The 444,907-nt window shown below is 59.5% G+C and carries 471 protein-coding genes and 5 tRNA genes (2 of these 476 running past the window's edge); 218 read left to right on the top strand and 258 right to left on the bottom strand.

The window, feature by feature from the left end:
• The 3 genes in view from ACK509_RS03205 to ACK509_RS03195 are tightly spaced (at most 5 nt apart) and all read right to left on the bottom strand, a layout consistent with a single transcriptional unit that may run on beyond the window.
• Positions 1-12, bottom strand: partial view of a KEOPS complex subunit Pcc1 gene (locus ACK509_RS03205; RefSeq protein ID WP_410765052.1) — the start only. Its footprint begins 237 nt before the window's first position; 12 of the gene's 249 nt are visible here — the first part of the coding sequence; the start codon lies at positions 10-12; the stop codon falls past the left edge of the window.
• Positions 9-1,124: an exonuclease gene (locus tag ACK509_RS03200; protein ID WP_410765051.1), complete on the bottom strand. Its 1,116-nt coding sequence runs from the start codon at positions 1,122-1,124 to the stop codon at positions 9-11. Before ACK509_RS03200 ends, ACK509_RS03205 begins: the two co-directional genes overlap by 4 nt.
• Positions 1,125-1,129: 5 nt before the next feature.
• Positions 1,130-1,597, bottom strand: coding sequence for a 30S ribosomal protein S15 (locus ACK509_RS03195; protein ID WP_410765050.1), 468 nt, complete (start codon positions 1,595-1,597; stop codon positions 1,130-1,132).
• Between the two features lie 223 nt (positions 1,598-1,820).
• On the opposite strand from ACK509_RS03195, the gene ACK509_RS03190 reads away from it, so the two are divergent.
• From ACK509_RS03190 to ACK509_RS03180, 3 genes are all read left to right on the top strand, one after another.
• Positions 1,821-1,892 (top strand) — tRNA-Ala (locus ACK509_RS03190).
• 226 nt (positions 1,893-2,118) lie between these two features.
• Positions 2,119-2,910: a universal stress protein gene (locus tag ACK509_RS03185; RefSeq protein ID WP_410765049.1), complete on the top strand. Its 792-nt coding sequence runs from the start codon at positions 2,119-2,121 to the stop codon at positions 2,908-2,910.
• 170 nt (positions 2,911-3,080) lie between these two features.
• The gene (locus tag ACK509_RS03180; RefSeq protein ID WP_410765048.1) at positions 3,081-3,620 is read left to right on the top strand and encodes a helix-turn-helix transcriptional regulator; all 540 of its coding nucleotides are present in this window, start codon (positions 3,081-3,083) and stop codon (positions 3,618-3,620) included.
• An 87-nt stretch (positions 3,621-3,707) separates the two neighbouring features.
• Here the strand turns inward: ACK509_RS03180 and ACK509_RS03175 are convergent, their stop codons facing one another.
• Entirely contained in the window at positions 3,708-3,995 is a 288-nt protein-coding gene (locus ACK509_RS03175) for a translation initiation factor eIF-1A (protein WP_410765047.1), read from the bottom strand.
• Positions 3,996-4,159: 164 nt separating this feature from the next.
• On the opposite strand from ACK509_RS03175, the gene ACK509_RS03170 reads away from it, so the two are divergent.
• The 4 genes from ACK509_RS03170 to ACK509_RS03155 all read left to right on the top strand — a co-directional run bounded on the left by ACK509_RS03170 (position 4,160) and on the right by ACK509_RS03155 (position 8,224).
• Positions 4,160-4,231 (top strand) — tRNA-Ala (locus ACK509_RS03170).
• A gap of 399 nt (positions 4,232-4,630) precedes the next feature.
• Positions 4,631-5,092, top strand: coding sequence for a hypothetical protein (locus ACK509_RS03165; protein WP_410765046.1), 462 nt, complete (start codon positions 4,631-4,633; stop codon positions 5,090-5,092).
• A 165-nt stretch (positions 5,093-5,257) separates the two neighbouring features.
• On the top strand, positions 5,258-6,634 hold the full coding sequence (locus ACK509_RS03160; protein ID WP_410765045.1) for a metallophosphoesterase: 1,377 nt from the start codon (positions 5,258-5,260) through the stop codon (positions 6,632-6,634).
• Between the two features lie 87 nt (positions 6,635-6,721).
• Complete coding sequence (locus ACK509_RS03155) at positions 6,722-8,224, top strand: hypothetical protein (protein ID WP_410765044.1); 1,503 nt, start codon at positions 6,722-6,724, stop codon at positions 8,222-8,224.
• Between the two features lie 21 nt (positions 8,225-8,245).
• Here the strand turns inward: ACK509_RS03155 and ACK509_RS03150 are convergent, their stop codons facing one another.
• The 9 genes from ACK509_RS03150 to ACK509_RS03110 all read right to left on the bottom strand — a co-directional run bounded on the left by ACK509_RS03150 (position 8,246) and on the right by ACK509_RS03110 (position 17,631).
• Positions 8,246-9,022: a hypothetical protein gene (locus ACK509_RS03150; RefSeq protein WP_410765043.1), complete on the bottom strand. Its 777-nt coding sequence runs from the start codon at positions 9,020-9,022 to the stop codon at positions 8,246-8,248.
• On the bottom strand, positions 9,019-9,474 hold the full coding sequence (locus tag ACK509_RS03145) for a hypothetical protein (RefSeq protein ID WP_410765042.1): 456 nt from the start codon (positions 9,472-9,474) through the stop codon (positions 9,019-9,021). The genes ACK509_RS03150 and ACK509_RS03145 overlap by 4 nt, the downstream gene beginning before the upstream one ends.
• The gene (locus tag ACK509_RS03140; RefSeq protein WP_410765041.1) at positions 9,471-10,397 is read right to left on the bottom strand and encodes a hypothetical protein; all 927 of its coding nucleotides are present in this window, start codon (positions 10,395-10,397) and stop codon (positions 9,471-9,473) included. Before ACK509_RS03140 ends, ACK509_RS03145 begins: the two co-directional genes overlap by 4 nt.
• On the bottom strand, positions 10,385-10,999 hold the full coding sequence (locus tag ACK509_RS03135) for a hypothetical protein (protein ID WP_410765040.1): 615 nt from the start codon (positions 10,997-10,999) through the stop codon (positions 10,385-10,387). The genes ACK509_RS03140 and ACK509_RS03135 overlap by 13 nt, the downstream gene beginning before the upstream one ends.
• On the bottom strand, positions 11,000-11,476 hold the full coding sequence (locus ACK509_RS03130; protein WP_410765039.1) for a hypothetical protein: 477 nt from the start codon (positions 11,474-11,476) through the stop codon (positions 11,000-11,002).
• Positions 11,476-13,518 carry a type II secretion system F family protein gene (locus ACK509_RS03125; protein WP_410765038.1) on the bottom strand — a complete coding sequence of 681 codons (2,043 nt, stop codon included), beginning with the start codon at positions 13,516-13,518 and terminating at the stop codon, positions 11,476-11,478. Before ACK509_RS03125 ends, ACK509_RS03130 begins: the two co-directional genes overlap by 1 nt.
• Complete coding sequence (locus tag ACK509_RS03120) at positions 13,519-16,734, bottom strand: ATPase, T2SS/T4P/T4SS family (RefSeq protein WP_410765037.1); 3,216 nt, start codon at positions 16,732-16,734, stop codon at positions 13,519-13,521.
• 486 nt (positions 16,735-17,220) lie between these two features.
• Positions 17,221-17,293, bottom strand: a tRNA-Arg gene (locus ACK509_RS03115).
• Between the two features lie 83 nt (positions 17,294-17,376).
• The gene (locus tag ACK509_RS03110) at positions 17,377-17,631 is read right to left on the bottom strand and encodes a twin-arginine translocase TatA/TatE family subunit (RefSeq protein ID WP_410765036.1); all 255 of its coding nucleotides are present in this window, start codon (positions 17,629-17,631) and stop codon (positions 17,377-17,379) included.
• Between the two features lie 107 nt (positions 17,632-17,738).
• Between ACK509_RS03110 and ACK509_RS03105 the strand changes: the two genes are divergently transcribed.
• Together ACK509_RS03105 and ACK509_RS03100 are read left to right on the top strand one after the other, a co-directional pair.
• The gene (locus ACK509_RS03105; protein WP_410765035.1) at positions 17,739-18,221 is read left to right on the top strand and encodes a redoxin domain-containing protein; all 483 of its coding nucleotides are present in this window, start codon (positions 17,739-17,741) and stop codon (positions 18,219-18,221) included.
• Positions 18,222-18,293: 72 nt separating this feature from the next.
• Positions 18,294-19,106 (top strand): HD domain-containing protein, encoded by an 813-nt coding sequence (locus ACK509_RS03100; RefSeq protein ID WP_410765034.1) that lies wholly within the window; start codon positions 18,294-18,296, stop codon positions 19,104-19,106.
• 41 nt (positions 19,107-19,147) lie between these two features.
• On the opposite strand, the gene ACK509_RS03095 is transcribed toward ACK509_RS03100, so the two are convergent.
• The 3 genes from ACK509_RS03095 to ACK509_RS03085 form a co-directional block, all read right to left on the bottom strand.
• Entirely contained in the window at positions 19,148-20,047 is a 900-nt protein-coding gene (locus ACK509_RS03095; protein ID WP_410765033.1) for a mechanosensitive ion channel family protein, read from the bottom strand.
• Positions 20,048-20,052: 5 nt separating this feature from the next.
• Positions 20,053-20,301: a YhbY family RNA-binding protein gene (locus tag ACK509_RS03090; protein WP_410765032.1), complete on the bottom strand. Its 249-nt coding sequence runs from the start codon at positions 20,299-20,301 to the stop codon at positions 20,053-20,055.
• Between the two features lie 87 nt (positions 20,302-20,388).
• Positions 20,389-20,664, bottom strand: a complete 276-nt coding sequence (locus ACK509_RS03085) for a ribonuclease P protein component 4 (protein ID WP_410765031.1) — start codon at positions 20,662-20,664, stop codon at positions 20,389-20,391.
• 95 nt (positions 20,665-20,759) lie between these two features.
• Here ACK509_RS03085 and ACK509_RS03080 point away from each other — a divergent pair, with 95 nt between their 5' ends.
• Together ACK509_RS03080 and ACK509_RS03075 are read left to right on the top strand one after the other, a co-directional pair.
• Entirely contained in the window at positions 20,760-21,821 is a 1,062-nt protein-coding gene (locus ACK509_RS03080; protein WP_410765030.1) for a glycosyltransferase family 4 protein, read from the top strand.
• 67 nt (positions 21,822-21,888) lie between these two features.
• A complete protein-coding gene (locus tag ACK509_RS03075; RefSeq protein WP_410765029.1) occupies positions 21,889-22,995 on the top strand; it encodes a glycosyltransferase family 4 protein in 1,107 nt (368 codons plus the stop codon).
• Between the two features lie 9 nt (positions 22,996-23,004).
• Here ACK509_RS03075 and ACK509_RS03070 read toward each other — a convergent pair whose 3' ends face one another.
• The 3 genes from ACK509_RS03070 to ACK509_RS03060 form a co-directional block, all read right to left on the bottom strand.
• The gene (locus ACK509_RS03070) at positions 23,005-23,406 is read right to left on the bottom strand and encodes a hypothetical protein (protein WP_410765028.1); all 402 of its coding nucleotides are present in this window, start codon (positions 23,404-23,406) and stop codon (positions 23,005-23,007) included.
• 85 nt (positions 23,407-23,491) lie between these two features.
• On the bottom strand, positions 23,492-23,872 hold the full coding sequence (locus ACK509_RS03065; protein WP_410765027.1) for a cupin domain-containing protein: 381 nt from the start codon (positions 23,870-23,872) through the stop codon (positions 23,492-23,494).
• A gap of 78 nt (positions 23,873-23,950) precedes the next feature.
• Positions 23,951-24,697 carry a DUF2797 domain-containing protein gene (locus tag ACK509_RS03060; protein WP_410765026.1) on the bottom strand — a complete coding sequence of 249 codons (747 nt, stop codon included), beginning with the start codon at positions 24,695-24,697 and terminating at the stop codon, positions 23,951-23,953.
• Between the two features lie 190 nt (positions 24,698-24,887).
• Between ACK509_RS03060 and ACK509_RS03055 the strand changes: the two genes are divergently transcribed.
• Together ACK509_RS03055 and ACK509_RS03050 are read left to right on the top strand one after the other, a co-directional pair.
• Positions 24,888-26,027 (top strand): S8 family peptidase, encoded by a 1,140-nt coding sequence (locus tag ACK509_RS03055; RefSeq protein WP_410765025.1) that lies wholly within the window; start codon positions 24,888-24,890, stop codon positions 26,025-26,027.
• Positions 26,028-26,084: 57 nt separating this feature from the next.
• Positions 26,085-26,438, top strand: a complete 354-nt coding sequence (locus tag ACK509_RS03050; protein ID WP_410765024.1) for a BsuPI-related putative proteinase inhibitor — start codon at positions 26,085-26,087, stop codon at positions 26,436-26,438.
• 18 nt (positions 26,439-26,456) lie between these two features.
• Here the strand turns inward: ACK509_RS03050 and ACK509_RS03045 are convergent, their stop codons facing one another.
• Together ACK509_RS03045 and ACK509_RS03040 are read right to left on the bottom strand one after the other, a co-directional pair.
• Positions 26,457-27,404, bottom strand: a complete 948-nt coding sequence (locus ACK509_RS03045; RefSeq protein WP_410765023.1) for an NAD-dependent epimerase/dehydratase family protein — start codon at positions 27,402-27,404, stop codon at positions 26,457-26,459.
• A 43-nt stretch (positions 27,405-27,447) separates the two neighbouring features.
• On the bottom strand, positions 27,448-28,377 hold the full coding sequence (locus ACK509_RS03040) for an SDR family oxidoreductase (RefSeq protein WP_410765022.1): 930 nt from the start codon (positions 28,375-28,377) through the stop codon (positions 27,448-27,450).
• Between the two features lie 92 nt (positions 28,378-28,469).
• On the opposite strand from ACK509_RS03040, the gene ACK509_RS03035 reads away from it, so the two are divergent.
• The 7 genes from ACK509_RS03035 to ACK509_RS03005 all read left to right on the top strand — a co-directional run bounded on the left by ACK509_RS03035 (position 28,470) and on the right by ACK509_RS03005 (position 34,259).
• Positions 28,470-29,012, top strand: a complete 543-nt coding sequence (locus ACK509_RS03035; protein ID WP_410765021.1) for a tRNA (cytidine(56)-2'-O)-methyltransferase — start codon at positions 28,470-28,472, stop codon at positions 29,010-29,012.
• Positions 29,013-29,072: 60 nt separating this feature from the next.
• Entirely contained in the window at positions 29,073-29,606 is a 534-nt protein-coding gene (locus tag ACK509_RS03030; RefSeq protein ID WP_410765020.1) for a transcription factor, read from the top strand.
• Entirely contained in the window at positions 29,607-30,281 is a 675-nt protein-coding gene (locus ACK509_RS03025; protein WP_410765019.1) for a DUF2110 family protein, read from the top strand.
• A gap of 4 nt (positions 30,282-30,285) precedes the next feature.
• A complete protein-coding gene (locus ACK509_RS03020) occupies positions 30,286-31,044 on the top strand; it encodes a DUF5803 family protein (protein ID WP_410765018.1) in 759 nt (252 codons plus the stop codon).
• A 57-nt stretch (positions 31,045-31,101) separates the two neighbouring features.
• Entirely contained in the window at positions 31,102-31,797 is a 696-nt protein-coding gene (locus ACK509_RS03015) for a competence/damage-inducible protein A (RefSeq protein ID WP_410765017.1), read from the top strand.
• 222 nt (positions 31,798-32,019) lie between these two features.
• Positions 32,020-33,084 (top strand): ATP-NAD kinase family protein, encoded by a 1,065-nt coding sequence (locus tag ACK509_RS03010; protein ID WP_410765016.1) that lies wholly within the window; start codon positions 32,020-32,022, stop codon positions 33,082-33,084.
• Between the two features lie 143 nt (positions 33,085-33,227).
• Positions 33,228-34,259: a PhoU domain-containing protein gene (locus tag ACK509_RS03005; protein ID WP_410765015.1), complete on the top strand. Its 1,032-nt coding sequence runs from the start codon at positions 33,228-33,230 to the stop codon at positions 34,257-34,259.
• A gap of 6 nt (positions 34,260-34,265) precedes the next feature.
• On the opposite strand, the gene ACK509_RS03000 is transcribed toward ACK509_RS03005, so the two are convergent.
• Positions 34,266-34,649 carry a hypothetical protein gene (locus tag ACK509_RS03000; RefSeq protein WP_410766241.1) on the bottom strand — a complete coding sequence of 128 codons (384 nt, stop codon included), beginning with the start codon at positions 34,647-34,649 and terminating at the stop codon, positions 34,266-34,268.
• Positions 34,650-34,823: 174 nt separating this feature from the next.
• A complete protein-coding gene (locus ACK509_RS02995; RefSeq protein ID WP_410765014.1) occupies positions 34,824-36,002 on the bottom strand; it encodes an LEA type 2 family protein in 1,179 nt (392 codons plus the stop codon).
• Between the two features lie 120 nt (positions 36,003-36,122).
• Here ACK509_RS02995 and ACK509_RS02990 point away from each other — a divergent pair, with 120 nt between their 5' ends.
• From ACK509_RS02990 to ACK509_RS02980, 3 genes are read left to right on the top strand one after another with little or no spacing between them, the layout of a single operon-like run.
• A complete protein-coding gene (locus ACK509_RS02990) occupies positions 36,123-36,305 on the top strand; it encodes a hypothetical protein (protein WP_410765013.1) in 183 nt (60 codons plus the stop codon).
• A gap of 50 nt (positions 36,306-36,355) precedes the next feature.
• Positions 36,356-36,580 (top strand): hypothetical protein, encoded by a 225-nt coding sequence (locus ACK509_RS02985; protein WP_410765012.1) that lies wholly within the window; start codon positions 36,356-36,358, stop codon positions 36,578-36,580.
• Positions 36,581-36,623: 43 nt separating this feature from the next.
• Complete coding sequence (locus tag ACK509_RS02980) at positions 36,624-37,055, top strand: SRPBCC family protein (RefSeq protein WP_410765011.1); 432 nt, start codon at positions 36,624-36,626, stop codon at positions 37,053-37,055.
• Between the two features lie 403 nt (positions 37,056-37,458).
• Here the strand turns inward: ACK509_RS02980 and ACK509_RS02975 are convergent, their stop codons facing one another.
• Positions 37,459-38,982, bottom strand: coding sequence for an aldehyde dehydrogenase family protein (locus ACK509_RS02975; RefSeq protein ID WP_410765010.1), 1,524 nt, complete (start codon positions 38,980-38,982; stop codon positions 37,459-37,461).
• 141 nt (positions 38,983-39,123) lie between these two features.
• Between ACK509_RS02975 and ACK509_RS02970 the strand changes: the two genes are divergently transcribed.
• Complete coding sequence (locus tag ACK509_RS02970) at positions 39,124-39,855, top strand: helix-turn-helix domain-containing protein (protein ID WP_410765009.1); 732 nt, start codon at positions 39,124-39,126, stop codon at positions 39,853-39,855.
• Here ACK509_RS02970 and ACK509_RS02965 read toward each other — a convergent pair.
• Entirely contained in the window at positions 39,852-40,691 is an 840-nt protein-coding gene (locus ACK509_RS02965; RefSeq protein ID WP_410765008.1) for a proline dehydrogenase family protein, read from the bottom strand. The two genes, ACK509_RS02970 and ACK509_RS02965, sit on opposite strands and share 4 nt — an antisense overlap.
• 168 nt (positions 40,692-40,859) lie before the next feature.
• Here ACK509_RS02965 and ACK509_RS02960 point away from each other — a divergent pair, with 168 nt between their 5' ends.
• From ACK509_RS02960 to ACK509_RS02935, 6 genes are read left to right on the top strand one after another with little or no spacing between them, the layout of a single operon-like run.
• Positions 40,860-42,197, top strand: coding sequence for an ABC transporter substrate-binding protein (locus ACK509_RS02960; RefSeq protein ID WP_410765007.1), 1,338 nt, complete (start codon positions 40,860-40,862; stop codon positions 42,195-42,197).
• Positions 42,198-42,249: 52 nt separating this feature from the next.
• Complete coding sequence (locus tag ACK509_RS02955) at positions 42,250-43,191, top strand: branched-chain amino acid ABC transporter permease (protein ID WP_410765006.1); 942 nt, start codon at positions 42,250-42,252, stop codon at positions 43,189-43,191.
• On the top strand, positions 43,188-44,246 hold the full coding sequence (locus ACK509_RS02950) for a branched-chain amino acid ABC transporter permease (protein ID WP_410765005.1): 1,059 nt from the start codon (positions 43,188-43,190) through the stop codon (positions 44,244-44,246). The genes ACK509_RS02955 and ACK509_RS02950 overlap by 4 nt, the downstream gene beginning before the upstream one ends.
• Positions 44,243-45,046 carry an ABC transporter ATP-binding protein gene (locus tag ACK509_RS02945; RefSeq protein WP_410765004.1) on the top strand — a complete coding sequence of 268 codons (804 nt, stop codon included), beginning with the start codon at positions 44,243-44,245 and terminating at the stop codon, positions 45,044-45,046. The genes ACK509_RS02950 and ACK509_RS02945 overlap by 4 nt, the downstream gene beginning before the upstream one ends.
• Complete coding sequence (locus tag ACK509_RS02940) at positions 45,043-45,780, top strand: ABC transporter ATP-binding protein (RefSeq protein ID WP_410765003.1); 738 nt, start codon at positions 45,043-45,045, stop codon at positions 45,778-45,780. Before ACK509_RS02945 ends, ACK509_RS02940 begins: the two co-directional genes overlap by 4 nt.
• Before the next feature lie 60 nt (positions 45,781-45,840).
• Positions 45,841-46,353 carry a plastocyanin/azurin family copper-binding protein gene (locus ACK509_RS02935; RefSeq protein WP_410765002.1) on the top strand — a complete coding sequence of 171 codons (513 nt, stop codon included), beginning with the start codon at positions 45,841-45,843 and terminating at the stop codon, positions 46,351-46,353.
• A gap of 23 nt (positions 46,354-46,376) precedes the next feature.
• Here ACK509_RS02935 and ACK509_RS02930 read toward each other — a convergent pair whose 3' ends face one another.
• Positions 46,377-47,174 (bottom strand): RIO1 family regulatory kinase/ATPase, encoded by a 798-nt coding sequence (locus tag ACK509_RS02930; protein ID WP_410765001.1) that lies wholly within the window; start codon positions 47,172-47,174, stop codon positions 46,377-46,379.
• A 147-nt stretch (positions 47,175-47,321) separates the two neighbouring features.
• On the opposite strand from ACK509_RS02930, the gene ACK509_RS02925 reads away from it, so the two are divergent.
• On the top strand, positions 47,322-48,464 hold the full coding sequence (locus tag ACK509_RS02925) for an acyl-CoA dehydrogenase family protein (protein WP_410765000.1): 1,143 nt from the start codon (positions 47,322-47,324) through the stop codon (positions 48,462-48,464).
• Positions 48,465-48,508: 44 nt separating this feature from the next.
• Here the strand turns inward: ACK509_RS02925 and ACK509_RS02920 are convergent, their stop codons facing one another.
• Positions 48,509-48,970, bottom strand: a complete 462-nt coding sequence (locus ACK509_RS02920; RefSeq protein WP_410764999.1) for a FlaD/FlaE family flagellar protein — start codon at positions 48,968-48,970, stop codon at positions 48,509-48,511.
• A 336-nt stretch (positions 48,971-49,306) separates the two neighbouring features.
• Here ACK509_RS02920 and ACK509_RS02915 point away from each other — a divergent pair, with 336 nt between their 5' ends.
• A complete protein-coding gene (locus tag ACK509_RS02915; protein WP_410764998.1) occupies positions 49,307-51,400 on the top strand; it encodes a histidine kinase N-terminal 7TM domain-containing protein in 2,094 nt (697 codons plus the stop codon).
• Positions 51,401-51,411: 11 nt separating this feature from the next.
• On the opposite strand, the gene ACK509_RS02910 is transcribed toward ACK509_RS02915, so the two are convergent.
• The 6 genes from ACK509_RS02910 to ACK509_RS02885 all read right to left on the bottom strand — a co-directional run bounded on the left by ACK509_RS02910 (position 51,412) and on the right by ACK509_RS02885 (position 56,199).
• Positions 51,412-52,497 carry a hypothetical protein gene (locus tag ACK509_RS02910; protein WP_410764997.1) on the bottom strand — a complete coding sequence of 362 codons (1,086 nt, stop codon included), beginning with the start codon at positions 52,495-52,497 and terminating at the stop codon, positions 51,412-51,414.
• A 103-nt stretch (positions 52,498-52,600) separates the two neighbouring features.
• Positions 52,601-53,104: a FlaD/FlaE family flagellar protein gene (locus ACK509_RS02905; RefSeq protein ID WP_410764996.1), complete on the bottom strand. Its 504-nt coding sequence runs from the start codon at positions 53,102-53,104 to the stop codon at positions 52,601-52,603.
• Between the two features lie 257 nt (positions 53,105-53,361).
• Positions 53,362-53,871, bottom strand: a complete 510-nt coding sequence (locus ACK509_RS02900; protein WP_410764995.1) for a chemotaxis protein CheD — start codon at positions 53,869-53,871, stop codon at positions 53,362-53,364.
• A 24-nt stretch (positions 53,872-53,895) separates the two neighbouring features.
• Positions 53,896-55,083, bottom strand: a complete 1,188-nt coding sequence (locus ACK509_RS02895; protein WP_410764994.1) for a chemotaxis protein CheC — start codon at positions 55,081-55,083, stop codon at positions 53,896-53,898.
• Positions 55,080-55,448 (bottom strand): chemotaxis protein CheY, encoded by a 369-nt coding sequence (gene cheY / locus ACK509_RS02890; RefSeq protein ID WP_390223295.1) that lies wholly within the window; start codon positions 55,446-55,448, stop codon positions 55,080-55,082. Before cheY ends, ACK509_RS02895 begins: the two co-directional genes overlap by 4 nt.
• Before the next feature lie 124 nt (positions 55,449-55,572).
• On the bottom strand, positions 55,573-56,199 hold the full coding sequence (locus ACK509_RS02885; protein ID WP_410764993.1) for a hypothetical protein: 627 nt from the start codon (positions 56,197-56,199) through the stop codon (positions 55,573-55,575).
• A 147-nt stretch (positions 56,200-56,346) separates the two neighbouring features.
• On the opposite strand from ACK509_RS02885, the gene ACK509_RS02880 reads away from it, so the two are divergent.
• From ACK509_RS02880 to ACK509_RS02870, 3 genes are all read left to right on the top strand, one after another.
• The gene (locus tag ACK509_RS02880; RefSeq protein ID WP_410764992.1) at positions 56,347-56,685 is read left to right on the top strand and encodes an ArsR/SmtB family transcription factor; all 339 of its coding nucleotides are present in this window, start codon (positions 56,347-56,349) and stop codon (positions 56,683-56,685) included.
• Between the two features lie 261 nt (positions 56,686-56,946).
• Positions 56,947-57,579, top strand: a complete 633-nt coding sequence (locus ACK509_RS02875; protein WP_410764991.1) for an archaellin/type IV pilin N-terminal domain-containing protein — start codon at positions 56,947-56,949, stop codon at positions 57,577-57,579.
• Between the two features lie 12 nt (positions 57,580-57,591).
• Positions 57,592-58,203, top strand: coding sequence for an archaellin/type IV pilin N-terminal domain-containing protein (locus tag ACK509_RS02870; RefSeq protein ID WP_410764990.1), 612 nt, complete (start codon positions 57,592-57,594; stop codon positions 58,201-58,203).
• A 160-nt stretch (positions 58,204-58,363) separates the two neighbouring features.
• Here ACK509_RS02870 and ACK509_RS02865 read toward each other — a convergent pair whose 3' ends face one another.
• On the bottom strand, positions 58,364-59,104 hold the full coding sequence (locus tag ACK509_RS02865) for an RAD55 family ATPase (protein ID WP_410764989.1): 741 nt from the start codon (positions 59,102-59,104) through the stop codon (positions 58,364-58,366).
• Positions 59,105-59,486: 382 nt separating this feature from the next.
• Between ACK509_RS02865 and ACK509_RS02860 the strand changes: the two genes are divergently transcribed.
• The 7 genes from ACK509_RS02860 to ACK509_RS02830 are packed head-to-tail and all read left to right on the top strand — an operon-like array spanning position 59,487 to position 66,903.
• Positions 59,487-60,779, top strand: a complete 1,293-nt coding sequence (locus ACK509_RS02860) for a flagella accessory protein C (RefSeq protein ID WP_410764988.1) — start codon at positions 59,487-59,489, stop codon at positions 60,777-60,779.
• Complete coding sequence (locus ACK509_RS02855; protein WP_410764987.1) at positions 60,763-61,197, top strand: fla cluster protein FlaF; 435 nt, start codon at positions 60,763-60,765, stop codon at positions 61,195-61,197. Before ACK509_RS02860 ends, ACK509_RS02855 begins: the two co-directional genes overlap by 17 nt.
• A complete protein-coding gene (locus ACK509_RS02850) occupies positions 61,198-61,644 on the top strand; it encodes a flagellar protein G (RefSeq protein ID WP_410764986.1) in 447 nt (148 codons plus the stop codon).
• Complete coding sequence (locus ACK509_RS02845) at positions 61,641-62,390, top strand: ATPase domain-containing protein (protein WP_410764985.1); 750 nt, start codon at positions 61,641-61,643, stop codon at positions 62,388-62,390. The genes ACK509_RS02850 and ACK509_RS02845 overlap by 4 nt, the downstream gene beginning before the upstream one ends.
• Entirely contained in the window at positions 62,390-64,054 is a 1,665-nt protein-coding gene (locus tag ACK509_RS02840; RefSeq protein ID WP_410764984.1) for a type II/IV secretion system ATPase subunit, read from the top strand. Before ACK509_RS02845 ends, ACK509_RS02840 begins: the two co-directional genes overlap by 1 nt.
• Before the next feature lie 3 nt (positions 64,055-64,057).
• Positions 64,058-65,800, top strand: coding sequence for an archaellar assembly protein FlaJ (gene flaJ, locus ACK509_RS02835; protein ID WP_410764983.1), 1,743 nt, complete (start codon positions 64,058-64,060; stop codon positions 65,798-65,800).
• Entirely contained in the window at positions 65,797-66,903 is a 1,107-nt protein-coding gene (locus ACK509_RS02830; protein WP_410764982.1) for a CheF family chemotaxis protein, read from the top strand. The genes flaJ and ACK509_RS02830 overlap by 4 nt, the downstream gene beginning before the upstream one ends.
• 108 nt (positions 66,904-67,011) lie before the next feature.
• Here the strand turns inward: ACK509_RS02830 and ACK509_RS02825 are convergent, their stop codons facing one another.
• From ACK509_RS02825 to ACK509_RS02810, 4 genes are read right to left on the bottom strand one after another with little or no spacing between them, the layout of a single operon-like run.
• On the bottom strand, positions 67,012-67,878 hold the full coding sequence (locus tag ACK509_RS02825; RefSeq protein ID WP_410764981.1) for a CheF family chemotaxis protein: 867 nt from the start codon (positions 67,876-67,878) through the stop codon (positions 67,012-67,014).
• Positions 67,879-67,881: 3 nt separating this feature from the next.
• Positions 67,882-68,724, bottom strand: coding sequence for a CheR family methyltransferase (locus ACK509_RS02820; RefSeq protein ID WP_410764980.1), 843 nt, complete (start codon positions 68,722-68,724; stop codon positions 67,882-67,884).
• A complete protein-coding gene (locus tag ACK509_RS02815; protein WP_410764979.1) occupies positions 68,724-70,853 on the bottom strand; it encodes an ATP-binding protein in 2,130 nt (709 codons plus the stop codon). Before ACK509_RS02815 ends, ACK509_RS02820 begins: the two co-directional genes overlap by 1 nt.
• Positions 70,854-70,855: 2 nt before the next feature.
• Positions 70,856-71,950 carry a protein-glutamate methylesterase/protein-glutamine glutaminase gene (locus ACK509_RS02810; protein WP_410764978.1) on the bottom strand — a complete coding sequence of 365 codons (1,095 nt, stop codon included), beginning with the start codon at positions 71,948-71,950 and terminating at the stop codon, positions 70,856-70,858.
• 249 nt (positions 71,951-72,199) lie between these two features.
• Between ACK509_RS02810 and ACK509_RS02805 the strand changes: the two genes are divergently transcribed.
• Positions 72,200-72,673: a chemotaxis protein CheW gene (locus ACK509_RS02805; RefSeq protein WP_410764977.1), complete on the top strand. Its 474-nt coding sequence runs from the start codon at positions 72,200-72,202 to the stop codon at positions 72,671-72,673.
• Here the strand turns inward: ACK509_RS02805 and ACK509_RS02800 are convergent, their stop codons facing one another.
• Positions 72,674-74,017, bottom strand: a complete 1,344-nt coding sequence (locus ACK509_RS02800) for an MFS transporter (RefSeq protein WP_410764976.1) — start codon at positions 74,015-74,017, stop codon at positions 72,674-72,676.
• A gap of 126 nt (positions 74,018-74,143) precedes the next feature.
• On the opposite strand from ACK509_RS02800, the gene ACK509_RS02795 reads away from it, so the two are divergent.
• Positions 74,144-75,736, top strand: a complete 1,593-nt coding sequence (locus tag ACK509_RS02795) for a uracil-xanthine permease family protein (RefSeq protein ID WP_410764975.1) — start codon at positions 74,144-74,146, stop codon at positions 75,734-75,736.
• 168 nt (positions 75,737-75,904) lie between these two features.
• Here ACK509_RS02795 and ACK509_RS02790 read toward each other — a convergent pair whose 3' ends face one another.
• Positions 75,905-76,045, bottom strand: a complete 141-nt coding sequence (locus tag ACK509_RS02790; protein WP_410764974.1) for a hypothetical protein — start codon at positions 76,043-76,045, stop codon at positions 75,905-75,907.
• Between the two features lie 80 nt (positions 76,046-76,125).
• Positions 76,126-77,334: a mechanosensitive ion channel family protein gene (locus ACK509_RS02785; RefSeq protein WP_410764973.1), complete on the bottom strand. Its 1,209-nt coding sequence runs from the start codon at positions 77,332-77,334 to the stop codon at positions 76,126-76,128.
• Positions 77,335-77,428: 94 nt separating this feature from the next.
• On the opposite strand from ACK509_RS02785, the gene ACK509_RS02780 reads away from it, so the two are divergent.
• The 3 genes from ACK509_RS02780 to ACK509_RS02770 all read left to right on the top strand — a co-directional run bounded on the left by ACK509_RS02780 (position 77,429) and on the right by ACK509_RS02770 (position 78,841).
• Positions 77,429-77,923: a metal-dependent hydrolase gene (locus ACK509_RS02780; protein ID WP_410764972.1), complete on the top strand. Its 495-nt coding sequence runs from the start codon at positions 77,429-77,431 to the stop codon at positions 77,921-77,923.
• Between the two features lie 41 nt (positions 77,924-77,964).
• Positions 77,965-78,543, top strand: a complete 579-nt coding sequence (locus ACK509_RS02775) for a peroxidase-related enzyme (protein ID WP_410764971.1) — start codon at positions 77,965-77,967, stop codon at positions 78,541-78,543.
• Between the two features lie 103 nt (positions 78,544-78,646).
• The gene (locus ACK509_RS02770; RefSeq protein ID WP_410766240.1) at positions 78,647-78,841 is read left to right on the top strand and encodes a cold-shock protein; all 195 of its coding nucleotides are present in this window, start codon (positions 78,647-78,649) and stop codon (positions 78,839-78,841) included.
• Positions 78,842-78,946: 105 nt separating this feature from the next.
• On the opposite strand, the gene ACK509_RS02765 is transcribed toward ACK509_RS02770, so the two are convergent.
• Positions 78,947-80,473: a cryptochrome/photolyase family protein gene (locus tag ACK509_RS02765; protein WP_410764970.1), complete on the bottom strand. Its 1,527-nt coding sequence runs from the start codon at positions 80,471-80,473 to the stop codon at positions 78,947-78,949.
• A 191-nt stretch (positions 80,474-80,664) separates the two neighbouring features.
• Here ACK509_RS02765 and ACK509_RS02760 point away from each other — a divergent pair, with 191 nt between their 5' ends.
• On the top strand, positions 80,665-81,468 hold the full coding sequence (locus tag ACK509_RS02760) for a dimethylarginine dimethylaminohydrolase family protein (protein WP_410764969.1): 804 nt from the start codon (positions 80,665-80,667) through the stop codon (positions 81,466-81,468).
• A gap of 81 nt (positions 81,469-81,549) precedes the next feature.
• Here ACK509_RS02760 and ACK509_RS02755 read toward each other — a convergent pair whose 3' ends face one another.
• Together ACK509_RS02755 and ACK509_RS02750 are read right to left on the bottom strand one after the other, a co-directional pair.
• Complete coding sequence (locus tag ACK509_RS02755) at positions 81,550-83,154, bottom strand: acyl-CoA synthetase (RefSeq protein ID WP_410764968.1); 1,605 nt, start codon at positions 83,152-83,154, stop codon at positions 81,550-81,552.
• A gap of 77 nt (positions 83,155-83,231) precedes the next feature.
• On the bottom strand, positions 83,232-84,353 hold the full coding sequence (locus ACK509_RS02750) for a bactofilin family protein (RefSeq protein ID WP_410764967.1): 1,122 nt from the start codon (positions 84,351-84,353) through the stop codon (positions 83,232-83,234).
• Between the two features lie 191 nt (positions 84,354-84,544).
• Between ACK509_RS02750 and ACK509_RS02745 the strand changes: the two genes are divergently transcribed.
• The gene (locus ACK509_RS02745) at positions 84,545-85,519 is read left to right on the top strand and encodes an aldo/keto reductase (RefSeq protein ID WP_410764966.1); all 975 of its coding nucleotides are present in this window, start codon (positions 84,545-84,547) and stop codon (positions 85,517-85,519) included.
• A gap of 31 nt (positions 85,520-85,550) precedes the next feature.
• On the top strand, positions 85,551-86,045 hold the full coding sequence (locus ACK509_RS02740) for a hypothetical protein (protein ID WP_410764965.1): 495 nt from the start codon (positions 85,551-85,553) through the stop codon (positions 86,043-86,045).
• Here the strand turns inward: ACK509_RS02740 and ACK509_RS02735 are convergent.
• From ACK509_RS02735 to ACK509_RS02725, 3 genes are read right to left on the bottom strand one after another with little or no spacing between them, the layout of a single operon-like run.
• A complete protein-coding gene (locus ACK509_RS02735) occupies positions 86,021-87,220 on the bottom strand; it encodes an MFS transporter (RefSeq protein ID WP_410764964.1) in 1,200 nt (399 codons plus the stop codon). The genes ACK509_RS02740 and ACK509_RS02735 overlap by 25 nt on opposite strands.
• Positions 87,221-87,263: 43 nt before the next feature.
• Positions 87,264-88,334 (bottom strand): iron transporter, encoded by a 1,071-nt coding sequence (locus tag ACK509_RS02730; protein ID WP_410766239.1) that lies wholly within the window; start codon positions 88,332-88,334, stop codon positions 87,264-87,266.
• The gene (locus ACK509_RS02725) at positions 88,331-88,999 is read right to left on the bottom strand and encodes an SCO family protein (RefSeq protein WP_410764963.1); all 669 of its coding nucleotides are present in this window, start codon (positions 88,997-88,999) and stop codon (positions 88,331-88,333) included. Before ACK509_RS02725 ends, ACK509_RS02730 begins: the two co-directional genes overlap by 4 nt.
• Positions 89,000-89,100: 101 nt before the next feature.
• Here ACK509_RS02725 and ACK509_RS02720 point away from each other — a divergent pair, with 101 nt between their 5' ends.
• Entirely contained in the window at positions 89,101-90,387 is a 1,287-nt protein-coding gene (locus ACK509_RS02720; RefSeq protein WP_410764962.1) for a twin-arginine translocation signal domain-containing protein, read from the top strand.
• Positions 90,388-90,424: 37 nt separating this feature from the next.
• The gene (locus ACK509_RS02715) at positions 90,425-90,556 is read left to right on the top strand and encodes a hypothetical protein (protein ID WP_410764961.1); all 132 of its coding nucleotides are present in this window, start codon (positions 90,425-90,427) and stop codon (positions 90,554-90,556) included.
• Between the two features lie 17 nt (positions 90,557-90,573).
• Here the strand turns inward: ACK509_RS02715 and ACK509_RS02710 are convergent, their stop codons facing one another.
• From ACK509_RS02710 to ACK509_RS02695, 4 genes are all read right to left on the bottom strand, one after another.
• Positions 90,574-91,236: a cytochrome c biogenesis CcdA family protein gene (locus ACK509_RS02710; protein ID WP_410766238.1), complete on the bottom strand. Its 663-nt coding sequence runs from the start codon at positions 91,234-91,236 to the stop codon at positions 90,574-90,576.
• Positions 91,236-91,802: a TlpA family protein disulfide reductase gene (locus tag ACK509_RS02705; protein WP_410764960.1), complete on the bottom strand. Its 567-nt coding sequence runs from the start codon at positions 91,800-91,802 to the stop codon at positions 91,236-91,238. The genes ACK509_RS02710 and ACK509_RS02705 overlap by 1 nt, the downstream gene beginning before the upstream one ends.
• Before the next feature lie 132 nt (positions 91,803-91,934).
• Positions 91,935-92,675 (bottom strand): thioredoxin domain-containing protein, encoded by a 741-nt coding sequence (locus ACK509_RS02700; protein WP_410764959.1) that lies wholly within the window; start codon positions 92,673-92,675, stop codon positions 91,935-91,937.
• A gap of 71 nt (positions 92,676-92,746) precedes the next feature.
• Complete coding sequence (locus ACK509_RS02695) at positions 92,747-93,316, bottom strand: NUDIX hydrolase (RefSeq protein WP_410764958.1); 570 nt, start codon at positions 93,314-93,316, stop codon at positions 92,747-92,749.
• Between the two features lie 172 nt (positions 93,317-93,488).
• Between ACK509_RS02695 and ACK509_RS02690 the strand changes: the two genes are divergently transcribed.
• Positions 93,489-93,680 (top strand): DUF1918 domain-containing protein, encoded by a 192-nt coding sequence (locus tag ACK509_RS02690; RefSeq protein ID WP_410764957.1) that lies wholly within the window; start codon positions 93,489-93,491, stop codon positions 93,678-93,680.
• Between the two features lie 33 nt (positions 93,681-93,713).
• A complete protein-coding gene (locus ACK509_RS02685; protein ID WP_410764956.1) occupies positions 93,714-94,142 on the top strand; it encodes an RNA-binding protein in 429 nt (142 codons plus the stop codon).
• A gap of 217 nt (positions 94,143-94,359) precedes the next feature.
• On the opposite strand, the gene ACK509_RS02680 is transcribed toward ACK509_RS02685, so the two are convergent.
• The 4 genes from ACK509_RS02680 to ACK509_RS02665 all read right to left on the bottom strand — a co-directional run bounded on the left by ACK509_RS02680 (position 94,360) and on the right by ACK509_RS02665 (position 97,278).
• Positions 94,360-94,869: a hypothetical protein gene (locus ACK509_RS02680; protein WP_410764955.1), complete on the bottom strand. Its 510-nt coding sequence runs from the start codon at positions 94,867-94,869 to the stop codon at positions 94,360-94,362.
• Between the two features lie 339 nt (positions 94,870-95,208).
• Positions 95,209-95,997, bottom strand: a complete 789-nt coding sequence (locus tag ACK509_RS02675) for a hypothetical protein (RefSeq protein ID WP_410764954.1) — start codon at positions 95,995-95,997, stop codon at positions 95,209-95,211.
• A gap of 231 nt (positions 95,998-96,228) precedes the next feature.
• Positions 96,229-96,792 (bottom strand): thioredoxin family protein, encoded by a 564-nt coding sequence (locus ACK509_RS02670; protein ID WP_410764953.1) that lies wholly within the window; start codon positions 96,790-96,792, stop codon positions 96,229-96,231.
• A 60-nt stretch (positions 96,793-96,852) separates the two neighbouring features.
• Positions 96,853-97,278, bottom strand: coding sequence for an EamA family transporter (locus ACK509_RS02665; protein WP_410764952.1), 426 nt, complete (start codon positions 97,276-97,278; stop codon positions 96,853-96,855).
• 180 nt (positions 97,279-97,458) lie between these two features.
• Between ACK509_RS02665 and ACK509_RS02660 the strand changes: the two genes are divergently transcribed.
• A complete protein-coding gene (locus tag ACK509_RS02660) occupies positions 97,459-97,656 on the top strand; it encodes a hypothetical protein (protein WP_390223357.1) in 198 nt (65 codons plus the stop codon).
• 43 nt (positions 97,657-97,699) lie between these two features.
• On the opposite strand, the gene ACK509_RS02655 is transcribed toward ACK509_RS02660, so the two are convergent.
• From ACK509_RS02655 to ACK509_RS02620, 8 genes are all read right to left on the bottom strand, one after another.
• Positions 97,700-98,143: an ester cyclase gene (locus ACK509_RS02655; RefSeq protein ID WP_410764951.1), complete on the bottom strand. Its 444-nt coding sequence runs from the start codon at positions 98,141-98,143 to the stop codon at positions 97,700-97,702.
• A 106-nt stretch (positions 98,144-98,249) separates the two neighbouring features.
• Entirely contained in the window at positions 98,250-99,500 is a 1,251-nt protein-coding gene (locus tag ACK509_RS02650; protein ID WP_410764950.1) for an MFS transporter, read from the bottom strand.
• Between the two features lie 50 nt (positions 99,501-99,550).
• Positions 99,551-100,438 (bottom strand): DUF58 domain-containing protein, encoded by an 888-nt coding sequence (locus ACK509_RS02645; RefSeq protein WP_410764949.1) that lies wholly within the window; start codon positions 100,436-100,438, stop codon positions 99,551-99,553.
• Positions 100,431-101,381 (bottom strand): AAA family ATPase, encoded by a 951-nt coding sequence (locus ACK509_RS02640; RefSeq protein WP_410766237.1) that lies wholly within the window; start codon positions 101,379-101,381, stop codon positions 100,431-100,433. Before ACK509_RS02640 ends, ACK509_RS02645 begins: the two co-directional genes overlap by 8 nt.
• 58 nt (positions 101,382-101,439) lie before the next feature.
• Entirely contained in the window at positions 101,440-102,297 is an 858-nt protein-coding gene (locus tag ACK509_RS02635) for a hypothetical protein (protein WP_410764948.1), read from the bottom strand.
• A 1-nt stretch (position 102,298) separates the two neighbouring features.
• On the bottom strand, positions 102,299-102,922 hold the full coding sequence (locus ACK509_RS02630; protein WP_410764947.1) for a chromosome partitioning protein: 624 nt from the start codon (positions 102,920-102,922) through the stop codon (positions 102,299-102,301).
• Positions 102,919-105,312, bottom strand: coding sequence for a VWA domain-containing protein (locus tag ACK509_RS02625; RefSeq protein ID WP_410764946.1), 2,394 nt, complete (start codon positions 105,310-105,312; stop codon positions 102,919-102,921). Before ACK509_RS02625 ends, ACK509_RS02630 begins: the two co-directional genes overlap by 4 nt.
• Positions 105,312-107,108 (bottom strand): BatA domain-containing protein, encoded by a 1,797-nt coding sequence (locus ACK509_RS02620; protein ID WP_410764945.1) that lies wholly within the window; start codon positions 107,106-107,108, stop codon positions 105,312-105,314. The genes ACK509_RS02625 and ACK509_RS02620 overlap by 1 nt, the downstream gene beginning before the upstream one ends.
• Before the next feature lie 200 nt (positions 107,109-107,308).
• On the opposite strand from ACK509_RS02620, the gene nhaC reads away from it, so the two are divergent.
• Complete coding sequence (gene nhaC / locus ACK509_RS02615; RefSeq protein WP_410764944.1) at positions 107,309-108,766, top strand: Na+/H+ antiporter NhaC; 1,458 nt, start codon at positions 107,309-107,311, stop codon at positions 108,764-108,766.
• A gap of 36 nt (positions 108,767-108,802) precedes the next feature.
• Here the strand turns inward: nhaC and ACK509_RS02610 are convergent, their stop codons facing one another.
• Complete coding sequence (locus ACK509_RS02610; protein ID WP_410764943.1) at positions 108,803-109,213, bottom strand: hypothetical protein; 411 nt, start codon at positions 109,211-109,213, stop codon at positions 108,803-108,805.
• A 113-nt stretch (positions 109,214-109,326) separates the two neighbouring features.
• On the opposite strand from ACK509_RS02610, the gene ACK509_RS02605 reads away from it, so the two are divergent.
• The 6 genes from ACK509_RS02605 (at position 109,327) to ACK509_RS02580 (ending at position 115,216) form a co-directional block, all read left to right on the top strand.
• Positions 109,327-109,959, top strand: a complete 633-nt coding sequence (locus tag ACK509_RS02605; RefSeq protein WP_410764942.1) for a VOC family protein — start codon at positions 109,327-109,329, stop codon at positions 109,957-109,959.
• 71 nt (positions 109,960-110,030) lie between these two features.
• Positions 110,031-110,516, top strand: a complete 486-nt coding sequence (locus ACK509_RS02600) for an Lrp/AsnC family transcriptional regulator (RefSeq protein ID WP_410764941.1) — start codon at positions 110,031-110,033, stop codon at positions 110,514-110,516.
• Positions 110,513-111,661, top strand: a complete 1,149-nt coding sequence (locus ACK509_RS02595; protein ID WP_410764940.1) for a pyridoxal phosphate-dependent aminotransferase — start codon at positions 110,513-110,515, stop codon at positions 111,659-111,661. The genes ACK509_RS02600 and ACK509_RS02595 overlap by 4 nt, the downstream gene beginning before the upstream one ends.
• Before the next feature lie 69 nt (positions 111,662-111,730).
• A complete protein-coding gene (locus ACK509_RS02590; RefSeq protein WP_410764939.1) occupies positions 111,731-112,156 on the top strand; it encodes a universal stress protein in 426 nt (141 codons plus the stop codon).
• A 189-nt stretch (positions 112,157-112,345) separates the two neighbouring features.
• The gene (locus tag ACK509_RS02585; protein ID WP_410764938.1) at positions 112,346-113,053 is read left to right on the top strand and encodes a hypothetical protein; all 708 of its coding nucleotides are present in this window, start codon (positions 112,346-112,348) and stop codon (positions 113,051-113,053) included.
• 51 nt (positions 113,054-113,104) lie between these two features.
• Positions 113,105-115,216: a hypothetical protein gene (locus ACK509_RS02580; protein WP_410764937.1), complete on the top strand. Its 2,112-nt coding sequence runs from the start codon at positions 113,105-113,107 to the stop codon at positions 115,214-115,216.
• Here the strand turns inward: ACK509_RS02580 and ACK509_RS02575 are convergent, their stop codons facing one another.
• The 4 genes from ACK509_RS02575 to guaB form a co-directional block, all read right to left on the bottom strand.
• A complete protein-coding gene (locus tag ACK509_RS02575; protein WP_410766279.1) occupies positions 115,217-115,363 on the bottom strand; it encodes a hypothetical protein in 147 nt (48 codons plus the stop codon).
• 174 nt (positions 115,364-115,537) lie between these two features.
• Entirely contained in the window at positions 115,538-116,128 is a 591-nt protein-coding gene (locus tag ACK509_RS02570; protein ID WP_410764936.1) for a response regulator transcription factor, read from the bottom strand.
• A gap of 156 nt (positions 116,129-116,284) precedes the next feature.
• Positions 116,285-117,358, bottom strand: a complete 1,074-nt coding sequence (locus ACK509_RS02565; protein WP_410764935.1) for a TrmB family transcriptional regulator sugar-binding domain-containing protein — start codon at positions 117,356-117,358, stop codon at positions 116,285-116,287.
• A 122-nt stretch (positions 117,359-117,480) separates the two neighbouring features.
• Positions 117,481-118,977: an IMP dehydrogenase gene (guaB, locus tag ACK509_RS02560; RefSeq protein WP_410764934.1), complete on the bottom strand. Its 1,497-nt coding sequence runs from the start codon at positions 118,975-118,977 to the stop codon at positions 117,481-117,483.
• Between the two features lie 606 nt (positions 118,978-119,583).
• On the opposite strand from guaB, the gene ACK509_RS02555 reads away from it, so the two are divergent.
• The 8 genes from ACK509_RS02555 (at position 119,584) to ACK509_RS02520 (ending at position 125,788) form a co-directional block, all read left to right on the top strand.
• Positions 119,584-120,444, top strand: coding sequence for a DUF5794 domain-containing protein (locus ACK509_RS02555; RefSeq protein ID WP_410766236.1), 861 nt, complete (start codon positions 119,584-119,586; stop codon positions 120,442-120,444).
• A 51-nt stretch (positions 120,445-120,495) separates the two neighbouring features.
• Positions 120,496-120,882, top strand: a complete 387-nt coding sequence (locus ACK509_RS02550; protein WP_410764933.1) for a secondary thiamine-phosphate synthase enzyme YjbQ — start codon at positions 120,496-120,498, stop codon at positions 120,880-120,882.
• Positions 120,883-120,925: 43 nt separating this feature from the next.
• Positions 120,926-121,153, top strand: coding sequence for a DUF5795 family protein (locus tag ACK509_RS02545; RefSeq protein WP_410764932.1), 228 nt, complete (start codon positions 120,926-120,928; stop codon positions 121,151-121,153).
• 51 nt (positions 121,154-121,204) lie between these two features.
• Positions 121,205-121,382 (top strand) — tRNA-Trp (locus tag ACK509_RS02540).
• Between the two features lie 87 nt (positions 121,383-121,469).
• Complete coding sequence (locus ACK509_RS02535; protein ID WP_410764931.1) at positions 121,470-122,243, top strand: hypothetical protein; 774 nt, start codon at positions 121,470-121,472, stop codon at positions 122,241-122,243.
• Positions 122,236-124,152 (top strand): hypothetical protein, encoded by a 1,917-nt coding sequence (locus tag ACK509_RS02530; RefSeq protein WP_410764930.1) that lies wholly within the window; start codon positions 122,236-122,238, stop codon positions 124,150-124,152. Before ACK509_RS02535 ends, ACK509_RS02530 begins: the two co-directional genes overlap by 8 nt.
• A 79-nt stretch (positions 124,153-124,231) precedes the next feature.
• Positions 124,232-124,870 (top strand): M48 family metalloprotease, encoded by a 639-nt coding sequence (locus tag ACK509_RS02525; RefSeq protein WP_410764929.1) that lies wholly within the window; start codon positions 124,232-124,234, stop codon positions 124,868-124,870.
• Between the two features lie 105 nt (positions 124,871-124,975).
• On the top strand, positions 124,976-125,788 hold the full coding sequence (locus tag ACK509_RS02520) for a hypothetical protein (protein ID WP_410764928.1): 813 nt from the start codon (positions 124,976-124,978) through the stop codon (positions 125,786-125,788).
• A 54-nt stretch (positions 125,789-125,842) separates the two neighbouring features.
• On the opposite strand, the gene ACK509_RS02515 is transcribed toward ACK509_RS02520, so the two are convergent.
• Complete coding sequence (locus ACK509_RS02515; RefSeq protein ID WP_410764927.1) at positions 125,843-126,118, bottom strand: winged-helix domain-containing protein; 276 nt, start codon at positions 126,116-126,118, stop codon at positions 125,843-125,845.
• Between the two features lie 532 nt (positions 126,119-126,650).
• Here ACK509_RS02515 and ACK509_RS02510 point away from each other — a divergent pair.
• From ACK509_RS02510 to ACK509_RS02485, 6 genes are all read left to right on the top strand, one after another.
• Positions 126,651-126,842: a hypothetical protein gene (locus ACK509_RS02510; protein ID WP_410764926.1), complete on the top strand. Its 192-nt coding sequence runs from the start codon at positions 126,651-126,653 to the stop codon at positions 126,840-126,842.
• The gene (locus ACK509_RS02505) at positions 126,842-127,879 is read left to right on the top strand and encodes a tyrosine-type recombinase/integrase (protein ID WP_410764925.1); all 1,038 of its coding nucleotides are present in this window, start codon (positions 126,842-126,844) and stop codon (positions 127,877-127,879) included. The genes ACK509_RS02510 and ACK509_RS02505 overlap by 1 nt, the downstream gene beginning before the upstream one ends.
• Positions 127,880-128,040: 161 nt before the next feature.
• Positions 128,041-128,277, top strand: coding sequence for a hypothetical protein (locus ACK509_RS02500; protein WP_410764924.1), 237 nt, complete (start codon positions 128,041-128,043; stop codon positions 128,275-128,277).
• A 91-nt stretch (positions 128,278-128,368) separates the two neighbouring features.
• On the top strand, positions 128,369-130,000 hold the full coding sequence (locus ACK509_RS02495) for a helix-turn-helix transcriptional regulator (protein WP_410764923.1): 1,632 nt from the start codon (positions 128,369-128,371) through the stop codon (positions 129,998-130,000).
• A 300-nt stretch (positions 130,001-130,300) separates the two neighbouring features.
• Positions 130,301-131,653 carry a hypothetical protein gene (locus tag ACK509_RS02490; RefSeq protein ID WP_410764922.1) on the top strand — a complete coding sequence of 451 codons (1,353 nt, stop codon included), beginning with the start codon at positions 130,301-130,303 and terminating at the stop codon, positions 131,651-131,653.
• 230 nt (positions 131,654-131,883) lie between these two features.
• Positions 131,884-132,162, top strand: coding sequence for a hypothetical protein (locus ACK509_RS02485; RefSeq protein ID WP_410764921.1), 279 nt, complete (start codon positions 131,884-131,886; stop codon positions 132,160-132,162).
• A gap of 27 nt (positions 132,163-132,189) precedes the next feature.
• Here the strand turns inward: ACK509_RS02485 and ACK509_RS02480 are convergent, their stop codons facing one another.
• Entirely contained in the window at positions 132,190-133,140 is a 951-nt protein-coding gene (locus ACK509_RS02480) for an HNH endonuclease signature motif containing protein (protein ID WP_410764920.1), read from the bottom strand.
• A gap of 203 nt (positions 133,141-133,343) precedes the next feature.
• Between ACK509_RS02480 and ACK509_RS02475 the strand changes: the two genes are divergently transcribed.
• Both ACK509_RS02475 and ACK509_RS02470 read left to right on the top strand, forming a co-directional pair.
• Positions 133,344-134,960 carry a hypothetical protein gene (locus ACK509_RS02475; protein ID WP_410764919.1) on the top strand — a complete coding sequence of 539 codons (1,617 nt, stop codon included), beginning with the start codon at positions 133,344-133,346 and terminating at the stop codon, positions 134,958-134,960.
• A gap of 363 nt (positions 134,961-135,323) precedes the next feature.
• Entirely contained in the window at positions 135,324-136,373 is a 1,050-nt protein-coding gene (locus tag ACK509_RS02470; RefSeq protein WP_410764918.1) for a hypothetical protein, read from the top strand.
• A 4-nt stretch (positions 136,374-136,377) separates the two neighbouring features.
• On the opposite strand, the gene ACK509_RS02465 is transcribed toward ACK509_RS02470, so the two are convergent.
• Positions 136,378-136,593, bottom strand: a complete 216-nt coding sequence (locus ACK509_RS02465; protein ID WP_410764917.1) for a winged helix-turn-helix transcriptional regulator — start codon at positions 136,591-136,593, stop codon at positions 136,378-136,380.
• A 406-nt stretch (positions 136,594-136,999) separates the two neighbouring features.
• On the opposite strand from ACK509_RS02465, the gene ACK509_RS02460 reads away from it, so the two are divergent.
• From ACK509_RS02460 to ACK509_RS02440, 5 genes are all read left to right on the top strand, one after another.
• Positions 137,000-137,248, top strand: a complete 249-nt coding sequence (locus ACK509_RS02460) for a hypothetical protein (RefSeq protein ID WP_410764916.1) — start codon at positions 137,000-137,002, stop codon at positions 137,246-137,248.
• Complete coding sequence (locus tag ACK509_RS02455) at positions 137,245-138,282, top strand: tyrosine-type recombinase/integrase (protein WP_410764915.1); 1,038 nt, start codon at positions 137,245-137,247, stop codon at positions 138,280-138,282. Before ACK509_RS02460 ends, ACK509_RS02455 begins: the two co-directional genes overlap by 4 nt.
• Positions 138,283-138,553: 271 nt before the next feature.
• On the top strand, positions 138,554-138,808 hold the full coding sequence (locus ACK509_RS02450; RefSeq protein WP_410764914.1) for a hypothetical protein: 255 nt from the start codon (positions 138,554-138,556) through the stop codon (positions 138,806-138,808).
• A gap of 532 nt (positions 138,809-139,340) precedes the next feature.
• On the top strand, positions 139,341-139,610 hold the full coding sequence (locus ACK509_RS02445) for a hypothetical protein (RefSeq protein WP_410764913.1): 270 nt from the start codon (positions 139,341-139,343) through the stop codon (positions 139,608-139,610).
• A gap of 105 nt (positions 139,611-139,715) precedes the next feature.
• Positions 139,716-140,198: a dihydrofolate reductase gene (locus tag ACK509_RS02440; protein ID WP_410764912.1), complete on the top strand. Its 483-nt coding sequence runs from the start codon at positions 139,716-139,718 to the stop codon at positions 140,196-140,198.
• A gap of 68 nt (positions 140,199-140,266) precedes the next feature.
• Here ACK509_RS02440 and ACK509_RS02435 read toward each other — a convergent pair whose 3' ends face one another.
• From ACK509_RS02435 to ACK509_RS02415, 5 genes are all read right to left on the bottom strand, one after another.
• The gene (locus ACK509_RS02435) at positions 140,267-141,331 is read right to left on the bottom strand and encodes a glycosyltransferase family 4 protein (RefSeq protein WP_410764911.1); all 1,065 of its coding nucleotides are present in this window, start codon (positions 141,329-141,331) and stop codon (positions 140,267-140,269) included.
• A gap of 1 nt (position 141,332) precedes the next feature.
• On the bottom strand, positions 141,333-141,710 hold the full coding sequence (locus tag ACK509_RS02430; RefSeq protein WP_410764910.1) for a 6-pyruvoyl trahydropterin synthase family protein: 378 nt from the start codon (positions 141,708-141,710) through the stop codon (positions 141,333-141,335).
• A 7-nt stretch (positions 141,711-141,717) separates the two neighbouring features.
• Positions 141,718-142,722, bottom strand: a complete 1,005-nt coding sequence (locus tag ACK509_RS02425; protein WP_410764909.1) for a zinc-dependent alcohol dehydrogenase — start codon at positions 142,720-142,722, stop codon at positions 141,718-141,720.
• Positions 142,723-142,725: 3 nt separating this feature from the next.
• A complete protein-coding gene (locus ACK509_RS02420; protein ID WP_410764908.1) occupies positions 142,726-143,511 on the bottom strand; it encodes a GTP cyclohydrolase III in 786 nt (261 codons plus the stop codon).
• Between the two features lie 96 nt (positions 143,512-143,607).
• The gene (locus tag ACK509_RS02415; RefSeq protein ID WP_410764907.1) at positions 143,608-143,850 is read right to left on the bottom strand and encodes a hypothetical protein; all 243 of its coding nucleotides are present in this window, start codon (positions 143,848-143,850) and stop codon (positions 143,608-143,610) included.
• Positions 143,851-143,926: 76 nt separating this feature from the next.
• Here ACK509_RS02415 and ACK509_RS02410 point away from each other — a divergent pair, with 76 nt between their 5' ends.
• Both ACK509_RS02410 and ACK509_RS02405 read left to right on the top strand, forming a co-directional pair.
• Positions 143,927-144,709: an HAD-IIA family hydrolase gene (locus tag ACK509_RS02410; protein WP_410764906.1), complete on the top strand. Its 783-nt coding sequence runs from the start codon at positions 143,927-143,929 to the stop codon at positions 144,707-144,709.
• A gap of 104 nt (positions 144,710-144,813) precedes the next feature.
• On the top strand, positions 144,814-144,954 hold the full coding sequence (locus ACK509_RS02405) for a hypothetical protein (RefSeq protein WP_410764905.1): 141 nt from the start codon (positions 144,814-144,816) through the stop codon (positions 144,952-144,954).
• A gap of 66 nt (positions 144,955-145,020) precedes the next feature.
• On the opposite strand, the gene ACK509_RS02400 is transcribed toward ACK509_RS02405, so the two are convergent.
• Together ACK509_RS02400 and ACK509_RS02395 are read right to left on the bottom strand one after the other, a co-directional pair.
• The gene (locus ACK509_RS02400; protein ID WP_410764904.1) at positions 145,021-145,419 is read right to left on the bottom strand and encodes an OsmC family protein; all 399 of its coding nucleotides are present in this window, start codon (positions 145,417-145,419) and stop codon (positions 145,021-145,023) included.
• Positions 145,420-145,590: 171 nt separating this feature from the next.
• A complete protein-coding gene (locus ACK509_RS02395) occupies positions 145,591-146,307 on the bottom strand; it encodes a metal-dependent hydrolase (protein ID WP_410764903.1) in 717 nt (238 codons plus the stop codon).
• A gap of 158 nt (positions 146,308-146,465) precedes the next feature.
• On the opposite strand from ACK509_RS02395, the gene ACK509_RS02390 reads away from it, so the two are divergent.
• From ACK509_RS02390 to ACK509_RS02320, 15 genes are all read left to right on the top strand, one after another.
• Entirely contained in the window at positions 146,466-146,840 is a 375-nt protein-coding gene (locus ACK509_RS02390) for a hypothetical protein (RefSeq protein ID WP_410764902.1), read from the top strand.
• Positions 146,837-147,355 carry a hypothetical protein gene (locus tag ACK509_RS02385; RefSeq protein WP_410764901.1) on the top strand — a complete coding sequence of 173 codons (519 nt, stop codon included), beginning with the start codon at positions 146,837-146,839 and terminating at the stop codon, positions 147,353-147,355. The genes ACK509_RS02390 and ACK509_RS02385 overlap by 4 nt, the downstream gene beginning before the upstream one ends.
• A 127-nt stretch (positions 147,356-147,482) precedes the next feature.
• Positions 147,483-148,133, top strand: coding sequence for a hypothetical protein (locus ACK509_RS02380; protein WP_410764900.1), 651 nt, complete (start codon positions 147,483-147,485; stop codon positions 148,131-148,133).
• Between the two features lie 99 nt (positions 148,134-148,232).
• Positions 148,233-148,964, top strand: coding sequence for a fumarylacetoacetate hydrolase family protein (locus tag ACK509_RS02375; RefSeq protein ID WP_410764899.1), 732 nt, complete (start codon positions 148,233-148,235; stop codon positions 148,962-148,964).
• Positions 148,965-149,072: 108 nt separating this feature from the next.
• On the top strand, positions 149,073-149,633 hold the full coding sequence (locus ACK509_RS02370) for a hypothetical protein (protein WP_410764898.1): 561 nt from the start codon (positions 149,073-149,075) through the stop codon (positions 149,631-149,633).
• Positions 149,634-149,735: 102 nt separating this feature from the next.
• Positions 149,736-150,305: a gluconate 2-dehydrogenase subunit 3 family protein gene (locus ACK509_RS02365; RefSeq protein WP_410764897.1), complete on the top strand. Its 570-nt coding sequence runs from the start codon at positions 149,736-149,738 to the stop codon at positions 150,303-150,305.
• Entirely contained in the window at positions 150,298-151,887 is a 1,590-nt protein-coding gene (locus tag ACK509_RS02360; RefSeq protein WP_410764896.1) for a GMC family oxidoreductase, read from the top strand. Before ACK509_RS02365 ends, ACK509_RS02360 begins: the two co-directional genes overlap by 8 nt.
• Before the next feature lie 60 nt (positions 151,888-151,947).
• Positions 151,948-152,859, top strand: coding sequence for a substrate-binding domain-containing protein (locus ACK509_RS02355; protein ID WP_410764895.1), 912 nt, complete (start codon positions 151,948-151,950; stop codon positions 152,857-152,859).
• A gap of 79 nt (positions 152,860-152,938) precedes the next feature.
• The gene (gene hisC / locus ACK509_RS02350) at positions 152,939-154,024 is read left to right on the top strand and encodes a histidinol-phosphate transaminase (protein WP_410764894.1); all 1,086 of its coding nucleotides are present in this window, start codon (positions 152,939-152,941) and stop codon (positions 154,022-154,024) included.
• Entirely contained in the window at positions 154,021-154,530 is a 510-nt protein-coding gene (locus ACK509_RS02345; RefSeq protein ID WP_410764893.1) for an adenylate kinase family protein, read from the top strand. Before hisC ends, ACK509_RS02345 begins: the two co-directional genes overlap by 4 nt.
• Entirely contained in the window at positions 154,527-155,129 is a 603-nt protein-coding gene (locus ACK509_RS02340; RefSeq protein ID WP_410764892.1) for a CDP-alcohol phosphatidyltransferase family protein, read from the top strand. The genes ACK509_RS02345 and ACK509_RS02340 overlap by 4 nt, the downstream gene beginning before the upstream one ends.
• Positions 155,130-155,164: 35 nt before the next feature.
• The gene (locus ACK509_RS02335) at positions 155,165-155,602 is read left to right on the top strand and encodes a hypothetical protein (RefSeq protein ID WP_410764891.1); all 438 of its coding nucleotides are present in this window, start codon (positions 155,165-155,167) and stop codon (positions 155,600-155,602) included.
• A gap of 67 nt (positions 155,603-155,669) precedes the next feature.
• Entirely contained in the window at positions 155,670-156,191 is a 522-nt protein-coding gene (locus ACK509_RS02330; protein ID WP_410764890.1) for a multiprotein bridging factor aMBF1, read from the top strand.
• 104 nt (positions 156,192-156,295) lie between these two features.
• On the top strand, positions 156,296-156,940 hold the full coding sequence (tpiA, locus tag ACK509_RS02325; RefSeq protein WP_410764889.1) for a triose-phosphate isomerase: 645 nt from the start codon (positions 156,296-156,298) through the stop codon (positions 156,938-156,940).
• 78 nt (positions 156,941-157,018) lie between these two features.
• Positions 157,019-157,192 (top strand): hypothetical protein, encoded by a 174-nt coding sequence (locus ACK509_RS02320; RefSeq protein WP_410764888.1) that lies wholly within the window; start codon positions 157,019-157,021, stop codon positions 157,190-157,192.
• A 30-nt stretch (positions 157,193-157,222) separates the two neighbouring features.
• Here ACK509_RS02320 and ACK509_RS02315 read toward each other — a convergent pair whose 3' ends face one another.
• The 6 genes from ACK509_RS02315 to aroC form a co-directional block, all read right to left on the bottom strand.
• A complete protein-coding gene (locus tag ACK509_RS02315) occupies positions 157,223-158,911 on the bottom strand; it encodes a helicase HerA domain-containing protein (RefSeq protein ID WP_410764887.1) in 1,689 nt (562 codons plus the stop codon).
• Between the two features lie 259 nt (positions 158,912-159,170).
• Positions 159,171-160,490, bottom strand: a complete 1,320-nt coding sequence (dinB, locus tag ACK509_RS02310) for a DNA polymerase IV (protein ID WP_410764886.1) — start codon at positions 160,488-160,490, stop codon at positions 159,171-159,173.
• Positions 160,491-160,568: 78 nt separating this feature from the next.
• Complete coding sequence (gene lrpA1 / locus ACK509_RS02305; RefSeq protein WP_410764885.1) at positions 160,569-160,997, bottom strand: HTH-type transcriptional regulator LrpA1; 429 nt, start codon at positions 160,995-160,997, stop codon at positions 160,569-160,571.
• Between the two features lie 96 nt (positions 160,998-161,093).
• A complete protein-coding gene (locus ACK509_RS02300) occupies positions 161,094-162,032 on the bottom strand; it encodes a thiamine pyrophosphate-dependent enzyme (RefSeq protein WP_410764884.1) in 939 nt (312 codons plus the stop codon).
• A 2-nt stretch (positions 162,033-162,034) separates the two neighbouring features.
• Positions 162,035-163,930, bottom strand: coding sequence for a 2-oxoacid:acceptor oxidoreductase subunit alpha (locus ACK509_RS02295; RefSeq protein WP_410764883.1), 1,896 nt, complete (start codon positions 163,928-163,930; stop codon positions 162,035-162,037).
• 200 nt (positions 163,931-164,130) lie between these two features.
• A complete protein-coding gene (gene aroC, locus ACK509_RS02290) occupies positions 164,131-165,288 on the bottom strand; it encodes a chorismate synthase (protein WP_410764882.1) in 1,158 nt (385 codons plus the stop codon).
• A 136-nt stretch (positions 165,289-165,424) separates the two neighbouring features.
• Between aroC and ACK509_RS02285 the strand changes: the two genes are divergently transcribed.
• On the top strand, positions 165,425-165,928 hold the full coding sequence (locus ACK509_RS02285) for a DUF6653 family protein (RefSeq protein ID WP_410764881.1): 504 nt from the start codon (positions 165,425-165,427) through the stop codon (positions 165,926-165,928).
• A gap of 341 nt (positions 165,929-166,269) precedes the next feature.
• On the opposite strand, the gene ACK509_RS02280 is transcribed toward ACK509_RS02285, so the two are convergent.
• Both ACK509_RS02280 and aroA read right to left on the bottom strand, forming a co-directional pair.
• Positions 166,270-166,491: a hypothetical protein gene (locus ACK509_RS02280; protein ID WP_410764880.1), complete on the bottom strand. Its 222-nt coding sequence runs from the start codon at positions 166,489-166,491 to the stop codon at positions 166,270-166,272.
• Between the two features lie 41 nt (positions 166,492-166,532).
• The gene (gene aroA, locus ACK509_RS02275) at positions 166,533-167,825 is read right to left on the bottom strand and encodes a 3-phosphoshikimate 1-carboxyvinyltransferase (RefSeq protein WP_410764879.1); all 1,293 of its coding nucleotides are present in this window, start codon (positions 167,823-167,825) and stop codon (positions 166,533-166,535) included.
• Between the two features lie 111 nt (positions 167,826-167,936).
• Here aroA and ACK509_RS02270 point away from each other — a divergent pair, with 111 nt between their 5' ends.
• Positions 167,937-169,106 carry a M24 family metallopeptidase gene (locus ACK509_RS02270; RefSeq protein WP_410764878.1) on the top strand — a complete coding sequence of 390 codons (1,170 nt, stop codon included), beginning with the start codon at positions 167,937-167,939 and terminating at the stop codon, positions 169,104-169,106.
• Between the two features lie 29 nt (positions 169,107-169,135).
• Here ACK509_RS02270 and ACK509_RS02265 read toward each other — a convergent pair whose 3' ends face one another.
• Both ACK509_RS02265 and ACK509_RS02260 read right to left on the bottom strand, forming a co-directional pair.
• Positions 169,136-169,657 carry a hypothetical protein gene (locus ACK509_RS02265; RefSeq protein WP_410764877.1) on the bottom strand — a complete coding sequence of 174 codons (522 nt, stop codon included), beginning with the start codon at positions 169,655-169,657 and terminating at the stop codon, positions 169,136-169,138.
• A gap of 166 nt (positions 169,658-169,823) precedes the next feature.
• Positions 169,824-170,672 (bottom strand): SDR family oxidoreductase, encoded by an 849-nt coding sequence (locus ACK509_RS02260; protein ID WP_410764876.1) that lies wholly within the window; start codon positions 170,670-170,672, stop codon positions 169,824-169,826.
• A gap of 127 nt (positions 170,673-170,799) precedes the next feature.
• Here ACK509_RS02260 and ACK509_RS02255 point away from each other — a divergent pair, with 127 nt between their 5' ends.
• Genes ACK509_RS02255 through surE form a run of 3 tightly spaced genes read left to right on the top strand, consistent with a single transcriptional unit; the run spans position 170,800 to position 173,860 of the window.
• Complete coding sequence (locus ACK509_RS02255; RefSeq protein WP_410764875.1) at positions 170,800-171,570, top strand: prephenate dehydrogenase; 771 nt, start codon at positions 170,800-170,802, stop codon at positions 171,568-171,570.
• A 36-nt stretch (positions 171,571-171,606) separates the two neighbouring features.
• The gene (locus ACK509_RS02250; RefSeq protein WP_410764874.1) at positions 171,607-173,010 is read left to right on the top strand and encodes a small ribosomal subunit Rsm22 family protein; all 1,404 of its coding nucleotides are present in this window, start codon (positions 171,607-171,609) and stop codon (positions 173,008-173,010) included.
• A gap of 58 nt (positions 173,011-173,068) precedes the next feature.
• Positions 173,069-173,860, top strand: a complete 792-nt coding sequence (gene surE, locus ACK509_RS02245; RefSeq protein WP_410764873.1) for a 5'/3'-nucleotidase SurE — start codon at positions 173,069-173,071, stop codon at positions 173,858-173,860.
• Here the strand turns inward: surE and ACK509_RS02240 are convergent.
• On the bottom strand, positions 173,857-174,105 hold the full coding sequence (locus ACK509_RS02240; protein WP_410764872.1) for a hypothetical protein: 249 nt from the start codon (positions 174,103-174,105) through the stop codon (positions 173,857-173,859). The genes surE and ACK509_RS02240 overlap by 4 nt on opposite strands.
• Before the next feature lie 90 nt (positions 174,106-174,195).
• Here ACK509_RS02240 and ACK509_RS02235 point away from each other — a divergent pair, with 90 nt between their 5' ends.
• Positions 174,196-175,002, top strand: coding sequence for an aminoglycoside N(3)-acetyltransferase (locus ACK509_RS02235; protein ID WP_410764871.1), 807 nt, complete (start codon positions 174,196-174,198; stop codon positions 175,000-175,002).
• Positions 175,003-175,077: 75 nt separating this feature from the next.
• Positions 175,078-175,719: an imidazole glycerol phosphate synthase subunit HisH gene (gene hisH / locus ACK509_RS02230; protein WP_410764870.1), complete on the top strand. Its 642-nt coding sequence runs from the start codon at positions 175,078-175,080 to the stop codon at positions 175,717-175,719.
• Here the strand turns inward: hisH and ACK509_RS02225 are convergent.
• Positions 175,716-176,990, bottom strand: a complete 1,275-nt coding sequence (locus ACK509_RS02225) for an FAD-dependent monooxygenase (RefSeq protein ID WP_410764869.1) — start codon at positions 176,988-176,990, stop codon at positions 175,716-175,718. The two genes, hisH and ACK509_RS02225, sit on opposite strands and share 4 nt — an antisense overlap.
• A 339-nt stretch (positions 176,991-177,329) precedes the next feature.
• On the opposite strand from ACK509_RS02225, the gene ACK509_RS02220 reads away from it, so the two are divergent.
• Positions 177,330-178,460, top strand: coding sequence for a VIT1/CCC1 transporter family protein (locus ACK509_RS02220; RefSeq protein WP_410764868.1), 1,131 nt, complete (start codon positions 177,330-177,332; stop codon positions 178,458-178,460).
• Here the strand turns inward: ACK509_RS02220 and ACK509_RS02215 are convergent, their stop codons facing one another.
• The 3 genes from ACK509_RS02215 to ACK509_RS02205 form a co-directional block, all read right to left on the bottom strand.
• Positions 178,461-179,000, bottom strand: a complete 540-nt coding sequence (locus ACK509_RS02215; protein WP_410766235.1) for a LysE family translocator — start codon at positions 178,998-179,000, stop codon at positions 178,461-178,463. It lies immediately after the preceding gene.
• Positions 179,001-179,142: 142 nt separating this feature from the next.
• On the bottom strand, positions 179,143-179,811 hold the full coding sequence (locus ACK509_RS02210) for an SdpI family protein (protein WP_410764867.1): 669 nt from the start codon (positions 179,809-179,811) through the stop codon (positions 179,143-179,145).
• Between the two features lie 121 nt (positions 179,812-179,932).
• Positions 179,933-180,355, bottom strand: a complete 423-nt coding sequence (locus tag ACK509_RS02205) for a carboxymuconolactone decarboxylase family protein (protein WP_410764866.1) — start codon at positions 180,353-180,355, stop codon at positions 179,933-179,935.
• Between the two features lie 396 nt (positions 180,356-180,751).
• Here ACK509_RS02205 and ACK509_RS02200 point away from each other — a divergent pair, with 396 nt between their 5' ends.
• Entirely contained in the window at positions 180,752-181,168 is a 417-nt protein-coding gene (locus tag ACK509_RS02200) for a GlcG/HbpS family heme-binding protein (RefSeq protein ID WP_410764865.1), read from the top strand.
• A 67-nt stretch (positions 181,169-181,235) separates the two neighbouring features.
• Here ACK509_RS02200 and ACK509_RS02195 read toward each other — a convergent pair whose 3' ends face one another.
• Positions 181,236-181,664, bottom strand: coding sequence for an OsmC family peroxiredoxin (locus ACK509_RS02195; RefSeq protein WP_410764864.1), 429 nt, complete (start codon positions 181,662-181,664; stop codon positions 181,236-181,238).
• 163 nt (positions 181,665-181,827) lie between these two features.
• Here ACK509_RS02195 and ACK509_RS02190 point away from each other — a divergent pair, with 163 nt between their 5' ends.
• The gene (locus ACK509_RS02190; protein ID WP_410764863.1) at positions 181,828-182,439 is read left to right on the top strand and encodes a GNAT family N-acetyltransferase; all 612 of its coding nucleotides are present in this window, start codon (positions 181,828-181,830) and stop codon (positions 182,437-182,439) included.
• Between the two features lie 60 nt (positions 182,440-182,499).
• Here the strand turns inward: ACK509_RS02190 and ACK509_RS02185 are convergent, their stop codons facing one another.
• From ACK509_RS02185 to ACK509_RS02170, 4 genes are all read right to left on the bottom strand, one after another.
• Positions 182,500-182,967: a GNAT family N-acetyltransferase gene (locus ACK509_RS02185; protein ID WP_410764862.1), complete on the bottom strand. Its 468-nt coding sequence runs from the start codon at positions 182,965-182,967 to the stop codon at positions 182,500-182,502.
• Between the two features lie 519 nt (positions 182,968-183,486).
• Positions 183,487-183,789, bottom strand: coding sequence for a chorismate mutase (locus tag ACK509_RS02180; protein ID WP_410764861.1), 303 nt, complete (start codon positions 183,787-183,789; stop codon positions 183,487-183,489).
• On the bottom strand, positions 183,786-184,655 hold the full coding sequence (locus ACK509_RS02175; RefSeq protein WP_410764860.1) for a shikimate kinase: 870 nt from the start codon (positions 184,653-184,655) through the stop codon (positions 183,786-183,788). Before ACK509_RS02175 ends, ACK509_RS02180 begins: the two co-directional genes overlap by 4 nt.
• A 73-nt stretch (positions 184,656-184,728) precedes the next feature.
• Positions 184,729-185,199: a MaoC family dehydratase gene (locus ACK509_RS02170; RefSeq protein WP_410764859.1), complete on the bottom strand. Its 471-nt coding sequence runs from the start codon at positions 185,197-185,199 to the stop codon at positions 184,729-184,731.
• An 89-nt stretch (positions 185,200-185,288) separates the two neighbouring features.
• Between ACK509_RS02170 and ACK509_RS02165 the strand changes: the two genes are divergently transcribed.
• The 4 genes from ACK509_RS02165 (at position 185,289) to ACK509_RS02150 (ending at position 188,772) form a co-directional block, all read left to right on the top strand.
• Complete coding sequence (locus ACK509_RS02165; protein WP_410764858.1) at positions 185,289-185,720, top strand: DUF5796 family protein; 432 nt, start codon at positions 185,289-185,291, stop codon at positions 185,718-185,720.
• The gene (locus ACK509_RS02160) at positions 185,720-185,959 is read left to right on the top strand and encodes a hypothetical protein (protein ID WP_410764857.1); all 240 of its coding nucleotides are present in this window, start codon (positions 185,720-185,722) and stop codon (positions 185,957-185,959) included. Before ACK509_RS02165 ends, ACK509_RS02160 begins: the two co-directional genes overlap by 1 nt.
• Positions 185,960-186,184: 225 nt before the next feature.
• Positions 186,185-188,359, top strand: coding sequence for a CDC48 family AAA ATPase (locus ACK509_RS02155; RefSeq protein WP_410764856.1), 2,175 nt, complete (start codon positions 186,185-186,187; stop codon positions 188,357-188,359).
• 113 nt (positions 188,360-188,472) lie between these two features.
• Entirely contained in the window at positions 188,473-188,772 is a 300-nt protein-coding gene (locus tag ACK509_RS02150; protein ID WP_410764855.1) for a hypothetical protein, read from the top strand.
• A gap of 28 nt (positions 188,773-188,800) precedes the next feature.
• Here ACK509_RS02150 and ACK509_RS02145 read toward each other — a convergent pair whose 3' ends face one another.
• The 3 genes from ACK509_RS02145 to ACK509_RS02135 form a co-directional block, all read right to left on the bottom strand.
• On the bottom strand, positions 188,801-189,511 hold the full coding sequence (locus ACK509_RS02145) for a class I SAM-dependent methyltransferase (RefSeq protein ID WP_410764854.1): 711 nt from the start codon (positions 189,509-189,511) through the stop codon (positions 188,801-188,803).
• Positions 189,512-189,631: 120 nt separating this feature from the next.
• A complete protein-coding gene (locus ACK509_RS02140; RefSeq protein ID WP_410764853.1) occupies positions 189,632-190,618 on the bottom strand; it encodes a serine hydrolase domain-containing protein in 987 nt (328 codons plus the stop codon).
• A gap of 163 nt (positions 190,619-190,781) precedes the next feature.
• Positions 190,782-191,402, bottom strand: a complete 621-nt coding sequence (locus tag ACK509_RS02135) for a hypothetical protein (RefSeq protein ID WP_410764852.1) — start codon at positions 191,400-191,402, stop codon at positions 190,782-190,784.
• Between the two features lie 95 nt (positions 191,403-191,497).
• Between ACK509_RS02135 and ACK509_RS02130 the strand changes: the two genes are divergently transcribed.
• Positions 191,498-191,896: a helix-turn-helix domain-containing protein gene (locus ACK509_RS02130; protein ID WP_410764851.1), complete on the top strand. Its 399-nt coding sequence runs from the start codon at positions 191,498-191,500 to the stop codon at positions 191,894-191,896.
• Between the two features lie 57 nt (positions 191,897-191,953).
• The gene (locus ACK509_RS02125) at positions 191,954-192,343 is read left to right on the top strand and encodes a hypothetical protein (protein ID WP_410764850.1); all 390 of its coding nucleotides are present in this window, start codon (positions 191,954-191,956) and stop codon (positions 192,341-192,343) included.
• 5 nt (positions 192,344-192,348) lie between these two features.
• On the opposite strand, the gene ACK509_RS02120 is transcribed toward ACK509_RS02125, so the two are convergent.
• Entirely contained in the window at positions 192,349-195,189 is a 2,841-nt protein-coding gene (locus ACK509_RS02120; protein WP_410764849.1) for a DEAD/DEAH box helicase, read from the bottom strand.
• A gap of 90 nt (positions 195,190-195,279) precedes the next feature.
• Between ACK509_RS02120 and ACK509_RS02115 the strand changes: the two genes are divergently transcribed.
• Together ACK509_RS02115 and ACK509_RS02110 are read left to right on the top strand one after the other, a co-directional pair.
• Positions 195,280-195,558 carry a hypothetical protein gene (locus ACK509_RS02115; protein ID WP_410764848.1) on the top strand — a complete coding sequence of 93 codons (279 nt, stop codon included), beginning with the start codon at positions 195,280-195,282 and terminating at the stop codon, positions 195,556-195,558.
• On the top strand, positions 195,555-195,842 hold the full coding sequence (locus tag ACK509_RS02110; RefSeq protein WP_410764847.1) for a hypothetical protein: 288 nt from the start codon (positions 195,555-195,557) through the stop codon (positions 195,840-195,842). The genes ACK509_RS02115 and ACK509_RS02110 overlap by 4 nt, the downstream gene beginning before the upstream one ends.
• Here ACK509_RS02110 and ACK509_RS02105 read toward each other — a convergent pair whose 3' ends face one another.
• From ACK509_RS02105 to ACK509_RS02095, 3 genes are read right to left on the bottom strand one after another with little or no spacing between them, the layout of a single operon-like run.
• The gene (locus ACK509_RS02105; RefSeq protein ID WP_410764846.1) at positions 195,843-196,625 is read right to left on the bottom strand and encodes a metallophosphoesterase; all 783 of its coding nucleotides are present in this window, start codon (positions 196,623-196,625) and stop codon (positions 195,843-195,845) included. It abuts the gene before it with no gap.
• 4 nt (positions 196,626-196,629) lie between these two features.
• A complete protein-coding gene (locus ACK509_RS02100; RefSeq protein WP_410764845.1) occupies positions 196,630-198,366 on the bottom strand; it encodes a rpa-associated protein in 1,737 nt (578 codons plus the stop codon).
• The gene (locus tag ACK509_RS02095) at positions 198,363-199,643 is read right to left on the bottom strand and encodes a Single-stranded DNA binding protein (RefSeq protein WP_410764844.1); all 1,281 of its coding nucleotides are present in this window, start codon (positions 199,641-199,643) and stop codon (positions 198,363-198,365) included. Before ACK509_RS02095 ends, ACK509_RS02100 begins: the two co-directional genes overlap by 4 nt.
• 104 nt (positions 199,644-199,747) lie before the next feature.
• Between ACK509_RS02095 and ACK509_RS02090 the strand changes: the two genes are divergently transcribed.
• On the top strand, positions 199,748-200,116 hold the full coding sequence (locus ACK509_RS02090) for a hypothetical protein (protein ID WP_410764843.1): 369 nt from the start codon (positions 199,748-199,750) through the stop codon (positions 200,114-200,116).
• A 21-nt stretch (positions 200,117-200,137) separates the two neighbouring features.
• Here ACK509_RS02090 and ACK509_RS02085 read toward each other — a convergent pair whose 3' ends face one another.
• On the bottom strand, positions 200,138-201,172 hold the full coding sequence (locus ACK509_RS02085; RefSeq protein ID WP_410766234.1) for a glycosyltransferase family 4 protein: 1,035 nt from the start codon (positions 201,170-201,172) through the stop codon (positions 200,138-200,140).
• A gap of 117 nt (positions 201,173-201,289) precedes the next feature.
• Between ACK509_RS02085 and ACK509_RS02080 the strand changes: the two genes are divergently transcribed.
• Together ACK509_RS02080 and trxA are read left to right on the top strand one after the other, a co-directional pair.
• Entirely contained in the window at positions 201,290-201,949 is a 660-nt protein-coding gene (locus ACK509_RS02080) for a 2,5-diamino-6-(ribosylamino)-4(3H)-pyrimidinone 5'-phosphate reductase (protein WP_410764842.1), read from the top strand.
• 75 nt (positions 201,950-202,024) lie between these two features.
• The gene (gene trxA / locus ACK509_RS02075) at positions 202,025-202,360 is read left to right on the top strand and encodes a thioredoxin (protein WP_410764841.1); all 336 of its coding nucleotides are present in this window, start codon (positions 202,025-202,027) and stop codon (positions 202,358-202,360) included.
• 65 nt (positions 202,361-202,425) lie between these two features.
• Here trxA and ACK509_RS02070 read toward each other — a convergent pair whose 3' ends face one another.
• Complete coding sequence (locus tag ACK509_RS02070) at positions 202,426-202,734, bottom strand: NifU family protein (RefSeq protein WP_410764840.1); 309 nt, start codon at positions 202,732-202,734, stop codon at positions 202,426-202,428.
• A 168-nt stretch (positions 202,735-202,902) separates the two neighbouring features.
• Here ACK509_RS02070 and ACK509_RS02065 point away from each other — a divergent pair, with 168 nt between their 5' ends.
• A complete protein-coding gene (locus ACK509_RS02065) occupies positions 202,903-203,619 on the top strand; it encodes a ribosome assembly factor SBDS (RefSeq protein WP_410764839.1) in 717 nt (238 codons plus the stop codon).
• A gap of 27 nt (positions 203,620-203,646) precedes the next feature.
• On the opposite strand, the gene ACK509_RS02060 is transcribed toward ACK509_RS02065, so the two are convergent.
• Positions 203,647-203,976, bottom strand: coding sequence for an FUN14 domain-containing protein (locus ACK509_RS02060; protein ID WP_410764838.1), 330 nt, complete (start codon positions 203,974-203,976; stop codon positions 203,647-203,649).
• Positions 203,977-204,238: 262 nt separating this feature from the next.
• Between ACK509_RS02060 and hflX the strand changes: the two genes are divergently transcribed.
• Positions 204,239-205,534 carry a GTPase HflX gene (gene hflX / locus ACK509_RS02055; RefSeq protein ID WP_410764837.1) on the top strand — a complete coding sequence of 432 codons (1,296 nt, stop codon included), beginning with the start codon at positions 204,239-204,241 and terminating at the stop codon, positions 205,532-205,534.
• A gap of 52 nt (positions 205,535-205,586) precedes the next feature.
• Here the strand turns inward: hflX and ACK509_RS02050 are convergent, their stop codons facing one another.
• From ACK509_RS02050 to ACK509_RS02040, 3 genes are all read right to left on the bottom strand, one after another.
• A complete protein-coding gene (locus ACK509_RS02050; protein WP_410764836.1) occupies positions 205,587-208,514 on the bottom strand; it encodes a PGF-pre-PGF domain-containing protein in 2,928 nt (975 codons plus the stop codon).
• Positions 208,515-208,631: 117 nt separating this feature from the next.
• The gene (moaC, locus tag ACK509_RS02045; RefSeq protein WP_410764835.1) at positions 208,632-209,120 is read right to left on the bottom strand and encodes a cyclic pyranopterin monophosphate synthase MoaC; all 489 of its coding nucleotides are present in this window, start codon (positions 209,118-209,120) and stop codon (positions 208,632-208,634) included.
• The gene (locus ACK509_RS02040) at positions 209,117-210,550 is read right to left on the bottom strand and encodes an NAD(P)H-hydrate dehydratase (protein WP_410764834.1); all 1,434 of its coding nucleotides are present in this window, start codon (positions 210,548-210,550) and stop codon (positions 209,117-209,119) included. Before ACK509_RS02040 ends, moaC begins: the two co-directional genes overlap by 4 nt.
• 88 nt (positions 210,551-210,638) lie before the next feature.
• Here ACK509_RS02040 and ACK509_RS02035 point away from each other — a divergent pair, with 88 nt between their 5' ends.
• The 3 genes from ACK509_RS02035 to ACK509_RS02025 all read left to right on the top strand — a co-directional run bounded on the left by ACK509_RS02035 (position 210,639) and on the right by ACK509_RS02025 (position 214,731).
• A complete protein-coding gene (locus tag ACK509_RS02035; RefSeq protein ID WP_410764833.1) occupies positions 210,639-211,823 on the top strand; it encodes an MFS transporter in 1,185 nt (394 codons plus the stop codon).
• Between the two features lie 42 nt (positions 211,824-211,865).
• Positions 211,866-212,252: an ArsR/SmtB family transcription factor gene (locus tag ACK509_RS02030; RefSeq protein WP_410764832.1), complete on the top strand. Its 387-nt coding sequence runs from the start codon at positions 211,866-211,868 to the stop codon at positions 212,250-212,252.
• 70 nt (positions 212,253-212,322) lie between these two features.
• Positions 212,323-214,731 (top strand): ATP-dependent DNA helicase, encoded by a 2,409-nt coding sequence (locus ACK509_RS02025; RefSeq protein WP_410764831.1) that lies wholly within the window; start codon positions 212,323-212,325, stop codon positions 214,729-214,731.
• Between the two features lie 8 nt (positions 214,732-214,739).
• On the opposite strand, the gene ACK509_RS02020 is transcribed toward ACK509_RS02025, so the two are convergent.
• Positions 214,740-214,913 carry a hypothetical protein gene (locus ACK509_RS02020; protein ID WP_410764830.1) on the bottom strand — a complete coding sequence of 58 codons (174 nt, stop codon included), beginning with the start codon at positions 214,911-214,913 and terminating at the stop codon, positions 214,740-214,742.
• A 61-nt stretch (positions 214,914-214,974) separates the two neighbouring features.
• Positions 214,975-215,166, bottom strand: a complete 192-nt coding sequence (locus ACK509_RS02015; RefSeq protein WP_410764829.1) for a hypothetical protein — start codon at positions 215,164-215,166, stop codon at positions 214,975-214,977.
• Between the two features lie 230 nt (positions 215,167-215,396).
• Between ACK509_RS02015 and ACK509_RS02010 the strand changes: the two genes are divergently transcribed.
• Complete coding sequence (locus ACK509_RS02010) at positions 215,397-215,603, top strand: hypothetical protein (RefSeq protein WP_410764828.1); 207 nt, start codon at positions 215,397-215,399, stop codon at positions 215,601-215,603.
• A 12-nt stretch (positions 215,604-215,615) separates the two neighbouring features.
• Here ACK509_RS02010 and ACK509_RS02005 read toward each other — a convergent pair whose 3' ends face one another.
• A complete protein-coding gene (locus ACK509_RS02005) occupies positions 215,616-217,358 on the bottom strand; it encodes a DNA mismatch repair protein (protein ID WP_410764827.1) in 1,743 nt (580 codons plus the stop codon).
• 94 nt (positions 217,359-217,452) lie between these two features.
• Complete coding sequence (locus tag ACK509_RS02000; RefSeq protein WP_410764826.1) at positions 217,453-217,758, bottom strand: UPF0058 family protein; 306 nt, start codon at positions 217,756-217,758, stop codon at positions 217,453-217,455.
• A gap of 387 nt (positions 217,759-218,145) precedes the next feature.
• Here ACK509_RS02000 and ACK509_RS01995 point away from each other — a divergent pair, with 387 nt between their 5' ends.
• Together ACK509_RS01995 and ACK509_RS01990 are read left to right on the top strand one after the other, a co-directional pair.
• Positions 218,146-219,771, top strand: coding sequence for an ATP-binding protein (locus ACK509_RS01995; RefSeq protein ID WP_410764825.1), 1,626 nt, complete (start codon positions 218,146-218,148; stop codon positions 219,769-219,771).
• 121 nt (positions 219,772-219,892) lie between these two features.
• Positions 219,893-221,638 carry a bacterio-opsin activator domain-containing protein gene (locus tag ACK509_RS01990; protein WP_410764824.1) on the top strand — a complete coding sequence of 582 codons (1,746 nt, stop codon included), beginning with the start codon at positions 219,893-219,895 and terminating at the stop codon, positions 221,636-221,638.
• Between the two features lies 1 nt (position 221,639).
• On the opposite strand, the gene ACK509_RS01985 is transcribed toward ACK509_RS01990, so the two are convergent.
• The 8 genes from ACK509_RS01985 to ACK509_RS01950 all read right to left on the bottom strand — a co-directional run bounded on the left by ACK509_RS01985 (position 221,640) and on the right by ACK509_RS01950 (position 226,616).
• Positions 221,640-222,026, bottom strand: a complete 387-nt coding sequence (locus tag ACK509_RS01985) for a response regulator transcription factor (protein ID WP_410764823.1) — start codon at positions 222,024-222,026, stop codon at positions 221,640-221,642.
• A gap of 57 nt (positions 222,027-222,083) precedes the next feature.
• Positions 222,084-222,290, bottom strand: a complete 207-nt coding sequence (locus tag ACK509_RS01980; RefSeq protein WP_410764822.1) for a hypothetical protein — start codon at positions 222,288-222,290, stop codon at positions 222,084-222,086.
• 100 nt (positions 222,291-222,390) lie between these two features.
• On the bottom strand, positions 222,391-222,771 hold the full coding sequence (locus tag ACK509_RS01975) for a helix-turn-helix domain-containing protein (RefSeq protein ID WP_410766233.1): 381 nt from the start codon (positions 222,769-222,771) through the stop codon (positions 222,391-222,393).
• A gap of 143 nt (positions 222,772-222,914) precedes the next feature.
• The gene (locus tag ACK509_RS01970) at positions 222,915-223,949 is read right to left on the bottom strand and encodes a sulfite exporter TauE/SafE family protein (RefSeq protein ID WP_410766232.1); all 1,035 of its coding nucleotides are present in this window, start codon (positions 223,947-223,949) and stop codon (positions 222,915-222,917) included.
• 5 nt (positions 223,950-223,954) lie between these two features.
• On the bottom strand, positions 223,955-224,104 hold the full coding sequence (locus ACK509_RS01965) for a hypothetical protein (protein WP_410764821.1): 150 nt from the start codon (positions 224,102-224,104) through the stop codon (positions 223,955-223,957).
• A gap of 371 nt (positions 224,105-224,475) precedes the next feature.
• Positions 224,476-224,940 (bottom strand): DUF6691 family protein, encoded by a 465-nt coding sequence (locus ACK509_RS01960; RefSeq protein ID WP_410764820.1) that lies wholly within the window; start codon positions 224,938-224,940, stop codon positions 224,476-224,478.
• Positions 224,937-225,428, bottom strand: a complete 492-nt coding sequence (locus ACK509_RS01955; RefSeq protein ID WP_410764819.1) for a YeeE/YedE family protein — start codon at positions 225,426-225,428, stop codon at positions 224,937-224,939. Before ACK509_RS01955 ends, ACK509_RS01960 begins: the two co-directional genes overlap by 4 nt.
• Positions 225,429-226,616, bottom strand: a complete 1,188-nt coding sequence (locus ACK509_RS01950; RefSeq protein ID WP_410764818.1) for an MBL fold metallo-hydrolase — start codon at positions 226,614-226,616, stop codon at positions 225,429-225,431. It abuts the gene before it with no gap.
• Between the two features lie 270 nt (positions 226,617-226,886).
• On the opposite strand from ACK509_RS01950, the gene ACK509_RS01945 reads away from it, so the two are divergent.
• The gene (locus tag ACK509_RS01945; RefSeq protein ID WP_410764817.1) at positions 226,887-227,138 is read left to right on the top strand and encodes a sulfurtransferase TusA family protein; all 252 of its coding nucleotides are present in this window, start codon (positions 226,887-226,889) and stop codon (positions 227,136-227,138) included.
• Positions 227,135-227,716 carry a DsrE/DsrF/DrsH-like family protein gene (locus ACK509_RS01940; protein ID WP_410764816.1) on the top strand — a complete coding sequence of 194 codons (582 nt, stop codon included), beginning with the start codon at positions 227,135-227,137 and terminating at the stop codon, positions 227,714-227,716. Before ACK509_RS01945 ends, ACK509_RS01940 begins: the two co-directional genes overlap by 4 nt.
• On the opposite strand, the gene ACK509_RS01935 is transcribed toward ACK509_RS01940, so the two are convergent.
• The 7 genes from ACK509_RS01935 to mce form a co-directional block, all read right to left on the bottom strand.
• Positions 227,717-228,520, bottom strand: a complete 804-nt coding sequence (locus ACK509_RS01935; protein ID WP_410764815.1) for an N-acyl homoserine lactonase family protein — start codon at positions 228,518-228,520, stop codon at positions 227,717-227,719.
• Positions 228,521-228,575: 55 nt separating this feature from the next.
• Positions 228,576-229,391, bottom strand: a complete 816-nt coding sequence (locus ACK509_RS01930; RefSeq protein ID WP_410764814.1) for an SDR family NAD(P)-dependent oxidoreductase — start codon at positions 229,389-229,391, stop codon at positions 228,576-228,578.
• Between the two features lie 134 nt (positions 229,392-229,525).
• The gene (locus ACK509_RS01925; protein WP_410764813.1) at positions 229,526-230,188 is read right to left on the bottom strand and encodes an AIM24 family protein; all 663 of its coding nucleotides are present in this window, start codon (positions 230,186-230,188) and stop codon (positions 229,526-229,528) included.
• Positions 230,189-230,303: 115 nt separating this feature from the next.
• On the bottom strand, positions 230,304-231,455 hold the full coding sequence (locus ACK509_RS01920) for an acyl-CoA dehydrogenase family protein (protein WP_410764812.1): 1,152 nt from the start codon (positions 231,453-231,455) through the stop codon (positions 230,304-230,306).
• A gap of 117 nt (positions 231,456-231,572) precedes the next feature.
• Complete coding sequence (locus tag ACK509_RS01915) at positions 231,573-233,231, bottom strand: long-chain fatty acid--CoA ligase (protein ID WP_410764811.1); 1,659 nt, start codon at positions 233,229-233,231, stop codon at positions 231,573-231,575.
• 91 nt (positions 233,232-233,322) lie between these two features.
• Positions 233,323-235,251, bottom strand: coding sequence for an o-succinylbenzoate--CoA ligase (menE, locus tag ACK509_RS01910; protein ID WP_410764810.1), 1,929 nt, complete (start codon positions 235,249-235,251; stop codon positions 233,323-233,325).
• Positions 235,252-235,333: 82 nt separating this feature from the next.
• The gene (gene mce, locus ACK509_RS01905) at positions 235,334-235,717 is read right to left on the bottom strand and encodes a methylmalonyl-CoA epimerase (RefSeq protein ID WP_410764809.1); all 384 of its coding nucleotides are present in this window, start codon (positions 235,715-235,717) and stop codon (positions 235,334-235,336) included.
• A gap of 53 nt (positions 235,718-235,770) precedes the next feature.
• Here mce and ACK509_RS01900 point away from each other — a divergent pair, with 53 nt between their 5' ends.
• Positions 235,771-236,115, top strand: a complete 345-nt coding sequence (locus ACK509_RS01900; protein ID WP_410764808.1) for a YbjQ family protein — start codon at positions 235,771-235,773, stop codon at positions 236,113-236,115.
• Positions 236,112-236,420, top strand: coding sequence for a hypothetical protein (locus ACK509_RS01895; protein ID WP_410764807.1), 309 nt, complete (start codon positions 236,112-236,114; stop codon positions 236,418-236,420). Before ACK509_RS01900 ends, ACK509_RS01895 begins: the two co-directional genes overlap by 4 nt.
• Positions 236,421-236,497: 77 nt before the next feature.
• Here the strand turns inward: ACK509_RS01895 and ACK509_RS01890 are convergent, their stop codons facing one another.
• Both ACK509_RS01890 and ACK509_RS01885 read right to left on the bottom strand, forming a co-directional pair.
• Positions 236,498-236,782 carry a hypothetical protein gene (locus ACK509_RS01890; protein WP_410764806.1) on the bottom strand — a complete coding sequence of 95 codons (285 nt, stop codon included), beginning with the start codon at positions 236,780-236,782 and terminating at the stop codon, positions 236,498-236,500.
• 266 nt (positions 236,783-237,048) lie between these two features.
• A complete protein-coding gene (locus tag ACK509_RS01885) occupies positions 237,049-238,725 on the bottom strand; it encodes a methylmalonyl-CoA mutase (RefSeq protein ID WP_410764805.1) in 1,677 nt (558 codons plus the stop codon).
• A gap of 123 nt (positions 238,726-238,848) precedes the next feature.
• Between ACK509_RS01885 and ACK509_RS01880 the strand changes: the two genes are divergently transcribed.
• Positions 238,849-239,517 (top strand): O-methyltransferase, encoded by a 669-nt coding sequence (locus ACK509_RS01880; RefSeq protein WP_410764804.1) that lies wholly within the window; start codon positions 238,849-238,851, stop codon positions 239,515-239,517.
• Positions 239,518-239,559: 42 nt separating this feature from the next.
• On the opposite strand, the gene ACK509_RS01875 is transcribed toward ACK509_RS01880, so the two are convergent.
• The gene (locus ACK509_RS01875) at positions 239,560-240,246 is read right to left on the bottom strand and encodes a hypothetical protein (RefSeq protein ID WP_410764803.1); all 687 of its coding nucleotides are present in this window, start codon (positions 240,244-240,246) and stop codon (positions 239,560-239,562) included.
• A 205-nt stretch (positions 240,247-240,451) separates the two neighbouring features.
• Between ACK509_RS01875 and ACK509_RS01870 the strand changes: the two genes are divergently transcribed.
• Together ACK509_RS01870 and ACK509_RS01865 are read left to right on the top strand one after the other, a co-directional pair.
• A complete protein-coding gene (locus ACK509_RS01870; RefSeq protein WP_410764802.1) occupies positions 240,452-240,826 on the top strand; it encodes a nascent polypeptide-associated complex protein in 375 nt (124 codons plus the stop codon).
• The gene (locus ACK509_RS01865; protein WP_410764801.1) at positions 240,823-241,548 is read left to right on the top strand and encodes a methyltransferase domain-containing protein; all 726 of its coding nucleotides are present in this window, start codon (positions 240,823-240,825) and stop codon (positions 241,546-241,548) included. The genes ACK509_RS01870 and ACK509_RS01865 overlap by 4 nt, the downstream gene beginning before the upstream one ends.
• On the opposite strand, the gene ACK509_RS01860 is transcribed toward ACK509_RS01865, so the two are convergent.
• From ACK509_RS01860 to ACK509_RS01850, 3 genes are all read right to left on the bottom strand, one after another.
• Positions 241,549-242,187 carry a hypothetical protein gene (locus ACK509_RS01860; RefSeq protein WP_410764800.1) on the bottom strand — a complete coding sequence of 213 codons (639 nt, stop codon included), beginning with the start codon at positions 242,185-242,187 and terminating at the stop codon, positions 241,549-241,551.
• Positions 242,188-242,226: 39 nt separating this feature from the next.
• Positions 242,227-242,547 (bottom strand): transcription factor S, encoded by a 321-nt coding sequence (locus tag ACK509_RS01855; RefSeq protein ID WP_410764799.1) that lies wholly within the window; start codon positions 242,545-242,547, stop codon positions 242,227-242,229.
• A gap of 89 nt (positions 242,548-242,636) precedes the next feature.
• Positions 242,637-242,894 (bottom strand): hypothetical protein, encoded by a 258-nt coding sequence (locus tag ACK509_RS01850; RefSeq protein ID WP_410764798.1) that lies wholly within the window; start codon positions 242,892-242,894, stop codon positions 242,637-242,639.
• A 139-nt stretch (positions 242,895-243,033) separates the two neighbouring features.
• On the opposite strand from ACK509_RS01850, the gene ACK509_RS01845 reads away from it, so the two are divergent.
• The gene (locus ACK509_RS01845; RefSeq protein WP_410764797.1) at positions 243,034-244,374 is read left to right on the top strand and encodes a methyl-accepting chemotaxis protein; all 1,341 of its coding nucleotides are present in this window, start codon (positions 243,034-243,036) and stop codon (positions 244,372-244,374) included.
• A 2-nt stretch (positions 244,375-244,376) separates the two neighbouring features.
• Here the strand turns inward: ACK509_RS01845 and ACK509_RS01840 are convergent, their stop codons facing one another.
• Positions 244,377-245,150 carry an enoyl-CoA hydratase/isomerase family protein gene (locus tag ACK509_RS01840; protein ID WP_410764796.1) on the bottom strand — a complete coding sequence of 258 codons (774 nt, stop codon included), beginning with the start codon at positions 245,148-245,150 and terminating at the stop codon, positions 244,377-244,379.
• 100 nt (positions 245,151-245,250) lie between these two features.
• Between ACK509_RS01840 and ACK509_RS01835 the strand changes: the two genes are divergently transcribed.
• Positions 245,251-245,751 (top strand): DUF5797 family protein, encoded by a 501-nt coding sequence (locus tag ACK509_RS01835; protein ID WP_410764795.1) that lies wholly within the window; start codon positions 245,251-245,253, stop codon positions 245,749-245,751.
• Here ACK509_RS01835 and ACK509_RS01830 read toward each other — a convergent pair.
• Together ACK509_RS01830 and ACK509_RS01825 are read right to left on the bottom strand one after the other, a co-directional pair.
• The gene (locus ACK509_RS01830) at positions 245,748-246,719 is read right to left on the bottom strand and encodes a DUF5787 family protein (RefSeq protein ID WP_410764794.1); all 972 of its coding nucleotides are present in this window, start codon (positions 246,717-246,719) and stop codon (positions 245,748-245,750) included. The two genes, ACK509_RS01835 and ACK509_RS01830, sit on opposite strands and share 4 nt — an antisense overlap.
• An 84-nt stretch (positions 246,720-246,803) precedes the next feature.
• Positions 246,804-247,259 carry a bis(5'-nucleosyl)-tetraphosphatase gene (locus ACK509_RS01825; protein WP_410764793.1) on the bottom strand — a complete coding sequence of 152 codons (456 nt, stop codon included), beginning with the start codon at positions 247,257-247,259 and terminating at the stop codon, positions 246,804-246,806.
• Positions 247,260-247,416: 157 nt separating this feature from the next.
• Between ACK509_RS01825 and ACK509_RS01820 the strand changes: the two genes are divergently transcribed.
• Positions 247,417-247,749, top strand: coding sequence for an uS10/mL48 family ribosomal protein (locus ACK509_RS01820; RefSeq protein ID WP_410764792.1), 333 nt, complete (start codon positions 247,417-247,419; stop codon positions 247,747-247,749).
• A gap of 65 nt (positions 247,750-247,814) precedes the next feature.
• Here the strand turns inward: ACK509_RS01820 and ACK509_RS01815 are convergent, their stop codons facing one another.
• The gene (locus ACK509_RS01815; RefSeq protein ID WP_410764791.1) at positions 247,815-248,078 is read right to left on the bottom strand and encodes a hypothetical protein; all 264 of its coding nucleotides are present in this window, start codon (positions 248,076-248,078) and stop codon (positions 247,815-247,817) included.
• Entirely contained in the window at positions 248,075-249,625 is a 1,551-nt protein-coding gene (locus tag ACK509_RS01810) for a Na+/H+ antiporter NhaC family protein (RefSeq protein ID WP_410764790.1), read from the bottom strand. Before ACK509_RS01810 ends, ACK509_RS01815 begins: the two co-directional genes overlap by 4 nt.
• A gap of 123 nt (positions 249,626-249,748) precedes the next feature.
• On the opposite strand from ACK509_RS01810, the gene ACK509_RS01805 reads away from it, so the two are divergent.
• Both ACK509_RS01805 and ACK509_RS01800 read left to right on the top strand, forming a co-directional pair.
• Complete coding sequence (locus ACK509_RS01805; protein WP_410764789.1) at positions 249,749-251,032, top strand: amidohydrolase; 1,284 nt, start codon at positions 249,749-249,751, stop codon at positions 251,030-251,032.
• Between the two features lie 98 nt (positions 251,033-251,130).
• A complete protein-coding gene (locus ACK509_RS01800; RefSeq protein WP_410764788.1) occupies positions 251,131-252,192 on the top strand; it encodes a sensor histidine kinase in 1,062 nt (353 codons plus the stop codon).
• Here ACK509_RS01800 and ACK509_RS01795 read toward each other — a convergent pair.
• From ACK509_RS01795 to ACK509_RS01770, 6 genes are all read right to left on the bottom strand, one after another.
• A complete protein-coding gene (locus ACK509_RS01795; protein ID WP_410764787.1) occupies positions 252,167-253,537 on the bottom strand; it encodes a geranylgeranyl reductase family protein in 1,371 nt (456 codons plus the stop codon). The two genes, ACK509_RS01800 and ACK509_RS01795, sit on opposite strands and share 26 nt — an antisense overlap.
• A 114-nt stretch (positions 253,538-253,651) precedes the next feature.
• Positions 253,652-254,755 carry an ABC transporter permease gene (locus tag ACK509_RS01790; protein WP_410764786.1) on the bottom strand — a complete coding sequence of 368 codons (1,104 nt, stop codon included), beginning with the start codon at positions 254,753-254,755 and terminating at the stop codon, positions 253,652-253,654.
• On the bottom strand, positions 254,752-256,023 hold the full coding sequence (locus ACK509_RS01785) for an ABC transporter permease (protein WP_410764785.1): 1,272 nt from the start codon (positions 256,021-256,023) through the stop codon (positions 254,752-254,754). The genes ACK509_RS01790 and ACK509_RS01785 overlap by 4 nt, the downstream gene beginning before the upstream one ends.
• Positions 256,020-257,579 carry an ABC transporter ATP-binding protein gene (locus tag ACK509_RS01780; protein ID WP_410764784.1) on the bottom strand — a complete coding sequence of 520 codons (1,560 nt, stop codon included), beginning with the start codon at positions 257,577-257,579 and terminating at the stop codon, positions 256,020-256,022. Before ACK509_RS01780 ends, ACK509_RS01785 begins: the two co-directional genes overlap by 4 nt.
• Positions 257,580-257,798: 219 nt before the next feature.
• Positions 257,799-258,935: a BMP family lipoprotein gene (locus tag ACK509_RS01775; RefSeq protein WP_410764783.1), complete on the bottom strand. Its 1,137-nt coding sequence runs from the start codon at positions 258,933-258,935 to the stop codon at positions 257,799-257,801.
• A gap of 194 nt (positions 258,936-259,129) precedes the next feature.
• Positions 259,130-260,491 carry a phosphopentomutase/phosphoglucosamine mutase gene (locus ACK509_RS01770; protein ID WP_410764782.1) on the bottom strand — a complete coding sequence of 454 codons (1,362 nt, stop codon included), beginning with the start codon at positions 260,489-260,491 and terminating at the stop codon, positions 259,130-259,132.
• Between the two features lie 105 nt (positions 260,492-260,596).
• On the opposite strand from ACK509_RS01770, the gene ACK509_RS01765 reads away from it, so the two are divergent.
• Positions 260,597-260,875, top strand: coding sequence for an acylphosphatase (locus ACK509_RS01765; protein WP_410764781.1), 279 nt, complete (start codon positions 260,597-260,599; stop codon positions 260,873-260,875).
• Between the two features lie 54 nt (positions 260,876-260,929).
• Entirely contained in the window at positions 260,930-261,169 is a 240-nt protein-coding gene (locus ACK509_RS01760; RefSeq protein ID WP_410764780.1) for a hypothetical protein, read from the top strand.
• Between the two features lie 6 nt (positions 261,170-261,175).
• Here ACK509_RS01760 and ACK509_RS01755 read toward each other — a convergent pair whose 3' ends face one another.
• The 4 genes from ACK509_RS01755 to ACK509_RS01740 all read right to left on the bottom strand — a co-directional run bounded on the left by ACK509_RS01755 (position 261,176) and on the right by ACK509_RS01740 (position 267,103).
• Complete coding sequence (locus tag ACK509_RS01755; protein ID WP_410764779.1) at positions 261,176-263,686, bottom strand: efflux RND transporter permease subunit; 2,511 nt, start codon at positions 263,684-263,686, stop codon at positions 261,176-261,178.
• 3 nt (positions 263,687-263,689) lie between these two features.
• Positions 263,690-265,240: a COG1361 S-layer family protein gene (locus ACK509_RS01750; protein ID WP_410764778.1), complete on the bottom strand. Its 1,551-nt coding sequence runs from the start codon at positions 265,238-265,240 to the stop codon at positions 263,690-263,692.
• A gap of 426 nt (positions 265,241-265,666) precedes the next feature.
• A complete protein-coding gene (locus tag ACK509_RS01745; protein ID WP_410764777.1) occupies positions 265,667-266,389 on the bottom strand; it encodes a DUF429 domain-containing protein in 723 nt (240 codons plus the stop codon).
• A gap of 24 nt (positions 266,390-266,413) precedes the next feature.
• Entirely contained in the window at positions 266,414-267,103 is a 690-nt protein-coding gene (locus tag ACK509_RS01740) for an ArsR family transcriptional regulator (protein ID WP_410764776.1), read from the bottom strand.
• Positions 267,104-267,451: 348 nt separating this feature from the next.
• Between ACK509_RS01740 and ACK509_RS01735 the strand changes: the two genes are divergently transcribed.
• From ACK509_RS01735 to ACK509_RS01725, 3 genes are all read left to right on the top strand, one after another.
• A complete protein-coding gene (locus tag ACK509_RS01735; RefSeq protein ID WP_410764775.1) occupies positions 267,452-267,883 on the top strand; it encodes a DoxX family protein in 432 nt (143 codons plus the stop codon).
• 111 nt (positions 267,884-267,994) lie between these two features.
• On the top strand, positions 267,995-268,576 hold the full coding sequence (locus ACK509_RS01730; RefSeq protein ID WP_410764774.1) for a flavin reductase family protein: 582 nt from the start codon (positions 267,995-267,997) through the stop codon (positions 268,574-268,576).
• Positions 268,577-268,649: 73 nt separating this feature from the next.
• Positions 268,650-269,303: a hypothetical protein gene (locus tag ACK509_RS01725; protein WP_410764773.1), complete on the top strand. Its 654-nt coding sequence runs from the start codon at positions 268,650-268,652 to the stop codon at positions 269,301-269,303.
• A 31-nt stretch (positions 269,304-269,334) separates the two neighbouring features.
• Here ACK509_RS01725 and ACK509_RS01720 read toward each other — a convergent pair whose 3' ends face one another.
• Entirely contained in the window at positions 269,335-269,763 is a 429-nt protein-coding gene (locus ACK509_RS01720) for an SRPBCC family protein (RefSeq protein WP_410764772.1), read from the bottom strand.
• Positions 269,764-269,838: 75 nt separating this feature from the next.
• Here ACK509_RS01720 and ACK509_RS01715 point away from each other — a divergent pair, with 75 nt between their 5' ends.
• The 4 genes from ACK509_RS01715 (at position 269,839) to ACK509_RS01700 (ending at position 274,194) form a co-directional block, all read left to right on the top strand.
• The gene (locus ACK509_RS01715; protein WP_410764771.1) at positions 269,839-269,964 is read left to right on the top strand and encodes a hypothetical protein; all 126 of its coding nucleotides are present in this window, start codon (positions 269,839-269,841) and stop codon (positions 269,962-269,964) included.
• A 114-nt stretch (positions 269,965-270,078) separates the two neighbouring features.
• Positions 270,079-271,053 (top strand): phosphomevalonate decarboxylase MvaD, encoded by a 975-nt coding sequence (mvaD, locus tag ACK509_RS01710; protein ID WP_410764770.1) that lies wholly within the window; start codon positions 270,079-270,081, stop codon positions 271,051-271,053.
• Positions 271,054-271,095: 42 nt separating this feature from the next.
• Entirely contained in the window at positions 271,096-272,229 is a 1,134-nt protein-coding gene (locus tag ACK509_RS01705; RefSeq protein ID WP_410764769.1) for an NAD(P)/FAD-dependent oxidoreductase, read from the top strand.
• Between the two features lie 225 nt (positions 272,230-272,454).
• Positions 272,455-274,194, top strand: coding sequence for a histidine kinase N-terminal 7TM domain-containing protein (locus ACK509_RS01700; RefSeq protein ID WP_410764768.1), 1,740 nt, complete (start codon positions 272,455-272,457; stop codon positions 274,192-274,194).
• Positions 274,195-274,215: 21 nt separating this feature from the next.
• Here ACK509_RS01700 and ACK509_RS01695 read toward each other — a convergent pair whose 3' ends face one another.
• The 3 genes from ACK509_RS01695 to ACK509_RS01685 form a co-directional block, all read right to left on the bottom strand.
• The gene (locus tag ACK509_RS01695) at positions 274,216-274,863 is read right to left on the bottom strand and encodes an SOUL family heme-binding protein (protein ID WP_410764767.1); all 648 of its coding nucleotides are present in this window, start codon (positions 274,861-274,863) and stop codon (positions 274,216-274,218) included.
• Positions 274,864-274,946: 83 nt separating this feature from the next.
• Positions 274,947-275,597, bottom strand: coding sequence for a hypothetical protein (locus ACK509_RS01690; RefSeq protein ID WP_410764766.1), 651 nt, complete (start codon positions 275,595-275,597; stop codon positions 274,947-274,949).
• A gap of 173 nt (positions 275,598-275,770) precedes the next feature.
• A complete protein-coding gene (locus ACK509_RS01685; protein WP_410764765.1) occupies positions 275,771-277,078 on the bottom strand; it encodes a hypothetical protein in 1,308 nt (435 codons plus the stop codon).
• 236 nt (positions 277,079-277,314) lie between these two features.
• On the opposite strand from ACK509_RS01685, the gene ACK509_RS01680 reads away from it, so the two are divergent.
• The 9 genes from ACK509_RS01680 to ACK509_RS01640 all read left to right on the top strand — a co-directional run bounded on the left by ACK509_RS01680 (position 277,315) and on the right by ACK509_RS01640 (position 285,874).
• Complete coding sequence (locus ACK509_RS01680) at positions 277,315-278,472, top strand: helix-turn-helix transcriptional regulator (RefSeq protein WP_410764764.1); 1,158 nt, start codon at positions 277,315-277,317, stop codon at positions 278,470-278,472.
• A gap of 116 nt (positions 278,473-278,588) precedes the next feature.
• Positions 278,589-279,743, top strand: coding sequence for an acyl-CoA dehydrogenase family protein (locus tag ACK509_RS01675; RefSeq protein ID WP_410764763.1), 1,155 nt, complete (start codon positions 278,589-278,591; stop codon positions 279,741-279,743).
• 54 nt (positions 279,744-279,797) lie between these two features.
• Entirely contained in the window at positions 279,798-279,926 is a 129-nt protein-coding gene (locus ACK509_RS01670; protein WP_410764762.1) for a hypothetical protein, read from the top strand.
• 68 nt (positions 279,927-279,994) lie between these two features.
• Positions 279,995-280,681, top strand: coding sequence for an HAD family hydrolase (locus ACK509_RS01665; protein WP_410764761.1), 687 nt, complete (start codon positions 279,995-279,997; stop codon positions 280,679-280,681).
• Positions 280,674-281,678: a phosphotransferase family protein gene (locus ACK509_RS01660; protein ID WP_410764760.1), complete on the top strand. Its 1,005-nt coding sequence runs from the start codon at positions 280,674-280,676 to the stop codon at positions 281,676-281,678. Before ACK509_RS01665 ends, ACK509_RS01660 begins: the two co-directional genes overlap by 8 nt.
• Before the next feature lie 147 nt (positions 281,679-281,825).
• Entirely contained in the window at positions 281,826-283,340 is a 1,515-nt protein-coding gene (locus tag ACK509_RS01655) for a molybdopterin-dependent oxidoreductase (RefSeq protein WP_410764759.1), read from the top strand.
• A 49-nt stretch (positions 283,341-283,389) separates the two neighbouring features.
• Positions 283,390-283,665 (top strand): winged helix-turn-helix domain-containing protein, encoded by a 276-nt coding sequence (locus tag ACK509_RS01650; protein ID WP_410764758.1) that lies wholly within the window; start codon positions 283,390-283,392, stop codon positions 283,663-283,665.
• Positions 283,666-283,667: 2 nt separating this feature from the next.
• Entirely contained in the window at positions 283,668-283,964 is a 297-nt protein-coding gene (locus ACK509_RS01645; protein ID WP_410764757.1) for a hypothetical protein, read from the top strand.
• 230 nt (positions 283,965-284,194) lie between these two features.
• Positions 284,195-285,874 carry a histidine kinase N-terminal 7TM domain-containing protein gene (locus tag ACK509_RS01640; protein WP_410764756.1) on the top strand — a complete coding sequence of 560 codons (1,680 nt, stop codon included), beginning with the start codon at positions 284,195-284,197 and terminating at the stop codon, positions 285,872-285,874.
• Between the two features lie 280 nt (positions 285,875-286,154).
• Here ACK509_RS01640 and ACK509_RS01635 read toward each other — a convergent pair whose 3' ends face one another.
• Positions 286,155-287,204, bottom strand: coding sequence for a tyrosine-type recombinase/integrase (locus tag ACK509_RS01635; RefSeq protein ID WP_410764755.1), 1,050 nt, complete (start codon positions 287,202-287,204; stop codon positions 286,155-286,157).
• A 531-nt stretch (positions 287,205-287,735) separates the two neighbouring features.
• Here ACK509_RS01635 and ACK509_RS01630 point away from each other — a divergent pair.
• The gene (locus ACK509_RS01630) at positions 287,736-288,014 is read left to right on the top strand and encodes a winged helix-turn-helix domain-containing protein (protein WP_410764754.1); all 279 of its coding nucleotides are present in this window, start codon (positions 287,736-287,738) and stop codon (positions 288,012-288,014) included.
• A gap of 140 nt (positions 288,015-288,154) precedes the next feature.
• Positions 288,155-288,577 carry a hypothetical protein gene (locus ACK509_RS01625; protein WP_410764753.1) on the top strand — a complete coding sequence of 141 codons (423 nt, stop codon included), beginning with the start codon at positions 288,155-288,157 and terminating at the stop codon, positions 288,575-288,577.
• 30 nt (positions 288,578-288,607) lie between these two features.
• Here the strand turns inward: ACK509_RS01625 and ACK509_RS01620 are convergent, their stop codons facing one another.
• Positions 288,608-289,405 (bottom strand): hypothetical protein, encoded by a 798-nt coding sequence (locus ACK509_RS01620; RefSeq protein ID WP_410764752.1) that lies wholly within the window; start codon positions 289,403-289,405, stop codon positions 288,608-288,610.
• A 147-nt stretch (positions 289,406-289,552) separates the two neighbouring features.
• Between ACK509_RS01620 and ACK509_RS01615 the strand changes: the two genes are divergently transcribed.
• Together ACK509_RS01615 and ACK509_RS01610 are read left to right on the top strand one after the other, a co-directional pair.
• Positions 289,553-290,176: a DUF4145 domain-containing protein gene (locus tag ACK509_RS01615; RefSeq protein WP_410764751.1), complete on the top strand. Its 624-nt coding sequence runs from the start codon at positions 289,553-289,555 to the stop codon at positions 290,174-290,176.
• A gap of 72 nt (positions 290,177-290,248) precedes the next feature.
• Positions 290,249-290,734, top strand: a complete 486-nt coding sequence (locus tag ACK509_RS01610; RefSeq protein WP_410764750.1) for a hypothetical protein — start codon at positions 290,249-290,251, stop codon at positions 290,732-290,734.
• Positions 290,735-290,742: 8 nt separating this feature from the next.
• Here ACK509_RS01610 and ACK509_RS01605 read toward each other — a convergent pair whose 3' ends face one another.
• From ACK509_RS01605 to ACK509_RS01555, 11 genes are all read right to left on the bottom strand, one after another.
• Positions 290,743-291,723 (bottom strand): hypothetical protein, encoded by a 981-nt coding sequence (locus tag ACK509_RS01605; protein WP_410764749.1) that lies wholly within the window; start codon positions 291,721-291,723, stop codon positions 290,743-290,745.
• Positions 291,716-292,570 carry a hypothetical protein gene (locus ACK509_RS01600; protein ID WP_410764748.1) on the bottom strand — a complete coding sequence of 285 codons (855 nt, stop codon included), beginning with the start codon at positions 292,568-292,570 and terminating at the stop codon, positions 291,716-291,718. The genes ACK509_RS01605 and ACK509_RS01600 overlap by 8 nt, the downstream gene beginning before the upstream one ends.
• Positions 292,567-293,157: a hypothetical protein gene (locus tag ACK509_RS01595; RefSeq protein ID WP_410764747.1), complete on the bottom strand. Its 591-nt coding sequence runs from the start codon at positions 293,155-293,157 to the stop codon at positions 292,567-292,569. The genes ACK509_RS01600 and ACK509_RS01595 overlap by 4 nt, the downstream gene beginning before the upstream one ends.
• Positions 293,158-293,186: 29 nt before the next feature.
• Positions 293,187-293,357 carry a hypothetical protein gene (locus ACK509_RS01590; RefSeq protein ID WP_410764746.1) on the bottom strand — a complete coding sequence of 57 codons (171 nt, stop codon included), beginning with the start codon at positions 293,355-293,357 and terminating at the stop codon, positions 293,187-293,189.
• A gap of 1 nt (position 293,358) precedes the next feature.
• Positions 293,359-295,035, bottom strand: a complete 1,677-nt coding sequence (locus tag ACK509_RS01585) for a hypothetical protein (RefSeq protein WP_410764745.1) — start codon at positions 295,033-295,035, stop codon at positions 293,359-293,361.
• Positions 295,032-295,250, bottom strand: a complete 219-nt coding sequence (locus tag ACK509_RS01580; RefSeq protein WP_410764744.1) for a hypothetical protein — start codon at positions 295,248-295,250, stop codon at positions 295,032-295,034. Before ACK509_RS01580 ends, ACK509_RS01585 begins: the two co-directional genes overlap by 4 nt.
• A gap of 111 nt (positions 295,251-295,361) precedes the next feature.
• A complete protein-coding gene (locus ACK509_RS01575; protein WP_410764743.1) occupies positions 295,362-295,769 on the bottom strand; it encodes a hypothetical protein in 408 nt (135 codons plus the stop codon).
• The gene (locus tag ACK509_RS01570) at positions 295,769-296,137 is read right to left on the bottom strand and encodes a hypothetical protein (RefSeq protein ID WP_410764742.1); all 369 of its coding nucleotides are present in this window, start codon (positions 296,135-296,137) and stop codon (positions 295,769-295,771) included. The genes ACK509_RS01575 and ACK509_RS01570 overlap by 1 nt, the downstream gene beginning before the upstream one ends.
• 266 nt (positions 296,138-296,403) lie before the next feature.
• Positions 296,404-298,338: a hypothetical protein gene (locus ACK509_RS01565; RefSeq protein WP_410764741.1), complete on the bottom strand. Its 1,935-nt coding sequence runs from the start codon at positions 298,336-298,338 to the stop codon at positions 296,404-296,406.
• Entirely contained in the window at positions 298,328-298,621 is a 294-nt protein-coding gene (locus tag ACK509_RS01560) for a hypothetical protein (RefSeq protein WP_410764740.1), read from the bottom strand. Before ACK509_RS01560 ends, ACK509_RS01565 begins: the two co-directional genes overlap by 11 nt.
• A 268-nt stretch (positions 298,622-298,889) precedes the next feature.
• Positions 298,890-298,964, bottom strand: a tRNA-Arg gene (locus ACK509_RS01555).
• A gap of 94 nt (positions 298,965-299,058) precedes the next feature.
• Between ACK509_RS01555 and ACK509_RS01550 the strand changes: the two genes are divergently transcribed.
• The 3 genes from ACK509_RS01550 (at position 299,059) to ACK509_RS01540 (ending at position 301,184) form a co-directional block, all read left to right on the top strand.
• Positions 299,059-299,913 (top strand): geranylgeranylglycerol-phosphate geranylgeranyltransferase, encoded by an 855-nt coding sequence (locus tag ACK509_RS01550; protein WP_410764739.1) that lies wholly within the window; start codon positions 299,059-299,061, stop codon positions 299,911-299,913.
• 150 nt (positions 299,914-300,063) lie between these two features.
• Entirely contained in the window at positions 300,064-300,675 is a 612-nt protein-coding gene (locus ACK509_RS01545) for an RAD55 family ATPase (RefSeq protein WP_410764738.1), read from the top strand.
• Between the two features lie 92 nt (positions 300,676-300,767).
• A complete protein-coding gene (locus ACK509_RS01540) occupies positions 300,768-301,184 on the top strand; it encodes a CoA-binding protein (protein ID WP_410764737.1) in 417 nt (138 codons plus the stop codon).
• Here ACK509_RS01540 and ACK509_RS01535 read toward each other — a convergent pair whose 3' ends face one another.
• The 5 genes from ACK509_RS01535 to ACK509_RS01515 form a co-directional block, all read right to left on the bottom strand.
• On the bottom strand, positions 301,185-302,165 hold the full coding sequence (locus ACK509_RS01535) for a PLP-dependent cysteine synthase family protein (RefSeq protein WP_410764736.1): 981 nt from the start codon (positions 302,163-302,165) through the stop codon (positions 301,185-301,187).
• A 71-nt stretch (positions 302,166-302,236) separates the two neighbouring features.
• Positions 302,237-302,551, bottom strand: a complete 315-nt coding sequence (locus tag ACK509_RS01530; protein ID WP_410764735.1) for a DUF5798 family protein — start codon at positions 302,549-302,551, stop codon at positions 302,237-302,239.
• A gap of 74 nt (positions 302,552-302,625) precedes the next feature.
• The gene (locus ACK509_RS01525; protein WP_410764734.1) at positions 302,626-303,684 is read right to left on the bottom strand and encodes an ABC transporter permease; all 1,059 of its coding nucleotides are present in this window, start codon (positions 303,682-303,684) and stop codon (positions 302,626-302,628) included.
• Positions 303,677-305,545 carry a PrsW family intramembrane metalloprotease gene (locus tag ACK509_RS01520; RefSeq protein ID WP_410764733.1) on the bottom strand — a complete coding sequence of 623 codons (1,869 nt, stop codon included), beginning with the start codon at positions 305,543-305,545 and terminating at the stop codon, positions 303,677-303,679. The genes ACK509_RS01525 and ACK509_RS01520 overlap by 8 nt, the downstream gene beginning before the upstream one ends.
• Positions 305,542-306,471 carry an ATP-binding cassette domain-containing protein gene (locus ACK509_RS01515; RefSeq protein ID WP_410764732.1) on the bottom strand — a complete coding sequence of 310 codons (930 nt, stop codon included), beginning with the start codon at positions 306,469-306,471 and terminating at the stop codon, positions 305,542-305,544. The genes ACK509_RS01520 and ACK509_RS01515 overlap by 4 nt, the downstream gene beginning before the upstream one ends.
• Before the next feature lie 111 nt (positions 306,472-306,582).
• Here ACK509_RS01515 and ACK509_RS01510 point away from each other — a divergent pair, with 111 nt between their 5' ends.
• The gene (locus ACK509_RS01510; RefSeq protein WP_410764731.1) at positions 306,583-306,792 is read left to right on the top strand and encodes a hypothetical protein; all 210 of its coding nucleotides are present in this window, start codon (positions 306,583-306,585) and stop codon (positions 306,790-306,792) included.
• 18 nt (positions 306,793-306,810) lie between these two features.
• Here ACK509_RS01510 and ACK509_RS01505 read toward each other — a convergent pair whose 3' ends face one another.
• Positions 306,811-307,671, bottom strand: a complete 861-nt coding sequence (locus ACK509_RS01505) for a 3-hydroxyacyl-CoA dehydrogenase family protein (protein WP_410764730.1) — start codon at positions 307,669-307,671, stop codon at positions 306,811-306,813.
• Positions 307,672-307,785: 114 nt separating this feature from the next.
• On the opposite strand from ACK509_RS01505, the gene ACK509_RS01500 reads away from it, so the two are divergent.
• The 4 genes from ACK509_RS01500 to ACK509_RS01485 all read left to right on the top strand — a co-directional run bounded on the left by ACK509_RS01500 (position 307,786) and on the right by ACK509_RS01485 (position 312,263).
• Complete coding sequence (locus ACK509_RS01500; protein ID WP_410764729.1) at positions 307,786-308,703, top strand: helix-hairpin-helix domain-containing protein; 918 nt, start codon at positions 307,786-307,788, stop codon at positions 308,701-308,703.
• A gap of 292 nt (positions 308,704-308,995) precedes the next feature.
• Complete coding sequence (locus ACK509_RS01495; RefSeq protein WP_410764728.1) at positions 308,996-309,889, top strand: class 1 fructose-bisphosphatase; 894 nt, start codon at positions 308,996-308,998, stop codon at positions 309,887-309,889.
• Positions 309,890-309,997: 108 nt separating this feature from the next.
• Complete coding sequence (locus ACK509_RS01490; protein ID WP_410764727.1) at positions 309,998-311,743, top strand: acyl-CoA carboxylase subunit beta; 1,746 nt, start codon at positions 309,998-310,000, stop codon at positions 311,741-311,743.
• 151 nt (positions 311,744-311,894) lie between these two features.
• Entirely contained in the window at positions 311,895-312,263 is a 369-nt protein-coding gene (locus ACK509_RS01485) for a DUF5658 family protein (protein WP_410764726.1), read from the top strand.
• Here the strand turns inward: ACK509_RS01485 and ACK509_RS01480 are convergent.
• The 3 genes from ACK509_RS01480 to ACK509_RS01470 are packed head-to-tail and all read right to left on the bottom strand — an operon-like array spanning position 312,237 to position 313,714.
• Positions 312,237-312,671, bottom strand: coding sequence for a DoxX family membrane protein (locus tag ACK509_RS01480; protein WP_410764725.1), 435 nt, complete (start codon positions 312,669-312,671; stop codon positions 312,237-312,239). The genes ACK509_RS01485 and ACK509_RS01480 overlap by 27 nt on opposite strands.
• A 50-nt stretch (positions 312,672-312,721) precedes the next feature.
• The gene (locus ACK509_RS01475) at positions 312,722-313,192 is read right to left on the bottom strand and encodes a hypothetical protein (protein ID WP_410764724.1); all 471 of its coding nucleotides are present in this window, start codon (positions 313,190-313,192) and stop codon (positions 312,722-312,724) included.
• A gap of 60 nt (positions 313,193-313,252) precedes the next feature.
• The gene (locus ACK509_RS01470) at positions 313,253-313,714 is read right to left on the bottom strand and encodes a MaoC family dehydratase (protein WP_410764723.1); all 462 of its coding nucleotides are present in this window, start codon (positions 313,712-313,714) and stop codon (positions 313,253-313,255) included.
• Positions 313,715-313,973: 259 nt separating this feature from the next.
• Here ACK509_RS01470 and gdhB point away from each other — a divergent pair, with 259 nt between their 5' ends.
• From gdhB to pyrI, 5 genes are all read left to right on the top strand, one after another.
• On the top strand, positions 313,974-315,257 hold the full coding sequence (gene gdhB / locus ACK509_RS01465) for a glutamate dehydrogenase GdhB (protein ID WP_410764722.1): 1,284 nt from the start codon (positions 313,974-313,976) through the stop codon (positions 315,255-315,257).
• A gap of 69 nt (positions 315,258-315,326) precedes the next feature.
• Entirely contained in the window at positions 315,327-316,169 is an 843-nt protein-coding gene (locus tag ACK509_RS01460; RefSeq protein ID WP_410764721.1) for an HpcH/HpaI aldolase/citrate lyase family protein, read from the top strand.
• A 115-nt stretch (positions 316,170-316,284) separates the two neighbouring features.
• Positions 316,285-317,538, top strand: a complete 1,254-nt coding sequence (locus ACK509_RS01455; protein WP_410764719.1) for a Glu/Leu/Phe/Val family dehydrogenase — start codon at positions 316,285-316,287, stop codon at positions 317,536-317,538.
• A 108-nt stretch (positions 317,539-317,646) separates the two neighbouring features.
• A complete protein-coding gene (pyrB, locus tag ACK509_RS01450) occupies positions 317,647-318,561 on the top strand; it encodes an aspartate carbamoyltransferase (protein ID WP_410764718.1) in 915 nt (304 codons plus the stop codon).
• A complete protein-coding gene (pyrI, locus tag ACK509_RS01445; RefSeq protein ID WP_410764716.1) occupies positions 318,554-319,021 on the top strand; it encodes an aspartate carbamoyltransferase regulatory subunit in 468 nt (155 codons plus the stop codon). The genes pyrB and pyrI overlap by 8 nt, the downstream gene beginning before the upstream one ends.
• Positions 319,022-319,287: 266 nt before the next feature.
• Here pyrI and ACK509_RS01440 read toward each other — a convergent pair whose 3' ends face one another.
• Positions 319,288-319,641, bottom strand: a complete 354-nt coding sequence (locus ACK509_RS01440; RefSeq protein WP_410764715.1) for a hypothetical protein — start codon at positions 319,639-319,641, stop codon at positions 319,288-319,290.
• A 100-nt stretch (positions 319,642-319,741) separates the two neighbouring features.
• On the opposite strand from ACK509_RS01440, the gene ACK509_RS01435 reads away from it, so the two are divergent.
• Positions 319,742-320,614: a hypothetical protein gene (locus tag ACK509_RS01435; protein WP_410764714.1), complete on the top strand. Its 873-nt coding sequence runs from the start codon at positions 319,742-319,744 to the stop codon at positions 320,612-320,614.
• Between the two features lie 195 nt (positions 320,615-320,809).
• Here the strand turns inward: ACK509_RS01435 and ACK509_RS01430 are convergent, their stop codons facing one another.
• From ACK509_RS01430 to ACK509_RS01375, 12 genes are all read right to left on the bottom strand, one after another.
• Positions 320,810-321,568, bottom strand: coding sequence for an SDR family oxidoreductase (locus ACK509_RS01430; protein ID WP_410764713.1), 759 nt, complete (start codon positions 321,566-321,568; stop codon positions 320,810-320,812).
• 117 nt (positions 321,569-321,685) lie between these two features.
• The gene (locus ACK509_RS01425; RefSeq protein ID WP_410764712.1) at positions 321,686-322,402 is read right to left on the bottom strand and encodes a ThuA domain-containing protein; all 717 of its coding nucleotides are present in this window, start codon (positions 322,400-322,402) and stop codon (positions 321,686-321,688) included.
• Positions 322,403-322,479: 77 nt separating this feature from the next.
• Entirely contained in the window at positions 322,480-323,283 is an 804-nt protein-coding gene (locus ACK509_RS01420) for an enoyl-CoA hydratase/isomerase family protein (protein ID WP_410764710.1), read from the bottom strand.
• Positions 323,284-323,331: 48 nt separating this feature from the next.
• Positions 323,332-324,351 carry a mandelate racemase/muconate lactonizing enzyme family protein gene (locus ACK509_RS01415; RefSeq protein WP_410764709.1) on the bottom strand — a complete coding sequence of 340 codons (1,020 nt, stop codon included), beginning with the start codon at positions 324,349-324,351 and terminating at the stop codon, positions 323,332-323,334.
• Positions 324,351-325,250, bottom strand: coding sequence for a 1,4-dihydroxy-2-naphthoate polyprenyltransferase (locus tag ACK509_RS01410; RefSeq protein ID WP_410766231.1), 900 nt, complete (start codon positions 325,248-325,250; stop codon positions 324,351-324,353). Before ACK509_RS01410 ends, ACK509_RS01415 begins: the two co-directional genes overlap by 1 nt.
• Positions 325,251-325,450: 200 nt before the next feature.
• On the bottom strand, positions 325,451-326,728 hold the full coding sequence (locus tag ACK509_RS01405) for an ABC transporter substrate-binding protein (protein ID WP_410764708.1): 1,278 nt from the start codon (positions 326,726-326,728) through the stop codon (positions 325,451-325,453).
• Positions 326,729-326,950: 222 nt separating this feature from the next.
• Positions 326,951-327,868, bottom strand: coding sequence for a 1,4-dihydroxy-2-naphthoyl-CoA synthase (locus tag ACK509_RS01400; RefSeq protein WP_410764707.1), 918 nt, complete (start codon positions 327,866-327,868; stop codon positions 326,951-326,953).
• A 60-nt stretch (positions 327,869-327,928) separates the two neighbouring features.
• The gene (locus ACK509_RS01395; RefSeq protein WP_410764706.1) at positions 327,929-328,441 is read right to left on the bottom strand and encodes a hypothetical protein; all 513 of its coding nucleotides are present in this window, start codon (positions 328,439-328,441) and stop codon (positions 327,929-327,931) included.
• Positions 328,442-328,494: 53 nt separating this feature from the next.
• The gene (gene menD, locus ACK509_RS01390; RefSeq protein WP_410764705.1) at positions 328,495-330,243 is read right to left on the bottom strand and encodes a 2-succinyl-5-enolpyruvyl-6-hydroxy-3-cyclohexene-1-carboxylic-acid synthase; all 1,749 of its coding nucleotides are present in this window, start codon (positions 330,241-330,243) and stop codon (positions 328,495-328,497) included.
• Positions 330,240-331,562, bottom strand: coding sequence for an isochorismate synthase MenF (locus ACK509_RS01385; protein ID WP_410764704.1), 1,323 nt, complete (start codon positions 331,560-331,562; stop codon positions 330,240-330,242). The genes menD and ACK509_RS01385 overlap by 4 nt, the downstream gene beginning before the upstream one ends.
• Before the next feature lie 316 nt (positions 331,563-331,878).
• Entirely contained in the window at positions 331,879-333,267 is a 1,389-nt protein-coding gene (locus tag ACK509_RS01380) for a phenylacetate--CoA ligase family protein (protein ID WP_410764703.1), read from the bottom strand.
• Positions 333,268-333,333: 66 nt separating this feature from the next.
• Entirely contained in the window at positions 333,334-333,927 is a 594-nt protein-coding gene (locus ACK509_RS01375) for a sulfite oxidase-like oxidoreductase (protein WP_410764702.1), read from the bottom strand.
• 172 nt (positions 333,928-334,099) lie between these two features.
• Between ACK509_RS01375 and ACK509_RS01370 the strand changes: the two genes are divergently transcribed.
• The 3 genes from ACK509_RS01370 to ACK509_RS01360 all read left to right on the top strand — a co-directional run bounded on the left by ACK509_RS01370 (position 334,100) and on the right by ACK509_RS01360 (position 336,447).
• Positions 334,100-334,312: a ribbon-helix-helix domain-containing protein gene (locus ACK509_RS01370; protein WP_410764701.1), complete on the top strand. Its 213-nt coding sequence runs from the start codon at positions 334,100-334,102 to the stop codon at positions 334,310-334,312.
• A 58-nt stretch (positions 334,313-334,370) separates the two neighbouring features.
• Positions 334,371-334,649 (top strand): UPF0058 family protein, encoded by a 279-nt coding sequence (locus ACK509_RS01365; RefSeq protein ID WP_410764700.1) that lies wholly within the window; start codon positions 334,371-334,373, stop codon positions 334,647-334,649.
• 145 nt (positions 334,650-334,794) lie between these two features.
• Positions 334,795-336,447, top strand: coding sequence for a rhomboid family intramembrane serine protease (locus ACK509_RS01360; protein WP_410764699.1), 1,653 nt, complete (start codon positions 334,795-334,797; stop codon positions 336,445-336,447).
• Here ACK509_RS01360 and ACK509_RS01355 read toward each other — a convergent pair.
• The 3 genes from ACK509_RS01355 to ACK509_RS01345 all read right to left on the bottom strand — a co-directional run bounded on the left by ACK509_RS01355 (position 336,444) and on the right by ACK509_RS01345 (position 338,664).
• Positions 336,444-337,073: an METTL5 family protein gene (locus ACK509_RS01355; protein ID WP_410764698.1), complete on the bottom strand. Its 630-nt coding sequence runs from the start codon at positions 337,071-337,073 to the stop codon at positions 336,444-336,446. The two genes, ACK509_RS01360 and ACK509_RS01355, sit on opposite strands and share 4 nt — an antisense overlap.
• A complete protein-coding gene (locus ACK509_RS01350) occupies positions 337,073-337,468 on the bottom strand; it encodes a hypothetical protein (RefSeq protein WP_410764697.1) in 396 nt (131 codons plus the stop codon). The genes ACK509_RS01355 and ACK509_RS01350 overlap by 1 nt, the downstream gene beginning before the upstream one ends.
• 227 nt (positions 337,469-337,695) lie before the next feature.
• Positions 337,696-338,664: a lamin tail domain-containing protein gene (locus ACK509_RS01345; protein WP_410764696.1), complete on the bottom strand. Its 969-nt coding sequence runs from the start codon at positions 338,662-338,664 to the stop codon at positions 337,696-337,698.
• A gap of 140 nt (positions 338,665-338,804) precedes the next feature.
• Here ACK509_RS01345 and ACK509_RS01340 point away from each other — a divergent pair, with 140 nt between their 5' ends.
• The gene (locus ACK509_RS01340; protein ID WP_410764695.1) at positions 338,805-339,755 is read left to right on the top strand and encodes a transcription initiation factor IIB; all 951 of its coding nucleotides are present in this window, start codon (positions 338,805-338,807) and stop codon (positions 339,753-339,755) included.
• Positions 339,756-339,767: 12 nt separating this feature from the next.
• Here ACK509_RS01340 and ACK509_RS01335 read toward each other — a convergent pair whose 3' ends face one another.
• Entirely contained in the window at positions 339,768-341,408 is a 1,641-nt protein-coding gene (locus ACK509_RS01335) for a flippase activity-associated protein Agl23 (RefSeq protein WP_410764694.1), read from the bottom strand.
• Between the two features lie 91 nt (positions 341,409-341,499).
• Between ACK509_RS01335 and ACK509_RS01330 the strand changes: the two genes are divergently transcribed.
• The 3 genes from ACK509_RS01330 to ACK509_RS01320 all read left to right on the top strand — a co-directional run bounded on the left by ACK509_RS01330 (position 341,500) and on the right by ACK509_RS01320 (position 342,748).
• On the top strand, positions 341,500-341,787 hold the full coding sequence (locus ACK509_RS01330; RefSeq protein ID WP_410764693.1) for a hypothetical protein: 288 nt from the start codon (positions 341,500-341,502) through the stop codon (positions 341,785-341,787).
• Positions 341,788-341,821: 34 nt separating this feature from the next.
• Positions 341,822-342,304, top strand: coding sequence for a universal stress protein (locus ACK509_RS01325; RefSeq protein ID WP_410764691.1), 483 nt, complete (start codon positions 341,822-341,824; stop codon positions 342,302-342,304).
• Positions 342,305-342,424: 120 nt separating this feature from the next.
• The gene (locus tag ACK509_RS01320) at positions 342,425-342,748 is read left to right on the top strand and encodes a 2Fe-2S iron-sulfur cluster-binding protein (RefSeq protein ID WP_410764689.1); all 324 of its coding nucleotides are present in this window, start codon (positions 342,425-342,427) and stop codon (positions 342,746-342,748) included.
• Between the two features lie 35 nt (positions 342,749-342,783).
• On the opposite strand, the gene ACK509_RS01315 is transcribed toward ACK509_RS01320, so the two are convergent.
• Complete coding sequence (locus tag ACK509_RS01315; RefSeq protein ID WP_410764688.1) at positions 342,784-343,959, bottom strand: MBL fold metallo-hydrolase; 1,176 nt, start codon at positions 343,957-343,959, stop codon at positions 342,784-342,786.
• 110 nt (positions 343,960-344,069) lie between these two features.
• The gene (locus ACK509_RS01310; protein WP_410764687.1) at positions 344,070-345,794 is read right to left on the bottom strand and encodes a globin-coupled sensor protein; all 1,725 of its coding nucleotides are present in this window, start codon (positions 345,792-345,794) and stop codon (positions 344,070-344,072) included.
• Positions 345,795-345,904: 110 nt separating this feature from the next.
• Between ACK509_RS01310 and ACK509_RS01305 the strand changes: the two genes are divergently transcribed.
• The 3 genes from ACK509_RS01305 to galK are packed head-to-tail and all read left to right on the top strand — an operon-like array spanning position 345,905 to position 348,292.
• Complete coding sequence (locus ACK509_RS01305) at positions 345,905-346,540, top strand: rubrerythrin family protein (protein ID WP_410764685.1); 636 nt, start codon at positions 345,905-345,907, stop codon at positions 346,538-346,540.
• Positions 346,541-346,591: 51 nt separating this feature from the next.
• Positions 346,592-347,131: an MOSC domain-containing protein gene (locus ACK509_RS01300; RefSeq protein WP_410764684.1), complete on the top strand. Its 540-nt coding sequence runs from the start codon at positions 346,592-346,594 to the stop codon at positions 347,129-347,131.
• A 6-nt stretch (positions 347,132-347,137) separates the two neighbouring features.
• Positions 347,138-348,292, top strand: a complete 1,155-nt coding sequence (galK, locus tag ACK509_RS01295) for a galactokinase (RefSeq protein WP_410764683.1) — start codon at positions 347,138-347,140, stop codon at positions 348,290-348,292.
• Between the two features lie 9 nt (positions 348,293-348,301).
• On the opposite strand, the gene ACK509_RS01290 is transcribed toward galK, so the two are convergent.
• From ACK509_RS01290 to ACK509_RS01280, 3 genes are all read right to left on the bottom strand, one after another.
• Positions 348,302-349,255, bottom strand: a complete 954-nt coding sequence (locus tag ACK509_RS01290; protein ID WP_410764682.1) for an acetamidase/formamidase family protein — start codon at positions 349,253-349,255, stop codon at positions 348,302-348,304.
• 154 nt (positions 349,256-349,409) lie between these two features.
• Complete coding sequence (locus ACK509_RS01285; RefSeq protein WP_410764681.1) at positions 349,410-350,648, bottom strand: mandelate racemase/muconate lactonizing enzyme family protein; 1,239 nt, start codon at positions 350,646-350,648, stop codon at positions 349,410-349,412.
• Positions 350,649-350,738: 90 nt separating this feature from the next.
• A complete protein-coding gene (locus ACK509_RS01280) occupies positions 350,739-351,185 on the bottom strand; it encodes a luciferase family protein (RefSeq protein WP_410764679.1) in 447 nt (148 codons plus the stop codon).
• 753 nt (positions 351,186-351,938) lie between these two features.
• On the opposite strand from ACK509_RS01280, the gene ACK509_RS01275 reads away from it, so the two are divergent.
• Positions 351,939-352,475 carry a hypothetical protein gene (locus ACK509_RS01275; RefSeq protein ID WP_410764678.1) on the top strand — a complete coding sequence of 179 codons (537 nt, stop codon included), beginning with the start codon at positions 351,939-351,941 and terminating at the stop codon, positions 352,473-352,475.
• 68 nt (positions 352,476-352,543) lie between these two features.
• Here ACK509_RS01275 and ACK509_RS01270 read toward each other — a convergent pair whose 3' ends face one another.
• Positions 352,544-353,764: an HAD family hydrolase gene (locus tag ACK509_RS01270; RefSeq protein ID WP_410764677.1), complete on the bottom strand. Its 1,221-nt coding sequence runs from the start codon at positions 353,762-353,764 to the stop codon at positions 352,544-352,546.
• A gap of 89 nt (positions 353,765-353,853) precedes the next feature.
• On the opposite strand from ACK509_RS01270, the gene ACK509_RS01265 reads away from it, so the two are divergent.
• Positions 353,854-354,303 carry a DUF5799 family protein gene (locus tag ACK509_RS01265; RefSeq protein ID WP_410764676.1) on the top strand — a complete coding sequence of 150 codons (450 nt, stop codon included), beginning with the start codon at positions 353,854-353,856 and terminating at the stop codon, positions 354,301-354,303.
• 6 nt (positions 354,304-354,309) lie between these two features.
• Here the strand turns inward: ACK509_RS01265 and ACK509_RS01260 are convergent, their stop codons facing one another.
• The 17 genes from ACK509_RS01260 to ACK509_RS01180 all read right to left on the bottom strand — a co-directional run bounded on the left by ACK509_RS01260 (position 354,310) and on the right by ACK509_RS01180 (position 370,022).
• Positions 354,310-354,459: a hypothetical protein gene (locus ACK509_RS01260; protein WP_410764675.1), complete on the bottom strand. Its 150-nt coding sequence runs from the start codon at positions 354,457-354,459 to the stop codon at positions 354,310-354,312.
• Between the two features lie 124 nt (positions 354,460-354,583).
• Positions 354,584-355,576, bottom strand: coding sequence for a class II fructose-bisphosphate aldolase (gene fba, locus ACK509_RS01255; RefSeq protein ID WP_410764674.1), 993 nt, complete (start codon positions 355,574-355,576; stop codon positions 354,584-354,586).
• 177 nt (positions 355,577-355,753) lie between these two features.
• Entirely contained in the window at positions 355,754-356,215 is a 462-nt protein-coding gene (ptfB, locus tag ACK509_RS01250) for a fructose PTS transporter subunit IIB (protein WP_410764673.1), read from the bottom strand.
• The gene (gene ptsP, locus ACK509_RS01245; protein ID WP_410764672.1) at positions 356,212-357,909 is read right to left on the bottom strand and encodes a phosphoenolpyruvate--protein phosphotransferase; all 1,698 of its coding nucleotides are present in this window, start codon (positions 357,907-357,909) and stop codon (positions 356,212-356,214) included. Before ptsP ends, ptfB begins: the two co-directional genes overlap by 4 nt.
• A 2-nt stretch (positions 357,910-357,911) precedes the next feature.
• Positions 357,912-358,181, bottom strand: a complete 270-nt coding sequence (gene ptsH1 / locus ACK509_RS01240; RefSeq protein WP_410764670.1) for a phosphocarrier protein HPr — start codon at positions 358,179-358,181, stop codon at positions 357,912-357,914.
• On the bottom strand, positions 358,181-358,645 hold the full coding sequence (gene ptfA / locus ACK509_RS01235; RefSeq protein WP_410764669.1) for a fructose PTS transporter subunit IIA: 465 nt from the start codon (positions 358,643-358,645) through the stop codon (positions 358,181-358,183). Before ptfA ends, ptsH1 (ACK509_RS01240) begins: the two co-directional genes overlap by 1 nt.
• 42 nt (positions 358,646-358,687) lie before the next feature.
• Positions 358,688-359,821: a fructose PTS transporter subunit IIC gene (gene ptfC / locus ACK509_RS01230; RefSeq protein ID WP_410764668.1), complete on the bottom strand. Its 1,134-nt coding sequence runs from the start codon at positions 359,819-359,821 to the stop codon at positions 358,688-358,690.
• A gap of 111 nt (positions 359,822-359,932) precedes the next feature.
• Positions 359,933-360,844: a 1-phosphofructokinase gene (gene pfkB, locus ACK509_RS01225; RefSeq protein WP_410764667.1), complete on the bottom strand. Its 912-nt coding sequence runs from the start codon at positions 360,842-360,844 to the stop codon at positions 359,933-359,935.
• Positions 360,841-361,608 (bottom strand): HTH-type transcriptional regulator GlpR, encoded by a 768-nt coding sequence (gene glpR, locus ACK509_RS01220; protein ID WP_410764666.1) that lies wholly within the window; start codon positions 361,606-361,608, stop codon positions 360,841-360,843. Before glpR ends, pfkB begins: the two co-directional genes overlap by 4 nt.
• A gap of 146 nt (positions 361,609-361,754) precedes the next feature.
• Positions 361,755-362,729: a 3-isopropylmalate dehydrogenase gene (leuB, locus tag ACK509_RS01215; protein WP_410764665.1), complete on the bottom strand. Its 975-nt coding sequence runs from the start codon at positions 362,727-362,729 to the stop codon at positions 361,755-361,757.
• Positions 362,722-363,330, bottom strand: a complete 609-nt coding sequence (gene leuD, locus ACK509_RS01210) for a 3-isopropylmalate dehydratase small subunit (protein WP_410764664.1) — start codon at positions 363,328-363,330, stop codon at positions 362,722-362,724. Before leuD ends, leuB begins: the two co-directional genes overlap by 8 nt.
• Positions 363,327-364,748 (bottom strand): 3-isopropylmalate dehydratase large subunit, encoded by a 1,422-nt coding sequence (gene leuC / locus ACK509_RS01205; RefSeq protein WP_410764663.1) that lies wholly within the window; start codon positions 364,746-364,748, stop codon positions 363,327-363,329. The genes leuD and leuC overlap by 4 nt, the downstream gene beginning before the upstream one ends.
• Positions 364,741-365,001, bottom strand: coding sequence for a hypothetical protein (locus ACK509_RS01200; protein WP_410764662.1), 261 nt, complete (start codon positions 364,999-365,001; stop codon positions 364,741-364,743). Before ACK509_RS01200 ends, leuC begins: the two co-directional genes overlap by 8 nt.
• Before the next feature lie 9 nt (positions 365,002-365,010).
• A complete protein-coding gene (gene ilvC / locus ACK509_RS01195; protein ID WP_410764660.1) occupies positions 365,011-366,051 on the bottom strand; it encodes a ketol-acid reductoisomerase in 1,041 nt (346 codons plus the stop codon).
• Complete coding sequence (gene ilvN / locus ACK509_RS01190; RefSeq protein WP_410764657.1) at positions 366,048-366,701, bottom strand: acetolactate synthase small subunit; 654 nt, start codon at positions 366,699-366,701, stop codon at positions 366,048-366,050. Before ilvN ends, ilvC begins: the two co-directional genes overlap by 4 nt.
• On the bottom strand, positions 366,698-368,449 hold the full coding sequence (gene ilvB / locus ACK509_RS01185) for a biosynthetic-type acetolactate synthase large subunit (RefSeq protein WP_410764656.1): 1,752 nt from the start codon (positions 368,447-368,449) through the stop codon (positions 366,698-366,700). The genes ilvN and ilvB overlap by 4 nt, the downstream gene beginning before the upstream one ends.
• A gap of 361 nt (positions 368,450-368,810) precedes the next feature.
• Positions 368,811-370,022, bottom strand: a complete 1,212-nt coding sequence (locus tag ACK509_RS01180; protein ID WP_410766230.1) for a LeuA family protein — start codon at positions 370,020-370,022, stop codon at positions 368,811-368,813.
• A 367-nt stretch (positions 370,023-370,389) separates the two neighbouring features.
• Here ACK509_RS01180 and ACK509_RS01175 point away from each other — a divergent pair, with 367 nt between their 5' ends.
• The 3 genes from ACK509_RS01175 (at position 370,390) to ACK509_RS01165 (ending at position 371,985) form a co-directional block, all read left to right on the top strand.
• Positions 370,390-370,677 (top strand): DUF5779 family protein, encoded by a 288-nt coding sequence (locus ACK509_RS01175; protein ID WP_410764655.1) that lies wholly within the window; start codon positions 370,390-370,392, stop codon positions 370,675-370,677.
• Positions 370,678-370,809: 132 nt separating this feature from the next.
• Positions 370,810-371,496, top strand: a complete 687-nt coding sequence (locus ACK509_RS01170) for a hypothetical protein (protein WP_410764654.1) — start codon at positions 370,810-370,812, stop codon at positions 371,494-371,496.
• Positions 371,497-371,505: 9 nt separating this feature from the next.
• A complete protein-coding gene (locus ACK509_RS01165; protein WP_410764653.1) occupies positions 371,506-371,985 on the top strand; it encodes a hypothetical protein in 480 nt (159 codons plus the stop codon).
• Between the two features lie 39 nt (positions 371,986-372,024).
• Here the strand turns inward: ACK509_RS01165 and ACK509_RS01160 are convergent, their stop codons facing one another.
• Positions 372,025-372,237: a ribbon-helix-helix domain-containing protein gene (locus tag ACK509_RS01160; RefSeq protein WP_390222929.1), complete on the bottom strand. Its 213-nt coding sequence runs from the start codon at positions 372,235-372,237 to the stop codon at positions 372,025-372,027.
• A gap of 114 nt (positions 372,238-372,351) precedes the next feature.
• Here ACK509_RS01160 and ACK509_RS01155 point away from each other — a divergent pair, with 114 nt between their 5' ends.
• A complete protein-coding gene (locus ACK509_RS01155; protein ID WP_410764652.1) occupies positions 372,352-372,678 on the top strand; it encodes a hypothetical protein in 327 nt (108 codons plus the stop codon).
• A gap of 48 nt (positions 372,679-372,726) precedes the next feature.
• Here ACK509_RS01155 and aglJ read toward each other — a convergent pair whose 3' ends face one another.
• Complete coding sequence (aglJ, locus tag ACK509_RS01150; protein WP_410764651.1) at positions 372,727-373,635, bottom strand: S-layer glycoprotein N-glycosyltransferase AglJ; 909 nt, start codon at positions 373,633-373,635, stop codon at positions 372,727-372,729.
• Positions 373,636-373,757: 122 nt separating this feature from the next.
• On the opposite strand from aglJ, the gene ACK509_RS01145 reads away from it, so the two are divergent.
• The gene (locus ACK509_RS01145; protein WP_410764650.1) at positions 373,758-374,912 is read left to right on the top strand and encodes a glycosyltransferase; all 1,155 of its coding nucleotides are present in this window, start codon (positions 373,758-373,760) and stop codon (positions 374,910-374,912) included.
• Between the two features lie 147 nt (positions 374,913-375,059).
• Complete coding sequence (locus ACK509_RS01140; protein ID WP_410764649.1) at positions 375,060-376,202, top strand: NAD-dependent epimerase/dehydratase family protein; 1,143 nt, start codon at positions 375,060-375,062, stop codon at positions 376,200-376,202.
• Positions 376,203-376,309: 107 nt separating this feature from the next.
• Here ACK509_RS01140 and ACK509_RS01135 read toward each other — a convergent pair whose 3' ends face one another.
• Genes ACK509_RS01135 through ACK509_RS01110 form a run of 6 tightly spaced genes read right to left on the bottom strand, consistent with a single transcriptional unit; the run spans position 376,310 to position 383,242 of the window.
• Positions 376,310-377,710, bottom strand: a complete 1,401-nt coding sequence (locus tag ACK509_RS01135; protein ID WP_410764647.1) for an oligosaccharide flippase family protein — start codon at positions 377,708-377,710, stop codon at positions 376,310-376,312.
• A gap of 21 nt (positions 377,711-377,731) precedes the next feature.
• Positions 377,732-378,841 carry a glycosyltransferase gene (locus ACK509_RS01130; protein ID WP_410764645.1) on the bottom strand — a complete coding sequence of 370 codons (1,110 nt, stop codon included), beginning with the start codon at positions 378,839-378,841 and terminating at the stop codon, positions 377,732-377,734.
• Complete coding sequence (locus tag ACK509_RS01125) at positions 378,838-380,100, bottom strand: sulfatase (RefSeq protein WP_410764644.1); 1,263 nt, start codon at positions 380,098-380,100, stop codon at positions 378,838-378,840. The genes ACK509_RS01130 and ACK509_RS01125 overlap by 4 nt, the downstream gene beginning before the upstream one ends.
• Positions 380,101-380,140: 40 nt before the next feature.
• On the bottom strand, positions 380,141-381,181 hold the full coding sequence (locus tag ACK509_RS01120) for a DegT/DnrJ/EryC1/StrS family aminotransferase (protein WP_410764643.1): 1,041 nt from the start codon (positions 381,179-381,181) through the stop codon (positions 380,141-380,143).
• On the bottom strand, positions 381,181-382,248 hold the full coding sequence (locus ACK509_RS01115) for a GNAT family N-acetyltransferase (protein WP_410764642.1): 1,068 nt from the start codon (positions 382,246-382,248) through the stop codon (positions 381,181-381,183). Before ACK509_RS01115 ends, ACK509_RS01120 begins: the two co-directional genes overlap by 1 nt.
• 1 nt (position 382,249) lies before the next feature.
• Positions 382,250-383,242 carry an NAD-dependent epimerase/dehydratase family protein gene (locus ACK509_RS01110; protein WP_410764640.1) on the bottom strand — a complete coding sequence of 331 codons (993 nt, stop codon included), beginning with the start codon at positions 383,240-383,242 and terminating at the stop codon, positions 382,250-382,252.
• Between the two features lie 299 nt (positions 383,243-383,541).
• Here ACK509_RS01110 and ACK509_RS01105 point away from each other — a divergent pair, with 299 nt between their 5' ends.
• Positions 383,542-384,501 carry a hypothetical protein gene (locus ACK509_RS01105; protein WP_410764638.1) on the top strand — a complete coding sequence of 320 codons (960 nt, stop codon included), beginning with the start codon at positions 383,542-383,544 and terminating at the stop codon, positions 384,499-384,501.
• 2 nt (positions 384,502-384,503) lie between these two features.
• On the opposite strand, the gene ACK509_RS01100 is transcribed toward ACK509_RS01105, so the two are convergent.
• Positions 384,504-385,661 carry a DegT/DnrJ/EryC1/StrS family aminotransferase gene (locus tag ACK509_RS01100; protein ID WP_410764637.1) on the bottom strand — a complete coding sequence of 386 codons (1,158 nt, stop codon included), beginning with the start codon at positions 385,659-385,661 and terminating at the stop codon, positions 384,504-384,506.
• A 283-nt stretch (positions 385,662-385,944) separates the two neighbouring features.
• Between ACK509_RS01100 and ACK509_RS01095 the strand changes: the two genes are divergently transcribed.
• Both ACK509_RS01095 and ACK509_RS01090 read left to right on the top strand, forming a co-directional pair.
• A complete protein-coding gene (locus ACK509_RS01095) occupies positions 385,945-389,064 on the top strand; it encodes an oligosaccharyl transferase, archaeosortase A system-associated (protein WP_410764636.1) in 3,120 nt (1,039 codons plus the stop codon).
• Between the two features lie 192 nt (positions 389,065-389,256).
• Positions 389,257-390,225 carry a DUF368 domain-containing protein gene (locus ACK509_RS01090; RefSeq protein WP_410764634.1) on the top strand — a complete coding sequence of 323 codons (969 nt, stop codon included), beginning with the start codon at positions 389,257-389,259 and terminating at the stop codon, positions 390,223-390,225.
• Between the two features lie 42 nt (positions 390,226-390,267).
• On the opposite strand, the gene ACK509_RS01085 is transcribed toward ACK509_RS01090, so the two are convergent.
• The gene (locus ACK509_RS01085; RefSeq protein ID WP_410764633.1) at positions 390,268-390,423 is read right to left on the bottom strand and encodes a rubrerythrin-like domain-containing protein; all 156 of its coding nucleotides are present in this window, start codon (positions 390,421-390,423) and stop codon (positions 390,268-390,270) included.
• 138 nt (positions 390,424-390,561) lie between these two features.
• The gene (locus ACK509_RS01080) at positions 390,562-391,116 is read right to left on the bottom strand and encodes a class I SAM-dependent methyltransferase (RefSeq protein WP_410764632.1); all 555 of its coding nucleotides are present in this window, start codon (positions 391,114-391,116) and stop codon (positions 390,562-390,564) included.
• 140 nt (positions 391,117-391,256) lie between these two features.
• Between ACK509_RS01080 and ACK509_RS01075 the strand changes: the two genes are divergently transcribed.
• Complete coding sequence (locus ACK509_RS01075) at positions 391,257-391,445, top strand: HEWD family protein (protein WP_410764630.1); 189 nt, start codon at positions 391,257-391,259, stop codon at positions 391,443-391,445.
• A gap of 1 nt (position 391,446) precedes the next feature.
• Here the strand turns inward: ACK509_RS01075 and ACK509_RS01070 are convergent, their stop codons facing one another.
• The gene (locus tag ACK509_RS01070; protein ID WP_410764629.1) at positions 391,447-392,109 is read right to left on the bottom strand and encodes an HAD-IIB family hydrolase; all 663 of its coding nucleotides are present in this window, start codon (positions 392,107-392,109) and stop codon (positions 391,447-391,449) included.
• 30 nt (positions 392,110-392,139) lie between these two features.
• Entirely contained in the window at positions 392,140-393,306 is a 1,167-nt protein-coding gene (locus tag ACK509_RS01065) for a Cdc6/Cdc18 family protein (RefSeq protein WP_410764628.1), read from the bottom strand.
• Between the two features lie 341 nt (positions 393,307-393,647).
• On the opposite strand from ACK509_RS01065, the gene glpA reads away from it, so the two are divergent.
• From glpA to ACK509_RS01050, 3 genes are read left to right on the top strand one after another with little or no spacing between them, the layout of a single operon-like run.
• Positions 393,648-395,402 carry an anaerobic glycerol-3-phosphate dehydrogenase subunit GlpA gene (gene glpA / locus ACK509_RS01060; RefSeq protein ID WP_410764626.1) on the top strand — a complete coding sequence of 585 codons (1,755 nt, stop codon included), beginning with the start codon at positions 393,648-393,650 and terminating at the stop codon, positions 395,400-395,402.
• Positions 395,389-396,657 (top strand): glycerol-3-phosphate dehydrogenase subunit GlpB, encoded by a 1,269-nt coding sequence (gene glpB, locus ACK509_RS01055; protein ID WP_410764625.1) that lies wholly within the window; start codon positions 395,389-395,391, stop codon positions 396,655-396,657. Before glpA ends, glpB begins: the two co-directional genes overlap by 14 nt.
• Complete coding sequence (locus ACK509_RS01050) at positions 396,654-397,964, top strand: anaerobic glycerol-3-phosphate dehydrogenase subunit C (protein ID WP_410764624.1); 1,311 nt, start codon at positions 396,654-396,656, stop codon at positions 397,962-397,964. Before glpB ends, ACK509_RS01050 begins: the two co-directional genes overlap by 4 nt.
• Here ACK509_RS01050 and glmS read toward each other — a convergent pair whose 3' ends face one another.
• Together glmS and ACK509_RS01040 are read right to left on the bottom strand one after the other, a co-directional pair.
• The gene (gene glmS / locus ACK509_RS01045; RefSeq protein ID WP_410764622.1) at positions 397,965-399,776 is read right to left on the bottom strand and encodes a glutamine--fructose-6-phosphate transaminase (isomerizing); all 1,812 of its coding nucleotides are present in this window, start codon (positions 399,774-399,776) and stop codon (positions 397,965-397,967) included.
• A complete protein-coding gene (locus ACK509_RS01040) occupies positions 399,776-400,951 on the bottom strand; it encodes a sugar phosphate nucleotidyltransferase (protein WP_410764621.1) in 1,176 nt (391 codons plus the stop codon). Before ACK509_RS01040 ends, glmS begins: the two co-directional genes overlap by 1 nt.
• Before the next feature lie 244 nt (positions 400,952-401,195).
• Between ACK509_RS01040 and glpK the strand changes: the two genes are divergently transcribed.
• The 3 genes from glpK to ptsH1 (ACK509_RS01025) all read left to right on the top strand — a co-directional run bounded on the left by glpK (position 401,196) and on the right by ptsH1 (ACK509_RS01025) (position 404,144).
• A complete protein-coding gene (gene glpK, locus ACK509_RS01035; protein ID WP_410764620.1) occupies positions 401,196-402,734 on the top strand; it encodes a glycerol kinase GlpK in 1,539 nt (512 codons plus the stop codon).
• Complete coding sequence (locus ACK509_RS01030; protein WP_410764619.1) at positions 402,734-403,786, top strand: hypothetical protein; 1,053 nt, start codon at positions 402,734-402,736, stop codon at positions 403,784-403,786. The genes glpK and ACK509_RS01030 overlap by 1 nt, the downstream gene beginning before the upstream one ends.
• Before the next feature lie 85 nt (positions 403,787-403,871).
• Positions 403,872-404,144: a phosphocarrier protein HPr gene (ptsH1, locus tag ACK509_RS01025; protein WP_410764618.1), complete on the top strand. Its 273-nt coding sequence runs from the start codon at positions 403,872-403,874 to the stop codon at positions 404,142-404,144.
• Between the two features lie 26 nt (positions 404,145-404,170).
• Here ptsH1 (ACK509_RS01025) and dhaM read toward each other — a convergent pair whose 3' ends face one another.
• The 13 genes from dhaM to ACK509_RS00960 form a co-directional block, all read right to left on the bottom strand.
• The gene (gene dhaM / locus ACK509_RS01020) at positions 404,171-404,557 is read right to left on the bottom strand and encodes a dihydroxyacetone kinase phosphoryl donor subunit DhaM (protein ID WP_410764616.1); all 387 of its coding nucleotides are present in this window, start codon (positions 404,555-404,557) and stop codon (positions 404,171-404,173) included.
• Positions 404,554-405,252: a dihydroxyacetone kinase subunit DhaL gene (dhaL, locus tag ACK509_RS01015; protein WP_410764614.1), complete on the bottom strand. Its 699-nt coding sequence runs from the start codon at positions 405,250-405,252 to the stop codon at positions 404,554-404,556. Before dhaL ends, dhaM begins: the two co-directional genes overlap by 4 nt.
• Before the next feature lie 74 nt (positions 405,253-405,326).
• Positions 405,327-406,325, bottom strand: coding sequence for a dihydroxyacetone kinase subunit DhaK (gene dhaK / locus ACK509_RS01010; RefSeq protein ID WP_410764612.1), 999 nt, complete (start codon positions 406,323-406,325; stop codon positions 405,327-405,329).
• Between the two features lie 211 nt (positions 406,326-406,536).
• The gene (ileS, locus tag ACK509_RS01005) at positions 406,537-409,668 is read right to left on the bottom strand and encodes an isoleucine--tRNA ligase (protein ID WP_410766229.1); all 3,132 of its coding nucleotides are present in this window, start codon (positions 409,666-409,668) and stop codon (positions 406,537-406,539) included.
• A 399-nt stretch (positions 409,669-410,067) separates the two neighbouring features.
• Positions 410,068-410,658 (bottom strand): hypothetical protein, encoded by a 591-nt coding sequence (locus ACK509_RS01000; protein WP_410764611.1) that lies wholly within the window; start codon positions 410,656-410,658, stop codon positions 410,068-410,070.
• Positions 410,659-410,715: 57 nt separating this feature from the next.
• A complete protein-coding gene (locus tag ACK509_RS00995; protein WP_410764609.1) occupies positions 410,716-411,021 on the bottom strand; it encodes a hypothetical protein in 306 nt (101 codons plus the stop codon).
• A 46-nt stretch (positions 411,022-411,067) separates the two neighbouring features.
• On the bottom strand, positions 411,068-411,346 hold the full coding sequence (locus ACK509_RS00990; RefSeq protein WP_410764606.1) for a winged helix-turn-helix domain-containing protein: 279 nt from the start codon (positions 411,344-411,346) through the stop codon (positions 411,068-411,070).
• Positions 411,347-411,449: 103 nt separating this feature from the next.
• On the bottom strand, positions 411,450-412,868 hold the full coding sequence (locus ACK509_RS00985; protein WP_410764605.1) for a DUF4397 domain-containing protein: 1,419 nt from the start codon (positions 412,866-412,868) through the stop codon (positions 411,450-411,452).
• A gap of 164 nt (positions 412,869-413,032) precedes the next feature.
• Positions 413,033-413,488 (bottom strand): hypothetical protein, encoded by a 456-nt coding sequence (locus tag ACK509_RS00980; RefSeq protein WP_410764604.1) that lies wholly within the window; start codon positions 413,486-413,488, stop codon positions 413,033-413,035.
• Positions 413,489-413,576: 88 nt separating this feature from the next.
• Entirely contained in the window at positions 413,577-414,065 is a 489-nt protein-coding gene (locus ACK509_RS00975) for an acyl-CoA thioesterase (RefSeq protein ID WP_410764603.1), read from the bottom strand.
• A gap of 44 nt (positions 414,066-414,109) precedes the next feature.
• Complete coding sequence (locus ACK509_RS00970) at positions 414,110-414,553, bottom strand: bifunctional nuclease family protein (RefSeq protein WP_410764602.1); 444 nt, start codon at positions 414,551-414,553, stop codon at positions 414,110-414,112.
• Between the two features lie 112 nt (positions 414,554-414,665).
• On the bottom strand, positions 414,666-415,292 hold the full coding sequence (locus ACK509_RS00965; protein WP_410764601.1) for an ArsR/SmtB family transcription factor: 627 nt from the start codon (positions 415,290-415,292) through the stop codon (positions 414,666-414,668).
• Between the two features lie 50 nt (positions 415,293-415,342).
• Positions 415,343-416,659, bottom strand: a complete 1,317-nt coding sequence (locus ACK509_RS00960) for a glycerate kinase (RefSeq protein WP_410764599.1) — start codon at positions 416,657-416,659, stop codon at positions 415,343-415,345.
• A 53-nt stretch (positions 416,660-416,712) separates the two neighbouring features.
• Between ACK509_RS00960 and ACK509_RS00955 the strand changes: the two genes are divergently transcribed.
• Positions 416,713-418,383 carry a TraB/GumN family protein gene (locus tag ACK509_RS00955; protein WP_410764598.1) on the top strand — a complete coding sequence of 557 codons (1,671 nt, stop codon included), beginning with the start codon at positions 416,713-416,715 and terminating at the stop codon, positions 418,381-418,383.
• On the top strand, positions 418,380-419,003 hold the full coding sequence (locus ACK509_RS00950) for a metalloprotease (protein WP_410764597.1): 624 nt from the start codon (positions 418,380-418,382) through the stop codon (positions 419,001-419,003). Before ACK509_RS00955 ends, ACK509_RS00950 begins: the two co-directional genes overlap by 4 nt.
• Before the next feature lie 246 nt (positions 419,004-419,249).
• Here the strand turns inward: ACK509_RS00950 and ACK509_RS00945 are convergent, their stop codons facing one another.
• A complete protein-coding gene (locus ACK509_RS00945) occupies positions 419,250-419,474 on the bottom strand; it encodes a hypothetical protein (RefSeq protein WP_410766228.1) in 225 nt (74 codons plus the stop codon).
• 430 nt (positions 419,475-419,904) lie between these two features.
• Between ACK509_RS00945 and purM the strand changes: the two genes are divergently transcribed.
• A complete protein-coding gene (gene purM / locus ACK509_RS00940; RefSeq protein ID WP_410764596.1) occupies positions 419,905-420,891 on the top strand; it encodes a phosphoribosylformylglycinamidine cyclo-ligase in 987 nt (328 codons plus the stop codon).
• A gap of 75 nt (positions 420,892-420,966) precedes the next feature.
• Here the strand turns inward: purM and ACK509_RS00935 are convergent, their stop codons facing one another.
• Both ACK509_RS00935 and ACK509_RS00930 read right to left on the bottom strand, forming a co-directional pair.
• Positions 420,967-421,506 carry a CBS domain-containing protein gene (locus ACK509_RS00935; RefSeq protein ID WP_410764595.1) on the bottom strand — a complete coding sequence of 180 codons (540 nt, stop codon included), beginning with the start codon at positions 421,504-421,506 and terminating at the stop codon, positions 420,967-420,969.
• 43 nt (positions 421,507-421,549) lie between these two features.
• Entirely contained in the window at positions 421,550-421,909 is a 360-nt protein-coding gene (locus ACK509_RS00930; protein WP_390222869.1) for a DUF555 domain-containing protein, read from the bottom strand.
• A 337-nt stretch (positions 421,910-422,246) separates the two neighbouring features.
• Between ACK509_RS00930 and ACK509_RS00925 the strand changes: the two genes are divergently transcribed.
• Positions 422,247-422,420: a hypothetical protein gene (locus tag ACK509_RS00925; RefSeq protein WP_410764593.1), complete on the top strand. Its 174-nt coding sequence runs from the start codon at positions 422,247-422,249 to the stop codon at positions 422,418-422,420.
• 121 nt (positions 422,421-422,541) lie between these two features.
• Positions 422,542-423,273, top strand: a complete 732-nt coding sequence (psmB, locus tag ACK509_RS00920; RefSeq protein WP_410764591.1) for an archaeal proteasome endopeptidase complex subunit beta — start codon at positions 422,542-422,544, stop codon at positions 423,271-423,273.
• Between the two features lie 54 nt (positions 423,274-423,327).
• Here the strand turns inward: psmB and ACK509_RS00915 are convergent, their stop codons facing one another.
• Both ACK509_RS00915 and ACK509_RS00910 read right to left on the bottom strand, forming a co-directional pair.
• Complete coding sequence (locus ACK509_RS00915; RefSeq protein WP_410764588.1) at positions 423,328-423,708, bottom strand: hypothetical protein; 381 nt, start codon at positions 423,706-423,708, stop codon at positions 423,328-423,330.
• 65 nt (positions 423,709-423,773) lie between these two features.
• On the bottom strand, positions 423,774-425,306 hold the full coding sequence (locus ACK509_RS00910; protein ID WP_410764587.1) for a hypothetical protein: 1,533 nt from the start codon (positions 425,304-425,306) through the stop codon (positions 423,774-423,776).
• Between the two features lie 120 nt (positions 425,307-425,426).
• Here ACK509_RS00910 and ligA point away from each other — a divergent pair, with 120 nt between their 5' ends.
• The 3 genes from ligA (at position 425,427) to ACK509_RS00895 (ending at position 428,839) form a co-directional block, all read left to right on the top strand.
• On the top strand, positions 425,427-427,169 hold the full coding sequence (ligA, locus tag ACK509_RS00905) for an ATP-dependent DNA ligase LigA (RefSeq protein WP_410764585.1): 1,743 nt from the start codon (positions 425,427-425,429) through the stop codon (positions 427,167-427,169).
• A gap of 56 nt (positions 427,170-427,225) precedes the next feature.
• On the top strand, positions 427,226-427,936 hold the full coding sequence (locus ACK509_RS00900; protein WP_410764584.1) for an MBL fold metallo-hydrolase: 711 nt from the start codon (positions 427,226-427,228) through the stop codon (positions 427,934-427,936).
• A 69-nt stretch (positions 427,937-428,005) separates the two neighbouring features.
• Positions 428,006-428,839 (top strand): alpha/beta fold hydrolase, encoded by an 834-nt coding sequence (locus tag ACK509_RS00895; protein ID WP_410764583.1) that lies wholly within the window; start codon positions 428,006-428,008, stop codon positions 428,837-428,839.
• Between the two features lie 21 nt (positions 428,840-428,860).
• On the opposite strand, the gene ACK509_RS00890 is transcribed toward ACK509_RS00895, so the two are convergent.
• Together ACK509_RS00890 and ACK509_RS00885 are read right to left on the bottom strand one after the other, a co-directional pair.
• Entirely contained in the window at positions 428,861-429,961 is a 1,101-nt protein-coding gene (locus ACK509_RS00890; protein WP_410764581.1) for a DNA topoisomerase IV subunit A, read from the bottom strand.
• Positions 429,961-432,354: a DNA topoisomerase VI subunit B gene (locus ACK509_RS00885; RefSeq protein ID WP_410764579.1), complete on the bottom strand. Its 2,394-nt coding sequence runs from the start codon at positions 432,352-432,354 to the stop codon at positions 429,961-429,963. Before ACK509_RS00885 ends, ACK509_RS00890 begins: the two co-directional genes overlap by 1 nt.
• A 191-nt stretch (positions 432,355-432,545) precedes the next feature.
• Here ACK509_RS00885 and gyrB point away from each other — a divergent pair, with 191 nt between their 5' ends.
• The gene (gene gyrB, locus ACK509_RS00880) at positions 432,546-434,465 is read left to right on the top strand and encodes a DNA topoisomerase (ATP-hydrolyzing) subunit B (RefSeq protein ID WP_410764578.1); all 1,920 of its coding nucleotides are present in this window, start codon (positions 432,546-432,548) and stop codon (positions 434,463-434,465) included.
• A gap of 1 nt (position 434,466) precedes the next feature.
• Entirely contained in the window at positions 434,467-437,049 is a 2,583-nt protein-coding gene (gene gyrA / locus ACK509_RS00875; RefSeq protein ID WP_410764577.1) for a DNA gyrase subunit A, read from the top strand.
• Positions 437,050-437,079: 30 nt separating this feature from the next.
• Here gyrA and ACK509_RS00870 read toward each other — a convergent pair whose 3' ends face one another.
• Together ACK509_RS00870 and rocF are read right to left on the bottom strand one after the other, a co-directional pair.
• Entirely contained in the window at positions 437,080-437,550 is a 471-nt protein-coding gene (locus ACK509_RS00870; protein WP_410764576.1) for an NUDIX domain-containing protein, read from the bottom strand.
• Positions 437,550-438,383, bottom strand: coding sequence for an arginase (gene rocF / locus ACK509_RS00865; RefSeq protein WP_410766227.1), 834 nt, complete (start codon positions 438,381-438,383; stop codon positions 437,550-437,552). The genes ACK509_RS00870 and rocF overlap by 1 nt, the downstream gene beginning before the upstream one ends.
• 204 nt (positions 438,384-438,587) lie before the next feature.
• Between rocF and ACK509_RS00860 the strand changes: the two genes are divergently transcribed.
• On the top strand, positions 438,588-439,904 hold the full coding sequence (locus tag ACK509_RS00860; RefSeq protein ID WP_410764574.1) for a TIGR00341 family protein: 1,317 nt from the start codon (positions 438,588-438,590) through the stop codon (positions 439,902-439,904).
• A gap of 30 nt (positions 439,905-439,934) precedes the next feature.
• On the opposite strand, the gene ACK509_RS00855 is transcribed toward ACK509_RS00860, so the two are convergent.
• Positions 439,935-440,852, bottom strand: coding sequence for an NAD-dependent epimerase/dehydratase family protein (locus tag ACK509_RS00855; protein WP_410764573.1), 918 nt, complete (start codon positions 440,850-440,852; stop codon positions 439,935-439,937).
• Positions 440,853-441,014: 162 nt separating this feature from the next.
• Here ACK509_RS00855 and ACK509_RS00850 point away from each other — a divergent pair, with 162 nt between their 5' ends.
• Positions 441,015-441,548 (top strand): Rrf2 family transcriptional regulator, encoded by a 534-nt coding sequence (locus ACK509_RS00850; protein WP_410764572.1) that lies wholly within the window; start codon positions 441,015-441,017, stop codon positions 441,546-441,548.
• A gap of 137 nt (positions 441,549-441,685) precedes the next feature.
• Here ACK509_RS00850 and ACK509_RS00845 read toward each other — a convergent pair whose 3' ends face one another.
• Positions 441,686-442,879 carry an NAD(P)/FAD-dependent oxidoreductase gene (locus ACK509_RS00845; protein WP_410764571.1) on the bottom strand — a complete coding sequence of 398 codons (1,194 nt, stop codon included), beginning with the start codon at positions 442,877-442,879 and terminating at the stop codon, positions 441,686-441,688.
• Between the two features lie 170 nt (positions 442,880-443,049).
• On the bottom strand, positions 443,050-443,868 hold the full coding sequence (locus tag ACK509_RS00840) for a nucleoside phosphorylase (RefSeq protein ID WP_410764570.1): 819 nt from the start codon (positions 443,866-443,868) through the stop codon (positions 443,050-443,052).
• Positions 443,869-444,049: 181 nt separating this feature from the next.
• Between ACK509_RS00840 and ACK509_RS00835 the strand changes: the two genes are divergently transcribed.
• Positions 444,050-444,553, top strand: a complete 504-nt coding sequence (locus tag ACK509_RS00835; RefSeq protein ID WP_410764569.1) for a hypothetical protein — start codon at positions 444,050-444,052, stop codon at positions 444,551-444,553.
• 36 nt (positions 444,554-444,589) lie between these two features.
• Here ACK509_RS00835 and cdd read toward each other — a convergent pair whose 3' ends face one another.
• Positions 444,590-444,907, bottom strand: the 3' portion of a protein-coding gene (cdd, locus tag ACK509_RS00830; protein WP_410764568.1) for a cytidine deaminase. It continues 105 nt past the right edge of the window; only the last 318 of its 423 coding nucleotides appear in the window; its start codon lies beyond the right edge, outside the window — the gene reads right to left on this strand; it ends in the stop codon at positions 444,590-444,592.

The following is a 444,907-nucleotide window of genomic DNA, read 5'->3' as shown; positions in this document are numbered from 1 at the left end:
AGTCGAACTCATCGGCGCACCTCCCTGACTGCCGAGACGATATCTTTCGGTTCGACCGAGGGGTCGAACGAGAGCGTGGCTTCCGCGGGGCCGCCAGTCGCCGTTGCCTCACCAATGTTGGTCGCAGCGGCGGCGAGTTGGTCGTCGAGTCCGGCAGGGCCGGTCGAAACGAGTGCGGCGGCACCGGTTCCGACTGCAAGAACAGTCGGTTCGGGTGCGCGGAAGTCGCGGGCGAGACGCGCGACAGTCGCAAGCCGTCCGGGCGAACTGAGGTCGCACGAGAGCGCATAGAGGCTCTCGTAGCGGCCAGTCGTCGCGCCATCGAGGGCGGCGTGGACTGCCTGTGCGTGGTCGCGCCACGCGTTCAACGCTGTCTCTCCGACATCGTGACCCAGTGCGAGCGCGATTGCAACGCCCGGCGTCTCGCGAACGGTCGCATCGAGTACGTCGGCGAATCCACCGACGGTTTCGAACGGGCCGTTCGGCGTCACGTCCGGGTGAAGGATGCGCTCGACGGCGGTTGCAGCCTGCGACGTTGCGTCGCCAGTCGTCACATCGAGTGCGACGGCGGAGGCAACGCGGCGGTGTGCATCCGCGTCGAGGTCGGTCGGGAGCGACAGGTCGGCGAGCATCGCCTGTGTCGCCTCGCGGTCGCCAGACCACGGCGCGTGGACGAGCGTCGAGTGGGCGAGTCCGTCGGCGAGGTCTGCCGTTGGGACAGCCACACCGGGTCGAGACTCGACTCCTCGCTCGGCCATCGCGGTTTCGAGGTCGGCGTCCGGTTCGACACCGCTGGCGTGGAAACCAGCCAGTGCGCAGACCGGGTCGGGCTCGACGCCCAGTTCGCGGACAACTGTTGTCGCGTCCGTGGGGTCGAGTTCGAGGTCGGACGACTGGTCCGACGTACCGATAGTCACCGTGAGGTCGTTATCTGTCGCGGCTTCGGGGGCACCGGTTGCCCGAATGCGGAAGGGAACGTTCGACGTCGAGAGTGCCCGACCGATGACGCCCGCAGCGGCGACGGCCGCACCGCTGGCGTGGACGCGAAGACGAACGAATGTCGCCTCGCTGAGCGCAGCGGCGGCGTCGGAAGCGGGCGTCTGTTCGGCGGGACTCATCGACATCTAGCTTATCCTTCGAGGAGTTCGACTGCGACGTCGTAGCTGTACGTGAAGTCCTCGTCGAGCTTGTCGCCACGGTAGTAGGCGACCAGACGGCGAATCTTCGACTCCGTGTTCTGGAGTGCGCGACGGTTGGACTTGTCTTGCTGGTTCTCCTCCATGTGTTCGCGGAGGCGAACGGCGCGTTCCATCAGGTTCCGGAGGTCCTCGGGGAGTTCGGGTGCTGCGTCGTTCTCTTCGAGGATGGCGGAGACCTTCTTGCCGGTTGCGAGCTTGACGTTAGGGACGGGAACGCCCTTGACGCCTTCGTCGCGCAGGGAGAGACCAATCTGGCTTGGGTCCTTACCCTGTTCAGCAAGTTCGACGACGCGTGCTTCGATGTCGCTTGCGTCGACGTCGCTCCACTCCGGGGCTTCGTCTGCCACCGGCTTGTCCGAACCGGACGAGCCACGGCGGCGGGTGTGCATTCGTGCCATTGTTGCGGGTTGGAACCGCACTGACCGCAGAAACGAGTACCCCGCAGTCGCATACACGACTACTGGGGCACTACCGCAATCCCAAGCCCAAAACGGGCGAGTCAGATTTGCGGCCGTGCTGGATTCCCGTCGAAGTGTCCACACTCGGCGGGTTAAATCGTTTCGACTCGTCGCCACAGAGAATCGAAGGGCTTCTAAACGACTGGTGGCTCTATCGTTGTGAGGGCTCGTAGATCAGGGGTAGATCACTCCCTTGGCATGGGAGAGGCCCCGGGTTCAAATCCCGGCGAGTCCACTCACTTCTGTTCGGTCGTTTCACTCCCTCCAGTCGTTCGTGGACTCGCCGACGTCACGTTCGCGCTGCTCACGTGACTCCCGGCGAGTCCATCAAAATTTGTCCAGACCATCGCCGACCCCATTCTAAATGGGTCAAAACGCCACAATCCCAGTACACTCAAAATCCACTGACAGTATTCAAATTGCTGACAATTTCTATCTTATACGACGGCGTACTTTCTCCGATGACCCGAAATGTACTGGTGCCGGTAGATGGCGGACCGCTCGGAATTGAGACGGTCGAACACGCAATCGAGACCTTCCCGGATAGCGAATTGATGCTCCTCTACGTCATCGACCCGCGCTACACTGCTGCGGACGACGACGAACTGCACCCCGACCGACTCTTCTCTGACCTCGTTGACCTCGCCGAACAACGACGAATTTCAGTTCGAACCGAGACGCGAGTTGGACACCCGGGTCGTGAAATCGTCGAATACTGCGACACGAACGACGTTGACGAAATCGTGATTGGGAGCCACGGGAAAGACCACGATGCACGAATTCTCTTGGGGAGCGTCGCAAAACGAGTGACGAGGCGAGCGCCGGTGCCTGTCACTATCGTTCGCCCGAACCAACGACACGGGTCGCTGCACTCTCTCGTCGCACTGGACCACTCTGAACAATCACAGAAGGCACTCGAGTACGCACTGGCCAACTTCCCCGACACAGAACTCACCATCTTGCACGTCGTCGAATCGAGGGGACGACACCGCGAGAGCGCGGACGAGGCGGCGGCGCTGGTGGCCGATGCACGAGAGAAGGCACTCGACCACGGCGTCGAGGTACGGGCCGTCAGCGAGGATAGAGGCGAAATGAAACCAGCACGCGCAGTCCTCGACTACGTTATCGCGAACGACGTGGACCACGTGATTGTCGGGAGTCACGGTCGCTCCGGGGCGTCTCGAATCTTACTCGGGAGCGTCGCAGAGTCGATTTCGAGGCGTTCACCAGTGCCGGTGACCGTCGTTCGATAGGTGGGGGCCGTCAGCAGACTTGCTCCAGCGAGTCACTCCTTCTCACTCCAATGAATCTCTCAGCGAGAATATCTCTCGTGTTCGCTGACGTATCTCTCGTGTTATGGGAGTACGAATGGTGGACTCCACAGAGCCGTAGGATACTCGGTACGGTTACCCTTGCGCTCGTGATGGTGTTAGCGGGGTGTATCGGAGTTGGCGATGGCTCGACGAACGACGCGAACGAAACAACACGCGAACAAGTGACAGAACCGGATGAGACGACGCCCGAAACAACTGTCGAACCGACCGACGAGTCAACTGATGAATCGACTGATGAGCCCACTGCTCAGCCGACCGATACACCTCAGACAGAGACGGAAGCCGCTGGTAATGGAGACACCGAGTCGAACAATCTCGGACCGACTACATTGCTGGCAATCTTGGCGGTCTTCTTTCTCGGGTTGGTCGCCGTAGGGGTTCTACGAGGGAGAAATCGCTCCTCGACAGATGAATCGCGTCAGGCGCACCCCGCCCACCCCGACAGTGAGAGAGTAATCTCGCTCTTACACGAGAATAACGGGCGGATGTTCAAAGACGTCCTCGAAAAGGAACTCCGATGGTCGCCCGCACACACGCAGCGAGTCCTCGATGGACTCGTGGCAACCGGCGACGTTGAGCTCGAAGCGACTGCCGATGGAACGTTAGTCCACTCCGTGGCGGCCACGTGAGAGTTGACTACGCCGAACCTCCCACGGCTTCGCTATCGGAATCGAAGTCACATGTGAATATCCAAAGAATTGACCGGTTTTCTCGGGCTAAATCGCCACGGTGCCGTCGCCACGTAGTTGTATCGCCACCGTTTCGTCGTACCGCCACGTGACGTCGGCTCTGTTGTCTTCCCAACTCCACGGTTCGGCGAGGACGAGGTCACCTTCGTCGATCCAACTTTGCCTGCGCATTTCGCCTGGGATTCTCCCCGCTCGTTCTATGCCATCGCTGCATTCGAGGCGGACACCTCCGAACCCGGTTAGCTCGGACACCACCGCAAACACCTCGGTCCCCGTAGGCAATCGAATCTGTGGTTGCCCGGATTCAGAAGTCATCCCACACTGATGGAGCCGAACCATGATAAATCATGGTATGTTATAACAAACTGTGCTTTCGATGATTGCTTTGATGGACGAATGTCGCACCGCGACACCGTGGCAGAGGTCGGTCGATTCGAAGCCCTTATTTATCCCAGCGGGAAAGTGTGGGATGCGTTAGAGGGCTCGTAGATCAGGGGTAGATCACTCCCTTGGCATGGGAGAGGCCCCGGGTTCAAATCCCGGCGAGTCCACTCACTTCTGTTCGGTCGTTTCACTCCCTCCAGTCGTTCGTGGACTCGCCGTACTCCCACTCGCGCCGCTCGCGGGAGTCCCGGCGAGTCCACTACCTTTTGACGATACCATCCGTCGAGACGTGAGTCCGATAGGACTTCGTCTCGTTCTTTCGGTGTCGTCAAAGTCGTGACTGTTTGAGACGGGATTTGAGCAGCGAGCAAATCTCTGATTTGCGAGTGAGTTCAAATCCTGTGAACCAAGTTCACAACCTTCGTAAACCTCCGGTTTGCTCAGTCCCGTCGAGTCCACTATTTTCCGCGACGACACGCACTGAGCAACGGTTTCCAGACCGCTATCCAACGGTGTTGGCCACAGGTGCCCGCAAAAGATATGTTGATATCTCTGAATGAATTCACATGAGCTACCACACACCCACGAAAGCAGGTGTCGGGGTTGCAGGGGTTGGTCTCGCTCTCTCGTTGCTCGTGACGGCGTTGCTCTTTTTCGTGCCGGAGTACGTCCTGTCCGGCAGTGCAAGTGACGCGTACCTCAGTACGTGGACACCTTCTATCATCGCCGTCGGGAGCGCTCTCAACCAGTACGGACTGGTGGCGCTCAGCGCGGGACTTGGTTATTACTTACTGGACCGGAGTCACGACCCACAGAGCGTCATGGTTGGATTCGTCATCGGCGGACTCCTCCTCGGCGTCGGCACTGAACTACTCAAAGTGACCCTTCCATCTCTCGTTTCGGGCGGCCCGGCGTACAGACCCTCGATAGTCACCCACATTCTCGATGTCGTTCGACTCGGTGGCCGTCTCGTTGTCGGCGCGTCCGTCGGTGTCGTCTGCAACTGGGCTGTCAATCGCTCCTTCTAAGCGAACGTCGGTTTCGGCGTACAAATTGCCTCACGTGAACTCGCCGGGTTTCCTGTCATTCAGCAAGAAGTGGAACTAGGAATATGTCGCTCCTGCACGTACTTTTCGCGGAGACTCTGTCGGTGTCTCGTGTTCGTTCGATGTACCGACCGACTCTGTGATTACATGGCCTCTGATACGACAGACTCCCCGACACAGTTCTACTTCATTAGCGACCTGCACATCGGCGGCGACGAGCAACTGGAGGCGGTCGATTTCGAAGACGAACTTCTCGCGTTTCTTCGCGACCTCGAAGCCGAAGGTGAGAACACCGAACTCATCGTCAACGGCGATGCCTTCGGGCTGTGGGAGTTCACGGAACTCGAAGGCATGGAGAAGTTCGACGCACTCGTCGAAACCTATCCAGAACTCTTCGCACAACTCAAAGCGACCGGCGAACACATTCAAATCACGTTCATCCCCGGTAATCACGACTACGAACTCGCGTGCTACCCGGAGTACGTCGAGCGATTGGCCGAGTACAACGTCACGCTCGAACAGGAAGTCGTCATCACCCGTGACGTCGGTGACCGTGTCGTCTGGATCGAACACGGCCAACAGCGCGACCCGAACAACAAAAGTCCCGATTTCGGGAATCCGTACGCCAATCCGCCAGGATATTTCGTCAATCGACACATCACGAGTCGTGCAGGAAAGCTCTCGGGCCGGGGGAAGTTCAACTGGCTCAAAGATATCCAGTCAGTAACGCCGATGACCGAAATTCCCGATTGGATGATTTCGAACTACTTCTACCGCGAGATGAGCCCGTTGCTCCGATATGCAGTGCTTCCGTTTCTCTTGCTGTTCAACGTTAGTCTCCTCTACCTCGCCTTGTTCATCCTCGCAATCACGGGAATTTGGACCGTTCCGATAGAACTCGTCGACGACGCAATCCGATATTTCGGCTTTCTCGGAACGCTCCTCGATATCGTTCTCGTCGTCAATATCGTCATCATCGCACTGCTCACGGTACTTTCAGTCCCGTTGTTCTTCTTCATTCGAGATGCGCGAAAGACGCTCGAACGATTCGGGCTGATAGACCTTGGAAAACCAGAAGAAGTCGCAAACACCTACATCGAGGGTGCCCGTGAGGTGTTCGACGCACACCCTGACGTTGCCGTGTTTCTCTACGGCCACACCCACCGGGCATCACTCACGGAAATCGGTGGTCGGGTCGTCGTTAACACTGGAACGTGGCTGAAGCGACTCCACCGAAAATCCGTCATGTTCGGTCTGCTGCCGTGGGTGTTCTATCCCTCGTTCCTCTTGAACTACTTCCGAATCACCGAGGAAGATGGGTCGGTCGTCATCGAGTATCACATCGTGGACAAGTCGAAACCCGCGGACTTGTCTCTCTTAGAGAAACTCTTGACTCGAACGCCGAAACTGAACGCATCGATTCCCGAGTGTACGGTTATCGACGGCGACTGGGACAACCAACTGAGCGAATCGCACGCGTCTTCACGTGAACAGGTGTCTTCGACCGACCCCACCAACGATTGAAACTACGTCGAAGAGTCGAATCTGTCCAGTTTTCTGACTGTCATATAGCCAATGACGTTTTTACCCCTGCGGGTGTTGTACCCTTCAATGACGAGCCGCCGGGTCCCGTGGCTGTATCGTGTTGTCCGCGACCGGACAGCACAGACCTCACCAATCGCTGTCGTCCTCCTCCTCGTTATCACTATCGCGGGGACAACAACTGTCATCACGCTCGGTGGACAGGCTATAGAAGAAACCAAACAGGAGTCGCGACTCTCGCGAGCAGAACATACGATGACGCTGTTCGACTCGCGTGTCGCAGTCTCCGCACTCGGCGACGCCCAAACCCAAAAGATGTCGCTCGGCGGTTCCGGAGGTGGTCAGTACGTCGTCAACGACGACTCAGGCTGGATTCGAGTCACACACCGAAACTTCAGCGACGATGGGACTGACGCGGTCATCTACAACGAAACGTTAGGAAATATCGAATACCGTGATGGCGACACCACGATTGCCTACGAAGGTGGCGGCGTTTGGCGAACGCAGGCCAACGGAACGTCGATGGTTTCGCCACCGGAGTTCCACTATCGCGGGGCGACACTCACACTCCCAATCGTGAGAGTGGGCGGTTCTGGTGCGGCCGCAGGGAACGTGAACGCTGAAGTGAAGACGACCAAACAAGCACAGCGAATCTATCCCAACGAATCGACGACGTATCCCAGCCTATCGAGTACGTACGATAACCCCGTGAGCAACGGCACGGTGTCGGTCACGGTCCACAGCGCGCACTACAAGGGTTGGGCGTCGTTCTTCCGCTCACGAACTGAGGGGAACGTTACGGTCAACGACGCGAACCAAACCGCGAGCGTCGAACTCGAAACGCTCGGACTCGTCGGAGAGTTCCAGATGCCGAACGAGGACACCTCGCTCGATATCCGCGGGATGGCAAACGGCCACAACGTCTCGGCGTTCACGATTACGCTCGCCAACGACCAACACCTCCAGAACATGGAGTGGGGAATGTACTACGACGGCGAGAAGCAAGACCTCGAACTCCACGTACAAGCCGACGAGAAGTGCCAAGCAGACGATAGTTACGATGGCACGATGGACGTCACCCTGTACTATGCCAACGAGAGCGGGCAGTACCATGGGTGGCAGGCCACGGGGGTTGACCCCAATACGAGTCCGCTCGTGAATATCGACTGTGCGAAAGACCCCACCGAGATTCAGGTCAACTTCACCAGCAACGAACTGATGACCTACGGCGACATTCCGAAACAGAGCGTCGGCAACCGTAACAAGTGGCACTTCGGGCCGGAAATCAAAGACGGCGACGCGTACAGCTCGGTGACGTTCGACGAACACGCCATCGACGGTGGCCGAACGTTCACCGACGGCAATACGGAGCAAATGGACTTCCTCACGAATCACTACTTCTCCATTATCGCACCGGAGTTCGAACTCACAGTCACTGACGGGCCGGGGAACAGCCAAAGTGTGGACGAAAGAGGGTCGCGTGGGAACCTCGTCTACGACCAAGCAGAAGGCGGCCAGTTCATCACGTTCCTCCACATCACGGAAAACGAAGTCGAAGTCGACGTCAACTAAGCTACTCGGCGACGTTCGGGCTTAGTCGGAGAACATCACGTCGACTGTCGTCGAAACGACGTACACTCGTTCTGCATCTTCGACGTGGCACGACACTTCTGGCAGGTCGTCTGGCGTGGCGGGCGCGACGACCGGGTCGCAGGAAACATCGTCGTGACGGAGGAGTTCGTCTCGCCACAGATTTGCCCGCGGCGACCGAATCGTGATGTTCACGTCGTACTGAGTGCTGTTCGACCGCGCAGCGAGGACGCTCGTCGCTGCTTTCTCACCGCGGACGAGGAACGTTCCTGACCCACCGACGGCGAGGGATGCAGACTCGTCCGGGCGAGTGACGAACGCCGGAACGAGGACGCGTTCTTTCGTGAGGACGAGCGATGGGCGGCGAACGAAGGTGCCGCTGTCACCGCGAGTTCGCAGGAGACTATCGAACACGTAGACGAGTGTCTCCTCGCTGGCTTCAGTTTCGTAGACGATAGGCGAAACTTCGTACGTGTTGGTGAAGTTGCTCGTCGGGTCCGTCGTCGATTCACCGTAGATGGACACCTCGATTGGGTCTGCGAGATATAACTGTGCATCTTCGACTTTCACTTCGGTTGCACGACTCGGGGCACCGCGGTCGGCGATGTCCTCCATGTTGTCGCCGAGGATGTCGAACGCGCGTTCGGCGTTGTTGATGCGCTCGACGTCTCGAGTCGATTGGAGGCCATCGAATCCTACCGCCGTGACGACGCCGATCGTCGAGAGGACGATTGCGAAGACGAAGATGAATCCGAGCGTGTCGCTCACTGCACGATTCATCCACTCACCTCGATTTGGGGCGATGCGTCGTCGTAGGTGATGACAACGTCGCCACCGGTGGCACTCCCCGGAGCGAGCGCGATATTCGTCTTCACCGGAACGGTAACCGTAACGTCCGGGTTTTCCGACGTGAGAACGAGTTGGTTCGGTGTCCCCGAGTTGAGTTCGATTGTGTACGTCGTCCCGGCCACTCTCGCTGGGAGTTCGACGGTCGTTTCGAGACTCACATCACCGCTCACTGACGCGGTTCTGTCTGCTGCCTCTATCCCTGCGGCGAGTCGGTGACCGACCACTTCGAGTTCCGTTTTCGTGACTCGCTCTCGCTCGTCCGAAACGAACCCGCCGCTTGCGACCATCAATCCCGAGATGAGGATGACGGTAATCGAGAGCGTCAGGACGTAACTGAGCGTGGTCGAAACACCGCGCGTATCGCTTGCGAATGGCTTTCTCATGCTATCTCCCCCGGTGCGATACGAACCTCGCGTTCGACTCGCGTCTCGCCCGATTGAAACACGTACGAGACGTCTACGGCATAGAGTGCTGGCTCCGAAGTTGGGCCAGTATCGGGGCCAAACAGACCATCCCACGCCTCGTCGAACGCAGTGTATAGGTCGTCGGTGTAGAGTTCGTACGTTCCGACAGCCTTCGAGCCTTCTTCGAATTCGACGGTGAGTGTCCCATCGAGGTCGTCGTGAATCGCATCGAGCGCCGAACAAGGTTGGCGGCCAAGCATTCCATCAGTCACATCGATTGTGACGTACTCTCCTGCCCCAACAGGAGTCTCGCAGGTCGAGACTCCACTGGGTGCGTCCACGGTGACGATGACGTGCGTTGCGTTGCGCGACAGTTCGGTCGTCACAGTGTCGCTCCCGTCGTCTAACACGAGTTCGAACGGGTCTGACCCCGTCTCGAGCGAGTTACGCGAAACGTTGAATCGAATGCCACGAACGTGTTCGTTCGTCGAGACAGTCCAGTCGTCGCTTCCGCCAGTGAAGTCCAGACTGGCGTTCGACTGTGCGATTCGTGTTCCTCGCGTCTCGTCCACTCGTGTCGTGTTCGTCACTCGGCCACGGGCAGCACCCAACGTCGCCGTCGCCGAACTCCAGTTTTCGTAACTGCTGTCGAACTTCGTCTCCAGTTCGCCGTAGGTGCCACCCTCTCGATTTACGGCATCGAGTAACCCACCAGTCCCCTCTTCGAGTGCTTCACCGTACGCGTTCGCATCAGACAGGTGTGTATCAGTCGTCCGTGTCGCGAGATTTTCGGTGTAGATTGCGGTGTTCAGCGTCAGTGCGAGCCCGACGAGTAACACTGCGATTGCGAGCGCCGCTACGAGCATGAGTTGCCCGCGTTCGTCTCGCATCACATCCGCCATACGACCACCTCCACTTCGATGACACCGTAGAGTGTGCCGGGGTCGGCATCGGGCGTGTAGAACATGGTTTCGGACCCAGCATCGACCTCACCCAACGTCTCCGATTGTGCGACCGTGCTTCCACTTCCGTCGGGGGCGTAGAGCGTGTCGTTGTCGTAGAGTGTAAGAAACCGAGTTTGGGAGATAGCGTGGTCACTCGGTTGGCCCATGTAGACCATTCGAATGGTCCGGCGGGCCTCGCTGTCGCGGAGGTAGTTGACGTAGACGTTGAACGCGATACCGTTGGCTAAGAACGTCTGGTTCAACATCTCACCAAATGCCGTCGGCGGCCCGCCGTCGATGTAGTAACCTTCGGCATCTGCATCGCGGAACGTGCCGTTTTGTGGGTACGTGAGCAGTGCCGTTCGCTTGAGCGTCCCGTTCTCTGCGGCCGCGGCGAGGAGGCCCTCTGTGATGGCTGACTGCTGGTTTTCGATGTGTTGGCTGGAGGTACTCGCAGTCAGTGGAGTGACTGCGGTCACCTGCAACGCGAACGTGACGCTCGCCAAGAGTACCGTCGCGGCGACGAACGCTTCGAGCGCGTGTGCTTGTGCCCGGGCCATTCACCACACCTTCACACTGAGTTTGTGTAGTTCGCCGTCGAAGTAGACCGCTCGACGGGCAGAGACAATCGTCGTCGAGGACGGAACCGCCTCACCGGTCTCAGCGAGAGTGGTTCCCTGTTTGGAGAGGGTGATGTTCAACCCATAGCTGTTGCTCAACCCGGTTGCTGTGTGCGGGTCTGGGTCGCCGTAGTGACAGTCTCCTGGTGGGTCACCGTCGAAAAAGGCCATCGTACACGTCTCGTTGAGAATGCTCGATTCTCTGTCCTCTGTGAGCAAATCTTTCGTTAGCGAGTCTGCTGCTCGATTCGCAACTAACGGTTGTTCTTGACTCGCATCGAACGGTTGGAGAATCTGCGGGACGGTCCCGACAATCCACGCGACGGTGATGAGGAACAATCCGATACCGATGGCGAAGTCGATGGTGGTCTGTGCGCGATTGCTTCGACCCGTTCGAGAGTGTTGCGACCGACACATCAGCCAACCACCGTCCACACGGCCAGCGCGAGCGTCTGAAGGATGACGACGAATTTGACCCCCGCCAACAAGTTCGCGTTACGGATGTACCCGCTGATGAACCCTGAAAGCACCGCCTGAATCGTCACAGCGTGGAAGAACAGCAGCGAGAGCAGGTCGGGGTCGATAGAGCCACCGAAGCTCGGGCCGCCGGACGCCGAGCCGCTCGAACTGGCGGCTTGCGAGGTCAGTCCCGCCATCACGTCGAGGAACTGCGTTTTGAGAATCGCCATCACGGCGAGGAGCGTCACGTAGGTCATGAGGATAATCGCGACCTGCATCCGGGTACGAGAAATCCGTTCGCGCATGATGTCGTCCTGATTCTCGGATGCCTGTGCGGCAGTCGTCAGCACCTCCGTAATCTGGCTGGACGCCTCCTGTGCTTTCGTGATGAGTTTGACCGTCCGAGCGAGGCGCGGGATGTGGTACTTGTTGTTGAACTCGATGAGCGCCTCTCGAAGGCTCATCCCGTAGTGGACCTTCGCGTACATGATGTCGAACTCGTCGGCGAGTTTCCCCGACGACGTATCGGAGACGGTCTTGACAGATTCGAGGAGCGTCTGCCCAGTGTCGTTGGCGCTGGACAGTTTTCGGAGGTTGTCCGAGAGCTTCCCCGTAATGGCGTTCCGCGAGTGGACGTTCCACTCGTGGAAGAAAGTAAGCGGGATAGCAATCAGGTAGATTGGCACGTACATCCAGATGAACGTCCCCCAAACGGGGCTTGCAATCATTCCTTCCCACGTCGTCGGCGCGGTTCCGCCGAGAACGCCAAACGTGAGTAGGACGAGCGCCGCCGGGAGCGTCAGTGCGAGCGTAAACAGTGGGTGCTGCTTGAAGAACAGGTGTGGCTGACGCAGCAGTTCTTTCGTCTTGAACGTCCCTTCGCGGTCTTTGATACGCGAGAAGAGGCTGAACTCACCGACGTACGACTCGATGAGTCCCATGTGAATGAGGCCTTCTCGTTGCACACCCTCCAGTCGGTCACTGCTGTCGGCCGGGTGGAGATAGCCGTCACCCAACTCGTCTTGCTTGACCGTCGAAACGAGGACGAGAAAACCGACGCCAGTCAGTGGAATCAACCCGTAGACGGTCGCGTACAGGAGTTCCTGCTGGGCTTTTCCGAGCATGCTCATGATGACGAGAATGATGATGAGAAGGAGGGGAAACAGCGAGAGCGTCATGTACATCTCGCCGAACAGTTCCATCGTTTCGAGGGTCTGTTCTTGTTGTTGCTTGGCCGTCCGCAGGTGTTTGTCCTTCTTGTCGTTGAGGAAGCTCTGCATGTCGCCACCGGAGTTGACGATAGAGAGCATGTCCGTGAGGAACTGCGAGAGTTCGTCCGAGGGCGTCGTAATCGCTTGTTGGCGGATGGCGTTCCGGTAGTCGGTCCCGAAGTACTCCGTCTCTTGGACGATGCTCTGGAACTCGCGTGAGACTTCGCTGTAGGTGTCTTCGGCCATCGCCATCGCCTCCAAAATTTCGAGTTGGTTCAGACCGCCGACCGAGAGCGCGTACATGAACGAGATGGCGTCTGAAAGGAGCATGTTGATCTCGCGGTTGCGTGCCGACGCTGTCGAGTACGGAATGGCGACGAGCGTCCCGAACCCGAGACCGAATCCAATCGACCCGAAGACGAGTCCAGAGATGACGATGGCGACCGGTTTGGCGAGCGAGCGAAGAAGGTTCGCAGTCGATTCACTCGAAACCGGAATCCCGAGACTCAACGAGTTCGCTGAGAGGATACCGAGCGCGAAGAGGCCGTAGCCGATGAGCGTCCCAACAATCCAGAGCGAGAGTCCGACGAGGACGCCCACCGCGAGCGCCCGCGACAGGTACAACTCGACGGTATCGGGCATCCGAGCCTGCTTGAGTTTCGTATCGAGGTCGTCGACGAACTCGCCATTCTCGTCGAACAGGAGTTGGAACAGCGGATAGAATGCGTCTCCGAGTGCGTCAGTGCCCCGGTCGAGACCCGATGAGTTGTCCGCATCGACGTTACTCATCTATTCGTCCTCGCCTGCTGTATCGTCCGCTTCTACTGCAGTGTCTCCGTCTGGACGCGACTCCGCCGACTCTGAGTTGTCTGTCTCCGAGTTCTCTGGCGATTCTGGGTCTACGTCCGGCTCGGCAGCTTTGAACCCACCCCATCCTTCGTCACCCTCACCGCTGGTATCTTCGACTCCTTCGTCCTCGAACGCGCTGAAGAACTCATCTAAGTCAACGTCGTCGTCTGGGGCGGGGAAGTCGGGACTGTCTCCGGGTATCTGGTCTTGGAGTGCATCCCAGAGGTCTTCGTCCTTTCCGGATTCGAGTGCAGGCGTCTCTTCTTGACCGTCGAGCGACGACGGTCCGTCGTTGCCTTCGAGTTCAGACGGTGAATCACCTTCTTCGAGGCTGTCGCGTTCGACTCCCTCGTCGAGTTCGGCGTCGTCGGTTCGTTCTTCGAGTGCCGTGAGTTCGTCGCGAACGCCGGGTTCGGCCTCGACGTCTGGTTCGCTGTGCATGTCACCGAGGGCGTCCGAAACGTCGCCGACAGGTTCGTCTCGATAGTCGTCAAAGAGTTCCTCTTCGGCGCGTTTGAGAATCTCCTTGGCGAGTTTGAGGACGTGTTCCGGTGGGTCTGGCCGCGGCACCATCGCTTCGCTCTCGGGGTCGATGTTGATGTGAACCGACTCCATCTCCCGAAGGTCTTCGAGACTCCGTTCGAGTTTGTCGTTCGCCATCAGGCCGATGATGGTGTCCTGGTCGTTGATGAACGCCTGGAACGTCGCTGCGACTTGCGTGTAGGTGTTGAGACCGTGGACGATGAGGTACGCGAGAACGACTTCTCGCTTGAAAACTTCCAGTTCGAGCGTCTCTTGGTCCCAACCGCGGTCGAACTTGATCTCCTCGATGGTGTTCGACGCACCCATCTGGAGGAACTCGTCGGTCTCTGCTTGCCACTGGTAGACGTCCTGAACGTTGATTTCGTCGTTCTCGGGGTCGTAGTGGTTGATTTCGGTGAGCGACTTGTTCCGGCGCACCTTGTTGCCGCCAACCCGCGTCGAGGTCTGAATCGACACGAGGTCGAGCGCGGTGAACATCGTCTTCGAGACGTTGATGGGTGCGGTCGTAAATCGCTTCAGAACCTCGCCAACGGAGTCCGCGTGGAACGTCGTGTACGTGGTGTGACCCGTGGACATGACCTGGAACAGCGTCCGGCCTTCTTCACCACGAATCTCACCCATAACGATGTAGTCAGGGCGTTGACGCAGTGCCGCTTCGAGTAGGTCGAACTCGTCCACGTCGCCTTTGTCGTCGTCAGCGAACGACGGGCGCGTGACCGACGCAATCCAGTTGCGCTGTGGGAGTTCGACCTCGCGGGTGTCTTCGATGGAGACGATTTTCGTGTTCGACGGGATGAACAGCGACACTGCGTTCAGCGACGTGGTCTTCCCGGATGCGGTACCGCCTGCGAAGATGAGACTCTTGTCGTTCTCGATACAGAGCCACAAGAACGCCATCTCTTCGAGCGAGAACGTACACCAGTTGATGAGGTCGATTGGCGTGAACGGAACGTCCTTGAACTGGCGGATGGTGTAGTTGGTCCCGTGGTCGGACACTTCTTTGCCGAGAGTGAGTTGCGCACGCGATCCGTCGGGGAGCGTCGCGTCAACTTGCGGGCGACGCTTCGAGATACCCTTCCCAGAGCGCTGGGCGAGTTTCACGACGAAATCGTCGAGTTCGCCGCGACCGTGATAGACGTTCGAGATAATCTGCTCGTAGTCGGAGTGGTAGACGAACACCGGCGAGTTGTAGCCGTCACACGAGATGTCCTCCACGTTGATGTCGTGTTTGATGCCGTCGATGCGTTCGTAACCGATGAAGTCGCGCCGAAGGAAGTACTGGAGTTTCTTGACCTGGTACTCGGTCAAGTCAGAGGAGTCGTCTGCGAGGACGGCGGGTTCCGGTCGCGCCGCGATTCCCTCGATACCACCGAGTTGTTGGTCTCTTCGTGTCCCGGTTCCGTTCCCACCGAACACGCCACCGAGACCAAGCCGTTCACCGAACCCACCGAAGAGTCCGCCGCTGGCGGCTGACGTAGGTGCCGGTCCGTCGTTGGCCCTCTCGGACGATTCGGACTCCTCGTTTTCCCCGAACATGCCGCCCAGACCGAGTCGGTCGAGGAGGCCGGGGGTATCGGATACGTCGTCTGCATCGTCAGTTTCAAACGTGGGTGCTGGGCCGTCGTAGAGGTCGTACCGACCGAGCAATTCGTACGTCTCCGATTCGATGACCTGTGCGCGATTGTCGTTCCCGCTGACGATGCTCTCGTCGTTGTACTTGATTGCCGTCCGCAGTTTGCCGGTGAGGAACTCCGTCAGGTCGTCCTCGATGCGGTTCAGATACGGTTCGACGAGGTAGTACTTCGTCTCATTCTCCTTCGAGGAGTGGAAGATGATGACGAACGCGAAGGGCTTGTTGACCCAGTAGCGTTCGACCTCTTCGAAGTGGGTTTTCTTCTCCAAGGCGACGGTCTTTTCGAGGTCGTAGCGGTTCACAAGCGTGGTCGTCCCGTCGGCACTCGTGAAGAACTCGTCTTCGTCGAAGTCGGTCTTGGTGTTGACTGTGCGTTCTTCGACGAGTTCGTCGAGTTCGTCGGCGCGCTGTGTACCGTGGGCGAGTACGGCCCCGATGTTGTCGGGGTCGAAGCCGAGTGCGTCTTCGGCGTCGAAGCGGACGATGTCTCCGTCTTTGTCTCGGGGGCGCGAGCCATCGTCTTCGTAGTAATATTCGCGCTTGTAGTGTTCCCACATCCACTCGTCTTTGACGACGGGTGTCGTTTCGGGGTCACAGAACGCCTCGAACTGTTCGTGAATCTTCGTCGCGTGCGCGCCGCGTTTCCCGACGAATGTATCGACGTCTACCGGGTGGAAATCGAGATATGGTTCGGGGTCGAGCGACACATCCTGCCAATCTCGGCGAGTCGGACGCTCGATTGTTTCTTCTTCGGAACTCCCCCACCGTGAACTGCCCGGCGCGTCGGTGCGCGTCCGCGGATCAGTCCCATACAGTGCTTCGACATCACCCTGTTCTCCGAACTCGTCGAGAAAATCTGCCCACGTATAGTCGCCGACGCGGGCGTTCGGCGCGTCTGCGTGGACGCCGGAGTCCACGGGGTCCTCCGTCTCACCCTCCAACGGTTTGGGTTCGGATGCTTCGGCGTCCTCGGTTGCCATGCTCTCGGGATATTCGGGGCAGTGGAAAAGTCTTTTTCTCGGAATAGTTATACTTTAATGACTGTTTTAAGTAGTGTTTTTATACACCTTTATCATGGGTCTTAGTACGGATTTTCTACCAAGTCCTTGTTTAAATCAGGCATTTATGGGGGGGTAAAACGGCATTTCTTTCGCCTCAATTCGCGCTCGTTATCTAAGCACCATTACTGTGAAGGGGTCTCACCAGCAGGTGGTACCGGTTGAGCCACCCACTGCAAGTCGCGCCCGGTTCGTCACTACTGCTTACTGTCGTTCGCAGAAGGTGACGGACGTGACGGGACTCCCGCGAGGCTCGCCGAGTGGGAGTCAGGAACGCTCGCTGAACGAACGAAGTGAGTGAAGCGGGCGTGACGGGATTCGAACCAAGACGAGACTCGCTACGCTCGCCTCGTAGGGGTGCGAATCCTGCGGAGCCGTTTTTACGGCTCACTGGTGTTCGCCGAAAAACGGGCATGGCGGGATTCGAACCCGCGATCGAGAGGTTAGGAACCTCTCGCCCTATCCACTAGGCCACACGCCCCACAGAGAATTGTCTCTGAGGGTGATAAAAATCGCGTGATTCGACCCCTGTGGGGGCCGTGGAAACAGGAAGAGGAGCTGCGGTTACTGCTCTTTCGCCGTGGCGGACTCGGTGGAAGCCTCGCTGGTTTCCTCTTCGTCGTCGCCGTCATCCATCTGCTTCAGTTCATCTTCGATTTCTTCGCGTCCACGTCGGAACTCGCCCATTGCTTGCCCGGTCGACCGTGCAAGCTTCGGAATCTTGTTCGCCCCGAACAGCAGTACGAGTACGAGGAGGACGATGAGCAGCTCCGGCCCGCCCGGGAGACCCGGGAACAGGGGGGTAATGGTCTCGAACATCGCTATTTCTGCGTTACCCAGTGGCAATTATAGGCTTTTTGCTCGCTGGCTCCGATTTGTACCGCTTTCGATGAAGGTATACCTTCCTGACCAAAGGATTACCGTGTATGGTATCCATCGGCGATGACGCACCCGATTTCACGGCACCGAAAACAGATATCGACGGCGACATCGAGTCGTTCACCCTCTCGCAGAACCTCGATGACGCTCCAATCGTCCTCGCGTTCTTCCCTGCTGCTTTCACCGGCACGTGTACCACCGAGATGTGTACCTTCCGCGACCAGATTTCGAACTTCGAGGATATCGGTTCGACAGTTCTCGGCGTCAGCATCGACACGCCGTTTACGCTCAGTGAGTTCGCCACGAAGCACAACCTGAACTTCGAACTCATCAGCGACACCAACCGCAACCTCATCGATGCCTACGACGTAGAGATGGATTTCGCAGACCTCGGCGTCTACGGGGTCGCAAAGCGTGCGGTCTTCGTCGTCGATGCCGACGGCGAAGTCACCTACTCGTGGGTTAGCGACGACCCCGGCGTCGAACCCGACTACGAAGCAGTCAAGCAGGCGACACAGCAGGCATCCTAAGACACGGTATCGCCTGACAGGGGCGACTTGCTAGCCCCAGTCCTTTTTTCCTCGTACTGCGACTGTAGCCTGATGAGCAAATCTGAAGATACAATCAACGGTGGTCGCGTCTACGACCCGAATGCAGACCACAGTTTCCCGGACGAGAAGCTCAACGAAATCCTCCCCGTCCTCCTCGAAGACGAAGAGATAACCGCCCTGCTCGAAGCCCAGAACGTCAACGCAGTCGCACGAAAGGGGTACAACGACCACGGCCCCAAGCACATCGAAATCGTGCGCAATCGTGCCCTCCGCCTCTACGACCTGCTCAAAGCCGGTGGGTGCGTGTTCAACGGCGCGCGCGACCAGGGACTCGATGAAGAAGACGAAGCCGTCATCATCGCCCTCGCCGCACAACTCCACGATATCGGCCACATCGTCCACCGCGACAACCACGCCTACTATTCGATTCCACTCGCCGCAGACGTGTTGGATCGCTTCCTCCCGCAGTTCTACGACATCGCGGACACGGTCCGCATGAAAGCCGAAGTCCTCCACGCGATTCTCACCCACCACCGCGAAGAAGACCCCCTCACGCTCGAAGCGGGCGTCATCCGCGTCGCCGACGCCCTCGACATGGAACGCGGTCGTTCGCGCATCCCCTACGAAAAAGGTGGCCGCGGTATCAACACGCTCTCCAGTCGAGCGATTAGCAACGTCGCGCTCAAGCCCGGCGAACAGTCGCCCGTCCTCGTCGAAATCGAGATGGTGAACGCGGCGGGTGTCTATCAGGTTGACAACCTCCTGAAGGCGAAGCTCGACGGTTCTGGCCTCGAAGACTACGTTCGAATCGTCGCGGTCAACACGCGCTCGGAAGACCAGTTGGTCGAGCGTATCGAGTTATAAGAAAACGGGCGTGGAAGACCCACGCATCGACAGGTCGGTTTTCAGTCGTTCGACTGTGTGAGTCGGCCCATCCCGGCAACCGTCAGCTCGCCGCTGAGCGTGCGGTTCGGGTACGGGAAGTCGATTCCCTCGTTGTCGAATCGTTCTTTGACGGCCGTGACGTACTCGCCACGCGTCTTCACGAAGTCGGCGCGACTGGGTTGCGAAATCCAGATGCGCGACTTGAGGACGACCGATGAGTCGCCGAGTTCGGTGAGTCGGACCGATGGCTCGGGGTCCGACATGATACCCTCGTGGGCGCGTGCCTCTTCGAGGATGATGTCGGTCGCGGCGTTGATGTCGTCGTCGTAACCGATGCCGAACGGCACCTGCAGTCGGAGTTTGTCCTTCGCGACGGGGTTCTTGATGACGCCGTCGGTGAGTTGCGAGTTCGGAACCGTGAGTAGTTCGTTGTCGAACGTCCGAACGCGCGTCACGCGGAAGGAGATGTCTTCGACGACTCCCGAATTGCCGTCCCACTCGATCCAGTCGTTGATGCGGAACGGTCGGTCGGTGAAGATGAAGATGCCAGCGACGAAGTTAGCGATGACATCCTGCATCGCAAAGCCGATTGCGAGCGTCGCGGCCGCGCCGATCGTTGCGAGCGACTGAAGGATGCTCGGGAATCCGGCGAACCGGAATCCAGCCGCGAGCGCGATAAAGGCCATCACGAGCGACGAAATCTTCATCAGCGGCTTCTTCGCGTGTTCGTCTGCCCCGCGCCGGTCGAGCCAGCGACTCAGGACTGACGAGACGACAGCCTTGCCGACGAGGTAGACGACGGCGAAGCCGAGTGCAAAGCCGAGAATCGCACCGAGCGCCCCCGAGTACGGAATCCCTTGGTTCGCGAGGAACTGGCCGACAGGGCCGCCATCTCCCTGAAGTATTTGCAGTGGGAGCATGGTGCTTATCGGTGGAAGACCGCCGTTTTCCCGCGTGTTTCTATCAGTTCTGCGTTCACTCGCTCTGCGAGGTCCGCTGCGGATTCGTCGACGGTCGTTCCACCGAGTGCGGCACGAAGGAATTTCGCTTTGACGAGATTTCGCTCAGCGAGTTGGTCGTTCAATTCACCGACGACTGCCTCGATGCCACTTTTGCCAACCCAGACGGTTACGTCGAGGTCGTGCGCCTCTTTTCGAAGGTCCTGCGTATTCATGTGTAGCTAACACTATGTCCCGTGCCCCTTGAATACTAAGCCTTCGGCCGCGGAAAGGTGCGTGTCACCGTGACTCGTCCCGCAGAATCAGTACGGATAGCGTTTCGTCGCCCCGCAGTCGCAACGAACGACGACGTGCCCACCCGATTGTGTCCGGAAGCGGGCGTTGACACCGGGGCGGAGGTACGCATCGCACTCGTCGCAGATGAACCGACGGAACGCCTTCGGCAGTCCACAACGATTTCGCTCGGCGACGCGGCGGGCGAGGCGCACGTACTCGCGAGCCAAGTCGAAATCACCCTCAGCAGTCGCTTCGTGTGCGAGCTGATGTAGTCGAGTGATACGTTCCTCCGCGATGCCCATACTGCTTCGGGAGTACGGTTACAACAAATGTATTCCGAACTTTCCCCAGAATCCAACCCGGTAACGTCAAATCACCCGCACAAGTATCGCCGAGCGTGCGCGTCTTGAACTATCTCGAGTTGGCTTCCCAACTCGACCGCAGCGGTATCGGGACTGCGACCGACCAACAGCGCGCGGCACTCGAAACGACCGACGTGGACGTCGTCACGTCGCCGTGGCCCGAATCACCCGGTTCCGCTGTGTCTCGCGTGGCAGGCGGTGACGGCTTCTTCGCCGACTATGACGTTGCTCACTGCAACCTCATCGGCCCCGGGTCGGTCGCCGTCGCACGCCACGCCAAGCGGAACGACATCCCACTCGTGCTTCACGCACACGTGACGCGCGAGGACTTCGCCGAGAGTTTCCGTGGTTCGACCGCAGTCGCACCCGTACTCGGTAAATATCTCAAGTGGTTCTATTCGCAAGCGGACGTGGTTCTGTGTCCTTCGGAGTACACCAAGCGAACGCTCGAATCCTATCCCGTCGATGCGCCGATTCGTCCCATCTCGAACGGTGTCGATGCGGCGGCGCTGGAAGGCTTCGAAGACTTCCGAGATGAGTACCGAGAGCGATACGACCTGACCGAGATGACTGTCTTCACCGTCGGCAACGTCTTCGAGCGAAAGGGCCTCACGATGTTCTGCGAACTCGCCCAAGAGACCGACTACGACTTCGCGTGGTTCGGTCCCTACGACACCGGCCCCCACGCCTCGAAGAAGGTGAATTACTGGGTCGAAAACCACCCAGAGAACGTCACTTTCACCGGGTGGATAGACGACATTCGCGGTGCCTTCGGCGCGGGCGACGTGTACCTCTTTGCGACGAAAAACGAGAATCAGGGTATCGCCGTCCTCGAAGCGATGGCGTGCGGCAAGGCCGTCATCCTCCGCGACATCCCCGTCTTCGAGGAGTTCTACACCCACGGCCACGACTGTCTGAAGTGTTCGACCAAAGAGGAGTTCCGCAGAGCGCTCGACTTACTCGCTCGTGACCCCGAACTCCGAGAGCGACTCGGTGAGAACGCCAAAGAGACCGCCGCAGAACACAGCTTAGACCGTGTGGGCGAGCGATTAGTCGAAACGTACGAAGACGTCCTCTCTGGACGACTCGACCGATAGTCGATATCACACAACACGACAGCGGAAAGTCACAACCGTTTATCCCTTCCACTGCGCAGAGAGTGCCATGCAGACGGTCGCCGCGTTCACGGACACGTACCTGCCCACCGTCAACGGCGTCACGTACACGATTCAGACGTGGCGCGACCGGTGGCAACGCCGCGGCGGCCGCATGGATGTCGTCTTCCCGGGTGACGATGCCTACGAACCCGAACCGGGGGAATACCCCGTTAGAAGCCTCCCATTCCCGTTCTACGAGGGCTTCCGAATGGGCCTCCCGCGAATCCCCGAACCGGTCGAACAGGCAGACATCGTCCACGCACACACCCCGTTCGGGATGGGTCTGGCCGGGCTTCGACTCGCGCGCCGCGCCGAGATTCCGCTCGTTGCGACCTACCACACGCCGACGAGCGAGTACGCCGAGTACCTCACCTCAGTTGGCGCAGTCGAACGCCGCGTCGAAAACGTCTCAGAGCGGTACGAACGCTGGTTCTTCGACCGCACTGATGCCGTTATCGTCCCGAGCGAGGACGCAAAGCGCCGCCTCCGCGACGATGTTGGCGTCGGCACGACAATCGTCGTCCTCTCGAACGGCATCGACATCGAACGGTTCGTCCCGAGCGACGGCGACGAGTTCAGACAGAAGTACGGCCTCGGAGACGGCCCAGTCGTCGGCTACACCGGTCGCCACGGCTACGAGAAGAACCTCTCCGAACTCCTCCGTGCTGCGGCCGACCTCGATGTGACGCTCGTCCTCGGCGGCGACGGTCCCGCCCGCGACGACCTCGAAGCACTCGCCGCAGACCTCGACGTAGACGCTCGCTTCTTGGGCTTTCTCGACCGCGAAGAACTGCCCGCGTTCTACTCCGCGCTCGACGTCTTCGCCTTCCCGAGCCCTGTCGAAACGCAGGGTCTCGTCGCGCTCGAAGCCAACGCCTGTGGGACACCAGTCGTCGGCGTCAACGAGGGCGCACTCGAAGATACGGTCGTCGATGGCGTCACCGGCTATCACTACGAATCAGGCGACTTAGACGGGTTTAGAGACGGGATTCTCCACGCGCTCGATGGCTACGAAGACCTGCGACAGGAGTGTCTCGCCCGACGTGAAGAGGTCAGCGTCGAACACTCGGTCGACCAGCTGGCGACGCTCTACGACCGAGTTGGAAAACGGTAGAAGTGTGTTTTAGTCGCGGTCTTCGAGTGCGTCGGCGATACGGCGGAGTTCGCGGTTCACGTCACGCACTTCGTCGCGGAGTTGGCGGAGCTCGCGCACGACGCGCTCGTTGTCGTCGCCACCCTGACTTGGGTCACGCTGTGCAGCACCGGGGCCGCCCATGCCGCCGCCGCCCATCATGCCGCTCATCATCTGTGCGAAGGGGTTGCCGCCGCCGCCCATGCCGCCGGGGCCGCCACCCATTCCGCCCGGACCGCCGCCCATCATCTCTTCGGGGCTTGGTCGCTCGCCGTTCTCTCGCTCTTCTTCGCGGCGCTTACGAATCTCTTCGACGCGCTCGCGGAACGACTTCTCCTCTTCGCCCGATTCTTCTGCTGGCGTCGTGTCGTCTGCGGATTCGTCTTCTGCCATGCGCCGCAGTTGACTGTCCATCGGGAAAGTGCTGACGGTCCGGAGAGGTCAGAATAGAACGGATACTTGCACGAGCGCAGTCCGGCTACTCGGCATCTGACTGCGGTCCATCGACGGAAACGGCAGGCGGTCCGGAACCGACGAAACTGATGACGATTACAAAATCTTCGTTGGACACGTTCACGACTCGGCGAATCGTGTGCGGCGGTACGTACACGAAGTCCCCCGAATCGAGAAAAACCGATTTTTCGCCTGCTGGCCCGTACTCCAACGTCGCGTGGCCGGTTACGACGTATCCGTACACGTGGCGGTCGCCATTGTGATGCCACCCAGTCGTGACCCCTCCGGCGACCCGCGACTGAACCACGATGGTCTCCTCGGTTTCGAAGACGACTTGCCGTGATACATCGGAACCCTCGTCAGGCCTATCCAGTTCGGATTGCGTCGTGACTGTCAGCTCTTCCATCTCAATCCCCGACAGAACAGAGGACCGGCAGTGAGATAGCACCGCTGCTCAGTGATGGATGATATCACGCGAGGACAGTCACGAAAATGCGCCCAAACTGGACTGCAACTCCCTATCTGTTCCGCCTTCTTCCAGCTCGTAGCCGACGAGGTTCCGCATATCCACTGCATACGTCGTCCCAGCGTTGTCGAGAACGAGTACGCGGCCTTTGATGCCGCGAATCGTCCCCGTCGCAATGGTCTCGGCGAGCGGGGCATCACTCAGTTCGAATCCGTAGTCGAACTCGAACGTCTCGAGAGGGTCGAACTCGTCGCAGAGTTCGTCCCATCGCTCCGCATCGACATCGCGGCCGAAGCCATCGATTTTCGTCGGCACGCGCACGCGGTCAACGAGTGTCTGAGCGATTTCGGCTTCGTACTCGCGGGCGACGCGGCCATCAGACATGGTTCGGATGTGTGCCGCGCGGTCGGCACCCTGCTCTCGGAGGCGGGTTTCGAGTCGCCAGAGCCGAGTGACGCCGACTTTGAACACGTCGGGGGCGAACGCCGCCAGATAGACCGCGTGGTCCTCGTAGCAGTCCATCTCGTCTTTGAGACAGGTGCCGGTACACTTCGCACACACCCACGTGGATTGGTGGTCGAAGCAGTACGGCGCGCGCTCGTTCGAACACGAGATGTGGGTGTCGTCGTGGAGCGTTCCGGCGCAGTGTCGGTTTTCGAGTGAGAATTCGAGTTCCGTGCCGGGTTCGAGTGACACCGTGTCGATGCCGTCGCTCGTACTCACGTAGAGTGCTGGCATTCCGCTGTCGTACCCGACGACTTGCACGAGAAACGGTAGGTATCGGGGGTAAAAAGGTGCCTCGTTCCCGGCGGCCAGCGACTGTTCACCCAACCGACCTGCACATTTCGTCGGGGATTGCAACTACCGATAGTATATCTTTAACCAATTAACTACCATTTTGATTGAATATCCGGCCATTAGAACTATAACTAATTGTTACATTTTGCTGCTTGTTATGTTCTCCCATGGCAGGAAGACACGACGTGACGTACTGAAAGCGGCTGGCGCGGCCGTTGCAACGACTGGCCTTGCTGGACTTGGCTCAGCAGCACCAGGAACCGTCGAAGTCAACGTCGGCTACAGCGACACCAGTGGTAAACGTGCGGCGCTGGCCGAAGCGAGCGATGTCGTCCGAGAATTCAACTTCGACGCGGTGACGATTCGAGTCAACGAGAACGCGATTGAAGGGCTAAGCAAGCGCCCCGACGTGCGCTACGTCGAGGTGAACGGAACGATGCACGCCCTCGCTCAACAGCTCACGTGGGGTATCGACCGCACAGACTCGGAGGTCGCTCACGCGAACGGCGACACCGGGGCGGGCGCTGATATCGCTATCTTAGACACCGGAATCGACTCGGACCACCCGGACCTGCAGGCGAACCTCGGCGCAGGTACAGCATTCGTCTCCTCGAGAGGGAAATTTGCGGAGTCGTGGGACGACGACAACGACCACGGCACCCACTGCGCGGGTATCGCCAACGCCGACGACAACAACCAAGGCGTCAAAGGCGTCTCGACCGAGGCGACACTGCACGCGGTGAAAGTACTCGACAAGCGCGGGTCGGGGAGCTTCTCTGACATCGCCGCCGGAATCGAGTACACCGCCGACCAGGGCTGGGACGTGGCGTCGATGAGCCTCGGAGCCTCCTCTGGGTCTCAGACGGTGAAGGATGCCTGCACGTACGCCGACGACCGCGGCGTCTTCCTCGTCGCCGCGGCGGGTAACTCCGGACCGTGTACGGATTGTGTAGGCTATCCTGCCGCGTACAGCGAGTGTATGGCGGTGGCTTCCTCGGCGAGCGACGACTCGCTGTCTGGGTTCTCCTCGACAGGGCCCGAAGTCGAGATTATCGCACCCGGGACGGACATCTACTCCACGGTTCCCGGTGGCTACGACACCTTCTCGGGGACGTCGATGGCGACGCCCCACGTCGCTGGCGCTGCCGGGCAGTTGATGGCCAACGGCTACACCAACAGCGAAGCCCGCTCACAACTCAAGGCCACCGCAGAGGATATCGGTCTTGCGTCGAACGAACAGGGCAGCGGACTGCTCGATACGGCCGCCGCCCTCGGCTACGATTCGAGCGACAACTGACTTCGAATCTCGGCGGCGACCTGTAATTTCTTTTTCGTGGCCCCCACACGCAGTCGTATGGGTAACTCGCTCGATACTACGTTGACTGTCGCCCCGATAGCCGACGGCGTGTCGCTGACGCTGACGGTCGAGAATGCAGGACAGACCCCGATTAACCTCTCGTTCGCGGACGGCCAGCGCGCGGAGTTCGTTGCCGTCGGCGACGAGGGGACGGAAGTGTGGCGCTGGAGCGACGGGCAGATGTTCGCAATGGCACTCGGAAGTGAGACACTCGCGCCCGGCGAGTCGGCCGCATACGAAGCCGAGTGGTCGTCGCCGCCCTCTGGTGAGTACGAGGTCACCGGGTCGTTGGCGGCCAGCAACGTCGATGCGTCCGAGACGATGCTGGTCGTGATTCCTGCAAAAGAGTAGCCGAACGCGACTCGTCTGTTACTCGTACTCGGTGCGCAGTTCTTCGACAAGTGCAACGGCGGCCCGACGAACAGCGTCGTCGCTCGACCCTTCTGGTTCCCACCCGAGGGCGCTCAATTTCTCCACAGATAAGCGCATCTTCGGCACGTCGCCGGTCCATCCGCGGTCACCGCCGGTGTACTCGTATTCGGGGTCGAGACCCATCACGTCGGAGACGATGTTTGCGATGGTGGTCACGGAGGTCGTCGTCCGCGTGCCGAGGTTGTAGACGTTGTACTCGCGGTCGGCGTTCTCGACGACGTGAATCATCGCGTCGATACAGTCCTCGACGTGGAGATAGGACTTCTCTTGGCGACCGTTGCCGAGAATTTCGAGCGTGTCGGGGTCTTCGAGGAGTTTCTCGATGAAGTCCGGAATGACGTTCCCGCGCTGTTTCGGTCCGACGATGTTGGCGAAACGATACATGTAGACCGTGAAATCGTAGGAGTGAGCGAACGTCGAGAGCAGGCCTTCGTCGGCGAGTTTCGAAGAGCCGTAGATGCTGATGGGTTCGAGCGGAGCGTAGTCTTCGGGCGTCGGGCGAGGTGCTTCGCCGTAAATCGTCGAAGAAGACGTGAAGGCGATGTTCGTCACGCCGACTTCCTTCATCCGTTCGAGGACGTTGTAGGTCATCTCGGTGTTCTCCTCGAACAGTTGGCGAGGGTCGTGGTAGTTCGTGTCCGTGTAGGCTGCAAAGTGGAAGACGATATCGAGGTCTTCGGTAATTGCTTCGGCAACGTCGTCGGGGTCGGTCATGTCCGCTTGGACGAATTCGACGCCGCCGGGGACGCGCTCGCGGGTTCCTTTCGAGAGGTCGTCCGCGACGACGACGTGGTTGTTCTCCGATAAACGGGCGGCCAAGTGAGACCCAACCAATCCAGCACCACCAGTGACGAGAACACGCTTGTCAGAGAGCGTAAGCGACATACCTCGACAGTCACCACCGAGCGATAAGTCGGTTTCCCTCCGCTTAGCTACCAGTCGCCTCTGCGTGACTCGTTTCGTCGGGCCACGACAGGCCGGTTAACTCCTCGCTGAGCGTCCACACGTGTTCGACCAGTTGCTCGTCGGTCGCGTTCGATGCGGGCGTCTTCAGCGCACAGTCAGAGAAGTAGCGACCAGATACGTCCGCAACCTCTGGGGACGCGGCGAGATAGACGAGCGTCTCGGCGGCCGTCGCGGAGGTGTCGATGAAGCCACCGGAGAGGAACGCCGGGAGCCGAGAGAGCAAGCCAACGCCCGCACGAACCGGGAGAGATGCATCGCGCCACAGCGCACTCGACGGGACGAAGCCGGGGTGACAACAGTTCGCCGTCGGGCCGTCGAGACGACGGGCGAGTTCGACCGTAAAGAGGACGTTCGCCAGTTTGGACCGCGCGTAGGCGTCGAGTCCGTCGTAGTTCGAGAGTTCGGTCACGTCGAAGTCACGCCCTGCGCGGCGATGAACCTCTGAAGAGACGGTGACGACCCGGCCATCGTTGGGCACGAGGTCGAGGAGGTCGTGTGTGAGGACGAACGGTGCGAGGTGGTTGACGGCGAACGTTCGCTCCACGCCGTCGTCGGTCAGCGACCCCTCCGAGAAGTGAGCGCCCGCGTTGTTAACGAGAATGTCGAGACGGCCGGTCCGACTTCGAATCTCGTCGGCGAGGGCGTGGACTGTCGCCTGTTCGGCGAGGTCGGAGCGGAAGAAGACTGCCTCACTCCCTGCATCGTCGATTGCCGCGGCGACTGTGCGACCAGCGTCGCGGTCGCGACCGTGGACAAAGACTGTTGCCCCGAGTCGGCCGAGTGCGAGGGCGGCCTCGCGGCCCACGCCGGAAGTCGAACCAGTGACGAGCGCGATTCGATTCGAGAGGTCCACCTGTGAGACTCCGGCTCCAATCTCAGGTCTGTCAGGCATGCCACTGTGTTGTCTCTCACTCAGCATAAGCATCGACACAGTGGCGAGCGCGTTCCGAAAGCACCACTTTCCCCCGCCGTTTTCGTACACGCATGCAAGGCGAACCCGAGGTCGCCGTCCTCCGGTACGGCCACAGACCGGGACGAGACGACCGCATGACGACCCACGTCGGCTTGACGGCCCGCGCACTCGGCGCAGACCGAGTCATCTTCCCCGACAACGCTGGCCACTCGCTGGAGACGGTCGAAGATATCACTGGCCGCTTCGGCGGGCCATTCACCGTCGAACTGACCGACTCACTCAACGCAGTGATTCGCAACTGGGAGGGAAGTGTCGTCCACCTGACGATGTACGGAGAGCGCGTGCAAGATGTCGAGAAAGACATCCGCGACGCACAAGCCGACGAACCGTTACTCGTCGTCGTCGGTGGCGAGAAAGTCCCCTTCGAAGTGTACGACGAAGCGGACTGGAACGTCGGTGTGACCAACCAACCGCACTCCGAAGTCGCAGGGCTCGCCGTCTTCTTGGACCGCCTGTTCGATGGCCGCGAACTCGACCGTGAGTGGGAGGACGCCGAAAGTACGGTGATTCCCATGGCAACAGGGAAGAAAGTCGTCCCTGCTGACGAAGAATAGGGCAAATCTCCGGGGGCGCATCCGGAACTTTGAAACGACTGTCCGGCGGATGTATCCAATATGGCTTTTGAGGAGTTGCTGAACGACCCTGTCATTCAAAAATACCTCCACGAGTTGGTTGGGCCGACGGGGATGCCGGTCGCCGCGGCACCGCCGGACGGAGAGGTTACTGACGAGGAACTCGCCGAAAAACTCGGTCTCGAACTCAACGACGTTCGCCGAGCACTGTTTATCCTCTATGAAAACGACCTCGCATCCTACCGTCGCGTCCGCGACGAAGATTCGGGATGGCTCACCTACCTGTGGACGTTCCACTACGAGAACATCCCAGAGAACCTCGAAGAGGAGATGTATCGCCTGTTAGAAGCACTCGAAGAGCGCGTCGATTACGAGCGGAATCACGAATTCTATCTCTCCGAACCCGCGGGCATCCGCTTCGAATTCGCCGAAGCGATGGAACTGGGTTTCCAGTGTCCCGAGACGGGCGCACCGCTCGAACCGATGGATAACACCGACCTCGTCACCGCGATGGAGACGAGAATCGACGAACTCCGAGACGAACTCAACGTCGAAGTTACAGGGTCTAACCCATAGATGGTCGTTCTCGCAACGAAATGTTACATCAGCGGCGAAGCACAGACACGCGCACTCGATAGCCTCCAGTCGCTCATCGCGAACGACATCGGCGACCTCGAAGTCGAATACGACATCGGTGTCCGCGACGACGACTTCATCTCGGTGACGATTTCCGGTGACGACGAAGTCGTCGCCCGGAACGTTCTCCGCGACGAGTGGGGGGCGGTGACGCCGCACTTCTCGGAAGGCGAAACGTACGTCGGCACGCTCGAATCGTGGGACGAAGACGGGTTCATCCTCGATGCGGGCAAGAACATTCGCGTCAGCACCGAAAACCTCGGCTTGGGTCAAGGGACGCCGAGCCAGATTCGCGACCGCTACGGACTGGTCCAGCACATGCCGCTTCGCTTCGTCTACGGCGAAGACCACTCGTCTCGACTCGCCGACGAAGAGCGTGACAGACTCTACGATTGGACGCGCGGTACCGACCGCGTCAACATCAACAGCGCCACTCGCGGCGAAGTTCGCGCGACGGTCAACCGCGCGGGTCACGCACACGATATCGTCACCGTCGAGCGCCTCGGGCTGCTCGAACAGAGCGTCATCTGCCGCGAGGAAACCGACGGCCCCGGTCTTCTCTCTAGTATCGGGTCGTACGTTCCAGCAGAACTCAAGTGTGTGATCGGCCAGTAAGACGATGAACCGACGACTCCTCGCTGGATGTGTCGCACTCGCCCTCCTCCTGGTGACCGCTGGCTGTCTCGGCGGCACATCGACCGTTCCTAACGACCAACTCGACGCCGCGCCAGACGAGCCCTACGCGTGGGACGCCGACACGGATGCGCACATCACCGTTCAAGAGAACGGTCAGTTCCGCGCCGTCTACGAGATGAATCAGTCGTCTGTCACGCTCTACCGACTCGATGGCTTCGGCAGTCGGACGCCGCTTCCGGTCGAGGCAGTCAGATACCAGTACACCAACGGGACGGTGCTGACCGGTTCAGAACTCAAAGCACGCGGCGGGAACGTCACGCAGAACGACCGGATTACCACGATTGGGCTTCCGGCGGACGCCAACCGTGATGGGAAGATTGCCTTCACGTCGTCCTCGACGCCGAAGCGATTCTCACTGCCGACGTTCGTCGAAGGCTCCTACGAGGTCGTGCTTCCCCCGGACCGCCGCGTTAGCTTCCCCATCTTTGGGGCGGTTCGACCCGGTGGCTACGAAACCGAGGTCATCGACAACCACCTGCACATCCGCTGGGAGAGCGTGACGACAGATTCCGTCGTCGTCCAGTTCTATCTCCAACGTGACCTGTTCATCTTCGCAGGTATCGCAGCAATCTCGATACTCGTCGGTGGGGCAGGTATCGTCTACTACCGCCGCCAAATCGAAGAACTTCGAAAACGACGCCAAGACCTCGGTCTCGACGTCGAAAAAGACGACAGAAACTAACCGACGCGTTCGCCGGGGGCGGACGCCTTTTTGCTGTCCAATTCCCTACTCAGGACCATGCAAGTTGCCGTGGTGACCGTCGGTGACGAACTGCTCTCCGGCGACACGACGAACACCAACGCGACGTGGCTCTGTCAGGAGTTGACCGAGCGTGGCGTCTCCGTCGAGCGCGTCACGACGGTCCCCGACAGAATCGGCGATATCGCTCGCGTGGTCAACGAGTATCACGCCGAGTACGACGCGGTCATCGTCACCGGCGGACTCGGCCCGACCCACGACGACGTGACGATGGAGGCCGTCGCGGCGGCGTTCGGACGCTCGCTCGAACGGCACGACGAGGCCGCCGCGTGGCTCGAAGAACACGGCGGGTACTCTGCGGGCGACCTCGTCGAAGGGACGACCCACCTCCCAGCAGGGTCGAAGATGCTCCCCAACGAGGAAGGCGTCGCACCCGGTGCGGCCATCGCTTCTGTCTACGTGCTTCCCGGCGTCCCCGGCGAGATGAAGCGTATGTTCGGACTCATCGTCGACGAGTTCGCAGGAGAGAAGACACACGTCGCGTTCGTCCACACGTCTGAGCCTGAGAGTTCGCTCATCGAACGATTCGAGCGACTACAGGACGAGTTCGACGTGACGGTTGGCAGCTATCCCAGTGACCACGTTCGGGTGAAACTCGCCGGGCGCGACGAGACGGTGGTCGAAGCGGCGGCGGCGTGGCTCACCGAGCGCGTCGAATTGTACGAACAGGAATAGCGAGTTATCGCTGGAGATACCAGAGCCAGCCAGCGGTCATCAGCACGCCAACGAGCAGGACAGTCGCCGCGGTCTCCGACATTGGAAACACTTGTTCGGCAGTTTCTAACGGAATCATACGTGACAGTTGCGCCGACCCGTTCTTAAAAAGTAAGGTTCCGGCGACGCGATTCGAGACCACCGACCGCGGGGCTTTTCTCCGGCGCACCAGTCAAAGCGAGTATGCGAATCGGCGTCGTCGTCAACCCCATCGCGGGAATGGGTGGTCGAGTCGGACTCAAGGGGACAGACGGGAAGGTAGCCGAAGCACGACGCCGCGGTGCCGAGCCACGTGCGCCCGAGCGCGCGCGACGCGCGCTCACCAACCTATTGAAACGCGCACCTGACACCGAGGTACTCGTCTGGGACGACCCGATGGGTGCCTCGCTCGTCCGCGAGGTCGGATTCGACCCCGACGTACTCGGCGCACCCGTGGGCGACGAGACGGACGCGAAGGACACGCTCGCGGCCGTCCAGGCATTCGTCGATGCTGACGCTGACCTCGTTCTGTTCGTCGGCGGCGACGGGACTGCCGCTGACGTTGCTGAGGCACTCGGAGGGAGCGACGTACCGATGCTCGGCGTCCCGGCGGGTGTGAAAGTTTATTCGTCAGTGTTCGCCGTCTCACCCGAAGATGCCGCCGTGATTGCGACGACGTTCGAACGCACGGAGGCACGAGAGGTCATGGACATCGACGAGGACGAGTATCGCTCTGGTTCTGTCCACCCCGAACTTCGTGCCGTCGCACAGGTACCTGTCGCAGAGGACTTGCAGTCGTCGAAACAGACGAGTGGCGGCACCGTCGAAGCACTGGCCGCAGGCGTCGCCGACGACATCCGCACGGGTGCGGGCGTCACGTACATTCTCGGGCCGGGCAGTACCGTCGGCGCGGTGAAAGCCGAATTGGATATTGAGGGGTCGCCACTCGGAGTTGACGTCTACCGCGACGGCGAGGTGTTGGTCCGCGACGCGACGACAGCAGAGATTCTCGAACACCTCGGCGAGAAGAACGTCATCGTCGTCACGCCCATCGGCGGGCAGGGATTCGTCTTTGGCCGGGGCAACCCGCAACTCTCACCCGAGGTGATTCGAAAATGCGACGTGTCTGTGGTCGCCTCTCGGTCGAAACTGGAGACGATTCCTGTCCTGCGAGTCGATACCGACGACCCCGAACTCGACGAGGAACTTCGTGGGTGGACCAAAGTCCGCGTTGGGCGGGTCGAACGCCGGATGATGAAAGTCGAGTAATCGCGTCTTCTGTGCTAGTTTGTCTGACAGTCGTCAATACATCGCACTACTTCTCCAATTGACCTTACACAATACCCCAGTTGTGGTCCCATATACTTGCCATATAGTGGGATTTAAGGTCATTGGATGGCTGTAAGTCACATATGGAAACCCGGAAAGTCCAGCGGCTTGGCCCCTCAACGCTGGCAATGACGCTCCCAGCGGAGTGGGCAAGCGAACACAACGTGCAGAAGGGCGACGAAGTTTCTATTCGGATGAGTGGAAAGGGGACACTGACTGTTCTCCCTGAATCTGTTAGTACGGAAGATGCGAAAGCGACGATTCGTGCGGACAGCCTCAACGCAGAGGCGCTCGAACGCGCCATCGTCGCCCAATACGTCCTCGGGCGACGCGTCATCCACATCGAAAAGAGCGAAGGCGCACTCGATTCCGAACACATCAACGCGGTGTACAAAGCCGAAACGCAACTGATGGGACTCGGCGTCATCGAAGAGACGCCCGAGCGTATCGCCATCCGCTGTTCGGTCGATGCAGAGGACTTCTCGCTCGACAACCTGCTCGAACGCCTCGAAAATACGGGCAGTACGATGCGCGGCGAAGCCATCAAAGCACTCGCCCACGGCAACGCTGACCTCGCACAGCGCGCACTCAACCGTGAACGGCAGGCGAACAAGATTTTCGTCCTCCTCCTTCGCCTCATCTTCACGTCGTATCAGAATCCGAACCTCGCTCGCGCAGTCGGTCTCGAATCCGGCTTCCCGCTCATCGGCTACCGTTCTGTGGCGAAGAATCTCGAACTCACCGCGGACAACGCCGAAGACATCGCAAACATCGTCCTCGAGGCCGAAGGCCACACCATCGACGTCGACCAGGGGACCATGCGACGAATTCGCGAGTTCACCGACCAAGTCGACGAAATCACGACGACGGCGGTTCGTGCCGTCGTCGAGCGTGACTACGACCTGACTATCGAGTGCCGCGAGTTGTTCCGCGAAATCAAGGACCGCGAGCGCGACATCCTCAACGACCTGCCGGAGATGGAGAACCAGAAACTCCTCCAGATTCGCGAAGTACTCGTCAGTCTCCAGCAGACCGCACAGTACGCGATGCGGAACGCTGAGATTGCCGCGAACTTGGCGCTGAACGAAGAATCAGAACACGTTACGATCGACTGACTGCGTTCAGTCGGCGAACACCTCTATTTCTGCGCCGTCGTCGACGTTCTTCGACTGCTTTTCCCCGGTGAGTGGATTCCGACTCGAAATCCGGCAGTCGAAGGCTGGATGCTCGCCGAAGTGGCGAATAATCATGTGGCGACGCGACCCGGTGATACCGGTTCGACCGATGTCTTCGGCTGTGAAGTTCGTCGGGAGGCGGTCGTACAAGCGGCGCAGTTCGTCGAAACTGGTGAACACCTTCGCGTTCCCAGTCGAGTCGGCACCGCGCCGCGAGACGACGTAACTCCCGTCTCGGCGGTACTCTCCGGCCGTTCGGAAGAACTCTCGTTTCTCAGTGAGTGCCGAGCCGATGGCTTCTTGTAAGTCAGCAGCAGCATCACGGGACAGTTCACACCGTTGGTCACCGAACTGGACGACGATGCTCTCGTCGTCGCTTTCGACCGTTACGGGATTCTCATTGCGGGAGAAGAACTCGATCAGGAGAATGGGTACTCCGTGTCATACCCTGTGCTATCGTCGCCCGGTGTAAAGAGTTGTCGGCTGAGTCAGAAATGACCTGCCTCAGAACGCGTAGATGATTCCGTCGTCGGTCGTGGTCGTGTCGTCAGCCGACGTGGTCGTTGTAGTCGTCGCCGTATCGCTCTCGGTCGTCGTCGCGGTCGAATCGGTCGTTGTCTCGTCTGCCGAAGTCGTCGTCTGCGTCGAGTCGCTTGAGTCGCTCGTCGTTGTCTCGTCGCTCGTGGTGGTTTCACTACCCGAGTCGCTGGTATCGGACGGGCCGCCCGTCGAGGCTTTGTTGCCGAAGATATCCGTCTCGAACGACTTCTCGTAGGTGAGCGCGTCGAGCGGGACTCGCAGGTTCGTTCCACCGGCGTCGATTTTCGCGTAGAAGTCGATGCGGAGGTCAGTCTGCTGGTTGCGTTCGAGATGCGTCACCCACCAGTCGTCAAGGTTCTCGTTCTCGATGTAGGTCGTCGCGGTAATCGTCTTGGTGGAGTGTGCGGGGATGACGTAGCCCGATTCGGTCGTCCCGTTCCCGACTTTCACGTCGTTCATCGAGATGTTGTAGCCGAGTTCGGAGATTGCTACGGGGTAGGATTTGGGGTTGTGGACGACGAACGTGAGTTTGAGTTCCGTTCGCTCGCTCGTGGCGTTGCCCCACTCGGCGCTCGTCTCGTTGATGTAGAGAACCGGGTCGGAGACGACAGCAGAGTCAGCGTTCACTTCCCGCGTCTCGGTCGAGTTGAACGCCGACAAGAGGTCCGTGTCGATACTCCGGGTAATCTCGGGGGCCTCGAAGGACTGGCCGAGCGTGCTGGAGTTCACGGTTGCATCGACTTCGAGAGTCGTGTGTTCGCCGTTCTGAATGTGCGAGACCCACCACTTCGGGATACGCTCGTTGTCGAGCGTCGTCCGAAGGGGAATCGTCGCGTTGCCGGAGTCGAGTGCGACGCCCTCTTTCGCCCCGTTGGCCATCTCGATGTCGTTCATCGTGACGGCGTAATCGACCGAGAGCCCCGAGAGGTTCGCCGAGATGGGGTTCGGATTATCGACGTGGATGTCCGTCGCGATGACGGTCTGGGTGTCGTTGACACCAGCAAATTGGTTTTCGACGTTTTCAACGGTCGGTGCACCGATGATGCCTGTTGCGTATGCGCCGCCGACTGCGCCGCCGACGAACAGGAGCGCGACAACAGCGATGCGGAGCCGACTGCCGAACAGCGCGGATACGAAACTCATCGTGAATGTCACACATGTGTACTCCTATTTATGTTGACCGGCCGAGGACGGAACAGGACAATGTGAACATACCTCACAGAGTGTCGAATGAACTAAGTGCGCACCCGCAAAGTCGCGTACATGGAAACGAAGACCGTCGAATCGGACAAGTCTATCGGCTTTACGGCTCTTTTTGGTGTGCTGACAGTCGTCGGCGCTGGCTTGATGATGGCCGGTCCCGACCAGTTGACGAAAGCGCTCGGTTTCGCAGTGGCAATCATCGCTGCGTCGATGGCAGTCGTCGGCGCGCACATGTTCTACTGAGCGCAAGACGAGTAACCGTTAAGAAGACAGATTCCCTAAAGGCGGCGAGGATGACCGATTACACGGACGAGGAAAAACGAATTATCTCGTATCTCCGCGATAGCGTCAGCCACGGGGAAGCCTACTTCCGAGCCAAAAACATCGCCGAGGCTATCGGTCTAACCGCAAAGCAGGTTGGCTCGCGCCTGCCACGGTTGGCCGAAAAGTCTGAAGATGTCGAGATCGAAAAGTGGGGCCGCGCACGCTCGACGACGTGGCGCGTCACCCGCAGCTAACGCAATTCCGCGGTTTTTTACCACCAAAGGACGACTACATCTCATGACCGTCCGCGTGAGGCGAACCTTCGAATTCGACGCCCCCGTCGAGGAGGTCTGGACGTTTATTTCCGACCCTGCAAAGCGAGCAGACGCTATCAGCGTGGTCGAACGGTTCGACGTTTCCAGCGATGGCCGACGCGCGACGTGGCACATCGCCCTGCCGATTCCACTCATCCGTTCGACAGTGGAAGTCGAAACCGAAGACGTCGAACTCGATGAACCGCGATTCGTCCGATTCGTGGGTCGCTCTCGCGTGATGCGCGTGACCGGCGAACACACCATCGAAGAGACCGAAGGCGGGAGTCGCCTCATCAACGAATTCATCGTAGACGGCAAGCTCCCCGGCGTCGAGACGTTCTTCGAGCGCAACCTCGACAGAGAACTCGACAACCTCGAACACGCGCTTCGTACCGAAGTCGAAGCGACTGCATAATTTCTACGACGCTCGTTCGCACGGGGTGCGCTATCGACTGTTACGGAGGGTTTATCAAACCCGACTCCTAAGCACAAATCGCCGACGCATTAGGCGCTTTTCTCGCCAGACGTCGGCGACTCCACATCCGCCGCACACACCGCAGCGTTCTCGGGGTCCGTTGCGGACTCACAACGACGTGGCCACGTCGTATCGCGTCCCTTGGCCCGGTGGGACGCTCCCCTCCCCCATCCTCACCTCGTCGGGTGAGACGGGGACATCCAACCATCGCCCCTCTTCGTTCCTCACATACAGAGCGAACGCACTCTGTTCGTCGCTAACTCCGTAACTTTCGCACCCACCAGTGCTGTCGCTCGGTCTGTGAAAATCCAAAAGAAAATCTGCCAGCGGGGCGTCGGTGAGCTTAGTCTTCTTTCGTCTTGATGTCCGCAGAGAGGCCCTGTGCCATGCGGATTTCCTTCGAGTTGTTGAGCGTCCATGCGGTGCGCTCGGTGACTGCCTCGATGATTTCACGAGCAGATGGGTAGCCGTTACCGGACTTTTTGACGCCGCCGAACGGGAGGTGAACTTCTGCGCCGATACACGGGAGGTTCCCGTAGGCGAGGCCGACTTCCGCGTGGTCGCGGAAGTAGTTGATTTGGCGGTAGTCCTCGGAGATAATCGCGCCAGCGAGACCGTAGTCGGTGTCGTTCTGGATATCGACTGCTTCCTCGATGTCGCCGGAGTACTTCAAGAGGGCGACGTGGGGACCGAAGACTTCCTCGTGGGTACAACGCAGGTCTTCTTTCGCGTCGGCCTCGTAGACGAACGGGCCGACCCAGTTGCCGTCTTCGTGGCCGTCGGGAATCTCGTCGGCATCGAGTTCGGTGCGGTCCACGAGTACGTTCACACCTTCGTCCTTGGCGAGTTGGTTGTACTTGCGGACCTTGTCGAGGTGTCCCGGTTCGATGAGCGGGCCCATGAACGTGTCTTCGCTGAGTGGGTTACCGACCGAGACGCTCTTCGCGTTCGCGACGAAGCGCTCTTTGAACTCGTCGTAGACGTCCTCGTGGACGACGAGGCGCTCGGACGAGACACAGCGCTGGCCAGTCGTCTTGAAAGAGGACATCGTCGCGGAGTGGACGGCGATATCGAGGTCCGCCTTCTCGGTGATGACGATGTTATTCTTGCCACCCATCTCACACGCCGCGAGCGTGCCGGGTTGCTGGGCGACCTTGGCGGCGACTTCGTGGCCGACTTCCGCAGAGCCAGTAAAGAGTACGGTGTCCACGTCTTCGTGATCGACGATGGCGGCACCGGCGTCGCCGAAGCCCTGAATCATGTTGAACACGCCATCCGGGATACCGGCATCTTCGAACATCTCGGCGATGATTTGGCCACACCACGGCGTCTGCTCGGCAGGTTTCCAGACGACGGTGTTGCCCTCGACGAGTGCGACGGCCATGTGCCAGAACGGGATGGCGACCGGGAAGTTCCACGGGGTGATACAGCCGACGACACCGCGGGGTTTGCGGCGCATGTAGGCGTCCTTCGTCGGAATCTCGGACGGAATGACGTCGCCCTTCGGGTGGCGGGCGTCGCCTGCGGCCCACTCGACCATGTGGTAGGCCTCGATAACGTCGGCGCGGCCCTCGGAGATTTCCTTGCCACACTCTTTGGTGACGACTTCTGCGAGTTCTTCGGTGCGGTCACGCAGTTCGTGGTAGATGTCCCAGAGGTACTCTGCGCGCTCGATGTGCGAGAGTTCGCGCCACTCCTCGAAGGCTTCGTCCGCAACGTCGGTCGCGTTCTCGATGTCCTCGGGCGTGCCGCGTCGGAACGTCGCAATCGTCTCGCCGGTCGCGGGGTTCGTACTCTCGAAGGTCTCGTCCCCGGTGCCGTCTGTCCATTCACCGTTGATATAGTGCTGATAAACGTCCTGCGCCATAGTGGTGATATTTGCGCAACTTGCATTAATAACCCCGATACCGTCCATGGGAGGGTGACTTTTTGTGCCTCGATACCAGTAGACATAGACAACGATGAGCATAGACAGCCGCTTAGAACACCCAATATTACCCCACCCTGTATGAGCGATCGCATGACAGGGACGGGAACGCGCCTGACGCTCGACCTCTGGCATCCAAACTGTTGGGCCATAGAGGCGACGGGCAGGTACCCGGGCGGTATTCTCGCACACGCGATTTACGATGCACCGACCGCAGGAACCGAACGCTCGAACGGACTGTTCACAGCATACGGCAACAGCGTTGCAGAAGTCGAAGAACTGCTGGACGCCATCGCCAACTCCGAGTTGACGGGGGACGTTCTCGAACTCCAAGAGCGATTCGACCCGCGTGGCGAACGAGTCGCACCGGGGTCGGTGGCACGAGAGTTCTTCCTCGAATACGACCCGTCAGATATGGTCTGTCCGAAACTCCTCGAACAGGGCTTCGTCCACAGCGCACCCACACAAATCGAACGAGGGAGAGAGACGTGGCAAGTCTGGTTCGCAGGCCCACGCGACGAGATTCAAGACCGAATCGACGCCGTCGCCGAGGCAAGCGGTGCCGACATCAACATCGCCTCGATTTCGTCGGCAGAAGGTGCAGAACCGGAACGAGGGCGACGACTCGACACGCTCACGCGCAGTCAACGCCAGGCGTTCGAACTCGCACGCAAAGAGGGTTACTACAGGTGGCCCCGCCAGGTTTCGACCCGCGAACTCGCCGCGGAACTCGATATCTCGAAGACGACGCTCTTAGAGCACTTGCGAAAGGCCGAGGCGAAACTGCTCGACCCGAAAGGGGTTGAGAACTAGAGTCCGGTCACTGCCCGAAGCGCGAACAACGCGTTCTCTTTGCGCTCGCGGACGCGACGATAGAAGTACTGGAACCACTTGTCGCCGTAGGGGACGTACTGCCACATCTCGACGCCTGCCGCGGCGAGATTTCGCTGTTCGTCTTCGCGGACACCCATGAGCATCTGAATCTCGTAGGGGGTCCCGTACTCGTCGGCGAGCGACCGTGCGTGTGAAATCATCGCGGGGTCGTGGCTGCCGACGGCTATACCGTCGTCGAACTCGCTGAACATGTATTCGAGGAGTTCTCGATAGACGGAATCGACCTCCGATTTCTTCTTGTATGCGACCGACGCTGGTTCGTTGTACGCGCCTTTCACGAGTCGAACTTTTCCGGGCACGTCGGCGAGTCGTTCGAGGTCCTCGGACGTGCGTTTGAGATTCGCTTGTACACAGACGCCGACGTTCCCATCGGTTCGGCGACCGAACTCGCAAACTGCATCGAGCGTCACGTCGGTCGTCGTATGGTCTTCCATATCGACCCAGACGAACACGTCCTGTTCGGTCGCGGTCGTGACGATTCGGTCCAGATTTTCGCGGAAAACGTCGTCGCCGATGTCGAGGCCGATTTGCGACGGCTTGACCGAGATGCACCCGTCGAGGTCGGTCGAACCGAGTTGCGAAACGAGCGTGAGATACTCTTCTGTATCGGCGTCGGCCTCCGCCCGGTTGGTGTAGTGTTCACCGAGGACGTTGAGAATGCCAGCGACGTCATCTTGGTTGAGCGATTCGAGATACGAAACTGCCCCATCGGTTGTTTCGCCCGCCACGAAGTTGTTCGCAAGTGGGGGTATCATCACCCGGAGTTGTCTAACAGCCCCCCTAAAGGGGAACCCTACCATATATTTCACCACAATTTTTGTGAACTAATTATGTGGTTGGTAGCTTGGTCCGGCGGTTTTTGACGATAACCGACCATGGACGGTCACAGGTATATCTATTACAATAGGCGAGTGTTCACTGTTATGTCACCGCAAGGCACGGACAGACTCGACCGCAGAACGATGCTGAAGCTCTCGGGCCTCGGCCTCGTCGGCGCGACCGCAGGCTGTCTCGAAAGCGACGAAGAACCAACCACGACCGAGTCCAACGGGGGCGGAGGCGGCGGTGGTGGCGGTGGTGGCGAAGAAGAGACGACGACCGAATCCGGTGGCGGGGGCGGCATGTCCTCGTACACTGTCGGGATGGTCGATTCGCTCACTGGGTCGCTCGCACCGTATGGCGAGCGCAACACCCGTGGGCGCGAACTCGCCTTAGAGCAAATCAACAGCGTCGGCATCGGCGAAGACGGTGCGTCGCTCAACGTCTCCGTCGAAGACGACGAGAGTACGAACCAAGCAGGCGTCGCCGCCGCACAGAAGCTCGTCAACCAAGACGGCGTTCCGCTGCTCATCGGTTCTGTCGGCTCTGGTGTCTCTATCGCCATCTTCGACAGCGTGACCAGCGACGCAGGCGTCGTCCAAATCAGTCAGAACAGTACGAGTCCCGAACTCACGAGCCGTCCGGACCTGCTCCGTATGAGTCCGTCTGGTGCGGCGAAGGGTCGCGCACTCGCCAACCTCGTCGCCGACGACGGCCACGAGACGGTCGCTGTCACGTGGATCAACAACGACTACGGGACCGGCCTCTCCGACGTGTTCGCAGAGACGTTCGAGTCCAACGGCGGCACCGTCGCCTACAACGAACCTCACGACCAGGGTCAGTCTTCGTACAGTGGGATTCTCACCGAGATGGCCTCGACGGACGCCTCGGCGTGGGTGTTCATCACCTACGCGAACGAGTACACCGTCATGGTCAACGAAGGGTTCGACCAGGGTTACAACACCCAAGTTGACTACTACGGCGCAGAGTCCACCGTCGCCGACTCCATCATCGAGAACACGCCCGAGGGTTCGATGGATGGCATGAAGGGCATCACCGAGAGCGCCCCACAGGACCAAGAGAACTACCAGAACTTCGTCTCGAACTTCGAAGCCGCCTACGACACGTCGCCGACCGTCTGGTCCGCGTACGCCTACGACGCGGTCACCGTCGCAGCGCTCGCTATCGCCGCGGCAGACGACTTCACGAGCGAAGCACTCGCAAGCGTCGTCCGCGACGTGACGCGCCCAGACGGTGAAGAAGTCTTCAACTTCGAGGACGCTGCCGCCATCCTCAACGACGGTGGCTCTGCCAGCGACATCAACTATCAGGGTGTCAGTGGCCCGGTCGACCTCGACGAGAACGGTGACCCACCGGGCTTCTACCAGATTTACAGCGTCGAGAATCACGAATACGTCTACGGCGACTACATCACGAGCTGATGATGCACGTACGGACCGCGTGCCGACCGCCTACTAACAGGAGGTTGGTGCGGTGATCGCACTTCAAATCAGCCCCTTCCAGTACGTTGCCAACGGCATCGTTTTTTCGAGCATCATCGTACTCGCGGCTATCGGCCTGTCGTTAGTCTACAGCATCGCCGACTTCGCAAACTTCGCACACGGTGACCTCATGACCGTCGGTGCGTTCTCGGCGCTGTTCTCGGTCGGCATCTTCCAACCGATGTTGGGCGACGCGAACATCTTCGGCCTCCCGCTGTGGTTCTTCGTCGCACTCGTGTTCGGCATGGTCGCCGCCGCGGTGATTGCGGTTCTCACTGACCGCATCATCTACCGTCCGATGAAGGACTCGGGGTCGATTGGACTCCTGATTACGAGTATCGGTGTCGCGCTCGTCTATCGTGCGCTCGTCTACCTCTCGTTCGGGACCGACGCCGAGCGCTACGGTGTCGCCCGACAGGGACCGATTCCGTGGGTTCGAGAGACCCTCGGCATCGCAGTCACGCCGCGCAACCTCGTGGTCGTCGGCCTGACCGTCTTGCTCGTGACCGCGTTGCACCTGACGCTCACGCGGACGACGTTAGGACGCAAGATGCGTGCAACCGCCGACAACGCCGACCTCGCTCGCGTGAGTGGTATTCGAACCCGTGAAGTCATCATCGCGATGTGGCTCATCGGCGGGGCGCTCGCCGCCGCCGGTGGTGTCTTCCTCGGACTCGAAGAACTCGTCCGTCCACGGATGGGCTTCGACATCCTGCTCATCGTATTCGCCGCGGTCATCCTCGGCGGGATTGGCTCAGTCTACGGCGCGATGCTCGGTGGCTTCGTCATCGGCATGGTTCACGAACTCGTGCCGCTGTTCAACCAGTGGGGAATCATTCCCGTTGGCTCGCGGTACGCCCCGGCGGTCGCGTTCCTCATCATGGTCGCTATCTTGCTCGTCCGACCGAGCGGCATCGCAGGTGATGCCACATGAGTGTGACTTCGTGGATGAACGAGACCATCGTCCGCGACCCCGCAGAGCGTCGCATCATGGCGATACTTCTCGTCATCACCGTGGCACTCGTCGGTGGCGTCCTTGCGGGCGTCATCGGCCCGCGCTTCCTGCTGTTCCAGATTGCACTGGTCGGCATGTACGCGCTGCTCTCGCTCGGACTCAACGTCCAGTGGGGCTACGCCGGACTCATCAACTTCAGTGTCGCGGCATTCTGGGGTATCGGTGCGTACAGCGCCGCGCTCTTGACCGCGCCGGACTCGCCGCTCGGACTCGGCTTACACCCGGTAGTCGGCTTCCTCGCGGCTATCGTCGTGAGCGCATTGATTGCCATCCTCATCGGCATTCCGACGCTCCGACTGCGTGAGGACTACCTCGCTATCGCCAGTCTCGGACTGGCAGAAGTGATTCGACTCATCATCCTGAACGAACGCCAGTGGACCGCTGGGTCGAGCGGTATCAGCGGAATTCCCGAACTGCTCGGATGGCTTCCGCTGACCGATGCGGCGACGACGGCCAGCGTGGTCGTCGTCCTCCTCGCGCTCACCTACCTGTTCTTGCGGCGGGTTCACCGCTCGCCGTGGGGTCGCGTCCTGCGAACGATTCGTTCGGACGAGGACCTCGCCGAAGCACTCGGCAAGAACTCCTACCGGTTCAAGATGCAGGCGTTCGTCCTCGGGAGCGTCATCATGGCGGTCGCAGGCGCGTTCTACGCGCACCTGAACCTCTACATCGACCCGTCTGACCTCGTCCCGCTGACGACGTTCTACATCTGGATTGCCGTCATCCTCGGCGGCACCGGGTCGAACCGCGGGGCAGTCGTCGGGGCGGCCGTCGTCATCGCAATCCGCGAGGGGACGCGCTTCCTGAACGACGTCCCAGCGATTGGGTCGCTCGGCCTGGACGTGGCACCGCTTCGCCTGCTCTTCGTTGGCGTACTCATCATCCTCGTGATGCGCTTCCGGCAGGACGGTCTGTTGCCGCCGAAAGACGAACTCATCTGGCCGAGCGCCCGCAAGGAGGCTGACGACCAATGAGTGACACATACGAGGGTGCGACCCTCGGAAAGCGCAACGTCGTGTTGAAAACCAAAGGGCTGGAGAAAGCCTTCGGTGGGCTCGTCGCGACCGACGACGTCTCAATCGAGGTCGAACGCGGAACCATCACCGGGATGATTGGCCCGAACGGCGCGGGGAAGTCCACGCTGTTCAACCTCATCTCGGGGTTCTACGACCAAGATGCAGGCAACGTCTACGTCAACGACGACGACGTGAGCGACATGTCGCCACACGAGCGCGCACACGCCGGACTCGTCAGAACCTTCCAGACGCCTCGGCGGTTGGAAGGAATGAGTGTCCGCGAGGCGATGCTCGTCGGGGCTGGCTCGCAACTCGGCGAATCAATCATCCCGCTGTTCTTCCGCGGGAGCGATGTGACCAAACAGGAGCGGGAGAATCTCGAACGCGCCGAGGAACTCCTCGAACGCTTCGAAATTAGTCACCTCATCGACCAGCCATCGACCGACCTCTCCGGTGGGCAGATGAAACTGGTCGAGTTGGCACGCGCGTTCACGACCGACCCGGACATCCTGCTCCTCGACGAACCCGTCGCAGGGGTGAATCCGACGCTTGCAAACGACATCAAGCGGTTCATCCGCGAACTCAACGAGGAGGGACAAACCTTCCTCATCATCGAACACGACATGCCGTTTATCATGGACCTCGCCGACCCGATTATCGTTCTCGACCAAGGGAAAGTGCTGATGGAAGGCACGCCCGAAGAAGTCCGAAGCGACGAACGCGTTATCGAGGCCTACCTCGGAGGTGCTGGCCCATGACCAACCACGCCCTCAACGTGAGCGGCGTCGATAGCGGTTATGGTGAGGTACAGGTCCTCCGTGACCTGAACCTCCACATCTACGACGGAGAAATCGTCTGTCTCATCGGCCCGAACGGCGCGGGGAAATCGACCGTCCTCAAGACGGTCTTCGGACTCCTCAAGCCGTGGACTGGGAGCGTCGAACTCGGCGGCCGCGACATCACGGGCGAAGAACCCGAAGACCTCGTCCGCATCGGCATGGGCTACGTCCCACAGGTGGACAACGTCTTCTCGTCGCTCACTATCGACGAGAACCTCAAGATGGGCGGCGTCGCCCGCTCGGGAGGACTCCAAGCCCGAATCGACGAACTCTACGACCAGTTCCAGATTCTCGACGAGAAGCGAACTGCGAAAGCACGGACGCTCTCGGGCGGCCAGCGCCAAGTACTCGCCTTCGCGCGGGCACTCGTCATGGACCCGGACGTCCTCCTCATCGACGAACCGTCGGCGGGTCTCGCGCCGAACATCGTCAAATCGGTGTTCGAAGACGTGAAGAAGGTAAACGAACTCGGAACGGCCGTCCTGATGGTCGAACAGAACGCCCGCGAAGGGTTGGCTATCTCCGACCGTGGCTACGTCCTCGACCAAGGCACCGTCGCCTACGAGGGCAAGGCCGGAAGCCTCCTCGACGACCCCGAAGTCTCGCGTCTCTACATGGGTGGCGCAGATTACGAGGGCGTCGAAGGCGAATAGTTCACCCACTCGGGTGAGATTTGGGAAATTCCTTATTTTACAACTCGTCGCAGTCGCAGTATGGACTATACGCGTCGCGGCCTGCTCTCGATGCTCGGCATTGGCGTACTCGCTGGGTGTATCGGACAAGGTGGGTCGTCGCCGACAGAAACACCAGCGGATGCGACGACGACAGCGACGGCGACAACCACTGAACCAACGGAGACACCGAAAGCGACGACGACTGAGTCGCCCACAACAGAGTTGCAGACGACGACAGAAAGCAACGAAGTAATCGTCGCCATGGTGGACGTGGCGTTATCTCCAATGCGATTCAGTATCGACCCCGGCACGACCGTCGTCTGGGAGAACCGCGAAGGACTCAGCCACAACGTTCGGTCACAGCAGTTCCACGACGTGGCGACCGAGTGGGACTTTCAGTCAGAGACTGTCGGGCGCGAGGGCAGAGTCTCCTACGAGTTCGAGAACGAGGGCATCTACGAGTACGACTGTGGGATTCACGGGTCGCAAGCGATGTGTGGTGTCGCCCTCGTCGGAGACGTGAGTCTCGACGAGCCACTGCCGTGTGAATAGGGGAAAATCGGGTGAATCAGCGGTTACGCCGCTTGTTTGTCGATTTCGCCTTTGAGCGCCCCGGCGTCGAAGTCGTGGTCGGGGCGGATGTTGACGAAGTCCAGAAAATCGACCGCCGAGACGAGGTCTTCTTTTTCGTAGGTCGCACCGGCGGCTTCGACACTCGCTTTCGCGCCGATGAGGGGTTCGAGCGCGGCGAGTGCGCACGCGAGGTCGTACGACCGGGCGTCGTACATCCCCTCGTCGTTGACGTTCGTCGCGTCGATGAAGTAGATGCCATCGTCGCGGACGAGGACGTTCTCGGCGCGTAAGTCACCGTGAGCGAGGTGGTTGTCGTGCATCTGTCGCAACGCGCCGAAGAGGTCGCCAGCGAGTTCGTTCACTTCCTCCTCGGGGGCTGTATCGAGCGTGTGGAAGTCGGGGAGGTATTCGAGGACGAGCACGCCCAAGCCATCGACTTCGAACACCTCGATTGGTTTCGGTGCGTTGAGACCGATTTCTCGAAGCTTTGCGGTCGCTTCTAGCTCGTGTTCGGCCATCTGGTAGGGCGTCCCGAAGTGTTCGAAAAAGCCCTCGGTCCCGCTGGAGAACGCACCGAGGTTGCGGCCGGTGGTAAAGAGCGCGTGGACCAGCGAGTTCTGCTTGGAGATGACTTTCACGAACCACTCGTCGTTGACGACCATCGGCGTCGAAAGCCAGTTATCCGCTTCGAGGAACCGAATGTGGAGGGTGTCGCGGTCGTATCGGCGGGCAAGTTCGCGTGCAACGTCCTCCAATCGGGACCAACTTACACGACCACGAACGAGCCGACGGAGTTCCATAGCCCCCTGTATGTCGAGGGGTGGCTTAACGTCGTGGGCCGAGGTGACAAATTCGATAGCAGTAGGCGAGTCGAAACCCCAGTCTTCTCATCGAATTCCTCATGGTCGTTCGATTAGTTTATGTCCCAATCTCCGATAGTTGGTCACATGGACTTCGACATCCCCGCCGAACACAAGATGATTCGGGACACCGTCCGCGAGTTCTGTGACGAGGAAATCGCCCCCGTCGCACAGGAGTACGAGGACGAACACCGATTCCCGGCGGAAATCTTCGAGCAGTTGGCCGAACTCGACGTGATGGGCATTCCCATCGACGCCGACTACGGCGGGCTTGGTGGCGACCAACTCATGTACGCCCTCGTCACCGAAGAACTCGGCCGTGTCTCCGGTGGGATTGGTCTCTCCTTTGCCGCACACGTCAGTCTCGCATCGAAGCCCATCGACCTGTTCGGGACGCCCGAACAGAAAGAACAATGGCTTCGCCCCCTCGCAACCGGCGAGCATATGGGCGCGTGGGCGCTCACCGAACCCGGTTCAGGAAGTGACGCCAGCGACATGGACACGGTCGCAAAAAAGGAGGGTGACGGCTACGTCCTCAATGGAACAAAACAGTTCATCACGAACGCGAACGTCGCCGGTTCGGTACTCGTGAAAGCTGTCACCGACCCCGGTGCAGGCTACGACGGCATCTCCACGTTCATCGTGGACCCCAAGAACGACGATGGCTTCGAAGTCACGACCGTGTGGGACAAACTCGGCCTCAACTGCTCGCCGACGTGTGAAATCTCGTTCGACGACTGCTGGATTCCGGAAGACCGCCTCCTCGGCGAAGAAGGCGAAGGCTGGAAGCAGACGATGAAGACGCTCGACGGTGGACGTATCTCGATTGCCGCACTCTCCGTTGGTCTCGCACAGGGTGCCTACGAACACGCGAAGTCCTACGCGGGCGAGCGCGAACAGTTCGGCCAACCTATCTCCGAATTCGACGCCATCCGCGACAAACTCGTCTCGATGTACCGCAAGACCGAGCGCTCGCGCCTGCTGACCCACAAGGCCGCCGTGAAGTACGACCAAGGCAACCGCGTATCGCTCGAATCCGCCCTCGCCAAACTCGATGCGAGTGAGGCCGCCCGCGAAGTCGCCGAAGACGCGATTCAGGTTCTCGGTGGCTACGGCTACACGACCGATTTCGCACCACAGCGGTACTACCGTGATGCGAAGTTGATGGAAATCGGCGAAGGAACGAGTGAGATTCAGCACCTCGTCATCGGTCGGCAACTCGGACTCTAAGACGAGGACGATTGCTCCAACCGTGGAGCATTCAGCACGAAAATTTAGTTCGGCGATTCGAGGTCGTCGTGGATTGCGACCAGTCGGACGATGTACGAGAAACTCTCGGTGTGGTCTTCTTCAGTCGGCGCTTCGGTGAAGTCGTCGGTCGTCGAAAAGGAGACAATTTTCTCAGAGAGCGCGCTGTGTGCCTCGTCTCCAATCCACCCGATTTCTCGGTAATAGGTCAGCATTTCGAGGGCACCACGGCCACCGAGACGCTCGACGAGGTGGACACACCAGTCGAGTGCGATGTGTTCTGCCCGCGTCGTCCGTGGAATTGCTTCGAGGTACGCTTCTCCGTCACGTTCGGCCATCGCTGTCGCGGCAAGCAGTCGCTCGTAGACGACTTCACGCCATTCGCGGTTTATCGATTCGTCATCTACCCAATCGAAGTCAGGGTCTCGCCTCTTCCTCACGGCACGCCGGAGCGCAGCGAGGTCATACTGGCGAGGAGTCAACGGCATAGTCTGGGTTGCGCATTCATCCAAATTAAGCGTTCGGGCAGAGATGCAAAATTGATACTCACGCGATGGAGCGAACGATGACACGTAAGTACCAATCCCGATACTGTCGGTCTTGGGGAAACATATCAAACATGGTCTTGTAGCCCGCGTTTATTGGCCGTTTTTCATCGAGGCACCGTCGAACTAAACCGCCATCCCCCGGAGAGTATCACTGTTGATAGAGAGGTCGAATGCCTTAAATATCATACCAGCGAGAGATTTTCTATTGCTCCGACGTGATTCCCGTCGGGAACGTATTCACTGACAGGAACTACAGATGGACGTCGAATGTAACACATGAACGACGGCACGCCAGCGATTTACTCGTATGTGTTATTTTCCTCAGGGATTCTCGCGGGACTGGTGACACTCATCGTTCTCGGTCGCTTCCGACTCTACTCGCGCAGGGTCCGAATTCCCTTCGCGGTGCTTTCGCTTTCCAGTGCGCTTTGGGCAACCGCCTATGGATTTCAACTGCTCTCGGCTGGACATTTCTCACAACTTCTCTGGGGGCGAATTGCATGGCTTGGTGCCGCTATTCTCCCAACGTGCTGGCTCATCTTCTCGCTCTTGTACACCGGTGAGAAGAAACTCGTGTCGCGTCGAATGGTCGCCTTGCTCTCTGTCGAACCAGCGGTGACGTTCGCGCTCACCTGGACGACACAATCGCACGGACTCTTCATGACCGAAGCGATGCTACGGTCCGGCCAGTTCGCGTCACTCGACTCGGGGGCAGGGCCGCTGTTTGTCGCCCACACGGTCTACATTCTCGGTATCTCCGGTGTCGGGCTTATCGTCCTCGGGTCGAAAGTACTCAACAGCGATGGTGTCCACCGATTACAAGCGACAGTTCTGCTCATGGTGGGTTCGCTCCCAACAGCCTCGCTCATGTTGGAGTTGTTCGAGTATCACCCCGCACCGATTAGCATCGTCCCACTCAGCCTCGGGGTCAGTGCAGGGTTGGTTATCTGGGCGCTATTCAGATATCGTCTGTTCGACATCACGCCCATCGCACGAGACGCAATTCTCTCTGAGATGCGCGATGCTGTCGTCGTCATCGACGAACACAACCGGGTCATCGAAGCGAACGGCGCGGCGGCTACGGTCCTCGAACCAGAGGTTGCAAAGTGCATCGGCAAGCCGGTCTTGGAGATAACGAAAGCACCACGGGAAGTCCGTGAAGTACTCAACGGAAACACATGGACTGAAGCAGTTATCGGGGACGATACCCCTCGATATTTCGAGGTTCGCTCCGAAAACGTCGGTGAGCCTACCCAAGAACAAGCGAAATTACTCGTCTTCACCGACGTCACAGAACGGAGACAGACCGAAGAAGAGTTCAGAGCGCTCATCGAGAATTCCCGTGACATCATCACGGTTTTGAACGAAGACGGGTCGCGTCGGTACACCAGTCCCTCCGTGAAGGAAGTCCTCGGTCACCAACCAGAGGACCTCGTTGGCTCATCCTCGTTCGACATCATCCACCCCGAAGACAGAGCGCAAGTTCGCCGAGAGTTCGAATACGCTATCGAACACAACAAGACCGTTCGAACCGAGTGCCGTGTGAAACACAAAAACGGCACGTGGCGGCAGTTCGAAACGGTCGGCGTCAACCTCTTCGACGACCCCGCAGTGGACGGCCTCGTCCTCAACTCACGTGATGTGACGAGCAGACACCAGTACGAACAGCGCCTTCGCGTCCTCAATCGCGTGCTTCGTCACGACTTGCGAAACGACATGAACGTCATCCTCGGCCATGCCGACCTCTTGCTCAACGAAGACGTGCCTGCGGCATCGAAGTCGCACGCTCACACGATAAAGCGGAAAGCGACGTCGCTCGTCAATCTCGGCGAGCGAACGCGACATATCGACACCACGCTCGACCGGTCGGCCGCCCTCCTCGAACCAGTCGAGGCAGTCGAGTGCCTCGAAGCCGAGTTGCGGACGCTCGAATCGGAACACCCCAACGTTCGAGTGAACCGAGAGTTGCCCGAAGAAAAGTGGGTCTACGCGGATGAACTCCTGAAATTGGCAGTGAAAAACTTGTTCGACAACGCAATCGAACACACTGACCGCGTGATTCCCGAACTCACTGTGAGTTTCGAAACGGCCAGCGAACTGGACGATGCCGTCGAGATTCGAATCGCCGACAACGGCCCCGGTATACCGGCCGCCGAACTGTCGGTCCTCAAAGCAGGGTTCGAGACGCCGCTCGAACACATCAGCGGTCTCGGGCTGTGGCTCGCCAAGTGGATTGTCGAGCAATCGAACGGCGGTCTCCGGTTCGAGGACAACCAACCCCGAGGTACTGTCGCAGTGGTTCGCCTCCAAGCGGCGAATCAACCACGCTCATCGGCGGAATCTGTCGAATCAGAATCTCGGGCAGAGTGAGGCCGGTTCGACTACCGGGCGTCGGGTACGCAGGACAAATCGACCAGTTGACTTGCGATTCTGTGGGCTCCTTGTGCTGCGGCGAGGTCCGGTCGGTCAGCCGTAACTACCGTGACATCTCGTCCGAGTTCGTCGCACAAGCGGTCTTCGAACTCGTCGACGATGCCCGGGATGCACGCCATTCCGCCCGTCACGACGAGGGGGCGAGAGAGCGCGAGTTGGTATGGCTTCATGTAGGCGCTCGCCAACTGTGACAGGAAGTTGTTGGCGAGTTCGTCGACGACCGAATCGAGATACTCGTCGAGTGGTTCCATCACGCTGCGTTCGATAGTGAACTCGTGAGACCCGCCACCGGGTTGCTGAATGGTGTCGGTGACTGGCTCGAAGGAGTCGAAATCCGCGTGCGTTTCCTTGTACTCACGGGCAGTCGTCGTATCGATGGTGACACGACCCTGTGTCTCTTCTTCGATGGTGTTTGCGATTCGGCTATCGACGTCGTTGCCGGTGACTGCTCTCGAGACGAACGGAGCGAGTTGCTCGCCCTGGTGGTACGCACAGGATTCGAGGCTTGTCGCACCGAGGTTGACGGCGACGAAGGTTTCGTCGATTGCGTCCATTCCCTCTCCCATCGCGGGAAGCGACCCACAGAGCGATTCGGGGAGGCTTCTGACGAAAGCGTGGCCAATCGCACTTTCTTCGAGAACGGCGTTGAGATTTGCGAGACCTTGTTCGTCGCCGATGGTCGGAATCGCGTAGACGACGCCGCTCTCGGGCGGGAGGTCGTGGTTCTCACAGAGTTCTTCGAAAAACTGTCCGACCAACTCGGCGCGACGTTCGTCTTCTGGAAGCCCCGAGCGAAGCATGAACTCGACTGCCTCGGGATACTGCTGTGCTGCTTCGTCGCCGTAGAGGACCTGCTCGTCGCCAGTAGTTGGGTCTTCGTACGTCGCAAGGCAGGTGAGGGTCCGTGCAGTCTCGATACTACCGTCACCGTCTGGATATGCCAGTACCGTTCTGGTACTCCCGAGTTTCACACCAATTGGAACAGGACCGTCTGCATCTTTCCCGCCCCCATCATCTCCGTCAACATCTGCCATATAATATGACAAATAAGCAGATATCAAAGTTGTATCGGTGAATTCTCTCACATACGATAGTTGAAATAAAATTCACGAGGGTGTTTGTAACCCGAGACGACGATTAGACCATCGATGCGAGTCGTGCGATGTAGACGAGACTCAGCAAGTGGTCATCGACGTCGAGTTCGTCTGCGTCCTCGACGTCCGCAGAGAAGCCGAGCAAGTAGTTTCGAAGGGTCTCTTCGACATCTGCGGTCAGCCAATCGACCGACTGATAGTATCGAAGTGCATCCATCGCTCGCTTGAATCCGCCTTTCAAGACGAGGAATTCGAGCCAGTCGAAGACGACGCGTTCTGCGCCGTACTTGTCCGGGAGCGACCGAAGATATGGTTTCTGGACGGTCGTGTCACTGTCGCGGCCTGATTGGTGTACCAGTAGGTGTTCGAGTTGGCTCGACCGGAGTGCTTCCGACGCAGAGCCTCGGCCGGTGTCGTACAGCGGGTTGTCGAACCGGAACGGTCCTCGGTCCTCGAATCGAGAGAGGTTCCCGTTCCGAAAGCCGGCGGCGTCGCGGGCGATGCGTCGAAGTTCGTCTGGATCGTAGTCATCCGGGTCCAAATGCATGATATCCTCGTTGAGACGGCACGACTCCCCGAGTCCCCCGACTCGGAGTGGGCGGCGGAGAACGCCGACCGGTGTGTCACACGCGTGTATCGTACCGTATTGGTTCTGAGATTCGAAGGCGGTGACATAAAACTACGCGAGCTGGTATCATAATTGATATCAGGGAGTCTCAGACGGTCGATGACGGTCTCTCAGATGACGAGTTGTAACGCCGTCGAGAGCAATCTCGATTACGAACGAAAGAGCAAGTCAGCGAATCAGATGTCGTACTTTCCGCTTTTCGCACTCCGAATCGAGAGGGTTCCAGTTTCCACATCGAGTTCGAGCGACCGGCCGTGCGACCCGCCGACGTCTTCGGCGACGATATCGATATCCAACTCAGATAGTGTGTGGCGTGCAGAGTCGGCGTTTCGCTCGCCGATGCTCTTGCCACCGTCTGTCGCAGCGAAGTCGAACATCGTGCTTCCACCTGCGAGTTTTGCGACGACACGAGATGGGTCAGCACCGTGCGACTTCATCTCTGAGAGGAGTGACGTGATTCCCGTATCTGCAAACTTCGCTGGGTTGGACGCATCTTCCGCTGTTGGGAGCATCGCGTGAGCGAGTCCGGCGACCCCAGCATCGGCGTCATAGAGGACGACGCCGATACAAGAGCCGAGACCACTCGTCGTTAGCACAGCACTATCGGTCCCGACGGCGAAATCTGCGATACCGACTTTGATTCGAGCCGGGGTTGCGTCTGAAGTGTCCGTTGTGTAGATTTGCATTGCGAAGGGTCCTCCGCGGCTGAGTTAGACCGCAGGTGAGAGTTGTTCGAGCGCCTTGCGCAACTCGGCCTCGTCAGGAAGTGCGTAGATGTCGCAGGTGAACTCGTCGTTCGACGTTCGGATGGTCGAATCGATGAGGAACGCGTACTCTTGCGACATCGCGAGTTCGGTTGCCAGCGGGTCGATGATTGCAGACCCAAGGTCGTGAACGTGCGTCGGTGGCGAGATGTCGATGGTCGTTTCGAGCGCATTTGCCCAGCCATCGAGGAATCCAGAGGTCACGATGTTGCCAATCTCTTGGATTGCGCTCTGTCGCATCGCTTCGTCACCTTCCATGCCCGGAAGCAGTGCGCTTGCGATGCTGTCGGCCGACGGTTCGTCGAACAAGATGGCGATATACCCGCTTGGGACGCCCATAAATTCGAGGACGACACCGCGGCGGACGCCATCAGTTAACGACATGGGAACTCCCTCTATCGGCACGAAACTCAGGCGGCTCACTTCGACAGTCGTGTCGATGCCCGTCATCGCAGTGATGTCTTCGGATGCCTGGTTCGCCCCGTCGGAAATCATCTCCGAGAAGGCTGCAAACGACTCGACAGGGAGTTCGTCGTCGTTGCCGCTCGCTTCGACGATGGTCTCGATGGACTCTGTCGATGGAACCATGTAGAGTGCGAACCCGATGGCATCGTCTGCCGCTTCGAGTTGATTCCGAAAGACGAGGATGTGTTCGTCGTCGCTCTCGTCGTGTTCGATGGTGTTGGCATCGAGGCCTGACAGTGGATTGTCGTTGGCTTCGTCGATGTAGGTCGGCGTCGTGATGTCGATACTGGTATCGAGGTAATCGGCCCACCCGTCGATGAACCCACCAAGCATGATGTTGGCAACTTCTTTCAGACTGCTCGTTGCGAGTTCATCCCCGGGTTGGGCTTCAGCACCGGGAACCAACGCTTCGACCAATCGCTCGGCCGATGCGGGAGAAAAGGTGAGGATGGTTTGCCCATCCAGTCCACCACTGAACCCGATGTGAACACTGACGAGGTCGTGTTCATCGAAATCCTGTTCGACGTCTTGTTTCGTACTAAGTTCGACTTTCGTGACGTTGACGTACGTGTCGATTCCGGCGAGTGTGGTCAGCGAGCCTGCTGCCTTTTCGGCGCCGGAGTGTGCGAGACGGCTGAACGTTCGGAGCGACCGTACGTCGAGGTTCATGCCTCGGCCTGAATGACGTCGGCGATAGCCTGGAGAACGTTCGGCTTCTGGAATGGCTTGGTGATATATCCATCCGCCCCCGCCTCCACGGCTTCGCGCATTTTCTCTTCTTGCCCGACAGACGTACACATGATGACCGAGGCGTTCGTGTCGAGAGACTTGATTTCGGATGTCGCTTCGATGCCGTTTCGAATCGGCATCACCACGTCCATGGTGACCACATCGGGTTCGAGTTCACGGTAGAGTTCGACCGCCTCGACACCGTTTTCGGCCTCGCCGACGACTTCGTGTTCTCCTTCCAAAAGTTGCTTGAGGAGGTTCCGCATGAACGCTGAATCGTCCACGACCAGTACCTTGCTTGCCATAGTAGCCAGTTTCCGAAAATCAGACTATAAACCCTTCCGCCCCATTATCATCCCTGATACGTATTCCTCCCTCTCTCGCGTGATAATTGGTTCGTGTATTCACTCAAAACACCAGCGACAGCGACTATTCGGTGCGATTTGGTGGGAAAGAAGCCCCTGGCGTTTCGACCGCGTCTAACAGGTCTCCTATCGAGTCACCCCGGTTGAGTCCGTGGGAGGCGGCGAGTGCTTCGATTGCGCGTCCCGGGTAGGTGACTTGCACTTCCGATGCCAACAGTAGAATGCCAAGTACTTCGTCTGTCGGCGTCTCTCCATCACTCACCGTTTCGGCGTACCACTGTACGAGTGATTGGAACACCTCGGTCACGTCGTCGGAGACTGCTTCGTGTTGTGTCACAGTCTCGCCGACGAGAGTGGTTATCGAAAATGCGTGGTCCGACCGAACTGCACCAACTCGCTCTGCGAGCAGTTTTCGTGCGAGTATCGCACGTTTTCGAGGGTCTTTGGGGAGGACGATACTGGGATGGGTGCGCTGTTCGTCCTGGACCTCCTCGCCCGATTCTGAATTCGATTCGGATTGGTCGTTTCCAGGTCGTCCTTCCGGCTCCTGCGGCTGGTTTTCGCCGGTTGCGATCACGTACCGCTGTTTGTCGAGTCTGACGACTCGCTCGTCGTGGCTGATATCTAGGTCTTTAGACCCGACCACCCCTTGCTCGGGTCGCAAGTCGGCACGGCGTTCGTCCTCAGCCATCGAGCGAACGTCGGAGTGGTAACATATAATCCCATCGTCGCTGCTACGCCATTACCTATCCAAGTTTACACGAAAATCACTGAGCCGGATTTGCCAGCCAGATAACCAACACATTGACATGCCGAGCGCACCGACACCATCCCATCTATGGAGTCTGACAGGACCCTTGCCGCGTTGGGAAATGAATACAACCCCGACATCCTTCGCGCAGCTGAGGAACCACATTCGGCCCAAGAGTTCAGCGAGATGCTGGATATCCCGATTGCGACCTGTTATCGCCGAATCGAAGAACTGACCGCGGCAGGGCTGCTCAAACTCCACGACCGAGTGCTTTCAGACGAACACCGGCGAACGAACGTGTATCGCCGAGAAGTTGACGAAGTCGTCGTCAGATTCGACGATGACGACTACACCGTGACGGTCACCGAACGCCCAGAAGTCAAAAACAAACTCGACGACGTGTGGCGAAAAATCGCGCAAGATTAAGTTCTCTCTGACTCCGCGAACTGCTTCGCTGATTCTTCTGGCTGAGTTGCGAACTTGCCTGGTTTCGATTCTACTGCCAAGTCCTGGTCACATCCTTTAGCAACCTCCCCGCTCGCGTACACGCGGTGAATTATATCAAAATCCGTAATTCCATACCAATATCAGTGATGATATTTGGGTCCGTACCGTTATGTATCAACTACTCAAGTGGGCTTGTGAGGGTCTCTGCACGTCCGAGTGTGGGACCACCAAAGACAACCCATGTTCGAAAATATCAAAGAAGACCGGGGTCAGGTCGGTATCGGGACCTTGATTGTCTTCATCGCGATGGTTCTCGTCGCCGCAATCGCGGCGGGTGTCCTCGTCAACACTGCAGGCTTCCTGCAGGCGACGGCCGAGGACGCTGGACAGCAATCTGTGAACAAGGTCACGAACCGTGTGGACGTTGTGAGCGTTCACGGGATCGTGAACGGCAGCAGCCCGAAGTCGGTCGATAACCTCAACCTCACTGTACGTCTCGCAGCAGGTTCTGGCTCTGTCTCGCTGAACAATACCTCGATTAAGTACCTCAGCGCAGACACTGCCCGGACGCTCGTCAACAACAACAGTGCGGATGCAGAGAGCATCGACTGGGCTAACGCAAGCAACAATGAATTCGCTGTCCGTGACATCGCGGACGACGACACCTCGTTCCCGATTCTGAACAGCCAGACGGACCGTGTCGAAGTTGTCATCAACACGTCTGTTGTCGAAGGCTCGGCGAAGAACGGTCTCCAGACTGGCGAATCTGTGACGCTCGAAATCACGTCGCGTAACGGTGGTACTGCACAGGTCATCCTGACTATGCCTCAGCAACTCGCAGGCAAGAACGACGGTGACCCGGTGGCTCTCTAAGGTAGAATTCAAATGTTCGATAATCTCTCTAACGACAAACGCGGTCAGGTCGGTATCGGTACGCTCATCGTCTTCATTGCGATGGTCCTCGTAGCAGCAATCGCAGCGGGTGTCCTCGTCAACACTGCAGGCTTCCTGCAGGCGACGGCACAAGATGCCGGTCAAGAGTCCGTCGACAAGGTCACGAACCGTGTCGAAGTACTCAACACCCACGGTATCGTCGGTGCGAACGACACCATCAAGTACATCAACATGACGGTCCGCCTCGCAGCAGGCTCCAGCAGTGTTGATATGAACGAGACCTCGATCAAGTACCTCAGTGGCTCCGAAGTCGTTCAACTGACTAACAGCACTTCGGCAAGTACGGCTGACGCTGACGAGTTCGCACTCAACGAGATCACCGACAACGACAACTCGTTCGGTGTGCTGAACAGCATGGACGACCGCTACGAAGTCGTCGTCTCTGCAGGCCACATCGAAGCCAGTACCAACACTGACGGTCTCTCGACGGGCGAAACCGTCCGTCTCGACATCACGTCGCGCACTGGTGGTACCACGACCGTTATCCTCACGATGCCGCAGCAACTCGCAGGCAAGACTGAGGGTAAGCCGGTCAAGCTCTAAGCATCGTTCGCTGACTTTCATTTCTATCGAATACTCATGTTGTGAGCGACAGCACTCGTGCCGCAACGCTCGCAATTCGCGATGCCCTGTTGGCACTGCGTTGTGGTTTGTTTAAAAAGTAAAAAAGCTAAAACCGACAGAACAGTGTGTTGTCCCGCGTCTACTCCGTCTCTTCACCGAACCACGGCGGCGACTCACCGACCATGGAGAACCCTGCAGCCTGCTCGTAGATTTTGATGCCTCCGTGGGTAATCTCTAAGGGGAACATCGAGTTTTTGATGCTCTGTTTACGCATCTTGGCGACCCAGATGTACCGGTTACTCGTCGCACCTGCGGGGCTCTGGATGAGATAGATGTTCCCGTCCGTGAGGAAGTTCTCCAGTCCGATATCCGTCTCGGGGAAGATTGCGGACTGCTCGGTCGTCAGCAACGAGGTGAGTTCGCTGTTTTTCAGAATGTCGATGAACTTCAAGAGGTACTGACGCTGTTCCTTCTCGTCGTCGAAGAAGAGTTGGAACATCGTGAGTGAGTCGAGAACGAGACGGTCGTAGCTCGTATCCTGCAAGTCGTCGAGAATTCGGTCGAGGGTGGACGAAAAGTCGCCGTCACGAAGCAAGGTGCGCTTGTCGTACACCTTGATGTCTCCCGCTTCGACGTACTCGTTCCACCGGTCGAATCCAATCGATTCTGCGGCTTCACGAATGTCGTCTTCGGTTTCTTCGAACGTCAGATACAGCCCTCCTTGGTCGAACTTATCGACACCATTGTAGAGATACTGGAGTCCGAGAATACTCTTTCCAGTACCAGGGTTACCGCTGATGAGTACTGCAGCGTTCTTTACGATACCTCCGTTCAGGATAGAATCGAGTCCTTCGACGCCGGTTTTGATCAGTTCTGTCATGGTTGGGTGTAGACGAGTAGTGACTGTCGAACGTTCATCGGTGCCGCCTCCGGATAATTCTTCTTACCGCCGCTAATTGGCGTTGGATATTTATTACGTCCGTCGAAACGATAAATTCCGCAATTCTTGAATATCTGTTCTGATAACGAGACGGGAAGTTTCATGTATTGACTTACGTACTTTGCACCAATGTTGCCTGTTCCCCCGACGCTGTCGGCCCTCCCCGGCTGGTCAGACAATCGGGCGGGTGACTGCCCATCGTTCGTACGGACGACCCGACGAGCGACACGGAGGTCTACTCCAACTGTGATGGTGGAGTGGACGAATCGGCGGCCAATAAGCCACGGGTGCTGGGGACAACACGGACACCGAAGAGGAATGTATGTCATCAGATGACGGACTAGGATTCGAGGAGGGTATCGACGACCTCTCCGACGAGTTTGGTGACTTCGGCGACGACCTCGACGGCGGATTCGACGACGACGACGATTTCGGCGGATTCGACGACGGTAACAACGAGGAGCTCGCAGAACTCGAGGATCGCGTCGGCGAACTCGAGAACGAAGTCAGCGCCATCTCGTCAGGGATGAACACTGTCCGAGAGGAGAACAAACAAATTGGAGGGACCGTCGAAGAACTCGACGACACTATTCGAAAGCTACTGGACATCTATGAGATGGTCACGCGCGGTATCAACCCGTTCGTCGACGACGCCCGCGAGATGGGTGGTCTCGACGGTGGTGGCTCGTTCGGACTCTTCGATGCCGAGGCCGAAGAAGAAGAACACCTCGACCCCGAAGTCGCCAACGCGGACGCAGAGAGTTTCTTCGACGACGACTTCGGCGAGCTAGATGCCGAGGCTGGCGAGAAGGAAGCAGAACTCGCGGCGAAAGACGAACTCGAAGACGCCGAGCGCGAAGACCCTGCGGCAGCCCTCGAAAAGGACGAAGAGAACGAAGAAGACGCCGACGACACCGACAGCGTTGGCGGTTCGAGCTTCGACGACTTGAAACAGCAGTACGAAGAGAACGACGGCTGGGACGAGGAAGAAGAAGAGGAAGAGGAAGAAGCAGACCTCCTCGAAGAAGAACCAGAAGTCGAAGTTGAAGAAGAACTCGACGCCGACGAGGAAGAAGAGCCTCTGTTGGAGATTGAAGACCAAGTGGAGGAAGAACTCCCAGGCGACGAGACTGCAGACCCACAGAAGACGCTCGAAGAACTCGAAGCAGAGTACAAGTCTGCGGCACAGGCCAAGCGCGACGCCCAAGCAGAAGAGACGAGCGAACTCCCACAGGAGTCGTCTTCGCAGGCGAAGAAGGTAGTGCAGACGACGTCGTCGAACGCCTACCTCACGCAGCTTCCTGCAAGCTACGTCTCGGAAGTACTCATCCTCGAATGGGTCGAACACCTCGTCTCCGCAGGCGGCGCACTCGGCGCTTCACGCGCGCTCCGCCAGTACCGAGAGCAAGAGTGGATTTCGCGCCCCGTCGAGAACACGCTGAACACGCACGTCGCCTGTGTCTCGACGTCGGTCGAAGGTGGTGATGGGCTCCAAATCGAAGACCATCAGACGAGCCTCGTGTACGTCAGCCGACTCGCTGGCGACGCGCCGCAAGGTCACCTCTTCGAAGAATTGGTCGCATACGGAGGAATCCTGGATGGGATTCGGAGTTAGTGGCTCGACCGCGATTATTTTCCTCGGGGTTCTCATCGCGACGGGGACCCTGTATACAGCAACATCTAACGCGAGCGAGAACATCCTCGACGCGCAAGATGCAGACGCAGAGCAAACGCTCGAACGAACGAACACGAGAATCACGATTTCGAACGCGACGTACAACATGACGAATACGTCACTCGTGGTCAACGTGACCAACACCGGTGCGACCACGCTCGCAGTCGATGAGACGACGTTACTCGTCGATAACGTCTACAACGACACGGCGGGTGTGACCACCGTTGACGGAAATCAAGCGACCAACCTATGGTACCCCGGTGAACACCTGATAATGAATGTCTCACTCGGAACTCCCCCAAACCGGGTCAAAGTCGTCACCGGAACCGGTGTCGCAGCGACAGAGGAGGTAGCCTAGATGGCAGACGTTTCGGTCCCGAGCCTCATCCTGTTCATCGCAAGCATCGTCGTCGCAGCGGGCGTCGCTGGCGTTCTCATCGACACCGTCGCGGGCATCAGCAACTCGCTCGACGACCAAGGTGGCGACGTCAGCGAACAGATTCGGACGGACATCGAAGTCATCAGCGACCCCGAAAGTGGTGTCTACGACGGTAGCAGTACCGTGACGGTGTACGTCAAAAACACGGGGTTACGGACACTACCAGCCTCAGGTGACAGTTTCGACGTCATCGTCAACGCCACGTACCAAGCGGATGTCAGCGCGACCGTCGTCGATGGGAGCGACTGGCGTCCGAGCAACGTCATCGAACTGACTATCAGCAACATCAGCCTCCCACAAGGCGACCACCGTCTGAAACTCGTTATCGACGGTGACGAGGAGGTGTTCGACTTCCGCGTATCATGAGTAGTAATCAATTTTCCCTTGGATTATCTGGGCACGATCGTCTCGAAAAAGAACTGGGTGGCGGCATGCCGAAAGGCGCAATTGTCCTCATCGAGGGCGACTACGGTGCTGGAAAGAGCGTCCTCTCACAGCGCTTTAGCTACGGCTTTTGCGAGGAGGACACTGTCGTCACACTCCTCTCGACCGAACTGGGCGTTCGGGGCTTTCTCGACCAGATGCACTCGCTCTCGTACGACATGGTCAATCACCTGCTGAACGAGCGGATTCTGTTCTTACAGGCAGAAATCGACAGTGGTGGCACGCTCTCGGGTGGGCCATCCAAAGAGCGCAAGCAACTACTCCGCCGGATGATGGACGCCGAGCAGATGTGGGAAGCAGACGTCATCATCATCGACACGTTCGATGCAATCCTCCGTAATGACCCACAGTTCGAAGCACTCGTCCGGCAGAACGAAGAGCGACAGGCCGCCCTCGAAATCATCTCGTTCTTCCGCGAGTTGACGACGAAAGGAAAGACCATCATCCTGACCGTGGACCCGTCCTCGGTCGACGACAGTTCTATCGGGGCGTTTCGGTCGATCGCTGACGTCTACTTCGAACTGGAGATGGTCGAGGTCGGAAACGACGTTCGGCGTAACATCTTCGTGAAACGGTTCGCAGGAATGGGCCAGCAAGTGGGTGACCGAGTTGGTTTCTCGGTGCGCTCCGGCATCGGCGTCGTCATCGAATCGAGGAGTGTTGCCTAATGGCGACGGACCACGGGTCGGCCCGACTCTCGGACGACCTCAAACGCCTCGCGATGCAGTGGCCGCACCTCCGTGACCACCTCAAGCGCTTCCGGCAGATTACTGGTGAGTTCCCGATGCTCGTCGACGACCCCGGTGATTACGAATCCCGCCGTCCGAACATCATCTACTCGCTCGGTGGCCCAGTGTTCTGCCAGATTTACGGGAATTTCGGTGAGACGACCAAGTACTACACCATCGAACCGGAGTTGGAAGACGACGAGCGTGAGACCTTCATGCGGATCAAAGACAAGTTGCTCGAACGCAGCGTGTCGAAACCCGCACCGGAAGAGAGCGTCGATTACGAAGAACGAATCGACGAACTCCTCGCGGAAATCGTCCACATCGAAGGTGAAGACCGAGGCCCGCTCGGGAAAGTCGCCAAGCGACTAGACGTTGCGGGTATCGAAGTTTCACAAGAGGTCTACGACAAGATTCACTACCGTCTCGTCCGCGACATCGTCGGTCTCGGGGCACTCGAACCCATCATGCGCGACCCGGAGAACGAGGACATTCACGTCATCGGTCCCAACCAGGTCGACGTCGACCACGGGACCTTCGGCCTGCTCGAAACGAGTGTCGAGTTCGACAACAACGAGCAGTTCGACAACTGGCTTCGCAACATGGGTGAGCGTATTGGTGACCCGGTTTCCGACGCCCACCCCATCGTGGACTCGACGCTCCCAGACGGGTCGCGTATCAACATCATCTACTCCGACGACGTGTCGCTGAAGGGGTCGTCGCTCACCATCCGTCAGGGCGACGACGTGCCGCTTTCGGTCTTCCAGATTGCGAAGTGGGGGACGCTCTCGCCCGAGTTGGCGGCGTACCTCTGGATTGCACTGGAGAACGAACGCACGGTGTTCGTGGTCGGTGAGACGGCATCAGGGAAGACGACGACACTCAACGCAATCTTGTCGTTCATCCCGCAGTCTTCGAAGATTTACACCGCAGAAGACACCGCGGAGGTGTTGCCGCCGCACGATACGTGGCAGCAACTCCTCACGCGTGAAGGTCGAGGTTCAGACTCCGAAGTGGACATGTTCGACCTCGTTGCGGCCGCACTGCGTTCACGCCCCGACTACATCATCGTGGGGGAGGTCCGTGGTGAAGAAGGGCGGATGGCGTTCCAGGCGGCACAGACCGGTCACCCGGTCATGCTGACGTTCCACGCGTCCGACATCGTTTCGATGATTCAGCGTTTCACCGGTGACCCCATCAACGTCCCAGAGACGTTCATGTCCAACTGTGACATCGCACTGTTCCAGAACCGGGTGAAGCGTGGAAACGACATCCTGCGTCGTGTGACGAGTGTCCAGGAAATCGAGGGGTACTCGAAAGAGATGGGCGGCGTCGTCACGCGCGAAGTGTTCTACTGGGACCCTGTGCAGGACGAGATTGTCTTCCAGGGGATGAACAACTCCTTTATCATGGAGCAGAAGGTCGCAACGCTGCTCGGATACGACGACACGCGGAAAATTTACGACGACATCAAGTTCCGTGCGGAACTGATTCGCCGGGCCATCCAAGAGAACATCCTCGGCTACCACGAAGTGAACGAACTCATCGAGGATTACTTCCGCGACGGCACGGAAGGACTGCCGTTCGACATGGCGAGGGTGTAACTCATGAGTGGGGAGGCCAGCACAACGGTACAAGCGGTTCAGGTTCGAGACTTCTTCAACGATGTCGTCGAGTCGTACGAGAAGATGCCGATGGAGTTGCCTCGGTATCTGCTGTTGGTGCTTGGCCCGGCAATCGTGGTTTTCATACTCTCGGTTGTCGGCGCGATTGCGCTTCCACTCCCCGTCCTCGTCCGCATCCCGGTTTTCTTACTTGGGGTGTTGTTACTCGGTGCCGCAGTCCTCTACCCGCGTCTGCTCGTCGAGCAGACGCGTCGCGGCCTCGAAAACCAACTCCACTTGCTCATCACGCACATGACGGTTCTCTCGACGACGAACATCGACCGTGTGGCCGTCTTCCGCACGCTCTCGCGTGAAGAGGAGTACGGTGAGTTGGCAATCGAGATGCGACGCATCGTCCAACTCGTCGATGCGTGGAACCAGTCGCTCGACGACGCATGTGTGCGTCGCGCACGCGAGGTTCCCTCGAAGCCGCTTTCAGACTTCCTCGACCGTCTCGCATACGCAATCAACGCCGGACAGAGCATCGACGACTTCCTGCTCGGAGAGCAGACGGCGATGATTCAAAAGTACATCACGGTGTACGAGAGTGCGCTCGGGAACCTCGAGGTCATGAAAGACCTGTACCTCTCGATGATTCTCTCGATGACGTTCGCAATCATCAACGCCATCGTGTTGCCAATTCTCACCGGCACGGACGCGACGATGACGATTGCAGCGGTCATCGTGTTGTTCGTCTTCGTGCAGTTGGGGTTCTACTTCGTCATTCGGACGATGTCGCCGTACGACCCGCTGTGGTACCAGCAACGAGAGTACCGGACGAAGGCAGACCGGCAAATCGACATCACGCTGTACGGTGCAGTTGGTCTCTCTGTCGTGATGGTCGTCCTCCTGGCACTGGGGACGTTCAACGTGACGTTCGTCGGCGAACTCATGCGACCCATCATGCTCGACATCCCGGTTCCGTTGCTCCTTGCGACGCCGCTGACGCCGCTTGCAGTTCCCGGTGTCGTCGCGCGTCGTCAGGAAAAGAAGATTGACGAACGCGACGAGGAGTACCCTGGCTTCATTCGCGCACTCGGGGCCTCCGAGACGGCAAAGCAGAGTACGACGACCGACGTGCTGGAGACGCTTCGAAAGAAGGACTTCGGCAACCTCTCGCGCGAAATCGACCGCCTTCACACCCGTCTTCGGATGCGCCTCGACCCCGACCGTTCGTGGTTCTTCTTCAGTGCCGAATCCGGGTCGTACCTGATTCAGAAGTTCAGTGAGATGTACAATGCCGGTCGGTCGATGGGTGGCCGCCCGAAACAACTCGGTGAACTCATCAGTCGGAACATGAACGAGATTATCAAGCTCCGCCAACAGCGCAAACAGTCGACGGTGACGCTCATCGGTGTCCTCTACGGGATTACTGCCTCTGCATCGTTTGCGTTCTTCATCGGTCTGGAAGTCGTCGAAATCCTTGCGACGTTCTCGACGCAGATGAACCTCGACAGCCTCCAGTTCGGGACGCTCATCTACGCGGGTGTCTACGACGTGCCGCTCATCGAATACATGCTGAGTCTTATCATCCTGTTTAACGCCCTCCTTTCGTCGCTTATGATTCGAATGGTTGACGGGGGCCACAAGGCGAACGCCTATCTCCACTTCGTTGTACTCGTTTGGGTGGGTTCGATGATGGCAGTCGCCACCTCGTCGCTCGCGGGAGCTCTGATTAGCATATGACTGAGGACACACAGCAACCCGGAGGACAGTCTGCAGACGACGCTGATATCGTCACCAATGCCCGCTCGAACGCGGTCGAAGGTGGCGACGTTGCGAAAGCCGAGCTATTGCAAGCATACCGGCGACAAAAAGAAGAGCCAGAACCCGGTGCGGGTGAGTCACAGGCCGAAAGGGAGCGCCAGTCACGCATCCGAAAGACTTCGAAGGGCGAGGCTATCGTCGTCGATTTCGTTGCAAGTTTCGTCGCGGGAGGCAGCACGGCCTTCGAACCGGTCAAAGGCCGCGTCTTGATGAGCCAACAGCGACTTATCCTCGCAACCGGGCAGTCGAAGACCGCCATCCCAATCACGTCAGTGTTCGATATCGCAGTCGGGCAGGTTCCGCCGGAAGTCGAAGAGTTCTTCGACTACACTGTGATGGTCGGCTACATCACTGGTCGCACGCGCCGGACGACTGTCATCGGCGGCGACCGCGAGACCATCGAGAAGTTCTCACTCTACTTGTTCCGTGCGGCACTCAACGGGTCGCAAGCGACGGTAAAGCATCCTGCCCGGGTCGGTGGCCGTGTGATGAACACCGAGCGACACCGGTCCGGTCTCCACCTCGACTACGAAGCGGTGACGTTCCCTGACGACGATGGCCCGCTCACCGAAAACGGCGAACCGTTCCACATCGACTTGGCGAGTGTCATCTTCTTCGAGGTACTCGAACGGACGACAGACGAGCAGAAGCAACTCGTCCTCTCCGTCCAGCACGTCGAGCAGGGACAAACCGTTACGTCGGAGATTTCGCTCGATTCACGTCGGAAGATGAACATCCTCGGTCGGTACCTCAGACTGGTCTACCACTGGATCAAATCCGACGTGCGCAACATCGAAGTCACAGAACAGGGTCTCGAAGTCCTCGTCGGTCTCTACTCCGCCGGAGAGATGGCCGCCGAAGTGGACTTCAGCGAACTTCTCGGTGTCGAACAAGAAGTTCTCGACGCCGAGTTAGAGACGCTCAACGACGAAGGCCTCATCGGCGACGAGACGCTGCCGACTTCCTTGACACCGCAAGGCCGGTTCGTCGTGAACGAAGAAATCGAAGACGTCAACGTCTAACGTTCGCCACGCTCCACCTAATCGTTCGTTCTCTTCTTCTATTCGTGCCAATCCGTGTTCGAGAGCAGGTGCTGTCGGGTCTACTTCGAGCGAAAGCTGAAAGAAAGACTACTGCTGTTCGATCGCGTCGGAGGCGATACTTCGGCCACGGGCGTTGAGTCGAACCTCGCGCCGGACGCGAATCTCTTCGACGACGTTGTGGTCGATGAGTCGCTGAAACAGCGCCTCGACTTTTTCGACGTCGATTCCCAAAAAGCCGGGAATGTCGAACGGTTCGACACCGGAGTAGAGTGCCGTGAGAACCTGCTTGTCGGTTTCGCTGAGTTCGATAGACGTCTCGGAGAGTTCTTCTCCTTCACGAAGCAAGGAGTGGAGGAACGTTATCGCACGCTTTGGCCCTGAAATGTACGTCTGGAGACTCGTCCCTTCGTCGTCGGAGTGTTCGACTTCGATGACGTTTCGAACCTCTTCGATAATCGTCCGTTCGCCGGTCTTGATGTCGCCGATGTCGTCGAGGCGGATTTCGACGAACTTCCCGCTGACTGTCGCCATACTTACGGCCTCTTCTTCGACTTTGAGACGGGACTGTTCCCACTCGGTGTTTTGGACGACACCACCGGCAACAGCGGGATGTCGTGCAAGGAAGCGCTCGGTGTTCAACAGTGCGCCGAAGAAGTCCGTCTCGAACTCTTCGTAATCGACTGGTGCGAGGAGAACGACACCGCTGGGGATGTGGATACTGAAGTAGTCGGAGACGGTTGCGATGCGCTGGTTCACGTCGAAACGGCCACCGAGCGATTCGACATCGTCCAATAGAATCGTTCGCTTCCCGGCCGTTCCGGCGAGGACCAGGCGTTTGTTCGAGAGGAGAATGCGGCCGCTCGTCCAGTCGACGTCGTGAAGTTCACGACCGTTTTTCACGACTTGGAGGAAGCGGCCACGCGTATCGCCGAGTTTCTGTTCACCGGGTTTCATCGGTCACCTCCGTGCGGCAGTAGCTGTTCCTTGGTAGATTCGAAGCCGTTTTTCGACCGGTTCGAACTGGTCCCGGCACGACGGTGGAATCGTCTCGGTCATCCCAATCGTCAGGTAGCCGTCGTCTTCGAGAGCAGACCCAAGCGACTCGAACACTGCACGTTTCGAATCAGCGTTGATGTAGATGAATAGGTTCCGGCAGACGACAAGGTCGAACGTTCCCGGTGGGTTCTCACGGATGAGGTCACGCCGCTTGAATCGAACCATGTCCTTGAGGCGGTCTTTGACGCGGAAGCGGTTCTCGTCTTGCTCGACGAATCGCTCCCAGCGACCAATCGGTTCGAGTTGCTCTTCGATATCGTTCGTTTCAGAGGCGCGGTACTCTCCCTTGCGAGCCGCACGCAGTATCTCGCGTTTGATGTCGGTCCCGACGATTTCGATACGTCGTTCGTCAACGCGGTCATCGTCGTGAGCGAGCATGGCGAGCGAGTAGGCCTCGCGCCCGTCAGAACAAGCAGCACTCCAAATTTTAATCGGGTCTCTTCGCGTCCCGTTCGCACTCAAATCGCGAAGGACTTCACGGAGTGCTTCCCAGACCTCGGGATTACGGAAAAAGCTCGTCACGTTCACAGAGAGCGCATCGAGGAGGGCTTGCTGTTCTTCTTCATCTTCTTCGAGGAGTGCCTGATACTCGTCGTAGTCATCGACACGTCGGCGTCGCATCCGAGCGGATATTCGCCGGTCGAGGTAGGCGTCGTTGTACGAACTCGTTGCGAACGCCAGCGACGATTCGATGTAGCTGAGCAACCTCGTGAATGTCTGGTCCTGTTTCGGTGAGGTGACCATCAGTCTGCTGCCTCCTCGGTCGAACTCGGAAGCTGGGCCGGGTCGAAATCGCGCATGGCTTGCTTTCCACCATCGGGGAGTTCGAGCGTGGACACGTCCAGAATCGGGATGACGTTTCCATCGCCAATGACGGCAGTCCCAGAGAGGCCACCAGCACCGGAGAGTGGGCCTTGGAGGGGCGTCACGACGACTTCTTCTTGCTTCGTCACGCCGTCGCAGTGGAGCGCAATCTGTCTGTCTTCTGGGCGGATACGGACGACCATTCCCTCGTCGGGTTTTTCGGAGTCGATATCGAGGGCGTTACGGAGTCGAATGAGCGGGAAGATGGTGTCTTCGTGGACGATGACCTCTGTCCCGTTGACGGTCTGAACGCGGTCACGGCGGCCAATCTCGTCGATGTACTTGATGGGAACGCCGAACTCGCGGTCATCGACCTGCACGAAGAGGACTTTGATAATCGCCACCGACACTGGCAGTCGGATGTTGAACGTCGTCCCCTCGCCGGGCTCGCTCTCGACGGAGACTGCGCCATCGAGCGACTCGACGGTGGTCTTCACCACGTCCATGCCGACACCGCGACCGGACACGTCGGTAATCTCGTCGTTGGTCGAAAAGCCGGGATGGAAGATGTAGTCGAAGACTTCCGAATCGGGCATGTCTTCGAGTTCGCTCTTCGTCGCCACGCCTTTCGAGATGGCTTTCGCACGAACGGCGTCAGCGTTGATGCCGCCACCGTTGTCTTCGACGGTGATGATGACCGTGTCGTGTTGGCGCTGTGCGGAGAGTTTGATGGTTCCCGTCCGAGACTTGCCGTTTGCCTCACGCTCGTCGGGTGATTCGATGCCGTGGTCAACGGCGTTTCGAAGCACGTGCATGAGGGGGTCCGAAATCTCGTCGAGAATCGTTCGGTCGAGTTCGATGTCCGCGCCCTCGACTTTGAACGAGATTCGCTTGTCCTGTTGGCGAGCGAGGTCACGAACGAGACGGGGGAACTTGTCGAACACCTTCTTCAGCGGAATCAACCGCATATCCATGACCGTGTTCTGGAGGTTCGACGATATCTTGTCGAGTTCGTCGAGACTGTCGAGTGCGGTGTGTTTCTCCTCGTCGATGGCGTTTCGGAGTTTGATACGACTCGTCACCAGTTGTTCGACGAGTTCGTGGAGTTCGTCCAGTTGGTCCACGTCGACGCGGACGGACTTGACCGCCTGAATCGACTGGGCCTCCTTGGCACCTTCGTCGTCCGATTCGGACTCATCTGCACCTGCACTCTCTTCGCTCTCGGCGGCCGTCGCTTCGACTTCGAGTTCGGCCTCGTCGCTCTCGGCGAGTTCGTCACTCGACTCGTCAGCGGGCGCTTGTGAGTCGGCAGCGTCGATATCGGTATCGAGCATGTGAGAGACGTCCGTCGTTTCGACCTCGCTCACTTTCCACAGACCAGACAGTTCGGATGCCACTTCGTTGGGGGTGCGTCCGGCGACGAACAGGTGGATATCGGCACCGAACTCGCCCGCTTCGATTTCGTCTCGCGGTGGGTTGGTCCCAACGAGGTCGAGTTCCTCGGGGATACTGCTGAGGAAGATGCCTGCGTCAACTCCTTTCATTTGACCCGTATCGAGTCGGACGCGAGCGTGTACGAGGTCGGATTCGACAGTATCGAGGGCGACACTCTCGGCGACGAGGGAGTCCAAATCGAACGCGTCGGATTCTTCGTCCTCAGTCGTCGCCTGTTTCGAGTTTCCCGTTGTGTCCTCTGCTTCGACGGCGGCCCGAATCTCTTCGACCGTCTCGGTCGGATCGGTCGAGGACTCGCCGTTCGCTTCGATTTCGTGGAGAATCTCGACGATGAGGTCCATCCCATCGAAGACGAGGTCCATCCGCTCGGCGGTGACGTCGAGCCGTCCATGTCGAATCTCGTCGAGCAAGTCTTCGACGGCGTGTGCCACCGTCGCGGCGTTGTCGAATCCCATCGCACCGAAGTTGCCTTTGAGGGTGTGCGCCTGTCGGAAGATATCGTCGATTGCGTCGGTGTCCTCCGGGTTGGATTCGAGTGACAGGAGGGAGTTGTTCAACTGGGTGATGCTCTCTTCGCTTTCGGTGATGAATGCCTGGTAGAGTTCTTCGTCCATGGTCAGGAATTGAGTCCGCGAAGTGCTTCTTCGGTGATGCTGCCGTCAGGTGCAATCGCATCGACGCACCCGGCTTCGATAGCCCGCTTGGGCATTCCAAAGATAGCTGATGTTTTCTCGTCCTGTGCAACGGTGTACCCACCCGCGCTGCTGATTCGCGTCATCCCTTCGACGCCGTCGCGGCCCATTCCGGTCAAGAGAATGCCCGCGAGCGGCTTTTTGACGACCTCTGCGGCGGATGCCATCGTGAGGTCGATTGCTGGTTTGACGCCGTGCAGCGGTTCGTCGTCCGAAAGTGCGAGCCGAAGGTGTCCAGCCCGGTCGCCAGTGACGAGCAAGTGCGACCCACCGGGGGCGACACGAATCTGTCCGGGGCCGAGTCGTTCGCCGTCGGAGGCCTCTTTGACGTCGTACTCACAGCGTGCATCCAACCGAGCGGCGAACCGCTTGGTAAAGCCCTTCGGCATGTGTTGGATGACGAGTACACGAAGTCCTGCATCGGCGGGGAGCGCGGCCAACACGCGTTCGACGACGTTCGGGCCGCCCGTCGATGCACCGACGATTAGCGTCGAACCCTCGACAATCGAGTCGTTCGATTCCGGTTTTTGGGTGGTCGGTTTCGGCTTCGTACGGGCGCGACTCGACGGCGTAGGTCGTGACCGACCGCGCGTCTTCGACAGATCGACTGCCGCCGCAGACCGAAGTTTCTCGACGAGTTCACGCTTGACACGTGGCATCTCGGAGGTCACTTCGCCACCGGGTTTCGTGACGAAATCGACAGCACCGCGGTCGAGTGCTTCGAACGTCACATCTGCATCCTCTTCGGCGTGTGCCGAGAGCATGAGAACCGGCGTCGGACACTGCTTCATGATGCCTTCGACGGCATCCAGCCCGTTCATCTCGGGCATCTCGATGTCCATCGTGACGACGTCCGGTTGGTGTTCGCTGACTACCTCAATGGCCTCGTTGCCGTTTCCGGCCTCGGCGACCACCTCGACGGCACTATCTTCGAGGAGGGTGCGAATCAGCGTCCGCATGAAGCGCGAGTCGTCGACGACGACTGCACGAGTCGTTCCATCGGAGACTGCCGTACTCATCTGTTGGACCCGCCGCAGTCGATTTGAGTCACAGCTCTTCGTCCGCGCTGGACCCGACTCCGCGTCTTCTTCGGAATTATCAGTGTGCCGTTTCCATGACCGCTCATCTACCTCCGTGGTTCGAAAATGAGGTATATAAACACTCGGCGAGAATAATCAGCCATGATAATCGGGCACGTACCTTTATGAATCGAATCTGAGGACAATTGGACAGATAGTGTGGTGGCACCGACCACCACGGATTTGACCATGCGACAGGACGCAATTTCACCGAATACGGCAGAAGAGCACGAGGACGAGGAAGAAGTCGCCGCAGAGGTGCAGGTACTCGAATTTCAATTGGGTTCTGAGACGTACTGCGTCGATATCGAATACGTGAGCGAAATCGTCGATAAGGGTCAACTCACGACAGTCCCAAACGCCCCTTCCTACGTCGAGGGCGTCATGGACCTCCGTGGTCGAACGACGTCGATTATCAATCCGAAGTCTCTGCTCAACATCGACGAGGCTGGCGAATCGAAACGCATCGTCATCTTCGACCCCGGAAAGTTCGAAGACGAGGCGGCAACCGGATGGCTCGTGGACGAAGTCTACCAGGTCGTTCGCGTCTCGATGAACGACGTGGAAGAACCACCTCTGGAGAAAGACGACGCCATCGAAGGCGTCATCAAACGCGACGGCGAACTCGTCATCTGGATTTCGCCCGTCCACGCGATCGAATAATTATCCAAGCGCAGCCGACTGCGTTCTCTCGCTCGCTGTTTTTGCCGACCAGACGACGACCACTGCAATTGCGACGACGACGCCAGCGAGTGTGAACGCCGCCTCGTACCCGGCGGCCGTTGCGACGACGCCTCCGAGTACCGACCCGATACCGCCGCCGAGACTGGCGAGTGCGGTGTACGCACCCAGTGCTTCACCGCGAATGTTCGGGGGCGAGAGTCGGCTCACGAGTCCGGTTGCAGTCACCGCGATGACGGCCCACGAAATGCCGATGACGAGGAACGTTACGCCGAGTGCGACCAATCCGGTACTGGCGGCGAACGTCGTACCGAGAACCGCGACTGCGGGGAACGCGAGTCCACGGGTTGCGAGCGCGCCGAGTTGTAGTTGGCGAGGGTCGTACCTCGCCGCGAGTTCGCCGACACGGACGTAACTCACGGCCGACCCGAGACTCGACAACACGAAGAGGATGAACACTTCGTCGGCCGTTCTCCCCGCATCGACGAGGTAGGCCGGAAGTGGCCCGAAGAAGACCGAGAAACCGACGAAAAAGAGCGTCGCAGCAGCGAGGTATCTGAGCAACGCAGGAGTCGTTTGTCGGCGAAGCGCGTCGAAGTTCATCCCCCGAAGCGCCCAGTACATCCGCGATGGACCGTAAGGAACGGCACGGACAGAGCGGCCAATGAGTCCGGATGGACGCCGAATCGCGGCACTGACTCGGGCGAATCGGGTCGGAGAGGTAGTCGGGCGCTCAGGGTACCACACGCGAACCACGAGTGCGCCGACGAGCGCTGAGAACGCCGAGGCGACGAGGAACCACCGTTGGACGCTCACCGCGTCTAACCCAAGCACGCGAGGGGCGATTGCCGACCACAGTGCACCGACGACGAGTCCGGCGAGCCAGCCGTAGCCCTGATAGTGATTGAGTACGCCGAACCGGCGTTCCCACCCGGATTCGGGGACACCATCGACGACGATGAGGTTCAACACTGGTGCGGCAGCAGAGACGACGAACCACAGCGTCGCATTGGCGCCGAGGACGACGAGCGGGTCGGCCGCGCCTGCTATCGCGACGAGCACGAGTCCGGTTGCAACGAGTGCGACCAGAACGAACGGTCGGCGACGATTCGTTCGTGTGGCGAGTCGACCCCAGATAATCGCACCAGGAGCACCGGCGAACGCCGCCGTTGCGGCAATCAGGCCGACGAGAAACGCATCCGCGCCGAGTGCGAGCGCGTACAACGGAACGACCAGTGACGCGGCACCGACAGCGGCGTACCCGAACGCCCACCCGACGAGCCAACGGTCGTCAGTCCTGTTCGAACGGTTCGGGAGACTAGTCATGCACGGTGAATGTCCGTCGAAAGTGAAAGGTATTTCTCACGAGTCGCGTCGAAGCGTAGGAGATATATAGTCTCCATTGAATCGTGGCACAACCATGCGCAGATTCTGGCCACCGCATGTGGGGGGATGGTCGTGACGGACGACTCATCTTCTCGCTCGTTTGTGCAGTACGGTATCGAAGATAAACCACCCCTTCCCACTTCTCTCCTTCTCGGCGTTCAACACTACCTCACGATGGTCGGCGCGAACATCGCCGTTCCACTGATTCTCGCAGGCGTCCTCGACATGCCTGGGTCAGTGATTCCGCGCTTCGTAGGCACGTTCTTCGTCGTCTCGGGTATCGCAACCCTGATGCAGACGACGTTCGGGAACCGGTATCCCATCGTGCAGGGCGCGCCGTTCTCGATGTTGGCACCGGCAATCGCCGTCATTGGCGTCGTCACCGCATCCAACCCATCGGGTGTGGGATGGCAGACGGCCTTACTTCAACTCCAGGGGGCAATCATCATCGCCGCGGCGGTGGAGGTACTCGTCGGCTACTTCGGCTTGCTCGGTCGCCTTCGCAAGTTCATCTCGCCGGTCGTCATCGCGCCGACGATTGCGCTCATCGGGCTTTCGTTGTTCAACGTCCCGCAGGTCACGGCGGCGACCAACAACTGGTGGCTGCTCGGCTTGACGCTCGGCCTCATCGTCCTCTTCTCACAGTACCTCAACACCAGTCACCCTGCGTTCAAACTCTTCCCCGTGCTTCTCGGCGTCGTCGTCTCCTACGTGATTGCGGCAGCACTGTCGGTGACGGGCGTCATGGCACCCGGGACGCCGGGCTACATCGACCTCGCATCGGTCGCCCAGGCACCCGCGCTCATGCCAATCTACCCCTTCCAGTGGGGCTTCGCAGGCGGCGCAGGAACGGTCACTGTCGGGCTTCCGGTCGTCGGCGCGGTCGCCTTCGGCATCCCGCAGTTCACCACCTCGTTCATCATCGGCATGCTCGCTGGCGTCGCCGCGTCGATGGTCGAATCCTTCGGTGACTACCACGCTGTGGCCCGTCTCTCGGGCGTTGGCGCACCATCCGAACGCCGTATCAACCACGGCATCGGCATGGAAGGCCTGATGAACATCTTCTCGGCCATCATGGGTGGCAGCGGTTCCACGTCGTACTCTGAGAACATCGGTGCTATCGGCTTGACTGGCGTCGCCTCGCGCTACGTCGTCCAAGTCGGTGCTGTCGTCATGCTCATCATGGGCTTCGTCGGCTACTTCGGCCAGCTCATCGCGACTATCCCCGGCCCAATCGTCGGCGGTCTGTACATCGCTATGTTCGGCCAAATCGTCGCGGTCGGCCTCTCGAACCTGAAGTACGTCGACCTCGATTCCTCGCGTAACATCTTTATCATCGGTGTCGCGATGTTCGCCGGGCTCGCCATTCCAGCCTACATGGGCAACGTCGGGAGCGCCGAAGCCTTCCGTCAGGGAATGAGTCAGGTCGCACTCGTCGGCCCGATTCTCAGCACCCAACTCGTCGCAGACACCATCTTCGTCATCGGTTCGACCGGGATGGCCGTCGGCGGCCTCTTCGCGTTCATCTTCGACAACACCATCGAAGGAAGCCGTGTCGAACGCGGACTCGAAGAGTGGGAAGAAGAAGTCGAAGACGACTCGGAGTTCATTTCGGCGTTCGAACGATTCGGAAGCGACGAATCCGCGTCGGCAGACTAAGTTACGAACACGGACAGTCTGTTGGCTGTCTCGTGGCTCATTTTCTCGGTGCAACTGACGGAACTACCAGCAGTCAGGTCTGGGTGACAGACAACATTCGAACAGACAACATTCGTGGTGAAGACCGTCTCACGCACACGTGCCTGAAGCCGCACGTCGCGGGGCGACTCAGTCTCCGCGTTGTGTCTTCGTTCTGCCGAGTGCGAGCAAGATGAGATAACCGACGACACCGGCGGCAAAGAGGAGAACGGGGATAATAAACGGACCAAACGTCCCGATGAGCGTGTCGAGGGGACCGAGTTGGAGCATGCGTGGTCCAACGAAGGCGACGGTGGTAACGTTCTCGGCGTGTGGGCGTGGAGTCCTCTCAGAACAAGACAAGAACGCGCTCACTCGTCGTCGAACGCGTCGTCGTAGAAGCCGTCTTGTGTGTCTTCGGCGTCGAACGCACCGTCCCAGCCATCGCCGTTACTCTCTGTCTCTCCGTTGGTGCTGGTGGTCTCTCCCGTCGTCGTGGACGCACTCGCCTGTGTGGGTTCGGACGCGACTTCGGCGCGGTGAACGTGTACATCGCGCTGTGGGAACGGAATTTCGATACCCGCCTCGTTCAACTGCTTGTAGATGGCACGATTGACGTTGTGGACGGCCTTTCCGCGCTTCAGTGGGCTGTTGACCCAGCAGACGAGTTCGTATTCGAGCGCGTCGGCACCGAATCGACGGAGTCTCGCCCGCGGGCGCGGCGAGTCGAGGACGAGCGGTTCGTCGAGTGCGAGTTGGACGAGAATCTCTTCGAACTGGTCGATATCGGTGCCGTAAGCGACACCGATTGGAATCTTCACGCGGCGGCGACGACTCGGTGCGGATTCGTTGATGATTTTCGCGGCGTTGAGGACGGAGTTCGGCACCGTGACGAGGAGTTCGTCGCGCGTCAAGAGCGTGGTCGAGCGAATGCCGACTTTGACCACGGTTCCAGCCTCGCCAGAGTCGAGGACGACGTAGTCGCCGATTTTGTAGGTGTCGTCGAAGTAGAGTGCGATGCCACCGAAGAAGTTGGCGACGGTGTCTTTCGCGGCGAAACCCACGGCGATGCCTGCGATGCCCGCCCCGGCGAACAGCGGCGTGATTTCGATACCCCAGATGTAGAGAAGTGTGCCGATAGTGCCGAGCGAGACGACGAGCGTCCAGATGTTAGAAAAGACTGGCGCGAAGTCGTACTTGCTTCCACGGTCCTTGACTGCATCCACGAGACGATTGACGAGGCGGTTCAGTGCCCACGCCCAGACGACGATTCCAATCGATATCGATGGCCGACCGAAGAACGTCGTGAGTGTCTCTGGTGGGATGAGGGTCTCAGCGACCGCGGGCGTCTCAGAGAACAAGTAGAGTCCAAAGAGGAGAATCGAGACGATAATCGGCAACCGAATTTCGGAGACGATGATGTTGTCGAGTGTCGTCTCGGTCTTGCTCGTGTAGGAGAACAGCACCCGAAGGACGACAGCCTCCATCACGAACGCGCCGCCGAGAGAGACGACGAGTACGAGGACTGTCGCTTCGAGCGCAGACAGCCCAGAGAGAAGCGTCGCGAGATGTTGGCTCATACCGTGACTCTCGCTGTGGCGTGAATTAACGATTGCTCTGAATTGCCGCATTCGGCGGAAAGGTTTTCATCGCATGAGGGATGAGCATCTGCTAATGTACCGATTCGGTCACTGGGGGATTTCGCTCCTCGTCTTTGCACCCCTCGGATTCGCGCTCGTCCTCTCCGGCGACCCGGAGCTCGCTCTCGTCGCCGGTGGCGTGATGTGTTGGCTGGCGATGCTCCCCGACGTGGACATGCGAGTCCCCTTCATCTCGCACCGCGGGCCGACTCACACCTTCGCGTTCGCTGCACTCGTCGGCGGCGTCGGCGCAGGGCTCGCGTATCTCGCTCTCCCAGTACTCGGGTTCTCGACTGAAACGACGACGACGCTCGCCTCGTTTGGCTTCGCCGTCGGCGCGCTCACCATCCTCGCACACCTCCTCGCGGACGTGTTGACGCCGATGGGAATCCGCCCGCTGTGGCCGCTTTCGGACCGCAAATTCAGCCTCAGCCTGTGGCGCGCGGACAACAAACTCGCCAACTACGGACTCTTCGGATTGGGCGTCTTCGCCGTCGCGGCCGCGGGCTATCTGAGTGTTGCCCTCTGACCTGAGGAATCGTTAAGGTCCGACCGGATGACCGAACGTGCATGAGTGATGCGATGCGACGATTCCCGGTGCCCGACCTCGACGACCTTCCAGACGACCTCCGCGAGCGAATCGACGAAGAGACCGAGAAGGCAGGCTTTACACCCAACGTCTTTCTCGGATTCGCCTACAAGCCCTCTCACTGGCGGGCCTTCTTCGACTACTACGACGCGCTCGTCGAGGATACGGCACTGACTCGCGCCGAAGTCGAGATGATTATCGTCGCCGTCTCGGGCGTCAATCACTGTTACTACTGCAACGTCGCCCACGGCGCACTGGTTCGTATCTACGCCCGCGACCCGCTTCTCGCTGACCAACTCGTCGCCAACTACCGAACCGCAGACGTCTCGGACGAACAGATGGCGATGCTCGACGTGGCGGTCAAACTCACCGAATCACCGGCAGAAGTCGGCGACGAGGATATTGCACGGCTGGAAGCAGTCGGGTACTCCGAAGAGGCGATTTGGGACATCGCGTCGGTGACGGCGTTCTTCAACCTGAGCAACCGCATGGCGATGTTTGCGGATATGCGACCAAATGAGGAGTTCCATACGCTCGGGCGCGAAGCGCGAGACGAATAACGCCTCAAACTAGCACGAACACCCTAAACCCGACGCCATCAGGCATTTTTGCGTCATTTCCGGCGGAAGTCTTATGATGCTCTCTAGCCACTTTGGATACGCAATGGCGAAAGGCAAGGTTGCGTTTTTCAAGTCCTCCGGGGGCTACGGATTCATCGAGAGCGACGACGCTGACGAAGACGTCTTCTTCCACATGGAAGACATCGGTGGTCCCGACCTCGAAGAGGGCCAAGAAGTCGAATTCGACATCGAGCAGGCCGACAAAGGCCCGCGCGCGGTGAACGTCACCCGACTCTAAACGAGCGGCGACGACTGAATCTGAGGTATCACGAGCGAGTACAGTTCTTCATTTTCGAACGCTGAGCGGTCGCGCCGCCTCACAGAGCGTTCGCGCGCAAGCCCCTCACAGAATCCCTGCACGACCCATCTCCCGAACGTCTTCGGCACGTTCCCGAATGGCCTTCCATTCGTCGTCGTCCTTGCGGTCTACGTGAGAGTACATGAGGCCCATTCGCCCGGTTCTGCGAAGCACTGCTTCGTTCTCCTTCAAGAAATCCCAGTAGAGCGCGTTGAACGGACAGGCGTTCTCCCCGGTCGTCTTCGAGACGGCGTAGGGGCACGACGAACAGTAGTTGGACATCTTGTTGACGTAGTTTCCCGACGAGGCGTATGGTTTCGAGGAGAGGACTGGAGACCCGAACGAGCCCATGCCGACGACGTTCGGCGTCGTCACCCAGTGATACGCATCGACGAACCCGAGGTGGAACCAGTAGTTCAGTTCGGCGGGGTCGGTCCCGAAGACGAGCGCGAAGTTCGAGAGAACCATCAGGCGCTCGATGTGGTGGGCATATCCGTGGTCGTGGACGTGGCCGACCGCTTCCGAGAGACACTTCATGTCGGTCTCGCCAGTCCAGTAGGCCTCTGGGAGCGACTCGCTCTGGTCGAGTTGGTTCGCCGTCGCCAGTCCGGGCATCGACCGCCGATAGACGTGGCGCACGAACTCTCGCCAGCCAATCACCTGCCGAATGAATCCTTCGACGCTGTTGAGCGGTGCGTCATCCGCGCGGTAGGCATCCTCCGCGGCCTCGACGACCTCTCGTGGATGGAGTAAGCCGAGGTTCAGTGCGGCAGACAAAAGTGAGTGATTCAGCGCCCATTCGCCGTCGAGCATGGCGTCTTGATACGCTCCGAATTCATCGAGTCGAACGTCGATGAAGTGTGAAAGCGCCTGTTGTGCTTCCTCGCGCGTGACGGGCCAGACGAACTCATCGGCTGACCCCCACGTCTCGGGATACCGGGTCTCGACAAATTCGAGTACTTCTTTCGTCGTCTCGTCTGGTTCGAACCGTGGAACCGTCGGCGGGGTCCACCCATTCGGTGGCGTCTCCCGGTTTTCGTCGTCGTAGTTCCACTCTCCCCCTGCTGGTCCGCCGTCGCCCACGTCGTCATCGCTCACAACGTCGCCGCCCATCAGAATTCCCGTCTCGCGGCGGACGTGTCGGTACCAGTGTTCTTGCCGGTAGGTCTCGGCGTCGCCTGCCCACGAATCGAACTCCGCGGGCGACGTCAGAAACAACTCGTTTTCGACGATTGTGAGTTCGCCACCGCGGGATTCGACGAGTTCACTGAATCGCTCACCAGCGCCGTGACTCGGCGGGTCCATGAGAACCAACGGAGTTCCGGGCGCGGCCTCGTAGAACTCGTCTAGTCCCTCGCCGAACGTCTCGGCTTCGATGTATGTCACGTCGTATTCTCTGTCGCGGAGTTCGTCGCGGAAGTGGCGCATCGCCGAGAACACGAGCGCGAGTTTCTGTGGGTGATACCGCATCCGCTCACCGAAGGCGTGCGCCTCTATCATCAGCACGTGGTCGTCGTGCTGGAGGGGTGTCGCGTCGGGATACAGTTGGTCGCCGAGCACCCAAACTGTCATACGAGTTCTTGGAGGGTGTCGAAAAGAGCGTGTCGGCCAGTGTGAAAACGACCCCAAACACCCATTTGATTGGACACACGAACAACAGAATGAGTGGTAATCACCTATTTGTATTTTCGAGTCGAGAGTAATCTGTGATTACAGACACTATTAGCGCAGGTAGTCTCGAATTTTCAAACACGGATGTCGTAATGGTAGAGCCGGAACACTTCGCCGTAGAGTACGAAATAAATCCGTACATGGATAGCTCGTACGACGTAGACGCTGTGAGAGCGAGAGACCAATGGGAGAGTCTGCGTCGAGTCTTCCAGGCAATCGGCCTCGATGTCTACGTACTCGAACCGGTCGAAGGGTTGCCGGATATGGTGTTCACCGCGAACCACGGGCTGTTCTTCGAGCGAGATGGGGAGTCCCATTTTCTGCCTGCGAGGATGAAGTGGGAGCAACGAGCAGGCGAAATCGACGCCGTCGTGGCCGAATTAGAACGGCTTGGCGTGGCTATCGTTGACCAACCCGACTCTATCTTCGAGGGGTCTGGGGATGCGATGACCCATCCGGACGAAGACAAGCGATGGCTTGGATATGGGCCGCGAACCGAGAAATCTGCCGTCGAGGAACTCTCCCGAATAACAGGTGCCGAAATGGTTGGAATCCAACTCTTGACGGACAATTTCTATCATCTGGATACGTGCTTCGAACATCTGACGACTGATACTGCACTCGCATACCCCGGTGCGATTGCCAACGCGGACTTCGAAAAGATGGTCGATGCCTACGACCTCGTCATCGAAATTTCTGATTCGGAGTCCAGTAAGATGGCAGGGAACGCGTACTGCCCGGATGGCGAAAACATCGTCATCGACGAAGGTGCAGTCGGAACCATAGACGACTTAGAAGACTACGGGTTTACCGTTCATCCGGTAGATACCTCGGAGTTCAGAAAGTCAGGAGGCTCGGTCTACTGTATGAAATTGCAGGTTCCAGAGTCGATGTAAAAATCACAGAGAGTTACGTTCGTAGACGGTGACCGAAACGGGCGGGCGTGCCCGAAAAAGACAACCTGTGTGGAAGTGTCGTTACTTTTCTTGCCCGCGGAGTTCGATGCGGCGAATCTTCCCAGACGACGTTTTCGGCAACTCGGTGACGAACTCGATTTCGCGCGGGTACTTGTAGGGTGCAGTCTCCTGTTTCATGAAGTCCTGCAACTCGGTCACGAGTTCGTCAGATCCTTCGTAGCCCTCGGTGAGGACGACGTAGGCTTTGACGATGCTCCCGCGTTCGTCGTGCGGGGCGGCGACTGCGGCGGCCTCCGTTACTGCTTCGTGCGAGACGAGCGCGTCTTCGACTTCGAAGGGGCCGATACGGTAGCCCGCAGAGATGATGATGTCGTCGGCGCGGCCTTCGAAGAAGAAGTAGCCGTCTTCGTCGCGCGAGGCGAGGTCACCGGTTCGGTAGTAGTCGCCAGAGAACGTCTTCTCGTCCAGTTGGGGTTTCTCGTAGTAGCCGTCAAAGATACCGGGGCACCCGACGGGGACGGCGACTTCGCCGATTTCACCGACGTCAACTTCGTTCTCGTCCTCGTCGATGATGGTCGTCCCGAGACCGGGCGTGGGTTTGCCCATACTGCCGGGTTTTACGTCGATTCCGGGGTAGTTCGTGAGCAGTGCGACCGTCTCGGTCTGTCCGTAGCCGTCGCGTGGAATCACGTCGAACGCCTCGCGGAACGCCTCGATTGGCTCGCGGTTGAGTGGTTCGCCAGCAGAGAGTGCCTCTTTGAGTTCGAGGTCGTACGAGGAGAGGTCGCACTGGGTGAACGTGCGGTACTGAGTCGGGACGGCACAGAGTCGCGTGACGCCTTCTTCTTCCATGAGTTCGAGGAACGTTTCGGGGTCGTAGTCGCCCTGATAGACGAACTGGGTCGCGCCCGTCGTCAGGCCGACGCCGACTGGGCTCCAGAACCACTTGGCCCAGCCAGTTCCGGTCGTCGCCCAGAGCAGTTCGTCCGAAAGGTCGTCGTCCGACGTGACCCCCCACCAGTACGGTGCGTTGATGAGTTGGAAACAGCGCATCCAGCGGTGGCGATGACGGACCGGTTTTGGCTGGCCAGTCGTCCCCGAGGTGTAGTTGATGGACATGCCGTCTTCGGCCGCGAGTTCGGGGCCGTCGTGACTCGTAGATTCGTCGGCGATGAGTTCGTGGAAGTCGGTCCAGCCATCGGGTGCGCCACCGAGTGAGACGAAGTTTTCGAGTGGCGTGTCTGCACTCACTTCGTCCACCATCCCGACGAGCGATTCGTGGACGACGGCGGTGGTCGCCTCACAGTCGTTCGCGCGGAATTTGATATCTTTGGGCTTGAGCATCGAGGAACTCGGGACGAGCAGTGCGCCGCGTTTGAGGGCACCGAGTTGTACCGCAAAGACGTCCGGGTCGCGGGGAAGAAGATGAATTACGCGGTCACCCTTTCCGACACCGAGCGATTCGAGCGCGTTCGCAAAGCGGTTCATATCGTCTCGTAGGTCGGCGTAGGTTCGTTCGTCCGCTCGTCCGTCTGCGTCGCGGAAGCGAAGTGCGACTCGCTCACCAAACGAATCTGCGTGCGACTCAATCACCGCCGGAAGGTTGTAGTCGTCCGGAATATCCCACTCGAACGACGCAAGTTCGGCATCGTAATCGACTGCCATAGTTCGACAGACAGAGACTACCATAATAATTGTTCGTCCAAAAAGGTGAAACTCAGATGAGGGGTATCGCCCTGCGGTCAGGTCATTGGTGCGCCTTCTTCAGGCCCTTCACCGGGCGTCCCCATCCCTCCTGTCTCGTCGCCGGACTCGCCACGGAGTGCGAGTGCGAATGCCCCAAGCCCCACGAGGAGGACGAGGAATTCGAGGATGCCGCCGACGAACGGGACGAAGTCGAGGATGGCGACGATGAGCAGACCGAGTGCGAGTGCGGCCCAGCGGTTCGCGTAGTCACCCAGCGACAGGAGCCACGTCCCGAGGACGAGCGCGCCGTAGATGCTCGCCACCCAGAGGACCACGAGGAATCCCACGCCGCCTGCGAGTGACAGCGGGATGCCGACGATGGTCAAGAGGAGGATGAGCAACACGAGGGGTACGCCGATGATGACGAGCAACCCTGCGCCACCGCTGCGGACCGCCTTTTTCGTTCCGAGACCGGTCACGCGGCGGGCGAATTCCGGGGCGACGAGGACGACGATTGCGCCGAGGACGAGGTTGACGAGCAACCAGTAGCCCGAGAACACCCACTGTGGAATCACGGGGGCGTCCACCTGTCCGAAGTTCGCTGGAACGCCGAAGATGGACGGACCAGTCATTTCGAGGTCAGTGACGCGAGTTGCGCCACCGGCGACAGTTGCACTGTCGTCAATCGTTGCGGTTTCGGCGTCGTATTCGAGCGCACCCGCGATGCGGGCGTTCGGGCCGACAGTGAGTTCTTCGGCACCGACAGTCGCGTCACCGGCGACAGCGCCGTCGATAACCGCACTTCCGGCACCGGCTTCGAGGTCGCCACCGACGATAGCACCGCTCCGGACGAAGAGCGCACCCGCGGCGATGTTAACGTCGCCATCGACTGCCCCTTCGATATTCACGCTTCCTGCCACTCCATCGAGTGACCCGGTTACACGTCCGGTTTCAGTGATGAGTACCGTCCCGGCGGCGAATTCGACATCACCATCGACGATTCCGGAGATGATGACTGTCCCACCGGTCGCTTGTAGGTCGCCGGTGACGATTTCGCCTTCATCGACGATAATCGTCCCACCAGCGGTTGGTTCTTGTTGTGCGGCCGCGACGCCGACGACGGACCCGACAAGGAGTACCGTCAGGGCGAGTGCGACCAGCGCTTTTGAAATACGCATGGGAATCACCGAGGCTTTGCCTCTGTAATATGATACAACGTATTGGGAGATAAAGCAACAATGAGCCTCTCAGACACGGAGAATGCCTCCAAAAAATAGACATTCTGTCAATTTAGTTCGTTGCGAAAAGCGAGAGTCGCCCACGTTTCCGGTTGGTCCACTTTTTTCGTCACGCCACGAGAACGACACGCATGGAGTATACGACTCTCGGCGACACCGGGATGGAGGTCTCACGAATCTGTCTCGGGTGTATGAGCTTTGGGACACCCGACTGGCGCGAGTGGGTACTCGACGAAGAAGCGGGACTCGAACTGGTCGAACGCGCAATCGACCTCGGTATCAACTTCTTCGACACCGCGAACATGTACTCGAACGGCGAGTCCGAGCGTGTCCTCGGAAAGGCACTGGACGGCCGCCGCGACGAGATGGTCGTCGCCTCGAAGGTGTACTTCCAGATGGACGAGAACGACCCAAACTCCGGTGGGCTCTCCCGAAAAGCCATCGAGCAAGAAGTGGACAACCAACTCGACCGCCTCGGGATGGACACCCTCGACCTGTTACAGATTCACCGCTGGGATTACGACACGCCAATCGAGACGACGATGCGCGCGCTCGACGACGTGATTCGTCGCGGAAAAGCCCGTTACATCGGTGGGTCTTCGATGTGGACGCACCAATTCGCAGATGCACAGTACACCGCTGACGCACTGGGTCTGGACCGCTTCATGACGATGCAGAACCACTACAACCTCCTCTACCGCGAGGAAGAACGCGAGATGCTTCCGTTCTGCCAGAAGCAGGGCGTCGGCGTCATTCCATGGTCGCCGCTCGCTCGTGGGTATCTGACGCGCCCGCACGAGGAGTTCGAGGCGACGACCCGCGGACAGACCGACAGTCTCGCCCGACAGCATCCCTACTTCGAAGGCGGCGGGAAGGAAGTCAACGAGCGCGTACAGGAACTCGCCGACGAGAAGGGCGTGAAGATGGCTCAAATCGCCCTCGCGTGGGTGTTCGAAAAGGAGTGGGTCGATGCACCAATCGTCGGGACGACGAGCGTCGAACACCTCGAAGACGCGGTCGAAGCCCTCGATATCAAACTCTCCAGTTCAGACGTGGAGTACCTCGAAGAACCCTACCAACCGGTCCGCGTCTCCGGCCACGAGTAAGACACATTAGGAACCCCTGAGAGATTGGGTCGTGCTTCGTCACCTCGCTGACCGTGCCCGTGCCAACCCCACAGTGGCGATTCTTTCGTTCGAAGTCGTACTCGCCGTACTGACGCTCGTTGGCTTTGCGCTAATCCTCGCCTCACCGGTGGTTTCGAACCGGAGTCTAATGGATCTCGGCCTCCCGATGGCGATGCTCGGAATTTGTGTACTCACGGTCACGTCGTTGCTCGCGGCCGCGCGGCGAATCGTTCGGTTGGTCACAGGTCGTGGCGGCCTCGCTATCGAATCGTTTTGGCGGATGCTCGAAGTGATGTTCGCCCTCTTCGTCATCGGCATCGTCGTGGCGGCAATTCGACTCGGCCAGTACGCCCAGAGTATCCCAAACCCGCGGGGTGGCGGCGTGATGGTCGGTCTCTTTCTCTTGTTCGTCTTCGCAGGCATCGGCCTCGCCGTAATGGTCTGTCTTCGGGCGATGTGGCGTGTCGTCAGCGCGGAGATTCAGTCAGCACTCGGTGCGGCCTGAGTGCCCGACTGAATATCGAGACGCCGAACAGCGCGGAGTGCTACGATTGCGATTGCGACTTCTGCAAGTCCAACGACGGCAAACGACGGGAGGTAACCGACGACTTGGGCGACGGTTCCGCCGATGATGAATCCCGCGAGGAAGCCCAGACTGCCGAAGACGTTGAAGCCACCGAGGGCCGCCCCACGTTCTTCAGGGCCAGCGAGGTCGGTCACGAGTGCCATCGTCGCGGGCGCGACGAGTGCCCCGAAGATGCCGACGACGACCATCAATCCCGCCGCAAGTTCGAATCCGGGGGCGAGACCGACTGCGAGGATGGCGACGCCGTAGAGCATCGACCCCGCGACGACGGGGATAAACCGACCAATGCGGTCTGAGAGTGCGCCGAGTGGATACTGGAGCAAGGCAAAGGGAACGAAAAAGAGCGCGAGAACGCCCCCCGCGGTCGCGGCATCGACGCCGAACGTGTCGCGGAAGTAGTAGACGCCGACGAGCGCGAAGAACCCGGCCGTCATGCGGTCGATGAAGCCAAAGGCGTAGGGGACGCTAAACGCCGGGCGTGAGGCGAGTTTTCGGAGAACCGCACCGATACCGAGGCGAGTCGAGTCGGGCGCGCGGTCTGAGACGGTCGCGACGACGATGGCGACGCCGACCAAGACGGCCGCCGAGGCGTAGAGTGGTGCGAGTGGGTCGGCGGTCGAAAGTCGCCCACCGATGACGGAGCCGAGTGCGGCACCGAGTCCGATTGCGATTCCCGCCGCGCCCATGTTGCGGCCGTTCCCACCCGAGAGGTCGGCGAGCATCGTAATCGACAGCGAGAACGCACCGATGGTCATCGCCCCACCGAAGAGACGAACGAGGAGGACGACTGCGAAGGGGAGGCCAAGTCCGGGGAGCGCGGCGAGAACGAGATAGCTTGCCGCCCCACCGAGTGCGCCGAGTGCGATGAGTGGGACGCGACGACCGAGAGTATCAGACAGCGCACCCCACAGGCTGGCGAAGGCGACGAAGGCGGCGAACTCGGCGACGAGGAACCACATCCCACCCGAGAGGTCACCATCGCCACCGAGTGCGGTGACGAGGTCGGACACGCCGGGGTAGAGAAACACCTGCGAGAGAAGCACGCCCCACACGGCGAGTGCGAGGGTGAGACGTTCACGGCGTGTCGCATCCATATCCGAGTCGAAGTTCCGGGTGAAAATAGACCTGTCTACACAATCACGACTCGGGCAGCGTGAGTTGGACGAGTTCGAAGTCGAGGAAAGCCGTTTCGTAGCCTTCGTGGCGGGCGACTTGCGGAGGCACATCGACAGAGACCCACACATCGTCGTCGCCAGCCAACCCCGGAATCGAATTGCCGTAGTGGAAGCCGAGTTCGGGGTCCAATCCCGGCTTGAGTTCGCCCTCGAACCGCGTGTTCGACCCGGACTCGACTCGCACGGAGAGACCCATTCCGGGGACGAGCAGGCTGTTGTACGGTGTTCGGGGAGAGATGGCGAGATACGGGTCGTCACCGAATCGCTCGTCGTCGGTGGCACTCCCGACGAAGATGAGGTCACCGCTCGTAGCACGCCCGAGGCCGGTTCCGGGGAGCGAGTCGGGCGCAGTTCCGAGCGGAAGGCTCTCCATCGACATTGGCTTTACTGCGCCGCGTTTGCCCTTGTCCTCGTCGAGCATCGTGTACTCGATGTCGTCTCTGTCGCGGGTGGAAAACTCGAAGTCGAAGGTTGCCTGCGCGGGTGCGTCGAATTTGTCCGCGAAGGAACCGAACTTCTGGACAGAAGGCGCGCCGACGCCGACGGTGACTTCGTAGGTTCCGTCGCCGTCGAGTCCGAAATTGTCGCCGTAGTGCGCGCCCATTCGTTGGGAGAGCATCGGATAGACGACTTCCTCGCTCACGAGTTCGTCCGCTTGGCTCAGTTCGACAGAGACACCGGTCACGGGAACGACGATGTCCGTCTCGGGTTCCCAAACAGTGGCCATCAGATGCACGTCGTCGGTGGGGTTCAACCCGATTTTCTGGGTCGAAAATCCGTCGCCGTCGGCTTCGACCACCCAGAAACGGTGTGGATAACTATAGAACAATCCGACGCGGTAACCTCCGGCATCGGCCATCCCAACCATGCGCATCCCTTCGACGTGCGTCGGAATGTAGACTGCATCGGGGCGGTTCGAGACGACGGGTGGTTCCGAACTGGTGTAGACTTGTCCGAGTTCGGCGAGGCACCCGGTGAGACTCGTCGCCGTGACGGCTCCGACCCCTGCGAGGAACCGACGACGATTCATTATGCCTCTTTGAGTGCGTTCAGGTCGTCGATGAGGGTCTGTTCGTCCGGTTGGGTACCACGGTAGGACCGTTCGACGTAGCCGTCACCGTTGACCAGCAGGACGAGACCCATGTGTGTGAACATGTAGTTCCCCTCCTCGTCGGGTTCGTTCTTCTCGAAGAAGACGCCGAACTCGTCTTGGACGACGGACTTCGCTTCGGCTTCGTCCTCCGGTCGGAGGAAGTGCCAGTTGCCCGCGTCCATGTCGATGTTCATCTGGTCGGCCTCGGCTTGGAAGGCCTGGGCGTCGTCGCGGGCGGGGTCGAACGTCACCGGATAGAACGACACGTCGTCGTAACCCTGGTCGAGCGAGTAAATCTGGACCTCACGAAGTGAACTCACCAGCACCGGACAGACCGTCATACAGTTGGTGAAGATGAACGTGTGGAAGTGTGGGCCGTCGATGTCGCGGACCGAGACTTCCGTACCGCCGAGTGGGTCGGCGAGTGTCACGTCCGGAACCTGTTGGCCCCACGCCGGGTATGGGAGCATCTCGCTGGTCACGTCTTCGTTCTCACGAGTAGGCTCCGAGAGTGCGACGTTCGGGTTGTCGTCGCCGCCGAGACAGCCTGCGAGGCCGACTGCGGCGCTGGCCCCGAGTGCACGGAGATAGCTGCGTCGCTGCATTGGGTCTCCTAGCCACTCCGTGCTCAAATGCCGTTTGGTGTGCATCTCGAACTCGAAGGCCACACCAGAACCCACTTGCTCACGAAGTTCCTAGCGTGGGTATGTTCGACGGGTCCGCGTCTCGACGGGAGTTCATGAAAGCCGCCGTCGCCGCGGGCGGTGCGGCGGCGCTCTCGGCCTGTCTCGACCGGGCACCTACCGCTCCCGTCCCGGGTGGGACGACCGACTACGACTCGCTCCCCGAACGGCAGCACGCGTGGAACGACTTCACTCGACGCGACGAGTACGACAACGTCGAGTTGCCGAGCCATCAGGTTCTCCTCTATCTCACGCTCGACGGCGACGGTGCCCCGACAGACGGCGACCGTCAAACAGTCGAAGAGTCGCTTCGAGTCCTCGACCGGGCGTACCAACGTAGCAACGAAGGTCTGCTCTGGTCGATTGCCTACTCGCCCCGATACTTCTCCCGATTCGACGAACCACTCCCGTCATCGCTCGACCTCCCCGAGCCACGGGCGCTCTCGTCGTTCGAGACACCGGAACTCGACCGACAGGACGCACTCGTTCATCTCGCATCCGACCGCGCAGAGGTAGTTCTCGAAGCAGAGCAAGCCCTCTTCGGCGAGGTCGAATCCGCCAACGGTGTCGAAGTCGATATCGACCTCTCGTCGGTGTTCTCGGTCGATTCGCGGCGAACCGGGTTCGTCGGTGTCGGCCTGCCTGCCGAAAAACAGTCGAACCTCAACGGGATTCCCAACGGCAACCCCGTTCCTGACGAATCACCGTTGTTCATGGGATTCAAAGCCGGATTTAGCAAAAATCAGGCCACAGAAGACTACGTGACGCTCACAGATGGCCCGTTCGCCGGTGGCACGACCAAACACGTCGCCAACATCCGCCAGCGACTCGCCGACTGGTACGACGAAGAGGACTACTACCATCGCGTCATGAAGCTCTTTTCGCCCGGCCACGCCGAGGGAGAACTCGTCGATGGCGTCGGCAACAACCTCGGCGACGACAGCGGTATCGACGCCATGTTTGACCGCATCCGCGACGACGCCCGTGAGTTCGGCCACGTCGGCCACGCCCAGAAGGCCGCTCGCGCCAACCGCGACGAGGAAGGGAACGTCAAGCTCCTCCGACGGCACTTCGAATCGGCCGACGACGGCGTGGCGAGTCTCCACTTCCCGTCACTTCAGCGTGGCATCTCGGACTTCGAGGCCGTCCGTGAGGCGATGAACGGTTCGGACCTCACTGACATTCCGACGATTCGCCAGCGGGTGAACAACGGAATTTTAGAGTATCTCTTCGTCAAGCACCGTGGAAACTTCTTGGTCCCGCCGCGCAGTCTTCGTGCGCTTCCGACGCCGACGGGCGAAGCGCCCTAAGCGATTTAGGCACGCTTCGTGTACTGCCAACGAATCGATGGCCATACTCGCGCAAGTCGGACCCGAACAATCGGGGAGCGTCCTCCAGTTCGTCGTCGCGCTCGTGTTCTTTCTCGGGGCGTTCCCGGCAGTCTACCTGCTCGGACGACTGTTCGACCGAGTTTTCTGAATTAGAGAGCCCACACCTCAGACGTAGCCCAAAAAGGACAGCGCCAGTCCAATCTGCCACAGACCGGCGAGAACCATCACGACACCTGCGAGCGTCTGTACGGAGCCGATGTGCTTCGAGAAGCCACGAACTCGGTCGCCGCCGAGTGCGGCGAGAATAGTCACCATTCCGAGCGGGAGCGCCGCGGTGAGGGCGTATGCACTGAGCGAGACGAGCGCCTGCGAGGTGGGAAGCGCCAAAGACTGCGCGACGACGCCGAGGAAGATCGGGACGACACAGCCCGCGGCGGCGAGTCCGTAGACTGCGCCGAAGATACCGAACCCCGCAATCGAAGCGCGATACTCGGGGAGAACGACGTGCAAACTCGGCGCGCGACCGGAGAGAAAGAGTAGGCCGAAGACGACCAGCGCGCCACCGACGAGTGGTTCGAAGAGCGCGAGATGTTGAGCGATGCGCCCACCGACGAGGGCGAGTGCGCCGCCGATAGCCGCGAGGACGACCAGTGCAGCGAGCGAGGCGACCGCGCCGCGAATTGCGGCACCGCCCAAGTCTGCGTCGTCCTGTGAGAGATAGTAGCCGACGTACCCCGGAAGCAGTGGATAGGCACACGGCGCGAAGAAGGTTCCAACGCCCGCGCTGACGGCGAACGCGAGCGTGCCAGCGAAGGCGGGGTCAACTATCACAGCGTCTCCTCGATAGCACTTCGGAGTGTGTCTTCGGCCGCCAGCCCACGGTGTGTCCACGTGATTTCGCCCGATGCGTCGAAGACGACGAGGAAGGGGAGTCCGCCCGCGCGAACCGCACGCATGAGGTTGCTTTCTGGGTCGTGGCCGAGCGTCCAATTGCCGTTATTTTCGACCCACCACTGGCGGATGTCTTCGATTTGGAGGCCGCCGCCGAGTCGCTCGTTCGTCACCGAGACGAACGCCACGTCGTCGCCGAACTCGTCGCGCAGGTGGTTGAGTGACTCCATCTGAGCGACACACGGCGCACACCACGTCGCAAAGAGGTCGAGGACGGTCGGTCGTCCGTCGCTCGGAATCGTGACTTCCCCAGCGGTCGAACCCGGTGCGTCGAGGGTTTGGACGGTGAGTGGAAGCTCGTTGTTCGATGCAGAATCGTCGGAACGCTCGGTTTCTGTGTCGTCGCCATCGCTGGTTGACCCACCCGAACTGCCTCCTAAACAGCCTGCAACTGTGAGACTGGCCGCGCCTCCGAGCGCACCGAGGTAGCGGCGGCGCTTCACGCGTGAGCACCTCGCGTTGGCTTCTGGTGTCGCGTTCCGCTCATTAGGAGTGGCTAGTCAATTCTGCCGTAAAGAACCGCTGGTATTGTGCGCGAATCACGCCCGTGAGTTGGTGTGGGCGTCGAAAATCGGCTACCGGGCGTTCTCGATGGCAGTCTGGACTTCCGACCACGTCGGCGTCACTTGCTCGCCGTTCACGAGGACGGTCGGCGTGCCACGGAAGCCGTTTTCGTCGACTGCCTCTTCGCGCATGGCATCGACGTGCGGGCGGAACCGGTCGTTGTAGGCCGCCGCCGCAATCGAACAGCCGTCGAGGTCAGCGTCGTTTGCGAGCGATTCGAGCGTCGAGAGCGAGCCTTCGACGTCCTTTCCGCTGAACTGGTCTTGGTTCTCGAAGAGTGTGTGTGCAAAGGAGAAGTACGTCTCGTCTCCCGCTTCTTCCTGTGCTTGGTGGGCCGCCGAGGCACCGCTGTAAGACCACCACTTGTTGACGGGAATCGGGAAGTCGAACTGGCGGAACTGGACGATGCCCTCCGAGATGTACTCGGATTCGATTTGCGGGAAGACCTCGAGGGTAAACGTCTGACAGTGCGGACAGGCGAAGTCCTCCCACGCATCGACCGTGACCGTCGCGTCTTCCGGACCGAGCGTCGGTGTCGAGACCGAACTCACCTGGTCTCGCGGTGCTACTTCGCAGTCGGTACCAGGGATAGCGGTCTTTCCGCTTCCCGTATTGGTGGAGGAGTCGGTGCCGCCCGTGGAGGAGTCGGTGTTGGTCCCGTCTTGACCGGTCCCACTACCGAGACAGCCTGCGGTTCCCAGTGCGGCCGCGCCTGCAACAGAAGCAAGATACGCACGTCGAGATTGTCGCATATCCTCACGTAGGGTGGTTAGCACTTAGACCCAACGGGGCATTCGAGCGCAACTCACACGGTTGTACACGGTCAATCGCCCGCAACGTGGTCGTGCCACGCCACGAGTTCACGCCGGTCGCGGGTGTCGGTGGGAACGTTCGACACGTCGAACCACCGGGCCGCAGAGATTTCCTCGTCGGGGTCGTTAATCGAGAGTTTACACTCCTCGTTCGCGCGCGCTTGATAAATCGGCATCACGCCCCACGTTTGATGGCGCGAACAACGGATTTCGACGCGCGTCGCCATCGCAAGGCCAGTGTACTCGGCATCGATACCCGCTTCTTCGGCGAGTTCTCGGCGGGCGGCTTCGGGGAATGCTTCGCCGTTATCGACACCGCCGCCGGGGAGGACCCACATATCGACACCCTCGTGGCGAACCAAGAGAATCTCGTCGTCGTCGCGTCGGACGATGGTGTGGACACCGAACGGTGTTCCCGTCGCTTTCACACGCTGGGCGAGCGTGCGAAAGCGCTCGCGCGAGACGTGTTGGGTATTGGTCGGTTCGAGAAAGTCGGTGTGACCTTGCTGGAGTCGGTGATACGTCTGTTCGGCACGTTGAGCGGCCTCGTCGGCGAGGAACCACAGGTCGTCTACAGCCATCGGTACTGGGCAAACGTGTAATTCGTAGACGCTCCCGTCAGCATGGGTCTGCATTAGGACAGCCCACACAAATCGGCTTCGACACTCGCCGAGGCCCACCTGAGAACGGTCATCGTATGGGGCGTCGAAGCCAACCACCGGCCTTTTATCCGCCCGAACGAAACACCGGAGTATGAGCTTCGAGAAAGACGACAAAGTCGTCCTCCACGACAAGCACAGCGAATTCGACGGCGAGACCGGGACGGTCACGCAGGTCATCGAGAGCATGTTCGGCGAGCCAACCTACACCATCAGTTTCGACGACGGTCAGGAAGTCGGCATCCCACAGGACCAACTCGAAGCCGCCGACGAAGACGAAGAGTAAACGCCCTTATTTCTTTCCTGCGAAGCCCGTATTATGGCACGCGTCCCATTCCACTACATAGACCTCCGCACGTTCTGTTACGAGACCGAAGACGAGAAGCGAGTCCTCGACGCCCTCCGGACGTTCCTCCCCGAAGACTTCGAAATCGACCGGATGGAGAACACCGGACATCTCGGCGACCGAATCGTCGTCTTCTCGGCACGAGTCGAGCGCGCTGACGACGTTCGACACGTCCTCTCGAAAGTTCGAGAACTCCCCGACCTCGAAGACCTACTGGACGAACTCGACGACCGCGTCACCGACAACACCGAGTTCTTCCTCCGACTCGACAAACAAGCCGCATTCAAAGGTGAGGTTCGCCGCGGCGGCGGCCTGACACTCCGCGCGAAGGTCGAAGCCTACCCAGCGAAGAAAGAAGCGGCGGTCGAGAACGCCCGTGAGGCATTGCTGGGTGACAACTGAGGTGGAGATGGGGCGCTAGTCGGTTCCGAGAACTGCCAATTCGAGGAAGTATGATGCTGGAAGTCTTGTATCGGTTGTGATCTCCAGTCCCTGGTAGTTTGCTGAGTCGGTGCTGAATACAGGGCGCATAATCAGCACGGCAGAACTTTGAATCTGGTCTATCTGAAAGTCGAAAGTTGGCATACTCCTCTCCTTCAGCTATTGGGAGTAAATGCCGCTACGAATCCGACTTATCGCTAAGTACCAGCTCTAGAGTTGCCGGTTTCGGATGACCGTTCAGCTGCCACGTGATTAATGTGGTTTCTATATGGGTGTCACTGTAATCTGTTTCCTTCTCTTCAATCGTGGCTGTCATCCGCAACGAATTTTCGCTGATGTCGGTAACTCTCGTCGTCAAGATTTGGTCTTCGCGTAGAACAGCGTGGACAACTGATACAACGTGCGCAGAGTAATCAAGTGAAAAGTAACCATTCTCAGCAGGATCGAACACTTCCGTGTTACGGAGGTGTTCTCGTGCATCTGCAGAATTCTGAATGAGTACCCCCTGCAACGAACCAGGCTCTGTTGATGCGTCACTGAGGAGGGGTAAATCGGAGATAACGGTTGAAACCTGCCATGCATCGGGTGATTGAGTGAAGGTGTTGAAGACAGGTCGAACACACCCACTAGCTCCACTTACAGCAACAAGAGGAATCAAACGGAGGAAGTCTCGGCGTGTGGAGGTCATCAATTAGAAAGAGAACATCATAGTGGCATAACAGTAACCATGATTCTGAAGTGAATAATCAGACCACCTCTGACGGATACTGGGAGGGTTTCAACGGACATGCTGAACTCATTCCTCTATATTCAGCATGGGGTTCATGACAGTATTATGGGTGAACGTAATTGAATCAGAGACTTCCGAGAGTAGGCTACTTGAGGAAGGTGATGAAACTCGAAGCGGTGTCACAATGGAAGATTGGCCACTGAACGTTTGTTGAGGCCGTCCTGAATGCAGAATCTTCCACATCGCTTTCGCCGTACTCTCTGAACTCGCATTTTCTCAAAAAACGACCCCTGGGAGTCAGTGTTCTCCGGCTTCGACATCAAAAGACGTGGTGATTAGTTCTCCATCTGGTTTCGCCTGAAGGAAAAGTCGGTATCGACCGGGTGTAGGGAACCGGACGGCGAATCTAACAACACCATCCTCTGAGTTCGAATCTTCGGGGTGGACGTGGAGATACGCGAGATCACCATCTCGAAGCGCAACGAGGTGACCGAGTGCACCGAGGTAGGCATCGAGGTGAGCGACACCATCCTTTCTGCGTACTTCGAACTCGATACTGACTGTCTCGCGAGTGGGGAACTGTTCCGGAGTCAGTTCAATAGTGTACCCCTCAACCTCGGCCACGTGCGTGGTTTTCGGACGATCTTCGTACTGAGCGGGGCCCGACGACAGTAGGTCTACACCGAGCGTCGTGGGCTGGCCATCCACGAGTACGTCAATGAAGGCCCGATAAACACCGGGATCTGGAAGGGTGACCTCAGCGGACCACGTTCCATCGTCGGCCAGTGTCGGGTGGAGGTGCTGAAACCGCGTGAGGTCGCGACGGACGAGAATCAGGTGAGCGAGTTGGTCGTGTGTCTTTTCGAACTCGGTGATCACGTTCCCTTCTTCGTCGTGTACTTGATACGTCCATTTGCTGGATTTTCCTGGTTCGATGCGCGTCTCGGACGCCTCAAGTTGGAATCCATCCTCGGCGACGGAAACTCCTCCCGGGAGTGCGTGGCTATCCGTATCAGTGTCGCCGCGAGGTGTGTTGTGTCCGTGACCACTCGCAGCAGGCTCAGAGTCGTGGTGGTCCTCAGCCATGGGAACTGTACGTCTGCCATCATCTAATGTCTTATTCTGCTTGGAAGGAAGGTCAGCAAACAGAGTCGCCAATAGAGCCGATTACAGGCCAACGAGAACGTCGAAAACCCACCGCGACTACTGTTCTCGATAGAGACAACACTTCCAGTTTCATTACTTGCTTGAATAAGCTATTCTCGGAGGTCTTCGAACAGTTGAAGACAACGTTCTTTCCGAAATTGGGACGCTCCCTTACTCCTCGCGCCACTTAATCGAGCAACCCTGTGACGGTGTTTCGTCCACAGGAATCTCTTCACCGGCGAGTACTGCTTCGACAGCCTCGCGCATCTCGTGGGCAGTCACCTCGGCGTCGGGACTCATCGCGTCGTCAATGCGCGAGTGGAAGACGAGTTCGAAGCCGTCGCCCGTGTTTTCGAAGAGGAACGGGTCGGGCGTACAGACCGCGCCGTAGGTGCGAGCGACTTCTTGCGACTCGTCGTGGAGGTAGGCAGTGTATCGAATCGTGCCGTCTTCGACGAGTTCCTGCATGCGCTCGAAGGAGTCGTCGGGATACGATTCGGCGTCGTTGGGGTTGATGCCAACGACGGCGAGGTCGTCGTAGCTCTCGGCGAGGGTGTTCAGTTCGTCGAACTTCGCTTTCGCGTACGGGCAGTGGTTACACGTGAAGACGACGAGCAGGGCGTCCGAGTCGGAAAACGACGAGAGCGAATAGGTCTCACCGTCGGTTCCGGGGAGTTCGAACGCCGGAGCCTGGTCTCCGAGGGTCAACTCGGAGTCGGATTCCATCAGTACCATAGTCGGACGTTCGTGGCCGAGAACAAAGACGTTGGCCCGTGGGCGTCGAGTGAGGCGAAGTCAGTCGAGCGAGACGAGCAGGACTGCGAGTACCGCAAACACGATTCCGGCGGCTTTCTTGATGGTCACTGGCTCGCCGAGGGCGACGATGCCGACGACAGACGAGACGGCGAGAAACATGCCGAAGATGGGGGCGACGATAGAGACGGGGCCGAGTGCCAGTGCCCGGTAGTACGAGAGAATCCCGATTGCGAGGCAAATCCCCGCGCCGATGACGTAGGGAAGTTTCGAACTCACGACTGAATCCGTGAGGCTCTGTCCGGAGTAGACGATGACGCCGAGTGTGACGACGACGAGAATACCGTTTGCGATGAATGCGGCGACGTCGCTCGGAATCTTTCCTGGGTCGCTTGTTGCAACCTTCATCAGTGGTGCGACGAGCGAGTATGCCCCGAGTGCGACGACGGCCCACGTAACGTAATTCACGGGAGTATCACCGTCGTAGTTCCCACCTCGGGTGGGTATAGTATTACGATTCGCCACTGGTTGGTTCACGACAAGTTCGTTATTGAAATGATAAACAATTTTGGCGTGCCAAAACACGACTTACTCACAATTTTAGTTTTGAGGCCAATATTTATCAACTAATACGCCGAATGATGGTACATGTCCCAAGACGTATCCCCCTCGGTAATCGCGCACACGTGGGACGACCCAACCCGTTGTCCGTTCTGCCTCGCAGAACTCGAAAGCGAAGGCGCTGGCTTCATCGACCACATCGACGAGAGTCCAATCTGTCGGCAAGGCTTCGGCATGTGGCGAGAAGCAGTTGCCGACGACGTCGGCGGCGAGTGGTCCGGATAGAGAACTCCTTTCTTTCAAAAATTACTGACCGTTACTGGTCAGACTATTCTACCAGGCCAAGTTGGTGCATCATGGCCATTGTATCGGTACCGTTCCACTCTTCGACGACGCGACCGTCTTCGAATCGTCCTTCCACGATACCCCACATCTCCATGTGTTTATTCGTTGCAGGGATGTCGTCCCCCTCACCGCGAAGCAGGCCGTCGTGGGTTCCAGTGACGCGATAGCGACAGTATACACAGTCGTCTCTCGCCGTCACGTCCATCAATTCGACGTGGAAGTCAGAGAAGGCGTCGTGGTATCGCTGTGCGTATGCTTTGACGCCGTCTTTTCCGTGGACTCCCTCGGGGTCAGAGAACGCATGAATCTCGATATCTTCGCCGTACACCTCGTCGACTACGTCGTACTCTCGGTCGTTCCACAGTTCGCTGGCGATGCGCATCATCGTCGCCTGATTGCCCTGTTCGGGCGTGGTTGTCGCTGCCATTTCACCACCACTAGTGACAGACGTCAGAACCGGGCTTAGTTATGAATTCTTCAACTCCTGAATGGGTTTTCTGACTGAAACGACAGTGTTGAAACGGTTCGTTCGTTCAGTCCCCGCTCGCGGGCGTTGGACTCCGTGCCGACCCATCGACGTGATTGAGCAACCACGTCGTCAACCCGAACGACAGTACGCCAAGCACCGAGACGACGCCGAAGGCGACGCCGACGCCCGAGAGGTCAATGAGTACCCCGAAGACGGGCGGTGCAATGGCGCTCCCGAGCGAGATGCCGATGGTAACGACGGCGAAACTCTTGCCCAATTCGTCGCGGGCGGAGATTCGGTCGGCGAGCGTCGAGCGTGCAGGCCGCGAGATGCTAATCGTCCCGCTGAAGGGCAAGACGAGTACCAGCAACAGGAGGGGTGCCCACGTCCCGGCGAGCAGTGCGGCGATGAGCGCAAGCCCTGCGTACCCGACGAGTGCGACGGTTCCGGGGCCGACACGGTCCGTCAGCGACCCGCCGAGGAGAATCAACCCCGCCTCCGTGACGAGCATCGCTGAGACGAGTAAGTTCGCCGTCTCGGGCGTGAGGCTGTAGCCACCAGTGAGTAACTGTGGTGAGTAGGTTCGAATACACCACGCCGCCGCCGAGGTGAGAAACGACAAGAGTGCGAGTCCCATCAGTCCGGTCGAACTTACTAAGTTTCGCAGACTCTGGCGCACGCTCGACAACGATGGTCGCTCAGTCAGCGTCGATTCTGGGGCCGCGCGTGCAACCGAGGCCGGAAGTCGCTGTGCGAGTGGAAGTGCGACGAGTGTGTAGGCCGCGCCCGCGACAGCGACGAATCCAATCGTCCAACGCCACCCAAACCCGAGCATCGTCGCTCCGGAGGCGACCGCGTACGGAACTGCGAAGCCGAGCGACCCGCCGAGTGCGTGGAGTGAGTAGGCGCGCCCGCGATTCGACTCAGACGTTGCCGCCGCGAGAAGCGGGTAGTGCGCCGGGTGGTGGCCAGCGATACCAATTCCGAGGAGTGCCTGTGAGGCGAGCAACCAGTAGTACGATGGGGCGAACGCCGTCGTGGTGATACCGGCGGTTGCGAGGACGAGCGAGAGAGCGAGAACAGTGGTCCGACTCCGTGTATCGGAGAGGTAGCCAAAGGGGAGTTGGAAGAGCGTTATTAGCGCACCTTGCACGCCGATTGCGAGCCCGACCGCCGCGATACTCACGTCGAACTCGGTGGCAATCGCGCCGAGGACAGGCGCGAGTGCGACGATGTAGGCGTGGTGGACCACGTGCGACCCCGAGACGAGACCGATAACTCGGGTACTCAGCGTGCCCAGATTCGATTCGCTCACGCGAGTCCGTTGTCCTCAGGGAGGAAAAGCCCGTTGTCCTCGGCGAGAACTCAGTGCCACCCGCGACGCTGGCCGAGACGCGCCCCCAGCCAGAGCGTCGAAAACGAGTCGAAGAAGTCCACATCCGTCCGTATCAGGTCGGGGGCGATGCCGAGTGCGCGGCACCGGTCTTCGATTGCATGCAGGTGGTCGTGCAGTCGCTTGTCGTACATTCGCGCTGCGGCCCCGCCGAAGTACGTCTGTATCGTGTTATCTGACTCCGGGTCTTCGAAGATTGCCTCACCACTTGCTTCGGGTTCTAACTCGTCTGGTGAGAGTACCTGCGCGACGAGTACGTCGTTCCCCGCCAACGCAGCCAACCCGGATGCGATTTCGTCGGGGTCGAACAGCAAGTCGCTGATGACGACGACGAGCGATTTCGAGTGAATCGTGTCTGCGTAGGTTTCGAGCGACGATTGGATATCTCCGTCTCCGCCCGGGGTGAGTTCGTTGAGCTGTTCGACGAGTCGAAGGACACCTCCGCGACTGGACTCGCCAGTATCGATGCGGTCGGCAGTGTCACCGATGAGCGAGAAGCGATACTCGTTGTTCTCGTCTGCCGTGAGGTGGCAAAATCCAAGGCCAAGTTTCGCACCGTACTCGAACTTGTGGTGTTCGCCCTCGCCGAAGTCCATCGACGCGGTGGTGTCGAGCAAGACGTGAACCGTGAGATTTCGCTCTTCTTCGAAGCGTTTGATGAACAGTTCTTCCGTGCGGGCGTAGGCTTTCCAGTCGATTCGTCGCGGGTCGTCGCCGTGGGTGTAGCGCCGATGGTCGCTGAAGGTCAATCCGCCGCCGACCTGTCGCGAGCGTTGGTCCCCCTGAAGCGGCGCGGTCGATTCGCGCTTCAACGACGTATCGAAGCGGTCGAGTTCGTCGAGGAAACTGGGGTCAATCATCGAGCAAGCGGGCGATAACGTCGTCCGGCGTCTGGCCTTCGCGCTCGGTGCGGAAATCGAGGATGATACGGTGACGAAGCACCGGCGGCGCCATCATCATCACGTCGTCCCACGAGACGTGCGAGCGACCGTGGATGAAGGCTCTCGCTTTCGCCGCGCGGACGAGCGCCATGCTCGCACGCGGACTCGCGCCGAACTCGATGGCATCGTCGTCGCGTGTTCGTCGAACCACGTCGATAGCGCGGTCGCGAATGTCGTCTGCAATCGGCACCTGTTTGACGAGGTTCTGTGCCGCGAGGAGGTGTTTGCGCGGGAGGACGCGGTCCAAGTCGGGAAGGCCCGCTCCTTCGGCGTACTGCTTGACGATGGTTCGCTCTTCCTCGAAGCCCGGATACTGGACGAGAATCTTCATCAGGAAGCGGTCGGTCTGCGCTTCGGGGAGCGGGTACGTGCCGCCTTGGTCGATAGGGTTCTGCGTCGCAAGGACGAAGAACGGTTGCGGAAGGTCGTAGGTGTGGCCCGCCGCAGTCACCTGTTTCTCCTGCATCGCTTCGAGGAGTGCGGCCTGCGTCTTTGGCGTCGCTCGGTTGATTTCGTCGGCGAGGACGACGTTAGCGAAGACCGGCCCGCGTTCGAAGACGAACTCCCGCCCGTTGGCGGATTCGCGGATGATTTCGGTTCCCGTGATGTCGGTCGGCATCAGGTCGGGTGTGTTCTGAATGCGCGAAAATTCGAGGTCTGTCGCCTCGGCGAGTGCCCGAACGAGCGTCGTCTTCCCGAGACCGGGATTCGATTCGAGGAGGGCGTTGCCGTCACAGAGGATGCAGACGAGCAGTCGCTCGATGACGTCTTCGTGGCCGATGATTCGCTTGCCGATTTCGTCGATGACATCTGCGACACTCGATTGGAGGTCGTCGATGCGGAGTTCGGTCTGGTCGCTCATCGGGTTCGATGGGGTGTTCTCAGTACGGCTCTCTGATTGCGGGTTTCGGGTCGGGTCGTTACTCATCGTCTTCTTCCTGGTCGCGGATTTTCAGGGTGTAATCTCGAATCAATTCGGCTTCGTCTAACGTATCTTCGGAGAGGTATCCCGCACGCTGGCTATTGACAGCCCGGTCGCCGGTGAATCCAGTCGAGTCGTAGGCCTCTGCTTGCGAGTTCGGGGTGTCTTCACCGCTGGTCGTCCCCGAGAGAGTCGCGTTTACTTCGTTGGTGCCCGCAGAGACGTCTTCAGGGTCACCGAGAATTGCGCTCCCGTTTTGCAGGTCGGCATCGCGGTCGGCATCGCGGTCACCGGTCACAGTGGCAGAGGGTTGGCCGAGTCCACCGAGGTCAAGGTCCACGATAGCGACCTGAATGCTCGCAATCGAGAGGATGAGGACGGCCAGCACCGAGAACACGACTCGCCGGGTCGGAAGCAGTTCGACCGACGAGGCCGACTGCAACTTCGTAAGCACGTCTTCGTAGAGTCTGCGTGCCATCGGCGAGGGGTCGTCGCCATCGTCCAACGTGTCCCGAGCGGTTCGCAGTGCCTCGGCAACGTCGGGGTTCACCCCCTCGAACTGCTCGATTGGGGTCGTTCGCATGCGGAGACGATACTCGACGGCAGCGACGACCACTCCGGCGAGCAGTGCAATCGGCATGGCGGTGTGAATCGCGGCGGATTCGACCCCGGGCAGGAACGCGAGGGAGATATCTTTGTTTCCCTGTGGGAATCCAGTGACTCGAAGGAGGACGTTCACGAAGAGCGCGACGAGCGCGCCGTCGGCCACACTGGGCACGACCGCCGCTTTCCGCACCTCGTGGTGTACCTCGCGGACGGCGGCGGCCATCTGGGATGAGAGGTCTTCGGTTACCATGTTAGACACCGTTACATGCGGCAGGTTCGTCGGCCTCCGAAATCTCGGCACAGGCCGATTGGAGGTCGTCCTCCAAGTTGTCCCGCTCTATTCGGAGTTGACGGAGTTCTTCTTCCAGTTCATCGTTCTGTTGGATGAGGACGTCTCGCTCAGATTCGAGGTTGGAGACACGGTTCACCAAGTTCCGCCGCTCGCGCTCCAACTGCTCGACGTCGTTCTCTAACCGGGCGACTTCAGCCTCCGAGGTTTGGAGTCGGTCTCGGGCTTGTTGGAGGGCCTCTTCGCGCTGTTCGAGTGTCGAGCGCGTGTTTTCGAGTTGCTGTCGCGTCTCTTGGAGTTGGGCTTCAGTCTCTTCGAGGCTGGTGGACACTTGTGAGACGTCGCCGCGGGTCTGCTGGAGACTATTGTTGAGCGCCGTCAACTCTGCTTGAACCGCAGATAGGTCTTCTCTCGTCTCCGAGAGCGTCTCTTCGAGTTCCGAATTTCGCTCGCGCAACTGCTCGTTCTGCTGGTCGAGCGAATCGACGGAATACTGATAATACATGGTTGCCCCGACTGTCCCCATCGCCAACAAGAGTACGAGGGCGACGAGACCAGTGTGGAGCGACCGACCGAGGAAGCTCATATCAGACCACCTTCACTTCTGGTTCTACCCCGATACACTTGAAGCCGCCGGGCAAGCACCTCGCTGAGGTAGACGAGGAACGCAACGAGGGCAAACACCCACGCCCACTCGTCGCGGACGGGTTGGACACCAGCGGCTTGGTCGCGTGCGTCCTGGGCGATTTGGGGAGCGTCGTTGACCGAATACATCTGTCCGCCGGTGGACCGAACGGCCGAGACGAGTCGTTCAGACCGACCGAATCCGCCGTACTCGACGGGGTAGTTGACGCCGAACGACTCGTTGAGTACCGTCGCATAGCCCTGTTCTGTCGGCGTCACCGTCGCCTCGTACGTGTCGGGTCCGACCGACGAGAAGGTGAGCCCCTGCACGTCGGTTGGGCGTTCATTCCCGCGATAGACGACGGTCACGGGGTCGCCGACGCGAGTGTCTTGGAGGTCGATGACTCCTGTCGCCTCTCGCTCGGGGTCGCCGATGACGTAGTTCGTCGCTTTGGTCAGAAGCAGCGAGTCGGGGTCACTGAGCAGGCCGTCGAGCGAGCCATCGCCGCCGAACGACGTCACCGTCACGACTCGTCCGAGTCCGTAGCGCCACGACGCCACTGCGGGCGTCCCGTCTTCGGACGCGACGAGGAAGTTCGCACCTTGCCGTATCGACACGTCGTTGACCTCGCCCGGGTTGGCCGTGAGTTCGACGCCCGAAGTAACGAAGTCGTTCTGGTCGACGATGGTGAGGCCTTCGCCCGCGTAGCGCCTGTTCGCCCCGCCGAAGAGGATACGCAGACGAGAGGTCTCGTCGGCGCGCAAGTAGCTACCGCCGGAAGCGCGGGCAATCGTTCGAAGGTTTCGCTCGTTTGGATTCTCGCCCGTTCCGATGGCGATGACACGAACGTCGTTGCGGCCGAGTTCTTGGGAGGCCGCGGCGGCATCTTCGAATCGGTCGTGGCCGTCACTGATGAGAATCACCGTTCCGCGTCTGCCGTCGAGTTGTTGGGCGGCCCCGCGAAGCCCGATAGCGATATCGGTCGCCCCGCCGGGTTGCAGTCGTCTGATGAGGTCTTCCATGCGCCCCCGATTCGTTTCGAGCGGGCGGAGCGGCGACACCTCGTAGGCTTGGTAGTTGAACCCGATGATGCCGACGCGGTTGTCGTCGCCGAGTTGGTCGAGTGCGTCGAGGGCGACCGACTTCTGGACAGTCATTCCTTCTTCTGCACTCCCCGACACGTCGATAGCGAAGACGAGATTCGTACTCTGTCCCGCGCCTTCGCCCGTCGTCACGGGGAGCGTCGAAGCGATTCGAGAGCCGTTGTAGTCGCCGTTTTCGAACGAGTTGCGGCCACCGACGACCATCAGACCGCCGCCGTCGATGACGAAGCGTTGGAGTGAATCGACGTTACCAACCTCGTCTGCGGGGACGTCCTGCAAGACGACGGCGTAGTACTCCGAGAGGTTTGTGGGGACTTCGGATGCAGTCTCGACCTCGTAGAGGTCCGAGAGGTAGTCCTCGAATGGGTAGCCACCGCGTGAGACGTACAGAATCTTCGGCGGATCCACCACGCGGACGGTCTTGTAGAACACGTCGTTCGATTGGAATCGGTCGTCGCTCTCGATTCGAGCGGTAAGCTCGTGGGTTCCGTTCGTTTCGAACGTCTGCGAGAAGGCGACCGAACCGGGGACGCGTACCGTCTCACGCTGGACCTCTTCGCCATCGACTTCGATGACGAGTTCGGCCGATTCGTTCTCGCCGGGCGAGACACCCTGAACCTGCGCGAGGAACGCGTTTTCGACACCGACACTGGTCTTGGCTGGACCGTTGAGCGTGACGTACTCTTCGCGCTGTGAAACGTCCGGCGAGACGGCACTCACAGTTGCGTTGAGACTTCGTGCCAACTCCGCGGTCGATTGGAGGTCGCGACCTCTCGTCACGTGGCCGTCGGAGACGAGTACGACAGTCCCACCCGGTCTGATGTTCGCGGCGAGGGCGTCACCGAGCGGTGATTCGTCGCCCCGAGCGATTGTCGAAACGGTCACCGGAATCCCTTCGTCTTCGATTCGCGTGGCGAGCGCGTCCGCCTGATTCTCGGTGACGGTTGTACTGTCGGATTCGTCCACGAGGAGCGTCACGCGCGGGTCGCCCTCCGATTGCCGAGTCGTTATGGTGTACGGCCCTGCCGCGGCGACGACTAAGAGGAAGGCCACGAACAAGCGCGAGGCGAACAGGAGTCGTCGCGAGCGTCTCCCGGCGGTTCCCTCGCCACGGAAGATGAGATACCACGCGACGATGAGCGCGACTGGGAGCGCGACGAGGAACAGCGGACGCTCGAGGCCGAGCGTCCAGTCACCGAACTGCGTCGTCCACGCGAGCGGAAGCGAGAGCGACACAACGTCGAACATCAGAGGTCACCTCTCCGGCGCAGATAGCCGAGTTCGACGATGACGAGTCCGAGTGCGCCGAGTGCGGCCCATTCGGTGAGCGGGTCGGGGACGAGACGCTCTTCGACGGTCACGGGTGCCGAGTCGGATGCTTCCTGCTGTTCGATTGGTTCAGCGACGATGTCTGACTCGGGTTCGCTGAGGAGCGATGCCGCGAATCGTTCGTCACCGACTTGGTAGAACCCCGCGGCATCGAGTCTCACTTCCGGACCGGTCGCCGTCCCACGCGGCGTCTCGATGGTCTGGTTCTCGTTGATGCGGAGTGTCTCACCGGTCGCCTGATTCAGGTCTGTCAGTGTCGAGCGCCCGGCGAGGTAGAACACCGTTCGCTTCCAGAAGACTGGGTACTGGTAGTTGTACTTGAACGCAGACCCGTCTTCGAGGAATCCATAGTAGACGAGACGGCCCGCATCGCGTTCGGCGATAGCGAGGAGTGGCGAACCATCGGTGGCCGTGACGAGCGCACGTCCGTCAGTGAGGTTCGAGACGACGTACTCGTTCGGCGGTGGGAACGTGATCTCCCGAGTCAGTTCGTGGCCCGTAACGCTCCCGAGCGACGGGTTCGACCCCATCTCCTGTGGGGAGACGAGTAGGAGGTTGTCGTAGTTGGGCATCTCCTCTTGAGCTTGAATTGCGACGCCGCCGCCGTCTGCAAGAAGGTCTTGTCCGGCCTCACGGTTTCCACGGAGGAATCGCTCGTCGTCGATGTTGCTGTAGATAATCACGTCGTAGGTTCCGGAGACAGTCGTCGGTGGGTTATCGACCGTGAGCGTCACTTGGGGAATGACCGAGAGCGCCGCGGTCAAGTACTCGTTTTCGTCGTTCGTGAGGACGAGTACGTCCACGGACGCGTCTTCTGGGGCCGCGACGTACAGTCGGTCGTCGAGGGCGAAGCTATCGCCCGGTGAGAGCGTGAGTTCGCCACCACCAGCGGGGACAGGGAGCGTTGCAGTCGTCACGTCGCCCGCACCGAGTTCGACCTCTTGGGTCGTTCCTCCGAGAGAGACGGTTCGGGTAGTTGCAGAGGTACCGTAGTTCTTGATGGAGACGGTCACGTTCGTCCCCGAAAAGCGGCGGTCGATGATGCCGACGTTTCCGCTTCCACCACCAGCGAACTGGCGGAGTTCGACGACGAGCCCGCGTGCGCGCGCTTCACGAACTGCATCTTGCCACGGAGAATCGTCGGCGAAGTCGCTCAAGACGACGATTCGCGCGTCTTCACCCGCGACAGCCATCGCCGTCGAAATTGCTGTGCGTAAGTCACCGGGGGCGGCCGTCGGCGACAACTCGTCGAGCGTGTTTCTCGCGTCCGCGGGCGTTCCGCGGCGGAGTAGCACGTCATCAGTTCCACCTGCGGCGACGATGGTGGTCGTTCCTGAAATCTCGTTTCGGGCGGCGCTTCGTGCGCGTTCGAACCTCGTCGCTCCACCGTCGGAGACCGACATGCTCGCACTGGAATCGACGACGAGGACCGTCTCGGAGACGGTCTCTGACTCGGGGACGAGGACGTACGGTGTCGCGAGCGTTCCGGCGAGCGCGACGATAGCGAGCAGTTGGAGGACTAACAGCAGACTTCGGACGAGCCGCTCGAATTTGGGATTCGAGACGTTTTGCTCTCGTGCGGTCGCCAGAAATTGGAAGGTCGGGAGCGTCCGCCGAATCGGGTCTGGTCGAAGGAGATAGAGCAGGACCAATGGCACGATTCCGAGGAGCGCCAACAGTCCGAGAGGGGAGAGGACATACTCATCGAGGACCATGCACACAGTCTCGTGGTCATGTGGCAAGGGTGTTTCCCTATCATTGACAGGTTGAGCAAGAAAGTCTGATTTTCCTGATTTTCTGCCATCTATTCGTGCCACGCATATTTGTGTCAACTACAACTACGTCATTGCATAACAATGCCCTTGATTCATAATACGACAATATTTTATGTCCCAAAGTAATTCCCCGAAGTACAATGGGAACTGAACGGTACACACCACGGTCGTTCGAGGAACTCGACCCCGAGAAGCGTCCTAGCTTTGGTGGAGCGCTCATCCCCGTTCTGGGGCTTATCGCGTTCCTCGGCATCGGGTCGGCACTCCTGAAACTCGACCCGCACATCCCGCTCGTGTGGAGCATCGCACTCGTCGGACTACTCGGACGCTACGTGTGGGGTTACACGTGGCAAGACCTCTACGACGGTATCGAACGTAGTCTCTCGATGGGCCTCCAGGCAGTCCTCATCCTGTTTACCATCTACGGAGTCGTCTCCACGTGGGTTTCGGCCGGAACGATTCCGACGCTGATGTACTACGGACTCGACCTGCTCTCGCCGCAGATTTTCCTCCCTATCACGGCGATTCTCGTCGGTATCACCACGTTCGCCATCGGTTCGTCGTGGACCGCAGTCGGCACGCTCGGCGTCGCTTTCATCGGCATTGGCTCCGGTCTCGGCGTCCCCGCACCGATGACCGCCGGTGCGATTCTCACCGGTGCCTACGCGGGTGACAAGCAGTCGCCGCTCTCTGATACGACCAACCTCGCCGCCGCAGTCACCAACACCGACCTCTACGACCACATCCGTGCGATGCGCGACGGAACGCTCATCGCCTTCGGTCTCTCGGTCGTTGGCTTTGCCATCCTCGGTCTCGGCTTCTCCGGTGCGATTCCTGCGGGACAAATCACCGAAATTCAGACCGCGCTCACCGGTTCTTACAACATCACATTCCTCGCATTCCTCCCGCTCGCAGTCACCTTCGGTCTCGCGGCCGCAGGCTACCCGGCACTCACCGTTCTCCTCGCCGGTGCCTTCGCAGGCGCGTTCACGAGCATGCTCGTTCAGGGCACTTCCTTCGTGACCTCGTGGCAGGTGTTCATGAGCGGAACCGCACCTGAAACCGGCTCTCAGCTCGTCAACAGCCTCCTCGCTTCCGGTGGCGTCTCTGGGTCTGCGTGGACCATCGCCATCGTCATCGCCGCACTCACGCTCGGCGGTCTGCTCGAACAGACCGGCGTGCTGGCCGTCCTCGCAAACCGTCTCGAACGTGGCGTCAAGAGCAGTGGATCGCTCGTCGCCGCCACCGGCGCATCCGCGATTCTGACGAACATGCTCACCGCCCAGCAGTACATGAGCATCGTCGTCCCCGGCATGACCCTGCGCAACACCTACGACGAGTTCGGTCTCGACAGCTCCGACCTCTCGCAGGCTATCGAGTCCGCCGGGACGCCGACGGGCGCACTCTTCCCGTGGCACGCTGGCGGAGCGTACATGGCTGGCGTCCTCGGGGTTTCGACGCTCTCGTACGCCCCGTACTACTTCTTCGGCTACCTCTCGCCGCTCGTCCTCTTCACGTTCGTCCTCGCCGGAATCGGCTTCTCCGGTAACTCGGCGAGTGCGTCCAACACGTCGGCTGCCAACGTTTCGGACGACTGAAAAAGCAGTTCACCGATTCACACCGGTGTTTTCGACCTAATTCTTCATATCCGCACGAATCGCCGCGAGTACGCCAAGACCGCCGATGATGCCGAGCAGTGCCGACCCGAGCGTCTTCGGGTCGGACCAGTTGAACGTCCGGTAAGACGAAAATAGGTAGTTGTGGCCGTCTTTTTCGATACCCTCCGAAGGGTAGGATTGGTCACTCTCCCTGACGACGCCTTCGCTGAACCACCCCGTCTTGTTGAACGCCGCATCGACGACTTCCTTCTCGTCGGGGCGCAAATCGGCGTAGTTGACCGTGAACGTGTCTCTCGGGAACTCGTCTACCTCCTTGTCGTAGGCGTAGTGGTAGTCGTAATCGACGACGACGATGAACGACAACACGCCAGCGAGGGCGAGCGACCCGCACAGGAAAAATGCGAGAAAGTGTTTTAGCTCCGTCACTTGTGGGCGGTCGATGGGGGAGTACCTAACAGTTTGGGTCCGACGGCGTCGTTGTCACCCGATTACATCGATGTCCGCTGAGAGTTATCCGGGTCGGCGTCTAACCTCGAAGTATGACTGACGACGCTCCGCACGACGTGCCGGTCACCGCAGACCTTCCGGACAGTCCGTTCCACACGACGGGCGTTGACCACATCTCGCTCATCGGGAGCAACATCGAGGACACCATCGAGTTCTACCGCGACATCCTCGGGATGCCGCTCGTCCTCAAGCAACCGAATCTCGACTCGCCGAACATGTCGCACCTGTTCTTCGACACGGGCGATGGTCGGATGCTGACGTTCTTCGTCGAGAACGATGGCCACGAATCGCACCGTGGCCCTCAGCGAAACGGCGTCGGGAGCGTCCACCACCTCGCATTCCGTTTCGAACCAGCGCGTATCGAGGAAATCAAAGAAGCGCTCAACGATGCCGGTCACTTCTTCAACGAGTTCGACCGCGGTATCTTCCACTCGCTGTACACGAAGGACCACAACGGCCTCGTCATCGAACTCGCCACCGACAAGTTCGTCATCCCCGACGACCGGCGCGCCGAAGTCCTCGCAAAGGCCCAAGAGATTCGCGTCGAAGCCGGTGCAGAGTACGCGCGCGAAGAAGACCTCGAAGCGGCGCTCGAAGCACTCGGGATTCCGGTCGAACCAGCGAGTCTTCCCGAAGCGTCGTCGGGGGCGGCAGGGCTCGAATGAGTCGTCTCTGTCAGCCACCGTGACACTGCCGTGAGGGAAACCATTTTACCGTTGCCAGTAACGGGAATCGTATGGACAAGCAGTCACTGCTCGACTTGCTGCGTCACGACGCTCGACAGAGTGTAGACGACATTGCCCGACAGCTGGGCGCAGAGAAAGAGGCAGTGGCAGCAGCAATCGCCGAACTCGAAGCCGACGGCGTCATCCACGGCTATCAGGCCGTCGTCGATTGGCGGCGTGTCGAACCCGAGCGCGTCCGCGCCCAACTCGAAGTCGACGTCGAACTCGACCGCGAGACCGGCTACGAGGAAATCGCTCGCCGAATCGCACGATTTCCCGAAGTCTCGACGCTTCGACTCGTCTCCGGCGACTACGACTTCTTCGTCGAAATCGAGGGCGACTCGATGCACGATATCTCGAACTTCGTTTCCGAGCGCATCGCGCCGCTTCCGGAGGTCACGAAGACGGTCACGCACTTCGTGATGAACTCTTACAAGGAGGAGGGTATCGAGTTCGGCAACGGCGACGAGGATGACCGGCTCTCTGTGTCTCCATGACGCTCGGCGACCACCTCTCCGACCGCGTCCGGGAAGTTCCGCCGTCCGGCATTCGGCGCTTTTTCGAACTTGCCGAGGAGCTAGACGACGTCATCTCGCTCGGTGTCGGAGAACCGGACTTCTCCGCGCCGTGGGCCGCGCGTACTGCTGCCATCGACTCACTCGAACGGGGGAAAACCTCGTACACTTCGAATCGCGGCCTCCGCGAGCTCCGCGAAGCCATCGCCGAGCGCGTCACGCGCTACGGCCAGTCGTACGACCCGGAAGACGAAATCATCGTCACGACTGGCGCGAGCGAGGCTGTCGACCTCGCGTTCCGCGCGTTCGTGGACGAGGGTGACGTGGTTGCGATTCCACAACCGTCGTACATCTCCTATACGCCCGGGGCGATTTTCGCTGGGGGCGAACCGCTACCGGTTCCGACCTACGCGGAAGACGAGTTCAAACTCACTCCCGAGGCACTCGAAGCCGCAGGTGCCGCAGGCGCGGACGTCCTCGTCCTCTGTTATCCCAACAACCCGACGGGTGCGGTGATGACCGACGACGAACTCGCCGAGGTTGCGAGTTTCGTCCGCGACAACGACCTCATCGTCCTCTCGGACGAGATTTACGCGGACCTCCGATACGAGGACGACCACGCCTCGATAGCGACCCACCCAGGTATGCGAGAGCGAACCGTCGTGTTCAACGGCTTCTCGAAAGCCTACGCGATGACGGGTCTGCGTCTCGGCTACGCCATGGGGCCACCAGAGGCCATCGCGGCGATGAACAAAATTCACCAGTACGCGATGCTCTCAGCGCCGACGACTGCACAATATGCCGCGCTCGAAGCCCTCCAGTCGTGTGACGACTCTGTCGAAGAGATGCGACGTGAATACGACCGTCGCCGTCGCTTTGTCCTCTCACGGTTCGAAGAGATGGGTATCGACTGCTTCGAAGCCAAAGGCGCGTTCTACGTCTTCCCGAAAGCCCCCGACGGCGACGACGAAGCCTTCGCAGAGGGCCTCTTGGAAGAACAGAACGTCGCGCTCGTTCCGGGCAGTGTCTTCGGAACTGGCGGCGAAGGCCACCTGCGCGTCTCGTACGCAACGGGGATGAAGGACCTCCGCGAAGCGATGGACCGAATCGAAGCCTACGTCTCGTAACAGACACCGCGACTCGCTTTTTTGGCTCCCTGCGAAGCACTCAGGCCAATCGAGGACGAAGTGACAGTCATGTACAATAACATACTGCTTCCGGCCGATGGGAGTCCAGCCGTCGAAGTGGCGCTTCCGCACGCATTCGGACTCGCCGAGTTGTACGACGCGACGATTCACGTCCTCTTCGTCGCCGATACAGACCGCGACAGTGTGAGCGTCATCGGCGGCGAAGTGTACGATGCACTCGAACAGGAAGGAATCGATGTCGTGGACGAACTCGTCGAACGAATCGAGGCACGAGGACTCGACGGTGTGGGGACTGTAGTCCGAGGGTCGCCCCCGAAAGCGATACTCGGTTATATCGACGAACACGGAATCGACGTGGTCACTATGGCGACCCATGGGAGAGGTGGCGTCGAACGCATCCTCCTCGGAAGTGTCACAGAGCGGGTCGTCAGACGGTCGCCGGTTCCGGTGCTGACAGTTCGAACGGACGAGTGACTTCGTATCTGAGAGACGACACAGATATCGAACGTCACAACCATGTTTCGTGTTACCGATTTTGACCCTGAACGGGCTACGTATTCGCGTGTAATACCACAGATTGCCCACATCTGTGTCAACACTGAACACATTTCGACAGGGTAACACGCAAAGTCTTATTAAATATGATTTCGTGGGTAAGGCTGAATGGCTCCGGGAGGTGAAACAGACGTGTCGGTCTCTGATGGAGCTTCGGACTTCCAAGCGGGGTTGGAAGCTCTCAAGCGCCAAGGGAGTGCGCTTCTCGTCGTTGGCTCTGTCCCGACAGAGATGTATTCTCGCGCGTCTGCACAGATGCTCGGAGCGCCCGAGGAGCCGCGAAGACGGCTTCTCATCGTGAACCAGACGACCTCTATCGACCAGCGGCTCAGTCAACCCATCGAGCGGTCCGCAGAGTGGACCCGAACGATTCGGTATTCGACACACGCCCGCAGTTCCGCAGTAGCCAGTTCGTTCTCGGCACCACTGCCGACCGCATCCGAACGGCACGTCGATGGCGGCCTCGGAAAACTCGGTGCCGAGATATCGGACGACATCCAAGATTTCGCCACATTATCGCAGTCTCTTTCTCCCGCAGAACTCCGCGTTGCTTTCGATTGTCTTCCAGCGCTCGTCTCCGAATACGAACTGAATCAGGTGTTTCGGTTCCTCCACGTCGTGACGAGCCACGTCCGCGCGCACCGTGGTATGATTCACGTTTGGTCGCCCGGTGGCCGGAAAAGCGACATCAACCGGATGCTCGAACCCCTGTTCGACGCAGTCGTCGAACTCAGCGTCGAAGGATCCGAACCACGGCAACGCTGGCATCTCAAGGACGCAGACGCGTCATCTGGCTGGTTTCCCCTGAAACGTTGACAGTCAGGCGACCAATACGCTTTTTATCTCTAATCGTGTCACCTATACACAATGGCACAGTCCGGGCAGAGCGATGAATCTCGTGCCCCCCCAGGCCACGAAGTGGGATTCTCGCTTCCATCAGAGGGGGAAGGTCTCATCGTCCGAGACCGTATTGAGCGGCATCAAGTACGAATTCGGACGCAAACGGCTATCACGCCCGAACCGACAGACGAAACTCGGTTTTGGTTCCCGACAGATGCAGCAGTTCGGATCGAGACGACTGGATTTGAGGTCACTGGCCTCAAAGGCATCATCGTCCGAGATTTGTTCGGTGAGATGGTCACGCAGGTAGACCGCGAAACCGACATCACGCTCGATTCAGGGTCGTACAGTCTGGAGCTGTTCACGTCGATGAAGGTGTACATCCAGATTTCATCGTCACTTCGTATCAAAGCCGACAGCCACCGGACGAGGATTGAACTTCCGGAACGGACGCCGATTCACGTTGGTGCGCGGTCCTATCACCGAAGTCCGGCGACGACTATCACGACGACCGAAGACCCGCGAGACGTCATGAAAGCCGTTTCTGCCTTCGGGTCTGCACTGAAAACGACCAGTGTCGAACGGTCCTACCCGACACTGCGCGGGCACCCACCCCTCCTCGAAGTTGGTGACGAACTGGATATCCCAGATGGGGTCGAACCACCGAACACTGGGCTTCGAATCGTCGTCCCGCCCGAACTCCAGTATATCGTCGTGGTTGCACCTCTCGTATATTATCTCGGTGCAACACTCGGATCCGGAGCACAACCGCGAATCGAATCAGAGACAGGGTTCGTCCACTTGCTCGACGGCCCACACGGCTTCGAAGCAGAGGTCGAACGCGTGCTGAAGCAAACGTTCTTCTTCGACTGTGTGACGCGGACGGAAGGTTACTACCGCGTCGACCTCCACGAGCGGGAGGCCGTCGAAGAACGAACAAACCTCGACTTTACCCAACTCTACGATGCTGAACCGGGAGAGCGACTCAAGGAGTACCTCTCCGTGCCGTTCGACGTCGTCTCCGAGTTGATGCCCGAGTGGAAGTTGACGACGCACGTCGAAGCACAACGAGACAATCTCTCGCTGCTTCCGTTCATCGTCAACGACCTCGCGGTCGTGAAGACGCCAAACACCGAACGAATCGGTGCGGACGAACTTCAGGCGTCTGCGGTCGATGACTTCCTCCGCGACGAAGAGACGTTCACACGCAGTGCAGCATCGTCACCGCCGAGTACAGACACCTACATCAAACCACAGAATGCCGAGTCTGCCGACCAAGCGTGGGTCGGTGATGGTGCGCCCGTGGGGGCGAGTAAGCCAACTCAACAGGCCTACGAAAACCGACTCGCGCGGACGGCGAAAAACGGCACAATATCGATTGCGGTCGTCTGCAACGACCTGGAGATGAGTGCAGAAGAGGACCTCGTGGACACCATCTACGGGTCACGAGACGAACTTCCGTTCGAGGTTTCGTACCACAAAGGCCTCTCGATGAGTGAGCTTCGAGCAGTGCTGGAAGAACAGAACGACTTTCTCCACTTCATCGGGCACATCGACGGCGAGGGCCTCCAGTGTACCGATGGGAGACTGGATGCACATTCAGTTGGTGAAATCGGCGCTGAATCGTTCTTACTGAACGGGTGTCGTTCGTACGACCAAGGCTTAGCCTTCATCGACGCTGGCGCTATCGGTGGTATCGTCACCTTGAGTGACGTGATAAACAAAGGTGCCGTGGAAGTCGGCGGTGTCCTCGCCCAGTTACTCAACATGGGATTCCCGCTCCAGACGGCGCTGAACGTCTCTCAGCGAAACTCTACGACGAGTCAACAGTACACTATCGTCGGCGACGGCGCACTGTCGATTTCGCAGACGGAAAGTGGGATGGCGATAATTTGTGAGGTCGAGCAAACACAAGAGGCGTACACACTGACGTTCAAAACGTACCCCACAATCGAGAGCAGTATGGGCGCACTCGTCAAGCCAGCAGTTTCGAAGAACGGACAACACTATCTCGTCTCCTCGGACGAAGCAGTATTCGAGGTCAGTAAAGCAGAGCTACGCGAGTTCCTCACGTTAGAACAAGTTCCGGTGTTTTACCGTGGTCGGCTTTTCTGGAACGACGAGTTCCTCGAATCGTAATTAGGGGCCGGAGATGTACGTCGCCATGTTGGCGGATGCGTTCCCTGCCTGCGCGAGCAGGAGGGTCAGCGTGAATAGGACGCCCATCATGCGGGGGTTCTGACGAAGGTACGTAAGCATCGTGTTGCTGTTGTCGGACATGTGCATCTACACCAATGGCCGATGCCAACATATATTTATTCGAGTAATTCTGATACGAAATTAACTTAATTAACTAGGTGTCAACTCGAATGAATCTGTCAAATGCTCACAAACGAGTGCGAGAGATGATATTCGGGCAGAGAGGAAGAAAAAGGAGGGCTTTCCCGGAACAGGTCCGACTCAGTTGTCGTCGGTCCCCGCAGCGTTCCCGATGTCACGGTAGACTGCAGAGATGCCGCGCGTCTCGTCGAGTTGGTTCAACGTCTCGTCGAGTTTCTTGCGCAGTTCGCTGAGGCGGGTGTTGAGGGTGTTGTACTCTTCGTTGTCTTCCAGGGTCGTTACGTCCTTCTCAGCCTCGAGAAGGGCCTTCTTCGAGGCGAGAGAGAACAGCTCTTGGACTCCCGCATCGTAGGTGTTTCGCAAGATAAGATTAGAGACAGTCTCGGTCAGCGACTCGCGCGAGACGGGTTTGACGAGGTAATCGTCGAAGCCCATAGCGATGATGTCGAAGTCCGGTTCGACAGCTGTTACCATCGCAACGCGGCACTCAAAGCCGCGGTTACGAATCTCAGCGAGCGCTTCGTCACCAGAGAGGTCAGGCATCCGACGGTCGAGAAGTACGACGTTGACTTCGTCGTCGAGCTTGTCGAGCGCCTCTCGGCCTCCGTAGGCGACACGAACGCGATAGTCGTCCCTAAGCCAGGTTGCGTACAGATCGGCGAGGTCCGGCTCATCTTCAACGATGAGCACAAGCGGCTGATCAGCACTCATTGGTATAGTAGTGGTGTTCCGGGAACACTCACGGAACTGAATGTTGTTTGGGGCTATATCAAAATACCCCTTGTCGTCTGCGTGTGCCCGGATTGTTTGTGTTCGTACGACGTATCTAACTCCCGCCTTGTTATAGATTCCGGCGGGGCAACAGATTCAACGTATTTCCTCGATGGTGATGCGATTTGCCTCGATATCTTCGAGGAGCGCACCCCACCCGCCGACAGTGTATGATTCGCCCTCAGTATCGACAGTGAGCGTCACCTGCCCAGCGAGTTCAGAAAACGAAGGCGTCTTTTTCGGGGCCGAAACCGCGGTATAGTACACATCTGAGAGCGTTCCGTGGATGTCGATTGGGTCGTGGCTCTCCGTGTCGAACCCGGAGATTCGGACGTCTACCTCCGCGCCGTTACGGATGCGTGGGGTGACGTCTTGGATGAAATGCCGAATGTCGGTGTAAACGACCGGCGGTTCTTCCGATTGAGTCGAGTAGATGACGTCCCACACCTCCCACAGGGCAGTCTGAAAGTACCAGTGGAAGACGTACGCGAGCGTGTAGTCGTCCACCAGAACACCGTAGGTGTTGACCGAGTTTGCATGTGGAGCAAAACACGCACCTGTTCGGTCGACGATGGCAACGAACGGAGAAGGAAGGGTTCGCTTTCGAACCTCCGTGACTATGTCTTCGTACGCCTCGATTTCGGGGATTTCGAGGTCGGAACCGGCCTCTGGGTGTAGCGATATTTTGACCAACACGTCGTTTTCGTGGGCCACCGCGATTGCAGGCCGGAGTTCATCGAACTGGTCGGGTGTAATCGACAGTTGGACTTCGTTGGTCGCGTTCGTAATGAGTTCTTCAGCGCGTTTGAACACCGTCTCGAAGCGTTTGACGATGCTGAGCATGTGGCGGTCCACGGCCGGTTGTTGCCAGCGTGATTCGATTTCAGAGGCCGCTTCACTGAGTTGGGTTGCTCGGTTTTTCAGGTCGTTCATCACCGTGTGCGGGTCGCGCGCACGAGCATGTAGACTGTCTTGTTCGTAGGTCTCGATGTACTCTTTCGCTTCGAGGTCTCTGAGAACGTCGTAAATTCGTGCCGTCGGCACTGCACACGCATCGGCAAGTTCGGTCGCACTCGCGGCCCCTAACTCTATGAGCGCAACGTACGCTTCGGCCTGGTACTGCGACATCCCTGCGTTTCGAAGCGCAGTACGCAACTCCGCGGTATCCATCACTCTGGTAATGCCACGAGATACATCCCTATTAATCACTCTCTTTTTTGAGTACACGCGTAGTGGTCGAGTCACCACTCACGGTTGAGGAGTAGAAAAACGGCGAACAGTGTGTCTCGCAGTTATTCCTGCGGGCTGTAGTTTGGTGCCTCGTCGGTAATCATCACGTCGTGCGGGTGGCCTTCGGCCTGCCCCGCAGACGAGACGCGAACGAACCGAGCGCGCTCTTTGACGTCCGGAATCGTCTCGGCGCCGACGTAGCCCATGCCGGATTGCATGCCACCGACGAGTTGGTGAAGTTCAGACGCGAGCGAGCCTTTGTACGGCGTCGCAGCCTCGACACCTTCGGGAACGTACTCTTCGTCTTCGTTGTCCTCTTTGAGATAGCGAGAGGCACCGCCGGAGCGCATCGCACCGACCGAGCCCATGCCGCGGTACTGCTTGTACTTCTTGCCGTTCATCGTGATGACGCGACCCGGCGCTTCGTCGGTTCCGGCGAAGTAGGAACCGAGCATTACGGCGTCCGCACCTGCGGCGATGGCCTTGATGGCGTCACCGGAGTAACGGATGCCACCGTCGGCGATGACGGGGATGTCGTATTCAGCGGCGACGTCTGCGACTTCCGCGACAGCCGAAATCTGCGGCATGCCGGACCCGGAGACGACGCGCGTGGTACAGATGGAACCGGGGCCGATACCGACTTTGATTCCGTCTGCGAAATCGACGAGTTCTTCGGCGGCCTCGCGGGTACCGACGTTGCCGACGACGACGTCCGCATCGACGGACTCCTTGATTTCACGGGCGGTGTCGATGACGTTCAGGTTGTGCGCGTGGGCACAGTCGATGAAGATGACGTCGGCACCGGCCTCGTCGGCGGCCTCAGCGCGTTCTCGGTCGAACGGACCGACTGCGACACCACAGACGAGACGGCCTTCCTCGTCGCGGGAGGCGTTCTCGTACTCACGGCGCTGGAGGATTCCCTGCATCGTCACGAGGCCGACGAGGTGACTCTCGTCGTCGATGATGGGAACGCGTTCGATTTTGTGGTCGTACATGAGTTCGAGCGCCTCGCGGGCGGTCACGTCGCGCGTGGCCGTGATAACCTCGTCCGTCATCGCTTCTTGGACTTCGTCGGACTCGCCGACTTCGAGGTACGGACGGATGTCGGTGCCGGAGATGATGCCGAGGACGGTGTCGTCGTCGTCGACGACGGGTGCGCCGGAGACGCCAGCACGTTCCATCATCTCGTCCACGTCGCTGATGGTCTGTTGCGGTTGCGCGGTCACGACATCCTCACGGCGGATGACGAGTTCGTCGGCGCGCTTGACGCGCTCGATCTCGTGGACCATCTGCTCGGTGTTCATATTGCGGTGAAGCACGCCGAGGCCGCCCTCGCGGGACATGCCGATTGCCATTCCGCTCTCGGTCACGGTGTCCATCGCAGCGGACAGAATCGGAATGTTGAGTTCGACGTTCTTCGAGACGCGCGTCGAAACGTCTGCGTCGTCGGGTTCGACACGGCTCTCCATCGGTCGAAGTAGCACGTCGTCGAATGTCAGCGATTCAGGTACCCGAAGTTTTTCGGAAAAGGACTCTCGGTCTGGAACGTCGTTCGCCATATCAAGCGTGGTGTAGGTGACGACAAAAGGGTTGCGAGATAGCACGGGAATGTTGATGTGTGGCAAACTGGTTGCAGAAATAGACACGAAGGTGGATACCTTTTCGCGCCTGATGCGTTCGTGGTTGCGTGACTCGCTAGCAGGAGGCGAATCTATCCCGAATAATCACATTAGTCACAAACGTGCATCGTAGAGTCGTAGGCTGTGTGGGGAATTTCCTATGAATCGTCAGTCCTTTTAAAAACAGCGCCAGAGATTCTCGTGTTGTATGCGGTCGTATCCCACACAACGTTTAATATCCCAGTCCCAAATCTGTGTTGTATGGACTCCACGTGTCCCGCCGCATCGCGTATTGCCGGTCAGATGACCCGCTCCTCCGGCATTCTCTTTACATCGATGTGGCAGACACTTAAACGGGGTTTTAAACTTGGACGAAATGGACGGAATGTACGCCACGCTCGTACTCCCTTGTCCGAATTGCGTCCTTATCACCGCTTGGCCGATGGTGACGGTCAACAATAGCATCGAATGAGTGTTTCACGCCACCCAGTCGCCCTTCGTCTCGAGCAGCAGGTTGGTGGTGCCACCCGCCTGCTCGCGACCGTTATGGGCCTTCCGTTGGTCGATGGTATCTTTCCCGCGCTCATCATCGCTGGCGCGCTGAACTCCGTCACGGGTATTCTCCAGACCGGACTCCTCATCTTTGGTGGGTCCGCGACCGTGGCGGTTATTCTCGCGGAGATGGACGGGACGCGCCGTCAGCAACTCACGTCCATCGCCATCCTCGGTGCGGTCCTCATTCCCGTCGCCGTCGCCGAAGCGGCGCTCGCACAGACCATCCAGACGCTCCTCAACTTCGAGGTGTTCCACCGCTTTGCCGGTCTGGTCATCCTCGCTATCGCCGCGAAGACGGCCTCCTCGAAGGTCGGTGAGTATCTCCCCTCGCCCAGCGTCATCATCGGACTCGGTCTCGTGGCTAGCTTCAACCCCGCAGGCGCACAGTTCGTGTTCAACCCTGACCCGACGATGCTCATGCACGCAGGTGCGGCCGCCGGGACCGGCGTCGCATTTGCGGGTAGCATCGCGGTGTTCGCCCCACGCCTCCGCGGCACGGTCGATATCGACCTCTTCCGCTTCGGCAGTTCGGTCGCACTCGGCATGCTCGCGCTCGACGTACTCGGCCTGATGCCCACGAAGGCACCGGTCGCACTCGGCGTCCTCGGTGTCACCGCACTGTTCGCGTTCGACCCCAGCGTATCCAACGAAGGTGTGAACGCCGCACGCGACGTGATGGCCGACGCAGACCAGCGCGCTTCGGCCAACGGTGCTGTCGCCGACGGCGGCGACGACCTGGCCGACGACGAACTGGACGACCAGCAGGCCGACGAATCGGACTCGCAAGCGTCCGAGCCAGAACCGGGCTACGGATACCCCGGTGAAGGAGAGTCGCGCGCGCCGTGGCTCTAAGCTAACCACTCTTCCTCGAATCGTTTTGCAACTGGCCGACGAACGGTCAGTATGCACCAGACCTTCGACGTTCGAACAGACCGCCGACTCGAAGTTATCGACGTGACCGACCGTGTTCAGTCGGCGCTTCCGAGCGGCTACTCCGGCATCTGTACCGTCTTCTCGCGACACACCACGACGGGTGTCTGTATCAACGAAGCCGAGTCGCGCTTGCTCTCCGATATCGAACACCTACTCGGCGAGGCCGTCGCTGATACTGGCTGGGAACACGACACACTAGACAACAACGCCGACTCGCACCTCCGCGCACTCCTCGTCGGCAACGGCGTGTCGATTCCGGTGGTCGATGGCAAACTGGACCTCGGGCGCTGGCAGTCGGTTCTCTTGGTGGAGTGCGACGGCCCGCGGACGCGCACAGTGACGGTTGCGACGCCCTGACTGTGGCGCAGGGCTTACCTACTTTGGGTGATTTCGTCGGGATATGAGCAACCGTGTCGTGCAGGGACGGATGGTGACTCCCGAGACGCTCGCCGAACTCGTCGAGGGTGAGCGCCCGATGGAAGCCGAACCGATTCAGGACGCAGACTTCGACTGTCCGGAGTGTGGCGAGAACGTCATCCAAGTGGGCTATATGCCGAGTGTGACGGAGTTCGTGGTCGCCTACAAGTGCCAAGAGTGCGATTGGGCCGACGACGACCGCGACGAGTAGAATCGAAACCCCTTTAAGAAAAATCGCCATACGAGAGGATGCAGACAGACCGGGGACGTGGCCAAGCCCGGCATGGCGACTGACTCCAGAGGCTTGGCGCCCGGGACGATACTCCAGCTGATATACTGAGCGGCCGACTGATCATCGGTTCGCGTTGACGACCCTCTGGAGTACCGAGGCGCACACCGGAGATATCAGTCGATCGGGGGTTCAAATCCCTCCGTCCCCACTCTAACTTTAACTCTTACGTAGGGCTTAATATAGGAGCAGAGGCGCTGCCTCGACGGTTTGCTGAAAACCGGGAGGTGCGTTCTCTGTGAGCGATTCTCCACCAGAGAAGAGCCACAGCGACGACGAAGAGGACGGTGGAGATCTCTGGTTCACCGAGGACGTTGACAACTCGGAGCTTGCGCAAGCAAATGAGGAATCCGGCTATATCCATTATCCAGAGAGTACGGGTTACGACCCAGTCTATCTCGAAGAACCACAAAAGCCAAAGAGTCGGTCAGACCCGGTTTGTCGGCCGCTACACCGCGGCGACAGCCCACATCAGGTTACGATGTGGGACAGAGAGATAACCAGAAAGAGGCCACCCTACGAAAAGCCGGGTTACGACATCCAGGACTCGCCGTCGTTCGACCCACCAGAGATGGACCTTGCTTGGAGGCTCGTCAAGTACCGGTGTGCGTCCTGCCACAACTTCTGTCTCGTCGATCACGCGGAGCAAGCGGCGAAATACCACGAATGTCGGAGCTGCGCGCGCATCCCAGCTGCTGACCAGAAGATTCGGGACCACCGTCTCACATCGCTGTTGTGGGCGCATTTGGCCGCCCGGGATTCCACCGCAAGGACTGGAGAGGCGACGAACGTCTTGCCCGCGCTGAGCGCCCCGAAGCGCGGGAGTGAGGAGCCTGCCGGAAGCGACCCCTCGCGGGGCGACCCGGAAGCCAGTCCGCACGAGGCCGACGGCCGTCGGCCGAGAACGTGGGTCGGTGCGGTCGGTTCTCCCTCCAAAGCTGTCTCAACACCTGAAGAAACCCAACAGCGTCTGAGCGACTACGCAGTCCCAGACGGCGGGGAGCGTGAGTAGCGATGGCAGCCAGCCTACCGGAGAAGTCGAAGGGACGGAACCGGGGGCTGAGCCTTGGCCTTCCAAGGAGACTAACTCTGTAGAGGCTCAACGCGGCCGTTCAGCCAAGGACCGAAACTCCGAGGAACTCGTCCACGAACGAGTGCTGGAGTTCATCGACGCGTACCCGGAACTAGCGGAGACGCCACTGTGCCAGACACACGGGCGGAAGCTCCGGCGCATCGTCACAGAATCAGAATGGCGTGACGAATGGGTCGAACCGCAGAGTCCGACCGAGAAGGCGTTTCAGGTGACGGAGCTAGCGAAACGAGAAGCCGCGACGTGGGCGGACGCGCTGAGTGCCTTCCTCACCGCACACACCCGGTACGATGGATTGCTCGCCCGTTTCGGTAACACAGAGGGCGAGACGTTCGAGATACCGCTGGCTGACGCGTGGGGAGAAGAATACTCCAAGAAGCAGTACGCCCGCGCGCTGGCGCTACAGAGACAGATGGCCGGTGGAGAACGACCCAGCGGAGGGGAAGCAGTAGCGGCGTGGGACTCGCCCGCGACCGCGATGCTCACCCTCACTGGCTCGTCAGTGCCGAGCGGCGCACGGATTCCACCAGTGGAACACTGCGACGCGCTGCACGACTCGTTCTCCTACGACGGTGTGCGCGACACACTCCGCAACACGATGGAGTACCATCTCGGCCTCGACGCCGACCAGTGGGGCTACTGGCTACAGGCAGAGCCGCACGGGATGGACGGCGACGGCGGGATGAACGCGTGCTACACGCACCTGCACGTGGGCGTCTACTTCGACACAGAACCGCTAGGAGAACGCGGCGAAGACCTGCACAGCGTCGGGACCGAGTTCGAACGGGTGATAGACAAGCATCTGGAGGTGTGCGAGTACGCCGGAGCGTCCGCGCACGACTACTGGGCGATAGACGACTACGAGGAGGAGTCTAACGGCTGTATCTCTCTGAACGCCAACGTGGAGAACATGGGTTCGTACCTCGCGGCGTACATGGGCGGATACACCGAGGAGTTGCTGGACAAGCCAATCGAATACCTCGCGTGGGGTTCGATTTACTGGTCAGCAGCGCGACGTCGTACCTCTCGCTCGAAGGTGCTCACCGAAGCGATCACCGCCGACGCCTGCCAGCAGCGGGCGGAGTCCGCTGAAGCGGACCAGACCGATATGCACGGCGAAGCGGTGAAGTGGGACGACGGGCGCGGCCCGGACGTAGTGTGCGAGTGCTGTGATTCTGGATGGGCCATAGACCAGTCACGACTCGAAGAGCCGATACCGGACGACGATCTGCTCGACGCCCTCGACGCCGAGGACGAGACAGCGAAAGAGGACGGTAGACTGAGCCTCGCCGAACGCTGGCCCAGCGTGGAGGCAGGCGTCAGTATCGGCGAAACGACAGAGCGCACGCGAATCAGGAAGCGTGTAGAGACAGAGATGGAACACAGCGAGAAAGAACTCTCACTGCATCAGATGCTCGGGAGGAATATCAACGAGATTCCGATAGCGCAGGCCGATTTCGTGGAATCGGTGATGCAGGGAGAGGACGACGACGGGACCGAATCGTTCGGCCGTGAAACGCTCGAATCGGAATGGCGTCTAGAGGCCATTATCGACCGCGACGGGGAAGAGCACGCCCCGAGCGGCGGTGGTGTCGATATGGTGACGCTGAAGCTGCCGGTTCAGCGCATCCTCGACGAGACGAGACTACAGCACGACTTACAGAAGGGAGAGATGTGGCGCTGTCAGAAGTGCAACTTCGGGACGCATCAACCGGAGATAATGGCTCGGCACTTCGTGAATATCGGATTAGAGGAACCGGAAGCGGCCGACCACGTGCTGCACGTGGAGGACTACTACGAGAAAGAAAGAGACTGTATGCAGCATCCGTGACGGCTGCGAAAAATATCACAATCTTCTTGAAAATCACACATGTCCGAATATTTTTGTATATTTCCAACCAATATAACGTATGCAAACCGTGGAACGTACAATGGATGCTTTTCGAGATCGTTTTACAAGGGCATTTGCCCGGTTCTACCACGGGCCGATTGAGTCCGTTGGAAGTTTCAATGGGCACACGTCTGAGGAAGACGTTTACTGGTTCGATAGCGATTCAGCTGCTTTCGGTCAGGCAACTCCTGTAGGTACAATTATTCTGAACAAGCAACGAATGCAGAATCTCTCAGAGGAAGCGGCTGAACTTGTATATCGTCACGAGAGAGGTCACCTAAATCGGCTACCTCTTTTGAGAGGATTGTTCTACGGAATGGTCATCAATGGTGTAATCGGTATTTACTACCTACTAAGCAGTCTGGGTTACTCTCTGCTAATTCCCTTTGGTATGCCTATAGAACCAATAGCGATGCTTGCAGGCGTTTCCCTGCTGCTGATACTGGCTTTCGTGATGACCGTTCGGTTAGAGGAGTTGGCCGCAGATCTCCATGCGCTCCGTGCATTGGGTGAGGAAGAATTTCTTAGCGCCTACGACGAAATTTCTAGTGAATCCAGTCAATCTCTGCACAACGAAGTAGCAAAGTTCCTCTTGTACCCATCGTTGAAGAACGTAGTTAGAGTGCACCGGTTTCTCAACTGGGTGAGGACAGAGTAGAAGTAGAAGTTCGGATAAATGAGCTTATCCCAAAATATGCAGCTGTCTCCAACTCCGCTATTGATGGAAGTTATATAATGCTATCACGTTTGACTGGTTAGAATAATGGATAAGAGTCAACAAAAAATTATTTCTGTGTTGGTTTGGGTATTGATTTCTGGCGTTATTCTGTTGATCGCTAACGATATATTTGGCTGGGTCTCGATCGGACCTTCCTCTACTATCGTTGCGGGACTTGGCGCTATTGGTCCACTTCTCCTTGCTTGGTCAACAATACGAACACTGTCTCAAAATGAGGAACTTATCAAACAAGAACTAGCCCAACTTACTCCGATTATTCGCCGTCTCGGTGATTATAGCATAAATCCAGAAGACAAAGACCACATCCAAATCACCTTGCAGAATGTTGGCGACGGGAAAGCAATACGACTCGGGCTTATACCTCAACTCTACGTTAGCACAGAGTCAAATTCGTGGTTGAAAATTGAAGACTTCGCCAAGAAGTCGAACGGCGTTAATAACATCCCACAATTAACTGCTCATTCATTCCCAATCATCAAGTCGGACCAAACAGATATTCTCTCCGCGGGAAAGGGTGGTGTTCTCGATCCTGGTGAAACGGCTAAATTTTCTGGAAGGATTAGTTTCGAAAATGAAGATGTTGACGCTCCCGTCACAGAGCTAGAGGATGGAGAATTACCCAGCACGGTGGTTTTCAACAAATTGCTCCCGGAATTAAAACAAACAGATATTGAACGTCTTGGTTTGCGCATTAAAATAACTTACACCGATATTAGAGGTAATAAGGCAACTGAACTGTTTACTGGCCCAGCATGCTTTATTGATGAAATTGAATCGCTCTCAGACATGTTGGAAATAAGAAGTGACATCTTCACGCACATTCCTAATATGAAGTGAAAGTTGTCATCCACCCACCCACCCGCCCCCTTTACGGGTCAGGGTGGTGGGTGCTTACTCGACGGCGTCGAGTTCGGCTGCGTCGATCTCTCCCGAAAGGTAGGCTTCTCCCAATTCAGAAATCACGTAGTAGCCTTCTTCGCCGACCTTCTCGACCAGACCGTATTCCTGTAGTCTCTGGAGTCGTCGTTTGATAGTCGAGCGGTGAGGAGAGGCGATTTCTCTGCGTTCGAGGTTAAACAGAATAACCCGTGGCGGAACAGCTGCGCCAGTGTCGGCTAAGAACTGGAGAATAGGGTCGTCGTACTTGCTCCACCAAGCGGGTTGCACGACCTGAGCAACACAGGTGAGTTTCTTAATGGTCACGGATATGATAAGTCAGCCCTATTTGTTGCAAGATGCAACGAACAGGGTTAGGTTTATTGTGCAGTCCTTCGCAGGAGGAGAGTAACGGAAGCTACACGCGGACCTGACTGTCTCGGGTCCATACAGAAACCAAGCGGACCCAGTGCTCCAACACTGGCCCGCGGTGGCTCCCGTAAACACGCTACGGAAGCATGATAACGTACAATCTGTGGGGTCTTGAACCCCAACGAAGTTCGGAAGAATCGAGCGCGATGCGGCTACTGAGTTTCACTTTCGGAAAAACGTCCACTTTCACTCCGGGGAGCTGGTCTGAGGTTCATACAGATACCCACCAACGTCTCTCACGGTCACAAGCTCCGCGCGGGGAGAAAGGGTCCCCGCGTGGTGCGGCCACTCGAACCAACCCAGTTAGGAAATTGGTAGCCATGTCAGAATACGAAAGCCCACCTAGTAAGCGTAGCGGACGCGCTGGCATCGACGCGACGGAGGCAGGACGATGAGTGTGGAACTCACCGTGCTGCAACTGTCGGACGAACAAACGGAGGCACTGGCCGACGGACGAAGTGCGACCTTCGGATTCGGAGAGTCGCTCATCTTCGTGACGCCGGAAGAGATCGACGCGACCGCGCTCGCGGAGTTCCTCGACGCCGAAGTGAACACGCTCGACGTTGAGCGGGAGGTCCTGTAATGAGCGACGAGCTGCGCGACCTGTCGCCACGAGAAGCGCGGGACCGATTCCTCGCCCGGCGGGCGCAATCGCAAACGCCAGCGACGGTTCGGTCCTACAAGAACCGACTGACGACGTTCGTTCACTGGTGCGAATCGGAAAACGTGGAGTCGATGGCCGACCTGAACGGCTGGCTCGTAGATGAGTACCAGACCCACCGAGAGGGGCAGGGCGTGTCTCCGGCGACGGTCAAGGGTTCGATTGTCGCGCTGCGGCAACTCGTGAAATACTGCCAGCGCATCGAGGCGGTAGACCCGAACCTGCTGGACAAAATAGAGGTTCCGAAGCTGTCGAAAGACCAGCAGACCAGCGACGAGAAGTTAGCCGCCGAGGACGCCCTCGGCCTGCTCTCGAAGTATCGTGATTCTCGTCGATTGTTCGGAACTGCGCACCATGCGTTCCTCGAAGTGGCGTGGCACACGGGCGCTCGAATGGGCGGAATGCGCGCGCTCGACCTGAGCGATTTCGACGGAGACGAACGCTCGCTGGAGTTCCGTCACCAACCGGCGACGGGAACGCCGTTGAAGAACAAGACCGACGGAGAGCGCGTAGTCGGCGTGCCGCAGGCTGTAGTTGATGCGTTGGACACGTACATCGCTCGGGAGCGTTCGGACAAACGCGACGAGTACGGGCGTGAACCGCTGTTCTCCTGTCGGCAGGGACGACCGTCCCGTTCGACGTTCCGAGCGTGGTCGTACCTCGGGAACCAACCGTGTCTCTACAGAGAGTGCCCGCACGGGCGAGAGCGGTTCTCGTGTGAGTACACGACTCGGAACGGGGCGAGTAAGTGCCCTTCGTCGCGGTCTCCGCACGCGATTCGTACGGGGTCGATTACGTGGCAACTCGACCGCGGGATTCCTATCGAACTCGTTGCTGAGAGAGTCAACGCTTCGCCCTCGACCATCCGCCGGTACTACGATAAGGCGGATGAACACGAGCGGTTCCTGAAGCGGCGTCGTGAACTGAGCGCGTCCCTCGACATTCAGAACCATGATTGAGGGGGTAGCTGATTTCGGACGACTCAGAGGCCACTCTGCCGCTTTAGGATTGAAAGAGAGTCCCTCCGTCCCCACTCTAACTTTAATTCTTACGTAGGGCTTAATATAGGAGCAGCAGCGCTCCTGCGCCCGTTTTCACAAATCCGTGGAGGTGACCGCTAATGGCGGTGAGACTCCGGTTTGAGGCTCAGAAAGAAGAATGCCTCCACTGTGGTTCTCACGTCACGCGCGACTTCCGGAGAGTCTACGGCGACTCTAACGACCGCGCACATCGCTGCTTTGAGTGTGACACACTTGTCCGCCTCCAGCGCGGATCTGCTGCCGGTCTTGATGTTCCGATTCCGGACCCACAGCTCGCGCCTGGTCGTCACGGCGGAGAACCGGGGCGGTGGCCATGACGGTTACCTGTCCGTCATGCAGTCACGAGAGTGGTTGCCTCTATCGCTGTGATCAGTGCGGGCGCGACCTCGCTGAGAGAGGTGACCGGCAGTGAGCCACGTCGCCAGTGCGCCTCACGAAACCCGCGGAAACCTACTGTACTCTGAGTTCGGTGCTTCGCCGTACTGGGCAGTCCGCCAGCTCTACAACCACATCGACGGTGGTCTGTCGAAACTCGAGGTAGAGGTTCCTCGCTTCGAGGATGAAGGAACTGAGACGTGGCACGTCTCGATGGGCTTCCACCAGTCGGGCCTCGAACCGACGAAAGCAGATACAGTGAGTTCACTTCTCGAGTACGACATCAACGCCTACGGAGAAGGTGAGCGGAAGCTCCCCGTGTGTGTTCAACCTCGACTGGCGTGGTCCGACGAGAACCGCCCTGACAGTGTCCCTGCGGCTCTCGGTCCTGCAACGAACGTCAAACTACAGAACGTCGTCAACCTCGAGTTAGACGAGATACCACACGTCTTCAAGTGGCTCATGCGGCGAGTCTGCGAGAAAGTCGGCTTCGACTGGTCACGTCGATACTTCACGGAAGAGCCACATCGGTTCTCGACGATTACGCAGCACGAGCGATATCTGCGTATCGACCGTGAACAGGCTCGGAAACTGGTCCGGCGCGACGGCGTGTTCATGCGTCTGTTCATGCTCTGCGCGGATATCGAGGGGTCACACGTCGTCTACGACTCCAACAACGAGGACGTGGTCGGTTACAACCATCAAATCCGTCTCGATCGGAACGCGATTGCTGAACTCTTCTCGAACAGTCAGCACCGTCCTCGAGGACTGCAGCTCAAACACTACCACCCACAGTACGTGCGCGAGAACTCGAACGGGGATCCGCTGTACCACCCGAAACTCGGTGCGCTCTACAAGAAGAATCTGAACAGAGACCAGGCGGTCGCGTGGAGCAATCGTCACGACCTCGTTGGCGACCTGGAAGAGAAATTGTTGAACGTGCTGACCTGGGCCGACATCCCGACCCGATCGGGAATGTGGTTCGTCCCTGACGACCACTTCTCGGCAGACGAGTCCAACCGGACGATTGCGCTGTGGGATGACCCGACGCCGCAGATCGAAGCCAGCCAGGAGTCGGTGATCATGCGGACGTTCTCACGGCTGCAGGATTCGGATCGAGACATCCTGAAGCACCTCGCGTTGACTGACGGTGGCACGCCTGTCGGTGAACTCGAGGACGAAACAGGGTGGTCGTCCACGACGATTTACCGTGTCCTCAACCGTCTCTCGGGGTTGCTCGACAACGACGGTGGAGTCGTTCAGTGGGTCTCGTCGAAGATTGCCCAGGAGGTTCGTGAACTGGTGTCCATTGCGGATGACGTAGTGGACTCAGTGGCCGCACGGATCGAGAACGTCCTCTCGGTTGACCCGCGCGACCTGGAGCGGTCTGGGCGTGCCCTGCAGAACTGGCTGAACCGTTACGGTGCTGAAGTCGTTGCAGGGATGGATGACCGAGACAAGCGTGTGCGGATTCGTATTCGGACTGTGTTGACCCAGTCGAAGAACTCCGCTTCGACAGGCGAATACCTGCCTGACGTACTTGAGGAAGGATACAGCGCATGGTGTGACGCTGGTCTCGATTCTCGACGATTCCTGAATGCAATCGTCACCTACGAACAGGCGTATGGTCCGATGCAGAACACCGTCGTCCACAAGCACCTGTAGCCGCCTGCTTGCTGAGTGGCAACACTCTCAGTCGTCTCTTCTTTTTATATACTACTCCGTCTTTTCCGTCCTGACCTCGATTTCTCGTGGAGTCTCGATTATCCCTGAGCGGTCGCGCTCGAGGAGATCGAGCGGGTGCTGTTTCGTCCGGTGGGACAGCCCCCTTAGGGAGTGTGACTAACGTCACAACTTTCAAAAAATAACCCTCCGCCTCCGCAGTTCCAGTTGATGCACGCGAAAGGCTGCAAATGCCTGTGCATTAGCATGCCATATTATGTCCACAGGAGATACTGTTCTGGTATGGATAAAGTTGGAGACCCAATTGACGTACTTGGGTACGAAATTCGCCTGTCAGAAATGATGGAGTCAATAGACGGATTCTCCGAAGACTATGATCAGTACGCTAAATCTCGGCAATCAAATTCAGGCGGGGAACGCCCTCAGAGAACTTCATCACATCAACTGGGGACTGAGCATCCGATTTTGGTTCAAATATACAATACAAGGGAAGCAATTAACGAATTCTTCCGCACAGATAGACTGAAATTCAACAATCAAGTCCAAGATACAATCACCATAGGTAAAGCCCTCTCTGGACTCGAGGATACATCAATAGTGAAACCAGATGGAACCAGAGTGGACTTAGATTTCGAAGACGTATTCGTTGAGCGGTTGTGGAAGGAGGAGGATTACTGGGACACTGTATTTGAACTTGAAATCGCATCTAGCCTTGAAGAGTCTGGATTCAATCCAAAGTTGGTGGATGAGCAACAACAAGAAGGCCCAGATGTAATACTGGAAGATGATGATTCAGAAGTCTGGTTAGAATGTAAGCGGAAAAGACCAAAACCAGAGCCAGAGCGCGAACAAGAGTGGGCAATTAAAGAGATTCTCGACCAACTATACGATTCAGTACAAATAGACGAAGATAGTCTTGCTCTTGAAATCCGGGGCCAAAGACTACTCACAAGAGATGATGTTGGGCCGATAGTTAATGTGGCTAGTTCGCTCGTAGATAAAAAGAAAATTGGAGTGGCCAGTGTCAAAGGGTCAGATCTCGAAGTTGAGCTCGTAGACTACTTCAATGGAATGAGAGAGACAACTATTCGGCCTGAGTGGGCGAAAGCTGTTCAGCCGTATGTTGATCTCACACAGAGCATTGATCTATTCGGCCACTTAAACTACGAAGTTCAGCCAGGACACTCCTACGGGCATGCGGAAGCCCAATTAAAGGTGAGCCAGGATGGAAAAGTTAGCATCGCCAATGCGTACATGTTAGGAGTCAGATGTTCTGAACAAATCGACTACGTTAACTGGATAATGGAGCCAATCAAAAAAGCTCGGAAGAAATTGACAGGCCATGAGCCAAGTGTGATTCTTGTTGATGTTCCTTTGCCAAAAATCAAAGAAATGCAGGAACACAAAACGATCGACCATAAGGGGAACGAGGTAACCCTACTCGAGCGTTTAGATCAACGAATCATCGGCCAATTATCCAATTCTGACAGTATAAGCGCAATTGTAATTACATCAAATGAAAGTGTGGTCACTGATAATGGCTACTCTCAGAGGCGGCAAGTGAATTGTACAGAAAATCTATATCCTGGTACAAAATTGTCTGATGAATTATTGGACTTCTTGAACGGAAAGTGAAATCAAACCGGATCTAAATTTGACGGGGGTCGACCACCACGAAAACCCCGCCATATCGCACCATATTGTAAGTAAGTATACGCCGCCCGGGGTGTGTCTGGTGGTGGTGGTTTCCAGAAGTGTACGCTGTCTGTTGATTCAATATTCAAGAGCGACCACGGCCCGTATTCGTAACGAGTCACATCAGAGATAGAACTAAGTAGGATTGGGTGGCCGATGGGGTGTCAGCAATGGTATTCCGAAAACTCCGAAACCACGACGGCACTCCGCTTGTTGCACTCGACCGCGACGATCTCGTCCTCGACGGCGTCATCTCCGCAGACGAGGAAGGCCGAGAAGAGAAGACCATGCACGTCCAGCGACTTGGAAAAGAGGTGTATGTCGTTCGACCAGTGCCGGAAGACGGCCCCATCACTCCGTTGGGAGAGACCGAGCTGGTACAAGGTCTCGTTGGCCAGGAGGTTCAGCGGATGAGAAAACAGGGCGCCAAATCACCGCTGCTGCAGTAATCTAACCGTCTATACAGAATCAGACTATTATCGTGGTGGCCACCACTCAAGTTCCTGATTTCGCTGTTCGATGTAATCGTCGTTGACCTTGGTGAGGGCCGCAACTTTCTCCCCGTGGCGGCTGACCAGAGAGTCTTCGAGATACGGGCTACTCGTCTCGAAGCCTGGTTTCACCCAGATCCGTCCAGATTCATCGAACGTCCAGAGACCAGCGTCGAGCGCCATGTGGTGTGTCCAGTCGAGAATGAGCACGTTTCCTATATCTTCGGCGAGTTCGCTGTGCTCTGCACGGCCCAAGACGTGACTCACCGTGAGCAGCTCGGAAGCTTCGATGCCAGTCAAAACACACTGGTGGTCGAATCGGTCATAGGCTGCATCCTTGAATTTCTGACTGACCTGGACGATCTCTCGCTGGCTGTTGATCACTCTGCCTGACGTGTCTTCCGGAGCAAATTCGGTATCTGATGTACTATCCTTGAGGTCGGTCTGAGTGGATTGTCGAGAAGGCTCAGGGGAACCGTTCGTAGCGTATTCAAAAATCGCGTCCCAGTCGTTGACGTACTTAGAGAGTGGACCCGTGTACTGGCCGTCCCCTGTGATGAAGATCTTCTGATCACCTTGGGAGTAGGTATCCTGGTCGATCATCTGCTCGGTTAGGAAGATGAAGTGGTGTTCATCTTGATTGAATTCGTCTTTGCTCCACACGTCGAGCGTGATATTGACGACCTTCCGCTCAGATCCGTCTTGGATCAGTTGTTTTTCGCGGTTATACCGATGCCAGATGTGCGTGAGCCCTTGTTCGTTTACGAAATTCCGCTTTTTTTCTTCAGAGTAGCGTACTTTCCCGATGATACCGGGATCGTCGCCCAGATGGAAATGGAAGATTCGCCCGTCGATGTCGGTGTCTAAGTAGACACCTCGCTCATCGGCTTCGCGAGAGAGGAGAGAAAGCCAGTCTTTGGTGGCGTTCGGCGGCATGTATCAAGCAACAAATTAGACACATATGTCAGTTCGCATAGCACCGCATTCGTTTTAGAGTTACTCTGTCCCGTTATCGGTGTAAGTCTGTGAAATATTACTGTGGATGCGAACGAGGATTCTCCCTTGAGATAATTTGAAGTTAGAAATGTGAACTTTCTTCCACAGATTCAAGATACCCACTCCGAGAGTTGGTATTATCAATGCAAGCGGATGCAGATACCAGACGACTCGCAGTCGCATTTTCCGCCCTCCTCATTCTCGCACCCCTTGCGGGTTGCACAGCGGCGCTTGACGCGACAGGCTTAGACAGTGGACCGGCCGTATCCGATGTTCGGCTTGAAGAGTACGACGACCGACCGCTCCTGGCGTTCAACTATAGTGTTGACGACTATTCGGACGCTCTCCTTGAGGGACCGTCTGGCCAAGTAATCCAAGAGACGAAGCTGGAGCCGGATCAAGAAGTGGCGGCATTCAGTCTCGCTGACCCTCGTCCGGGCAATTACACGGTTATCCTCCAGAAGGGTGGTGAGACAAAGTCGAAAAAAACCGTCTCCTACGAAGGCGCGTCACCAACGATTACGACTACGGAAGCAACGTGGTCAGGGGACACACTCCAGCGGGTCAGCGTGACGGTGAGCAACGACGGCGACCTCCCTGTACAGATTTCTGAGGCGGTTGTCAGTGCTCGTGGCTCGGAAATGCAGTCAAGCCCTTACGTCTGGGTCATGCCCGGTGAGGCCGAGACCTTCTCGATCACCCCCTCCTACGGAGAAGTCTCGATCGACTCGGCTGGTGAGGTCCGCGGGTCGGTCTCGGTCACTACGTCCGCGGATGAACTCTCCAGTTCGTTCACGAAGACGTTCGAGGGACCAGACTTAGCAATCACGGATATCGCACCCGTCTGGGACGGTGGATCGCTGGAATCCGCATGGGTAACTGTCGAAAACCAGGGTGACCTCACGGCTACGGCTTGGGCGGGTATACAGAGTGGTGACGAGGTACTGGCCTCGACGTACAACGAGTCTATTTCACCCGGACATAGCGTCCAATACGAGATTACGCATTACAGTGGAACGATCTACGAACCAAAGACGTCGGGAGAAATCCAGCTACAGGCGATTGCGAACTCCCCATCTGGGTTCACGACTCATGAGTTTACTCGTGAGGTTGCCTCAGCGAGTCTCAGCGTCGATTCGTTCACTCCGGTCTGGGAGAATGGGCGGCTTACCAGTGCGAAATTCACCGTGTCGAACAACGGTGACGTTGCCACCGATTTCTCGGCGAGCCTGATGGTCAACGGTCAAGAAGTGAAGGGAGGTTCGACTAGTCAATCGCTCGCTGGTGGTGCGACCGAAGAGTACGAAATCGTGGACGCCGGCTGGGGTGCTAGCTCTGCGCTGTTCATCAGCGATGGTGGCAAGGAGACGGTGACTCTCGAATTGACCAGTGCTGGAAATCCTGTCACGGCGAGCAGTAGTCAAGAGTTCGGCGGCCCAGACGCTCAAATCAACAGTGTGGACGTGACCGCCTTCGGGAACTACGACAGCGACACCTCTGACTTGTCTGGCTTGAGACTCGAGGTCCAGAACACCGGGGATTCGATGCTGGTGTACGATTCGGTTCGGTACGAAATCGACGGCGTGAGCTCGACCGAATCACTCTCGTTCGAATCAAAAATCAAACCAGGCGCAAGCACGACTGAATATCTATATCCGGATCTCACAGTCACTCCAGGGGACCACCAACTCACGATTAAATTCGTCCGAGATGGGGAAGTCGCTGACTCCGAAACAGTGGAAGTGACAATCTCTGAGTAAACGTTCTCAGGAGTTCGCTGTCCTACCACTAATTCTGTCGTTCAAGACTCACTCAGGTAGTCCCTCAAGCTTGTTTAGGTCAAACACCCCGGGGTCGAGCGTGAATGTATACACAATCCTCGATGTATGCACATAGACTACCAACGACACCAGTCAATGTGCATAGATTCGAATCAGTCCAGACTGGTTGGGGGAAGTACCTCGGTCGTATACTATCCAGCGTAAAAAAAGAGGAGCATTCTTTGACTCAAAATCCACGCAAACCGACCCCCCGTGCATACGTTGGTTGATAAAGAGGGGGAAATCCATCCGGTTAGATCTCAGCGTCGAAAATGTCATGCATCATGTATCCAATCTCAAATTATGTCTGATGGTACGGAAGATCGAGTCTTTGAGATTGAAGTGACGTATCAAGACTCAGGTTTTACTTTGAATTTCCCTATGGACCAGTGGTGGGACCGGGTCGAAAAGGAGTTTGCTTCGTTTGACGCTATTAAGAAATTCTACAGGACAGATGTCGATGAATTGGCCAAGAATATGTCCGAAAATGGCCGAGAGATTGACCCCGATGAACCAAGAGAAGGACCTGCGATTGTAGTCTCAAACCCTCCAAAAGAGTGGAAAGAAGACTTTGGACGTGCGGCACCCATCATTAGGCTTGCCGAGGAGCAGATGGTGCAGATGGGGTTATTTACACTCGTGGAAAGTGAAGTTGAGGCGCAAAACAAGCTAGCTGATGCTGGTCAATTCAAGCCACTAATTATCCGACAGAGTGCCTTCTTTGAGGCATACTTAGAGTTTCAATCCCAACTTGCGTTTCAAGATTTGAAAGAGGAACCTCTCTCGAACAACGAAATGAGTCTAATTGAGGGGATGGGACATACAGATCGAATTCGACTGGCCCACCTCTTTGACGTAATCGATGAAGTCGAACATGGGTATCTCCAGTCGATGGCATCTCTACGAAACAAATTAGCGCATTCTCCGTGGGGCGAACTCAATTCTAATGAAGAAGCCAACGTCAAGGCTACCGCTGAAAGTGTATTGGGTATACTTGAATCGAAAATTGAGGAAGCGTACGAATCAGTAGAAGTTGGCGAAATTGAGTCAGGGAGCGATGGCTTCGATATTGGATTTGGTGGTCTAGACACTGACACCCAATTACTGCAATTGAGCATTTTAGACGTAATCGACTCAAAGGGTGGGCAAATATCCCTATCTAAATTAGAGACAATATTGCTCAGAGACCCAGAGAGAGTAAGACAACGGTGTCTTAGAATGGACCATATCGGATATTTAGACCTCAACAAAGATCAAGAGGTTGTCTCAATTCGAAAAAAGGGCCGAGAATTGTTACGAGAAGAAAATTACGACGACACGGGCGAATCTGATGCAGAGTCAGATTTGAAGTAAAAGTCTATTGTTCCGAAGACAGCCACCAAATTAGGCTTCCACCAGCATTCTTATTGCGAAGATGGCCCTCACTCTCGAGCGCCTGTAATCTCTTTATAGTCCCCTGTTGGGAGAAATCAAGTTCTTCAGCAACTTCAGCAGTAGAGAGAAACGGATCTTTGTGAGACTCGAAGATAGATAGGATTTCTTCGTCGGTAACGGTCGGCTTCCGACCTGCCATTTTGGAAACCAACGTGGAGGTATCTTTTATATTATTCTGACGAAATTCGGTGTTTATCAACAACCAGTTGTTGAACAACAACTAAATGGGTAGGGTGTGGACAGGGAGTACGGAAGCACCTTCGTGGACCTATCGCTCTCCGATAGGTTCCTCAGAAACGGACCTCGCTGCTGGAACAGCAGGTCCGCGTGGGCTTCCGTGCACTACCACGAAAGCCATGTTCGATTCAATTCCGTGCGGTATTGAACCCCGCGCTCGAGCGTCAGTACAGCCACCAAAAGACCGTTTAGTTTCACTCGCAAAAATGCCCGATTTCGGGGGTACGTCGGCCCAATTCGTTCACTTTCACTTCCACCATGCGTGCGAGCATGTGTATTATAACAAGGCGGGTGGCCGCCCAATTGTGATGTCGAATACGCAGGTTATTCGAGTAGAGAACCGGACGGATCGCTGGCGGTTCACGTGTCCCCGTGAACACAGAACCTGGGAAGCGGCGAGCGACCACTTCTGGTGCCAGCGATGCGCGTCCGCGAAAGACGTTGACGCCAAGTTCTATGAACTGAAGGATAAGGTGAGCGGCGAGTTACTTTCGCGCGAGGAAGTCGTACTGCAGACTGCTTCTGACGACGACCTCGAGCTGGAGGTTCAGCAATGAACGCCGAGATGCGCGACCTGTCGCCACGAGAGGCACGTGACAGATTTCTCGCTCGGCGTGCGCAATCGCAGACGCCAGCGACGGTTCGGTCCTACAAGAACCGGCTGACGACGTTCGTTCACTGGTGCGAGTCAGAAAACGTGGAGTCGATGGCCGATCTGAACGGCTGGCTCGTAGATGAGTATCAGACTCACCGCGAGGGTCAGGGCGTGTCTCCGGCGACAGTCAAGGGATCGATTGTCGCGCTGCGACAACTCGTGAAGTACTGCCAGCGCATCGAGGCGGCTGACCCGGACCTGCTCGAGAAGATCGAGGTTCCGAAGCTGACGAAAGACCAGCAGACCAGCGACGAGAAGTTGGCAGCCGAGGACGCCCTCGGCCTGCTCTCGAAGTATCGTGATTCTCGCCGATTGTTCGGAACTGCACATCATGCGTTCCTCGAAGTGGCATGGCACACGGGTGCTCGAATGGGGGGAATACGCGCGCTCGACCTGAGCGATTTCGACCAGGAAGAGCGTTCACTCGAGTTCCGTCACCAACCGGCGACGGGAACGCCGTTGAAGAATAAGACCGACGGCGAGCGCGTGGTCGGCGTGCCGCAGGCTGTCGTGGACGCGTTGGACACGTACATCGCTCGGGAGCGTTCGGACAAGCGCGACGAGTACGGACGCGAACCGCTGTTCTCCTGTCGGCAGGGGCGACCGTCCAAATCGACGTTAAGGGCGTGGTCGTACCTCGGGAACCAACCGTGTCTCTACAGAGAGTGCCCACACGGGCGAGAGCGGTTCTCGTGTGAGTACACGACTCGGAACGGGGCGAGTAAGTGCCCTTCGTCGCGGTCACCGCACGCGATTCGTACCGGGTCGATTACGTGGCAACTCGACCGCAAGATTCCGATTGAACTTGTTGCTGAGAGAGTCAACGCTTCGCCCTCGACCATCCGCCGGTACTACGACAAGGCGGATGAACACGAGCGGTTTCTGAAGCGGCGTAGTGAACTGAGCGCATCCCTCGACATTCAGAACCATGACTGAGGGGGTGCGCGAATTCTGGCGACTCAGGGGCCAGAATGCCGCTTTAGGTTCCAAAGAGAGTGCCCTCCGTCCCCATTCTTCTCTCAAACTCACCCACCGAGCAACGCGTCTCGTCGCGTTGCGGACGGCGTGGGTTCTGTGTAAAATGCCCGACGGAGGGTTTGAACCAGCGAGCAACGCGAAGCGTTGCGAGTGAGGTTCAAATCCCATTAGATACCCTGTAGAACCCGTGCCGAATACAGAACGCGAGTCTCGCACTTCGACCGATAACATGACCAACGTAACTCAAGCAATTCATATCCAGATTCGATTCACCGGCCGTTTCCGAAGGCAAGTCGTTGAAAAAGGGGATTCGAACCCCCTGACAGCGATGGCCATCGAAGTGGAAGGAAACTATGTGTTAGGGAGCGCCGAGACTGGCGCTGGGGACTATATGACGGGGAACCTCATCGGCCAGTTTGAGGCACTTCCAAGCATCATTCGAGACGAAAAGCAGGTAGTCGAATTCTACGATGGGCCGATGTGACTCGTGTTCGAACCGATTGATAGTGAATCGATGACGATTACTGGTTGTCACACTATCGGTGGTGTTCGTGACCCCGCAAAGCGTATTCCTGCAGATTCCGCTCAGGTAGTCAGAAAGAACGCCTGGATATCGGAATTAGTTCGGTGACCAGAGAGTATGTAGAAACAATCTGTAATCTCAACCCTTCTCTCTCGGAGCATCCCGATATACAGACGCTATCCGAGTACATCAGCCGGTACGCCGAGTGAGAAGTGAGCCAAGTTTGGTCATCTGTTCTGGCAACCCAACGACAGCCAAACCAGGGCATCGGAGGCCTTTTCAACCCAAAGCAGTGAGACACATGCAGACGGCACGGTTGGGATGCACCTTTCGACTCGCGTGGGTTACCACGTGAGCCAAATGCTGACTAACCTACCCCGTCTGCACTAACAACAGCGAGCGACGGCTATTCTTGGACCAGAAACTCTTGTGTCGAATAATTTCGTGGCGACAAGTATATGTGCAACGTTACCATAGAACACGTCGTATCGTTATGAAGCCGTGCCAAAGTTGTCAGGCGGTTATCGACGAGTACATCTTGGACAAACAACTCGAAGCGCTGCGCGACCTCACAGTTGACGACTTCAATATCTGTGCGGATTGCACGACCATCGTCACTGATGCGTGCGTCGAGTGCGGTGGGGGCGTCTTCGTCCCGCGAAACAAATCGGACACGCCAGACTATTGCCCGGCGTGTCGGTCTGACCTCATCAGCCAAACTGGTCACGACCCCGGATGGAACTGCGACGCTGCATCGACCTGAACGGCACCACGTCCCCAGATTCCGTTTTTACTGTATGCGACCATCACCAAGCGAAATCAGAGAGACGTCACAACGGTTTTCCACACACTCACCAACACCTCACTAATGCAACTCGTCTCTGTCGCCGCTCTCGCCGACAATCACGTCATCGGAATCGACGGTGAACTTCCGTGGCCGAGCATCCCCGAGGACAAGCGACAGTATCGAGACCGAATCAAAGCCCATCCGGTGATTCTCGGGCGAAAGACGTTCGAGTCGATGCTCGACGACCTACCGGGAAGCGCCCAAATCGTCCTCAGTCGAAGCGAGCAGAATTTTGAGGTGGACACCGCCCACCACGCTCGAAGCGTCGAAGAGGCAGTCGAAATCGCAGAGTCACTCGGGGCGGACACGGCCTACGTCATCGGTGGTGCTGGAATTTACTCGCTCTTCCAACCTCACATCGACCGGATGGCGCTCAGCAGAGTACCGGGAGAGTACGAAGGAGACACGTTCTATCCGGAGTGGGACGAAAGCGAGTGGGAGCTCGAATCAGAAGAAGCATACGACCGATTCACGCTGCAAGAGTGGGTCCGAAACGACAGATAACGACCTTCGGTCTGTCAAAACTTACCCGACCCACTCGACCGACTCGACCGACTCGACCAACTTGACACTCACTCCACCAACTCACACAAGAACTCTCGAACTACGTTCGCCGTCTCGTCCCACGAATTGTGTTCTAAAAACCGGTCTCGCGCCGCGAGTGACAACGCGACGAGTCGCGCTCTATTTTGACACAGCGGAGCCACGAAGTCCGTGATTTCGGAAGGGTCGGCTGGGTCGACGAGAAAGCCATCGACACGATGGGTGACGAGTTCCTGTGCGCCGCCGTTGGTCGAGACGAGCGCCGGAAGGCCGAATCCCATCGCCTCCAGTGCGGCGATACCGAAGCCTTCGTACTGCGAGGGTTGCGCGAAGAGGTGCGACCGGGTGAGTGTCTCGGCGAGGTCGGAATCCGAGAGGCGGCCAGTGAAGGTCACGCGGTCCGAAACGCCGAGTTCGGCGACGAGTGTCCGGAGGAACTGCTGGTAGCGTGTATTCACGGGTGCGCCGACGACAGTCAACTCCCAGTCGCCCGGGATACGCGCGAGTCCTCGAACGAGTCCGTGGACGTTCTTCCGCGGTTCGAGATTCCCCACAGTGACGATTCGGAGCGGAGACTCTGCGGCACGCGCCTGGATATCTGATTCGCTGAGTAGTTCGCAGTAGTCTGAAAATCGGTTACCAGCAGGGAGTGCGGTCACACTCCGCGTCGGCGACGTTCGGGCTTCGACCGTCGCTTTCGTCGTCTCGCTGTTGAACACGAACGCATCGACAGAGCGCAAATAACGAGTCTCGATTTCTTTCCGGATGCGTTGTCGCCATGGGTGCTGCTGTTCCATCGCTATGAGGTGGTGGACGACCGAGACGATTGGAACGTCGCTCTCGACGCGCGAGTTCACGAACGCGAGCGACGGGTGGCACAACTCGTCTTGGAGCAACACATCGACGTCGAGTTCGCGGAGGCGCTTCGTCGTCCCAACGTTGTCTCGGAGTCGATGCAGGTACGGGCGCTCAGGAAGCGAGATAATCGTCACGTCGTCGCCTGCGGCTCGGAGGCCGCGGACCAGTTCGAAATCGTAGCGGTAGCCACCTGAGCGGGTGTCGAGCGGCCCGTAGATGACGAAGCCAACGTGCACGTTAGACCGTCGTCTCGTAGGTCGCGCTCGCGGTATCGTCCTCCCAGATTCGAACCGACACGCGCTCGGTCTGGTCGAGCGTCGCGGCATCGCCGAAGCGCTCGCAGACGAAGCGTGCAAAGCGTTCGACGCTCGGATTCTTCCCTTCGAACTCGGGCAGGTCGTTCATCGTCGAATCGCGGTAGCGTTCGAGCGTCGCGTCGAGTGCGGCTTTCACGTCGTCGATATCCACGAGATAACCGTATTCGTTGAGTTCTGCTCCAGTGAGCTCGACTTCGACGGTGAATGCGTGCGAGTGAAGTTTCCCCTCTGGACCGGGGTTCGGAACGGTCAGATAGTGCTGTGCGATGACATCTCTGCGAACCGACACACGATACATATTCACCTCAATTATTGCCGTAGGTAAAGAGGATTTGCACGGCTTCGTCAGGGTCGTCTTCGAGTAACTGGTAGGCCTGTGGGGCGTTCGACACGTCTACGCGGTGGGTGACCAGCGCGTCGAGTCGGAGGTCACGGAGGTGGTCCCACGCGAGGTCGAATCGGCGGTCGGTGTCCCAGCGCCCCCGTAGGTCGGGTTCGATAGTACTCACTTGGCTACTCTCGACGTGAATCCGCGAGCGATGGAACCGACCGCCGAGGTCGAGCGTCACCGGTTTCGTGCCGTACCACGACCCGACGATGACGCGGCCATCGTATCGCGTCACGTCGAGGGCGTCGTCGAGCGCACTCGGGTTGCCCGAGAGTTCGAAGGTGAGGTCGGAGTGTCCGATATCTTCCGTCTCCGCCAGTTCAGTCGGGGCGAGCGCGCGGTCTGCCCCGAATTCGAGGGCGAGTTGGCGGCGCTCGGCGATTCGGTCCACGACGGTGAGGTGTTCCAGTGGGAACTTCGAGAGAAGTGCCGTCGTTGCGAGCCCGACCACACCCTGACCGAAGACGGTCACCCGCTCGCCGATGAGTGGATTCCCGTCCATGACGAAGTTGACCGCCGTCTCCATCGTCGGCAAGAGCGCGGCGCGTTCGTCGCTTACGTCTTGTGGGATGTGTCTGAGCGACTGCGGTTCGGCGAGAAATCGACTCTCGTGGGGATTGAACGCGAAGACGCGCGTGCCGACGAGCGACGGCGAGATGTCGTCACCGACGGCCTCGATTTCGCCGACTGCGGCGTAGCCGTACCGAAGTGGAAACGAAAGGTCGCCGTCGAGTGCGGCGATGGATTCGTCGGTCTTCAACGACGTTGGTGCTTCGCCGCGGTAGATAAGCAGTTCAGTTCCAGAACTGACTGCCGAAAGGCGGGTGTTGACGCGGACTTCGTTCGAGTCAGGCTCGGGTACGTCGCGGTCACGAACTTCGACGCGTTCCGGTCCGACGAAGTAGACTGCCCGCCCGCGCATGGATTAGTCGTCTGCGATTTCTGCGGGTTCGCTTGCGAATTCGACAGTCGTTCCGAGGTGTCGGCAGTCTTCGAGTGCGTGCTTGGCGGCGAAGCCTGCTTCGTGTGCGTTCGAGGCGGTGCCGACGCCGACTTTGAGTTCGACGTCTGCTTCGGCTTCGACGTGTTCGATAGCCGCTTGGTACTGCGCTTCGGTGAGGTCGGGTGTGACCGAGATGATGTTGTCGCCGCCGACGAAGAACGAGAGTGCGCCGTGTTCTTCGCGCAGGTGGCGCATGAGCGACGCGTAGCCCTGTTCGATGTGAATGAACGTATCGAACTCGTTGAGGCGGTCGGTGTACTTGCCCGTGGCGTCGTTCACGTCGAAGTGGGCGATTTGCACGTCCGAATCAGTGCGGTCGGCCTCGGCAATCGAGTCACCCGCGAGGACTTCTCGGCGGTCGCCGTCCTGTGCGCTTCCGGCGCGTTGGACCACGTCGGTCGCGCGTTCGAGTGCGACAGCAGGGTTTCGGTCGGCACCGATACCGAGGCTAATCGTCACCGGGTAGCGGTTCGCAATCGACTCTTGCAACAGTTCGTGGTCGTGATGGTCCAAGCCGTTGGTGACCGCGACCATGTTGTCGAAACGGGTAAAGAAGACGTACCCGTCTCGTGAGCCGACGAACTGTGCCAAGTCGGCAAAGAGTCTCGACTGGAGCGTCTGGAGGTCCATCTCCCGCCGTGGGTCCGGCGTTACCGTCCACGGCCCGTAGTTATCTATTTGGACGAGCGTCAGCTGCGTGTTCGTCACGGTTGATGAGTAGAGCGTAGCGCATATCGTTCTTTGGTTCCACGACGACTCGGCCGGAAGTTCGGTATTCCGCCGAAATGGAGCGCATACCGGCGTTTATGCACGGATTCGACTCGCAATCATATCGAGAATTGCCCACGCGACGAGCCACAGACCAATCCCGATGAATACGATTGCAGTCGTCGAGAGTAGGGGAACGGTGACGGCCATCGCCGACACCAGCGAGTACGTAAAAAAGAGCGCACCCAACGCCACCACCAATCCACACACACCCATCGCGGTGTTGCCTGTCGCGGGTTGGCGAACCCGGCTAAGCAAGTTCCTCCCTGTTGACACCATATGTGGTGTACGTTACCAAATAACATAATTGTTCACAGGCGAACGTTCAATCCGAGCGCGTCCGTACCGGCGACCGATGCAGTACCGAGGGGTCGTTCTCGACGTCGATGGCACAGTCGTTCGCGGAGAGACAGCAATTCCCGGCGCACACGATGGGCTCGCGGCGATAGCTGAGGTGGGTGCAAAGAGACTGTTCGTCTCGAACAACCCCGTGAAGGCACCGCCCGCCTACGAAGAACGTCTGGAACGCGCCGGAATCGACGTCGATGCGAGTGAAATCGTCACCTCCGGGACGGCCACCACGTCGTATCTCGTCTCGAATCACGCCGACGAACGGGTGTTCTGTCTCGGTGAATCCGGTCTCTGTGACCAACTCCGAGACGCCGGATTAGAACTCGTTGCCGCCGCCGAGAACCCCGAAATCGTCGTGGTCGGCATCGACCGGGACTTCCACTACGACGACTTGCGCGATGCTCACCTCGCACTCCGAGACGGGGCACTGTTCTACGGGACCGACCCCGACATCATCATCCCCACCGACGAGGGCGACATTCCGGGGTCGGGTGCAATCATCCGCGCCGTCGCAGGAATCGCCGACCGCGACCCGGATGCTATCCTCGGCAAGCCATCGCCAGTTACACAGGGAATCATCCTCGACACACTCGGCGTCGCGCCTGAAGAGATTCTCGTGGTCGGTGACCGCCTCGACACAGACATCGCACTCGGTATCGACGCGGGCATGGACACTGCACTCGTGAAAACGGGCGTCACCGACGATGCAGCGCTCGAAGCCAGCGAATACACGCCAACGTACGTCCTCGACTCACTCGGGGAGTTGCGAACACTGCTCGTGGAGTAGTACCACAGGCTGTCGTCCGTGGTACGTCCAGCATCGAAGAGTCGTGACATCTTGTTTGTCAATGTCTGACAAACCTTTTTGTACCCCGGAACAAAGGCAGAGGTATGGAAGAGCCGAACAGTCCGTATTTCCGCGACCAAGTCGACGCAACTACCGATGCTCCGGTGCAGGACCGCGAGGTCATCATCATGGAAGGCCAAGCGATGAGCCTTCGAGCCTACCGGCGTCGCACAGAGATGCCCTGACGCATCGCTACCGGTCCGGCCGTTCTGTGACTGTCGCTACTTATTAAAAAGGGCGTGAGAGCGCGTTTAGAACGCGTCGCCGACGACGGTGATGTCTGCGAGCAGTTCCTCTTTGAGCGCGTCGTGGACGTGGCAGATGTCCTCTGCGAGGTCCGTGATTGCTGCGAACTCGTCGTCCGAGAGGTCTGCTTCGACGTAGATGTTGAACTCGATGTCCGTCAGGTCGTCAGAGTCGTCGAGTTCGGCGTCGGCGTCGATTTGGACCTTGCCGAGTTCGTCGTTACCCGTCTTCTGGCCGCCGACGCGGAATGCGGGGAGGAAACAGGAAGCGTAGGTTGCGACGAGCGTCGCGTTCGGGGTCGGGCCGGTCTCGCCGAGTGCGTCGATTTGGAGGTTGAAGTCGCCAACCTGACTCGTGCTTTCGAACCCTTCGTCGCTGACAGTAGAGGTCTGAATATCGGACATTCACTTTGTGCGTTGGATTGAATAGCCGTAAATCTTGTTCACTCGTGCGCAACTCGTGAAAACTGAACACGGCGATGCACCGCGATTTTCATCGGTGAATATTACTGGTACTTACGAGATTGTACTCACTCTCGACGTTGCAAATCGGTCTGAAAAATCAGAATAGGAGGCCTATTCGAGCGTGAACGACTCGTCGCCGTCGAGGATGTGGACCTCAGCGTGGCTTCCGGCGGCCTTCACTTCCTTCTCGAAGTCACGGATGTCGATTTCGATGGCCGGGAAGGTGTTGTAGTGCATCGGGAAGACGTGGTCTACGTCCAGCCAATCGGCCGCAACGGCGGCTTGCCACGGCCCCATCGTGTAGTGGTCACCCACTGGGAGCGCCGCCGCATCGGGTTCGTAGTATGCGCCGAAAATCTCGCGCATGTCGGTCATCAGGCCGGTGTCACCAGCGTGATAGAACGTCGTGGACTCCTCGTCGGTCGTCTGCGTGGGCTTTGCGTCGCTAATCATATAGCCGCCCGGCACGCCCGCTTCGAACTCGTAGCCCGTGTTGATGCCGTTCGTGTGGTCCGCCCGAACCATCGACACGTAGGCATCGCCGAGTTCGACCGTCCCACCGATGTTCATCCCAATCGTCTCTTCGACGCCCATCTCTTCGCCGACGTAGCCGACGAGTTCCGGTGTCCCGACGACGGTGGTACCCTCGAACTCGCCCGCGTGGGCGATGTGGTCTGCGTGGCCGTGCGTGAGCAACACGTAATCCGGTGTCTCGACGTCGCTGGGGTCGAGCGACGTAAACGGATTGTCGAAGAACGGGTCGATGAGAAGCGAGGTGTCTCCGACCGTTACGTACCACGTGGAATGGCCGTGCCAGGTAAGTTCCATAGCATCCGTAATTACTGGCGAAATACACAAAAAGGTATTCGCAGGGGGCGGTGTGGCCGGTTTCACTGTCTGCGGGTTTGAGACGCTCTCTGTCAGAAAATTTATCACCGAGTGACAGAACTGCCAACTCGGATTCGCTCGTGACAGAGAACATTCACATGACGCGGCGCACATTCTGTGTGAGTGTCACCGCAGCGGCGACGGGGATGCTCGGCGGGTGTGCCGAAAGAACCTCCTACAGGTTGCGGGTGAGAAACACCACCGTGGAGGCCTACGAATTGGACGTCACCGTCAGCAACGTAGCCCGCGACCAAGTCGTCTTTGAGAGGACGTTCAACAGTTGGGACGACGGCCCAATCGTCGTCGAGGACGTCTTCGACATCGAAGACGACTACCTCGTTCGAGCGACCGTCGAAGACCACACGGACGAGTATTACTTCGACCCCGGCAAGGACGGCATCTCGCCGGTGGCATCGCTCCAGGTGGATATCTACGACGGCGGAAGGCTACGCATCTTCCTCTCTGAACCGTGAACAAGCTACCCGACGCCGAGTTCGATATCAGACGAGTCCAATCGGCCCCGTGGGACGACACAGACGAAGAAGGACACATCAACCCTCGGCGCGGCGTCGCAATTCGTGCTGGGGACACGTGGATACCCGGAGAGAAGGGATACATCGACACGCTCGAGCTTCCGTTTTGGATGGACGTACTCGAGAAACTTCGATACCTCCACGAAGGCGAAACTACCGCAGTCGTTCTCTTTCCCGACGGGCAGGCATTCGAGTTCGAACGTGTCGATGACGACCGAATCAGTGTGATGAACCACCTCTTCGAACAAAGTATCGACGACGAATCGAAATTGCTAGGCATCGAAGAACGTGGAACGTCTTCGTTGACCTCGTTGAGTATCGTTACGCTCCAAGAAGTCGCGAGAATCATCGACTACGCCCGGAACGCAGAACTCACTAAAAGTGAAGCAAACATGATTCATCGTCTAGAAGACTACGCGCAGAAACTCGACTGGGTTGCTTCGTCTTCGGACTGAGTACTGGCCTCACTCGGCCTGTTCGTCAAGTACGATTCGTAGTCATCTAGCGTGACGCGACGATTCGTTACTCGTTGGCTGCTTCCCACACCGGAATTTTTCAAAGTACAGTCACGTAGTGTAGAGCATGTCATCACGAGACGAGCCGTTCTGGAAAAATACGAACCAGCGTCGGCGCTTCGACGAGCGGCATGGAAGGCTCGACGTGTGGCTCGATGCAACCATCTACTACGGCCTCGGACAACAACTCCTGCTCGCGTTACCCAGTCTGTGGGTCGTCTTTCAAGCGGTTCGAACACCGGTTGCGGTGAGTACTAGTGCCATCGTCTCGTTGACAGCGGCCTCGCTGACGATTGGTCTCTCACGGCTGGGTGTCGTCTCGGTCGGCACGCCGTGGACGCGAATCGAAGAGAACAGTCTCGGACTCGGACGAGACGCTGGATATGGGTTCCTCGTCCAGCGCGCCGCGGTGTTGAACACGACGTTGGGGCTCGCCTGCTTCGTCGGTGCCTTCGTAGATTCGAGTGGCGGTGGTCTGCTCGGGTCGATACTCGTTGCAGGAGGGCTCACAGTAGGCGCACTACTCGCACTCCCGACTGTACGTGCCGCACCACGGACTCCGTCGCTCGCCGTTCGGGCACTCTACTACGCCGTTTCACTCTCGGTTATCGCTCTCTACGCGCAGGTGTTCGACTTCTCCATCGGCGCGCCGACGGCCGCCTTCGCGTTCGGTCTCGTCTGTCTATTCGTTCTCATCGACTTGTGGATGGACTGGTAGTTGCATCGGCGGAAAACGAGCGAGTGAACCTCGATTCGAAAACCGGAGGAAAACGATGGAGTGTAAAAGGCTATCACACTCCATTTCGACACCCAACCCATGCACCACGTTCGATTCCGTGACCCCGCAGGGGCAGTTCGAACCGGCGAATGGCACGACGATTCTGTCTCGTTCGGCGGCGAGACCTACGACCTCGACGACGTCGATATCCTCCCACCGTGTGAGCCATCGAAAGTCGTCTGTATCGGTCGAAACTACGCTAAACACGCCGAAGAGCGCAACGAGGAGGTTCCAGACCGCCCGATGCTCTTTCTGAAGCCGCCGAACACACTCGCCAGCCACGGCGGCACCGTCACGCTCCCCGCAGGAAAAGAGAACGTCGAACACGAGGCCGAACTGGGCGTCGTCATCGGCGAGCAGTGCCGAAACGTCGCGGCCGAGGACGCTGAATCAGTCATCGCAGGCTACACCATCCTGAACGACGTTTCGAACCGTGACGACCAAGATATCGAGAAGAACTGGGTTCGCGGCAAGGCGTTCGACGGTGCGGCCCCAATCGGTCCTGTCGTGGCCGACCCTGAACACTTCTCGGACGACGCCCGCATCACCCTTCGCGTGAACGGCGAGACCCGACAGGACTCCAGTATCGACTATCTCATCTTCTCGATTCCGGAACTCATCGAGGAGATTACGACCTACATGACGCTCGAAGCGGGCGACGTTATCTCGACGGGCACGCCCGAAGGTGTCGGCCCACTCGAAGACGGCGACCACGTCGAAGTCGAAATCGAGGGAGTGGGCGTCCTCGAACACGACGTGCGACAGGACTGAAACGACCACCTGTCTCGGCTCACAACCGACCAGAAGACTATCGTCTAACTTCTCAAAGGTGGAATTCGCCCCCCAATGCATATATGCGAACGTGTCGGAGAGTTGACTGTGCCAACTGCTTCAGCCGAATTTGAGGAACTCGACAAATACATTCAAAGCCAAGATATCGAAGACTTCCACATAACTACGGGTAGGGGTTCATTGCTGGCATCCCACGAAATGATCCAACATGCTGTTGATTTGAGTACGTCTTATGTTCGGGCTCATCCGGACGAACCGGGTTCTTTTGATGCTCATCCATCGTCTGAGTACAACTATGTCGAACGCTGGACACCAAGAGACTCCCTGTCTGATGTTTCAGATTTATTAACTGAGTACGCACGTGAAACCAATGTCCCTGAAATAGAGGTTCCCGAAATTGACTCTCAGGGTCGGATTGTCTCACTCTCTCAGAGAATTGAGTGGTATTCTCTCCTCACAGGCTACATCGCATGCAATGTCTCTGAAGACACAACAATGCAGATCACGCTTGCTGCGCTCGCTACCGCGCACGGTCTCCCGTATGCGATGACAGCGGGAATGACGCTTCCTGAAACGTATGCAGTTGCTCAAATGTCTATCTCTACAGCCGTGTTTGTTCTCCGGGATTCGAGATTTAAGCAGAGTTAATGAGAGCCTTGGCTACGTACGGGGACTGATTCTCATTCGTCTTTCAACCGTGAGCGAGACAGACGACAAGCCATAAGATTAGTCTCACCTAATTCGATTCGAATGCGACTGACGCGACGAGATGCGTTGGCTGTCCTCGCCGGATTGGGTATCGCTGGCGGCGGGGCGGCAATCGTTGATACCTACGACCCGCCGACTGCGGACGCCGCAGACGGGTCGCAGACGGTCGATGTCGTCGAAACGATGGTCGCCGCAGGCCAGGTCGTCTACCCGAGTGGAGTCGAAGGCATCGGCGAGTTCGTCGAGACCTACGTCGTCGGGCGCGCGAGCGACGAAAAGCGCGAATTGGGGTTTACTGAAACTGTCGCCGAACTCGATGCTGTCGCCCGCGACTGGCACGGCGCACCGTTTGTTGACTTGGATGTCGAGACGCGCGAGACACTCCTTCAGCAACTCGGCACGAAAACTGCGGACCCGGTTCCCGACGGCACGCTCTCCGAACGGATTCGATTCCACGTCGTGAACGAACTTCTCTACGCCTTCTACTCGTCGCCGACCGGTGGAGAACTCGTCGGCATCGAGAATCCAATCGGCTACGGCGGCGGGACCGAGAGCTATCAGCGAGCGTCGATGGAGCGTGGCGAAGGCGATGGTGAGGTGGACGATGCCTGAACAACTCGACAGGACGCCCGTCAGCGACGCAGACGTGTGTATCGTCGGCGCTGGACCGGCCGGTGGCATCGTCGCCCACCGACTCGCTGAAGCGGGAGCGAATGTCGTCGTTCTCGAGGCAGGGCGACGATTCGACGAGACCAGACAGGTGCAGTTGGACCGTCACATTCGCCCCGGCCTCGGCAACCCGTGGGAGATGGGCGGCCCCCGCGACGCATTCGCTTCGTCCGGCGAGGCGTTCTACCCACTCAACGCGGCGCGCGTGAAGGGTATCGGTGGGACGACCCTCCACTGGCAGGGCATGGTGATGCGCCTCCACGAACGCGATTTCGAACTCCAGTCACGCCACGGCGTCGGCGTCGATTGGCCGCTTTCGTATTCTGACCTCAAGCCGTACTACGCGGAGGCCGAACGCGAGTTTGGTGTTGCAGGCGCGGTAGACAACCCCTACGCACCCCCCCGAGACGAGCCCTATCCACTTCCCGCGTTCCCGCCGTCGCACAGTGATTCCATCTTCGCCGAGGCGTGCGAGCGACTGGGTATCGACATGCACTCGGTGCCGAACGCCCGCAACTCCGAACCCTACGACAACCGCGCGTCGTGCCAAGGCTTCGGGACGTGCAAACCAGTCTGTCCGTCGGGGGCGAAGTACACTGCCGAATCACACATCGAGAAAGCCGAGGCCGCCGGAGCGACGATACTCGACCGCGCACGTGTCCGACGCCTCGAACACGACGATTCTGGTCAGCAAATCGTCGCTGCGGCGTACACGACGCCCGATGGGACGACCCATCGACAGTCCGCCGACCAGTTCGTCCTCGCCTGCGGCGGCGTCGAAAACGTTCGCTTGCTCTTGCTCTCGGCGTCCGACGAGTTCCCAGATGGGCTCGCCAACTCCTCGGGCGTCGTCGGGAAATTCTTCATGGAACACCTATTTGCAGGCATGGGGGGTCGTCTCGACCGCGACACGCGACAGAATCACGTCGGCTTCAACACCAGCGAGTGCCACCAGTTCTACGACGACACCGACCCCGTGAATGGAATCAAACTCGAATTTCTCAACTACGCCGGACCATCGCCAGTCGGAGACGCCCTGAATGCAGAGACGTGGGGTGACGAACTGCTCGGGGAGTTGCAGGCGAACTACGGTCGCCACATCGCCATGGGTGCGCTGGTCGAGCAACTCCCCCGCGAGGACAACTACATCGCACTCGACACCGAGACGACCGACGACCTCGGCGACCCCGTGCCGGACGTCCATTGGTCGGTCGATGCGGAGACGAAAGACGCGCTCTCGCGGGCCAACGAGATTCAGCGACAGATTCTGGACGAACTCAGCGTCGATATCGAGTGGACCGTCGGTCCCGACAACACCGGCCCGGCGTTCCATCACATGGGCACGACGCGAATGGGCGAGAATCCAGCATCGAGCGTCGTGGACTCGGACGGCCTGACTCACGACCTCTCGAATCTCTGGATAGCGGGGTCGAGCGTCTTCCCGACGGGCGGGGCGATGAACCCGACGCTCACCATCGCCGCACTCGCGCTCAAGACCGCGAGCGCGATTCGTAACCAGATGTAGTTTCGCTTTTCGACTACCGCCACCGGAACAGTTTACGATACCGGATTCGAATACCGACCAATGCGACGGCGTCGATACGTGCAAGCAATGAGCGCACTGGGGGTTGGCGGGACCGCTGGGTGTCTCGGTGGTGGCGGTGGCGGTCGGACTCTCGAAACCGACACGAGTCCGTCTTTCGACGCCGAACTTTCGGACCTCGTACTCGCAACCGCGACGACGGCGTACGACACGGGCCTTCTCGACGAACTCAACGCATCGTTCTCCGATAGCCTCGGCATACAAGTCAAGACACTCGTACAGGGAACAGGTGCGGCGCTCAGAACTGCCGCCAACGGCGATGCCGACGTGGTAATCGCCCACGCGCGAACGTCAGAAGACGAGTTTCTTCGCGCCGGATACGGTCTCAATCGCCGCGAGTTGATGCACAACGATTTCCTCGTCGTCGGCCCCGAGTCCGACCCAGCAGGTGTTGCGTCGGTCGGTAACGACCCCGAAGCGGCGTTCCGCCGAATCGCCGAAACGAAGTCACTCTTTCTCTCGCGCGGCGACGACTCGGGAACGCACCTCAAAGAACAGACGCTCTGGGCGCGTTCGAGTGCATCTCCCGGCGAAAGGTGGTATCAGGCGACCGGTGACGGGATGGGCGATACGCTCAGACAGGCGAGCCGCCGCGACGCGTACACGCTCGTTGACCGCGGGACGTTCAGTGTGATGGCGGACGAGAACACTCTCGTCGCGTACGTCGAGGGGCCGCTCGGCGATGGCCCAGAGATTCTGCGAAACGACTACGGCGTCATCGTGTCGAATCCGGCGCTCCACGACGTGAACTACATGGGTTCGATGGCGTACGTCGGGTTTCTCACCGGGCCGGTCGGACAGTCGATTATCCGAGCGTTTGGCGAGGAGACGCTCTTCGTCCCCGACGCGCTGGACGAGATGCCGCCGTTCGGGCAGTACGTCCCGCGAGACTAGTAGGGTGACAGACGGCCCTCTTTGACCAACTCGGCCCAGAGTACGCACCCTTAAGAACCGCGACCCGTATCCTTCGACCATGCAACCACGGGACCTCTCCGCCCACGCACCGTACGTGCCCGGCCGAGGCACAGAGGAGGTCGCCCGCGACCTTGGACTGGACCCCGAGGACTTGACTAAACTCTCGTCGAACGAGAACCCACACGGGGCGAGTCCGAAGGCAGTCGAAGCAATCGAAGCGGCCGCACCGACGGTGAGCGTCTACCCGAAGACCGCACACACCGACCTCACCGACGAACTCGCTGAGAAGTGGGACCTCGAATCCGAACAGGTGTGGGTCTCACCCGGCGCTGACGGCTCTATAGACTATCTGACGCGAGCGATGCTCGAACCCGGCGACGAGATTCTCGAACCACACCCGGGCTTTTCCTACTACTCGATGAGCGCCCGGTACCACCACGGCGATGCCAATCAGTACGAAGTCTCGAAAGCCGACGATTTCGAGCAGACCGCCGACCTCGTCTTGGACGCTTACGACGGCGAGCGCATGGTCTACCTGACGACGCCGCACAACCCCACCGGCGCGCTCTTCCCGACCGACGAAATCACGAAACTCGCCGAGAAAGTCGATGACCACACGCTCATCATCGTGGACGAAGCTTACGCCGAGTACACCGACGAACCCTCGGCTATCGACTTGCTCTCGGAGTACGACAACATCGCCGTCCTTCGAACCTTCTCGAAGGCATACGGTCTCGCCGGACTCCGAATCGGCTACTCCTGTGTGCCGGAATCGTGGGCCGACGCCTACGCCCGCGTGAACACGCCGTTCGCCGCCAGCGAAGTCGCCTGTCGCGCCGCGCTCGCCGCACTGGACGACCCCGAACACGTCGAAAAGTCGGTCGAATCCGCGAGTTGGGCACGCGACTACCTCCGAGACGAACTCGACGTTCCGACGTGGGAGAGTGCCGGAAACTTCGTCCTCGCGGAAGTCGGCGACGGAACGGAAGTGTCACAGGCCGCCCAGCGCGAGGGCGTCATCATCCGCGACTGCACGAGTTTCGGCCTGCCCGAGTGCGTCCGAATCTCCTGCGGCACCGAAGAACAGACCAAGCGCGCCGTCGAAGTCCTCAATCGAATCGTCTCGGAGGTGCCGACGGCGTGAGAGTCGTCGTGACCGGAACGCCCGGAACCGGAAAGACGACGGCGACGGCACGCGCCGCCGACCAACTCGACCAGTCGGTCATCCACCTCAACCAACTCGTGAAAGACGAGGGTCTGTGGACCGAGCGCGACGAAGAACGCGATACCCTCGTCGTCGATATCGACGGCGCACGTGACCACCTCGGCGACTGGGACGGCATCCTCGAAAGCCACCTCGCACACCACTTCGAAGCCGACCGCGTGGTCGTCCTTCGCTGCCGACCCGACCTACTCGAAGAGCGCCTCATCGAGCGCGGCGAATCGGAGGCGAAAGCCAGAGAGAACCGTGAATCCGAAGCTCTCGACGTGATTCTCGGCGAAGCAGTCGAGTTCCACGGTGAGGACTCAGTTTACGAAGTAGACACGACCGACCGCGACCCAGACGACGTAGCCGACGAGCTCGTCGCCATCGTCGAAGGTGAGCGCGAACCGAGCGCCGGAACGGTGGACTTCCTCGAATACCTATGACGTTAGACCAATACCGCGATACCGCCGACAGACTCCTCGTCCCGTTCGTCAGCGCCGCCGATTCGGTCGGTCTCTCGCCGAACAGCGTGAGTGTCATCGCCTTCGGATTCGCCGCCGCGGCCGGTGGCGCGTTCGCGCTCGCCGAACCACTGTGGTACGCACTCGGCGCGATATTCGTCTTCGTCAATGGCTGGTTAGACCTCGTTGACGGCGCGCTCGCCCGCGAACAGGGCGTCTCCTCCAAGGCGGGCGACTTGCTCGACCACGTGCTGGACCGCTACGCCGACATCGTCATTCTCGTCGGTCTCTCGGCCGCAAGTGGGTCGTTCATCCTCGGCCTCGCCGCCGTCACGGGCGTCCTCATGACCTCGTATCTCGGGACGCAGATTCAGGCAGTCGGTCTCGGCCGCGCCTACGGTGGATTGGTCGGGCGTGCCGACAGGCTCGCACTCATCGGCGTCGTCGGCGTCGTCTCCGCCGTCTTCCCCGGTGCGGTTGGCGGCTTCACCCTCGTCGGCTGGTTGCTGGTGTTCTTTGCCATCATCGGCCACTTCACCGCACTCCAACGCTTCTGGGGTGCGTGGAGCGACCTGGCATAAGAAGAACTATTCTTTGCTCGTGGGTGGGGTGAGACGTGCCCTCCACCCTCGTTGCTCTATTCGAGTACCTGACGTTCGCGTTCGTCCCGATGCTCGTCGTCGTCTCGACGTCGATGTGGGTCTCGCAAAATGCGAAGGCTCGTGGCTATCGCTTCCCGAACGTTCTCGGTGTGATTCTCGCGCTCGTTCCGATTGGACTCCTCGCGTATCTCATCTCGTTCGCCCCGAGTACCCACCGCGAGTCTCCGCCGACACGAGCAGAACGTGGCGCGCTGACGGTCATGCTGGCCGGAGTAGCGGCGTATCTCGTCGGGACGGTCGGTCTACCACCAGACCCCTACACACAAGGCGCTGGATTGACGCTCACGTACATCTGTTTGCTCCCGATTTCGCACCTCGTCGTGTATCGGCGAGGATATCGTCGCGTGGCTGACCCACTTCGAACCGCAGCGTCACAACTTCGCGGGCGATAGTCTCTCGTCATTCGATTCACTCGCCGCTGGCGTGCCTTTTATACGCGGCGGGACGGTACGTGAAGGTATGCCTCAGTGCGAGATGTGTGGCTCCAACCAAGCCTCTCTGAAGACTGTGAAGGTCGAAGGCGCAGAACTGCAACTGTGTGACAACTGCGCCCAGTTTGGCACGGAGGTCCGCACCGAGTCGACTTCCAGTGCGAGTTCGAAGTACTCTACTTCCTCGTCGAGTGGGAAGGCCAAACGCTCGTCTGGGTCGTCTTCGTCCTCGTCGTCGAAGAAGCGGCGTCGCCGCGACATGTTCGACGACATGGAAGAGATTGCGACGGACTACGACACCCGAATCCGACAGGCACGCGAGTCTCGAAACCTGAGCCAAGAGGACTTGGCGAAGTCGCTCAACGAGAAGGCGAGCCTCATTCGGAAAATCGAACGCGGTGACATCATGCCCCCGGACAGCGTCCGAAAGAAAATCGAACGCAAACTCGATATCTCGCTCGTCGAAGGAGCGAGCGACGACGACTCCGAGTGGTCCAGCGGCGGTAGTCAGAAGACCACCCTCGGTGACGTGGTCAAACGGAAAGACTGAACGAACGTCTCGTTTTTCATAATTATTTTATTCTAATCCGCCGCGAGTGGCAACGTCGGCCCCGAAAACCAATTTATTAGTCACCGCAGGTCCCAGACAGATGTGTGTTCATCCTGGTCAACCTCAAGGCCTATCCGTGCGACCCTATCGAAGTAGCAGAAGCCGCGCGCGAGGTGAGCGAGGCGTCCGGCGTCCGCATCGCCGTCTCCCCGCAAGCCGCCGACATTAGCCGCGTCGCCGACACGGGCGTCGAGACGTGGGCCCAGCACGTGGACCCCAACGGCCACGGGAGCCACACTGGGAGTACGCTCGCCGAAGCCGTCGCCGAAGCAGGCGCGGTTGGCACGCTCATCAATCACTCCGAAAAACGCCTGAAACTCGCCGACATCGACGGCTCGGTACAGGCCGCAGAGCGCGCCGGTCTGGAGACCTGTGTCTGTGCGAACAACCCCGCCCAAACGGGCGCTGTCGCCGCACTCGGCCCTGACTCGGTCGCTGTCGAACCACCCGAACTCATCGGTGGCGACGTGTCCGTGTCCACCGCCGACCCCGACATCGTCCGCGACGCTGTCTCGGCCGCCGACGACGTTGACGAAGACGTCGATGTGTACTGCGGTGCTGGCGTCTCCACCGGCGACGACGTGATTGCCGCCGGTGACCTCGGTGCGACCGGTATCCTTCTGGCCTCCGGTGTCGCCAAGGCAGACGACCCGCGCGCCGCGCTCGAAGACCTCGTTTCGGGACTGTAAGCAGGCAGTCTCAGTTTTTCTCAGACGCTCCGGTCGTCAGCAGATTCATCTCTTCGACGTGTGTTGCTTGCAAGTGAGATGAGCGACGGTCAGGACTCCGACGAGGGAGACGGACAACAGATGGGAGTTGGCATCGCAATCGGGATGGGCGCTGGCGTCGCACTCGGTGTCGCGCTCGACAACATCGCAGTCGGTATCGCACTTGGCGTCGCGATTGGCGTCGCGATGGGCACCGCGCTGTCGAATCAGTAACTAAAGAACGAGAAACAGCGATTTCGACCCTTATTCGTCGTCTGCGTCGTCGATAAACGACTGTTCGATTGCTTCGACAGTCTCTCTGAGTTCGTCTTCACCGAGCAAGTCGGCGTACTCGTCGCGGACGAGGCTTGGAAGTGCGTACTCGTAGAGACCGCGTCCCGCGTGTCGGATGAAGCCTGCTTTTCTGAGCGGGCGGTTTCGACTGTATGCGACCGCTTGGTTCGCGGTTTCACCGGCAGCGACGTGCGCGCTCAGTGGGTCCGACACCCCGACTTCACGATAGTGGGCGAGCATTTCGAGATGCACCTCGCTGAGGACACCAACGACGCCGGTCATTCGGTCGACGACGTCACGTCGAGACTGTGCACCAGGTGCGGGTTGCAGGTCGGCAGGTTCGAAATCGCCCATGTCGAATGCATCGTCCCACTCGTCACTCTCGCTCTCAGGAATGAGTCCGTGCGTCGGCCACGCCGGGCCAGCAGGTGGTTCGAGTGGTGGCCGAGAGGCAGGTTCGTTGTACGCCTCAGCGACGTCATCATCGCCAATTTCACCCTCTGTCGCTCCCTCCTCGGCACTTCCGTTGTACTCCGCAAGCGCGGCCTGTTTCTCTTCGGGGCGGTTGAGGTTGCGCCCCTGTCCACCGTGATACGGCGCTTCAGCCTTTCGAAACATCGCCTGAGCGAACTGGTCTGCCATCCGCGAGAGGTCGCGCGCTTCTTCGAGGTCACGTTCGAGTTGGCGAATCTTCGCTTCGCGCTCTTCGAGTTTCTGGCGAAGGTCCGCAACTTCGCTCTCACGGCGCTGTTTTTCGTCCGAAATGCCGCGGAGGTCGGAGACGAGGTTGCCGTCGATAGATTTCAAATCGGGGCGCTCGAAATCGTCTAGACCGGGCGTCGCACCCGCGTCGAACGTCTGCTTTTTGTGGAACTGGACGCGCCGAATCGACTCGGACCAGTCGGTGACGAGGAATCCCTCGCCGTTACCCATATCTTCGATGGCGTCGGCGTACTCTGACCCCAAAATTCGTCCGACGACTTTCGTATCGTTTCGCCACGTCAGGCGGTGCCAGACGAGCCAATCACACTGCGTGATGAAGTCCTTTTTCACGTCGGCGGGGCGCTGTGAGATGCCGACGACACCCAACCCGTGTTTGCGCCCGCGCTTGCCGATTTTGATGAGCATCTTGCCCGCTTCGTCCATCCCGCCCTTCTCGGGAATGTACTCGTGGCACTCTTCGATGAGCATCAAGAAGGGCTTCTTCAGTTTCTTCTCCTTGGCGAAGAGGTGTTTGGCGACTTCCGTCACCAACTCGTCGGCGGCGGCATCGTCGAGATAGCCCGAGACGTCGAGAATGATGGGGACGTTCTGCTCTAAGGCGAGTGTCGCCAGTCGCTCGGCGTGTTCGGGACTGACCTGAATGTCACACTCGTCGTCTGCGCCTGCGTGCAGAAGTTCGAACTCCTGTTTGAGTCCGTAGTACTCGCCGTCCGTATCGACGATAAGTACCGGAAAGTTCGACGAGAGCAACTTTTCGATGATGACCGACGCCGTGTTCGATTTTCCGGACCCGGACTTCCCCGTGACGAACCCTCGTCCCGTGAGAATATCGACGACAGGCAAGTTGACCGTCGTTCCCGGTTCCTCTGTTCCCTCTCCCCCTGGGCCGTCACTAATCTCGGCAACCGAGATGGTTTCCGTGTCCGAATCCGTCATCCGGTTTTCTTCTCTGTCTCGGGGGGCATAGTTCCTGCCCTCTACAGACAGTGAAACTTTATCACACACCCGAGTTAGTTCGGAGTATGACAAGAGGGCGCAGAGGCATTACCATTCTCCACGTGGATGACGATGACGCGTTCGCCGAACTCGCCTCGGGCGACGTTTCGTAGGCACAGGATGTCGTCCATCCCGACTACAACGGCGGTGGGTAGAAAGAAACTCTCACCAGCACCGGGTTTGACCCCGACGCAGCAACTTAGTCGAACTCGACTAACGACGACTGACCGCGACGTTTCGAGCGCGAGGCCGTCGTGTCGTCTGTCTGTCCACGCTCTGAATTGGGTTCTGTGTCGCCAGCGTTCGATTGTTGGTCCATCTCGTCAGAGTCGCTCCATTCGGTCGCAGCGTCCCACCCATCGAGACTCGACTGGTCAGTCTCGGCGAACGAGAGGTTCGACACGCGGACGCCGAGTTTTCGAACACGAGTCTCGGCGAACTCTTCGAGGAGGTCGAAGGCGACAGATTCCACGAGGTCTGGGTCGTCTACCGGGCCTGGAAGTGACCGCGCACGAGTGTTACTCTCGAACGGCGGGACGATGACTTTGATACCAATCGTTCGGTACATCGCCCCACGTGAGCGTGCTCTGTCGGCCACGTCGCGGGCGAGCGCCCGAACGACCTCTTGTTTGTCTTCCATCTCAGTCGTCGGTTCGGTGAACGCAGATTCTCTGGAGAGGCTTTTGGGTCGGCCAGTCGGCGTCACCTCTCGGTCGTCCATTCCCTTGGCGCGTTCGTGGAGTTCGCGGCCGCGTGACCCGAATCGAGATTCCAGTTCCGAGGCGTCAGCGTCGGCGAGGTCACCGGCGGTTTCGATGCCGAGTTCGCCGAGTTCACGGGCGGTCACCGGCCCGACGCCGTGGACGTCGTGGACGGAAATTGGCGCGAGAAACTCACGGACTTCACCGGGGCGAACGACGGTGAGGCCATCGGGTTTGTCGAAATCAGAGGCGACTTTCGCGGTGGACATGTTCGGTGCGACACCGATGGAGGCGGTGACACCGACCTCGCGTTCGATTCGCTGTTTGACGTACCGCGCGTAGCCCTCTGCGAGTGTTCGGTCGCCCGAGGGAGCGAAGTCCCACGCCGTTCGGTCGGTTACGTCGAGGTAGGCTTCGTCGATGCTCACCTCGCGGATAACGTCGGCACATTCCCGGAGGATGGCTTTCACATCGGCGGCGACTTCTTTGTAAAAGTCGATATCGACGGGGCGGTAGTAGCCCGCCTGCTCGGGGTCGTCGTCGGGGTCGATATCTTCGAGTCGGGGGAGGCGGTCGAGTGCTTGTGAGATGGGTTGGGCGCTCTCGACGCCGAACGCGCGGGCTTCGTAACTCGCAGTGGCGACCGCGCCGTGGCCTTCACCGGGTTCGTAGCCCATGCCGACGACGAGCGGTTCGCCCACGAGTTCGGGTTCGCGCAGTCGCTCGCAGGCGGCGTAGAAACAGTCCATATCGACGTGGAGGACGATACTGTCGGAGCGGTCGTCAGGTTCCGTCCCCGGCAGTGTCTCTCCGGCCATTGTATAGTAGAAGAACCCGAGGCAACCTGAAAGTTCAGATAGCGCAGTGAAAGTAAACCGACAGAGGGTCTTGGAACGTTACTTGAGGCGCTCTTGGAGGAACGACGGGTGAGCGGCGGTGACACCGTCGATAGAGAGAATTTCGTCGGAGATGACGCCACCCAGTGCATCACCGTCGGGCGCACGAACTTCGGCCATCAACATGTGGTCACCCGAGGAGGTGTAAAGCGACTCGATGGCTTCGAGGCCCTTGAGCGCGCGCGTCGCTTCCACATAGCGCTCGCTCGCAACGTCGATACCGACCATCGCAATCGACTGGCCTGCGAGTTTCTTCGGGTCGATATCGGCCGAGTAACCGATGATGACTCCGTTTTCTTCGAGTTTTTGAATGTACTTTCGGACGGTGGGCTTCGAGACACCCGCCCGCTCGGCAATCTCCGCATACGACGCTTTCGCGTCTTGCTCTAAGACCGCGAGTATGCGACCCTCTGTAGCGGTCGAATCCATAGCCGTGTTTTTTCACACGAGAGAAAAATATCTTCCGGAAACGCAAAGCCTTCTCAGTTACGTTAAAACCGGCCCGAAAGCCGGAAAGAATTCAGGTTACTTGTGCTTCGAGAGGAACGAGTCGAAGGAACGCTCCCACTCGTAGTCCTCGTCGAAGTAGCGCTCGACGAGCGGTTCTTCCGGAATCTCGCCGATGCGACGCTTTTCCTGCTGGTAGGACGGGCGCTCGGAGTCGACGTAGTATCGACCGGTGAGAACCTTGCCCTCGTGGAGTGCGTCTTCGGTCTGGAACATCATCTCTGCGGCCTCCGAACGGTTCGTGTTGTCGAAGTCGTAGTCGTCGGAGTCGTTGATGTCGATGTACGGGACGTACTGGCGTGCGTCCTTGTTCCAGGTCGGACACTGGGTCAGGAAGTCAACGTGCGAGAAGCCGTCGTGTTCGATTGCTTCGACGATGATATCCTTCGCCTGGTTCGGGTTCACTGCCGCCGTGCGGGCGACGTAGGACGCGCCTGCGTTGAGCGACATCGAGAGTGGGCGAAGTGGCTGCTTGGCCGAGCCGTGAGGCTGGGTCTTGGACTTGTGGCCCATCGGCGACGTCGGGGAGGTCTGTCCCTTCGTGAGGCCGAAAATCTCGTTGTTGAACACGATGTACGTGATGTCGTGGTTCTCACGAGCGGTGTGCATGAAGTGGTTGCCACCGATACCGTAGCCGTCACCGTCACCGCCAGCGGCGACCACAGTCAGGCCGGGGTTCGCGAGCTTCGCCGCGCGGGCGATAGGCAGCGAACGGCCGTGGATGGTGTGGAACCCGTAGCTGTTGAAGTAGCTGTTGAGCTTACCGGAACAGCCGATACCGGTCGTAACCATCATCTCGTCGGGCGACAGGCCGAGTTCGGCCGCCGCACCCTTCAGTGCCTTGAGGACACCGAAGTCACCACAGCCAGGACACCACGTCGGCTGGGGTTCGAGTCCGGGCGTGAACTCGTTCTGGTCTTTCTCCGTTTCTTCACCGATTGCGCTGAATGCACTCATAATTATTCACCCACCTTTGGGACGAACTTCGTGCGGCTGTGAGGAAGCTCCTCGCCGCTGAGGAGGCCCGTCTCGAAGCCTTCGACGATTTCGGCAGGCTCGAACGGGTTACCGTTGTACTTGAGGAGACTCGACATCTTGTCGCCGTACTGGCCGAGTTCCTTCTGTGCGAGGCCACGGAACTGTGCAGAGGCCGTCATCTCGACGACGAGCGCCTCGTCGACGCTGTCGAGGAAGGCCGCGAACTGTTCCTTCGGGAATGGCATCATCTCGGAGACGCCGTAGACCTTGACCGAGTGGCCGTTGTCGTTGAGAACGTCGGCTGCCTCTTCGACGGTACCCTGCTGGCTCCCGAACGTGATGAGACCGTACTCGGCGTCTTCCGGACCATAAACCGTGTTGAAGTCGTCGTCCGCGTCGAGTTCGGCACGGATGGAATCGACCTTCTGCATGCGGCGGTTCATCTGCGCGACGCGGTTCTCGGGAGATTCCGAGATGTGACCGGCGGGCATGTGTTCGTTACCCGATGCGAGGTAGCGACCACCCTTCTGGCCCGGCAGCGAGCGCGGCGAGACGCCGTTCTCGGAGTCGTGGCGGAAGCGGTGGAACTTGCCCGACTCGTCGTGCGGCGCGTCTGCGATTTCGGCTTCCGTCAGGACGGAACCGAGGTCGGCGTTCGGCTCTTCGTCGAAGACCGAAGCCGGGACGTTCGTGAGTTCGCCACCGAGCTTCTGGTCGTACAGGACGATTGCCGGAATCTGGTACTCGTAGGCGAGCTTGAACGCTTTACGCGTCTGGTAGTACGCCTCGGCGGCGGTACCGGGTGCGAAGACGACGCGGTGCGAGTCGCCCTGCGAGGTGTACAGCACGTGTTCGAGGTCGGACTGTTCTGGCTTCGTCGGCATACCGGTCGAAGGACCGGCGCGCATGGCTTCGACGAGGACGAGCGGCGTCTCACTGATCTCTGCGAGACCGAGTGGCTCGGACATCAGCGAGAAGCCACCGCCGGACGAACCGGACATGGCCTTCGCGCCAGCGTGCGACGCACCGATTGCGAGCGCAGCAGCGGCGATTTCGTCCTCCACCTGCTCGGAGATGCCACCGAGTTCGGGGAGGTTCTGGGTCATGATGGTGAAGACTTCCGTCCACGGGGTCATCGGGTAGCCCGCGATGAAGCGGCAGCCTTCGTCGATTGCACCGTAGGCAATCGCGTCAGAGCCAGAGAGAAGCACCTGTTCTTCGTCGTGTTCGCCCGTCGGGACCGAGACGTCAGGTGCGTCGATGTCGAACTCTTCTTGGACCATTTCGTAGGCGTCGTCGAAGACTTCGAGGTTGGGTTCGAGAATCTTGTCAGGCATCGCGTCCGACATCAGGCTCTTGATGACGTCGGGTTCGATGTCTGCGATAGCACAGGTGACTGCGACACCGGCGGTGTTACGCATGACCTCACGGCCGTGTTCACGGGCGATGGTGCGCAGGTCGATGTCGTAGACGTGCCAGTTGTTCTCCTCGACGCGCTCGTCGAAGTTCTCGATTTCGGATGCGTCGAGCAGGCCGGAGTCGTAGACGATGACGCCCCCTTCGTTGAGTTCGTCGAGATTCTCCGAGAGTGGTTTGATCTCCTCGTTGCCGTAGTAGGCACCTTCGCTCGGGTTGCGTGCGAAGGAGTCACCGAGCGAGAGAAGGAAGTTGTATCCGTCACCGCGCGACTTGACGGGGTCCGCACTGACGCGGACTTCCGTGTACGTGTGGCCACCACGGATGCGCGATGGATAGTGTCGATGCGTGAAAACATGAAGCCCTGCTCGCATCAGGGCTTTTGCGAAGTTCTGGCTGGTCGAGGCGATGCCGTCCCCGGAACCTCCTGCGATGCGCCAGATAAGTTCGTGGTCAGTCATAATTTGAGCTCACGGCCCCGCTGGGGCACTATTAATGGATTTGGAGGGGGCTCGATTAAAGACTTTGCTATGGATTAACAAGGAAAGATAATGAAGGACTTAATATTCTTAATTTGCTCAACTCATTCTCAGATAAAAGTGGACAATCCGTAAGTTAGGAACAATTATAATATATAAGCCTTACTCGAAAGAGAGTTATTTCATTCGTTTTCGGGACTCGACGGGTGGTATGGCGTGTCGTATTCACCCACTTGTCCATCGAGTCGGTCGGGGTTTATACGGCCTGAGAGCAACATAAAGTCGAGAATCGTCGCATAGAGCATCGCCTCGACGACGGGAACACCACGCGGTGGCAACACTGGGTCGTGGCGGCCAACGACCTGAATTTCCTTCTCTTCGCCGGTCTCCCAATCGACCGTCTGCTGCTTCTTCGGAATCGACGTTGGCGCGTGCAGGGTCATCTCACCATAAATGGGCTGACCGGTGGTGATGCCACCCTGAATGCCGCCATGTTTGTTGCCGACAGGAACAGGGTCGCCGTCTTCGTCGAACTCCCAGTTCTCGTTGCGGTCGGAACCGGTCCACTCGCGGGCTTCACGACCCAGACCGAACTCGAACGCCGTCGTCGCCGGAACAGACATCATCGCCTGTCCGAGACGGGCCGAGAACGAGTCGAACCGTGGCGCGCCAAGTCCGCGCGGGACGCCCTGCGCTTCGAAGTAAATCGACCCGCCGATGGAGTCGCCTTCCTTCTGGTACTGCTCGATTGCTTCCTGCATCTTTTCGGCCGTCTCGGGGTGGCCACACCGAACGTCGTTCTCCTCGCTGTGTTCGAGAATATCCTCGAACGAGACCGGCGGCGCTTCGATATCGCCGATTTGGTTCACGTGCGCCTTCACCTGAATGTCGTACTCACTCTGTTCGAGGACTTGCTTTGCGACCGCACCGGCGGCGACCCAGTTGACTGTCTCGCGCGCGGACGAGCGACCGCCGCCACCCCAGTTACGCGTGCCGAACTTCGCGGAGTAGGTGAAATCGCCGTGCGAGGGGCGCGGCGCGGTCACGTAGGGTTCGTACTTCCCCGAGCGTGCGTCCTTGTTCTGGACGACCATGCCGATAGGTGTCCCCGTCGTATAGCCGTCCTGAATGCCGGAGTTGACGACGACAGCGTCGGGTTCGCCGCGACTCGTCGTTATCATCGACTGGCCGGGTTTGCGTCGGTCAAGTTCCTTCTGTATCTCCTCGACAGAGAGTTCGACGCCCGCAGGGATGCCCGAGAGGGTGACACCCATGGCCTCACCGTGGCTCTCGCCGTATGTGGTCATCCGGAAGAGACGACCGAATTCGTTCCCATTCATTACCCGCCCTCGGGGGGCCGGACATTTAGTGTTTGTAGAAAGGTGCAATGCTGGTCGGGAGTGTGCAGTGATGGGTGTCGATGGTCTGACTCACACACGCGCATGAACTGATTATCCCCCCACGCCTACGTTCTGTATGTCCATTCTCTCACTCGGCGTCCGCGACCGACTCGAATCGACGTTCTGGGAACGACACGCAAATCCGTGGAGCGCAGGGACTCGAATCCTCGCGTACCCAATCTTGATGTACGCCATCTACCGACGAGACGCGAAGTTGCTCGCGGCCACCACGGCATTCCTCGCCGTCAACCCGATTTTGTTCCCGCGTCCAAAACGGACCGACAACTGGCTCAGTAAAATCGTCCTCGCCGAGGAGGAGTGGCTCGGTGCGGGCAACAAGACGATGGGGCTGGACTACCCCAATATCCTCAACGTCATCAACATCCCCGTGACTCTCTACGCGTTCGTCTCCGCCATCCGGCGCAAACCAGTCGGAACCGCACTCGGCACGCTCGGCGTCATGGTGTTCAAACTCTGGTGGACCGATGCAATCGTGAAAGAGACGGGCGTAACGGGGTACGGTCCCGAGGACGCCGACTCGAACGCTTCGGGAAACGTCGAGAGGTCTTCTGGGTCGTAGGTATGGGGCACCGTCCCTCCGTTCGGAAACGGCGTGACCTGATGGGTCTCCACGCCAGCGGCCTTCAGGTCGGGGTAGATACGTTCGGCATTCGCGATGTCTTCGTACTCCATCCTCTCCGGTTCTGTCCCGTCTTTTCGGAGAAACGGCAACGTCTCGAATTGTTCGTCTACCTCTGGTTCGTAGAGGTTCCAGCCGACGGCACCGTGTTCCGACGTGAGAGCGCCCGAGTGGAACGTATTCATCGCGGCAGCGGTTTCAGAGGGTAGATACTCGTCAACGGTGTCACCCGACCGCCGTGTTCGAACGCCCGAAGGAGTGGTGTGTAACTGCGTGCGCCATCATTGTGCGAGGCCGAATCCATCGACGAGAAAGACGACGACGCGGGAAACATCGTCGTACCCGTCGATTGCGGCGGCGGGGAGTTCCGGGCCAACCGCTGCGCCGAGGAGCGACCCGATAGTCCCCGGAATCCGAGAAAAGCACCAGTCGTCGTACGCAGGAAAGAGAAATCCATCCTCCAATTGGCGGTCACGCAACGACGACTGCGAGAGTTCAGCCATACACGGTCGGCGTTCGAGTCGGCGAAAAATCTTCCGTCGTTTCAGTTCTCTGTAACGTCCGCGCCGAGTGCCGCCATCGACTCGAAGAAGTTCGGGAACGACACATCCACGTGTTCGCTCCCGGCAATCGTCGTCTCGCCTTCGGCGACGAGACCAGCGATGGTGAGTGCCATGACGATTCGGTGGTCGCCGCGGCCGTCAACGTCGGCACCGACGAGGTCGGTCTGGCCGCCGTGAATCGTGAGTCGGCCGCGCTCTTCGGTGACGTGCGCGTCCATCTTCGCCAGTTCTTCGGCCATCGCCGTCACGCGGTCGGTCTCTTTGAAGCGGACGTGTTCGCAGTTCTCGATTACCGTGTCGCCGTCGGCAATTGCACCGAGCGCGGCAATCGTCGGCAAGAGGTCCGGCGTGTCGCCCACATCGACGGTGGTTCCCGAGAGGTCGGCGACAGAGACGGTGAGTTCGCCTGCATCTTCGTCCCACTCGACGTCTGCGCCCATGTCACGGATGATATCGACGATTGCAGTATCGCCCTGTGCTGATGGGCGGGCACCTTCGATGACGACCGAGCCGCCTTCTTCACCTGCGGCGGCACCCGCCGCGAGGAGGTACGAGATAGAGGAGAAGTCGCCCGGAACGTCGTACTCGCCGCCTGCGGGCCGGTACGATTGACTGCCCGAGACAGAGAATCCAGTGTCAGTCATCGTCGTCTCGATACCGTATTCGGCGAGGAGTTCGAGCGTGATTTCGACGTACGGTGCGGACTTGAGTTCCGTCGTGAGTTCGATGTCGATTCCTTCCTCGGTGACTGCTCCGGCCATCAGCAATGCTGAGATGTACTGCGAGGACACGTCGCCAGGAATCTCCACCGTCCCGCCAGCCATGCCATCGCCGACGACGAGCGGTGCTTGTCCGTTTCGGCGGGTGCTCTCCGCGCGCCCATCGAGGTCGAAGACGGCCTCCAGAAGCGGGGCTTGCGGGCGCGACCGAAGCGAGTCGTCGCCGGTGAGGACAGTCAAATTCTCTCCGAGTCCGGCACAGGCGGTCACGAGTCGCATCGTCGTCCCCGAGTTCGCACAATCGATGACGTTGTCCGGGGTGTCAGGGCGACCGTCGAATCCTTCGACGTCGATGGTTTGGCCGTCGCGTTCGACGGTTCCACCGAATGCACTCACCGCACGCATCGTCGCCTTCGTGTCGGCGCTCACGAGCGCGTTTGTGACCGTCGCGCTGTCGCTGTAGCCTGCGGCGAGAATCGCGCGGTGTGTGTAGCTTTTCGATGGGGGCGCTCGTGTGATTCCCTGCACACGAGACGGCGAAATAGTGACGTCCATACGCGGGGGGTTGTCGAGTGGGCCTATCAGGGTACCGACCGCGGCGATGTTCTCGGACGTGGTTCGTCCCCGACGGGAGCGTTTTTCTACCAACCCGCCGAACCCCGGATTATGGAACCTGATTTCTCGGCACTTACCGAGTCGCTCGGCGAGGCAGATGGCTATCTCATCGAGGCCGCGGGCGACGATTCGAACCAGGTGTATCTCTCTGGATTCGACGCCCCAGACAACTTTCACACCCTCTACACACCCGAGGGCGTCCACCTCCTCGTCTCCGCACTCGAATACGGTCGCGCAGTAAAGGAGAGTCGCGCCGATACCGTCACGCGACGGGCGACCTACGACTCCATGGAGAACTACAAGGAGTACGGCCCGGTCGTCGGGAACGCCAAGACCGTCGCCGCGTTCCTCGCCGACAAGGGCGTCGAATCGATTGCCGTCCCCTCGGACTTCCCGGTCGGAACCGCCGACGCGCTCCGCGAGGACGGCGTGACCGTCGAACCCCAGCCGGAAGACGTCATCAAGAACATCCGGGCGGTCAAGAGCGACGAAGAACTCGAGTACATCCGCGACGCACAAGACGCGAACGAAGCGTCGATGCAGGCCGCAGAAGACCTGATTCGTGCCGCCGATGTCGAAGGCGGTGTCCTCTACTACGAGGGCGAACCGCTGACCAGCGAGCGCGTCAAAGAGGAAATCGAAGTGACGCTGCTGCGTCACGGCTGCGCACTGGACGAGACCATCGTCGCCTGCGGTGCTGACGCCGCCGACCCGCACAACCGCGGCAGTGGGCCGCTCGAAGCGGGCGAGGCCATCATCATCGACATCTTCCCGCGCGACAAGGAGACGAAGTACAACGGCGATATGACGCGAACGTTCGTCAAGGGCGAACCCTCGGACGAGATTCGTGAGTGGTTCGAACTCACCGAGCGTGCGCTTCAGGCCGCGTTCGACGCGACGAAACCGGGGGCAACCGGTGCCGACGTACACGATGCGGTGTGTGACGTGTACGAGGAAGCGGGCGAGAACACGCTCCGTGCCGACCCGAACGCCGACACGGGATTCATTCACAGCACGGGCCACGGTGTCGGCCTCGACGTCCACGAATATCCAAACGTCAGTCAGGTTGGTGAAGAACTCAAGCCCGGCCACGTCATCACCATCGAACCCGGTCTGTACGACCCCGAAATCGGTGGCGTCAGAATCGAGGATATGGTCGTCGTCACCGAAGACGGCTTCGAGAACTTCAACGACTATCCGGTCCAGTTGGTCGTCGAGTAGTCCGAAAAGTCAGCCGAAGGAGTATCGAATCAGTCCAACACGTCGCTCGTGTTGTTGGTGCTGTCCGTGGTGGAACCCGGATTCGCCCAGTCGGCGTTCGCCTCCCGCCACTTGACGAGGAGGTTCTCTAATGCGTCGCCAGTCTTTGGCGTGAGGACGCCAGCGGCCTGTCGAACGACCGTTCCGTCTTCGATGAGCATCGCGTAGATATCGCCCTCACCGAGTAAGCCGAGTCGGCGCTGGAGTGCGGTCTTATCGACACGAGTGACGAGCGCGTTTTCGTGGGGGCGACTCCGTGCCGCACCGGGAGTCATTCCGCCCGCCATCGGTGGAACCATGCCGCTTCGTCCGCCGAGGACGAGCAGTTCGTAGTATTCGAAGTGGTCGTAGGTCTCTGCGAGTTCGTTCGCATAGCCACGCCACGACCCGACCAGCGATTGCTGTCGACGGTCGAAACTAATCAGCAGGAGATTCTGCCCTCCTGCAAGGTCGTCCGGAAGGACGACTTTGTTGCCGCTTGCATCGCGCGTTGGGAGCCGAGGGAAGTCCATTGATTAGGCGTAAGTTATTGCAACGTTTCGGTCGAATGCCGATTCTGAAAACCGGCGCATCGTCCCGCGGAAAACCTGTTGGACCGCGAGAACGACACGTAAACTCATTACAAGTGTTCTCGCGTTAATGCTAATAAGTCTCTTGGCCCCACTCTCACGTTCGATATTAAGAGCGTTCGTAGGTGGTATCGAATAACCACGCCGAGGTTGGCCCGGGTTCAGCGCCTTCGACCACGGCGTACTGCGAGAAGTCGTCGATGCCTGCCTCGGACAGGATATCCTCGTCGTAGAAGGCGTGCCCCGTACATTCGGTGGGGTCGCGCGAGAGGATTTCGGTGAGCGCGTCGCACATAATCTGCGGTGTGCGCCAGTCCTCGGGCGCGCCCAACCCGAAGTGCCGCGTCGCCTCTGATTCGATTGCCGCGACGGGCCAGAGTGCGTTCACCGCGATTTCGTCGCTGTCGAGTTCTGCTGCGAGCGACTGCGCGAGGAACGTCATGCCGTACTTCGAGAGCGCGTAGGCGGCCTTTCCGGGCGCGGGCGTGGCCGGAAGCGGCGGCGAGAACGTCACGACGTGAGCGTGGTCGCTCTCTTTGAGGTACGGCAGGGCGGCGTACGTCGTCGCGTACGACCCGCGGGCGTTCACGTCCATCAAGAGGTCGAACCGCTTCGGCGGCGTGTCTTCGAACGGCGCGAGGTGAATCGCGCCAGCGTTGTTGACCACGAAGTCGATGCCACCGAAGGCTTCGACCGTCTCCTCGATTGCGAGTTCGATAGATTCGTCGTCGCGCACGTCGAGTTGGCACCAGATAGAGTTGCCACCCATCTCGCGAATCTCTTCGGTCGTCTCGACGATCGTTCCGGGGAGTTCGTCGTGTCCTTCGACTGTCTTCCCCGTCGAAACGACGTTGACGCCGCGCTCGGCGAGGTCGAGTGCGATTGCCTTGCCGATACCACGACTCGTGCCGGTGATGAAGGCCGTCCGACCCTCGAAATCCACATCATCGAATACCATAGATACGAGTTGTCAATCAGTTACTTGATGATTGGTGCACTGGGAGTGCGTTCAATCGGGTTTGTCGCAGGAGGCGTGTACGAGTGCACCGATTGCCTTTTGCGTCGCCCGCGTCCACACGATAGCGATGGACCTGCTCGTCGTCGGTGCTGGGGCTATGGGCCGCTGGTTCGGCCACACAGTCGATTGCAACCTCGCGTTCACCGATGTCAATCCCGATGCGGCCACCCGCGCAGCAGACGCGCTCGGCGGCCGAACGGTCCCACTCGACGGCGACGAGCAGTTCGACCTCGTCTGTCTCGCGGTTCCGATGGAGTACACCGCCGAAGCGGTCGAGACCCACGCCCACCGCGCCCTCGGCGGCATGTGTGACGTAACCGGGTCGATGGCGACGCCACTCGCCGCGATGCGCACACACCTCCCCGAGCGCGAACGATTCAGTTTGCACCCGCTCTTTGCGGCGCGAAACGCTCCCGGCAACGTCGCGGTCGTCTCTGATGCTTCCGGGCCGCTCGAGGACGAGGTGCTGAACTCACTCGATACCGCGGGCAACACCGTCTTCGAAACGAGTGTCGAAGAACACGACGAGGCGATGGAAACCGTACAGGCTGCCGCACACGCCGCCGTCCTCTCGTTCGGTCTCGCCGCAGCGGACGTACGCGAAGAGTTTTCGACACCCGTTTCGAGCGCCCTCGACGCCCTCGTGGAGACGGTTTCGGCCGGAACCCCACGAGTCTACGCTGATATTCAAGCGACGTTCGGCGACGGGTCCGTGCGAGTTGCAGACGCCGCCCGCGACATCGCCGAAGCCGACCCCGAAGCGTTCGCCGCCCTCTACCGGCAGGTCGCGGAGGCCGCAGACGAGCCTTCAGACGACCACCCAGACAGAGACCACTGAGTACCACCCGATGACGAGTTTGACGACGATTTACCGATGATAGACAAAGACGCTGTCCGAGCCAACGCGAAGTACCTCCGAAACGTTCGCCCAATCGACCCCGACGAGATTGCAGAGTACATCGAAGGCGCACCCCACCCCGCACTCGTCAAACAGGCGCTCCGAGAGGAAGCCTACGACCTGCGCCTTCGTGAGCGAGAAGACGGGACGTTCGTCCCCATCGAAGACGGCCCCGCCCCACGTCCGGGGTGGAGCCCCGAAGCCTTCCCCGAAGACTACTCGTTCGCCGTCGAAGACCTCCTCGTCCGGCGCTACGGCGCGAACTGGCACGTCGGCGAGTCTGGTGACCGTCTTCGAACTCGCGTTCGGCAACTGAAAGAGGACTACTATCGCGGAAACCCCGTCGAGTACGACGAAGACGCCGCACTCGGGTACGCAATCTACCACCTTCCGGACTACTACGCCGCCGTCGGCTACGTCCTCGACGACCTCGCCGAGAACGGTCTCCTTCCTCGTGTTCTTCGCGTCCTCGACGTTGGCGCGGGAACCGGTGGCCCCGCACTCGGACTCCACGACTACTTGCCCGACGATGCACTCGTCGACTATCACGCACTCGAACCAAGCGAGTCCGCCGATGTACTCGAACACATGCTCAACGAGACGGGTCTGAACTTCCGGACGCGAATCGTGCGAGAGACCGCCGAGGAGTTCGAACCCGACGGCGAGTACGACCTCATCCTCTTCGGGAACGTCCTGAGCGAACTCGACGACCCAACTGCCGTGGTCCGAAAATATCTCGATTCGCTCGCCGACGATGGCTCGCTGGTCGCACTCGCACCTGCCGACCGAAACACGAGTATGGAACTCGCGGAAGTCGAGCGCGAAGTCGCACCCGCCAATGGCGACATCAGCGTCTACTCGCCCAGACTCCGCCTGTGGGACGGCTATGCACCCGGTGACCGTGGCTGGTCGTTCGACGTCAAACCCGACCTCGATATTCCCGCGTTCCAGAAACGACTCGACGAAGGCCGCGAGAGCGACGAAGACGAAGGGACGTTCACCAACGTGGACGTACAGTACGCGTACAGCATCCTCCGAAAAGACGATGCCCGTCGCCGCGACGCTCGTGCCAGTGCCGAGCGATTCGCCAAGATGGCGGAGATGGAGCGCCACGTCACGAACCGCATCAACCTCTTGGCGGTCAAGCTCAGCCACAACCTCTCGGAGGGGAAGAACCAACTGTTCAAAATCGGCGACGGAAGCGAGAAAGTGGACCACTACGCCGTCCTCACCCACCAGACGATGTTGAACGAAGACTTGGCACGCGCCGACTACGGCGACATCTTGGTGTTCGAAAACATCCTCGCGCTCTGGAACGACGACGAGGAAGCCTACAACCTCGTCGTTGACGACAACACCATCGTCGATAGAGCGGCCTGAGTCGCCCCACTCCGCCGCGACACGTGGCTTTTTGCGCGTTCCCTCCCCAGTCGCACTCATGAGCGACCGTTCTATCTTGTTGACGAACGACGACGGTATCGAGAGCGTCGGGTTTCGCGCCCTCTACGACGCCCTTTCCGAATTTGCCGACGTAACGGCTGTCGCACCTGCAACCGACCAGAGCGCCGTCGGCCGCAAGATGTCGAACGACGCCGTCGTCGTCGAACACGAGATGGGATACGCACTGGAGGGGACGCCTGCCGACTGTACGGTCGCCGGTCTCGAAGCCCTCTGTCCCGACGTGGATATGGTCGTCTCCGGTATCAACAAAGGCGCGAACATCGGTGCCTACGTCCTCGGACGGTCGGGAACCGTCAGCGCCGCCGTCGAAGCCGCGTTCTTCGACGTGCCCGCAATCGCGCTCTCACTCTACGTTCCCGGCAACGGCGAGACGCCGTGGCACGAGCAAGCCACCGACCCGCGAGACTACCGAAACGCCACACGCGCGGCGACCTACTTCGCCAAACACGCCGTCGGCGCGGGCGTCTTCGGCCAGTGTGACTACCTCAACGTCAACGCGCCCATGTACGACTCGGACGCGGGGCCAGCAGATATGCAAGTCACCGAACCCTCGGAGATGTACGACATGACCGCCGAGTACGAAGAGGGTCTCGTCAGGCTTCACGACCGAGTGTGGGAACGGATGCGCGATGGAGACATCCCAGACCCCGAAGGAACCGACCGCCGTGCCGTCATCGACGGCTACGTCTCGGTATCGCCGCTCACGGCACCACACACGACCCGCCGCCACGAAGCACTCGACGCGCTGGCAGAGACGTACCTCGATTAATCGGTCTTTTCACTGATTGGGGCGTCGTGGAGGACTTTGTGTACGAGTGCGACGATGCCGACGAGTATTCCAGTGATACCGAGAAGGATTCCGAGTACCCCGAGTGCGAGCGCAACTCCTCCCATCCAGAACAGCACGAAGGAGCCAAGGGTGACGAACCACCCGCCGACGATGACGGCGTAGAGTTTCAGCGGTTCGTCTTCGGTGGCGTAGGCGAGGGCTTGCCCAGCGGAGAGTTCGGACATACTCGAACGATTCGAACCCACCGCATTATCGTTTCGGCTCGTTGACCCGTTAACAGAAAACTCATACCAAAACCGAGAGACGGCGGAAATATGACCGAAGCAGACGCCATCGACAAGGTCGATGACCCCGTCACTATTTCGACGCTCGTCTCTGATTTCCAAGACCTCGGCGTCAACGCGGGCGACACCCTCCTCGTTCACTCCTCGTTGAGTTCGCTCGGCTGGGTTGCAGGCGACGCACCTGCGGTGGTCGATGCCCTCCAAGAAGTCCTCACCGAAGATGGGACGCTCGTCATGCCGACGCACTCCTTCCAGTACAGCGACCCGGAGTGGTGGGAGAGCCCACCCGTGCCCGACCACTGGGTCGAGATCATCCGCGAAGAGCGACCACCTTTTCGCCCCGAGGTGACGCCGACTCGCGGCATGGGCGCGATTCCGGAGTGTTTCAGAAACTACCCCGGTGTCCTGCGAAGTAACCACCCAACGTCATCGTTCGCCGCGTGGGGTGCGGGTGCCGAAGAGGTCACGAGCAATCACAGCCCGAGTTACGGACTCGGCGACGAGTCACCACTTGCCCGTGTCTACGACCGTGGTGGGAAGGTACTTCTCCTCGGCGTCGGCTACGACCGCAACACGTCGCTCCATCTCGCCGAAATGCGAGCGGATATCGACCTCGAAGAAGTGAACTACGCGTTCCCGCTCGTCCGCGATGGTGAACGTGTCTCTGTCGAATACACGGATGTCATGACCAACACCGAAGATTTCGAGGCAGTCGGTGCGGCGTTCGAAGCCGAAATCGGTGCGACGAAAGGCGAGGTCGGTGCGGCCGAGTGTACGCTCATCGACCAACCCGCGCTCGTCGACTTCGCGGTTTCGTGGTTCGAATCGAACCGGTAAGTCGGCTCAGGGTCTCGTCGCGGTCACTATTCCCCCGATGCGAACCCCTATAGTTCGCGCCAGCAAACGAGCGCTGTGAAGGTTACTATCATCGACTACGGAGTCGGCAACCTTCGGAGTCTTCAGCGCGGCCTCGAACGGGCCGGAGCGACCGTGACGGTCTCCGACGACCCGGAGGAACTCGCCGCAGCCGACGCCCTCGTTCTCCCCGGTGTCGGCGCATTCGAAGAGTGCATTCGCAACTCCGAACCGTTCCACGACGTGCTCATCGACGCCGCCGAAGACACCCCAATTCTCGGCATCTGCGTCGGGCTACAACTCCTCTTTACCGAGAGTACAGAAGGCGCGCCAGAAGGCGAGACAATCGAGGGACTGGACTTGATTTCGGGTCGCGTCGAACGACTCCCGAACGACGAGGTCAAAGTCCCCCACATGGGATGGAACGAACTCACCATCGAGTCGGACCACCAACTCGCAGAGGGCATCGACGACGACGATTACGCCTACTTCGTCCACTCCTTTGGGTCGCCTCGCGCAGACCACACGATTGCCTCCTGCGACTACGGGTTCGACTTCGCCGCGATGGCCGTAAACGAAGCAGGAAACGTCATGGGAACGCAGTTCCACCCCGAAAAGAGCGACGAGACCGGTCTTCGCGTCCTCGAAAACTTCGTCCGCTACGCAAAGGCGTACAACGCCCCGCAGGCGACGAACTAATCCACGAACCGACTCGTCTCGACTGTCACACGGTCCGGGCCGAACGCGAACCGCTCGATGCCTTTTCTGAGCGTTTTCGAACGAGGAATTACCTTCGACGCCGCGACAGCGAGCAGGCGAATCAGCGACGGCGGGAGTTTGTCACCGTGATTGACGAACAGTGAGAGCGACCCCTCCGAGCGTCGTTGGAGACCGATTATCTCTTCGATGACGGGGCGACGACGAGATTCGTAGGACGCGAGCGCCGATGCCGAAATCACGCCGTCGTCGCCCGCGAACTGCTCGTCAGCAAGTGCATCAGTGACAACCTCGTGAGCGACGGCGGCGTCCTGAATGGCGAGGAAGTTCCCTTGTGCGCCGACTGGGGAGGCGACGTGTGCGGCATCGCCGATGAGCAAGAGGCCGTCTCGAACCCACTCGTCGGCGATTCCTGGTGAAATGTTGAGCAGCGAACACTGGTCGAAACTCGTCAGGTGCGCATCGAGTGCGGGCTTAATTCGCGGGTCGATATCGGCGAGTTGCTCGCGGAATGCGTCGATTCCCGCTTCTCTGACTTCCGGATAGGTTCCCTTCTCGATGAACCACCCGACCTGTAACTCTCCGCCACCGACGCCGAAGTAGAGCAACAAGCCCTCGCGTTCGATTCTCCCTTGACTCGCCGCGCCGACTTCTTCGGACGGGAGTTTGAACCAGATGAGTTCGAGTGACGACTCGGACAGACCGGGGTCGATTTCCGCGTTCGAGCGAACCGACGAGAACCGACCATCTGCACCGACGACGAGCGACCCACGGAACTCGATATCCACGTTGCGGGCGCGGTCGTGGGCGCGAACGCCGACGATGCGACCATCTTCCGAAATGAGGTCCGCGACGGTCGTCGCTGGATAGAACGAGAATTCGTCGTAGGCGCTCGCCTCCTCGACGAGGAGTTCTAACAGCGCGGGTTGCTCCATGAGCAAGGCGTACGGGTAGTCGGTGTCGAGAACGTCGAAATCGAGGACGTGAACCGGTTGGCCGTAGAGCATGACCTCGCCGCGGCGAACCGTCTCGTGGTCGAGGCGGAGAATCTTCGGGAGCAACCCCATCTGTGCGAATAGTTCGACTGCACCGGGAGTGTAGCCGAACCCACGGAATTCCCGGTCGAAATCGGCGGCCCGTTCGACGAGCGCGACGTCCACACCGCTTCGGGCGAGAAGATAACTCAAGACCGTCCCGCCGGGACCGCCGCCGACTACGATGACATCTGCCGTCTCAGTTTGTTGTGTGCTCATAGATTCGGCGCGAAATCGATGCGCCGCTACGCGATTCTACGATGGGAGTGGCAATAAATTGAGGCGAGAGTTGAGAGAATGAATCTCTGCTCTGTCGCCTACAACTTGACGAACCTACTTACGAGGACAGATGCGTAAGAGAGCAAGAGCAGCCCACCGAAGTATCCGGCCGCCTCGGGAACCACGTTCGGAAACACCGTTTCGAACCACACAGACCGTATCGAGTAGAGTGGAGTTGAGAGAACACACGTACTCGGAATTGCCCCGTAGAACCAATTTCTCGGACGACAAATCTATTTGCGCCAGTGTGACCTTCTAGTCCAGCACGGTGAGGTGACAATGAGTATTCAGGATGCTACTGCACGCTATCGGCGCAACCGGCAAGACGAGATTGATAGTGCGACGGTCTATCGAGCGATGGCCGCCGCGGAGTCGCACCCGCAACTCGCCGAAGTTTACAGGCGATTAGCCGATACTGAGTTGGCACACGCCGACTTCTGGGCCGAAAAACTACGGGAAGCGGGAAGTGAGGATGCCGAACCGCGTCCATCGATTCGCGCCCGAACCTTGGCGTGGATTGCACGCCGCTTCGGACCCAGTGTGGTGCTTTCGACGATGCGCTCGGGAGAGATGGCAGGCGGACAAGGCTACGCGGCCCAACCCGAAGCGCAGTCGATAGGAATGCACGTAGACGAGCGTTCGCACGACCGACTGCTATCGATTATCGAAGAGACACCGGGGCGAGGTGTCGAAGGTGGCGTGTTAGCTCGATTAGAGGGCCGACACCGCGCAACGAGCGGAAACGCACTTCGTGCGGCGGTCCTCGGCGCGAACGATGGCCTCGTTTCCAACCTCAGTCTCGTGATGGGTGTCGCGGGTGCGGCGCTCAATTCGACGGCGATTCTCATCACCGGCCTCGCGGGACTCATCGCCGGGGCAGGTTCGATGGCGATGGGCGAGTGGCTCTCGGTGCAGAGTTCGCGCGAACTCTATCAACGTCAAATCGACATCGAAGCGGGCGAACTCGCGGAGATACCCGACGAAGAAGAACAAGAGTTGGCACTCATCTACGAAGCGAAAGGACTCTCGAAAGAACAGGCGTCGGCACTGGCGGCCCAACTCATCAGCGACGAAGAGACGGCACTCGATACGCTCGCCCGCGAAGAACTCGGCATCGACCCCGAAGAACTCGGTGGCTCTGCCTGGGAGGCCGCAGGCGCGTCGTTCGTCCTCTTCGCACTCGGTGCAATCGTTCCTGTCCTACCGTTTTTCTTCTTGACCGGTCTCGTCGCGGTCACAACGAGTCTCGTGCTGAGTGCAGTCGCCTTGTTCGTCATCGGGGCGGGAATCACGCTCTTGACAGGCCGAAGTATCTGGTACTCGGGGCTTCGACAGGTCGGAATCGGACTCGCGGCGGCGGCGTTGACCTACGGTATCGGGAGCCTCATCGGCGTCACCCTCGCAGGCTAATCAAATCGCGCTCCAGAGGGCGAACACGCCGAACCCGACGATGACCGCCCCGGCGACTCGGTTGATGAGTCGCATCGTCTCGTCCGTGAACCTCGTTCTGAAGAGACTGACGGCGGTGCTCAGGACGAACCACCAGAGGGCCGACCCGAGAAACACGCCGCCGACCAGTGCCACGGCATCGAGCGTGTTGCCCGAGAGACCGACGCCGAGTCCGGTGAAGATGCTCACGAACGCGAGAATCGTCACAGGGTTCGTAATCGTCAACAGGAACGTCGAACCGTAGTCTTTGGCGAGCGATTGTGCGTCAGTCGGCGACTCGTCGCGCTCGGCTGGCTCAGCGCGAAACGCCTGGACGCCGAGATACACGAGCAAGAGACCGCCACCGATGCGAATCGCTGTTTGTGAATCGAGCAACAGTGACGAGAGTGCTGTAATTCCGAACGCGACGAGCGCACCGTAGACGGCATCGGCTGAGGCGGCACCGAGTCCGCTGACGAATCCCGAGAGCCGACCGTTAGAAAGCGTTCGCTGTACGCACAGGACGCCGATTGGACCGACTGGGGCCGCAATCGAAAACCCGAGAATTAGTCCTTGGAGCAGAATACCGATTGTGGTCGTTAATACACGTCACCTACCTTCGAGAGCGCAGGCGGGCTGAAAAAGCTTCACCCATTTTGAGAGTTCACAGCCCGGTGTCTGGCGATTCGACGCTGTGGTCGATGTGTTCGTACAGGTAGTACGAGTACGCAACCGTCCCCAGCGCAGTCGCCAGCGCGGGCACGAGGAGGAAGTACACCGCGTACTCGCCGAACAGCAGTCCGACGAGCGAGACGAGAGCAGTGAACTTGAACAATCGCCCGGCGAGGAGGTGAGTTCGTCTCCAGACTTCTTCGCTGCTGAGCGTCCACGGTGTTCGGACGCCGACGAACCAGTTTTGCTCGGCGTGAGTAAGCAACACGCCGATGTAGTAGAACAGCACGGCGACCGCGGCGACGACGAGAAGTGTGAAGTCGAACACGTAGCCGAGGTTGTACGCGATGGTTCCGGCGTGGACGACGAACAAGAACGCCGTCACGAGGACGATAAGCCAGTCGTAGTACGGGCGGAACGTCGCAAAGTTCTCTCGGTAGGGGTCGATTCGGGGAACCGCCACGAAGAACACCAGCAAGACCGCAGAGAGGACGGGTAACAAGGCGAGTCCGAACGCCTTCGACATCGTTCCGTCCGGCTCGCCCGCGGCGTTCCAGTGAGAGACGATTTGGTCGGGAAGCATCGGCGCGGCGAGAACGCTCAACACACCAGCGAGGACGACCAACACCACCGCCAACGTATATCGACGCGTGGAATTCATGCAAACTGATACGCGGCCCGAGTGCTTGAACCAGTAGGTGACGAGTACAGCGCTTTGAGAGCCGAGATGAACCGACGCTCTGTCTCAAAAAAAGGGCCACCACAGTGGTGGTCTTGGAAACTCAATCGTCTGCCATCTGTTCTTGCAGGTGTTCGCCAATCTTTGCGAACTCGACTTTGAACGTGTCCATGTCGTAATCCATTCCGTGAAGCAGTGAACTGTACCGGGCGGTCCAGCTCGCAAGGAACGCAATCTCGCGGAGTTCTTCCTCGGTCGCGCCGTGCATCTTGGCCGCTTCGCGGTGGAAGTGCTGGCAGTAGGGGCACTTGATATTCGCCGCAATTGCGAGACCGATGAGTTCCTTGTACTTCGCCGGAATCACGGTCTCTTCGAGCGCGTAGCGTTTGAAGTTCGGCCACTCGTTGACGAGGTCTTCGTCGTTTAGTTCCCAGAATCCCGGCACGAGGCCGAGCGAATCTTGGATGTCTTCTCGTGTTGCGTCGACTGTTCCTTTGTCGGGGCCGCTGTCAGATGCGATTGCCATTGTTCTCTCTCCATGATTCTGGGGGCAAGACGGCCTGATTCGACGTTACATCGAGTCGGAGTCTGAACCCCGTAGAATCGACTGCTAATATTCTGTCAAGGCACATAAAAATGGCTAGAGATTGTTATGTTTGATAACATACTGCTTCGGTGTATGACTGGTTTTCGAGGAGTACACAGATGTGCGAACGATTGGCCCAACCCGAGGAAACGCCACATTCAGATTCATATGAAGATAGCCAACAACATTCTGTCACTTTTGAGAAAGTCACTCTGAAGACCACTGTATAACTCGGTGATTCTCTTTGTCGTCTCTCACAACGACCTGACACCACCATTCTTGTTAAATAACCAACAATACTATGGCGCTATAACTCGTGTCTCTATGGGGATTCACATGGTAGACTCCGTAACACTCGAAACGGCGAAGGTGGTCATCGACGCGTGCGAACAGAAGGCGACCGACATCGGGACACCGATGGTGGTTGCGGTCACGAACGCAGAAGGTAATCTCGTCGCACAACACCGGATGGATAGCGCGTTGCTCGCCTCACTCGACATCTCGAAAAATAAGGCCTACACCGCCGCAGCCGTCAAGCTCCCGACGCACGAACTGGCAGAGGCGACACAGCCCGGCGAGTCACTCTATGGGCTTCAGAACACCGACCAAGGCCGGATGGTGATCTTCGGTGGTGGATTCCCACTCACCCACGGCGGCGAGATTGTGGGCGCCCTCGGTGTCAGTGGTGGGTCGGTCGAAGAAGACATGGATGTTGCGCAAGCGGGCCTCGACGCATTCGAGAACATTCAGTAATCGCAACGCTCGACGACACCCGCTACTCTGGATTTTTGATGTACGTCGAAAAAATGGTCCAGTGTGTTTAGCTCACGAGCGACGCGTCGAGCGTGATTTCCGGCCCCGCGAGTGCTTTCGAGACCGGACACGTCTCTTTGGCAGTGTTGGCGATGTCCATGAACGTCGCTTCGTCAATGTCGGGGACGTCAGCCTCCAGCGTCAAGTCGATTTGCGGAATCTCGAATCCGCCGTCTTCTGCGGGACGGAGATGTACGTCTGCGACGGTGTGCAGTTCGTTCGCGGTGTAGCCTTCACCTTCGAGGAGTGCGGTCAGTTGCATACAGAAGCACCCAGAGTGGGCCGCTCCGATGAGTTCCTCTGGGTTCGTTCCGACTTCGTCTTCGAAGCGCGTCGGGAATTTCAGCGTCCCCGAGATTTCACCGCTTTCGGTCGTGAAGTCGCCGCTTCCGTCTTTTCCACCTTGCCATTTCGTTTCGGCTTGCTTTGTAGGCATCCCACCAAGTGTATGGGTCTCTACCAGTATGGAAATGTCGGCTGTCTAAGGAGCGAGTGACGAGTCGTGAATCACCTCGAAGTTGACCAGCCAGTCACGACCAAATCGGAATCCGTAGTGGTTTTATCGCAGGTCCCAAACACAACTCAACTCATTTATCATCATGTTCCCCACCGCCATCGAAAGTGAACGCCTCTCCTACGAACCGCTCCACGAATCCATCGACGCCCTCGACCTGTACGAGTACCATCGCACTGGTGAGATGGACGAAGTAATGCGACCACTCGGTGATAAGCCGCATGCGACGCCAAAAGAGACGTTCGACGAACTCACCAAGAGTAGAGAGGCGTGGGACTCCAGCGAGCGGGCGAGCTACGCCATTCGGCAGAAGTCGGACGACGAGTTCGTCGGCGTCTCCGAACTTTGGTTCGAATGGGAAAAGCGAAAACTCTCGTTCGGAACGTGGATTCGAGAGCCGTTCTGGGGGCGCGGGTACTCTGCCGAGCGAGCCGGAGCGATGCTCTACGTTGCGCTCGAACTCCTCGACCTCGAACTCGTCAGCGTCGGCCACGAACCCGAAAACGAACAGTCGAAACGCGCCATCGAGAAGTACGTCGATACCTACGGTGGGCAGTACGACGGCATCATGCGGAATGCATTGCCACCGGGTGACTTTGGTGGACCACGTGACTTATTGACCTACACAATCTCTCAAGAGCAGTGGCGCGAGAGCGTAACCGACGACGAGTTGAATACGATTCAGGTCAGCCGATAACGTTCGGAGATGCTATTTTAGAGTTCGTCACGCGGATTTTGGAGCGCCAGATACGACTCGTCACGTCAGTTTTTGGACGAACTTCACTTGCTTCTCTTCGAAGCCCGTGTCTTTGTAGAACCGCCGTGCATCGCGGTTGTACCACTCACAAGAGACTTTGAGGTGGTCACAGCCGTTCTCTTTGGCACGTTCTTTGACACGCTCGACGACTTCAGCGCCGTACCCTTGGCTCCGGTACTCGGCTTTGACGAGCAGGTTCACGATATCGATGTATTTAGTGTACGCCCTCGACGGATGTGTGCCGGTTCGAAGCGTGACAAAACCGAGCGTCGTGTCGTCTTCTTCGATGAGATAGTTCATCATGTCGTCGCGTTCGAGGTGGCCACGAAAGCCGTCTTCAGGAACGTCACCGACACTGTCGTACACGATTTCGTTCGTATCGTCGTACTGTTCTGTCTCTGTGGCGAGCGCGTACCAGCACTCGATGAGTGTGGGGATGTCGTCCGCGGTGGCTTCGGAGAGGTGCATATTCGGTCTGCTCGTTCACGTTCATTAACACCTTCGTCGGTCAGAGAGCATCCCTGAAAAATGTGAGAGAGAATAAGGCAATCGTGATTGCTTCTGCGGCGAGAGCGGGGAGGGCGCGCCAGAAGGGTCCGTAACTGAAACTAGACGAAGGCGGAGCGAACACATTCATGTAGCCAAATCGAAGGAACGTGAATCCGAAGAGTACGACACCTCCGAAGAGACCGATGACGGTGAGAAGTGTTTGTCGCCGATTCAGTGGCCTATCCTGTGTTTGGAGAGACCACCACGTTGCGACGGTGAAGCCCGTTCCTGAGAGAATAATATCGAGTATCGGAGAGGGCGGAGTCGTCATGCATCAAAGAGATGTATGCGTAGTTGTCTACCTTCTGGAGGTTTTAGAACGCACCGCTCAGTGGTGGGGATACTGTGCTGGACTCTCTACTGGCACCGGCTGAATGGATACCGAAAAGAGGCGACACTCAAAATGGGCGCTAAACGCCGATTCGCATCCGGTTGGTGCTATCTAGACTGTCTTTGTTCTGCCTTGTTTATCTCGATGAGCAACCGGAAAATCGCCTTCACCAGATTCGAATCGACCTCGAAGTGGTCGGCGTTATCGCCAGCGCGTTCCATCACGCGCTCTTCTTGTGATTCGTCCGTCGTCGGCAGGCCTTTTTCGGCTTTCACCTGCGCGACGGCGTCGGCGACGTACGTTCGGCGGGCGATGAGTTCGACGATTCCGCGGTCGATGTCTTCGATTTCCTCGCGGAGTTCGTCGAGGGTCATGTTCTGAATCGAGTCTGTGTCTGTGTTCTCTGTCATAGAATTCGTGCTCCGTCGTTTCGCGTGGTGGTCAGCATGGTGTCGCCGTCGCGGGCGTCCCACAACTCTCTGACCTGTTCGAGGTCCGAGCGGTCGCCCACTGCGACGACGCTCGGGCCAGTTCCCGAGAGTGAGACGCCGTCGGCGATGGGCATCGCTTCGACGGCGGGGTCGGTCGGAAAGTCGAGTGCGGCCGAGAACGCGAGACCGTTGACGGTCATCGCCTCTGCGTAGCGCCCGTCGAGTGCGATTTCGGTGACGAGGTTGGCCATCGGCGCGACGTTCGCACATCGAGAGACGTCCGCGTCGGCGCTGTAGGCGCGCTCTGGCGGCGTCCACACCAACACGTCCCAGGAAACCTCGTCGCGGACGACGAGTTCGTCTTCGGCGTTGTCGGTGATGACGACCCCACCGAGCATCGAGGCGGACGCATCGTCAAATGCCCCTGTCACAGTCACGCCCACGTCGCGGGCGGCCTGGACGCCGAGGCGACAGGCGTCGATACGGGTGATTGCGTCGTCGGGAGTCGGACCGACCGAGTGTCCGAGTGCGTCGAACGTGGCGAGGACCGTCGCGTTTGCAGCGGCGCTCGAACTCTTGAGTCCGGCGGCCATCGGAATCTCGCTCTCGGTTTCGACGGTACCGCCTTCCCCGTCGCCGACTTCTTCGACGACGAGTTCGACACAGCGCTCGATGAGTCGCGTGTCGGCGTCGGGTGCGCCGTCGATACGGCCAGTGACGCTAGCCGAGTCGTCCAATTCGACCGTCGCGGTGGTCTCGACGTCGATGGCGAACGCAGAGCCAGTTTTCGTCGCAAGCGCGTTGAGGACAGTGCCTGCTCCGAGGGCAGTTGCTCGGCCGTGCATATCTGTACGGAAACGAGCGAAGGCAAAGAAGTAGCGGTCGGTGCCATATCCACCGCAGTCGAGAAGAGTCGAGTCAGACCACTCGACCGACGATTGCCAGCGCCGTCCACGAGATGACGACGTCTCCATCGCCGTTCATCCCCCTGATGTTCACATCGACGTAGCCTCGGTCAGGCTTCGAATCAGACTCGCGCATCGCGGCGATTTCGACCGAAGCCGAGAGCGTGTCTCCGGGGCGAACCGGTCGGTGCCATCGCATCTCGTCGATGCCGCGGCCACCCATGAAGGCGATGTGAGCGAAGAACGCCTCGGTCGCAAGCCGTTGACAGACCGAGAAGGTGTGAAGTCCGCTTGCGACGAGGCCGCCGAACATCGAGTTCTCCGCGGCGGCGTGGTCGAGATGGAAGGGTTGTGGGTCGTATTCGCTGGCGAACGAGACGATATCGTCCTCAGTGAGCGTCGTCGCACCCTGCTCGAACGTGTCGCCAATAGCAAGGTCGTCGTACGTGAGTTCTGACGGTGAGGAATCGGCGGACTCAACCATGCTCCAGAGTCACATGGAAGAAGTAAGACGGCACCGATTCGATAGGTGGTATCGCGTCGCTTTTCACCGCACCGGCGTAATCGTGAGGTATGAGCAACGCCCGCAACGACGTTGCGCCGAGTACCCTCGCCGTCGAACTGCTGGATTTCGGCGTCCAAGTCGAGTACACCGACGGTCGCCAGACCGTCTACCGAGGGGTCCCCAAGAAGGTCACAGACACGCTGGAGACCAAACCCGGCGCAGAGACACACGTTCTCGTCACCGACCCTACCGAGACGGAAGGTGTGATGATGTACGTGAACGACCTCAAGACCCACGACGACATCCTCGAATCGACAGGTGTTGGGCGCGTGATTCTCGCTGAAGGTGAAGAAGAAGAACTGTTCCCCGGTGTCGTCGTTCGCCGTGCTCCGGGCCACCGCTGCGAAATCGAAGCAGACCCCGAAGTCGCCCGCGGGCGTGTGTTCGTCTTCGTCGAAGACGACTGGAGCGAGAACGCCTACGAGTTCGTCGCCGAGTGATGCTCCGAAAACGCTGGGAACCGCTCTCGAAAGGGACGATTGGGAAGATTCCAGAAGCCTACGGCTACTACGAGCTGGGCGATTCGGACGGCGAACTCGTCGGGCGCGGCGTCGGCGTCCTCAAAGATGAAGTGAAAGAGGCCTTCGCATACGGCGACGCAGAGCGCGTCCGCTGGGAGCGAGCAACTTCACTCGACCACGCCGAGCGTCTCGCCGCCGAACACGACCCTTCCGTCTAATTTCGCCTCCGACTACTGGAGGTACGATGGGCTATCAGTATCGCAGTTGTCCTCGTGTGCTTTCGCGTCTCTCCTGCTGTCGAACAACATTCCACATTTGTCGCATCGATACCACGTCTCCCCCTCTCTCTGGGTCGCGGCAACCATGGTTGTCGTTACCACACCCATCACTAAAACGATTATCGTGGGCGAACCCTCAAGACCGGTCCATCCGAAGAGAATGTCATGACCGAAGACGGGGTGACGCTCGTGGTCCGCGCCGCAGAGAAGCGAGACGCGGGTCGCGGCATCGCCCGACTTCCCGAGACGGCACGACGCGAACTCGGCGTCCTCAGCGGCGAGACCGTCGTCATCGACGGAACGCGCGAGACGGTAGCGAAGATGTGGCCCGCCCGGCCCGGGACCGACAGCGACACGGTTCTCATCGACGCCGACACGCGCGCGAACGCTGGCGTCAAAATCGGCGATAGCGTCCGAATCCAGAAGGTTGCTGTCGAAGACGCGCGAGCAGTGGCACTCTCTGCGCCCGGCGTGTTCGAGCGAACTAGCGTCAGCCAAGAGACCATCGAGACGGTCGTCAAAGCCGAACTCAGAAACCGACCCCTCCAAATCGGTGACCGCGTTCGCGTCGAACGACTCGGCGGTGCGACGCTCGTCGTCGCCGAGACGAAACCCGAAGCCATCGTCCGCGTCACCGACGAGACGAAAGTGACTGTCACGGGCAAACCCGCCAGCGGCGCGGCCGCGACCGTCCGCGACGCGGTAAAGAGCGTGACCTCCGGCGACAGTTCGACACAGCGCCGTGCAACCGGTGTCACCTACGAAGATATCGGCGGTCTCGACGACGAACTCGACCTCGTCCGTGAGATGATCGAACTCCCGCTCTCCGAACCCGAGGTGTTCGCTCACCTCGGTATCGAACCGCCGAAAGGCGTGCTCCTTCACGGCCCACCGGGGACGGGAAAGACGCTGATTGCAAAGGCGGTCGCCAACGAGGTGAACGCCTCCTTTACGACTATCTCGGGGCCTGAAGTCCTCTCGAAGTACAAAGGCGAGTCCGAAGAGAAGCTCCGCGAGGTGTTCCAAGACGCACGCGAGAACGCCCCCGCCATCATCTTCTTCGACGAAATCGACTCCATCGCGGCCAAGCGCGACGACAGCGGCGACCTCGAAAACCGCGTCGTCGGCCAACTCCTCTCGCTCATGGACGGTCTCGATGCTCGCGGCGACGTGGTCGTCATCGGCGCGACCAACCGCGTCGATAGCCTCGACCCGGCGCTTCGTCGCGGCGGGCGGTTCGACCGCGAAATCGAAATCGGCGTCCCCAACGAAGTCGGCCGCCGCGAGATTCTCGAAGTCCACACGCGCCGGATGCCGCTGGCCGACGACGTGGATATCGACCGCTTTGCCTCACGAACCCACGGCTTCGTCGGCGCGGACCTCGAATCGCTCGCCAAAGAGGCCGCGATGACCGCTCTCCGACGAGTCCGCCGAGACAACGACGACCTCTCGGTGGAGGGGCTAACCGTCACGCGCGCAGATTTCGACGCGGCGATGGCGACAGTCGAACCCAGCGCGATGCGTGAGTACGTCGCCGAACAACCGACCAAAGGCTTCGAAGCGGTCGGTGGGCTGGACGACGTGAAACAGACGCTCGAACGCGCCGTGACGTGGCCGTTGACGTACGCGCCACTGTTCGAAGCCGCCGCAACCGACCCACCAACTGGCGTGCTTCTCTACGGTCCGCCGGGAACCGGGAAGACGTTGCTCGCCCGCGCAATCGCCGCCGAGAGCGGCGTCAACTTCATCCACGTCGCTGGGCCGGAACTACTCGATAGGTACGTCGGCGAGTCTGAGAAATCCGTCCGTGAGGTGTTCGACCGCGCCCGGCAGGCCGCCCCGAGCATCCTCTTCTTCGACGAAATCGACGCGCTGGCGACCAACCGCGACAGCGTTGGTTCGGACTCTGGCGTGACAGAGCGCGTCGTCTCGCAACTACTCACCGAGATGGACAACGCCGCCGACAACCCCAACTTGGTCGTTCTCTCGGCGACGAACCGCCGCGACGCACTGGACCCTGCACTCCTCCGTCCCGGTAGATTGGAGACGCACGTGGAGGTCCCCGAACCAGATATCGACGCCCGGCGCGCGATTCTCGACGTTCACACCCGCAACAAACCCATCAGTCCCGATGTAGACCTCGACGACGTTGCTGCCCATATGGACGGATACACGGGCGCAGATGTCGCCGCTGTCTGCCGAGATGCCGCGTTGCGAGCGATTCAGGACGTTGCGGCCGCTTACGAGGGTGAGGCCGCGAATGACCACGCCGACGAAGTGAAAATCACCCGTGAACACTTCGAAGCGGCGCTGAAGTCGGTGGCACCGACGCTGGTCTAAAGGATTCTCCGACTCAGACGAGGTGGATTCTCATCGGCACCCGATAGCTCATCGACGTTTTCCGATTGCATCGATAGCACACCCTTCTTTCTTTTCGCCTGCATTTTGAGACTATGACCGAGACAATCCAGGGCGAGGTCCTGCACGTCATCCCTCCGGACGAACTGGACACGAGCGACCTGACGCCCGCTCTTCAGGAGTTAGCCGAGTCACGCTACGTTATCGTCCTCCGGAGAGGTGGTCACCCCTCGATATTGGACCTCATCTGGGCGTTTTTCCGCCGTCAGCCAATCGAAGCAGTAACCGTCGTGACTGACCAGCCTGTCGAGGAAGATGACGAAGTCACACTGACTGTCGAGGAGACAGATATCACCGGTGTCTACGTCACAGCAGCCACTGGGCTCGACGAATAGAAGTTGCCGACCTGGGTGTGTTTCTAACCTATCTCAGTCGCATCCGGTAGTACGCCGAGTCCTCGTGTGGGACCACGACTTCGCGCACGTCTAATCCGACCGTCTCGGCGACAGCTTCGAGTCGCTCCGGTGAACAAAGCAAGAAGTCGAGTGTCGGTTCGTGCAGGACACCGTATTCGACGTGGAACTGTCGGCGGGCGAATCCTTCTCGCGGGTCGTCGCGGTAGCCGAAGCACGTTTCGGGAGTGAGGCTCGTCGGGTCGTACGAATCGACGACGAGTTCGCCCGTTTCGGTCGTGAGTGAAGCGAACGTATCCAGTAGTTCTGCGAGGCCATCGAGTGAACCAGCGAGTCCGATTTGCGTGCCGACTGCGAGAAGTGTTTCAAACCCGGTGTCGTCATCGACTGGTGGGGAGAACATATTCCCAACTAACACGTTCTCGACACCACGCTCGCGAGCGGTGCGAACCGCGTTTGGACTCACGTCGAAGGCGACGACTTCGCCGCGTTCCTGCACGGCGAGCGAGTGCTGGCCTGCTCCACACCCAACGTCCAACAGCGGCGTTCGAAGTGAGTCGAGAAACTCCCACTTCGAATCCGGCCACTGTTCTTGAGACACGAGATAGTGTTCGACGATGTGGGCATCGGCGGTTTCGTCGCCGTCGCGGTAGATGCAGGGCGCGCGAAGCGAGCCACGAAATCTATCGAGCATTGCCGTGCCGAGTGCATCGTCGGGCATAGTTAGACCTCTATTCGATTCGACATAAATTGCTGTGAGCTAGCACATAGCATGACACAGAGAGGGAATCGCATGGCTCGACTGTCGATTCGAGCGTGAGTTAGGAATCCGAACTGGAGATTAGAGAATTCGGGAGAGAAACTCGCCGTCGTCCCACCCGCGGTCGATTCGACCAAACCGGAGGACGACCAGTTCTCTCGACGGGACGATGTACAGTCGCTGGTTCGCCGCACCAGCGGCCATGAACAGGTCATCTGGACCTGAATCGTAAATCGCGTGATTCGGTCCATCGACAGTGAGCGGTGCGTGGGAGACGAAGTCGCTGTCTGGAGAGACGGTCGCGTTCAACCAGACAGTCAATCCGTACGCAGGGGCGACGGCTGACGCTGTCGTCAACGTTTCACGGAGGCCACCTCCGAGTACGCGAGTTCCCTCGACACTGCCATCGCCGAGGAGAAACTGACCAAAGCGGAGCCAGTTTCGGGCCGACATCAGGGCACCGCCTGCGAGTTGTGGGTCGCCGTCTACCCGACCCCATCCACCCATTTCGACATCGAGCGGGTCGAGAACCCGCCGTCGAAGGTAGTCCGTCGGGTCTTCACCGTCTAACGCTCGTTGGAGGAGTGCGCCGAAGACTTGGAAGGCTGTGGGCCCGTACCTGAACTCTTCACCCGGTTCGTGAACGAGCGGCATCGACAGCGCCTCCTCGAAATTCGGAGTGTTTCCGACGCTCGTCTTCAGACCGCTGGTGAGTTGGAGCAGTTGCCAAATCGTGATGCGTCGTTTCTGCTGGTTGGACTCCCACTCGCTGATGATGTTGGCCACCCGGTCGTCGAGACTAAAGAGACCGTCTTCGGCGGCGGCAACGGCCATGACGCCACAGAACGTCTTCGTCCCGCTCGCGAGCAGATGGGGTCTCGATGGGCGATAGCCGTCTCGATAGTCTTCGTACGCGAGACTGCCGTCAGCAAAGACGAGAACTGCATCACCCCTGCGAGAGCGTGAGTACGACGCCGCACTTTCGAACCCGCCAGAATCAGGTGTCTGAGTGTGCCTGGTGGTTTCCGACGTTCGCCGTCCGGGCGTGCGACCCGAGCAACCTGTCAAAAGCGAAGTACCTCCGACACCGGCCAGTCTGAGTACAGTTCGCCGGGGTAGCACACGTGGGTTCTTGGTCATCGTACGAACTCACAGACCGTACGCCGAGTCACAGTATCCGTCTTTCTGTCACATACAACGGTGACTACTCTTAGTCCAATCTCTCCTACACTTAGTCCAGTCTATCCAAGTCACCGTGGAGTTCGCGGTTCATGATGTCGGCGACAAAGAGACGAACGCGTTTGACGAGTTCTTCCTCGTCGTCGTAGGTTTCGACGCGCAGGTCCCACCGGGCGCGGGCAGCGCGAATCATCTCGCTCGTGACCGTCGCTTCGTGGACGAAGACGATTCGGTCGCCGTGGGTCTTCGAGAGTCGTTCGAGTACCGAACCCGCCTCTTCGCCGACGCCGAAGTTGTGACCCAGATAGGGAAGAACGAAGATTGTCGCGTTGCTCGCCCGTGCGTACTCGATGCTCTGTGTCGCGGCGTCCACCTCGTCGGTGTCGATACCGACATCCACCGCGAGAAAGGCGTTCACGCCGGGGTTCGTTCGCAACGACCCCTGTACGCGCCGGAGGAGCGCGAGTGCGCCGTCGATTTCCTCACGCGATTGGAACAGACGGCGAATCGGCCCCGGTAAGTCCTCGATGTCGAATTCGGCCTGTTCCTCTTCGGAGAGGACGTAGTTCAGATTGAACGACTTGTACGGACCCATCACGTAGACGAGAAACCGGTCGTACGTCGTCCGCCCAAGCGATTTTCGAATCACATTCCGAGAAATATCTCCACCCATGTCGTCTGCCACGCACCGGCAGTATATAAAGTTCGGATTTTTCAGCACTTTTCGACTCAAGAATCGTTAAGTCGGTTCACGTCGTCAGTCTAGACATGGCCACGAACTCAGTCAACTCGGATGGACTCCCAGAGGACCCCGCCGAGTTGCTGCCGCCGACGAGTGTACTCACGCTGGACGAGTACCTCGACATGCAAGCGGCCATCGGCGACAGAACCCGGTTTACGCTGCTCTACCGCCTCGTTCACGGTGGCGACCAGAGCCCGAAGCAACTCGAAGAGGCGCTGGATATGCGGGCGAACACGCTCCACTACCACCTCCAGAAACTCGTCGATGTGGGACTCGTCGAGAAGCGAAAGCAACGACGGGCCGACGAACACGGCCTGTTTTCCTACTACCGGGCTACCTCGCTCGGTGCGGATATCCTCGAACACGGCGTCGGAGAACTCATTCGACGAGAGCGCGACTACCGTGAGGCCTACTCCTCGGAGTAGTTCGCGTCACCTGCCGCAGGCGGCGGTTATTTGGTACTTCGTCGCACACCGAGAGACATGTCCGAACTCCTTCCGGAACAGGCACAAGAACGGCTCATCTCGACGTGCCGAACCGCCGTCGGCGATAGCCTCCGCTCGTTGACCTACTTCAACCGCTTCGACTACATTCAGGTCTACCTTCGCTCGGACCTCGAACAGTCCGCGGACCTGAACTCCTTTATCGGCAACGAGTGGCACGACTTCAAGATGACCCAAGACGCCTATCGCGGGTCGGAACTCGGCGAGTACAAGTACACGATTCGGGTGTTCGAAAACGGCTATCTCGTCCGCATCACACTCGAAGATATCGGCGTGTTCGTCACGACCGATGGCATCACGATGCAGGACTTCAACGCCCTCTCGGTCGCGGTACGAGAAGTCCTCGAAAGTTGGGCAATCGCGGAGTAATCAGTTCAATCCCAGAACGACTGCGTGCGGGCGTACTCGCGCTCTCGTTCGAGGATATCTCTGTAAAAGTCGTCCTCGTTGTCGCGGAGTTTGTTGATGATACGCGCAGCGTTGTGCGGGCCGACACCGCGAGCGGCGAGTGCGATGACTGCTTGCGTTCCGTGGGCTTGCACGAGACTCGCAGACCGATACGCCCGCTTCGTGAGTCGCATCTGTTCGTCGTCTCTTTCGGGCGCGCGAACTGCTTTGACCGTCTCGTCGTCCCACGGATTGAGCGCCGCGACGCGAGTCGCCCCGCATTCGGGACAGGTCGGCGGGTCGCGGACGCGCTTGACCTTCGTCTTTCGCGTCCAGTCCTTGCAGTGGAGACACGTGAGGAGTACGCGGTCGTTTTGAATCCGGTCGCGGATGGTCTCGATGACACTCGCATCGGCGTTTTCGGGGACGAGAAAGTCTGTTCCTGACCCACGTCCACCCGTCCCGATTGGTGTCGGTTCGCGGGCGACGACGAGTTCGACAGACTCGTCGTGGATGCGTGAGAGCAAGTCCATCGTCTCCTCGACGGCGAGGTCGGTGTGGAACACCTCGCGCACCGCTTCGTCGAAGACGGGCGTGCCCTCGAGCGCGGCGACGAGTCTGTCGCCGCCGAAGCGACCGCGCCCCTGATAGCGCTTGAGCGCCCCGAACTTGGCGGCGACCTGTGCGAGTGTGAATTTGAGCGAGTCCGAACGTTTGAGTGCTAATTCGAGCAACGCTTCGACGTGTTCGGGGTCCGTCTCGCGGAGAACGTCAGCAAAGGTCGTCGGACTCACTTTACCTGGTACGTCGAACTCGACTCGGTAGGGGTCTACTTCCATCCCAACCGAAGACCCGGTTCGCTGGCCGATGAGTGCCGAGAGGAGTCGTCCAAGGGTTTCGTTGACGCGATGGCCGTAACAGGAGTTGAGCGTGACTTTTCGGGGTGAGCCTTCGAGGACGAGTCGATTCGCCGTCGGAATCGGTGCGTCGGCTTCGACCTGTCGCTCGATAGGTTCGAGCCCCGTCCACACAGTGTGTGAGTCGGTCGGATACCGACCCACGATGTCGTGGGCGACAGATTCTCTGCTGGCTTTCGATTCGAACTGTGGGGCTGCTACGTCTCGCAACTCGCCGACTTCGCCCGCGACGGCGGCGGGGACTGGAATCTCTGAGCCGACCCACGAGGGAACTTCCCCACCGGGGTCTTCGATTGGTGAGACGTTGACTCTCGCCTCTTCTTCGTCCACGTCGTTGACGCGCCACATCTCGCCGCGCTGGATAAACGTCGCCCCCGGCGAGGCGAAGTTGAGGACGAACTTCTCGTCTAAGGTTCCAATCTGCCGACGTGAGGACATGTCGTGGACTTCGTAGGTCTCCTCGTCGGGAATCATCGAGAGGTTGGCGTAGAAGTACTGCCACGTCCCGCTCGACTTTTCGAGGAGGTCCTTTTCTTCTTCCAGCCAGAGCAAGCGGTTCTGCGAGAGTTCGCGCACGACTTCTCTAAACTCGTCTTCAGACAGGTCGCGGAAGGGGTACGCCCGAGTCACGATTTCGTACGTTTTTCGCGCCGAGACGTCGCCGAAGTCCATGACGACGCCGACGATTTGATTCGCCACCGTGTCGAGACTGCCGTGATGGACGCGGGCGGGTTCGACATCACCCGACTTTGCTCGGCGAGCGATAGCGAGGGCTTCGAGCGTGTCGTCCGGGTGGTCGGTGATGACCGTTCCCCGAGAAACCACGCCTAATCGGTGGCCTGCACGACCAACACGCTGGAGCAAACGCGCGACTTCTCGGGGGCTGTTGTACTGAATCACGTGGTCTACGCGCCCCACGTCGATTCCGAGTTCCATCGACGAGGTGCAGATGAGCGCGTCCAACTCTCCGGCTTTGAACCGGTCTTCAACGTCGATTCGAACGTCTTTCGAGAGCGACCCGTGGTGAACCTCGATGGCGTCACCGAGTTTCTTGAACCGAGAGCCGAGTGCTTCGGCGGTCTGCCGCGTGTTGACGAAGACGAGGACCGATTCGTGGGTGTTGACGATATCGCGGATGGTTCGGACGTGACTCGCAATCTCGGGGTCGGTTGCGAGCTTCCCCGCGAGTCGTTCGTCTTCCTTCGTTACCTCGGGTCTGACGACGTCGAACTCGACGCGATTGTCTACGTCTACTTCGACGATGTCGAATGGCCGGTCGCCAGTGAGGAACTTTCCGACCTCCTCGGGCGACCCAACAGTTGCAGACAGCCCGATTCGCTGGAACGACCCCGCGAGTTCGTGGAGGCGTTCGAGTCCAATCGTCAACTGCGCCCCGCGCTTGGCTGAGGCGAGTTCGTGTACCTCGTCTACGACGACGTGGTGAACGTCCGAGAGCGCCTTTCGAAGCTTCTTGCCGGTGAGCATCGCCTGCAACGTTTCTGGAGTGGTTACCAACACGTCCGGCGGGTCGTTCGCCTGCTTCTGTCGCTGGTACTGCGTGGTATCACCGTGGCGAACCTGAATGTCGATTTCTAACACTTCACCCCACCAATCGAGGCGTTGACGCATGTCTCGGTTCAGCGCCCGAAGCGGCGTGATGTAGAGTACCGAAATTCCGAATCGCGCCTCCGAGTCGGCGATAGCCGAAAACACGGGTAACATCGCCGTCTCGGTCTTTCCGGTCCCCGTCGGCGCGATGACGAGCGCGTTCTTCCCCGACGTGAGCGGCGGAATCGCCCGGCGCTGTGGCTCAGTTGGCGTCGTGAATCCACGCTCGGAGAGTGCGTTGCGGACGGGTTCCGAAAGTTCCGCGAACACGTCCATTCCGGCGGCAACCTCGCCGTCTGACATCGACCGACGTTACGGCGCGAACTGATTAAGCACACCGCTCGGTGAACCCCTCGCCGGGGGATTCATGTCGGCGGTGGTTCAACTCTCTCTGTGTCCCCGGAACGTGTATACTGGATTTCGTTCGCCGCGTTTGCCGTTGCCGCCACCGTCAGCATTGGCCTCGATGTCGTCACTGGCACGGTCGGAATACCCACCGCGGCAGCCGCCTGCGTGGCTCTCGTCTTCTCGTACGTCGCTGCCGTCGGTCACCAGAACCCCGAGCGTGTGAACATCCCGACTGATTGGGGTCCACAAGTGTACCTCACTGTCACAGTCGCGTGTTTCTTCCTCTTCGTCGTGGCCATCGAGTTGTACGGCTTGATTGCATGAGTCCGGAACGCGCATTTTGGGTGTCGCAAGCAGGATTTTTCATCGGCTATCCGTTCTTGATATTCAGCGGTGAACTCGGAGAATTCGCCGTCTGGAAGCTCATTTTGATGGTCGCAATGGGAATATATGGACTCCTCTGCGTACGCTATGCTATCCAAGAACGATACGAGGGAGTCCCCGAATCCTTCCGCGAGTGGCGCAGATTGCAACAAATCGGTGTCGTCAGTGCGTCATTCGTGTTCGTACTCGGTATCGGGGTCGCTGCCTTCAGACTATTCGGGTAATCACACCTGCCGAAAGTCGCCTAACCGCGTCCCATCGAGCAAGTACGCATCAGCCTGCGCCAACCCTTCGGGCAGAAACGGCGACAGAAACCCCTGTCCGGGGACGTTGACCCACGTCCCGCCAGAGGTGTCGTTGAACGCCGGGAACATGACGAGTTCGGGGTCGTGCCACTCCAATTCTGAGACCTCGATTTCGAAGTGTTCAGCGAAGACTTCGGGCGCGAGCGGACCGCGAAGCCACGCACGCTCTTTTCGTACGCCGCCGACTTCGTCTTCTAATCTGACCGCCGGATGTTCGTGGGCTGAGCAAATCACGTCAGCGGCGAGTACCTCTCGCGAGGGCCAGGTGTGGCCGTGACAGAAGCCAACGTCACCGAGGCGGATGCCGGTTCTGTCGGTCACCTCGACGCGCTCGCCAAAGAAGTCTGCAAGCCCGCCGTCGTGGTTGCCGGGCACGAGCGTCATTTCGGCGTAGTCGCGCACGGCTTCCACTAATTCGTTCAACTCGTCGGCTTCGTCGCCCTTCGGGTCGCCGATTCGATGACCCAAATCGCCCAAAACGATGAGTCTGTCCGGGTCGGTTCGCTCTAAAAGTGAGAGTAATCGTGTGCGCCGAACGTCCGCGTTCGACGGGAGTTCGACGCCGCGTTCGTATCTGAGTCCGGCTTCGATACCGGCGTGATAGTCGGCCACGACGAGCGAACGTTCGGGGAAGCCCTGTCTGGTGGTTCGCGCCACCGCAGCGGGTTCGCCCGGAATCGGTTCGACGAGTGGCCGTGTCACGTCCTCAGATTGCCTTCAGCACGTCCTCTTGCGGTTCGTAGCACCGACCGCCGAGAAGCGCGTCCTGAATCGCGGCTTCGACCGCGTCAGGGTCCGCGCCGTAGTCGTCCACGATGGCGGCGACGACGTTCTCACGGTCTGCACCGTCGCCGTCGTCTAGCGACTCCATCGCGTCGATGACGACCGATTCGAGGTCGATATCGTCTGCGGGGGCGGCGTCTTCGTCGCCTGCTTCGTCGGCAGTGTCGGCCACCGATTCTGTTTCTGGTTCGGGCTCAGGTTCGGCGTCTGCTTCCGCTTCGAGTTCGTCAACGTCTGGCACGTCGATGTCTGCCTCGCCTGCTGGGTCCACGTCCGTTCCGGTCGTGAACTCGGTTCCGAACTCCGCTTCGACCTCAGCACGTTCGTCGGCGTCGAGTTCGTACATGCCGTTGGGGTCGAGGTCTTCAGCGTCGGACGAATCGGCCGACGACTCTGCCGTCTCGCTGGCTGACTCCGCGCCAGTATCGGCGAAGTCGCCGAGGGAGTCGTCCCCACCGGTGTCCTCGAAGTCCTCGAGCGACTCCGACGTGTCGGGTTCTGCGTCGCCGAGGTCGTCAGAGAAGTCTCCGAGGCTGTCGGATTCAGACTCGGATTCGACTGCCGCTGCTGGTTCTGGTTCTGGTTCTGGTTCTGGTTCTGGTTCCGACTCCGTGACTGGTTCCGGTTCAGATTCGATTTCTGGCTCGGGTTCGGATTCGAGTTCCGTCTCCAGTTCTGGTTCGGTGTCGGGCTCCGCGACTGGCTCTGAGTCGTCCGGTTCGGATTCCGAGACCGATTCAGCGTCGGTCTGGTCGTCGACCTGTGCAGTCGTGGCCGCAGGCTCGGATTCGGCTTCTGCCGTAGGTTCTTCCGCCACGGGTTCGGTCGTCGTGGCAGTTTGTTCGTCCGCCGTCTCAGGCTCGGCTTCGGCGACTGGCTCGTCTGCCACTTCCGCCACTGCAGTTTCGACTTCCGGAGCGTCGGCGGGTGCGAGGTCGAGTTCGGGGAGCGACCCGAGTGCGGCGTCGTCGCCCTCGTCGGGCGCGACGGTGAGCGACTCGACTTGGTCGCGGTCGCCAGAGACCATTTCGAGCGCCTGCACGGCGAGCGCGCGAACTGCTTCGAGGTAGGCTCGGGTCGTTCCGTAGTGGTCGATTGCGAGCGGGATTCCCGAGGCGAGCGACGGTTCGACGCCGCGTGCTTCGAGCGCCTTCTGGAGTTTCTCGCCACGGTAGGACATCGAGAGCGCCTCGTCGAAGACCGCAATCCGGTGGAGTGTCGCCTCGGCGGCCGAGACAATCCACTTGTCGCGTACGTCGGCATTGACTTCGTTGATGCTCTCGGGGCGAATCGACGTGAACACCACGTCCGAATCGTCGGGTTGGTAGGTTCGGGCTTTGCCGGTCAGTGCGACGAACGCCGGGGGCGTGGTCTGGTCCAGAAAGCCCATCGGTTCGGGTTGGTACTGTCCGGCGTAGGTGACGAACGCGCCAGTCGGGTCGGCGACGCGGCCACGAAGTACCTCGTCGTTCACGTGTTCGACTTCGGTGAGGACGCCCGCGACGAAGGTCCGATTGAGTCGCGCGCCCGTGGGCGAGACGACGTAGTTCGGCGCGCGTTCTTCGTCACTCTCGGAGTACGAGAGCGATGCATCGTCGAACTCGGCGGCGAAGAGGCGGTAGGCGACTTCGCGCGTGCCGACGACAGGAGACGAACTCATGCCTTCACCTCCGTGAGGACCGCAGTCGCACGGTCGGCTGGGTCGTCATCTGATTCTTCGAACTCGTCGGCTTCGAGGTTCGCGCCGTATTCGTCGACCGAGAGATTGCCGCGAACGCGGTACTCACGCCCGACGAGCGTGTCGGCGATTGCGTCGGCGACGACTTCCTTGTCCATCGCCTCGCGGGCGGCCTCCATCGCGTCGGCCATCGTCCCGCCGTAGATTTCCTCGGTGAGGTCGCGGTCGAGAATCGCCGTCACCGTTCCCGTTCCGTCGTCGAGGATTGCTTTCACGCGCATGTCGTCTTCGCCCTCGACAGAGCCGTGCTGTCGGCACTGACCGTTTTGGACGACGCGACTACACTCGGGACAGCGTTCGATGAGTCCAGAACCATCGCGGACTTCGAGAACGTTCCCGAGGACTTCGACGTCGAACATGCCACCTGCGCCGACAGCCTCGCCGACTTTGAGTCGGGGCGCGGAGTCGGTGACTTCGACAGGAGTCTCAAGCACTTCGACAGTCGAGAACTCCGAGAGGTTTACCTGTGGGACGCCGCGGAACTCGCGGACGTACACGTCTTCGAATCGGAGGCTCGCACCCTCTTTCAGGTCGGGACGCGGTGCCCAGTCGGTAAAGGGGAGTCGCCCCGTCTCGTCGGCGAGGACGCCCGAGAGAATCGTGGTCTCACCGTTTCGGCCAGAAATCGTTCGGGAATCCACTTCGAGAACGCGCACATCGACGGCGCGCCCACGGTCGCCAGCGGCGAGGTCGATGAGGTCGGATTCACCGCCGATTTGGTCGTCGTACGGCGTCTCGACGGGGTCGGACTCGATACCGACGGTCGAAGCAGACCCGATGTTGAGTTCGGGGTTGCCGTCCCACTCGCGGACGCCCGCGTTGCCAATCGTCACGGAGTCGCCGGGTGAGAAGCCGAAGTCCTGCCACGCGGTGTACGAGATGACACCGGATCCGTCGGCGAGTTGGCCCTCTCGAATCGTCTGCTCTTCGCCTTGGTAGACGATAGAACGCGTACCCACGGTGAGTACGCGCACCGTCACCGAGACGTTGCCGTCGTTCGGGCCGATATCGGCGATACGCTTCGAAGACGGCGGGGCGTTGCCGCCGGACGAACTGCCGCCGTGTTTTCGTCGCACGCTCTGTTTCGCTTCGTCGAGCGGGACACTGTACTGCAGGAGGTTCTGCAAGTCGGATTTGACCTCCTCTTTGTCAACACCGAGGGCGGAGGCAAGCTCCTCGGCATGCTGGTCGAGTTCCATCGAACGGCAGTTCGCCCTCTTCGGATAAAAAGGGTTCCCGCGAGAGTCACCGAACCGCCGAGCGGGGGCGAATCACTAAGTGGGCACGTGTCGCTTACAGAGGTATGAGCAGCGACGACACACAAGAGGCCGAACCTGCCGTCTCCTTCTCGATGACAGTCGAAGACGGGTGGACGACAATCGTCATGGACGGCGACAAGGACACCGCAGTCGTCGTTCGTTCGGAATCCGGCGAGCGAATCTACCTCCCGCCAGAAGGCTTCGACGCCCAACCCGACGAACACAGTGCGTACCAGCGCTCCGATAGCCCGTATCAATCCTCGTACGACTCGCCGTACCAGTCGGTCCAGACCGACGACTCACCGTATCAATCGGCGCGCGGGACGATGCCGCGAAAAGGGATGGTTCCAACGCGAACCGGCTACCGAATTCGACACCCCGAACCGGTGACAGAAGTTCGACTCCTTCGCTAATTCCGTTCCAGTCTTTCGTTTCTACTCTTCGAGTACCGAGTGGTAGTAGGCGACCGTCTCGTCCACCACTTGGTCCCACGTGTACGGTTCGTACTCTGGTTCGCCTTCGAGCGAGAGGGCGTACTCGATACCCTTCGCAATCGACCGAGAGTCGGGTTCGACTTCGACGACGCAGTCCTCGGGGAGGACTTCTGCGGCCCCACTCTCGGTTGCGACGACGCGCGTGCCAGTCGAGAGGGCTTCGACGATGGTGATTCCGAATGGCTCGGACAGCGACGGCGAGACGAACAGGTCCGCCGAGGCGTAGTAGTCGCCGAGTTCTTCTTCGGGGACGTAGCCGACCCACTCTATTCGGTCTTCGACGCCGATGAGTTCGGCAAATCGCTTGAGTTGGTCCGTGAGGTGGCCCGACCCGCCCATGACGAGTGTCACGTCGTCGCGGTCGAGTTTTTCGAGTGCGTAGATGAGATGCGAGATGCCTTTTTGGTCGGTGTGGCGACCGACGAAAAAGAGCATCTTCCCGTCGATTCCGAGTTCTGCTTTGCGGTCGATTCCCTTCGTCTCACACTCCGAAAAGCCGTTGTAGATGACGTCGCAGTCGCCGTCGTACTCTTCTTTGACCTTTCCGGCGAGGAGTTTGCTCACCGCGAGCAGGTGGTCACATCGGTCAGCGATTCGGCGCTCGGTTTCGACTTCACGTTGCGGCGGGTCGATGTTGCGGTCCGACGAGAGCGAGTGAAACGTCGTAATCCACTCGATATCGGGGTTGTTCGTCTTCGCGCGCGAGCCCGGTCCGTAGCCGAACCAGTCGTGGGTGTGGATGACATCTGCATCTTCTGCATGCTCCGCAAAGGCCGAACTCAGGCGACCGATTCGAGTGATGATGTCGCCTTCGCCCGTCGGGACGCCCGTGATTCCTGGTCTGTCCGGTGCGTACTCTGCCGGAAGTACGAGTTCGATGTCGATGTCGTCGCGTGCCTCCATTCGCTCGAACAGTTCGCCGACGTGTGTGTCGAGTCCACCGCTGACGTTTGGTGGGAACCCCCACCCGAGCATGAGAACAGTAGGAATCATGATGAAACAGTCTACCACTGTGCAGTATTTAATTCCTGTCCGAACTGGCAGTTGATTCCTAACCGAAACGCGTTTTCGACTACCGACTGAGATTCGACCATGCACGTCCACGTGAACGCCGCGACGAGTGTCGATGGCAAACTCTCCTCGCGCCGCCGCGAGCAAATCAAAATCAGCGGCGACGAGGACTTCGACCGAGTGGACGACGTTCGGGCGAACTCGGATGCCGTCCTCGTCGGTGTCGGAACCGTCCTCGCCGACGACCCGCAGTTGGCCCTCGACGATTCGGAACACGTGGCTGCACGCGAATCCCGAGGTGAGTCGTCACACCCGGCCCGCGTGGTCGCCGACTCACGCGCACGTACACCAGTCGATGCGCGAATTCTCAACGACGTCTCTGAGACCTACATCCTCGTCTCCGAATCCGCACCGGAAGACAGAATCGAGGCACTCGAAGGCGCAGGCGCAACGATCGTCATCGCGGGCGAGGCGCGCGTCTCGTTGCCCGAAGCGTTCGGCGAACTCGAATCGGCCGGAATCGAACGTCTGATGGTCGAAGGCGGCGGCGAAGTCATCTTCTCGCTCTTTTCGGATGGCCTCGTAGACGAACTCTCGCTGTACGTCGGGTCGATGGTCATCGGTGGACGCGAGGCACCGACGCTCGCCGACGGTGATGGCTTCACAGAGAACTTCCCGAGACTCACACTCCGCGACGTCGAGCGAGTTGACGACGGTGTTCTTCTGCGCTACGACTGCTAAACACCCCTTTCGCGGTCGTGCGTCGGCGTGCAAACAGGCGCAATGGGTAATAGTCTCGCGCTGATACGACTCTGTATGAGTACACTCGAAGCAACGGACGAACCCATCCACGTCGAAAGCGAGAGCCACCTCCAGGACCTGATTTCCGAACACGGCGTCGTCCTCGTAGACTACCACGCCGAGTGGTGTGGTCCGTGTAAGATGCTCGAACCCACGGTCAAAGAGATTGCAGAAGAGACCGACGCCGTCGTCGCAAAGGTCGATATCGACGAACTGCAGGAACTCGCTCGCAACCAGCAGATTCGCAGCGTTCCGACCCTCCAGTTCTACGCCAACGGCGAGAAAGTCCAGCAGGTCATCGGCGTCCAGAGCAAAGAGGACCTCGTCGAAATTATCGAACAGGCCGCCTAATCCGGGATTCGAGTTCTGTGTTTTTCACTCGGTGAGCGGTGCGGCTATCGAAAAGAGATTAAAATCTAGAACGGCGCGTCGGAGACGTCGGGTTCGAACGGTTCGTCGTAGTCGAAGCCCATACCTGCCGAGGCGTGGACTTCCGAAATCTCGTCGAACTCGGTGACCATCCGCGACTTCAGGGCTTGAATCGTCATCGGCGAGATACCGCACCCGGAACAGGCGCCGGTGAGCGAAATCCAGACTTCGCCCGAGTCTTTGTCGATGGCTTCGATACCGGCGCTCCCGCCGTGCATCTGAATCTGTGGGAAGTTTCGGCGCATGAAGAGCTCGATACGCTCTTCGAGAGACTTTTCGGTGGCTTGCGAACTCATACTGATTCGTGGGGTGCGGGCGAGTATAACCGTTTCTTCGCCCCAGACCAAGACCGACACCAGCGGAGACAGAGACGGAAGTGAGTGTCTGGCGACCTAAATCACAGGACGCGATTGTGAACAGTCAATCGGCGAGGGCTTTTTACCACGGAGAGAGTATCCGAACCTATGATTTCACTCGACGAAGCGGTAACTGCCCGACTGGAGTCTCACGGCGCACGCTTTGAGGTCCTCATCCACCCGGATGCCGCACTCGCCATGAAGCGCGACGAGTTCGACGGCGACCTCGAAGACGTCATCGCGGCCGAAGACGTGTTCGAAGACGCCTCGCGCGGTGACCGCCCCGCCGAGAACGACCTCGAAAAGGTGTTCGGGACGACAGACCCGCTCACCATCATCCCGCAGGTCGTCCAGAAAGGGGAGATTCAGATTACGGCCGACCAACGCCGCGAGATGCAAGAACAGAAACGACGCTCGCTCATCAACCGCATCGCGCGCAACGCGGTCAACCCACAGATGAACGACTCGCCGCACCCACCCGAGCGTATCGAACGCGCACTGGAGGAAGCAGGTTTCAAAGTGGACCCGATGGAACCGGTCGAGTCACAGGTCGATGACGCACTGGATGCGCTTCGTCCGGTTCTTCCCATCCGCTTTGCGGAAGTCACTATCGCTGTGCAACTCCCCGCACAGTACGCAGGGAGCGGCCAAGCACAGGTCCGAAAGTACGGTGAACTCGAACGCGAAGAGTGGCAGAACGACGGGTCGTGGGTCGGCGTCATCACGTTCCCCGCAGGCATGCAGAACGACTTCTACGACCTCGTGAACAACATCACGAGCGGCGAGGCTGAGACGCAAATCGTCAAAGACAAAGGCGAGTTGTAACTCGATTCGAAGCGACGCGCGGCGCGATTATCCTTTTTTGAAGCCGACGAGGAAGCCACCGGTGAAGCCAGCCGAAACCGAGACGGTGGAGAGAATCGTCGAAATCCAATCCGGCGGGGTCTCGGATGCGGCTTGCTGACTCGCGCTCACGAGGCCGCCAGTCAGTCGTTCCCAATCGACGGTGAGGATGCCGCGCGATTCGAGGAATTTGAACACCGCGAGTTGGAGACCGATGATGACGGCGATGAGCTTTGCCACCTTCTTGGCGGCGAAGCCGATGATGCCGCCGATGACGGCCCCACTCCCGAACTCGATACCCAGTTGTTGGGGGTCGAGACTGAATTGTAGAGGGTCCATACCCCGAACATCCCGCGCCTTCGTATAAGTCGTTTGTGGGTGACTAAACAGTACAGAGAACAGTCTGTGATTGCGACGTGTCCGTGGGTTACCCAATCCGGGAAATATACAAGACGCCTGCCGCACAACCCCGGGTATGGAACGGGAGGTGACGGACAGCCATCTCAGTGCGTGAACCCAGCCGAGCGGGGCTTAAGTGCTTCCGGCGGTTACGTCAACGTGACACAGTGCAGGCTTCGTATCACACCACGGAGGGACGACGATGACGCGTGTCGTCGTCGCCAAGCGAGTCGATCGCGGCGATGCCGACCTGTCGGAGGTCACTGACCTCGCCCGCGCTGCGGGTTACGATGTCGTCGGCAGGCTCTCGCAAACCCGAGAAGAAGACGCCGGATACCAGCTCGGAGAAGGCAAAGTGAGCGAACTAGCGGCGCTCGTCGCCGAGACCGACGCAGCGGCGGTTATCTTCGACAATCGATTGGGCCCATACCAGACCTACAACATCGCCCAGAAACTTCCCCAGAACGTCGAAGTCATCGACCGCTTCACGCTCATTCTCGAAATCTTCGGCCAGCGGGCCAACACCAGAAAGGCGCAGTTACAGGTCGAACTCGCCGAGTTGCGCTACGAACTCCCGCGAGCAGAGGCGAAAGCGTCACTCGCAAAGCGTGACGAGCGCCCCGGATTCATGGGGCTCGGCGAGTACGACGAGAGCCGAGAACGCGACATCAAAGCCCAGATTTCTCGCATCAAGAACGAACTGGACGCGATTGCCGACAAAGAAGAGACCCGCCGCGAGCAACGTCGCGAGTCCGGGTTCGACCTCGTCGCACTCGCGGGCTACACCAACGCCGGGAAATCGACCTTGATGCAACAATTGGCGGACGATTTGGAAGTCGGGCAGAACGACGACTTACACCCCGACCTCGACCCGACCGCGGAGTCGAAGAACCAACTGTTCACGACGCTCGGGACGACCACCCGCAGAGCAGAGACAGGCAAACGCGACGTGCTGTTGACCGATACAGTCGGGTTCGTCTCCGACCTCCCGCACTGGCTCGTCGAGTCGTTCAAATCCACGCTCGATTCGGTCTATCGCGCCGACCTCGTGTTGCTCGTCGTGGACGCCTCGGAGTCACTGGACGCGATGCGCGAGAAACTCATCACCAGCCACGACACGCTCTACGAGCGCAACGAGGCACCTATCGTCACCGTCTTCAACAAAATCGACGCGGTGGACGACGACGAACTGGAAGAAAAGCGCGCCGCGCTCTCCGCACTCGCGCCGAACCCGGTCGCCGTCTCAGGACTCACTGGTGAGAACATCTCCGAGTTGACCGCGCGCGTCGAAGCAGAATTGCCCGCGTGGGAGCGCGAGCGACTCTTGCTCCCGCTGGTGGACGACACGATGAGCGTCATCTCGTGGCTCTACGACCACGCCTACGTCGAAGAAGAGGAGTACCAAGGAAAACAGGTGTTCGTCGAGTTCGAAGCCTCGCCCTCGATTGTGGAGAAGGCGCGGTCAAAAGCCGCAGCGTTGTCAGTGACAGTGGACTAACGCCCGCGGTCCGTGCGAGTTATTCTAATGTGGGTTCCGAGAGTGTGACCGATTAGTTGCGCCAGACGCGAGCGGCCACGAGAGCGAGCGCGGCGAGTGCAACGGTAATCCCGAACCCAGGCGATTCGCTCTGCGTCGTCTCGCTCGACGCGGTCGTCGGTTGTGAGGTGGTCGTCTTGGTTGCAGTGGCAGTTGCAGTTTCGGTAACTGTGTCTGGCTGTTCGGTCGTCTCTTCGCTCGATTGGGCTGCCGATGTTTGGTCCCCGACTGCTTCGTATTCAGTCGTGATGGCGAACACGGAGAAGCCAGGCGTCACGGCAGCATAACGGTCGCCACCGAGATGGCGCGTCTCTAACGTCTGCCACTCGCCGTCGTGGTAGCGAGCGAGCGTGACGTTTTCCGGGTTCGTGCCGGAGGCTTCGAGTTTGTCTACCGGAACGGTGAATGTGATTCTCGCGTCTTCTATCTCCTCGTCGGTCGTTCCGGAAACGTCGATTTGAAGATATCCGACAACACCAGCGTCACTCTCCCCAGCGTCATCGTTCGATTCGGAATTGGTGTATTCCGGAGTTCCGTTGGGTGCGACGTCGTGCGAGCTGACCGAGACTGCCAATTCGGACGATTCGGTCGAGAGGTTGAGGTCGAGATTCGACACGTTCGGGCGAGTGTCATCCACGACTGTCTCGTTCGTCGTGTCAGTGACGTTCTTGAGGTCGATAGTCACCGTCTCGTTCGACGAGGCATTGGTGAGCGTCACCGTCGTCTCTTCATCGACAGACACGACAGTCGCCGATTCGACACCGGTGACGGACTTCGTCACTTTTTCGTCGGTCGAACGGGCGGTGTTCGCGTCGTCGTCAGTGATAGCCGACGAATCGTCATCACCGTCGTCGTTCGTCGATGAGCTGGTGGTGGAATCTGTACTCGACGCCGAGTCGGAGGTCGTCTCAGAATCCGTTGTTGTGGAATCGTCCGTCTCCGCGAAAATCGCTACCTGCCCGCTAGAGTAGTGGATGTCCATCGAAACGTCCAGACTTCCGTCAGGGTTCTCTGCGGTGGTCAGCGTCCGAGACTGTCCCTGATACGTCCCTGCTAATTCGCTGGGGTTGGAGACCCCCCATTCCGAAAGGAGCGACGCCGGGATCGTCGTATTGTAAATCCCGTCGTTGGTGCCGCCAGTAGTGTTGTAGTGCGGTGCTGCGAGGTCGATTTCGATAGCGTCCGTTGTCTGGTTGTACTGTGGCGAACCGAACACTTGCGCGTCGGTCGCAATGGTCATTCCAGACATGTTCTGGTTGTACAGCGAATCCTCGTCGATAAACGAGATACTGTACCAGAGTAGTTTGTCGTCCGCTTGGTCCTCACTGTCACTCAGTGAATCCCAGTTATCGAGAGACGGTGCCCCACGCATGAACTGTGATTCGAGAGGTTGCGCCGTGATTGTCACCTCGTAGTAGTCTGTCGTCGTGTCCGTAATTTCCCACGAGACGTTGTGCGCGTTCGCCAGCACGAGTCCGGGGTCGATGCTCTTGTTGAGGTGGACGACGACTTCGAACACAGACGATTCTGTTACTCCTGCCGATGCGAGGTCCTGTTGTGTCCCATTCTTGAGTTCGACGGTGAGAAGTGAACCAGTTCGGACGTCCGCCGTCAGTACGGACGTGTTCTCGGGACCGTTGAGGTGAGTAACGGATTCCACGGTCGCCGCGGGCGCGACTTCCGTCGTCCCGTAACTCACGTTTGCGAGGTAGGTCGTTTTCGTCCCCGCGGAGTACGCAGTCGAGACGTTGTAGGTCTGCTCGGTGTTCGCTGGGACAGTGACCCACTTGTAACCGACCGAGTTTTGGCTCGTTGCCGAGTCGTAAATCGGAATTTGGAACAGTTCGTTAGTTGGCCCGGTGTTGTTGAGAGTGACAGAGACGTTCGTACCTGCGGAGGCAACTGCTGTCGCTGGCGGAGACACGGATTCGACCGTGGTGTTCCCCACAACGGTGAGGTTGACTTCGCTCCGATACATCGTCCCGTCCGTCGTATTCTGGACTGCGACCGTCACGCGCTGTGGTCCGGCGACAGTCTGCTCTGGAATCGACATCGTCACCGTGTCGTTATCCACGAGCGACGCGTTCGTATCGAACGTCGTCGACCAATTTTTCACTATCAGTTTGGCGTCGTTCGTCTCGATATCGTCACCGAGGTCGTACGTAACCTGAACGTCGCCCGTCTGGCCTAACGGAACCGATGTGTTCTCAGCAGAGACGCTCGTATACGTGAAGCTTTCCCCACCCGTCCCGCCAGCGTTACCGACGACGATTTCGGTCGGTGGTTGGCCGTTCACGGTCAAATTGTGCGTTGTCTCTGCGGTGTAAGTGACGTTCAGTTCGACGTGCTTCTTCGAGTTACCGGGGACCGTGACAGTCGTATTGTTCTCCGGTGTAACCTGGAAGTCCTCCGCGTACACGTTCACTTTGAACTCTGCCGACGAACCGGCAGTGTTGTTGAGCGTCGTGTTCACCGTCACCGGTTCCCCCTGGGCCGGTGTCTGTGTCGAAACGGTGTATCCGTCGATTGTGACCGGCGAATCCGTCGTCACCAGCGTGGTGTTAGTCGCAAGGAGATCGCTGGTTTCGTTGACCGCATCGACGCGAACGCGCTGCGAACCACCGACAGACCGTGTCGGAACGGTAAGATTGAGTGTGCCAGTCGAAGTCGTTATCGAGTTGTTCGAGTCTGCAAACCCGGTATCGCCGACCAAAAAGAAGCTCACGTTGGCAGGGTCGTTGGAATCGGTGAGGTTGTACCCGACCGAGACGTTGGCGCTACTGCCGACTGATAGTGGCTCGGCATCGAGTGTGATTGTCTGTGATGCCGCTGGTACTGTCGCTGTCGTTGCCACGGCACTTCCGGAGAGTCCGAGTGGAACCCCCGAAAGTACCACGATAGCAGCGAGAAACGTTGCTACAACTCCCTTTCGTGATAACATGTGTGAGTGTCATCAGAGACGACATTTAAACGTTGACATGTCGGTTCGATATTCTAATAAAATGAGTCGGAAATTCATAGACTGAGCGGCAAAAATTGACGAATGGTGCGGTTAATCTTATATTTCTGACTTCTCTTTCGACACCACTTCCACATCCGAGATTTTCGTCCCCGGATACTGCCCCTCCGAGTCTTTCTCGGCGGCTTTGACCATATCCCAAACGACGTTCAGGCCCGTCGTCACACCCTCCAGCGCCTCCATCTCACAGCCGGTCTTTCCGGTCGTCTCCACTCCAACCGAGAGCGTCACCGAATCCGATTCGACTTCGAACTCGGTGTCGATGTTCGTAATCGGAATCTGGTGGCACATCGGAATCGTCTCCCACGTGTGTTTGACGGCCTGTACTGCCCCAATTCGCGCAGTCGCCAACACGTCGCCTTTCTTCACCTGGTTCTCTCGAATCGCCTCGACGGTCGATTCGGAGAGGTGAATCGTGCCGCGAGCGACTGCTCGGCGGGCCGTATCGGGTTTCGAACCGACATCGACCATCTGCACGTCGCCCGACTCGTCGACGTGGGTCAGGTCGTTCTCGTTTTCGCCAGTCATTCTTCACCCACCAAACCCACCGGAAGGCGCTTGAGTACATCGGTCGCAACTAATCCGTTGCCAAATTCGTCGGCCGCGAGGTCACCTGCCCGACCGTTGGCGTAGGCGGCGACAGCGGCGGCGTCGAGCGGCGGAAGAACGCACGCCAGCGCGCCAGTCGCCCCCGCGAGTACGTCGCCGGTTCCACCGACAGTCATGCCCGGATTTCCGGTTCGGTTGACCCGTATCTCGTTCCCGTCGGAAATCACGTCGGACGCGCCTTTGACCAGTAGTGTGTGGCCCAAGTCGGCGGCGAACTCGCGCACGAGGTCAGTTCGTTCGCGCCAGTCACTCGCGGTCGTGCCGCCCATCTTCTGCAATTCGCCTTGGTGCGGTGTGCAGATGAGAGTCGCTTCCGTGTCGATGTCGGGGACGACTTGGAGCGCGTCGGCATCGACGACAGCGGTTCCGTCAAATTCGGTGAGGAACTGCCGAACTGCGGCGAGCGAGTCCTCGTGGTCACCGAGTCCAGGGCCGAAGACGACCACGTCGCGGTCGGCGGCGTAGTCGAGCAGGTCGGAGACGTGTTCGGGGGCGAGGTGGTCGCCCGAAAACTCGCGGACGATGAGGTTCTCAGAGTAGCCTTGTACCTCGCGGGCGACGTGTTCCGGGCAGGCGACCCGAGCGAGGTCTGCACCGGCACGAAGCGCGGCCTGTGCGGCGAGTGCGGGTGCGCCGGTGTAGGGACCGCCGCCGATAATCAAGAGGTCGCCGTGGTCGCCTTTGTGGCTCTGCGCATGACGGTGGAGTTCGAGCAGGTCACCGGGGCCGGTGAACAACTCGGCGGCTTGTGGGATGCCGATATCCGCGACCGTCACGTCGCAAGCGAGTGCTTCGAGGCCGGGTTTCGTGTCGTGGAAGGTGACGACGTGGTCGGCTTCGACGGCGAGACCTTCAGCGTCGCCGGTGTCGGCATCGACGCCGGACGGAACATCCACAGAGAGAACGAGTGCATCGGAGTCGTTGATGGCGCGGGCGGCGGTCGCCTCGGGTTCACGTAATGCGCCCGTAACGCCAGTCCCGAGCATGGCGTCGATGACGAGGTCGGGGGCGCCGAGGTCGAACTTCGAGGAGTCGGTGACCGTTTGGAGATTCGACTCGACCGCGACGAGTGCATCCCAGTTCTCGCGGGCGATGGTCGTCGAGATGGTTTCGGGACGACCGAGGAGGTGGACTGTCACGTCGTAGCTTTTCAGAAATCGAGCGGTGACGAGCGCGTCGCCGCCGTTGTTGCCGCGTCCGGCGACGATAGCGATAGAAGCGCCGGGTTCGACGAGTTCGCGGGCGACCCGAGCGACGGCGTTTCCACTCGACTCCATGAGCTGCTTTCGCGGGACGCCGAGCGCTTCAGCGTTCACATCGACGGCGGCCATGCGTCGGCTGGTAATCATGTCCCTGTGTTCGCCCGGTGGTGCGTTAACACATGTGGTTGGCCGACCGATTCACAACACTTGATGCGCTCGCCTTCGATTCGCGTTTGTGACACGCCGTCTCTTTGGTACCCTCTGCGGTCTCGTCTTCCTCGTCAACTTTGGCCGGGTCGCGTTCCCGCCGTTAGTCGAAACGCTCCAAACGCAGTTCGGCGTCGGCCCCGCGACGATTGGCATCGTCACCTCGCTCATCTGGATTGGGACGGCGATTCCACGTATTCCTGTCGGCTACATTTTGACTCGTGTGCCACGGCATCGTGTCGTTCTCGCGGCAGGGGCGTTGCTCGTTCTCGCTTCGGTGTTCACTGCGAGCGCGACGACGATTCCGATGCTCCAAGTCGGCGCGTTTGCGATTGGCGTCTCCTCGGGTGCGTACTTCGTCTCGGCAGTCCCGTTGGTGGGCGAACTCTTCCCCGAGCGCGTCGGGCGAATGGTCGGAATTCACGGGGCGGCCAGTCAACTCGCGGCCGTCCTCGCGGCACCAATCGTCGTTCTCATCCTCGCTAGCTACTCGTGGCGAGTAACGTTCTGGGCGCTCGCAGTCGCGGCCGCCGCGATTACTGTCGCACTCTATCTCGTCTCCCGAGACGGGAGTATGGGCGATGCGAGCGGGTCGAATACGGACTTCCTCGCCGCGCTCAGCCACTGGAAAATCATCCTCACAGGCATCCTCCTCATCGCCCCCGCCGGGTTCGTCTGGCAGGGCTTGTTCAACTTCCTCGTCTCCTATATGACCCAAGCGAAGGACTTCTCGCCCGCGACGGCGGGGACGATGCTGACGATTATCTTCGCCGCTGGCGTCCCGGCGTTCTCGCTCTCGGGACAACTCGCCGACCGACTGCCACACATTCCCTACATCTTCGGGCTGCTCGTCGCCTTCGCCGGGTCGCTCATTCTCCTCACGATGGCACAAGGATTCCTCGCAGTCGCCGTCGTGATTGCCATTATCGGCTACGTCATCCACAGCCTCTTTCCCGCGCTCGATACGTTCATGCTCTCGTCGCTCCCGAGCGACGCCCGAGCCAGTGCGTACGCGGTCTTTAGCGGGCTTGCACTCCTGTTAGAGGCAAACGGCAGTGGCGCAGTCGGCTTTCTCACCGAGGCGAGTGTTGGCTTCGAGTTCGTCTTCCGGACGCTCGCACTCGGACTCGTGGTCATCGTCGGTGTTCTCGCGGTTCTCTACGTCGGCAATCGACTCCCCGGTGTGACTCGCGGTGAGACGACGAGCGCGTGATGGCCCGAAAATGTTTACTCTTCTGACCTATTTTTCCGTGGTATGTCCGGGCTGCTTCCGTCCGACGGAGACGTGAACGTCGGTGGTGATGGAACACCACGAGTCCTCTGGCTCGACGACGAAGAGACGGAGCAATTTATCTCCAGCCTCGCGACCGAGACTGCCCGCGAGATACTCTCATGTCTCCACGAGTCGCCCTCCACGGCAACGGAAATCGGTGCGGCGGTCGATACGTCGATTCAGAACGTCAGACACCATCTCGGGAACCTCATCGAGGCCGACCTCGTCGTCGTCGCTGGAACCCGCTATTCCGAAAAAGGTCGTGAGATGAAAGTCTACGCACCTGCGAGCGAGCCATTCGTCGTCTGTGTCGGTGGCGAGGAAGACCGCGAAGGGTTCGCAGACGCAATCGAATCGTTCCTCGAATAACGGAACTGGAGCGGACCCAGAGCGGTCCGAATCTTCATATACGAACTGGCGGCCAGTCACCGACACCCCTATGGCCGTCGCAACTGGACCAGATAGCGTGACTTGGCAGGAGGTATTCGGCCACGCCGAGCCGTATCCCGAGCAGGCGGACGGAATCGAAACCGCGCTCTCGACCGCGCGAGATGGCGGCTTCACCGTCATCGAAGGTGCCTGTGGGACTGGCAAGACCATGCTCGCACTCACCGCGGGCATCGAACTCGTGCGCGACCCCGATTCGGACTACGAACGGGTGTTCGTCCTCACGAGCGTCAAACAGCAACTCCGGCAGTTCGAAGCCGACCTCCGCACGATAAATCAGAACCTTCCGGACGAGTGGAAATCCGTCTCCGGACTCACCCTCGTCGGGAAAGCCGACGTGTGCCCGTACAGCAGAGAGACCTGCGGCGGCATCGACGAATCGACCGTCTACGACCGTTGTGACGGTCTCCGCGACCGAACTCGTGGCCTCGTCGGCGACGGTGGGATGACGAGCGCCGAAGCCCTCGCAAAGGACGCCCGCGAGCAACAGACAGGACTCCTCGATACGGGCGCGACGAGTACGCAACCCTCGTATCTCGAAACCGCGGGCGAACCGACGCCCTACTCCAAATCGATGCCCGACTACGAGGACGTCGAGTACTGCCCATTCTATGCGAACTATCTCGCCGATTTGCCAGAGGACGGCGACCCCGTCGAGGCCGTCCCCTTCGACTTCGACGATATGGGTCTCATCACGACCGAAGATTTGGTTGGGCTCTCGGCAGGGATGGGGTCGTGTCCCCACTCGGTGATGGGCGCGCTCCTCTCGAACGTCGAAGTCGTCGTCGGAAACTACTACCACGCGTTCGACCCCGTGACCGTCGGCACGTTCACGGGCGCGCTCGTAGACGATTCGACCTACGTCATCTGCGACGAGGCGCACATGCTCGAACCACGCGTCCGCGACCTCGTGTCGGTCGGCGTCGGCGACAAGACGCTCCGCGACGCAGAGAGCGAGTTCACGCGAGTCATCCAACCAGTCGAATTCGAAGACGCCGGAAAGACCACCGCCGACGCAGAACTCGTCAAAGCAGAGTTGAGCGATGGCGACGTGACGCTTCGGGAGTTGAAAGAGACACGAGCGTTCATCCGCGACCTCAGAGAGGAACTCGACCGTCGTGTGACGGCGTATCTCGACGGCAAAAATCGCAACTGGCGAAGCAACCTCACGGAACTCACCGACGAAGAACTCCCACTTCGTGACCCCGAAGTGCCGAGTGTGGACGAACTCACCGAATGGGCCGAAGAGAAGGGATACGACGAGGGGACGTGGGTTCGCGCCGAAGCGACCGGTTCTCTCGTCGGTCGCATCCTCAACTCGGTCGAAGAAGAGGACAAGCGACGTGCCGCCCCCGCCGCGGGTCGCGCACTCGCCACGTGGGCCTACGCCGACCACGAATCGTATTTCAGAGCAATCGACCTCGAACGCACGTGGAACGAGATGGAACCCGCCGAGTCGTGGCGACGCGCCTACAACGCCCAACTCTCGGTCCACAACTGCCTGCCCGGCGACGCTATCGCCGAGCGAATGAGCGACTTTGGTGGTGGTGTCCTGATGAGCGCGACACTCGAACCGCTCGACGTGTTCCGCAGCGTCGCCGGACTCGACGCGCTCGAAGATGACGGCCGACCGGTCGCCGAACGGACCTTCGGACTCGGTTTCCCCGAAGAGAACCGCGAGAGCTTCGCGGTCGATGTCCCGAAGTTCACTCACCAAAATCGTGGGTCACCGGGCGAAGAAAACAGTACCAGACTGGCCTATACCGATGCCACTGCCGAAGTCTGCACGCGCTCGCCCGGCAACGTCCTCGTCGGCATGCCGAACTACGCCGAAGCCGAGTGGATGGCGGGCGTCCTGAGTGAGCGAGTGGATAAACCCGTCCTCCTCGACGAAGCCTCCGACGACGGCGTGACCGAAGACCTGAAAACGGAATTCTTCGGCGGCGAGTCGAAAGTCTTGGTGACGAGTCTTCGCGGTACGCTCACCGAAGGCGTCGATTACAGCGGTGACCGACTCTCGGCGGCCGTCGTCTGCGGCGTCCCGCTCATCAACACCGCCTCACCCAGAACACGAGCGGTGAAGACAGCCTACGACAAGGAATTCGGAGACGTCCCCGCGAGCGGAGCGAGTGGGAGCAAGCGGGGCGGCTCGCCGTCCCGCACTGGATTCGAGACGGCGCTCACGGTTCCGGCAGTGAGAAAAGCCAGACAGGCAATCGGGCGCGTGATTCGCGGGACTGACGAGGTTGGCGTTCGCGTCTTCGTCGATGCGCGCTACGCTCGCGAGTCGTGGGACGGCGTTCGACAGTACTTCCCCGACCACGAGCGCGAGGAGTTTCAGCCAGTGAGTTCGGACATGCTCGGATTCGGCTTGGAGCGGTTCTGGTCGTCGGTGGAGTAAGGGCGTGCTTATCGCTCGAAATAGACTTCTCTTCGGTAGTAGCGATACCCGAGAACGGCGAGAATCACGAGAACGACGAGCGAGAGATACGGCTTCGAGAATACGAACAGCACGGCGAAGAGGAGCACAAGAAGCGCGCCACCGATGATAAAGTTCGCTTTGAGATAGCCTCCGAGATTCATACACTTCGTACGACGGTGTCGAAGTAAGTTGTTGCCGTCTTGACTACTCCGATAGGAGAACCTACCGCTCGTCGTCCCACTTCGCCCGGCAATCGTCGTCGCAGAAGTGTCGATGATAGAGCGTTCCTTCGTCGTCTATCCACGTGACCACTCTGTGCGTCGGTGAACTCACGATTGGCTCGCCGCATACGTCACACTTCGGCGCGTCCTCTGGGTCGATGTTCTCCTCTAAATCAGACGTTGGATCCACCATTGACAACCAGATGGCAGTCGTGACCACTTGAACCCGTCTCCGGCGGCAGAAGTCGCCCCAGAGCGCACGAACGAACGCGAGTCGCGTGCGCCGCTCGCTGAGAAGACGTTGCAGTTCCCTATCTACGAGACGGGGGGATAATTAATCCTGTGTCGTGGCAACGAATACCACACTTAGTGAAGGTTATGTAATCACCATCGCCTTTGTGTAGATGACGGCGTATGTCAGAAATGCCCGCGTCTCGTGATGTCGCTGCAGGGAGCCCAGACCGCACTACCTTGGTGGACGATTGTGAACTACACAGTGTCGTCATCACCTACCGAGAAGGCGCCGACCAAGTGACGGTGTATCCGCGGCGAGACAGTTGTTGCGACCAGATGGAGGCGTGGTTGACTGCGAACGCCGAAGCGTTCGTCGCGCTCGACAAGATGCGATAACGCAGGTTTCTCTTACTTCGACGCGCGCACGTCAGAGAGCGTCTGTTGAACGGCTTGTTCTCCGACTGCGGCCGCGAGCGCCTCGAACCCAGCTCGTTCGGCCCGGTCACGGGCATTGGCGACCAAGCGCGAGACGATGAACTCCGGCGTGGATTTGCCGACAGTACCGAATCGAGGTTGGTAATCGACGCGCAGTGCCAGGTCTTCAGTCAGGCCTTCGGCGAAGATACCGTCGATACGTGCTTCGGGTGGGAGTGGGCTCAACTCGTCTGCGAGGTGCGTCACGTAGACACCGAAGGCGTCGCGGTCCACGGTGAGGTTCACTAATCCGTTGAGCAGGTCGGCCGCGCGCCCGGGTTCCGTAATCGCTTCGAACTCATCGACGAGCATGAGCGTCCGGCCGTCACCCGAGAGTGGCGGAACGATGGACTTCAGCGTCGATTCGAGGACGCCCGCGTTGAAACTCGCGTGGCGACGGTGGAACACGACCGCATCGAAGCGACCGACTCGGGCCGAGTCAGCGGGGACGGGAAGCCCCATCGACGCGAGTACGGCGACTTGTGCGAGCGTTTCGAGAAGCGTCGTCTTCCCACCGCTGTTCGCTCCGGTGAGTACTGAAACGCGGTCGCCACTGGGGAGTTCGGGACCGCTCGAACAGTCGAGAGTGTGGTCGCCGACGGCGTACGAGATTGGTTGAGGACTGTCGATAAACAGATTACGCGCACCGCAGACGGCGACCCCGGTTTCTTCGATTTCGGGGCGGGTGAGGTCGTATTCGACCGCGAACCGGGCGAGCGAGAGCGAGAGTGCGGCATCTTCGACTGTCTCGACGGCGATATCGATGTCGTCGCGGGCGGCCCAGATCCGGTCGCGGAGTGTTTCGGCGACGACCTCCTCGCGCTCGTCAGCGTCTTCTTGAAGTTCTGCAACGAGGTTTCTGAGCGAGGAGCTGATGAAGTCAGTCGCGTCGCGGGCGTCTTCGGCGGCCGCCGATTCGACTTCGCCCGAGGTGAGGTCGGTTTCGTGCGAGACGTACTCGACGAAGGCAGCGCGAAAGTCGTCGAGCGAGCGAACGCCGCGTTGTTGAATCGTATCGAGGACGTCGAACGCGTTCGATTCGAGATTCTTCGCACTCCGGAGTCGCGCTCGGTAGCGATCGAGTCGGTCGTCAGCTCCGTCTTCGACCGACCCGTCTTTGGAGACGTAGCCGAGTGCGCCGAGTGCATCGCGGAGTGCGTCGGGGTCAGCATCGCCGAGCGAGTCGAACGGTTCGCCGTCGAGCCCTGCGCGGATGAGTTCGAGCGCGGCGTTGACCGCGGCGCGTTCGGTTTCTCCTGCTTCGTCGTACGCCTCGAACGCCTCGATTACCGTCTGTTGAGCCTCGCCGTCGAGTCTCTGCCAGCCTTCGCTGGCGGCGAGGACGCGGTCGAGACGGTCGCGGCGCGCATCGAGTGACGACAGCGGCGTCAACACACGAATTCGGTCGGCGGCGTGGGCGGTCAGTGCCGACTCGCTTGCGAGCGTCAACAGGTCGTCGTAGACGTTTCTCGCGTCGCGGGTCGCCAGCGTGTCGATACCCGCTTTCCCGTTAGCACGTCTGAGAATCCGAACTGCACGCCCGCGCGAAATCCCAGCACGAACGAGCGCGCGAACGTCTGCGGACTCGATTGCATCGACCGCTCGCTGTATTCCCAGCGCCGATTCGAGCCGCTCAGAGGTCTTCGGCCCGACACCCCAATAGTCCTCAAGTCGCATACTGGTGTGTCACACGGGGGTCCCTTAGCTACTCTCACTTTCGAGAACCGGGGCGATGGCGTCGCTCATCGACGAGAGACGCTGCGAAAAATATCTAGCTCGGTGGAAGGTTCTCCTGGGTGTTGGACACGTCATGGTCGGGCGGGACAGCAAGAAGGTGCTGTCCGGGGACCATCGTCGTGTCGTAGCCGAGGTCACGAGCCGCACAGACTGCGAGCGCCGTCGTGAGTGTTCGCACGGCGATTTCGTGGTCGGCTCGACAGGCACGGAGTGCCATCGGACCGATTTCGAGTCGGTTGTACGCGACGAGGTCTTCTGGTGTTGCCACTCCTCGCTCGATGTAGTCGGATGCAATCTCCACCAGGAGGGTGTGGAGATGGATGAGTTCGTTCTTCTTCATGGAATGCACGTAAGTGCTTAACGGGCGTAAATGGCGCGGTAAACCCTGTTTTTCGCTTTAATCAGGGTCATCTAGAAATGAATGTATCTCTCAGAATCACGTGAGTAAAACCAGTCGCTCGGGATGTGAGGTACCAAAGGGAGTTGGGGTTTGGGCAGGGACACGCCGTCGAACGACGGAAGGGGGGCGTCGCATATCGATGGCGTGCGGGCGCGACGAGTGACCCGGTAGGTCACTGTGGCCACTTAGTGAGAGGGAGCGAACCATGGTAAGCGTCCACCCTATGTAATTAGGGAATGTCGCATCGGGAAACGCACAAGTTCACTGGGTGCGCGAGTGCAAGTATGCAGCGAGACTCGCGCGTCGGGAAGGTGAAGACAGACGACGATGAGTAACGGCAACCGTGGGACTGGTATCGACGAGACGGTGACTGCGGACCTCCAGCGGAGTGTGGTGCTTCTCTCTGTCGTCACCGACGCACTGGCAACAGTGGCCAACACAGAAACGAAGACGGACCGCTCGACACTCGCCCAAACCATCTGCGACGTACTCGTCGCCAACGGTGATGTACTCGTGTCGGCGTGGGTCGGCACGACCGACGATTCAGACGAGGTGTCGCCAATTGCGAGCGCAGAACGCGACGGAGAGGAATCGGTCGCTGTCTCTGGACAGACATCCAAGGCGGACACGAGCGGTGACACGCTGATTCAGCGTGCGCTCAGCGAAGACCAGATTCTCGCGGGGAGCGACACCGATACCGACGCCGATACCCGCCACACAGCGATTGCAATCCCGCTTCGGACAGAGAGAGAGACGGTCGGTGAGGACGTGACGGTCGGTGTTCTCGTCGTATCCGGCGTCGGCCTCGAACTCACAGACCCGGTTCAATCCGCGTTTTCGAGCCTCGGCGATGCTGTGGCGACGAAGATGAACGCCATCGAGACATCCATCGAAGACGCCGACACGCAGTGTCGGCGACAGTTGAGCGCAATCTTCGAGAGTACGTTCGAATTCCTCTGCTTGCTCGACCCCGACGGGACCATCCTTCGGGTGAACGATGCTGCCCTCGAGTTTGGAGACCACGACCGAGCGGCGATTATCGACCAGTTCGTCTGGGAGACGCCGTGGTGGCACGGAAACGAAGACCGGAAGGCGGCACTCAAAGAAGCAATTTCACACGCCGCGAGCGGAGAGTTCGTCCGATACGAAGTCGAGTTCGAGACTGGCGACAGCGACGACACGGCGATAATCGACTTCTCGCTCTCGCCGGTGTTCGACGAAGATGGAGCGGTGAAACTGCTCGTCTCGGAGGGCCACGATATTACCGCCCAGCGCGAACACGCACAAGACCTCCAGCGCGAGCGCGAACGCCTCGAATTCATGAACCGCATCCTTCGGCACAACCTACTCAACGGCCTCAACGTCGTCGGTGCGCGGGCGGATATCCTCCAAGGTTTCGTCGCGGACGACGGCGAGCAACACCTCGAAACGATTCAACACCGCGTCGAAGAGATGACCGAACTCGTCGGAACCATGCGGACGTTCATGAAAGCAATCGTCGAAGGCGAGACACAGGAGTTCGAGTCGCGGTCACTGCGCGAGGCAGTCCAATCCTGCGTCGAAACGGTCGAGAGAGACTCTCCGAACGTCACTGTCTCGCTTGGAGCGATTCCTCCGATTCCGGTTCGCGCCGACGAGTTGCTGGACGAAGTTGTCGAAAACCTCCTGAAAAACGCGATTCAGCACAACGACAAACCCGCTCCCGAAGTCAGCATCGAAGCGGCCGCTGGAGACCAAACGGTCGAACTGTGGATTTCGGATAACGGCCCCGGCGTTCCCGACGAGCAGAAGCGAAAAATCGTCGAGAAGACCATCGAAGAACTCTCGAACCCTGGCAGTGGGTTCGGACTGTTTCTGGTTCGCGAAATCGTCGAGAGCTACGGCGGTGACATCCGAATCGACGATAACACCCCAGAAGGTGCAACCTTCGTCGTGACGCTCCCACGGGCCTGAATCGGTAGATTGGTGTAGCACCGGGGGGCGGAAGGCAACGACTCAAATTATTATTCGGGACGCGTTGGTGTGTGGGATAACCAGATATATATCGGCTCCACGTTACACTGTGCTAGATACGATGGTAACAGAACGCTCGGCACGAGAGTCGCCCTCCACGCGGGCCGCCGAGCCAGTCGTCCTCGTTGTTGACGACGATAAGGACCTCGCCGACACCTGCCAGTACTGGCTCAATCAAGGACGATACGTCGTCGAAACCGCGTACGGTGGTTCTGAAGCACTCTCTCAACTCGACGAACACGTCGATGTGGTCTTGTTGGACCGCCGGATGCCGAGCATCTCCGGCGACGACGTACTCGAAGAGATTCGGGAACGAGAACTCGATTGTCGCGTTGCGATGATGACCGCCGTCGAACCAGACACGGACATCGTGGACATGCCCTTCGACGCGTACCTCGTCAAGCCCGTGAGCGAGTCGCAGGTGACAGAGACCGTCGAGGAACTCCTCGTTCGTTCGGGGTTCGAACGTGAGGTTCGGGACTACTTCGCGCTGGAATCGACCCACGAGGCACTCGAAAACCGCGCCGCCGAAGAACTTCGCAACCCCGAAGTACTCGATGACCTCCAACAGCAACTCGATGCCGCTCGCTCGGAACACAATGCTGCAATCGAACTCCGCGAGCGCCAACTCGACCGGTTAGGGAAGGTCAACGACCTGCTTCGAACCGTGGATAAAGGACTGGTCGATGCCCACACGCGTGAGGAAATCGAACAGATCGTGTGCGATGCAGTCGCCGAAGCGCACCGTGGTGTATGTGTCGCACGCCGAAGCGCCGCCTCCGGTGGCCTTCGCTGTACAGCCGCCGCCGGTATCGACCACGACCCGACTGACCTCGATTTCTCGACGCTCGCCGACTCGTTCGACTTGCACGCCCTCGACGACATCCGCGTGTTCGACCCGGTTCCCGACGAACACCGAACTGCCGTGTTCAACGGACAGGCCACAGACCTCGAACTCGCGGCGCTGTGCGTCCCAATCGCGTATCAAGAGACTGTGTACGGGGCACTCTTCGTCTACGACGAGCGCGCTCACTTCGACGAAGACCACGTGGCCGTCTTTACCGAACTCGGAGAGACCATTGGAAACGGAATCAACGCCGCGGAGAGCAAACGCCTGCTGAACGGCGACAGCGTCGTCGAACTGGAGTTTGCACTCGGCGGCAACTCGGGGACACTCGCCGGACTGTGTGCGAACCTCGGTTGCTCACTCTCGCTCGATGGCGTTGCCGAAGTGGACGAGTTCGCGACGTGTTTCGTCACGGTTCGTGGAACATCCATCGACGACGTTGTCTCCGCGGCAACCGAACACTCCGAAATCTCGTCTGTTCGTGTCGTCTCCGAGGGTGACGAAGAGTCGGTTCTCGAACTTCGACTGACCGACGCGTCGATGTTGGTGACGACGATGCACTACGGTGCGAGCATCGAAGCGTTCGAACTCTCGAACGGGTCGGGAACGTTCATCCTCCACGTCGCACCAGACGCCGACCACGGTGCAATCGTCGATGGCCTCACCGGCGCGTTCTCGGATACGAAAGTGGTGGCAAAACGCGAGGTCGAACGCCGCACGAAATCTGCGGATTCGTTCCGACACGACTTGGACGACAAGCTCACTCCGCGTCAGCGCTCCGTCTTAGAGACGGCGTTCGTCTCTGGCTATTTCGACTGGCCGCGTGGGAGTACCGCAGAAGAAGTCGCAGACGCACTCGGTATCTCGCCACCGACGCTGCACGAACACATTCGGACGGCGGAGCGAAAGCTCATGGAGACGTACTTTAGCGACCAAGAGCCAGTCGTCGAAGACGACTAGCTCAGTCGAGTACCAGTTCTGAGGTGTCAGCAGTGTACTCTGAAACCGCCGCAAAGAGTTCTTCTTTGTTCACCGGTTTGGTGAGTATCTCATCTGCAGGCGTGCCAGACAAATCCTCGTGATGAGTTGCGGTTAGCATGACGACGCGAACCGTCTCGGACCGATGGCGTAGTTCGGATAAGACGCTCGTCCCCGAGAGACCGGGAAGATTCTGGTCGAGAAAAACCAAGTCCACGTCCTCATCGAACGATTGGAGCGCCTCGCGGCCTGAATAGGCGACTCGAACGTGAACCCGTCGTTCGAGCCACAGTGCGAGACTGTCGGCGAGGGCGGTGTCGTCGTCAACGAGGAGGACGGTGGGTGCCTCTGATGGTAGTGAGCGTGTCATCGAGATGGGTGATGGCGCATCTGGAGGGCGTCAGCCATCGGCGTCGTGCGGCCGAGGTTACGCGTCGTTCATTCGCTGTGCGCGGTCCACACCGCACCGCGTACATCGGGAGACGCGGTACGGTTCACGCGAGAACTGTGCGTTCTCACGCTTCGTACTCTCGGTTCGAATTTCAATCGAAACCTCGTGTGGCGTGTGAGTGTCGCACGTTGGACACTCTTCAACGAACTCTGTCTGCGGGGGGCTGCTTCTACTCTTCGACATGGTACAGTCGCAGAAGAAGGTACGAATTGGTTACGGTTGAATAACGACCCTAATCAGTTTGGTTCGGGTGACATTCAGTCACACAAACTGGTTCAGGTGATTACTCGGCGACGACGACTTTTTCGTCGTATTTGTCACGGAACTCGTGGATGAGCGACCCCATCTTGGCGTACCAGTCGTTGAGCATCCGCTGCATATCGTCTGCGACTTCGTCGGGGTCGGTCGGTCGATAGACGTGGTAGTAGCCACCGTGTTCGTAGTTGACCTGTTCTTTCTGAATGAGTCCAGATTGCAGGAGTCGTTGGATGGAGCGATATGCGGTCGAACGCTCACGCTCAACGGCATCGGCAATCGAATCGACAGTGAGCGCTTCGTCGGAATCGACGAGGATTTGGAAGCACTGTCGGTCGAGGTTCTTGAGACCGTGGAGGCACTCAAGAAGCCCCTCACATTCCATGTCGGACTGGAGGTAGTCTGCCATCGACGTTGGCATTTCACAGCGAGGTACGTGTTCGGCCATCAAAAGGGTTTGTATGTTTTGTGCAACACCGAATCGTCCGCGACCCCAGAACCGAGACGCCCCAGAGCGGGCGGTGTTCGGAGTTTGGACGAACCAGTGCGGCGTTAGTCTGCGGTGGAGGTTGTGGTCGATTCACGCGCCCGAATGGACTTCACGGCGCTGTAGAGTACCGCACCGGAGACCATGAACGCAGAGCCGAGGATGAGTGCCATGCTGACGTAGTCGAGGACGCCCATACCAAGGTAGTTTCCAATCTGCCGGACAGCGACTGCGAGTGCGCCGAGAAGCAACATCAGGCCGAAGTAAATCTTGATCTCTCCTTCGTCCACGATGGAGGTCGCGGCGGACCCGACGCGAGCGCCGAGAGCCGACCCAGCCAAGAGTGGGGCGACGATAGAGAGGTCAACACCGCCGGATTGGGCGTAGAGGAACGACCCGATACCACCCGAGAACATAATCTCGAAGAGGTCGGTTCCGACCGCAATCGGCACGGGAACGCCGATGAGGTAGAACAGCGCGGGCATGCGGATGAATCCGCCCCCGACGCCGAGGAACCCCGAGAGCAACCCTGTGGCGAACGCGACCAAGAGAATCATCCAGAGCGACACCTGTACGCCACCGCGGAGGGTAATCATCGGCGGGAGCGAATAGCCCTGAATCTTCTTGGCGATTTCTGGGATGTCGTCGGCGTCGATTTCGGCGTCTGCATCCACGTCGTGGTCGATACCGCCGCCATTGTCACCCTTCAGTGCCTCGCGAGTGACAAAGAGGCCAATACCACCGAGCAATAGCACGTAGGTGGTGCTGATGATGTTCCCGGCGAGACCGAGGGCTTCGAGGTGGAGGACGATTTCTTTCCCGACTTCGAGGCCGATGGTGGTCCCGATAATCATCGAGACACCGAGTTTGTAGTCTACTTGCCCGAGGTCACGGTGTTTGAGCGTCGCGATGACGGACGTCCCGAACACGAACGCGAGACCGGACCCGACAGCCACGCGTGACGGGTAGCCCATCACGAGCAGCGCGGGCGTTACGAGGAAAGACCCACCCATCCCGAAGAATCCGAACAGCACCCCGATGAGGACGCCGAAGGCCACGAAGAGGGCGAGGAGGGCGACCGACATTCCGAATAGTTCCATCATGGTTACTCGTCACCGAGGAGACTGTGGATAGTCGGCGCAAGCGCGCGAGTCAGCGCACCGTAGCCCACGTACAACAGCATCGCCTCGACGAGGACGATACCGACGAGAGCGACCGCTTGGGTACTCCCGGTGAGCGTCTCGATGCCAAACATCTTACCAGTACCCCGTGGGGCACGCATATGGTATTGTATATATCATACTTTTCTGCTCACTCCAGCCTAACCGGAGCGAGGACATAATGCTTTTGGGAATAAATTGCAATACTGTCATCGAGTAGGATATGTATAAGTTATAGATTGGGCAAGAGAATACGGCTCTAACTCCTGAAATGTGTTGTCTGAGAATGGTATTGTCATATGTATCCTCTATCTATGACAAGACACTCGTTCGAATGAATTGCAAAACTATACACACTCGTGCGCACGTTCGGCGGTCGTGACAGCGAGCGTTCGGTGTGAGAACGCGATAGCAACGGCTCACGGAGAGAAGGTACAAAAGAGGTTGCAGGCAGGCCGAGGCCGAGTCAGTCGGCAGACGTGCCGAGCGTGGGGCTGTCTGCTCGCCACGCACGCCACAGCCCTTGGAGGTACGCACCGACGAACATCCCGCCGATAGCGATGAGGATTGGGTAGTTGCCGACGCCGACGCTCGCGTAGGCGGCACCGGGACAGATTCCCGAAAGCCCCCAGCCAGCGCCGAAGATGGTCCCACCGATGAGGACGTTCTTGTCGAACGATTTCAGTCGGCGACCGTAGGCGCGGCCGGTGAGTGGTGCGCTGCCGCCGAATCGCTCGGCGAGAGCGAAGATGGTCCCAGTGACGACTGCGGCCCCGCCCATGACGAAGACGAGACCGAGGTCGTCGAACTGGAGGAAGTCGAGGACGACTTCGGGCCGCGCCATGTTGCTCAAGGCGAGACCGAAGCCGAAGATGAGTCCACCCAGAATGACGACCAGCGTGAAGCCGAGTCCACGCTCGTCGTCGTTCATGGCGAGACCCCCAGTGCGGCCATCAACTGCGCGACGCCGATTGCGACGAGCATGAACGTCGCAACGTTGACGAGAGACGTTGGCGACCGAGAACCGACACCGCACACACCGTGACCGGAGGTACACCCCTTGCCGATACGGGTGCCGATGCCGACGAGGACGCCACCGACGGCGAAGCGCCACGGTTGGACTTGCGAGACCCACCACCCGTCACCGAGTGTGACGGTGTAGATGGCCGCCCCGGCGACGATGCTCAGCGTGAAGAGTACGCGCCAGTCACGGGAAGCGACGTATCTCGCCTTGTTGAACCGGGGAACCGACGAGACGTACGAGAGCGTCGATTCGAGGAACGTACTCGCACCCGCGATGATGCCAGTCCCGAGGTAGATGATAGCCGTCCCGAGTCCGATGAGTAGCCCGCCGAGGGCGTAGTGTGCAATCCCGTTGGGAAAGAGACTCTCGACGAGGAGCGGTGTCGGGTCCATCATCTAGTTGGTGAGTGCGTCGTTGCTGGCCGCACAGTTGTTCGGCCCGAGTTCGAGTTCGAACGCGCGGTCGTCCGAGGGTGACTGAAGTCCAAGGTTGGACTCGATAATGTCGGTGTAGTTTGCCGGACGCGGCGGCATGTCCGAGAGGATGAACTCGGTGAATTCGTCGCGTTCCATGTGGAGTGCCTGCATCGTGTCGCGGAGATAGCCCAGCGTAGCGGTATAACTACCGTCTTCTGCAGGGGTTGCCGCGTTACTGAAGTGTGCGGGTGCGACGATGGAGTCGTCGTCGTAGGGGAGGATGCGCTCTTGGAGCGTCTCGTAGAGCAGACCCGCGGCGTCTTCTGCACCTTCGTCTCCGTCTTCGAGGTCGGGGCGAGCGACCGATTCGATGAACAGACCGTCGCCGGTGAAGAGGACGTTGTCCACTTTGTAGGTCGTCATCCCAGAGGTGTGGCCCGGCGTGTGGATAGCTTCGATTTCTGTGTCGCCCACAGTGAGTGTCTCGCCGTCGCCAATCGTCTCGTAGTCGAGGTCGTACTCGACGCCGCGTGCCTCTGCTGCGTCGGGGATGACACCCGTGACGCCGTGGTCCGAGACGAGCGTCCGAAGCCCGCTGATGTGGTCGGCGTGGATGTGGGTGTCGATGGCGTATTTGAGTTCCGCACCGAGTGCCTTCGCGTCGGCGACGTATTCGTCGGCGAAGTAGCGGAGAGGGTCAACGACGGCGGCTTCGTCGCCATCGACGATGAGGTAGGCGAGACAGCCGCTGGAGGGGCGCTGGTACTGCGCGACGAGTGCGTCGCCGTCAGTTTCGAGTTCGGTGTACTCGTAAATCGCCGCCCAGCCGTTCATGCCGCGTTCGAGTGCGACCACGTCGTATCCTTCCTGGATGAGCCGTCCAGCGACGTACTCAGAGGAAGTCCCCTTCGCACAGAGCGTGACGAACTCTTCGTCTTCGGGCAGGTCGGTGAACACGGACTCGTCGAGTTCGTCGTCGAGGAACTCGAAGTACGGGACGTTGACGTGGGTGAGGTTGTCGCCGTCGATTTGCCACGACTCGAAGTCTGCTGGCATCCGTGTGTCCAAGATAGTCAGCTCTTCTCCCGAGTCGATGCGCTCTTTGAGCGTCTCGGGGTCGATGACGGGCGCTTCGACACTGAGTTCCGGAAGGTCGGGAACAGTCATGTGTGTATCCCACACTATTGTGCGTCTCAACTTAAACGTTCGGATAGCTGTTCTTGAAATGTGCAATACTAAATCGGAAATCAAACACCGGAGAGTGGTCTGTCGTGGAGGTGTTCGGATTCGAACAGCCAATTTTAGTGTGTTTGTGCGTGTGTGAATGGCGAATTCCGCAATCCAAAAACGGTATTGTACGCTGTCCCCAAGAACCGACACACTTTTAGGAATCACGCCAATATTGTGCTTTACACCCAACACAGGTGAGCATCAAAAATGAGTGAGTACGAACCTACCAAGACGCTCGACGTGAAAGGACTGTCCTGCCCAATGCCCGTCGTCAAGGCACGCGGTGCCGTAGACGACCTCTCATCCGGTGAGATTCTGAGGGTCGTCTCGACGGATTCCGGCAGTATGAGCGACCTGAAGGGCTGGGCCGACGCAACCTCCGGCGTCGCAATGCTCGACCAGGAAGAAGACGACGACGGCGACGACCGGCTGTTCGTCCACTACGTCCAGAAGGAATGAGTTCAGAGACCGAATCAACGATGGATGCATCGACCGCTTCCGTCGAAGAACTCCGCGCACAGGTCGAAGCCCTCCAAGAAGAGGTCGCTGACCTCCGCGAAACGACAGACGAGAGTGGCCAGAAGTCGATGACCATCATCGCGACGAAGGGGACCCTCGATATGGCCTACCCGCCGCTGATTCTCGCCAGCACGGCCGCAGCATTCGGGTGGGACGTCGTCGTCTTCCACACGTTCTGGGGTCTCGACATCCTCCACGAGGAGAAGTCGAAGAACCTCAAACTCAGCGCCGTCGGCAACCCGAATATGCCGATGCCAAACGCGCTCGCCGCACTCCCCGGAATGGACGCGATGGCGACGCGCATGATGGAGAAGAAAATCGCCGACAACGGCACGGCGACGATTCAGGAACTCATCGACACCTCGCTCGACATGGGCGTGGACCTCCAGGCCTGCCAGATGACTATCGAGCTGATGGGCTACGACGAAGACGACTTCTTCGACGGCGTCACCACTGGCGTCGGCGCGGCAACCGCCCTCCAGCACATGGGCGAAGCCGACGTACAGTTGATGATTTAATTAGACGTTCCACCCTTTGCCGAACGACCGGAATCGTTCGAGGTCGTGTCCAAACAACACGTCAGCGCCGGTCTGTCGTTCGAGTTCTTTGACTTTCTGAAGACTATCGAACCACGCACGGTCGCTCCACATCAGGCCTGGACCGAGCGGAATCTCTTCTACGTAATTTCCTTCGACGTAACACTCGTCGCCAGCGATGAGTACGTCACCATCCGGTGTTCCGATGTGTGCGCCGAGGACGCCCGGCGTGTGACCCGGCAAGTGAACGAGGCGAATACCGGGTTCCATCGTGTACGACTCGCCGTGGATGATGTTCCAGTTCAGGTCGTGGTCGAAATCGGAGGCGAGATAGGCAATCGACCCTTTCGTCGTCTTCGCCGAGTAGTAGGCGAACTTGAGTTCTTCTTCGTGGACGTAAATCGGTACACCAGTCTCGGCGAATTCGACGAGTCCGCCCGCGTGGTCCAGATGCAGGTGGCTCATCACCACCGCGTCGATGTCCGAGAGCGAATAGCCCGCCGCGTCGAGGTCTGCTTCGAGCGTGTGTTCGGCGGCATCGACGTGGGAGAACGCTTCGAACAGCGGGGCGGGCCAGTAACCCTCTCCAGCGCGTGGATTCGACCCAGTATCCCACAGAATCGTCCGGTCGGGGGTGTCGATAACCGCGTTCCAGACGACGAACTCTGCCATCTCGTGGTCAGGGTTCGGATTCGAGGCGCTTCCCATCGAGTAGCCGTCGATGACGTAGCCCATATCTGCGTGGACGCGGCCTCTATCGAGGAGTCTCACACTCGTGTCTGCCATACACGACAGTAGGGCGGAACACGGATAATTGTTAGTTCAAAAATATGTTGCGTGTTCAGATGACGTTCTGGAGAATCCCACCATCGACGGCGAGTGCCTGTCCAGTGATGTTCCGGTTCGTCGCGTAGAACACGGCGAGTTTGCCCATATCTTCGGGCGTCTGGTCGCGGCCCAGTGGGATGACGCGCGAGATAGTGTCCTCGTAGTCCTCTTCGAGCGTCGGCGTGAGGACTTTACTCCACATCGGGGTGTCAACGATACCGGGGCAAATTGCGTTCACCGTCACGTCGTCACCGGCGAGTTCGAGCGCGAGCGACTTCGTGAATCCAAGGACGGCGTGTTTCGACGCACAGTAATGAGCCAGTCCCGCAGCACCGATGCTTCCAGCAATCGAGGAAGTGTTGATAATCGCCCCGTTGGACTCTTTGAGGTAGGGAATCGCCGCCCGCGACGGGAGGAAGACACCTTTCACGTTCACGTCCATCACCGAGTCCCACTCGGCTTCTTTCATGTCTTCGACCGGATCGACGGTGATGATACCGGCGTTGTTACAGAGTACGTCGATACTCCCGAATGTGGAAACCACTTCTTCCATCATCGCGTTGACCTGGTCTGCGTGGGTCACGTCGCATTCGACGATGTGTGCGCGTCGTCCGAGTTCTTCGACGCGTGCGGCGACTTCTTGGGCACGTTCCGCACCGTGAACTTCCGTCGAAGATTGCTGGTTGTACTCCGTGTCGAGTACGTCCACGTCGGCAATGACGATGTCACTGCCTGCTTTTGCGAGTTCGACGGCGAGGCCCTCACCGATTTGGCCGCCTGCGCCAGTCACAATCGATACCTTGTCGTCGAGTGGGTTTGCTGCTGCCATAGTGCGGCAGACGATACGTCAGATGACTGTATAGCTCATTTTTCTGCTATTTGGACCTGTCTCGACTGGTGTCTGTCAGCACTCTCGAAACGACTGTCTATCCGATCGAGAAAAACGGCTGAAGTGGTCGAGCCTTACTGGCCGGGTGCGACTTCTTCGTACGGTTGGACGATGACGAACCCGCCCGGTTCACCGAAGCGGAGTTGGTACGACTCACCAGAGGACTTGCCGATAAACGTCTTGAGGTTCAGGTCGCGCTTCGACGACGGTGAGACGTTGCCACTCCACGCGACGGTTGCGTTCGGGTCGGTACTGACCGGTGTTTCGAGTACGAGTGGCTTGCCGTGGGTCGTGATTGCGACGTGTCCCGGTCCTTCGAGGAAGACGTTGAACAGGCCGCCGGTGGAAGTGCCTGCGATACTCGACATCATCTTGATGTCCCAGTTGACCTGCGATTCGAACGCGAGTACGTCGTTGCCGTTGACGCTGATTTCCTCACCAGCATCGAGTTCGAGAATCTGGACTTCCTTGCCTTGGTCAGCGAGGTAGAGATGGCCATCGCCCGACGCTCGCATCATCTTCTGGCCTTCACCGGTGGCTTTCTTCTTTAGCATCCCCTTCAGGCCGCCAGCGGATTTCTGCTCGAACGAGATGTCGCCCGTATAGCTGACCATCGACCCTGCTTTGGCCATGATTTCCCCTTCTAGGTCGATATCGAGGAGTTTCGAGTTCTCCAGTTCGAACGTCTCGGAAGTCTCGTCCGGTGCATGCGAGTTGACGAATTCATCAAGATCCATAGTAGTTCACGAGTCACGTCGATACTGACTCGGATAGACGACTATCAGAACTACTTATAATTCTATTCGCCAAAATGAAGCTCGATTGAATGGTGACGGTGGCCGTGAGGCCCGCCTAGAGCGCGCCCTGACGGTAGATGAGGTTGCGCTGAATCTCGTTTGCACCCTCGTAGATGACCGGGATGCGAACGTCGCGGTAGACGCGTGAAATCTTGTTCTCGTTGAGGACCGACCGACCGCCGTGGAGTTGCATGCCGCGCTCGGCACACATCATCGCCACTTCAGTCGATTTCGTCTTCGTCGCCGCGGCCCAGAACCCAGCGTCTTCGTTCTCTGCGACCTTGCGTGCAGCACGCCAGTTGAGCGCACGCGCCGCTTCGAACTCCATGCGCATGTCTGCGAGGATGTGCTGGACGGCCTGGAACTCCGAGACGTTGCGACCGAAGGCTTCGCGGCCGTGGACGAACGACCACGCCTCTTCGATAGCGGCGGCGGCGAGTCCGAGGCCGTGTCCACCGACGACGATACGTCCGTGGTTGAAGAAGTCCGCGAGCATGTAGAACCCGCCACCCTCGGTTCCGATGAGGTTCTCTTCTGGAACCTCACAGTCGTCGAAGATGATGTGGCCTTGCTTCGAGGCGCGCATGCCCATCTTCTCCGGAATGTGTTCGGCCTCGTAGCCTGGCGTGTCAGTGGGGACGATGAACATCGAGTAGTTCGAGTAGCGGTCGTCGAGGTCGCCGGTTTTTGCATACACTGTCAGCCAGTCGGCTTCGACGGCGTTACCGACCCAGTACTTCTCGCCGTTGAGGACGTAGCCGTCGTCGGTCTTCTCGGCCGTCGTCGTCATGCCAGCCATGTCGGAACCGGTCTGGGGTTCGGAGACGGCGAGACCCGAAATCTGCTCGTTTTCGGCGACCGGGCGGAGCCACGTTTCTTTCTGCTCTTCGGAGCCGTAATGCTCCATAATCTCACAGCCGAAGGATGCGAGCTGGAGGGTGAGCGCGATACCGGCGTCGGCGCGATAGAACTCCTCGGCGATTGCGAGAATCTGTTCGAGGGTGAAGCCGCTTCCGCCGTAGTCCTCGGAGATGTCCTGTGCGATGAGCCCTTCGTCCATGGCCGCTTCCAGAATCTCCCACGGGTATTCGCCGGACTCGTAGTACTTCTCGGCGTTCGGTTCGATGTACTCTTCCGCAAATTCCCGTGCCTCGCGCTTCACGTCGAGGGCGTGGTCGGGGACGATAGATTCGTCGAGCAGGTCCATACAACAGGGTAGACGTGAACGATAAAATAGTGTATGGAACCAGTATAAACTTTAAACAAATTTTTTAGTTGTGTCCGAAAGATCGACGAACGCCAAAGACAACCAGCTTTCTCCGACCTAGTTCTCGCCGGGTGCGGCGTCGTCGGGTGTCTTTCCTTCGATGAGCGACGAGTCGTTGTACTGGCCGCGGAGGACTTTCTTGTCGAATTTGCCAGTTGCCGTCTTCGGCACCTCTTCGATGAAGACGACTTCGTCGGGCGTCCACCACTTGGGGAACTCCGAACGGACGAGTTCGACGAGGTCGGCTTTTACCGCCTCTTCATCGACGCCCGCTTTCGGGACGATGAACGCCACGGGGCGCTCTTGCCAGCGTTCGTGGGGGACGCCAATCACGGTTGCTTCGGCCACATCGTCGTGGGCCATCAACGTGTTCTCCAGTTCGACCGACGAAATCCACTCGCCACCGGACTTGATGACGTCTTTCGCGCGGTCCACGATTTTGACGTAGCCTTCAGAATCGACGGTCACCACGTCACCAGTCTTCAGCCACCCGTCCTCGTAATCGCTCTCGTTCGCGTCGGGGCGTTTGAAGTACTCGGTGGTCACCCACGGGCCGCGGACCCACAACTCGCCGAAGTCCTCACCGTTCCACGGGACTTCGTTGCCGTCGTCGTCCACGACGCGCATCTCTAAGCCGGGAACCATCAGCCCTTGCTTACCGCGCTTTTCGTACTGCTCGTCCAGCGAGAGGTCTTCCATGCCGGGTTTGAGGTGGGCGACGGTGCCGACTGGCGACATCTCGGTCATCCCCCACGCGTGGACGACTTCGACGTCGTACTCCTGGTCGAAGCGTTTGATGACCGACTTCGGGGCCGCAGAGCCACCGATGATGATGCGTTCGAGCGAGGAGATGTCAACGTCGTTGTTGTCGAGGTAGTCGAGGAGTCCAAGCCACACTGTCGGGACACCGGCAGTCATGGTCACGCCTTCTTCTTCGATGAGTTTGGCGAGGTCTTCGGGTGTCGGCGAGGGACCGGGATAGACGTGTTTCGCACCCGCTGCAGTACAGGAGAACGGAAGCCCCCACGCGTTGACGTGGAACATCGGGACGACGGGCATGATGACGTCGTCAGACCGGATGTCGAGTCCCGCTTCCGGAAGGGTTGCCATCGTGTGGGCCCACATCATCTGCTGGGTGTATTCGACACCCTTCGGTTCGCCCGTCGTCCCCGAGGTGTAACACATGCCCGCAGGCTGTTCTTCGGGGAGGTCCGGCCAGTCGTACTCTGTATCGAAGCCGGAGACGAACGACTCGTAGTCGGTGACGGGTTCGAGACTGGTCTCGGGGACCTCCGACGACATCATCACGAACTGCTCGACGGATTCGAACGCGTCCGAATCGACTGCGCCTTCCAATTTCGGCGCGAGAGAGGGGTCGACGAAGATGATTCTGTCTTCCGCGTTTTCGACGATATACTGAATGTGATGGTCGGGAAGAAGCGGGTTGATGGTGTGGAGTTGCGCACCCATCGACGGAATTGCAAAGTAGGTCTCGAAGTGTCGGTCGTGATTCCAACAGAACGTCGCTACTCGGTCACCACGCTCGATACCAGCATCTTCGAGCGCGCCTGCGAGTTGCGCGACACGGCCCTCGTACTCGGCGTACGTGGACCGTCGAACCCCTTCAGCGGTTCGAGAGACGATTTCCCGGTCCGGGAAGAGTTTAGTTGCTCGCCACAGGAACGGTCGAATTGTTTGCGCTGTTGCGCCTGCCATACGATGACATCGGATGAAACCATCATTATTGTTTGGTTGAAAACAGATTGCCGCGTGTGAGGAGTTTCCGTCCGTCGATTACGTCGGGCGGTTATTCCTCGTCGGTCACGCCTTCAGAGTCGGCGTCCACGTCTTCCCGTTGCTCGCCGGTGTATTCTGTGACGTCGGCAACGTCCTCCACACGTTCGTATTCGAAAGCGTCCCCGTCTTCGTCGTCAGTATCGTCGTCGTCATCGACCAAAGCACCGTCATCGTCAGCCACGCTGTCGGTCGTTTCACCGTCATCGTCAGCCGCTCCGTTCTCTCCGTCTTCACTCTTGCCCGCCGCTGTTTCTTCCCCGACATCCTCACCGTCTTCGTCTGTGCCCGCCTCGGCATCGTCTACGGGGAGTGATTCGTTCACCTCAGCCGACGAAGCCACTTCCTCGGGTCCATCTTCGTCGCCATCCCAATCGGGCTCGGCCTCTCGAACGGGTCGTGCCTCGTTCAAGACTTCCTTGACAGCCTCGCGGTCGATGGTTCCCGAGACGGTTCGCGGGAGTTCGTCGGTCTGTTCGATGAGTCTCGGAAGTTTGAACCCCGCGAGGTGTTCGCGGCAGAAGTCCTCGACTGCGGTTCGGTCGATTTCCATCTCCGAGTCGGTGAGGACGACGAGCGCGGCCACCTGCTCGCCCCACTCGACGTTCGGGATGCCGACGACGACGGCGTCGTCGATGGAAGGGAACTTCCGCAGGACATCGACCACTTCGCCCGGGTCAACGTTCTCGCCACCCGTGATGATGCGGTCGTCTATGCGGTTGAGAACGTACAGGAGTCCCGCTTCGTCTCGATAGCCGATGTCACCGGTGTGCAGTCCGAGTTCGGAAAACGCGGCGTCGGTCGCCTCGGGTTCGTCGTAGTATCCGCCCGTGACGGTCGGCCCGGAGACGACGATTTCACCGGGTTCGCCCTGCTCGACCTCATCGCCGTCTTCGTCGACAATCCAGAGGTCGGCGAAGAAAATCGGTCGGCCCACAGTTCCAACCTCGTCGAACGCTTCGTCCGGCGTTGCGGTTGCAATCTGCGAAGCAGTTTCGGTCATGCCGTAGGTCGGATAGACGGGGACCGAATAGTCACGACAACGTTCGATGAGTTCGTCCGGTGCGGGCGCACCGCCGAGGAGGACGACACGAAGCGAGTCCGAGAGCGTCCCGCGCTTTTCGAGCATCCGTTTGAGCATGGTCGGCACGAGCGAGATGCCCGTCACGTCGTACTTACCGATGTCGTCGGCGGTACTCCCCGCGTCGAATCCCTCGCGGAGGACGATTGCCGTCCCGTACAGTGGGCTTCGAAGAATCGGTCCGATACCACCCATATGGTGCAACGAGAGCGACACCATCCAGCGGTCGGTCCGCGAGAGACCGAGTCGGAACGACGAGGCGACGGCGTTGGCGAGGATGTTGCCCATCGAGAGACGCACCGCTTTGGGCGCCCCCGTCGTCCCCGACGTGAACAAGAGGAGCATCGTCTCCGAGAGTGACCACTGGGCGGGCGAAACAGACTTCGGCGCAATCGTTTCGAGATTCACCACACCCTCCCAGCGCGGTTCGTCCACAGAGATTGTCGGAATCGTCGTTGACGCTTCGACGACGATTGGCTCGGTCTCTTCGCCACACACGACGACTGTTGCGTCGGCAAGCTCGAGATTTCGCGTGACTTCCGCGGCGGTCAGACGTTCGCTCAGTGGAACGAGTGTCGCCCCCAGCCGGATGCTGGCGTGAATGAGCAGGACGTACTGGATACCCGGTGGGAGAATCACCCCCACGTGGTCGCCTGCTTCGACACCGAGTGCGGCAAGTTGCCCTGCCGTTTCAGTTACCTGTTCGTCGAGTTCTCGGAACGTCCACGAATCGCCGGAAGGTGCGTGAACCAACGCCTCTTCGTCCGGTGTTGCGGCGACGCGGTGCGACAACCAATCTCGGACAGGACCGTCGAACCCGGGATGGTTGGACGTCTCCTGTGTCCCATCGTCGTCAGTCATCGTCCATGCTCACCGTCAACATTGTTCTCGATACAGTGACACTCTGATTTGCGAAAAGCATTGTTATCCCGTCGCGCTGAATTTAATGCGAAACGAACTCCACCAAGACGCCGCCAGTGGATTTTGGGTGGAGGAACGCGACTTCGTGGCCCCATGCACCGGGGCGGGGTTCCTCGTCGATGAGTTCGATTCCTGCGTCACGAGCAGTCTGCAATGCGCCATCGATATCGTCAGTCGAGAGTGCGATGTGATGGATACCGGAACCCCGTCGCTCGAGGAACGTTCCAATCGCCCCGCCTTCGTGCGGTTCGAGCAACTCGAAGTAGCCGTTTTCGAGTTCGAGAAAGACGACGGTCATCCCGTCGAACTCCTCTTCGTGTGCGACGGGTGCATCGAAGAGCCCCTCGAACAGCGCCGCCAACCCAGCGGCGTCGGGAGTCGCGATACCGAGGTGGTCGAAATGCATACACAATGTGGACGGGCGCAAGGGATAAACCCAAACGATTCGTCGAATGTGTCATGATAGTAACGACAACAGAATCGATTGCTGGCCACCAAATCGAAGAGACACTGGGAACCGTTCGCGGGAACACGATTCGTGCCCGAAACGTCGGCCGTGACATCACACAGGGTCTCCGAAACATCGTCGGCGGCGAACTCAAATCCTACACAGGTCTCATGGCCGACGCCCGCGACGAAGCGACCGACCGAATGATTGCAGAGGCAGAAGAGATGGATGCAGACGCTGTCGTCGCAGTTCGATACATCACCGCCGAAGTGACCCAGGGCGCAGCCGAGATTCTCGCCTACGGAACGGCGGTCAAACTCGCGCCGGAGTCAGATTCGGACGTGGACGTGGCGTGAGTAAGACGGTGAGCCGAACTAACTCGACGTGGGTGCAGATTGCTACGGCCCGCGAAACGCTCGCCCTGTTTCTCCTGTTCGGTGCGGTCTGGCTGGTCGGCTTCTACGACGTGCTTCCGAAAGAAATCTGGATTATCGACTTCCCTGCGCTCGTCGCTGCTTTCTTTCTCGATACCCTCGCGTTCAACGAGTTCGGTATTCAGGGGAACGTCGTGTTCTACCTGATGCTCGTCGTGTCTCTGTCTCTCCAAGCAGTCGTACTCATGGCCGGAGTGCGGTTGTTTCGGAACCGACTGGAGCAGTAGAAAAATCGAATCCCGAACGAGGTGGCGTGGAGGGCCGAAGTGGGAGCGATGCGGGAGCGATTCGTGAATCAATACGTCTAGTCGCGGGTCGTCCGGGCGACCGTCACTTCGACGGGCAGACCGGGGACGCCGACACGCAGACTCGACCACGAGGCGCGAGTGGCGAGCGTGCGAGCGACGACGACGGTTACGACGGTGGTCATCGCCGTGACGAGCGACAGCAGTGGGAACGTCATTACTGCCGCGACGGCGAAACCGACTGCCAGCAACACGGCGTACGCGCGGAACGACGGCGCGGACAGATGGTGGGAGGCAGGGTAGTCGGAGACTGTTCGGTTGGGTCGGAAGGGTCTATCTGACATTTGCTGATGTGGCAGGGTGTATTCGAACACGATACCGGGGGCTCCTCGGGTGAAAAGCCCCGTACCGCCGGGTCGCCGAAGGGCCGTGCGCCGCTGTTCGATGAGAGCGAAACGGCACGCTGGCGACCGGGCGTGTGACGGGTTTAGAAGGTAATGAGAGGCATCGTGGAATCCTCGTTCACGTCAAAAAGGGCACAGATAATAAGTTTTCTCAGGCGGGCGAAAGTGTAATTAAGTCAATGGTTAGCACACGGCTTGATGGTGGGTTAGGCCATTCCGGGTTCGTACTCGCCGAACTCTTCGCGTAGGACGCCACAGATTTCGCCGACTGTCGCGTAGGCTTTGACCGCCTCGATAATCGACGGCATGAGGTTGTCGTCGCTGTTTGCGACGGCCCGAACGTCGTCGAGTGCCGCTTCGACTGCGTCAGCGTCGCGTTCTTCCTTGCGGACTTCGAGTGCGTCGATTTGCTTCTGTTCTTCTTCTTCCGAGACTTCCTGAATCTCGACTTTCGGCTCTTCGTCGACGCGGTACTTGTTCACGCCGACGATGACGCGCTCGCCCTTTTCGACTTCGCGCTGGCGTTCGTAGGCGACGTCTTGAATCTCACCTTGGACCCACTGATTCTTGACCGAATCGAGCATGCCGCCGCGTTCGTCGATTTCGTCCAAGAGGTCGAAGGCGTCGGTTTCGATGTCGTCGGTGAGTGCTTCGACGTAGTAACTCCCGGCGAGCGGGTCGATGGTGTCCGCAGCACCCGACTCGTGAGCGAGAATCTGCTGGGTTCGGAGTGCCGTCCGAACCGACTGTTCGGTAGGGAGCGACAGCGCCTCGTCTTTCCCGTTGGTGTGGAGCGACTGCGTGCCCCCGAGGACGGCCGCGAGCGCCTGATAGGCGACGCGAACGACGTTGTTCTCGACCTGCTGGGCCGTCAACGTCGAGCCACCCGTCTGCGTGTGGAACTTGAGTTGCATCGACTTCGGATTCTCTGCGCCGAATCGTTCTTCCATAATCTTCGCCCACATGCGACGGGCGGCGCGGAACTTGGCGACTTCTTCGAGGACGTTGTTGTGCGCGTTGAAGAAGAACGAGAGTTGCGGCGCGAAATCGTCGACGTCCAATCCTGCTTCGACGGCGGCTTCGACGTACTGAATCCCGTTGCCGAGCGTGAAGGCAACTTCCTGCGCGGCGGTCGAACCCGCCTCGCGGATGTGGTAGCCCGAGATGGAGATGGTGTTGAACTTCGGCGTCTCGTCGGCACAGAACTCGAAGATATCTGTGATGAGTCGCATCGACGGTTCGGGCGGGTAGATGTAGAGGTTCCGCGCGATGTACTCTTTCATGATATCGTTCTGAATCGTCCCGCGGAGTCGTTCGCGGGGGACGCCCTGTTTGTCGCCAAGTGCGACGTACATCGCAAGCAGAACCGAGGCGGGTGCGTTGATCGTCATCGACGTGGACACGTCGCCGAGGTCGATGCCGTCGAAGACGGTCTCCATGTCGTGCAGACTGTCGATTGCGACGCCCGACTTGCCGACTTCTCCCGCGGCCATGATGGCGTCCGAGTCGTAGCCCATCTGGGTCGGAAGGTCGAACGCGAGCGACAGTCCTGACGACCCGTTGTCGATGAGATAGCGGAATCGCTCGTTCGTCTCGGTGGGGGTACCGAATCCGGCGTACTGGCGCATCGTCCACAGACGACCACGGTGCATCGTCGGGTAGACGCCACGCGTGTAGGGTTTCTCACCGGGGAAGCCGAGGTCACGACGGTAATCGAGGTCGACGTCGGCGGGCGTGTAGAGTCGGTCTACCTCGTGGCCGCCGGTGTCGGTCGTGAACTCCTCGTTTCGCTCCCCGAACCTGTCGAGTGTCGGCGACAGCGTCTCTTCTTCCCACGCAGACTTCGCCTCTCGAATTTGGGCGAGTTCGTCGGGGTCAAACATTGTAAAAGATGAGGATTGTTACCCACTTAAGCGTAGGCAGATTCTCCCGTGGTGACGGCACTTCGGGGAAGAACACACGCACGTCGAGGCGGGTTTTATTCTCCTTGCGGCCCCTCGTTGTACATGGAAATACTCACAGACGACACCCGTCGGTTCCTCACGGCCACCGCACCGGAACACGACGAAGTACAAGCCGAGATGGCGGCGTACGCGGCCGAACACGGCTTTCCCATCATCGGGCCGGAAGCAGGTGGCTTTCTGCGACTCGTCGCTCGCCTCGTCGATGCGGAGCGTCTGTTCGAGTTCGGGTCGGGATTTGGGTACTCCGCGACGTGGTTCGCCAAGGGCATGGCCGACGAGTGTGAACTCTTCGTGACCGAACACGACCCGACTGAGTTGGAGATGGCCCGCGACTACTTCGAGCGTCTCGGACTCGCCGACCAAACCACGTTCCTCGAAGGCGACGCGCTCGACAGCTTCGGCGAGACAGAAGGCGAGTTCGACCTCGTGTTGTTCGACCACCAGAAACACCGCTACGCCGAGGCGTTCGACCTCGTGCGCGACCGAGTCGCGGTCGGCGGTGTCATCATCGCCGACAACGTGATGCGCGGCCCGCTGGACTTCGGCGCGCTCGCCGACCGAGAAGTGGGTGTTGCATCGGCACTCGATGGAACGAACGAAGACACCCGTGGAATTGCGGCGTACCTCGATGCGGTTCGGGCCGACCCACGATTCGAGACGCTCGTGCTTCCATTGGGGAACGGGTTGTCGGTCAGTTACCGAGTAGAGTAACCGAAACGTTCGAAAAATAGGGACCTCGACGACGCGAGGGACTCAGGCGAGTGCGCCAACGATGTTCGCTTGGAGTCGTGAACGGTCGTTCGCGCCACCAGTCGGTGGGACACCGCCGATGTCCATGACGCCAACGACTTCCGTCCCGTCGGGACTGAACTGCAGTTGGATGACGCCTTCGATGACGACGAAGATGCTCGCCAACAGACTCGTCCGAGCGGTGAAGGTGTTCAATTGGGCCGCGAGGGCGTTGTCTGGGCCGTCGGGGACGACTTCGAGGATGTTCTGTTGCTCATCGGCACGAACGAAGGCGACGTCGAGCGCCGCGTTGACGACGGAATCTGTCGCCGAGACACCAGCAGCGCGGTAGAGGGCAGTGTTTGTCACGTACCAGATAGCCCCTGCTTCGGGGACACCAGCTGGATTCCCCGAGACGAGGCCGATGTCTCGGGCGTTGATGCCGTTGTTGAAGTTCGCACCTGTCGTATCGACTGGTGGCGTTACGATGAGTCGGGCTACCCGGTCGAACTGCTCGTTGGGTGAGGTGCCAGTCATTCGAACGACGTAGGCCGTTGGGTCTCTCGGTATCTGTGCCGAGACAGGCGTTGCAGTCGCCGCAGTACTTGTGCCAAGCACGCCTGCACCGAGTGCAAGTGTCCGGAGGAAAGAGCGCCGTGAGGCCCCCCAGTTCGGGGGCGGTCCTGCATGTGGAGATGGTTCTCTAGGCATAGTTCTCGCTCCGCTGTGGAGTGTTCAGGCTGAAGCTGAACAGGTACTAGTTGATTTTTCAACCACTTTACATTAGTTCACGGTGACTCGTACAATCTCTCGGGACGTACTGTCCGTCAATTGGCGGGCGGTTACAGGACGAATTCGATACGGGAACCACACGTTCTTCGCCACGCTTTTGAGAACCCACCTCGACGATTCGGGTATGTTTGGAGGCGGCGGAATGAACCCGCGCAAGATGAAGCAGATGATGAAGCAGATGGGCATCGACGTGACGGAACTCGATGCTGAAGAGGTCGTTATCAAGACGGCCGACGAAGAACTCGTCTTCTCGGACGCGCAGGTCACGCGTATGGACGCACAGGGCCAGATGACCTACCAAATCGTCGGCGAACCCGAGTCGCGCGAACTCGGTGCCGGTGACGACGAGGCCGACGCAGGCAGCGAAAGTGCAGGCGAAATCCCAGCAGACGATGTCGCAATCGTCGCACAGCGTGCTGGCGTCTCTGAAGACGACGCACGCGAAGCACTCGAAGCCGAAGACGGCGACCTCGCCGCGGCTATCTCGCGTCTCGAGTGATACTCCTCGTTCACGGCGACCGGGAGTACCTTCGAGCGCCAGGTGAGGAACTTCACACGGACCTCGGGATGCTCACCGTCCCCGAAGACGTCGAACCCGGCCAGACCTTAGAGACGCACATCGGCGAGCCATTCCTCGTCCGTGAGCCACGCGGCCCCGACCTGTTCAACCACTTCGAACGAACCGGCGCGCCGATGATGCCGCGCGACATCGGCCTCATCGTCGGCCACACCGGCATCGCCGCAGGCGAGCGCGTCCTCGACGCTGGAACCGGAACCGGCGTTCTCTCGGCCTACCTCGGTCGTCTCGACGTCGAAGTGACGACGTTCGAGCGCAACGCCGACTTCGCCGACGTCGCACGCGAGAACATGCGTCTCGCTGGCGTCGAAGAGCTGGTCGATGTCCGAACCGGCGACATCACCGACGAACTCGACGACCTCTCGGACACGCCATTCGACGCGATTACGCTCGACACCGAGAACGCGCCCGAAGTCGTCGCCGAGGCCCCCGACTTGCTCAAGACGGGTGGCTACGTCGCAGTCTACTCGCCATTCGTCGAAGGGACCCGAGCGACCGTCGAAGCCGCCCGCGAAGCAGGGCTCTCCGACGTAGAGACGTTCGAGACGATTCAGCGCCACATGGACTTCGGCGAACGTGGCTCGCGACCATCGACCGCAGGCGTCGGCCACACGGGCTATCTCGTCTTCGCTCGCAACGAGTAATCAGGTCGTCTCACGAATCGCGCGAAGCAACTCTCTGCGGAATTTTTCTGGGTCGAGCGCGCGACGAAGTGCGTGAGTATCGACTGTCTCTGTCGCATTGGCCGTCGTATTTTCTGGTGTGTCGCGCCTACGGTTTCGGCTCGCCCCCTCGGTCGTCTCGAGTACCGCACGGGGGTAGGCCCCACCGGTGAGGAGGAACTGGTCGCCGTCGGGCCTGACCGCGAACATCGCGCCCGCAGCGAGTCGAACTCCGGCGAGCGAGACAGTCGCCTCGTACTGTGTGACCTCGGCATCGACGGTGCCGATTCTGAGTGACCGCGAGCCAGTCTGTCGAACGTTCGAAAAGCCGCGCTCAGCTAACTGAGATTCGAACCCCGATTTCGCACCACGAGCGACGAGTTTGGTGAGCGCCTTCGACGGCGGCGTCTGTGGATGAACGGTGAGTCTACTCGCAAAGACGAATCGCCACGGGCCGTCTGCGGCCGCTGGAACCGTCTCACGAGTCGATGCATCTTCGGCGATGATAGTTCGAGCGACGACCGAGACGGGACCGAGTTCGAAGGGCGTGTCTACCGACTCATCGACCTGCACCCAGCCTTCGAGTGGTGGTAGTTTCGGAGCGCGTGGTGCGTCGGCCATGGCTCCGATACGGGCGGAAACGGGAAAAATTCGAGCCGATTAGTGGTCGTCCTCGCGCCACTTGTGGCCGCACTCGACACACGTGAAGAATCGCGTCTCGGATTCGTCGGCCGAACGGATTTGCTTCATCTCGTAGCGCGCAAGGTCGTGTTCACACTTCGGGCAGATTGCCTTCGTCGTCGGACCGATTTCGGACCCATCGACGTCTGACATGTCCACGACGTCGCTGTGTTCTTGGCCTTGCGTCGTGACCATACTCTTTTCTTTTTCGCTATCTCTGGCCTTCTCGTGGCCGTTCGAACAGACCCAGACACCGTCTTGTGGTGTCATGAGAGAACCACATTCGTCGCAAAACTCCATGGTAGTACGTCCTGCCGCTTGAGGCACTTAAGCATCTGGGTTGCGCGCGGAATAAAAAGGCGAGAATCAGCGGACCGCTCGAAGCGCGTTCAGGCGTCGCCGTCAGATTGTCCCGGTTCGCCGACTGCTTCGATAGGCATGGCGTTATTGAGTTCGTAATACAGGTCAGTCGGCCCGGCGAACTCCTCGGTGAGGCAGTTTCGGATGAGGCCGCCGAGGTTTGCACTGCCATCTGCCATGAGAACGGTCACACCATCAAACCTCATCGCTGCCTGTTTACGCGAAACGGGGTACGAGAGGTCTTCGAATGCGGATTCGAGACGGTTGAGTTTTATGGAATCTCGCATGATTATTCATTATACTTATTCCTATTTAGTCGTAGTAGGAGCCATGATAGCACGAGTTTCGTGTCTCAAATACTAACTATCGGATGTGATAGACAGCGTGTAGCGTTTATTAGGGGAGTATGCAAGCACACGAACGGTCATGCATCAACAATCTACCAAGGTTGGGTTGAACTGGCAACCCAGTGGTTCACTCAGCGAGACAGAACGCCTCGAATCGGAGCGCGACTTTTGGCGTGGGTTGTTCGAACAGGTGGTCGAAGAGATTCCCGAGCCAACGCTCGTCGTCGATTCAGATGGTATCCTGACACACCTCAACGCCAAGATGAAGAGTCACTACGGGCTCGAAGACGCAGATATCGGAAAACGCGGCATCGACGTCATCGGAACGGAAGGCAAAGACGAGATTCTCGCGACGAAAATCGCGCGAACCGAGCAAACCGTCCGCGAGGACACCTATCGAGCAGTCGAACTGCCAGATGGGACAATCTGGTGTCGAGCGATGGGGATGCCGCTGTACGCTCCCGATGGGCAGGTCGTTGGTGCATTCGAGGCGACGCCAATCGTGACGGACGTGGTCGAACAGAACCGTGCGATGGCGGCGGTCCAAGAGCAGGTTTCCAAAGATATCAAGGAGTCAGCAGAGGAGGCGATACACTCTGCTGACGACGTTGCCGAAAGCGTCACCGAAGCCCAGAGCGTCTCTGCCGAACAGGCCGAAGCGATGGACGAGGTTTCGGGCGAAGTCGGGTCGCTGTCGGCGACGGTCGAAGAGATTGCGGCCAGCGCAGACGAAGTGAGCAAGAAGAGCAAAGAGGCCCGCAAACTCGCCGAGTCCTCCCGTGAAGACGGCGAGACGACCGTCGAAACGATGGGAGAAGTCGCCGAAGGCGGGTCACAGGTTGCCGAGCGGACTCGCGCACTCGCCGAGCGCATCGAAGAAATCGACGACATCATCGAAGTCATCAACGAAATCGCTGACCAGACGAACATCCTCGCGCTCAACGCCAACATCGAGGCCGCCCGCGCAGGCGACGCCGGGGCCGGGTTCGCCGTCGTCGCAGATGAGGTCAAATCGCTCGCAAACGAGGTGCAGTCAGAGTCCGAGCGCATCGAGGAACTCCTCGGAGAGACGCGCGAAGACGCCACCAAAACCGTCACCGGAATCGAATCGCTGACTGAAGACGTCCGCGACGGTGCGGCGAAAATCGAGACGTTGGTCGAGAAGCAGACGCAAATCGCAGAGACGATTCGTGAAGCCGCGACTGGCATGGACGATATCGCCGCCGCGACCGACGACCAGGCAGTCCGAACCGAAGAAGTCGCGAGCATGGTCGATAGCGCGTCGGCGATGGCTGATGCGGTGCGAGAAGAGAACAGCGCCGCCGTCGAGGCCAACGAACGGCAACTGCAAGTCGTCGCAGAAATCGCCGAGTCGGTCCGCCATCTCGAAGCGACGATGGCAGAAATCACCGACTCCTAATTTTATTCGAACTCGGGGTCGCGCTTGTCGATGAATGCGCCCATTCCTTCTCGCTGGTCGTGCGTGCCGAAGAGACCACTCCAGACGCGGGCTTCGAAGTCGAGTGCCGCATCTCGCGGGGCGTCGTGCGACATGTTGATAGCGTCTTTTGCGGCGTGAAGTGCGTGCCGCGGCTTCGAGGCGAGGTCAGCGGCGAGTTCGGAGACGTGGCTTTCGAGTTGGTCGTGGGCGACGACTTCGCCGACGATTCCGTACTCGTGGGCGTCGCTGGCGTCGATTCGCTCGCCGAAGAAGATGAGTCGGCGGGCGAGTTCGTCGCCGACGAGTGCGGGCAGTCGAACGCTCCCACCCCAGCCGGGCATGATGCCGAGGTCGATTTCGGTCTGGCCCATCAGCGCGCGCTCGGACGCAACGCGGAGGTCACACGCCAGTGAGAACTCCATTCCGCCGCCGAAACAGTAGCCGTTGATGGCCGCAATCGTCGGCGCTGGGAAGGTCTCCAGACGGCGGGCGATTCGGTGGCCCTGTTCGGCGTACTCCTGTGCCGCGGGCGAATCGATGTCTTTCATGTAGCTGATGTCCGCCCCGGCGATGAACGCCTTGTCTCCGGCGCCGGTGAGGACGACGACACGCGCGCCTTCGGCTTCGGCCTCGTCGAGCGCCTCTTCGATGGCATCGAGCGTGTCGGTGTTCAGCGAGTTCATCCGGTCAGGTCGGTCGATAGTGAGGGTTGCAACGTCGCCGTCCCAGTCGAGTCGAATCGTCTCCCAGCTCATAGCGTGACCGACGAGTGACGAGGAGTTAATAATTAACATTCATCGAAGTTGGAACTGAATCCAGAACAACGTTATATGACGCCCGGTAAATGCTCCGGATATGGCGCTCTCCGACGAGGCACGCGAACGACTCGCCGACATCGTTCGCCTTCAGCCGACCAAGAACAAGGAACTCCAAAACCGGTGGGAACTCGAAAGCGGCAGCGAAGTCCACCAGTACCTCGAAAAGGAGCTGAAAGATTACTACTACCGCGACGATAACAGTCTGATTCGCGCGACTGCGGAGGCGGCCGAACTGACAGGCGTCGAACCCGGCGTCGAAAGCGACGACGACGAAGAGTCCATCCCGAGTGTGATTCGCATCCCGCAGTTGGAAGCGCGCGTCTTCGAAGTCGTCGCCGGTCCCGAAGAGCGGTCTGAGAGCGTGGTCAGCGTTCTCAACAAACTCCGCGACGAGTTCGATATCGACCCCGAAGTTGACGACGTTCGCCGCGCACTCCAGAGTCTCCGGCGAAAAGGCGTCATCGAAGTTATCTACCGGACCGTGCCGACGTTCCGCCTCGCCGTCGAGCGCGACGAAGTTGACGTCGAAGTCGTCTAAGGCTCTGTCACTCGTTCTCTCATTCGCTCTGTTCGCTGGTCGAGCAATCGCTGAATCCCTTTCCCCGGCCCGCCTTCGATTGGCCACCCCTTCGTTCGCCACTGGGGCGGTTCGGGTTCGAACTGCGAACACGACCCGGCACACTCGCGCTGGCTTTGATGGCACGCCTTCGCCGCACAGTAGGGAATCAGCGCGCGCCCCCGACGTGAGAGTTCGAAGTGCCGACAGTCGGGGCGCATCGTCTCGACGTAATTCCGCCAGCCTTTGTCGTAGGCGCGCTCTGCGAGTACGAGTCGGCGACGAGCGTCGTCTGGAGACGGGGAGAGCGTACTCGGATGCCACAGCACCTCTGCGGAGTCGTCGGCATCGACCGAGAGAATCCCAACTTCGACCGGGATGTCTTCGAGCAAGGCCGGTTCGACGCGGCGACCAGTCGTTTCGGTCGCAACCCACACTTCGTCGGCGAGACTGCGCGAGACGTCGTGGGTGAGTTGCTCGCCCAGTGCGCGGGCGGCGCTCGCATCCAGATTCGGTTTGTTCTCGATAGCGACGATTCGTCGAACCCAGTCTGAGTATGGTGCTTTTCTTCGATATTCGACGCGGTTTCGCTTCCCACGGCGAGTCTCGACCAGTCCTCGTCCGGCGGCACGATGGACCGCCGCGATGACGTGCCGCCACGGGAATCCGGGATGGGGTATCGCGTCGCGGTACCACTGCCAGTCTTCCGGTGCGTGACGAACGACGCGAAGCAAATCAGAATCGAGACCGCGGGTCGAGAGGTCGCGGCGGGTGGCGAACGCTTGGGGGTCCACTTCGACGACGACCGTGTCCCAGCGGCGCTTTCGCGTGCCGAGTTGTCGCGCGACGAATGCGGGCCGCGGGCCGTCGGGATGCCACGCCTGTTCGGCCCAGCGACACACTCGTAACTCGAAGGTGAATTCCGGGTCGCGGTCGGCGGCGTGGCTCACGAGTGTTCGTGTGACCGGGAGACACAAGACGGTTTGGTCGCCGATGCGTCGCTCGGGAGCCGTGAAAACAAGGGTGTCAGTGCGTTATCTGACGTACTTGTGCGGACCTTCGCTCTGGGCGACAATCTCGTCGAGGAACGTGTGTGCCTCTTTGAGGATGTCGCGCGGTCCGTCTTGGGTGATGGTGTTGATCGCCTGTTCGTAGTCGCGCCACTGCAGGTCGCGGTGTTCGGTGGAGAGTTCCGCCGACGCCTCGAACGAGTGGGCGATGAACAGGTGAACCGTCTTGTGAATCGTTTTGCCGTTCGCTTCGAAGACGTAGCTATAGTCTTCGCGGAAGCCATCGATGAGACGGAATTCTTCGATTCCTGCCTCCTCTTTGATTTCCCTGATTGCTGTTTGCTGAAGCTCCTCGTTCCCTTCGACCCCGCCTTTCGGGAACTCCCAGTCCCCTGGACGACTCTTCAGGAGTAAATACTCCCTCCGGCCGCGGGTGTCGCGGAAGAGAATGGCTCCAGCGCTGACCGCTTCGACTGCCATTACCCTGAATAAATGTGCCACCCTTTAAGAGCGTATCGGAGGGTGTACAGGATTCTCATGGTTCGTGTGTTCGACTGACTGGTAATCGGTCGCGTGCGAGACCTGTGTAGATGCGTTTTTACGGTCGGAGCGTCCACAAATTCGGTAGTGCCCACTCATGCCGTTCGTAACAAAACTCACCTTTCAAAGCGGTGACAAAGCTGTTCTCGACCGAATCGTCGGCGACCTGAAACAACAGGTCGAAAAGAAAGGCGCGGACTGCCGCGGTCCACACGCAGACCAACCGAAGCGTCTGAACATCCCACAGTATCGCACCCTCGCACCGGGTGACGAGTTCTCGGCGTGGGATTACACCGTCTACACGCGCCGTCTCGAAATCCACGGGGCCGACGAGGTCGCACGCACCGTCACTCAGCGCCCGTTCCCTGACAGTGTCCACGTCGAAGTCGAAGTCGAACAGAAGAAACCGCTCGGTCATCGTCGGAACTGAGCTGGAAAAATGGGCGCGCGCGACGCGCCAGCAGATGGTTTTCTCTCTTCTCTCCTGCCGACGAGCTATTCGTCGGGACCGATGACGTCCACGACCGTCCCCGTTCCTTGAGAGGTCGAGGTGTCGAACGCCGTGACTTCGAGTGTGACCTTCGACTCGACGAGTTCGCCGTCGGCTTCGGGGAGGCGAATAATCGAGTCGCCGATGCGGACGAGTCCACCTTCGGCGTCGGAGTCAGTCACGTAGGCGGTGATGACATCGCCAGTCTCGAACTCGGGCGTGGCGGTCCGGAACGTCCACCCAGCGAGGAGCGAATCGAGCCAGCTCATACGCGACTCACCTCCTCAGAGACGCGGTCAGAGACGTATTCACGGCCGTAGCCGGTCCACGCGGCGAAGAGGAACACCGCAACGAGGAACCAGCCGTGGAAGACGTAGGGCCACACAGAGGCGGGGTTCACGAGCATCTGGGCGGTGAACCACGGCGTGCCTTCGCCACCGACGAGCCCTTGCATCGCGCCGAAGCCAGCGAGCAAGCCACCGCCCCACGGGAAGATGTACCCGAGTGCGGAGGTGTTCGCGTCGAGGATGTTGGCACGGCGGTAGCCGTTGATGTTGAATCGCTTGCCCAGCGTGGCGATGTACGGTGCGATTGCGATTTCTGCGGCGGTGTTGATAGTCACCGTCGCATTGACGAGTGCCGTTCCGAGGACCATCGTCACCTCGGCGCGACGAACCGTCGTCGCAACCCGGTCGATGAAGAGTTCTTGAATCGCGTCGAAGCCACCACCAGCACGCATGATTTCTGCGCCTGCGACGAGGAGCAACGTCAGGACGATGAGCGGGAAGAAGCCCGCTGCTCCGGCGTAGATACTCCCGCCGACGCCAGCCTCGCCCATCGGGACCGTCGTCACGATGGAACTGAAGACCGGCAGCGACGCGACGGCTTCGGTCAGTTGGTTCTGCGGTGCTTCGAACAGAATCATGCTTCCGAGCGACACGTCAACGAGTCCGGCAACGCCGAGGGCGACGTTGAGGACGGCGGCGACGATGAGTCCCCACGAGATGGATTCGATGATGTGCCGACCACTGACGGCGAGGACGATGACCACCGCGATGTCGAGCAGGTGGACGAGTCCCCACGGCGAGGCAGTCGCGCCGAACTGACCGGAGATACTCGCGTGCGGCATGCCGCCCCAGACACCGGGAATCCCGAAGCCTGCGACGAGGTACGAGACGACGGCGAGTGCGGCGGCGACGACGGCGTACTTCACACGAGAGGTGACGACACCGCCGATATCTGCGTTCTGTGTGACCGCAGAGACGATTGTTGTGTCACTCACGGGTGCGAGGTTGTCTCCGAAGACAGCACCGGAGAGGATTGCGCCAAACAGCAGTACGGGGTTCGCACCGAGGAGTAATCCAGCAGGGAAGACGAGGGTCGTGAATGCGATTGCCGTCCCGTAACCGGTGCCGATACCGGTTGCGAGCAGCGCCGCCAAGAGGAACGTCACCGCGGGGAACAAGCCCGCACTGACGTTCAGAGCAGTCGCCGCCCAGACGAGACCATCGACGAAACCGCCGACCTGAATCGTCTCTGCAAACATCCCCGCCCAGAGCCACGCAACCACAGCGGTTGCGGCGACTCGGCGAGTCATGCCTGCAAAAATCACGTCCGCATAGTCCTTCCAGTCTCCCCGGACGAACAGCAACCCCACGATGAGTCCTGTCAGCATCCCCGCGACAAGGCCAGTCGTATCGCCGATTCCGAGGACGCCGCTTTGGAAGATTGCCCACCCGATAAAGATGGCAATCGGGAGCGCGCTGACAAGTCTCCCACCGCGGAAAGTAAGCTCGATGTCCGGTTCTTCAGGCATCGTTTGTGAGACACCCACTCGGAAATAAAAGAGGCACGAATCGCTTGCGCCGGTGACAACACAATAGAGTGTCAACGAACCAGTCTGGTGTGTTTATCAGCACCCACAGAAAAGAGTCGAGGTATGAGTCAACAAGCGACGATGGACGACCTCATCGCGTTCCGCCGGGACCTCCACAAGCATCCAGAACCTGCGTGGCGGGAGTTTTACACCACCGCCCGAATCGTCTCTGAACTCGAAACTCGTGACCTCGACGGTCTCTACGTCGGCCCCGAAATCATGGACACCAACGAGCGAATGGCCGTCCCCGACGACACCGAAATCGAGACGTGGTTCGAACGGGCACGCGAGGCGGGTGCGCGAGAGGACATTCTCGAACAATTGGAGGGCGGTTATACGGGCGCACTCGCCGTCCTCGAACGAGGCGACGGGCCAACCATCGCGCTTCGCGTCGATATCGACGCCCTCCCAATCACTGAATCCGACGGCGACGACCACCTGCCAACGAAAGAGGGCTTCCGCTCCGAGAACGAGGGCTTCATGCACGCCTGCGGCCACGACGCCCACGCGACCATCGGTCTCGGTATCCTCGACGCGGTCATCGACTCGGACTTCTCGGGCACGTTCAAGGTGTTCTTCCAACCGAGCGAAGAGCAAGTCGCAGGCGGGAAAGCAGTCGCCGAGAGCGGCCACCTCGACGACGTGGACTATCTGCTCGCCCTGCACGTCGGACTCGACCACCCGACCGGCGAAATCGTCTGCGGCGTCGATGGTTTTCTTGCGGTTTCACACTTCCTCGCCGAATTCACTGGCGCTCCGGCCCACGCGGGCGCAAAGCCCGAAGAAGGAAAGAACGCCAACCTCGCGGCAGCAGCCGCGACGCAGAACCTCTACGGTATCTCGCGGCACTCCGACGGCGCGACTCGGGTCAACGTCGGCCTGATGGGCGGCGGCACGGCGACGAACATCATCGCCGAAGAGTCCTTCATCGAAGGCGAGGTTCGCGGTGCGACGACCGAACTCATGCAGTACATGGAGGGCCGCGCCCACACCGTCATCGAGTCTGCGGCCGCGATGTACGACTGCGAAGTGGAGATTTCGGTCGAAGGGAAGGCACCAAGCGCCCGCAGTGACGACGTACTCATGGACATCGTCGGCGACGTGAGCAACGGTGTCGAAGGCGTGAATTCGATTCTCCGGAGCGACGAACTCGGCGGCAGTGAAGACGCGACGTACCTGATGAACCGCGTCCAAGAACAAGGCGGCCTCGCGGCCTACGTCGGCGTCGGCACCGACCACCCCGGCGGCCACCACACCCGAACGTTCGATGTCGACGAAGAGACCATCCAAATCGCAATCGACGTAATGTCGGGGAGTATCGGACAAATCGCCACGCAGCAGCCCTAACAGGCGCTCTTTCTCCAAAACTCGCCTTTCGCTACCAACCCAACGACCCGACGAAACCGCCAGCGCTTATTTGTTCCCCCCACGCATAGCCGCCAGCGATGGGTTTACTCCGAGGAGAATCGACACCCGATTTCGATGTCCAACCGGTCGCCGTCGCCACCGGTATCGTCCTCGGACTCGCAAGCCTGCAATTCATTGCATTTACCACCGGTGATGGCTCACTCTACCGATTCGCCGTCGAAATCCTCCTCGTTCCGGTCGCACTCGGTGGCACCGCCATTATCTCGGCCATTCGTGAAACCCCGGTAGTGTGGCGACCGCTCTACGTCGGCACCATCTTCATCGCCATCTACGCGACGACCGACGCGCTCGACGAACTCCTCGTCCAGCCAGATTCCTTTTCCATCTTATTCGAAGACCTCGCGTTGCTCCTCGGTGTCCTCTCGGTCACGTTCGGAATCATTCGATGGGCAGACCTGCGCAATGCGCATGAAGAAGACCTCGCGGCCCGCAACGAGCGACTCGACCAGTTCGCCTCGGTCGTCAGCCACGACCTGCGAAACCCGCTGAACGTCGCCCAGATACGTCTCGAACTCGCACGCGACGGACACGGTATGGAACACCTCGAAACCGTCGCTGAAGCTCACAATCGCATGGAGGCGCTCATCGAAGACGTCCTCCACCTCTCGCGGAGCGGTGAGACGGTCGGCGAGACCGAACCCGTCGGCCTCGCCCGGATTGCGGCAGACGCCGTCGCCAACACGAACCTCGATGCGGCCGCGCTGGCGGTCGAAGCGGACGCGACGTTACAGGCGGACCGCGAGCGCCTCGTGACGGTCTTCGAGAACCTCTTCCGCAACGCAATCGACCACGCTGGACCCGACGTGCAAGTCCGCGTCGGACTGCTCGACGACGGCTTCTTCGTCGAAGACGATGGGCCGGGGGTTCCACACGCCGAGCGCGACAAAATCTTCGAGTCGGGCTATACGACCGACGCCGAGGGAACGGGTCTCGGACTCGCTATCGTCGCTGGCGTGGTCGAAGCCCACGGCTGGACGGCGACGGCGACAGAAGCAGCATCGGGCGGTGCGCGGTTCGAAATCAGAAACGTCGCGTTCGAAAACGAGGCGAAACTCAGTACTTCGGCTTCGCGCCAGTAACTTCGTAAATCTCGTCCATAATCCGGTCGCGTTCGTCCTGCCAGCCTTCGAGTGCGCTTGGCCGACCGGGATAGCGGTCGTAGTGGGCCATCAGTTTGTCGGCGAGTTGCTTCGTCTTGTAGAAGTCGAGAATCTGCCGCCAGTAGCCAAAGCTCGATGCGGCGGTTTGGAGGAGGAGCGCAGGACCGAACGACGTGGTTCCCGAGTAGAGAGCTTCGGCGAGTTTCTCACCCGGCAACGAGGCCATGAGGCCCATCAGGTCGTCAACATCGACTGCTGTCGAGAGGATGTTGTACACGTCGAGGCTGGCATAGCGGCCACCGAAGTGGTCCATGACGCGCTCGTTGTAGCGCCACAGCACCTCTTCGCTCACGTCTCCCTTTTCGAGGGCGACGATTGCCTGTTCGCCTGCGTAGGCACCGGCGTAGGCGGCACCTGCGATGCCACCGCCAGTCGTCGGGTTGACGTGTGCGGCGGCGTCGCCGACGGCCATGTAGCCCGGCGCAGTCGCAGAGTCGTAGGGGCGACGGGTGGGGAGGGCAGCACCGAGTTTGTCCGTGACCTCTGCGCCTTCGAACTCGGGTCGGTTGCGAAGGTCCTGTTTGAGGTCTTCGACGAGTTTCATCGGCTCTTCGTTCATCTGGAAGCCGAGACCGGCGTTGATAGTCGTCTCCGTCCGCGGGAAGTACCAGATGTAACCGGCGGCGACAGAGGCTGGTTTGAACACGAGTGCGTCGTCCCACTCGACCGGTTCTTTGACTTCGACGATTTCGCGGTAGGCAGAACAGAACTGAGAGTAAGAGACGTTCGTGTCGAACGTCGCATTCGAGAAGTCGGTCTTGTCTTGGAGAAGCGACAGCGAGCCCGCGCCGTCGATGACGATATCGGCCTCGTATTCGACGGCTTCGCCTTTGCGCTTCGTGTGGAGGCCCGTGACGGTGCCGTCGTCGTCTTGAATGACGTCCTGAACGACGGTGTCGTAGTGGAATTCTGCGCCAGCGTCGTCCGCGCCTTCGATGATGAGCTTGCCGTACTTCCAGCGGTCGATGACGGCGAGTTCACCGGGGACAGGAATGTCGAGTACGGTGTCCTCTTGCGGAATTTCGAAGCGACCGTGGTCGACGTCCGTGTTGGTGAACGCGGGTTCGATTTGCTCCTTTGGAATCGCCTCGGGGAACGCGTTTGCGCCCTTCAGTGCGTCACCACAGGCGATGTGACCGGCCTCTTCGACGGGCTTTCGTTCGACGACCGCAACGTCATAGCCCGCTCGCGCGATTGTCGCCGCCGCGTAGCACCCGGAGGTGCCCGCGCCGACAACGACCACGTCGTGCTGGTGTTTGGACATGGTATCACCTCCATATCGCGGGGAGAAAACTCTTTACTCCCGCACCGGCCGAACGAGGCAAGACGCGTCGCTCGTCGAAGGAAAGAATCAGAAATCGAGGGGTGAATCCGTCGGTTACCGGTTGTCGTCGCCCGAGTCGTAGTGTTCGCCTGCCGCCGCCGGGATGCGCGTGCGTCCGACGAGCGCGAGGACGACAATCACCGTGACGTATGGTATCGTCTGGATGAGCGAGTCCGGAACCGCGTAGCCCGGAACCTGCTGGAGGCGAATCTGGACGGCTTCCAGTCCGGCAAAGAGGAACGACGCACCGAACGCACCGAGCGGGTTGTAGTTCCCGAAGAGGTAGGCGACGATTGCGATGAATCCCTTGCCGTTGACCATCGTCTGGTCGTTGCCGATGAACTGGCCGAGACCGAGCGACAGTGCGGCCCCACCGATGCCGGTGAGGAACCCGGAGAGCAGAACGCCCGCGTAGCGGACGCGGCTGACGTCGACACCAACCGTGTCGAGTGCCTTCGGGTTCTCACCAGAGGCGCGGATGTGGCGGCCGAAGGCCGTCCGGTTGAGGACGAACCACGAGGCCGGAACCGCGACGAGCATCATGTAGACCGATGGGTCGGCGTCGAAGAACGCGCCGAAGAACGGAATCTGTGCGAGACCCGGAATCGTCCACGTGCCGAGCGACGTACCGAGGTTGTTGGTGTTGACACCGCCGTAGTAGACGGTTGCGGCGAACGGCGCGAGGCCGAGTGCGATAAGCCACACCGCGAGACCGGCGATAATCTGGTCGGCTTTGAATCGGATGCAGACGACCGCGAAGAGTGCCGAGAACAGCACCGACGCGAGGATGCCTGCGAAGAAGCCAATCCAGAGAGCTGGCAGACCGACGATAGTCATCTGCGGACCGATGACGGCCGTCGTAATGATAGCCGTAAAGGCCGAAACGATGAGCAGGCCTTCGAGACCGATGTTGACGATACCGGCTTTCTCGGAGAAGATACCGCCCAGTGCGGCGAAGGTAATCGGCACGGAGAGACGCAGCGCCGACGAGAGCGTACTGCGACTGGTAAGGATGCCGAGGAGGTTTGCCCAGATACTCTGCGGGAAGACGACACCGAGGATAGCGATGAGAAGGAAGACGCTCGCTGCGCCGCCGACGAGCGTCGCTCGATAGGACAGTTCGGTGTCACGGAGTCGGTCGATTGTTGTCGTACTCATTCGTCGTCACCTCCGAGGAGGGAGCCGCCATCCGTTGCAACCGCATCGGTGTCGGGTTCGAGATTGACGTACGACCCGAGCATGCGGAAGAACTCCGGCATGGCGACAAAGAGGATGATGAGGCCGCGGAGGACCCCCACTAGTTGTTTCGGAACGCCCGTCTGGAACTGCACCGCGAGCGACCCGGACTTGAGCGTCCCGAACAGGAGCGACGCGGGGATGATTCCGAACGGGTTGTTACCCGCGAGAATCGTCACCGTGATGCCGTCGAACCCGAGCGAGGGGACGCCCGCCTGGAACTTGCCCATGACCATGAGTACCCAAATCGCTCCGCCGATACCACCGAGGGCACCGGAAAGGAACATGCTCATGACCGTCGTGCGCTTGGCATCGACGCCACCGTATTCGGCGGCCTCGGGTTGTTCGCCACTCGTCCGGAGGTCGTACCCGAACGAGGTCTGTTCGAGCAGATACCAGACGACGACGACGAGCGCGAGTCCGAACAGGAGTGCGAGAATCGAGAAGTCACCACCCTGTGGGAACGCGACCGGAAGCAGCGTCGCAAAGTCAGGCAGCGGCGTCGTCTCGACGACTTGCGAGTCGGGATTGCGGAAGAACTCACTGACGAGAACGAACGCCACCTGCGCGGCGATGAAATTGAGCATGATGGTCGTGATGACCTCGTTCGCGTCCGCGTATGCCTTGAGCGCACCCGGAATCGCCCCGTAGAGACCGCCGACGAGCGCGCCGACGAAGATAGCGAGTGGAATCAGGATGAGGCCACCGAGAACGCCGCCAGGGAGAATCGGCGCGACGAAGTACGCGAAGAGCGCCGTCGCCAGCGCGCCGAGGATGAGTTGTCCCTGGGTTCCGATGTTGAACAGTCCCGCACGGAAGGCGACTGCCACCGAGAGACCGGTGAAGATGAGGAGCGTCGTCTCCTTGAGCGTGAGTGCGAGCCCGAAGTTGAGTGGGTTCCAGTTCGGGTTGAGTGGTTTGATTAGCCCCGGACTGTTCACGAGGAACGGTTCGCCGAGCGCCCCGTTGAACAACACGAGATACACCTGAATCGGGTCGTAACAGAACCCGACGCCGAGAATCGTCGTCGCGGCGGTCTGGCAGGTTGCCACACGACCGGAGATGAGGACGATGACTGCACCGACGATGACTGCCATGATGAGCGCGGCAAAACTGATGAGGATGCGCTCTGCGGCAGACGCCGAGGTGAGACGCCGAAGAATCTCCTGTGCGTTTTCTTTTGCGCTCATTGGGCGTCACCAACGGTTGCGTTCGCCTCGTCGGCGTCCGAGTCCGGTCGTTCACCGGCCATGAGCAGGCCAATCTCTTCTTCGGTCGTGTTGCGTGGGTCTACGATGTCCATGAGTTCGCCGTCGTGCATGACGCCGAGTCGGTCCGAAAGCCCCTGCACCTCGTCGAGTTTCGAAGAGATGAGAAGCACTGCTTTGCCCTGTGCCCGCAGGTTCAACAGGCGTTCGTGAATGAACTCCATCGCGCCGATGTCCACACCGCGTGTCGGGTGCGTGGCGACGACGAAATCGGGGTTCCGTTCGAACTCACGCCCCACGATGAACTTCTGCTGGTTCCCGCCGGAGAACGATTCAGCATCCGCATCAGGGTGCGGCGGGCGAACGTCGTACGATTTGATAATGTCTTCAGCGTGCTGGCGTGCGCTCGTCCAGTCGATTGCACCGTTAGCGGAGAACTCGGGGCTGTGCTGACTCCCGAGAATGCCGTTTTGCACGAGGTCGAAGTCCATCACGAGGCCGCGTTCGTGGCGGTCCTCGGGGACGTACGCCATCCCGTCGTCGATGCGAGAGCGACGAGAGGAGTGCGTGACATCACGGCCCTTGTAGGTGACGCGGCCAGAAGTGGGGTTCCGAAGGCCGGTGATGACTTCGACGAGTTGCGACTGGCCGTTGCCATCGACGCCCGCGATACCGAACACCTCGCCTTCGCGGATTTCGAACGACACGTCGTTGACGGCGGGGATGCCACGGTTGTCGTTGGCGTTGACGCCTTCGACAGAGAGAACCTGCTCGCCCGGTTCACGGGGTTCGCTCTTGGGTTCGAGCAGGACTTCGCGGCCGACCATCAACTCGGCGAGTTCTTCGCGCGAGGTGTCTTTGGCATCGACCGTCCCGACGTTCTTGCCGTCGCGGAGGACGGTGATGTCGTCGGCGGCGTGCATCGCTTCACCGAGCTTGTGGCTGATGAAGATAATCGTCTTCCCCTGTGCGGTGAGTTCCTCGAAGACGGCGAACAGTTCTTCGACCTCTTGGGGGGTCAGAACTGCCGTCGGTTCGTCCAGAATGAGGATATCAGCACCGCGGTAGAGTGCCTTGAGAATCTCGACGCGTTGCTGGACACCGACACTGACGTCTTCGACGGTGTCGTCAGGGTTGACGTCGAATCCGTATCGTTGTGAAAGCTCGACGACTTCTTGGCGCGCGCGCTCCCGGTCAACGGTGGTTCCGAACCACTTTCGCGGTTCGTTGCCGAGAACGATGTTCTCAGCAATTGTCATGGGGTCGACCAGCATGAAGTGCTGGTGAATCATCCCGACACCGGCGGCGATTGCGTCCCCAGGATTGTTGAAGTCCTGCGGTTCGCCGTTGATGTTGACAGTCCCCTCCGTGGGTTCGTAGAGTCCGTAGAGGACGTTCATCAACGTCGTCTTCCCGGCCCCGTTTTCACCCAGAAGTGCGTGCACCGTGCCTTGCTCGACGGTCAGGTCCACGTCGTCGTTAGCGATGACGCCGGGGAACCGTTTGGTGATTCCGTCGAGATGAACGGCGGTGCTCATCTTGAACCTTTTTTCGGGGGGGTTCGCTTAAACTCGTGGGATTCGCTTCGCTTCGGTAGCCTTCCACACGCGGTCTATGGCCCTGTGCGTCGAATTGAATGAGTCAACGAGCAAGAGCGTTCGAGAAATTGACGTCGGAAACCGGCAATATTCGCACCCCAAATAGCGCCGTCGCTCACTGGCTTCGACGGTCGCTAAAAAGTGTAGAGTCGAGTCGAGTTATTCGACGGTCGTCGGGACTTCGATGTCGCCGGAGATGATGGCTTCGGCGGATGCATCGAGTTCTGCCTTGATGTCGTCCGAGATTTCGGCACCGAGTTCGGCACCGTAGGCGACGCCGACACCCTCTTCTTCGAGACCGAGGGTGACTGCTTCGCCGCCGTTGAACGAGTCGTCGACGACGTTCTCGATGGAGGTGTAGACTGCCGTCTCGACACGCTTGACCATCGAGGCGAGGATGACGTCTGCGTAGTTCGGCTCGGTGACCGACTGGTCAGAGTCGACACCGATTGCGAACTTGCCCTGCTCCTTTGCGGCCTGGAAGACACCGAGACCGACGCCACCGGCGGCGTGGTAGACGATGTCTGCGCCGTTTTCGTACATCGAGGTTGCGATTTCCTTCCCCTTGGCGGAGTCGGAGAACGAACCAGCGTACGCAACGTCAACGGAGATTTCTTCGTCAGCGTAGGCGACACCGGCCTCGAAGCCAGCCTGGAACTTGCGGATGAGCGGTGCGTCAACACCACCGACGAAGCCGACGTTCTTCTGGTCGGGGTTCGTCGAACCGCTGCCTGCGGAGAAGTCCTGGGTCGTGAGCAGACCGGCGAGGTAACCGACCTGGAACGAACCCTGTTCTTCGCGGAACACGTAGCTTGCAACGTTGTCTTGCTCGACGACGCTGTCCACGATCATGAAGTTCTGTTCCGGGAAGTTCGGTGCCGTCTCGGTGAGCGCAGATGCCTGCGCGAAGCCGATACACGAGACGAGGTCGTAGTCCGGGTTCGACGACTGTGCGAAGCGGCGCTGGAACTGCGGGAACTCTTCTGCCGCAGATGGCTGTGCTTCGTCGTACGAGATACCGAGTTCGGACTCAGCCTGCTCGACACCACGCTTTGCGGCGTCGTTGAACGACTTGTCACCGAGGCCGCCGAGTGCGTAGACCATGCCGACGTTGGCCGATGGCCCGGACATCTCTTCTTCGGTGGTCGTCTGCTCGCCACCGCTTTCGGTGGTCTCTTCGCCACCGCTCTCGGTCGTCTCTTCTTGGCCGTTTTCTCCGGATGGACCGCCCGTACATCCTGCGAGACCAACGAGCCCTGCAACCCCTGCCGATTTGACGAATTTTCGTCTGTCCATGTCTATGAACTCCTATTGATATCGGGGTACTGAAAATTGGATAAAGGTGTCGTTTCTCGCCGCAGACACCCTGCAGATACACACAGGCCTGCACTCTAAGTGGACAAGTTCGGGATGTCAACTATCCCCGTCTGGATAGTTGTCTGCTGTTTTGTCTACAAAAAAGACACATCACCGAGCGACGATGTCGTCGCTTACGCAGCGTCGATTTCGGCTTCGACGACGTCACTCACACGGGCGACGAGGTCGTCCACGTCGTCGGCCTCGGCGTAGACGCGAATGTAGGGTTCCGTTCCCGACGGGCGAACGAGCGTCCACGATGCGTCGGCAAATTCGAGGCGGACGCCGTACTCGGTATCGACCGATTCGGGGTCGAGTCCCTCGGGAAGCGACGTTTCGAGTGCCTCCATCGCTGGTGCTTTCTTCTCGTCGGGGCAGGTGATACTGATTTTGCGGTACGGGCGCTCGGTGACGGGTTCGCGCAGGCCGTCGAGGCCGGATTTGGCGACGAGTCGCGTGATGAGTGCCGCGGAGGCAACGCCGTCTATCCAGCCACCGAAGGCCGTATGGATGTGTTTCCACGGTTCGGCGGCGAACACCACGTCACCACCATCCGCGCGGGCGCTGGCGATTCCTTCGTGAAGCGCACCGAGTCGGACGCGCTCGACGCGCCCGCCTGCCTCGCGTACGCGTTCGTCAATACGACCGGAGGCGTTCGGCGTCGTCACCACGACGGGGTCGACAACGTCGCTCGTGCGGACGTAGTGCTCGGCGACGATGGCGATAATCGTGTCTTCGTGGACGACTTCGCCCTCGCTGTCGATGATGACGATGCGGTCGGAGTCGCCGTCGTGGCCGATGCCGAAGTCGAAGTCGCCCTCAGCGACGAACGCGCGGAGGTCTTTGAGCGTCTCGGGCGTTGGCTTGGACTCACGTCCGGGGAAGTGACCATCGACCTGGGCGTTGAGCGTGACCACGTGCGCGCCAAGGTCGCGGAGAACCTGTGGCGTGCCGAGCGCGGACATACCGTTTCCGCAGTCTACGGCGACGTTCAACCCTTCAGCGGAGACGCCGTGTTGCTCGGCGAATTCGACGACTGCGGTGCGATACGTCTTGAGAACGTCGAGGTCGCCGCGAGCGCCCCACTGGTCCCACGCAACGGGGTCGGCGCCTGCTTCGACGCGGCGCTCGATATCCTGTTCGAGGTCGCGGTCGTACTCCTGCCCATCGACGAACATCTTGATTCCGTTGTCCGCCGGTGGGTTGTGCGAAGCGGTGAGCATGACGCCGCGACGACCTTGCGAGGCGAACGCGAGCGTCGGCGTGGGGACGACGCCGATTCGGCTCACGTCCGCGCCTGCGGAGAGTAACCCGGCCTCGACGGCCGCGGCGAGGCCCTGTCCGGTAGTTCGTCCATCTCGGCCGACGACGAACTCGCTTGGGCCGTCCGATTCGAGTGCGGCGAGTCCGGCAGCGCGGCCCACACGCAGTGCGAGTTCGGGCGTCACCCGAGTCGCCACGGGACCGCGAATACCGGCAGTGCCGAAGAGTTCCATGTGTCGTGGGTTGCGTGGGCCGTACTTAGATACTCACGATTCGGTCGGCCCCCGTGAAAGACTCGCAGACACCACGCCTTTGGGTTCTGCGGGCGAAGGTGTGGTATGAGCGACCGCATCCGCGCACACGTCTACGTCAGCGGCCGTGTCCAAGGTGTCTATTATCGAGCGACGACCCGCGATACCGCCCGCGAACACGGCGTCGATGGCTGGGTGAAGAATCTCGAAGATGGCCGCGTCGAAGCCGTGTTCGAAGGCCCACGAGAGAGCGTCGAATCGGTCGTCGAGTGGTGTTACGACGGTAGTCCGATGGCCCGGGTCGAGGGCGTCGATGTTGATTACACCGACCCCGAAGGCGCACGCGGGTTCGAAATTAGATACTAATTGGTCTGAAAAACGGCCAAATCGTTCAAGAGGGCTTCGGCGAGTAGAAAACCCATGAACTTCCGTGGGGACACACGTGGGATTGGAGTGATACAACTCTTCTTGTCAATGGTTTCGAGCGTCGGTTTGGGACTCGCACTTGGGTCGGCGTTTCTCATCGTTCGCGGGCCGTTTCTCGGCGGTCCGGCGCTCGACCCGTTCCCGATGATGGGGGCGCTCGCCGCCTTCATCGTCGGCATCGTCGTCACCTCGTGGGGGACGACGCGAATGTTCGGTATCGGGAGTATGGCATAGGGTGAATTAGTCGGACGCTGGCATCGGGCCATATTCGGGGGCTGAGGGACCGAGTGGGACGAGTGGATTGTTTCCACTGAATCGGTCCCACAGGGCGAGTGCAGACGGGAGAACGAGTATCGACGCGAGGAACGAGTACAAGATACTCGCACCCGTTAGAAGCCCGAACTGGCCAAGAATCGACAGCACGGCGAGGACGAGGACACCCAGTCCGAACACCGTGGTCAACATACTCCCAGCGAGTGCGCCGCCAGTGCCGCGAACCGTTCTGTCGAGTGCGGTCTCCAAGTCGTGTTCGGCGCGCTCGTCGATGAATCGGTGGACGATGTGGACCGAGTAATCGACGCCGAGACCGATGGTGAGCGCGAGAACCGTCGCGGTGAAGGCGTTGAACGAGATGTTCGACAGGCGCATGGTCCCGGCGACGAAGGTGACGGCGACGAGAATCGGGACGAGATTTGCGAGCGCGAGCGAGGGTTTTCCTTCCAACCACCAGTAGACGAGAATGAGGAAGATTCCCGTCCCAATCATCGAGAGCGCGAGACTCTGGATGGCGGAGTCCAAAATCAAGTCGGAAATCGCCGAGAAGACGACGATTGTGCCCGTCGCCGTCGCGGGGGTTCGGAGTCGGTCTTCGAGGATTTGGGCGTCTGCAACGACGTCGTCGTCGCTGGCGTCTGCGCGAACACGGTAATCGACGCGGGCACTCCGATAGTCCTCCGAGAGATACTCCGCAGCGAGCGGTGCTGATTCTGTCTCGAAGAGTGCATCGTAGACCGATTCGAGGTCGCGGTCGGGGATGCCATCACCGTCTCTATCGTGGCGAGCGACGAGCGTCGCAAACTCCGGATTCTGGTCGGCCTCGTCTTGGATGATAGTGAGGATACTCGTCGCGTCCGCCTCGCGGTTGACCGAGATGACGGTATCTGGTGGGTCTTGTGAGGCACGATGGAGTTCTTCGAGGAACGCGTCGTTCGTCGTTCGCCCCTCGATATAGAGGGTGACGATACCGCTTTGGGAGGCGGCGAATCGGTCTTCGAGGAACTCGATATCGGCGACAACAGAGTACTCGCCGGGCGCGAAGGGTTCGGGGAGCGACTTCAGATAGGCGGGTGCTTCGGCGGGCGGAAGGAAGTCTTCTTGGCCGAATTCGGTATCGACACCCGTCGCGTACCACATCGCCGCCCCCGAGAGCAGGAGTGCGATGACGACGACGACGAACGGCGCGCGAAGCGCGGGCGCGACGCCGACGCGGAGGACGGTCCCGAGCGACGAACCTTCGCGGCCAAGTGGAGATTGGCTAAACGTTGGAATCGGGTAGCGTTGGCGGAGTCGGTCGATTTCGACTTTCGCCGCCGGGAGGAAGATACCGAAGACGAAGAACGTGAACACGATGCCGATGGCGGCGACGACACCGAAGTCCCGAATCGGTGTGAGGTTGCTCACGAGGTTCGAAAGAAATCCGATGACAGTGGTTCCGGTCACGATGAAGAAGGCGACGAGGAGTTGGTCGGTCGCTTTGCGCATGGCGTCGCCCACGTCGTAGCCATCGGCGCGGTCCTCACGGTAGCGATTGACCGCGTGGATGCCGAAGTCGATGCCGACTGCGAGCAACAACGGCGGGACGGCAATCATGATTTGGTTGAACGGAATCCTCGCGAGACCGAGGAAGCCGAACGTCCAGACGAGTGCCATGCCGAGTGCGACGGCCCCCAAAATCAGGTCCACGAGGTCGCGGTAAGCGATGACCAGAAAGAAGACGATAAAGAGGACTGCGGCGGGCACGACGATGATGAGCGAGTCGGTGATGACGGTCCCGAACTCGTCGGCGATGATGCCCGACCCGAACACGGAGATGTCGCCACCGACCGTTTCGACCACGCCGACGGCTTTGCGCTGAATCGGCGTCAACGGGCTTTCACCGCCCTGTCCTGCGCCGGTCTCTTCGGCGATTGGGAGCGAATGCGTGATGACGGCGATGGTCGCACTGGCGGAGGGAGCGGTCGGATTGAAATCGTCTGCCAGCAGGGCAGTGAACTGCGGGTTCTCGGCGTTCGAGCGAATCGCGGCGTCGATTTCACTGTTCGTCGCGCTCTCGACGGTCACTATCTGCCGGTCCAGCGTCGTTGCATCCGGGTCGAGCGTCAGTGCGACGACCGAAGCGGCGCTTGCGGTCGATTCGACCCGCAGGTCTTCACGCTCGGAGAGGCGTTGCTGTGCTTCGAGCATCCGCAGGAGTTCGGTTCGCGTCAGAACGTTCGGCGCGCGCTGGATGAGTTGCGTACTCCCCTCTCCCTCCTCGAACGGTGGGGAGAACTCCTCGGTGATTCGCGTGAACGCCTCCTCCTCTGGGACTTCTTGTGCGAACTGTTCGGTTCCGGATTCCGTTTCGACGGCCCCAAGACCGGCCCCAAAGACCAGCGTGAGGACGAGAAAGACGAGAATCACTCGTCGTGAGCGATTGACGATTCTATCGTCAACCCAGTCGATGAAGTCTTGGAACTCGAATCGGGCCACGGCTCATCGCTCCCGTCGCCGGAACACGAGCAGACCCGCACCACCGGCGGCCGCGACGAGGACGACGACGGCGAGAACGGGCGTCGTCAGACCGAATGGAAGGCCGGACCCGCCGGTGTCCTCGATGGTGACGGGGATGCGGTACACGTCGGAGACGACGGTTTCACCTGCACCGTCTTCGTACCGGAAGTCCAATTCGGCGGGGTACTGCTTTTCGAGCGCGCCGCCCTCGGCATCGACCGAGAATACCAGGGTTGCTGACTCGCCGGGACCGAGTTCGTCGATGAACGCCTCGGAGTCCGACGACGAGAGCGGCGCTTCGACGTAGAGCTTTGCCGAGATGTCGGTGAGCGTCTCGTCGCGGTCGTTGGTGATAGTCACGCGTATCTCCTCGGTCTGGCCCGGTCCGACCGTGCCGTTCTCGACGGAAATCTCGAATTCGGGCGATTCGGGGGCTACCTCGGCGCGAATATCGAGTTCTTCGCTCGTTCGGCGTTCGCCGCTCGCATCGCGGTAGGTGACGGTTGCGGTGAACTGTCGTGGGCCAGCGTCGGCGTTCGCAGCAGTTTCAACTTCGAAACTGAACGGCGCACTGGCTCCGGGTTCGAGGTCGCCAATTGCGTACTCGGTCTCGGTTGCCACGGCGGTCCCTTCGGGGATTTCGATGCGAACGACAGCGTTCCGAACGGGGGCGGTTCCGTCGTTGACGACGACACCCTCGATTTTTCCGTTATCGCCGACGCGGAGGGTACTCGTCACCTCTTGGAGGCTAAAGGACTGCTCAGGGCTCGGGACGAACCCGGCGGCGAGCGGGGGTGATTCGAGGCGTGCGCCGTCGGGGTCTTCGTACCCAACAGTCACCGAGAGCGCGTAGCCACGCATCGAAGCATTCTGTGCGACCGAAGTGTCGTAGATAAACGTCTGGTTCTCTCCGGCGGGCCAGTCGAGCGCGAACTGGCTCGCTCGCGGTGCATTGTCGAACGTCACATCACGCGACTGCGATTCGACCACGACGATAGCGTCTTTCGCGTCGAGTTCGCCGGTGTTCTGGACCGTAATGGCGAGCGTGCCATCGCCACCGACGGGGGCAGAAGATTCGACATCGACGACACTGAAGCGGACGCGCTCTTCGATGCGAACCGGCACGTCGAGGTCGTAGGTTCGGCGGTGTGCGTCGTCGAACTCGTAGGTGACTCTGAGCCGAAGGTCGTACTCGCCTGCTTCGACGTTCGCGGGGGCGACGACGCGGAAGGCAACCTCACGGGTCGCGCTGTCGTTCATCGTCCCGACGAACACGTCGCCCGTCTTGACGGTGAACGGCGTCGAACCGGGGTCGAGGCGAACGCGGACGTTCTCGGCCGTCTTGGAGACGTCTTCGGGGTCTGTCGGGTCGTTCGTCACGACGACGCGAACCATCGTCTCAGCACCCGGTTCGAGAACTGGGTCGACGACGTAGGCACGGAAAACGGGGACTTTCGTATCGGCGGCGACCGGGAAAGGGACCGCAGATAGCACGAGCAACAGGGCGAGGAGGATGGCTGCATAGCTCTTCATAACGACCTCTCAGGGTAGTCACGAACCGAAGACGGCACCGTGGTGATGGGTTCGTGCCCTCTGTGACTACACTAATTGTGAACGAGATACGTCACACAAAGACAAATACAGTATTCCGGGTCGAAAAGAGGGTCTCGAATACTGACTCGTTCTCTGTGGCTGTCGCTCCGGTGAGTTGGTCACGGTTGAGGATTCGGGTGGCACGAGCGTGGTCGTCCACTTTGACTAACTGACTGGCTGGTACTAAGTCACGCAGTGGGCGTACATTGGGCGGTGAGTATGGATACAACGACCACGCCGAATAATAAGTTGAACACTATCCATAAAAGTCTTCTCGTAGTGGACGTACGGTATACTATTGTTGGATATATATTATAATGATGCGCAAATTTCCGCTAGTTATTGGTGTAGTTTGGAAAGTGCATCTTAGTTTGGAGTGGTCGGTGCGTGAATCGCCATCGGGAGTCCTGTCGCGTCTGTCGGCGGCGATGTCGGAATCGATTCTAAGGGGTGTGTCGCGCTCGCTGCGAGAGCGAGTGCGTCGATGACGTCGTCGCGGGCGACGTCTTTTCTGTACGTTCGTTCCAGCGTTTCACGGTACACTACACGCGGGTCTCCCGTCGGAAACACCTCACAGAGAAGTTCGAGACGCTGTTTTCGCCCTGACTTGCTCGATTTCGATGTCGAAAGCGGTTCCCCTGCAAACGCACGAAACGCGAGTTCTGGATGTGCTTCGAGTACCTGTTGGCGGGCATCGCTATTCTCCTGCAACACGGTATCGACTTCCCGAATCTTCGGAACGAGATTCCACGCCTGAATCGACAGTCCGTACCCGCTTTTCTCTTTATTCATTGCGCTCGCGCGCTCGTGCGAGGAGGCATCGAGTACTGCGCGAACTGGTGCGAAAAAGACCGTTGCGGCGCGTGGACCCATCAGCTCTCGGGCAACCGAGTCACAGGTTCGACGACCCGTCTCGGGAAGGCCGATGGGCATATCGACGAGTATTCGGTCGGCATCGATCGAGTCAGCGAGTCGCCACACCGCAGAAAATGAATCTGTGATTTCGATGGAGAGGGCTTCACTGGTATTACACGCGCACACCCAACCGGTTCGACAGCCATCGACTCCCATAACCGTTGACCGCGCCATTATGGGGTTCAGTTGGTACCCAGCTTAGTTAACACGCCCTTCGAGCGGGGCAGAAAGTAGAATGTCTTGGCACGACGCCGCGAGTTCGGTGATCGATTTGTCGAAGTCCAACTCGACAGAGACGAGGAGTTCTGTCTCCGTACTCACTTGGACTCTGACGACGAGTGCGTCTTCGAGACCGTAGGCGACGAACTGAACGTCGCCAGCAGGCGAGTCACCGACGGAATTGTCGATTGGTTCGCCGTTCGTAAGCGTCGATACCAGTGTCTTGAGCGTGTCGATGTCGTAGTCTTCGGTGAGTTCTTCGGAGGTGAAGTGTACCCACGTCTGGTCCGATTCACACCAGACGAGTCCTCGGAGGTGACCCCCGTAGGCATCGGTGAGTTCGGCGACTATGTTGGTACTCGGGAACTCCGCTCGCTCGACGACCGAAATCTCACCGAGTTGGTCGATTGCGACTTTCTTGTGCGCAGCGCTACCGAGTTCAGTCAGGCCGTAGAGTCGGCCCTTCTGTTGCGATTCGGGTACGAGGAGTTCCACAATCTCCTTGTCTCGAAGTTCAGAAAGCGCGCGCGACACGTGGGGTTGTGCCAGTCCCGTATCGGAGGCGATACGTGACGGTAATCCAGAGCCGTTATCGTCTAAGTACTCGCAGACTGCGAGTCGATATCGGGAACTTGCGATGTAGCCTGCTGCGTTCCAGGCTTCACTCATGGCTGGTCCCCAATTTTTGATTTGTAATCATGTCAATCACGTCCCAATTACAATCGTGTGTCAGAGGGGGTATATCTTTCGGCAAAACACTCCATTATGATACGACCTTAATACCAAATCCGGGAGTTTCAGGCGAAATTGGACTACCACGGAGTTATATCAGTCATTTAAGACTTACTTGGTAGTGGGGTAGTATCAGTTCTGTCACCCGGTACACCGCTAGCCACCCAGTAACATGTACGCCAGCGAACATATATGTGAGTTCATCTCCGTACTTGGTAACGTGATGAACGCAGACTCTGAGACGACCGACAGACAACAGACCACCACGCCGATCGAGGTGTCCGCATGAGCGTCGCACTACAATTTTCTGCACCGGGTGCTGACGTCGCGTTCCTCCTCGCACGTGTCCTCTTCGGTGCCGTCATCGCCTTCATGGGTCTCAACCACTTCATGAATGTTGACCAGATGACAGGATACGCCGAGATGAAGGGCCTTCCTGCACCCCGGTTGGGTGTCGTCTTCTCCGGCGGCATGCTCGTCTTCGGTGGCCTCGGTATCGCAATCGGTGCGTTCCCGACACTCGCCGCCGGTGCCGTCGCGCTCTTTATGCTCGTCAGCACGCCGCTGTTCCACGACTTCTGGGCCGTCCCCGAAGACCAACAGCAGAGTGAGATGACGAACTTCCTGAAGAACGTCGTCATCCTCGGCGGGTCGCTCACGTTCCTCGCACTCAGCAGTGGAACGTGGTCCTACGCCCTCGGTGTCGGCCTCTTCTAACGGCACACTTTCTTCCCACGTCCCACCTTCTTTCACCAGTATGCACACACAATCTGCCACTCACGAGTCGCATCACGGAGAGCGTTCCAGAAACGTCGCGGAGGGTCGCTAATGGAAGGGTCACCGACCGACTTCGGGTCGCCCTACCGGCTCTTGTCGGGGGCAGTCGTCCCCCGCCCAATCGCGTGGGTGAGTTCGCGCGGCGAACCTGCCGACAACCTCGCGCCGTACAGTTTCTTCACCATCGCCAGCATCGACCCACCAGTTCTCGTCTTTGCACCCGTTGGCCACGGTGACTCGCTGAAGGACACCCCGCGAAACGCCATCGAACACGGCGAGTTCGTCGTCAACATCGTCACCGAAGACCTCGTCGAAGCGATGAACCAAACCGCTGCGACAGTTCCGGCAGACGTAGACGAGTTCGAACACGTCGGCATCGAGAAAGCCGATGCGACAGTCGTGGACGCCCCACGCGTCGCGGACGCCACAGTCTCTTTCGAGTGTACGCTCTACGACAGCATGGAAGTCGGTTCTTCGACGCTCGTTCTCGGGGAGGTCGTCCACGCGCACGTCGCGGACGATATTCTCACCGACGGCAAACTCGACACGACGAAATTAGATGCGGTGGGCCGACTCGCCGGGAGTGAGTACGCGAAGTTGACCGACCGATTCGAACTCGTCCGTCCCTCGTAAACAGGCCTTCCAAATATCGTATTTGATACTCCCACGGAAAATTTATCTCGCCGTACATCGTTCCTCCGTACGAATGAGCGACGTATCGTTAGAGAACGAAGTCTCACTTCTCGAAATTGATGACCTCACGACCGTCATCGAGCGGCTCTACGACGCGCGCGGCGAGCGGACCAAGCGCGTCGAACGAGATGGTCGGACGTTCCTCTTTGCTGCGCCCGCTGGCGAGGACGCGCCGAGCGAAGTGGTCTGGGTCGATGCGACCGCCGAGTTTAGTGAACACACGGTGACGGCGTTCGCCGACCGCTGTGAGGACCGCGGCGTCGTTGGCAAACTCATGACGACCGGAGACGAAGACGATGCGGCCGAGACGCTCGCCTACGCGTTCGCAACCGACGAACAGCTCTCGGAGTTGGGAGAGGACGACGACCCCGAGACGTTCGAACCCGAACTCCTCGTCCCAGTCGAAGACGTGGCGGTTCCCATCGAACTCGTCTCGCTCACGGACATCGTCGAATCACTCGAAGAGAACGAACTCGACGAGTGGGTCATCGACGAGTACTACGAACCGCACGAACAGGCGTTCGAAGAAATAATCGAAGAAATCGACGAAGAGGAAGCGGCGGCAGAAGCCGCGGCACAGGACTCTTCAGGCGGTTCTGGACTCACGCTCGCCGCGATTGCTGTCGTTCTCGTCGTCGCCGTCGCTCTCTTCGTCTTCGTCCTCTAGTTGGCGCTCGTCTCTCCTCTCTTCGCTTCTTTCAGTCTCCTCTCTGTGCAAGCCGGTCTATTCGTTCGAGTGCAACAGCACAGACGACTGCGTAGGGTGCCGCCGCAACAGGTAGTTCGAACGAAACGAGACTCGAATCGACCCCCCACGACCGAACGCGGTGGCCAGTCGCCGGAATCCCCGCGACGCGCCACGTCCAGCGATGTTTCTCACAGGTCTCGATAGTAAATGGAACCCACACGCCTGCGACCCGGACTTCCCCGGTGCTTCCCGGTTCGATACGACCCGAAACTCCGCGAACCGCCGAGACGCTCGGTCCCCACTCAGTCCAGTACTCGACGTTGGTCACGAGCGACCAGCACCGCTCTGGGGACGCCGAGATGACACGGGAGACGACGAGCCGTCGTCCATCGGGCGTCGTTTCGAGACGCGTTCGTATCCCACCGTACCCACCGACCATAGTCCTAGTATGATAATAAGTCGTAATATAATATCCGCGAAAACCTTATTGCCTGCCGTGTCACCGGTTGTCACAATGAGCGAAACCAACCGAACACGACCAAAACAGACGATGCGAGACGTGAGCCACACACCACCAGCAGGCGAGAGCGTGACGAACGTTTGGCAACGCGGACACGCAGAAGAGCGCGCAGAAGACTAAGCGAACACGCAACGAGCGAGCACTTCTCTCCGGAACTCACCGCACCAGCGACATCGTCGCTGAGTTCCGTTACCTATCGGGACGTTTAACCCACAGTCTGACGGCTTTTCGTCTATGAAGGCCACCGCCAAGGCCCACCCAATTCAGGGCCTCGTGAAGTATCACGGGATGCGAGACTCGGAGCGTCGAATGCCGTACCACGACAGCATCAGCGTCTGTACCGCACCGAGTCACACGAAGACCACCGTCGAGTTCCTCCCCGACGCAGAGGAAGACGTGTACGTCATCGGCGGCGAGGAAGTCACCGGTCGCGGCGCAGAGCGTATTTGTGACGTTGTGGACCGAGTCCGTGAACTCGCTGACTTCGACCACCGAGTTCGACTCGAGAGTGAGAACTCCTTCCCCTCGAACATCGGGTTCGGGTCGTCGGCATCAGGATTCGCCGCCGCCGCGACGGCACTCACCGAGGCGGCTGGCCTCGACATGACACACCCCGAAATCTCGACGGTGGCCCGCCACGGGTCGGCGTCCGCCGCTCGCGCCGTCACGGGTGCCGTCTCGATTCTCTACTCGGGCATGAACGACACCGACTGTCGCTCGGAGCGCATCGAGACTGACCTCGAAGACGACCTGCGAATCGTCGCCGCGCACGTCCCCGCATACAAGGAGACCGAACAGGCTCACGCCGAGGCAGAGGACAGCCACATGTTCCAGGCACGGATGGCGCACGTCATCCCCCAGATAGACGATATGCGCGACGCACTCTACGAGGCCGACTTCGACGCCGCCTTCGAACTCGCCGAGCACGACTCGCTGTCGCTCGCCGCAACCACGATGACCGGCCCGGCTGGATGGGTCTACTGGCAACCACGCACCATCGAGGTGTTCAACACGGTTCGTCAACTCCGCAAGGAAGAGGATATCCCCGTCTACTTCTCGACCGACACGGGCGCGAGCGTTTACGTCAACACGACCGAAGAGTACGTCGAACGCATCGAAGAAGCAATCGCCGACTGCGGCGTCGAAACCGACGTGTGGAGCGTCGGTGGCCCCGCCGAAGTCCTCGACGAGTCTGAAGCACTGTTCTAACTCGCCGTCACCCTCTTTTTCTTCGCGCACCTGACAACGAGTATGCGTGTCCTCGTACTCGGTGCTGGCTACGCAGGGGTAACGCTCGCCCGCGACCTCGAACGCAAACTCCCCGACAGCGCCGACCTCACCGTCGTCAACGACGCTCCAACGCACCTCGTCCAGCACGAGGTCCACCGCGCGATTCGGCACCCTGCTATCGCCGACGCGATTTCTATCCCGCTGTCGGACCTGTTCGACCGCGCCAACGTCGTCACCGACCGTGTGACAGGCCTCGACCGAGAGGCTCGACGAGTTCACCTCACTGACGGCGACTCGCTCGACTACGACTACTGTGCGGTCTGTCTCGGCGGCGAAACCACGTACTTCGGGATTCCGGGTCTCGAAGAACACGCTCTCCCCCTCAAGCGTCTGGACGACGCCGCCGCCATCCGCGAACGCTTCTTCGAATCGTGTACCCACGGCGGAACGGTCGTCATCGGTGGTGCTGGTCTCTCGGGTATCCAAATCGCTGGTGAACTCGCCGCGCTCCGTGACGAGGAGAGCGCAGCGACGGATATCGTCCTTCTCGAACAGTTGAACACCGTCGCTCCGGCGTTCGACCCACCCTTCCAGCGGGCAGTGCGCAACGAGTTGCTCGACTGTGGGGTCGAGATTCGAACGGGGACGACTGTCGAACGCGCAACTGAATCGACCGTCGAGACCGACACGGGTGATATCGACTACGAGATGCTCATTTGGGCGGGCGGTATCGGCGGTGCCGACGCGATGGAGAACGAGCGCCCGCTGGTCCGTGCCGACCTTCGACTCGACGCGCGGACGTTCGTCGTCGGCGATGCCGCCCGGGCGGTCGATGCCGACGGCGAACCCGTCCCCGCGAGCGCGTCAGCGGCGATTCGTGAGGCAAAGGTCGTCGGGAAGAACATCGCAGACCAAGTGCGATACGAACTCTCCGAAGACCACGACGAGTTCCCACCGCGTCCAGACCCGTATCGCTTCGACGTTCCCGGGTGGATAGTCTCGGTCGGGGACAGTGCAGTCGCACAGGTCGGCCCGCAAATCTTCCGCGGGAGTGCCGCAAAAGCGATGAAAGCGACTGTCGGTGCGGGCTATCTGACGACTGTCGGTGCAGTTTCACAGGCGGTTGACCTCGTGGAAGAAGAACTCTACGAGTGAGTTCAGGAAACACAAGAAGCATTTGTAATTCGACACATTCGAGACATATGGTGTCTCTTCTCACATCGCGTAACGTGCTTCGATTACGATTCCTCGGGCCCGACAGGTAAACGAAACGATGAATGTCTTTATTTGGTATGGAATTGTCTGTAAGACTATCAGATGTGGCACCAAGATATCAACTTTCGCGTAATTGAATGTTGGTAGAGAAGGTCGTGATGTAGAATGCAGTGGCAGGACACCACCTACGCGTATCCGATGGTCTTCGCGGCAGTGACGAGTGCATTTCTCACGGCCTATGCTGTCTCGTTTAGTCGGCAAAAACGTGGGAACTCGCTTATCGTTCCGTTCACGGCACTCGCCGCTACCGTTACCGTGTGGACCACTGCAAGCGTCGTCAAACTGCTCCTCATCGACCCCTCCGCGAAATTGACCGCGTACATCGCACTTCACGTCGGTGCGGCGGCCGCGCCACCTGCGTTTCTGTTGTTCGCACTCGCCTACACGGACAAACACGAGTGGGTCACTCGTAGAACAGCGACTGTGTTGTACGTCGTCCCGGTGCTGTTCGTACTCGCACTCGTGTTCAACCCGAACCAACTGGGGTACACTGGGTGGGAGATTTACGTCGAGAACGGCGTTCACTTCCTCCACGTCCACGACGGCCCGCTGAGCATCTTCGGACTCGGCTACAACTTCGTCGTGTTGCTCCTCGCGCTCGGCGTCATCGCACACTACGCACTGCAACTGTCTGCGCCGTTTCGGATGCAGGCGTACCTCCTCCTCGGCGGGATGGTCATCCCACCGATTATCGCGGCGTTCGAGCTGACACAGACACCGCCCCTGGCTGGTGGGGTGAACTTGATACCCGTCTCGTTGGCGATTCCGGCGGCCACGTTCGGGGTCGCAGTGTTTCGCTACAGACTCTTCGACCTCCGACCGCTTGCGTACGCGATGGCCGGAGAGCGGTCAGCAGACGGGCTCGTCGTCCTCGATTCGACCGAGACAATCGTCCACGTCACCGACTCCGTCTCGACGCTATTGAACTCGACAAACTCACTCGTCGGCTCGGAAGCCATGGCGTGTATTCCACTGTACGACCAACTCGAAGCCGACGGCGAACCGCTCGACCTTCCAGTTCCAGGTGTCGATGACCGATTTATCGAACTCAAACGCCACACGCTCACTCGGTCATCTGCGCCGGTTGGGGGGGTAATTACCGTCCGTGACGTGACTCACCGAAAACAGTACGAACTCTCGTTGCAGGCGCGGAACGCCGAACTCGAAGTGTTCAATCGAATCGTCCGCCACGACATTCGGAACGATATGCAGTTGGTCACGTCGTACATCGACCTCGTGTTAGACCGTGAATCGCTCTCCGAGTCTGGCCGCGAGCAACTCAACACGGCGCTTCGCCGGGCGATGCACACCGTCGAGTTGACCGACGTCCTCGGAGATTTGATGCGCGCGACCGACGACAGAGACCGGATTCAGCAAGTCGAGGTCGGAGGCATGCTCAGCACTGCCGTCGAAGGCCTCCGCGAAGGTTACCCGAACGCAACTATCTCGTTCTCGTCGTGCCCGCGAGCGACCGTCATGGCGAACGACCTCCTCGATTCTGTCTTCGAGAACGTCCTGAAGAACGCCGTCGTCCACAGCCGAAAAGACGACCCGACAATCGACGTCTCACTCTCGGTGAGCGACGACACTGCGACCGTCAGTATCAGCGACGACGGACCGGGCATCCCCGACGACAGGAAAGAACAGGTGTTCGGTGAGGGTGAACGCGGCCTCGAAAGTCGTGGAACGGGTATCGGTCTCTATCTCGTCAAGACCATCGTCTCGAACTTCAGCGGCGCAGTCTGGGTCGAAGATAACGAACCCCAGGGTTCGACGTTCGTCATCGAACTGCCGCTCATTCCTACCCCACAGACCGTAGAAACCGACGCCCACAAGGTCAAGTAACGCTGGTCGGGAGCGGGCGATTCAACTCGGCGAGCCACCGACAGTCCGTCGTTGTATCTCGATTGCAACCTCGTTCGTCCGCATGAACGGGAGCGTCCACGGCGAGTCGTACTGCAACAAGAACGCTTCGCCGACGATAGGAACCGAGTGTTCGGCAAGAATCGAACGTAAGGTGTCGGTTTGGCGTGCTGTTCGACCGTCTGTGGCAATCCACGAGAACTGCTTAACGGCGAGCGTTCGCGCGGGATGCTCGACGAGTTCGACGTTCGAATCTGTCGGGCGCGGCGCGCTCTCGTAATCGTACTCTTCAGGAAGGAAGAACGCCATGTGGAGTTCGTCCCCATCGGATTCGGTGGCCACGGGGGCAGTCATCGGGATTTTCGTACTCGTCTGTTCCGTCTGGACCGGCGCAGTCATCGAAACTTTCGTCCGGCCCTGATTCGCCCCCGAGATGTAGTTGAACAGGCGGCGGAACGCAGTGTTGGTCGTTGGAGCGCTCGTCTCGACCGTTATCGTCGTCGGATACTGTCTGATTTCGACGCCATCGAACTCATCGACGACGGTGTACGGGACTCGTTCGACGTCACTTGGACCGAACGCTCGGGTGGCGACGACGCCAGCAACCGCGAGACCGACGGCTGAGAGGGCGAGTATCGTGCGGCGCTTCATGGCCCTCATACGTCAGCGAACGATAAGACCGATTCGTCAGTAAAAGGAGAAAGAAGAACCAGTACGGTCCCCCGAGTGGTTCCTTACTCGGGCTTGCGTACAAGTACAGCAACGACACTAACGACGGCCAACAGAGCGAGAACCGGGGCGGCACCGACCGGCATCTCACTCGATGACGTGGTCACGGGAGTGGTTTCTTCGTTCGCCATCCCGGTTGCTTCGAACTCGACTGCGAACCCATCGAGTGATTGGCCATCAGTCCACGCGACGGTTGATCTCGTCTCGCCGTTAGGGTTCGGGGCGACCGATACGAGTTCGTAGCCGTCGGGTGCGTTGACGACGAACGGTCGTTCTGGAGCGAACCCATCGTTGAACGGTTCGGCGAGGACGACTCGTCCATCGCGCTCGGTTGCGATGTTGGTCCACGTCGCCGAGAGTTCGACGACGCCAGTGGTCCCGCTGTGTATCGTCTTGAACTCCGCATCAGGACTTCGAATGCTCATCTCTCGTCCTGTTTCGTTCGACGCGCGGGCCGCGAGCGGTTCGAGACGAGTGGCATACGCGTCTGCAAACGTCGATGCATTCGCTTTGACGCGTTCGAAACCGGTTCGTTCTGCCTCTGCAGTCAAGTCGTACACGAGTCGAAGGCTCACCTGTGCGGAACCGTCCGGTTCGAGCGCGATGATAAAGGCAGAACTGTTGTTCGCTATCAGTGCTGCAGGCTCGGATGACATCGAGCTTGACGAGCGTGCCGTCTCGGACCCATCCGTATTGGAAATGGCTGTAACCGGGACTGTGAGTACACTGAAGAGTACGAGTGCTGCGAGACTACCGTTGACAACCCATGTCTTCCAGTCAGTCGTTCTCGAAGGTTCGCTCTCGTCGGTGTGTGTCTCGGGTCTCGCCTTCATGCACGCTCAGGAGTGTCCGTCTCGTCCTCCTCCTCATCGTCGTCTTTCTCGTCGCTGTCGTCTTCGTCTACGTCCGTCTCATCGTCTTCTTCGTCTGCGTCATCGTCGGCTTCTTCTCTCTCGTCATCTTCGTCCTCTTCTTCGTCTGCGTCATCGTCCTCTTTGTCGTCGCCTTCCTCCTCGTGTTCTTCATCGTCTTCTCTCTCGTCGTCTTCGTCCTCTTCTTCCTCGTCTGCGTCATCGTCGTCTTTCTCGTCGTCTTTCTCGTCGTCCTCCTCCTCATCCTCATCTGGGGATTCGATTTCAGATTCGAGACGGAAGACGGTTCCAGACGAGCCATCGACGCGAACTTCGGCGTCACCAGTCGAATTGGTGCCAGTCAGTTCGAACTCGAACTCGTAGTAACCCGAATCGTCGTGTTTGTCGCTTTCGACCAACGACCACGACCCGGTCGAAGGCGTGCCGAGTTCGCTTCGAGCGGTGTCGAGCGCCGTCGATTGGCTAATCGTGAAGTTCGAGTCGTCGTCGCGCTCGCGCTCGATTTCGCGTGACTCCTCGCCGTCCTCGCTCTCGACGCTGATGGACAGTCCACCAGCCGTCTCGATTTCGATCTCACCTTCGCTGAGACCCGTGAACCGCTTCAGAAGTGCGTTTGCACCCACGCCAGTGACAGATTCGAGGTCATCGTCGATGGTCTGGAGTGACGAGTTATTGAATCCAACCGCTGCAAGACTCGTGTTCGAGACGTTCTTCGAGCGAGATTCGAGGCGTTCGATACTCGTCAGGAGGTACTCACTGCGTGCGTTGAGTGTGGCAATCCGCTGTGCGTACTCAGAACGCGAGATTTCACCTTCTTCGTACGATTCACTGGCTTCCTTGTACGATTCACGAATCTCCGCTGCGCGCTCCGAGAGTTCTTCCGAGCGCTCGGCGATTGCCTCTGCACGGTCGTCGTCTTCGCCGCGTTCGAATCGAACCTCGAAGGCGCTCTCTTCGACTTCCGTTCGAACTTCACTCTCCGTCTGCGAGACGATTGTTGTGAGTTGCTGGCCGACCGTCACATTAACCCCATCATCGGAGACGTTCGCATCAGTCTCGTTCGACGCGGTGGCCGAATCAGAAGTAGACGTGTTGGTTGCACTCGCGGTGGTGTTATTCGCCGCGAACCAGCCGCCTGAACCAGTCTCGATTGCGGCGGATTCGACGTCGGCACTTGGTGCTGCAGCCGATGCCGCGGCCGACGGTGTGACTACACCGACGACCAAGGCACCGACGAACAGTACCGAGAGTAGTTGTCGCATCATTGCTGTCCACTACTCATGGTGGATTGAGTATAAACCGGGAGAACCGTGGCGGTGTTTCTCGGAAGTTCCCAAACCGTTGCGAACCGTTGCAAACCGTTCAGCGGGCGTTTTTTGGGGTTTCGAGCCATCGAGCAGAGGTTCACGACGGCCAGCCAAACGTCGCCTCACTGGCTTTCACCACTGAGAAACGGTCCACGTCTTTTATCTACGAGACAGCGGTACCGGGAGATGTCGAAATGTCCCTGTCGCGTGCCGGTCCCGTCGTTGCCCTCGTCGTCATCCTCAGTTTGGTGATAGGGGGCGTTTCGGTCTCCGGGGTCGCACAGGCACAAACACAACCGGATGTGGATACGTCTATCCTGCGAATCGAACTCCACGAGAACACGTCGGCGACGTGGACGCTCCAGATTCGAACGCGATTACGAACGACAGAGGACAAAACCGAGTATCGAGCGTTCCAGCAGCAGTTCGAGAACGATACCAGCGCGTTTCTCGGTCCGTTTGCCGAGCGAATCAACGGAACAGTTCGTGCGGCAAGCAAAGCAACTGGTCGTGAGATGACGGCGGTCGATTTCTCGGCATCGACGACCATCCAGTCGGTGCCGCGTCAGTGGGGCATCGTCACCTACCAGTTCCGATGGACCAACTTCTCGCAAGCGCAATCGAGCCGACTCTTCGTCGGTGATGTGTTCCAAAGCGGCCTGTTCATCGCCGAGAACGACACCTTGGAAGTCGTCGCCCCCGAGGGATACCAAATCACCTCGGCGACACCCAGTGCGGTCGAACAAACCGATGGCGTGCTTACGTGGACCGGCCCCGAGTCGTTTTCTGACGGCGAACCGCGCGTGGTGTACGAACCACGCGCTGAAGCGACACCGACAGTACAAGCGAGCGAAACACCAGTACCGTCAGCAGACCCCGATTTGCGCACCATCGGCGGTGCGGTCGGGGTCGTGTTCCTCGCCATCCTCGTCGTCGTGGGCGTACAGCGCCAGACGAGCGACAGTCCACCCCAGAAAGGCAGTCCGCCGAACGTGACCAGCGAACCAGCCGAACCTGATTCGTCGCTGGTCGAATCGTCGCCGAGCGTCGAAGACGAAGAGCCAGCACCACCGGCAGACTCGTCTCTCGAAGACGAACTGGACGACAGTGATAGCAAAGCGTCTGGAGCAGACCTCATCGTAACCGACGAAGACCACGTGACCAACCTATTGCGGGCCTCCGGCGGTCGAATCCGGCAAAAGGACGTGGTGACAGAACTCGGATGGTCGAAGTCGAAGGTCTCGCGTGTCCTCTCACGGATGGAAGATGACGGAGTCATCACAAAACTTCGACTGGGCCGTGAGAACGTCATCGACCTCGTCGAAGACGAAAACGCAGGCGACGACTCGTAGGTGTTCACCGAGTTACGGAAATTCGACGGGTGAGCTACCACTCAATTCCGTTTCCACTAGTTGCACGTTGTTTTCAGTGTGACAAACAATATGGGCCACGTTTACAACTAACAATCATGGACTACAATCTCACAGACGAACAGCGGGCCATCCGAGAAGAGGTTCGCCGATTCGCCGAGAACGAAATCGCACCCGTTGCAACCGAGTACGACGAAGAAGAGAAGTATCCGTACGAAATCGTCCAGAAGGCGGCCAAGATGGGGCTGACGGGCGCACACTTCCCAGTCGAATACGGTGGTGTGGGTTACTCCTCGTTAGAGAACGCACTCGTCACCGAGGAACTCTTCGCGGTGGACCCCGGCATCGGACTCTGTATCACCAGCGCCGGGTTCGGCGCAGAGGCAATCATCGCCTTCGGGACCGACGAGCAGAAAGAACGCTACCTCCCACCCATCGTCGATGGCGAGTCCGTCATGGGCGCGGCCATCAGCGAACCACAGGCAGGGTCCGACGTGACCGGCGTCCGCACCCGTGCCGAGAAAGACGGCGACGAGTGGGTCCTCAACGGCAACAAGATGTGGATTACCAACGGGAGCGTCGGGGACTACTTCGTCGTCATGTGTCAGACCGACCCCGACGCAGACGACCGATACTCCGGATTCTCGCAGATTATCGTCGAGGCCGACCGAGACGGCTTCTCGGCCGACAAAATCACGGGGAAGATGGGTATTCGCGCCAGCGACACTGCCGAACTCATCCTCGACGACGTGCGCGTGCCCGAAGAGAACCTCGTCGGCACCCGCGGTATGGGCTTCCTCCAACTCATGCAGTTCTTCGACGAGACGCGAACTGCCGTCGCCGCACAGGGTGTCGGCATCGCCAAAGGTGCCTGCGAAAAAGCACTCCAGTACGCCAAAGAGCGCGAGCAGTTCGGCCGCTCGATTAGCGACTTCCAAGCCATCCAGCACAAACTGAGTGAGATGCACACTCGGACCGAAGCGGCTCGGCAGTTGACCTACAAATCGGCGTGGAGCGTGGACAACGACGAAGGCCAACTGACCGCCCTCGCGTCGATGGCCAAGGAGTTCGCCTCCGACGTTGCGACCGACGTCGCCGACGAAGCAGTCCAGATTCACGGTGGCGCAGGCTTCGTCAACGACCACGACGTCGAACGCTTCTACCGCGACGCGAAGATTACCCAAATCTACGAGGGCACGACGGAGATTCAAAAGACCATCATCGCCCGTGAACTGCTCGGGAAAGGGTTCTAACGACGAGTCGAGTTCGGCCGCGTCGTTAAGCCCTTCGAACGTCAATTTTTCACCATGAGTTCCGCCGACGAGCGCACATCCGAGTTCACCTGCGACCTGTGCGGCGACCACTTCGCCACGAAAGCAGAGCTGAAAGACCACGTCTGGGAGTATCACGAGTTAGACGGCGACGTGCCGCCGTAGACAAAGAACCAGTTCCCGTTCAGAATCCGGGGGACGACCGTTTTATCCTCACCACTCCTAGGCATCCTGTGGCTTCGTTCGACGCAGTACTGTTCGACCTCGATGGGACGCTCTGCCAACACGACCAGAGTGAGGAAACCATCTACTTCGGTGCGTTCGACGCTGCCGGAATCGACGCCTTCGGTGCGCCGAGCGACCTCTGGTCGGCGCTCGCTGGGCCGCCTGACCCAAACAATCCGCAAAACTACCTCGCAGAGGGGTTCGAGCGCGTCGCAACCAAACACGGGTACGATGCAGTCGATTCGACTGCGCTCGCAAAGGGGTTCATGGAGATAGTTGATCACACGGCCGTTTCGTTCCGACCCGGCGCACTAGACGCGCTCGACGCCGCCGCAGACGCCGGGCACGTCGGCCTCATCACCAACGGCCCCGAGCATCGACAGTCGATAAAACTCGGGGCGTTAGGTCTCGAAGAAGCATTCGACGTGGTCGTCTACGCGGGCGATATGCCCCGACGAAAGCCGTTTTCCGACCCCTTCGACCACGCACTCGACACGCTTTCGGTCCGCGCTGAGGCGAGTCTGTACGTCGGCAACTCGCTCAAATTCGACGTCGAAGGCGCACAAAACGCCGGACTCAGCGCGGCGTGGTGCCCGGAAGACCCCGAGATTATCGAGTCGATGGACGGCTACCAGCCAGAGTTCGTCTTCGAATCACTCCACGAGTTGGCTCCCGTTCTCACCGCAGATGACTGACGGTGTTCCGCCGGGGCTATTTTCTTCGACTTCCTACGAGTTCGATATGGACGGGCGAGCGAACGTTGTCGAGGAGGTCATCTCCGGCGAGTTCCCGAATCGGAGCGTGTCGTCAGTGACACGACCGACTCGTGGGAATCACAAACAGACCGCTATCGTCACGTTCGCTGACGGGGACTCCGTGGTCGTCCAACGCTCGCCCGATATAGACAGTATTCGGCTCGAAACCGCCCTTTCTGGGCTGATTCGAGAGCGAACTACGGTTCCAGTTCCACGCGTCCTTGCGACTGGTACTGTCGATGGACACGGTTACGCGATCGTCGAACACGCGTCAGGATCCGACCTGCACGAGCAGTTCGTCACGCTCGATACATCCCGCCAACGCCGTATTGCACGGACTTTCGGTCAAGCGCTTGGTGAACTACACGACTCGTTTTCGTTTGCTAGCTACGGTGAACTATCGCTTGATTTGAACAGTGTCGGAGAGTCGAGAATGCAAGGAACCGAAGCGACCGACTGGCGCGAGTGGTTCACGTCGTATGCGCAGACCGGTTTCGAGACACTGTCGTCCGAATTCGACCACATCCAACCTGCACTCGCGGCCGTAGTCGAAGACGCAACGCTCCCCGCGTCGCCGCCATCGACGCTCTATCCGTGGGATTTCCGACCCGGAAACGCGCTCGTCGCAGACGGAGAAATCTCAGCGATACTCGATTGGGGTGCGCCGCTCGCCGCCGCGCCAGGGCTGTCGGTTGCGAAAGCCGAACACCTCGTCGCCGACTGGTACGTCACAGAAACCGACCCGCTTCGAGCGTCGTTCAAATCCGGCTACGAGTCGGTGACGCCGTATCCCGAGATTTCACCCGTGTACCGGTTGGCGGCGATTGCACACTCGGCGGTCGATTCGAATGGCGACGTCACCCGTCCACGCTATCCCGAGATTGCCGGAGCAGATGCAGTCGAGTTCCACATCGACCGGTTCGAGTCGGTGTTGTAATCGGGCGGGGCGAACCGAGTCAGTTGCGCACTCAGCAGACGGTCGAATTCTAGAAAGACTTGGGAGAGAATGTAGTCGGACGTGCTACCGATGTGGACCTGATTTTGAAAAATCCCTATTCAGTGTCCACGCTTTCTCACACCTATCATGACACAAGACGCGGGACAGCGACGATTTTCGCTCGGAATCGAGTCGCTCGTCGTCGCACTGTTCGCAGGACTCGCGGGCGTCGCTGGTTCGTTCGCCATTGCGTCGTTTACCCCGGTGTTCATCGCCGGTGCCATTGCAGGATTCCTGGCTCGAACGCTCCCGGGCGAAATCATCACCTTCAGCATCCTCGTCCTCGGCGACCTGGGGGACCAGTTGAACACCGTCATGGCGTTGGGCCTGTCGGTGTTACTCTTTGCCATCGCCGCACTCCTTGGATTTTGGGTCGAGAAGTACGTCGAATACCGCGTCGCTGGCGTGGTTTCTCTACTACTGACCGCTGCGATTGCATTCGGAATCACCGGAGCATTCCAACCCTCACTCGTGGCTGGTGTGGCCGCAGGAATCGTCGTCTTGGTTGCCGACCTCATCACCCCCGGTGCAGTCGGAACGACCACTGACTCCTCTGCAACCCAGTCACCCGGCCGACGCCGAGTTCTCGCCGCGATTGCGAGTTCGATTCCGCTCGTCTTCGGTGGCTACCTGCTCGGGTCGCGTGTGACCGACCAATCTGAATCGGCATCGCTCGATGTCGGCGAACCGTGGGCAGGCCCCGACGTCGACGCCCTCCTCGCCGAAGCATCCGAGAAATCGCTCACCGTCTCGGGCCTCGAACCGCTCATCAGCGACGAGTTCTACCAAGTAGACATCAACTCGACCGACCCCGACCTCGATGCCGCCGAGTGGTCGCTGAAAGTCACCGGCGACGTCGAACGGGAACTGTCCTACACATACGAGGATATCGTCAGCCGTGAAGTCGAACACCAGTTCGTCTCACTTCGTTGTGTCGGCGAAGCTCTCAACGGCAAGAAGATGGATACGGCGCTCTGGACTGGCATCTCGATTATGGACCTCGTCGAACCCGCTGGCCCCGCCGAGAACTGCTGTGTGATGCTCCGAGCATCCGACGGCTTCTACGAAGAGTTCCCGCTTCCCGCCCTCGAAAACGGCTTTCTCGCGTTCGGGATGAACGGCGGCCCCCTTCCCCGCGGTCATGGCTACCCCGCACGGGCGCTCATCCCCGGCCACTGGGGTGAAATCAACGTCAAGTGGCTCACCGAAATCGAAATCCTCGAACAAGAGGTCGATGGCTACTGGGAGAAACGCGGATGGCACGGCACCGGCCCGGTCAACACCGTCGCCAAACTCCACGTCATCAACGACCTCGGCGATGGACGCAGAGAAGTCGGAGGCCACGCCTACGCCGGAACGCGCGGTATCGACCGCGTCGAAGTCTCCATCAACGGTGGCGGTTCGTGGAACGATGCCGACCTCTCCGAACCCCTCCCCGGAACCGACGTGTGGCGGCAGTGGTCCTACACGTACACCGCCCCGCCCGAAGAACACGAAGTAGTCGTCCGAGCGACCGACGGCACCGGTGAACTCCAATCGCGCGAAGAAGCTTCACCCTTCCCCAACGGACCGTCGGGGTGGGTGACCCGAACCGTCCGCTAACGATGACTACGTATTTAGGACTCCTCTCAGAACGAAGGGACGACCCTCGATGGAGAAGGCGCTCTGGTATCTACTGGCCGGAACGCGCGGCGGTACGACCCGAGCGAAGCTTATCCGCTCGCTCTCGGAGCGCCCCCGTAACGCCAACCAGCTATCGGAAAGCCTCGACATCGACTACAACACCGTCCGGTACCACCTCGACTTGCTCGTCGAACACGATATCGTCGAGAAAGGCGAGGAAGGGTACGGGACGATGTACTTCCTTACCGACCGCTTCGAACAGCACCGCGACCAATTCGAGACGATTTTGAAACAGATAGAATGACCATGGCGATGAGCCCACTCCTCACGATTGCGACTGTTCTCTCCGGCATCAGCATCCTGCTCTTGGCCGTCTTGACGGCCGTCTGGATTCGCAACTACCGGACGTTCGAATCGACGCTGACACTCGGCTTGATTGCCTTCGGTGTCACGTTGCTGCTCGAGAATTTGCTTGCCATCTTCTTCTTCTTCAGTACGGAGATGCTCTATGCAGGCACGCCCGTTGTGCAGCAGGCGATTTTGGGGCTGCGAGCGTTGCAGGTCGTGGCGATTGGGTTTTTGACGTACGTGACGGTGAAGTGAGTTTTCGCCCTCCTCCGGCACCTCGACCGATTCGGGTGGTGCTTCGGGAGCTACCGCTTCGAATGACGCGAACGGCACCTTCCCCGAACGGATGTCGTCGCCCAGCCAGTACCCCAGGTGAGGTAGGCGAGGATAGCGATTCGAAGCACCCCTCCAACACGGGTGTGAGCGTGGGATTTCGAAGTTTGCACAATACCTATTATCAGTACTGCGAGAGGGAGTAGTAGAACATGGTGTGGAGCCTTACAACGGCGTCAGTACTCGGCGTCATAGCTTCACTCATCTCGGGCCTCGTCGCCCTCTACTCGTTACGTCACCGGAACAAGCGGATGGCACTCCAGTTTACGGTTCAAGAGGTCGCACTCGTCGCGTGGTCGATATCCTACGCGATACAACTCGGATACGGGACCTTCAGTGAGCAACTGTTCTATCAACGAATCACCCTCGGTGTTGCCGGGGTCATTCCAGCCGCCTTTCTCCTGTTCGCGCTCGCCTACTCCGGCCACGACAGATGGCTCTCACGTGACCGGGTTGCGCTCCTCGCGGTCGAACCACTCGTCTGGTTCCTGCTCTGCATCACGAATCCCGTTCACCACCTTGCCTGGACGGGTGCGAAACTAGTCACAACGCCGCTTGCGTCCGTCACAGCTCTCGAATTCGGTATCGGATACCTGGTCCATATCGGCTACTCGTACTCTCTTGTCACGCTCAGCATCGTCATCCTCATCCAATACGCGACGAAAGTTGCACCCGTCTATCAGAAGCAAGTCGGCTTACTGGTCGCAGGGGCGATACCGCCGTTCATCACCCATATCGTGTTTACACTCGGCTACAGTCCGATTCCTGCGCTCGACCTGACTCCCTTCATATTCGCGTTCACGGGTATCGTTTTCGGACTTGCGCTCTTCCAGTTCGACCTTCTGCACCTGACCCCGATCGCACGCGAACAAGCGTTCCACGAAGCTGGTGACGGACTCCTCATCGTGAACAACGACGGAGAGATTATCGATGTCCTCGGCGTTGCGGCACAAGTTCTCACACCGACCCCTCGAATCGGTGCGTCGCTCGGAGAACTGTTTCCCACGGGCGGACTCGACGCACTCCACGACTCGGAGATAAGTGTGACCCACGACGGTGAACAGCGAGTGTATCAATTTCAAGTGTCGCCGGTGGCTGCCCATCACGGCCAACGGGTAGGCACGCTCGTACTCATGCGAGACATCACCGGGCTGTACGTATCGAGACAACGACTCAGCGTGAGCAACCGCGTCCTCCGGCACAACCTCCGAAACGATATGAACGTCGTCCTCGGCTACGCGAGCGAACTGGAATCGAAACTCGACGGCGACGAGGCGAAAGAAGCACGGATTCTCCGAGAGAAGGTCGAACATTTCTTCGAACTGGCGAACAAAGCAAAACAAATCGAGAACGTGTACGCCAACACCTCGGACGAGGGGGCGACTATCGACCTCGTTGCGCACCTACACGACGTCGTCGCCGACCAGCAAACCACCCATCCTGACGCGGAGTTCACCGTCGAACTACCTCTCGAAGCCTCCCTCACAGGTATCGAATCGAACACTCTCCGACTCGCCGTTGAAAATCTCATCGACAACGCAATCGAACACAACGATTCGGAGACACCCCGAGTCGCGATTACAATCGAAGCAGACGAGGCTGAGTTCCGGGTCAAAATCGCTGACAACGGACCCGGCATACCCGAAATCGAGCAGGATGCCGTGGGTGCCGAGAGAGAGACGTCACTCAATCACAGTCAGGGCCTCGGCCTCTGGCTCACCTACTGGTGTACGACCAGATGGGGTGGCGACCTCCAATTCGAGGCGGACGACGACGGGACCACTGTGATACTCACGTTCCCGAAAGGCAAGGGCTCACTCGTCGCGATATAGTGTGCGCGCCTTCGTGATTCTCTCGTGGAATGGGTGAGGTGAAGGAGGCGCGCCGGGTCGGGGTGGGTGAGAAGTAAGGGAACAACGTGCATGTTCTGTACACCGATTGCGAGACCACCTCGCTACACTGTTGAACATGGACTGGTCGAGTACCGCGAACGAAGCCGAAGGCTCGTGAGGAAACCCAACGAAGTAAAAAGGTGGATGGGCGCTGCAGGGGTTGCGAAACCGGGGTATATAAACTACCACCGAAACCAGCGATTTGAAGCTACCCTTCATTTTACCAAGGCAGGTGATTTCGGCGTTGTTCGGCTCTCTCGCGCTCCCCGCGTTTGTCGTAGTGCTTGTCGAGCACCTGGTCACTGGCGTCTAAGCGATCTGATACAACTCGACGAGGAACTTCCTCCCGACGATAGAGCGTCACCACCCCCTTCCGAACGTCGTGGGGAGAACGGGACGACGGGCACTTGCTCGAACTCCCGATAGGGACTGCTTCGCAGGTCTCCATGTCCCGATTGTGCGGGCACCCTTTCGCAATCCAGCAGGGACGAGTGACGCAGTACACGTCCTGCCGAATCGTACTCGTCGAGGCGCGCCCCTGCGTGGTGGTGAGCAGTGGACGTCGTCCATTCTCGTCGCGCTTGTCGATGCGAGGGCCGTCGATGTACGCCTGGAGCATTCGACCAACCCGGTCAGAAACAGCGTTGTGGCGCTCGCCACTGTAGCCGTTCTTGATAGGAGTTCCAGTCTCCGGTCTGTGGACGTACTGGATGATTGGATTGTGTCCCTCGAGGTCGAGGTCGCGCAGGTCGAGGCCACGAATCGCACCCATTCGAGCGCCCGTCTCCCAGAGGAGTGCGAACACGACGTGCCGCCGGGAGGCGTAGTGGTAGCGGTGAAGGTAGTCGAGAATCGCAGGCGCACGGTCTGGGTTAATCGTCGAGTCGGACACGTCCGCCGTGCCGGAAATCTTCGGGAGCGCAACGCGCTCGTAGAAGTCTTCGGGGACAGCATTCACGTCAGCCGCGAATCGGAGGAAAGCACGAAGTGTGGTCAGCTGCGTCTTCAGCGTGACCGGGGCAATCGCCTTCGGCGACTCGCCATCTTCGACATCGAAGTTCCCTTCCCGACGCCAGATGCGGTACTCGAACAGGTCGCGTCCGGTCAGGTCGTTGAGGTCGTCGATGCCGTTCTCTTCGCACCACTGGACGAACGCACCGAGTCGGTACTTGTGAGATTTCAGCGTCCAGTCTGCGAGTTCGTCTCGCCGAGCGTCGAGGTACATTCTCACCGCTCGGTCGGGCGCGAGTTTCTCGAGGTCGTCGCTCATTCGCGGACCTCCGTGGAGGGTTCACTTCCAGCCCATTCGCTACGCTTACAACCGGGGATAGGGTATCCAAACATGGCTTCCATTGTGAGGCCGCGGTCCGGGTCGAGGGCGTGACCCTTCTCACAAGATACGCCCTCGAAGGGGACCGTCAGCCGGGTAGGACGTATGTGATTGGTTACTAAAACTTCGAGCCATGGCCCCGGAGTGAAAGTGGAGGTTTGAGCGAAAGTGAACGGTTTTTCTGCTCCTTCTGCGGTGCGCGTCTGTCGTAGGGGTTGAATACCCCGAGTCGTGTAGGTGAACATGCTTTCCGTACCTTGATTACGGGAGCCATCGCGGGCCAGTGTTGGTCCACTGGGTCCGTTTCTGACGAATCTGAAGACAATCAGAATCGCGTGTAGCTCTCGTTACCCACAGGACTGTACGAGAGAACCTTAACTGTTACCCACAGATTTGTAGGTATTACATACAAATTAATACGCAATTCAGATTGACGGAAATATCTATACACAGGGAAAATAGTGTGAGTGTATGCGTGTTCCCCTCGCAGATTGGATGACTCCAACCGATAGGGCGATTCTTGAGCGCCTGCGAAACGAGGGGAACGACGAACTTGTTCTGACTCCTGCACTGATTGCGGAGAACACCGACTACGCGAGAACGACGATTCGAGAGCACCTCGCCACACTGCTCGAACACGAGCTGGTCGAGTACCACGACGAGGAGCGAGCGATTTACCGACTTTCTGAACGAGGTCGCGGATACCTCGCCGGGGAGATCGACGGCGAAGAGTTAGAGAAAAGCGACTGAGCCAGCACCCACCACCCTACCCGTAAAGGGGGCGGGTGGATGGGTGGGTTACTAATTATTCCATTTATGAGAATTGGTGAGTTCAAAGCTGTGTGCGACAAGCAAAAACAATAATTTGTTTGAACATTTGGGAATCAATAATGGATATTAAAGATCTAGAAGAAGCACCCTCACTTCTAATCGGAGACTCAGATATCGTACCATTTGTTCCTTCTGTAGCATTTGCTTATTTGTTCATAGTACAAGCAGATACACGCCTACTCGCACTCGCGGTTATTTCAGCGATCTGTGGAGGCTTTGTATATAATACAGGTGAAAAGAAGGAAGAGTTTGAGTCCACATTCAGTGGAATTGAACTAGATTTCGCAGTAATTGTTTTTGCTTTCCCTTGGTTGCTTTTCTATCCCATCGCAGCTTATCTTTTATTTAACTCACTGTCAATCGAAACAGGAGTATTACGTGTGACAGAGATTATTGGAACGGGTTTACTGATATTGAATTCTGTACTATCTTTCTCGTGGCTTGGATCAGCATATGGTTTTTTCAGGAGTAAGATGAGCTAATCAGGAGGTGAAGGCTGCTACAGTGGTATACTATTCTTCGTCAGTAAACTCCAAATTCGAGTGCTTGTACGTGTACAACCTGATATTCTGGTCGTAGCAGTACGACGCATACAGCGCCGGATGAATGTTCTTCCAGTCACCCGGTCCTTCGTCGAGGCTAGACGGGAACGCCACGCTGACCGCTTCGCCTTCCATCTCCACGCCGTACGCGCCGGTGTTCTTCTCCGGTGGTAGCACCTCTACGACAATCGCCGTCGAGGCGTCTTCGTCGCCCTTCTTCTTCACGCGGTCGCCGGGTGAGAAGGGATTCTCCGGCTTCTGGTTCATGTGCGCGGTGTTCGGCCCGAGGTCGATCAGCTCGTTCATCGGTCGCGCTGCGAGGTGATCGAGCTTCTCGGGTTCGTCGCCAGAGAACTTCTCCTGCGATTCTGCTTTGGATTTCAGCGTCTCGATGCGCTCCCAGCCGAGCAGTATCAGACTGTCCTCGTTATCTCGATGCCAGACCATCACGATGATATCGTCGTCTGGGTCGTTGTCGAGTATCGTTTCAGGGAGGAACGCGGAAACGTCACGCGAGGTCTTCACGTCTACTTCGTAGCCGAACACTTCGAAGTCGTACGGCGAGAAACTCTCTGGGTTGCATCGCCGCATCGGTTCTTCGTTCTTCCACTCCCACAGTTCGACCGGGAGGTATTCGCGGCAGAACTGTTCGAAGGCGAGTTCTCCGAGGTTTCCGATTCGCTTTACGTCGAGATTCTTCGGGTCTTGGACCTTCGCTTGGTGGTTCGCGCGTTCGTAGTCGATTTCGTCGGGGATGTAGCGGTACACTATATTAGATAGAATATAGTATTGAATTGAATCTTTCCCAGAATGGACAAGAGGTCTCGATGGAGAAATGCCAACTGTACTACCCGAGAAGAGGATGGGTGGGCGAATGGAATGAAGTTCAAGTATATTGGATGTAAACCGAATGGTATGTCTGGCAAGGAAGTTTCACCAGAGTTTCAAAAAAGAGGGTTTAATTGTCCACACTGTGGTGCTTTCGCTAAACAAGAGTGGGACCAAACCACCTTTGGGAGAGTGAAAACACAAATATTTCTCTCCAAATGCACCAAGTGCGGAGACAAATGTGTCTGGCGGGACAAGAAAATATACTACCCAAAATCAACCACTGCCCCGAAGCCACACGACGTAATGCCAGACGATTTGAGAAGAGACTATTCTGAAGCTGCCGAAGTTGTAGACTCGTCACCCAGAGCAGCTGCCGCACTGTTACGCCTCGGAATCCAGCGGTTATTAGAAGACCATTTAGACACACCTGGTGATGGAATCTATCAGGATATCGGACACCTTGTAGAAGAAAACGAGATCCATCCAAGAACTCAGAAAATGCTTGATTCGGTTCGAATTACTGGAAATAACTCTGTCCATCCGGGCGAGATGGATATGGATGACAATCATGAGGTCGCGCTTGCTTTGTTCAAATTGTTCAATTATGTTGTAGATGAAACAATTGGCCGAGACAAAGAAATTGAGGAATTCTATAATACACTTCCAGAAAATCATAAACAAGGTGTTGAAAATAGAGATAAAAATTGACCACTCAGTCTGTGGAAAAGACATTTTGAGTGACGAAAATGTTGTTATAGTACCAGTTCATTGATCAGCAGTATGGTAGTTTCGTCTCCTGTTTTATCGGCGGTATTGGGTGCCATAATCGGTTCGTTAGGGACGTACGTTGTAAGAGACATCACAAGAAGAAAGCGAGAAGAAAAAAAGGCGAACAGGTTGAGGACAGCACTCATTGCAGAAATTGAATCGATTATTGAATTATCCATGGCTGCAGAGAGAAATTATTCGGACACAATCGACGATGATTTTGAGAGATATGTCCAAACAATCCAGTTCATTTCAGATAGAAATAAAATATTCACATCCAATACGAACGAGCTTGGTCACCTCACGAAGAAAGAAATCCAAGCACTGGTTGCGTTTCACTCAATGCTAGAATCGGCGATCTCCGGCCCAAAAGAATCAAAAATGAGGTCCATCGCGGACATTGAAGATGGGAATGTGGAATCGTTGACAAAGTCTCATTTAGATAGTCTCAAGGATAATAGCAAGCAAGTGATAGAAATGCTTGAAAACGAGATGTGAAAATTTTTCTAAGGGTTTGATGATTGAAGCAACCCGTGGAACTCCTCCCAGTCCTCGAACTGCTCCTGAAACAGATCACTCGGTAAGTTCCACGCCCACGGCGCGGCGTCGTCCGGGTCGTACGTCTCCAGCGTTGGTTCGAGGTTCACGAGCGAACCGCCGAACAGTTCGCCATTCGGCTTGTCAGAATCGGCATCCCAGTCACGGTAGAACGTCACCTCGTCCTGCGCTTCTTTGAAGAACGAGAGCGTCGAGAGCCGCTTCTGTTCTGGGTGGACGTCTTTTCCAGTGTGGCAGACCACGCCGACCGATTCGACGCCGAGCTTCGAGAAGCGCTTAATCGCAGGTGTCCACTGCGAGGCGACTTCGCGCCGGTACGTTCGAGCGTCGAAGTGGGTCGAACCTTCGTCGATAGTGACCGTCTTCGGCCGTTCTCGATGCTCGAGCAGCACGTCCATCAGGTCGTACATCGACCGGACCACGATGTCCGCGCCGTCCCACGTCCCGACGTTGGAGATAACCAGTAGGTCATCTCCCCAGTAGGCCCGAGCGAGGTCGCCGTTCAGCAGGAACATCGAGTTCGTCTTTCCGGTGTTCGGATTGCCAGCGCCGGTGATTGTCGTCAGTCCACCGCCGTTTTCGAGTTCGTCGATTAATCGAAGAGGGAGCGTGAGCGAACTGGCGTCGAGGTCCTGTTGGGTCACGCCGACGAGATACGAAAGCGCGGTTGCGTGATTCGATTTGATAGCGCGGGTTGCGGCTTCCGTCCGCAGCGACGAATCGACGAGCCGACCGAGCGACGTATCACCGAAAGAGTCGGCGAGGTCCTCGTCTTCGGTCAGGTCGAGCGAGTTCAGGAACGAGAGGTTCGAGTGGTCGCTTTGAGAAACCGGCAGCCCGGCGTGGTCGAGCAGACGGTGGTCGCCCTCGATGCGTCCTCGAACCTGTTCGTACAACTTCGCCGCAGTCAGCAGACGTTCGTCAGTCATCGTTCGTCACCTCCCGCTGCTGTGCGAGGTCTGCGAGGGGATCGGGCGCAGGAGAGTCGTCGCCCGGCGTCCACTGAGTCGGATCCTCGTCGAAAATCTCGTTCGAGCCGTCCAGGTCGAAGTCTTCCAGGACGGAATCAATTTCCGAGTGAAGGGCCTTGCCGTCGTCCGGCAGCGCACCCTTCTCGAACGTTCGAACGACGTGTTTCACGGTCTTGACCGCCGCCGAGCGAACGATTGCGAATGCGTTGATTTCGAGGGCTTCGCCTTTGCGAGCCTTCGGTTCCAACTGGTTGCGGTTGTAGCGCAGGTATTCGAGCGCCCGAGCGAGTACTGGGTCCGGCAACGAGCCGACCCACGTCCCAGCGACTTCTTCGGCGTCGAGGTCAACGCCACGACCGAACGCGAGGTTCGGCGTCGCCCACCAGAGTTGGCCGTTCACGACGGTCCACTCGGACCAGCGTGGTGTTGGGCAGGCGTAGATTCCCGCGCCGTCGCGGTCGAGCAGGTCGAGGTCGACGAGCCACAGCATTTGCGGGCCGCCCATCAGGTCAACTGCTTGGACGCCAACCCATCGCCCGACGAGAGCGCCAGAGACGCCCGCTGTGAGGCCGATGATTTGGAGCGAGCGAGGGACTTCGACACCAAGAACGAGTACGAGGCCGACGAGTAGGAGCGTCGCAGCTACGGTCAGGTGGATGCCGTAGCGCATCACCCAGACGAAGGCCGTCACCAATCGCCCGGATTCAGGTTCCGGTGCAACCGTCGTCGAGGACGCAGACACGTCCGGTTCTTCCGGCGTTTCGCGTGGGTTCGAGGCTTCTGCCTCTGGTTGTTCTTCGCTCATGCGACACGCTCCATGCCTTTGTGCAGGCCGAAACGACGCCGCACGATGACGAGCAATGCGACGAACGCAGTTCCAAGCGTCCCGCCGATTGCAGCGTCTCGCACGTCCTTGCCGGTGAACGGGCCGGAGATGAGCGCCGAGCCATGCTCGAATCTGAGTTCAGTGTACTTGCCGTTGCTAATACTAGTCGAAGTAGTCAGCGTGATTCGAGGTTCAGGCGAGACAATTCGAATCGTCGAACGTCCTTTCGGAATCGACTTGCGAACGATGTTTCCGGAGGCAACGCCAGCCGACGTCGAGCCGGTTGGCGCGGTCACCGTGACGAGTCGAGGTGCGTCGGCTTCGAGCGTGATGATTGCAGTTCCGTCTCGGTACTCGGCATCGACGATGCGAAGCAACGGGTCGCCGGACACGTCGCCGTAGTAGGTGGTCGAGTTCGACGCCTCCGAGTCCGAGGGCGTAGCTTCGGGCGTCGTCGTCTCTGTCGGAGCAGACGCGGTAGCGGTCGAGTTCTCTTGTGCGACCGCCGACCCGGTTGCAACGAGCAACAGGGCGATACAACTGATTACAATGATTCTGGTTTTCATGGAAGGGAAGGCAGGGAGTTCGGAGAGCGTTACAGGAGCGAGCCGAACCATCCCGACCAGTCGGGCATGCCGAGCAGGTCGAGGAGGAGATCGGACGCCATTCCAATCAGGTCAAGTCCCACGCCTTGCAGCGCGAAGGCGATTACGAGTACGCCGAGAATTGCCCCAATTGGGAGCTTCGAGAGAAGCCAGACAATCATCTCATTTGTTGCCCTCCCGTTGGATGAGTAGTACGGCAGCAACACCGACGAGGACAGCGCCGCCGATGATTTCGGTCGAGAGACCACCGGACGAGCCTGCACCACCTGTATTCGTACTTTCATACTGCTCGCGGAGTTGTTGAAGGCGGTCGATTTCTTCCTGTAACGCAGATGCGTTGGTGGACTTGTAGATATACGTCTGGCTGATTGTGGTATTCATCTCCTCGCCGGTATTGGTGTTCACCGCAGACTCAATAGTGAACGAAGTACCAGAGGAAGACAGATCCGTGATACCGGATTGGTTGTCGTTCTGGTAAGCCAGATAGAAGGTACCATTGTAGTCGGAGATGTTGTAAGTTGTTCCAGTTTCCCAGCCACTGGTCGGGCCGTCGTCGCCAGTGTAGAACAGCGTGCCGTTCCACGTGGTGTTCACAGCACCATGGACGGTGACGGTATGCGACGCATTGAGGTCGCCAGAGGCACCAAGTGCTGCAAGTTGAACTGCGGCGAACGAGTAGTAGCCAGTAGAGTTGTAATCAGTGGCAGCCTGTTCAGCCAGAATCGAAGGGTCGAGATTAACGATATCTGAGGAGTTGATGTCACCTGCCGTGTACTGGGCGGCAAGTGCATCAACGTAAGCGTCCACGTTAGATTGGACCTGGTCCTTCTGGTTGTAGAGTCCACCCCGAACACTGCGGTAATCTGCGGTGTCGTAGATGGTTACCCAGTTAGAGGTGTCTGGGTCTTGAACCTCAACGTAGTACGGGTCTTTCCCTGACGACTGGTGCCACGACAACCAGTTGTTGTCTACGCTCCCTTGGAAGGAATCGTAGGGGATGTCAGTGCCGTTCATCGTAGTGTAGTTGAATTTGTCAACTACCCAGGAACCAGTCTCTGCGCGGTCGTCCGTTGGGTCGTACCATTGGACTGAAAGAGGGGTCTCTTGGTCGATGTAGCGCATCTGAGAGACCTTGGCAGAGTAGTCAGACATGACGTTGTACTCGATCCCAGCATAGTAGTCGAGAACAGTTTGGTTGGCAGCGGCCTTGACCTGAGACAGAGAACTGCCGTTGTTCAGTTCGTTGATGATGGTGAGTTTGGCCTTCGACCAAGCGACCGAACGAGTATCCTGCATGAAGTTCTCGTTGGTCGTCAGGAAAGTCTCGGTGTTATCTTTGACACCCAGTGTTGATGCGTACGCATCAACCTCGCTCATGTTTTCGTAATCTGCCGTTTCACCTGGGAACCAACGACAACCGTCGCCGTTCGGGTCAACGATGGACAGAGTGAACGCAACAAGTGCAGAATCGCGGAGGTCGCAGTCCTCAGACCATTCAGCAGATGCAGTCCCGACAGGTGAGGAATTTGGAACAACACCGCTCGTCGCTGCAGTCGTGACAAGCACACCCGCAAGCGTGAGCGCCCCCGCTTTGCGAGCGCCAACCTTCAGCATGGAAGGTGCGGCGTCGAGGAGCGAACGAATCGAAGAATCGCCGAACATCGACACGCGAAGCACACCGAACGTGAGTGCGAGCAACACGAAGGCCGCAGCGATAGCCACGTATTCCGTGCCAGCGGTCGAGGTCGTCCCGCCAGTGACGACCGGATGAAGGAACGAGCCAGCAACGACCGCGCTCAGGATAGACGCGAAAGTCGCACCTGTGGTCAGCAGACTCATTGCTCCACCTCCAGTTCTGGTTCCTCCGAGGTCGAGGACGAGTAGTCCTTGAACTCATAGAACGCGATAGCGACTATCGCAAAGAAGAGCGGGAAGACCGGAGTGTACGAGCCGGTTGGACCAGCGTAGTTCTGGAAGCCCATCAACACGAAGTTGAGAGCAGTGAATCCAGAACCGAGGACGATGAGGACGCCCGCTTTCACAGGGTCAATCATGCGATGCCTCCAGTGACGATGAAAGACGCGGCAGCGAACACAGCAACGAGGTAGCCGAGCGTAGCCGCGGCTTGTCCCTTAGTCAGTCGAAAAGTGTGGTTCATGGGTGAATCACCGAACTGCAACTGCCCAGCCGACGATGGTGACGGCGAAGACGATCTGCGCGCCTAACGGGTCGCCGAGGCCGAGCATGAAGTCCTTGAACTCAGTGAGGTACTGCCAGCCGAGAACTGAGAAAATCGTAGCAACGATGAAACCAGCCTCCCACAGTTCGTACTGTTCGAGGGATTTCGTCTCAGAACTCATGAACGCCAGCAGGTATACTGCGATACTCCCGAGCGTCGCGTGTTCAGTCGTGAGCGTGTAGTTCGACAGCCAGGTGATGGTGATGTCGGAGACGCCACCGAAGGCGTACAGGCCGGTTGCGACGAACACGACCGACAGCATCGCCGGAATCGTCCGGAGCATCGCGTAGTCGGACGCGAGGCCGCTTAGTCCAGACGAGTAGCGAGACGCCATTATTCGCCCCTCACGTCGAAGACGTGGTACTCGCGTTCTTCCGTCTCACCGTCCTCGTTCTCGAACTCGTACGAGCGCGTCTCTTCGGTCTTCTTGATAGCGAGCCAGCTCCCGTTCGAGAGGCCCTTTTGATCGATGACGCGGCGAATCTGGCCGTTCGACCAGAACTTTACGCGGTCGCCGAGGTCGCCGCCGCGAGCGAGATGGATTACGTCGTTTTCGTTCGGTCCGACGTCGCGGTCGATGTCAACGATGACACCGATGACCGCCTCGCCTACTTCGAATTTTATCTCTTCTACACCGTCGTCGTAGTCGTCTTCGACTTGCGTTTCTTCGAAGTCGTCGAACGACATAGGTTCAGACGCCATACAAGAAGAGTATCTATTCGCAAGGCAGTATCGACATGGAATACTCTAGTGAAACTAGATATATCCACTTTCACAGCAGCTATAGATAGTGGTCTCAGAATTCGATATATCTCTGCTTATCCGAAGATGTGAGTGTCAATTTTTGACACGAGTATTACGTTCGGTACAATTATACCATCAACCTTTCAACATATGCTTGGGTTACGAGGTAGTCAGAGGCACTCACTAATTTCCACGTCCCAATCACAAAATTCACCCTACGTAACCTATTTTCGACCCGAATTATGGCTTTCAGGGTGTCGCATACATTCTCTGTCCTGGTCGTAATAGTCCTCAACGTGCAGCACGTGGTCAGCGGCTTCCGGTTCTTCCAAGCCGATATTCACGAAGTGACGAGCCATCGACTCCGCGTTGTGCATCGCCAAGTTACACTTCTTACATCGCCACATCTCACCTTTTTCGAGGTCGTGCTGCAATCTCGTCTCGTCGAGGATGCGTTGGACCGGCATTTTCAGTGAGACCATATCGACACCGCCACCGCTGGGCAGGTGTTCCTCACCATCTCTGTCGATAATCGCCTCCAGACGCCACTCGGATTCGAGCGACGCACGCCGGAACGATTCGTACGGTTCGTCCTCACCGTTCATCACTGATTTGACGAAACCAGCCAGTTCAATCGGTATCTCTGAGATGTTTCTGCCAAGCACTTGTTCGACAGATAGCTCTTCGTCGCTGTGTTTTAGTTCGGTTTCGACCCGTTTACGGATACGAGTTCGAGTGGTCGATTCACCTATTCTGACGCCAGCATTCACGCTAGGCCAGCGTTCAGCAAGCGTCAACTCACCACTGTCTTCGGTGTCCTCTCCTTCGAGGGCCTCGAGCAGATCGTCGTCCGATACTGGTTCTTCGAGCCGTGATTGGTCGATTGCCCAGCCCGAACTACAGCATTCGCAGACAACGTTCGGGCCGCGACCATCGTCCCATACGACAGATTTGCCGTGCGCGTCAGTCTGGTTCGCTTCGGGCGATTCAGCCCGTTGCTCGCAAGCGTCCGCAGCGATAGCTTCGGTGAGTACCTTCGAGCGAGAGGTTCGGCGTCGAGCAGCAGACCAGTAAAGCGAGCCCCACGCCAGGTATTCTACTGGCTTGTCCAGCAGAGATTCGGTGTAACCGCCCATGTACGCTGCGAGGTACGAACCCATGTTTTCGACACTGGCGTTCAGTGAGATGCACCCATTCGAGTCCTCCTCGTAGTCGTCGATTTTCTCGTAGTTGTGAGCGGACCAGCCTGCGTATTCGCAGACTTCGAGGTGTTTGTCGATTACGCGCTCGAACTCAGTTCCGACCTGGTGCAGGTCGTTCGCCAACTCTCCCAACGGGTCGAGGTCGAAGTACACGCCGACGTGGAGGTGCGTGTAACAGGCGTTCATCCCGCCGCCGTTTCCTTCCATGCCGTGCGGTTCTGCCTGGAGCCAGTATCCCCACTCGTCAGCGTCGAGGCCGAGGTGGTACTCCATTGTATTGCGAAGCGTGTCGCGCACTCCGTCGTATGAAAACGAGTCGTGTACGGCGTCGAGGTGTTCGACTGGTGGAAGTCTCGTCCCGTTCGGAATCGACGATGCAGTGAGGGTGAGCATCGCGGTCGCGGGCGAACCCCACGCCGCTACTGCTTCGCCGCCACTCGGTCGTTCGCCGCCGGACATCTGTCTCTGCAAGGCGAGTGCGCGAGCGTACTGCTTTTTCGAGTAGTTCTCGCCCCACGCGTCGGTAAGTGGAATCTCGAACTCGTCACCTTCGTCGTTTCCGAAGCGGGCCATCAAGCCCTCATATCGGGTGTGAGCGGTGAGGAACGCACTCACTGCATCGGCCCACGTCGCAGCCTCTCGCTTTGCTAACTCCGTGACCATGAACGCGTTTTCCGTCGGCTCTTGTGGTTCGACCCATTCGTCCCGGTACTCTGATTCGGTGACGATGCGCCGAAGTTTCCGACCGTGCGTTTCGCACAGCGGAGTGTTGGCTAATTCGGGGTATTCCTCGATGAACTCGAGCACGCGTTCGTGGACCTTCTCCTCCAGCGGGTCCGTGAAGCCAGATTGCCCGGTAGAGGCCTCTACAGAGTTAGTCTCCTTGGAAGGCCGAGAGTTACCACTCCTCCCCGGAGCGTCGCTCGCACCGGGTGAGGTGACGCCATCACTGCTCACTCACGCCCCCGTCAGCAAGCAGAAAGTCGTCGAGGGAGGACTGCACCGCACCGCCACTCGTTTGAGGCCGACGGCCGTCGGCCTCTTGCGGACCGGCTTCCGGGTCAGGGGCAAGCCCCTGCTTCCGACCGCTCCGAGCGGACTGGAACCCGCTCTCCGCTGTTCCGGTCCTTGCGGTGGTTTCTGCGACGAATTGGTGTGCCCACAGGAGTGAGGTGAGACGAAGGTCTCGAATCTCGTCCTCGATGGCAGGGATGCGAGCGCAGTATCGACACTCGCGCATCTTGGCCGCGCGTTCGGAGTGATCGACGAGGCACCACTCGTGGCAACTCCGGCAGCGGTAGCGGATATGCCTCCAAAGGGAGGAAACACCCATCTACCTGTCACCTCCGTTGGCTATGAAAACCGCACTACTGCGCGGAGCCGTTTCTAAGAGATTGTTGGAATACTTTTTTCGGGGGTTTTCCGAAAACGCGAATTCACCCGATTTCTCCGGACAGAAGCCACAGCTACGGCTTCCAGAATTAGCACCGAAGAAGGTTAATTTCGTATGGGCGCTGCAGGATTTGAACCCACGGCAACTTGGTCCGAAGCCAAGCACTCTGTCCAGACTGAGCTAAGCGCCCTACACTCATTCGTGCGCCGTGGTCATGTTTAAATGAATTGATTCGCGGCGGCAGTCCGCGTCATTTATACACGGTGTGGGGAGAGTACTGATTAATGTCATTGGGGGAGCGCGCACGGGGGTTCGTCGAACTCACACGCCCGGGGAACACCATCGCGGCGGGCGTACTCACGTTCACGGGAGCCTTTATCGCCGGAATCACGGCCAGTGACGCGCTCGCCGTCGTCGCGGCAGTCGTAGCGACCATCTGCGCGACTGGGGCGGGCAACGCCATCAACGACTACTTCGACCGCGACATCGACGCTATCAACCGACCGGACCGGGCGATTCCGCGGGGGGCAGTCACAGCTCGTGAGGCGCTGTGGTTCAGTATCACGCTCTTTCTCGGCGCGGTCGTCGCGGCAATCACGCTTCCACGCCTTGCGATTGCGATTGCCGTCGTGAACCTGCTCGCGCTCGTCGCCTACACGCAACTGTTCAAAGGCCTGCCGGGTGTCGGAAACGTCGTCGTCGGCTATCTCACCGGTTCGACGTTCCTCTTCGGTGGGGCGGCAGTCGGCGACCCGCTGGGTGCGCTCGTCCTCGCCGTACTCGCTGGACTGGCGACGCTCACCCGCGAAATCATCAAGGACGTCGAAGATATCGTCGGCGACAGAGAAGAAGGACTGCAAACACTCCCAATCGTCGTTGGCGAGAAACGGGCCTTGTGGGCCAGTGCTGTCGTCCTCGGAGTCGCAATCGTGGCGAGTGCGATTCCGTACGTCAGCGGTGACTTCGGGGTCGCGTATCTCGGTTTGGTCCTTCCAGCCGATGCGATAATGGTCAGTGCGTCCGTGCAGTCGTTCACAGACCCGAGTGTCGGACAACGTCGCATCAAATACGGGATGTATCTCGCCGCCGTGGCGTTTATTGTGGGACGAAGTGCATCCATGGTCGGAATAGCCGGGTAAATTGAATGCTGTCGCGGAGGGTGCGGATGCGGACCAATCAAAAAGAATATTACCAGTTCACGAAATGGTCGTACTATCTGATGGCTCCCGGAGAGCGGACGCATCATGCGGCAATTCGCCTCGGAACCGAGACGACACCGAGGTACACGCATGTATAACCTCGGTGCGGGCCTCGATACGGAGGTCGAACCAGGAACGAATCTGCTCATCAGTGGGCCGCCGCTGACCGGTAAGCGCTCGCTCGCGCTCGATATCCTCGCTGAAGGGAGTGAACGCGGCGAGGGAGTCATCGTCGTCACGACCAAAGACGGTGGCGAGCGCGTTCTCAAAGACTACGCAAAACGCGTGGACTACGACGACAAGCCGGTCGCAATCGTCGATTGTGTCACCCGACAGCAGGGCGTCGGCGACGTGCGCGACGACGACCGAATCAAATACGCGTCGTCACCCGTTGACATGACCGGTATCGGTATCAAACTCTCCGAGGTTCTCCAACAGTACTACCAGGAACGTAACCTCACCCAGAACCGAGTGATGCTCCACTCGCTCTCGACGCTCTTGATGTACGCCGACCTCCAGACAGTGTTCCGCTTCCTCCACGTCTTTACCGGTCGCATCCAGAGCGTCGGCGGGCTTGGCCTGTTCGCTATCGACTCCTCGGCGCACGACGACCGGACGATGAACACCATCAAACAACTGTTCGACGGCATCATCACCACCTCGGAAGACGGCGAACCGACCGTTCGCCTCGCCAACGACTAACCAGTTTTCATCGCCGTCCAATGACCCATCGAGCGTGCGCTCTCACCGCACGTGCAACTGAGGTTTTTAAACTGAGAATCCGAATTTCGTGTATGGCTACATCCGCCGAAGAAATTAGTTCCCTCCTCGATGTCGAAACGATCGCCGTCGTCGGGTGTTCATCATCCCCCGGGAAACCAGCCCACGACGTTCCGGCGTACCTCCAGCGCAACGGCTATCGAATCATCCCTGTGAATCCCTTTAGCGACGAGATTCTCGGCGAAAAAGCCTACGACAGCCTCGCCGACGTGGAAGAAGACATCGACCTCGTGGACGTGTTTCGACCGTCCGAAGAAGCAGGTGGCGTCGTCGATGCAGTCATCGAACGTGCTGAGTCACGCGGCGACGTACAGGGGGTTTGGCTCCAACTCGGGATTACGGACGACGAGGCTGGCGAACGCGCCGAAAAAGCGGGCCTCAAATTCGTGCAGGACCGTTGTCTAAAAGTCGAACACGCCCGACACGGATAATCAGCCTTCCCAGGATTCGAAGTCGCCGTAGACGCCTTTCGAGAGGTAGCGCTCGCTCGAATCGGGGAAGAGTGTGACGACAGAATCGTAGGGAAGCGAAATTTCACCGGCAGCGGCGCGTTCGGCTACGTCGAGCGCGGCAAGACAGTTCGCCGCAGAACTCGATGCGACCAGATGACCTTCTTCGGCGGCGAGTCGCTGCATCTCTGTGTGCGTCTCTTCGTCGCCGATTTGGACGATTTCATCGACCAGTTCGGGGTCGAATAACTCGTTCGTCGCGGGGTTGTGGGTCCCGATTCCTTCCGTCTTGTACGGGCCTTCCTCCACATCGCGTCCGTGGAACGTCGAGTAGAGCGAGCCTTCGGGTTCGACAGCCGAAACGAAGGTTTCCTCGTGATTCTCGCGTCCGTATCGGGCGATGCCCATGAGCGTACCCGCGGTGCCACACCCGGCGACGAGCGCGCCGACTTCGTGGTCGAGGGCGTCGTAGATTTCGGGCGCAGTCGTCTCGTAGTGGGCTTCGGGATTCAGCGGGTTCGAGAACTGTTGGGGGACGACAGCGTCGTCCAGTTCTTCTGCGAGTTGGTGAGCCCGGTCGATTGCGCCGCCCATGCCGTCTTCGGTCGGCGTGTTGATGACGTCCGCACCGAGTGCGCGCATGAGCGTCTGCTTTTCCACGCTGAAGCGCTCGGGGACGACGAAGACGGCGCGAATGTCGAGTTGCCCTGCGGCGACAGCCAACCCGATGCCGGTGTTTCCGGCGGTCGGTTCGACGACAGTGCCGCCTTCGGGGAGCGTCCCCTCGGCGAGCATCTCTTCGAGCATGTACTTCCCGATGCGGTCTTTGACACTCGCGCCGGGGTTGAACGATTCCAGTTTCGCGTACACTGGAACCTCGTCAGGAGAGGCGTGAACCCGGACCAGCGGCGTCTCACCGATGGTATCGAGCACCGAATCGAACGGCGTGCGGTGCGTGGTCATATGGGGGCAAATGTTGCCCCCGGCCCTGAATGTTTTTATCGCGGTGTGAAGGAGAACAGAGAATCCAGTTCTTAATTCTCGGTCGGCGTCGTCTCGGATTCAGCGGATTCCTCAGACTCGACCTCGCCGTTTGACGCTTCGGCTTCGGTGATGTGTGCGTCTGCGATGACGGCATCGAGGTCGATTCCCTGCTCTTCGGCGATCGCTTCGAGAATCGCCCGTTGTTCGGCGTTCTCGGCTTCGAGGTTGTCCACGCGGTCTTTCGTCTCACCGACCGTTTCGCGCATTTCGACGACTTGCTCGCGAAGTTCGTTGAGTTTCTTGTAGACGTCCTCTGCCATCTCTGCGACTTTCTGGATTTTCTTCGCAGTTCCTCCGATTCCCATGTATCGGCCCTTGGGCTCAGGCCTTGTACCCCTTGTGGTGCGTGGCGGCGAGCGAAAACAAGGCGAGAGGTCGCCTACCCGAGTTCGTTCGGGTCGATTCGACTGACGACCATGCGCATGCCGAGTAGCGAGACAGCACCGATGACGAGCAAGCCGACGGCACCAGCAACAGAGGAAACACCAGCAGTTCCGAGTGCCAGTTTTGCGGCGGTGTTCGCGGGGTTGAGTGGGAGCAACGACGTGCCTGCAAAGACGAGCAAGACGCCCACAGAGTAGAGCAACTGCGAACTCCGACGGTCTGGGGCGACGAGCGCGACGGTAGCACCGAGTGAGACGACAACTGCGGTGAGACCGGTCACCAACCCGAACAACAGCTCGAAATTGTGAATGGGCGTCCCGCGAAGAGCGAGCAGCCCCATCCACGCCATCGCCTGGACGGGTGCGAGCCCGCCCGCGGCGAATACCTTCCCATCGACGACGGCGGGGAAGCTCACGGGAGCGACGCGGAGGAGTTCGAGCGTGCCGCGAGCGACTTCCTCAGTCAGTGAATCGACCACGAGCGACCCGGCGATGAACACGGGCAAGAACAGCAACAGTGGGACGAGTACCGTATAGGTGAATCCGAAGTAGGGATTCGAATCAGTCGCCGGAGGGAGTCGAAGCGGCGTCGATTCCAAGAACGCATCGCGCTCGGCGCGCTCGTTTCGTTCGAGTTGCTGGAGCGCATCGCGTAACTGAACGACGATAACCGTGGATTCGACGCCCGAATCCGGCGCAATCGCAAGCACCCGTATTCGGCCCTCTTCGTCGGTCGATGCCTCTAAGACCGCGTCCACCTCGCGTTGTTCGAACGCCGTCAGCGCACTATTGGTCGAAGGATACACTCGGGCATCGATACCCTGTTCGGACGCGGTCGCCCGCAACAGGCTTTCGACGGCTTCGTCACCGCCTGCGATAGCGACATCGACTTCGTAGGACCCGGCACTCGGGTCGTAGAGCGACACGAGACCGACGACGAGGAACGACGAGAACGCCGCCACGAAGAGTTGAATCGCCAGTGCGAGAACGATTGTCTTCTCCTTTCGAAGACTCCCGAGTTCACGCCGGGCGATTGCGAGTCGTGGGTTACCCAAGGAAGCTCACCACCTGCAAGTTGTAGACGACGTGAATGCCGATTGCGCCGAGTAACGCGCCGACGTAGGCGGTCGGTCCGCGTCTCGCACCGAGTGCTGTGACGGTGGCAGTCACCGCGTGGAGCGCGAGCGGTGCGAGCAGGAGTCCAAGCGCCGAGAGCAGGCCGATTTGTGACGGGTCGGCGATGCCGAGTCCCGATGGTTGGAACGCAGTTTGCCCGAGTGTTAGCGATTGAAGCCTGACGACTTGGATAATCGCGGTGAACTTCTCACCGAGGAAGAACCCAAGTCCCGAGAGCGCCCCGAGGACGAGCGAGACGCGAATCGTTCGGGCGAATCGCGCTTTCGTGAACGCGGCATAGACGTGGAGGCTCTTGGCGAGTTCTTCGATGACCGCGACGGCGACGAGGACGAGCGGAATCGTCACGTCGATTGGGAGTACGAACAACACGGCGATAGCGAGGAGTTCGGCGATGAAGACGAACGGAATCGTCAGTGCCGAAACGGTGGCAACCGACCGAGGGCGCGAAATCTGACTGTCGAGTGCGTCGAGGAATTTGAGGGGGACCGGTCGCTGGGTGAACATGTCTTCTTCGCGGTAGACGCCGGTTCCGAGGAGGAACAAGACGATAGAGGCGATGAGAATCGGCCCGACAGAGAACACAAAATCACCGAGTGGAATCGCATCGTCGGCGAGGTCACGGACGACGATGGTCAGCGGCGAGATGAGCGCAATCGGTGTGACGTTCGTGAAGATGGCCGGGACGAACGTGTAGGTCGTCAAGAAGACCGAGACGGTGACGGTGACGAACGTGAGTTCCTTAAACGAACGGGCGAACATCGCGCCGACGAACGTCGAAGCCAAGAACAGCAATCCAATCGGGACGACTGCGGCGATAGACGCGATTCCCCCGCCGATTGCTGCGGCGATGACGACAGTGAGGCCGACCATCCCAAGCGCGTAGGGTGCGGTCTTTCCGAGGACGATATCTCCCGGCGAGATGGGTGCGACGAGCAAGAGTTCACCGCGGCGCTTCACGCGCTCGTTGAGGATGCTCGACCCGTAGGCCTGAATCACGAAGTTCATCGGAACCAAGAACGCGAAGGCGAGGACGAGCGATGCGAAGGGGAACGGCGGGCTAATGTCCGCTGGAGACCCAGAGGTGCCACCGCCGAGGAACCCGCCAGCACCACCGAGGCCGACGTCGGGTGCGCCGCCCGTCTCGTCGTTCGTGCTGGTTTCTGAATCTCCGGTGTCAGTCGTTCCTGACGAAGTCGAAGTGTCGGCGTCAGACCCGCTGCTCGAATCGGTGCCTGAATCAGTACTCGATGTCGAACCCGAGTCGCCGGATTCGACGCGACTGCCCGGTGGAACGAGCGCGCCGCGTTCACGGTACTGAAGTGACACGATGACTGGATAGGCCGCAGATTGGTTCTCTTCTTGAGATAATTGGCGTGCGTTGTACGATTGAACGGCGTCTCTGAAGGCGCTGTAGGCCGCTTTGCTGGTCTGTGTCGGTCCAACCTGGACGAAATTCTCTCGGACGACGAGTTCGACGTTCGAGTCTGTGATGGGTCGGGCGTCGAGCACCGCCGACTGCTCGACTGCTTCGTAGTACGGGTTATCGGCCGCGATACCGACGCGATAGAGGTCGCGGTCGATAGCGACGCCACCTGCGGCGGCACCGACGGCGACGCCTCCGGTCACCAACAGCAGGACGACACCGAGAGCGAGCGTCCGACGGTCGATGGTTTCTGCGGAGCGCGACACCTCCCAGCGGGCGATTCGTGCGATTGCTCGGGCGTGGGCGACGAGGCCCGCACGAATGGAGTCGTTCCGTGAAGGTTCGTCGGCACTCACGAGTTTCCACGTCCTCCTTCTTGGACACTGCCACGCCCCCCGTCTTGCGTACTCTTCGTCGGCGCATCGCGCGCGAGGCGAAGGAAAATATCCTCCAGCGAGGCTTCGTCGGTGCGGATGTCCGAGACAGTCCCACCAGCCTCCTCAACGTCGGTTCGTAACGATTCCACCTCGTCCATCGTCTCGACGACCGAGACGAATTGGTCGCCTTCTCGCTCGCTCTCTGGGAGTTCGACCGTCGTATAGACGCGATAGCTCGTCTCGCCGTGTTGGTCACGAATCTCGGGAACTGTGCCGCGAGCGATGATTTCGCCGCGATTCATGATGACCACGCGGTCGCAGATGGATTCGACGTGAAACAGGTTGTGGGCGCTGAAAACGACCGTCTTGCCGTCGTTTCGGAGTTCGCGGACGAACTCTAACACCACGTTCGTCGTCAGCGGGTCCAGACCGCTCGCGGGTTCGTCGTAGATGAGCAAGTCGGGGTCGTTGACGAGTGAGCGAGCGATAGCGACCTTTCGTTTCATCCCCTTCGACATATCGCCGAGGCGTCGGTCTCGATATTCGAGGTCCAATCTGTCGAGGACGGCGTTGGTTCGGTCGTCCGCAACGTCGCGCGGTACGTCGTAGAGGTCGGCGAAGAACCGAAGATACGACCGCGGCGTCATGTCCTCGTAGAGCGGCGACTCTTCGGGGAGGAAGCCGAGCTTGCGACGCATCGCGGGGTCTTCGGGGTCGAAGCCGAGTACTTCGGCCGACCCGGAGGTTGGTTCGATGAGTCCGGCGAGCATCTTCAGCGTCGTCGTCTTGCCCGCGCCGTTAGGGCCGACGATACCGAATACTTCTCCGGGCTCGACCGAGAAGTCGCTCCCCACGACGGCGGGGAAGTCGCCGTAGGTCTTCCGCAGGTTCTCGACCGTTATCATTGGACAGACGTTCACGCGGGATAGAATAAAAGGATTCGCGCGGATATTCAGAACTGATAGGCATCGGTTCGAGACGCCAACAGTTTCCTCGCTCGGTTCCAATTGGATGGTGTGCCCGCAGACGACTACCTCTCGCCGATGTTCGTTCTCTTCGTCGGTGGCTTCGTGGCCGCGCTCTTCCTCTTTGCCGCTATCCTGACCTACGTCGCAAGCGGCGGCGTCGCAGAAGTGACAGGGCTCGCTGTGACACTCGCGGGGCTCGGGGGGTTGTTCTTGGTCGTCGCAGTAGTCGGCGCTGGCGTGATGCGACTGCGAAAATGAGGGACGCGAGTTAGCGGCTTACTCGTACTCGTAGAAGCCCTTACCCGTCTTCTTGCCGAGGTCACCCGCGGCGACTTTGCGCTTGAGCAGGTAGGCAGGCTTGTAACGGTCACCGAGTTCTTCGAACAGGGTCTCAGAGGCGTCGAGACAGATGTCCAGTCCGATGTGGTCGGCGAGCGTGAGTGGACCCATCGGGACGTTCGTACCGAGGGTCATGCCGCGGTCGATGTCTTCCTTCGAGGCGACGCCTTCGTCGAAGGCGCGAATGCCCTCGTTGAGCCATGGCATGAGGATGCGGTTCGTGACGAATCCGGGCTTGTCGTCGGACTCCCACGTCTCCTTACCGAGTTTCTCGGAGAAGTCGTGTGCGAACTCGACGACTTCGGGCGAGGAGTGCTCGCCGCGGACGACTTCGACGCCCTTCATGATGGGGACGGGATTCATGAAGTGCAGGCCGACGACCTGCTCGGGGCGGTCGGTTGCGGCCGCGATAGTCGTAATCGAGAGCGTACTCGTGTTCGTGGCGAGAATCACGTCTTCGGGCATCAGCTCGTCGAGGTCCGAGAAGATAGAGCGCTTGATGTCCATGTTCTCGACGGCGGCCTCGACGACGAGGTCGCAGTCTGCGAGTGCGTCGAAGTCGGTCGTGCCGGTGAGGCGGTCGCGGACCTCGTCGGCTTCTGACTCAGAGAGTTTCTCTTTGGAGACGAACCGGGAGAGACTGCTGTCGATTGCGTCCAGTCCACGCTCGACGTACTCTTCTTCGAGGTCACGCATCACGACGTCGTAGCCCGACATGGCCGCGACTTGTGCGATTCCGTTGCCCATCGTTCCTGCGCCAATGACCCCCACCGTGTCGATATCGTTCATGCCGCGCATGGCCGAGAGTGTTCTGGTAGCGAAGTAAAACTTGCCGACTCATCCAAAACCGTGACAAAACCATGACATTCACGGAAACGCTCAAGTTCGGTGCAAGAAAGGTGAGAGTCAACGGTGACTGACGCGAACGACACGGGCACAGACGACACCGACCGCGATTACGACGCGTCGTCAGCGCCTGAAGACGAAGACACGGACGGCGCGCCCGACACGCCGGAGGCGGCAATGGAGCAGTTGCTTCGCCCGCAGGAGGGGTCTGAGCAGGCAGAGGCAATCGAAGAACTGGAGGATTTGAAGTTCATCGGCCCGGCGACGAGCGAATCGCTCGAAGCCGAAGGTATCGATGTCGAGGGAATCATCGAGGGAACGGTGTCGTTCCGTGACCTCGTACAGGCAGGAGTGAATCCGGGCGTGGCAGCAAAGATTCGACGATGGCACTCGCTTTCGTGGTCGTTCAGTTCGGGCGACGACCTCGACCGGCGTTCTTCGCAGGTGCGCGGCCTCGACGATGACGAACGACAGTGGATTGCGGCGAGTTCCGGCAGTTGGAAGTCGGAGAAGAAGCCGAACTCCGGCGATTGGGCACCGACAGGAAAAACACAGACAGAACAGGCGTCGAGCCCGGCCCGCGAGGGTGATTGGACGCCCACAGGTGGCGACCAACAGTCCGCCGACGCACCGGTTCAAAGTGGAGATTGGACGCCAACCGGAAAGAGCGGAGGAGAAACTAAGGATTCGACCAGTCCGCGGACGACTGGGGACTGGACGCCAAGCCAGCAGGGGGGCACATCTGCCGACGGGTCGGGTGACGCACTCGCCGCAGAAGCAGCGTGGCGCGAGCGCTCCAAACCAACCCCGCTGACCGTTCTCGAAGGAGTCGGCGAGGAAGAAGCAGACATGCTCTCGGAAGCAGGCGTTCGGTCGGTTCGCCGACTCGCCACGGCCGACCCCGAACACATCGCTGATGCGCTCCTCATCGACGAACAACGCGTCAGTGAGTGGAAAAAACAAGCCCGCGACGTGATGGAGTAACCGGCACAGCCTGCCGCGAAACCACCAACAAATTTACTATCTGAGTAGTAATATTGATTCTCTATTTTCGACGTGTAAAATTTGACTACAATCCTCAAAAAGACTAAAATCGGGAGAATAGACTAATTCAGACCATGCACAGATTTTATATACGATATCACCGGATTTTGTAGTAGAAGATGTCCGGTGCCGATCACCTCACCTCCAATACGGACTCACCCGATGTGCCCACGGTAACTCGCGGTTCTCGCGTGCCCCGCGAAACTGCGCGACAGACGGAGGAAACCCACTAATGGCGACCAAAGATTTCAACACGGCAGATACGGCGACTGCAATTCAGACTATCGACCAAATCGTCGATGTCATCGCGGCGACCGCCCCCGAGATTCGCACTGGACTCCCCGGCCGCCGAATCAAATCCGAGGAGACGAACCCGAGCGGTGAGACGCAGATGGCCGCCGACGTGTTCGCCGACGACCTCCTCTGTAAGCGACTCGGCGCGCTGGAAGGCGTCGGCGAGTACGCCAGCGAAGAACGCCCCGAGAGCATCGACGTCGGAACGGGCGACCTCTCTGTCGCCGTTGACCCGCTCGACGGGTCGTCGAACCTCAAGCCGAACAACACCGTCGGCACGATTTTCGCCGTCTACGACGCACCGCTTCCAGCGCACGGACGCGACCTCGTCGCCGCTGGATACGTCCTCTACGGTCCCATCATGACGATGATCGTCGCCCGCGACAACACCGTCTCGGAGTACGTCATCACCGACGAGTCGAACTACGAACTCGTCCGCGAGGACATCACGCTCCCCGACGAAGGCACGGTCTACGGCTTCGGTGGCCGCGTCCCCGACTGGACCGACGACTTCACTGAATTCGCCCGAGACGTCGAAAAAGACCCCTCACGCAAGCTTCGCTACGGTGGGTCGATGATTGGCGACGTGAACCAGATTCTCACCTACGGGGGCATCTTCAGCTACCCTGCCCTCGAATCCACACCCGAGGGCAAACTTCGCGTCCAGTTCGAGACGTACCCAATCGGCTACATCCTCGAAACCGCAGGCGGGTCGTCCTCGGACGGCGAGAAGTCGCTCTTGTCCGTGGACAAAGACGACCTGCACGCGCGCAGTCCGCTCCACATCGGTAATACGGACCTCATCGCGGAACTCGAAGCGGCGCTCGCGTAAATCAGCGCCAGAACTTTTGTTTACTCAAGTGGTGAGCCGTTGGCTTCGTTCTCGTGCAGCAAATCATACATGGAAAACCATTTTGAATACCGTGTCGCATCCCTGAACATGAAGGTCAGAATCGGTGACGGCGCGACCGGTGAGGAGGCCGAAGCCATCGCACGTTCGTTGGCTCGGCACCTCGGGACCGACGTGGACGTGTACGTCGGTGACGACTCGGACGCCGCCGCGAACGCCGAACCGCCCGCAGACGCCTTCCCGCTCGACGACGACCTCGGCCCGACCGAGCGCGAGGAGCAACTCCGCGACGAAATCGCAGACATCCTCGATGGCGGCCCACAGAAGTACAAAGACCGCCTCCCCGAGCAGGGCAAACTCTTCGTCCGCGACCGTCTCGACCTCTGGTTCCCCGACGGCCTCCGCTTCGAAGACGGCAAGTTCGCACAGTTCGATTCGTGGCACGGCGAGTCGCCCAAAGTCGAAGAAGCAGACCCGAACAACCGCCTGCCTGCGGACGGTCTCATCACGGGTGCCGCAAACTTCGAGGGTCGTGACCTGCACTTCATGGCGAACGACTTCACCGTCAAAGCCGGGTCGATGGCGCGCCACGGTGTCGAGAAGTTCCTCCGGATGCAACAGCGCGCACTCAAGACCGGGAAACCAGTCCTCTATCTGATGGACTCCTCCGGTGGTCGCATCGACCAGCAGACTGGCTTCTTCGCCAACCGCGAAGGCATCGGGAAGTACTACTACAACCACTCGATGCTCTCGGGCTACGTCCCGCAGATTTGTGTCCTCTACGGGCCGTGTATCGCTGGTGCGGCCTACACGCCTGTCTTCGCCGACTTCACCATCATGGTCGAAGGCATGTCGGCGATGGCGATTGCGTCGCCCCGGATGGTGAAGATGGTCACTGGCGAGGAGATTTCGATGCAAGAACTCGGCGGCGCACACATGCACGCCGAAGAGTCCGGCAGTGCGGACCTCATCGCCCGCGACGAGGAACACGCGCGCGAACTCGTCTCGAAACTCATCACCTACCTGCCGAACAAAGCCCACGAGAAGCCGCCGAAATCGGAGCCAAAGCCTCCGCGCTTCCCGCCCGACGGCATCGACGAACTCATCCCCGAATCGCCGAACCGTCCGTACGACGTTCACGACCTCATCGAGCGCGTCGTGGACGCCGAATCGGTCTTCGAACTCAAAGCCGACTACGGACCAGAAATCGTCACCGCGTTCGCCCGCATCGACGGCCGTCCGGTCGGTATCGTCGCCAACCAGCCAATCGAGCGTTCGGGTGCAATCTTCCCCGACGCCGCCGAGAAGGCCGCCGAGTTCATCTGGACCTGTGACGCCTACGAAATTCCCCTCCTCTATCTCTGTGACACGCCGGGATTCATGGCCGGGTCGCAAGTCGAGAAGGACGCAATCTTAGAGAAAGGCAAGAAGTTCATCTACGCCACGTCGTCGGCGACGGTCCCGAAACAGACCGTTCTCGTGCGCAAAGCCTACGGCGCAGGTATCTACGCGATGGGCGGTCCCGCCTACGACCCCGAGAGCGTCATCGCGCTCCCGTCGGGCGAAATCGGAATCATGGGCCCCGAGGCCGCAATCAACGCTGTCTACGCCAACAAACTCGCGGCCATCGAAGACCCCGAAGAGCGGAAAGAACGTGAGCAGGAACTCCGCGAGGAGTACCGCCAAGACATCGACGCCCACCGGATGGCGAGCGAAGTCGTCATCGACGAAATCGTCGCGCCATCCGACCTGCGCGAAGAGTTGAAGAACCGCTTCGAATTCTACGCCTCGGTCGAGAAGTCGCTGCCGGACAAGAAGCACGGCACGATTCTGTAACTCCCACCAGCGACAAATTCTCAAAAATCCCGGATTTCGGTGTCGAAACCGCCGTTAATGTGCTGTTTTTCCTGTGGGTAATATCACGGTAATTGACGTATGCGGTGGCTACTAACGCCAGTCTCCGACGTAGCCGTGGCTACTGGTCTTCATGAGTCACGAAACGACGCGACCGGAGCTAACAGCAAAAGAGCGAAAAGAGCGGTTGCGTTCGCTCCGTGACGACCGTCGCCTGTGGCTCGTCCCACTCGTTGCACTCGTCCTCGACGTACTGACGACTCTCTACGGAATCGAACACGGACTCGCAGAACTCAACCCCGTCGTCCTCTCGCTCGTTCCGTCGCTCGGCATCCTCTGGACGCTACTCTTGTTGAAGGCGCTCGTCCTCGCGGTCGGTGTCACGATGTGGCGACTGCTGCCGCTGCGACACCGTGCAGCCGTCCCGCTCGGCGTCGCCATTCCGTGGGGTATCGCTGGCCTGCTGAACGCCCAGCTAATTCTCTCGACTGTCTTCGCGTAGTGACTGGACGAGGACGGCCCACGCCAGTCCAGCAAGTCCGATGTCGCGGGCGAGTACGTCGCCGAAGAGACCTGCCTCGAGGAAAAATACGAGAAGCAGATACAGACACGTCGCCGTGAGCGAGACGGCCGCAACCGCGCTGGCGAAGGCCGTGTATCGGTCTGCGACGATGGCTGCCCCAAAGCCAACTTCCAGCACTCCATTGACGAGCATGAAGGCAACTGGCGAGATGACGAGCCACGGGGCGAGCCAATCGACCACGTAGACACTCCACGCAAGCGGGTCGAGCAGTTTGTGGACGCCTGCGGCAAAGACCATCAATCCGAGGCCGAGTCGCGCGAGTATCGTGGGCGACGGGGCACGTGTGGCAAGCGAGGAGAGGCGGCGAGAGACGCCCTCGAAATCCATAGATTCGCTAGCGACGCCGGAGAGAAAGGTGTGCGGGTCGATGATACTGTCTACGACTCGTATGGCTCTCTGAGATATCGACTCCCACCGAGCGGATAGCCCTGAATCGAGGCTTGTTCTGTTGACTCCGGAGTGATTCGGTACGTGACCTCGTATCGGAAGTTGGTCGGTTGGATGACCCTGTAGATGTCTCGTATTCCGCCGTGGCAACGCATGCTGACGACGAATTCTGAAGAAGACTGTCTTTCCAACTCAGTCACCGTACACTCGTTGATAGTCTCGTCGTCCCTATCAAGGACCAGTCCACGCGATTTAACGAGTTCATTGTTCAGCAGCATCTCCTCGTATTCGACCGCGTAATTCCGGACGCTTGAGTCATTTAATTGGGCTGGGCGGTCGGGTGCGTATGGGTATGCTTCGGTGTGAACTGTGGGGTTGTACGGGGAGTCTGCGATGAAAAACGAGCCAAGGAGAACGATGCCGAGGACAATGGCAATTTGGCGAGAAAGTTCCAAATCCATGACAAAATATCGGCAGACAGTACAGATAAAAGTGGCCAGCCTCGTGAATCGAACATTCGATTATTCGTCGTCCACGAACTCACGCTTCAACGAGAGTGTCTTCCGCGTGAACTCACACACCAGTTCGTCGCGCTGGTTGAACACCTCGACTTTCATCGTGACGACACCGCGCTCACCGTCGGAGGTTTCGCGCTTGTCGAGGACGGTCGATTGGGCGCGAATCGTATCGCCGTGGAACACCGGTTTCGGGTGCGAGACGTCTTCGTAGGAGAGGTTGGCGACGATGGTTCCGTCAGTGGTGTCGCCGACAGAGAGACCGACGGCGAGGCTCATGGTGTAGAGTCCGTTGACGAGGCGCTCGCCGAACTGGGAGTCGCCTGCGAACTCCGCATCGAGGTGGAGCGGTTGCTGGTTCATCGTCATGTCGCAAAAGCGCTGGTTGTCCGACTCGGAGACGGTTCGGCGCTTTTCGTGTTCGATTGTCTGTCCGACCTCGAACTCCTCGTAGTAGAGTCCAACCATACCATTCCGTGTGAAAGACCGTGATAAAGGCGTGCCGGTCGGCGGCGTCGTGGCGATGGCTATCGGATTTAGCCGTGTTCCGGGAGAGTGTAACGCGGCCCGTGACAACTATTGCCTCTAGCAAAATAAGATAATAACCATTATAATTCCCGACTGCAGAGAACTTCGAAAGCGCTCGCGGCCCCCGTGTAGGGTGGCCTAACGAGACGTGTGACAGCACGCCGGTCACGTGGCTGGACATCGACCGGTTGAACACACTATGTCATCTGCAGATTCCACTGAGACGGACGACGTACCGACAAAAGAGACAGCACTCGAAACCGCACGCCGACAACTCAAGCGTGCCGCCGGGCACCTCGACGTCGACCCCGGCGTCATCGAGCGCCTTCGTCACCCCAACCAAGTCCACCGTGTCTCGGTCCCCCTCGAACGCGACGACGGGACGACGACCGTCTATACGGGCTACCGCGCACAGCACGACAGCGTCCGCGGCCCGTACAAAGGCGGCCTTCGCTACCACCTCGACGTGACCGAAGACGAGTGTATCGGCCTCTCGATGTGGATGACCTGGAAGTGCGCCGTCATGGACATCCCGTTCGGCGGCGGCAAAGGTGGCATCGTCGTGGACCCAAAGGACCTCTCCGAGGAAGAACGCGAACGGCTCACCCGCCGCTTCGCCGAAGAACTTCGGCCTTTCATCGGCCCAACCAAAGACATCCCTGCGCCGGACATGGGCACGGACGCACAGGCGATGGCCTGGTTCATGGACGCCTACTCGATGCAGGAAGGCGAGACGCAAGCGGGTGTCGTCACGGGCAAGCCACCGGTCGTCGGCGGCAGTGAAGGCCGCGACACCGCCCCGGGTCGCTCCGTCGCAATCATCGCCCGCGAAGCAATCGACTACCTCGGCTGGGATATCGAAGACACCACCGTCGCCGTCCAAGGGTTTGGTTCCGTCGGCGCACCCGCCGCACGCCTGCTCGACGACTACGGCGCAACTGTCGTCGCCGTCTCCGACGTGAACGGCGCAATCTACGACCCCGAAGGGCTGGACACGTGGGACGTCCCAACCCACGAAGAAGAGCCAGAGGCCGTCATGAAGCACGACGTGCCGCAGAAGCTCTCGAACGAAGAACTCCTCGAACTCGACGTGGACGTCCTCATCCCCGCCGCTATCGGGAACGTCCTCACCGCCGAGAACGCTCACGACGTGCAGGCAAAGCTCATCGTCGAGGGTGCGAACGGCCCAACCACGTCCGCCGCTGACGCTATCTTCGAAGAGCGTGGCATCCCGGTCATCCCTGACATCCTCGCCAACGCAGGCGGTGTCACCGTCTCGTACTTCGAATGGCTCCAAGACCTCAACCACCGCGCGTGGTCGCTCGAACGCGTCCACGAGGAACTCGAAACCGAGATGCTCCGCGCGTGGGAAGCCGTCCGCGACGAAGTTGACGAACGTGACGTGACGTGGCGCGATGCCGCGTACATCGTCGCACTCCAGCGCGTCGCCGCCGCACACGAACACCGCGGACTCTGGCCCTAAGCCAGCACTCACACGTTCTCGTTTTCTCGAAGACCGTACAGCTATCGTACTCTATTCACATCTCCACATATGCCACGACGAAGTGTCCTGTTCTCGCCCGGCGACCGACCGAAGTTGCTCCGAAAAGCCGCCGGTGCCGGTGCCGACGTACTCGTATTCGACCTCGAAGACGCCGTTGCCCCCGAGCGAAAAGCTGAGGCACGAGAGGCAGTCAACGAAGTCCTCGCCACCCCCGAGTTCGACCCCGACGCAGAAGTGACCGTTCGTGTCAATCCGGGCGAGATGGGCCTCGAAGACGTTTCGGTAATCTGTGCTGACCACCCACCCGACGCACTCGTCGTCCCCAAAGCAACGAGCGCCGAGGACTGCGACCGCGTTGCGGACGCGGCCAGTGACGTTGGCGCAGACTGCCCGGTGATTGCGATTATCGAGAACGCCGTAGGTGTCCTCGCCGCACCCGAAGTCGCCGACGCTGAAGCGACGACGGCAGTCATCTTCGGAGCCGAGGACTTCTCAGCCGACGTGGGGGCGACGAGAACCACGGACGGAACAGAAGTTCTCTACGCTCGCGAGCGGGTCGTCGTCGCGGCCGCCGCCGCGGGTGTCGATGCAATCGACACGCTCCACACCGACTTTCAGGATACGGATGGCCTGCGCGAAGATGCGAAATTCGGCCTCCAACTCGGCTACGACGGCAAGCTCGCTATCCACCCGGCGCAGGTTTCGGTCATCAACGAGGCATTCTCACCGGATGCCGAGGACATCGAATGGGCGAAGAAAGTGCTTCAGGCACGGGACGAAGCGAGTGCCGAGGGTCGCGGTGTGTTCAGCGTCGAGGGTGAGATGATAGATTCGCCACTCATCAAGCAGGCCGAGAACATCCTCGACCGAGCAGGCGGGTCAGCGCAGTAGCGCGATTTTCTCATCTTCGGCCCCTGTTACCTATTATCTATGTCCAAGAGTATTATCATTATAATATGGTAAAATCTCCGCTACGCTTAAACGGACTCCCCGAGGCTATTACAGCATGGCACAAGAGGCGAATCCGTTCGAGAGTTTACAGGAGCAAATAGACGACGCCGCCGCATACCTCGACGTGCGCGACGACATTATTACGCGACTGAAGAACCCCGAACGTATCCTCGAAACGAATCTCTCTGTGGAGATGGACGACGGCCAAATCGAACTGTTCCGAGCCTACCGGTCACAGTTCAACGGCGACCGTGGTCCCTACAAGGGCGGGATTCGCTATCATCCGGGCGTCACCCGCGACGAAGTGAAAGCCCTCTCCGGGTGGATGGTCTACAAGTGCGCCGTCGTGGACATCCCCTACGGCGGCGGAAAGGGTGGTATCGTCATCGACCCCAAAGAGTACAGCGAGTCCGAACTCGAACGCGTCTCTCGCTCGTTCGCCAAGGAACTTCGCCCCTTCATCGGCGAAGACCGCGACATCCCCGCACCTGACGTGAACACCGGTCAGCGTGAGATGAACTGGATTAAGGACACCTACGAGACCCTCGAAAACACCACCGCACCCGGCGTCATCACGGGCAAGGCGCTGACCAACGGCGGCAGTGAGGGTCGCGTCGAAGCGACCGGTCGCTCCACCATGCTCACCGCGCGTGAGGCCTTCAAATATCTGGACCGCGACATCGAAGGCGCAACCGTCGCCGTCCAAGGCTACGGGAACGCCGGTTCGGTCGCCGCCAAACTCATCGAAGACCTCGGTGCGACTATCGTCGCCGTCTCCGACTCCTCGGGTGGTATCTACAACCCCGACGGCCTCGACGCCCGCACCGTCAAGGACTTCAAGAACGAGACGGGCACCGTCTCCGACTACGAAGGCTCCGAACCGATTTCGAACGACGAACTGCTCACACTCGACGTGGACCTCCTCGTCCCCGCCGCACTCGAAAACGCCATCGACGGCGACCTCGCAAACGACGTGCAGGCAGACATCATCGTCGAGGCCGCGAACGGCCCGCTCACGCCCGAAGCCGACGACGTACTCACCGAGCGCGGAACGTACGTCTTCCCCGACATCCTCGCCAACGCGGGCGGCGTGACCGTCTCGTACTTCGAGTGGGTACAGAACCGCCAGCGCTTCTACTGGACCGAAGAGCGCGTCAACGACGAACTCGAACGCGTCATCGTCACCGCCTTCGACAACCTCGTCGATGCCTACCAGAAACACGACCTGCCGAACTTCCGCACCGCGGCCTACGTCGTCGCCATCCAGCGCGTCGTGGACGCGTACAAATCCAGCGGTAACTGGCCCTAATCCGACTGTATTCGCCCGCTGACTGTCTTTTTTGCGCATCCATATGCATAGCTCGTTGGTCGATGCATGGCGGGAGATTCAAGTTGGTGTACGTCGGTCAATTTACCAATGCGTCAGGACCACCTCATCTCCGCGACCGACCTCTCGCGGGAGGACATCGAGGCGGTGCTCGATCGCGCGGCAGAAATCGATGCCAATCCGGCGGCGTTCCAGCAACAACACGCCGGGAAGGTTCTTGGACTCTGTTTCTTCGAGCCGAGTACACGAACCCGAATGAGCTTCGACTCCGCGATGAAACGCCTCGGCGGCCAGACGGTCGATATGGGACCGGTCGAGTCGTCGTCGGTCAAGAAAGGCGAGACGCTCGCCGACACGGTTCGCGTGGTCGAAGGCTACGCCGACGCGCTCGTGCTTCGTCACCCGAGTGAGGGTGCGGCGTCGATGGCCGCCGACTTCGTCGAGGTTCCGCTCATCAACGCGGGCGACGGCGCGGGCCAGCATCCAAGTCAAACGATGCTGGACCTTTATACCATCCGCGAGAACGCCGGACTGGACGACCTCACTATCGGCATCCTCGGCGACCTCAAGTACGGGCGAACGGTCCACTCGCTCGCAGAGGCGCTGACGAACTTCGACGTGAGTCAGCACTTCATCAGCCCCGAGAGTCTGCGCCTCCCGCGCAACGTTCGCTACGACCTGCACGCCGCCGGTGCGCAGGTACGCGAACACACCGACCTCGAAGCCGTCCTCCCCGAACTCGACGTACTCTACGTCACGCGCATCCAGCGCGAACGCTTCCCCGACGAGAACGAGTATCGGAAGGTTGCAGGCCAGTACAGTATCGACAGCGAGACGCTGGAAATCGCATCGGACGACCTCACCATCATGCATCCGCTCCCACGAGTGGACGAAATTTCGCCCGACATCGACGAGACTCAGCACGCAAAGTACTTCGAACAAGCCCACAACGGCATCCCAGTTCGGATGGCGCTGTTAGACAGCCTCCTCTCCCAAGATGACTGACGACCACGAACTCCGCGTCTCCAAGATTCGAAACGGAACCGTCATCGACCACGTCGCGGCCGGACAGGCACTCAACGTGCTCGCACTGCTCGGCATCGACGGTAGCGGCGGCGAAGCCGTCTCCATCGGGATGAACGTCCCCTCGGACCGCCTCGCCCGCAAGGACATCGTGAAGGTCGAAGGCCGCGAACTGAGCCAGTCCGAAGTGGACATTCTCTCGCTTATCGCGCCCGCGGCGAGCATCAACATCGTCCGCGACTACGAAGTCGAAGAGAAGAGTCGCGTCGTCCGACCCGACCACGTTTCGGGTATCATCTCCTGTCCGAACCACAACTGCATTTCGAACGCCGACGAGCCAATCGACCCCGGGTTTGCCGTCCTCGAAGACGGCGTTCGCTGTGACTACTGCGGTACCATCGTCCGCGAGGACGAACTCGCTGCGAACCTCGACGTGAACTGACTCACGTCCCAAAATTCCCCGACAGGGATTCGATTGAGATGTAACATGTCGTAATCACTTAGTGGAGGGGCGACGAATCGTGAGTCATGTCCAAGAAAGCAAAACTGGTCCTCGCACTGGCGCTCGTCGCACTCGCCTACGTCTTCCTCTCCGGCGACGGAGAAGCCATCGAAGTCGAAATCGAAGAGTAGCCTCGGACGACCCTCCGTTTTTTCGCATCGATACCGCGTGAGTCGTCTCTCCATCTTAGTGTACACAACTACACGTTAGCACGGCGTTACCGTCTCACCATCGACGCGCCGAACAGAATCGAGCGTGACCACGTACGTCGCCACCGACGATACGTCCGCGTCGAGTTCTTCGGTACTGAACCAGTAGGCGTGATGAACGCGAACGGTTCTGCTCGTCAGGCCGTAGTCAACGACCGAGGCGCGTGTTCGACTCGTCGTCTCGGCCGTTCCGTATGAGGTGAGACACGACTCGTTCGCCAATTGTGTGTCCAAATACGTCTCTTCGTGGGCGATTGCTCGTTGTTTTGCCACGCCATTTGGAAGGAAAGCGACGCCTGCCAAGACGATGAGAGCGACCAATAGAATGGAGAGATACTGGCGACGAGTCATGGATGAAGTGTTTTTTCGTTGATAAAATGTCTTCTGTCCTGAACTCCGTCAGCCACCGTAGAGCGAACGACTTACCCGACGCCCACTCGAATCCAGATTCATGTACGGGGTCGTCACACGCAACCCAGAAGAGGTCGAGTGGCCGGAGTTCGACCGCGGATTCTACGAGGTCAAAGACGTGACCGGGCGGGCGGCCGCACCGCTCGGGAGCGCAGTGAACATGATTTCCTGTTTTGGCGATACTGCCGCCGCGAACGACAATCCGGACCTCGTCCCCGTTGACGACGAAGGGAACCTCGCCACGCGCGACCAGACGTACTTTGATTGGGCGTACATCTGTCCGACCAACGAGAAGTACCGCGCAGGCCTGCTCGAAATCGTCGACGACGCCGCCGCCAAGAACGCCGACGTGCGTCTCGACGACGTTGGCTTCCCACGCGACGAGTACTGCCACTGCGAGCGGTGTACGCGACTCTTCTCCGAGTGGGCAGAAGAACACGGTCGCGACACCGACGAAGACGCTCGCTTCGAGTGGCGCGCCGAGGTCATCACCCAGTTCGTCCGCGAAGCCACCGACCGAATCCCCGGTCGAACCTACTTCACGCTCTATCCCGACCCCTATCCTGGTCACCTCTACCGCCGCGCAGGACTCGATATCCAGGCCCTCTCTGAATCTGTGGACGAGTTCGTGATTCCGCTGTACGACACGAACTACGGGACGACCTACTGGCTCGAAACCATCGCTCGTGGCTTCGAGAGCCTGCTCGACCCCTACGACGTTGACTTCTCAATCGAACTCTACGCAGTCGATGTAGACGTAGACCAGCTCATTCACGCCGCAGAGGTCGCAGACCACTACGCGAAAGACGTTCTCTTCGGCTACGATGCGAGCAACGCGGCGGCGACGCTTCGGCGAATGACCGCCGACACCAAACAGGGAAAGACCTTCCACCCGGACGACGCGACGCGGTAGTTCTCTAAATCGCGCCGGAGAGAACTCCGATAACCGCGATTCCGAGGAAGAACAGAATCGCGGCGACGACAAACAAGACGAACATCAACTGCTTTTGTTTGGCAGATGCTTGTGCCATAGATGTATCTCCGCAGTGACAGCACTTAGCGTAGTCGGCGACGAAGCGGGCGACGAAAAATCGGAGATTGGACGCCCTCAGGGGACGACGTACCCGCCGTCGATGACCATCGGGTGGCCGGTGACGAAGGACGCATCGTCCGAACAGAGGTACACCACCGCAGAAGCGATTTCTTCAGGCTTGCCCATCCGACCCATCGGTTCTGCGGCGAGTAGGCCTTCGGTCGCTTCCTCGTCGCCGTGCGTGAAGCGCTCGATCATCGGCGTGTCGATAACACCCGGACACACAGCGTTGACGCGGATGTTCTCGCCTGCGACTTCCATCGCCGCCGAGCGAGTCAGGCCGATGACGCCGTGTTTGGAGGCGTAGTAGTGAGCGAGGTTTGCGCCACCAGTCATTCCAGCGACAGAGGCAGTGTTGACGATTGCGCCACCACCGCGCTCCATGAGGTGCGGAATCTCGTACTTCATCCCGAGGAAGACGCCTTTGAGGTTGATGTCGATGACGCGTTCGAAGTCCTCGACAGACATCTCGGTGAGCGGTGCGCCCGCGCCTTCGATTCCGGCGTTGTTGTGGGCGAAGTCGAGTCCGCCGAACTGTTCGACGGTGCCAGCGACGAGTTCCGCCACGTCGTCGGCTTTCGACACGTCTGCTCTGATGAACGCGGCATCGCCACCAGCCTCAGTTATCTCGTGTACGACCTGTTCTCCATCGTCTACCATCACGTCCGAGACGACGACCTTTGCACCTTCTTCGGCGAAGCGAAGCGCTGTCGCTCGTCCGATACCAGATGCCGCGCCCGTGACGAGCGCGACTTTTCCTTCGATTCCCTTCATGAGTGTATCACCACGCGCCACGATGGAACCCACCGTGTCGTGTCTCGTGAATACGATATCCGGGAGAATAATCGCTCCTCAGGCGAACGTGAGAGTCACAAAATCCGAGAGAACTGTTCAGTCGAGGTCTTCGAGGGGGTCAGCGTTTCCGAAGAACGGTTCTGGCCCATCACCGGGTGCGGCCCATTCGACGGCGTTGTCGAGGACGGTTCGAATCTCGTCTTGCTCGTAAATCGGGTACGTCTCGTGGCCGGGTCGGAAGTAGAAGATTCGGCCCTTCCCGCGAGTATAACAGCATCCGCTTCGGAAGACTTCGCCGCCTTCGAACCACGACATGAACACGAGTTCGTCGGGCGCGGGGATGTCGAAACGCTCACCGTACATCTCAGCGCGGGGCACTTCGAACGACTCCGGCAAGCCGTCGGCGATTGGGTGACTTGGCTCGACCGTCCAGAGGCGCTCTTTCTCGCCGTCTTCGCGCCACTTGAGCGAACACGTCGTGCCCATGAGTTGCTTGAACGGCTTGGAGTAGTGGCCCGAGTGGAGGACGAGCAGGCCCATCCCGTCGCGGACGCGCTCTGTGACGCGCTCGACGATTTCGTCAGATACCTCGTCGTGTGCCTTGTGGCCCCACCACGTCAGTACGTCCGTGTCGTCCAGTACGTCCTCGGTAAGCCCGTGTTCGGGTTCGTCGAGTGTCGCGGTGTTGACTTCGTAGCCTGCCTCGCGCAGACCCTCGGCGATGACCTCGTGGATGCCGTCGGGGTAGACTTCAGCAACCTCGTCGCTCTCTTTCTCGTGTCGATATTCGTTCCAGACGGTGACGGTGACCATACACGATTCACTCTGAGACGGGTAAAGAACGCTCCGACACTGCCATCATTGACGCAGGTAGCCGATGAGTCTGTGGACTACTGTCCGGTGAATTCGGGGTCTCGGCGCTCCATGAACGATTCGACACCCTCTGTGTGGTCTTCTGTCTCGAAGAGGACGGCTTGTGCCGACGCTTCGTGTTCGATAGCCGCTTCGATTGAACTGTCTGGGCGGCGGAGCAATCGCTTGGAGGCTTTGAGCGCGCTCGTCGGCCCGGAGGCGATTCGTTGGGTGAGTTGTTCGAGTTCGTCTTCGAACGAGTCAGAGTCTGAAATTCGAGAGACGACGCCGAGGTCGAGTGCGCGCTCTGCGTCGAGGAGTTCGCCCGTGTAGACGAGTTCCATGGCGACGTTTTGGCCGACCAGACGAGGGAGAAGATAGGAGACACCGGAATCGACCGCGAGGCCGACGCGGCGGAAGCCGAACCCGATGTGCGTCTCTTTCGAGAGGAGTTGTAGGTCGCAGGCGATAGCGAGCGCGCCACCAGCACCTACGGCGGCCCCGTCGATGGCGGCGACAGTCGGAATATCGCAGTTGTAGATTCGCCGGATACAGTCTGCGGTGTCGTGGATGACGTGGTCTACGGCTTCGGGGAGTGACATCGCACCGGCCTGAAGTTGGAGCATGGCGTTCACGTCGCCACCAGCGCAGAACGCTCCACCAGCGCCACGAACGACGAGGCACCGCGCTTCGTCGGGAAGTGAGTCGAGTGCCTCGCGCACACCCGCAGTCACGTCCATCGTCAGCGCGTTTCGAACACTGGGTGCATCTAAGGTCAGCGTCGCCACGCCGTCTTCGAGTGAGAGTCGGACGGTGTCGGCATCGAGTTCCACAGTTGTCATTCTCGGCGAGACGTGTAGAACCCTGAAAAACCTTGGGCTGGCGGGCGATTAGAACAGGTCGTCCACGTCGATGCCGAGGCCCGGCGCGTCGGGCACCGTCATCGAACCATCGACGACCGGCACGGGTTCGGCCGCAAGGTCGCCTTGGAGTAACGAGGCGGTTGCAAGTCCGTGTGCCCGCGTCGATGGCAGTGCGGCCGCGACGTGAAGCGCGCCGAGGCGAGCGACCACAGCGTCGATAGTGGTCGTAACGACGACATCGACATTCGAGCGAGCGGCCTGTTTGGCGACCGAGAGAACGTGGTCAGGACCGCCGAGCGCCATCGGCTTGCAGACGAGGACGTCCGCCGCGTTCGACGCGAGTGCGCGCTCTGGCGAGACGTGAGCGAGCGATTCATCCAGTGCAAGTGGTGTGTCGTGTAGGCGTCGAAGCACGGCGTGACCCGCGATTTCGTCGGCTGGAAGTGGCTGTTCGAGGTATTCGAGGTCGAAGTCGGCGACACCGGAGAGAAATTCGTCTGCGGTCCAGCGGTCCCACGCACCGTTCACATCGGCGCGTATCGAGATATCTGAGCCAACTGCGTCCCTGACGGCGCGAAGACGCTCGATATCGTCTGTCGGGTCGCGCGCGCCGACCTTGACTTTGAGGCAGTCGAATCCAACCGAAACCGCAGTTTCGGCGTCGGTCACGGTCGTTTCGATATCGCCATCACCGATGGTCGCGTTCACCGGAAGCGAGGTGTGTGACTTTGTGGCTAGGGAGGTGGCGAGCGATTCGTTTTCAGCACGTGCCGTGGCGTCCGTGAGGGCGAGCGAAACCGCGTGGCGTGCCGCCGGTGTGTCGTCGAGTGACCCATCGCCGAGTGCCGAGCCAGGGTCGGAAACCGAATCGAGTGCCACACGACAGTCTTCGAGCGATTCAGTCCACCCGGGAAGTGGCGTCGCTTCGCCGACGCCCAACGTCCCTTCGTGTTCGACGGCGACGAGGAATCCCGTTCGCTCCGAGATTGACCCCTTCGCTGTTTCGAGAGGTCGTGCGAGTTCGAGTGAGAAGTCTCGAATGCGCATCAGGCGAAGACGAGACCGAGCGAGAAGAGCACGGCGAAGAGTGCGAGTAACTTCCCGGTGTCTTCCAGTGCAGGGTTGAGCGCAGTGCCTTTCGTCTCGTTGAGAATCGTCTGTGTGATACGGGCCGCAAACGGCATCGAGAGGAGCGGAAGCAGGACGAACCAGTCGAATCCAGCGCGCGTCCACAGCACCACCGGAATCGCGTAGGCGAGCGCGAGCATGGCGACGTACTCAGCACGAGCGAATCCGTAGCCGTAGCGAACTGCGAGAGTTCGTTTTCCGGTCGTCGCGTCCTCTTCTTTGTCGCGGACGTTGTTCACGACGAGGATGTCTGTCGAGATGGCCGCGATGGGGAGACTGGCGAGAATCGCGGTGATGGGGACCGTTCCCGGTGGAATGCCGACGGCCAATGGCGCAGCGAGAATGCTCACCGCTTGGACGTAGTAGGTGCCGACGACGGCGACGAGGCCAAAGAAGACGAAGACGAAGAGATCGCCGAGTCCGTGGTAGCCGAGCGGGTACGGGCCGCCGGTGTAGGCGATACCCGAGGCGACAGAGAGCAGACCGATGACGAGAATCGGGACGCCGCCGACGTAGACGAGATAGGTTCCGAGAAGAATCGCGGCGGCGAAGGTGAGATACATCGCCCGCTTGACCGTCTCCGGGGCGATGAGTCCGCTAGCGGTGACGCGCGTGAATCCTTCTCGCGCCTCGGTGTCTGCGCCTTGGACGGCGTCGTAGTAGTCGTTCGCAAAGTTGGTCCCAATCTGGATGAGAAGTGCGCCGACGAGCGCGGCGAGTGCCGGAAGCGGGGCGAAAAGACCGTCGTGGACCGCGAGGGCAGTCCCGACGAGTACCGGCGCGGCGGCCGCAGGGAGTGTCTGCGGCCGCGATGCCATCACCCACGCCTGCGTGCGAGAGATGTCCTGCGTACTCATTGTAAGTGACTGAGAACGGCGCAGGCGTCAAAGTTCGGTTTGTCGGTGGAGAGAGACGAACAGATGTGCCACAAAACACTCGTATAGATTATACGAGAAGGGATGCGCTTGTATTCAAGCGCCCGAGGCCGTGAGTCTGCGAATCGGCTCGGTGTGCGCGCCTAGAACTCGCCCGTGACGATATCTGCGACGCGCTGGCGGTCGAACAGTTCGGCGTCGCCCGTCACCTCGCCAAACACGTCGGGGTAGAGTTGCTTCGCGCCACGTTCGGTTAGGAACAGGTTGTGGATTGGTCCTTGGAAGAGGTAGCCACCGCGGTAGACACGGCCGTTCTGCACCGCAGACAACTCTTTTGCGACGGGGTGCGAGCGCATGAATTCGAGGACAGTTTCACGGAACTCAGTCGCGGATTTGCGCTCGTGGGCGCGGAGCATGATGACGTCGGGGTCGATTTCGAGCATCGTCTCGTAGTCAATTTTTCCGCGGTCGGTCGTACTCAGACCCTCGATACCAGTTCCGGCGAGAGCGTCGCCGACGCCGAGGTCGTTCCACTGCTTCTTGCTCGTTCCCTTGTCGTTGAGGCGGTACGGAGAGAACTCTTCGGGTCGGTCGCTTCCGGCGTAGACGAGCAAGACGTTCGGACGTTCGTCGGCCGTCGGGAGTTGGCGTTGGATGTTGGCGATAAAGTTGTCGTGAAGTGTTTCGAACGCCTCGTAACGGTCCTGTTCTTGGAAGAGTTCGGCGACCTTCTCGAATGCCTCGTAGAGCGTGTAGTAGCGGTAATTGTGCCACTCGTCTTCGCGGCGGAAGTTGAGATTGCCAACGAACGGCGCGACGTTGTTCGTAATCTCGTCGACGTCTTCTTGCTTCCAGCCGAACCAGTTTTTGAGCATCTCGGGGTCCATGACGTGGACCTCGTTGTCCAGTTCGTAGAAAATCTCCTTGGACATTCCCGCGTCTGAAAGTTGGTTATTTTCGATGGTATCGCGGTCGATGCTCACGCCCGGTAGTTCGTCGTAGTAGTAGGTATAGTACCGCCCCGCGCCGCCGATTCCGGTCATGCTGTCGCACTTGCCGAGTGCGACACCCATGTCGGCGTAGCCGCCGTCGTAGGCAATCCAACTCTCGGGTGGTGCGTCGAAGGTCACTTCGCCGACCGGTGCCATCGACACCGAGTACGAGGTGTCTTCTTCGGGAGTCTGCGTCGCCGTTTCAGTTGTAGTCCGAGTCTCCGACTCAGTGGTCGTTTCTGCGGCTTCACCGTTTGAGTTGCCGGTACACCCTGCGAGCAACGTGCCGCCGAGTACCGCGCCGCTGTACTTGAGATAGTCCCGTCGGGTCCGTTCGCTTTGCTCACTTCCCCGACGACTTCCCGCTCGCTCGTGCTTGCGGGAATTCCGTCGAGTTGGTCTGTCAGGTGACGTGTCGTCTCCAGCCATATTTTTAGGCTTGCCTAAAAGCATAAAGCCATTCCGACTTTTTGGCGGGCCTAAAACTCGGTGCGAACAGAGATTCAGCTCACGGGGGTTTCAAGATTACTGTACCGCGAGACGAACGAAGTGAGTTCTCGCGGTTATTTTTGGTCCAGATTTTTCAAGGAGGGTTCCCGCAGCGTCGTCGTTGACGACGCGAGGAAACCCGACGCTGAAAAAGGTGGGGTCCTAGTAGTGCCACGGATAGTCGCGGAACCGAGGCTGGCGCTTCTCCAAGAAGGCGTCGCGTCCTTCTTTCGCTTCGTCGGTCATGTAGCCGAGGCGGGTCGCCTCCCCAGCAAAGACCTGCTGGCCAACCATGCCGTCGTCGGTCATGTTGAAGGCGTACTTGAGCATGCGCATCGCCGTCGGCGACTTCTTCGTCATCTCGTCTGCCCAGTCGAGCGCGACGTTCTCTAACTCTTCGTGAGGAACCGCTTCGTTCGCCATCCCCATATCAACGGCTTCTTCGGCGGAGTAGGTCTTCCCGAGGAAGAACACTTCGCGGGCCTTCTTTTGGCCGACCTGTTTGGCGAGATACGCCGACCCGAAGCCGCCGTCGAAAGAGGCCACGTCGGGGTCGGTCTGAAGGAACTTCGCGTGTTCTTCGGAGGCGAGCGTCATGTCACAGACGACGTGCAGGGAGTGGCCGCCACCGACTGCCCACCCCGGTACGACGGCGACGACGGGTTTCGGCATGAAGCGAATGAGGCGCTGGACTTCGAGAATGTGGAGACGCCCGGCTTTCGCCTCTTGGACGAGTGGGTCGTCGGAGACGTCGGCTTTGTCGTCGTCGCGGTACTCGTAGCCCGAGCCACCGCGAACCGACTGGTCGCCGCCGGAACAGAACGCCCAGCCACCGTCTTTGGACGACGGCCCATTACCTGTGAGGAGTACACAGCCGATATCGGCCTGTTTTCGGGCGTGGTCGAGCGCGGCGTACAGTTCGTCTACCGTCCCCGGTCGGAAGGCGTTGCGAACCTCCGGGCGGTCGAACGCGATGCGAACCGCCGGAATGTCCACGGCGTGGTGGTAGGTGATGTCGTCAAACTCGTCTGACCCTTCGACCGGTTCCCATCGGTCGGGGTCGAAAATCTCCGAGACCATATTCGAAAGCGGACCGGTTGGCGCAAAAAGATTCGCTTGCGATGGCGTGAGATGAGTCGGTTAGCCGAGAACAGGGCCGCGTGGACTCGTCGCCCACGACCCAATTCCGACGATGAGGGCTACACAGATACCGACGAGGAATGCAGTGACACCGTAAAGCGACCCGTAGGCGACCAAACCAGTTGCGACGAATCCCGTCGCCAGTGCCCGGCGTCGGCCCATCGACTCTGGATAGCCGTTCTGCCACAGCCACGCGAGACCCCAGACGACAAGTGCGAGAACGGGGGCGAGTCCGAGTCCCGCGAGTGGTCGTTGTGCCATGAACCACATGGCGAGAAAGACGACCACGCCCGCGACGAGTGCGAGCGTTCCTCGGCGGCCGAGTACGCGTGGATATCCCCGCTCGGCGAAGTCAGAGAGGAGGAGAATACCGAGTGAGACCGTTACCCCGGCGAAGAGACCAGTGACTGGTTCGAGTGCGGCGACGAACATGTAGACGAATATCGATAGGCCAGCGAGTGCGGCCACGGTGTGGACGGTTTGGACGTACTGCTGATACAGATTGGAGGACATACGCCCGACCTCAAACCCACGACAGAAAAGTCAGTTGGTCAACTAGTTAGCAGCTATTCGGTCAACCGTTCGACGACTCGCTCTTTCAGGTCGTCGCGGACGTTGTGCGACGATTTGGCGTCGATGCGGACCTCGATAACGTCGGTGCCGTCGGACGCAACGGATTCGGTGTAGGCGTCGGCGAACTCGTCCGGAGAGACCGACTCGAACGAGAGGTCGTACAGCCCCTCAGTCGCCGAGAAGTCGAGGCCGTGGGGCGTCTTGAACTGGTCGGTGAACGGTGGTTCGTAGTCCTCGATGGGGAGCATGTGGAAGATGCCGCCGCCGTCGTTGTTGACGAGGACGATAGTCACCTCGATACCGAGTCGGCCCAGCGCGAGCAGGCCGTTCATATCGTGGTAGTAGGCGATATCGCCCGTCAGAAGCGTCAGGTGGTCGGTCGTGGCCGACCCTGCGCCGAGTGCGGAGGAGACGATACCGTCGATTCCCGACGCCCCGCGATTCCCGAGGACAGTTCGCGCCTGCTCCGAGGGGTGACCGAATCGGTCGAGGTCGCGGACGGGCATCGAGTTCGAGACGAAGATGGTCGCCGGTTCGGGCGCGAGGTCGGCGACGGTGCTTGCAATCTTTCCTTCGTACACGTCGTCGGATTCTTCGACAACGTTCCAGTGGGCTGCTTCGGCGTCTTTCCACTGCTGGTTCCACTCGGTGTCGGGGCGGTTTCGGACGAGTTGCGAGAGACGCCACGCGAGCATCGACGGGTCGGCGGCGAGCAAGTCGGTCGCCGTGAACTCGGCTTCGCGCCAGCGACCCGTCGGGTCAACGAGGAACTGCCGGGCGTCGGTCCGCGCGAGGTACTTGCGGAGTGGTTTTGACGTGGGCGACGCACCGATCCGGAAGACGACTTCGGGGGCGGCCCAGTCGTCTGTGACGCGCTCGTCGAGGTAGGCGTCGTAGCCGCCGAGGACAGTCGTCGTTCGGGTGTGACCGCCGAATCGGAGTCCGGAGAGTGGGTCGGCAACGATTGGGAAGCCAGTTGCGTGCGCCAGCGCGACGATTGCCTCGGTGTTGAATCCCGGTGCATCGGCAGGCCCAGCGACGATGAGCCCGCGGTCTGCCGAGAGGTCTTCGGCGAGTTTCCGCAGGCGGTCCTCAGAGAGTTCGGGAACGCTCACCTCGGTTTTGACGTACGGTTTGTCGCCATCGCGGCCATCGAGGGCGTCACGGCTGAGGCCACTGGGAACATCGCCTTCGACGTAGACCGGTTCGAGCGGTTTTCGGAACGGGAAGTTGAGGTGAACTGGTCCTGCGTCGGACCCCGTGGATTCTGAGACGGCACGTGCGGCAGTCGTTCGAAGCCCCCGGAGTTTGCGGTCGGTCGCCTCCGGTTCGGGCATGTCCTTGTACCAGCGAACCGCGTCGCCGAAGAGTTTCTCTTGGTCGATCGTCTGGTTCGCGCCGCTGTCTCGGAGTTCGGGTGGGCGGTCGGCAGTCAACACGAGCATCGGCACGCGGGCCTGTGAGGCTTCGATGACGGCGGGATGAAAGTTCGCCGCCGCCGTTCCCGAAGTGGAGACGATGGGTGTTACATCGCCCGTTCGCCGCGCTCTGCCGAGTGCAAAGTAGGCCGCAGAGCGCTCGTCGAGGTGCGAAAACGTCTCGATGTCGTCGTGGCGGTCGAACGCTTCTGTGAGCGGTGTCGAGCGACTTCCGGGTGCGATACACACCGCGTTGATGCCGGTGCGAGCCAGTTCATCGACAAACGTCCGTGCCCAGAGGGCGTTTCGGTTCGGCGCAGTCATTGGTGTTCGAGTTCGTCCAGAATCGGTCGGTATTTCAGTTGGACTTCGTCCCATTCGGCGTCGGGGTCGGAGTCAGCGACGAGTCCGACACCCGCAAAGAGCGTTGCGACGGTCTCATCGACGACCGCAGAGCGAATCGCAACCGCGAAACTCCCGTCACCGTTCGCATCGAACCAGCCGACTGGGGCGGCATACCAGCCACGGTCGAACGGTTCGGTATCGCGGATGACATCGAACGCGTCTGCGGGCGGAAGCCCACCGACGGCAGGCGTCGGGTGGAGTGCTTCGACGAGGTCGAGGACGTGTTCCTCGCGTTCGAGCGTCGCGTCGATTGGCGTCCAGAGATGCTGGACAGTTGCGAGTTTTCGCACACCGCGTTCGCCGACGCGAATCGACTCGCAGAAGGGGTCGAGTTGCTCTCGAATCGCCTCTGCGACGAGTTCGTGTTCGTGGTTGTCCTTCGTACTCGCCAGTAACTCTTCGGCGAGCCATTCGTCTTCGTCGTCGGTGTCGCCGCGACCCGTCGTCCCCGCGAGCGCCCCGGTCTCGACAGTCTCGCCTCGAATCGAGACGAGACGCTCGGGTGTCGCCCCGAGGAAACTCGCTCCTGTCTTGGGTTCGACGAGGAAGCGGTGACAGTCCGGGTAGGTCGTGCCGAGACGAGCCAGCATGTCCGGCACGGAAATCGCCTGTTCGAGCTCGACTTCGAGCGCCTGCGCGAGGACGACCTTCCGAAGGTCGCCCGCACGAATCCGTGAGACGGCGGCATCGACGCTCTCGTGCCACGCTTCGAGTGAGGTGGTTCGGTGGCGGCTTGCAACGCCCGGCGGCTCCGCAGGCGCGCGCTCGGTGAGCGACTCGAACGTCTCATGAAGGTCTGCAAGTCGGTCGGAGAGTGACGCTGCGTCTCCATCGCGGACGGTCAGCGTTATCCACGCCTCGTCGCCGCTGAAGACGAGTTGCACTTCGGGAACGACGAAGCGCGCGGCCGGGAAGTCGGTCCACGGGTCGCGGCCGGTTGCCGCCTCGTGGAACGCGAGGCCGCCGAAAAACCGCGGGCGGGCGATATCGGGGCCGTCGATGTCTGCATCGTCGAGGAGTGCGGTTGCCGTCTCGCGGACGCGAGTGAGGCGGGCCGGGCTGTCAGCCTCGACCGCGACGGCTTCGCCGCCGCCAACGACAGTGGGTTCGTCCGGGGCCGTCCACATCGTTCGTGGACGGTTCATCGCCGCGAGCGCCGCCTCGACGGGCGGTGCGGCAATCCGAACTGACCTACTGACGAGGTGGGTCACAATCTCGTCGGTCCGCAACGGTTCCATCGCACGACGTTCAGGACCGGGGACGCTTGAACCTCTCCCTTCTGTTCCGACACGTACGTGTCATAGGTGACCGAACAAGTGTTAACTCTGAACATGGCCGATGGATTGTAACCGCCCGACGCGACACCAGAGTCGGGGAATCGAGTCGGGTGTCGGAGACGACGATGGCGACACCACCGAAACGAAACAAAGAGAGATTCCTCATTCTTCGCGCATCCGAAACGGTGTGCGGAAATCATCCGCGAAGGTCGTAGAGAGGCCGTAGCATCCAGCGACTAACTCTGAGAGCGGGCGACGCGGAGGGCTTTTCCAACGCTCACTCCGCGGCCCAGACGTGTCTAAACTTCCCACTTCGCGGGTTGCGAGTCGGGGGTTCGGACGCCAGTTCGATGGTCAGGTCGATGACGCCCTGGTCGGCGAAGAAGTCAGCTAAATCCGACTCGACTTGCATCCAGACCGCCGATTCGTCAGCCTCTTTTTCGATGTCGAGTCGCACGGAGAGTGCTTGTGGGGCAGTCTGAACAATCTGTGTGCGGCGGACGCCGGAAACCGCTTCGACGACTCCGGAGAGCGGTAGCGGAAAGATTGTGACGCGCTCGCCACCGGTCGCCTCGAAGTGCAACACGTCACCTTGGCGTCCTTCAACTTCCAAGACGGGAAAGTTGCTGCCACAGGGACAGCGTTCTTCGTACATCGTGACGCTGTCACCGAGGTCGTATCTGACGAGGGGTTGAATGCGGTTTGCGAGGTTCGTCACGAGAACGGTATCAGACGGTTCTCCAAATTCGACAGGTTGGTAGTCTTCGTCTACTGGTTCGAGGACGACCCAGTCGGTATTCGCGTGGAGGTTGCCGTGGCCGCACTCGACGGCGATACCGTAGAACTCTGTCGCGCCGTACACCTCCCTGACGATGCAGTCGAACGTCTCTCGAAGTTGCTTCTTCTCAGCGTCAGTGATGGCTTCACCACTCGGAGTGATGTACACTGGCGAGATGTTTAGACGGCCAGCACGTTGTTCTCGTTCGAGTTCCAGCAACACCGTCGAGTACCCGACGATGATAGCGGGGTCGAACGCTTCGAGTTCGTTGGCGACGACTGAAATCGGACGGTCGGGGGAGGTGAGTCGCATTCGGTCGCGGAGAAATGGATTCTCTCTCCGAAGCATCTCGACGCCGGACGCAGCGGCGAAGTGCCCGCCGCCGACCGCGAGTTCTGCCGTCCGAGCGTTGTGCTTCACGACTTGTAGGATGGTCTGGACGTTCAACATGGCAGACGCGGACCAGCGGTCACCGACGGCATCGGGAGCCAGCAACGACCAGTCGTCCTGCAGGAAGATTCCCGGTTCACCGGTCGTTCCAGATGTCGTCCACACCGGATATCGGCCGAGAAAGCGCTTCCCGATGTTCTCGGTCTCGCTCGTAAACGACCGTACGTCCGCGAGTTCGACCGCTGTGTCGGTCACGACTGAATCGAAGTGTTCCATCAACTGTGATTTGGTCACTGGTGGGAGCGATTCGAGGTCCGTTATCGGCCGCTCGACGTCTTCGTACAGGTGCTTGTAGAACCTCGATTCACGAACCACGAATTCGAGGAGAGACTGGAGGCGCTCTCGTTGGCGAGTGGCAATTCGCTCACGGGACGCCTGCTTCATCCGGAACGCGTCGATTCGCGTCTTGGTTTTTTCTAATGAGGAGGGCTGTTCCATTGGACACACAATTGGCTATCCACTGACATAAGTGTCAACACCAAGAAGAGGAAAACCGACGCGTCTCTAACTGTACCGCTCTTCGTTCCACGGGTTCGCAGTGTTCGAGTACCCACGCTTCTCCCAGTAGCCGCGTTCGGGTTCGGTGAGGAATTCGACACCAGTCACCCACTTTGCTCCTTTGTAGGCGTACTTGTGTGGGGTGACGACGCGAAGCGGGCCGCCGTGGTCCGCCGGGAGGTCGTCGCCATCGTAGCCCCAGGCGAGCATCACTTCGTCGCGCATGCACGTCTCCAGCGGGAGGTTCGTGGTGTAGCCGTCGAGCGCGTGGAACATCACGTGAATTGCCTCGTCTTGGACGCCCGCTTCCTCGGCGAGCGTCGGGAACGTGACGCCTTCGAACTCGCAGTCGAACTTGCTCCATCCGGTGACGCAGTGGAAGTCCTGAATCTGCGTCTCGGAGGGTAGGTCTTGGAACTCGTCGAACGAGAGGGTGAGCGGGTTGTCCACCGCGCCCCACGCCTCGAACGCCCACGTTTCGGGGTCCCACGAAGGCGTCCCGCTCTTCGAGAGAACGGGGAACCGCTGTGTCTCTCGCTGTCCCGGTGGAAGGCGGTCCCCACCGAATTCCTCGTAGAGATGGGTCACATCCTTGGTCATGCCCTATCCTTCGACCCGACGTACCTATCAGTAACGACTCTTCGATTGGAATGGGCAGAAATCACCGTGAGAATCTGTTGGCGTTCACTAATGTATCGGTAAACTGGATTGATATCCAAATGGATTCCCCGGCAGAGTTAAATACAGCCCTTTCAAAGCGTCGGACGTTCAGATGCCCAAAGTAGAGATTACCGTGCCGGAACACCTGGAGATGCAAATCGTGCAGCTCGTCGAACAAGGTGAGTTCGTCAACCGCGATGAAGCAATCGAAGACCTCCTGTCAACGGGAATCCGCGCGTACAAGACCAGTGGCCCGATGTCTACGGACGACCGTACCTTCGAAGACGACGGGATGATGGGCCACGAAGACGAGTACGTCTTCTGAGATTCCTGACAAACGGTCCCAATAACTGTTAAAATACCCTCGCACCTAACGAACTCTCATGCACAAGGACGAGCTACTCGAGCTACACGAACAGATGGTCATCATTAAGGACAACTTCGCCACGCGCGAAGAGGTCCCAGACGGCCTTTTCGACCCCTACGACGAACTCGGTGTGGACCCCTCACACGTCCACAAGTCGAAGAGCGAACACAAGCACGCCGTCTTCGTACTCGGCAACGCACTCGCATCGGCGATGAGTACCGACGAGTTCTCCAGTGCTGGCCGTGTCGGCAAGCGGATGGAAGAACTCGCAGAAGACGCTGAGGGCAAGATTTAATCACGCACTCACGCGCGGGTTCAACCCACATCGTTCGTTGCAGCACTGACGTGTGATGGCCGTCTCGCTCGTGTGCTTCGCTGACAGCCCGCACACTTTTCTCCGCGGGTTTCATTATTACCCGTTCGCACGACACAGGTAGCATATGCTCTCTCTTCCCGGTTGGATTCCGTTCCACCGGCTTGCGCTCGTCATCGCTCTCGGTGTCGCACTCGCGGCGCTCGCGTTCATCGACAGCCCGGGGCGAATTTCGCGTACTCTCCGTCGCCGCTTCATCTTCGGACTTCCGTGGGGGACGCTCGTCAGCGTCGCGGGCGTCCTCGGTGTCTATCTCTTCGTCCAAGGCGGGTACACCTCGTGGTATCGACCACTCGTCATCCCCTTTCGGGCGTGGTCGTATCTCTACCCGACCGGCATGGCGTTCGCCGCATTCTCTCACTCGGGGGCCGGACACCTCATCGGCAACCTCGTCGGAACGCTGACACTGGCCCCGCTCGCGGAGTACATCTGGAGTCACTACCCGACGCGACGTGGTTCGACGTCGTTCGGGTCGTGGCGCGAGAATCCCTACGTTCGCGCCTTCGTCATCTTCCCGCTCGTGGTGTTCGTCGTCGGCCTCCTCGGGTCGGTGTTCGCACTCGGGCCGGTCATCGGCTTTTCCGGAGTTGTCTTCGCCTTCGCCGGATTCGCACTCGTTACGCGCCCGTTGACGACGATTCTCGTGTTCTTCTCGGGGCGCGTGATTCGGTTGTTCTACGACGCGATGGTCTCTCCCGAGTTGACCGCGAGCGCGGGACCCGTGTTCTCGTCGCCGTGGTGGGCCGAAATCGCGCTCCAAGGTCACGCATTGGGCCTGTTGATGGGACTCCTACTCGGCATCGGGTTGATGCGCTCGCGGAAGGAGATGCCGCCCAGTGGGCTTCGAAGCTTTGCAGGCGTGCTTCTCTTCGCAGTCGGCGAGTCGATGTGGGCCGTCTACTGGTTCCGCGGCTCTGGAACCTACGTCCTCTTTCGGGCCGTGGGCTTCGCACTCATCGTCATCTTGGCACTCATCGCTGCACTCACCGTCGCATCCTCGTATCGTCCGCTCAAGCGGGATGCAACCGAAGGGACGCTGTTCGCTGCTGGTCGCTGGCAGGTCGGCTTCGTCGTCTTGCTTCTCGTGGGTGCGGGCTTAGCTGGCCCATCGATGCCGTACAACCTCTTTACCGCCAACGGCGACGACTTGCCCGGTGAATCAGTGACGGTTCGTGACTACGAGGTGACCTACGCCGAGAACGTCCCGAACGGGTTGACCGCCGCGTTCGACCTCGAACTGTTCGGCGAATCGACGACGACGAACACTTCGGGGGTCATCGTCCAGAGCGAAAGACGCGGCATATGGACGACGGCCGTCTCCACGGGGAGCTTAGCGTTCTCGGGCTATTCGACGGTTCGTCTTGGCGGCGTTGGCTGGCAAGACGAGGTGACAGCGGTCCGCGACGGCTACGTCGTCACCGGGAGTTCACCAGCCTACCGGGTGTTTCTCGTCACCGACAACGAGACCGTACTCGCGCACACGACGGGACCAATTCGGGCAGAACCCGTCGTCGGGGGTCGAAACATCTCCATCGTCCCGACCGAATCCGGCTACGACCTCGCGGTGAACAGAAACAATCAGACCGTGAGAGGGCCGCTTCCGACCGAGAACGTGAGCGTCGTCTACGACCAGGTTCGCTTCGTCAGAAACGAGACACGCATCTTCGCCGAGTACGGCGGGACGCGCGTTCGGGTTGCGAGAGAAGAGACGTACAATTAGGCCCACTCGATACGGAACACTTCCGCGTCGAGTTGGTGACGCGCCGACTCGTGGAACTCGAACTGGTGTTCGAGGTCGAACGTCGCCCGAAAGGCGTCGGTCAACTCGCCGCCGTTGTCGTCGGCGAAGGCCTCGACGAACTCCTTGCTTCCCTCGTTGTGGACCGAGTAGGAGACGTCGGCGATATCTGAGACGGTTTCGAGAAACGCGCGGTCTGCGTGTTCGTTGCCCTGTTGGGCACCGAACGGCGGGTTCATGAGGACAGTGACTTCGGTGTCGTCACCGAGACAGAGTGGAAGGCGCGTCGCATCGGCGCGAACCCAGTGAATCGAGGTGTGCGTCCCGACTCGGTGGGCGTTATCGAGTGCGACGGTGAGTGCATCGGAATCGAGTTCGACGCCGACGACGGTCTCGGGCGAGCGGAGTGCGGCACCGAGTGCGAGCATGCCAGTGCCCGTGCCGAGGTCCACGACGGTTCGGTCTTCGATGTCGCCGCGGAGGTCGGCGAGGTGGACGAGATGTGCTGCGAGTTCTGGCGGCGTCGGATACTGTTCGAGTGCGACCTTCGGCGATTCGAATCCCGCGACGACAGCGAGTTGCGCCTCCAGTGCAGCCTTTGTTGCCATCAGGCCTCTGTGGAACCCCGACGTGCAAAAGTGACTCCCTCGCGGCGGGCGCGCTCTTCGAGTGCCGCGAGTGCCGAGTCGATGTCGTCGGGTCGGGTTGCCGCGTTCACATCGACGACGAGACGACCTGCGCCGAGGAATGCCGCGACACGCACGTACTCACGCAGGCGGTCTGCTTCGCGTTGGACGGCAATCGGGCAGTCCTCGTCGAATTGGGCGTCGATGGAAAGTTCGGCAGGCAAGTAGCCCGCGTCGGCGAGTCCGCCCTTCAAATCACGGAGGTACTCGGGCGCGGTCGATTCCAGACAGGACGCTTCGAGGACGATGGGAGTCAGGTCGGCAGGGCGGCCCGTGTCGATGGCCGCTTGGACGCCGGACGTGTGAGATGCACTCATGTTGCTCACACATATCCTTTGGTTATACAAATAACTTTGTGTATGCACAATAGTAATCATTGGCGGACGGCAAAGGAACTCCCCCAATTCGGCATTCAACTGGCCACGAAGCTAATGAGGATTGCACGCCAACGTCTGTGGGGGCACATGCTCCTTGCCCCTTCCCCCCGAAACATCCTGAAGAGACGCGTCTACGGTTGACGCACGCAAATTACGCAAAAAATCGCCTAGTCGTAGCTGTAGGTGAGCGCGGTTTGCCCGTCGCTCGTCGTAATCGTGATTGTATCGCCGCCGTTGTTCCAGACTGCACCCGACCGACCCCAGTAGCGTTCGGTGGCCGTGTCGGTTCCCGACCCGGTGTAGAGTGTGAGCCGGTCACCGGGGTTGAGCGTGGTTCCATCCGCGAAGGTGTACGTCGCGCCAGCGGCGTCAGAAACAGTCCACCCCGAGAGGTCGAACGCCGTGTCGCCGTCGTTCTGGAGTCGCACGTACTCGCCGTTGAGGTTCTCGTTGTCGTTTCCGGGAGCGTCGGCAACGACAGAGACCGAGAGACCCTTGGCGGTCGTTGCGTCGGACCCACCCGACGCGCCGCCTTCAGTGGCACACGCCCAGAGTCCGACACCCTGCTCACGGGCGTCCAATTCGGCGGCTTCGTAGCGGGCGCGCTCTTCGAGGGAACTGTCGTAGAATCGTGCGTGTCCCTCGGTCAGCAGTTCGTAGTTGAACTCGGAGCCATCGACCACGACGTAGGCGAGAAGCCGACCGTAGTAGCCGCGTTCGCCAGCCTTCTCGTCGAATCGGAGCCCGACTGTTCGGTTCGAGAGGCGTTCTTTGGCGAAGTCGCTCGCGGCGTAGCCTGCATCGCGCAAGCACGCGCGACCATCCTCAGTATCCGGGACACCCTCGAATTCGTCGGGCGTGTTCGAACCATAGACTTCCGGTGTATCGACGCCGAGGAGTCGAACCGTCTCACGTGCGCCGTCCGGCATGACGACTTTTATCGTATCGCCATCGACCACATCGACGACTTCGACGGTGACATCGCTCTCCGCGGACGCCGTAGAAGTCGTCGACTGAGTCGCAGTCGAATCGGTCGTGGTCGAGGTCGGTCCAGCGGCGATATCACCGGACCCGACACAGCCAGCGAGTACAATGAGAACACACACAATGAGAGTTGAAACCGTACTGCTCGCCATTCGGTTACCGTTTGTCAGGGAACCGTATAAGTAGGTGTACTCGAATCTTCTGGTATCGCCCGCATCGAATCGGCAGACAGCGGCGTCTGTCAATTTCCTAACACAAAGGTTTAAATTTACGCTCCACCAGAAACCTTTTAATGGAACGTCCGAGCCGGCAGCGTCAGCGAGAGGAGACAACGGCAAAAGAGGACGAGCGGGTCAATTGCCCTGAGTGTGGGTCTGACCAGATTGTCACGGACGCAGACCAGGGAGAACTCGTCTGTGACGATTGTGGTCTCGTACTCGACGAACGCCAAATCGACCGTGGCCCGGAGTGGCGTGCATTCAACCACTCTGAACGGCAGTCCAAGTCCCGTGTTGGTGCGCCGATTACGGAGACGATGCACGACCGTGGCCTGACGACGACCATCGACTGGAAAGACAAAGACGCCTACGGGCGTTCTTTGTCCTCCGAAAAACGGTCCCAGATGCACCGCCTGCGCAAGTGGCAAGAGCGTATTCGCACGAAGGACGCAGGCGAGCGCAACCTCCAGTTTGCACTCAGTGAAATCGACCGCATGGCGTCGGCGCTCGGTGTCCCGCGCTCCGTCCGTGAGGTCGCATCCGTGATCTATCGCCGCGCACTCAACGAGGACCTGATTCGCGGACGCTCTATCGAGGGCGTCGCAACCTCGGCACTGTACGCGGCCTGCCGTCAGGAAGGCATCCCACGGTCGCTCGACGAAGTGGCTGAAGTATCCCGTGTTCCCCAGAAAGAAATCGGTCGAACCTATCGATACATTTCGCAGGAACTCGGTCTCGAACTCAAGCCCGTCGACCCCAAACAATTCGTCCCGCGATTCGCCTCCGCACTCGACCTCTCCGAAGAAGTACAGGCCAAAGCAACCGAAATCATCGACGTCTCGGCCGAACAAGGACTGCTCTCCGGCAAGTCCCCAACCGGCTTTGCGGCGGCAGCGATTTACGCTGCATCCCTTCTCTGCAACGAAAAGAAGACCCAGCGTGAGGTCGCAGACGTTGCACAGGTGACCGAAGTCACCATCCGGAACCGCTACCAAGAACAGATCGAAGCGATGGGCTTCCGCTGAACTGAGCCCCGACTAGTTTTCGACGAAGACGACGACCGACCGTCCCCACAGGGCGGTCTCGTACTCCGTCGCCACGTAGCCATCGAGCATCGGCGATAACTCACCGCGAGCGGTCGCTGGCGCAATCACGACAGGCGGAACGGTTTCGAGGTCACGAACCTGTGTGGGTGTCGTCGCCGATATCGTCTGTGCATCTTCGCGGGCGACGTACCAGTCTACCGGAAGTCGCTCACCCCACTCGTCGGGGACTGGTGGGAAGTCGGTCGAACCATCGGAGACGTACATCGACTGACCGTAGTAGAGTACGTCAGGTTGGTCGTCGTCGGGTGTCACCCACGACGAGAGATTGTCGCGGAAGTCGGTGAAGTCGTCCGTCGGTTGGGCGTAGTGTGCGAGTTGGTTGTCTCGGTCACTCGGCCCGTACACGTCTGATGCCGCAACCGCACCCGCCTGTGCGACGAGTGCGACGGCGAGCAAGAGCGCGAGCGAACTCCGAGACACATCTCGTGCCTCGATTGCAGACCATCCCCACCGTACGAGTGCCGCGAGTCCGACCGCGGCGGGGAGGGCGAGTGGGACGACCAGATAGACGCCGAGCCACGGTGCGGAGACTTCGGTGAACATCGGGACGAACACCAGCGATGCGCCCGCCCAGTACGCGCCAAGTGAGACGATTTCTCGCGGTCCGCCTGCGGTGTAGCGGTCGACGAGGAACGACCCGACTGCGAGGACGAGAACCGGGAGGGCCGCGAGTGCGACGAGGCCGAGGATATCCCCGAAGTAGGGCAAGAGTTCGTGCGTGCCCTCGGGTCCACGATGGACGATTCGAACACCGACGAACCGACGAACCGACTCGAAGAGTGCGACGTCGATTGCCGTGAGAATCGTCCCCGGCGAGTCGATTCCGGCGGCATCAGTCTCGCCTGCACGGGGAGCGAACAGGAACACGTAGAATCCGAAGAAGACGAGTACTGACCGAGCAGCAGGCGTCACAGCATCTTCGAGTCGGGACGAGAGCGTCCCGAGTTGCATCGCAACCGGTCGAACCGACGAGACGAGCGCAGCGTGATCGACGACGAGGAGTGCGGCGATGCCGAGGCAGACGAGTGTGACGACACCGAATCCCGAAGCGCCGATTGCGAGCGCGATAGCAGCCGCGAAGCCGTAGGCGTTTTTCTGCCCCTCACCATCGGCGAGTCGAATCGCAAAGCCGAGCGCGACGAGCGTGAACCCGATAGCGAAGATGTCGCCGCGGGCGAAGCGCCCGTAGTAGACGAGCAGTGGGCTGGTGGCGAGTATCGCGGCGAACGCGACAGTCTCCGAGTCGCGGAGGCGACCACGAAAGAGCAGTGCTGACAGAGGGAGCAACCCGCCGAAGAGAGCGACGGGGAGTCGGAGAGCGAAGTCGGTCAGTCCGAGCAGTGAGAGCGACCACCGCGAGAGTACGTAGACGAGCGGACCACCGGCGATTGGTCGGTAGCTGAAGTAGCCGGTTTCGAGGTAGCGGAGACTCCAGTAGCCGACCCGTGCTTCGTCCCAGTGGAGGGGTCTACCGCCGAGACCGACGAGACGAAAGACGAGCGCCACAACGGCCACCGCAATCACGGCGAGCGTCGTTCGGTCGAGGTGGCGCTCGACACGAGAGGAAGACATGCGAGGACGTGTTGCGGCAGACAAAAGAAAGGTTACGACTCCGAGTCGGTGGTTCGAAAGCGTCATCCCCCATCACCTGCACGAGTCGGATATGGGCCTTATCTCATCGCTTCCGCCCCGTCCGCTGAAGGCACCCGAACTCAGTTCGCTGAACCGTTCGGACGCGTTCGAACTGGTCGTCTCTGTCGAGAGCGAAGAACCCGCGCGCAGTCTCTTGTTCGCGACCGAGGGGTGGGTCAAAGGCGTCCTCTTCGACGACGAGGAGGGATGGACGGCCATCAAGACCGTCGAACTCGACGAAGAGACCCGACGAGTCGATGGGTTGCAGACGTGCGAAGAAGCGATTTTGGCCGCGAGAGACCATCACGCCGAGGACTAGAACTATCACCGTTCCTCACGTAGTATAGAACGTAATGTACCGCGAGATACTCGTACCAACTGACGGGAGTAGCGCGGCCGACAAAGCCATCGAACACGCAGTCTCGCTCGCAGAGACGTACGGCGCGCGCATCCACGCCTTGTACGTCGTCGATACGAGTATCTACACCTCGCTCGATGCTGGCGCAGATATCGTTATCTCGGCACTCGAACGTGAGGGCAAAGTCGCCCTCCACCAAATCGAAGATGCCGCCGAGGAGGCCGGTGTCGATGTCGAATCAGAAGTCGTCACCGGAACGGCCTACCGCTCGATTAAGCGGTACATCGAGGGCCACGATATCGATCTCGTCGTCATGGGAACCCACGGTCGAACCGGGTTGGACCACTACCTGCTCGGGAGCGTCACCGAGCGTATCGTCCGTACCTCGGACGTGCCGGTACTGACGGTCCGGATGACGTCAGACAAAGACCCCGCCAGAGACAAACACGGTCACTCGACCGCAGAGTCGGCAGGATAATCCACTCGCGGAGTCGGGTGGATGGGACCGTTTCTTGATGCGTCCTCAGCGAGCGGACGAATTCCACCAATCGGCCTCGTTTGATAAACAGTTTTGATGCGGTCGCTCGAACGGCGAGGTATGACCGAGTACACCGTCGAATTCGTCGGCACAGGTGAGGAGATTACGGTGTCTGACAAACAGACGATTCTCAAAGCCTGTATCGAAGAAGGCATCGCACAGGAGTACTCCTGCCGCGTCGGCATGTGTCTCGCCTGTTCTGCCGAGATTCTCGAAGGCGACGTCACCCAACCCGCCGCCCGCGGCCTAACCGACGAAGAGGCCGAGAAGTACGCACTCACCTGCATGGCCCGACCCCAGAGCGACCTCAAACTCGAGCGCGGCGTCTATCCGCCGAGCATCGAAGACGACGTCGCAAGTGGTGCGGCCGCGGCCGACGACTAACTCCCGATTTCGCTGTCAAGCTCTTTCTCGCTGTGTTAGGACCCGTGAGCGGTTGCATCGCCCGCACCGGGTTCGAACTCTGTTCCCGTTACCGCACAGTTGTTCGGCCCGAGTTCGACCGCGAACGCTTCTTCGTCCGAGAGCGGCTCGTGTCCGAGATTGACGCTGATAATCCGCTCGTAGTTGGCCGGTCGCGGTGGCATCTCGGAGAGAACGAACGAGCGGAACTCGTCTTCGCCCATCGACAGGGCAGGCAATCGGTCTCGTAACGTGCCGAGTGATGCGACGTATGCACCTGTTTCGGTCGGGAGTGTGTGGCCGCCGTAATGCGCTGGAGCGATGCGAACGCCGTCTGCAAAGGCGGCGTATCGCTCGGTGAGTGTCTCGTAGAGTTGTCGTGCCAACGCCGGTGCGCCGTCGTCTCCGCCTTCGAGGTCGGGGCGTGCGAGACTGTCCAAGAAGAGTCCGTCACCGACGAACACGAGGTCACCGAGGCGATACGCGGTCATCTCGGAGGTGTGGCCGGGCGACGCGACAGCGACAATCTCGGTCTCACCGACCGGCACAGCGTCGCCGTCTTCGAGCAGTCGCGCGTTGAACTCGAGTCCGCGTTCGACTGCGCCGACCGGGAGCGTGGCAACAGTGTTTACGGCCTCGGTGAGTCGCCGAATCCCGCTCACGTGGTCGGCGTGGACGTGTGTATCGAGTGCCGCGACGAGTTTCGCCCCGTGAGCGCGGGCGTCCTCGACGTATCGGTCGGCAAAGGCGCGGAGCGGGTCGATAACCACGGCCTCGTCACCGTCGATGACGAGATACGCGAGACACCCGCTAGAGGGGCGTTGGTACTGGATGACGGTCGCCTCGTCGTGGTCGAGTTCGACCGAGAGATATACGTTTGCCCACCCTTCCATTCCGGTTTCGAGGTTCTCGGCGGCGACACCCGAACTTTCGAGCAGGTCGGCGACGTGGGCGCTCGCACGACCTTCACCGCAGACGACGACGACCGGAGCAGGTGCATCGCGGAACCGGTCAGCGAGGTCGGAAACCGAATCTCGAATTTCGGCTTGCGTGAACTGTATCGCAGGTATTTGGGTCGCCTCGACGCTCGGACCGTCGATGTGCCACTCTTCGAACTCGTCGCGGTTGCGAACGTCGAGTACAGTCGTCGGGTCGCCACGCCGCAGTCGGGTCGCGAGCGTTTCGGGCGTCATACCCACACACTACGCACGCCGACGTGATGAAATCTCACTCGGTGAGAAGTGAAGAGAAGAAAACGAAGAGAGCGAAGAGAGGTGGAAAGAACAGAAGAGTTGGTCTCGAATTACTCTGACTCTGCGCCGCCGTCGTTAGCGAGTTGATCGAACGAGACGTTTTCTAAGGCTTTGGCATCTGATTTCACGTCCGACGGGACGTCTGCGAACGAATCGGCACTGACGTCACTCGGCACACTGCTCGGTGAGGTACCGCTAGCGCGTCCGGTTGACGAAGTGGTTGAACCGTCGGTGTTTCCGAGGCGCTGGACGGACTCACGGATACCGAGAACACGAGAGTTCTGTGCGCGGTTCGCGTCCGAGATGTCCGTGATTTGTTCGGAGACGTCGTTGGCGTGGACGTTGGCACGGTCCACCATGTCGGCGATTTGCTCGGCACTCACGGCCTGTTCGTCGGTTGCGGCCGCAACTTCGCCGATACCGGCGCTCGCCTGTTCGACTGCCGCCGAGATATCGGTGAGGCTTCGCATCACGTCCTCACCGCGGTCGATGCCGTCGTAGAGGCGGTCGGTCGTCTGCGAGAGACTCTCGATGGTCTCTTTCGCTTCAGACTGGATGTTATCGACCGTCTCTTCGACCTCTGCGGCGCGGGCCTGGGACTCTTCGGCGAGATTCTTGACCTCGCTTGCGACGACAGCGAATCCATCGCCTGCTTCACCTGCGCGGGCGGCCTCGATAGAAGCGTTGAGCGCGAGCAAGTTCGTCTGCTCTGCGATGTCGTTGATGGCTTCGAGTACGTCGTCGATTTCCTCGATTTGGTCGTGGAGTCGCTGCACGTCGTCGGATGCGCGCTCTGCCGAGGTACTCACGTCCTGCATCACGTCGATTGCTTCGTCGGCCGCATCCTCTCCTTCGGCGGCGCGAGAGGCGGCATCGGCGCTTGTTCGTTCGACTTCTTCGGCTGTCGCCGCGATTTCTTCGACAGTTGCGCTCATATCCGAGACTTCCATGGAGACGGTCTCCATGTCGTCGGCCTGCGTGTGTGCGATATTCTCGATGTCGTCGGTTCGGTCGGTGATAACTTCCGACTGTTCGAGTACTTCCTCGATTGGCGCTTGGAGGTCAGATTCGACCTCGTTTGCGAGACGCCGACGGCGTGCGGCGGCCTCGCGGGCGGCCTCGCTGTACGACTGAATGTAGGTCTCCATCGCGACCTGCTGGTCGAGAGAAAGGAGTTTCATCACTGGAAGCATGTGGTCGATGACGTAGTCGATAGCGTCGTCGATGGCCTCCTCGTCGGACGAGTTCGGTCGAACTCGGCCAAGCAATCCACCGAGTACGCCAGCGGACTCTGCGGACTCTTCCTCGCCGAACTCGGCTTTCGCCTGCTCGCCAATCGCCCGAAACAGCCCTTCGTAGTGCGTCGTGTACGCCCCGAGGTAGTACTTCGGCCCGAGGTCTATCATGTCGTGGATCTTGCCGATTCGAGCGCGCTTGGCGTAGTAGTCGCGGTCGTACTCGCCGCGGGTAAGTTCGCGAATGTACGTCGCTTGGTCGGATTTCAGAATATCGAGCGTCTTCGTCGTGCGGTCGAGAAACGCCATCGCATCGGCGTGGTCACCGAGGTGGTCGTAGAAGTCTTCTGCGAGGTCGTCTGCGACATCGTCGAATACCGGTTCGAGTGCTTCGAGTCGTGCTTCGTCGGCTTCAGAAAGCCGAACGAAGGTCTTCCGTCGCTGAATCTCGTTGGTATCGATATTCAATTTTGAGAGTAATCGCTCACCATCGACGTCCGCGCGCATATCAGCCGTTACTTGGCCGTCAGCGTCAGTCATTACATAGTAACGTTCAGTTTAGGTATTTCAATTCTCACCACACAGTATCAAATTCGATAGTTTTCGTCGTCGGCCCAACGTTCACATTCGATGACGACGACACACTGTACATGAACGCCGAGACCCTCCGCGAGTCGGTCGAGCAATCGAAGTACACACAACTCGACCGACTCGGCTCGTCGAAACTGCTCATCGCGCTGACCGACGCAGACCTCTCCGAATCTGCTGTACTCCGAGCAGCGGCGTTCTCCGAACATGCTGCGCAGGGAACCTTCGAACAGTGGGCCGAAAGCGAGCCGGAAGCGTCGGCGAGAGCGGCGTTCGAATCGACCGCCGAGCAAGAGGCGACGCACCTCGAGCGAGTACTCAATGCCCTCGACGAAGACGTCGACCTTCCGAGCGAACCGGGGATGATGCACGGCTATCTCCGCGGACGGGAAGACACTATCGAGCGCATTGCAGCAGGGATGGTCGGTCGTGGACTCGTCTCGATTCGAGCGCATACACAGGTTATCAGTTTCTTCATCAACGAGGCGGACGAGCCGAAAGCGAACCTCTTTCGCTCGCTCAAGACTGAAACCGACGAGACCCTCCAGACCGGACTCGACTTGCTCGACGAGTTGTGTGCCGACGCCGAAGACTGGGAGCGAGCGCAGATGGTCGCCGAATACGTCGTTCAGCTCGCGTACGACGACTACGCCGACGGACTCGCAGCACTCGGCGTGGACCCCAAGCCGCTGTGCTGACGAAGGTGTTACAAGCCCAACCTATTCGGCACCGGAGGGTGGAAAGATAGTATGACTTCGGAAGGAGACGGTCGCGTCGAATCACTCTACATCGCAACGGCGAATGGTGAAGCCATGAAGGCCAAAGACGCCGTCGTGATGAAACCCGGCGGCATCGAAGGTGACCGCTACTTCGACGGCACCGGATACTTCTCGGCGACCGACGCCTGTCAGGTAACGCTCGTCGATGCCGCGGTACTCGAGGATGCACGCGAGACCTTCGGCGTGGACCTCTCGAACGGCGCGCATCGGCGCAACGTCGTTCTCAGCGGCATCGACCCCACGGACCTGCTCGATGCGACCTTCACACTCGGTGAAGCGACCCTTCGTGGGACGGCGCTCCGACCGCCCTGTTCATACCTCGCGGGACTCATCGACGACGAGGACGTCGTAGACGCATTACGGGAGGAACGCGGTGGCGTCTGTGCGGACGTACTCGAACCCGGGCGCGTCGAAGTCGGTGCGACGCTCACGGTAGTCGAGTCGAATCCCCGCGAGATGGGAAAGGAAATCGCCGCTCGTCTCGGCGCAGAGATAGGCGAGAACGAGTAGTCGAGAATGGAGTTTGACCTCGATTTACGCGCGAAATCGGCGCTTGCAGACGTGTTCGGCGACGGTCCAGACCCGGTCGTCGCAGTCGCCCCCGGACGTGTGAACCTCGTCGGTGGTCACACCGACTACAACGACGGCTTCTGTCTCCCCGTCGCAGTCAACCGATACGTCGCTGTCGCGGCCCGCGAACGTGACGACGACATCATCGCCGCCCACGCCCTCGATTTTGACCAAACGCGAACCATCGAACCGGGAGGCAGTCCCGACGGGTGGGCCGCCTACGTCGCCGCCGTTGCGAACGTCCTCCGCGAAACCGAGTCGATTCCGGGTGTCGAGTTGGCCATCACGTCGAACCTGCCGACCGGTGCGGGTCTCTCGTCGTCTGCCGCACTCGAACTCGCAGTTGCGACGGTCCTCACTGAGTTGGCAGGAGTTGATATCTCACGCCGTGACCTCGCACTCGCCTGCTGGCGCGCCGAGCGCGAAGGCGTGGGCGTCGAATGCGGCATCCTCGACCAATTTGCCGTCGCACTCTGCGAACCCGACTCGGCGCTCTTCTTGGACTGCCAAACGCGGGCATCTGAACACGTCTCACTCGGTGATGGAGACGTTGGATTGCTCGTACTCGATACGGGCGTCTCGCACGCGCTCGCCGACTCGGGCTACAACGACCGAGTACGGGAGTGTCACAGCGCAGTCTCCGCTCTCAGTGACGCTGCGGGCCGGGACTTCGCATCGCTTCGAGAGGTCACCACAGACGTCCTCGAACAGCACCGCGACGCGCTGACACCGACCGAGTACCGACGCGCCCGACACGTCCTCAGCGAAAACGCTCGCGTCCAGCGCGCTCGTGATGCACTCGCCGTAGGTGACTACGATGCGGTCGGGTCGGCGATAGTCGAGAGCCACGAGAGCCTCCGTGACGACTACGAAGTCAGTTGCGAGGAACTGGATGACGCAGTGGCGTTGGCAACCGCAGTCGATGGCGTCTACGGCGCGCGAATGACCGGCGGCGGATTCGGTGGCAGTGCCGTCGCGCTGGTCGATGGTGCGGCGCTCGAACGGGTGAAAAACGAGATTCGCGCCGAAATCACCGAGCGCGTTGGCCCCGATGCACGGGTGTTCGCGTGTCGGCCAAGCGGTGGTGTTCGACTCGAATGACGTCGGCAATTACGGGAAGAGACTCTTCGGCAAGTACGCCGAGACGGTCCAGTTAGGCGCGTCCACGACTTCGTTGATTTTGAGGTCTACGGCCGCCGAACAGAGGATGTACGCCTCGCCTCGAGTGAGGCCGTGTTCGGTTTCGAGGTGGGTAATCATGTGGCGAACCGCTTTTTTGGTCGCCTCCATCAGGTCATCGGCGATGCCCGTCGTCCCGTACATCGATTCGTCGCGGCCAGTTGGGGTGAATGGACCCGCCGTCTCGAATTCGGGTTGCTCGATAGACTTGTCTTTCAACACGTCGAATCGCGCCGTGACGAACATCGGCGCTTCGATTCCCGTCACGCACACCTCGCCGTCACCCTGTGCCGCGTGGCAGTCGGCGGTCGAAAACAGCCCGCCTTCGACTTCGATTGGCAAGTAGAGCGTCGAACCTTTGGTGAGGTGCTTGATGTCGAAGTTGCCGCCGGTATCGCGCGGTGGGAGGGTGTTGTGCGCGCCAACTGCGGCGGGCGCGACGCCAGCGATTCCGGGGAACATGTCCAGCGGGACTTCGATACCGTGGGCGAAGTGTGCCACCTCGTCGCCGAGGTCCCAGATGTACAGACCCGCTTCTTCGAAATCCTCGGGCAAGAGACCGAGTCCCATCTCGCCGGGCATGTAACCCGTATAGCCCCACCCTTTGTGTTCGAAGTCGAGGAATTCGACCGCGAGAACGTCGCCGGGTTCCGCGCCTTCGATGGCGACCGGACCAGTCAGTGGGTGGACTGGGTCGAAACTCGCGTTGGCGAGGTCTTCTGCTGTCGATTCTCTCGTGAGTTGTCTATCGAGCGCATCTCGGCACTCGAATCGGACGACATCACCGGGCTCGACTGTGACTCTCGGCTCTAGTCTGTTGTCCCACTTGTTGTGAATATTCTCGTCGTCGTCGCTCAGTTCGTAGTCGATTGTGTAGTCGGGCATGTGTCATCAAACTACGTAGCGAGTTGACAAAAGCTAGCTAGCAGTGGCTGTCGTGAGATGAGAGAAAGTGAGAATATCGAGGCTCGGTGGTCTTCGACTTCGGCTTACGCCTCGTCAAACAGCGCAAATCTCTGGTTTGCTGGCTTGCCGAAGCTTACGCTTCGTCAAACAGCGTGTCGCCGTCAACCATGTGTTCCTCGACAGCGTCCATGTCGAGCGTCAGGCCGAGACCCGGCTTTTCGGGGATTTCGATGTAGCCTTCCTCGATGACGGACTCTTCGACGAGGTCCTCCCACCAGCCGAGTTGGTAGGAGTGGTACTCGACTGCCAGTGAGTTCGGGATGGCCGCGCCGACGTGGGCAGAGGCCATCGTTGCGATTGGCGACGAGACGTTGTGCATGGCGACCGGCACGTAGTACTGGTTAGCCACGTCCGCAATCTTCTGCGTCTCGCGCATGCCGCCGACCTTGGGCATGTCGGGCGCGACGATATCGACCGCCTGATTCTGGATGAGACGGCGAAGTTCGGTCACACGGTAGCGGTTTTCACCGACCGTGATGGGCGTGAGCGTGGACTTCGTGACCTCTTCTTGAACTTCGAGGTTCTCCGGCGGAACGGGGTCTTCGAGCCACCAAACGTCGTAGTCTTCGATAGCCGCGGCGAGGCGCTTCGCACTGCCGCCCGAGAAGGTCCAGTGGCAGTCGAATGCGACGTCTGCACGGTCCTTCACGCGCTCGGTGACGGCTTCGACAATCTCCGCTTTGTGGCGAATCTCGCCGGGGCGAAGGTGTCGGTTCGCGCGGTCCTTTTCGAGACCCGAGGGAACGTCGAGGTCGAACTTCAGGGCGTCGTAGCCGAGTTCTTCGACGACGCGCTCTGCTTCGTCGGCACACGCCTGCGGGTCGGCCTCGTCGGCCGTGTGGCAGTCACAGTAGACGCGAACCTTGTCGCGGTACTTGCCACCGAGCAGTTGGTAGGCCGGGATTTCGAGAATCTTGCCCGCGAGGTCGTGCAGAGCGATTTCGATGCCCGAGATAGCAGTGACGGTGACGCCCTCGACGGAGCCTTCGCCAGACATCTTCTGGACCAGGTGCTCGAACAGTCGGTCGATGTCGAGCGGGTTCTCGCCGATGATGAAGGGCTTCATGCGCTCGATGAGTTCCGGAACGCCCGCGCCCCAGTAGGCCTCGCCAGTGCCGACGATACCTGCGTCGGTGTAGATTCGGACGAGCGTCCACGGGAAGTTCCCATCGACCATCGTCGTCTGCACGTCGGTGATTTCCACGTCGCGGCCGCCACCGCGCTTGGCCGTCACGCCCATCGTGTCGGCGGAGAGTTCACGCATCGTGTACTCCGCGTTCGGGTCGTGAAGGTCCGCGTAGTTCTTACCCATGACTGGTGGTTTACTCGAACATTAGTAAAGTTTTTCTGACGCGGCGGGACTGCTGGTTGGCAAATTCACGGCAAAATAGGCTCGACTCACTCAGGCCGGTGCGCGCGTATCGAACACGTCGGTGAACGTGTCGCGGGTGAGTCGGTCGATTTCTGCTGGGAGACCGAGGATAGTGAGGTCGGTACCGACGTCCAGTCGCGGGTCGATATCCATGTCTCTCCGTCTGAGCGAGAGCAGTCGCCACAGATACGCGAGGCGAAGTATCTGCAACGCCCCGTCAACGTCGTCTTCGTCGTGGATGCGGTAGGTTACCCACGCCGAGTCGGGGAGGACGTGATGAGGTTCACCCAGTCCCGTTTCGATGAGGAGGTCGCGCACGCGGCGTGTGATGGCTAAATCGAGAATTCCGGCGTGGTGGACGTGGCCGATTTCTTTGTCTGCCACGAGAAACTCTGTCCCTCCGAATCGATGCGGCGCGGTTTCGACACCCGGCCACTGAGAGGCAACCGAAACGATTCGTTCTGTCGAGGTGGTCATCTCACTCTCTACGCCGCGCGAAGAGAATAAGACGCGTGTTGAATTTCGTGATTTTCAGGCAGTTAAGGAGGTATGAACCGCCGAACAGCGCGGCTATGGTGCTGTTAACCTCGTCGCAGTCGCTCGAAATCCGAACGAGTGTGTGGGAAACAATAGCACTCAACACGTTCTGAAATTCTGTTTGTTCACGAGTTCGTGAAATTCAGGTAGAGAGGACGTAACGAATACGGTAGGCGCCCTACAGAAGGATGTGTCATGGGAATCTGTGAACAAATAGAGGTGATGGTCGAAGCGTGACCAATCGACGTGTACTGCGATATCACTGAGCTACATCGCTGCCATTCCGGTGTGGTCGCCCTGGGCACTGTGTGCAAACCACTACACAGCCCAGCATTCGGCGACACGCTATCCCTTGCTGACTCGTTTTGTGTTTCTCTCGATTCCACGTCCCGTGTTTCGTCGCGGGGTACCACCCAGTATTTTGGTGTTAATCGTGGAGTTATGGCGATAATATGTGCAGGACGGAGAGACTCTCTCGAACGAATTCACCGGATTTTATCTCTGTTCACACACCAACGTTTCCAGATTCCGGCTCGGAGTGGTAGATAATTCGTAACGATATCCTCTCGAATCAAATAGTGTCCTGGATATGGTACCAACCACTATTGCAGAATCGTTCCGAGGAACATCTCGTTGCACCAGTGTCCACCAAGACACAACGTGTGCATCGCCACAGACACGGGGTGAACGAACGTGAGCCTCAAGGGAATCGGCATCTTGGTCGTCGTCCTGACGGTCATCGGGTCAGCATTCCTCATCGGCGGGCCTGTCGCACCCGACACGACGGATAGCGCGGATACAACCATCGACGCATCGTTTGCGAACACGGACGGAGATGTCGGAGACGCGGTCACGGACGACACGAACACCGACACTGACGACGAAGACGACAACGAACCCGTCATCGTCGACGACTCGACGCCGACACCGACCGACGACGGTGACGATGACGAACAGTTCATCGCCGTGGACGACACGGAAACGACGACCGAGACGCCCGTCGCAAAGACCAGTTCGAGCAAGAAGAAAAAGAGCAGTTCCTCCTCGGACGACAACGATAGCAACGATACTGACAGCAACGACACCGAGAAGACTGACTCGAACGACTCAGACGACAACGAGAAGACCGACCAGTCAACTCCAACACCCACCCCAACGACACCCACCCCGACCCCTGAAGAACCAGAACAACCGGGCGACGGAACTGGTGAACAGTGTACCGTACACTAAGTCACCACCCCCTGCATCCACCTTTTCGCGGCTATCTGCCGAACACACGCGACCGACTCGTGAGTTCGCTAATCGGTCAACAGATTGAGCGCGTAGACGGTTCGGAGAATCGACGCCGCATCTCCTCGGTCGAAGACGAGTTCGTCGGTACTCCGCACGTGTTCGAGAACCGTCTCTGAACTGTGTTCGGGGGCCGCAGAGATACCGCGTTTCCCCTCGGCGGCCCACTCCATCACCTTTCTGTCCGACTTCGAATCGCCCATCATGAGGATGAACGGGTCGTCGATGCCGAGGACGTCGAGTGCGGCCTCGACACCGGCGGCCTTGTTCAACGCTACCGCAGAGAGTTCCGCAGCATCGGCGTGATAGTACGCGACGGTAATGCGCTCGAACGTCGCACGAACGTCGTCTGGGATGTCATCGACCGACGCCGATTCCGCACCCTGTGCATCGAGTACGTCGGCGATTTCCGAGTCGGACGCCGCGTAGTAGGCCCGCGCCCAATTCGCGCCTTCGGGGTCGTCGGTGACGACGCCCCCGAGTAAGTCTAGCATGAACAGAATCGACTCGTCGATGACGCGCTCGGCCTCGTCGCTTCCGGTCTCGAAGTTCGGCTTGAGCGTGACGTTGAACTCGTTTCCTTGGAGGTGAACACACCCGCGAAGGCTCTCGGGGAGTTCTCGAATTACCTGTCCGCGGACGCCTTCGAAGACGGACTGGACGGTTTCGTCGAGCGTTTCGTACAACAGTCGCTTCGTGTCCGACCCGTGGCCTGGTGTGAAGACACCGGTTCCCGCCTCGTAGACGATACTGAAGTTCCCCGAATGGACGAGCGTGTTTCCCATGCCCTGAATCATGAATCCCTTCACGTTTTCGAGGGTCTGGCCGGTGCAGATGATGATGGGAACGTCTAACTCGTACAACTCGGTGAGGAGGTGAAGCACTTCGCGTGGGATTTCGTTGTCAGTCCGACCGGCCGACCGGAGCGTCTCGTCTACGTCGAGGACGAGTGCGTTGACGGCGCGACCGTACTTCGTGTAGAGGTCGAGCGCGGTAAACGCCTCGTCGCGCGTCGCGTGGGCGGCGAGTTCGGCATAGCGGTCGCCGTCCGGAAACTCGCGGCGAAGACGGTCTTTCATCTCACTCAGTTCGTCGTCGACCGCCTGCCAGTGAGAGAGTGCGACGGTCGAATCGAGTGGAGGCAAGAGGTCGATAAAGTCCTGCGACTCTCGAACCGATGCGGCGTCGAACTCCTCGTACAGTCGGTACAGCAGGTCGTACCGTTCCATGAGACAGAGACGACAGCCACGCGATTAAATCCACGTGCGGGGGGCGATTTCCCGCAACCCTGATACCAGTACGACGATGACATGTCTCCATGGCACACTGGACCGACAGCATCGTCGGCGACCGAATGGCAGTCGACCGCGAGTTCAACGAACACGTGATGAACTCGCAGTTTTCGAGTCAGGAGTGGGGTCTCATCATGACGGCGACCGAGTTCGAAATCGAGGACGCCAACGACCCGGAACACGCACGCATCGTCGCGGACACCGAAAAAGTCCCGATGATTATTCCGGAACTCGACAACATCCGAAAGCAGATGGGCGCGATGGGTGGCGGCGGCAATCAGTCCTCATCGAGCGGCGGCAGCATCGTGGACTCTATCAAAGGCGCACTTGGTCTCGGTGGCGGTGGCGGAAAGAAAGACAAAGAAGAGAAGCTCAAAGATGCCAAGCGAATGACCCAATCCTACGCGGACATGCTACAGGAGCATCTCGAAAACAAAGGGACGTGGGAACAGGTCCGAATCGCCTATCAGGAGTAACGCGACTCAGTACTCGTCGCCGCCGTGGAATAGCGTGAGTTCGCTCGCCTGGTAGATGTTGATGAGTTCGTTGATGAGTTCGTCGTAGTCTTCGTCTTCTTCTCGGAGGTCATCGAGTCGGCCAATCGTGCGCTCGTCGAGGTGAATCTGGGGCATAGTCGTATTCACGTCTCGGAGTGGCTTAAGCGACGGGGCGGACACACACGACACAACGCACGACAGCGGCGACGCTCGCGGGCGAAAATAGCGAAGAAATGTGACGACTGCGCTGTCGTCGGAGTTATTTGAACAGCGAGTGACCGGCGCTTCCGGAGACTTCCGTCAGGTCGGCGTGAACGTCCGCGACTCGGGCGCGAATGTCCCGGCCGACGACACGAGGGTCGAAGACCGACTTGTCGGGCGACCACTCGGTCTCGTTGAAGAACGTGTCGCGGGCGTCTTCGACGCCTTCCGGCGGGACGATTGCGTTCGGGTCCTGACTGTAGAGGTCGTAGGCGGTGCGCGTGTACTCGTACTGGTAGCGCGTGTCCTTGTTGACCTTACAGATGCCGTGTTGGAGCATCTCCTGCAACTGGTCGGGTTGGACGCCCGAAGAGCCGTGGAGGACGAGCGGCGTGTCGAGACCGTGGTCGCGGAGAGCCTGACGGATGTCGTGGGCGAGGTCCGGGCGAAGTTCGAGGTCTTTGCCCTTGGCGACACCGTGCTGGGTACCCACCGAGATGGCGAGCAGGTCAGCACCCGTTCGGTCGACGAATTCGACGGCCTGTTCGGGGTCGGTGTAGAAGGCTTCCTCAGCCTCGATTTCGTCTTCGACGCCCTTTATCTGGCCGAGTTCGGCCTCGACGAGGATGTCGGAGCCTGCGGCTTCGACCATCTCGACGACCTCGCGGCTGGTCTCGACGTTCTCCTCGAACGGGTGGTGCGAGGCGTCGATCATAATCGACGACGGAATATCGAGTTCGATCTGTTTCTCGATGAGTTCGAGGTCGGTCTGGTGGTCCATATTCAGGAAGACCCCGATGTCGTACTGCTCGGCGATGGTTTCGATGTACGTGCCCATCGCTTCGAGGCCCGCAACCGGGTCACCGTTGCCTGCGAACTTGCAGGCACCACCACTCATCTGGAGCAGGAGGTCCGAATCCATCCGGTCGGCACCTTCCATCAACCCCATCATCACGTTCGGCTCTGCGATGTTACTCGCAACGAGACCGAACCCTTCGTCGAGCGCCTCATCGTATACACTGGCGAGTTCCTCCCCGCCGTAAAACGGCATTAGACGTTCACCTCGGTTTTCACATCGTGTGCGAGGGTAATAATGTATGGGAAGTCGCGTTCGCTTTTGCACGAATCCGTTCGTTCATTACCGAGTTAATTTTTCACGAGCGTCGAACGCGGTCGCTCGTCGGCGGTGAAAAACGAAGAGAGTGGGGCGGCCGCAAGCGCGACGCGCTTAGGAGAACAGTTTCTTCAGGCGTGCGAACAGGCCTTTTTCGGGGTCTCCGCCGCGTCGGACGGGTTCGTCGCTCGCGCTGGAATCCGCGCTACTCTCGCTCGAAGCGTCCTCGCCGTCGTCGCCGCTTCCGAAGGTGACGTTTCCGGTCTTGCCTGCTTCTGCGAGTTCGACGGCGCGCTCGATGACGGCCTCGGCGTTGTTGACGCCGTCTTTGACCGTTCCCTTGACGACGAGTTTCCCGTCGAAGCGGTCGCGGCTGACCGACGTGTCCGAGGTGATGATGACTGCATCCGCCGCGTCGATGGCGTCTGCGGAGAGTTCGTCCTGAGTTCCCATCGCGCCCTGCACTTCGACGTCGATGTCGTGGCCGAGTTTCTCGGCCGATTGCAGGAGGTTCTCTGCGGCCATCTGGCTGTGAGCGATTCCGGTCGGACAGGATGTGACTGCTACGAGTTTCATTGGCTTTCAGTTAGGATTTCTGTGACTTCACTTTTGGTGCTGGCCGAGCGGACGCGAGTTGCGAGCGCCTCCGCGTCGGCCGTGTCTGTCTCCGTGACGGCCGCCTTGACGTGCGGTACCGTGACGGCGCTCATGCTCAACTCGTCGAGTCCGAGACCGACGAGCAGTTCGGTGAGGTCCGGGTCACCGGCCATCTCACCACACATGCCGACCCAACAGTCGTTGCCGTCGGCGGCTTCGACCGTCTTGGCGATTGCGCGCAGGACGGCTGGTTGGCGATAGTCGCCGAGGTCGGAGACACGCTCGTTGCCGCGCTCTGCGGCCATGACGTACTGCGCGAGGTCGTTCGTCCCGATGCTGAAGAAGTCCACGTGCGGTGCGAACTCGTCGGCCATGAACACGGCCGCAGGCGTCTCGATCATGATACCGAACTCCGGCAGTTCGTACTCGATGCCGAGTGCGTCGAGGTCGATAGCGATGTCGTCGATGACTTCGCGGGCCTCGTGGAGTTCTTCCAGCGAGGCGACGAGCGGGAGCATCACCGAGAGGTTTGCACCGTCGGCACTCCCTGCGGCGCGCAAGAGTGCGCGAATCTGCGTCTCGAAGAGGTCCGAGTCCGGGCCGAGCGAGCGACGGATGCCGCGCTCGCCGAGGAATGGATTCTCTTCTTCAGGCAGGTCGAGGTACGGAATCGGCTTGTCGCCGCCGATGTCGAGGGTTCTGACGACGACACGACCACCGTCGAAGGCTTCGAGCGCCTTCAGATAGGCCTCGTACTGTTCTTCTTCGTCCGGTGGTGACTCGCGGTCGAGAAAGAGGAACTCGGTGCGGAAGAGACCAACACCGTCGGCCCCGCGTTCGACTGCGAGGTCGATGTCGTCGAGGGTGCCGATGTTGGCCGCAACCTCGATTTCCACGCCGTCTTTCGTCTCGACTTCACCGTCGTGGACTTCGACGTCTGCGCCCTCCGTGGCTTCGGCTTTGGTGTCGTCGTGGGGATGCACGACGACGCGACCTGCCTCACCGTCGATGAGTACTTCGTCGCCGTCTTCGACTGATTCGAGTTCGTCGCCGACACCCACGACTGCGGGCAAGGCGAGCGAACGGGCGAAGATAGCGGCGTGCGAGGTTCGGCCACCGGTCGTCGTCACGAATCCGGCGACGCGCTCTGGGTCGAGTTGTGCGGTGTCGCTCGGCGTCAGGCGCTCGGCGACGACGACGCTTCCCTCGGGGAGCGACGCGAGGTCCACGCGCTCGCCGTCGGAGAGGATGCGAACGAGTCGGTCACGAACGTCGCGCAAGTCGTCTGCGCGCTCGCCCATCCGGCCACCCATGTTCTCGAACTGTTCGATAAAGCCCGAGAAAGTCTCCTGTACAGCGTGTTCGGCGGGGATTCCGCCGTCGATTGCCTCTTCGACGCCGTCAGAAATCTGCGGGTCGTTGAGGAACTGGATGTGAGCATCGAAGACTGCGGCCTCTTCTTCGCCGACGCGTTCGGCAGTCTGGTCGCGTTCGGCTTTCAACTCTTGGGCCGCCTGTTCACGCGCAGATTCGAACCGTGACAGTTCGGACTCAGCGTCCACGTCCGCCGGTTCCGGTGGGTCGGGAAGTTCGGCTTCGGGTCGGTACCAGACGACCGAGCCGACGCCCGAGAGTGGTGTCACGCCGATACCGTTGAGGGTTCGTTCCGCCATGGTTACAGTTCGGACTCTGGGGTTGAAAGGATGTCTTCGAGGGCATCCAGCGCCGCTTCTGCGTCGTCACCCTCGGCGACGAGTTTGACGTCTTCGTCGGCGGCGACGCCAAGTCCGGTCACTGCGAGCATGCTCGCGGCGGGAACGAGGTCGCCGTCGTCGGCGCGACCGAGCTGGATGTCCGAATCGAACGAGTTGGCCATCTCGACGAACTTCGAAGCGGGGCGCGCGTGCAGGCCGTCTTCGGGGACGACAGTGACGATGCGCTCCATTAAGCAACGACCTCCGCGAGGATGTCTTGGACCGTCTCTTCGCTCTCTGCATCGAGTAGGTTCTCACGAACGTCCTCGTGCATGAGCGAGCGCGAGAGCGCACTGAGAATCTGGAGGTGATCCTCGCCACCCTCTGCGGGGACGAGAATCATGAACAGCAAGCGTGCAGGCTTGTCGTCCATCGCATCGAAGTCGATGCCATCGGTCGAGCGAGCGAACGCGACAGTGGGTTTCGAGACGGCGTCCGTCTTGGCGTGCGGGATGCCGATGCCGAAGCCAACGCCGGTCGTCGCTTCTTCTTCGCGTTCGAGCAGTGCGGAGAGGGCGGCGTCGCGGTCGGAGACGCGGCCAGCATCGACGGCGAGGTCGAGGAGGAACTCGATGGCTCCGTCCTTCGTTGCCGGTGGTTCTTCGAGCGAAATCAGTTCGAGCGGTGTGATGGTGCTAATGTCTTCTACGTCCATGGTACTACGTCGAGTATTGAAAGATGAAGTCGGTAGTCGGTCTCAGTCGTCTGCGTTCTGGTTCTGTGCGGCGACGCGCACGTCGAAGTCGGGCTTGACGGCCGTCGCGATGACGGCGGTCACGAGCGAGCCGAGCAGGATGCACGCGATGAACATGAATGGCTGGTTCGACAGTGGAACGACGAAGATGCCGCCGTGGGGAGCGGGCATTGTAACGCCGAGTGCCATCGATGCCGCGCCTGCGACTGCACTCCCAGCGACGACGCTCGGAATGACGCGTGCAGGGTCTGCGGCCGCATAGGGGATTGCTCCCTCAGTGATGAACGAGAAGCCGAGCAGAACGCCACTCTTGGCGTTCTCGTACATCTCAGCGGCGTACTTCTGCGGTGCGATGAAGTTCGAGAGGGCCAGTCCAATCGGCGGGACCATCCCGGCAATCATGACTGCGGCCATCGGTGCGGTGACGCCCTCAGAGATGAGGCCGACCGAGAACACGTAGGCGACCTTGTTGATTGGTCCGCCCATGTCCGCGGCCATCATCGCGCCGACGATTGCACCGAAGAGAACCGCTTGGCTGCCTCCCTGCATGTTGCTCAGGAAGCCAGTGAGCGAGGCGTTCGCAATCGAAATCGGAACGCCGAGGACGAACAGCATAATCGGCGTCAGCACAGCGGTCGTTGCGACCGGAATGATGAGAACCGGCATCATCGGAGCGATGAACTCCGGCACGTCGCGCTGCTTGAACCAGCGGGCGACGATACCGGCGAGGAAACCGGCGACGATAGCGCCGAGGTACCCTGCACCGGCGGAACCGCCCTGCAGGCCGATTACGTCACCGGCCGCTTGCAGGACGTTGCCCTGCTGAATGATGTACGAGAGGATGAACCCCGGTGCGAGACCCGGCCGGTCCGCAATCGCGTATGCGATGTACGCCCCGAGTACCGGCACCATCAGGGTCAGCCCTGCGACACCGATTTGCGCGAGGAACCAGCCAGCGGTCCCCGTGCTGCTGAACACGTCTTGTACGTTGTTCGAAAGCGACGCCACGGCGTAGCCGAGCGCCAGGAAGATTCCGCCGATAGTGACGAACGGAATCATGAACGATACCCCAGTCATGAGGTCCTCTTTGACCGAAGTCAAATAGGACCGAACTGCGTCTTCTGCGTCGTTTGCCATAGTGTTGCCACCCCTACTTTCAGAACTAAGCAAATGTGTTCAAAAACCCTTTCGAATATGAACGTTCCTGAGCGTTTTGGTCGTTAATAAAAGTTTATTTGCAACCTGAAATCAGTCTTCAGACACCACTTCGACCGGTGTCTCGCTGAAAAGTACCTGACCGAGGTCCGATGCGTACGTTCCAGAGACGCTCACGATGTGTGCAGCAGTGCGCACGCCAAGCCGAAGTGCGTCAGCATCGTTCATGTTTCGTTCACGTCCGGCCAAGAATCCGGACAGAAGTGCGTCACCAGCGCCGACGGTATCGGCAACATCGACGTCGAGTGCGGGTGCCGAGAGCGCGCCGTCGGGGCCAACGAGGACCGCACCGTCGCCACCGAGCGAGGCCAAGACGTATTCGAACCCGCACTCGCGGAGTTCGCGTGCGGCTACAATCGCCTCTTCTGTCGTCTCGACAGGCCGTCCGGTTGCATCGGCGAGTTCCGACTCGTTCGGCTTGCAGATGAAGTAGTCAGCGTCGAGTTCAGTGAGCGTCTCCCCACCCGTATCGATTGCAGTCTCCCAGTCACCCGCGTCAGCGAGTCGGTCGATTGCAGACAGTGGCATTCCCGGCGGGAGACTCCCGCCGATGTGCAGCATATCGGGGTCGTTCGCCTCGACCGTCGAGACGAGTTCGTCGACGTCCGCCGCGTCGATGTGCGGGCCGTTGTGGTTGAGTTTGTACTCGCCATCGGTCGCCAACACCGTCGTGTTCAGACGCGTGTTGCTGTCGATGCCGACGAAATCCGCGGCGACGTCTTCGTCGGCCAAGCGGTCGTGGATAAGTTGGCCGAAGTGTCCGCCCAAAAAGCCCGATGCAGTCGCATCGACGCCCAGCGCGGTGGTGTACTTGGCGACGTTGATACCCTTGCCACCGGCGGTGAATACGGCGTCGTCCGTCCGGTGAACGACATCGGTCGTAAGCGGTTCGTCGAACTGAATCGTATGGTCAACAGCGGGATTTGGCGTGACTGTAAGAATCATTGAACAACTCCATCGACGACTTCGACACCGAGGTTCGCAATCTCGTCGCGGAGACTCGGGTCGAGCGGTCGGTCGGTAATGAACATATCAATGTCGTCGAGCGATGCGAACTGGACGAAGCTTCGGCGACCGATTTTCGAGTGGTCTGCGACGAGGACGACGCGACCGGCCTTTTCGACCATCAACTCCTTCATCCGCGCTTCGTCCTCGTTCGGCGTCGTCAGACCGCTCTCGACGTCGAGAGCGTTGGTGCCGAGAAAGAGCAAGTCGAAGTTCGTCCGGTGCATGAACGCCTCGGCCGTCGGGCCGACGCAGGCGCGTGTCCGGCGACGAAGCGTCCCGCCGGTGAGTTTCACTTCGTTCTCCTCGTCGTTCAACTCGATTGCGAGTCGCGGCGAGTTCGTCACACTGAGGAAGTTACTATCGGACGGCATCTGCCGAGCGACTTGCATCGTCGTCGTCCCCGCATCGAAGAAGACGACCTGTCCTTCGATGAGCTCGTCGACTGCGCGTTGTGCGATTGCGCGTTTCGCATCGAGATTCTGCACTTCTTTTTCGCCGAACGTTCGCTCTCGTCCGACCGACGTGACTGGAACTGCACCACCGTGGGAACGCTCGATGAGTCCCCGGTCTTCGAGTTCGCGTAAATCACGGCGGATGGTCGCCTTCGAAAAGTCCAATCCGTCGGCTAAGGCCTCGACTGACCTGCCGTCGGACTCGGAGACGAGTTCGACAATACGGCGTCTTCGTTCTGCTGGTAACATCGGGTCCGGTTCCTCGCTATTTCAGAAGTAGGGGGAGGTGGAGGGATAATTGTTTATGTTGGATTTCGCCCGTCTCTGTTCGAGACGAGGGATTCGCAATCAAGAACGAAAATCGAGTGGTGGTCGATGATTCGACCGAGTCGGCCTCAGAGATAGTCGATAACTGCGGCCGTCACGTCTTCAGTGGACGCGTCGCCGCCGAGGTCGGGCGTTCGTGGGCCATCTTCGAGAACAGCCTCGACCGCACTGTTGACCTGTGTTGCTTCGTCGTCGTAGCCGAGGTGGTCGAGGAGCATCGCCGCCGATAGGATGGTCGCCGCAGGGTTGGCGATACCTTCGCCCGCGATGTCAGGAGCAGACCCGTGTACCGGTTCGAACAGTGCGTTTTCCGGGCCGATGTTGGCCGATGGCAGGAGACCAAGCCCGCCGACCAGACCGGCCGCGAGGTCCGAGAGCATGTCACCAGCGAGGTTCGGACAGACGATAGTGTCGAACTGCGTCGGGTCGAGACAGACGCGCGTCGCAAAGGCGTCCATGAGAACTCCCTCCGTCTCGACACCGTTCTTTTCGGCCGTCTCGACGACTGCATCGAGGAATCGACCGTCGGTCTCACGCATGACGTTCGCCTTGTGGGCGACCTGGAAGTGGCCACCTTCGCCGCCGACGTAGTCGCAAGCGAACTCGGCGAGTCGCTCGGATGCGGAGGTCGTCACCACGCGCGTGAGCGTCGAGAGGTCGTCGGAGAGTTGGTCTTCGATACCCGTGTAGACACCTTCTGTGTTCTCACGAAGGAACACGAGGTCGGTCTCGGGCCGAAGTGCGTCCACGCCGGGATAGGCTTTCGCCGGGCGGACGTTGACGAACGAATCGACCGCCGTCCGGAGCGGGAGAATCACGTCCGCCGCAGTCTCGCCTGCCGCGCCGAACAAAGTCGCATCGGCGTTCGCAACGAGTTCGTACGTGTCGTCGGGGAGTGCTTCGCCCGTCGCTTCTTTCACGTGGTCGCCTGCGTCGGCATCCACGAAGTCGAAGTCACCGACGGCATCGAGTACTTCGACGGCCGCCGGAATGACTTCCTGTCCGATTCCATCGCCGGGGATGACGACGATTTCCTCAGTCATGGACGTAGGGGAGGGAACGTGCTTTCTCGGCGACGGCGTCGGCGTTGGACTTCATGAGCGCCGTCGTGTCCCAGACACCTTCGGTGAGTGCTTTCTGCTGGGCGCTATCGACCGTCGCTTCGACGGTGGTATCGCCGTAGGTGACCGTTCCGGCCTTCACATCGACGTGAATCTCGCCGTCGGGGTTCTCGTCGACCCACGATTGGATGCCTTCGACAGTTTCGGTGTCGGCAGTGACAGTCGGGATACCGAGTGCGAGACAGTTGCCCGCGAAAATCTCGGCGAACGACTCGCCGATGATGGCGTCGATGCCCCAGCGCATGAGCGCCTGTGGCGCGTGTTCACGCGAGGAACCACAGCCGAAGTTGGCGTTGACGACCATCACCGAGGCGTCTTGGAAGTGCGGTTCGTTCAGCGCGTGGTCTTTCTCGTTGTCTTCGTCGTCGAATCGCTGGTCGAAGAACGCGAACTCGCCGAGGCCGTCGAAGGTGACGACCTTCATGAAGCGCGCCGGGATGATTTGGTCGGTGTCGATGTCGTTGCCGCGGATGGGCACGCCCGGTCCTGTTACGGAGTGAATCTCTGGAATTTCGTCGGTCATACGGTGGTTACCTCCTTCAGTTCACGAACGTCGGTGACGTGTCCGGTCACCGCCGCCGCCGCGACCATGCGCGGATTCATCAGGACCGTGCGGCCGTCTTTCGACCCCTGCCGACCGATGAAGTTACGGTTCGAAGACGAGGCGGATGCCTCGTCGCCTTCGAGTTGGTCTTCGTTCATGCCGAGACACATCGAACAGCCTGCTTCGCGCCACTCGAATCCGGCCTCGGTGAAGATTTCGTCCAAGCCTTCCGCTTCGGCGGCGAGTTTGACGCGCTGGCTGCCGGGGACGACCATCGCACGAACACTGTCGGCGACCTGTCGGCCTTTGACGACCTCTGCGGCGCGACGGAGGTCCGGCATGCGGGCGTTCGTACACGACCCGAGGAACGCCACGTCGATTTCGTAGCCTTCCATCGTCTCGCCGGGCGTGACGCGCATGTGCTCTTGGGCCATCCGCGCCGTGTCCTGCTTGTCTTCGGGAAGGTCTTCGGGGGCCGGAATGGGCTGGGAGATGCCGACGCCTTGGCCGGGGGTCGTCCCCCACGTGACGACGGGTTCGAGTTCCGAACCGTCGATGGTCACCACGTCGTCGTACTCGGCGTCGTCGTCCGAGCGAACCGACTCCCAGTAGGGTTTGAGTTCGTCGAACTTCTCGGGGGTCTCCTGGAAGTAGTCGGTCTGTTTCAGCCACTCGTAGGTGGTCTCGTCGGGGTTGACGTAGCCCGCGCGAGCGCCGCCCTCGATGGACATGTTACAGATACTCATCCGACCTTCCATATCGAGGTTCTCGATGGCCTCACCGGCGTACTCGTAGACGTAGCCGACACCGCCTTCGGTGCCGAGGCGACGGATGATTTCGAGGATGACGTCCTTCGCTTCGACGCCGGGGCCGAGTTCGCCCGTGACCTCGATTTTGCGAACCTTCTTCTTCTCCATCGCAATCGTTTGCGTGGCCAGTACGTCGCGGATTTGGCTCGTCCCGATACCGAACGCGAGTGCGCCGAACGCGCCGTGCGTCGAGGTGTGGGAGTCACCACAGACGATGGTCATGCCGGGTTGGGTGAGACCCTGCTCCGGCCCGATGACGTGGACGATACCTTGGTCCCCGGACGTGGGGTCCGAGAACTCGATTCCCGCGTCGCGGACGTTCTGTTCGAGTTCGGCCATCATCTCTTCGGCCGCGCCGTCGCTGTAGGGCCGCGACTGGTCGGAGGTGGGGACGATGTGGTCCACCGTCGCGTGGGTTCGCTCGGGGTAGGCGACTTCCAGGCCACGCTCTTGGAGCATGCCGAACGCCTGGGGACTCGTCACCTCGTGGATGAGGTGCAGTCCACAGAATAGCTGGGTCTGTCCAGTCGGGAGTTCCGAAACCGTGTGGTTCTCCCAGACTTTGTCGTACAGCGTTCCCTCACTCATCTACGTCACCCGTCGATGCTACGTCCTCATAGCCGCGTTCCCACACGTTTGACGCACCCTCGCCGTTCCGAGGGGTGTGGTCAACGTCGTCCATCGTCTCGGAGCCACCCGTCATTTCGGGGCTCGACGTTTGACCGCCGTCGGTGACCACTGGGCCACGTTCGTAGACGGTGGTGAACGTCTCTCCGGTGTACGGATTGGTGTGGCTCACGTCTCGCATCGGCGTGTCGTTCGATTTTCGGTTTCGTGTCATTGGTCGATTTCAGTCGTCTGCTGGTGCTTCTGCTTTGTCTGTAGACTTCGATTCTTCATTCCACGAGAACAGTTCGCGGAGTCGGCCACCGACTTCCTCGATGTCGTGGGCCTCTTCTGCTCCCTTGAGCTGGTTGTAGGATGGACGACCAGCCTGGTTCTCGAGAATCCACTCGCGGGCGAACGTACCGTCTTGCACTTCTTCGAGGACTTCCTCCATGCGCTCGCGGCTATGTTCGTCCACGACGCGGTCGCCGCGGGTCAGCCCGCCGAACTCTGCGGTGTCGGAGACCGAATGCCACATCTCGCCGAGTCCGCCTTCGTACATCAGGTCCACGATGAGTTTCAGTTCGTTCAGGCACTCGAAGTAGGCCATCTCGGGGGAGTAGCCCGCATCGACGAGCGTCTCGTAGCCCTGCTTGACGAGCGAGGTGACGCCGCCACAGAGGACGGCCTGCTCGCCGAACAGGTCGGTCTCGGTCTCTTCGCGGAAGGTCGTCTCGATGACGCCAGCGCGAGTACAGCCGATTCCGTGGGCGTAGGCCAGTGCTTCTGCTTTTGCGTCACCAGTCGTGTCCTGGTAGACTGCGAGGAGCCCAGGCGTCCCCTCGCCGTTCTCGTAGTTTCGGCGAACGAGGTGGCCGGGTGACTTGGGTGCGACGAGCGTCACGTCAACGTCTTCCGGCGGCTCGATTTGGCTGTAGTGGATGTTGAATCCGTGGGCGAACTGGAGCGTGTCGCCGGGTTCGAGGCCGTCGCGGATTTCCTCGAAGACTGCGGGTTGCACAGTGTCGGGGACGAGTACGGAAACGATGTCTGCCTCGGCGGCCGCCTCTGCGGGCGTCGCCACACGAAGTCCATCTTCGCGGGCAGCGGCACGCGAGGAAGAACCGGGTTGGAGACCGACGACCACGTCGACCCCGCTGTCGGCGAGGTTCTGGGCGTGGGCGTGACCCTGACTGCCGTAGCCGAGGATGGCAACGGTCTTGGAGTCGATCTGCGAGCGGTCTGCGTCGTCGTCGTAGTAAACGGTGGTAGTGAATTCAGTCATTGGTTTGGATTGGGTTTGGTTGGTTCGCCGGACGTGCCGGGTTCCTCTCCGGGGACAGTCGTCTTCGCGCCGTGTGCGAGAGCGGTCTGCCCGGTGCGGGCGATTTCGATGATGCCGAAGCGTCGGAACGCATCGACGGCGTCGTCGATTTTGTGTTCGTCACCGGTGAGTTGGACCGTGATAGTCTCTGGACCGGCATCGAGGGTCTTGCCGTCGTACATCTCGGTGATGGCGTGAACCTTGTCGGGTTCTTCGCCACGAACTTTGAGCAGGACGACTTCGGCGCGAATCGCGTCGTCGTCCAGTTCGCCGACCGAGATGACCGGCTTCAGTTTGGCGAGTTGTTTTTCGATTTGGTCGATGCCGGGGTCTGGCTCCTCGACGACCATCGTGATGCGGGCGTGGCCTTCGACGGTCGTCGGGCCAACCGTCAGGCTCTCGATGTTGAACTGCCGTCGGGCGGCGAGTCCGGCGACCCGCGAGAGGACGCCCGGTTCGTGTTCGACGAGCGCCGACAGGACGGTCCGCCGTGGTTCGTGTTCCGATTCAGCAGCGGGGTCGATGCGGATGCCCTGCGAGTTGCGCCGTCCCTCTGGGTGCGGGCGCTCCTCGGGAGTCGGGCCTTGGAGTCCGTGCTGGTTGTCGCTCATAATTGGTCCTCACTGAGTGCGAATTTGCCGTTCGCGCCACCCGACGAAACCATCGGGTAGACGTTCTCTGCGGGGTCGACGTGGAAGTCGATAACCGATGGGCCATCGTAGGCCAGTGCTTCTTCGATTGCGTTGGGCACTTCTTCGTAGGAATCGACGGCCCATCCGCGAGCGCCGAAGGCCTCTGCGAGTTTGTCGAATCGAGGACACCAGTCGTAGCCAGCGGCCATGTGTCGGCCTTCGAAGAAGGCGTCCTGCCACTGTCGAACCATCCCGATGTACTTGTTGTTGAGGATGGCGACCGTGATGTCCAGATTCTCGCGGACGGCAACGGAGAGTTCCTGCATCGTCATCAAGAACGAGGCGTCGCCGTCAACGCAAACGACCGATTGGTCGTCGTCAGCGGCGAGTCGTGCGCCGATGGCCGCCGGAAGTCCGTATCCCATCGTGCCGAGACCGTGCGACGAGACCCAGCGCCGTGGTTCGCTGAACGTCCAGTACTGGGCGGCCCACATCTGGTGCTGGCCGACGCCCGTGGTGACGATGGTGTCGTCGGGCGTCGCTTCGTCCAGTGCCTCGACGACGAACTGGGGTTTGACCGGTTCGTCCTCGGGGGCGGCGTAGTCCATCGGGTACTCGTCTTTCCACGTCTGGCACTGTGCTGCCCACTCGCGGGCGTCGGGGCTGTGTGCCATCTCGGTGTCGATGCGTTCGAGCGCGCGACCAGCGTCGCCGACGACGGGGTAGTCCGCGTGGATGTTCTTCGAGATTTCCGCCGGGTCGATGTCGATGTGGACGACTTCGGCCTCGGGTGCGAACGTGTCGATGCCGCCGGTCAGGCGGTCGTCGAAGCGCGTGCCGACCGCGATGAGGCAGTCGGTGTGCGTGATTGCCATGTTCGCGTAGCCGGTCCCGTGCATGCCCGCCCACGAGAGACACAGGTCGTGGTCCTCGGGGAACGAACCGATGCCGGGCATCGTGGTGACGACCGGAATCTCGTGTTCGAACGCAAAGGAGCGAGCGACTTCGGTCGCGTTGGCTTTGATGACGCCGCCGCCGAAGAGCAACAACGGCTTCTCCGCGCGCTCGATGGCGCGGGCCGCGTCTGCAACGGCGTCGTCGTCGGGGTCAGTTCGAGAGCGTGCGGTTTCGGGAGCACGTGCCCGACCGGGTTCGCGCGTCGTCTCACCGAGTGAGATGTCTTTCGGGAGGTCGACGAGCGTCGGACCGGGTCGGCCTTCACGAGCTAATTCGAACGCTTCACCGACGGTGTCGCCGACGGTGTCGGTGTCGTTAGCGAAGTAATTGTGCTTCGTAATCGGTGCGGTGACGCCCGTGGTGTCGGTCTCTTGGAACGCGTCCGAACCGACCATATCCGACGGAACCTGCCCGGTCAGTGCGAGCATCGCATCAGAGTCCATGTTGGCGTCGGCGATGCCGGTCACGAGGTTCGTCGCGCCGGGGCCAGAAGTAGCCAGACAGACGCCGGGGTCGCCGTGGACGACGCCATAGGCGTCAGCGGCGTGGGCGGCGGCCTGTTCGTGGGCCATCGTCACGTGCCGGATGTCAGAGCCGTACAGGGCGTCGTAGATGGGCATGATTGCCCCACCTTGCACCCCGAATGCGGTTTCGACACCGGCGTTTTCGAGCGCCCGGATGACGGCGGTTGCGCCCGAAGTGACTTCGGTCTTGGTTGGCGTTTCGTCGGTTTCTGCTGGTTCGGACGTCGTTGCGGTTCGTTCGCTCATGTTCGACCTCCGTGTGTTCGTGTTGTTCGATAGCGATGCGCGCGCGGTCGGTTAGTGTAGTGGTGGTGCTCCATATAGGGGACTCCAGAGATGGCTGAATACGGTGCGAATCCGTGGGACTGAGAAGTGGAATGATGAGGGGCTAGACCCCTACAATAATGAGCGCGCGGACAGCACCAGCGTCGAGACTGCGGGCTCCGCGGGGAGCGACAGTCGTCGAACACGAGTCGTGCTGTCTCATCGTATGCCACACGTGCGCTTGGGTGGTAATAACAGTTTCGCGGCGAGCAAGTGTTGCACTCCTCTGCCGCCCGAACGAGCGTGCGGGGCGGTCGCCCTGAGGGGCCACAGCCCAGCCTCATCAGACGCGAACCTCCTCCGTGTCCTCTTTTGTGGTGACGCCGACGTTCTGAGCGAACGCCTTCAGCGTCTCGTCGTTGATGCGCTCTTTCTCCGCGCCAGTGTCTTTGACGCGGCGGGTTACTTCACGGACCTCGGCGTCCGTCGGTTCGTACCCGATATCTTCGAGGCGCTTGCGTACCGAGTGCGTCCCCGTGTGCTTGCCGAGGACGAACTCGCGGGTCGCGCCGACCATCTCTGGGGTCATGACACCCGGCTCGAACGTGTCGGCGTTCTCGATGACACCCGCCGCGTGGATGCCGCTTTCGTGGGAGAACGCGTTGCGCCCGACGACCGGCTTGTTGGCCGGAACCGGGATGTCGGAAGCCGCCTCGACGATGCGAGCCAACTTCGTGATTTGCGTGGTGTCGATACCGGTATCGACGCCGTACAGTGATTCTGCCGACATCACGACCTCTTCGTAGGCCGCGTTGCCTGCGCGTTCGCCGATGCCGTTGACCGACACTTGCGCCTGCGACGCACCTGCTTCGAAGCCAGCCATCGCGTTCGCGGAGGCCAGTCCGAAGTCGTCGTGCGTGTGTACGTCGATTTCGGCGTCAGTGTGTTCGCGGACGGTCTTGACCATCTTTGCGAAGCGCGTCGGGGTCGCAACCCCACAGGTGTCGGGGAGGTTAATCCAATCGACGCCCGCGTCGGTCACGGCTTCGACGACTTCGATGAGGAACGCCTCGTCGGTTCGCGTGGCGTCCATCGGCGAGAACATTACTTCGACACCTGCGTCGCGGACGCGCTCGACACTGTGGACGGCGCGTTCGACCGCTTCTTCGCGGGAGGCGTGCATCGAGTCGGCCAGTTGCACGTCGCTGGTACTCACGAACGTGTGTACCATATCGACGCCAGCATCCAGCGCGGCTTCGATGTCTTTGTCGACGACGCGGGCCAGTCCACAGGTCGTCGCGTCAGTTGCCGCCGCGATATCCGCGACTGCTTCGAACTCCGCATCGGAGTTGACGGGGAACCCAGCCTCGATGACGTGGGTACCCATGCTGTCGAGCATCGCCGCAATATCCCGTTTTTCCTCGTACGAGAACGAGGTTCGGGGCGACTGCTCGCCGTCGCGGAGCGTCGTGTCGAAAATCCGTACGTTTTCGATTTCAGATTGTTGGGCTAATGTGCCCTGGAAGAACTCGACCCGCCGGGCTACCCGACGAATCCTCCGTCATGTTGTGAGACATTGTGTCAGTCAGGTACACGAACCCATATTTAAATGTTTCCCACAGACAGTATCATGATTGTTATCTTGAATCTGTGAACAGTTACCAAAACCCCCGAATCGCAAGACATCAACGACCTATTATACATTCATGTCATAGAATGACTTGATATGCTGTCACAGGATTCCACGCTATGAAGAGATAATCTAATAGTTCAAGGTTTATAAACAAAAGTTCGTGGTGGGTACGCGCACTCACGAGTGGACGAATGTGAACTCGCCAGTCGTCGCCTCGCGCTCGGTTGGCTCGCCTTCTGAGAGCAAAACGGTCCGAACGCTTTTCTCATCGCTCTGCCACGCACGGGGTATGGGCGACTTCAACCTCAACTTGCAGACTGCCGAAGAACATCTTCCGTCAGACGACACAGAAGGCGGCGTCGTACTCGGTGTCCTCGACGGCTCGACGCCACCTGAAGAGTGGATCGACTCTATCGCACGCGGGAACGTCCTCTTTCTCTCCATCGAGGGCGACTTGAACAAACTCGCCTCGAAGTTCGCACGCGACATCAAAGACATGGACGGCAACTTGATGCACTTCCGAAAGTTCCTCGTCGTCACCCCGCCGGGCGTCGATATCGACACGGACAAACTCTGAATCGTCGAATGCTGGTTTTCTGAGGAGTGACGTTCAGCCCTCCATCGTGCCTCCTCTCACCTTCCACCACGACTACCGGACGAAACCCCCGTAGTGAGAGGGCTTATGCGATTTCCGGCCCACGTGACATGTATGCCGATGAAAGGTCGTGGAACGACACAACTCCACGAAATCGACCGCTGGGAACACGGCGTTGGTTGGCTCGCGTACCCCGACGAAGCCATGCAACGCGCGAGTCACGCAGTCGAACTCGACGGTGACGTCTGGGTGTTCGACCCCGTGGACGCACCGGGCGTTGACGACCTCTTCGCTGAGTTCGGCGACGTTGCGGGAGTCGTCGTCGGTCTCGACCGCCACAAACGCGACGCTGCCGCAATGGCGAATCGCCACGAGGTTCCCGTCTACGTCGCTTCGTGGATGACCGGCGTCGCAACCGAACTCAACGCCCCAGTCGAGCGATTCGGAACGACGCTCGCAGATACCGGGTTCGAAACCTTCCGTGTCGTGGACCGCTCGGTTCCACCGTGGCAAGAAGTCGGATTCTACCATCCCGAACTCTCGCTGCTCATCGTCCCCGAAGCACTGGGGACGGTCGATTACTTCTGCGCATCCGGTGAGAGCCTCGGTGTCCACCCGATGCTTCGACTCTTCCCACCGCGTCGCATGCTGTCGAAGTACAGCCCCGAGCGACTCCTCGTCGGCCACGGGGCGGGCGTTCCCGAGAATGCAGGAAGCGCCATGCGAACTGCCCTCTCGAACTCTCGGTCGAACCTCCCGAGCGCGTATCTGAAGGCACTCAAGTCGATGGTCTCGAACTGAGGCCCACCCATGACAGGCAACACCAACTCTATCGAGAACGCGGGCGACCCACCGCGACGAGACCAAAGTGAGCCACGTCGAGTACACATCACTCGTGGACTCGTCGACGTGCTTCTCGAACTCGCAGAAGAGAACGAACCGAGCGAGATGAACGTGGTACTCGATGCGACGCCCGCGTCGTCGTTCGATGCGACATTCGACCTCGACCCCGAAACGCCGATTCTGACCCACTTCTACTTGCCCAGTGCCGGGCAGTCGGTTCGGAAGGTCTTCGGCGTTGACCTCGGCACCCCGGCGGGTCGCGGGCGCGCTCGTTTTCTCACACACCCCCAAGGGCCGTTCAAACTCACCGAGCGAGACGACTTTGCGGCAGTGGTGTTGCTCGCGGTTCCACCGTGGGACGACGACACGCTCGGCGCGTTCGACCGCTCGGGCCGAAAGCTCGAACTCGTCGTCGTCGATGCCGAACCGCCAGTCGAAGAACTCTGAAAACAGACAGACTGGCGGCCGCGAGACCTGTCACCGTCGTTACTTCAGGTATCCGAGGTCGCGGAGGTTGTCCGCGATTTCTTGAAACTCCGAGTCAGAGAGTTCGCCACCAGAACGCTGGTGTTGGATGACGATACTTCGAAGCAGGAAGCGAACGAGGTCGCTCGTACTCGAAAACGTCGTTCCTTCGATAGTCTCTTCGACGCGCGCGGCCAGTTCTTTCGGGATAGAAACCGTCGTGTACTCAGTCATACGAGAAGCCATGAGCGCGTGTCAGATAACGCCCACGGTCAGCGAATCGAACGAAGAAGATATCGTGTCGGTCGTTCGGGGGTTTTTCCACGGATGAACACGTAATCGGTATCAATGGCAGTGAGACCCCCGAGTGGAGACGGGACAGAACCAGACGCTATCGAGTTCGGCATCGCGGCACTCGCACCCCACCTCGACGAGAAAGACGTCGATTTCCCCGCCGATACCGAGACCATCGCCGACGCTCTCGACCACGTCGCTATCCCAGTCGATGCCAACGAGACGACTGTGACGATCGACGACGCACTCAAGGCTACCGAGCGAACACACTACGACTCACGAAACGACCTCCTCAACGACCTTCACCCAGTGTTCGAAGCCTACCGCGCCGAGGCATCGACCAGTCTCGTCGGCCGACTCCGCGGGCTGCTCCCCTTCTAATTGTACGACACGCTCTCCGCCTAATCCGCAGACTGCTCACCCGCTGCGCTATTCGAATTCCTCGATGCGCTTCATCTGTTCGCGGTGGAGTGAGAGAATCAGGTCCGAGAGGACACCGAACATGAGCAGTTGCACGCCGAAGAGGATTCCCGCCGCCGAGACGACGGCAATGACTTCGTGCGAAATCATCTTGAAGACCCACTCGTAGGCGACGTAGGCAGCGAGTCCGAGACCCGTCGCGGTCGATGCGAGTCCGACACTGCCGAAGTAGAACAGTGGGTTGTTGGTCTTCGCCCGGCGGTAGAGTTCGAGGAAGATGATACCGCCGTCGCGGACCGGGTGCAGGTTCGTATCCGACCCATCGGGTCGCGGAAGGTACGTCGTGGGAACGACAGTTGTCTCGATACCACGCTTGATGCATTCGACCGCCATCTCCGTCTCGACGCCGAAGCCATCCGACGTGAGCGTCATTTCGAGGAACGACTCGCGTGTGAACGCCCGGTATCCGCTCAAGATATCTTTGTAGTCTTTGCCGTGAATGAGCGCGAACGCCCGATTGATGATTCCGTTGCCGATTTTGTTCAGGCCCGTCATCGCGCCTTCGTGCATGTCGGCAAAGCGGTCACCGATGACGTGTTCGTACCCCTCGTCGAACGGCGCAAGCATCTTCTCTGCGTCCTTTGCGAGGTACGTTCCATCACCGTCGAGCATCAGGACGTATTCGGCTTGGACGTGGTCTTCGACCGCTTCGCGGACGGCTTGACCCTTGCCGGACCCAGATTGCACGACGACGCGCGCGCCCGCCTCCTCGGCGAGTTCGCGTGTCCCATCTGTCGAGCCCCCGTCGATGACGAGGATGTTCGTGAAACCTTCGTCCCGGTAGTCAGAGACGACATCGGCGATAGTCTCGGCCTCGTCGTAGGTCGGGATGAGAATGCAAACGTCGTCGTACTCCATTAGCGGCACGTCCCACGGGCAATATAAAAGGACTTTCCAATCAGCGTTCTTCGACCGATTGTCTACACGCTCTTGACCGAGAGACCCGAGTTATTTTTATGACCCTCGTTCAACCGGGGGGTATGCGCACACTCGCTCGCCGACTGGCGAAGGAGGTTATGTTTCTGCTTTCGCTCACCGGGATTCCGTATCTCCTCTACGGACTGTTCTACTACATTCTCGGCCCCGAAGGGTCACCTGCCGACAAACGTGAGGCAGAGCCCTCTGTCAGCATCGTCCTTCCGACGTACAACGAAGAGCGAATCATCGAGAACAAACTCGACGATATCGCCGCGTTCGACTACCCGATGGAGAAAGTCGAAGTCGTCATCGTGGATTCGAGCGACGATTCGACCCGCGACATCATCCACGACTGGTTCGACGAACGAGACGCACCGACGCTCAACCTCATCGAAGAAGACGAACGACGTGGACTCGCACCGGCGCTCAACGACGCGTACGCTGCCGCCGAAAACGAGATGGTCGTGAAGACGGACTGCGACTCGAAGGTCGCGCCCGACGCGCTCCGCGAGGCCGCCGCGAATCTCGCCGACCCCGATGTCGGTGCGGTCACTGGCCGCAACGCCGACGTCCTCGGTGGAAGTCAAGTCGAAACAGGCTACCGAGATATTCAAGCCCACATCCAGACGCTCGAATCTCACCTCGATTCGACCCTCATCTTCCATGGTCCGTTCTCGGCGTTCGAGAACGACGAAATCGTCCCTATCGACCCCGACTCCATCGCGGACGACACCGAACTCGCACTGCTGATTCGTCGAAATGGAAAGCGCGTGGTTTTCGACCCCGACATCCGCTACAAAGAGGCCTCCCACTCCGACTTCTCGAAGCGACGGACGCAGAAAGACCGCCGTGCGATGGGCCTGATTCGACTGCTGTTCCAACACCGTGACGCACTCGGACGGTACGGACTCTACGGTAGTGCTGTGCTGCCGTTCAACTGGTGGTTCATGATTGTCTCGCCGTGGCTGATTGCGGGAACGCTCGCCGCCGCTACGCTCGCTGGTCTCGCACTTGCTGGGCCGTTAGGGCTGGTCGTTCCGGGCGCCCTCGCGGCGTTCGTCAAACTTGGGTCACGCGAGAAACTCGGGCCACTTCAGGCGGCGTATGCGCTGTTCGACACGCAGGTCTCGCTACTCTTTGCGTGCGTGAAGTTGTTGCGTGGTGAGGGCAGTGCGATTTGGGAAGTCGACGAGGAGTTGCGGGACCAGTACGAGTAGCTAAATTCCAACTCTCCCGAAATTGAGGCCTAGTTTTACTGGTTAGCGAGCCTGTCAACTTCGCCGTTCTGTGTGAATCCAGAGGCTCCTATTCCAACATTCTGGAGCAAAAAGTATATACGATAACTCATTTATTTTCGATTAACTGTGACGATACTCATAACCGGTGCAGACGGCTATCTTGGCTGGCCAACCACGCTACGGCTTGCCGATCGACTGGACGAACGAATCGTAGCTGTAGACAACTTCTCACGGCGGGAATGGGTTACCGAATCTGGCAGTGTGTCGGCAGTTCCAATCGACGAAACTGAAGGGCGCTTTGATGGTCTAGACAATGTGAGTTTCGTTTCTGGAGACGTCGCTGACAGAGATTTCGTCACACAGCTTTTAGAGGTATATGAGCCAGAAACAGTCCTTCATCTGGCCTCCCAACCGAGTGCACCATATTCAGCGATAAATGGTGAACGGGCACTGTTCACACAGCAAAACAACATCTCCATGAACCTCAACCTGCTTCACGGCCTTCACGAAGCAGGACTCGAGGACACCCACTTCATCGAAACAACGACAACCGGTGTGTACGGTGCACCATCGTTCACCATCCCAGAGGGTGGGGCAACGATGGAAAACCAAGGCGAACGCGACGAAGTGCCGTTCCCAGCGATGGGGGGCAGTTGGTACCACCAAACAAAGTCCTTCGAAGCAGGGAACATGCGCCTCGCAGAGAAAGAATGGGACCTCCCAATCAGTGACGTTCGGACCGCAATCGTATACGGAACCGAAACCGAAGAAACCGAATCACTCGGCTCGCCAACCAGATTCGACTTCGACTACTACTTTGGAACGGTCGTCAACCGGTTCTGTGCACAGGCCGTCGCAGGGTACCCGATTACCGTCTATGGAAAGGGTGAACAACGAAAGCCGATGGTGAGTCTCAAAGATGCCGTCGAAAGCCTCGCGAACCTCGTCGAACAAGGTCACTCTGGAGAGGGAGTCGATGTTTACAATCAGGTGACGCGACCTGTTGCCATCATCGAACTCGCCGAAACCATCGTCGAGGTCGGCGAAGAGTTTGGCCTCGACGCGGAGATCAAACACTACGAGAACCCACGAACTGAAAACGAGGAACACAAGATGGAGATGGAAAACGAGCGGTTTGCCGAACTCGTCGGCGAACAGCAACAGGACCTCGAAGAGGGCATTCGAGACATCCTCGGAACCCTCGTGGAATACCAAGACCGAATTGTCGCACACGAAGACCGGTTCCTTCCTGGCGTTCTGACGGAATAAGAGAGATATCTGGTGGTCTTTTCCACCAGGATACGTTTGCTACTGGTTTTGAGTTGTATTCGACGCCCTCGGAGTCGGAGGTGGCATCGATATTCTGGGCGTGGACGCTACACCGGGAGGTTTGATCGGACGATGAGTCTGAAACTCGGTGAGATAATCATCAGGACCCCAAAGTAACAGACAGCCCCTACTCCAGCGATCACGACGGTGAAAATCTCACCCTGTGGAACGAGGCCTTCTATGAACAAGACGACGATGGCCATTATCACGGCAGAAGCGAACTGAAGGCTGATGTCGCGTTTTGGGAACGAGACGGGCATGATCTCACGAGAGACAACCCAGTAACCGACCAGTGAGATGGCTCCAGAAGTGAGTGTGGCCAGTGCCGCACCGACCCATCCAAACACTGGAATCAACAAGATATTGAGGACGAAATTAGCCGCAATAAACAGTCCGTTGATTCTGAAGGACACTTCTGGCTTATCGAAGGCGTTGATTCCTGTTTCGAGAACCCTCGAGACGCTATATGCTAGTTGTGCTAAAATCAACAGGAGAAGGACGTTGTATCCGATACTGAATTCTGGACTGTAAAGTGCCAGAATTTGCTTTCCAATGACCGCGCCACCCAGTAAGCCGGGAATTATGAGGAAACCCGCGTACGGAAGCGCATTTTGGACCAATTGCTTCGCTTTCCGGGGGTCTGTATTTGCGATCTCACTCACTTGGGGGAAGATCGCACGGCTCACGGCATTACTGAATAGCCCTAGAATGAGCGAGACGTTCCACGCTGCTTTGTAAATCCCGATGAGATTCTCGGAGACGAAGAACCCTAGAATCAGGATATCCATGGAGCTAAAGGCGCGATTGCTAAGATTCGAAATCCAAGAGTATCTAGCAAACGAAACAATGGACGTGAACGACTCTCGGGTCGGAATCTGAACACGTGAGGATATGAAGTACATACCGACGAGTGAGGTGATAGATAGTGCGATTAAGTAGCTAACTATCAGCGCAGTCAGACCGAAACCGGTTAGAATCAGAACAATGTGCAACGAACTCCGAATAACCGTTTCGACCGGCCGGAGTGAAGAAGAGATGTGGACGCTCCCTTCACCGTCGAGTACGCTCGTAACCAACCCGAAAAGGATAGAAGCAGCTACGAGACTGATCAGAAGTTCTACACTCACTCCTCGTAGGTACCGTTCTATTGCGCCGCGGAATATCCACGCAAGTAGCGCAAAGAACACGAACAAGACGAATTCTGAGATGAATCCTGCGGAAAATATCTTTCCACTGTCGCCAGGTTCGCTAATCCGCTTTGTGATGGCGAGGTTGAACCCAGACGAACAGATGCTAGCCGTGAAAATCACGACAGACACGAGCAGTCCGTAGATGCCGAGGATATCTGCACCGAGAATCCGGGCGATGAGTATCGTTGAGACGAAGCCCAGAATCGTAGATAAAAATTCAGAGAGGAACGCGATGAGCGAATTCTGTCCGATTCTCATTGTCTTTTGGTTGGGGTACTTCTAGTTTGCATGTCCGTTTTCAGAGCCAACCATTTCGTTGAGTATCGAGACTAGTTGCTTGTTCTTTTTTCGACGTGTGAAGTCGTCAGCATCGCCTTCCGTTGAGCCGAAGCGACGTTCATCACGACGGAGCGCATCGAGTGCATCCGCAATATCTTCCGGGTCTGTCGGGTCGGAGACGATGCCGAACTGGTGTTCTTCGATGAGTTTCGAGACGCGGAATTCGTCGGGAGAAATCGAAAGTATTGGTCGCTTTGCTCCGATATAGTCCATAATCTTCGACGGAACGTTTTGCTCGTTCCACGTTTCAGTTCCACTGAGGTACACGAGAACGTCGGAGCCTTTCAAAACCGGAATTATCTCGTCGTGTGGGACGAAATCGTGAACCTCGATGTATCTCTCGAGTCCTCGTTCTTCGACTTCACGCTGATACTCACTCGACCAGTCCCCGTAGAACTGGACGGTAAATGGTTCTGGGTCGTATTGGGTCACATACTGTTCGATGCCCGCTAAGAACTCGTACGGTTCAATCCATCCCTCGTAGAACGAACCAGCGTACGTCACTGTAAACGTGTTGTACTGTCGAGTGCTTGCGCTCTCGAATGCCTCAGCATTGTACCCTGCAAAAGGCAATCTCGTGACTTTCCCTTCGGGGATTGCGTACGTCTCCTCGTAGTAGTTGTCAGGTATTTGAATGCCGTCTCCCCAAACAACTTTGTCAGAGAAGTGGACAGATAGCCACTCGACAAACCGTCGAAGCGGTAACAGCACGTCGTCCTTGATATCGGGATGGGTGACCATCGGGTCGCGGAATTCGACGAGCCACTGGGCTCCCGAAAGGAGGGCGACGACGAAGCCGATGACGTGGAGATGGAACGGGTGGTTGACTGAATTGACCACGTCGACCTTCTCACGTCGAGCTTTTCGAACGAGACGGATTACTTCCAACGGGAACCGAAGTACGTACGGCTCGGAGACGTACCCGAGTTCGACCTGCCAACCACACTCTTCGAGGTGCTTCGCTCGGGTTCGGAACCGCTCTGCCCGTCCACCAGGGTCAGAAAAACGGTGGTCAGAGAGTAGCAAGACCTTCTGACCGTCAGTGTTCATATATACCCGAGGTCTTCGAGGTGTTGGCGAACTTCACTATCGACCTCGTCGGCCGTTGCATACCGTTGGTCGTCGTCTCCGATGAGAGACGTTAGTTTGTCGAAATATTCTTCGGCGACATCCTGCTGCTCGTCGAGACAGTTCCGGTGTTCTCCGGGGTCTTGGGCGATGTTGTACAGTTCAACTGGTTCGAGGTCACCATTGGCCGTACAGATAAGCTTCCAGTCGTTCGAGCGAATCGAAACGAGCGAGTCCAACTCGTTCCACCCGAAGTCGTAGTTCTCATTCATCTTGTGCGTGAGCTTGTTCTCCTTCGTGAGTTGCCCGTGGTACGTTTCGGAGTACGCAAATTCCGGCAATTCACCGTCGAGGAGCGAAATTCCATCGACAGAGTCGTGTTCAACATCTAATGCATCGAGGAGCGTCGGTACGATATCGATGGACCGAACCTGCTTGTGAACCGTCTGGTCGGAGAATGCGTCACCGGTGAACATGAGCGGGACTCGGATGATGTTATCGTACAGTTCAACGGCACGGAACTGCGAACCGACTCTGTTTCCTTTCGAGTCGTAGACCCACGGGTAGCCGTGTTCACCAGGCATTTTCGAACCGTGGTCACCAGTGATTACGGTCGTGTCGATATCGACAAGCTCGTGAAGAACTTCGAGTTGGCGACCAACGAACTCGGCTTCTTCGTAGTACCGGCGCTTCTGTCGGCCGATGTACTGCTCAACGTTCTTGTAAATGTGGTTCTCATCGAACTCCGGACGCTCGCGCTTACCAAATTCTGAACGAAGTGTGAAATGGAGGTCGAAAAAGTGTAGGAAGACAAAATTATCTTCTCCCTCGTGTTCGTCAAGCCAATTAATTGCGCGATTTACTAGTACGTTCGCAGGACCGAACTCTTGTCGACCTTCTTTCCAGTCTTTAATCGAAGTTATGTGTTCGAACGTGTCAAATCCCTCATCTAGGTTTCCGGTGGGGAGTGGATAGCCGCCAATGAATGCCGCAGTGTTGTATCCTTGTTCCGAAAGGACCTCTGGAAGCGTCGTCGCATCCGTATGGTAATCGATTAACCAACGAACCCCGTGGTTGTGAGGGTTCTGTCCCGTAAGCATCGAGGTGTGAGAGGGGCTAGTAAATGGGGCTTGGACAATGCAAGTATCATAAAAAGAACCTTTAGTTTTTTGTCCATCGAGGAATCGACTGTCAAGAGCATCAGGTCTAAGACAATCAATCGATGCGAGGACTACGTTCATTGTTACTCAGAAATCTATCGATGATATTTAAATTATTGGTTCAATATGCGTTGACAATTGAAGACACAGTTTCGGCTTCAGAGGAGGTTATACCCCCGTGTATCGGCAATAACACAACTTCGTCAGATAATCGTTCTGCCACCGAAAACGACTCGTCGGTAATTGGACTCGCTTCGTATTCGTGAAGTGGTTTTGAATAGAGTCGAGACGTCCCGATATCGTTCTCTTCTAGATGGGATGCGAGTTCGTCAGCCTCGGAGTGTCGAAGCGGGAATCCGTGATACACGTGCGTAGAGCCATCGGGGGTTTTTGGCAATTGACCAGTGGTAATAGTATCGCGGTATATCTCTGCAACACGGCGTTTCTGTTCAACTATCTGACCATAGTTTCGAAGTTGCCCAACACCAATGGCCGCTTCGATATCGTTCATTCGCACGCTTCGGGGGAGGAAAGCAGTGTCGCTCGTGTTGGAGCGGCGAGACGAAATTTGGCGAGAGAGCGTTTGGTTATCTGTCACGATGATACCGCCCTCTGCCGTCGTGAGATTTTTCGTCGCACCAAAGCTACAAACACTCGCTTCGCCGAAAGAACCGACAGGCTGCCCGCGATACGAAGCGCCGGGTGCTTGTGCGAAATCCTCGATAATCGTTGCGTCTAGCTCGTCCGCGACGGACACAAGTCGGTCCATCTTTCCTGGCTGTCCAAACAGGTGGGCTACGAGAATCCCATCGAGTTCTGTCTCGACACTTGCCACCTGCTGTGGGTCGATACAACACGTATCCGGTTCGGCATCGACGAACACCGGTTCCAAATCAGCACGGAGGGTCGCGTACAACACTGCACCACAGTTGTACGGAGAGATTGCGATTGCGTCACCAGGGTCGAATACGCTCTCCAGAGCCATCTCGAGTGCAACGCTCCCAGAAGAGACTCCGACACCGTACGAGCGACCGGCAAGAGAACAGAATTCCGATTCGAACTCTGAAACCACTTCGCCGGTCGATAGCAGACCCGATTCGAGGAGGCCCTTAACACGGGAGACGGTTTGTTCGTCGATTTGTGGAGAGCCTAATGGAATCATCAGTTTGACTGGGCTACACGGTACGCAGGGAAGTAGCCTGTGTCTGTATCGACACCTTCGTCTCGGGCAGCGTCCACTAGTGAGTCGTAAACCTCAGGTATATGAATCCGAGTTGCCACGGAGAACTCGCCACGCCCAGTCTGTGAGAACCCTTTTTTGAATCGGAATACACCGGGGCGTCCACCTTGGAAGTCGAACAGTTGGTGACCGGTCTCTTTCATCTGCATCAGCGCACCGTAGCAGAGTAGGTTGTTGACACGCATGTCCCAATAGTCAGGATTCGACGCACGGAGGTAGTCGTGAGCGACAGTTCCATCGTGGACGACGACTGCTCCCCCAACGACGTCGTCGCCGTGTCGAGCGACGAGGAACGTGGACATCGATTCCTGTGAAAATAGCTCTTCGAAGAACGAGAAGGGGAACCGATAGTGCTTGGAAGCGTTCTTTGCGTCCATCGCGTTCGAATAGATGTCGTAGAACGCGCGGTAGTCTGCGTGGTCCGTCGTAGGTTCGACGACGAGGTCAGTCTCCTGTGCTTGCCTGATGGCATTCCGATTTCGCTTCTCGAAATCGTCCCAGATTTCGTCGCGGGACTGGGTCAAATCAACCCGGACTGTCTCACGCTCGACACGAGGGTCGAGGACTGAGAAGTCAGCGGCATTCTCTATGTTCGGGTCGAATCTGAGGAACTCGGAGACGATTCCCACATCAGCACAGTACTCAGAAAATGCCTCGGCAAACTCTGCAGTAATGTCCGTATCCGCTTCAGTCGAGAGAATCGGTCCACCATAGTACCACGACGAGACGATATCGGAGTAGGATTCGAGGTCTTGGTCGAGTTCGTCACCGTGCGGCACCTCTGACAGCGAACGGCGAATATACGGGTAGTATACGAATTGCTCACCGTCGGCGTACACGAACGCTTCAGCAACTTCTTCTTCTTGTTCGAACCCACCGCTCAGCAGTGTCAAATAATCTGGGTCGTGGTAAGGCCCCGCCTCGGGGAGTGACGCGAACCACTCACGCCATTCGGTAATGTTCTCCTGTGAGAGGACAGTTACAGACATGTTACATGTACGAATATTCAGAGTTGCGCATATCTTCTTGAGAGTAGTCAGTAATGTCTTCTTCAGCCATCCACTGTTTGATTTCCTCGACGCCGTCAGCGATGTCCTTTTCTGCTTTCCAGCCAAGGATGTGGTTGATTTTGTCGAAGGAGACGCGGTACGTGCGGTTGTCCTCTTTGTGTTCGACGAATCGAACTTCCGCGTCATCGACAGTGTTCTCGACGATCTTACCGACCTTTTTAATCTGATAGTTCAGGTCGTTGTCACCGACGTTGAAGATTTGGTGGTCAACTTTCTCTTCTTCAGCTTCGAGAACAGCGACGAACGCACGAGCAGCGTCGTGAGCGTGAACGAGTGGTCGATACTGCTCCCCGCCGTACACCGGAATGTCTCCCTCGAGAACTGCTTTTGCCGTGAGAATGTTCACAACGAGGTCGAAGCGCATCCGCCGCGACCATCCGAAAATCGTTCCGAGGCGAAGAATTGTAGAGGTGATATTCTCGTCAGAGAATTTATCGTGTGTCTCGTGGAGGATGATCTCTTCAGAATCGATTTTAGACTCTGCATACAGCGAAAGTGGATTAAGATACGACCCTTCGTTTAGTTCCATCAGTTCACTGGCACCGTAAACACTGCACGTCGACGCGAAGATCAGACGGTCGATATCGTGGAGTTTTGCAACTTCAACGAGCGTCTTCGTTGCTTCGACGTTGACAGACTGCGTTGCCTGCTCGTTGACACCACATGCTGGGTCCCCAACGATACCAGCCATGTGAATAACTGCTTGTTGGCCTTTCATCGCGTAGGAGAGGTCCTCAATATGACGGATATCCCCTTCGCGAATTTCGAGGTTCTCGTCGTCTTTGAATGGTTCTAAGGCGTCATCGCCCCAGAGCATCGAGTCAAGAACGCGTACCTGGTGTCCGTTCTTGAGCAACTCTTCAACGATGTAGCTACCAATGTAACCAGCACCGCCTGTAACGAGTACACGCATGAGTGAGGATGTCGGGGACATCATTAAATTCCTTCCGCATTTATTTCAGAAGACCGTGAGATTCAAAACATGACGTGTGATTCATCCGCAACGTCCTGCAACGACGTTGTTCGAGCGTGGAAGAGGCTCATATCCAAGTCGGTGTGGCAGAGTCGAACTCACTAGTATCCACAGTTCGGATGACAATTCGGAGATGGACGAATCGTAACTCACCGAGTGACCACGCACTCCTCGGGAGTCACTACCTATGCTTTTAACCACTGTAATGAATACAGGCGGACAACAGGGTTTCTACTAGAATGGACCTACGGTACGCACTCTCAGAAATCAGAAAGAACGGTTCAAATGTTCACTGGTGGCGACAACGGCTATTGACCAACGTCGTCAGTAAGTATTTCAAAACGTATCGGGAAGCAGACTCCCCACCGATTCACGAGTGTGACTGGGACACGCTCATAATCCTCGATGCCTGTCGATACGACCTATTTGAAGAGTGTTACCCCGAATTTGACCTCTCCGGAACCCTTTCAAAACGCACGTCTCTGGAATCAGGGACACCCGGATTTCTCCGAGAGAACTTCGGAGACGAGGATTTTCACGACGTAGTGTACGTGACAGGGAACGCCTACGTGAGTACACTGCTATCCTCAAATCAGTTCCACGACGTCATCCCTGCTTGGAAAGACAATTGGGACGACGACGTACAAACAGTCACTCCCGAAGCGATGGGAGAGGTGGCAAAGCGCGTCGCTGAAGAGTATCCAGATAAACGGCTTATTTTCCACTTCGTCCAACCGCACGAGCCATTTATCGGGGAAAAGCGGGTAGGAATCCGCGAACAGAGTGCAATCCGTCAACAAGCGCTGGGAAAGGAAGCGCCAGCGCATGCGAAGCGAAAGCCAACAGCGTTCGAACAGTTAGACCGCGGAAAGTTAACTAAACAAGCGGTATGGGACGCATACCGATCGAATCTTGAACGAGCGTTGCCGGTCGTCAGTGACCTGCTCACTGAAATCGATGGGAAAACGGTCGTGACGGCAGACCACGGGAACTCGTTCGGCGAATTTGCAAAACCGTTCCCCATCCGCGTATACGGACACCCACTGGGAATCTACATCCCATCGCTGACAGAGGTCCCCTACTTTGAGTATCAAAACGGTGAACGGCGAGACATAACGGCAGAACGACCAAAGAGTCGAGTTAGTGAAGATATGGAAGTTGCGAACGAGCGCCTTCGGATGCTCGGGTACGCAGAGTAACGCTAGGGTTCGAAGTTTCGGACGACTTCGACGACGTAGTCGACGTCTTCTTCATCGAGCCCTGGATGGTTTGGCAGGCCAATCGTATTGCCAGCGACTTCTTCGACGTTCGGTAACGAGATGTCGTACTGGTGGTCGTTCTCGTTAGCGGACCACGGGAAGTCTGAATTGAACCCGCAGTGCTGTTTGAACACTGGTTGTTCGTAAAGAGGCATAGTGTACCGGTGTCGGGTTTCGACACCGCGTTGTTTCAGTGCCTCCCAGACCTCTTTTCCAGTCATTCCAATTCTATCGGTGTCGATTTCGAACGGTGCCCAAAAGTACGCGTGGTCGACGTAGTCTCGAACAGTTGCGGGTCGAAGCCATTCGAGGTCACCGAGTTCAGTGAACAGTCGCTCAGAGATTTCGGCACGGCGGCGGTTGAACTCGGTGAGTCGGTCAACCTGCGGAGAGCCGATTGCGGCATTGAGTTCGCTCATCCGGTAGTTGTAACCGAGTGCGATATGCTCGTCTCGGTTCGCCATGCCGTGACTGCGAAGCAAACGAAGTGACTCGGCGAGTTCATCGTCGTCAGTGGTTATGATTCCACCCTCTCCAGTCGTGATATTCTTTGTCGCATAGAACGAGAAACAACCGACGTCACCGATGCTACCGACCTGTGCCCCTTTGTACTTTGCACCGTGGGCTTGTGCGGCGTCTTCGACGACAGCGAGTCCGTGTTCGTCCGCAAACGCTCGGATTTCGTCCATCTCTGCTGGGTGACCGTAGAGATGGACCGGAATGATAGCTTCAGTTCGGTCCGTCAGACAGCGTTCGAGGTCGGTGTGGTCGAGAGTGTATAGTTCACGGTCGATATCTGCAAAGACAGGAACACACGCCTGGTGTACGACCGCAGTAGCCGTCGAACCAAAGGTAAGACTTGGAACGATAACTTCGTCACCTGGCTCTAGGCCAAGTGCATTTAAACAGAGTTGGAGTGCAGTCGTCCCGTTGCTTACTGCGATAGCATGCTCTGTACCGACGAAATCAGCCCATTTGTCCTCGAATTCTTCCACGAAAGGGCCTTGAAGAAATCGGCCAGTATCTAAGACATGCTCAATATTGTCCCTCTCTTCGTCACCGAGAAGGGGTTCTGCGACACTGACGTATCTGTCATCCATATCTTTGAGCAACAACTGTGCTAATAAGAATACTGCGGTCGTGCGACTTTTGCGGACGAATCACGGGATGAATTAGCTGAGAGAAATGAGCAGCCAATAGGGGGGAGGTGCCCTCAAAACTGTGTTTTCTCTGTGGTTCGAAGAAGTATCGAATGTGCGGGTTTCCTCCCTCAAAAGAACAACAGATAGTTGTGCAGTCAGTGAGTTTGTCCCCACGAAAACGAATCGGTTATACGGGCCATCATCACAAGGCTTATACACCTTTTTGCAGTCGCACAAACCAATGAGTATAGACTCTGCGCAGGCAGAGGACCACGATTCATCCTCGGTCCTCGATATGCTCAAAGATTGGTACCACATTCCCGCCCTCCTCGTGGTAGTTGTCTTTATGTTGGCAGTGCGCCTCCGGTCGTATAGTAATTTCATCAGAGACGGAGACGTCTACTTCTCCGGAAACGACGCTTGGTACCACCTCCGTGAAGTCACGTACACGGTCAAACATTGGCCCGCAACGATGCCGTTCGACCCGTGGACGTACTTCCCGTACGGAACCAGTGTCGGCCAGTTCGGGACGATTTACGACCAAATTGTCGCAACGGTTGCCCTCATCATTGGACTCGGCAACCCATCCCCTGACCTCATCGCCAAGACCCTGCTCGTTGCGCCAGCAGTGTTCGGCGCTCTTGTCGCCATCCCCACGTTCTTCATTGGGCGACGGCTTGGCGGCCGCCTCGGGGGACTCTTCGGCGTTCTCGTTTTGGCGTTAATCCCCGGAACGTTCCTACAGCGTGGTCTCGTTGGCTTCGCCGACCACAACATCGCAGAGCCATTCTTCCAAGCCTTCGCAGTACTCGCAGTGATGGTTGCACTCACGGTCGCCGACCGCGAAAAACCCGTCTGGGAACTCGTCGAGGCTCGTGATTTCGATGCCCTCCGCGAACCACTCAAGTGGTCCGCTCTCGCTGGCGTCGCGATTGCTTTGTACATGTGGGCATGGCCACCGGGCATTCTCCTCGTCGGTATCTTCGGTCTGTTCCTGGTTCTCGCCATGGTTTCGGATTACGTCCGCGGCCACTCTCCGGAACACGTCGCGTTCGTCGGCGCAGTTTCGATGTTCGTGACCGGGTTGCTGATGTTCGTTCCGCTCAGCGACACCTCGTTCACCGTGACGAACTTCAGTGTTCTCCACCCACTGCTCTCGTTCGGCATCGGGTTCGGCGCAGTCTTCCTCGCTGCACTCGCCCGATGGTGGGAAACGAACGATATCGACGACCGCGGTTACCCCGTAACCGTCGCCGCGCTCGGTCTCGTGCTGATTGGACTGTTCGCAGTAGTCCTCCCCGACGCGTTCCGTCAAATTAGCGTTAACTTCCTCCGCACCGTCGGATTTAGCGCCGGTGCGGCGACCCGAACCATCGGTGAGGCACAACCGTTCCTCGCCGCGAACGTTCTGAATGCAACCGGCATGTCTGCTGTCGAGCGTATCATGTCCGAGTACGGATTCACGTTCTTCACCGGACTCCTCGGCGTGATTTGGCTCGTTGGAAAACCGCTCGTTAGCGGGAGCGACACCCGAAAAGTCGGCTACTTCGCCGGTGGACTCGCTGTCATCGGTGTCCTGTTCCTGATTCCGGCTATTCCCGCAGGCGTCGGTAGTCTGCTGGGTCTCGACTCCTCGCTCGTCAGTCTCGCTATCGTCTCGGCAATCATCGTTGGTGCCGTGATGCAAGCCGACTACGAGAGCGAACACCTGTTCATTCTCGTGTGGGCCGCAATCATCACCTCGGCGGCGTTCACGCAGGTTCGTTTCAACTACTACCTCGCCGTCGTGGTTGCAGTGATGAACGCCTACCTGTTCAAACAGGTTCTCGGCCTCGACTTCATCGGACTCGGAAGCCTCGAGCGACTCGAAGACGTCTCGTACGGACAGGTTGCGGCAGTGGCCATCGCAATCCTGCTCATCCTCACGCCGGTTCTCATCGTTCCGATTCAACTCGGGAACGCAGGAACCAGTGACACGGCGCTGCAAGCTTCCCAAACCGGTCCCGGTTCCGTGACAGTATGGGATGATTCGCTCGATTGGATGCAGAGTAACACGCCCGCAGAAGGCGAACTCGGCGGGTCCGCCAACGACATGGACTACTACGGAACGTACAGTGCGACGAGCGATTACGAGTACGCAGACGGCACCTACGGTGTCATGTCGTGGTGGGACTACGGCCACTGGATTACGGTCCTCGGCGAGCGCATCCCGAACGCCAACCCGTTCCAGCAAGGCGCGACGAGTGCAGCGAACTTCCTCCTCGCATCTGACGAGGAACAAGCCGCGGACGTCCTCGCCGAAGAGAGCAACGAAGGCGAGAACACGAAGTACGTCATGGTCGATTGGCAGATGGTCTCGACCGACTCGAAGTTCGGCGCACCGACCGTCTTCTACGACGAGTCCAACGTCTCCACGTCGGACTTCTACAACCGCGTCTATCGCATCGACGGACAGCAGGGTCAAGAGCAGATTACTGGCGTCTCGAACGTCAAAGACCAGCGGTACTACGAGAGTATGATGGTGCGTCTCTACAAGTACCACGGCAGTGCCCGCGCACCAGCACCAGTCGTCGTCGATTGGCAGGTCCGTCAACTCGCAAACGGTGGGAGCATCCGTGAGACGCCGGACGACGGTCAGCCAATCAAGACGTTCGACTCGATGGAAGAAGCAGAGGCATACGTCGCCAACGACTCGTCGTCGCAGATTGGTGGCATCGGTGCGTTCCCCGAAGAGCGCGTCGAGGCACTCGACCACTACCGCCTCGTGAAGTCCTCGAACACCTCCGCACTCCAGTCTGGGTCGTACCAGAACTCGCTCATTCAGACCGCGAGAACCTTTGGTCTGCAACCACAGGTGCTTCTCGGCAATAACCCATCGTGGGTCAAGACCTTCGAGCGCGTCCCCGGTGCGACGGTTCAAGGAAGCGGTGCCCCGGCCAACTCGGTCGTCACCGCCTCCGTCCAGATGCGTGACCTGACGACGAACACGACGTTCACCTACACGCAGCAGGTCGAGACGGACGAGAACGGTGAGTTCACGATGACGCTGCCGTACTCCACGACCGGCTACGACGACTACGGTCCGGACAACGGCTACACGAACGTCAGCGTGCGTGCAACCGGCGGCTACACCTTCGCCACGCCGACGACGGTGACGGATAACACCACCTTCGTGAACTACCAAGCATCGGACGTGAGCGTCGATGAAGGCCTCGTCAACGGTGCCGAAGATGGCACGGTCGAGGTCACGCTCGAACGCAACGAAGAAGAACTGGAAATCACCCAAGACGATTCGTCGTCGAACAGTTCCGACACGAACTCGTCGTCCATCGACGCTGGCGCACTCGCTGCTGCCGCGTAACGGACGCACCACGTTTCACTATTTTCAGCCGGTGAGCGACAGCGCTCAAGAGGCTCTACTATCTCAAACCGGAGGATGAGAGCCGCCAGCGGTGACTAGTGACCGAACTCGTACTTCTCTGAGACGTACCCGACTCGACACTCCGCGGAACGACGGACTGATAGTCCTCGGCAGAGACTCACCGACCACGAAATGACTACGCAGTCTGACGAGCGTACTGCCCTCCTTCCGTGGCTCGTCCTCTACCTCAAAGGCGTCTGCATGGGCGCTGCCGACGCCGTTCCCGGTGTCTCTGGTGGGACTATCGCTCTCGTGACGGGTATCTACGAGCGGCTAATCAATGCGGTGACTTCGATTACGCCCGAACGCGTCTGGCGAATCATCTCTGGTGTCTCACCCGGAAACCGAAGAGATGCACTCGCTGCGCTCCGCGAAATCGACCTCCGGTTCTTACTCGTGCTTGGAACCGGCATCATGACCGCAGTTATCACCGTCACGCGTGTTCTCGACGTGGCTATCGACGAAATCCCCGTTCCCACGTTCGGGTTCTTCTTCGGTCTCATCGCCGCCTCTGCGGTGGTCCTCTACGCGCAAGTCCACCTCGACGACGCGCGGCAAATCGCCGCCGCTGTCGCTGGGTTCGCTGTCGGATTCATCGCTTCCGGGAGTGCAGGTGCCGCACTCGGCCAATCCTACACGACGACAGTCGTCTCCGGTGCAATCGCCGTTAGCGCGATGATTCTCCCCGGCGTCTCGGGGTCGTTACTCTTGCTCTTGCTCGGGCAGTACGAGTACATGACCTCCACACTCAAGGAGTTCGTCGATGCGCTACTCGGACTCGTGGTTGGCGGGCCAGTCTCGGCGGTTATCGAGCCCGGTGCAACCGTCGTCGCGTTCGTGATTGGGGCGCTCATCGGACTGTTCACCATCGCCAACGTCGTCCGTTGGGCGCTCGAACACTACCGGCGGGCGACGCTGACGTTCCTCGTCAGCCTCATCGTCGGCGCGCTTCGCGCACCGGTCGTCAAGGCCTCAGAGAAACTCGCAGAGTCGGGACAAACGTGGACGACAGAACTCATCGGCGTGTTCGTCGCGGCGGCGGTCGTCGGCGCACTGCTCGTGTTGGTCGTGGACCGATACTCGACCGTCATCGACGGGTAAGAAAGCGGGGCCGAGAAATCGAGGCTTGAAGTTCGAGTGACCCTACTCGCGGGCGACGGCGATGTTGCGTACAGAACCGCCACAGTTCTCACACGATGCGACGTGAGTTGAGCTAACGACACGAGTGCCACAGGTTCGACACTCGAAGTACCCTTCATTTGCAGAGTAGCGGTCGATTGTCGAGTTATGTATTGCCATGGTAAACTGTGCCAAGAACGAGTTAGTAAAGATTGTCCTGATACGTCCTAGCTCGATATATGTTCTTAATATTCGATTGTATATCGGCCAACAAACAGAGACGAACTTAGAGGGAAGACCGCGGTTTGTTTAGTTTGGCTACCGCCGAACGATACACACGAACGTCTCGTTCCGAGAGACAGCGTGGGTGACGGTGAATCCAACGGCTTCGAACATTTCGACCGCGTCACCGAGTGCGAATCGTTCGTCGGTCGGCGGCCCAGTGTGGCCCTCGCCGGTTGCGGTCCAATCGACGACAGTCACTCGGCCACCGGGACGAACGACACGGGCGAGTTCGGCCATCGATTCATCGGTGGCGAACTCGTGGAACGTCATCGTCGAGAACGCACCATCGAGTTCGTCGTCGGAAAATGGGAGGTCCGCCACATCAGCGGTGACGAGTTCAGCGTTCTCGGGGACGCCTTTCTCTCGATAGCGTTCGTGCATCTCCTCTTGGACATCGACGGCGTAGACGTGCGCGACGTAGGGTGCGATATCGTCGGTGTAAAATCCGGTGCCGCTTCCGAGGTCTGCGATAGTCGCACTCGGGTCTGGGTCGATATACGAGAGGAGTTCTTCACGCGAGAGGGAACGATAGCGCGAGGGGTCTTCGAGCTTCGAAGCTGAATCTGCATCGAACGTGTGGAATCCCATGAGTAAACGTGTGGGCGGAGAGAGGTAAGTATCGGCGGTTGTGTATCTCGATTACCGCACCGAACGACTGGCTGACACGACGAACCGCAACACTGCCGTCGGCGATGGGCTTTTAGATGCAGACAGTCACCAATTCACGTATGGAACCCCAACTTCGACGACCCACGCGCCGCGAATGCGAGCGCTGTGGCCGGGTAGAGCGCTGGGACGACACGGAAGCGACGTGGAAAATCGCCACCGAAGACGGCGAAAAACAGGTCGGCAATCCCTACTGTATCCACGAGTGGGATATCAACGGGCGATTCGTACCCTTCGAGCAGTCGGCCTGAATCAGAGCGACTGTAGCACCGAGAGCGTCCCGTCCATGTACGACTGGTCGAGAACTTCACCTGCGGCGTCTTTCGCCACTGCATCAGCGTTTGCGACGGCGTAGGACTCTCCAACGACGCGGAACGTCGAAGCGTCATTTTCACTGTCGCCGACGGCAACGAAGTCGGTCGGTTCGTAGTCGAGGAAGTCACAGACGTGTTTGAGACCGACTGCTTTCTCGACGCCCGGCGATTTGAGGTGGTATGCGTAGCCCGTGTCGATGACTTCGAGGTCGTATTCCGCCGCAACCTCTCGGAGCAGGGGCTCGTCGGCGTCGAGGTTGACCGCGATTTCCGTCTCGCGCCAGCGGTTGACGGTGTCCGCGCCACCCCACCCGAGGTCACCGCCGCGAGCGACGAATTCGTCTGCGGCGGCCTGTGCTGCCTCTCGGTCGCCCGCGTAGGTGACTTCGTCGTCGACGAGGACGACGCCGCCGTTTTCGGCGACGACAGTCTCGGGGAGGCCGATGTAGTGACACAGTGAGACCGGATACGGGAACGCCTTCCCAGTAGCGAGAACGACCGGTGCGTCCCACGACGGAAGCACGTCGAAGACGCGCGGGTCGAGTTGTCCCGCGGCGTCGGTGAGCGTGCCGTCGATATCGAGAACCAACGGTGGAACCATACCGGCGGTTGGGAGACGGGACAAAAAGAGTCAGCGGTCGGCGTCGAACAGGTGACGGAAGACGAGCGTGGGGAAGTTCGGAACGGGACGGGTCGCTGGGCGACCTGGACCATCAATCGAGTCCTCGTCGGCGACGCGGCGGACGACGCCCGTATCCGAGAGTTCGTACAGTACACGCTTGATGGTCGCCGTCGAGAGGTCGACCGACGGCGCGTGGGCGAGCGCGGCGGTTGCGGCGGTGACCGATTCGCGTTCGTCTGCGTTGAAGTGGACGAACTCTCGAAGGACGCGCTGGCGAGTTTCGGGCAGTGCGAGTACACGACCGAGTGAGCAAGAGTCGTCAGGAACGGCCTCGATACCGGCGACAACGTGCGACGGTTCGATGATACTGGCGTCGCTGTCCGCCGCGAGGGTGGCCGCGCCGTAGAGTGCCGAGAGGCCGTCGTGTGCATCTCCGTCTGCCCACGTCGCAATCTCGGTAGTTGATTCGTGGTCGAGGGCACTCCGCGCGATGCCGTCAGAGGCACGCTCGACGAGAATATCGACCAACGTGTGGCGGTCGTACTCGGGGACTGCAATCGTATTGACCGAGGAATCGACGACCGACGGCGGGTCGCGCCCGACCGCGAGGACCGACACGTGAGGCGAGACGGACGCGAGCATGTCGATTGCCTCGTGGGCGGCGTAGGTGCGTGGCTCTGCAACGTGGTCCACGGCGACGACTGCGTGGTGATTGTACGAGAGCGTCTCGACCAAGCGGTCACGCAACGGCTCGACACCGATACCCTGCGATGGGATTTCAGATTCGGTGAGTGAGTCGAGCGTGGCGTGGAGGAGTCCGAACGGCGTGGACGCTTCGCGCGCATCGACGTAGCAAAACGAGGTCCTTGGCCGACCAGAGGTTCGTGTCGTCGTATGAATCGCACCGTGTGGCGACGGACCGACGCGCGGGAGGTGCTGAAAGAGCGCGGTGACCACAGCAGACTTCCCCGCGCCTTTCGGGCCATGAAGATAGCCGTGAGTGGGAATCCCGCCTTCGAAGACGGGGTCGAGGTGGTCGAGCAGTCGCTCCAAGAGTTGGCCGCGGCCGATGGGTTCTGTGAGGTGTGCTGTTGGGTTCAACACACTCAGGTCGTGGACGATTCGGTGGTGTGTGCGTCCATTTCGTCGCCGGTCGATTCGGTCTTCGAGTCGCATATCCGGGGAGGTTCGTGGAATGGTAGCGAGTGCAGCAGTAAAAATAGGACTGCTCCGGTATTGTGAGATATTGACACACCCGATCGCGTGTGTTGCGTCCATACTCAGTGTACATTCTCGCTCGGAGCGCCGACGAGAATCGACCGCCAATAACTAATTGAATCGTTCATTTTGAATTATTGCTATCGTTTTCTTCACGGTGAGAATACGGTAGCGACCGCGATTCTCGGGGCGACACGAGCAATCGACGAGTGTGAAGGAGTCGAAATATTGAGAGATGGCGGTCGTTCGGCCAGTGCAGGTAAAATAAAGTGCTCGCGGTCCCACCTCACGTAAGACGGATGACCAAATCGCCGAGTGTCCTCGTTATCGGCGGGGGTTCCACCGGAACGGGCATCGCACGTGACCTTGCGATGCGTGGACTGGATGTAACTCTCGTAGAACGCGGGAATCTCACACATGGGACGACAGGGCGGATGCACGGTCTCCTCCACAGTGGTGGTCGATATGCAGTGTCCGACCAAGCGTCCGCAAGAGAGTGTATCGTAGAAAACCGAGTCCTGCGACGAATCGCAAGCCACTGTGTCGAGATGACCGGCGGCCTGTTCGTCCAACGCCCGGAAGACGACGACGAGTACTTCGAAAAGAAGCTCAACGGGTGCCGTGAGTGTGGCATCCCCGCAGAAGTTCTCTCGGGCAAGGAAGCCCGCGAGATGGAACCCTACCTCGCTGGCGACATCAAACGCGCCATCAAAGTTCCGGACGGTGCCATCGACCCGTTCCGCCTCTGCGTGGCAAACGCCGCGAGTGCAGTCGAGCATGGCGCACGCGTCGAGACCCACTCCGAGGTGTCCGACGTACTCGTCGAAGACGGCGAAGTCGTCGGCGTCGAAGTGACGCACAAGACGGGAAGCGGGCCATACGTCCACGGAAACCCCGGCGAGAAAGAGAACATCTACGCCGACTACGTCGTCAACGCGACGGGCGCGTGGGCAGGGCAAATCGGAGACCTCGCAGGTGTCGAAGTCGAGGTTCGACCGTCGAAAGGCGTCATGACCATCATGAACACTCGGCAGGTCGATACGGTCATCAACCGCTGTCGGCCGAAGGGTGACGCCGACATCATCGTTCCCCACGAGACGACCTGCATCCTCGGAACGACAGACGAAGAGGTCGAAGACCCCGACGACTACCCCGAAGAGGGCTGGGAGGTCGATTTGATGATAGACACGCTGTCGGAACTCGTGCCGATGCTGAAAGAGGCGCGCACGATTCGTTCGTTCTGGGGTGTTCGCCCCCTCTACGAACCGCCGGGAACCGGCACCGAAGACCCGACGGACATCACTCGAGAGTTCTTCCTGTTAGACCACGGAGACCGAGACGACCTGCCGGGAATGACCAGCATCGTCGGCGGCAAACTCACGACCTACCGGATGATGGCGGAGAAAATCTCCGACCACGTCTGCGAGAAACTCGACGTCGAAGCCGAGTGTCGCACTGCCGACGTGCCGCTCCCCGGAAGCGAGGACTTCTCGGTCCTCCGCGACTACATGGACGACTTCGGCCTTCGCTCGCCAATCGGCCGACGGTCGGTCCAACGCCTTGGTTCCCGCGCCGACGAAGTTCTCAACAGCGTGGACCCGAACCCAGTCGTCTGTGAGTGTGAGGCGGTCACCCGCGCCGAGATTCAAGACTCGCTCAAGACGGCCGGAACCGAACTCAACTCGGTTCGAATCCAGACTCGGGCCTCGATGGGGAACTGCCAAGGTGCGATTTGCTGTCACCGCATGGCCAACGAACTCGCCCCCGAGTACGACGAAGGGACGATTCGCGCTGCGCTCGACGACCTGTATCAAGAACGCTGGAAAGGCGAACGCCACGGCATGTGGGGCGAACAACTCTCACAGGCCGCGCTCAAGCACATGCTTCACGCGACGACGATGAACCGCGACAACGACCCCGCGACTGCGGAGTCACCCGTCGATTTCAACGCCTTCGACGGCGGTGTCGGAGCTGGTGGATTCGCGGGAGAAAACACGAGAGCAGGCGGCGTTGCCGACGGCGGCAAGAAGGGAGGCGAGAATGGCGATAACTGACGACGTCCTCGTCGTTGGCGGCGGTCTCGCGGCGTGTACTGCGGCACTCGCGGCCGCAGAGACCGGCGCGCGCGTCCGACTGCTCGCCCACAAGAAGAGTACGCTCCGGCAGGCGAGCGGTCTCATCGACGTTCTCGGCTACTCTGGGACCGACGGACCCTTCACCAACCCGTTCGAGAACATCGATTCGCTTCCCGCCAACCACCCGTACCACGTCGTCGGCGAAGACGGCATCCGCGATGGCCTCCGAATCTTCGACGAAGCGATGGGTACGGCGTATCAAGGCGGTCACACCGACACTAACGCGCTCGTACTCACCTACGGCGGGACGGTCAAACCGACCGCTCGGTACCCTGAGTCAGTGGCTCCCGGCCTCGCCAGCGCGGCAGGCGACATGCTTCTCGTTGGTTTCGAAGGTCTGACCGACTTCGACGCGCCCGTTGCCGCACAACATCTCGATGCCGCAGGTGTGCCATTTTCCGCACGCGGCGTCACGATTCGATTCCCGAAGAAGTTCCGACCCGACGCGAAGGTGACCCGCTTTGCGAAAGCCCTCGACCGAAACGAGGAGGTTTCGGGCGGGACCGTTCGGTCTGTTCTCGCAAACACCGTTGCCGCCGAACTCGACGGCGAAGAGCGCGTTGGCTTCCCAGCGATGCTCGGCGACGACCACGACGGAGCAGTCCACGAAGAACTCGCAGAGCGCCTCGGCGTCTCGGTCTTCGAAGTCCCAACTGGCCCGCCGAGTCTACCGGGTCTCAAACTCGAAGACCGACTGTTCGACGCACTCGACGAGGCAGGCGTTCGCATCTCGTCGGGTAATCCGGCAGTCGATTACGAGGCAAAGGATGGTCGTATCGAGACGGTCTTCGTAGACCAGAAGAGTCGCCTCACGCCCTACGAGGCCGACCAAATTGTACTCGCAACGGGCGGGTTGGTCGGCAAGGGTATCGACTCCGACCGCGAGTCCGTGACTGAACCCGTCTTCGGGTGCCGGATTCCGTTCCCAGAAGACCGTTACCGGTGGTCCGAGTCCGAAGCCTTCGGCGACCACGCCTTCGCGCGATTCGGGGTCGTTCCCGACGATGACCTTCGGCCAACCGACGAAGATGGCGAACCGCACTTCGAAAACCTACGTGCGGCGGGTGGCGTCCTCGGTGGCGCACACGTCGCACACGAGAAATCCGCGAGCGGCGTTTCGCTGGCAACGGGCGCCGTTGCTGGCCGTCTCGCGGGCGAGGAGGCCCAGCAATGAGCGACGCTGAATCATCGACGAATCCAACACTGACACCCGCCGCACAGACAGACGACTTCGAACCAGTCGAAGTGTTCCCCGAGACGACCGAGATGGACCTCCGACCGGGGTCCGACAACTGTTACAAATGCACCGCGTGCGACGTTTCCTGTCCGGTCGCCGAAGTCGACGACAAATTCCCCGGTCCGAAGTTCCAAGGACCGGAGCAGTGGCGACTCAAGCGCAAGGAGGACACGTCTGTTGATTCTTCGATTATGTCGTGTTCGAACTGCCTCCGTTGTGACGACGCCTGTCCATCGGGCGTTCCGCTCAGTCAGATGCACAACACGGCACGCGCCGAGTACGTCGACGAAGAGATGGACAAGCTCTCTCGAGAGTACATTCGGAACCGTATCCTCTCCAACTACGGGACGCTCGCCGAGTTCGGGAGCAAAGTCCCGCGCCTGACGAACGCCATCATGGGCAACTCGCTCGTCCAGAAGATCAACGAGCGCGTACTCGGCATCACCGCCGAGCGCGACTTCCCCGAGTTCGCGACCCAGACCTTCCGCGAGTGGTGGGACGAACGCGGTGGCCCACAGGTTCGCTCCGAGGAGAAGCGCGTGGCCTACTTCCACGGGTGTTACTCCAACTACAACACGCCCGAAGTCGGCAAGGCGATGGTTCGCGTCTTCGAGTCCTTCGGCTACGAAGTCGTCGTCCCGAAACAACGCTGTTCAGGCACGCCGATGTTCGCAAACGGCATGCTCGACGACGCAAAACGCGCCGCTGGCATCAACGTCGAGAACTTCTCGGGACTCATCCCCGAGGGCTACGACATCATCGCGTCGTGTACCTCGTGTTCGATGTCGCTCCGCCAGGAGTACCCCGAACTGTTCGATATCGACGGCGTCAACGACCTCTCGGAACACACCTACGAGGCGCTCGAATACCTCCGCATCCACGAAGACCTCGAAAGCGCAATCGCCGAAACGTCGGTCTCCGACCAGGCCTTTGCCTACCACGCACCGTGTCACGGCCGCAATCAGGGTCTCGACCGGCAGGCGGTCGAACTCTTCCGCGAACTCGATGGCGTGACTATCGAGGACGTGGGCGACTCCTGTTCCGGCATCTCGGGGACGTACGGATGGAAGTCTGAGAAGTACGACGTGTCGATGCAGATTGGCGCAGACATGTTCGACCACATGGAACACGCCGAAGGCAACGTCGGCATGACCGAGTGTCCGACGTGTTCGATGCAGATGGAACACGGGTCGGGGTACGAAATCCGCCACCCGCTTCAGCTGCTAGAAGAAGCGCTCGTCTAGTTATTCGACCGTCACGCTTTTTGCGAGATTTCTCGGTTTGTCGATTTCGCGGCCCAGATGGGCGGCCATCTCGTAGGCGATGAGTTGCAGTTGGACGTTGACGAGTAGTGGGCCGACGAGACCATCGGTCTTGGGAACGCGAAGCACGGCATCCGCGAATCGTTCGACTTCGAGGACGCCATCCGTGATAACGACGACGGGTGCGCCGCGTGCTTGGACTTCTTTGATGTTTCCGAGCGTCTTTCGAGCCGCGGCGTCGTCGCCGGTGACGAGCGCGAAGACGGGTGTGTTCTCGGTGACGAGCGCCAGTGGACCGTGTTTGAGTTCGCCCGCAGGGAAGCCCTCTGCGTGTTCGTAGGTGATTTCTTTGAACTTCAACGCGCCTTCGAGTGCGACCGGTGCGTTGTACCCACGGCCGATGAAGAAGTAGGCGTCAGACTCCTTGAGTTCGTCAACGAGTTCTTCGATATCCTCGATAGAACTGTCGAGTACCGACTGGACGTTTCCGGCGAGTCGCCACAGCGATTCGACGAGTGCGCGGGTTCGCTCGTTATCGACACCCGGCGTGACCGATTCGATCAGAAGCGAGAGCGAGACGAGTTGCGACGAGAACGTCTTGGTCGCCGCGACGCCGATTTCCGGCCCGGAGCGGATGTACATCACGTGGTCGCACTCGCGGGCGGCGGTACTGCCGACGACGTTCGTGACGGCGAGCGTCTCAGCACCGCGGCCCTGTGCAGTTCGCAGTGCCGAGAGAGTGTCTGCCGTCTCACCACTTTGGGTGACGCCGATGACCAAACTGTCGTCTATCGGTGGCGGCGCAGTCGCGTACTCACTAGCGAGGAACGCTTGGGCAGGAATGCCAACTTCGCGGAAGCGCTGTGCGCCGTAGAGCGCAGCGTGATACGAGGTCCCGCACGCGACGAGTTGGACGCGACGAGGTTTGTCGAGGTCTTCGAGATCTTCGACAGTGACGCTCCCAGAGAGGCGGTTGAGGCGGCCACTCAAACACTGTCTGAGTGCAGTCGGTTGCTCGTGGATCTCTTTGAGCATGAAGTGTTCGTAGCCACTCTTGCCGGTCTGTTCGGCGTCCCACTCGACGGTGTGGACTGCTGGTTCGATGACCGAGCCATCACTGTCGGTGACACTCCAGCCATCGGGGCGGAGTGTCACAGACTGTCCATCTTCGAGATACACGACCTTGCGCGTGTACTCCAAGAATGCGGGCACGTCGCTGCCGAGGTAGTAGGCACCGTCACCGATGCCGACGACGAGTGGAGAATCTTGACGGGTTGCAAAGATTGCGTCTTCGCCTGCGACGATAGCCGCGAGCGCGTAACTCCCTTCGAGGCGGGAGACGGCTTTAGAGAAACTTTCCTCGGCGTCGTACCCCTCCTCGAGGTATGAGGCGATGAGGTGCGGGATGACCTCGGTGTCGGTGTCGCTGACGAACGTACTGCCCTGGGCTTCGAGTTCGTCACGAAGCGTCTGGTAGTTCTCGATGATGCCGTTGTGGACGACGGCCACTCTCCCCTCGCCGTCAGTGTGCGGATGTGCGTTCTCGTCGCTCGGCGGCCCGTGGGTACTCCATCGGGTGTGTCCGATGCCAAAGTCGCCCGAAATCGGGTGTTCAGAGAGGTCAGTCCGTAGATTGTCGAGTTCTCCTTCGCGCTTTCGCACGTCGAGCGACGACTCGTTCGAGACAGCGATTCCAGCAGAGTCGTATCCTCGATATTCGAGTGAGGAGAGCCCGGAGACGAGCGTTTCGACCGTTCCGTCACCTTGTCCGATACAGGCGATAATGCCGCACATTATCGGACGACCTCCGCGCCCTCGTCGATGACACCACGGAGGGCAACGCCGGTTGCAACCGTCGCTTCTGGGCCGACAATCGTCCCGGGTTCGACAGCGACGCCGCCACCGAGTTCGGCCCGGTCGGCGACAACTGCACCGAGTCCAACACCCTCGTGAATGTGGTCACCAATCCGAACGTCACCGGGACCGCCTTCGATAGTGACGCCAGCCTGAATCGTCGAAGCGCGCCCGGTCACGCAGTCGATGAGCGTCGCGTTCGCGCCGACGTGAGAATCTTCGTCAACAATCGAGTGTTCGACCACTGCGTTACACCCGACTGTCGAATTTCGACCGACTGTCGTGTACGGACCGAGGACTGCGCCCGGCGAGACGACCGTGTCGGGGCCGATTACGACTGGTCCGCGAACGATTGCATCGTCGGCGACGACGGCGGTCGGGTCGATGTGAATCGCATCGTCGTTTTGGCCCATCATCTCGGCCGTGAGAGACAACAGGTCCCACGGGTACGTTGCATCACGCCAGAAGTCGGACGTTCGAATACCGCGCACGTCGCGGCCGTCGGAGATTGCAGTCGTAATCGCGTTCGGGAGCGAATACTCTCCATTTTCGGTCGGCGTGGCCGCAATCACCTCGAACACGTCGGGTTCGAAAGCGTAGACGCCTGCGTTGAGCAGATGGTAGTGACCTTCACCGGGCTTTTCGACGAGTTCGACCACTGAGTCGCCGTCGAGCGTGACTGCACCGTACTGTGGTGCGACCTCAGACTCGACGACACCGAGTGTGGCAAACTGGTCGCCCGCGTTGTGCGCGGAGACGACTGCGTCCATTGTATCGGGAGCAACTAATTGGTCGCCGTTGACGACGAGGAACGAGCCGTCGATTTCGGACTTCGCTTGGAGGACTGCGTGGCCCGAACCGAGCTGTTGCTCTTGGATATGATACGTGAGAGGGACGCCGTCGTACTCGAAGCCGAAATACTCCTGAACTCGGTCGCGCTGATAGCCGACGACCACGCTGATTTCCGAAAAACCGGCGGTGACGAGACTCTCGAACACGTGTTCGAGAAGTGGAACGTTCATCACCGGGAGCATAGGCTTCGGGCGGTACTTCGTGAGAGGACGAAGCCGCATCCCTTCACCTGCCGCGAGAACGACCGCGGAACTGAGAGACATGAGCGCACATTCATCTCTCTCTACCTAAGTTTTCACCCTTCTGTGAGTGAGGCATTCGCACACATAAAACAGAAATTCGAGTGTGCGTACGAAATGATTCCATTGGGAGGAGACGTTAGAACTCTATACATACCATTTCTGAATACAGGACAATCAGCTAGAGTAAAGAAACATTTATCATGTTATTTTACACACGTATTGAGTGTGGGTATCTCCCGCATAGTCACGTCCAGGGTTAGTAACAATGTCTGATGAAACATACGTCGGTGCCATCGACCAAGGTACCACAGGTACGCGGTTCATGGTGTTCGACCACGACGGTAAGGTGGTCGCCAACGCCTACGAAAAGCACGAACAGATATATCCCGAACCAGGGTGGGTAGAACACGACGCCAACGAAATTTGGGAGAATACAAAACAAGTCATGAACGAGGCGCTCTCGGAAGCGTCTCTCGATGCCAGTCAACTCGAAGCAATCGGGATAACGAACCAGCGCGAAACGACAGTAATCTGGGACCGAGAGTCTGGTCAACCGATTCACAACGCCATCGTCTGGCAGGACCGGCGAACGACCGACCGAATCGAGCGACTCGAAGCAGAGGGGAAGACCGACGAGGTTCGGCAGAAGACCGGTCTCGAACCCGACGCCTACTTCTCTGCGACGAAAGCCGAATGGCTCCTCGACAACTCTGACCCAATTAAGCTCCAACGGTCACGTCCCGAGGACATCCGCGAACGAGCCAAACAAGGTGACCTCGCATTCGGGACCATCGATACGTGGCTCATCTACAAACTGACGGGGAATCACATCACTGACGTCACGAACGCATCGCGGACGATGCTGTTCAACATCCACGACATGGCGTGGGACAGCGACCTCCTCGAGGAGTTCAACGTCCCCGGTTCAGTACTCCCCGAAGTCCGCCCGTCGTCTGACGACGACTACTACGGAACGACTGACGCGGACGGGTTCATCGGTGCCGAGATTCCAGTCGCTGGTGCGCTCGGTGACCAGCAAGCCGCACTGTTCGGACAGACCTGTTTCGACGCCGGTGACGCAAAGAACACCTACGGTACGGGTTCGTTCATGCTCATGAACACCGGCGAAGAGGCCGTCGTGTCCGAACACGGCCTGCTAACGACTGTCGGCTTCCAGCGCTCTGGCGAACCCGTCCAGTACGCGCTCGAGGGTGCCATCTTCATCACCGGTGCGGCGATCCAGTGGCTCGAAGACATGACGCTCATCGAGAACGCGGCCGAGTCCGAAGAACTCGCTCGGTCCGTCGACTCGACGGATGGCGTGTACTTCGTGCCCGCATTCACCGGTCTCGGTGCACCTCACTGGGACCAGCGCGCCCGTGGAACCATCGTCGGGATGACCCGAGGTACCCGCCGTGAACACATCGTTCGCGCGACGCTCGAATCCATCGCGTTCCAGACGCGGGACGTCGCCGAGGCCATGGAGTCCGACAGCGGAATCGAACTCTCTAGCCTCCGCGTGGACGGCGGTGCAGTCAAGAACAACTTCCTCTGTCAACTCCAGTCGAACATTCTCGACACCGAAATCGTCCGCCCAGTCGTCGACGAGACGACTGCACTGGGGTCGGCCTACGCGGCCGGTCTCGCAGTCGGCTACTGGGAGACGATGGACGAACTTCGAGCCAACTGGCAGATTGACCGAGAGTTCCAACCGGAAGACCCACAGAACGTCGAACAGCGTTACGGTCGATGGAAAGACGCTGTCGAACGCTCGCTTGACTGGGCCCGAGACGGAGCAGAATAATGGCACTGAGCGACTTGTGGGCCCTCGAAATGCTCATCGCCGCCTTCGCTGGCGGAGCATTCGCAGCGGCAATCGGTGCACTCCCTGCGTTCATCTTCACCGGGTTCATGGTTATCGCGGGGGAGGTTGCCTCCTACGTCGATAGCGAAGCCGGAGCGATTACTGGCGCGATCGCGTTCGGTGCGCCGTTTTCGCCAGCTATCAGTTTCGCTGGCGGTGCTGCAGCAGCAGCGTACGCCGCGAAGCGGGGCTATATCGACTCAGGATTCGACTACTCCAAAGCGAAAGACATCGGCTTCGCACTCGGGTCGAAACCCGACGTACTCGCGGTGGGCGGTGTCTTCGGTATCATCGGGTACTGGCTGACCGTTCTCTCGGGGACGTTCGCCATGCCGTACGACCACATCGCGATGGCCGTGACGCTCTCTGCGTTACTCCACCGCGTCGCCTTCGGCTACCCGATTATCGGGAAAATCCGTGGCTCCGGCATCTTCGACATGTCGCCGTTCGAACGCGGTGAAACACGGGGTGCGGCCGCAGCCGACGGTGGCACAGTCGCCACCGACGGTGGTGTTGCCACGGCAGAAGACGCCAATCGCCTGAGCGTCGAACCATGGCTGCCGAACATGTACCAGTGGGGCCACGTGGCCGCCATCAGTGCAGTCGTCGGCATCATGGCCGCCTACATCGCACTCGTCACGGGAAGTCCGTTCCTCGCGTTCGGCATCTCGGCGGCGTCGCTGTTCTTCTTGAACCTCGGCGTCGAACGCCTGCCGGTCACGCACCACATGGCACTTCCTGCCTCGACGGTAGCACTCGCGTGGACCTCCGGCGCAGCAGAGGTGGGCTTCGTCGCCCTCCTCCTCGGCGGGGTCTTCGGCCTCATCTGTGGTCTGTTCGGTGAAGCGTTCCAGCGTGTCTTCTACGCACACGGCGACACTCACTGGGACCCACCCGCAGCAGCCATCGTCTTCGGGACGTTCCTCATCTCGATGCTCGCAATCGCGGGCATCCTCCCGAGTTCGTCGTGGGTCGCCACCCTCGGCTTCTAACTCACGTCCCGAACACACTCGATTTCGATTTTTTACTGCGTTCGACAACCGTCAGCGATAACGCCACGGAGTCGATACCAGACGTATGGAACGTATCGTCACCGTCGTCCCAGAAGACGGTCTCCACGCCCGCCCAGCATCGAAATTCGTCGAGACTGCCAACTCGTTCGAGGCAGACATCAGCCTCGGACGCGCCGATGATGGCGACCTCGTCCCCGCCGCGAGCATGCTCGCAGTGACGGGGCTCGGCGTCGGCCACGGAGAGGAGGTCAAACTCGTCGCCGAAGGTGACGACGCCGAGGCCGCACTCGACGCGCTCGAAGAAGTACTCTCGACGCCGGAAGGCGACGACGAGTAGAATCAGCTCTCGTTCGAATCCGATTCTCAGTTCAGTTTGTAGTAGTCGCGGGCGTCTTCTGCCCGCTCGACGACTGAGTCCAGCGTCGCCTTCGGACTCGTCGTCTCGACCGCAGCGTTGAGCGTCCCCTCCAAGACGGGTGCGTCGGCAATCGTCGCCGTCACGTCTGCGGCCATCTCGATGGCGAGTTCAGCGTTCATGACGGCGCTTCCGAGGTCAACGAGGACGACCACACCGTCGCCGTCGTCGGCCTCTTCGAGCGCCGCTTGGATGCGGTCGGGAGACGTTCCGATTCCATCTTCGTCACCACCGGCGGGGACGATACGTGCGTTTCCACCGCCCATCTGTGCGGCGACGTCTGCGATTCCCTCGGCGGCCTTCTCGCTATGAGAGACGACGACGAGTCCAATCATTGGTCACGCTCCACGGCAGTTTCGGCGTGTGCGTCGCGCTCGGCATCGCCCTCCAAGTACTCCTCTGCGGTCTTGAGCAGTTCTTCCATGATGAACAGCGTACTCGTCGCACCGGGGTCTTGGTGGCCGACAGAGCGCCAATCGAGGAACGAAGCGCGGCCTTTGAGCGCCTTGATGGGAACCGTAAACTCGACGCCGCGCTCTGCGGCATCGACTGCTTTGGCGAGTGCGGTCAACGGCGGCAGGTCGTCCTGCTCGATAGATTTCTTGTAGGTGTGAACCGCTGGTGTGAGCGCATCGACCATCGTCTTCGACCCGACCTGTGCGCCGCCGCGATCCTTTACTTTCTCCAGATACGTCTCCGCGAATGCGACCGAAGTTTCGGCGGTGATACCGCCTTCGAGTTCCTGACTGGAGAACATAATCGACCCGCCGTAGAGGGGGCCGGACGCACCACCGACGTTCGAGATGAGTGTCGTTCCGATGTTCTTGACGATTTCGTGGGGGTCCATCTCCGCGAACTCGTCGCTCTTTTCGGCGGCCTTGCCGAACCCGCGTTCCATGTTGGTTCCGTGGTCTGCGTCACCAATCTGTGAGTCGAGGTCAGTGAGGTAGGATTTCTCGTCTGCAAGTCGGGTGGCGACATTGTCGAGCGCCGCCAACACTGCCTCACGCTGTGTCTCCATGTCAGACATGTACTCACGTTAGCAGGCGAGACAGTAAGCACTTCTCCCGAAAAACGGAGTGTTCAAAAATCCAAGGTTTTGGTTCAGTCGGAGACGGTCAGTGCTGGAGTGTGTGCAGGTGCCGCGAGCAACTCTTTGAGTTCGTCGTCGACGCGAAGCACCGTGACCGAACAGCCCATCATATCGAGCGAGGTCATGTAGTCGCCGACCCAGGCGTCCCACGTCTCGACACCACGGTCGCCCAACATCGACTGGAGTTTGCGGTTGACGATGTACAGTTCGGACTGCGGCGTACCGCCCATACCGTTGACCATCGTGACGACTTCTTCGCCTTCCTCGAGTTCGAGGTCGTCGAATACGCGTTCTGCGAGGTGTTCGGTGATTTCGTCGGCGCTCATGATGTCGGTGCGCTGGGTTCCCGGTTCGCCGTGGATACCGATTCCCAGTTCGATTTCGTCGTCGCCGAGGTCGAACGTCGGTTCACCTTTCTCGGGCGTGACACACGAGGTCAGTGCCATGCCCATCGTGCCGACGTTGTCGATGACCTTCTGTGCGACCTGTTTGACCGTAGCGAGGTCCGCGCCTTCGGCGGCTTTCGCACCCGCGCACTTGTGGACGAAGATGGTGCCTGCGACACCGCGACGACCCGAGGTGTAGAGTGAGTCTTCGACCGCAACGTCGTCGTTGACGACGACCTGTTCGACCGTCGCGCCCTCCATACCGGCCATCTCGGCGGCGGTATCGAAGTTCATCACGTCGCCTTCGTAGTTTTTGACGACACAGAGGACGCCCGCGCCGGAGTCTACCGCCTGAATCATCTCGCTAATCTGGTCGGCCGTCGGCGAAGTGAACACCTCACCCGCGGCCGCGCCGTCGAGCATTCCCTCGCCGATGTAACCGCCGTGTGTCGGTTCGTGGCCCGACCCACCGCCGGAGACGACCGCGACCTTTCCATCGACCGGCGCGTCGCTGCGCACGAGTACATTTGTCCCATCGAGACGCCGAACTTCTGGGTGTGCCGCCACCATTCCATCGAGCATCTCGTCAACCACTGCACTCGGCTCATTGATGAGTTTCTTCATGGTCTACAATGATACACGGGGGAATACGTCAAAAATGTTGGTCAACGATCAGGCCATTTTGCGCTCGTTCGTTCAGTAATCCGAGAGAGACACCAATCCAACAGTGTCGTCTCGAACGAGCAGGTTGTCCTCTGGCCACACTCGGTGTCTGATTCGACCGCACGGCTAGCGGAGCGAAGAGAGAAAACAATCGGCGAGGTCGAACGCTCGGTTATTCGAGCGGCGTGACCGCGATAGTCACGGAGATGCCTTCGACATCCCACGTTTCGACCGTCTCGCCCTCGGTGTTGCCGAGTTCGAACTCGCGGGCGCGAACTTCGTCGGCGATGAGGTCGCTGTGGTCGGCGACGAATCCGGCGATGCGGTCGTCATCGACTGTGAGCGCAACGTCGATTTCGACTTCGACGTCGAGGTCGAGTTGCTTGCGCATCTCCTGGATGCGGCGGATGACGTCGCGCGAGTAACCCTCGGACTCGATGTCGTCGGTGAGGGTCGTATCGACGTACACGGTGCCACCTTCGAAGTCGCCGCCGGTGACGTTCTCCGGTGGTTCGGCGTGGTAGGCGACCATCTCGTCGGTGAGGTCGTAGGTCTCGCCTTCGACTTCGACGCCGGATTCGACTTCGGCGCGGGTGAGTCCTTCGACGGCACCCATGATTTTCTGCGCCTCGGCACCGAACTCCGGTCCGATGACGCTCATCTGTGGTTCTGCGGTCTCGACGAGTTCGTCGAACACCTCCACGACTTCGACCGACCGCGTGTTGACGCGCTCTGCGAGGAGGTCGGAGAGGGCGTTGACAGCCTCGGCAACCTCGTCATCCTCGGTCTCGACCACGATGCGCGAGACGGGCCAGCGGAGTTTGCGACCGCCCTGTTGACGGGCGTATGCCGCAGACTCTTCGACCGCACGGAGGACGGTCATGTTGGCTTCGAGCGTCTCGTCGCGCAGGTCTTCGTCAACCTCGGGGTACGAGAGCTGGTGGACCGTCGTCTCGCCACCGTCGAGGCGCTGGTACATCTGCTCGGCCATGTACGGCGTGTACGGCGCGATAAGGCGGATGGACTCCTTCATGACCGTCGCGAGCGTTGCATACGCGCCCAGTTTGGAGTCCGAGTCCTCTTCTTCCCACATGCGCTCGCGGATTGCCTTCACGTAGAAGCGCGAGACGTCTTCGGTGATGAAGTCGAGAAGCGTGTTGAGCGCGGTGTGGACTTCGTAGTCGTCCCACGCGTCGGCCATCTCGGCTTTCACGGTCTGGAGGCGCGAGAGAACCCACTCGTCTACGACGGTGAGTTCGCCTTCGGAGAGGTCGGCCTCTGCTGGGTCGTAGCCGTCCAGTTCCATGTACGGCAGGGGGAACCGGAAGACGTTCCAGAAGATGTTGAGCGTCGATTGGGTATCGGCGAGGCCGTCCCACTCGAACGAGAGGTCCACACCTTGCTGGTCGTGACTCAGGAGGTACGCGCGAAGCGGGTCGCGTCCGGCGCGGTCGATTGCCTCCTCGGGCGTGACGATGTTGCCGACAGACTTCGACATCTTGCGACCGTCTTTGTCGTTGGCGAAGCCGTGCATGATGACCTCCTTGTACGGCGATTCGCCGGTCGCGGCGGTGCCCATGCCAAGTTGCGACCAGAACCAGCCACGAGTCTGGTCGTGCGCCTCGATGATGAGGTCAGCAGGCCACAGTTCGTCGTAGGCTTCGGTCTGGCCGGGGAAATCGAGTGTGCCCCACGTGGCGACCGAAGAGTCGATCCACACGTCGAACACGTCGGGGACGCGCTCGTAGGTCACGCCGTCTTCGGTGATGGTGAGTGGGTCCACCGACGGGCGGTGGAGGTCCACCGAGTCGGCGTCGATGTCCTGGTCCACGCGCTCGGCGAGTTCCTCGCGCGTGCCGATGACGAGCATCTCTTCAGCACCTTCGGCGTCGGGGTCTTGCGGAACCCAGATGGGGAGTGGGATACCCCAGTACCGCTGGCGAGAGACGTTCCAGTCGGGAGCGTCGCTCACGAAGTCGCGGAAGCGGTTGTCGCGTGCCCACTGTGGGTGCCACTCGGACTCCTCGATGTTGTCGAGCAGTTGCTCTTTGACGTCGGTGACGGTGATGAACCACTGGTCGGTAGCGAGGAAGATGATGTCCGTGTCACAGCGCCAACAGTGGCCGTAGCGGTGGTCGTGTTCGCCTGCGTGGAGCAGGTGGCCGCGCTCGTCGAGGTCTTCGATGACCTGCGGGTTGGCGTCGCGGACGAACGTGCCTTCGTACTTGCCACCCTGTGCGGTGAACTCGCCTTTGTCGTCCACGGGGACGAACACGTCGAGGCCGAGTTCCTGCCCGCGGGCGAAGTCCTCTTGCCCGTGGCCGGGTGCGGAATGAACCAGACCCGTGCGGTCGGCTTCGACGTAATCGGCGGTGTAGACCTGTCCTGCGCCCTCGAAGTCGGCGTACTCGTTCAAGACATCGGCGAGCGGGTGGTCGTACTCCCAGCCAAGCATCTCTTCGCCGGGGAGTTCGTCGAGTACTTCGAAGTCCTCGTAGCGACCCTTTTTCAGGACGCCCTCGACGCAGGGTTCTGCGACGTAGAGTACTTCGCTTTCCCCACCCTTCTCGGCGCGGACGGCCTGATAGGTCATCTCGCCGTCGACGGCGACGAAGGTGTTCGCCGGGATGGTCCACGGCGTCGTCGTCCAGATGACGAGGCTTCCCTCGCGCTCTTTCAGGGGGAATTTGACGTAGATAGATGGCGAGGTGATTTCGTCGTACTCGACTTCGTTGGCGGCGATTGCGGTCTGACAGCGCGGGCAGTAGTTGACACTGCGCTTGCCCTGTTCGACCAGTCCGTTCTCGGCGACTTTCGAGAAGGCCCACCACGCAGACTCCATGTACTCCGGCGAGAGCGTCTGGTAGGGGTTGTCCCAGTCCATCCACGTCCCGATGGACTTGAAGTCGTCGTCCATCGCCTCGCGGTTGCGGACGGCGAAGTCCTTACACTTCTCGATAAAGGCCTCCATGCCGAACTCCTCGATATCGCGCTTCGAGGTGAAGCCGAGTTCCTCTTCGACTTTCACTTCGATAGGGAGGCCGTGCATGTCGTATCCGGGGCGGTCGGTGACGTTGTGCCCCGTCATGCGCTTGTGCCGGATGACGGCGTCCTTCAGCGTCTTGTTCCATGCCGTACCAAGGTGCATCTGACCCGAGGTGTACGGCGGGCCATCGACGAAGAAGAACGACGGGTCGTCGGCGTGTTCCTCCTTCGTCGCCTCGTACGCGTCGTGCTCCTCCCAGTATTCGCCGACAACGGACTCGATGTCCTCCGGCGTGTACTGGTCTGGGATGTCTTCCATACCCCGTCCTTCTCGCGGATATATATCAAAACGGCGGGTCTCGTCCGCGTCGTTCGAGCGGTCGTTCGGCGGGTCTTGCAGGCGTTCTTCAGACATTGGTTCGTCGCTGTCGCTGGTGCGATACCCATCGGGTTCGATGGGATGGTGTGGTCGTCGGTCGATACGAGAGGTGTGAGTCGTCGGTGTGTTCCATTGACGGCTATTGTGAGTACTCGGCGGGCGATGCAAGCGTCAGGGTAGGGTGTGAGATGCGAGGCTACTGCCCCGCAATAATCGACGACTGACCGACGACACGAAGAAGAGACTGTCGGACCGGGGTAAGCCGGGCGACAGGTGAGTGTCGTCGCATAGATGAGGGATGTGTCGGGACGTAAATAACGCTTACTCCGACGCTGTCGATTAGGCCGACGGTTCGGCGCGTTGGTTCGCCCACGCTTCGACGTAGTAGGTTCCAACCGGTTCGTCCGTCTCCCGGTCACGAACGGCAAGCGTCGCCCCCGTCGGTTCGCCATCGCGTTCGACGGTGAACTTGTGAATCGCCGTACAGACGAGTTCGCTGGCGTCGGGGTCTCCCTCGTAGGTCGTCCCCGACCTGCGTATCGGAATCTCACAGTCGTCCCAGCCAGTCCACTCGACGAATCCAACAGTGTTGTAGAAGGCCGCCTCGTCGCGTGGCATTCGAACCTCGAACAGCAGGACGAACGAGTTTCCGTCGGCCCACAAGAGGTCGTTCGAGAACTCACCTTGGAGGGCGCGGTCGGTGAACACGTCGGCCTGGTCGGCAGGTGGGTCGGGAAACAGCCAGCCTCGGAAATTCGAATCGTCTTGAAACGACCCGTGGAAGTACTGTTCGTCTGCGGGGTGGAGGTTCGCGTAGCCGTGTTCGCCGTGAATATCACCGCTGGCGACTTCACGGGCGTCACCGAGACACCCCGAGAGTGAGGCGAGCGAGAGTGCGGCAGTGCTGGAGAGGAGGGCACGTCGGCGCATCGACACGTCAGTTCTCAGGCGCAGTGTAAAACGCTGTGGGCCAGCGTGAACACGCTCTCAGTCCCACGTAATCCACAACAGCACACCGAGTGCCACGGCCTGCAAGACGTGAATTCCCATCAGGACGCGCCACGCAATCGCAGGCATCTCTGTGGCGAACCAGACCGAGAGTGTGGGGTCTGCGGTGTAGTAGTACAGCGCGAAGATGCTCTGCGCGAAGAGGAAAAAGCCGAAGACGAGGAGGCCGAGTGCGTGTTTAGACCTGAAGGTCACGTAGTTCCGTCCCCAGATTCCGAGGAGTACGAGGAGGAACGCGGCGCTAAGGCCAACCGATAGGCGGGCGATATCGACCCAGATGCTCATCGCTGGTGTCTGGCTTGGTCTGCGGTCGGGAGTGGGTGCATTGGAATTACTCGGTCGTCTGTTCGATTATCTGTTCGATGGTCTGCCAGTGGGTGCGAGCAAGTTGTGACGGGATGTAGACGGACCCGTATCTGTTCCCGCTCTGCTCGACGACGCCGTTTTCTACGAGGACACCGAGGTGGTGACGAACCGTCTTGTAGTCGAGACCTAACTCTTCTGCGAGGCGATTCGCATTGCGAGGTCGGTCCGCGAGTTCGCGGAGGATTCGAATCCGGTTTTCGCCACCGCGCGTCCCGGTGAGCACGTACCAAAGCACGCCCTCCATTCCCCGAATAGTACACGCGAAATCGACCTAAGGGTATCGGCGAGTAGACAGGTTCGACTCGCAGAAAGAGGTGTTCGCCTGAGAGAGGCGTTCACCTGAGGTTTCAGTTGTCGATGACAACCTGAAGGTCGAACTCGGCGTCCGTCGGTTCGTCGTCGGTCGTCAGGTAGCCCTGAGCGATAGCAGTGTAGGCGTAGCCTGCTTCTGCGGCGAGGCCGAACTCGCCAACCACGTCGCCGTCGTTGGTCTCAGTGTCGCCACGGACTTCGATGGTGTACTCGCCAGCGGGCACGTCTACGGTGGCCGTCTCTCCGAATGCGAGTCCATCGACGAGAACGTCACCGGTGGAGGCGACGGTCACATCGACTGCGGGTGCGTCAGGCGAGGCGTGGAAGACACGCACGCGGGCAGTTTCACCCTCAGGCTCGGAGCGGTCGTCTTCGAGTATCTGAACCATAAACGGATTCTCGGCGTCCTCTTCGAGTTCGCCGACTGCCGCGGCAGTGTAGGCCCCGGCGGCTAAGTCGAGCGACTCGTCGAAGACAACCGTGTCGGGGTCGCCTGCGGCTTGGACAGTCACTTGGTAGGTTCCTTCCTCCAGCATCAGGTAGTCGCTCACGGCACCGAAGGGTACGTCCGTGAGAACTGGTTCGCCTTCGACGAGTACGTCGACGTTGGGAGCGTCAGGCGAGAGGTGAGCCACGCGGAGCGAGACAGCGGGTTCGACGAGTCCGCCGCCAGAACCGGAATCGACGGTGACGATGGGGCGGAACTCCTCCATCGTGGGTTCGTCGTCGGGCGTCAGGTAACCCGCAGCAAAGACGGTGTAGACGGAATTACTGGCGAGTTCGAGGTCGAACTCGGCGACTGCATCGCCGTCGTTCGACTCGGTGTCACCACGGACTTGGATGGTGTACGTGTCAGCGGGGACTTCGACACTTCCTGACTGCGTGAATTCGACACCATCGAAGAGGACCGTCTCACCAGCGGTGATGTCTACTGCGGGTGCGTCGGGCGAGGCGTGGACGACGCGGACGCGCGCCATGTCGTCGCCCGGTTCGGAGACATCGTCTTCGAGGATGAGTGGTTGGAACGTCTCTTCGCTCAACTCGCCGACTGCGGCGACCGTATACGTCGCCTCGGCGAGTTCGAGGTCGTCTTCGAAGACGACAGTCGATTCGTCGCCTGCGGGCGTGATTGCGACAGTTCTCGTCCCGATTGGAACGGAGAGATAGTCGCTCACGGCCGAGAACGAGACACCGGAGAGGGCGACTTCGCCATCGACGTAGATGTCCACGTCGGGCGCATCAGGTGCGAGGTGCGCGACGCGAACCATCGCCATCTCCGATTCGGGAGTTGGCGTCGACGTCGTCTCGGTTTCGGTTTCAGTCATCGAGTCAGTCGTCGTCTCAGTCTCGGTCTGGTCGCCACCGGCGGTGCCACCCATGCAGCCTGCAAGGCCACCAATGACGGTGAGACCACCGACTGCGCGGAGTACATCGCGGCGCTTTGTATCGGTCATCGCAAGCAATAGGTGTGATTTTGACTACATGTCTGTTTTCCCAAATTCAACCAAAATGAGACCATAAGAACGCCCAATACTGCCTCAATGTCCATTAAATCAATACATTCTGAAATCATATACAGTCTCCGGTTCCTGACTACTCGACATCAAATCCACGCTGACTATCCGAAATCAGGCAGGTCGTCGGGAGCTTCGTACTCGGACTCCCAGTCGATATAGTCGTCTTTGAGTACGTCGCAAGCCTGTTGTCCGAGTTCGGTCAGGCCCGCATTTACCGACGACACTTGCCCCCACGAGGTGAGTTCTGGATGGAGTTGTCGCTCTTTCCAATCCTCGGGGATACCGGGTGCGTGGTACCCAACTCGGTCGGCGAAGTCGTCCCAGAAGAAATCGAAGTAGGTGAGTAAGTCGAGGTCGAGGACGATTTGCCACTGTGTTTCGGTGACTGGCGTCTCTTTGGCCCACTGTTCGAACGCATCGGCCCACGCGCCGTCGTGGAGGAACTGCTCTAACTCAGTTCGCTTGAAGTCCGCATCAGCGGCGATGTTCGCATCGTCGTACTGGTTCGGGTCCACCTTCGGGAGCGTCGGGGCATCGGGGACAGGAACGTCGAGCATAGAAATTGATTGGGTCGCCGTCCCCGATAAGGGTTCGTTCGCCATGGTGAGGTTTCACCGGGGGGAAATACGGACAAGACGAACTCGATTAGAGGTCTTCCATCCGCTCGATAACCATCTCTAACTGTTCGGCGCGGCCTTCGACGGCCTCCTGTCTGAGTGCTTCTTCTTCTGGCGTCTCACAGGTGAGTTTTGGCACGGGAGTTGGTCTTCCGTCGCCGTCGAGCGCGACGAAGGTCAGAAACGACGTGGTCGTCTTCCGGCGTTCGTCGGTCTTCGGGTTCTCCGCGTGGACATCGACTTTCACGTCGATGCTGGTCCGACCGACGTTGAACACGTAGGCTTCCATGACCGCGACTTCGCCGAGGTCGATGGCGCTGATAAAATCGACGTGGTCCATCGAGGCGGTGACACACTGCCGATTCGAGAATCGCATCGCCGCAATCGCCCCACAGATGTCCATCCAGTGAAGCACTGCCCCACCGAGCGCCCGCCCGAGGTTGTTTGTGTCGTTCGGCAACACGAGTTCGGTCATCTCGGTCTGCGAGTGCGCAAGTGTGGCAGTAGATTCGCTCATGGCATGACCTCGCGCCGAGGGGATTTGAAAAGCAGGGAGATGACCTACTGGTCGAAATCGATATCGAACGCCGTCGGTGGGCGACCCGCCGCATCGAGAATTTCGTCAGAGATGAGAATCGGGCAATCGACGCGAACCGCGAGCGCGATGGCGTCACTCGGGCGAGCATCGAAGGTAAACACGTAGGCCTCGCCGTTCGAGTACCGCTCCGCATCGACTTTCGCGTAGAAGGTCCCACCAGAGAGGTCGTCGATTCGGATGCTGTCGATTGCACCACCGAATTCGGTCACCATCTCGACGAGCAGGTCGTGCGTCAACGGTCGTTCGAACTTCTCGCCAGTCAGACCCAACTGAATCGCTTGCGCTTGGTCCGTCGTTATGACGATGGGCAAGTACTCCTCCCGAGCTTCGAGAATAACGGCAGGGACGTTCGAACCATCGTCCCCGACGCCGATTCCGATACCACGGACCTCGGCACGGTGTTGCATGGTACTAATTAGTCAGCGAGAGTACGAATAATTACCTCAGCGAAATTCCGGGGTGCCGCGCGACATTACGTGAAAAAAGAGCGTCAACGAGCAACCATATATCAAAACAGTATCAGATTAATCGCCGCCGGTACACGACGAAGAGCGCGAGCGCGACGAGGATGACCAATCCGCCCGCGAAGAACGCTACGCCCGGTGGAATACCTTGTGCGACCGATGGTGCGGCCTCGACGGTGGCAGTCGTGACGGATTCGGCGCTCTCGGCGGCAGCATCAGCGCCACCGGCGACAGCACGCTGGCCACGGGTCGCAAGCCACTGGACGAGCGCCGACAGGAGACCGAGGACGGCAACTGCACCGAGTAAACTCGAGAGCGCGCTCGCCAAGCCAGTTCGCGTCTCTTCGGTGGCGGCGACGACGACCAGCGGGCGGTCCGCGGGCGCGTATACTTTCATCTCCCGGCCTTTCTCGGAGTAAACGGTATCGACCACTTCGATGAGTCCGGCCTCGTCGAGTTTTTTCAGGTGGTACTGAACGTTCTGGAGGGATGTTTCAACGCGCTCGGCGAGGTCGGCAGCGTTGGTCGGTTCGGTGTGGAGAGCAGAGAGAACGCGCCGTGCGGTCTGCGACGAGAGCGCGGACAGAAGGTCGGTCGCTTCGTCGTCGTCCAGACCGATGACCCGAGGTGCGGGCTCGTCTGCGGAGGAGGTATCAGGGGCGGAGGGCAGCAAACCTGCCATAGGACTCGATACTACACCGGAGGTTACAAACCTGTTGTCAGACGGGTTGGTTAGTTGTCGAGAACGACCACGCGCAGGTCGTTGACGTTGGTTCCCGTCGGGCCGGTGTCGATGAGCGCACCTGCATCACGGAGAATCGGGAGCGCGTCGTTCTCGGCGAGCGCCGCCTGTACCGCCCGTTTTTCGACGGATTCCGAATCAACAATCGCGCCCGCGACATCGGTTCCGCCGTCTTTCCCGTCGCTGTCGATGCTGGCGATGACCGCTCCGTCTGGAACCTCCGTCCCCGCAGAGAGACAAAATTCGAGATTCGGGCCGCCGTCACCGTCGCCACGAACCGTCACCGTACACTCGCCGCCGGAGAGGACGACTGCCGGGGGTTCGAGTGGGTTTCCGGTCGCTAACACCTCGGAAGCGACCGCGACATGCGTCTTTGAGGCTTCACGCGCCTCGCCTTCTATCCGCGACGAGAGAATCATTGGTTCGTACCCGCGCTCGCGCGCAACGTCGCGCGCGGCATCGAGCGCAGTGAACGTGTCCGCGAGAACGTGGTTCGTCACCCGGTCGAACACCGCCGCACCCGGTTTGGGCGTCTCAGAAATCTCACCTGCCGCACCTGATTCGAGACGCGCTCGAACCGCGTCGGGAACGTCGAGGTCGAATCGGTCGAGGACACTGAGCGCGTCGTCGAACGTGGTTTCGTCCGGTGCAGTCGGCCCGGAGGCGATGACGTCGAGGTCGTTGCCGACGACGTCCGAGAGAACTAATCCGACGACCGTCGCCGGTTCTGCGAGTCGAGCGAGGCCGCCACCCTTGAGCGTCGAGAGGTGTTTTCGAACCGCGTTGAGGTCGTGGATATCGGCCCCGCTTTCGAGCAAGAGCGTCGTCGTCGCGCGAAGGTCTTCGAGTGAGATGCCGTCGGCAGGAGCAGGAAGAATCGCACTCGCGCCACCCGTGACGGCGACGAGGACGAGCGTTCGCTCGTCGAGGTCCGAAAGGAGGTCGATAATCTGTTTCGTACTCTCGACGCCGCGCTGGGAAGGCACTGGGTGGTCACCCGGTAGGCGGTCGATTTTCGACCCCGTTCCCGGATTCGGCGTGACGACGACACCGCCATCGAGTCGGTCTCCCAGAATCGGTTCGAGCGCGTCCGCGACACCATCACCTGCTTTTCCGCCACCGACGACGAGAATTCGGTCGAAGTTCGAGAGGTCGTATTTCGAATCGGCGACGGTGAGCGTGTCGCCCGCGAGTGAGACGGATTCGTGGACGACGCGTTCGGGGAGGACAGCTTCCACACCCGCACGAAGGCACTCGATAGCCGTCTCGTGTGCAGGTGTGGGTGTCCGTGCGTCGAATGTGTGCATAGTTCAGCCCCGATGCCGACACGGATAAAAACCGTGGGCCGGTACTCCCGGCGATGAACGATTCGTCGCCCGACGAGGGACGCGTCCGAGTCGTCGGCACTGCCCACGTCTCACAAGATAGCGTCCGCGAGGTCGAAGCGACCATCCGCGAGGAACAACCGGATATGGTCGCGGTCGAACTCGACGAGGGGCGCTTCCGACAGTTGAAGGGTGGTACACCCGACGATATCGAGGCGCGTGACCTCCTCCGCGGCAACACCGTCTTCCAATTTATCGCCTACTGGATGCTCTCGTATGTCCAGTCGCGGATGGGAGACAAGTTCGATGTCCAACCCGGCGCAGACATGCTCGCCGCAGTCGAAACCGCCGAAGAAGAAGAGATAGATGTCGCACTCGTCGACCGCGACATCCAGACCACCATCCAACGCTTCTGGCGACGGATGGGGACGATGGAGAAACTCCGCATGGCCGGTGACCTCGTCTTCGGTGTGGCCGATGCCCGCGGCGTCGGCATCATCTTCGGTCTCATCGTCGGCGTCTTCCTCGGCCCGCTCGTCGGTCTCTACGGCGGCGCTGTCGGCATTACCGACTTCGTACTCGCGCGCGCAACCACGGGCGCACTGCTCGGTGCAGTCTCGGCGTACCTCCTCTACTCGGTCGCCGCGACGGCCATGGACGGCGACGATGCACTGGTCGCCGGTCTGGGTGGCGGTGCGGCAGTCGGACTTATCGGCGGCGTCGGTCTCGGACTCGGAACCGGTCTCGTCACGTCCGTACTCGGCGGTCTCGGGACGGCCATCGTCGGAAGCCTCGCCATCGGCGTGAGCGTCGGTATCGCCGCCGGTCTCGTCGTTGGAACACTCCTGAACGTCTTGGGCCTGTTCGAAGCGCCCGAGGAGATGGAAGAGTTCGACATGTCCGAACTCACCGACGGCGACGTGGTGAGCGCCATGATGGAAGAGTTCCGCCGGTTTAGCCCCGGTGGCGCAGAGGCGCTCATCGACGAACGAGACGCCTTCATCGCCCACCAACTCGTCGCACTTCGACAGAGTGGCCGGAACGTCGTCGCAATCGTCGGCGCAGGCCACAAAGCCGGTATCGAACGCTATCTCGCCAATCCGGAGACGTTGCCACCGATGGAGTCCTTAGTCGGTGTCGCCGAGAAAGACGGCTTCCCGTGGGGGAAACTCGTCGGCTACGGAATTACGGTCGTCTTCGTCGCCTTCTTCGTCCTCTTGGCGATGGCGGGCGTCGGCAACGAACGCCTCTTGACCATCTTCGGCGCGTGGTTCCTCATCAACGGTATCTTCACCTTCGGGATGGCGAAACTCGCCGGAGCGCGGTGGACCTCCGCCCTCGTCGGCGGACTGGTCGCGTGGATGACCTCTATCAATCCGCTTCTCGCACCGGGGTGGTTCACTGGATACGTCGAACTCCGACATACGCCGGTCAACGTCGGCGATATCGGGACGCTCAATCGCATCCTCTCGGACGAAGAGACACCCATCGTCGAACTGGTCAAAGAACTGTTCGACGTGCCGCTTTTCAAACTCATCATGGTCGTCGCGGCGGCCAACATCGGCAGCATGATTGCGAGCTTCCTCTTCGTGACCTACGTTCTGCCCGTCATCGCCGCTGACCTCGGCGGCGTCTCGGGTGTCACCTCGCTCATGCTCGACGGCGCGGTAAACAGCGCGGACCTCATCTGGAGTACCCTCACATGAACATCGAATTCTCTTCCCACGAGCTTCGTGACCTCGCAATCGCGTGGATTGCGCTGAGCATCGCCTTCGCTATCTTCTTCGCGGGAGGTGGACAGCGAGCGATCTTCCTGCTCGGGTCGGGGCAGTTCGGCCTAGCACTGCTCGTGAGTCTGCTCACCGCCGGTGTGGCGTTCTTGCTCCACGAAGTCGCACACAAGGTCGTCGCCATCAGATTCGGCCAAGTCGCCGAGTTCCGCGCCGACTACGGCATGCTGGGCGTTGCGATTATGAGCGCACTCGTCGGGTTCATCTTCGCCGCACCCGGTGCAGTCTACCATCGAGGAATGCTCACCGAGCGCGAACACGGCTTGATCGCACTCGCAGGTCCGGCGATGAATCTCGCACTCGTCGTCGTGTTCGTTCCCATCTTCCTCGCTGGTCTCGTCCTCAATTCGGGTATCGTCGAACTCGTCGGCTCGCGCGGGTTGGTCATCAACGCCTTCCTCGCGGCGTTCAACATGCTCCCGATTGCCTCGCTCGACGGCCGAACCGTAATCTCGTGGAGTAAGACGGTCTTCGCGGGTGTATTCGCACTGTCGGCCGCACTCACCGTCCTCTTGGTGCTGTTCGTCGGTATCTGACGGACACCGAGGACTGCTTTTCAGTAACCTAGTCGGCCAGCGAGTCGATTAGAGAATCACAGGATGAAGAGCGATAGGTGAGACGACAGCGCCGACTCAGAGGAGTTGAAGTGAGGGGGAGGATGGGCAGCGGGGGACGAGTGGAGTGCGGTTCTGTGGCAATGCCACGTGTGGGAGTCGCAGGGGATGGGTATTGCAGGGTGGGTGGGAGTTGTGGGTGTGGGAACCCGGACGACGTCGGAGGGGTTAGTCTTGCGCGTGGTCGCGGCCGATAACGAGTGCAGCGGCGTGGACAGCGAGCAGGCCGACGAACAGTGAGAGTTCGCCCGCCGCGAGGCCACCAGCGAGCAGGGGCAGGTACGCGAGTGGCAGGGCAATTGCTGACCAGAAGGCAACGACCTGTACTGGGGCAAACGCAGTTCGACTGAGTGCCGATGCGAGTGAGTCGGTGGTGGAGGGAACTCCGGACATCGTCATCTTCTCTTACAACAGGATGTCACATATAACGGACAGAGCGTTACGATGATTTCGCTCGTTTTTCGCATCATTCAGACCCCATCTAAACGCTTCAAAACCGCCGTTTTCGGTTTCAAGACGTTTTATAAATTCTTCAGAATTGCTTAGAAAGTTTATCGAGTATTCTGAGACGTTTTTGAGATATGCGGTGAAATCGACCGGATATGCAGTTCCGTCGCACCGAACGAACACCAAATAGGAGGAGAATACTGCCACTCTCGTGGGGAGAAACAACCGTGTAACGCGCACGGCGAAATAGTTGGCAGTGTCTACTAAAGGACATAGCACCAAATTCCAGAAAACCGATGTCCCGCACAGACACATCCACGAACTTGCATATTTTGTACCATGTAGTTTTATAGTGTGCCCAAACTCGTACACGAACATGACGAACAACGGCTCCGAGGACGGTTCCGAGGGGATGACCTACGCGGACGCGGGTGTCGATATCGAGGCGAGCGAGGCCGCAACCGCGGCGCTCGTCGCGCAAATCGGTGGTGGCTCGGGCGACTACGCGGGGCTCCTCGACATCGGTGACCGCTATCTCGGGCTTGCGACCGACGGTGTGGGCACGAAGCTCCTCGTCGCCGAAGCCCTAGAGGACTACTCCACAGTGGGTATCGACTGCATCGCGATGAACGCGAACGACCTCGTTGCGGCTGGTGTTCGCCCCGTCGCATTCGTGGACTACCTCGCGGTCGACGAACCCGACGAGCGATTCGCCGAACAGGTCGGACAAGGCCTCAACGCGGGCGCTGACGAGGCAGATATCGAACTCGTCGGCGGCGAAACTGCCGTCATGCCCGAAGTCATCAACGGTCTCGACCTCGCCGGAACCTGCGCCGGACTCGCGGACAAAGACGCACTGTTCCCCGGTGAAGCCGAACCCAGAGACGCCCTCGTCGGGTTCGCCTCCTCCGGAATCCACTCGAACGGCCTGACCCTCGCTCGCAAGACCGCAACCAGCGACGGCGAGTACACCGACGAGTGGGACGGCGACGAGTACGACACCGTCGGCGAGGCGTTGCTCGAACCGACACGCCTCTACACTTACCTGTTGGACGACCTGCGCGCCGCAGAGACGAACGCCGCTGCCCACGTCACCGGTGGTGGATGGACGAACCTCGAACGCATGGGTGAGTTCCACTACGTGGTCGAAGACGCGTTCGAACCGCAGCCAATCTTCGACTTCATCCAGTCGAACGGCGGCGTCTCCGACGAAGAGATGCACAAGACGTTCAACATGGGCACTGGCTTTGTCGCCGCCGTGCCAGAAGCGAACGCCGAAGAACTCGCAGAATCGACCGACGGAAAAATCATCGGCTACGTCGAGGAAGGCGAAGGCGTTTCCATCCGCGGTCTCGAGCTGTAACGAAGCGAACTACTGTTCTTCTGCTTTTCGGTCGAGGGGGCGAGACGCCCGTCGTCGTTCGTCGCTGAGAATAAGTTATATGTGGGCGGCGATGTCGGCTTCGGTGATGATGCCGACTGTCGAACCACTTTCGACCACGAGAATCGCCGAGTTGTGGTCGAGATAGACGCCGATTTCGTCCAGCGTCGTCTCGGGTTCGACTGTCGTTACACTCTCGGACATGACTTCGTTCACCGGGCGCTCGGCGACGTTATCTTCCTGTACGTGGCGAATATCGGCGTTCGAGATGATGCCTAGGGGCCGACCATCTTGGATGACGGGCAACTGCGAGAAGCCCGCCTCGAGCATCATATCGCGTGCGTTGAGCACGGAGTCGTCGGGTTCGACGCTGACGACGGTGGTGTGCATGATATCCGCGGCACGAACGATACGGCCCTCCGCTTCGTCCAGGGCTTCGACGATACGACGAAGCGTCGAAAGCCGCGGGTCCACGTCGCCGCCCTCGATACGAGCGATGAGCGGCTGTGAGACGCCCGCCATATCGGCGAGCGAACTCTGCGTTAGTTCGAGTGATTTGCGGCGTTCCCGCAAATCCTGTGGCGTGGGGAGTTCCATACCGTGGAAATAACCCACGGTTATGAAAAAGGTTTCTCCTCGATTACTCGTCGTCTTCGGATTCGAATTCGAGTACGTCGATGACGTCGAGCGGCACGTCGCGGAGTGCGCCACCGACTTCGCTCTTTGCGATACGAGAGGCGTGTTTTTCGCCGTCTGCGTTGAACACCTTGATTTCGAGGAGCAGGCCGACGAGCGCAGTGTTCGCCGCGATGAATGCAGAGTCGAACGGTTCACCGCAGGCCGGACACGGCGTCGAACCGATTTCGACTTCGACGTACTCTTTGTTCTTCTGATTGAGTCGCTTTCCGGCCTCGCTGACCGCGACACCGATTGCGTCGTCGATACCATCGACATCTCGGACGAGCCAAGCCGCTTCCATAGCGACGAGATAATTCGACATACACACTCTACGCACCCGCGGGGTTTCGTGTCTTGTGGTTCGGACGGGCGGGTGGTAGAGAGTTGCAGACACGTTTTGTGTGGACCAATAATCGCGTTTTCCCGACTGTCTTCGCGCGTGGACATGAACGCGCACGGCGTCAGCAGGCCATCTCGATTATCGTCATAAGTTATGCTAATGCACTCGGCTTGTGATAGGAACTGAAACGCCTGCGGTCTGATGAGACCAGTTACAGACTCATTTTCGAAAAACGATAGACTGCGTCGCCATCTGAATTTAGGCGAGGGCATAAAGTTTATATTCACCCCCAACTCGAGACCCAGGCGAGGACAACGGTATGAAACACCGCCTAACCCGCCCAGTCCTGTTCGCCGCGTACCAACTTTCGGTCGCCACTGGAATCGCCCTACTCCCAATCGCCCTCGCCGCCCGTCGCGTCGGCGTTACCCTCCCGATTCGCCGCCTCGTCGAGGTGACTGGCGGCGCATACGAACGCGCATCTGTACAGTAACTCGACAGTGAGCGTTTTTACTCGCGTCTCAAGCCAGCCCTGAGTGACATCAACCGACGGAACCCCGGCAATGGAGAGGTGAAGGGTTGCATTTATCAGCGCCGAAGTGCAATCCCAGATAATGCGTACCCCGACTCACGACGAGTTCTCTGGCCGTCTCGATTCGCTGAACGGCGACCACTCGAATGTGTTCGGCCCGGAACTCGGCGAGTTCCCACACGCCGAGCGCCGCGCCGAGAACCTCGGTGACAAAGAAACGAAGACCGGAACGACCACGGTCGGTATCAAAACCGCCGAAGGCGTCGTTCTCGCGACCGACATGCGCGCAAGCTTGGGCTACATGGTGTCCTCGAAAGACGTGCAGAAGGTCGAAGAAATCCACCCGACGGCCGCACTGACCATCGCAGGCTCCGTCTCGGCCGCCCAGTCGCTCATCAGTTCGCTCCGCGCAGAAGTTCGCCTGTACGAGGCCCGCCGCGGCGAGAACATGAGCATGACCGCGCTCTCGACACTCGTCGGCAACTTCCTCCGCTCGGGCGGCTTCTACGTGGTCCAGCCCATCCTCGGCGGCGTGGACGAAGACGGCGCACACATCTACAGCATCGACCCCGCCGGGTCGATTCTCGAAGAGGAGTACACGGTCACCGGCTCCGGTAGCCAGTACGCCCTCGGTGTACTCGAACAAGAGTTCAGCGACGACCTAACTATCGACGAAGCAAAGCAGGTCGCCACGAAGGCCATCCGCTCGGCAGTCGAGCGTGACCTCGCCTCCGGGAACGGCATCAACATCGCAGTCGTCACCGAAGACGGCGTCGACATCGCGCGCCACCAGAACTTCGAAGGCCTCGAATAAGGCCGATTTCTCCTCTGTTTTCGCTGTGATTCGAGAGCGGCAGTACTCTTTCGTCTAGTCTTCAGTTCCCGGAAGCGGGCGCAACAACCCGTACCAGAAGCGGTAACAGAGTATGCCAAGCACTCGTCCGTACCGAGTGCCCTCGGTGAATTCGTCAGTCCGCGGGAACACTAGTCGTCGAACGCCCGCACCGAAGAGAAGGCACAAAAACCGCCGCCGCCGTCGTGTTCGAATCTTCCAGATATCGCGGTCGTACGACCAGAGATACCCAATCTGCCACACAGAACCGAGTGCGATACCCTTTGGTGAGTAGCGTGTCGGCGCTCGTTTTTCGTCGTCGAGTTTCCGCAGTTTCCGTCGGCTGTATGGTATCGTGAGTGCTGAGAAGAGCGCGACAGCGAACTCTGCGCGCGCTCGCGTCCGTCGAGAAATCATACACGACAGACGCGTTCTGATCGCAAAGTTGTTGCCTAGGCGACAAGAAAGAGCGGACGGCGACGTTAGAACCAGTCCGAAAAGCTCCCTTCGAGCAGGGTTTCGGACTGTTGTTCGACGTACTCGCGCTGCATCGCGTGGAGTGCGTCTTCGAAATCTGCACCATCGTCCAGATGTTCACGAACCCGTGCGCGTTTCCACGCCGCGGGCGTCACGCCGGTTTCGACGCGCTTGCGGAGTGGTTCGAGGTAGTAGTTGGCCTCTTCTTCGGAACAGCCAGCGAGTCGAAGGCCGTCGCGGGCGTGGACGAGCAGGTCTTGGTACATATTGATGCCGCTGACTTCGTTGCCGTCTTCGTCTATCCACGAGAGGTCGGCGTCGAGGCCGTCACGCATGGCGGCGTAGAAGTTCTCGTCTGCCGTCTCCCAGTCGAGGTTGATGACCGGGTGGTCCTGTCGCGGCAGGCGTTCCATCAGACCCGCGAAGGCGGCTTGGAAGGCCACAGAGTCACGGACGGTCGGCTGGGCGGCGATGGGGCGGAACTCGATGCGGGCGTTCGCCGACGAGCGCGATGCGCCGTCGAAGACCGGGCGAACCCATCTCCAGTAGGTTCCGTGTTTGCGGCGCAGGGTTGCGAACTCGTCGTCGAAGCGGTCACCGCGACCGACCGACATGGGGACGAGCGTCGAATCGACCGCGACGCGTTCGACAGCATCCTCGATGGTGTCGAGGTCGTCGGGGAAGGTTACTTTCTCGTGACCACCGGAGTTGAGGACGGTCTCGAAGACAGCGATACGATGTTCGTCCCAGCCGTCTTCGAGGATATCCTCGGCGGTCGCGTCCTCGTCGTAGAGGTCGGCAGGGAAGAACGGCGAGTTGACGCCGAGTGCGAGCAGCGGTCCGGCCGCTCGAAGTGCGTAGTTGAAGAACAGCGGCAGGTCCACGGCGTGAGAGACCTGATAGTGTGGCTGGATGGACGTGATGAGCGCCTCGGGCATCACCGTGTCAGCATCGAGCGAGACGTGCGGTGCCTCCAGCGTGAACGACTCCGGCGCAGTCTCACTGTTCGCCATCGCGTGATACCGCATCGAGTCGGTCATGTTGGTGGCGAGGCGCACTCCGTCGTCGGAGATGGAGTTGGTGAGATACTCGCCTGCGGTCTCGCCGGTCGGTGGAATCGTCCACATACCGTCGGAGACGAGACGCATTCCCTCTGCGGAAGCGCAATCGAGCGCGGCCTGTAGCCGGGCGCGAACCTCTGATTCCTGTGCGCGAAGGCCGTGCGCACTCAGCGGTTGGGGGCTCGTCGTCATCTCGGCGTTGTGCAAGCCGAGTTCCTTTTCGAAACCCATGAGTTCGAGCATCCGCCGAGGAACCCGCGTCAGTGCGTACGAAGGCTCGTCACCGTTGGTGTATCGCTGGGCCTCCGAAACGGCGTAAAACTCGTACTCCAGTCCGATAATCGACTGGTGGTTGTCGAAGGTGCCATCGCGCAGTTCGCGCTTGACAACTTCAGCGTCCGCCGCTGCCTGTGCTTCGAACCGGTCCGCGTCGACCGCGAGCACGTCTTTCACGCGCCCGGCGAGGTCGTCGCTCATACTCGGGGGTGAGACGCCAAAGCCCTTGAATTTCCCGGCAGAAGAACCCTGTGCGAGTGAATTTCACACCTTCGAATATTGTCGAGGGGCTTTTGCTCTGGGGGGCGATACAGTCGCCCGATGGAGTTCGCCGAGTTCGCCGACCGCGTGGCCGAAATCGAAGCCGAGAGTGCAGACCTCGGCACGGTGTCGCTACTTGCATCTCTCTTCTCTGATTCCGAAACCGACCTCGAAACCGTCGTTCGCTTTGTCCAAGGTCGGGTCTTTCCGGCGTGGGACTCGACGACGCTCGATATCGGGCCACGCCTCTGCCACGAAGCACTCGCTCGCGCCGCCGGGCCGAACGTCTCTGCGGACGACGTGGAAGACAAACTCGCCGAACTCGGTGAAATCGGCGCTGTCGCCGCGAGCTACGACTTCGGCGGCCAGCGCGGACTCGCTGCCTTCGGCGCGGGCGGCCAAGACGGACTGACCGTCGCCGAACTCGATAGTGAACTGCGTGACCTCGCCGCCGTCTCGGGGGCCGGAAGCGAAGATACTAAGCTCAAAATCCTCTACGGTCTGTTCAATCGAACCGACCCCGACGAAGCACGATATCTCGCTCGTCTCGTCCTCTCGGAGATGCGTATCGGCGTCGGCGAAGGGAGCGTCCGCGACGCAATCGCCGAGGCGTTCCTCGTTGACTCGGACGACGCCGCCGCCATCCGCGACGACGACGAAGACGACGAGGCGGTCGCTGCGGCCCGTGAGCGCCGTGACGGGCACATCGCAACCGTCGCGCGCGCACTCCAAGTTTCGAACGACTACGGGATGGTCGCCGCGCTCGCCCGTGACGAGGGCGCAGACGGACTGAGATCGGTTCATCTCGAAGTCGGTCGTCCCGTACAGGCGATGCTCGCACAAGCAGGCACGGCCGCGGATGCGCTCGAAGCGTGGGAAACCGTCGGTGTCGAGACCAAATTCGACGGCGCACGCGTACAGGTCCATCGAGACGACGAAGGAACCGTCTCGCTCTACTCTCGTAACATGGAAGACGTGACCGATGCGCTCCCCGAAGTCGTCGAATACGTCGAAGAGGCGGTCGATTCGCCAGCGATTCTCGACGGCGAAGTCGTCGCACTCGACGACGACGGCGAACCCTTGCCCTTCCAAGAGATTCTCAAACGATTCCGCCGCAAGCACGACGTGGCGAAGATGCGCGACGAGATTCGTGTCGAACTCCGCGCGTTCGACTGTTTGCACGCAATGGGCGAGGACTTGCTCAACGAACCACTCACCACTCGTCACGAACACCTGGCCGACGTGCTTGGTGACGATTCGAAGGCAGTTTCGGACCTCTTGCTCTCCGACGACGCCGACGAAATCGCGGCCTACGAAGCCGATGCGCTCGAAATGGGTCACGAGGGAATCATGCTCAAGAACCCCGACGCGTCCTACTCGCCCGGGGACCGTGGGAAGAACTGGCTGAAACGCAAACCCGACGTGGAGACGTTGGACCTCGTGGTCACGGGTGCCGAGTGGGGTGAAGGCCGCCGCGCGAAGTTCCTCGGGACGTTCCTCCTCTCGGCACGCAACGACGGCGAGTACGAGACACTCGGAAAGGTCGCAACCGGTATCACCGACGACCAACTCGTCGAACTCACCGAATTACTCGAACCCGAAATCGAGCGCGAATCGGGCAAGGAAGTCGATATTCGGCCCTCGGTCGTCTTCGAAGTCGGCTACGAAGAGATTCAGGAATCACCGACCTACTCCTCGGGGTACGCGCTTCGCTTCCCGCGATTCATCTCGGTTCGTGAAGACAAGACCGCCGAAACAGCCGACTCGTTGGAGCGCGTCGAACGACTAGCCGAGTCGCAGTAAGGCAATATCGAGTCGCAGTAGTCGCGTTTTTTGCGCAGGCGAGTACACTAGCAGACATGTCCATCAAACACGACGGCCTCGACGTGTCATGGCTCGGCTACGCAACCGTCCGAATCGAATCGCCCGATGGCTACGTCCTCTACCTCGACCCCGGTCGATACGGCGTCCTCGACGACTACTACGCCCGCGACGGCGACCTGATTTTGGTCACCCACGACCACCACTACGACTCCGACGCTATCGAGCAGGTAGCTGACAAAGCGGCGACTGTCGTCGCCTTCGAAGGCGTCGATGCGTCGAACATCGACCGCGACGTCGTGCCGGTCGAAGAACTCCCCTACGACACGCGCCGAATCGGCGAAGAAGCCCACCTCACTATCGACGAGGTGGACGTGTGGAGTCTCCCCGCCTACAACGAACCCGACGGCCCGCACCTCCGAGACAACGGCGAACCCTATCACCCTCGTGGCCTTGGCTGTGCCTTCCACGTCTCTATCGGCGGTCGAACCATCTTCTGGCCCGGCGACTCCGACGCACTCGACGGCTTCCGTCACCTCGAAGTCTCGCTCTTTCTCGCCAACATCGGAGGCACCGTCGTGATGGACCGCCACGAGGCCGCAGACCTCGCCGAAGCATTAGACCCCGACCTCGTGCTTCCCATCCACTACAACACGATTCCCATCCTCGAAGCCGACGAAGACGCCTTCGTCCTCGACATCGCCAAGCGCGGCATTCCAGTCGTCTTGGACGACCCGACACAGCAGTAACCGGGTAGTCTATCGGCACAGGTGTCACTCAGCAGAACGGTTTTGCGTTTTCGCCGCGTGTGTGGCTACATGGACCTCGACTACGGCATGCTCGATGGTCGGCGGCCGTACTACCGATTTGGTGACACCGATGGCGAACCGCTCGTCATTCTCCCCGGCCTCTCCGATTCCCTCCAGCGCGACGAACCGAACCGCGGAACCGCGATGGCACTCACCGGTCTCTATCGCGCCTTTCTGGACCGCGATGTGTGGGTCGTCGGCCGTCGCCGTCACATCCCCGCCGGAACGACGACACAAGATATGGCGGCGGCCTACGCCACTATCATCGACGAACACGACCTGTGGCCTGCGGACGTGATTGGCGTCTCACTCGGTGGTCTCGTCGCCCAGTATCTCGCCGCCGACTACGCCGATTACGTCGATTCGGTCATTCTCGTCTCCTGTGGCTCGCGGCTCGGTGGCTACGGCGAAGAACTCGCAAAACGCTGGCGGACGATGGCCGGTAAAGGCGAGTGGAGCGAAGTCATCGCCGACACGGAACGCAAATCCGCACCGGGCTATCAACGACAGGTTCTCCCATCGATGATTCGCGTCGCCGGGCAGTTCGTAGACCTCCGGCCCGAAGTCCCCGCCGACGTAGTTCTCTCACTTACCGCTGCGCTCGAACACGATTCGCGAGAGATACTCGGAGGCATCGACGCACCGACGCTCGTCGTCGCGGGCGACCGCGACCGACTCTTCCCCGAACCACGTGTGCGTGAACTCAAGGATGGCATCGAAGATTCGACGCTCGCGCTGTTCAAAGGCGAAGGCCACGGACTGGCGACGCGGAAGCCAAAACGAGTAAACGATATTTGTAGCAGGTTCTTCGACGGGTTCCGGGGAGACGGACTGTACCCCTAATCCAGCGGGAAACGTCCCACCTCAGATAATTCCCATCTCTTCGAGACGGGTCGGCAGGTACTCGTCGGTCACGAAGTCCAGGCCACGTGCGGCGAGTGCCTGCTGTTCTGCCTTCTTTCCGATGTCGAGTTGGAGTTCGATTTGCTCCTCCCAGTAGTCGGTCATGAAACGCGGGTCATCTAATTCAGATTGGAGCGCGTTGATGTCCGAATCCGCCAGCGGGTCGGTCGGGAGGTCGTAATCGACGATATCTTGCGGTTGGATGCCGACGAATTTCGCTTCCGGAGTTGCGAGGTACTCCGAGAGGTGGGCCGACTTGATAGACCCGTAGGCGACAGACCCGAAGATGCGGTAGGACCACGGGTCACCGTCTGTAAAGACCACGACCGGAACGTCGAGTTCGTCGTGGAGACGCTTCGTAATCCGGCGCGTCGCGCGTGCTGGTTGGCCGCCGAGGTGGACGACGAGCGTGTTGTACTCCTCGTCGAAGCCGTTTTCCACGAGGCGGTCGCGCATCCCACCGGTCTCGACGCACATCACGAAGTCGATGTCGTGTTCGAGGAATTCGATAGTGTCTGGGTTGTTCGGAATCTGGTAACCGCCCTGCCCCACGTCCAGTTGGCAGTGAATCTCGCGGTCACCGCGGTTCGTCTGCTCGCGGATTTTGAGTGGGCCCATGAGTTTCGCACCCGACTCTTCCGGGCGCATGTGGAAATCCTCACGCGTCACTTTCGAGACGATTTCGAGGTCTTCGATGAGTTGGTTCGACTCGTCTTGGCTCGAGAAGTGGGCGTCCTTGGCGTCCCACGATTCGGAGAGGTAGTACAACTCACGAAGGGTGGACGAGCGGTCCTCGTCCAGTTGGCGGGCGAGGAATTCGATTGTGTAGGTCGCCTTCAGGAGCTTTTGTGCCCCGCGGACGCTGTTGGCAGACCGTTTGGACGTTCGGTCGCCGTAGACCCAGACGTGTGAATCCTCGTCGTACTCGATGTTGCTCTTCGTCCGCGTCGGGAGTTCCATCGTCGGAATCTCCCCCGCGACGAACTGGTCGTAGAAATCTGCCGCGAGGTCGATGAGTCGCTCGCGGGCGAGTTCGTCGGAGTTCTGCTTTTTAGATGCCATTATGTGTTCACCGTGAGTTTCTCAGCTTCGACGCCATCGACGTTGATGTCGAACGACGTGTCCTGTTCGACCGTGTAGGTGAGCGTCTCCGTCTCACCGGACGACACCTCGGGGTTCCACTTGATGAACCACTCGCCGTCGAGGTCTACCACCTGCGCTTCGCCGTTGAGTCCACCCGGTTCTGCGGAGACGATTTCCGTGATGTCGGGCGATTCGTTCGTACTCGAATAGTTCTTGACCGACAGCGTGACCGTCCCGTCTTCGACCGTTCGCTCGATACTGACGTTGTTCATGATGCGAGCGAGCGCACCGTCGATGTTCGGTTGCTCGTTGCCGGTGACTTCGGCGAGTTTCGTCGCCATCTGCGGGAGGATGCGCCCGATAACGTCCTGTTTCTGGCGACGCTTCTGGAGCGAGCGTCGTTTCTTGAGGTAGGATTTGAGTTCGCGCGAGGCCTCGCGAATCGCGAGTTCGACTTCGTCGCGAATCGCGGGCACGTCGGCGAGTGCGTCCTTGGATTCGCTCGTGAAGGGAACGTTCGTGGAGGCGACGTGAACCATGAGGACCGCCGGGCCGTTCGGCATGCCGCTGCCGCCGGGTTGGTCCAATCCATAATTCCGCCAGCCAATTCCTTTCACGACTTGCGTGATAGCACACGCCCCCTGCTGGTAGACGAGGGGAACGCGATTTGCGAAGCGAAGGAGGTCTATTTTTCCTTCGGCCTTGATATCGCCGCCGTAGGCGATACCGGCCTCGACGATGAACGGGTCGCCGCCGTGGACTTCCGCATCGCGTGTTGCCGCGGCGTAGAAGTCAGCGTCGAACTCCTTTTTCAGGCCTGCTTCGACCAGTTCCGAGGTAATGGGTGACAGGCAGTCGGTCGGCGGCGCGAGGATGTCTGCTTCGCGCATCGCTTCGAGCAAGTCGCGGGCGATGTCGCGGTCGTCGGAGATGACGCGAACGGTCGGTACGTCGTCCGAGACGGTGCGCATCCGCGACCAAATCGCATCGACGACTTTCTCTTGTGCCGTCTCGCCGTAGGTCTCGTCTTCGCGTTCTTTGGTACGCTCTGCGGCCCAGAGAACGAACTCTTCGATGTCACCTCTCGAAGCACGGTCTTTCTCGTCGGTGGTCTCGGCGAACTGCGTCGAAAGCGAGCGCGCCATCGACGACTTTCCGGCGTCGTCTTTCTGCGTGGAGGTCACGCCGTCGATGATGGCATAGAAGTCCGCTTCGCGCGATTCACAGAGGACGGGCCACACTGCCTCGATGACGTTTTCCTGTACAGTGTCGCCGAAGGAGGTGTCCGTCTCTTCGCCGACGCTGACTGCGACGTTCGAGACGATAGTCACGAGTTCCTCGTGGGCGATTCGGTCCTTGCCGACGATGGTGTCGGTCAGTTCCTCGGCGAATTTGGAAGTTGGGCCGTGGCCTTTGTTCGAAACGGCGTCTTCGACGACGGCGACGAGTTCGTTTTGGCCCTTTGCTGGCGTCTTCCACGTCATCTCGCGGCCGAAGTGCCGGTCGCGGAACGAGTTGACGATTTTCTCGGAGGTCTTTGCGCCCACACGAGTGAACTCTTCTTGGAGGAATCCAGAGACAGAGTACGAGTCCGTCGCGTTGAGCATCTTCAGGAGCGTCCCAAGTTCGACCCCGTGCGGGTGTGGGCGAATCTCCTTGGTCTGGCGTGGGAGTTGGTCCGTCGCGCGCTCGAACTTCATCGGCTCTTCGAGACCGGGTTCCCGAAGTTCGATGCGGGCGTGTGGGTTCACGACTGCCGTGTGCTGGATGTAGTCGTGAAGTTGCTGGCGAGCGCGCATGTTGGCCTCCATCTCGACTTCGATGCGCGTGCCGTGCGGGCGGTCCCACGAGGTGGTTCGTGCGGTGCGGATTTCGGGTTCGTTCTTGTCCGTGTCGATGACGAGTTCGAAGTACTCCGCGTCTTGGGAGCCCTGAGTTCGACTCGTGATTTTCGCGGGCTTCCCGCTCGTCAGTTGGGAGTAGAGAACTGCCGCAGAAATACCGATACCCTGTTGACCACGTGACTGTTCGCGGGCGTGGAAGCGCGAGCCATACAGAAGCTTCCCGAACACCTTCGGAACCTGCTCTTTGGTGATGCCGGGACCGTTGTCCTCGATGATGAGGCGATAGTAACTGCCCACCTCGGAGATTTCAACGTAGATATCTGGTTGGATTCCAGCTTCCTCTGTGGCGTCCAACGCGTTGTCGACTGCCTCTTTGACGGCAGTGACCAACCCGCGGGCTCCGCTGTCGAAGCCCAACATATGCTTGTTTTTCTCGAAGAACTCGGCGATGGAGATCTCTCGCTGGCCTTTCGCCAGCTCCTCTGCGATCCCCTCTTCCTCACCGAGCGTCGATTGGAACGACGTCATTTCCTATGGCGCTTGTACCCAGTCCCGATTTAAGAACTCACCGGCACCGGAGTGAAAGTGAATATGGCCGCCGAGTCACCCGAAATACACGCACGTTGCCGAGCGACACTTCGGGAAAGCGACTGTTTAGTAAGTAGTTCGCGCCCGCGCGTGCGAGCCTTTAAGGGACGCGCTATCCTAGGCCACTTCAGATGTCACAGGAAAACGAGTACGGGGCCGGACAAATTCAAGTCCTCGAAGGGCTTGAGGCAGTCCGCAAGCGTCCGGCGATGTACATCGGGTCTACCGATTCCCGTGGTCTTCATCACCTTGTCTACGAAGTCGTTGATAACTCGATTGACGAAGCACTAGCAGGGTATTGTGACGCTATCGAAGTGGCCCTTCACGAAGACGGGTCCGTCAGCGTCACCGACAACGGCCGCGGTATCCCGGTGGATACACACGAACAGTACGACCGACCAGCCCTCGAAGTCATCATGACGATTCTGCACGCGGGCGGGAAGTTCGACAACAAATCCTACCAGGTTTCTGGTGGTCTCCACGGCGTCGGCGTCTCCGTCGTCAACGCGCTCTCGACGACCCTCGAAGTCGAGGTCAAGCGCGACGGCGGCGTCTACGTCGATACGTTCGAACAGGGCGAACCCGTCGAAGGTGCCTTCGAGAAGGTTCGCGACCTCGAACCCGACGAAGACACTGGGACGACCATCACCTTCTGGCCGGACGACGGTATCTTCGAGACGACGGAGTTCGACTTCACGACGCTCGAAAACCGCCTCCGTGAACTCGCCTTCCTCAACTCTGGGGTCGAAATCACGCTCCGCGACGAGCGAACCGAACAGGAGTCCACCTTCCTCTTCGAAGGCGGTATCCGCGAGTTCGTCGAGTATCTCAACGAGACGAAGACGCCGCTCCACCGCGACGTCATCTACTACGAGGACGAGTCCGAGGGCATCGCCGTCGAAATCGCCATGCAGGCGACCGACGAACTGCAAGGGTCGATTCACGCCTTCGCCAACAACATCAACACCCGCGAAGGTGGCTCACACCTGACTGGTTTCAAGACGGCACTCACGCGCGTCGTCAACGACTACGCGAACTCCGAGGACATGCTGTCGGACCTCGACGGCGACAACCTCCGCGGCGAGGACGTCCGCGAAGGCCTCACCGCAGTCATCTCCGTCAAGCACCCGGACCCGCAGTTCGAAGGGCAGACGAAGACGAAACTCGGCAACTCGGAAGTCCGAGGCATCGTCGAGAGTATCACTCACCAACAACTCGGCACCTACTTCGAGGAGAATCCCGACGCCGCACAGGCAATCATCTCGAAGGCAGTCGAGGCCGCCCGCGCCCGCAAGGCCGCAAAGCAGGCCGAAGAACTGACGCGACGTAAATCCGCACTGGAATCGACGTCGCTGCCGGGCAAACTCGCCGACTGTCAGTCACGCGACCCCGCAGAGTCCGAACTCTTCGTCGTGGAGGGTGACTCCGCAGGTGGCTCTGCAAAGCAGGGCCGTGACCGCAAGTTTCAGGCGATTCTCCCCCTGCGCGGGAAGATTCTCAACGTCGAAAAACACCGTCTCGACCGAATTTTAGAGAACAACGAGGTTCGTGCGCTCATCACCGCCATCGGTGCAGGCATCGGCGACGAGTTCGACATCGAGAAAGCGCGGTACCACCGCATCATTCTGATGACTGACGCTGACGTTGACGGCGCACACATCCGGACGCTGCTGTTGACGCTACTCTATCGGCACATGCGCCCGCTCATCGAGGCAGGCTACGTCTATGCCGCCCAACCGCCGCTCTACCGGGTTCGCTACCGTGGGAACACCTACGACGCGATGACTGAGGCAGAACGCGACCGGATTATCGAAGAGAAGTGCAACGGCAACCCAACCCAAGTCCAGCGATTCAAGGGTCTCGGTGAGATGAACCCCGACCAACTCTGGGAGACGACGATGAAGCCAGAGAACCGCGTTCTCAAGCAAATCAACGTCGAGGACGCCGCCGCCGCAGACCGGATGTTCAACATCCTGATGGGTGACGCAGTCGGACCCCGAAAGGAGTTCATCAAGGACCACGCGAAGGACGCCGAATGGGTAGACATCTAAGATGAGTTCAGACGACGCATTCGAACCCGGCGCGGGCATCGCGGCGGAAATCAAGAGTACACGTATCGAACAGGAGATGGAGCAGTCGTACATCGACTACGCCATGTCCGTCATCGCCGGACGCGCCCTTCCTGACGTCCGCGATGGTCTCAAACCCGTCCACCGACGCATCCTCTATGCGATGCACGAAGCGGGCGTGACCGCAAACTCCTCGCACCGCAAGTCCTCCTCTATCGTGGGCGAGACGATGGGTGACTACCACCCGCACGGTGACTCCGCCATCTACGACGCACTCGCGCGTCTGGCACAGGATTTCTCCATGCGCTACCCGCTCGTGGACGGGCAGGGGAATTTCGGTTCGGTTGACGGCGACCCACCGGCCGCGATGCGCTATACGGAAGCGCGGATGGCACCCATCGCCGAGGAACTCCTCGCAGATATCGAGAAGGACACCGTCGATTTCCAATCCAACTACGACGACCGCAAGCAGGAACCGACGGTTCTCCCGTCGTCGTTCCCGAACCTGCTCGTCAACGGGTCGTCGGGGATTGCAGTCGGGATGTCCACCAACATTCCGCCGCACAACCTCGGCGAAATCATCGACGCGACGGTCGAACTCATCGACGACCCCGACGCGACCGTCGAAGACCTCATGGAGTACGTCAAGGGGCCAGACTTCCCGACGGGTGCGAACATCGTCGGTCGAAACTCCGTCCACAGGGCGTACAAGACGGGTCGCGGTCGCATCCGCGTCCGCGCCGACTTCGACGTAGATGAGGAAGCAAACCGCATCGTCATCAACGAATTCCCGTTCCAGGAGAACAAGGCGCGACGCATCGAGCGCATCGCCGACGACGTGAATGCGGGGAAAATCGAAGGAATCCGCGACATCCGCGACGAGTCCGACCGCGACGGGATTCGTGTGGTTATCGAACTCAAGCGTGGCGCGATAGCCGAGGTTGTCAAGAACCAACTGCTCGACAACCACCTCGAATCGACCTTCGGGATGATCAACCTCTCGCTGGTCGATGGTCAGCCTCGCGTTCTCACGCTCAAAGAGACGCTCGAAGAGTACCTCAACCACCGACGAGAGGTCGTTCGCCGACGCTCCGAGTACGAACTCGAAGAAGCAGAGGACCGCGCACACATCCTCGAAGGCCGCCTGAAGGCACTCGATAACATCGACGACGTCGTCGAAGCCATCCGCAACTCCGAGAGTCGTGACGACGCAAAGGCCGCATTGCAAGGCGAAATCACGGTCGAAGTCGAGGGCGAACCACTCCCATCGTTCGACTTCTCCGAAGAACAGGCCAAGCACATCGTCGCGATGCAACTCGGTTCGCTCACCTCGATGGAGACGGCGGAACTCGAAGACGAGTACGAGGAGGTCCAAGCGACCATCGAGCGACTCGAAGCCATCCTCGGCGACGCGAGCGAACTCGACGCAGTCATCAAGAGCGAACTGCAGGACATCAAAGACGAGTACGCCGACGACCGGCGGACCTCGTTCGTGGCCGACACCGGCGAAGTCACGCGTGCAGACCTCATCCCCGAAGAAGACGTGGCCGTCATGGTCAGCGAAGACGACTACATCAAGCGCATGCCAATCTCCCGATTCCGCGCCCAGCGTCGCGGCGGGAAAGGTATCATCGGGACCGATCTAAAAGAAGGAGACAGCGTCTCGTCGGTGTTCGTCGCCAACACCCACGACGACCTGCTGTGCTTTACCAACCACGGACAGGTCTACCAACTCAAGACCTACCAGGTCCCGGAGATGTCGCGCACCGCTCGCGGCAAATCCGCGGTCAACCTGCTGGACTTCGACGACGGCGAGGAGATTACCGCCGTCGTCAACTGCGACGACTTAGAGGAAGTCGATGGTTACCTGACGATGGTCACCCGCAACGGGTACATCAAGCGCACCAGCGTCGATAAGTTCCAGAACATCCTCTCGACCGGTATCATCGCTACGAAACTCGACGATGGCGACGAACTCGCCGACGTGGAGGTTACCGACGGCAGTCGCGACCTCGTCATCGGCACGGAGGGTGGCATGTCCATCCGCTTCGACGAGGACGAAGTTCGCGCCATGGGTCGCTCCGCACGCGGTGTTCGCGGCATCAAACTCGCAGACGACGACTTCGTCGCGGGCGTGGCCGCTATCGACGAAGAACACCACAGTTGGGTGCTTACTGTCACCAAGAACGGCTACGGCAAGCGCACCAATATCGACGCCTACCGCGCGCAGTCGCGCAACGGCAAGGGCCTCATCGACATCAAGGCCAACGAGCGAAACGGCCCGGTTTGTGCAATCAACACCGTCGGCGCGGGCGACCACCTCGTCGTCATGTCCGACGACGGCCAAATCATGCGCACGGGTGTCGAAGAACTCTCGACGGTCGGTCGCAACACGATGGGCGTCATCGTGATGGACCTCGACGACGGCGACTACGTCTCCTCTGTGGACGTGATTCCCGCGTCGATGGTCGGCGAAGGCGAAGAGGCTGAAGACGAGGAAGCAGAAGCAGAAGCAGAAGCAGAAGCAGAAGCAGAAGCAGAAGCAGAAGCAGAAGCAGACGAATAACACTCCGCAAAACGCGGATTTTTCACTCGGTTACTGTTCGACAGACGCAGGCTCTTTCGTCAAGTCGTAGGTGTAATGCCGCGATTTGCGGTCTTCGAGCCACTGGCGGAGGGGTTCGACGCGCGGGCGGTAGGTGAGCAGATTCCCGAGTTCCGACAGTGGGAGGAACGTTGCTTCCTCGATTTCGTCGTCGGGGTCGTTCGGCGTTGGTTCGGCAGTCGTGTCGGTTGCGACGGCGTGGTAGAACCGCTGGAGGTAAATTCGTCTATCCGGTCCGCGAATCTCGGTCGTAAAGGCGAGCGACTGCACTTCGACTTCGATGCCGGTCTCTTCGGCGGCTTCACGAGCGGCGGTTTCGGCGAAGAACTCACCGGGTTCAGACCCTCCTTTCGGGAGCCCCCAGCGGTCTTTTTCGTAGACAGCGAGGACCGAGTTGCCGCGGAGGACGACGACACCAGCGGCCAAGTCGTGCGGCGCGGGTTGTTGTCTCGGAGCCGACATCAGAGGATGCGCTTTCCGAGCGCACTGGCCGCGAGTTCGGTTGCGAGTTGGGCCGTCTCGTTGTGCTGGTCGAGAATCGGGTTGACTTCGACGAGTTCGAACGAGCGCATCGCGTCGCTCTCGGCGACGATTTCCATCGCTTCGTGTGCCTCGCGGTAGGTCGCACCGCCGCGAACAGGCGTCCCCACACCGGGGGCTTCGCGGGGGTCGAGCCAATCGAGGTCGAGGCTGACGTGGACGCCGTCGGTGCCGTCGGTTGCAACGTCGAGCGCATCACGAGTCACCTCGACGATGCCGCGTTCGTCGATATCTGACATCGTGTAGGCCGTGATGTCGCTGGCGCGAATCGCCGCGGCTTCGGTGCTATCGACGTCTCGGAGTCCGACGATGGCGACGTTCTCTTGTTTCAATCCGTCGGCGTTCGCCCACGGGGTGTCTTCGAAGTCACCGACGCCGAGTGCGGCGGCGAGTGGCATGCCGTGGACGTTGCCGGAGGGCGACGTTTCGGGCGTGTTGAAATCACCGTGTGCGTCGAACCAAACCACGCCGATGTCGGCGTCGCGCGCGCTCCCAACCATCGACCCGATAGCGATAGAGTGGTCGCCACCGAGGGCGAGTGGTGTCCAACCGTCTGCGAGGGCCGTCGAAACCGCATCTGCGAGCGTGGTCGTCACCTCTTTGACTTCCTGGAGGTGCTTCGCATTCGTCGACCCAGCGTCGGGGTCGCGGGTCGCGAGGTGGGGCACCGTCAGGTCGCCAGCGTCCTCGACCGATACGCCTGCGGACGACAATTGGTCCGCGAGACCAGCGTATCGAATCGCCGAGGGACCCATGTCGACGCCACGGCGGTTTGCGCCGTAGTCGGTCGGTGCGCCCAAAATTTTCACGTTTCGTTCCATGATTTTCCCTCTCGGTGAGGGACTTTAGTGGCATCGAAACACCTACTCAGATGGACACATCACACTGAAAAAATATTCAGGGTGGGAAAGAGTCAGCGGAGACACACATTTTAGCGAGTCGTCGTCGTCTCTGTAGTTATGCGCCTGCTCCAACTCCGTGTCGAACGCGACACGCTCGATTCCGTACTCGACGCGCTTCGGGGAGAAGACGTCGACCCAGTCGTTCTGCCGACGTACGATTCCGAATCATCCGGCGAGGGGACGAGCAGGTATCTCGTGGTGTTTCCGCTCCCCACAGAGGCAGTAGACCGCATCCGTGAGGCCCTCGAAACGGCGGGATTCGAAGAAGAACACCTCATCATCGGAACGGCCGAATCGGCGAAGACACCCAACTACGAACAACTCATCGACCGCTTCGTCGAAGGCGACGAAGAGGAAGAGCGTATCTCGAACGAAGAGATTCGAACGAAAGCCCGTGATTTGCACCCGCAACCGACTGCATATTATGGGATGACAGTTCTGAGTGCGCTCGTTGCAACTGCGGGCCTCTTACTCGATTCACCCGCACTCGTCGTCGGGTCGATGGTGATTGCCCCACAGGTCGGTGCCGCCTTGACCGGGAGTGTCGGTCTCGCGTTGGGCGAGAGCAGCATGTTCAGGTCGGGGCTTCGTTCGACCATCATCGGTTTGACCGTCGCTATCGTGACCGCGGCAGTACTCGGTTGGGGACTCAAAACTGCGCAGTTCGTCCCCACGATGCTGAGCGTGACCACTATCGAGCAAATTGCAGGCCGAACGTCGCCGGGATTGTTGACCCTCCTCGTCGCACTCTGTGCCGGTGCGGCGGGAGGAATCGGCCTCGCCACCGAACTGCCAGTCTCTATCGTCGGTGTCGCCGTCGCCGCCGCAACCGTCCCAGCGGCCGCGGCTATCGGTATCGGGGTTGCGTGGCTAATTCCGGCGGTTGCGATTGGCGCATTTACCCTGCTCGCAGTCAACGTCGCGGGCATCGTCTTCGCTGGCACACTCGCGCTGTGGTATCTCGGCTATCGACCCACGTTTTGGGAGGTCACCGACTCGACGCGCGAGCGACTCGAAGCCATCTTCTCGGACCGGGCGACGTGGGTTGCGCTCGTGTTTCTGCTCGTGACCGCACTCGGGCCGGGCGCACTGCTCACGACACACATCGCCTTCGAGAACCAGACGACGGGGGCAGTCCAGACCGTCCTCGACAATCCAGAGTACGAGGCACTCGACCTCGCGTCGATTCGTGTCGAGTTCGACACACTCGGTGTGGGGAACGGTCCTCGTGAGGTGACCGTCACAGTTCGCCGCCCGGAAGACGCAGCGTATCCGGGCTTGGCTACGCAACTCAGTCAGTCGATTACCGAGGAGACGGGAACACAGGTCGGCGTTATCGTCGAATTCCAAGAAGAACAGCGAGTGAATCAGTAGCCAGCCACGCGCGAAAGTGGCGACAGAACGTTAGTCGAGGTATGGTTTGCAGACGCGTTCGACGCCCTCTTCGAACGAGATTTCAGGCTCCCAGCCCGTCGCCTCGTGGATTTTCTCGTAATCGGCCATCGTGTCGTGGACGTACGCGTCGAGTGGATTCTCGATGTACTCCGGTTCGACGTCGGTTCCGAGGACGTCGTTTATCATCTCGACCATCGTGTTGAACGAGTAGCTCTCGCCCGTTCCGAGGTTGTAGATGCCCTGCAAGCGGTTGTCGGCGGCGAGTTCGATGCCGCGGACGATGTCGTCAACGTGGGTAAAATCACGCGTCTGTGACCCATCGCCGAACAGTTCGGGGCGCTCGCCGCTCGCAATCTTGTCGGCGAACTGCGCCACCGTATTGGCGAACTCGCCTTTGTGTGCTTCTGCACCGCCGAAGCCCTGATAGACCGAGAAGAAGCGAAGACCGGCGAGTTGCATGTCGTAGTGGTGATGGAAGTATTCGGCATAGCGCTCGCGGGCAAGTTTCGATGCCTCGTACCCCGTTCGTGCTTCGACCGGCATGTTCTCGGGTGACGGTTCGGTCCGCGACCCGTAGATAGAAGACGTCGAGGCGTAGACGACCGTTTCACACCCGTCGTCCCGGGCTTGTTCGACCGTATTGACAAAGCCCTCGATGTTCACACGAGCGCCCTTCGTCGGATTCTCTTCGTGCATCGTGTAGGACGAGAGTGCGGCGAGGTGGAACACGACATCGACGTCTTCGGTCGGCAAGTCGTCGTCGAGAACGCTCACATCGTGGAACTCCACGCTCGAATCGAGGTTCTCTGGTGTTCCGAGATACAGGTCGTCGATGGCGACCACGTCGTTCGCCGCCGCGAGGTGGTTTGCGAGATTTGACCCGATGAACCCAGCGCCACCAGTGACGAGAACCCGTTTACCGTTCATACATCAGCGCACATCTGTCTCTCGGATATGTCTATCGACACTCAGACGAGGCGGTAATTCAAAAGTAACATTCATGAACGGGAGTGCCTCTCAAAGTAGACGAACATCAAATTCGGACGGTTATCCATCGCATTTAAGGACGTATGCCGCGAACCAATCTCCATGTCGTCAATTGAACTGACTTCCAGTCAGAAAACCATCCTCACTGCACTCATCAATCTGTATCGGCAGTCGGAGGATGCAGTGAAGGGCGAAGACATCGCAGCGGAAGTCAACCGCAATCCGGGCACGATTCGCAACCAGATGCAGAGCCTCAAAGCCCTGCAACTCGTGGAGGGCGTTCCGGGGCCGAAAGGCGGCTACAAGCCGACGGCGAACGCCTACGAAGCGCTCGATGTCGAAAAGATGGACGAACCGGCAGTCGTGCCGCTCTTCCACAACGACGAACGCGTCGAGAGCGTAAACGTCGATGAAATCGACCTCTCTAGCGTCCACCACCCGGAACTGTGTCGCGCCGAGATTCACGTACAAGGCTCTGTACGCGACTTCCACGAGGGAGACAAGATTCGCGTCGGCCCGACGCCGCTCTCCAAACTCGTCGTCGATGGGACTATCGACGGAAAGGACGACACCAGCAACATCCTCATCCTCCGTATCGACGACATGCAGGCACCTGTCGGCGAACCCGCCCACTAATCTCTCTTCTCTCACTTTTCTTCGAGCGCTTGTCGGACACCGAGAGCCAAGGCGTCACGTAGCGGGTCGAACCCGTTGGTGAGTGCTGTCGCTGTCGCGCTGGTGTTGTGAAAAGATTCGACCAGTAGAGACCTGGTTTACAGGTCGCTCCACGCGGAGAGCGCGTGGTTGTAGGAGGTCACGTCTGCAATCCAGTTCGCGGCGATGCTCTTCTTGAGGAAGCGAGCGGCGGGACCGCCGAAGACGTTCATCGGAACCTCGCCGAAGACGGGGACTTTGACGCCGTGAGCGACGGCGTCGTGGCCGATGGAGATGACGGTCCCCTTGTCTTCGAACGACCAGCGCTTGAGCGGGCGACCTTCGACGGCGCGAGCGAGGTTTTCGCCAGCAACGTCAGCGGCGGTCCAGGCGGCCTGTGCGGTCGGCGGGGCGACGTTGTCGGTCCCCTGTTCGATGAGCGCACAGTCACCGATTGCGAAGACGCGGTCGTCACTCGTCTGGAAGTCGTCTTCCGCGAAGAAGCGGTGCGAGCGGTCGTCCTGTTCGAGTTCGATATCGGAGGCTTCGGGCTGACCCGTGATGCCGCCCGTCCAAACGAGAACGTCGTACGGGAGTTCTTCGGGGTCTTCGTCTTCACCGCCACCGAGGTAGACGATTTCCTCGTCGACCTTGGAGATGAAGTCGCCGGTCAGGATGTCGATATCGAGGTCTTCGAGACGGCGGCGAAGCGCACCCTGCAGTTCTGGGTCGTTACCGGGGAAGATTTCGTCCATCCCTTCGACGAGTTGGATGTCGATAGAAGCGCGGTTGAGGTCGCGGTATTCGGCGACCTCGGCGGCCGTCTGGATGCCGGAGAGACCGGCACCGCCGATGATGACCTTCGCAGGGTCGTCACGGGAGGCGTCTGCGGCGGCCTGTTTGATGTCCTGGTGGATTTCGCGGGCGTCGTCCAGGCCTTTGAGCTGGTGCGAGAACTCTTCGAGACCCTCGATGCCGAAGAAGGCGGTCGAAGACCCGATGGCGACGAGAAGATAGTCGTAGTCCACGGAGTCGCCGTCTTCGAGTTCGACGACGCGCTCGTCGGTGTCGACATCGGCCGCACGACCCTTGACGAAATTCGTCTCAGGAGCCTTCACCTCGTCAATCGGGAGCGCGATGCTGTTCTCGACGCTCGGGTCGCGGATACAACGGTGGACCTCGTGCAGCACGAGGTGGTAATCGTACTCGGAAACCCACGTCAGTTCTGCGTCTGGACCGAGGTCCTGTTCGAGGCGCTTTACCGCACCGGCACCGGCATACCCGGCACCAACAACGACGACCTGCGTACTCATGTGACCGACTCCGTAGGCATTAGATAAATGGGCTTTGAAACGCGCGGGGGATTCGGGGCCGGAGACGCCGAAAAACAGGAAATTCGTCGAAATCCGGGTTCGACGGTTGTCGGTTATTTCACGTACGAGTCAGATTAGCAATTAGTCGAAGTCGTGGTCGAAAAGAGCCGTTAGTCGAGGCTCAGTCCGGGGTGCCAGTGGTCGACACCCGCCTCTTCTTTGGTCTGGTCCATCTTGGCGAGCAGGTGGACGGCGAGGCTGGCGACTTCGGCGGCACGCGACTCACCCTCGGTTCGGAACTCACCGGTGACGCGGTTCGCGTAGACAGAACAGACTGCACCAGCGCGAAGGCCGTAGATATTGGCAATCGTCATCAGCGCGGCGGCCTCCATCTCGATGTTCTTCACGTTCGCGTTCTGGAGTTCTTCGACCAGTTCTTCGGAGCCTGCGGCACGGAAGCCCTCGTGTCCGGGGCGACCCTGCCCGGCGTAGAAGGAGTCGGCGCTCATCGTCAACCCGACGTGGTAGTCGTAGCCGAGGCGTTCGGCGGCCGCGACGAGTGCAGAGACGACTTCGTGGTCGGCGACGGCAGGGTAATCCTCGCGGACGTACTCTTTCGAAGTTCCTTCCTGTCGGACCGCACCGGAGGTGATAACGAGGTCTCCGACGTCCATCTCGGGTTGGATGGCACCACAGGAGCCGACGCGGATGAAGGTGTCAACGCCCACGCGTGCGAGTTCTTCGACGGCGATTGCCGCGGAGGGGCTCCCGATACCCGTCGAAGTGACCGAAATCGGCGTGCCGTCGTACGTGCCCGTCGCGGTTCGGTACTCGCGGTGGTAGGCGCGTTCTTCGTGGCCGTCCCACAGGGGCGTGATTTTGTCGAGTCGCTCGGGGTTGCCGGGGAGCAACACGGCGTTCGCAACGTCTTCGGGGCCGACTTCGAGGTGATACTGGACCTCTGCGTTTGGGTCCTCGCTATCGTTCATAGCTGTACTCACAGGGGGAAAGTGGAAATTCTTGCGTTTGTCGAAAGTGAGTCTGTCGGGATGCGTACTCTCTGACAGTTTGTCGATGCTGAACTTGATAACGAACGAGAGTCGCACAACTCTCGATAGCGGAATAATGATAGCGTCGGAGATGAACGATATTGCAATTCGAGGGAGACCGATGGTCAACAGTACACGAGAGATTCATATCCAGATTCGATTCACCAACAGATTCCGAAGCCAAGTCGTCGAAAAAGAAGATTGGAACCCCCTGACAGGGATGACCATCGAAGTGGACGGAACCTACGTGTGGAGAAGTGCAGAGACCACAGTCGGGGACTACATGACAGGGAACCTCATCCGCCAGTTCGAAGCCCTCCCAGGTATCATTCGAAACGAATCACAAGTAGTCGAATATTATGATGGTCCGATGTGGCTCGTGTTCGAACCGGTTGACAGTGAAACGGTGAGGATGAGCGGATGCCACACTATCGGTGGTGTTCGTGACCCATCACAACGCATTCCTGTGGATTCTACTCACGTCGTGACGAAGAACGGCTGGATTTCGGAGTTGGTTCGGGAGACAAGAGAGTACGTCGAAACAATCTGCAATCTCAATCCCTCCCTCGCAGACCACCCCAGTATTCAGACGCTATCCGAGTACATCAGTCGGTACGACGAGTGAGCCGCGAAGGGAGCAGTGGTTACGCGAGATGTCCGCCTATTCCTCTCGCCGTCGCTTCTCCGCCGCCTGTTCGAGTGTATCGAGCGAAATCGTGTTCGGCAGAAGCTCACCGAGCGTGTAGGTCGCAACCTCGCCGTCGCCGAGGTCGCACACGACTTCGAGGTCTTCGCCGCAGAACTCCGCGAGCGTTTGTCGGCACATCCCACAGGGGGTCACGCCGTCTCGGGCACCCGAGGTGACGACGAGGCGGTCGAACTCAGTGTACCCGCTCTTGACGGCTTCGGCGATGGCGACTTCCTCGGCGTGGAGGCTGTTGGAGTAGTTCGCGTTCTCGATGTTGCAGCCGACGAAAAC

The sequence above is a fragment of the Haloferax sp. DFSO60 genome, from assembly GCF_046557615.1.
GTDB lineage: Archaea > Halobacteriota > Halobacteria > Halobacteriales > Haloferacaceae > Haloferax.
Note: the sequence above shows the minus strand (reverse complement) of the source record. Positions and strands in the feature narration are given on the sequence as shown.

Bases quoted from the DNA above. Each gene is read 5' to 3' on its own strand.
- ACK509_RS03020 (WP_410765018.1), top strand. From the start codon at position 30,286: ATGAACCGACGACTCCTCGCTGGATGTGTCGCACTCGCCCTCCTCCTG.
- ACK509_RS02910 (WP_410764997.1), bottom strand. From the start codon at position 52,497: ATGGCAGATGTTGACGGAGATGATGGGGGCGGGAAAGATGCAGACGGT.
- ACK509_RS01400 (WP_410764707.1), bottom strand. From the start codon at position 327,868: ATGGTCTCGGAGATTTTCGACCCCGACCGATGGGAACCGGTCGAAGGG.
- ACK509_RS03195 (WP_410765050.1), bottom strand. From the start codon at position 1,597: ATGGCACGAATGCACACCCGCCGCCGTGGCTCGTCCGGTTCGGACAAG.
- ACK509_RS03130 (WP_410765039.1), bottom strand. From the start codon at position 11,476: ATGTGTCGGTCGCAACACTCTCGAACGGGTCGAAGCAATCGCGCACAG.
- ACK509_RS02905 (WP_410764996.1), bottom strand. From the start codon at position 53,104: ATGCATTTGGACCCGGATGACTACGATCCAGACGAACTTCGACGCATC.
- ACK509_RS01110 (WP_410764640.1), bottom strand. From the start codon at position 383,242: ATGCGTGTACTCGTTACAGGCGGTGCTGGTTACATTGGTAGCTACATC.
- ACK509_RS02930 (WP_410765001.1), bottom strand. From the start codon at position 47,174: ATGGAACTCCGTCGGCTCGTTCGTGGTCGTGTAAGTTGGTCCCGATTG.
- ACK509_RS03125 (WP_410765038.1), bottom strand. From the start codon at position 13,518: ATGAGTAACGTCGATGCGGACAACTCATCGGGTCTCGACCGGGGCACT.
- ACK509_RS01515 (WP_410764732.1), bottom strand. From the start codon at position 306,471: ATGATAACGGTCGAGAACCTGCGGAAGACCTACGGCGACTTCCCCGCC.
- ACK509_RS02220 (WP_410764868.1), top strand. From the start codon at position 177,330: ATGAGTATTCAGGATGCTACTGCACGCTATCGGCGCAACCGGCAAGAC.
- ACK509_RS02480 (WP_410764920.1), bottom strand. From the start codon at position 133,140: ATGCCGCCGAACGCCACCAAAGACTGGCTTTCTCTCCTCTCTCGCGAA.
- ACK509_RS03075 (WP_410765029.1), top strand. From the start codon at position 21,889: ATGCAGACGGTCGCCGCGTTCACGGACACGTACCTGCCCACCGTCAAC.
- ACK509_RS02300 (WP_410764884.1), bottom strand. From the start codon at position 162,032: ATGAGTGCATTCAGCGCAATCGGTGAAGAAACGGAGAAAGACCAGAAC.
- ACK509_RS02780 (WP_410764972.1), top strand. From the start codon at position 77,429: ATGTACCGATTCGGTCACTGGGGGATTTCGCTCCTCGTCTTTGCACCC.
- ACK509_RS02995 (WP_410765014.1), bottom strand. From the start codon at position 36,002: ATGAGTTTCGTATCCGCGCTGTTCGGCAGTCGGCTCCGCATCGCTGTT.
- ACK509_RS01985 (WP_410764823.1), bottom strand. From the start codon at position 222,026: ATGACACGCTCACTACCATCAGAGGCACCCACCGTCCTCCTCGTTGAC.
- ACK509_RS01785 (WP_410764785.1), bottom strand. From the start codon at position 256,023: ATGAGCGCAAAAGAAAACGCACAGGAGATTCTTCGGCGTCTCACCTCG.
- ACK509_RS01460 (WP_410764721.1), top strand. From the start codon at position 315,327: ATGCCACGACGAAGTGTCCTGTTCTCGCCCGGCGACCGACCGAAGTTG.
- ACK509_RS02205 (WP_410764866.1), bottom strand. From the start codon at position 180,355: ATGGCAATCGCATCTGACAGCGGCCCCGACAAAGGAACAGTCGACGCA.
- ptsH1 (WP_410764618.1), top strand. From the start codon at position 403,872: ATGGAACGTATCGTCACCGTCGTCCCAGAAGACGGTCTCCACGCCCGC.
- ACK509_RS03105 (WP_410765035.1), top strand. From the start codon at position 17,739: ATGGTATCCATCGGCGATGACGCACCCGATTTCACGGCACCGAAAACA.
- ACK509_RS02455 (WP_410764915.1), top strand. From the start codon at position 137,245: ATGAACGCCGAGATGCGCGACCTGTCGCCACGAGAGGCACGTGACAGA.
- ACK509_RS02980 (WP_410765011.1), top strand. From the start codon at position 36,624: ATGACCGTCCGCGTGAGGCGAACCTTCGAATTCGACGCCCCCGTCGAG.
- ACK509_RS00855 (WP_410764573.1), bottom strand. From the start codon at position 440,852: ATGAACGGTAAACGGGTTCTCGTCACTGGTGGCGCTGGGTTCATCGGG.
- ACK509_RS02810 (WP_410764978.1), bottom strand. From the start codon at position 71,950: ATGAGTACGGCAGTCTCCGATGGAACGACTCGTGCAGTCGTCGTCGAC.
- ACK509_RS02945 (WP_410765004.1), top strand. From the start codon at position 44,243: ATGAGTGACACATACGAGGGTGCGACCCTCGGAAAGCGCAACGTCGTG.
- glpR (WP_410764666.1), bottom strand. From the start codon at position 361,608: ATGTTACCAGCAGAACGAAGACGCCGTATTGTCGAACTCGTCTCCGAG.
- ACK509_RS02295 (WP_410764883.1), bottom strand. From the start codon at position 163,930: ATGACTGACCACGAACTTATCTGGCGCATCGCAGGAGGTTCCGGGGAC.
- ACK509_RS02565 (WP_410764935.1), bottom strand. From the start codon at position 117,358: ATGGATACCGCGGAGTTGCGTACTGCGCTTCGAAACGCAGGGATGTCG.
- ACK509_RS01765 (WP_410764781.1), top strand. From the start codon at position 260,597: ATGAGCGACCGCATCCGCGCACACGTCTACGTCAGCGGCCGTGTCCAA.
- ACK509_RS01260 (WP_410764675.1), bottom strand. From the start codon at position 354,459: ATGCCCCAGATTCACCTCGACGAGCGCACGATTGGCCGACTCGATGAC.
- ACK509_RS01635 (WP_410764755.1), bottom strand. From the start codon at position 287,204: ATGAGCGACGACCTCGAGAAACTCGCGCCCGACCGAGCGGTGAGAATG.
- ACK509_RS01320 (WP_410764689.1), top strand. From the start codon at position 342,425: ATGACCGAGTACACCGTCGAATTCGTCGGCACAGGTGAGGAGATTACG.
- ACK509_RS02830 (WP_410764982.1), top strand. From the start codon at position 65,797: ATGACTGAGGACACACAGCAACCCGGAGGACAGTCTGCAGACGACGCT.
- ACK509_RS03140 (WP_410765041.1), bottom strand. From the start codon at position 10,397: ATGGCGGATGTGATGCGAGACGAACGCGGGCAACTCATGCTCGTAGCG.
- ACK509_RS01350 (WP_410764697.1), bottom strand. From the start codon at position 337,468: ATGAGTGCATCTCACACGTCCGGCGTCCAAGCGGCCATCGACACGGGC.
- ACK509_RS00840 (WP_410764570.1), bottom strand. From the start codon at position 443,868: ATGAACGATAGCGAGGACCCAAACGCAGAGGTCCAGTATCACCTCGAA.
- ACK509_RS02080 (WP_410764842.1), top strand. From the start codon at position 201,290: ATGCACGTCCACGTGAACGCCGCGACGAGTGTCGATGGCAAACTCTCC.
- trxA (WP_410764841.1), top strand. From the start codon at position 202,025: ATGAGTACACTCGAAGCAACGGACGAACCCATCCACGTCGAAAGCGAG.
- ACK509_RS00910 (WP_410764587.1), bottom strand. From the start codon at position 425,306: ATGAGCGACGACCTCGCCGGGCGCGTGAAAGACGTGCTCGCGGTCGAC.
- galK (WP_410764683.1), top strand. From the start codon at position 347,138: ATGGAGTTTGACCTCGATTTACGCGCGAAATCGGCGCTTGCAGACGTG.
- ACK509_RS02590 (WP_410764939.1), top strand. From the start codon at position 111,731: ATGTACAATAACATACTGCTTCCGGCCGATGGGAGTCCAGCCGTCGAA.
- ptfA (WP_410764669.1), bottom strand. From the start codon at position 358,645: ATGGACGTAGAAGACATTAGCACCATCACACCGCTCGAACTGATTTCG.
- ACK509_RS01440 (WP_410764715.1), bottom strand. From the start codon at position 319,641: ATGACTCGTCGCCAGTATCTCTCCATTCTATTGGTCGCTCTCATCGTC.
- ACK509_RS02490 (WP_410764922.1), top strand. From the start codon at position 130,301: ATGGATAAAGTTGGAGACCCAATTGACGTACTTGGGTACGAAATTCGC.
- ACK509_RS01495 (WP_410764728.1), top strand. From the start codon at position 308,996: ATGGCGACCAAAGATTTCAACACGGCAGATACGGCGACTGCAATTCAG.
- ACK509_RS01040 (WP_410764621.1), bottom strand. From the start codon at position 400,951: ATGTCTCTCAGTTCCGCGGTCGTTCTCGCGGCAGGTGAAGGGATGCGG.
- ACK509_RS01455 (WP_410764719.1), top strand. From the start codon at position 316,285: ATGGCACAAGAGGCGAATCCGTTCGAGAGTTTACAGGAGCAAATAGAC.
- ACK509_RS01730 (WP_410764774.1), top strand. From the start codon at position 267,995: ATGGAAGGGTCACCGACCGACTTCGGGTCGCCCTACCGGCTCTTGTCG.
- ACK509_RS01720 (WP_410764772.1), bottom strand. From the start codon at position 269,763: ATGGTCGGTGGGTACGGTGGGATACGAACGCGTCTCGAAACGACGCCC.
- ACK509_RS01480 (WP_410764725.1), bottom strand. From the start codon at position 312,671: ATGGATTTCGAGGGCGTCTCTCGCCGCCTCTCCTCGCTTGCCACACGT.
- ACK509_RS02085 (WP_410766234.1), bottom strand. From the start codon at position 201,172: ATGCTCGGGTGGGGGTTCCCACCAAACGTCAGCGGTGGACTCGACACA.
- ACK509_RS02765 (WP_410764970.1), bottom strand. From the start codon at position 80,473: ATGACAGTTTGGGTGCTCGGCGACCAACTGTATCCCGACGCGACACCC.
- ACK509_RS01775 (WP_410764783.1), bottom strand. From the start codon at position 258,935: ATGGACAGACGAAAATTCGTCAAATCGGCAGGGGTTGCAGGGCTCGTT.
- ACK509_RS02820 (WP_410764980.1), bottom strand. From the start codon at position 68,724: ATGGTCACCTCACCGAAACAGGACCAGACATTCACGAGGTTGCTCAGC.
- ACK509_RS02550 (WP_410764933.1), top strand. From the start codon at position 120,496: ATGCACCAGACCTTCGACGTTCGAACAGACCGCCGACTCGAAGTTATC.
- ACK509_RS02600 (WP_410764941.1), top strand. From the start codon at position 110,031: ATGGACAAGCAGTCACTGCTCGACTTGCTGCGTCACGACGCTCGACAG.
- dinB (WP_410764886.1), bottom strand. From the start codon at position 160,490: ATGGCCGGAGAGACACTGCCGGGGACGGAACCTGACGACCGCTCCGAC.
- ACK509_RS01120 (WP_410764643.1), bottom strand. From the start codon at position 381,181: ATGATTCCATTAGGCTCTCCACAAATCGACGAACAAACCGTCTCCCGT.
- ACK509_RS01170 (WP_410764654.1), top strand. From the start codon at position 370,810: ATGCCGATGAAAGGTCGTGGAACGACACAACTCCACGAAATCGACCGC.
- ACK509_RS01090 (WP_410764634.1), top strand. From the start codon at position 389,257: ATGACTACGCAGTCTGACGAGCGTACTGCCCTCCTTCCGTGGCTCGTC.
- ACK509_RS02735 (WP_410764964.1), bottom strand. From the start codon at position 87,220: ATGGATGCGACACGCCGTGAACGTCTCACCCTCGCACTCGCCGTGTGG.
- ACK509_RS01655 (WP_410764759.1), top strand. From the start codon at position 281,826: ATGACACAAGACGCGGGACAGCGACGATTTTCGCTCGGAATCGAGTCG.
- ACK509_RS02935 (WP_410765002.1), top strand. From the start codon at position 45,841: ATGGACTATACGCGTCGCGGCCTGCTCTCGATGCTCGGCATTGGCGTA.
- ACK509_RS01645 (WP_410764757.1), top strand. From the start codon at position 283,668: ATGGCGATGAGCCCACTCCTCACGATTGCGACTGTTCTCTCCGGCATC.
- mvaD (WP_410764770.1), top strand. From the start codon at position 270,079: ATGAAGGCCACCGCCAAGGCCCACCCAATTCAGGGCCTCGTGAAGTAT.
- ACK509_RS00960 (WP_410764599.1), bottom strand. From the start codon at position 416,659: ATGCACACATTCGACGCACGGACACCCACACCTGCACACGAGACGGCT.
- ACK509_RS02050 (WP_410764836.1), bottom strand. From the start codon at position 208,514: ATGTTATCACGAAAGGGAGTTGTAGCAACGTTTCTCGCTGCTATCGTG.
- ACK509_RS01470 (WP_410764723.1), bottom strand. From the start codon at position 313,714: ATGGTTGGACTCTACTACGAGGAGTTCGAGGTCGGACAGACAATCGAA.
- ACK509_RS00845 (WP_410764571.1), bottom strand. From the start codon at position 442,879: ATGAGTACGCAGGTCGTCGTTGTTGGTGCCGGGTATGCCGGTGCCGGT.
- ACK509_RS01155 (WP_410764652.1), top strand. From the start codon at position 372,352: ATGGCAGTGAGACCCCCGAGTGGAGACGGGACAGAACCAGACGCTATC.
- ACK509_RS00990 (WP_410764606.1), bottom strand. From the start codon at position 411,346: ATGGAGGGCGTGCTTTGGTACGTGCTCACCGGGACGCGCGGTGGCGAA.
- ACK509_RS00870 (WP_410764576.1), bottom strand. From the start codon at position 437,550: ATGTCGGCTCCGAGACAACAACCCGCGCCGCACGACTTGGCCGCTGGT.
- ileS (WP_410766229.1), bottom strand. From the start codon at position 409,668: ATGGAAGACATCCCAGACCAGTACACGCCGGAGGACATCGAGTCCGTT.
- ACK509_RS01125 (WP_410764644.1), bottom strand. From the start codon at position 380,100: ATGAACGTAGTCCTCGCATCGATTGATTGTCTTAGACCTGATGCTCTT.
- ACK509_RS00965 (WP_410764601.1), bottom strand. From the start codon at position 415,292: ATGGCAGGTTTGCTGCCCTCCGCCCCTGATACCTCCTCCGCAGACGAG.
- ACK509_RS01725 (WP_410764773.1), top strand. From the start codon at position 268,650: ATGAGCGACGTATCGTTAGAGAACGAAGTCTCACTTCTCGAAATTGAT.
- ACK509_RS02255 (WP_410764875.1), top strand. From the start codon at position 170,800: ATGGACCTGCTCGTCGTCGGTGCTGGGGCTATGGGCCGCTGGTTCGGC.
- ACK509_RS01680 (WP_410764764.1), top strand. From the start codon at position 277,315: ATGTCCCTGTCGCGTGCCGGTCCCGTCGTTGCCCTCGTCGTCATCCTC.
- ACK509_RS01695 (WP_410764767.1), bottom strand. From the start codon at position 274,863: ATGAAGCGCCGCACGATACTCGCCCTCTCAGCCGTCGGTCTCGCGGTT.
- ACK509_RS01100 (WP_410764637.1), bottom strand. From the start codon at position 385,661: ATGGATGACAGATACGTCAGTGTCGCAGAACCCCTTCTCGGTGACGAA.
- ACK509_RS01325 (WP_410764691.1), top strand. From the start codon at position 341,822: ATGTACCGCGAGATACTCGTACCAACTGACGGGAGTAGCGCGGCCGAC.
- moaC (WP_410764835.1), bottom strand. From the start codon at position 209,120: ATGACTGGCGAAAACGAGAACGACCTGACCCACGTCGACGAGTCGGGC.
- ACK509_RS02545 (WP_410764932.1), top strand. From the start codon at position 120,926: ATGAGCAACCGTGTCGTGCAGGGACGGATGGTGACTCCCGAGACGCTC.
- ACK509_RS00890 (WP_410764581.1), bottom strand. From the start codon at position 429,961: ATGGCATCTAAAAAGCAGAACTCCGACGAACTCGCCCGCGAGCGACTC.
- pfkB (WP_410764667.1), bottom strand. From the start codon at position 360,844: ATGATTCTTACAGTCACGCCAAATCCCGCTGTTGACCATACGATTCAG.
- ACK509_RS02685 (WP_410764956.1), top strand. From the start codon at position 93,714: ATGGCACGCGTCCCATTCCACTACATAGACCTCCGCACGTTCTGTTAC.
- ACK509_RS03035 (WP_410765021.1), top strand. From the start codon at position 28,470: ATGCAAGGCGAACCCGAGGTCGCCGTCCTCCGGTACGGCCACAGACCG.
- ACK509_RS01690 (WP_410764766.1), bottom strand. From the start codon at position 275,597: ATGTCATCCGAGCCTGCAGCACTGATAGCGAACAACAGTTCTGCCTTT.
- ACK509_RS02645 (WP_410764949.1), bottom strand. From the start codon at position 100,438: ATGATTGACCCCAGTTTCCTCGACGAACTCGACCGCTTCGATACGTCG.
- ACK509_RS02315 (WP_410764887.1), bottom strand. From the start codon at position 158,911: ATGACGGATTCGGACACGGAAACCATCTCGGTTGCCGAGATTAGTGAC.
- ACK509_RS00885 (WP_410764579.1), bottom strand. From the start codon at position 432,354: ATGACGTCGTTCCAATCGACGCTCGGTGAGGAAGAGGGGATCGCAGAG.
- ACK509_RS00850 (WP_410764572.1), top strand. From the start codon at position 441,015: ATGTCGTCAATTGAACTGACTTCCAGTCAGAAAACCATCCTCACTGCA.
- ACK509_RS00970 (WP_410764602.1), bottom strand. From the start codon at position 414,553: ATGCAACACCGTGCCGAGGTCCGTGGTATCGGAATCGGCGTCGGGGAC.
- ACK509_RS01970 (WP_410766232.1), bottom strand. From the start codon at position 223,949: ATGGAACTATTCGGAATGTCGGTCGCCCTCCTCGCCCTCTTCGTGGCC.
- ACK509_RS02865 (WP_410764989.1), bottom strand. From the start codon at position 59,104: ATGACAGAACTGATCAAAACCGGCGTCGAAGGACTCGATTCTATCCTG.
- ACK509_RS02225 (WP_410764869.1), bottom strand. From the start codon at position 176,990: ATGAGCACACAACAAACTGAGACGGCAGATGTCATCGTAGTCGGCGGC.
- ACK509_RS00980 (WP_410764604.1), bottom strand. From the start codon at position 413,488: ATGCTCGACGTTCCTGTCCCCGATGCCCCGACGCTCCCGAAGGTGGAC.
- ACK509_RS02925 (WP_410765000.1), top strand. From the start codon at position 47,322: ATGGACTTCGACATCCCCGCCGAACACAAGATGATTCGGGACACCGTC.
- ACK509_RS02265 (WP_410764877.1), bottom strand. From the start codon at position 169,657: ATGGACTTCCCTCGGCTCCCAACGCGCGATGCAAGCGGCAACAAAGTC.
- ACK509_RS02190 (WP_410764863.1), top strand. From the start codon at position 181,828: ATGTTCCCCACCGCCATCGAAAGTGAACGCCTCTCCTACGAACCGCTC.
- ACK509_RS02695 (WP_410764958.1), bottom strand. From the start codon at position 93,316: ATGGCTGTAGACGACCTGTGGTTCCTCGCCGACGAGGCCGCTCAACGT.
- ACK509_RS01615 (WP_410764751.1), top strand. From the start codon at position 289,553: ATGTCTGGCAAGGAAGTTTCACCAGAGTTTCAAAAAAGAGGGTTTAAT.
- ACK509_RS02440 (WP_410764912.1), top strand. From the start codon at position 139,716: ATGCAACTCGTCTCTGTCGCCGCTCTCGCCGACAATCACGTCATCGGA.
- ACK509_RS01740 (WP_410764776.1), bottom strand. From the start codon at position 267,103: ATGAGTGAAGCCTGGAACGCAGCAGGCTACATCGCAAGTTCCCGATAT.
- ACK509_RS01485 (WP_410764726.1), top strand. From the start codon at position 311,895: ATGAGTCACGAAACGACGCGACCGGAGCTAACAGCAAAAGAGCGAAAA.
- ACK509_RS01605 (WP_410764749.1), bottom strand. From the start codon at position 291,723: ATGACTGACGAACGTCTGCTGACTGCGGCGAAGTTGTACGAACAGGTT.
- ACK509_RS02855 (WP_410764987.1), top strand. From the start codon at position 60,763: ATGGGATTCGGAGTTAGTGGCTCGACCGCGATTATTTTCCTCGGGGTT.
- ACK509_RS02970 (WP_410765009.1), top strand. From the start codon at position 39,124: ATGAGCGATCGCATGACAGGGACGGGAACGCGCCTGACGCTCGACCTC.
- ACK509_RS01585 (WP_410764745.1), bottom strand. From the start codon at position 295,035: ATGAGTCTGCTGACCACAGGTGCGACTTTCGCGTCTATCCTGAGCGCG.
- ACK509_RS02860 (WP_410764988.1), top strand. From the start codon at position 59,487: ATGTCATCAGATGACGGACTAGGATTCGAGGAGGGTATCGACGACCTC.
- ACK509_RS01370 (WP_410764701.1), top strand. From the start codon at position 334,100: ATGCCCAAAGTAGAGATTACCGTGCCGGAACACCTGGAGATGCAAATC.
- ACK509_RS01595 (WP_410764747.1), bottom strand. From the start codon at position 293,157: ATGAAAACCAGAATCATTGTAATCAGTTGTATCGCCCTGTTGCTCGTT.
- ACK509_RS01175 (WP_410764655.1), top strand. From the start codon at position 370,390: ATGGGCGACTTCAACCTCAACTTGCAGACTGCCGAAGAACATCTTCCG.
- ACK509_RS03180 (WP_410765048.1), top strand. From the start codon at position 3,081: ATGGTGTTAGCGGGGTGTATCGGAGTTGGCGATGGCTCGACGAACGAC.
- ACK509_RS01130 (WP_410764645.1), bottom strand. From the start codon at position 378,841: ATGAACACTGACGGTCAGAAGGTCTTGCTACTCTCTGACCACCGTTTT.
- ACK509_RS02155 (WP_410764856.1), top strand. From the start codon at position 186,185: ATGACCGAAGACGGGGTGACGCTCGTGGTCCGCGCCGCAGAGAAGCGA.
- ACK509_RS01550 (WP_410764739.1), top strand. From the start codon at position 299,059: ATGTCATTGGGGGAGCGCGCACGGGGGTTCGTCGAACTCACACGCCCG.
- ACK509_RS02555 (WP_410766236.1), top strand. From the start codon at position 119,584: ATGGGCCTTCCGTTGGTCGATGGTATCTTTCCCGCGCTCATCATCGCT.
- ilvC (WP_410764660.1), bottom strand. From the start codon at position 366,051: ATGACTGAATTCACTACCACCGTTTACTACGACGACGACGCAGACCGC.
- ACK509_RS02165 (WP_410764858.1), top strand. From the start codon at position 185,289: ATGAGCAACGCCCGCAACGACGTTGCGCCGAGTACCCTCGCCGTCGAA.
- ACK509_RS02405 (WP_410764905.1), top strand. From the start codon at position 144,814: ATGGAAGAGCCGAACAGTCCGTATTTCCGCGACCAAGTCGACGCAACT.
- ACK509_RS01950 (WP_410764818.1), bottom strand. From the start codon at position 226,616: ATGACTGTTCCCGACCTTCCGGAACTCAGTGTCGAAGCGCCCGTCATC.
- ACK509_RS02485 (WP_410764921.1), top strand. From the start codon at position 131,884: ATGGTATTCCGAAAACTCCGAAACCACGACGGCACTCCGCTTGTTGCA.
- ACK509_RS02655 (WP_410764951.1), bottom strand. From the start codon at position 98,143: ATGGCAGCGACAACCACGCCCGAACAGGGCAATCAGGCGACGATGATG.
- ACK509_RS02030 (WP_410764832.1), top strand. From the start codon at position 211,866: ATGTCCGGGCTGCTTCCGTCCGACGGAGACGTGAACGTCGGTGGTGAT.
- ACK509_RS02425 (WP_410764909.1), bottom strand. From the start codon at position 142,722: ATGCGCGGGCGGGCAGTCTACTTCGTCGGACCGGAACGCGTCGAAGTT.
- ACK509_RS01850 (WP_410764798.1), bottom strand. From the start codon at position 242,894: ATGCGAGATTCCATAAAACTCAACCGTCTCGAATCCGCATTCGAAGAC.
- ACK509_RS02885 (WP_410764993.1), bottom strand. From the start codon at position 56,199: ATGGCTGAGGACGAACGCCGTGCCGACTTGCGACCCGAGCAAGGGGTG.
- ACK509_RS03185 (WP_410765049.1), top strand. From the start codon at position 2,119: ATGACCCGAAATGTACTGGTGCCGGTAGATGGCGGACCGCTCGGAATT.
- ACK509_RS02840 (WP_410764984.1), top strand. From the start codon at position 62,390: ATGGCGACGGACCACGGGTCGGCCCGACTCTCGGACGACCTCAAACGC.
- ACK509_RS01505 (WP_410764730.1), bottom strand. From the start codon at position 307,671: ATGCGCGGCATGAACGATATCGACACGGTGGGGGTCATTGGCGCAGGA.
- glpA (WP_410764626.1), top strand. From the start codon at position 393,648: ATGACCAAATCGCCGAGTGTCCTCGTTATCGGCGGGGGTTCCACCGGA.
- ACK509_RS02415 (WP_410764907.1), bottom strand. From the start codon at position 143,850: ATGGTGTCAACAGGGAGGAACTTGCTTAGCCGGGTTCGCCAACCCGCG.
- ACK509_RS00975 (WP_410764603.1), bottom strand. From the start codon at position 414,065: ATGAGCGAATCTACTGCCACACTTGCGCACTCGCAGACCGAGATGACC.
- ACK509_RS01030 (WP_410764619.1), top strand. From the start codon at position 402,734: ATGGCACTGAGCGACTTGTGGGCCCTCGAAATGCTCATCGCCGCCTTC.
- glmS (WP_410764622.1), bottom strand. From the start codon at position 399,776: ATGTGCGGCATTATCGCCTGTATCGGACAAGGTGACGGAACGGTCGAA.
- purM (WP_410764596.1), top strand. From the start codon at position 419,905: ATGACGAACAACGGCTCCGAGGACGGTTCCGAGGGGATGACCTACGCG.
- ACK509_RS02195 (WP_410764864.1), bottom strand. From the start codon at position 181,664: ATGCCTACAAAGCAAGCCGAAACGAAATGGCAAGGTGGAAAAGACGGA.
- ACK509_RS01475 (WP_410764724.1), bottom strand. From the start codon at position 313,192: ATGGATTTGGAACTTTCTCGCCAAATTGCCATTGTCCTCGGCATCGTT.
- ACK509_RS02015 (WP_410764829.1), bottom strand. From the start codon at position 215,166: ATGGTGGATCCAACGTCTGATTTAGAGGAGAACATCGACCCAGAGGAC.
- ACK509_RS03040 (WP_410765022.1), bottom strand. From the start codon at position 28,377: ATGCCTGACAGACCTGAGATTGGAGCCGGAGTCTCACAGGTGGACCTC.
- ACK509_RS02675 (WP_410764954.1), bottom strand. From the start codon at position 95,997: ATGGCTGAGGACCACCACGACTCTGAGCCTGCTGCGAGTGGTCACGGA.
- ACK509_RS02940 (WP_410765003.1), top strand. From the start codon at position 45,043: ATGACCAACCACGCCCTCAACGTGAGCGGCGTCGATAGCGGTTATGGT.
- ACK509_RS02070 (WP_410764840.1), bottom strand. From the start codon at position 202,734: ATGAGTTCGCAAGCCACCGAAAAGTCTCTCGAAGAGCGTATCGAGCTC.
- ACK509_RS01625 (WP_410764753.1), top strand. From the start codon at position 288,155: ATGGATATTAAAGATCTAGAAGAAGCACCCTCACTTCTAATCGGAGAC.
- ACK509_RS02745 (WP_410764966.1), top strand. From the start codon at position 84,545: ATGGAGTATACGACTCTCGGCGACACCGGGATGGAGGTCTCACGAATC.
- ACK509_RS03025 (WP_410765019.1), top strand. From the start codon at position 29,607: ATGGTCGTTCTCGCAACGAAATGTTACATCAGCGGCGAAGCACAGACA.
- ACK509_RS01270 (WP_410764677.1), bottom strand. From the start codon at position 353,764: ATGGAACGGTACGACCTGCTGTACCGACTGTACGAGGAGTTCGACGCC.
- hisC (WP_410764894.1), top strand. From the start codon at position 152,939: ATGCAACCACGGGACCTCTCCGCCCACGCACCGTACGTGCCCGGCCGA.
- ACK509_RS00900 (WP_410764584.1), top strand. From the start codon at position 427,226: ATGTCCATCAAACACGACGGCCTCGACGTGTCATGGCTCGGCTACGCA.
- ACK509_RS00945 (WP_410766228.1), bottom strand. From the start codon at position 419,474: ATGTCCGGAGTTCCCTCCACCACCGACTCACTCGCATCGGCACTCAGT.
- ACK509_RS00950 (WP_410764597.1), top strand. From the start codon at position 418,380: ATGAACATCGAATTCTCTTCCCACGAGCTTCGTGACCTCGCAATCGCG.
- ACK509_RS02355 (WP_410764895.1), top strand. From the start codon at position 151,948: ATGCGACGGCGTCGATACGTGCAAGCAATGAGCGCACTGGGGGTTGGC.
- ACK509_RS02845 (WP_410764985.1), top strand. From the start codon at position 61,641: ATGAGTAGTAATCAATTTTCCCTTGGATTATCTGGGCACGATCGTCTC.
- ACK509_RS02475 (WP_410764919.1), top strand. From the start codon at position 133,344: ATGCAAGCGGATGCAGATACCAGACGACTCGCAGTCGCATTTTCCGCC.
- ACK509_RS01995 (WP_410764825.1), top strand. From the start codon at position 218,146: ATGAGTAACGGCAACCGTGGGACTGGTATCGACGAGACGGTGACTGCG.
- ACK509_RS02720 (WP_410764962.1), top strand. From the start codon at position 89,101: ATGTTCGACGGGTCCGCGTCTCGACGGGAGTTCATGAAAGCCGCCGTC.
- ACK509_RS02525 (WP_410764929.1), top strand. From the start codon at position 124,232: ATGCAAACCGTGGAACGTACAATGGATGCTTTTCGAGATCGTTTTACA.
- ACK509_RS01660 (WP_410764760.1), top strand. From the start codon at position 280,674: ATGACTGACGGTGTTCCGCCGGGGCTATTTTCTTCGACTTCCTACGAG.
- ACK509_RS01330 (WP_410764693.1), top strand. From the start codon at position 341,500: ATGGGCCTTATCTCATCGCTTCCGCCCCGTCCGCTGAAGGCACCCGAA.
- ACK509_RS01115 (WP_410764642.1), bottom strand. From the start codon at position 382,248: ATGTCTGTAACTGTCCTCTCACAGGAGAACATTACCGAATGGCGTGAG.
- ACK509_RS01425 (WP_410764712.1), bottom strand. From the start codon at position 322,402: ATGGTCACCGTCACCGTCTGGAACGAATATCGACACGAGAAAGAGAGC.
- ACK509_RS02670 (WP_410764953.1), bottom strand. From the start codon at position 96,792: ATGGTACTGATGGAATCCGACTCCGAGTTGACCCTCGGAGACCAGGCT.
- ACK509_RS01640 (WP_410764756.1), top strand. From the start codon at position 284,195: ATGGTGTGGAGCCTTACAACGGCGTCAGTACTCGGCGTCATAGCTTCA.
- ACK509_RS01365 (WP_410764700.1), top strand. From the start codon at position 334,371: ATGCACAAGGACGAGCTACTCGAGCTACACGAACAGATGGTCATCATT.
- ACK509_RS02060 (WP_410764838.1), bottom strand. From the start codon at position 203,976: ATGGACCCTCTACAATTCAGTCTCGACCCCCAACAACTGGGTATCGAG.
- surE (WP_410764873.1), top strand. From the start codon at position 173,069: ATGAGCGACCGTTCTATCTTGTTGACGAACGACGACGGTATCGAGAGC.
- ACK509_RS02450 (WP_410764914.1), top strand. From the start codon at position 138,554: ATGACCAACGTAACTCAAGCAATTCATATCCAGATTCGATTCACCGGC.
- ACK509_RS02790 (WP_410764974.1), bottom strand. From the start codon at position 76,045: ATGCTCCAACTCGGTCCCCTCGACACGCTCATCGGGACGTTTGGTCCG.
- ACK509_RS01975 (WP_410766233.1), bottom strand. From the start codon at position 222,771: ATGGCAGACTACCTCCAGTCCGACATGGAATGTGAGGGGCTTCTTGAG.
- ACK509_RS01305 (WP_410764685.1), top strand. From the start codon at position 345,905: ATGAACGCCGAGACCCTCCGCGAGTCGGTCGAGCAATCGAAGTACACA.
- ACK509_RS01395 (WP_410764706.1), bottom strand. From the start codon at position 328,441: ATGTCCTCCAATCTGTATCAGCAGTACGTCCAAACCGTCCACACCGTG.
- ACK509_RS01065 (WP_410764628.1), bottom strand. From the start codon at position 393,306: ATGCGACTCGAAGACCGAATCGACCGGCGACGAAATGGACGCACACAC.
- ACK509_RS01135 (WP_410764647.1), bottom strand. From the start codon at position 377,710: ATGAGAATCGGACAGAATTCGCTCATCGCGTTCCTCTCTGAATTTTTA.
- ACK509_RS01435 (WP_410764714.1), top strand. From the start codon at position 319,742: ATGTACGGGGTCGTCACACGCAACCCAGAAGAGGTCGAGTGGCCGGAG.
- ACK509_RS01385 (WP_410764704.1), bottom strand. From the start codon at position 331,562: ATGGAACCGTTGCGGACCGACGAGATTGTGACCCACCTCGTCAGTAGG.
- ACK509_RS02595 (WP_410764940.1), top strand. From the start codon at position 110,513: ATGACGCTCGGCGACCACCTCTCCGACCGCGTCCGGGAAGTTCCGCCG.
- ACK509_RS01410 (WP_410766231.1), bottom strand. From the start codon at position 325,250: ATGGCATCGCGGCCGCAGACACTCCCTGCGGCCGCCGCGCCGGTACTC.
- ACK509_RS02260 (WP_410764876.1), bottom strand. From the start codon at position 170,672: ATGGTATTCGATGATGTGGATTTCGAGGGTCGGACGGCCTTCATCACC.
- ACK509_RS03200 (WP_410765051.1), bottom strand. From the start codon at position 1,124: ATGTCGATGAGTCCCGCCGAACAGACGCCCGCTTCCGACGCCGCCGCT.
- ACK509_RS02520 (WP_410764928.1), top strand. From the start codon at position 124,976: ATGGATAAGAGTCAACAAAAAATTATTTCTGTGTTGGTTTGGGTATTG.
- ACK509_RS02185 (WP_410764862.1), bottom strand. From the start codon at position 182,967: ATGCACCTCTCCGAAGCCACCGCGGACGACATCCCCACACTCATCGAG.
- ACK509_RS03010 (WP_410765016.1), top strand. From the start codon at position 32,020: ATGCGAATCGGCGTCGTCGTCAACCCCATCGCGGGAATGGGTGGTCGA.
- ACK509_RS02130 (WP_410764851.1), top strand. From the start codon at position 191,498: ATGGCCACGAACTCAGTCAACTCGGATGGACTCCCAGAGGACCCCGCC.
- ACK509_RS02585 (WP_410764938.1), top strand. From the start codon at position 112,346: ATGGCTCCGGGAGGTGAAACAGACGTGTCGGTCTCTGATGGAGCTTCG.
- ACK509_RS01705 (WP_410764769.1), top strand. From the start codon at position 271,096: ATGCGTGTCCTCGTACTCGGTGCTGGCTACGCAGGGGTAACGCTCGCC.
- ACK509_RS01300 (WP_410764684.1), top strand. From the start codon at position 346,592: ATGACTTCGGAAGGAGACGGTCGCGTCGAATCACTCTACATCGCAACG.
- ACK509_RS02005 (WP_410764827.1), bottom strand. From the start codon at position 217,358: ATGCGACTTGAGGACTATTGGGGTGTCGGGCCGAAGACCTCTGAGCGG.
- ACK509_RS01700 (WP_410764768.1), top strand. From the start codon at position 272,455: ATGCAGTGGCAGGACACCACCTACGCGTATCCGATGGTCTTCGCGGCA.
- ACK509_RS03085 (WP_410765031.1), bottom strand. From the start codon at position 20,664: ATGGGCATCGCGGAGGAACGTATCACTCGACTACATCAGCTCGCACAC.
- ACK509_RS02900 (WP_410764995.1), bottom strand. From the start codon at position 53,871: ATGCAAATCTACACAACGGACACTTCAGACGCAACCCCGGCTCGAATC.
- ACK509_RS02360 (WP_410764896.1), top strand. From the start codon at position 150,298: ATGCCTGAACAACTCGACAGGACGCCCGTCAGCGACGCAGACGTGTGT.
- ACK509_RS01285 (WP_410764681.1), bottom strand. From the start codon at position 350,648: ATGGGTAAGAACTACGCGGACCTTCACGACCCGAACGCGGAGTACACG.
- ACK509_RS02915 (WP_410764998.1), top strand. From the start codon at position 49,307: ATGAACGACGGCACGCCAGCGATTTACTCGTATGTGTTATTTTCCTCA.
- menE (WP_410764810.1), bottom strand. From the start codon at position 235,251: ATGACTGACGACGATGGGACACAGGAGACGTCCAACCATCCCGGGTTC.
- ACK509_RS01890 (WP_410764806.1), bottom strand. From the start codon at position 236,782: ATGTCAGATAGACCCTTCCGACCCAACCGAACAGTCTCCGACTACCCT.
- ACK509_RS01770 (WP_410764782.1), bottom strand. From the start codon at position 260,491: ATGGAACTCTTCGGCACTGCCGGTATTCGCGGTCCCGTGGCGACTCGG.
- ACK509_RS02280 (WP_410764880.1), bottom strand. From the start codon at position 166,491: ATGGCTGAACTCTCGCAGTCGTCGTTGCGTGACCGCCAATTGGAGGAT.
- ACK509_RS02400 (WP_410764904.1), bottom strand. From the start codon at position 145,419: ATGTCCGATATTCAGACCTCTACTGTCAGCGACGAAGGGTTCGAAAGC.
- ACK509_RS01160 (WP_390222929.1), bottom strand. From the start codon at position 372,237: ATGACTGAGTACACGACGGTTTCTATCCCGAAAGAACTGGCCGCGCGC.
- ACK509_RS01955 (WP_410764819.1), bottom strand. From the start codon at position 225,428: ATGATGGACCCGACACCGCTCCTCGTCGAGAGTCTCTTTCCCAACGGG.
- ACK509_RS01290 (WP_410764682.1), bottom strand. From the start codon at position 349,255: ATGCCCGACTACACAATCGACTACGAACTGAGCGACGACGACGAGAAT.
- ACK509_RS01715 (WP_410764771.1), top strand. From the start codon at position 269,839: ATGAGCGAAACCAACCGAACACGACCAAAACAGACGATGCGAGACGTG.
- ACK509_RS01945 (WP_410764817.1), top strand. From the start codon at position 226,887: ATGAGTGAGTACGAACCTACCAAGACGCTCGACGTGAAAGGACTGTCC.
- ACK509_RS00955 (WP_410764598.1), top strand. From the start codon at position 416,713: ATGAACGATTCGTCGCCCGACGAGGGACGCGTCCGAGTCGTCGGCACT.
- ACK509_RS01570 (WP_410764742.1), bottom strand. From the start codon at position 296,137: ATGGCGTCTGAACCTATGTCGTTCGACGACTTCGAAGAAACGCAAGTC.
- ACK509_RS02825 (WP_410764981.1), bottom strand. From the start codon at position 67,878: ATGAAACCCGGTGAACAGAAACTCGGCGATACGCGTGGCCGCTTCCTC.
- ACK509_RS01870 (WP_410764802.1), top strand. From the start codon at position 240,452: ATGTTTGGAGGCGGCGGAATGAACCCGCGCAAGATGAAGCAGATGATG.
- ACK509_RS02880 (WP_410764992.1), top strand. From the start codon at position 56,347: ATGGAGTCTGACAGGACCCTTGCCGCGTTGGGAAATGAATACAACCCC.
- ACK509_RS02395 (WP_410764903.1), bottom strand. From the start codon at position 146,307: ATGGAACTTACCTGGCACGGCCATTCCACGTGGTACGTAACGGTCGGA.
- leuD (WP_410764664.1), bottom strand. From the start codon at position 363,330: ATGACCGACGAAATTCCAGAGATTCACTCCGTAACAGGACCGGGCGTG.
- lrpA1 (WP_410764885.1), bottom strand. From the start codon at position 160,997: ATGGATTCGACCGCTACAGAGGGTCGCATACTCGCGGTCTTAGAGCAA.
- ACK509_RS02580 (WP_410764937.1), top strand. From the start codon at position 113,105: ATGGCACAGTCCGGGCAGAGCGATGAATCTCGTGCCCCCCCAGGCCAC.
- ACK509_RS03015 (WP_410765017.1), top strand. From the start codon at position 31,102: ATGCAAGTTGCCGTGGTGACCGTCGGTGACGAACTGCTCTCCGGCGAC.
- ACK509_RS03070 (WP_410765028.1), bottom strand. From the start codon at position 23,406: ATGGCAGAAGACGAATCCGCAGACGACACGACGCCAGCAGAAGAATCG.
- ACK509_RS02805 (WP_410764977.1), top strand. From the start codon at position 72,200: ATGCGACAGGACGCAATTTCACCGAATACGGCAGAAGAGCACGAGGAC.
- ACK509_RS03050 (WP_410765024.1), top strand. From the start codon at position 26,085: ATGGGTAACTCGCTCGATACTACGTTGACTGTCGCCCCGATAGCCGAC.
- ACK509_RS01405 (WP_410764708.1), bottom strand. From the start codon at position 326,728: ATGGCTGGAGACGACACGTCACCTGACAGACCAACTCGACGGAATTCC.
- ACK509_RS01315 (WP_410764688.1), bottom strand. From the start codon at position 343,959: ATGACGCCCGAAACGCTCGCGACCCGACTGCGGCGTGGCGACCCGACG.
- ACK509_RS02605 (WP_410764942.1), top strand. From the start codon at position 109,327: ATGACTGACGACGCTCCGCACGACGTGCCGGTCACCGCAGACCTTCCG.
- ACK509_RS01000 (WP_410764611.1), bottom strand. From the start codon at position 410,658: ATGCGCCGACGTGCCCTCCTCTCCAGCACTGCCGCACTCTCGCTCGCC.
- ACK509_RS00835 (WP_410764569.1), top strand. From the start codon at position 444,050: ATGGTCAACAGTACACGAGAGATTCATATCCAGATTCGATTCACCAAC.
- ACK509_RS02445 (WP_410764913.1), top strand. From the start codon at position 139,341: ATGAAGCCGTGCCAAAGTTGTCAGGCGGTTATCGACGAGTACATCTTG.
- ACK509_RS01745 (WP_410764777.1), bottom strand. From the start codon at position 266,389: ATGGCGCGGTCAACGGTTATGGGAGTCGATGGCTGTCGAACCGGTTGG.
- ACK509_RS02725 (WP_410764963.1), bottom strand. From the start codon at position 88,999: ATGCAGCGACGCAGCTATCTCCGTGCACTCGGGGCCAGCGCCGCAGTC.
- ACK509_RS01790 (WP_410764786.1), bottom strand. From the start codon at position 254,755: ATGAGTACGACAACAATCGACCGACTCCGTGACACCGAACTGTCCTAT.
- ACK509_RS01590 (WP_410764746.1), bottom strand. From the start codon at position 293,357: ATGATTGTCTGGCTTCTCTCGAAGCTCCCAATTGGGGCAATTCTCGGC.
- hflX (WP_410764837.1), top strand. From the start codon at position 204,239: ATGACGCGTGTCGTCGTCGCCAAGCGAGTCGATCGCGGCGATGCCGAC.
- ACK509_RS00915 (WP_410764588.1), bottom strand. From the start codon at position 423,708: ATGATTTCTCGACGGACGCGAGCGCGCGCAGAGTTCGCTGTCGCGCTC.
- cheY (WP_390223295.1), bottom strand. From the start codon at position 55,448: ATGGCAAGCAAGGTACTGGTCGTGGACGATTCAGCGTTCATGCGGAAC.
- leuB (WP_410764665.1), bottom strand. From the start codon at position 362,729: ATGACTGAGGAAATCGTCGTCATCCCCGGCGATGGAATCGGACAGGAA.
- ilvB (WP_410764656.1), bottom strand. From the start codon at position 368,449: ATGAGCGAACGAACCGCAACGACGTCCGAACCAGCAGAAACCGACGAA.
- ACK509_RS01560 (WP_410764740.1), bottom strand. From the start codon at position 298,621: ATGCGCGAGTGTCGATACTGCGCTCGCATCCCTGCCATCGAGGACGAG.
- ACK509_RS01780 (WP_410764784.1), bottom strand. From the start codon at position 257,579: ATGAGCACCGCCGTTCATCTCGACGGAATCACCAAACGGTTCCCCGGC.
- ACK509_RS01815 (WP_410764791.1), bottom strand. From the start codon at position 248,078: ATGAGCTGGCTCGATTCGCTCCTCGCTGGGTGGACGTTCCGGACCGCC.
- ACK509_RS02570 (WP_410764936.1), bottom strand. From the start codon at position 116,128: ATGAGTGCTGATCAGCCGCTTGTGCTCATCGTTGAAGATGAGCCGGAC.
- ACK509_RS02460 (WP_410764916.1), top strand. From the start codon at position 137,000: ATGTCGAATACGCAGGTTATTCGAGTAGAGAACCGGACGGATCGCTGG.
- ACK509_RS02285 (WP_410764881.1), top strand. From the start codon at position 165,425: ATGTCCATTCTCTCACTCGGCGTCCGCGACCGACTCGAATCGACGTTC.
- ACK509_RS01530 (WP_410764735.1), bottom strand. From the start codon at position 302,551: ATGGGAATCGGAGGAACTGCGAAGAAAATCCAGAAAGTCGCAGAGATG.
- ACK509_RS02920 (WP_410764999.1), bottom strand. From the start codon at position 48,970: ATGCCGTTGACTCCTCGCCAGTATGACCTCGCTGCGCTCCGGCGTGCC.
- ACK509_RS01335 (WP_410764694.1), bottom strand. From the start codon at position 341,408: ATGTCTTCCTCTCGTGTCGAGCGCCACCTCGACCGAACGACGCTCGCC.
- ACK509_RS00985 (WP_410764605.1), bottom strand. From the start codon at position 412,868: ATGACCGATACAAAGCGCCGCGATGTACTCCGCGCAGTCGGTGGTCTC.
- ACK509_RS01835 (WP_410764795.1), top strand. From the start codon at position 245,251: ATGGCGCTCTCCGACGAGGCACGCGAACGACTCGCCGACATCGTTCGC.
- ACK509_RS02640 (WP_410766237.1), bottom strand. From the start codon at position 101,381: ATGAGCGACCAGACCGAACTCCGCATCGACGACCTCCAATCGAGTGTC.
- ACK509_RS02510 (WP_410764926.1), top strand. From the start codon at position 126,651: ATGAGTGTGGAACTCACCGTGCTGCAACTGTCGGACGAACAAACGGAG.
- ACK509_RS02235 (WP_410764871.1), top strand. From the start codon at position 174,196: ATGACCGAAGCAGACGCCATCGACAAGGTCGATGACCCCGTCACTATT.
- glpK (WP_410764620.1), top strand. From the start codon at position 401,196: ATGTCTGATGAAACATACGTCGGTGCCATCGACCAAGGTACCACAGGT.
- ACK509_RS02990 (WP_410765013.1), top strand. From the start codon at position 36,123: ATGGAAACGAAGACCGTCGAATCGGACAAGTCTATCGGCTTTACGGCT.
- ACK509_RS02470 (WP_410764918.1), top strand. From the start codon at position 135,324: ATGTCTGATGGTACGGAAGATCGAGTCTTTGAGATTGAAGTGACGTAT.
- menD (WP_410764705.1), bottom strand. From the start codon at position 330,243: ATGACTGCGCCGAACCGAAACGCCCTCTGGGCACGGACGTTTGTCGAT.
- ACK509_RS02850 (WP_410764986.1), top strand. From the start codon at position 61,198: ATGGCAGACGTTTCGGTCCCGAGCCTCATCCTGTTCATCGCAAGCATC.
- ACK509_RS02960 (WP_410765007.1), top strand. From the start codon at position 40,860: ATGTCACCGCAAGGCACGGACAGACTCGACCGCAGAACGATGCTGAAG.
- ACK509_RS00860 (WP_410764574.1), top strand. From the start codon at position 438,588: ATGCGCCTGCTCCAACTCCGTGTCGAACGCGACACGCTCGATTCCGTA.
- ACK509_RS01310 (WP_410764687.1), bottom strand. From the start codon at position 345,794: ATGACTGACGCTGACGGCCAAGTAACGGCTGATATGCGCGCGGACGTC.
- aglJ (WP_410764651.1), bottom strand. From the start codon at position 373,635: ATGGAGTACGACGACGTTTGCATTCTCATCCCGACCTACGACGAGGCC.
- ACK509_RS02875 (WP_410764991.1), top strand. From the start codon at position 56,947: ATGTTCGAAAATATCAAAGAAGACCGGGGTCAGGTCGGTATCGGGACC.
- ACK509_RS02240 (WP_410764872.1), bottom strand. From the start codon at position 174,105: ATGTCCGAACTCTCCGCTGGGCAAGCCCTCGCCTACGCCACCGAAGAC.
- ptfC (WP_410764668.1), bottom strand. From the start codon at position 359,821: ATGGCAAACGACGCAGAAGACGCAGTTCGGTCCTATTTGACTTCGGTC.
- ACK509_RS01800 (WP_410764788.1), top strand. From the start codon at position 251,131: ATGGGTTTACTCCGAGGAGAATCGACACCCGATTTCGATGTCCAACCG.
- ptsH1 (WP_410764670.1), bottom strand. From the start codon at position 358,181: ATGGAGCGCATCGTCACTGTCGTCCCCGAAGACGGCCTGCACGCGCGC.
- ACK509_RS02065 (WP_410764839.1), top strand. From the start codon at position 202,903: ATGATTTCACTCGACGAAGCGGTAACTGCCCGACTGGAGTCTCACGGC.
- ACK509_RS01540 (WP_410764737.1), top strand. From the start codon at position 300,768: ATGGCTACATCCGCCGAAGAAATTAGTTCCCTCCTCGATGTCGAAACG.
- ACK509_RS01380 (WP_410764703.1), bottom strand. From the start codon at position 333,267: ATGGAACAGCCCTCCTCATTAGAAAAAACCAAGACGCGAATCGACGCG.
- aroC (WP_410764882.1), bottom strand. From the start codon at position 165,288: ATGAATGGGAACGAATTCGGTCGTCTCTTCCGGATGACCACATACGGC.
- ACK509_RS01265 (WP_410764676.1), top strand. From the start codon at position 353,854: ATGGCACACTGGACCGACAGCATCGTCGGCGACCGAATGGCAGTCGAC.
- ACK509_RS01750 (WP_410764778.1), bottom strand. From the start codon at position 265,240: ATGAAGAGCTATGCAGCCATCCTCCTCGCCCTGTTGCTCGTGCTATCT.
- ACK509_RS01925 (WP_410764813.1), bottom strand. From the start codon at position 230,188: ATGGATCTTGATGAATTCGTCAACTCGCATGCACCGGACGAGACTTCC.
- ACK509_RS02975 (WP_410765010.1), bottom strand. From the start codon at position 38,982: ATGGCGCAGGACGTTTATCAGCACTATATCAACGGTGAATGGACAGAC.
- ACK509_RS01855 (WP_410764799.1), bottom strand. From the start codon at position 242,547: ATGGAGTTTTGCGACGAATGTGGTTCTCTCATGACACCACAAGACGGT.
- ACK509_RS03150 (WP_410765043.1), bottom strand. From the start codon at position 9,022: ATGAATCGTGCAGTGAGCGACACGCTCGGATTCATCTTCGTCTTCGCA.
- ACK509_RS03165 (WP_410765046.1), top strand. From the start codon at position 4,631: ATGAGCTACCACACACCCACGAAAGCAGGTGTCGGGGTTGCAGGGGTT.
- ACK509_RS02110 (WP_410764847.1), top strand. From the start codon at position 195,555: ATGAGTCCGGAACGCGCATTTTGGGTGTCGCAAGCAGGATTTTTCATC.
- ACK509_RS02270 (WP_410764878.1), top strand. From the start codon at position 167,937: ATGGAACCTGATTTCTCGGCACTTACCGAGTCGCTCGGCGAGGCAGAT.
- ACK509_RS03055 (WP_410765025.1), top strand. From the start codon at position 24,888: ATGTTCTCCCATGGCAGGAAGACACGACGTGACGTACTGAAAGCGGCT.
- ACK509_RS01965 (WP_410764821.1), bottom strand. From the start codon at position 224,104: ATGTTTGGCATCGAGACGCTCACCGGGAGTACCCAAGCGGTCGCTCTC.
- ACK509_RS01860 (WP_410764800.1), bottom strand. From the start codon at position 242,187: ATGGCCGACGCACCACGCGCTCCGAAACTACCACCACTCGAAGGCTGG.
- ACK509_RS01375 (WP_410764702.1), bottom strand. From the start codon at position 333,927: ATGACCAAGGATGTGACCCATCTCTACGAGGAATTCGGTGGGGACCGC.
- ACK509_RS02250 (WP_410764874.1), top strand. From the start codon at position 171,607: ATGATAGACAAAGACGCTGTCCGAGCCAACGCGAAGTACCTCCGAAAC.
- aroA (WP_410764879.1), bottom strand. From the start codon at position 167,825: ATGGACGTCACTATTTCGCCGTCTCGTGTGCAGGGAATCACACGAGCG.
- ACK509_RS00935 (WP_410764595.1), bottom strand. From the start codon at position 421,506: ATGGAACTCCCCACGCCACAGGATTTGCGGGAACGCCGCAAATCACTC.
- ACK509_RS01360 (WP_410764699.1), top strand. From the start codon at position 334,795: ATGCTCTCTCTTCCCGGTTGGATTCCGTTCCACCGGCTTGCGCTCGTC.
- ACK509_RS01810 (WP_410764790.1), bottom strand. From the start codon at position 249,625: ATGCCTGAAGAACCGGACATCGAGCTTACTTTCCGCGGTGGGAGACTT.
- ACK509_RS02095 (WP_410764844.1), bottom strand. From the start codon at position 199,643: ATGGAACTCGACCAGCATGCCGAGGAGCTTGCCTCCGCCCTCGGTGTT.
- ACK509_RS02100 (WP_410764845.1), bottom strand. From the start codon at position 198,366: ATGAGTTCGTCTCCTGTCGTCGGCACGCGCGAAGTCGCCTACCGCCTC.
- ACK509_RS02760 (WP_410764969.1), top strand. From the start codon at position 80,665: ATGGTAGAGCCGGAACACTTCGCCGTAGAGTACGAAATAAATCCGTAC.
- ACK509_RS03065 (WP_410765027.1), bottom strand. From the start codon at position 23,872: ATGGAAGAGCTGACAGTCACGACGCAATCCGAACTGGATAGGCCTGAC.
- ACK509_RS02090 (WP_410764843.1), top strand. From the start codon at position 199,748: ATGAGCAGCGACGACACACAAGAGGCCGAACCTGCCGTCTCCTTCTCG.
- gyrB (WP_410764578.1), top strand. From the start codon at position 432,546: ATGTCACAGGAAAACGAGTACGGGGCCGGACAAATTCAAGTCCTCGAA.
- ACK509_RS01070 (WP_410764629.1), bottom strand. From the start codon at position 392,109: ATGGTTCCACCGTTGGTTCTCGATATCGACGGCACGCTCACCGACGCC.
- ACK509_RS02505 (WP_410764925.1), top strand. From the start codon at position 126,842: ATGAGCGACGAGCTGCGCGACCTGTCGCCACGAGAAGCGCGGGACCGA.
- ACK509_RS02170 (WP_410764859.1), bottom strand. From the start codon at position 185,199: ATGGTTGAGTCCGCCGATTCCTCACCGTCAGAACTCACGTACGACGAC.
- ACK509_RS01490 (WP_410764727.1), top strand. From the start codon at position 309,998: ATGAAGGTCAGAATCGGTGACGGCGCGACCGGTGAGGAGGCCGAAGCC.
- ACK509_RS02150 (WP_410764855.1), top strand. From the start codon at position 188,473: ATGACCGAGACAATCCAGGGCGAGGTCCTGCACGTCATCCCTCCGGAC.
- ACK509_RS02010 (WP_410764828.1), top strand. From the start codon at position 215,397: ATGCCCGCGTCTCGTGATGTCGCTGCAGGGAGCCCAGACCGCACTACC.
- ACK509_RS01760 (WP_410764780.1), top strand. From the start codon at position 260,930: ATGAACTTCCGTGGGGACACACGTGGGATTGGAGTGATACAACTCTTC.
- nhaC (WP_410764944.1), top strand. From the start codon at position 107,309: ATGGGAACTGAACGGTACACACCACGGTCGTTCGAGGAACTCGACCCC.
- ilvN (WP_410764657.1), bottom strand. From the start codon at position 366,701: ATGAGCGACAACCAGCACGGACTCCAAGGCCCGACTCCCGAGGAGCGC.
- ACK509_RS02025 (WP_410764831.1), top strand. From the start codon at position 212,323: ATGGCCGTCGCAACTGGACCAGATAGCGTGACTTGGCAGGAGGTATTC.
- ACK509_RS01990 (WP_410764824.1), top strand. From the start codon at position 219,893: ATGGTAACAGAACGCTCGGCACGAGAGTCGCCCTCCACGCGGGCCGCC.
- ACK509_RS01670 (WP_410764762.1), top strand. From the start codon at position 279,798: ATGAGTTCCGCCGACGAGCGCACATCCGAGTTCACCTGCGACCTGTGC.
- ACK509_RS02625 (WP_410764946.1), bottom strand. From the start codon at position 105,312: ATGTTCGACGTTGTGTCGCTCTCGCTTCCGCTCGCGTGGACGACGCAG.
- ACK509_RS03045 (WP_410765023.1), bottom strand. From the start codon at position 27,404: ATGTCGCTTACGCTCTCTGACAAGCGTGTTCTCGTCACTGGTGGTGCT.
- ACK509_RS02795 (WP_410764975.1), top strand. From the start codon at position 74,144: ATGGTCGTGACGGACGACTCATCTTCTCGCTCGTTTGTGCAGTACGGT.
- ACK509_RS01165 (WP_410764653.1), top strand. From the start codon at position 371,506: ATGACAGGCAACACCAACTCTATCGAGAACGCGGGCGACCCACCGCGA.
- ACK509_RS02410 (WP_410764906.1), top strand. From the start codon at position 143,927: ATGCAGTACCGAGGGGTCGTTCTCGACGTCGATGGCACAGTCGTTCGC.
- ACK509_RS02390 (WP_410764902.1), top strand. From the start codon at position 146,466: ATGACGCGGCGCACATTCTGTGTGAGTGTCACCGCAGCGGCGACGGGG.
- dhaM (WP_410764616.1), bottom strand. From the start codon at position 404,557: ATGATTGGACTCGTCGTCGTCTCTCATAGCGAGAAGGCCGCCGAGGGA.
- ACK509_RS02800 (WP_410764976.1), bottom strand. From the start codon at position 74,017: ATGACTAGTCTCCCGAACCGTTCGAACAGGACTGACGACCGTTGGCTC.
- ACK509_RS00925 (WP_410764593.1), top strand. From the start codon at position 422,247: ATGAAACACCGCCTAACCCGCCCAGTCCTGTTCGCCGCGTACCAACTT.
- ACK509_RS03175 (WP_410765047.1), bottom strand. From the start codon at position 3,995: ATGACTTCTGAATCCGGGCAACCACAGATTCGATTGCCTACGGGGACC.
- ACK509_RS02575 (WP_410766279.1), bottom strand. From the start codon at position 115,363: ATGCACATGTCCGACAACAGCAACACGATGCTTACGTACCTTCGTCAG.
- ACK509_RS01845 (WP_410764797.1), top strand. From the start codon at position 243,034: ATGCATCAACAATCTACCAAGGTTGGGTTGAACTGGCAACCCAGTGGT.
- ligA (WP_410764585.1), top strand. From the start codon at position 425,427: ATGGAGTTCGCCGAGTTCGCCGACCGCGTGGCCGAAATCGAAGCCGAG.
- ACK509_RS01930 (WP_410764814.1), bottom strand. From the start codon at position 229,391: ATGGCAGCAGCAAACCCACTCGACGACAAGGTATCGATTGTGACTGGC.
- leuC (WP_410764663.1), bottom strand. From the start codon at position 364,748: ATGAGTGAGGGAACGCTGTACGACAAAGTCTGGGAGAACCACACGGTT.
- ACK509_RS02135 (WP_410764852.1), bottom strand. From the start codon at position 191,402: ATGGGTGGAGATATTTCTCGGAATGTGATTCGAAAATCGCTTGGGCGG.
- flaJ (WP_410764983.1), top strand. From the start codon at position 64,058: ATGAGTGGGGAGGCCAGCACAACGGTACAAGCGGTTCAGGTTCGAGAC.
- ACK509_RS02160 (WP_410764857.1), top strand. From the start codon at position 185,720: ATGCTCCGAAAACGCTGGGAACCGCTCTCGAAAGGGACGATTGGGAAG.
- ACK509_RS02120 (WP_410764849.1), bottom strand. From the start codon at position 195,189: ATGTCAGACGGCGAGGTTGCCGCCGGAATGGACGTGTTCGCGGAACTT.
- ACK509_RS03110 (WP_410765036.1), bottom strand. From the start codon at position 17,631: ATGTTCGAGACCATTACCCCCCTGTTCCCGGGTCTCCCGGGCGGGCCG.
- ACK509_RS02755 (WP_410764968.1), bottom strand. From the start codon at position 83,154: ATGGCAGTCGATTACGATGCCGAACTTGCGTCGTTCGAGTGGGATATT.
- ACK509_RS01075 (WP_410764630.1), top strand. From the start codon at position 391,257: ATGGAACCCCAACTTCGACGACCCACGCGCCGCGAATGCGAGCGCTGT.
- ACK509_RS00895 (WP_410764583.1), top strand. From the start codon at position 428,006: ATGGACCTCGACTACGGCATGCTCGATGGTCGGCGGCCGTACTACCGA.
- ACK509_RS01915 (WP_410764811.1), bottom strand. From the start codon at position 233,231: ATGGCAGGCGCAACAGCGCAAACAATTCGACCGTTCCTGTGGCGAGCA.
- fba (WP_410764674.1), bottom strand. From the start codon at position 355,576: ATGCCGTTTTACGGCGGGGAGGAACTCGCCAGTGTATACGATGAGGCG.
- ACK509_RS02870 (WP_410764990.1), top strand. From the start codon at position 57,592: ATGTTCGATAATCTCTCTAACGACAAACGCGGTCAGGTCGGTATCGGT.
- ACK509_RS02180 (WP_410764861.1), bottom strand. From the start codon at position 183,789: ATGACAGAGAACACAGACACAGACTCGATTCAGAACATGACCCTCGAC.
- ACK509_RS03095 (WP_410765033.1), bottom strand. From the start codon at position 20,047: ATGCTCCCACTGCAAATACTTCAGGGAGATGGCGGCCCTGTCGGCCAG.
- ACK509_RS01885 (WP_410764805.1), bottom strand. From the start codon at position 238,725: ATGTTTGACCCCGACGAACTCGCCCAAATTCGAGAGGCGAAGTCTGCG.
- ACK509_RS01345 (WP_410764696.1), bottom strand. From the start codon at position 338,664: ATGGCGAGCAGTACGGTTTCAACTCTCATTGTGTGTGTTCTCATTGTA.
- ACK509_RS01050 (WP_410764624.1), top strand. From the start codon at position 396,654: ATGAGCGACGCTGAATCATCGACGAATCCAACACTGACACCCGCCGCA.
- ACK509_RS02340 (WP_410764892.1), top strand. From the start codon at position 154,527: ATGACGTTAGACCAATACCGCGATACCGCCGACAGACTCCTCGTCCCG.
- ACK509_RS03090 (WP_410765032.1), bottom strand. From the start codon at position 20,301: ATGAATACGCAGGACCTTCGAAAAGAGGCGCACGACCTCGACGTAACC.
- pyrI (WP_410764716.1), top strand. From the start codon at position 318,554: ATGACTGACGACCACGAACTCCGCGTCTCCAAGATTCGAAACGGAACC.
- guaB (WP_410764934.1), bottom strand. From the start codon at position 118,977: ATGGCGAACGACGTTCCAGACCGAGAGTCCTTTTCCGAAAAACTTCGG.
- ACK509_RS02320 (WP_410764888.1), top strand. From the start codon at position 157,019: ATGAGCGACGGTCAGGACTCCGACGAGGGAGACGGACAACAGATGGGA.
- ACK509_RS01545 (WP_410764738.1), top strand. From the start codon at position 300,064: ATGTATAACCTCGGTGCGGGCCTCGATACGGAGGTCGAACCAGGAACG.
- ACK509_RS01920 (WP_410764812.1), bottom strand. From the start codon at position 231,455: ATGGACCTGCTCGACGAATCTATCGTCCCCGACCACGCCCTCGACGTG.
- ACK509_RS02125 (WP_410764850.1), top strand. From the start codon at position 191,954: ATGTCCGAACTCCTTCCGGAACAGGCACAAGAACGGCTCATCTCGACG.
- ACK509_RS03005 (WP_410765015.1), top strand. From the start codon at position 33,228: ATGGAAACCCGGAAAGTCCAGCGGCTTGGCCCCTCAACGCTGGCAATG.
- ACK509_RS02700 (WP_410764959.1), bottom strand. From the start codon at position 92,675: ATGCGACAATCTCGACGTGCGTATCTTGCTTCTGTTGCAGGCGCGGCC.
- ACK509_RS03160 (WP_410765045.1), top strand. From the start codon at position 5,258: ATGGCCTCTGATACGACAGACTCCCCGACACAGTTCTACTTCATTAGC.
- ACK509_RS01935 (WP_410764815.1), bottom strand. From the start codon at position 228,520: ATGGCAGACACGAGTGTGAGACTCCTCGATAGAGGCCGCGTCCACGCA.
- ACK509_RS01610 (WP_410764750.1), top strand. From the start codon at position 290,249: ATGGTAGTTTCGTCTCCTGTTTTATCGGCGGTATTGGGTGCCATAATC.
- ACK509_RS01580 (WP_410764744.1), bottom strand. From the start codon at position 295,250: ATGATTGACCCTGTGAAAGCGGGCGTCCTCATCGTCCTCGGTTCTGGA.
- ACK509_RS02635 (WP_410764948.1), bottom strand. From the start codon at position 102,297: ATGGTAACCGAAGACCTCTCATCCCAGATGGCCGCCGCCGTCCGCGAG.
- dhaL (WP_410764614.1), bottom strand. From the start codon at position 405,252: ATGTCTGACATGGAGACACAGCGTGAGGCAGTGTTGGCGGCGCTCGAC.
- ACK509_RS02715 (WP_410764961.1), top strand. From the start codon at position 90,425: ATGGCCATACTCGCGCAAGTCGGACCCGAACAATCGGGGAGCGTCCTC.
- ACK509_RS02690 (WP_410764957.1), top strand. From the start codon at position 93,489: ATGAGCTTCGAGAAAGACGACAAAGTCGTCCTCCACGACAAGCACAGC.
- ACK509_RS01875 (WP_410764803.1), bottom strand. From the start codon at position 240,246: ATGCCTAGAGAACCATCTCCACATGCAGGACCGCCCCCGAACTGGGGG.
- ACK509_RS00995 (WP_410764609.1), bottom strand. From the start codon at position 411,021: ATGAGCATCTGGGTCGATATCGCCCGCCTATCGGTTGGCCTTAGCGCC.
- ACK509_RS02775 (WP_410764971.1), top strand. From the start codon at position 77,965: ATGAGTGATGCGATGCGACGATTCCCGGTGCCCGACCTCGACGACCTT.
- dhaK (WP_410764612.1), bottom strand. From the start codon at position 406,325: ATGAAGAAACTCATCAATGAGCCGAGTGCAGTGGTTGACGAGATGCTC.
- ACK509_RS02145 (WP_410764854.1), bottom strand. From the start codon at position 189,511: ATGCCCGACGATGCACTCGGCACGGCAATGCTCGATAGATTTCGTGGC.
- ACK509_RS01430 (WP_410764713.1), bottom strand. From the start codon at position 321,568: ATGAAGGGAATCGAAGGAAAAGTCGCGCTCGTCACGGGCGCGGCATCT.
- ACK509_RS02620 (WP_410764945.1), bottom strand. From the start codon at position 107,108: ATGGTCCTCGATGAGTATGTCCTCTCCCCTCTCGGACTGTTGGCGCTC.
- ACK509_RS01415 (WP_410764709.1), bottom strand. From the start codon at position 324,351: ATGCGCATTCGAGACTTCTCACTCGAACTCGCACGACCTCTCGAAACA.
- gyrA (WP_410764577.1), top strand. From the start codon at position 434,467: ATGAGTTCAGACGACGCATTCGAACCCGGCGCGGGCATCGCGGCGGAA.
- ACK509_RS01685 (WP_410764765.1), bottom strand. From the start codon at position 277,078: ATGATGCGACAACTACTCTCGGTACTGTTCGTCGGTGCCTTGGTCGTC.
- ACK509_RS02770 (WP_410766240.1), top strand. From the start codon at position 78,647: ATGGCGAAAGGCAAGGTTGCGTTTTTCAAGTCCTCCGGGGGCTACGGA.
- ACK509_RS02630 (WP_410764947.1), bottom strand. From the start codon at position 102,922: ATGAGCTTCCTCGGTCGGTCGCTCCACACTGGTCTCGTCGCCCTCGTA.
- ACK509_RS02040 (WP_410764834.1), bottom strand. From the start codon at position 210,550: ATGATTACCAGCCGACGCATGGCCGCCGTCGATGTGAACGCTGAAGCG.
- ACK509_RS01820 (WP_410764792.1), top strand. From the start codon at position 247,417: ATGCCGTTCGTAACAAAACTCACCTTTCAAAGCGGTGACAAAGCTGTT.
- ACK509_RS01145 (WP_410764650.1), top strand. From the start codon at position 373,758: ATGCGCACACTCGCTCGCCGACTGGCGAAGGAGGTTATGTTTCTGCTT.
- ACK509_RS01675 (WP_410764763.1), top strand. From the start codon at position 278,589: ATGGACTACAATCTCACAGACGAACAGCGGGCCATCCGAGAAGAGGTT.
- ACK509_RS01280 (WP_410764679.1), bottom strand. From the start codon at position 351,185: ATGACCACCTCGACAGAACGAATCGTTTCGGTTGCCTCTCAGTGGCCG.
- ACK509_RS01340 (WP_410764695.1), top strand. From the start codon at position 338,805: ATGGAACGTCCGAGCCGGCAGCGTCAGCGAGAGGAGACAACGGCAAAA.
- ACK509_RS02175 (WP_410764860.1), bottom strand. From the start codon at position 184,655: ATGCACGGCCGAGCAACTGCCCTCGGAGCAGGCACTGTCCTCAACGCG.
- ACK509_RS01735 (WP_410764775.1), top strand. From the start codon at position 267,452: ATGAGCGTCGCACTACAATTTTCTGCACCGGGTGCTGACGTCGCGTTC.
- ACK509_RS02465 (WP_410764917.1), bottom strand. From the start codon at position 136,593: ATGGCAGGTCGGAAGCCGACCGTTACCGACGAAGAAATCCTATCTATC.
- ACK509_RS02020 (WP_410764830.1), bottom strand. From the start codon at position 214,913: ATGAATCTCGGAGGCTATCTCAAAGCGAACTTTATCATCGGTGGCGCG.
- ACK509_RS02210 (WP_410764867.1), bottom strand. From the start codon at position 179,811: ATGAATTCCACGCGTCGATATACGTTGGCGGTGGTGTTGGTCGTCCTC.
- glpB (WP_410764625.1), top strand. From the start codon at position 395,389: ATGGCGATAACTGACGACGTCCTCGTCGTTGGCGGCGGTCTCGCGGCG.
- ACK509_RS01980 (WP_410764822.1), bottom strand. From the start codon at position 222,290: ATGTCGAAGAGTAGAAGCAGCCCCCCGCAGACAGAGTTCGTTGAAGAG.
- ACK509_RS02895 (WP_410764994.1), bottom strand. From the start codon at position 55,083: ATGAACCTCGACGTACGGTCGCTCCGAACGTTCAGCCGTCTCGCACAC.
- ACK509_RS03030 (WP_410765020.1), top strand. From the start codon at position 29,073: ATGGCTTTTGAGGAGTTGCTGAACGACCCTGTCATTCAAAAATACCTC.
- pyrB (WP_410764718.1), top strand. From the start codon at position 317,647: ATGCGTCAGGACCACCTCATCTCCGCGACCGACCTCTCGCGGGAGGAC.
- ACK509_RS02430 (WP_410764910.1), bottom strand. From the start codon at position 141,710: ATGTATCGTGTGTCGGTTCGCAGAGATGTCATCGCACAGCACTATCTG.
- ACK509_RS01095 (WP_410764636.1), top strand. From the start codon at position 385,945: ATGAGTATAGACTCTGCGCAGGCAGAGGACCACGATTCATCCTCGGTC.
- ACK509_RS01805 (WP_410764789.1), top strand. From the start codon at position 249,749: ATGAGTCAACAAGCGACGATGGACGACCTCATCGCGTTCCGCCGGGAC.
- ACK509_RS02965 (WP_410765008.1), bottom strand. From the start codon at position 40,691: ATGATACCCCCACTTGCGAACAACTTCGTGGCGGGCGAAACAACCGAT.
- ACK509_RS01420 (WP_410764710.1), bottom strand. From the start codon at position 323,283: ATGACAACTGTGGAACTCGATGCCGACACCGTCCGACTCTCACTCGAA.
- ACK509_RS02380 (WP_410764900.1), top strand. From the start codon at position 147,483: ATGTCATCACGAGACGAGCCGTTCTGGAAAAATACGAACCAGCGTCGG.
- ACK509_RS01080 (WP_410764632.1), bottom strand. From the start codon at position 391,116: ATGGGATTCCACACGTTCGATGCAGATTCAGCTTCGAAGCTCGAAGAC.
- ACK509_RS02200 (WP_410764865.1), top strand. From the start codon at position 180,752: ATGGTAGACTCCGTAACACTCGAAACGGCGAAGGTGGTCATCGACGCG.
- ACK509_RS02750 (WP_410764967.1), bottom strand. From the start codon at position 84,353: ATGCGTATTTCAAAAGCGCTGGTCGCACTCGCCCTGACGGTACTCCTT.
- ACK509_RS02985 (WP_410765012.1), top strand. From the start codon at position 36,356: ATGACCGATTACACGGACGAGGAAAAACGAATTATCTCGTATCTCCGC.
- ACK509_RS02815 (WP_410764979.1), bottom strand. From the start codon at position 70,853: ATGGACGAAGAACTCTACCAGGCATTCATCACCGAAAGCGAAGAGAGC.
- ACK509_RS01840 (WP_410764796.1), bottom strand. From the start codon at position 245,150: ATGAGCTGGGAGACGATTCGACTCGACTGGGACGGCGACGTTGCAACC.
- rocF (WP_410766227.1), bottom strand. From the start codon at position 438,383: ATGGGTCCCTCGGCGATTCGATACGCTGGTCTCGCGGACCAATTGTCG.
- psmB (WP_410764591.1), top strand. From the start codon at position 422,542: ATGCGTACCCCGACTCACGACGAGTTCTCTGGCCGTCTCGATTCGCTG.
- ACK509_RS01200 (WP_410764662.1), bottom strand. From the start codon at position 365,001: ATGACACGAAACCGAAAATCGAACGACACGCCGATGCGAGACGTGAGC.
- ACK509_RS02375 (WP_410764899.1), top strand. From the start codon at position 148,233: ATGCACCACGTTCGATTCCGTGACCCCGCAGGGGCAGTTCGAACCGGC.
- ACK509_RS01630 (WP_410764754.1), top strand. From the start codon at position 287,736: ATGCGTGTTCCCCTCGCAGATTGGATGACTCCAACCGATAGGGCGATT.
- ACK509_RS02660 (WP_390223357.1), top strand. From the start codon at position 97,459: ATGTCCCAAGACGTATCCCCCTCGGTAATCGCGCACACGTGGGACGAC.
- ACK509_RS01880 (WP_410764804.1), top strand. From the start codon at position 238,849: ATGGAAATACTCACAGACGACACCCGTCGGTTCCTCACGGCCACCGCA.
- ACK509_RS01795 (WP_410764787.1), bottom strand. From the start codon at position 253,537: ATGTCCAAACACCAGCACGACGTGGTCGTTGTCGGCGCGGGCACCTCC.
- ACK509_RS01600 (WP_410764748.1), bottom strand. From the start codon at position 292,570: ATGAGCGAAGAACAACCAGAGGCAGAAGCCTCGAACCCACGCGAAACG.
- gdhB (WP_410764722.1), top strand. From the start codon at position 313,974: ATGTCATCTGCAGATTCCACTGAGACGGACGACGTACCGACAAAAGAG.
- ACK509_RS02365 (WP_410764897.1), top strand. From the start codon at position 149,736: ATGCGACTGACGCGACGAGATGCGTTGGCTGTCCTCGCCGGATTGGGT.
- ACK509_RS03155 (WP_410765044.1), top strand. From the start codon at position 6,722: ATGACGAGCCGCCGGGTCCCGTGGCTGTATCGTGTTGTCCGCGACCGG.
- ACK509_RS02950 (WP_410765005.1), top strand. From the start codon at position 43,188: ATGAGTGTGACTTCGTGGATGAACGAGACCATCGTCCGCGACCCCGCA.
- ACK509_RS01355 (WP_410764698.1), bottom strand. From the start codon at position 337,073: ATGGCAACAAAGGCTGCACTGGAGGCGCAACTCGCTGTCGTCGCGGGA.
- ACK509_RS01825 (WP_410764793.1), bottom strand. From the start codon at position 247,259: ATGGCAGTCGAAGCGGTCAGCGCTGGAGCCATTCTCTTCCGCGACACC.
- ACK509_RS02000 (WP_410764826.1), bottom strand. From the start codon at position 217,758: ATGAAGAAGAACGAACTCATCCATCTCCACACCCTCCTGGTGGAGATT.
- ACK509_RS01575 (WP_410764743.1), bottom strand. From the start codon at position 295,769: ATGGCGTCTCGCTACTCGTCTGGACTAAGCGGCCTCGCGTCCGACTAC.
- ACK509_RS01940 (WP_410764816.1), top strand. From the start codon at position 227,135: ATGAGTTCAGAGACCGAATCAACGATGGATGCATCGACCGCTTCCGTC.
- ACK509_RS03100 (WP_410765034.1), top strand. From the start codon at position 18,294: ATGAGCAAATCTGAAGATACAATCAACGGTGGTCGCGTCTACGACCCG.
- ACK509_RS01105 (WP_410764638.1), top strand. From the start codon at position 383,542: ATGGACCTACGGTACGCACTCTCAGAAATCAGAAAGAACGGTTCAAAT.
- mce (WP_410764809.1), bottom strand. From the start codon at position 235,717: ATGCATTTCGACCACCTCGGTATCGCGACTCCCGACGCCGCTGGGTTG.
- ACK509_RS02500 (WP_410764924.1), top strand. From the start codon at position 128,041: ATGGCGGTGAGACTCCGGTTTGAGGCTCAGAAAGAAGAATGCCTCCAC.
- ACK509_RS01535 (WP_410764736.1), bottom strand. From the start codon at position 302,165: ATGACCACGCACCGCACGCCGTTCGATTCGGTGCTCGATACCATCGGT.
- ACK509_RS01960 (WP_410764820.1), bottom strand. From the start codon at position 224,940: ATGAACGACGACGAGCGTGGACTCGGCTTCACGCTGGTCGTCATTCTG.
- ACK509_RS02785 (WP_410764973.1), bottom strand. From the start codon at position 77,334: ATGAGCCAACATCTCGCGACGCTTCTCTCTGGGCTGTCTGCGCTCGAA.
- ACK509_RS02680 (WP_410764955.1), bottom strand. From the start codon at position 94,869: ATGACCTCCACACGCCGAGACTTCCTCCGTTTGATTCCTCTTGTTGCT.
- ACK509_RS01085 (WP_410764633.1), bottom strand. From the start codon at position 390,423: ATGGCAATACATAACTCGACAATCGACCGCTACTCTGCAAATGAAGGG.
- ACK509_RS03135 (WP_410765040.1), bottom strand. From the start codon at position 10,999: ATGGCCCGGGCACAAGCACACGCGCTCGAAGCGTTCGTCGCCGCGACG.
- ACK509_RS01650 (WP_410764758.1), top strand. From the start codon at position 283,390: ATGGAGAAGGCGCTCTGGTATCTACTGGCCGGAACGCGCGGCGGTACG.
- ACK509_RS03145 (WP_410765042.1), bottom strand. From the start codon at position 9,474: ATGAGAAAGCCATTCGCAAGCGATACGCGCGGTGTTTCGACCACGCTC.
- ACK509_RS00930 (WP_390222869.1), bottom strand. From the start codon at position 421,909: ATGTCGAATTATCTCGTCGCTATGGAAGCGGCTTGGCTCGTCCGAGAT.
- ptsP (WP_410764672.1), bottom strand. From the start codon at position 357,909: ATGGCGGAACGAACCCTCAACGGTATCGGCGTGACACCACTCTCGGGC.
- ACK509_RS01900 (WP_410764808.1), top strand. From the start codon at position 235,771: ATGATAGTAACGACAACAGAATCGATTGCTGGCCACCAAATCGAAGAG.
- ptfB (WP_410764673.1), bottom strand. From the start codon at position 356,215: ATGAAACTCGTAGCAGTCACATCCTGTCCGACCGGAATCGCTCACAGC.
- ACK509_RS03120 (WP_410765037.1), bottom strand. From the start codon at position 16,734: ATGGCAACCGAGGACGCCGAAGCATCCGAACCCAAACCGTTGGAGGGT.
- ACK509_RS02330 (WP_410764890.1), top strand. From the start codon at position 155,670: ATGCCTCAGTGCGAGATGTGTGGCTCCAACCAAGCCTCTCTGAAGACT.